Source organism: Peptoanaerobacter stomatis (assembly GCF_000238095.2).
GTDB classification, from domain to species: Bacteria; Bacillota; Clostridia; order Peptostreptococcales; family Filifactoraceae; genus Peptoanaerobacter; species Peptoanaerobacter stomatis_A.
In genome coordinates this window covers 212,724-674,096 of sequence record NZ_JH815225.1, presented here as the reverse complement: position 1 = coordinate 674,096, position 461,373 = coordinate 212,724, and the positions used below count along the sequence as shown (strand labels likewise).

Genomic DNA, 461,373 nt, shown 5'->3' with positions numbered 1-461,373 from the left:
ATTCAGAAAAATATAGAACAGATGATCTTAGAATATTGGGGATATATGCGGCTCAAGTACTTTTATCAGTTCATTTATTTACAAGCAACAGAAAGCTTTTGGAAGATTCTATTATACACAGAGACTTGCAATTGGTACATCAACAGCAAAAACTCATAATGGAAGATGAGATAATGAGTGAAGATGATTTTTTGAACATAGATTATCTTAATGTTCCTTATAAGTATATAGGTGGGGATTTTTGCAAGTTTATAAAAGTTGAACAAGACAAGTATATACTTTTTATAGCAGATGTTATGGGTCACGGAATAATGTCAAACTACTTTGTTGCAATGACAAAAGGGGCAATAAATCTATTGCTTACAATGACATCATCTCCGTCAACAATATTAGCCCAACTTAATAACATATTGTTTAAAGAGTTAGATAAGATGGATGTGTTCATAACTTCCAAGATGATATTTTTTGATTTTAAAAATAATAAGGCTTATGCTTCAAATGCAGGGCATACAGTACCAATAGCGGTATATAAGGATGAAAAAGGAAAGAGAAATTACAGATTAATGAATGGAAGTACATCCATAGCCCTTGGAATATTTGAAAATACAGTTTATGAGGAAGAAGTTTTTGATATATCCGACATAGAATTGTTTGCTGTTTATACCGATGGAATAATTGAATCAAAAAATGAGCAAGGTCAAGAATATGGAGCGGATAATTTGGCAAAATATATTATAAAAAAGCTTGATGAGGGAGAAGAAAAGCCTTGTCAAGATTTGTTGTCAGAGATAGAAGATTTTACAAATAAGAAAAAGTTGGAAGATGATATAACTATATTTACAATTAGAAAAAAATAAGAAAAGTTGAATTTATGTGGTATTATCTTTTTAAGTTAATACTACATAATTCTTTTTTGGAGGAATTTTATGAAATTGATAGATACCAAGGATGCTGTAGGATATATATTATGTCATGATATAACTCAAATAGTCAAAGACAAAGTAAAAGATGCAAGATTTAGAAAAGGGCATATTATTAAGGACGAAGATATACCGGTATTATTATCTCTTGGAAAAGAGCATATATATGTTTGGGAAAAAGATGATGATAATATGATGCACGAAAATGATGCGGCTCAGTTTATGATAGATTTGACAAGAACCGAAGATATGAGTTTTACACCTGTAAAAGAAGGGAAAATGGAGCTTGTAGCAGATATTGACGGATATTTTACAGTAGATGTGAACTTGTTAAAAGAAATAAATATGCAAAAAGATATAATGATGGCATCTATAAAAGGGGATACTCCGATAAAAAAGGGTACAAAACTGTCAGGAATGAGAATAATACCTCTTGTTATAGAAAAACAAAAAATGGAAGATTTAAAAAAAATTATAAATGGAAAAAAAGTTTTTGATATAAAACCTTTTGTTAGAAAAAAAGCGGGTATAGTTACTACAGGAAGCGAAGTTTATCATAGAAGAATAAAAGATGAGTTTACACCTGTTGTAAAAGAAAAGCTGGCTGATTTTGGTGTAGAAGTGATAGCTCATGAAACTGTTTCAGATGATACACAGATGATAACGGAAGCAATAAAAAAATTGAAATCGGCAGGATGTGATATAATATTGTGCACAGGAGGTATGAGTGTAGATCCTGATGATTTAACTCCTAAAGCTATATCACTTACAGCTGATAAATTTGTGACATACGGTACACCTGTATTACCGGGAGCTATGTTTGCACTTTCATATTTTGACGATAAAGTGCCTATAATGGGTTTGCCGGGTTCAGTTATGTATTGTGCCAAGACTGTGTTTGATATAATATTGCCAAGAGCGTTGGCGGATATAGAGATAGACAAAGAATTTATTGCGTCATTAGGACATGGAGGTCTATTATGATAATAGCGATAGATGGACCTGCCGGAGCCGGTAAAAGTACAATATCAAAACTTATAGCGAACAGATTAGGAATAATGTATATAGATACAGGAGCTATGTACAGAGCAGTAACATATTATTTTTTACAAAATGATGTAAAGTTTGACGATAAAGATGAAATAAAATCTTCTCTTGATAAGATAGACATAGATTTCGACAGAGATAAAGTGTATTTATGCAATCAAGATGTTACTTCGCAGATAAGAAGTAAGATTGTAAATGAAAATGTGTCGGATGTGTCAGTAATAGATGTTGTGAGAGAAAAAATGGTAGATATGCAACGCTTGATGAGTAAGAAAAAATCAGTTCTGTTAGACGGCAGAGATATAGGTACGGTAGTTTTTCCAAGTGCAGATTATAAATTTTATTTAACAGCAAGTGTGGATGTCAGAGCAAAAAGAAGATATTTAGAAGAACAAAATAAGGGTAATATAAATATCAGCATAGAAGAAATAAAAAAATCTATAGAAAATAGAGATTATATAGACTCTAATCGAAAAATATCACCTTTAAAAAAAGCAGACGATGCAGTTGAAATTGATACAAGCGATATGAGTATAGATGAAGTAGTAAACAAAGTAATAAATATTGTAGGAGAAAAAGATGTTATATAGTGTACTCAGATTTATCATAAATATAGTACTTCGCATAGTTTATAGAATAGAAGTGGTAGGTAATAATACGGTTGAGAGCAACAAAGCATATATAGTCGCATCAAACCATAGAAATAATCTTGACCCTTTGCTTGTAATAATTACATTTAATAAGAGAAAAATACATTATATAGCAAAAAAAGAATTGTTTGAAAATAAAATTCTAAAATTCATTTTGGACAGAACATATGTTATTTCATTAGACAGAAATAAAAATGATTTAGGAGCGTTAAAAGAATCGTTAAAAGTCTTAAAAGATGGAGAGATATTAGGTATATTTCCACAAGGCACAAGGGTGAGCAGTATAGAAGATGATACATCAAAAGCAGGAATAGGAATGTTTGCAATGCGTACAAATACACCTGTAATACCTGTGTCTATAGTAGCTGAAAATAATTACAAACCATTTTCAAAAATAAAAATAATTTATCACGATTTATATACCGTACCTGAACAACTTATGACAGAAAAAAATAATGAAGGCTATATAGCAGTTTCAAATGAAGTAATGCAAATTATAAAATCAAAATAATAAGTAAATTTTTAAAATTAAAATTCTATTTTTATATAGAATTTTAATTTTTTAGGAGAAAATATGAACATAATACTTTCTAAATTTTCAGGTTATTGCTATGGTGTCAAAAGAGCGATATCAATAGCTCAAAACAGCATTGGAGAGCTTGGTAAAGTATATTCATTAGGCTCTATAATACACAATAAAAGAGCAGTAGAAAAACTTGAAAATCAAGGACTTCAAATAGTAGATGATATAGATAAAGATTATAAAAACATACTCTTTCGTTCACATGGAGTAGAAAAGAAATTCTATAATTTTGCAAATGAGCATGGTATGAATATAATAGATACCACTTGTACATTTGTAAAGAAAATACATCAGATTGTTGCTGACAAATATAAATCGGGTAATGAGATAATAATAATAGGCAATAAAAGTCATCCTGAAGTTATAGGGATAAACTCATGGTGTGACTATACAGCACAGTTTGTTGGAGATGAAAAAGACGTAGAAAAATTAAAAATAGACAAAAATTGCAATTATGTACTTGTTTTTCAAACAACCTTCAATATAGAAAAATATGAAGAAATAGTGAGTAAAATATCTGAAAAAACTGAAAACTTAGAGATATTTAACACCATATGCAATGCAACTAAAAAAAGACAGGACGCCATATTGGAAATATCAGAAAAAGTAGATATGATAGTAGTAATAGGTGACAAATCAAGCTCCAATTCAAAAAAATTATATGAACTTGCAAGCAGTAGATTTAAAAGCATATTTGTAGAAGATTGTAGTGAGCTTGACCAATCTATGTTTGAGAATGTAAAAAATGTAGGTATAACAGCAGGTGCATCAACGCCTGATTTTGTGATAGATGAAGTGATAAAATATATACAAGACTTAAATTAAATGGGAAAAATATGATTAATTTTGTAAAAGTAAAATTGGAAGACGCAGAAGCTTTGTGGCATATGATGAATAATCTTGACTATGAAACTAAGTATATGTTGTTTGAGGCAGGAGAAAGAAAAAAGGATTTTTCAATTATAAAGTCAAGAATAGAAAATGTATTGAAATATAATGATTTTTTGTGTTTGGCTAAAGATGGAGATAAAATAGCAGGCTATATATCAGCGGAAAAAGGAAAACTTAAAAGAATTGAACATACAGCCTATATAGTAGTGGGTGTTTTAAAAGAATATACAGATAAAAAGATAGGTAGTGAATTTTTTAAAAGACTGGACTTATGGGCTAAAGAAAATCATATAAAAAGATTGGAATTGACGGTTGTATGCGAGAATGATATTGCAAAGCATTTATATGAGAAGAACGGCTTTGAAATAGAAGGGATAAAAAAGAAATCTATGTATATCGACCAAAAATATGTAGATGAATATTATATGGCAAAAATATTTGAATAATAAAATTATCTGTTTTGGATAGCAATGGAATAAATATAGCATTTTAAAAAAATTAAGTATTATGTAAAAAAATATCTATATTTAATTTAATTAAATAATATTATAATTATAAATTTAAAGGAGTTACATTGGATAGAGTAAGTATAATAAATAAAGAGAATTTTTCTAATCAAGAATATTATGTCGATTTAGTAAAAAACATAAATGATGATGAATATGCAAAAACAGGAGAGGCTAAAAAATTTATAATAGTTACTTTCGGTTGTCAGATGAATGAACATGACAGTGAGAATATAAAAGGTATGCTTACAAATATGGGATATGAAGAAACAGAAGATATGGAAAAAGCGAATCTTATAATATATAATACCTGTGCAATCAGAGAAAATGCAGAGACCAGATTTTTTGGTAATATTGGTGCATTAAAAAATATTAAGAAGAAAAATCCGAATATAGTGATCGCAACTTGCGGTTGTATGATGCAAGAGCCTCATATTGTCAAGGAGCTCACAAGTAAATATAAACATGTAAATATAATATTTGGAACACACAATATCTATAAATTTCCGGAGTTATTGTACACTTATGTTTCTTTGGTAGACAAAGAAACGGTTGTAGATGTATGGGATATAGACGGAAATATAGTAGAAGGTTTGCCATCAGTAAGAAGATATGATTTTAAAGCGTTTGTAAATATAATGTATGGTTGCAATAATTTTTGCACATATTGCATAGTGCCTTTTACAAGAGGTAGGGAACGCAGTAGGTCGCCACAGGATATATTGCAGGAAGTAAAATTGCTTTCTCAAAATTCTGTAAAAGAGATAACTTTGTTAGGTCAAAATGTAAACTCTTATGGCAATAATTTTACAGATAAATATACATTCCCAATGCTTTTGGAAGATATAAACAAAATGGATAACATTGAGAGAATAAGATTTATGACATCTCATCCTAAAGATATTTCGGATGAACTTATAAATTCATTTGCTACATTGGATAAACTTTGTGAAAGTCTACATTTGCCTGTACAATCAGGAAGTTCAAATGTATTAAAACTTATGAACAGAAGATATACAGCTGAAGATTATATGAAAAAAATTGAAAAAATAAAAAAAGTTGCACTGGATATAGCACTTACTACAGATATAATAGTAGGTTTTCCGGGAGAAACAGAAGAAGATTTCAAGCAGACACTAAAACTTGTAAAAGAAGTTGAATATGATTCGGCATTTATGTTTATGTATTCAACAAGAAAGGGTACAGTAGCTGAAAAAATGTCAGGACATATAAGTGAAGAAGTTAAAAAAGACAGGTTTAACAGATTGCTTGAAACAGCAAATGAAATATCAGCTAAGAAAAATAAGGAATATAAAGATAAGATAGAGCAAGTGCTTGTAGAAGGTTTCAGCAAAAAGAACGAGTCGGTCTTATCAGGTAGAAACAGAAAAAATAAGCTCATAAATTTTGTGGGTGATGAAAGTAAAATAGGTCAGATTGTAAATGTAAAAATTACAGATGTAAAGTCTTTCTCATTAAACGGAGTTGAGGTATAATATTAATTGGAAAAAATTATTAGTGTATCGCTATTAATATAGATACCTGTTTAATACTATTTTCCATTTGAAATACCATAATAATTTTGATTTTTTTATTATGCATTTTATTGCAGTATTTTATATATGGTTTTTAAATATAGTTTAGTATAAAAAATAGATTTATAAATTACACAAAAGGTATATAAATAAATTATAAAATTAAGGAATATGATGTCTTAATAAGATTTCAGTATAAGAATAAAAAAGGTGGTGATGTTTTGGAAAATTTAACACCTATGATGAAACAATATCTTGAAATAAAAAACAACAACAAAGGCAGTATATTATTTTTTAGACTTGGAGATTTTTATGAGATGTTTTTCGATGACGCAATCGAAACATCAAGACTCCTTGAAATAACTTTGACAGGAAAGGCTTGTGGCAATGGAGAAAAAGCACCTATGTGCGGAGTACCGTATCACAGTGCAAAATCATATATACAAAAACTTATAAATTTTGGTAAAAAAGTTGCTATATGTGAGCAAGTCGAGGATCCTAAAGACGCCAAAGGCATAGTAAAGCGTGATGTTGTAAAGATAATAACACCTGGAACTGTACTTGATGACGATATGATAGAAGGCTCATCAAACAACTATATAATGGCTATAATAACAGATGAAGATATAGTGTATATGACGTATGCAGATATTACAACAGGTGAAGTCAACAATATTACAACAACATATCAAGAAGTATCGAATATATTTTTTTCTGTCATGCCATCTGAAATAATAATGGACGATATATTTTTAAAAAAAATGAAAGAAAATTCTTTCAAAAACAGCAAGATAATAAATAACTTTCTTATAGAAAATAATGTAGTCCAAAATACTGCCAATTACGAAAATATAGAAGAGTTCATTTCTGATAATAATCTTGCAGATAAAATACCTTCACTGATACAGGTATATAAATATGTGTATGATACGCAGAAATTCTTTGATATAAACTTTTTTTACGAAAAAAATCAAGTAAAGTATATGTCGCTTGATTACTATACAATAAAAAATTTAGAACTTATAGAAAGTATAAGAAAAAATAATTCATATACACTTTTTTGGGTGCTTAATAAAGCAAATACGTCTATGGGCTCGAGATTGTTAAAACAATATTTGTTAAAACCTTTAAATGATGAAAATGAAATAAGGCAAAGATTAAATAAAGTATCATCTTTTGTAGAGCACTATTCTGTATCCACAGGCGTATCGCATATACTAAGAGAAGTTTATGACCTGGAGAGAATATCCAATCGTATAGTATATGACACTGTATCTCACAGAGATTTACTTAACTTAAAAAAATCATTAAAGGCAGTAAATGAGATAAAAAATATTTTCAAGGGAGAAAATGACTCAAGATTTGAAGAATTATACGAAGTTTTGTCGAAGAATGATTTGATGCCAATAATAAATTTGATAGAAAATTCAATAGAAGAAATAGGTGAAGATTTTAAGAAAGAGCATATAATAAAATCTTCATATGATGAAAAATTGGCGTATTATAGAGATTTACTCGAAAATACTTCAAATATATTGATAAAAATGGAAAGCGATGAAAGAGAAAAAACCGGTATAAAAAATTTAAAGATAAGCTATAATAAGGTTTTTGGTTATTATATAGAAATAACAAAAGCCGCACTGCAAAATTTCAATATGCCGAGTGATTATGAGAGAAGACAGACATTAGTATCAAGCGAAAGATTTATAAACAATAATCTAAAAAAAATAGAAGAAGAAATGTTGAGTGCCAAACAAGGAGAAAGTCAGCTTGAAAGTTCATTATACAAGGAAGTAAAAGAAGAACTGAAAAACTTCATACCTAAGATAATGCAAGTAGCAGAGATGATTTCGCAAATAGATGTATATACAGCCCTTGCTAAAACAGCAATAGAAAATGATTATGTAAAACCTATGATTTCAACTGACGGAAATATAGTTATAAAAAACGGTAGACATCCCGTAATAGAAAAACTGCTTCCAAATGAAGAGTATGTCCCAAATGATACAGATTTGACAAGCTCAGAGACACATATAATAACAGGACCTAATATGGCAGGAAAATCAACATATATGAGACAAGTTGCCATAATTATGCTAATGGCGCATATAGGCTCATATGTACCTGCAAGTTTTGCGCAGATACCTATTATAGACAGTATCTATACTCGCATAGGTGCAAGTGATGATTTATCTATGGGGCAGTCCACTTTTATGGTAGAGATGACAGAAGTTTCCAACATATTAAAAAATGCAACTCAAAACTCATTGATTATATTAGATGAAATAGGCAGAGGTACAAGCACATATGATGGAATGAGTCTTGCATTTTCAATAGTTGAATATATATGTGAGCATATAAAAGCAAAAACTCTTGTATCTACTCATTATCACGAGCTTACCGCATTAGAAGGCAAATACAAAAATATTAAAAATTATTGTATGTTGGTAGATGACAGTAAAGAAATAAAATTTCTCAAAAAGATAATACTTGGTAAAGCGGATAAAAGTTACGGAATACACGTTGCACAGCTTGCAGATTTACCATATGAGGTTTTGGAGAGAGCAAATATCATATTGTCAAAGCTGGAAACTTCTGAAAAAAAATCTTCTAAAAAATATAATCAAAAGAGCGAACAGGATCAAGTCAGCATAGAAAATTTTTCAAAAGACAACAATCTTAGAATAGTTCAAAAGATAAAAGATTTGAATATAGATGAATATACTCCTAGGCAAGCCATGGACTTGCTTTATAAGATTAAAAGCGAACTTAGATAAAACGAGGGAATTATGCAAGACAATATCATAAAAAAATTAGATGATAATATAATAAAATTAATATCAGCAGGAGAAGTTATAGAAAGCCCTTGCAGTGTTGTAAAAGAACTTGTGGAAAATTCAATAGATTCAGGGGCGACATCAATAGTAGTAGAAATAAAAAATGGTGGAAAAGACTATATAAGAGTTACGGATAACGGCATAGGAATAGATGAGCAATATGTGCTTGAGGCATTTAAAAAACATACTACGAGTAAAATTACAACATTCGACGATTTTATAAATATAACTACAAACGGCTTTAGAGGAGAGGCTCTTGCGAGTATATCTGCAGTTGCAAAGATTTCTATGACTACAAAAACTTCATACAGCAACTACGGTATGAATGTGGTTATAAGTAGTGATAAATTGTTGGAAAAAACAAAAGTTGGAGCAAAAGACGGCACAACTGTAATAGTGGAAGATTTATTTAATGATATACCTGCAAGAAAAAAGTTTCTAAAAACAGACAGAGCGGAATCTTCAAAAATAAGCGATTTTTTGATAAGATATGCGCTTGCAAATCCAAGTATAAAATTAAAATATATAAATAACTCAAAACAAGTATTTCAAACATATGGTACAGGAAAAATAGAAGATGTAATAAATATAATATTTGCAGAAGATTATTATAGTGGAATGATATCATTGGAGGAGCCTTTAAGCGAATATATAAGTGTAAAAGGAGTTATAGGAAATAATTCTTTGATGTTTTCAAGCAGAAAGATGCAATATATATTTATAAATGGAAGAATTATAAAAGATAAGACAATAACATCTCATATAGAAAATGCTTATAGAAAATATATTCCTTCAGGCAATTTCCCGATGTTTTTTATAAATATAATAATTAAGCCTGATATGGTAGATGTAAATATACATCCAAATAAATTAGAAGTAAAGTTTGCAGATGAAAAAACAGTATACAATCTTATTGAAAATAAAATTTCATCAATCTTAGATAATCTTAGTATGATACCAGATATAAAAATATCAAAAGATGATGAAATTTCAAAAAATAGCGAAATTTTTTCGAATATAATTTCCGGCTATGAAAATTTAAAAAATAAAAAAAATAACTCTTCACAAAAAGATGATAAGGAGTTTACGCAACAATCCATAGAAATAATAAAAAGACAAGAAAGAGACGATACATTTGTCTATGAATTAAAGCCACAGGATAAAACAAAAGACATATTCATAAATCATGAACAAGAGAAAAAAGAAGGATTAAAATATAATACCTATGAGCATAATCATAGCATAACTATGGTTGCAGAAACTAATGACGAGGATGATTACGAGACAAAAAACGGCTGTAAAGAAGAATTTCAAGGAACATATGATAATAAAGCTTCTGACAAAAAGAAAAACGAAGATGAAATTTCAAATGTAAATATATTAGATGAAAAACCTGTTCTTTCTATGCCGAAAGATATATTCAAAAATGATGTAAATATTGACTTGAGTGACAATAAAATAAGATGTGTAGATCTTACACTGTTAAAATACAGTGGTAGAGTGTTTGATACATATATCATACTTTTTGATGGAGAAGATATGTATATGATAGATCAGCATGCCGCACATGAAAGAGTGTTATATGAGCGATATTTAAAAGATTTTTATTCAAATTTAATAACAGTTCAACAACTTATATTGCCACAAAAAATAGGAATTCCGATAAATCTTGTAGACGAATCAGCACAAATTATAGAAGAACTTGAAAATTTCGGTTTTGAATGTGATTTATTCGGAGATAATATAATGTTACTTAGAGGAATACCTACACATTTTGATGAAAATGCTGCAAGAAAATTTGTGAATGCAGTATTTGACGTATATCTTGAAGAAAATCTGTCAAATGACATAATAAAAGACAAAATAGCTACAAAAGCTTGCAAAGCGGCTATAAAAGGCAATGACAGTACAGTGAAGGATATAGAAGTAGAAAAATTAATCTACGATTTAGAACATTGTGACAATAAATATGCTTGTCCGCACGGTAGGCCTACAATAACAAGATTATCTAAATATGAGATTGAAAAATTCTTCAAAAGAATATTGTAAATTATATTAAAAATTATGAATATTTTAATTCATAGATTAGTTGGCTAAAACTGTGTATATTTGATAATATGAATAAAATATGCCATAAAATAATATTTTTATTATTCAATATTTATTATGCTACTTAATTTATATGAAATTATCATTAACAAACATTTTCATTAGAAAAATATGTAAAATTTTATATATAATAAAGATAAAATGCAAGAAATATTTCAAAATATTCTTGCGTTTTTTATTGAAATTTAAACGTTTATATAAAAAAGAATAAAATATTTCAAAAAAATATAAAATTTTTATTGTTTTTTTTAGGAATATGGGTTATAATTTTAACTGTAAAAAATGTTTTCATACTTTTTAACTTTACACTTATTAATCTTTAACAGACGATGTTATTATTTTAAATGTTTGTGTTGTTTGTCATTATATTTTTGTTCTATTGTAAAACAAACGATATAAAACTTGTAAAAGCAATCGTTGTCTTGTTTAAAATTATTAGGTGCAAAACAATATTTATGAAAGGTGGTATTATTTATGAGTTATCCTATTAATGATTTTAAAGGAGTAACAGATTTACTTAAAGGTATGAATTTAAGTACATATCAAAACACTATGGTTCTTTCAACAAGTGATACCGGACTTACTACTTTAAAATTGGACCTTATGCAAAGTTTTGCATTGGCACTTTGTGTGTATTATATCGGAGTATTTTTGAAGAAAAAAATTCCGGCATTAGAAAAATTCTGTATACCTGCACCGGTTGCCGGAGGTATAGTATTTGCGCTACTTCATCTATTATCAAGAAATTATCTTAATTTTTCAATAGGCGTTGATACAACATTCCAAAAACCATTCATGATGGTATTCTTTACTACAATAGGTTTGACAGCAAGTATACAACTCGTAAAAAAAGGTGGTTTAGGAGTATTAATATTCTGGGTTTTAGCTACACTTCTTTGCGTTGTACAGGACGCAGTAGGTGTTGGAGTTGCTAAACTTATGGGACAACATCCACTACTTGGATTAATATGCGGTTCAGTTACTATGACAGGAGGACACGGTACAGGTGGAGCGTTCGGTCCTGAATTTGAAAAGTTAGGCATGGAGGGAGCTACAGCTACAGCTATGGCTGCTGCTACATTCGGTCTTGTAATGGGTTCACTTATGGGAGGACCTCTTGGTGCTGTTCTTATAAGAAAAAATAATCTTAAATCTAAAGCATCAGAATATTCTGACAAAAAAATTGAAACTGAAGAAGCACAAGAAAAAATAGATTTTAATGAAGTGTTTAAAACTTTAACTTATATAGTTGTTGCAATAGCACTTGGTGCTGTGATTGAAATACCTCTAAAAAAAGCAGGTGTTACATTGCCTTCATACGTAACAGCTATGATTATAGCATCTATATTCCTAAATATAGGTGAATCTACAGGTAAGTGGCATGTTAACCAAAAAGCATCTGATTTCCTTGGAACAATAGGTCTTAATGCGTTCCTTTCATTTGCTCTTACAGGATTAAAACTTTGGGAACTTGCAGCAGTTGCAGGGCCTATGTTTGTAATATTGATATCACAAACAGTAGTTATGGCTGTATTTGCTTATTTCGTAACATTTAAAGTTATGGGTTCAGACTTTGATGCTGCTACAATAGCTGCAGGACACTGCGGATTTGGTATGGGTGCTACTCCTAACGGTGTTGCTAATATGACAGCAGTACAAGAAGAATTTGGAGCTGCTCCAAGAGCGTTCTTTATACTTCCTGTAGTTGGAGCATTCTTGATAGACTTCACTAATGCTATGGTTATAACAGGATTTGTAAACTTTGTTAAATAATTATAATATTTTTAAGTATAGGCATTTTATTATGTCTATACTTTTTTTATAAATTCATTGGCAATAGATTGATTTTATAGTAGGTAATATTGCAAAATTTTTATTAATACTAATATTAAATAAATAATGGAAAAATAAAAATCAATGAATTTAAAATCAATTACAATATATTTTCCTATAATTCTAAAATATATTAGTATAAATATATTAGTATTTTGCAATCTTTTTTATATACACAATTTTGGAGGTGTAATTGTTATGGATAACAGACCTATCGGTATATTTGACTCTGGAGTTGGAGCATTTTCTGTTTTAAACAAGTTGGTAGAAGTGTTACCTAATGAAAAATATGTATATTTCGGAGACAGTGGACATAATCCATATGGACAAAAAACTTCTGAACAGTTGAAAAAGCTGTGCAAATGTATAGTGGATTTTTTAATTAAAAATGATGCTAAGATTATAGTCGTAGCTTGTAATACAGCCACTGTTGCGGCGCTTGACTATTTGAAAGATATATTTGATATAGATATAATTGGAGTTATAAATCCGGGAGCAAAAGAGGCGCTTAGAGTTACAAAAAATAATAAGATAGGTGTTTGCTCTACAGTATTTACTGCCAAAACACATGGATATTTGAATGAAATATTAAAAGAAAAAAGAGAAAATCAAGAAATAGCAGTATATGAGGAAGGTAGTGTAAACCTTGCGAATATAATAGAAAATGGTTTTGAATATAACGAGCAAAATGAGGAAATTATAAAAGAATTTGTTACAAGATTTACTGATGATATAGATACGCTTATATTGGGTTGTACACATTATCCGCTTGTAGAAGATTTGTTTAAAAAATATTTTAATGGGAATATTGTAGATCCGGGAATGCAAACTGCTTTAGAAGTAAAGGATTTGCTTGCTGAGAAAAATATGTTGAGCGACAGAAAAGATGAATATACAGTAAAATATTTTGTTACAAGAGATCCTGATACATTCAGAAATGTAGCTAAAAACGTAACTAAGTTAAACATAGATGATATAAACGAAGTAAGTATAGAAGAAGAATTAAAATCAGAAGGATTTTAGTATGTACAAAAAACTCTTGAGTTTTTAACAAATTCAAGAGTTTTTTCTGTAGGCTTAAGCCAGTTTTGTAAATGCAAAGCTTTTATAAAACAATAATCCGCCTGATATGCAGGTGGAGGGAAGAAAGCTTTAGCTATAAGCAAAAACAAAAAACCTTATGATAAATAATATTGGTTCGTCAGCTAAATATTAAAAATCATAAGGAGGTGTCCTAAAGTGGACAATAATAGTTTAGCACATACAAAATGGTATATAAATAAATCGGGTGTAGTTGCTTCATCGTTTCGGTGCTCTCCTTGATATCCGTTTAGAAAGATAAAGTTTCAAAAATCCGGAGGGGAGTTCCATGACAGATATATTATCATTGATTGGAATACAGATAAGCACAGGATATACCACTGCGGAGCTTCTTCCAAAGATGCAGGTCAAAGAATTACAAGCATAACGGAAGTGCTCGATCAGATGATTTATACTGATCTTATCAATAAGCTATTGAAAAATACGGTGTTAAAGTTAAAATAGAAGTAAAAATGGTTGAGAAAATATAAATTTTTTTGAATAAAATTAACTATTATTATATAATGTTTAGTAACGGATGAAAACAATATCTGATTTTATAATTAAGGGGGCTGTAAAATGAATGTTTTAGAACAAGTGCTAACTTTTATTGGTTCAAGTGTTGTAAGTGGTGTTACTTGGGATGTGTTAAAAATGTCTGGTACTGGTATTATAAGAAGTTTTAAACAAAAGTTTTTAAGCAAGGATTTTTTTACAAGTGAGGAACAGGCAGAAAAATATTTAGAGACAATATCAAGTGTATCAAGCGATAGTATTGAAGAGTCAGAGGGGAAAATGGAGAAAGTATATCAAGAAACAACTGGGAATGATAAAGTAAAAATTTTTGGAGAATTTGTTGAATGGGTTAAAGATAATCAAGAAGAGTTTGCAAAATTGTCTTCAAATTCGATACAGATTAGTTCTGTTAATATTAAGAGCCAATCAAATATAGGTTCAGGCAATATAATTAATACTTGTATTTGGAATGGAAATTTAGGGAGATAATGGTTTTATTATGAGAGAAATATATAATTCAGGAAATTGTGTTATTGATAAACAAGAATTAACGGGTAATTCAACTGCAATAAACGCAGGAACATTTAATAATATAATTTTAGAAGACCCTTTTCGTTATTATTCTGAGAAGATACTATCTGAATATTCTGAGAAGATACTATCTGAATATTCGGAGTTAAAAAGGACATTTACACTTGTTGAAGTGTTTATCAATAAAGAGCGTTTAAAAGACAGATTTTTAGGAATGTACTCTAAATATGAAGAACTAATGGAATGTTTTATTAGGGAAGAGGGAAAAGAACAAATTAATCTTGATGATGGATATAAATCTGTTATAGCATGTATTGTTAATGTAACAAAATATTTTGAATATAAGAATAATGATGAAAATTGCTTTTCTATAAAAGGGAATAGACATTTAATTGGGAAAATAACTACTCATGGACTCGAAATTTCTTATTCAAGTACAATACAGACATATGAGGAATATCTTGAAACAACTAAGTTTGCGGAAGATTTAAAAAAGAAACTTGAGCCATATATTATCTGTGCTACAACATATGGTAATTTTTTTCAATTTGGAAATCTATTAATAAATAAAATAGAGAATGTTCCGTTTATTCCCGAAAGGATCAAATTTCGAGTATCTAACGAAATAATTCCGAATCTCATTGAGCCATTATACGGCAATACCCCAGAATGTGGATTACGTGAGATTATACAAAATGCCTGTGATGCTATGAAAGAACTGAGCAAGGAAGATGAGATTAAAAGCTATATAGAACTTAATGTTCAAAAAAATAGTGATGGAACGATATTAAAGGTAAGAGATTACGGTATTGGAATGACGAAAGACATTTTGCTAAATAAATACTTTGTTATTGGAGAAAGTTCTAAAAAGGGAAATAAACGGAATTTAGTTGGACAGTTTGGTATAGGAGCATTAGCGGCATTTTTATTAGGCGATAGAATTGCTGTAAAAACAAAATCTTGTAAAGAAAATCGTATATATTCATTTGAGTATTCTCCTGATTCAAATGAGAATAAACCAATCGCTGTGTCAATCATACAAGATGAAACTTTTGAACATGGCACGGAAGTTTGTGTTGACTTAAAAAAAGATTTATCGGAATTAGAACAATATGAATTAGAAGAAAAGTTGAAGATAAATGAGTGGTATGTATTACCCGATTGTGAAATAAAGTATTTTTATAATAATGAAGAACAAATAATAAACTCATTTGCTGGAGAACTCTATGAGTGGAAGTCAGTTTCGGATAGAAGTGAATTTGATATTAAATACTTGGATAATAAAAAAATAGAAAAAGATGATAGTTTTACTAATAAACCTCAAATAATTTATAATGGATTAATGGTACCGACGTTATATGAAGTAGGAACTACTTATTTAAAGAAAAGACCATTTATATCTATTTCTACATCAGCTGATAATATTTCCTTGAATTTGGAAAGAAGTAGAATTGAAAAGGGATTAGATTTGATAGTGAATCCGGTGAAAGAGGTGCTTATTAAGAGAGGATTGGAAATATTAAAAGAAGAGAAAAATAAAATAGTAAGTGAAGATGGCGAAATTTTAACGACAACTTATAGCAATGATTATATTAACAACATCCCATTGTTTTTTTATAAAAATGGTTTTGGTATTTTGTCTTCAAAGTATAATAATTATAATTTTATCGAGGTTTATACTTATCTGGGATCTTTACAAGTGAATATAAATGATCTGAAAGAAGGAGTCGGATATGTATTTAAAAATCGTATGCTTGATAAATCGGTTTTAGCTGATTTTATTGAAGATAATGAATGTATAATTGATGCTCGAATTATTAAACAGTTTTTTTATGATGCGAGCAGTTCTCGCTATGGATTTAGGGCAGAAGCAATGAAATGCTTATATGAAAAAACTTTTTTTCAAAGTTATGATAGCTCTTTGAGTGCTAATGAATTTTGGGAAGAACATAATAAAATAAAAGAAAATGTATTTAGACATCATTTTGATAAAATTAAAAATGTTTTTTTTATTCCTAAAGATAAAAAATGTGAAGAACTACTAAGAGATATACAGGAAAAAACAAAAGCAAGTGTTGTTGCCTATTCACAATATTTATCTAATTGTTGTGATGATATTTCTGATGTTGATATTGTAAGATAGTATTATTCTAACTAAAAAATATGTATCCAATACTTGACACAAGGGTGAAATGTAAATTTAGTATGGATGCAGAAGCAGAGAAGATTTATCGGGCTTATAATAGAACCATACTGGATTTGAGAAGAAAGAAAAGAGCCTGTGTCAGCCATTATATATATTATATCGGTGACATGGTTTATAGGATTAATGGATAGAGAAGAAGATGGAATTGATGAAAAATTGACAAATTAGAAGCTGAGGAGATAGATGAGATGAATATTATACTAAAAAACAACACCCCTGAAAAAGATAAAGAAATGGCGAAGGAAATCATATCATCATTCCTCGAGCTGTTGAAGGAATTGACTTTACTTGAAGAAGAAATTTTTAAGCGTAATCATGAACTGGATGTAGAAAAGTCTGTATTGAATATTTCTGACAATCAGAATCATCCAAAATGGAAAGAACTTATGGCAGAATATAAAAATCGCTTTGAAGAGATTATAAAAGGAAAAGTCAGTGAGAACTTGATGTCAAGTGGGTATGCAGAGCGTTATGCTAATCCAAGTGAGTATTCTTATGTCAATAGTGGCGATTTTTCGCTGGAATTCACCATAAAAAAAGAAGATAAGGTGACTATCATCACACGTTACAAGGAAACCGTTGATATGAAACACGAATTTATTCTCAGATTAATTGATAAGAAATGGTTGGTAGATGGAAAGTGTTACGGTTTTGGAGATGAAACAATATGGTACTGGGATAGAATTTGAGAAAATGTTTATCGTATGGAATAAGATTAATCGATAAAAAATGATATAATATTGTCTGATATTTAGAAATGATAATTCAAGCTGTATAGGGGGAAGAAGTATGCCGGATTCAACTGACAAAATTATACAAGAGATTGAAGCTGAAAGGGTTAATCGCATTAGCCTTACGAGGAAAGATTTAGAAAAATCATATCTTGATTTAGAAAAAAGTGAGTTTGATTCTGATAAAAGACTTGGATTTATAGCCGATTTAGCCGGAAGTAATGAGATAGCATATCACTATGAGCTTATTTGCAAAGATTGGGAAAAAGATACAAAGCTACATTTGGAGAACGGCTTTGAAAAACATGACAGAAATGGAATAGAATTTTTATTTAAACAGTTAGATGAAATTGAAGATGAAAAAATAAAAATATATACTGCTTATCTTATAGCGGAAATCCTTTCAAAATTAAAACATAGAGATTTTTATTCATTGTTTTGCGAACGCCTTATTACTGTTCTTGTTTCACTTTTAGATACAAATAACAGTATTCTGCGCCGTAAACTTATAATAGCTTTTGGGTGGGTAGGTTCATCAAAAGAAATTGACTTACTAACTCATCGGATGATTTGCGATCAAGATACTCTTTGTAGGGCATGGTCTGCAACAAGCCTTATGCAAATGATGTTTTATGGAGTGCGACCGGAAGAATTAAAAGAAAAAGTAAAATTAGCATTTGCTAAAAGTATTACAGAAGAAAAAGACTTATATGCTTGCGGAGTTATAGTAGAGGCAGCACAAACAATATTTGGTAAAAAATGGATATCTTCAAGCGCTGTAGAAAATAAAGAATCTACAAAAATAGAAAAGGCAAAAAAATCCGCTTTACGTTTTTTTAAAAATATTTAAGTAAGGTTGCTTTTTGGATAGAGATTAAACTATTAATTTAGTATCCTGATATAAATTGGGGAAATATTGAAAATCCCATTTTGTTAGATGGAGAGATAACAGGATAATTTAGAATGGAATTTTATAAAGCATGAATTGGAGAAAAAAAGCGATAAAAAAAAATAATTTAGCGATTTAATTGGTGAGTTGGATATGGAAGCAAATTGATGAAGTTTGGAGGAATAGAAGATGATAAGCTTTAGCGGATATGGACTTATTATTGTAGTAGCGGATTATTTTGGAGGCTTGGCTCTTTTAAGCAAGCTCAGTCCATGTATTTTCAAGACAGAAAAGCAACAGTATATTGCTCTATTGTTGTTTCATATTGTTATAACAGGATTTAATTTTTTTTTATCGAGATATTTGAATCGAAAAGGAGTAAAACATACGGTTTACGGACTGAGATTGGAGTATGTTGTACTGTTTGTAGGGATTATATTTCTTCCGCTGATTATTATGATGTGTAAGGATATCCTCTATTAGAGACAGGTAGATTACGGATCTGCCTATGTATGAGCTTCCTTACAAGGGTGCAAAGAAAATGATTTTGGTGGATGATTTAGAGACTAAGGAATTTTTGAGTCGTTTATTTCATGAAATGATTGATGAATTGCCTGCACCGAAAGGAAAGAAAAAGTGAAAAGTGTGAGGATGAAATATAAGAGCGCCGTTTCCTTTTGAGAACGACAGCTTAGATATTATTTTTTGTCCGGTTTCGAATGTTTATAACAGATACTTGGAAAATATGTGAAAAGAATCGTATCGGGTGACGAAACGGGGCGGAGAATTTATTTTGTCTTTTCTTTCCGCTCCCGAATATACCGCAGCGATTGATTTCAAAACGACTGACGGTGGATGTCCTCTGCATTTTGAAAATCATTCCTTTGACATTGTCACCAACAGATATGAGAAATATAGTTTACTGAACATTTGTAAAACAGTAAATCAAAAAAGTTTACTGTTTTTAATAAACCATTTTATTTTGCTGATAATGCAGCCATAGTTATATAATTATATGGTTGATTGAAATGAGGTAAGAACAGTATATCTAATAATTTAAGTCTGTCTATTGTAACTTTTTCCTGAATAGCTAATGAGAACATATGGATACCCATAGACATATCATAAGTTGATGCCATTTGAGCACCTATTACAACTCTTGTATTTTTATCGTATACTATTTTTATTTTTACTTTTGGATTTTCTGTTTCTATAAAAGCGGCTTTTTGTAAATCTTCAAAAGAAGTTGATTCTACTTCTAAACCTAATTTTTTTGCTCTTTCTTCAGAAAGACCTGTTGATACCATTTTTAAGTCATAAATAGCTATACCGTTTGAGCCTTGTACTCCATTTGTTTCCATATGTTTTCCGCATACGTTATGTCCTGCTATAAGTCCGGAACGAACAGCGTTAGTAGCAAGTGCTATATATGAGTTTTCTCCTGTTGAATTGAATAATACGCTTGCACAATCACCTATTGCATATACGTCTTTAATGCTTGTTTGTTGAGTTTCGTCAACTAAATATGCTCCATTTGCAAGAGTTTTTAATTTTCCGCCTCCAAGAGCAGTGTTAGGTCTGAATCCTACAGCAAGTATTACCATATCACATTTGTACTGATTTTTGTCAGTTATTATTCCTTCAACTTTTGTTTTACCGATTATTTCTTTAACCATTTCTCCATAAGCCAGCTGGATACCGTGGCTTTCTAAATTTTTGTCCATCATTGTGCTGAATTCTATATCATAATAGTTTGATAAAGCAGTGCTCATTGTATCAATAAGTACAACCTTTTTGCCTTTTCTTTCAAAAGCCTCTGCAAGCTCCACTCCTATATATCCGGCACCAACTACAGCAACTGTTTTTATTTCAGGGTTTTTTAATTTTTCTATGACATCTTCAGCATTTTGAAACAATTTTACCATTTGAACATTTTCAAGGTCTTTTCCTTTTACATTTGGTACTATAGGTAGAGAACCTGTGGCAAGTATCAATTTGTCATAAGATTCTTCAATTTTTTGTCCATTTTCTAAAGTAGCGTGTACTATTTTTTTGTCAAAATCAACGCTGTCAACAGATGAGTTCATATTTATTTTTGCGCCTTGTGATTCGAGTTTTTCTTTGTTTGAATAAAAAAGTCCGTCAGGTTTTGAGATTTGTTCGCCAATCCAAAGTGCCATTCCACAACCTAAAAAACTTATGTTGGAGTTTTGGTCAAAAACCACAACTTCATTATTTTCATTAAAACCTGTTATTGTATTTATTGCCGCAGTACCTGCGTGATTTGCTCCAACAACTACTATCTTGCTCATTTAATTCCTCCAAAAAATGTTTTAATTTATATTATAGTCAGATTAATTGTGAGATTAAAATAACTAAAAAATACTTGTATAACTCAGGATATATCTTGAAAGAGAATTGAAAAATTTTTTATATAAAATTAGTAAAAATTAAAACAAGTAGTCAAAAAATTAATCTTTTTATTATATATACTCTAAGCATAAAAATTAATATAAGATATGATATATTCTATATTTACAATAAATCATAAGTGTTTATAATTTAACAAATTCTATGCAATAATACCCATAGAATAATATAATTATTCAAAAATTATAAATTTTTCTTATTATATTCATCTATCATATCTTGAAGAGTAGTGTTGTCTATGACATCATCAATTGATTTTTTTATTCTGTCCCATATCATATAAGTAGGACATCTGTCGAGCATATCACAGTAACCTTCATCTATGAGGCATTTAGATGGAGAAAGCTCACCTTCAAGTGCTTTTATTATTTCTCCGGCAGATATTTCATCTGGTTTTCTTGTCAGAAGATATCCACCTTGGACACCTCTGATACTTTTTACTATACCTTTTTTCTTCAATACGGAGAAAATTTGTTCTAAATATAATTCAGATAAATCTGTTTTTTCAGATATGGTATTTAATGACATAGGGGTGTCAATATCAGTCATTGCCAGTTCAAATACAGCTTTTAGTGCATATCTCCCCTTTGTAGAAACTATCATAACGACTCCTTAAACATATAAATAAAATTCTACTGATTGAATATAAATTATAACATATTTATATAAATATGTCTTAGAGTTTTTTTAATTTAAGAATAACTACATAAAAATTTAGTAAAATAATTGTATATATTAAAAATTTAATCATTTTTACAAATACATATAGATTATTATTTTTAAAAATGGTAATATATTGATTATAATATTTATATACTGGTGGGATAGCTATGAAAGAAAAACTGGAAATAAGGAAAACTGAAAAAAAAGCATTTTATAAAAATTCATCTGTTGATGAAATGATTAAAATAAATAAGCAAAATAATATTTTTAGAGATTTTGAAAACGAAACCCTTTCCATAGCCTATATAAACAACGATATAGACGATGATGAAGGATATTTTATTGCGTCTCAAAATAAGAAGTATCCTTATTCACATACTACTATGCTTAATACTCAGAGAAACGTTATTGCAAGTAATAGCAATATAAAAGAAAGAGAAGTGGCAGATACGGTATATAAAGTAGGGAATGAACTTGAAAAATTATCAAAAGATATAGAAGTTGAATACAAGAATGTAAATATAAGATACAATCTTACCAATATAAACAAACTTCATATGAACTTTGAAGATGAGAGAAATGTTTTTTATGTAAAGCTTGGAGAAGATAAGTTCAAATTTGAATATAGAGCACTTGACAGCAAAAAAGCTGTGCAAGATATGGAATTATTTTTAAAACCTATTGTTCAAAAGAAATATATAGAAATATCAAAAATTAACGAAAAAAATTTAATAATACCGAGCGATTTGAATATTTATGATTTCTTTGAAGAATATCTGACTTGCAAAAATGTAATTGAAAATAAATTGATGAACGTAGAAATATTTTCTGAGAAATTATCATTTTATACTTCGCTTTCTCCTGAGGACACAAAGTCACAAAAATATGGTTTACTTCCGTTTTTTGACTGGGAAGGCAGTTATAGTCCGTATTATAGAAATGTATTGATAGAAAACGGGACTGTTATAAAACCTTATTCAAATAAAGACCTTGCAAAAGAATATGAAGTTGAAAACACATGTTGCAGTTATGCACTGAAAGATGACTATCCGTCTTGCAAACTTCTTGGAGCATATATACAAAATGGTGATTATAAATTGGAAGATATGGTAAAATCGGCAATATTTATAGAAAGTGCAGATGTTACATTACAAAAAGAAGAACTTAAATTTGATGTCAAGAGAGCTTATTTATATGAAAATGGAGAACTTACGCATATCATAAAACATTTTTCATTTTTAATAAACGCTTTTAGATTTTTCGGTAATAAATTTATGGGAGCATCAAAAGATTTATTGTTTAATAGCGATTTAAGACGAGCTGTAGTATTTAAAGATATACAAATGTTTTAGTTATCAGTAAAAAATTAATATTATCTTTCTAAATACAGAGTGTAATATAATTAGATACTTTATAAGGCAGGTTTTGAAATAGATTAATTTTTTATATAAATTACTTATTAATGACAGAATTAAATATAAATAGTGTTGCGTAGATTTATCAATATTTATGGGCTGTCAATATAAATTATCTGTTATATCAGCAATTAGTATAAATATATAATAAATAAAAAAAACAGGAGTTATTATGGTAAATATAGGAAACAGTTGGGATGACATTTTAAAAGATGAATTTGAAAAACAATATTATAAAGATATAAGAGAGTTTTTAAAAAAAGAATATGCCACAAAAACTGTATTTCCAAGTATGTATGATATATTTAATGCTCTTAAATACACACCTTATGAAGATGTGAAAGTAGTTATATTAGGGCAAGATCCATACCATGGAGTAGGGCAGGCACACGGCTTATCCTTTTCTGTAAAAAAAGGTATTACAACTCCGCCTTCACTTAAAAATATTTACAAAGAAATAGAAAATGACTTAAATATAGAAATGGATAAGACAAGCGGAGAATTGACTTCATGGGCAAATCAAGGAGTGCTGATGTTGAATGCATCACTCACAGTATTAAAAGGTCAGCCAAATTCTCACAGTAAAATAGGTTGGGAAAAATTGACTGACAGTATAATAGAAAAACTTAATTACAAAGATACACCGGTAGTATATTTGCTTTGGGGAAGAAATGCTCAGATGAAAGAAAATTTAATCACGAATAAAAATCATCTTATACTCAAATGCGCACACCCAAGCCCATATTCAGCGAATAACGGTTTTTTCGGTTGCAAACACTTTTCTAAAACTAATGAATTTTTGAAAAACAACGGTTTAGTAGAGATTAATTGGTGTAATATGTAAAATAAACGAGAGTTGAACGCTAATTAATTATATGGGAATATGTAAGTGCCGGTGCATTTCGTGGTCTTCAAAATCATAGGGGGATATAAAAACTCCTCGGGAGGTTCGACTCCTTCATATTCCCGCCATATGATTTGCAAAAAGTAGTAAATTTTTGATAGATTAATTAAATTTATAAAAGGAGAAGATATGAGTAGAGTAGAAGGTCTTGAACCTAAAGAAGTATTCAGATATTTTGAAGAAATTTCAAATATACCGAGAAAATCAGGAGATACAAAAAAAATAAGCGATTATTTAGTAGATTTTGCTAAAGAGCATAAACTGGATTTTATACAAGAAGCTTGTGGAAATGTAATAATAAGAAAACCTGCAACATCAGGATATGAACATATAGGTACAGTGATGTTGCAAGGTCATATGGATATGGTTTGTGAGAAAAACAACAATATAGACCATAATTTTGATACTGATCCGATAGAGCTTGTTATAAAAGATGATTATATATATGCAAACAACACTACTCTTGGAGCAGATAACGGTGTGGCTTTGGCTTTCGGACTTGCTATACTTGCAGATAACAATATAAAACATCCGAGATTGGAAGCTGTTTTTACGGTAGACGAAGAAACTACAATGTTAGGTGCAAACGAGCTTGCTGTACAGAATTTAGATGCTATGTATATGATTAATCTTGATACGGAAAATGAAGATGAGTTACTATTAAGCTGTGCAGGCGGTGCTAAAAGTCTTTTAAAATTGCCTATAGAATATACAATGTTGCATGGTAATTCGTTGAATGCAATAATAAAAGTGAGAGGTTTAAAGGGTGGGCATTCAGGTATGGATGCAGATAAAAATAGAGGTAATGCTAATGTAATAATTGGTAGAGTACTCTATGAGATAAACGGCCGAGTAAACTTTGAGATGATAAGCATAAACGGAGGAGCAAAAAACAATGCTATTCCAAGAGAATGCGACACAAGTATAGTAATAAATGAAAAAAATAAGGCTGATTTGGAAGACATAGTAAGAATTGTTGAAAATATAGTAAAAAAAGAATTAAATGGCATAGATGACGATTTCAGATTGGAAATTGAATATACAGATAAACACATAGATAGAGTTTTAAGCACTATTTCAAAACAAAAAATTATAGACCTGTTAATGATATATTCAAGCGGAGTTACTCAAATGAGCTTAGACATAAAGGATCTTGTGGAAACATCAAACAATTTGGGAGTTATAGTTACAGATGAAAAAAATGCGTTGGTTACATTTAATTGTGCTATCAGAAGCAGTATTGACTCACAAGTACAGTATATAATCAAAAAACATGAAGCAATAGCAAATCTTTCAGGTGCCACAATAGTTATAGAATCAATATATCCTGGTTGGAAATATAATAAAAATTCAAGACTTAGAAAACTGTTTGCCGACACATACAGACAAATGTATGATAAAGATATGAAATTAGAAGCAATACACGCAGGACTTGAATGCGGTATAATGAGTAAAAAAATGCCTGATTTGGATATAATATCATTTGGTCCGAATATGTATGATATACACACTCCAAATGAACATTTAAGTATAAGCTCTACAAAAAGAACATATGAATATCTTTTGAAAGGCTTGGAAAATATGATAAATATAGAAAAATATTGATGATTTATATATATTTTTCTATAAAAATTATTTATATAAAATTTTATTAAATAGAAGATGTATAAATATATTAAAAACATCACATTATAAATATTTACTAATAAGTTTATATTGTTATAACTGTAAAAAGTTATTTTAAGTAAGGATAAAAATTATAAAAAACGGCTATTGTCAACTATATGTTGAAAAGTAGCCGTTCTCAGTTTAAGGAGCAAAGCAATGCTTAAAATAGTAACTGCAAGGGCATATAGTGGCAAAACTACATATATAATGGACGAGATAAAGAAAAATATAAATGATAACACATTGAGTTATCTTATGGCACCTGAGCAACTCACGCTGGAAACTGAGCAGATGATTATAAATACTATAAAAAAACCTATTTTTTTATGCAAAGTTATGAGCTTTGAAAGACTTTCAGCAGAGGTGTTGTCAAGAGTAGGAGGTTTGAAAAAAGAATACATAGATGATGTAGGAAAAATAATGCTTGCAGAAAACATATTGCTTAAAAATAAAGAAGAACTCAATTTTTATAAAAATTCAATTAATAAATCAGGATTTTTAGAAAATATTATAAAAATTATAACTGAGCTAAAAAAATATGAAATATCTTCAAAAAGTTTATCTTCTTTATCAAGTAAAATAAATGATAAAATATTGTCTCAAAAACTGAAAGACGTTGCTAAAATTTATGATTTATTAGAAGAAAAAATATCAGATAAATTTGTTGATAATGAATCAAGATTAAATTTATTATGTGAAAAGATACCTGAATATACAAAAAATAAGAAATTTAAGATTTATTTTGATAATTTTGTGAGTTTTACACAGTTGGAGCTAAATGTTATAGAAAGTTTGTTATCAAATGAGATAGATATAACTATGACGCTTACTTACTATGATACAGATGACAGCTCATTTGACATAACAAAAAAAACACTTGAAAGCATGATAAAAATTGCTGATAAAGCATTTTCAAAATATGAAATTATACATCTTGACCAATCTTATAATAAAATAGAAGATTTAAAGCATTTAGAAGAAAATTTCGGGAAATTTGATTTTAAAAAATATAGTAAAATACCTCAAAATATAAGTTTGATAAAATTTGACAAAGCAAGAACAGAAATAATGTATTTAGCAAATAAAATAACTATGCTTATAAGACAAAATGAAAGTGATGAGAAAAAATACAGATATAAAGATATGGCTGTAGTAGTAACCGATAGTGTAGGATATGCACCTCTTATAAAAGAGATATTTGATATGTATGACATACCCTATTTCATAGATACCAAGAGAAATATAACGCAAGAAAATATTGTTAATATGTTATTTTCGTTTTTGGATATGTTCGTAAAGTCGCCTAATCATTCCAATATAATGAGCTTTTTTAAAAGCGGTATGAGTGATATAAAAAAAGAAGATTATGAAATCTTTGAAAATTTTCTTATAAGATGGAATATGGACAGCCAAAAATTTATAAATATAAAATTTTTTGACAGTGAAAAATATTTTAATGATATATCAGATTATGACAGAGAAAGAATATGCTATGTAAAAGATTATATAATGAATTTATATTCAAAATATAAACAGATTTTAAGCAGAAAAAATAAGGTAAAAGTATTTTCACAAGAGTTGAACCGATTTTTTAAAGAATTGAATTGCCAACAAAAATTGGAAAATCTTGTAGAAGAGTTAAAGCTCACAGGAAACTATGAAATAGCATCAGAAATATCTCAGATATGGAATATTTTATTATCTACATTAGATAAAGTAAATAATATTTTGGATGACTATGAAATAAGCGTAGATGATTATAAAAAAATGCTTTATCAAGGTTTGAGTACACAAAAAATAGCACTTATACCTCCAACTATGGACGGTGTTATGATAATGGATATACAACGCAGCAAATCGCTCGGATATAAAGTTTTATTTGCAGTAGGTATGAATGATACATTGTTACCGCATACATTTAAACAAGATGTGATTTTTGCTGAACAAGACAAAAAAATTCTACTTGAAAATGATATAAATATGATGTCTACATCGGCTAATATGTTGTCACAAGAAAATACAGCTCTTTATATAATATTATCAAAGACGAGAGAAAAGCTGTATTTAACTTACAATATAAGTGATGTAAATGAGCAAAGTGCAGGCAAATCATCATATTTGCATACAATAGAAAATATATTTCCAAATTTAAAAACATATTATATATCAAGTGAAACTTTACAAAATAAAAAAACAAATTCAAGCTATTTTGACAACATAACGCATAAAGTTGCATTTGCAAAATTGAAGACAGATCTTAGAGATATGATAAGTAACCGAAATTTTGACGAAGACAGTTTAAAATTATATGATTATTTTTTACAAAATGAAGAATTTTCTGATGAGACGAAGGCTTTAAAAAATTCTTTATTCAAAAAAAATGACATAGAGAATCTAAAAGAAACTTATGTTCAAAAGCTGTATAATTTACCTTTGCAATCTTCTGTTTCACAAATACAAACATATGTAAAATGTCCATTTTCTTATTATATGAACTATGGCATAAGACCTCAGAAAAGACAAAAGCAAAAAGTTGACAGACTAAACTCCGGAAATATATTGCATAAATATATGGATAATTTATCTAAACAAGTCTTGGAAGATAAAAATATTTCTATACTTGACAGCAAAGAGAAAATAAACAGTTTTGTAGATAAAATATATGATGAAGAAGATTTTTTAGATAATGATATGAAAATGGTGACTTCAAATTCAAAAAGGCAATTCCATATAATAAAAAATCTTAAAAAAATCTCAAAAAAAGCGACAGAGATTATAATGGAGCAACAAAAATGCACATCTTTCATCACAGAAAGTGCGGAATACAAGATTAAAGATATAAAAATAGACATTAATGACGATAAAGATGATAAAACAAACCATATAATTCTAAGGGGAATAATAGACAGAGTAGATAAATTGGTAAAAGACGGAAAAACATATTTAGGAGTAGTAGATTACAAATCAAGTGTTAAAAAACTTGAATTAAAAGACGTATATCAAGGCATAAATATACAAATGATATTTTATTTATATGCACTTACAAAAAAAGATGAAAATTATAAAGATGCCTCTCCTTATTATGCTATGTATTTTCCTATGATTGACAGTAAGATAGCTCTATCTGAAGAAGATTTTGAGCAAAGTGAAAATGGTGAGCAAATAAAAAAAGAACATTTAAGACAAAAAGAACAAGAAAATATGAAAATGGCTGGAATAATAACTGATGATATAAATATGATAAAATCATTTGAAAATGATATAGAGGGTAAATCTAAATTTTTGGATGTAAGGATAAAAACAGACAAGGCAGGAGAAAGTACAGTTACAAGCCAAAGCGTTGTCAGCGAAGAAGATATGAAAAAAATAATAGATTATGTTATAAATATTATAAAAATATCTGCAAATGAAATATTAAAAGGTAATATAAAACCCTTGCCTGTGAAAGAGGCTTGTGAATATTGCGATTATAAAAATATATGTGAATTTGATGAAAGTATAGATGGATTTGAATATAAAAAAATCAAAAAATTAAACAAAAAAGAAGTTTTAGATTTATTATAATGACAATTCAATACTGAGTATTATTTAAATTATACAACGGTGTTATACAAATCTAATAAAATAAAAGACTGCTTGTAGACTTCTTAATTTAATTAAATTATCTACTATTTTATTAGAAATTAGTATAAATACTATCACAAATTATAATATTTCTAAATTTAATACTATTTATTGTTTTAAAAAAATACAACTTTTTGATTAATATAATTTATTATGTTTTACAGGAGAATTATGAAGAAAGGTAAAGTTTATATAGCGGGAGCAGGAGCAGGAGATGTCGGATGTCTTACTCTTAAGGTTAAAGATATAATTGAAAAAGCTGATATAATACTCTATGATAATTTAGTTTCAGATGAAATTTTATCTTTTTCATCACCAAAGGCTGTGCTTGTAGATGTAGGTAAAATAGCAAGTTTTCATAAATTAAAACAAGAAGATACAAATAATTTGTTAATTGAATTTTCAAAAAAATATGATATTGTACTTAGGCTAAAGGGTGGAACTCCTTTTGTTTTTGGCAGGGGAGCAGAAGAAGCAGAAGTGCTTTTAAAAAATGATGTAGATTTTGAAATAATGCAGGGAGTGTCGTCTGTAACAAGCGTGCCTGAAAGTATGGGAATACCTTTAACGCATAGAGAATTTGCGTCAAGTTTTTATGTTGTTACAGGCAGAAAAAAAAGAGATTTTGATTTGAATGAAGATGATTATAAAAGAATTGCAAGCTTAAAAGATACAACGCTCGTATTTATGATGTCTGTTGCAAAAGCCAATATTATTGCTCAAAATCTCATTTCAGCAGGTAAGGACAAAAATACAAAAGCTGCTATAATAAGCAATGGTACATTAGCAAATGCCCAAAAATATGAATATACTCTTGAAGAATTATCTCAAGTCGAAGATACAGGTATATTTGATACACCCGGTATGTTGATAGTAGGAGAAGTTGTAAAGCTTTCCGATAAACTTAATTCATCATCTAAAAAATTATTAAATGGAAAGCGAATTATAATAAACGTTCCAAAAGAAAAAGGAGATAAATTACAAAAAAAACTCTATAATTTAGGTGCACAAGTATTAAATGTATCAACAAATTGCTTAGAAAAAAAATATGATAGAAAAGAAATATTAAATTTTTTTGACAACAACTATGAAAGACAACTAAAGATTTTGCAAGAAGAAATTATAAAAGAAGTCAATGAGAAAAATTCCAATAAATTGTTAAAAAAATTGAAAAATATAAATAATGGATATATATGTTTTACAAGTGCTTACGCTGTGGATATATTTTTTGACATATTAAAAGAAAACAGCATAGATATAAGACAATTATTCGGCTATAAGATATGCGTAGTAGGAAGTGCAACATCAGACAAACTCAAGTCTTACGGTATAATGTCCGATATCATGCCGAATATATATGATGCAAAATCATTAGCGGAGGAATTAATAAATCAAAGAGCAAAAAAGGTTATTTGTATATTGCCTCATAATATCCAAAGCGATTTATATACACAGCTTTTAGAAAATAATATAGATTGTGTGCGAATAAACATATATGAAAAAAAATCAAAAAAAGTTAAAATATATCGTGAAAAAACAAATGATATATATGTATTTACAAGTTCAAGTTCTGTAACAGGTTTGGTAAATTCATATGAAAAAGAGCATTTTAGAGGGAGACTTGCATTTTGTATTGGAAAGCAAACAAAAAAAATAGCTGAACAATATGGATTTAATACCGTTATGTCAGACAATGCAACAATAGAGGAGCTTATAAGATGTATAGAAAAATACTATGCTTGATGTATTTTAATTACATTGTCTGATTAAACATAGATATTTTTTGAGATAATGCTCTAATACACTTTTTTATAAATATCTGAAAAGCATATATTTATAAAAGCATTAGCAATTTTGCTCTCAAAACAATTTGAGCATATCTCAATTATAAATATCATAATTATACAACTGTTTTAAATATTTGATAAATGGGTAGTATCTAAAATACTAAAACAAAATAAAAAAGTTATATCAGACAATATGGTAAATTTATGATAATTAATTGTTTGACTTTTTTTGTAAGTGAGGGGGTTGGCTTGGAAAATCATAACACTCATTTTGATGACAGATTTATAGAGGAAGTCAAAAATGCCAATGATATAGTGGAGATAATATCAAAATATGTTGATTTAAAAAGAACAGGAGACAGTTATAAAGGACTTTGCCCATTCCACAATGAAAAGACACCGTCATTTATGGTAAGTGAAAATAAGCAGATTTTTAAATGCTTCGGTTGCGGTGAAGGTGGAAATGTAATAACTTTTCTCATGAAAAAAGAAAACATAAGCTTTTTTGAAGCAATAAAACTTCTTTGTGAAAATGCGAGGATTGAACTTCCTGTAAATAATATAAGCAGTGAAGAAAACCTAAAAAACTACGAGAAAAAACAAAGAATGTATGATTTACATATAGAATTAGCAAGATATTATTTCGATAATATGCAAAAAAATATTGAGAACTCTATGGATTATTTGAAAAATAGAGGGATTGATGAAAAAACTGTAAGAAAGTTCGGACTTGGATATGAAGTAAGAAAGTCATCTGCAATAGAATATTTATATAATCATGGTTATACCAAACAAGAGCTATTGGACAGTATGATTTTCAGACAGAAAAATGATGAGCTGTACTCAATATTTTTTTCGAGAGTTATGTACCCCATATTTGATTACAGGAATAGAGTTGTAGCCTTTGGTGGAAGAATAACCGGAAGTGGTGAGCCTAAATATCTCAATTCCCCTGAGAGCATAATATTTAAAAAGAAAGAACAACTCTATGGATTGAATTTGGTAAGAAAATATAATGCAAAGAGGATAATTTTGGTAGAAGGTTATATGGACGTTATACGCCTAAACCAAAAAGGTATAGTAGGAGCAGTTGCGTCTCTCGGTACATCTCTCACAAAAGAACAAAGCGAAATAATAAAAAAACAAAATAAAAAAGTATATATATGCTATGATTCCGATAAAGCAGGAAGAGTTGCAACTGTTAGAGCCATAGATATATTACAAAGCTCAAACATAAAGCCATATATAATATCACTTGAAGGATATAAAGATCCTGATGAATTTTTTAATAAAAATAAAACATCGGATTTTATGGCAAAAATTGAAAATGCGGTATCTCCACTAAGTTTTTTGATAGATAATATAAAATCTGAGTATAATATAAACATATATTCTCAAAAATTGGAGTTTATAGACAAAGCCAGTGAGCTTATAAAATCAAGTAATGATGCAATAGAAATGGAATATCAGACAAAAAGGCTTTCTGAAATTACGAATATGTCTGTAAAATCAATAGGTGTCAAAGTATATGGTCAATATTTTTCACCAAAACAGTTTCAATTAAATCAAAAATCAGATGAAAAAATAGTAAAAAAAGTTTTTCCACATATAGAAAATAGCGATACTCAGACAAATGAAAAAAAATTAATTGATATTATATCAAAAAAACCTGATTGCATACGCTATATAATGGATATACTTAATATGGATGATATAACAGATGACAGTTTTAGGGAGTATTATTCTCAGTTTTTAGGTAGTAACGGTGCAGACTTAGAGCCGAAAAATGAAGAATATAAAATACTTAGGAAGTTGGCATTGTTTACCAAAATAGATATATTACAAAAAAAATTAAAAAAGTTAGAGCAATCTCAAAATATGGACGTAGAAGAAATAAGTTTTATGATGGAAGAAAAAATAAAAATTATAAAACTTATATCCAATCTTAAAGAAGATATTAAGGGGCTGATATAATGAAAACCAAAAACCCTAAGAATGAGGAATTAAAGTTGAAAAATAAAGAAATAAAAGAAAATAAAAAAAATGTGAATAAGGAAGAAAAATTGACAAGTAATACTGAAAAAAAACCAAAAGCTAAACAATCAGATTCAAAGGATGAAGAAAAAACGATTAAAAAGAGAGATAAAAAAACAAAAAAAGAAGTTATAGAAGAAGAAAATGAAGTATTGGAAGAAACTGTAAACGAAGAGGAAGATATTTTTGATGATGTAGATGAAGAAGATATAGAGCCTTCGGTAGAAGATTTGACAGAAGAAAAACTTATGGAAGCACTTCAAAAAGATGTAAGTGATGATGATTATGGAGATAAAGACGGATTAATTGCTGCACAAGACTATGAGAGAGCAATCCAAAGATTGATAGAACGTGGAAAAAAAGACGGATATATAGAATATGACACTATAATGGATACATTTGATAGTTACGATATAGGCAAAGAAAAAATAGAAGATATGTATGATACATTTGCAAACTATAATATAGATATAGTAGATGATATTGAAAAAGAGCCTACAGAAAGTGATATAAAATTGCAAGTGGAGTCTGAAAAAGAAGATGATTTGGATTTAGACTTAAAAAACTTGGAGATGTCTATTGCAAAGAGCAATATGGATGACCCTGTCAGAATGTATTTAAAAGAGATTGGGAAAATAGCCTTGCTAAATCCGGATGAAGAAGTAGAACTGTCTCAAAGAATGGTCAAAGGCGATGAATATGCCAAAATGAAAATAGTAGAAGCAAATTTGAGATTGGTTGTATCAATAGCAAAGAGATATGTTGGAAGAGGTATGTTATTTCTTGACTTAATACAAGAAGGGAATTTAGGTCTTATAAAGGCAGTTGAAAAATTTGACTATACAAAAGGATTTAAGTTTTCTACTTATGCTACTTGGTGGATAAGACAAGCGATAACAAGAGCTATAGCCGACCAGGCAAGAACTATAAGAATACCTGTTCATATGGTTGAAACAATAAATAAACTTATAAGAGTAAACCGTCAATTAGTACAAGAGCTTGGAAGAGATCCTCGTCCTGATGAAATAGCGGAACAAATGAATATGCCTCAAGAAAAAATAATGGAAATAATGAAAATTGCACAAGAACCTGTATCTTTGGAAACTCCTATAGGAGAAGAAGAAGATTCACATCTTGGAGATTTTATTCCTGACGATGATGCATTGGCACCGTCAGAGGCTGCAGCTTATTCGTTGCTTAAAGAGCAAATTGAAGAAGTGCTTGAAACTCTTACTGATAGAGAGAAAAAAGTGCTTAAACTGAGATTCGGATTAGATGACGGAAGAGCAAGAACTCTTGAAGAAGTTGGAAAAGAGTTTGATGTTACAAGAGAAAGAATAAGACAAATCGAGGCCAAAGCGCTAAGAAAATTAAGAGGACCAAAAAAATCAAATAAACTTAAAGATTACTTAGACTAAAAATTAATGGGTTGTTGCTATGATTTTTTATCATTTTGCAACAGCCCATTATTTTTTTATCTTATCTTATAACTATATCATCTCCATCGACATCAATAGTTACTTTTGAACCTTCAGTTACTGTACCTTTTATTATTTCTTTACCTAAAAGTGTTTCAACATTTCTTTGCAAGTATCTTTTTACAGGTCTTGCACCAAGTTCAGGAGTATAAGCTTCGTTTGCAATAAGTTCTTTTGCTTTGTCTGTTATATTTAATACTATTTCTCTGTCCTCGAGACGTTTTTGTATATCTTTTAAGCAAAGGTCTACTATTTGAAGTATTTGACTTTTCTCTAACGGATTGAACATAATTATGTCATCTATTCTGTTTAAAAATTCCGGTTTAAATGAATATTTAAGCATATCTTCCACTTCTGTTTTTGCTTTATCTGTTACTTTTCCGCTTTCTTTCACACTGTCAAGTAATATTTGTGAGCCTATATTTGAAGTCATTATTACAACAGTGTCTTTGAAGTTTACTGTTTTTCCTTTTGAATCTGTAAGTCTTCCGTCATCTAACAATTGCAATAAAATATTGAATACTTCAGGATGTGCTTTCTCTATTTCATCAAATAATATTATGCTGTACGGTTTTCTTCTAACTGCTTCTGTAAGCTGTCCGCCTTCTTCGTATCCAACATATCCCGGAGGAGCTCCAATCAATCTTGCAACAGTATGTTTTTCTTGATACTCTGACATATCGATTCTTATAATATTGTCTTCGCTATCGAATAAAGCTTGCGAAAGTGCTTTTGCAAGTTCTGTTTTACCTACACCCGTAGGACCTAAAAATATAAATGAACCAATAGGTTTTCTTGGATCTTTTAAGCCGGATCTTGCTCTTAATATACTGTTTGCAACAGAAGTTACAGCTTCATCTTGTCCTATTACTCTTTTGTGTAATATAGATTCCAAACTTAATAATTTATCTCTTTCTGTTTCTACCAATTTTGAAACAGGAATGTTAGTCCACTGTGATACTATTTGTGCGATTTCTTCTTCTGTAACTTCTTCTTTTAATAGTGAGTTGGTCTTTTTTTCATCTTGTAATTTTATCTGCTCTTGTAATTGTTTTTCCAATTCTACCAATTTACCGTATTTCAATCTTGATAGAGTTTCCAAATCATAATTGCGTTGTGCAATATCCATTTGGTGTTTTATATTTTCTATTTCTTCTTGTAGTTCCTTTACTTTTCCTATGCTTTGTCTTTCTACATCCCATGTTGCTTTTTTATTTTTATAGTCATCTTTTAATTTGCTTAGTTCTTCTTCTAAAACTACGAGACGTTTTTTAGATTGCTCATCAGTTTCTTTTTTTAATGCTTGTTGTTCTATTTCAAACTGCATTATTTTTCTGCTCATATCGTCTAAGTCAGTAGGCATTGAATCTATTTGTGTTCTTATCATTGCAGCAGCTTCGTCCATAAGGTCTATTGCTTTATCAGGTAAGAATCTGTCGTTTATATATTTATTGGAAAGTACGGCGGATGCTATTATGGCTGAATCTGAAATCCTAACACCATGGTGTATTTCAAATTTTTCTTTAATACCTCTTAGGATTGAAATTGTATCTTCAACAGTTGGTTGATCTACCATAATGGGCTGAAATCTTCTTTCAAGTGCAGCATCTTTTTCTATATACTTTCTGTATTCATCTATTGTTGTAGCGCCTATGCAGTGTAATTCTCCTCTTGCGAGCATTGGTTTTAACAAGTTTCCGGCATCCATAGAACCTTCTGTTTTTCCTGCACCTATTATTGTGTGTATCTCATCTATGAACATTATTATACGTCCATCAGATTTTTCTATTTCTTTTAATATTGCTTTTAGTCTTTCCTCAAATTCGCCTCTATATTTTGCGCCTGCTATTAATGAACCCATATCAAGAGCAAATATTGTTTTATCTTTCAATGAATCAGGCACATCATTTTTCAGTATCCTTTGTGCCAAACCTTCAACAACGGCAGTTTTTCCTACGCCCGGTTCACCGATAAGCACAGGATTATTTTTAGTACGTCTTGATAATATTCTTATTGCACGTCTTATCTCATCTTCTCTGCCTATTACCGGATCTAATTTTCCATTTCTTGCCATATCAACTAAATCACGTCCGTATTTTTCCAAAACGTTGTAGGTATCTTCAGGATTTTCATTTGTAACTCTTTGATTTCCTCTGATTTTTTCCAGTCTTTGCATAAAATCTTGACGTTTTATGCCGAATTTTGAAAATATATCGCTTATTATTGTTCCTTTTTCCTTAAACATAGCAAGGAATAGATGCTCTACAGATACATATTCATCTCCAAAATTCTTACTTTCATTTTGAGCGTTTGATAATAATTCGCTCAATTTTCTTGATGCGTAGACATTACTTATACTGCTTCCTGAAACTTTTGGCAATTTATTTACCATATCATCAACATCTGATATTAATGAACTTACATTTATATTCATAAGACTTAATATTTTAGGAATAATACCGTTATCTTGTTCCAATAATGCTTTTAATAAATGTATACTGTCTATCTCTTGGTTAGAATTATTTAATGCAGTATTTTGTGCTTGTAATACAGCTTCTTGTGACTTTTGAGTAAGTTTTTCCAAGTTCATAACAAAACCTCCTATTATTAAAGATTTTTTAGTAAATCTCATATAATTTAATTATTTTTTCAAGTTAAAATTTAATCTATATATTAAAATAAAAAATGTCAAAATTTATTTATAAATAGAATAATATTTTACAAATAAAATTAATAATGATATTTTCTTTTTAATAAAATGTTGATATCTTAATAAAATTCTTTTTATTAGCACTCGTTATATATGAGTGCTAATAATTATATTATAGTCTTATTTTTATAATTGTCAATACTATATGAAAAAAATATTTTTATATATTTTTGAAATATAATTTATACTAATATCCAATTAAAAATAGATATTTTTTTAATATGGTTTAGTTTTATATTATTTTTTTCAAATATATGGTTTTATTTTTAAAGTTTATTGATTTTTAGCAGATTTTAATACTAAAATTTTATTACAACAAAATATTACATTTTTATAAAAATAGTTAAGATTAATAAGTTTTAAAATGTAAAATAAATATTTTTATAGTATAAAAGCTATATAAGAATATTTTGTAAAAAATATTGAAATTTCAATATTTTTGTGCCGGATTACAATGATGTATTATAATATTTATAAACAGAATGTTAATAATAGTTTTATAAAAAACTTGCTTTTTGTAAAAAATTGTAGTATAATAAATTACAAATTGTAACAAATGAAAAAGGAGTTTTAATATGTTTAATATAAAAAAATTTTTATTTTTAGGGGCATTTATATCAATTCTGTGTATGCCGATGAGTGTTTTTGCTGAAGATGATGCGCAAGATCTTGGCGGTAAGAGTGATGGAGATTTTATGATTTTTGAAGATAGCAATGAACTTGAATCTATAGATTTGGCAATACAGATTTTCAAGGTAGGCGTTATTGAAGAAGAAAAAGAAGAAAAGGTACAAAAACAGGAACAAAATCAAAAAAAATCAGATAATAAACAGGAGTTTAGTAAAGAAGGCGGTAAGATGGTAAGCTATATGATGTCAAAAAATTCAGGCTTGTCTAAAGAAAATGCTCAAAAGATATATAACTCTGTAATCAAACACTCTTCAACTTATGGTACAGATCCATATCTGGTTTTTGCTATAATGGAGCAAGAAAGCAGGTTTAATCCGAATACAAGCTATCAAGGTGCATATGGTCTTATGCAACTATATTATACAACATTGCCTTATTTAGGTATAAAAATGGATGAAGTATATGATATAGATAAAAACATAAAAGCAGGCGTTAAAGAAATATCCGGTAATATAAGTATGTTTGGAAATTATACTACAGCATTAAGTGCATATAACTGGGGTTCCGGAAATGTTAAGAGAGGGACATATAATACAAAATATGCAAACAGCGTATTAAAAAGAAAAACAAATATAGAGTCAAAAGTAAAATAGAAGAATGATTTTTATAAAAAGGCAGTTAGGATTTTAGAGCTTAACTGCTTTTTTTATAGGCTTAAGCTTGTTTTGTAAATGCAAAGATTTTACAAAACAATAACCCATTTGCTATGCGGATGGAGGGAATGTCCCAATATTTCATATATAAATTTATGATAATATTAATACTTTCTATTTGCTTCATATATTAACAGTAATTTTCTAAAGATAAAATACAAAAAACCGATATCTTTAAAAAGATTCAAAAATTTATTGACTAAAAATACAGTTTTTATAATTTTAATGATATTATGATTTATATTATAAATATTATAGTTTTTTAGATAAACAGCAGAATTATATATGATAGTTAAATATTCAAATAACGAAATAACCAAATAACTACATCAAGATTACAAGCACATATATTAAAAATACTGATTTAAGAAGATGCAATTAGGTAAGCTATACCAGCTTAAAGAACAGATAGACCACACTGACATATTAAAAAAATGAATGATGTACGATAAATTTTACTTTATAATGATGCAATATATTTATTCACAAGGAGGTGAATACTATTGAAAATATCAATGATTGATAACACTATATTCAAGGGACTGTACAACAGCAAGGATAATTTACCTAAAAAAGAAAATACTCTTGATGATAAAACATCATCTCTACTAAGAGAACTGAAAAATGATTCAAAAGAAGAAGAAAAAGATAAAAAAACTTATGAGATGTCTGATGAAGAGATTGCAAAAAACTCTTATACAAAAAAATTAGTAGGTGTAAAATCATTGTCAAAAAAACTGCTTGAGGAAATAGAGCGTCAAAATAAGTTAAGGGAAATGGAACTCAAAAAACTAAAGGCTCAATCAGTATATAAAAAAATTGCATCAGGTAGTGTAGTAAGTGAAGAAGATATGCGTTTGATGAAAAAATATTATCCTAATATGCTGTTAAAGGCTAAAGATATAGACAAGCAGAGAAAAGATGTCGAGCTGTTAGTCCAAAATTCAAGGACAAAAAAAGAGGCTCAAAAAATAGTAGATATGTCTTCAAAAGAGATTTTTGAAGTAGATAAGGATAAACTCGTATCTCTTAGAGAAAAGCTAAGAATAATGATAGAATTTAAAGAAGATATAGATTAATAATAGTGATGTATATTGTATATTTGCTTTGTAGTTTATATATAATATATTATTATCTATAATACGCTTATGATTTGAAATATATTTTTTTAATTAGCAATAAGTTTTTAAAAATGAGAATATCTATTATTCTATTAACTTTTAATATACATAGATATATAATAAAAATGTTAAATTGAATGTATTTGAATAATGATGCTTTTGTCTACACAGATGTTAGAGGTAGCATTAATCAAATACATTCAAACGTTTATATGTCTATTTTAAATCTAATTTTAGTGTATTAATATAAATTAACTTTTCTTATATTTATTTTTTTCCTAAATATAGAACTTTGTTTATAATCACACCTATTATTGCCGCCAAGCTCAAACCTGAAAGGCTTACATTGGAAGTTATCGGTATTGCTATGTTTAAGCCTATGATATTTCCAAGACCTATTATTAATATTATGGCAATTATTATTATATTTTTTATGTCAAATTTTATATTACTGTCTTTTAGAGTTCTTACACCTATCAATGAAATCATACTGAAAAGCATTAAAGATATTCCACCCATTACAGCAGTGGGTATACTTTGCATAAATCCGCCTATTTTTCCTATAAATCCAAGTATAATTGCAAGCACGGCAGTTATTCTTATTATGGATGGATCGTAATTCTTAGTTATTGCGAGTACACCTGTATTTTCTCCGTAAGTAGTGTTTGCAGGGCCACCTATAAATCCGGCAAATAATGTTGCAAGTCCGTCACCTAAAAGAGTTCTGTTAAGGCCTGGATCTTTTAGAAAATTTTGACCTACTACTGTACCGTTTGTAGTAATATCTCCTACATGTTCCATAAAAACTGCAAGTACCACAGGAGCAATTATCGCAACAGCGCCAATATCAAATTTAGGCAAAGTAAAATGAGGTACAGCTATAAATTTTGCACTTGATATTGTAGCAACATCCACTATGTTCATAGAAAGAGATACTGCGTAGCCTACAAAAACACCTATTAATATAGATAGCTGTTTAATAAAACCTTTTGCAAAAAAATTTATTCCAAGTGCGGTTGCAAGAGTAACAGCAGATATTAAAAAATTTGAACTTGCCATATTAAAAGCGGTAGGTATTAAATTGAGTCCTATAACAATTATCATTGGACCTATAACTTGTGGAGGGAAAAATTGTTTAATTTTATCAACCCCAACTTTTAAAACCAAAAATGAAATTAAGACATAAAGAAATCCGGCTACTACTATGCCGCCTTGAGCGTATCTTAAATCTCCGTAAGATTTAGAAACAGTAATAATAACCGGAATAAATGCAAAACTTGAACCTAAAAAAACGGGAACTTTTTTCTTTGTACACATATGAAAAATTAAAGTACCAATACCTGCGCTTACAAGAGCGATTGAAGTATCAAAACCTGTAAGAACCGGAACTAATACCGTAGCACCAAACATTGCAATCAGGTGTTGTAGAGCTAATACTAACCTTTTAAAAGACATTTTAGAAAATAACGAATCAGAAGACAAAGTGACACTATTATTTTCAGACATAATTAATCCTCCTAAATTGTTTATATTCATGTAATATGCTTAAATAATAAAATTCCCTATTTAAAAGTTTATATTCAATAAAGCAAAAATTACAAATATGTTTTTAAAATATTATGAACTTTTTGAATATGAATAAAAGGTATTAACTTTAGCAAATTACATAAAAAAATAGGTTTATCTAAAAAATATTTTAAACCTAAATTTTTTGAATTATAACATTATTTTTTTTATTTGTAAATATAATTTATAAAATTTTATGCAAAAAAATTAATTTATATATTTGCTTTAAATGTTTATAATATTGTATACAATTTATTCTATAAAACATTGTTAAATACATATTTTTATATGAAGTAAGTTGATAGAAAATCTTTCAAATGAAAATATTGTATACAATATTGACTTTTTATATTTAGTAGTGTACAATATAAAAATATATTGATATAAATGCTATAAAAAGGAAGAGTATATAAATATTAAGCTGCACAGAGAGCCTGTTACAAGCTGAAAAACGGGACAGTACAATATTATAGAAAATCACCTTTTTGCAGAAATTTTGAAAATTTGAATATAAATTTTTATAAGAGTATTTTACTACATCTTGTTTAATCAAAGCGTATGTTAATTTTGATGAACTTTTAAAATGATGTGTTTTTTTATTGATTTTGATAAATTGTATTCAAATGATTAGATTTTTCCGTTTTCGCTACGTTAAGTGAACAGATGCTTGCTTTTGAATAGATTATATGGCAAGTAATATACCTATCAGTAGGTGGTATAGCGATTATTCGTCCTGCATTAGAGCAGGACTTTTTTTGTGTATAATGAGATTTAACAGTTTTTAGAACGGGGATATTTATTCATCAATATTGTATATGATAGTATAATATAAACTTAAATTTGTAAGTCAACTAAGTGAGATACTGCAACAGTAAATAAAAAATATTTTATATAAAAATATAATTTTAAGGAGGAGAATAATTTGAAGTTTGAAAGTCTTTATGACAAAAGTGTAAGTAATAATGAAGATAAGATAATACAAAAATGGGAAGAGATAGATCTCTTAGATTTGAGTATCAAGGATAGAGAGGGTAAAGAAAAATTTATATTCTATGAAGGTCCACCGACAGCAAACGGCAAACCCGGTATACACCACGTTATAGCAAGAACATTAAAAGATTCTGTATGCAGATATAAAACGATGAAAGGTTATCAGGTAAAAAGAAAGGCAGGTTGGGATACACACGGTCTTCCTGTTGAAATAGAAGTAGAAAAAAAATTAAATCTTTCATCAAAACAAGATATAGAAAAATACGGTATACAAAAATTCAATGAATCCTGTAAAGAGTCTGTTTTTGAATATGAGAGCCTTTGGAGAAAAATGACTACAAGGATGGGATATCTCATAGATTTGGACAATCCATATATAACACTTAACAATGATTATATAGAATCAGAGTGGTGGATATTGGATAAAATGTTCAAAGACGGTTTGATATATGAAGGACATAAGATATTACCGTATTGTCCAAGATGTGGAACAGGGCTTGCATCACACGAAGTTGCACAAGGCTATAAAATGGTAAAGACAAATACATTGATAGCGAAGTTCAAGAAAAAAGGAACAGATAACGAATATTTTTTAGCATGGACAACAACTCCGTGGACATTAGCTGCTAACGTAGGTCTTACTGTTTCTCCTACAGAAACATATATCAAAGCAAAACAAGATGATGAAATATATTACCTGTCAAAAACTCTTGCACCAAAAGTATTAAAAGAAAATTATGAAGTGCTTGAAGAAATAACAGGAAAAGATTTGGAATATCAAGAGTACGAGCAGTTAATGCCTTTTGTTCATACAAAAGACAAAGCTTTTTTCGTAATGCTTGGAGATTTCGTAACTACAGAAGACGGTACAGGTATAGTTCATACTGCACCTGCATTCGGTGAAGATGACTACAAAGTAAGCAAGCAATACAATATGCCTGTTTTAAATCCTGTAGGAGATGACGGGAAATATACAGATACGATATGGAAAGGCAGACATGTTACAGATGATGATTTGCAAGTGGATATAATAAAATATCTTGCAAAAGAAAATAAAATATATGCAAAAGAAAAAATGGAGCATAATTATCCGCATTGTTGGAGATGCCAAACTCCGCTTATATATTATGCAAAACCGAGCTATTATATAGAAGTTACAAAATTCAAAGAAAAATTGATAGAAAACAACAATTCAGTAAATTGGTTTCCACAATTTGTAGGAGAAAAAAGATTCGGAAACTGGCTTGAAAATCTGAATGACTGGGCAATATCACGTTCAAGATATTGGGGAACACCACTTAATATATGGGTGTGCGATGAATGTGGGCATAAAGAATCCATAGGTTCAAGAGCTGAATTGGCACAAAAAGCAATCGAAGATATAGATGATAACATAGAGCTTCACAGACCTTATGTAGATGATGTTACAATAGAGTGTCCTCATTGTAAAAAGCCTATGAAGAGAGTAAAAGACGTAATAGACTGCTGGTTTGATTCAGGTTCAATGCCATATGCACAATTACACTATCCGTTTGAAAATAAAGAAACATTTAAAGAAAATTTCCCTGCAGACTTTATATGTGAAGGGATAGACCAAACAAGAGGTTGGTTTTACTCATTGATAGCAATATCGACATATGTAGAAGGAGTCTCTCCTTATAAAAACGTGCTCGTAAATGACCTCATATTAGATAAAGACGGCAAAAAAATGAGTAAGTCAAGAGGTAATACGGTAGATCCGTTTGAATTGTTTGAACAATACGGCGCAGACGCATTAAGATGGTATTTATTATATGTATCACCTGCGTGGTCACCTACAAGATTTGACATAGACGGATTAAAAGAAGTTCAAAGTAAATTTTTCAGCACTATAAAAAATATATACAATTTCTTTATATTATATGCAAATACTGATGATATAGATATAAAATCATTTGATGTTCCTTATGAGCAAAGAAGTGAGCTTGATAGATGGTTATTATCAAAATACAACAATTTGGTAGACTATGTAACAAAACAATTCGATGTATATGATATGACAAAAGTTGCACGAGAAATACAAGATTTTGTCAATGACGTATTCTCAAATTGGTATATAAGAAGAAGCAGAAGAAGATTTTGGGGCAGTGAGATGACAGTTGACAAAAAATCTGTATATCTTACAACTTACGAAGTATTAAAAGGTATATCACAGCTTATAGCACCACTTGCACCATTCATATCAGATGAGATATATACTAAACTAACAGGCGAAAAATCAGTGCATATATCATATTATCCTGTATTTGATCAAAGTAAAGTAGATTTAGCTTTGGAAAATAAAATGGATATGGTTAAAAATTTAGTTAAATTAGGACGTGCATCAAGAGAAGAAGCTAAGATAAAAGTAAGACAGCCTATATCAAAAGTAGTTATAGATAAGAATATAAAAGAAGTTATAGGAGAGCTTACAGAACTTATAAAAGAAGAATTGAACGTTAAAGATGTAGAATTTGCACAAGACATAACAAGCTTTATGAATTATGATATAAAACCGAATTTTGCAACATTGGGTAAAAAATTGGGTGCAAAACTTAAACCGTTAGGACAAGTTCTGCAAACAGCAGATCATAAAAATATAGTAGATACAGTAGAAAAAGAAGGACAGATAACTTTTAACTTAAATGGAGAAGACACTGTGCTTACAAAAGAAGACTTATTGATAAATGTAAAAGCTAAAGAAGGTTATGATGTAGGTGCTGAAGGAGATTTATTCATAGTTTTGGATACCAATCTTACAAAAGATCTTGTACAAGAAGGTTTTGCAAGAGAGTTTATCTCAAAGATACAACAGATGAGAAAAAATAACGGTTATGAAATGATGGATAAAATACTTATAAGCTATACATCAGATGAAGAAGTAAAAGATGCAATAACTGCATATACAGAGTTTATAAAAGACGAAACCTTGGCTAATATAGTAGAGTTCAAAGAAAATGCTGATGCAAAAGAAGAAGTTTTAAACGGTCATAATGCAAAAATATTTATAGAAAAAGCATAGTGAATTAATTGAAATATGTTTTAGCATAATGCTACTATGATATTTAAAAATGATTGAATATAAAATAAAAAAGTTCCTAAAAAATAGTGTTTACTATGGTTTAGGAACTTTTTTCTATTTTGTAGTAAAATTTTTTTAATATATTGTATTTTAGTATTATATTAAAATCTTATAGAATAACAGAAAATTATAATAATTAATTTTTCCAATAAACTATTTTATATTAATGTTATATAGTTATATAAGTTATTCACGATTTTACTTGAAAATAGTATTAACCTTAAATAAATAAATTCATATTACTGTTGTCATTATCATCAAGCATTGATGCTACACCTGCAACTTCAACTCCATCGATTAATTCTTCCAATTTTATTCCCATCAGATCCATGCTCATTTGGCAAGCTGATATTTTTATATTGTTTTCTTTGGCTTGTTGTATAAGCTCTTCTAATGATGGAACATTGTGTTTATTCATTATACCTCTTATCATCTTTGCACCCATGCCAAGAAAATTCATTTTTGAAAGTCCGAGTTTTTGACTGCCCTGCGGCATCATAGATGAGAATATTGTGCTTATAAAATCTTTTTTTGTAAGCACATGTTCATTTTTTCTGAGTATGTTAAGTCCCCAAAAAGTGAAGAACATATTTACTTTGTTACCCATTGATGCGGCACCGTTTGCGATTATGAAAGACGCAATGGCTTTATCCAAATCACCTGAAAATATTATCATGGTCTTTTCTTTTTTGTTTGAAGTGATAACATTTTGATTTTGTTTAATATCTTTACCTTTTTTTATTGTTGCGATGAATTTATTTTCTTGCATATCTTGTGATATAAGTGTATTGCCTGTATTGTTGCACCAACTTTTTATGTCCCTTGCAAATCCGGGATCTGTTGATAATACTTTGACGTATTCACCATCTTTTATAGTATCTATATATTTAGAAACTTGCATTATAGGTCCCGGACAGCTAAGTCCGCAAACATTTAAGATTTCTATTTTCGTGGGAGCATCTTCAGTTTTTTCGCTTTCAAATTTATCTTGATTTGTGTCATTAGATGTAGAACAATAACAAGGATTGCTGTTAGATGATAGGTTTGTAGGCATAGTTATATCGCAATATGTTCTATATCCTCCAAGTAGATTAAATGCTGTAAAACCGTTTTGTTTGAATATTCTTTCTGCTATATATCCTCTTAGTCCAACCGCACATTGTAAGACATATTCTTTATTTTTATCAAGAGTATTTATGGTTTCTCTAAGTGTGGTAAGTGGCATATTTATTGAGCCTTCTATTTTTCCTGCCATAATTTCCATTTTTTCTCTTACATCTATCAAAACGTATTTATCTGTATTTTTCAGATATTCTTCGTATCTCATTGGTGATGATAAACCTTCATATATATTGCAAGCAGCAAATCCGGCAAAATTTACAGGGTCTTTTGCAGATGAGTATGGTGGAGCGTATGCCAACTCTAACTGACTTAAATCATATATATCTCCTCCATAATGTATTGAAGTGGCTATGGTATCTATTCTCTTGTCAACGCCTGTATATCCAACTATTTGTGCACCTAATATTTTTTTATTGCTTGCAAATATAAGTTTTATTGTCATTGGAAGACCTCCGGGATAATATCCGGCTTGGCTCATTGGGTGTACCAATGATATGAAATAATCTTTTTTATATATTTTTCCATTGGCATTTAGCATTTTTTCATTTAAACCTGTGCTTGCAACAGTTATGTCGAATATTTTAGCAATACTTGTACCCATTGTGCCTTTATAAGCTTCTTTATTATATGAATCAAGTACATTTGCGCATACAGCTCTACCTTGTTTGTTGGCAGGTCCGGCAAGAGGAATCATGGTTTTGTCTCTTGTCAAATAATTTTCCACTTCTATTACATCACCTACAGCATATATATCGCTGTCAGATGTTTGTCCGAATTCGTCTACTATTATACCGCCTCTTTGATTTAACTTAAGTCCTGAATCTTTTGCAAGCGATGAGTTAGGACGTACACCTATTGACAATATAACCATATCAGTTTCTATTGTAGAGTCGTCATCAAGAACAACATTTCTACCGTTCGATGTTATTTTTGCAAGACCTTTTTCAAGCATAAGATTTACATTTTTGGCTACCAAGTGATTTTCAGCAAGTTTTGCCATATCTTTATCAAGTGGTGGCATTACCTGATTCATTTTTTCTACAAGTGTAACTTCTATTCCTCTTCTTGATAGATTTTCCACCATTTCGAGTCCTATAAATCCTCCGCCTACAACCACAGCTTTTTTAGGAGCATTATTTTTGATAAAATTATATATTCTATCAGTATCAGGAATAGTCCATAGCGTGAACACATTGTCAAAATCTTTGCCCTCAAAATCAGGTACAAAAGGGGACGAGCCGGTAGATATGATTAATTTATCGTAGTTTTCTTCATATGTTTTACCTGTCTCTATATCTTTTGCAAGAACTTTTTTATTATCTTTATCTATTTTTATAACTTCGGTTTTATCTCTTATATCTACATTGTATTTTGCAGTTATGGTTTCCTTTGTAGATACAAATAATGCATCTCTCGACATTATTTCTCCACCTATATAATAGGGTAGTCCGCAATTTGCAAAAGAAACATATGCACCTTTTTCAAAAAGTATGATTTCAGCTTTTTCGTCAAGTCTTCTAAGTCTTGCTGCAGCAGTAGCACCTCCGGCTACACCGCCAATGATTACAATCTTCATAATATAAAAATGTCCTTTCTTAAATTAAAATTATTCATTAAATAATAAATTTATAATATTTCTTACTTCCTCATTTGTGAGAGAATAAAATACTTCGTTGCCTCTTTTGTCTATTTTTACTATTCCTGCAGATTTCAGCTTTGACAAAGATTGTGATATTGCAGGTTGTGATGCGTCCATACAGTTTACAAAATGACTTACATTACATTCACCATATTGTGTAAGCTGATGTGCAATACATAATCTTAACGGATTGGATAAAAGTTTAAGCAACTCAGCTTTTTCCATTGTTAATTCAGGATTTAGTATCATATAACACCCTCCAATATAAAAATATAAGTATATAATAATATTATTATATACTTATATAAAAGTCAAGCATAAAATAAAAATATTTGCAAATTATAATATAATTTACTATAATTTTAACAAGAACCAGAAAATATATTTTTAAAAAATAAAAATTATAAGAAATTCAGCTAAATTAGAAAATTAAAAAAGCATTTTTGTATGGATAACAATAAAATGTTTATGCTAAATATCATTACATAATATAAAATCTCTACTTTTTGTATGTTTACTATTTATGGGAAATATGATTTTTTATATATGAAATTATAATATAATTTTAATTAGTGCTTGCCATTAAAGATGATTTGAAAGGAGAGTATAACAATATGATAAGAGATATGATAGTAGAAGATTATGACTGTATAACAGAATTGATGAACTCATTACATAAACTTCATGTGGATGCAAGACCTGATATGTATATGGATGTTGACAGTGTATATGATAGAAATACGTTTTTGGAAATGTTGTCAGATAAAGATGTAATATCAATAGCATATGAGGAGAAAGGTGTTGTTATAGGGATTTGCTTTGCAAGTGTGAAATATAAAAGCGGTATGCTTGACATGAAAACAATGTATATAGATGCTGTTGTGGTAAGAGAAGAATATAGAAATAACGGTATAGCTAAAAAACTTATGAATGAAGTTGAAAAAAGAGCAAGAGAATTAGAAGTAAAAAGAATAGATTTAATGGTATGGTCTTTTAATAAAAATGCTATAAATTTATATGAATCGTTGAAAATGAATGAGCAAAGGGTTATTTTTGAAAAGTTATTATAGATATTTTATACTAATCTTTAATAGATAATTATATAGATAATATAATATAATTTTTTATCGTTATATTGAGTATTGCATATTATTAGAAATATATAATAGTATAAAATGATGTTTGATGAGATTTATTTACAGTAAATTAAAAAATTTTACAAAATTATTTATGATTATTTTGGATTAGTATTAGGAGATGAAATATGAAACAGACATCTGAAACGATAGAGCTCGGTATATTTTTGGCTCTTGCAGGCGGTTTTATGGATGCATATTCTTATATATGCAGGGGTAAGGTTTTTGCAAATGCACAGACAGGTAATATTTTGTTGTTTGGAGTAAAGCTGTCAGAGGGGAAGATAAACGATGCAATCCGATACGGTATGCCGGTTGTGGCATTTTCAACAGGTATATTTTTGGCGGAGATAATAAGGCATATAGTTGAAAAAATAGAAAATAATGATAAAAAAATTTTGCATTGGCGACAAATAGGCATAGTAATAGAAATGCTTTTATTATTAAGTGTATGTTTTATATCACAAAAGCACAACTTACTTGCGAATAATATAACATCTATGGCTTGCGGAATACAAGTGGAAAGTTTTAGAAAAATGCACGGAAATGGTATTGCAACGACAATGTGTATCGGTAATCTTAGGAGTGCAACTGAAAATATGTACGGCTTTTTAAAAAATAAAAATAATATTTTTCTAAGAAAATCAATATTGTATTATTTTGTAATAATATGTTTTGTCATAGGTGCGATACTTGGAAATATATTTATAAATATAATGAATGAAAAATCTATGATAGTGTGCGTTTTATTTTTATTTATATCCTTTTTTATGATGTTCAAGGAGGAGCGTGAAAGTATCATAGACTTATAATAAAAGTCAATAGAGTACGAATATTTATATTTTTAAGAATTTATTATCTGAACAAAATTAAGTATACTCAAAGTAAAAAATTGTATACATTTTATCATCAATTAAATAAATATCAGTATTAACCGTTAGTCAATATGGATTGATGTATATCTTTTTTGTTTATAAATTTAAGATAGAATAAACCGGATGATATTCTAAGTATGCCGACTAATAAGAAAGAATCGACTTTCATACTGCTTATAGCTATTGTGCCGCTTATAGTGCCTATAAAAAAGGATAATATGTTTACAAAGAAAAATAAAAAATATTTAAAAGATTTTTTATCACCTCTAAGAGTTCTTCCGAGATTAACTGAACAGTCTGTCAAATAGCCGCTTAGATGAGTTGTTCTTGTTGTAATTCCTTTATATCTTGTAAGCAAACCGTTTTGTGAGCCTGCAACGAATGCCGTTGAGATTATAAGTATAAAAGTTGAATGTATAAAAGCATTTAAAATTATGTATAAGACCCCGTATATTATCACAGTTATACCGAACATTCGGCTAAAGCCGACATGTTTTTTGTAAAATGTAAAGCCCGAAAAAACTCCTCCTATAAAAAACGATAAGATTGCACTTGTAAAAAGACAGACTGATTCCAAATTACCGTTCATAATAGCAATAGCAAGATTGCTTACATTACCAGTGTGATGTGAAAGAGGTATGCTGCAATAGAGTAGGGCAATACAATTTGTGTATCCTGAGGTGAATGTAAGAAACATAAGCCAAAATACAATTTTCAAGTTCAATTTTTTTGTATACATAATTATGCGCACCTTTATAAATTCAATTGAATACAGATATTTTTTATATAATGCTCAAATTGTTTTGCAAGTTGAGTTGCTAAAGATTATTACAAATAATCTGTATTATAAAAAACTATATGGAACAAAACATATTTGAACGTTTGTTCAGTATAAAAATATGCTAATATCAAATAATATTATATCATATAAGAATGTGCATTACTATATAAAATGTATATAATGAATAATTTTAAAAAATTAATTCAAAAAAACCTCAATTTTTTAAAAAGAGGTTTTTAATTTACTAAATTATAAGCTTTATCTGATTTCAAATATTTATTTTATGCTTCTTCAGGTAATATATATTCTTGCTTGTAAGCATTGAATCTGCTCATAAATTTTTCGTCTTTTTCTTTTTTAAATGTGTGAGCAAGCAAGTCATTTTCGCCTACTTCTACAATTGTTATGGCTATATTACTGCAATGGTCCGCTATTCTTTCAAAGTCTGTTATTAAATCTGACCATACAAATCCGACTTCAACAGAGCATTTATTATCTATAAGTCTTTGTATATGTCTGTTTTTTAACTCTTCTGACAATACGTCTATAACTTCTTCTAAAGGCTCTATTTCTCTTGATTTTTCATAGTCAGTATTTTTGCAATACAAAAATGTTTTTTCAATTATATCTCTGATTGCTTTTGTATAAACATCTAACTCCTGTTTTGCTATATCTGATAAATAAAGACCTTTGTCTTGCATAGATTTTGCGGATTGAACTATATTGTATGCATGGTCTGATATTCTTTCAAAATTTCCTATTATATGGAATAGCGTGTTTATATATTTTCTATCCTCATCAGGTAAATCTTTTGTGCTTAGTTTTATTAGATATGCACTTATAGCGTCATCATAAGTGTCGCTGTCTTTTTCCAGTTGCTTTACTTTTTCATATTTACTTTCTGTGCAATCTCCTATGCTGTCTATTGCTTTGAATAAACATTTTTTTGTTAGCTCAGACATAGAGTTTACAACTATTTTACACTGATCCAGAGCAAAAATTGGAGTTTCCAAAAATAAGTCATCAAGCAGTCTAAGGCTTTCTTGTAATTTACCGGCTTCAATATTTTCTTCGTCTTCTGTTTCAGGTATTGTAGTAGTAGCAAGTTTTAACAGTATGTTTGAAAACGGTAATAAAATTATTGTAGCAGTAAGGTTAAACGCAGAGTGAATAACAGCTATTCCTACAGCGGTAGCAGATTCTTGCATAAAGCTGAAATGTACAATAGAGTTTATAGAGTAAAATGCAACCATAAAAAGTATTGTACCGATAAGATTGAAATACAGATGTATTAATGCCGCTCTTCTTCCGTTTTTACCTGTACCTATTGATGATAACAGTGCAGTTACACAAGTACCTATATTTTGTCCCATTATAATAGGTACAGCTGATGCGTATGGTACAAGACCTGTCATACATAGTGCCTGCAATATACCTACAGATGCAGAAGATGATTGTATTATTGATGTCAATACCACACCGACAATCATACCTAATATAGGATTTTGGAACATTATAAACAAGTTTTTGAATTCAGGTATTTCTGATAATGGTTCAACAGAACTGCTCATCGCATCCATACCGTACATCAATATTGCAAAGCCTATTAATATTGAACCTATGCTTTTTTTTCTTTCCTTTGAAGAGAACATCACAAGACATACACCTATAAGTGCTATTATAGGAGAAAAGCTTGTCGGTTTTAACATTGTGATAAAAAAGTTATCACTTTTTATTCCTGTTAAGCTCAAAATCCATGATGTTATTGTAGTACCTATGTTTGCTCCCATTATTACTCCAACAGCCTGTTGAAGTTTTATCATATTAGAGTTTACCAGACCTATGACCATAACCGTAGTAGCTGATGAGCTTTGGACTATTGCGGTTACACCTGCACCAAGAAGTACAGCTTTTATAGGATTGCTTGTAAGCTTTTCCAGTATTTTTTCAAGTTTTCCGCCTGCCACTTTAGAAAGTCCTTCTCCAAGAACTTCCATTCCATATAAGAATAAAGCAAGTCCTCCTATGAGAGATAAAAAATCAAAAAAAGTCAAAATATTTCCTCCAATCAATTTTAAGACGATTCATAAAATAATCCTTATATATTATAATATGAACTTGATATTATTTCAAATAATATTTATTCGGTTTTTAAATTTAGTTTAAAGATATACGTTTTTTCATAATAAATTAATATTTAAGTATATTTTCTTTAACTATCATTTGATAATATATTATGTATAAAAATTAAGCAATAAACATAAAAATGCAAAGAAACATTCAGTTGTTTATATTATAAATTTATGATATGATTTTAAAGAATACAGAAATGTAGAATATAAAAACTTCAAAGTACAATGATATTTACAATAAGGTTTTTATATAATTTTTAACAAATGCAAATGATAATTTTACAATATTTATAATATAGTAAAGGATATAAGATGGAAAGTTTTTATATAGCATTTAATGCTGTTGCCCCGATATCATTTTTGGTAATTTTCGGATATTACTTAAAAGAGAAAAAATATCTTGCAAAAGAAACCATATCCAATTTGAACAAATTATGTTTTAACATATTTTTACCTGTACTTACATTCAGTAATATACTGCATACAAATGTGAGAGAAATATTTGATATTAAACTTTATATATATGTGTTTATAAGCATAATCGCCATGGTTGTGGCATTAAGTATGATAGTGCCGTTTATTGAGCCTGATTCAAAAAAACAAGGGGCACTTATACAAGGTATATACAGAAGTAATTTTGTTATATTGGGAATACCTCTGACTAATCATATTGCAGGCAATGCAGGTGCATTTGTTGCATCAATACTCATAATGGTTGTCATACCTATGTATAATATGTTGGCTGTAATTGTGCTTGCAACTCATAGCGGAAGAAATACAGATTTGAAAAACGTATTGAAAGAAATTATCAGAAATCCTCTTATAATTGCATCCATACTTGCAATAATCCTTTCTTTATTAAATGTGAAAGTGCCTCAATTCGTGGACAAAATAATATTGGATTTGGCAAAAATCGGCAGTGTACTTCCTATGATTATGCTTGGGAGTATGCTTGATTTTAAAAAAATATCTTCAAATATAAGAAATATATTTATCGGAGTTTTAGGCAGACTTATATTAGTGCCTCTTATATTTTTAACAATAGCTATAGCACTTGGATTCAGTAGTGAAAAAATAGTGGCTCTCATAGCTATGTACTGTGCACCTACAGCGGTCAGTTCTGCACTTATGGCTGAGCAAATGGGATGCGATTACGAACTTGCTGCACAGATAATAATATTTACAACGGTTATATCATGTTTTACAATATTTTTATGGGTATTTACATTGGATTTTTTGAAATTTATATAAAAAAATGTATTGTTAAAGAAAAAATGGGAATATATATACTATAAATTAATTTTTTAAATCAGAAAGGAACTTGTACTTGAAAAAAATAATTTTATATCAGTTGAGTGAAGATAGGAAAGATAGGATTTCAAAGATATTAAAGGAAGATATTACAGTTAAATTTATCGATAAAAATATGTTAAATGAGGTTGTAGGAGATATTTTTAACGATACGGAAAAAAATGTGTCATATGAACCTGATAATGACAGCATTTTTGATAATGAATTTATGCTCATACAAGGGTTTGATACAGACGAGGATATCAGAGAGCTTTTATTTTCTTTCAAGTCCAATTTAGTTGAAAGGCCGATAACTTCGTCAAGGACTGAAAGTAATGAAAAATGGACATTGAAAGAGCTTTTAAAAGAAATATTTGAAGAAAATGAATATATGAAAAATTATAATAAACAGAAGTAGGGATAAGATGAAAAGATTTGATATTATAGTTATAGGTAGCGGAAGCGCTAATATAGTTGTAGATGAAGCTTTGGAAAAAGGCTTGAAATGTGCAATGATAGAAAACGGAAAATTTGGCGGTACTTGTCTTACAAGAGGTTGTATACCTACAAAAGTAATGGTAACGGTAGCAGATTTTATAAGACAGGCACAAAAAGCGTCTAAAATAGGGATAAATATAAAGGATATATCCGTAGATTTCGACAAAGTTTCAAAAAGAGTATGGCAAAAGATAGATGAAAGTAAAGACGTATACCAATATTACAAAAGTAAAGAAAATTTGACTGTATATGAAGGTACTGCAAAATTTATATCAGATAAAGAAATAAAAGTAGTTTTTAATGATAGTGCAAAGCAAGATGAGATTATAACTGCTGATAAGATAGTAATAGGAGCAGGCGCCAGAACAAAAGTTCCTAAGATAGAAGGTCTTGAAGAAGTAGGGTATTTAACTTCAGAAAGTTTTTTTGGAGATAAATTCCCTAAAAAACCATATGAAAGTGTTACAGTCATAGGCGGTGGATATATAGGCGTGGAATTTGCACATATATTGTCTGCACTTGGTTCAAAAGTAAATATAGTACAACATAATATGTATTTATTACCCAAAGAAGAAGAAGATGTTTCAGTTGCTATACCTGAAATACTCTCAAAATATGGTATAGATGTATATACAAATAAAGACACAATAAGAACTTATATGCAAGACGGAAAAAAAGTGCTTGAATTTAAAAATATATCAAACGGAAGATTATACAGTGTAAAATCAGATGAAATAATAGTAGCCCCCGGTGTTATGAGTAATGCCGATACACTTGATATACAAAATACATCTATAGAGTTGGAAAAAGGATATATAAAGACAAATGAATTTTTAGAAACTACGGTTGACGGAGTTTATGCGATTGGAGATATAAACGGGAAATATCAATTCAGACACAAAGCTAATTATGAAGCGGAGATATTGTCACATAATTTATTTTATGCTAAGGATAATGATTATGAGTTTGCAAGTTATGATGCTGTGCCAGCGGTAACATATATATATCCACAGGTTGCTCATGTAGGTCTTACAGAAAAAGAAGCAAGAAAAAAAGGATATAAAATACAAGTGGCGTTGCATTATTATTATCAGACTGCTAAAGGCTTTGCACTCGGATATAATGAGGGAGAAGAAAGTGACGGATTTGTAAAAATAATAATAGAAAAAGACAGTAAAAAAATATTAGGAGTTCATATAATAGGTGATGAGGCATCAATATTATTACAGCCATATGTAGAGCTTATGAATGCGGGAGAAAAGATAATACAACCTATAAATGAAGAAATAGGTTCACAGCTTACAAAAAGATTAAGAAAAGAAAATTATAAACGTAATCTGAATCCTAATACTATAGAGCTTACGAATAAGACAATGGTTGCACATCCGTCTTTATCAGAAGTTAGTATATGGACTAAATATATGGATTTTAAATAAAAAATATCTGTTAGAGTGTCCACAACAGATATTATAGAACTGATAATAATATAATCAAAAAATAAGCACCTTTAAAAAAGTGCTTATTTTTTGATTATAAATAAAATATTATATAAATATTATTAAGGACTTGAGTTAATATCACTAACAATAGTTAAGCTACATTTTACAGATTTAATTTATACTTAAGATAATTTAATTAGTATAGTACACTTATTTCTGTAAAACGGAAGTTTTAATATTTTCTGTTTTTAATTATACCTAAAACTATTGTAGGTATTATCAAGAAGAATATAGAAAGTATTCCAAGATATCCGTAGCCTTTTACAACCAATGTGTTAAGTCCGACTAATGATATGAACATGGAGATTATCATAGAAACTAATGATATTAACATTCTTCTCTTTGTTATATCACCTATTTGTTCAAATGAATTTTCATATCTTGCAACTATACCGAATATACAGCCAACTCCTGTAGATACAAATGCCAGGAACAATGTTATGGAATAAGCGTATAGAAGAGGTGTACTGTTTAATTGTTTAATTATTGTAAGTATAGGTAATGTTTCGTCTTTTATAAGTGATAAGTGTGCTAACATCATTAAACATGACATAGTTATCATTACACCGTTCAATATAACACCGAGTATTGCGAATTGTTTTACAGATTTTTTGGTAGTAAGAGGTTTTGACGCACCTAGCATTATAGCTAATACCAAAGATTGGAAACCTGCATATTTAAGACCGTTATATAAAACTGTACTCATAGGAGCGGCAGTTTCTTTTGTTTCCATTATTATATTAAGATTACCTATATTTGCTTTTAATCCTGATACTGTAACTATAGTAAGGAATATAAGTATCAATAAAGTGATAGCTGTTGACGCTTTTCTTACAAGATCGGCGCCGAAGATAGTAAGTACAAAGAATATTACACCTGTTATAGCCACACCTATTATATATTGTAAATTAAATAAATTTTCTAAAAGTGCCGCACTTCCTGCTATTGATGCACCTACTGCAACTATTGTAAGTAGCAAATATGCTATATCGAATATGTATCCCATTATTTTACCGTAAGGTGCACAAAGCTTTTCTATCCAGTTGTGATAGTTGTATTCATTGTTATTTCTTGCAAATAATATACCTTCATAAAATACAAATCCTATCAATGCGACTATTATAAACGGTAAGAATATGGACGGATAACCGAATTTTACGAAAAACGTTCTTGTTTGATTTCCTGTTGCAAAACCTCCACCGACGTGTGCGCCGAACCATACAGACGCAACTCCAAAAACTGTACTTAGTGGAACAACATTAGTATTTTCATTATTCATAAATACACAACCTTTCTAAATTTTATTTTTAATAAAAAATGATTACTTGTTTGCTTTTTGATATGCAAATAATGCGGCACCTAATGCGCCGTTCAACTGACAATATTCGCTTGTATGCAATTTAAAACCTGTATTTTTTTCCAATGCTCTTACCATTCCTTTATTTAATGCTACACCTCCGGTCATAACAACATCATCTTTCATACCGACTCTTTTAGCAAGAGCACCTACGCGACTTGCTATTGCGGTATGTATTCCCTTTACTATATCTTGTATCTTTGTACCTCTCGACAGTTGAGATATAACCTCAGACTCTGCAAAAACTGTACAAGTGGAACTTATAGGAACATCTTGAGTAGACTGTTCATCCAATTTTTCCAGATCTTCTATGTCGACTTCCAATACATTGGCAATTACATCCAAGAATCTTCCTGTTCCGGCAGCACATTTGTCATTCATAACAAAATTTTCCAACATACCGTTTTCATCTATTTTTAAAGCTTTTGAATCTTGTCCGCCTATATCTATTATAGTTCTTACATTTGGAAACAGAAAATATGCACCTTTTGCATGGCATGAAAGCTCGGACATTTGAGAATCGGCTTCTTCAAGAGAGTTTCTACCATAACCTGTAGCCATTATATAGCTTATATCTTCTCTTTTCATATCGGTTTTTTCCAAGATTTCATTTATTGCTCTTATCGGTCCTGATGTGCCGGCTCCTACATCTACTTTGGAAGAGGCAATTATGTTTTTTCCGTCTTCCAACATAATACACTTAGATGCTGTAGAGCCTATATCAACACCAAGTGTATATATCTTGCTCATAATAAATCACCTACATATACAAATGTTTATAAATAATTTTTCATTTGTTTGAATAAAAATTTATCTTTAAATAATTTAAATTCTGATATAATTTAAATTTTAACATATTAAATTAGCAAAAATCTAAATATGATTTATTTAAAATATTTTTGGTGTATAGTAAATCAGCTTAAAAATATTTTTTAAAGCCGATTTACTATAGTTAAAATCTGTTATTTTAGAACATAACCTGCGATTACCATTTGTTGAACTTGAGAAGTTCCTTCATATATGGATGTTATTCTGGCATCTCTGTATATTCTTTCAATAGGGTAATCTTTGATGTAACCATATCCGCCATGTAATTGTAAAGCTGTATATGCTACTTCATTTGCAACTTCTGCAGCATAGTATTTTGCCATCGAAGATTGTAAGCCGGGTTTTTCTCCCAAGTCTTTAGTCTTTGCTGCATCGTATACAAGCAGTCTTGCAGCTTGAACTTTTGTTGCCATTTGTGCTAATGTGAATTGAGTGTTTTGGAATTTGGAAAGAGTTCTTCCGAATTGTACTCTTTCTTTTACATATTTTGTAGCTTCATCCAATGCACCTTGTGCAATTCCAAGAGCTTGAGCCGCAACACCTATTCTTCCGGAGTCAAGTGTGTTGAGCATTATTTTAAATCCGTTTCCTTCTCCACCCAATAAGTTTTCTTTAGGCACTTTTACATTGTCTAAAACTATATCTGATGTTTGAGTTCCTCTTATACCCATTTTATTTTCATGTGCTCCTACAGACCAGCCTTCATAACTTGATTCTACTATGAAAGTTGATATACCTTTTGCACCTTTTGTTTTGTCTGTAACAGCTGATATTATTGTAAAATCTGCCATAGGAGCATTTGTTATGAAACATTTTCTACCGTTTAATATATAATAATCTCCCTCCAATTTGGCAGTTGTAGCTGTAGCTCCGGCATCTGAACCTGCACCGGGTTCTGTAAGTCCGAAACAACCTATTTTTTCTCCAAGTGCAAGAGGTTTTAAGTATTTCATTTTTTGTTCTTCAGTTCCGAAATTAAGTAAAGGTAATGCTGCCAGTGAAGCTCCGGCAGTTATATATGTGCTTGTGGATGCACATCTTCTTGATATTTCTTCCATTATTATTGCGTATGACACATAGTCTGCGCCTGCGCCACCGTATTTTCTGGGTATTATAGGTCCTATAAATTGATATTTTGCCAATTTATCCATAACATCTTTAGGTATTTCGCCGGTTTCATCTACATGGTCAGGATAAGTTGCTAATTCATTTTTTACAAATTCTCTTACATTTTGTCTTAACAACTCTTGTTCTTTTGTAAATTTCATTATTTCCCTCCTATATTTATTGTTTGAAACGATTGTGATTCGTTTTGCAATAAAAATTTATCAAAAAAATTGATTGTAATATTTACAGCATTTCAGCGAAAGTTTGGATTTTTGTTCTTATTTGTTCACTGTTTGCATCTTGTTGATCCACTTCTATTGCAAGAACAGGAAGATGAGCATCTCTCATATCTTTTACAAAAAGAGGCATATCATATTCGTCTAAATCTGAAAACTTGGTTTGTGCAAACATAGCTCCGTCAGCTTTTGTCTTTTTCATCAATTCTATTGATAATTCGCCTACTAATTTGTTAGGTTCATAAGCTGCTGAAAATCCTTCTATGTTTTTCCATTGGTTAGCCAATCTTTCCAAAGCGTTTTTTCCAACTTCAGGAACATCTGTATTATATTGTACAGATTCATGTGCCAAATAATCTCCAACTATTCTTATCTTGTTTTGCTCTAATATGTCAAGTATATTAAGATCATCGAATATAAGTCCTGCAACAACTATTTTTTTACCGTCATATTTTTCTTCAGGTAATTTTTTTAATTCCTCGTTTATTTGCTTTACCATTTCAGTATGATCTTTTTTAGGAATGAAATATGCACTCTTGAATACAAAACTTCTGTCTCTGTTCTTTATTGTATTAGGATGAGATGATGCTAACATTGAAAACTCTCTCATAAGTGCTCTATGCTCATTATACAGTTTTATGCTTTCTTGTATTTCTTCATCTTTAATTTCGTGTCCACATATAGCTTCCAACTTATCTTTTACAAATTCCAATTCTTCTACTAAATATTCAACCCCGCAGTCCAATTTTCTGTTTTGAGGATATACTATGAATATTGAAGGTATATTTTTTACGCCTGATCTCCAGTTTTGACTTAGAGATATAAGTGTATCGCTCATTCCCGGCATTACGACACCGCTTAACATATTATAAGTACCGTTTAAACCTAATTCTATAATTGCATGAACTATAGATGCGCAAAACGCAGGAAAATATTGTTTTGAAAGGTCAAGTTTAACATTGTATCCGCCCCAAAGACCTACAGGAAACATACCTGCAGCATCAACCAATTCTTCAGGTCCAAAAACAGGAATCATACCTATTGCTTTTTTGCCGCTTTTTTCAATATAGTCACAAACATATTTTTTAGGATTTAAAGCTATATCTTCACATTTCTCTAAAAGTTGTTTAAGCATTTTATTTCGCCTCCTTATGTTGATCCATAATTTCTACAAGTCCTTGAACTCTCGTCTCAAACTGTGCTTCGGAGAAACCTCTCGGATCCGCCTGATCTCCGTCAAAGCTTGAATATGGTAAATGGCTGTGCTTTGCTACTTGTCTTGCCATTTCATATTGAACGAAACTCATAAGTTTGCAACTTCTATTCATATGATATAGTACTCCGACGCAGTTACCGTCATCTAATGCTTGATTTCTATATTCTGACATTTTTTCTATGTTTACGCTGTTAAACATTGAGCTGTACGCTTTTGCCAATCCGTCAAGGTCATCTTTTTCATATTCAAGTGCCCATGCGTAAGGATAAACACTACCTGTCATATTTATTCCGTATTTTGCTAAAGTTTTCATTTTGTATCCTATGTATGGCCAACAAGGTATACCTTCCATCATTATTCTGTATTTTTCTTCACCTCTGAAACTTGATTTACCTTCTTTAGCATTTTCTTTCAATTCTTCTATCAAATATTTGAAAGCGTCTGTTGTTTCTTTTTTTCCTCTATAGCAAACTATAATCGCCATATAAGTAAATAAGTCGAAGCCGTTCATAGGAGAAGGATAATTATCTTTTGAAAGCTGCATAGATTCTTTCCATAATTTTCCGTTTTCAGCTGATATTTCCATTACTTCCGATAATTTTTTAGGGTCAAATTTTTTGCCGGATATTTCTTCTAATTGTTTAATTCCGTATTCAAATTGTTTTCTGAAATATTTTATTCTTCTTGGAGATATTTCATATTCATCATTGTACGGAACGTCTATCATTATTAAAGGGATGTTCAATTCTTTTGCTAAATTTTCGTACCATTTTACAACCATGTTGCATATATTATTACAGCAACATACAAAATCAGGTTTCGGCATTCTTAAAACCTCAGTATTACCACCTTCTTCCAAAAATCCGAAGTTTGTTCTTGCATATGCACAAAGATCTATTGAGTATCCGAGAGATTCTGCTGATTCTTGCAATCTTAGAGATTCTCTTTTTGCGGCAAGTCCGGCAGCTTGATTCTCCGGATAACATAGCGGTAAGCCAAAACATTCAACCAATTCCTGTGGAAATACTGATGTTGACCAACCAACAGGTATGCCTTTTTCTTTAGCCTCCCAAGCTTCTTTATATGATTGAGCCAATAGTCCGTTTATTATCTTCGTTGCACTTTTTTTCTCAGTAGCTTCTGCCATTTCAAATCACCTCATTGATATAAATTTATTTATATTTTTATTAATAAAAGATTAAATAAATAATTAACGATTTTGGTATTACCAAGATAGTTTGAAAAAATTCTATCTTGGTAATAAAAATCCTTATTATTTTTGTAATATTACTTTTTTAGCTTTAAGCTCGTCTATTTGTTCTTTTGTATATCCTATTTGTTTTAAAGTTTCATCTGTATGTTCTCCTAATTTTGGAGCTCTTACAAATTCTTTTATTCCGTTTTCTTCAAATAGAACAGGTGTGTTGTAAAGTACACCTTCATGTCCATTTTCATATGTGTGTTTGAAAAGATAATCATTAGCCCAGCATTGTTCATCATTTAATACTTCTCCCGGTGTTTGTAATTTTTCGAAAGGAATACCGGCTTCTGACAGTCTTTTTATCCATTCTTGAGAAGGTTTTTGAATGAATATGTCTTCAAGAATAGGAATGAATTCGTCCAAGTTTGCCACTCCGCCTTTTAAAGTAGAGAATTTTCCGCCTATTAAATCAGGTCTTTCTATAACTATGTTGCAGAAGTTAGGGAACCATTTTTCATATTGAAAGAATGCTACTTGTATCCATTCTCCATCTTGAGTTTTAAATGTAGTGTTTATAGGATTTGGTGGTCTACGTCTTGTTATAGGCATTTCATATCCGTATTGAGAGCTTACTACAGGCAATCCCATACCGAAAACCGCTGTATGGAATAATGCTACATTTACTTTTTCACCTTTACCTATTTTGTCTCTTCTATGTATTGCAGCCAATATACCTGCAGCCAAACTCATACCCGCATAGTGATCACCGAATGCAGCGGCTGTGTTACAAGGGGATGTTCCTTTTTCCATAAGTCCGAGTGCTACACCGCCTCTTGCAAAATATGCAGTATAGTCAAATGCAGGAGTATCTTTTGCAGGACCTTTTTCTCCATAACCTAACAAGTGTCCGTATACTATCTTAGGGTTGATTTCTTTTAATGTGGCATAATCAAGTTTTGATTTTACCAATGCCTTTTGTCTTGTGTTAGTCAAAAATACGTCTGCACCTTTTACCAAATCATATATTATTTTTTGACCTTCAGGAGTATTTGCATCTATAACCATACCTTTTTTTCCGGCATTTTCATTTTCAAAAAGTGGGTTTTCATCTTCATCTATAGGTGAACACCATTGCATACCTACAACTCTCATAGTATCTCCAAATGAAGGTTCTATTTTTATTACGTCTGCACCCCAGTCCGCCAAAAGACGTCCGCAGCATGGACCGGCTACGAAATTTGCAAATTCTATTACTCTTAATCCTTCAAGCATATTTTGTTTTTCGCTCATTTTTATTCTCCTTTCAAAACAAATCTGTTTTATAAAAATAATTTTAATGTTGTTAAATATTGTTTTTTATAATTCACTCTTTGCTTTTTTCTCTTTTTTTATAAGCTCTATAAGTTTAGGAACTATGGCATGAACATCTCCTACAATACCTAAATCTGATACGCCGAATATTCCGGCTTCTTCGTTCTTGTTGATAGCTATTATAAGTTCTGATTCTTCCATACCTGCAAGGTGTTGTATTGCTCCTGAAATACCAAGTGCAAAATATAGGTTAGGTCTAACTGTCTTACCTGTTTGTCCTACTTGTCTGTCTTTTTCTATCCAACCTGCGTCAACAGTTGCTCTTGATGCTGATACTTCTGCACCTAATAAATCGGCTAATTCACCCAACATATTAAATGCGTCCGGCGCTCCGATTCCTCTACCGCCTGATACAAGCACATCCGCCTCTGTTATATCTTTTTTCTTGCTTTCTACTTTTACAACTTCTTTTATAACGACGTTCATATCAGATTTATCAAAAGGTATTTTTTCTTCAACTATTTCTCCCTTTAAGTCGGGATTATTTTTTAATGCCTGCATAACTCCGGGTCTGACAGTAGCCATTTGAGGTCTGTGATTTTCACATAAGATGGTTGCCATCAGATTTCCGCCGAAAGCCGGTCTTGTCATAAGCAGATTTTTGCTTTCTTCATCTATTTCAAGTGCTGTACAATCGGCTGTAAGTCCTGTATGAATTCTTGATGCCAATCTCGGTGCTAAATCTCTTCCGATTGAACTTGCTCCATACAAAACTATTTCAGGATCATATTTTTTTATTATTGCACAAACAGCTTTTGCATATGGTTCTGTTACATATTCATTTAATATTTCATCATCTACTACGATTACCTTATTCGCTCCGTGATGTATAAGCATTTCAGCTTTTGATTTTATATTGTATCCTAACAACATTGCAACTACATCCTGGTTTAATGAATCAGCTAATTTCCTTGCTTCTCCAAGCAACTCTATACCTACTTTTTGTAATTCGGAGTCTCTTTGCTCAATAAATACAAATACGTCTTTGCTCATTTTATCAGTCCTTTCTTATATAATATATTTTTCTTTAAGTTTTGAAACTATAGCTTGAGCCGCCTCATCAGCAGTTAAATCCTTTAATAAAACTCCTGCGGCTTTTCCTTGTTTAGGATAAGATTTCTTTACTTTTGTAGGTGAACCTTTTAGACCTATATTTGCAATATCTATTTTGTCTTTTATAGTTTCCAAATTCCAAATTTTTATTTCTTTTTGATAAGCATCAAATATACCGCTTATTGTCATATATCTCGGCTTTGTAGATTCTGACAGAGCTGTGATCACGCAAGGCATATTTACTTCTATGATATGATATCTGTCTTCAAATTGTCTTTTTACCGATAATTTGTTATTTTCAAATTTTACTTCTTGTGCATAGGTTATTTGAGGGATGCCCAAATGTTCCGCTATTTGAGGACCTACTTGTGCAGTATCTCCGTCTATTGCCTGTCTGCCTGTTATTATTAAATCATAATCTAAACACTTTAATGCTGCCGATATTGTAGAAGATGTAGCCCATGTATCTGCACCACCGAATGCTCTGTCTGTTAATAATACGGCTTCATCTGCTCCCATAGCGAGAGCTTCTCTCAATGCAGACTCTGCTTGAGGAGGTCCCATAGACAATACTGTAACTTCAGCATCCAATTCGTCTTTCAGTTTCAAAGCTATTTCTAATCCGGCTTTATCATCAGGATTTATAATACTTGGAACTCCCTCCCTTATAAGCGTGTTGGTTTTAGGGTCTAATCTCACTTCAGTTGTATCAGGTACTTGTTTCATACAAACAACTATTTTCATAATACCTCCTTAAAAAAATAAAAATTTATAAAATAAAGTAACAATAACATGAACGACCAAAGATAAAAAACTTTATTAAAATATGTATAAAAGCCTAAAATATAATTAAATAGCAATTATATTTGTATTACCTGTCATGTTATCGTTTTCTAAAGAATAAAATAAAAAAAGTATATTAATTATTGCAATTTCAACATTAATAATTATGATGAAAAATACTTTTTTAAATGCTTTTAATTATTTTATTTTTAACATATTAATTTAATAAAATAATTTTATACTGAATTAATACTGAAAAATAAGTAATATACATAAACGCTTTTATAAAAAGGTATTACCAAAATATATTATATTTGTCCTACCAATTTACAAGTAAACTTTAGCAGATTTTTTAAAATTTGTCAATGATTAATTTTATGCTTTTTAGTATTCTGTTTATTTTTTCATTATTTATTCACAGCAAATTTTCAATAGTGTAATAGAATTTATGTTTATTAAATAATTATCAAAAATAATTTTAAAATTGTATTTTATTTAGAGATATTTTTTAAAAATTGTGGTATAACTAATAAATAGTTAGAATAAGTAAGCAAGAATTTTATACAATATGAGTATATATTGATAAAAACTTTTATGGGAGGATAGTGACTATATGAGCAGACGGATAATTTCACATCCGAAAAACAGTATAAGCATAGATAGCAGACCGCAATATCTTCGTGTAGCTGATAAAATAAAGCAAAAAATATTTTCGGGCAGTATAAAAATAGGGGATAAACTTCCTACAGAGAGGGAGCTTGCTCAAAGATATAATGTTGGGAGACCTTCGATAAGGGAGGCGATAAGAAGTCTTGAAAATCTGGGACTTGTTGAAACATTACAAGGGAGCGGAACATATGTCAGGAATAATACTGAAAAAATAATATTGAATTCTTTTGATATAATATACAATACAAATGATATTTCTAATGAAGAGGTTGTGCAGTTCAGAGAAATGTTTGAATATGCGGCTGTGAAATTGGCGGCAACTAATGCAACCGACGCGGAGATAAGGAAACTCGAAAAAATACTTGAAAAGATGAAAATTGTTAATACATCTAAAGAATTGGAACGTGTAGATTTGCTTTTTCATGAACAAATAGCGAATATGACACATAATACTCTTATTTTAGAGATTTTTAAAGCTATGAGAAGTTTTTTCGATAATTGTATTAAAAGTACAAATGATTTGATATATTCAAAGGGGGAAAATAATGAAGATATAATAAGTTATCACATTCCTATAACAGATGCAATAAAAGATAGAGATCCGTCAGTGGCACTTGTATTTATGGAAAGACATTTCAAAAAAATAAGAGAGCTTATGCAAAAATAGTTGAAATAAAATGCTTATTAATTTAAAGTAGTTATTTCATATGCAAGATTAATACAGTATAGGTGATATTTGTTTTCTCATAATTACATTATACAAGAAAAAGCATGCAGTTTCCTGCGTGCTTTTTTGTGTAAAGAAAACCACCAGCTATGCTGGTGGATATTTATTCAATTATGCTATAATATTTATGTAATCATAAGTTTAAAATTGTAGCAAAGATGTAATCTAAATATTTGTATATAGGTGTAAGATATTTTATATATCAAACTTAGGTATTGCGTCAATAAGCGTCTTTGTATATTCACTTTTAGGATTTGTGAAAATGCTCTTTGTGTCATTGTCTTCGACTATTGCGCCGTTTTTCATCACTATTATTCTATCGGAAATTTTTCTTACTGTATTTAGGTCGTGAGATATGAATATCAATGTAAAATCATTGGTTTTGTGTAAATTTTTCAGAAGTTGAATTATTTTTGACTGTACACTCACATCTAAAGCAGTCAATATTTCGTCTGCAATTATAACTTTCGGTTTTAATGACAACACTCTTGCAATAGCAAGTCTTTGTAATTGTCCTCCGCTCAGTTGAGTAGGTCTTTTTCTGAGTACTTCATCATTTAGTTCGCATGAACTTATTATAGATTTTATATATTCTATTTCCAGATTTTTTGGTACTATTTTATGATATCTCACAGGTTCTATCAAATGGTCTTTGATATTCCACATAGGATTGAAACAATCAAACGGGTTTTGAAAAATTATTTGTACTTCTTTTTTATAGTCCTTGTCTTTCTTTTTTTTGATTATGTTATTGCCATCATAGTACACATTACCATTGTAGTCTTCTTCAAATCCAGCAAGTATTAGAGATAATGTGGTTTTTCCACATCCTGATTCACCTACTATAGCAGTAGTGCTTCTGTTATATATGGTAAAACTTATATTATCTATCGCTAAAGTTCTTTTCTTTTTGTTATAAATGTATTCTTTGGTAAGATTTTCTATGCGAAATATCTCTTTCATTTTACACCTCGTAGAGTTTTTTCGTATCTTGTATTATCTGTCTTGCTATATCACTTTTTTGATTTTGCAATATATCTTTTGTTTTTCCTTCTTCTATTATCTTTCCTTTATCTATAACTGTCACGTTTTCACATAGGCTTGCTATCACACCTATATTGTGACTTATAAATATAAGAGGAAGATTTTTTTTGGAAGATATGTTGTTAATCAGCTCAATAAATCTCATCTGTGATATGGCATCTAAGCTGGTAGTAGGCTCATCAGCTATAATAAGTGAAGTAGGTGTACACAGCGACATAGCTATAAATACTCTTTGCCTCATACCGCCGCTTAATTGATGTGGATAGCATTGTATAACTTTTTTGGAATCCAATCCTATTTCTTCAAGCTGTTTTAAGGCAAAATTATATGTTTCATTTTTTGATATTTTGTAATGGCTTTGTATTACTCTCCTCATTTGAGAGCATATCTTTTCGTATGGGGAAAGTGCATTTATGGAGTCTTGCATTATCATAGATATGTTTTGTCCGATATATCTTCGTCTTTGTTTTTTTTCCATTTTTAATATATCTTTTCCACAAAGAAATATCTCACCTTGTACTATTGCATCAGATGGCAAAATATCCATTATAGCATTTATGGTCATAGTCTTACCGCAGCCACTACTCCCAAATATTCCAAGTCTTTCACCGTCTTTTACTTCCAAATTTATATTGTCAAGTATCTTTTTGCCAATTTCAACGCTCAAATTCTTTATTTGCAAAATCTTGTCCATATTCTACTCCGCTATCTCCTTGTTATCAAAAATCATGTAACTTGCATATGCAAGAGAAAAAATCGCCATACACGGAAAAAACAGCAACATAGGTTTATCAATAATATACACTCTATACTGATACAATAAAGCTCCCCAATCCGGTTTTGTAATATCTGCCCCTAAGCCTATAAAAGAAAGTGAGGCATATTGCAAAGCAATGGCACTTACCATGCTTCCAAGAGCTGCAAGTATTGGAGTGATGATATTGGGAAGTATATGTCTTGTCATTATGAAAAAAGGCGGTATGCCGAGAGCCTTCTCACTTAGTATAAATCCTCTGCTTTTTACTTGTCTTGTAAGTATCATTGATTGGTTTGTATATGTACAGATACCTGTGATACCAAGTGTCATACCTGCAGTTACGGGATTAAGTCCGAATATTGCCGAGATAATTAAAGCCATTATAAATGACGGCACTATCATAAGCATATCTGTAAAAAATACTATGATAGTTTCCAAAGTCTTACCGAAATATCCGCCCATCATACCTAATATAAGACCGAAGAAAACTGATATTGTCGATGCTATAAAAACAGTGGCAAATGTACGAACAGCTCCATCTACTATAAGGGAAAATATATCTCTGCCAAGGTGATCAGTGCCGAAATAATGATTAAGAGAAATGGGGGCAAAAGTATCTGAAAGATTGGTTTTTACAGAGTCCTTATAACCTGTAATTATCATTATTATGATAGTAAGAGCAATCAATATATACAATAAATATCTCTTTTTCATTCCCTCTCTCCTAAAAATTTTATGAAAATTTCAAATACAAGGTGAACTACCATCATCCAAATAACTATGAAAAACATATAAGACTGGATGATGTTATAATCCCTTTGCATGATTCCTGATATTAAAAAGAAACTGACTCCATGGATTGAAAATATAAATTCCACTACGCTACTGCCACCGATAACCCATGCAAACTTACTGATAATTGCAGAACAAAGACCTATAAGTGCAGGTTTGAGTCCGGCTGTTAGCAGAGCTTCATTGAGCAAAAAACCTCTTGCCATCTCCGCCTTTATATATGATTGTTTTTGTATTTTTAAAAAGTGTTTTTTCATTATCCTCGCAATACTTCCTACAGATGCAAATGCTGTCAAAAGTATTGCAAGAGTCATCTTTACATAGATGTCTCCTGTAAAAATCTTTGCCAATTTGTATTTTACTCCTACATAATATATTACCACCACACAAAACATAAATAAGGGTACAGTCTGTGTCAATATGGATAAAAAAGCTGTCAATCTGTCAAAAAAACCGTCTTTTTTCAGTGATGCAAGATACCCGAGAAAAAAACCTATAACAGATGATATTAGTATAGCACCTATGCCGAGAGTCATAGAATAAGGAATACCTCTAAAAATCTCTTTTCGGATGTCTTGCTTGCTTATGAGCGACACTCCCCAGTCTCCACGCAAAAATGCTGACATCCATCTTATATATTGAACAGTGTAAGACTGATTAAGTCCCCATTGTTCTCGTATTGCCTGTATGTTTTGCTCTGTCTGCGGAATCTGATACTGTTGCAAAAGCATCTTTACAGGATCAATTGGTATACTCCTTGTAAGTATGAACAAAAATACAGACATGAAAAAAAGCAATAATATGTATTTAAACACTGTTTGTATATATTTCATATCTTTCCTCAATATCAATTACCTAAATAATACTAAACTCTATTACGAATTAAAAAATATATAAATTTTATATAATTTATTGTTTTAAAAAACATAAATTTTTAAGTTTATAATTATAATTTATTTATAATCAGTATTTCAACTAATGTATAATAAATAGCTATCTTATAGTCTCGCATATGTTTTAAATAGGTATTAGTATAAAACAAAGAACCATATTTTATATTTGATTATAATATAAATTTTAAAATTTTCTGTATATTTTTGAAAAACAGCACCAAACGGTGCTGTTTTAGTATTTTTTAAAATTATTTTATTTTTTATTTTTTCAATTGGTCATTTACTATATAATAGTCTCCATTGTACGGTTGATAATCTGAAAGCCTATCAGACACAGCAATATTCCATTGAGGATCTATAAGATAAAGTACAGGTAAATTTTTTGCTACTAATGCCTGTGCTTTCTTAGCAAGCTCAACTCTTTTTGCATTGTCTTCTTCTTTTCCAAGTTCATCTAAGATTTTATCCATTTCATCAGATTTGTATTTTGAAAAATTCTTAGGTTGATCTGCTCTGAAGAACTGATTTAGTGAGAATGCAGGATCTCCTGTAGGTGCAGTATGTTGAGCATATAATATCAAATCAAATTCTCCTGATTTTCCTACGTTGTCTATGCCGTCAACTATCTGAGTATTAACATTAAATCCGAGTTCCTTGAGTTGTGATGCCATTATTTGCATTATTATCGGTAAATCAGGTCTGCTTGGATAAGTAGTAAGAGTGATGTCCAAAGTCTTGTCGTCTTTTACTCTTACATTATCTTTCATAACATATCCAGCTTCATCAAGGAGTGTTTTCGCTTTTTCAATATCTTGAGAAAGTTTTACATCTCCGGCAAAGTCGAAATACTGTGCAAAAAATCCTGTAGCAACTCTTCCACCCATCAAAGATTTTACATATTCATCACGATTTATGCCAAGACTTATAGCTTGTCTTACTTTTTCGTCCTTTAATATATCACTGTTCAAGTTGAAGATGCCAAAATATTGGTATCCTGCATCTATAGTTTTAACGTTTTTACCTGAATCTTTAATCATCTTTGCTACTTCAGGAGTAACTGTAAAAGCCATGTCTATTTCGCCTGAGTCAAAGGCAAGTTTCATTGCAGATGCGTCTTTGAATGCAAGTATCTTTACATCAGGTCTGTTGTCTGCTCCTTCGTAATTAGGATTAGGTTTGAGATTAAACTCTATCTCAGGTTTGAAGCTTTCTATTACATATGGTCCTGTAAATACATAAGTATTGTCAGGAAGTTCTTTGAACACTATATTTGCCCATTCAGTCAAGAAAGAATCTAAAAGCTGTAATTCTCTTTCTGTTTTTATCTCCAAAGTGTTGTCATCTTTTGCCGTAAATGTCACCTTTCCGGCAGTTGCATTAGAAAGTGCGTTTTTTTCCTGTATTATGTTTAGGCAATCGGCAAGTGCTTTGGCGTCAACTACATCTCCGTTTGAAAATTTTGCCGTATTTTTTATAACGGCAGTCCAAGTAAGAGGGTCGACTCTTTTAAAACTTTCTATAAATCTTGAAGTCAATTTACCATCTTTGTCCAATTTAAACACAGTTTCGCTTATTCCCTGAGAAGTGAGTCCCCAAGGTGTGCCTGAGTTTGTAGGATCTGTATCTCCTAATACCCAAGTCTGTCCTATGATTACAGGTGTGTCATCAGCTGTTTGAGTTTGAGCTTTTTTGTCGTCTGTTTGAGTTGTATCATTTTTTTGACAAGCAGACAGCATACTGCAAGATATGATTACAGTTGCTAAAATTAGTAATAGTTTAAATTTTTTCATTTCTCCTCCTTTTGCATCATTATAACGGCATATAAGTCGCATTTAGTCATAATTTGTAAGTACAGCTTTTTTATTGGCTATTAGATGTCAATTTATATTGTAAGTCCGTAAAAATTTTAATAATACTAAAATCTGTTTAAAAAAGTAATTGTCATATTTTTTAAGGGCTGTATATTTTATAGAAAAATAGGTTGATTTTGTCTGACTTTTTTATAGATTGGAAGTATTATATATTTTTATAAGATTATGTATATACAAGAAAAGAATAAAGCGATTATTAGAATCAGTTATAATGGATGTATTTATTAATTTACTATTGGTAGTATAGTATAGATTATATTTTTTTGCAATATAAAAAGCCACTTATTATCCAAGAGGCTTTTATAATAATATTATAAAATTAAATATATATTTTTAATAATGCTCAAACTATTTTGAAGGCAAAACAATTTGAGCATGTCTTAATTGAAATAAGGTTTAGTATTGTACTAATAACTATGAAAATTAGATATTTACAAATTATATGTTTATAGAGCTCTATATTAATTTTATATCTTGATTTAATGATTTTTAGTAGTATTATTACTAAATTATTTATTATTTTCGTGATTTTTTATTTCATCACATATTTTTGAGATTAAAACATCTATATTTATATTTCCGCGTTGAGCTATCATTTCAAGATTTGCTACTTTTCCTATAGTATTAAAAGCTATCGGATTTAAAATTTTGTTGTATTTTGGAGATAGTGTTGGCATAAATTCTCTTATATATGGGTATTTGTTTATTATATCTGCTATTACGCTATCTTTTGTAATGCCATATGGGTTTGAATTGTTAGAATTCTTGGGAGATGTATTTTTATCTTCTTGTTTATACTCGTCATCCCAAGATAGTAGTTTTTTGCTACCTTCGAGTGAACGTATATGAGTAGCATCTTGCATCATTTCGAGGACACCTCTGAATTTTCCATTTTCATCTCTTACGGCTGTATATGTGATGTATATGAATTTTCCACCCATTTGCAACCAAAACTCAGCCATATCCTTTTCGCCGTTTCTAAATGCTTCGATTATTCTATTGACAGTATCCACACTTTCTCTCGGATGGCAATTCATAACATTTCTTCCGATTACTCCGGGACTTCTTGGAAATACTCTGTGTTTTGTATCTGAATAAAAACGTACTAATTCATTTTCATCAACATATGATAAATCTACTGATAAATGTTGAAATATTAAATTTATTTGCTCCAAAGTCAATTTTCCCTGTTTTACATCAAGTATTTCATTTTGACCGGTTAGAGAAGAATATTTTGCCAATAATTGACTAAGCTCAGACATAAATTCGTTTGGAATTTCTTTATTTTCAAGAATATCACCAAAAATAGGAGGATTTTCTATAAGACAATATCCTATTTCGTCATCACCTTTTCTCATCTTTATAAATTCTTCTTCGCTTATAAGTTTGAAGGAAGTAGGATATAGTATAGATTCTTCTTTATCTATCAAGTCTAATATACTTTCATGCACTTCAGGTTGTAATTTTAAAAATTCATCATATTTATCTTCTTCTAAAAGAGTTTTGGCTGTGCTTATAAGTTTTTTAACGTTATTATCAAAACTCCACATTATTTTTGAAGGTCTATCAAAGCCTTTTTCTTCCAATTTTGAAAATAACTGATTTTGTTTTCTTGAGAGATGTGTATTAAATTGATATAATTTATTATAAAACTCAGTCCATTTATCTTTATCAAATGGATTGTTTTCAAATTCTTTCATCTCGGATAAGAGACTTTTTATTGCAGTATTTTCGTTTATATATGTCTGTAAAGGATGACCTATCGGTAATGACAGACTTGATTTTTCCAATATACCTTCCAATAAATTCAATAATTCGTCCATATGCTTGTGAACAGTTTCATCAGAAAAGCCTAAATCTTTGATTTTTTGCTCAGTGTATGCAAACTCATCCGCAGTTATGGACTTATAATTAGCCATTATTTGTTTTCTTGCTTCTTCTTTTGATATTTCACCTTTAAGATAGCTAACCTTTATTGTGATTAACTTGTCCAACTTTGCATGATCCAATTTGTCAAAACCTCTTTTTTCCATTGAGATATACTCCTTCCTATAATGTATTATAAAATAAATTATAATGTTGTTTACATATATAGAATTGATATCTTAATAATGAATTTTATAAAAGTATACTAAATACATCTTAATTAAACTCATACCAACATACTATTATACTTGTTAAAAAATGTTTGTATAAAATTAAAAATGTAGAATAGGGTATATTAACAATCATTACAGATACCATTCTTAATGTTAAGTGAATAAAAAACAGATAAAAATAAATATTTTTAATAACTGATATTATTATTCATATGAAAGTATACCCAATTTATAACACTACATTCATAATTTTAAAAATAATTATTTTATATATATAAAAGATAAATTGAGTTTTAAAGTAGGATTAGCAACGTATTTATAGTAGACTTGTTCGATTATTCATAGTATTTAGTTGTAAATATATATAATTGAATAAATAAAGTAATTTTTCTTAATTAAATTATAATATTTTTTATTTGTGTTTTTTTAACTTTATCGAACAAGTCTAATGCTTGAAAAATAAAATATAGCATTGTTATTTAGTTTAAATATAATTTACCTATTTTATATACATCTCCGGCTCCTATGGTAAAAATTATATCATTCTCTTTTGCTGTTTTTTGTAAAAAATCTGTTATTTTTTCAAAACTGTCAAAGTGATAGGCTTCAATTCCTCTATTTTTTACTTCTTCACACAGCATTTTGGAGCTTATAGTAGAATCAAACGGCTCTCTTGCAGGATATATGTCTGCAAATATTATTATGTCGGTATCATCAAAACAAGTGTTGAAATCTTTAAATAATGACTTTGTTCTGCTGTAGGTATGTGGCTGAAATATTGAAATGAGCCTATTTTTTTTGATTGATTTTGCAGCATTTAAAGTTGCTTTTATCTCTGTCGGATGGTGTGCATAATCGTCATATACTTTTACGCCATTTTTTTCACCTATATATTCAAACCTTCTTCCAACGCCTGTAAATTCCAACAATGCACTTTTTATAACAGAGCTATTTATTTTACATAGATAGGCGGCTGCTATTGAGCAGATTGCATTATATATGTTGTGTTTTCCGTATACTTTGAGTGAAAAATTATCAATAAGTTCATTTTTAAAAAATAAATCAAAATTTGGATAGCCTTCATCATCAGATTTTACATTTTTACATACAAAATCATTTGTTTCGTCAAATCCACAATAATATATTTTAGAGTTTGAATTTTTGAGAGTGCTTTTCACATTTTCATCATCTCCGTTTGCAATTACAAAACCATTTGACTTGACCTGATTAGAGAATTTTAAGAAAGATTTTTTTATGCTTTCCAAATCTTTAAAATAGTCCAAATGATCAGCTTCTATGTTGGTGATGATTGCAATTTTAGGGAAAAATTGCAAGAAACTGTCTACATATTCGCAAGCTTCAGTTATGAATATATCTGATGAGCCTATTTCTATATTACCACCTATATTTGCAAATACTCCTCCGATTAATGCAGTAGGGCTTGTATCTGCTTTATTGAATATAAGTGTAAGTATAGATGTAGTTGTAGTTTTTCCATGCGTACCTGATATTGCTATTGAGTTTTCATATTTTTCCATAAGATGTCCTAAAAAATTAGCACGCTCCATAGTGTTTAGACCTAAATCATATGATTTTACAAGTTCTTCGTTATCTTTAGCAATTGCAGCAGTATATACAACCATATCAAAATCTTCTGTGATGTTGTCTTTGTTATGTCCTATATATATTTTTATGCCGGATTTTTCTAATTTTTTTGTTATTTCTGAACTTTCTCTATCTGAACCGTATACGTCATATCCTAAATTTTTGCATATTACAGCAAGTGCACTCATAGATATTCCACCGATTCCTATAAAAAATATTTTCATATATAACCTCTCATAAGTGAATTAAATTAAAATAGATTTATAAAAACTGTAATTTTTAAACATATTGGTATTTTAAACAGCAATATAGCTTTTTGAAAACATATTATAACATTTTTTGAAAAAAATTTATAGTAAGAAAAAATAATTGAATAAATTATATATGCAAAAAAGTCTAACATAAATAGTATATAATAATATAAAGAATATAAAATATTGAGAAACTTAATATTCAATAGAATTAGTCATTAGCATTAAATATTATTAAAAAATAGTATAAATTTTATTATGATGAATAAAACTCTTCTCCGGTATCAAGACATATAACTCCTAATCTTCCTCCATTAAAGCAGGCGCCACAGTCTATTGCTATATGATTGTTAGCTTTGTATATATATCCGGGTTTTGTGTTTGATTCTATTAGCATTGTAGGGGTATGCCCTGTTATTAAATATATATCGTCAAAATATTTCATATCATAATCTACTCTATCCCATACTAATTCATCTAAGGTATATTCTTCTATTTTTTTATCCGGATGAAAGTCCCCTAAACCGCCGTGAACTAATAGAAAGTTTTTTCCATTAATGTATAACTTTTTATAGGTTATAAAATTTTTCATATAATCTATTATCTTAAATTTCATTTTACTGTCTAATTTTATGAATTCGTCTATTGTGTTTTTTGCTCCGTTTCGATACCATATAGAAAAATTCTTATATTTGTCAAATTTATCTGTTGAAGTCTCTGTTATTTTTTGAATAATAAAATCCATACATCTGATTGCCATAAGCTCATGATTACCGACAATACATATAACGTTCTTCATCTCCATAAGCTTCAGCATTACTTTTATAGGATGCTTTCCTCTATCAAGAATATCTCCGAGTACATAGAGAGTATCTTCTTCTTTAAGATTAATTTTATCAAGCACTTCTATGAATTTGTCATACTTGCCATGTATATCTGATACAACATATGTTGACAAAAAATCACCTCATCTTGGATATGATATAAAGATTTGCAAAACATAAATTTTTAGCTATAACTGTGTTATATCTTTTTAAAACATATTGTAATTTAAAATTTAATTTTTGTTATTTTGAGTATTTCTGGTATGATTAAAAATATTTTTATTATATTTATCTTTTTGATTTATTTCTGCTGTTATAATCTTTGTCTATGCTATCTTTCCAATCGGATGAGAGTTTTTTATTACGTCTTACTTGTGAGATGACTTCGCTCATAACACCATAACATAAACCTGTTCCTACTCTATCTGAGTGATAATTGACTGCGTTGTTTTTGTCTATTCCAAATTTTCCTGCCTCTTTGACTGCATCAATGTTGGCTCCCATAAATATGAATTCCCAACCATATTTTTCTTTTTGTTCGTTTATCATGGATTTAATTTTATCGTAGGTATATTCTTTACTTGCATTTTCATATCCGTCTGTAGTTATGATAAATAATACTTTGTCTGCTTTTTGTGATATATTTTTTTGGACATTTGCTATCTTTGTTATACTTTTACCGACTGCATCTAATAGAGCTGTGCAACCACGCACATAATATTCATTTTCTGTTAAAGGTTTTATATCGTTTATATCAAATCTGTCATGGAGCAATTCATATTCATCGTCAAAAAGTACAGTTGTTATTATTGCTTTTCCGTCTTCTTTTTTTTGTTTTTCTATCATACCGTTATATCCGCCTATTGTATCAAGCTCAAGTCCTTGCATTGAACCGCTTCTATCCAATATAAAAACTATCTCAGTAATATTATTTTTCATCATGATTACCTCCAATATAAAGAATTAAATTTTTGTGCAAATATATAAAACTTATTTAATACCAATATTTAATAAAAAAGATATAACTTTAAGAAAAATATTGCATAATAATTAAGCGTAAACTATATATTTTTATTAAATAAGTAATTTGCCTGTATAAATACAGTTTTAATTTAATATTTTTGCACAGTTATTATTTAAGTTTATATATGAAGTATATCATTATTTATATTATAAGTGGTCGCATAGCAAGCGACAAATTCTATGCTCCTATTGTTTGTTCTTCAAACTTAAATAGAGCGTTGTTTATTTCAAATACATCGTAGTTATTTTTTTTAATGAAATATTCTACTATCACATCAAACTTACTGCTTCTTGATAGAGCATATCCGCAAGTTTGTAAAAAATCTTTTGTTTCATCTATGGATAATTCCAGAGCTAATGCGAAAGCAAGTGCGGTTATCTTTTTCGGCTTATAGTGTATATCGCTACGAATTTTAGAAAACAGTTTTCTATCTATATTAGCTTTTTTATATATCTCAACGTCTGTTTTTCCTTTTTCATCAATCAGTTTTAATAACCTTTGTGAAAAAGTATCTTCAAGGTTTTCTATTCTATCTTCAAGAGAAGTTGATTTAGATGATGTTCTTATTGATTTCAGTGCCGGTTCTTTTTGGAGGGCTTCTTTTTCTGATGGTAATTGCATTTCCATAATACCATCTTCTTTAGGTATTCTTCTATCTGGTTTATTATTAGGAGTACCGATAAAAATTCTGGTGGAAAATCCTGGAGCAATACCTGCTCCTGCCCCGCCAATAAGACCAAAACCTCTGTTTATATTAAAATTAGAGTTGCTATCTACATAATTATCATCTATATACGCTTTTATATCTTTAAATAAGTCTTCAGAAATTTTAAATGACAGCGTGTCGTATACTACAAGATATATCATCATATCATTTTCTTCTAAAAAACTACTTATAGCAAAAGTTGCCACTTCGATAGCTTTATCTTTAGGGTATCCATATGCACCTGATGATATTATCGGAAACGCAATGCTGTTTATTTTATGTTCTTTAGCAAGTTTTAGTGAGTTTTTGTAACAATTAGTAAGCTCTTGTTTCTCATTATTATTTCCACCTCTATATATTGGTCCTACTGTATGTATTATGTATTTTGCAGGTAAATTATATCCTTTAGTTATTTTTGCCATACCTGTATTACAGCCATTTAATTTTCTACATTCTTCCAACAATTCTTTTCCGGCAGCTTTATGTATAGCCCCGTCTACTCCGCCACCACCGAGCAGAGAAGAATTAGCAGCATTTACTATGGCATCTACTTCCAACTTAGTTATATCAGCTCTAATAATTTCTAATGGCATATGTATCTCCTTCTAACAGTTTAATATTTTAAAACGACTTTAATACAAGCTTTTTTAACAATAGTTTTGATAAAGATATAAAAATAGGCATTATCTATAAACTTATTACCAATATTATTATATGAATAAACATTCTTTTTTACTTATTTTGCAATAAATGTATTGTAGCATAGCTCAAAAGATAATTGAATAAAGCATGAGATTATTTTTTAGATAAAATTAAAATTATTGTAGTAGAGGTAATTCAATTTTTGAATTAAAAAATACATAGTTATCAAAATGTAAAAATTATTAATTTTTTAATATATTTATTTATGATATAATAAATGTTAAATATTTTTGAAAAATTAAAAAAGGTAATAAACTATGGATAAAAAATTTGTTCATCTGCATTTACATACTCCGTATTCATTACTTGACGGATTCTCCAAGATAAATGAAGTTATTGAAAAAGCGAAAAATCTCGGCATGGATTCAGTTGCTATAACGGATCACGGCGTTATGTTCGGTGTGGTTGATTTTTATAAAACAGCAAAGAAGAACGGGATAAAACCGATAATAGGCTGTGAACTTTATACAAGTGCAAGAACTCATAAAGATAAAGAAACAGTAGATAAAAAATCAGGACATATAATACTTTTGGCAAAGAATAACGAAGGCTATAAAAATCTTATAAAATTGGTATCAATAGGATTTGTAGACGGATTTTATTACAAGCCGAGAGTTGATTATGAACTGCTTGAAAAATACAGCGAGGGGATAATATGTTTGTCAGCTTGTTTGGCTGGGGATGTTCAACAACAGATACTTGCAGGAAATTATGAAAAAGCCAAAGAGATTGCATTGAGGTTGGAAAACATATATGGAAAAGGTAATTTTTATCTTGAAATGCAAGATCATAATATAGCTGAGCAAAAAAGAGTAAATATATATTTAAGAAAATTGTCTATTGACACCAAGATACCGCTTGTAGTTACCAATGATGTCCATTATGTTGACAAAAAAGATTATAAATCTCACGAAATATTGCTTTGCATACAGACAGGTAAGACACTTGCCGATGAGCAGAAAATGGAATTTCAAACTAACGAATTCTATTTTAAATCTCAAGAAGAGATGTATGATATATTTTCAGGAGATGAAGAGGCGCTTGCAAATACTCAAAAAATTGCTGATATGTGTAATGTAGAGTTTGATTTTAATTCCTATCATTTGCCTAAATATTCTGTGCCGTCAAATTATACTGCATTTGAATATTTGAAAAAGCTATGCGATGAAGGTATAAAACAAAGGTATGAAATAGTATCAGATGATATAAAAAACAGACTTGATTTTGAATTGAATGTAATAAATCAAATGGGGTATGTGGAGTATTTTTTGATAGTATGGGATTTCATCAATTATGCAAAAATAAACAATATAATGGTTGGGCCGGGACGTGGTTCAGCTGCCGGCTCTATAGTATCTTATGCACTTAAAATTACAGATATAGATCCGATAAAATTCGGCTTACTCTTTGAGAGATTTTTAAATCCTGAAAGAGTTTCTATGCCGGATATAGATATAGACTTTTGCTATGAAAAAAGAGATAAAGTAATAGATTATGTCAAGGAAAAATATGGCAAAGACCACGTTTCTCAGATAATAACTTTCGGAACGTTTAAGGCGAGATTGGCTGTAAGAGATTCTGCGAGAGTTATGGGTATAAGCTATGCGCTTGCAGATAGAGTTGCAAAGATGATACCACACGCACTCAAAATAAGCATAGAAATTGCACTTAATATAAATCCGGATTTGAAAAAGCTATACGATAATGATGAAACTGTACACAACTTAATAGATGTGGCAAAAGGTATAGAGAATTTGCCAAGGCACGCATCAACACATGCAGCAGGAGTGGTTATATCTAAAAATCCGGTTGACAATTATGTGCCTTTATATGTGCAAGATGACAATATAACTACGCAATTTACTATGACAACTTTGGAGGAACTCGGTCTTTTGAAGATGGATTTCTTAGGGCTAAGAACTCTCACTGTAATTCAAAAAACTATTGAAAATATAAAAAAGAATAAAAATATAGAGATAGATTTGGAAACTCTTGATTACAATGATAAAAAAGTATATGAATTAATTTCATCGGGAAAAACTTTGGGTATATTCCAGATTGAAAGCGGTGGTATGAGAAAGTTTATGAAGGAACTCAAACCGGAGCATTTGGAAGATATAATAGCCGGAATATCACTATATAGACCCGGTCCCATGGACTCCATACCTATGTATATAAAAAATAAAGAAAATAATTCCAATATAAAATATATACACGAAAAATTAAAACCAATACTTTCTGTAACAAACGGTATAATGATATACCAAGAGCAAGTTATGCAAGCCGTAAGAGATTTGGCAGGATATTCATACGGTAGGGCAGATTTGGTGAGAAGAGCGATGTCCAAGAAGAAAATGGACGTAATGGAGCAGGAGCGAAAAAATTTTGTATATGGAAATGAAGAAGAAAATATAATAGGCTGTATAAAAAATGGTGTAGATGAAGAAAGTGCAAATAAAATATTTGACGATATGATAGATTTTGCAAATTATGCTTTCAATAAATCGCATGCGGCTGCTTATGCAGTTATATCATATCAGACGGCATATTTGAAAACACATTATAAAGTTGAGTTTATGGCGGCACTTATGAGTTCAGTTATAGGCAATATAGATAAGATTATAGAATACAAGATAGATTGTGAAGAAAATGATGTAAAGATACTTCCACCGGATATAAATTACTCTTATTCAGATTTTCATGTAGAAAATGATGCTATAAGATTTCCGCTTTCGGCGCTAAAAGGTATAGGATTTGCAGTCGCTGACAACATAGCATTTGAAAGAGAAAAAAACGGAGATTACACAAGTTTTGAAGATATAGTAGAAAGATTGGAAAGTAAAAATATAAATAAAAAAGTAGTGGAATCTCTGATAAAATCAGGTGCAATAGATTCTCTTATACCGAACAGAGCAAGCATAATGTCAAATTATGAAAGCATAATAAATTCAATACAACTGAGAAAAAAGAACAATATTCAAGGACAGATAAGCTTTTTTAACAATGAAAGCATAAAAAATTATAGGCAGGACAGTATTGTCAAGATAAATGAGTTTTCACATGAGATATTGTTGTCTATGGAAAAAGATATATTGGGATTTTATTTAAGTGGAAATCCGCTTGACAAGTATAAAAAAATAATAGACAGCAATGTTAATATCAATTCAGTCCAAATAAAAGAGATAAACGAGGAAAATACGTCAATATCGGATATAGAAAATCTGAAAATAGGCATAGTAGGAATTATAAATAAGATAAAGATAAATTCCACTAAAAAAAATAATGAGCTTATGGCATTTTTGACAATAGAAGATTTATATTCAAGTGTTGAAGTAATAGTTTTTCCTAAAATATATGCTCAAATATCTGCCTATTTAATAAAAGACAGCGTCATATTTGTAAAAGGAAGGTTATCATTGGAAGAAGATGAAGACAACAGAGTTATAGCTGAGAGCATACAATCAATAGATGATTTGGAAGAAATAAAAAAAGTATATGTGAAAATAGATGATTTTAAAAATTCACCCAAAGTTCATCTCGTAGAAAACTTGACAAAGCCGTATGGAAATGCGAAACTATATTTTTATGATGAAAAGACAAAAAAAGTTATGGTAAAAGATAATATGAATATAGATTATAGCGATGAAATCATAAGCAGGATAAAAGCACTTGTCGGAGATGACAATGTAAAAATAATATAAATTTTTAGAAAGGAATATAGATATTTTGAAAAGAAAAATTTTACCTTTATTAATGCTTACAGCACTATTAACAACAAATACGATATATGCAGAAATTAATATAAATGATATAAATAATTCTGTAAAATCAAATGAAGCAAGCCAAATAGAAAAGCCTAAAACAGAAAGCACAGAAAAAGAACAAAAAGTTGAAGATTTAGAAGCGTTAGAAAATAAACCCAAAGAAACTCAGACAAAAATAGTGGACGTATTTAAAAACATACCCAATTCACAGTATGTTGTGAGGTTACGTACTCAAAGCAAACAGGAATTGCAAAGTCTTTATGACAGGGGATTTAGAGTTTTTGAAATAACCGTATCAGCCACTTTGGACAATCAAATAGTTCTTGCAGATAATTTCAGTGAGTATTTTTACAGATATTATGAAGCGTATATACAAAGACCTACAATAGACGAATATTTTTCATATAAAATGAAAAATGGTGAAACTCAAATGAGTATAGGCGATATAAATGTGTTTTTAAATAATTATCCGGATGCAAGATTTTTTGTGAAAAGCTTAGATACGGAAAAAAATATATTTGACATTTTAAACAACAAATCTTTTAAAAATAAAGACAAACTTATAATAGAAACAACGGATATTTTAGGAAATTATAAAACTTTCGACAATGTTGCTCTTGTAGATTTAAAAGGCGAAAACAATATATACAGCTTTGCAGTAAACAACAAAGATAAAAATATAATGTTTGTATATCAAAATACAAGTCCTAATCAAAAAGAAATGGAAGAGATAAAAAAAGCAAAAAGAAGAGTGTATGAGATAAATAAGCCTACACTTACAAATAAAAATGAGAGCAAATTTGACGGATATATATATTCAATAGAAGACATAGTAAATTTGCCTATAGCTATACCTCAAGCCGTAAAATCCAACAACTATATAAGACCTGCAATACAAAATGACAGATTTATAGCTCATGCAGGAGGTAAAGTACTTGGAATAGTAGGAACAAATACCCTTCAAGCTATGAACAGTTCATATTCAAGAGGAAACAGAATATTGGAAATAGATTTTGATTGGACTACTGACGGCAAAATAGTACAATTACATGATTGGGCAAGTTTTAAAAAGTTGACGGGAGATGTATTTTCAAATAATTACTATATGAAATATGAAGAGTTTAAAAATAAAAAAATGATAAATTCTCTAAAACAGATGTCCATAGACGACACATTGGAATGGCTTAAAAATAATACGGATGCATATATAGTGACAGATGTAAAAGAAGATAATATGGAAAATGGAAACATAAAAGCTTTGACAGAATTTGCCAACAGTTCAAAAGAAATACAGTCAAGATTTATACCGCAGATATATGATACAGTTCAGTATCAAAAAATAAAAGATTTGGGCTATAAAAATATAATATATACACTTTATAGGACAGAACAAAGTCCGTATGGAGTTTTGGAATTTGCAAAATGCAATGATTTGTTCGCTGTAACTATGGATAATTTATACAGAGTTTATACAACTTTACCTGAATTGCTTACTAATAACGGAATAAGGGTGTATATACACACAGAGAATGACAAAACAAAGGCAAAAGCATATATAAACGGACAAAAAGCGTACGGCATCTATTCAGATGATATATTAAGTGCAGTAGAATTAAATAGTTAAAAAGATAAGGAAAATAAAATTGAGGAAAATAGATTTAAGTGTTGTAAAAGAATTTCAAGAAGTACCTACAATAGATCTGAAACCTATAAAAGTGTTAAAAGACAGAGTTTATTTTGTAAAAGCTATCCAAAACTCAAAAAACGAATATTGGGTGGATGGCATATACTGTTATTATATAGAAGAAAATAAAAATGTAAGAATAGATGAAGGGACACATACACTACATCCATATAAATTTGACATATTTGTGCCAAGCGATGATGAGGATGTACAAATTTATGAGGATATGAACTATATATTTTTCAGTATAGTAACAGATTCATCTGATGAAAACTTGGCACAGATAATATTGTACGCCATAGATATAAATACACATGAACAAATAAGAATATTTGCCATAAAATATTCTCAAAGAGAGTTTTATTACATGGGATTTAGAATGTTATCTGAAAGATATATAGCAATAGACTTGGTAAATTCAATCAATGATACATTAAAAGAATATGACAAGCTATTTATATTTGATATATATACAAAACAAATGATTGAAATACAAGACGTATCAATAAAATATTCATTGGGAATTTTTCAATTATCTCAAAACAATAAATATATATATTGTGAAGAGATATATATGGACGAAGAAGATGAAGTATCCATACTTACAACCAATATGTATGAGGTAGACGATGACGATCTTGTAGAAAATAGACTCGATATTTTTAACAATGCAGTTAAATGTATGGACTTTGAAAAATTCAAAGAAGAATGTATCAATTCAAATAATCACATAGATATGAAAGATATAGATTCTATAAAAGAAGACGGTATAATACGAGTAATAGGCAGTACAAAAGAATATATCTACTATAAAAAAACTAAACATCAGAAATTTTTGGAACACAGTAAAGAGTTTAATGATAGAATAATGCTTGGAAAAGAAGAAATATATGCTATAAATAAAAATAATATGACATCAGAAAAAATAACCAATTTAGATATCGGTTCAACATTTTCTTTTGAAAATAACATATTATATAAAATTACAGAAGATGATAAAAACGTAAAAATAATAGATATATTAACAGGCATACAGGAATATGCTTATGAAAAATTGGAAAAAACTGAAGAATTTTTAAATTTTATTCAAAATAGATATCTTATAATGGAAGTAAATCCGAATATGCCAAGCAAAAAATATCTCAAACTCATAGATATGCAAACAGGAAAAATAGAAATACAGGCAAAAAAAATCATATCAGTAAAGGATAATTTTTTCTATGAGTCGAGATAATTGATTTTTTATAATATTATCTTTAAAACAAATATTAATATACATTCTAAACTTAGGAGAATTTTATGGAAGAATTGAAGAGAAAAGCTCTTTTTAATGAAAATGGAGATATAGAGCTTGGAAAAAGAAGAATGATTAACGGAAATACAACAAATCTCAATGATTTTAACAATATGAAATACACTTGGGTAAGTGATTGGTACAGACAAGCGATGAATAATTTTTGGATACCGGAAGAAATCAACTTATCACAAGATATTAAAGACTATAAAAACCTTTCAGTAGAGGAAAAGACTGCATACGATAAAATACTATCTTTCTTGGTGTTTTTGGATTCGTTGCAGACAGCTAATCTTCCTAATATAGGAGAGTATATAACAGCAAACGAAGTAAATTTATGCTTGACTATACAGGCATATCAAGAGGCTATACACTCACAGAGTTACGGATATATATTAGATACAATATGTTCGCCTGAAGAAAGAACAAAGATATTATATCAATGGAAAGATGATCCTCTTTTGCTTGCAAGAAATAAATTCATAGGAGATCAATATAATGATTTTTACAACAACAGAACAAAATATAATTTGGTAAAAACAGCAATAGCTAATTATATTTTGGAAGGGATTTATTTTTATTCAGGATTTATGTTTTTCTATTCATTGGGTAGAATAGGGAAAATGCCTGGTACAATGCAAGAAATAAGATATATAAACAGAGATGAAAACACACATTTATGGTTATTTCGATCAATAATTTTAGAGCTTAAAAAAGAAGAACCAGAGATATTTACCAAAGAAAATATAGACTATTTCAGAGAAATGATAAAACAAGGTGCTGAGGAAGAAATAAAGTGGGCGAGATATGCGATAGGTGATTCAATAAAAGGACTTACTATGAATATGGTGGAAGACTATATAAAATATATAGGCAATTTGAGATGTAAAGGTCTCGGATTTGAACCTATATATGAAGGATATGAAGAAGAAATAGAATCTATGAAATGGGTAAAAGAATATTCAGATCCTAATTCCATAAAGACAGATTTTTTTGAAGCAAAAGTATCAGCATACGCAAAATCAACAGTGATAGAGGATGATTTATAAAAAATTGGGAGTAAAAATAATTTTGTGTAAACTCTGGTAAAATTTCACTTTAATTTATTAAATTTTTTATATATTGTTTGTCTATAATAAAACTTATTTAAGTTAATACTAAAAGTTAATAGAATAATGGATATTTTGATTTTTAAGAATTCGTCAGCTAATTAAAATTAAGTATATTTAAAATAAACAACATATATAAATGTATCCATTAATCAAACGAATATTAGTATAAGATATGCTCAAATATGTGTTATGAGCAAAACATATTTGAGCATTATATTAAAAAAATCTATGCTTCTATATTTATAAATTTTGAGTTTTTTACATCAAATAGTCCCATGTCTGTGAGTTTTAGTTCAGGTATTACAGGAAGCGACATAAAGCAAAGCGTCATAACGGGCTCTACATCACCGGATATACCTAAATGCTCGTGTGCCTTTTCGTGTATTGACTGTAATTTTTCGTTTACCCATTCTCCGTTTTTATCGCTCATAAGCCCTGCTATAGGCATAGGCATACTTTCTATTATTTTATTATCTTTTGTAAGGACTATTCCCCCTTCCTGTTCGATTAGACTTTTTACTGCAAAATAGATTTCTTCATCACTTACACCGACTGCTATTATGTTATGAGAGTCGTGTGCTATGGATAAAGCTACTGCTCCTGATTTTATACCGTAGCCTTTTATGAAAGCGCAAGCTACATTACCGGTGTTATTGTGTCTTTCAACAACTACCATTTTTACAATGTCTTTGTTTTGATTTCTTATAAATTCTCCATTTTCATCAATATCTACAGTTTCTACTACTTTTTTTGTAACTACACTGCCCTTTGATAATTCTATTACGTTTATTTTATTTGATTTAAGTTTTGTCTTTAATTTGTCTAATGAAAAGTCTTTTACTTTTACACTTCCTTTTACAGAGGAAATATCATAGTATTTTGTTTCTTTAAGATAATTTTCGTTTTGTGCAACTAATTCGCCTTTTATAAATACGCTTTTAACTTTAAAATCTTTTAAATCTTCAAATAATACTATGTCTGCACGATAACCTGGAGCTATTGCTCCTCTGTCATATAATCTGAAACACTCGCTTGCATTAAGTGTAGCCATCTGTATCGCTGTGATTGCATCAAGACCTTCTTCTACACAAATTTTCAAGTGGCCGTCTATATGACCTTCTTCAAAAATAGTCTTGGGTTGTCTGTCATCTGAGCATAATAAACATCTTCTGCTGTTTTTTTCATTGACACCTTTTAATAAAGTACGAAGGTCGTGGCAAGCTGAGCCTTGTCTGAGCAGTACATACATACCTCGTTGTATTCGGTCTTGCATTTCTTTTACATCTGCACATTCATGGTCAGCCAATATTCTTGCTGCCGAGTATGCATTCAAATCTTTATCATATACTTGAGGACTATGTCCGTCTATTATTTTTCCTTCATTTTTTGCAACTATGAGTTTGTTAAGTACCTCATCATCAGCATTTATAACTCCTATAAAATTCATAAATTCTCCAAGACCTATTATGTTTTCTCTTTTTATAGGTTCTTTCATTTTTTCAGAGTCTAATATTGCACCGGCGTGTTCAAAAGGAGTTGCCGGTACGCAAGACGGCAATGCAAATTTTATATCGAGGGCTGTTCCTTTTGCAGATTCCATCATATAATCAAGACCTGTGATTCCGCATACATTAACTATTTCATGAGGATCAGCAATTATTGTGGTAGTACCGTGTGGCACCAACAATCTGCCAAGCTCACTTGGTGATAAATATGATGATTCGATATGTATGTGGCTTTCTATAAAACCCGGAGAAGCATATAATCCGTGTGCGTCAATTATTTCATTTCCGTCATAATCACCTATGCCTGCTATTTGGTAATCGCATATAGCTATGTCTCCGTTTATAATGTCGTGAGAAAAAACATCTATTATTTTACAGTTTTTAATCACTATGTCTGCTTTTAATCTTCCTGATGCTACATCAATTAATTTTTTTAAATTTTCTTTTTTCATATATAATTACCTCCCATATTATTTGATACAGTTTTTAATACAAAAATAAAATATAGTTATAAAAATACACAAAGTAACGATACCATATAAGTTAAATTAAGTATTGTAAAGTATGGACATTTATAAATGTCCATTTAAAACTTACAATGATGAAATAGATTTATTATATTTTGTATAGCTAAATGTTATTTTTAATAGAAAAGGCGGTACAATATAAAAATATATAAAAAAATATTTTATGAATGATTTATATTTAAAAATTTGTAAAACTTGAGTAAAAATTTAAAAAAATATTGTTTATTTTTTTATTGTTCGATATATAGTATATTACAAATATTTCAATCTATAAATATATATTGAAAAAAATGTAAAAATAATTTAATAAAAAAATTTAATTTGTTGAAATAGTAAGGCTTTATATGTTATACTATAGGAAATCTAATTATATAATTTAAAAGTTTAGTATTATATTAAACTTATTACTTGATAACATTGTGCAGAATTATATTTTATACTATTTCCTAATTAAACGGCTGATATAAAAATATTACGATTAATATATTAGATTTTATATTAGTGTTTTAATCAATTATGTTATTTAAATAGGTTTTAGTATTAATTTTAATTAAAGATGGAGTTTAGATTATGTATATGCACTTTTTTGGGGTGTTATTTTTTATTTGTAGCTCGCTCTACTTTTTTCTTGCACTTAGGAAATATAATTCGGAAAAAACACATATATTTGTAAAAATATATATTTTAATAATGGTATTATTTTCAATTATAGCATTTTTTTATGGAGTATATTATTTTGCTAATGATATACATATGATTTTGTTTATTCATATCATGGAAATGTGCATATATTTATGGATTTTTGCCTTTATATTTCATTGTATGTTTAACATATTGAGATATATAAAGTCAAAATCTATTTTGATTATATATATCATTCCTGCAATTTTTACTGCATTTTTATTGAGCAACACTTCGGCTTTTGCAAGTAACAGTGTTTTTGGCAAAAATATCATTACTGTTGTATTTTTGCTATATATTTCTTTTTTTGCGGGAGGAACTTTAGCTTCAATAATATATAAGGGTAGGGAAATAAAGGACAATAAATATAGAATTAACTTGTATGTTTTTGCGGCTGTTTATGCCATATTTACAATTTCTTTTTTATATGTTTATGTGTATTCTCCTGATATGTATATATTTTCATCAAGGCTTGGAAATATGGGGGTATTTGCATTTATAATACCTATGGCTTTTATGTATAGACTTGTGAACAATCTTGATTTTGCAAACGGATTGCCTGAGGATATAATTTTTAATATTATAAATTCTATGAATGAATCTGTAATATTAACTGATAAAAATGACAATATAGTATATTTCAATAAAAAGTCTGAGGAAGTTATAGGCAAGGATAGACAAAATATAAGAGATGTTTTTGTAACGTCGAGTGATTTTGATGACGTTGAAGAAAACTTGTCTTCTGAGATATATATAAATACAAAAGACGATGCAATATTATCTATAATGGTGTTTTCAAATGTATGTGACAAATTTGGAGATATAAGGGGCAGAATATTTATATTCCAAATTATAAGACAGCTTGTAGATGCAAGGCATAGATTGGAAAAAGTAAAGAAAGATTTGGAAAGTAAGATAGCGAAAAGAACAAGAGAACTACAAGAGTATAATGAGAAATTACAAAATGAAATAAATGACAGGGTATCTATAGAATATCAGATAAGAGATATATTCTGTTATGATACATTAACAGCACTTTATAATAGAGCATATTTTATACAAGAGCTTGAAAATACGTTATTTGAAGATACAGATGAGCTTCACGCATTGATGTTTATAGATTTGGACGGTTTTAAATCTGTAAATGATTCTTTGGGACACAGTTATGGAGATGATGTTCTCATTGCAATTTCTGATAGGTTAAGACATCTATATAAATATAAAAATGTTGTTATTTCAAGATTTGGCGGAGACGAGTTTGTAATATTGTTCAAAGATGTTCCGAGTGAAACTTATGTTGCTACAAATGCACAGATGATACTTGATACGGTAAAAGAGCCTGTTTACTTTGATGAGGCAAGAATACATGTATCGGCATCAATAGGTATAGCTATGTATCCTAAAGATGGAACAACGAAAGATGAACTTACAAAAAGTGCTGATGCAGCGATGTATAAAGCTAAAGAAGATGGTAAAAATCAATATAAATTTTTCCAAGAAAAATATAGGCTTGACATAGAAAGAGAATATGATTTGACTCATAATTTGCTTAATGCTTTATCTAAAGACGAACTTTTATTATATTATCAACCGCAAATCTGCATACAAAACAGTACAGCATCAGTAATAGGATTTGAAGCTCTGTTAAGATGGCAAAAAGACGGCAAGATTGTTCATCCGGGAGTGTTTATACCTGTAGCGGAAAAAACAAATATAATATCCGATATGGGAAGATGGATAATATTTGAGGCTTGTAGTCAAGGTAAAAAATGGAGTGACAAATATGGCAGAGATTTTAAAATTGCAATAAATCTTTCTGCGAATCAGTTGATGAATCCCGTACTTTATGATGAAATATCTACTGCACTTTTACAAACAGGTGTAGAACCGTCTTGTATGGAGTTTGAAATAACAGAAACAAGTATAGTAAAGGATATAAAAAATTCCATCACAGTTTTAAGCATGCTTAAAGAATTAGGTGTTAGAATAGCTGTAGACGACTTTGGGACTAAGTATTCCACATTTAACTATTTAAAAAATTTGCCTGTTGACAAGATAAAGATAGATATAAGCTTTGTGAGAGGTATAGGCAAAAATAAAATAGATGAAGGTATAATACTTTCTTTGATAAGTCTTGCAAAAGGTCTTGATATAGAAATAATTGCTGAAGGTGTTGAAACTAAAGAAGAGTTGACTTTTTTAGTAGAAAACGGATGTAATAATATACAAGGTTTTTACTTCTTTGCACCAATGGAAGTTAATGATTTGGAAGAAAGAGAAATACTTAATTTTGAACAAGAAGAAATTTAAAAAAAGAATAAAAATGATAACTTTTTATAGTGAATTGTCTTATGACAGTTAATATATATTTAATTAAATTAGCTCTTGAAAAATATTAAGATATGGGTTACTATAAATTGTTAAACAAAAATGAAAAGGGGAACTGAAGTTGGGATTTTTAGAGAGTTATTTTGCTAATAGAGAAATAAATAAGCTTAAAAAGAGAGTAGATATAATAAATTCACTTGAAGATAGTATGATAAAGCTGTCTGATAAAGAACTTGTTGCAAAAACTGATGAATTTAAGAAAAGATTATCAGAAGGGCAAACTCTTGATGACATACTTGAAGAGGCTTTTGCAGTTTGTAGAGAAGCATCAAAAAGAGTGCTCGGTATGCGTCATTTCGATGTTCAGCTTATGGGTGGAATGGTACTTCATCAAGGTAGAATTGCAGAGATGAAAACAGGAGAAGGTAAAACTTTGGTTGCAACTTTACCTGTATATCTAAATGCTCTTGAAGGTAAAGGCGTTCACGTAATCACTGTAAATGATTATCTTGCAAAAAGAGATATGGAGTGGATGTCAAAATTATATGGATTTTTAGGTCTTACAACAGGAGTTATAGTACATGGACTTAAAGATGCTCAAAGACGTGCCTCTTATATGGCAGATATAACTTATGGTACAAACAATGAATTCGGTTTTGACTATTTAAGAGACAATATGGTAACTTATAAAGAAAATATGGTTCAAAGAGAACTTAATTATGCCATAGTCGATGAGGTTGACTCAATACTTATAGATGAAGCGAGAACACCTCTTATAATATCAGGCCAAGGAGATAAGTCCACAACATTATATTCTCAAGCGGATACATTTATAAAGACACTCAATAAAGAGACAGATTATACGGTAGATGAAAAAGAAAATGCGTCATCACTTACAGATGAAGGACTTGAAAAAGCACAAAAATTCTTTAATATAGAAAATCTTACAGATTTAGATAATATAGAGCTTTATCACAATATAAATCAGGCACTTAGAGCTAATACTCTTATGAAACGTGATGTTGATTATGTTGTAAAAGATGGAGAAATAGTAATAGTAGATGATTTTACGGGCAGACTCATGTTCGGTAGAAGATATTCAGAAGGACTTCATCAAGCTATAGAGGCTAAAGAAGGTCTCGAAGTACAAAGAGAGTCAAAGACGCTTGCAACAATAACATTTCAAAATTATTTTAGAATGTATAATAAAATTTCTGGTATGACAGGTACTGCAAAGACAGAAGAAGAAGAATTTAGAGCCATATATAGAATGGACGTAGTGCAAATACCTACAAACAGACCTATACAAAGAAAAGATTTGAATGATTCCGTATATAAGAGTGAAAATGGTAAGTTTAGAGCAGTAATAGAAGAAATAAAAGAGCATCATGCAAAAGGCCAACCTGTTCTTGTAGGTACAATATCCATAGAAAATTCTGAAAAACTTTCTTCAATGCTTAAAAAACAAGGTATTGAACATGAAGTTTTGAATGCCAAAAATCATAAAAAAGAAGCTGAAATAGTTGCCCAAGCAGGTAGATTCGGTCAAGTTACAATAGCTACCAATATGGCAGGTAGAGGTACCGACATAATATTAGGAGGTAATCCTGAATTTTTGGCAGAAAGAGAAATGGTAAAACTTGAATATGATGAAGAATTAATCAATCAAGCAAAAGCATTCACTCAAACAGAAGATGAAGAAATATTGTCAGCAAGAAAAAAATACCAAGAATTGTTGGCTAAAAAGAAAGAAGAATTAAAAGAAGAACAGCAAAAAGTAATAGATGCAGGCGGTCTTTGCATAATAGGTACAGAAAGACATGAATCAAGACGTATAGATAATCAGCTTAGAGGACGTTCAGGTAGACAGGGAGACCCTGGTGTTTCAAAATTCTTTATATCACTTGAAGATGAACTTATGAGATTGTTCGGTTCTGAGAAGATGCAATCTATGGTTGAGTCACTTGGAATGGATGATGACACACCTATAGAGGCAGGAATATTATCAAAATCAATAGAAGGTGCCCAAAAGAAAGTGGAGGGTAAAAACTTCGGGATAAGAAAACATGTCTTAGAATATGACGATGTAATGAACAAACAAAGAACTATAATATATGATGAAAGAAGAAGAGTATTAGAAGGCGAAAATATAAAAGAAGAAATTGTAGAAATGATTAAAAAGCAAGTACAAAAAGTTATAGATAAGAATACCGGCGACAGTCAAGATCCGGAAGAATGGGATTATAATGAGATTAATCATGGACTTAGCAAACTTTTAAGACTTGAAACTCTTCTTGATTTTAAAGCAGAAGATAAATTAGAAAAGCAAGATTTATATGATAAAGCCATTGAAGTAGCAGAAAACAGATATATGCAAAAAGAAGCACAAATAGGATCAGATACAATGAGAGAAATAGAAAGAATGATACTTCTTCAAATGGTTGACACTAAATGGATGGATCATATAGATGCTATGGATCAGTTAAAGCAAGGTATAGGTCTTAGAGCAATAGGACAGGATAATCCTGTAAGAGCATATCAAATAGAAGGTTTTGATATGTTTGATGCGATGGTGGAATCTATACAAGAAGATACTGTTGAATATGTATACGGATTTGAATTAAAACCGAGACCTGATATACAACTTGTAAGAAAATCAGTAGTAGATATGGATAAGTTGCAAGAAAAAGGTGCAAGTGATACTACACAGGAAGATACAAGTTCAAAAACTATAGTAAAAGAAAATAAAATTGGAAGAAATGATTCATGCCCTTGCGGAAGCGGTAAAAAATATAAAAATTGCTGTGGGAGATAAAAATGCTTAATATACAGGAACACAGAGAAAATATAAAATCTGTTCAAAATATGCTTAAAGAAATCAGTGTTTCTCTTTGACATAGATAATTTGAAAAAACAAGATGAAATTTTAAAAGAAGAGATAAATGCACAAGATTTTTGGAATGACAGAGAAAATGCACAAAAAATATTAAAAAAATCTAAACAGATACAGACGAAATTGGAAAGTTATAATACAGCGTCTTCAAAACTGGAAGATTTAGAAGTATTGTTTGAATTGGCAACAGAAGATGAGAATTTAGAAGAAGAGCTTATAAAAGAGATAGATGATGTTCAAGCTGATATAAAACAGTTGTCATTGCAGGTCTTGTTGAGTGGAGAATATGATGCTAATAATGCAATTTTATCGGTACATTCAGGAACAGGCGGTTTAGATGCACAAGATTGGACGCAGATGTTGCTTAGAATGTATACAAGATTTGCTCAAAATATGGGATTTAAGATATATTATATAGATATACAGCAAGATCCTGAAGCCGGAATAAAATCGGCAACCTTGCACATAGAAGGAGATAACGCCTATGGATATCTAAAATGTGAAAAAGGTGTCCACAGATTAGTAAGAATATCTCCGTTCGATTCTTCGGGGAAAAGACATACATCATTTGCGTCAGTAGATGTACTGCCTGAACTCGATGACAGTATCAAGATAGATATAAATCCTAAAGATTTGAAGATAGACACATATCGTTCATCAGGCGCCGGAGGACAACACGTAAATAAAACAGAATCAGCTATAAGGATAACTCATATTCCGACAGGAGTAGTAGTACAGTGTCAAAATGAGCGTTCACAGTTTTCGAATAAAGATACAGCTATGAAGATGCTCATGGCTAAGTTGATTGAGCTTAAAGAACTTGAACATAAAGATAAGATAGAAGATATTCAAGGAAAATATTCATTAATAGCTTGGGGTTCTCAAATACGCTCATATGTTTTTCAACCATATACAATGGTAAAAGATCATAGAACAAACTTTGAAATAGGCAATATCACATCCGTTATGGATGGAGATATAATGCCGTTTATAAATTCGTATTTAATCAATAAAGAAAAGTAGATATTAAATAGCCACTTGTAAAAAAATCGGGTGGCTATTTTTTTTGTTTTATTTGTATTATAGCAATATTAGTTTGATTAATGTACAAAACTTATATAAGTTACTTATTTTAAGTATACTTATACTATTTTCTAATAAAATTATAGATACTTTTATAATTATATAACATTAATATAAATAGTTTATTTGAAAAATTAATTATTATGTTTTTCCATTATTTCATAAGATTTTAGTATTAATTTTACTTAGCTAATAAATTCTTAAAAATAAAAATATACATTATTCTATTCATTTTTAGTATTAAGGCTATTACAGAATATAAAGTTTCTACTTTTTATATTATTAATTTTTTGAAAAAATTCTAATTTGTAAGATTAATATTAATAATAAGGGTATAAAAAGACAAATAAAGATAAGTTTAGTATATAATTAATCTTAAAAATTTGTAATTAATTTGAATGTAACTGTTTTAAATTAATTTACTATAAAATATAAAAACTAAGGAGTTTTAAATATGAAAAGTAACATAGGTCTTATCGGTCTTTCTGTAATGGGGACTAATCTTGCACTTAATATGGCTGATAAAGGATATAAAGTGTCTATTTTTAACAGAACAGTAAGTGTAATTGATGACGTCATGAACAATACACCTCATAATAATTTTGTGCCTGTATATTCGTTAAGAGAATTGATAGATTCTTTGGAAAAGCCGAGAAAAATAATGTTTATGATAAAAGCGGGAGAAGCTGTAGATAAACTTATAGAACAACTTTTAGAGTTTGTAGAAAAAGATGATATATTGATAGATGGTGGGAATTCATATTTTAAAGACACTATAAGAAGAAAAAATTATCTTGCACAAAAGGGAATAAATTATGTAGGTGCAGGAGTTTCAGGTGGAGAAGAAGGCGCAAGATTTGGACCTGCTATAATGGTTGGAACGGATGAAAATATATATCCTGCTGTAAAAAATATATTTGAAGACATATCTGCAAAAGTTGATGATGAGCCTTGCTGTGCATATATATCTACAGATGGTGCGGGACACTATGTAAAAATGGTGCACAACGGCATAGAGTATGCGGATATGCAACTTATAAGTGAAGCATATTTAATATTAAAACAAATCGGTAAGCTGTCAAATGATGAACTTCATGAAGTTTTTGATGATTGGAATAAATCAGAACTTGAAAGCTATCTTATAGAAATAACATCAGATATATTCTCCGTCAAAGATGATAATAAATCATATCTTATAGATAAAATATTGGATGTTGCAAATCAAAAAGGTACAGGTAAATGGACAAATTTGGAAGCCATAGATTTAGGCGTGGATATTTCTACGATAACAAGTGCATTAAACGGTAGATTTATGTCAACTTTGAAGGATGAAAGAGAAAAAGCAAGCAAGATATTTAAAAAAGAAGATATAAATGTGAATATAGATAAAAAAGAATTGATAGAATTGGTTAAGTACAGCTTGTATACGAGTAAAATTGTAGCTTATGCACAGGGTTTTAAATTACTGAGCAAAGCACAAAAAACTTATGGTTGGGATTTGAATTTTTCAAAAATAGCCGAAATTTTTAGAGGTGGCTGTATAATAAGAGCTAAATTTCTAAATGATATATCAAATGCTTTTGAGAAAAATAAAAATATTGAAAATTTGATGTTTACAGATTTTTTCTTAAATCAAATAAACAAAAATATATCATCACTTAGAAAGCTGGTTTCAATGTGTGCCTTGAGCGGAGTAAGCATATATGCAATGTCAAGTGCCTTATCATATATAGACACATATTCATCATCCGTTTTAGGTGCAAATCTGATACAAGCACAAAGGGATTATTTCGGAGCACACACATTTGAAAGAATAGATAAAGAAGGGGTTTTCCATTTTGATTGGATAAAATCATTGAATAAATAAATGGAAGCTCTAAGGAGAATTAAATGAAAAATAATGCACTTATAATATTTGGAGGTACCGGAGATTTAGCATATAGAAAATTATTTCCGGCACTCTACGACTTATATATATTTGATAAATTAGAAAAAAATTTTTATATAATAGGAATAGGAAGACGAGATTATACTAATGAAGATTATAGAAGTATAATAAAAGATTGGGTAAAAAATTTTTCAAGAAGAGCTTATGATGAAGAAAAATTTGAAAAATTTTGTTTAAATATTTTTTATTATAAACTTCATTTTATGGAGTTAGAAGAATACAAAAACTTGTATAATTATTTTAATGAGATGAATTTATCCAATAATCTCATTTATTACTATGCAGTTTCACCGGAGTTTTTTGAACCTATTACAGATGGACTTGCAAAGCATAGTGATATACTGAAAGAATCTAAAATTATAGTGGAAAAACCGTTTGGAAAAGATTTGGAATCTGCTCAAAGGCTGAACCTAATATTCAAAAAATATTTAGATTATAAAAATATCTATTATATAGACCATTATTTAGGTAAAGAAATGCTGTTAAACATAATGACTATAAGATTTTTTAATACAATGTTTAACGGTGTATGGAATAATGAATTTATAGATAATGTTCAAATAAATGTATTTGAGTCAATAGGAGTTGAAACAAGAGGAGGATATTATGACAAAAGCGGAGCTATAGCAGATATGCTCCAAAATCATATATTCCAAATACTTTCCATAGTTGCAATGAATGAACCCGATACATTTTCTTCAAGCGACATAAAAGACGCACAGATAGATATATTCAAAAAATTAAGGAAGATAAATTCAAAGGATATAGACGATTATATGGTGCTTGGTCAATATGACGGCTATACAAAAGAAAAAAATGTAAATCCGAATTCAAAAACAGAAACTTATGTTGCTATGAAAATATTTATTGATAATGAAAGATGGAAAGATGTGCCTTTTTATGTGAGGACAGGGAAAAAATTGCATTCAAGAGAAATGAGTATAATAATCCAATTTAAACCCACAACGCACACATCAAAAATGCTTGCCCAAAACTATGGCAATGGAGATTTACAACAGATTGCCGAAAACAATATATTAGAGATAAAAATACAGCCTGAAGAAGGAATAAATTTGAGATTTAATATAAAAAAACCGGGAACAAGCGATGATATAGATGTGGCAAATCTTAATTACTGTCAAAGTTGTGATGCACAAAATTCAATAAATTCTCCTTGGTCATATGAGAGATTGTTGGAGGCTTGTATGAATTCAAACAGAACATTGTTTTCAAGATGGGAGCAAATAGAACTCAGCTGGAAATATATGAATGAAGTAATGGATAATTATAGAAAATATTCCAACAAGCTATATGTTTATGAGCAAGGAAGTAAAGGGCCTGCACAAGCAGAAAAAATAATTGGAAAAGACGGTAGAAAATGGATATAAGGCTGATTTAAAATTATAAATAATAGTTTTTTAAATAAATGCTTTATAAAAAACTTATTTATTATCTATAAGGGGAAGTTTTTATGAAAATATATGACGTATCAAAACTTATATCAGAAGATATGGTAGTATATAAAAATAGAGAAGAAAAAAAAATAAAGAGGACTATAGTATCAAGCTATGAAACGGGAGATTACTATGAGTCGAGATTGGATACAGACTTGCATTGCGGAACACATATAGATGCACCTCTTCACATGGTAAAAAACGGCAACACTATAGATAAATACAATGTGTCAAAATTTATAGGGAAATGTAAAGTTTTTGACCTTACAAATGTAGATGAATTTATCACAAAAAAAGATATAGAAAGTTTAGATATACAAAAAGATGACAGAGTAATATTTAAAACTAAAAATTCATATGATACTGTGTATAATCCTAAATTTGTATATATAGAAGAAGATGCAGCGGAGTATTTAGCTGAAAAGCAGATACAAAGTTTAGGTATAGATGCTATGAGCATAGAAAGAGACAAAAAGCACCATCCTACACATAAAATAATATTGAGAGCAAATATAGGAGTTATAGAAGATATGATGTTAAAGGATGTAAATGAAGGAGAATATTTTTTAAGTGCATTACCACTTAAAATAAAAGATAGTGATGCATCTCCTATAAGAGCTGTGCTTATAGAAGATTTTTCGCTTTAATTTAAACTTTGAAATTATAATACGCCTATTAAGGTATTTTGATAATAAAACTAACCTTATAGGCGTATAAAAATAAACGGTATTGTAAATGTTTTTGTGTATAGTTTTTCTTGTGATAAAACTACACTTAATTTATTAAATAGACAAAAATTTATTTAAAAAACTTAAAAATAATAGAAATATGATTTTTTACATATCTCACGAAACTATTTAAACTCCAATTTTATAATATAATTTTAAACTCTATACTGTTTTTATCTCTTGATAGGGCAATTACAGTTCCTTTGTGAATGTTTATAATAGATTTTGCAAGCGAGAGTCCTATTCCATATCCACCGCTTTCAGAATTTCTTGAATTATCTGCTCTGTAAAATCTTTCGAATAGTATATCATGGTTTCCTACTTCAATATAATCTAATGTATTTTTTATGGAAAGGGATTTTTTCTTTCCTTGTTTTTTTAAGTTTAAGGTGATTGTTCCTTTTTCATTAGAGTATTTTATTGCATTGTCAAGAAATATCCCTATCATTTGCCTTATATATTGTTCATTTCCATAATATGAAATGTTTTTTTCTATATTTATATTTAGAGTTTTTTTTCTTGTATTTGCCAAAGCTGCATAAGATTCAGATTCTTCAGCTATAACTTTTGATAGAGAAAAATCTGTCATAATTGTATTATTACTTTCTTCATCCATTCTTGAAAGGGATACTAATGAATTTGTAAGATTAGTCAATCTTTGCACTTGATTTTTATTACTTTTAGTCCATTCTGATTCTCCATATTCTATTTCTATTAAATCAGTATTTGCATCTATTATTGCAAGAGGTGTTTTTATCTCATGTGAAGCGTCTGTTATAAACCTCTTTTGTTTTCTATAACTTTCTTCCATAGGCTTTACAGCTATTTTTGAGAAAAAACATACTGTTATGAATACTGCAAGCATTGCAATTATTATTATAAATACGCTTACGATTAAAAATATTTTAAGAGTATCAAGATCTCTTGTACTGTCTAAAAATACAATTATCGTTTCCATCTGAATAATCAGCTTTTTTGTATTTATAATTGCCCAGATAGCCTGTAAGTTTATTTGATTTATATACACTGTGTGACATATCTGTTGCCTGAGTGGTTGATATTGCAGAGATAAAGCCTGTATTTATTGATATTAAATTTCCGTTATCACTAAAAACGGCACTGAAAAATCTGTTTTCATAAGGAGCTTCGGGAGAAATTTCAAAATATGGTTTTCTTGTCTTTTCAAAATCTTTATTTTCCTCCCGAAATGGTGCTTGTTCATCATTGTTTTTGATTTTACCATCATCAATTTTTTCAGGGAAATATCCGCCGTTATCTATAAGTATATTAAGTAAATTATTTTGCCGGTCATTAATGTTTTTATACAATATAAAATTTCCTATGCAAAGAATTATTGTCATAACTGCAAATATCGTCAAAACGGATATAAGTATAAATTTATGTTGCAATTTTTTTATCATTTTATCATCTCCAAAGAGTACCCCATATTTCTGTTTGCTTTTATGGCAATATTTGCCTTTAATGCAGTAAGTTTTTTTCTCAAATATGATATGTGTACCCAAACAACATTTATTTCTGCCTCACTTTCATATCCCCATATTCTATCCATAAATTTTTCTGTTGATATGAGTTGTCCGTTATTTGTCATAAGCATTTCTAAGACTTGAAATTCTTTGTTTGCAAGACGAAAACTTCCGTATTTGGAGGACAGTTCAAAAGTTGTTCTGTTAAGGCTGATATTTCCAACAGTTATTATAGAATCTGTAAGCTCTCCTTGTCTTCTTGTAACGGATCTTAATCGTGCAAGAAGTTCTTTAGTTGCAAAGGGTTTTGTCAAGTAATCGTCTGCGCCTGCATTTAAGCCTACAACTCTATCGTCTATTTCAGATTTTGCAGTCAACATTAAAACAGGTACATGGTTTTGTGATTGTCTTATAGTTTTTAATACCTGTATGCCATCTATTTTTGGAATCATAACATCTAATATAACAGCATCATAATTTTGTGTCTCTAAATAATATAGAGCATCTTCTCCGTCATATACTGCATCTACTGAGTAATTACTGTGTTTTAATATTGCTGTAAGTGCATTTGATAATTCTTTTTCATCTTCCACCAATAATATTCTCATAAGAATCTCCTTAATCTTATATTTAGGATATTATTATAAATAATAATTGCTATTTATCAATACTATTTTTACTATATTTTATCTCTTTTTTATATTATATCATGTCCTTTTCTTTTTTGTTCATTTTATTATAGATTATCCAATATGGTTTAGGGTTAAATAGAAATTGGTATTATATAAAAATATGTTTTTTAAAAATGCTGTAATTTTGCTTTAATAATATTATTAAACATTGTAAAATTTCATAAAATAGTTTAATATTTATATATTCAATTTATTTTTAAGAGGTGTCAAATGGGAGAGTTAAGAAAAAAAATAGGAATGGGTTTTTTACATAAACTTAATTTTATTTTGATTATTGCATTGTCATTAGGTTTGGCTGTGGTTGTGCAATATAGGTTATTGGAAAAAACCGTAAAAACTGATGTAGATACTTATGTCCAATATTTTGCATATTTCTTGTTCATATTTGCGTTTATTATTTTTATAATTTTCTATATAAAAATAAGAGCTGTATTGCCGATGAATGTATATCAAAATGGAATAGTTTTAAAAAGAAGACGTGAGACAATTATGTATCAGGATATACCTACATTTTATTTCATACCGTATTCAGACAGGAGAATAAAATATCTTATTGTGGAAAAAGGCAATGGAAGTAGGGTGATATTCAATACAAATCATACCGGAGATGATTTTGTAGATTATTTTCAAAAGGATTATATGGCTATAAATACAGATAAATTTTTGGAAAAGATTAGAAATGGCTCAGATATGATGTTTGGAGTATTGAGTAAAAAACAAACTTTGGTTTTGAAGGTCTTTAAAACTAAAAATATGGTAAGAAAACTGGAGTTCGAAGACAAATTTTATATAAGTAAAGATACTTTTCAATATAAGGATGTTAAATATAACTGGAATATAATAGATATAGACTATGATATACAAACAGGAAATATAGAAATAAAAGACAGAGATAATAACATAATCATGTCGACATATTTTCCTTATGTTGAAAAAGGAGAGTTTGCATTTAATATAATGGATCATTTAATAGAAGAGTCCATAAAAAACGAAGATAAAGTTGAAATTGAGTATATAGAAAATAATAATGAACATATTGCAATAACAGATAATGAGCTTGATGATAGTAAATATATAGATGAAAATATCTTTATAGATGATAAAGAAGAAAATGATTAGTTATACGAATTTGTTTTAGATTTATAACAGTTTATACTATTATACAATTAAAAATAGACTTTAATTAAAACTGTCTTTAATGATATTTTTATGAATAAATTTATAGTTTTTATATATAATTTTAATTATTTGTCTTAATTTTAATGGATTTTAGCATTAAAAGTTGTGATAGAAATATTAAAATAATAATTATATTTTAATAAATCCTATTCAAATTAAGATATGCTCAAATATATTAAAAAATATCTATATTTGATTAGATAATATGATTAAATAGTTGTTTAGTATTAGAAGGGGAAAGTGCCTATGCTAATGAGAGAAGAGAGGATACAGCTCATAGAATTCGGAAAAAAATTGGTTGAGTCAAGACTTACGAAAGGAACCGGAGGTAATTTAAGTATTTATGATCGTAAAAACGGTCATATAGCTATAACACCGTCAGGAATAGATTTTTTTGAGATAAAATTGGAAGATATAGTCATATTGGATATAGATGAAAATATAATAGAAGGGGACAAAAAACCGTCATCAGAATTGGAAATGCACTTGATCTTATATAGAACAAGACAAGATATAAATGCAGTTATACATGCTCACACAATATATTCGACTGTTCTTGGATGTTTGAATTTAGATTTGCCGGCAACTCATTATCTTACGGCTGTAGCCGGTACAAATGTCAGATGTGCAAAATATGCTACTTATGGTACAAAACAGCTTGCAATAAATGCTTGTGAAGCTATGGAAGACAGAAAAGCCGTGATATTGGCAAATCATGGAATATTAACAGGTGGAAGAGATTTACCAAATGCGTTTTCGATAGCAGAGGATATAGAGTATTGCTCAGAAATATACTGTAAAGCAAGGAGCATAGGCGAACCTGTTATATTATCAAATGAAGAAATGAAAATTATAGCTGAAAAATTTAAGAAACATGGTCAAAATAAAGCCAACTTATAATTTTAGTTTTAAAATAGAAGTGTAACATTTTAAATAAATACAAGTTTTTAACCATATTTAATATGCTTTTAATTTATTTTTTGATATAATGTATATTTAATATAGGATATTTGTGTTATAATGTATGAGATTTATCTTTGTCAATTAATACTGTTCTAATAAAAGATGTTGTAAAAATTTATTAAAAATAGATAATTTTACTTAAAAAACTTATAGTATGAAAAAATAATTATTGAATAGTTCAATTATATAATTAAGAAGTTTTATGAGGATTTAGATGCAAAGTGCTATAAAAAATGATATAAAAAAAACTAAAAGAGAACCTGCAAAAAGAATAGATTATATAATGCTTATTACTGTGATTTTACTTGTAATAATAGGCGTGCTTATGATTTTTTCGGCAAGTTCTGTACAAGCGAGCTATGAATATAACGATTCTACAAAGTTTTTGCGTTCGCAGTTGCAATTTGCTGCAATAGGTTTTGTTTTTATGTATATTGCAAGCAAAGTGAATTATAAAATATATAAAGACTATGTATTTATAATATATATCTTTAATATTATTTTGTTGATACTGACTTTATCCCCACTTGGCGTGAGTGTAGCCGGAGCAAAAAGATGGCTTAATGTGGGCTTCAAATTTCAAACTTCCGAATTTTCAAAATTTGCTTGTATAGTTACGACAGCATATTTTATAAATCTTAATAAATATACAATGCACAAATTAAAAAGTGTGATAATACCGATTGGCTTTTTGATTTTAAACTGTGCCCTTATTTATGTACAACCGTCTTTTTCTGCCATGTCAATAATATTAATGGTAGGGCTTATAATGATATTTGTAGGCGGGATGAGTGTAAAGTTTATGTTGATATCTGCAGTACCGTTTGGTGTTGGCATCATAACTTTAATGATGAAACAGCAATATCGTATGGCGAGATTAATGTCATTCCTTGATCCGTTTAAGGATACTTCCGGTAGAGATTGGCAAATTTCAAATTCAATATATGCTATGGCATCAGGAGGGTTATTTGGTGTTGGTTTTGGTAAGAGTACACAAAAATATTTTTATATATCTCAACCGCAAAATGACTTTATATTTGCTGTTATAGCAGAAGAGTTCGGTTTTTTAATGAGTGTTTTGCTTATATTTATATATGTATTTTTGATTTTCAGAATTTTCAGATTATTCGTAGATACTAAAGATACATTCGGTAAGATGCTTGTATGCGGAATAGGTCTGCAACTTGGACTTCAAACTATTATGAATATAGGAGTAGCAACAAGTACTTTACCAAATACAGGTATAGGATTACCTTTTATAAGCTATGGAGGTACATCGATAATTATGTTTCTTTCTATGACAGGAGTTCTTTTAAATATTTCAAGATATAGAGTCTCAAAAAGAAAAAAAGAGGTTGTTAAATGAAACTTATAGTTTGTGGTGGCGGCACAGGAGGACATATATATCCTGCTATTGCAATTGCTGAATATTTTAAAAATCAAGATAGTTCTACAGAAATATTATATATTGGCGGGAAATACGGTATAGAAAATAAAGTGCTGAAAAATTATGATTATAGATTTGAAACAATAGATATTAAAGGTTTTCAAAGAAAGCTAAGCATAGAAAATATAAAACGTGTTTTCAAAACTACGTCAAGTATGCTTAAAATGAGAAAAATTTTATCTAAAGAAAAACCTGATTTAGTAATAGGTACAGGAGGATATGTCTGTGGGCCGGTTGTATATATGGCGGCACTTATGAAAATTAAGACGGCTATACTCGAACAAAATGTATTTATGGGTATGACCAATAAAATTTTGTCTAAAAAAGTTGATTATATTTTTTACGGTTTTGATGAAGCGTTGAAGAGATATCCTTTTGATAATGCGATTGTATCAGGTAATCCGGTAAGAACGTTGGAATTTAATTATGATAAGAAAACTGCAAGGAAAGAGCTTAATTTTTCAAGTGATGAAAAAATTATATTGTCTATTGGAGGCTCGGGAGGTTCTCAGAGTTTAAACGATGCTATAAAATTGTTTGTAAACTATGCTGAAAAAAACAATATAAGACTTATACATTCTTGTGGAGAAGCATATTATGATGAGTTGAAAGAAGAATTTATAGATATAAATTATGATAAGTTTGAATTATATCCATATATAAAAAATATAGGGAAATATATGCAGTCAGCCGATATTATCATATGTTCAGCAGGCGCAAGTACATTATCCGAAGTATCATACTTTGGAAAACCTATTATAGCCGTTCCTAAAGCATATACAGCAGAAAATCATCAAGAGTATAACGCAAAGATGATAGAGGATTGCGGAGCGGGATATTGCATAAAAGAAGATATATTAAACGCTGATATTCTGGCAAATAGAGTACAAAATATATTGTTTAATCAAGATGTTTTTGAGAAAATGTCAGATAACAGCAGTAAGTTGTATAAAGGTGATGCTTGCAAAATAATATATGATGCACTTATATAAAGGGTAGATAGATGAAGAAAAAAGTTACTATGTCATTTTTTGGAATTTTAATAATATTTCTTATTTCTGTTTTATTTTATCTTTTTTCAGGCAGGTATTCAGTTAATAAAATAACTATACTTGGACAGACTAATTTGACTAAAGATAAGATATTGGAACTTGCCAAAATAGATATGAATAAGAATATATATATTATGAATACTAAAAATATAGAAAAAAATCTTACTGCAAATAACTATATACAAAGTGCAACAGTAAGAAGAAAATTTCCACAAGAGATAACAGTATCAATAGTTGAGCGTATTCCTGTTGCAAGTATACCGATAACGAGTGGATATGTGATAATAGATGAGAATGCAACTGCAATAAGTATAGTTCAAGATGAAAAGTCTGTAAAAAAACCTATAATAAGCGGTATATCTATAAGTAATATAAAACTTAAGGATACAATACCTGTAAAAGATAAAGATGCACTCGAAAATATACTGAAGATAATACATTTAATATCTTCACTTGACTTACTTGATAATATATCATATATAGATTTAAAAAACTATGATGACATATCTATGACTACAAATACAGGTATACTGGTAAGATTCGGCAATACTGATGATATGCAATATAAGGTTAAGGTTTTGAATAAAATACTTATAAATCTATCAACTAAAGGCAAGACATCCGGTACAATAGATATGAGATTTGATACTGACCCTGTATACTATGAATAATATTTATTAAATATATTACAAAATATATTTAGAATTTTTTAAATTTTTTATAGACGAAATGGCTTTTTATTGATATTATAATAAGATAGAATATTTTTTAGATGATTATTTTCAATTTATATAAATAATTTTTAAACAGTAAAAAATTTATTATAGATTTTTATAGATAAGTATATATTTTTTGGAGGATAACAATGTTTCTTGAAACAGCAATGAACAATGAAGATATAAAAATATTGATAGTAGGTGTAGGCGGCGGTGGCGGAAATGCCGTAAACAGAATGATAGAAGAACAGATAAAAGGCGTGGATTATATTGTAGCCAATACAGACTATCAAGCACTCCAACATTCACTTTCTGAAAGCAGGATACAATTAGGCGAAAAGCTTACAAAAGGTCTTGGTGCAGGAGCAAAACCTGAAATAGGTAAAAAAGCGGCTGAAGAAAGTTACGAAAAAATAAAAGAGGAACTCGCCGGAGCGCAAATGATATTTGTTGCTGCAGGTATGGGAGGCGGTACAGGTACAGGTGCATCTCCTATAATAGCAAAAGTTGCAAAAGAAATAGGTGCACTTACAGTAGGTATTGTTACTATGCCGTTCAAGTTCGAAGGAACAAAGAAGAAAAAAATGGCAGAAGACGGACTTGAAGAACTTAAAAAGAATGTTGACTCAATAATAGTGATACCGAATGATAAAATTCTGGAAATATCTCCAAAAGGTATAACATTTGAAGAAGCGTTAAAAAAAGGTAATGAAATTTTAAAAAACAGTGTAAAAGGTATAACAGATATAATAAAATTAAACGGTATAATAAATACTGACTTTGCAGATGTTAAAACTGTTATGGAAAATAAGAGTTTATGTCATATGGGATTCGGTAGAGCCAAGGGCGATAATAAAGCTCTTGAAGCTACTAAACTTGCAACTGTATCTCATCTTTCAGAAACATCTATTTGGCATGCAAAAGATTTACTTGTCAATGTTACATCGTCAGAAAGCATAACGATGGATGATATATATGCAATAGGTGATTATGTAAGAGAAGCTATAGGTGAAGATGAAGATTTTGCATCAGATAATGTAATAGTAGGAAGTGTATTTTCTGATGAAATCGGAGATGAAGTATCAGTTGTAATAATAGCAACAGGGATAGACGAAAACGGACAACAGTTAAATACAAACAGATCACAAGGTTCAGTAAAAGAGGTTCATCAAAAAGAAGTTCATCAGGAGTCAAAGGTGGAAAAAAGTTACCTTCAAAGCAATACAGATGATCTTGATATAGATAATGATTTGGATATAGAGCCTGACAACATACAAAGCATAAGTGAGATAACTACTGATAGAAAACCTACTGAGCTTAAGATTCCGCCATTTTTAAAAAGTACAGGTAGGAAATAGACATGAATTGCCCATATTGTGGAAGCAGTGATCTTAGAGTTATAGATTCAAGGCATGTAGAAGAAGATAATACTATTAAGAGAAGAAGAGAATGTGAATCCTGTAAAAAGAGATTCAGCACATTTGAAATGATACAAGAAGCAAGTATTATTGTAATAAAAAAGGATGGTTCTCGAGAGTTTTTTGACAAAAATAAAATATTAAGGGGTATAGTGCGCTCATGTCAAAAAAGACCTGTCAGCACTAAGCAAATGGAAGAGATAGTAAGTGATGTTGAAAAACATATACTAAATTCCCCTGATAAAGAAGTATCAAGTAATCAAATAGGAGAACTCGTTATATCAAGATTGAAAAAACTTGATGTAGTGAGTTATGTAAGATTTGCATCTGTTTATAGAGAATTTAAAGATGTTAACAGCTTTTTTGATGAACTCAATTCAATAGTAGAGTCAGAAAAGGAATTATAATAATTTGTTTTTTAAAACCTATGATATTAATATATCTTAGGTTTTTTTATGAAAGATGATATTATGGAATTAAGTAAGCAAAAATTTTCTAATATAATAACCAAGATAACAGAAGGATCTATTGCAGATGAATTGGAGATAGAAAAAGGAGACATATTACTGTCAATAAATTCTCAAAGTGTGGAGGACATAATAGAGTATCAATATCTTATAGCTGATGAATATATAGAGCTTGAAATCCAGACAAAAGATGGAGAAATAGTAATATATGAGATAGAAAAAGACATTGATGAAGACTTAGGCATAGAATTTGAAAATCCAATAATAAATTCGGTTCAAACTTGCAGGAATAAATGTATGTTCTGTTTTATAGATCAATTACCAAAAGGACTTAGAAAAACTCTTTATATAAAAGATGATGATTCAAGACTTTCTTTTTTGCAAGGTAATTTTATAACCATGACTAATATGGGTAAAAAAGAAATTGATAAAATGATAAAATATCATATATCTCCTGTAAATATATCAGTGCATACAACAGATAGCGAGCTTAGAATAAAAATGCTGTCAAATAAAAATGCAGGTGATATATTGGAAAAGATGAAAAAATTAAAAAAAGCCAATATTACAATGAATGCTCAGATAGTTCTTATTCCAAATGTTAATGACAAAAAAAATCTGGAAAAGACTTTATATGATTTGGAAAAGCTACATCCACAATTACAGAGCATAGCTATTGTGCCTATAGGTATTACAAAATATAGACAAAGACTTGCTAAAGTCGATATATTCAATACTGAGACTGCAAGAGATTTGATATTGCAAGTTCAAGAGTTTCAACACAAATTTTTGAAAAACTTAGGCACAAGATTTGTATTTTTGTCTGATGAATTCTATGTTATGTCAGGCGTTAAAAGACCTTCGTATAAAGAATATGAGGGATTTAAACAGCTTGAAAACGGTGTTGGACTTATGACTAAACAAGAATATGAATATAATAAGGAATTAAAAAAAATAAACACCTACAATAGAAAAAGAAATGTGTCAATTGCGACAGGAGAGTCAGCCTTTGAATATATAAAACACTTATCTGACAATATGATGAGAAAATATGATTCGTTAAATGTTAACGTATATAAGATAGAAAATGATTTTTTTGGCAGAACTATAACAGTTGCAGGACTTATAACAGCCACAGATATGATTAAACAACTTAAGGGTAAAGATTTAGGAGAAGAGTTAATAATTCCAAAAACTATGTTAAAATCTGACGAAGATATATTTTTGGATTCAATAACACTTGATGAATTTGCCCAAACTATGAACATAAAAGTAAAACCGTCTGAAATTGACGGACACAGCTTTGTAAAAAATATACTTGGAATATAATTTTTTTATTTTAATCAAAAGCTTATACTAATTTTTAATAGGATAATATATAGTTTATATGATAAGTCTATAAATATATATTATATTTTATTAAATTTATACAATAGTATTTTTCTATAGCTTTATTGAGTTTTAGTATTAAATTATATTTTATGTGAATACTATTTTGATGTTATTATAATTTTTAAAATAAATTCAGGAAATTAATCATTAGTATTATATTTTTTGTTAAAAAATAAGTTATATGATAAATATGTGAAAGGGAATATTATTATGAAAAAGACGGTTGCAATAGTAGGCAGACCGAATGTCGGAAAATCTACTCTTTTTAACAGACTTGTCGGAGAAAGAATATCTATTGTGGAAGATACTCCGGGAGTTACAAGAGACAGAATATTTGCTGATGTAAGCTGGCTTAACTACAGCTTTACCCTTATAGATACCGGCGGAATAGAAACGGATACAGATAATCTCATACCGGAAATGATGAGAAAACAGGCACAAATTGCAATAGATATGGCTGATGTAATAATGTTTGTTGTAGATGGAAAAGCCGGTCTGGTTCCACAAGATTTTGAAGTTGCAGATCTTCTTAGAAAATCAAAAAAGCCTGTTATTGTTATAGTTAATAAAGTAGATAATTCAAGATTACCTGATGATTATTATGACTTTTATCAATTAGGTTTTGATAATATGTACGCCATATCATCAACTCAAGGATTAGGTCTTGGAGATATGTTGGATGAGATAGTTGCATTGTTCCCAAAAGAAGAATTGTTGGAAGTAGAAGATAATTCTATAAAAGTTGCAATAATAGGCAAACCTAATGCAGGAAAATCATCAATATTAAATGCACTCATAGGTGAAGAAAGGACAATAGTTTCACCGATAGCAGGTACAACAAGAGATGCAATAGATGAAAAATGTAATATAAACGGAATAGATTATACATTTATAGACACTGCGGGAATAAGAAAGAAAAATAAAATTTACGACAATATTGAAAAATATTCAGTCTTAAGGGCATATAGTGCAATAGAAAAAGCAGATGTTGTATTAGTGGTTATAGATGCGACAACTATGGTAACTGAACAAGATACAAAGATAGCAGGCTTGGCACATGAAGCCGGTAAATGCGTAATAGTAGTTGTAAATAAATGGGATTTGATACAAAAAGAAACTAATACTATGAGAGATTATACGTCAGATGTGCGAAATTCATTGGCATATATGCAATATGCACCTGTAGAATTCATATCGGCTAAGACGGGCAAAAGACTTAACAATATAGTGGAACTTATAAATAAAGTATATGAATCAGGTAGAAAAAGACTATCAACAGGTGTATTAAACGATGTTATAGGAGATGCAGTTATGCTTAATCAACCTCCGTCTGACAAAGGAAAAAGACTTAAAATATATTATGCTACACAGACAGGCGTATTGCCTCCGACATTTGTAATTTTTATAAACGATAAAGAGCTGTTCCATTTTTCATATCAAAGATATTTGGAAAATAAGATAAGAGAGAGTTTCGGTTTTGACGGTACTGTTATAAAGATAATTCCGAGAGAAAAAGGTGACAAAAACAAATAGGAGTTATTATGTATGAGATAGTAAAAATAACCAAAAAAAGAAATTCAAACTATAATTTATATATAAAAGATTATAAAGAAGAAAAAATAGAAATACATCTTGATATATTATATTCGTATTCATTATACTCTATAAGAGAAATAGATGAAAAAAAATTTGAAGAGATGTTGATTGAAAATCAAAAAAAACTTGCTAAACAGCAAGCATTAAAGATATTGTCATCATCAAGCAAGACAAGAAAAGAATTGATAATTAAGTTAAGACAAAAAAAATTTACACAAGATGCTGTAGATTATGCTATGAGTTTTGTAGACAACTATGAATTCATAAACGAAGAAGATATGGCGGAAAAATTAGTAAGCGGAGCATATAAACGTAAAAAATACTCAAAAAGAAAGATACAAAACGAATTGCGGCAAAAAGGTATAGATTATGAAGTTATAAATGAGTTGACATCAGATATAGATGATGATGAAGAATATGAAAACGCAATGCACTTTGCACAAAAGAAATATAAGAGCATATCAGCCAAAGACAATGAAACCATAAAAAGACGGCTTATATCAGCTCTTAGTTATAGAGGCTTTAATTACGATATAATACGAAAAGTTATTGATAAAATAATATATGATGATTAAATTTTTTATATGAAAATTGGGAGATTTATATGAAAATAGGTTTTGATGAAGAAAAATATCTTGAAGAACAGTCAAAATATATACTTGAAAGAGTTGAAAAATTTGAGAAATTATATCTGGAATTTGGAGGTAAATTGCTACATGATACTCATGCTGCAAGAGTTTTGCCTGGATATAATGAGAATACAAAAATTAAATTATTACAACAATTAAAAGATGATTTGGAAGTAATAATATGTGTATACAGCGGTCATATAGAAAACAACAAGATGATAGGGGATTCCAATATAAACTATGAAATGGCTGTATTCAGACTTATAGATGATTTAAGGGCATATAAATTACATGTAAATTCAGTAGTAATAACAAGATATGAAGAAAAACCTCTAACAGATATATTTATAAGAAAATTGAAGAGAAGAAATATAAAGACATTTAAGCATAAAGCAACGCAAGGTTATCCTACAAATGTAGATGTGGTAGTAAGTGAAGACGGGTATGGAAAAAATCCTTACATACCTACAAGCAAACGCATAGTTGTAGTTACAGCACCCGGCCCTGGAAGTGGGAAATTGGGTACGTGTCTTTCGCAATTATATCACGAATTTGCACAGAATAAAAAAGCAGGATATTCAAAATTTGAAACATTCCCTGTTTGGAATATGCCACTTAAACATCCGCTTAATGTAGCTTACGAGGCTGCAACGGCAGATTTAAAGGATATAAATATGATAGATTCTTTTCATATGGATGCCTATAATCAGATTGCAGTAAATTATAATAGAGATATAGAGAGTTTTCCTTTGCTCAAAAAGATGCTCGAAAAAATAACAGGACAAGACTCAATATATAAATCACCTACCGATATGGGAGTTAATAGAGTTGCATTTGGAATAACAGATGATGAAATTGTAAAAGAAGCATCAAAACAAGAGGTTATAAGAAGATATCTAATCGCAAAATCAGATTATGTGAAAGGCAACTGTGAAATAGATGTGGTCGAAAGATTGCAGTTAATAATGGAAAGCTTGGGAATAAAAGAAGAAGACAGAAAAGTAATATTGCCTGCAAGAGAAAAAGCGCAAAAGATGAAAAAAGAAATGAAAAATGATGAAATAGCCAGTGCAATAGCTATTGAATTATCAGACGGTATGATATTGACAGGAAAAACGACTAAGTTTATGGATGCATCTGCAGCTGTGATATTAAATGCGCTTAAATACTATGCGGACATATCAGATGATATGCTACTTTTAGCACCACTTGTATTAGAGCCTATACAAAAATTGAAAAATAAAATATCAATATCCCAAGTTATTGCATTAAATGTAGAAGAAGTGCTTATAGCTTTAAGTATATGTGCTGCAACAAATACCATGGCAGAAAAAGCACTTTCTAAAATAGATATGCTTAAAAATTGCAAAGCACACTCAACTACAATAATGAACAGCACAGATGAACAAATGTTTTGTCGTTTGGGAATAGAAATAACAACTGACGCCGTATTTTCTAATAACAATTTATATTATGTTTAACGATATTTTTTTATAAAATTAATGCATAATGTAATTTCAATAAAATATGAAAAAAGAGTATATGAAGTGTTTTATATACTCTTTTTTGCATTATTCTTTTATTCTTAATCTTTCAACCAATTCTTCATCAGGTGTTACATAAACTGTAGAATTTGTTTCGTAGATGACCATTCCCGGTTTTGCACCGTTTGGTTTTTTTACATTTTTTTTCAATGTATAATCTATAGGAACACTTTGTGAAAACTTGGCTTTGCTGTAAAATGCACATATTATTGCAGCTTGTTTTATAGAATTTTCCGATATTAGTCCGTTTTTTGATTTTATTATACCATGTGAACCTGCTATGTTTTTCGTATGCAACCACATATCATCAGATTTTGCAAATTTTAATGTCAAATAGTCGTTTTGATTGTTATTTCTGCCTACATATATTTCAAATTCATCATCTGATATAAATTTCATGGGATTGAATTCACTTTTATGTTTTTTCTTTTTTGCATCAGATTTATTTTGTCTAACTATTCCTTGTGCTTGCATTTCTATTATTATATCTTCTAAATCACTTATATTTGATATATTTTCTATGGATAATTCTAAATTATAAAGGTAGTCCAATTCTTCTTTAGCCTGTGATATTTGAGTGGATAATTCTTTTTTACGAGATTTCATTTTATTGTATTTTTTATATAGTTTTTGTATATTTTCTGACGGTGTCAGATTTTCATCTAAGCTTATTGTAGTTTTAGGTGTATTTTCATCGTAAAAATCATCTACTTCTATATTCTTCATACCTTTTTTTATCATATAGATGTATGCTGTGAGCAGGTCTGCATCTTTTTTATAATCTTCAAGACATATGGTTTCATTTATTTCTTGCGATTGTTTTTGTATTTTGTTTTCTAATGTAGATATTTTTGATTTTAATATTTTTCTTATATCATGGCTTTTTTGGTTAAGCCTGTCTTTTGAATCTCTTGTGTTGTAGTATTGTTCGCATATGAATGATATGCTGTCCTCTTTTTTTATCTCAAAGCCGTCATACATGGACAGATATATACAGGAAAAATCTACTGTAAAGCCTAATTTGTCAAATACTATGCAAGGTTCAAAATTGCCACTTTTTATAGTGCTCATAATTCTTGAAAAAGAATTGTGCAATCTTTCTACTTCTATTGGCGACAATTCTGTAGCTGAAGTGGATATATCTATGTTACTGCGATAGCAAATCTCTTTAGCTATTAGAGGGCTAAGCCCGGAAAACTTGGAGTATAACACTTTGTATATAGGCATTTTTTGGTAAGTAAGCTTGATAAAATCTTCAAGATTTATATTGTCTGTAGGATTTGATTTTTCTTGTTCAGGTGGTGATTTGTAAGTTATTGCCGGCAATACTTCTCTAAATGAACTTACAGATATAGGTATTCTTTTTGCGGCATCTAAAATTTTATTGCTCTGTTTATCTATGAGTATTATATTACTGTGTCTACCCATTATTTCTATTATAAGTCTTCGTACTTTTTGTTCTTTCAATTCATCAAATGTATCAATATCAATATATATAACTCTGTCAAAACTGTCTTGAGACACTGACAATATTCTTCCGCCTTGAATATATTTTCTAAGTATCATAAGGAAGTTAGGTGCTTTTAGCGGATTTTCTTTTTTATAACTTGGCGCGAGATATATTCTTGGAAAAGATGGGCTTGCACTTATCAATAATTTATAAGTTTTTGAGTTGCCTCTTAAGGATAGAAGAATCTCATCTTTTTCGGCTTGCGATATTTTATCTATTTTGAGTGAAGTGATTTTTTGTTGCAATTCTTGTACTATTGAGTTTATGGTAAGTCCGTCAAAAGCCATATCTACCTCCGTTGTATGTAATTAAAATAATCAGATAATTATATTTTATACTTAAAGTTTATTTAATTAGGTGTCAGTATAAATTGAGGAAGAGTATATTAAAAAATATCTGTTCTTAATCTGATAACAGTATAATTTATTAAAATTCATAGAAATTTGTGTTTATATTATTTTTTAAAGTTAATTGACTGAAAAAATAAAATATTTTTCGATAAAACCATATAAGATGATAACATAGTTTTATCAAAAAATAAATATTATAATATATTTAATTGCTTAAAAGTTTTCATTATATTATACGAATATATTGCACTTTCAATTATCTGTGAATACATTACAGCGCCGTATCCTTCGCCAAGACACAAATCTAAATTGAGCGGAGGAGTGAGATTTAAATATTCTAATGCAAAATTTCCCGCTTTTTCTCTTGTTTTATGTGAGCATATAAGATAATCTGTCGTTATGGGAGTAATGAGTTTTGCAAGCATTGCAGCGGAATATGTTATGAGTCCGTCCAATATCACAGGAGTATTTCTTGCACAGCAGGCAAGTATTACGCCGAGCATACCGCCTGTTTCAAATCCGCCTATTTTTGTGAGTATGTCGATATAATCATTTTTGTTCGGTTTATTTATTTCAAGAGACTTTTTTATGGCATTAATCTTATTTTTTAAAATATCATCATTTATACCTGAGCCTCTGCCTGTTATTTCATCAGGAGATTTATCCGTTATGCAAGATACTATTGCTGTTGCTATAGTGGTGTTGGCTATGCCCATTTCTCCTAAAGATATCAAATTGTATCCTTCATCAATAAGTTTGTTTGCATAGTGTATTCCTGTTTTTATGGATTTTATTGCCTGCTCTTTACTCATACTGTGAGTTTTGGTTATATTTTTTGTGGATTTGGCAATTTTTTCGTCAATTATTTCATCGCTTAATTTTTTATCAGAATTTATTCCTATGTCGATAGCCAACATCTTGGTATGTGTATATTCGCATATAGAGCCTATGGCAGAATAGTTTTGCACAAAATTTGGAAAATGAATTGCTGTTAATGATTGATTGTCTTTTGATACATTTTCTTCATAAACTCCGTTGTCTGATCCGAAAGTAATTATAGCTTTTTTCGGCATAGTCAAATTTGAAGTTTTATATATGCCTGCTAATTGTATAGTAATATTTTCCAATACTCCTAATGCTTTTTGCGGTTTTATAATATTGTTTTGTCTTTCTTCAGCTTTTTTCATAGACTCTTTGTCTAAGGGTTTAATATTATTTATTAAATCATCTATTATGTTCATTATAATTCCTTTTAAAATATCAAAGATTAACTTAAAAATTTATTCAATGCGAATGCCATTCCACCATCATCATTGGTTTTAGTAACAAAATCTGCCATATCTTTTAATGGTTGAACAGCATTTCCCATTGCAACCAAAGTTCCTGAAGTGTTTCTCATTGAAATATCGTTAAAATTATCTCCTAAAGCAAGTATTTCAGATTTTTTTATATTTAATTTTTTTGCCAAATTCTCTATACCGAAACCTTTATTTACGCCTTTTGCATTTATCTCCAATTCATTCATACTTTGGCTTACTATTTCGTATGGAAGGTTTTTTATTTCTTCAAATGTCATATCTCTTGCAGTTGTACTTCCAAAAAATGAGTGTAATTTTATTGCACCTTTTTTCATATTTTTTATGAAATACTCCATATCGTCTACAAGTTCTCTTGACGCATTGATAAGGTCGTGGAATTGAACCGGGATATAGTTATATCTCTCTTGTTTCAATTTCTTGTCACAGTATATTTTACCATCTTGATAAAGTTCAAAAAGTGCATCTTTTTCTTTTAAAGCAGAAAATATTACGTGGCAATCTTTCGGTTCGATACAGATTTTGTACATATCCTGTTTTGTCCAAGCATTAAAAGCATAGGCTCCGTTTGCAGTTATGGCATATTCCATGTATGGAAGTCTTTGTATAACTTCGTCCATTTCCATAAAACCTCTGCCTGTACAAAATGCAAAATGAACTCCTTTTTTTGAATATTTTTGTATGGTTTCTTTTGCACTTTGCGGTATTTGACCCTTGCTGTCAAACATAGTGCCGTCTAAGTCTGTTGCTACTAATTTTATCATTGTTCACCTGTTTAATACAAATAAAAAATTTTACTATATTTATTATAATTGAATTTGTAATAAGTATTATCCTAACACTACCTAATACTATTTTTTAGATTTATCATCTAATCCCTTAAACTTTGTAGAGTTTATTTTTTCAAGAGATAAAATCTGAGTTCTTGCAAGTTCTCTGAGCTCTATCATTCTTTCTTTTTGCTGCATTCCTTTGCTGATAAGAATCGCATTATAGCTTTCCATATTAGCAAGTACCAACAGTTCATTAATACTTGCATAATCTCGCATATTACCTTTTAAATCCGGATTTTCATCGTGCCATTGCTTAGATCTTTTGTTAAATAGTGATACATTAAGCATATCAGCTTCACTTGCGTATTTGTAAGATAGCTGTTCATTGGTTAAATCAGATAATAAATATTCTTTTATTGCATCTGTATGGATCTTGTAGTTAATTTTTGATATTTCTCTATTTAAATTCCACCCTAATGATAATCTTGAGTTTTCATCATCTTTCAGTCTTTGATAGTCCTTAATGATATACAACTCAAATTCTGCTGAAATCCAAGAAGCAAATTTGAAGGCAATGTCTTTATGAGCAAAAGTTCCTCCGCTTCTTCCAAGTTTTACAAACAATCCTATAGCATTGGTACTATTTGACCATTTTTGTGGAGATAGCGTAAATGCATTACTTCCTGCTTGTTCTAAATACCCCTCGAATTCGAGGGGGTTAAAGTTTGGATTGTTTAACTTCTCCCATATGCCTAAGTACTCTATTGTGTTGTAATTTCTCATCCAGTTTGCAACTACTACATTAGGTTCTTCGCTATTCTTATATTTGGCAATATCAGTAAGACTTATATAATCATTTTTAAAGTCTTCAGTATAAATTTGAATAGAAAGCCCCTTTGCTTCAATTGTGTCTTTTTTGATTTTAGACATTTCTAAAATCCTCCTTTATGCTGTTGTGCTGTTTACAATAATTATATTCAAATAGCAACTCTAAAATAGTACACCCAAATTACTTAATGCTCAACACTATTAAAAAATATAAAATTGATTATTTTTAAAAAGTACAGAATTTTAAGGATATGATTATATTATATTTCCGATTAGTGTTTAATATAAGCATAGGTATTAATATTAAAAATCTTTTAAAAAGTCATATTATCTATAAAATAATAGTGTAATAAGCTATCACATAAAAATATAATGGCTGAATTGGAATGATATGGTATTTTAATGGATAAATAGTATCATTGTAAGATATGTGTTAATGAGGTTTTTTCTCTTTTGAAGAAAAACTTTCCATATCTATTTTTATTATTTGTGTAACTTTTAGACTTTTTTGTATAGCACTTTCAAAATATTGCATATCATCAGGGAGATATTTTTCGCATAATATTTTAAGTGCAAATATTTTTTCTTCTTCATCTTCTACAAATACGGCATTGCCATAGAATATTGCTGATTGAAAATATGTGGTATAGGAGCCGTCGTATATAGGCTCTGATTTTGAAACTGCACTTATACATACTCTTGGATATTTTTTTAATATATCTATTTTTCTGCCTACTTTTGCACAGTGAAAATATATTGTATTTTCATTTCTTACATGTGATATAGGTATGGCATACGGTTCATTGCCGTCATACATTGAGATTGTTGCATAACCTGCGTTGTCCAATACTTGAAGTGCAAAATCCTCGTCCATCGCTCTGTCTTTTCTGCGCATTTGCATATTTTTCATAATCAATTTCTCCTTTTGTGATAATTTAATTTTAAAATAATAAATAGATTTAATTCTATATGGTTAAATCATAAGGTATGCTTATTGGAACTACATCAACTTTGCCTGAATATTGGCTTTCATTTACCAAGGCATTTTTCGTTTTATAAAATGTTATTGTTCTGTTCGCTTTTATGCATGTACCCATAACAATTCCGTTATCACATTCAAGTCCTGAAGGTATATCTAAGGACACTGTATATTTGGAATATTCGTTTATTGTGTTTATAGTATCTGCAAATATTCCTTCTACATCTCTTGTAAGTCCTATTCCGAATATTGCATCTATTACAGCATCGCTTCGCTGAATTTGTGCTTTTAATATTTCCAAATCGACTTCTTTATTTTTTATAAGTCTGTAAGAAAGTCCTATTTTTTTTATTATTTCAAGATTTGTTTTAAACTCATCAGTTTGTCTATCCATATCACCCACGATATTCAGATACACGAATTTTCCTGCCACAAATAATTGTCTTGCAAGTACAAGACCGTCACCACCGTTATTTCCTGTAGAGCATACTATTACATATGATTTGTAAGGTTCATCTTTCAACAGATAATAACTGCCTACACCTGCATTTTCCATAAGTATTATACTTGGTATGCCAAGATTTTCAGTAGCATAAGCATCTATTTTTTTCATATGTCTACTACTTATTATTCCATCCAAAAAAAACACCTCTTTTATTTATTGTATAATCTATTGATTTGTAAATTTAGCATTTTTACTATATATACATTTAATTAGGCATTAGTGTAATGATAATTTTTAATAAAATAATAGATGATTTATATTAATAATTCTATAAATAATTTTGTATTTTGTTAAATTTACAAAACACTATTTTTCTATCACTATATTCGGTTTTAATATGAGTATCCTATAAAAATAATTATTCCTTGTTTATATAATTTAATATAGTTGATTTTATATCCAAATAGAATATGAAATACTCAACATATAGAAAAAAAGTAAAAAACAGTACACCATATATACTATTTTTTACTTTAAATAAAATATTATTTTATCAATGCTTGTACTTTTTTAAAATCAGGATCTGCAGAAGTGTGTAAAACATCAAATAAAACAGTTTCAGTATTGGATATTACAGCTCCCATTTTTTGCATCATATCTATACCGTTCAGATAATTTTTTTCAGTTCTTGAGCCGACACAATCACTTATAAGTGTAACCTCATATCCGTTTGAAATCAAATCACGAGCAGTTTGATATACGCATACATGAGTTTCCACTCCAAGCATTATTATATGTGTTCTTTTATGTTTTTTAAGTAACTCTTTAAGTTCAGGAAGAAAAGCCGAAAATTGAACTTTTGAAATCAAATCATGATTTTTTGATGCAGACAATACATCTTCACTTGTAGGACCGAGAGCTTTCGGATTTTGCTCTGTAAATATAACAGGGATTGAAAATATATCAGCAAATTCAACCAATCTCTTTCCGTTAAGTTTTAAATCTTCTTCATTAAACATAGCTTTAAGAAGTTTGCCTTGTAAATCAATCACAAGCACTAAGCAATTATCTCTTGTAAGTCTATATTTTTCAGTAATATCTTTATCGTACATAAGACCTCCTATAATTAATAGAAAAAATAAATATATACAACTTAATAATAGCATAAAAATTGAATTTTGCATATACGATATAAATAAAAACAATAAGAATTAAATTCAATTAGTTAAGTTTTTTTATTATACTGTATGAAAAATATTTTATACTATTATCTGTTAAAATCTCATCTATTTTTTATATCTGGTTTGCTTTTTGTATAGCGATTGATTTGATTATTTTGATTATAAATAGCTTTTTAAACAGATTTTAGTATTAGATTAATTCACAATAGGTAAAATGACTTTTTATAATTTTTTTAATAAATTTTAATCAAAACCACCAGTTGAACTGGTGGTTTGCAAAGCCCTAAAAGGGCATTTTACTAGCTACCTCTCAAGAGGTATCGAATAGTCCGCCAATTGCATATTTTTTACAGGCTGCTGCTAAAGTAGCTTTTTATTTTGCCTATTTATTCTTGCTACCCGTAAACGGGTCAATGTATTCTTTAAATGATATCTGATCATTTATTATATCTTCTTGCAATTGGTTCTTTATATAATTCTCTATTACTTTTTTATTTCTTCCTACTGTATCTACATAATATCCTCTGCACCAAAAATGTCTGTTTCCATATTTATATTTTAAATTAGCATGTCTATCAAATATCATAAGACTACTCTTTCCTTTTAAATATCCTACAAATTGCGATACACTTAAACTTGGTGGTATACTCACTAACATGTGTATATGGTTCACACATGCTTGCGTTTGTATTATCTCTACTCCTTTTTGTTCACACAGCTTCCTTAATATTTTTCCTATGTCTACTTTTATTTTTCCATAGACTTCTTTTCTTCTAAATTTGGGAGCAAATACTATATGATACTGGCATCTCCACTTGGAATGTGATAAACTATTTATGTCTTTCATGACAAAAACCTCCTTTTGATTTTATTTTGGTTTTGGCGGACCAATTCTATTATATCAAAAGGAGGTTTTCTTTTATCTAAAGATTTTTATTCCCCCAGTAAAACTGGGGGTTTATTTTGCTTAAGCTACAATCAAAAAAACAAACTCACAGAAGTTGTTTTTCTGTGGTTTGTTTTCGGTCTGCCCAAATTTGAAATGATGTTTTTCTAATTAAAAATAATCACTCAAAATATTAAACAGCATATCATTAATATGTTGTTCTTTTATTGCTATGCGTATTGAGTTTTTTGATATGTTTTTGTAGTTGTTAAGTGTTCGTATCAATATGTTTTTTTCAAGTAATAATTTTTTTTGTAATTCTTGTGCGTTTTTATCGTGCAATGATATTGTAAAAAAAGGTGCGGATGAGTTTGTTATAGATATATTTTTTATGCTTGAATATTTGTTATATAATCTTTTGCTTTCGTTTGTGAAATAATTTTTGGTTTTTTCATAAAAATCGGAGTTCATATTGCTAATTTGTTTGACAACTTCTTCTGCCAATATATTTATGCTCCAAGGCTTTTTTATTTTTTCTAAAGCTCTATTTATATCTTTGTTTGAGCAAAATGTATATCCGAGTCTTGCGCCTGTCATTGCAAAAAATTTTGTAATTGCATTTAATATTATTAAATTATCATAGAGTTTTATATTACTAATAAGCGAAAAATTTTCATTATACATAAAATCTATGAATGTCTCATCTATGAGTAAAAAAATATTATTTTTTTTACAGAATTTTATGAGATTTTGTAGATTTGTTATTATTCCAGTAGGATTGTTTGGATTGCATAATATGAGTATGTCCGGAATATTAATATTTTCTTGCAGATATAGATTTTTAAAATCTTTTATGGTTGTATTTTCATCTATTTGATCAATTTTATTTATATCTAAATCTATAACATTTTTTTTATTTATCAGGCTTGCTCTTTCGTATTCACTAAAGGTAGGATTAAAAATGCCTATATTTTTGAATTCATCTAAAAGAAGCAGGTCATATATGAGTTCCGTGGCTCCGTTACCTACTTGTATATAGTTTTTGTCGATTTTATATAGGTGAGATATGTTTTCTTTTAGTTCGCTGTATTCTATATCCGGATATCTGTTTATTGAAAAACTTATATTTTCAGCTAATAATTCATAATTTATATGAGGTTTAAATATGTTTATATTTGAGCTGAAGTCTGTTATCTTATCTTCGTTTAAATTATATTTAATACATAATTGTTTTACATTTGCACCGTGTGTTGACAGCATAGTTTTCCTTTTTTAGATTTTTTTCTTTGGAACTAAATATTGATAAAAATGTGTTTTTATTCTACCGTTGTATATTTTGCGATTTTTTTGAAACGGTATGCCTATTTTATCACCGATTTCTTCGTCGGATGTGATTATATAGTATGAGAAATTATCCAAAGTTTTGAACAGTTTTTTCATATATGAATATAGTTGCTGTATTTCTTTTTCTTCTCCTATTCTGACTCCATAAGGTGGATTTGATATTATAAATCCGTTTGATTCTTGTATGTTTAAATCTTTTACGTCTTTAACTTCAAAGTTTATATGGTTTTCAACGCCTGCTATTTTGGCGTTATTTTTGGCTATTTCTATTGCATTTTTATCTTTATCGTATGCTTTTATGACAAAATCTTCGTCTTTTTCTTGTGATATATAATGTGAACGCATAGTGTTCCAAATTTTTTTGTCTATGAATGGCAATCTTTCACCTAAAAATTCTCTGTTTATACCTGCTTGTATATTGAGACCTATGAGTGCGGCTTCTATAGGTATTGTTCCTGAACCGCAGGTTATATCGTAAAACGGTCTTGATATATTCCAAGGGGTTGCTTCTACCATGAATGCGGCTATCGTTTCTCTTATAGGTGCTTCAACTGTTAATTCTCTGTATCCTCTTTTATGGAGCGATGATCCTGATGTATCTATATATAAATTAGCTATGTCGTTTTGTATTAGAATATTAAACGGTATTTCTATGTTGGAAGTTTCAGGTAATATATCTGTGTCAAACAATAATTTAAGTCTTTCCGCCATTGCTTTTTTTGCTATTGATTGTATTGTAGGTATTGATGTCAATTTTGATTTTACACTTTTGGCTTTTGCTATTGTAAATTTATAGTCTTTTTTTATATATTTTGAATAATTTATTGATTTTATACCTTGAAACAATTCTTCAAATGTGGATGCTTTAAACTGTCCTAATTGTATCAGCACTCTTTGTGCTGTTCTAAGGCATATATTGGATTTTACAATCATAATATCATCGCCCTTGAAGTGAACTCTTCCGTCTGTTATTTTTATGTCTTCCGCTCCGATTTTCTTTAATTCGTAGGCGACTGTTTTTTCTAATCCAAAAAGGCAGGGTGCTACCAAATTATACATTTTTTTCTTCCTCAATTTCTTCAGTTTCTATATATAGTATTTTGCCACAATGTGGGCATTCTATTATTTCATCTTGAGCAATTTTTTGAATAATGTCTTCTTCCAATTCTAAACCGCAGGATTTACATTTATTTTGGTCTATTTTAGACATTACTAATATGCTTTTTTGTCTTTTTTTGTCATATATGCTTAATGATACTGAATCTATTCCTTTTCTTATTTTTCTTATCTTTTTTTCTATAAAAGTTATTTTATCTTCATATTTGACTATTTTTGCATTTTGTAAAGATAGTTTTTTCAAAAAACTTTTTTCCATTTCGTTATAGTTTATCTTGTAGTCGTTCATTTCTTCTTTTAAGGCATCTACTTTTAGGAAAAATTCCAATATTTCTTTTTTTAAGATATTTCTTTCTTCTTCTATTTCTTTTTGTCTTTTCTTTTTGTCTTTTATATCTTTTGTTTCTTTTTTTGAGTTGGAGTACAAATATTTTATTATTTGGTTTAGTTCTTTTTCTTTTTTCAAGAGTTTTTCTTCGTTTTCAAAAATCTTATTTTTTAAGTTATTGGTGTTTTCAGTTATTTCATCTTCCATTGTTTTCATGTCTTGGAGCTTTTTTCTCTCGTCTTGGATATCTTTGCTTTCTGAAAGCACTCTTATTTTATTTCTTGCTTTTTCTATCAACAAGTAACCTTTTTGTATTCTTATTAATTCTTTATTCATTACAAAAGCCCCCGCTCACTTGCTTAAAAGGATTATCAAGTGATGTTGAAATATAAATTTCAATATTTTCATGCAAATTTTTATTTAAAAAAACTTGCATTGCATCACCGAAATGTTTTTCCGTACCATAATGTCCGGCATCTACTACAGATAGACCTGATTGATATAAGTCCTGTGATTCATGATATTTTAAATCGCCCGTTATATATAAATCTGCTTTTTTTGTGGCTATATCTATAAATTCCGAGCCTGATCCTGTAACTAATGCTATTGTTTTTATTAATTTATTGTTTTTTGATATAAGTCTTGCATCATTTATTTTTAGCTTTTCTTCTATATGTTTTAACAAGTCCAACGCATACATAGGTTTATTAAGTGTAGCAATACGTCCAAATTCGCTGTCTTCAGTATTTTCGCCAAGTGGAAGTATGTCTTTAACATCTAATAAAGAAATCACATGGTCATTAAGTCCGCCTCGTATCAAATCGAAGTTGGTATGTGCTGTATACAAAGCTATATTATTTTTTATAAGTTTTATTATCCAGTTTTGTTTTAATTCGTCTGATATAACCGTTTTTATAGGAGAAAATATCAATGGGTGATGTGTTATTATAAGATTGGAGCCATTTTTTATTGCATCGTCTATGACATTATCGCACAGTTCTAATGATAATGTAATTTTTGTAACTTCGCTATCAAGCTCTCCTATTAATAAACCTACATTGTCCCAGTTGCAAGCTATATCTTTTTTTAAAATAATATCAAGCTTTTGGGTAAGTTCCCCAAGTTTCATAATATATATCCTCCATATTTTTAAGTCTGTCTTTAAGAAAGTCTATATGCTGTTGCTCGACTGATTTTTTACTTAGTTCGTTTATCAAAATTTTTATTTTTTCGATATTGTTTCTTATAATTTTTGATAGTAACTCAGATTTTTTTTCTATATTTATAATTCCGAATTCCATATATATATCTTTGTGTTTAGCGATTTTATCATATCTGTCATCTATTTTGTGATGTTTTTCAGCTATTATTATATGGTATATTTTATTGTTTTCTTGCATTACATATTCATCTGTTATTTTAAAATTATTTTCATATAGATAATATCTTAACTCTTTTGCTTGTTGTACAGGTTGTAAAATTAAAACAGGTTTTTTATTTATAAATTTATTTGAGTAGGAAGTTTCAAGTATTTTGGATATAAGTATTCCTCCCATGCCGGCTATTATAACACCGTCTGCTTCATCTATATCAAGAATGTCTATACCGTTTCCTAATCTTGTATCTATTACATTTTCAAAATGGTTTTTTATAATTATGTCTTTAGCTTTTTGCAAAGATTGTTTGGAGATGTCGCTTGCTATTATTTTTTTTGCTCTTGATTTTTTTATTAAATTAACAGGTATGTAACCATGGTCAGTACCTATGTCTGCTATTGTGTCCAAAATAGGTACAACATCTATTATATATTGTAATCTTTCGCTTATCATATGAAATCCTCGAATATAGATTAATATTTCAGTAAACTAAGTTTATGAGTAAAATTGTTTATAATTTATGAAATGTTATAAAATTTGGTAAGTAAATATAAATTACTATGTTAATATAAAATTATTATTTTGAAAATTCAATTTTTTAATAAATTTATTTACAAAAATATCTATATTAATTATATCACCAATTAATCTTTTTTTCAATTTATAAAATATTGATATTGCATAATATATGGGCTTTAGATTGTTATTTTATCAAATAAGCGATAGGTTATTATTGAAAAGCCTATTAAAAAAGAGAATATTTTATGAGATAATTATATATATTTTTATTAATATGATTTTAAATTAATAATTTGGATAAAATATAAAGAAGTAAGGTAAAAAGTAAAGTATAGTAATATTGTATTTTTTTTGTAAAAAAAATAAAAAACTATTAAATTTTCTTTAAATTAATATTAAGTTATGATATAATTGAGATGTATAACCTTGTGCAAGTTTTTGTAATGTTTGCACAATTTTATAGATAGCTCTTTGAATTTAGCCATAAAATTCTTTGAGCTTTGATTTTGCTCAATTTCAGAGCAATAATTATATTTTTTTATTTTAAGGGGGAGGAGTTTGTATTGGAAAATGCTATTATCAAAGCTGTTACACAAGCTGAAGATGAATGCAGCAAGCTTCAAGAAGATGCACTTGTAGAAAAAGAACGCATAATACATGAGGCTAAAGAAAAGACAAAAAGCATGGAAAAAGATTTTGAAAATTTCAAGAAAGACAAACGAAGACAGTTGAATGACGACTCTAAATTAAAAAATGACGAAGAGATGAAAAAAGCAGTTGAAGATGCAAAAAAAGAGATTGAAGAGCTTAGAAATATTGTAAAGGAAAAAGAGCAAGGAGCAATTTCCTTAGTCATATCTTGTGTAGCTTAATTCTAACTCAAAACAAGAAAGTTTGGGAGGTGTTATTTTATGGCTAAGCTGCAAATGCAGCGTGTATATTTATGTGCATTGAAAAAAGATAAAAAAGATATTTTAGAAACTCTTCAAAGATTGGAAATGGTGGAAGTAAGACATTTTTCTCAAGAGTATGTTGCAAATAATGCAGATGATGAAGACGTTTTATCTACAAAAGAGCAAGTGAGAAAAAACATAGATAATGCGAAAGATGCTATGGAGATTTTAAAAACATTTGCTAAAAACAGCATATCTGAGCCGTTTTTTCTAAATGGAAGAAAAGAAATGTCTGAAGAGGAATATAGCAATTATTTCTTAACAGAATATAAAAATGATGCAAAATTGGCAAGAGATATTGTTAGTTCCAACAAGACAATAAAAGAGAAAAAGAGTGAGATATCTCAATTAAATGCTAAACTTGAGTCTTTAAAGCCATGGGAAAACTTGAATGTACCTTTGGATTTTGAAGGAACAAAGACAACGAAGCTTTTTATAGGAACGCTTCCTAATAATTTATCTAAAATTCAGATAGAAGAGATGATTATAGATAAATTGTCCGGTTCTCAAAAAAAGGTGGAGGATATACCTTTTGAACTTGAAGTGGTATCGTCTATAGATGTGCTTACGTATTTCACGCTAATATGTTTAAAAAGAGATGAAAATTCAGTATATGAAGCACTTAGAATGTCAGGATTTATACCACCTGTGGTAGATGGCGATAAGACCGTATCTGAAATGAAAAAAGATATTTTAGAAAAAATTGAGCATTGTCAAAATGAAGTATCTTCTTTGGAAAAGGAGATTATTTCAAGGGTAGATAAAGTAGACAATATCAGATTTTTGATGGATTATGAAAGTTTGAGAGCTGACAGCTTGGATACATTTTCCAAATTACATCAGTTAAATAAAACTTTTGTATTGAAGGGATATATTCCTAAAAAATATATTGATGATTTAAAACATGCACTTACTTCAAAGTATATGGTAGATTTGCAATTTGAAGATGTATCTCAGGATGACGAAGATGCTCCTGTACTCCTTCAAAATTCAGTTTTAGCTTCTCCGGTAGAGGGTGTACTTGAGTCTTATTCTTTACCATCAGCTAAAGACATAGACCCTACTTCTGCTGTGGCTATATTTTACTATTTCATGTTCGGACTTATGCTTTCAGATGCAGGATATGGATTGGTAATATTTATTGCATCTGTTCTTGGACTTGTAAAATTCAAGGATACGCTCGAAGAGGGATGGAGAAAAACGCTTAGAATGTATGCTTTGGCAGGTGCATTTACGATATTCTGGGGAGTTCTGTTTGGAAGTTACTTCGGAGATTTATTTGATGTAATAGCTATAAAATTCTTTAATATGGATTTAGGTGGAAGACATATATTGGCTCCTGCTTGGTTTGAACCTGTTAAAGAACCTATGAGATTGCTCACATTCTCTCTTATAGTAGGTATAATACATCTTTTTGCAGGTATGTTCTTAAAAGCTGTACAATATGCGAAACAAAAAAATTATATGGGAATAATATCAGATGTAGTGCTTTGGTATGTTCTACTTGTAGGTTGTATAGCGTTGTTGGTAAGAACAGATATGTTGGGTAATATATTTGGATATAATTATGAATCTATACCTGTTGTAGTGGGTATTGCAGGAAAATATCTTGCTATAATAGGAGCTATAGGAATAGTAGTAACAAATGGAGACTCAAAAAATATAGGAGCAAGATTAGGTCAAGGTTTATATGCTTTATATGGTATATCAAGCTATTTAAGTGATGTGCTTTCATACTCAAGACTTCTTGCCTTAGGACTTGCAACAGGCGTAATAGCATCTGTAATAAATATGATGGCTGGTATGGTAGTGGACGCATCAGGAAAAGTAGTAGGCGGAGTATTATTTGCTATAATAATATTAGGCGGACATATATTTAACTTAGGAATAAATGCACTTGGTGCATATGTTCATACAAACAGATTACAATATGTAGAATTTTTTGGCAAATTCTATGAAGGTGGAGGTTCAAAATTTAATCCACTAAGAATGAATACAAAATATTTTAAATTTAAGGAGAGTAGAAAAAATGTCTAATTTAGAAAATATGGGAGTAGTTTATGCATTATTAGGAGCAGCACTTGCAACATTGTTGGCAGGTATAGGTTCAGCTATAGGGGTAAGAAAAGCAGGACAAGCAGCAGCAGGAGTAGTATCTGAAGATCCTTCACAGTTCAGTAAAGTTTTGGTATTGCAACTTTTACCTGGTACACAAGGTATATATGGTCTACTTATAGCGTTTATAACACTTACACAAATAGGTATATTAGGTGGAAGCGCAGAAATGTCAACTGCAAAAGGTCTTTTATATTTGGCAGCTTGTCTACCTATAGCTATAGTTGGTCTTATGTCAGGTAAATACCAAGGTGAAGTGTCAGTAGCAAGTATAATGCTTGTAGCAAAAAAACCGGATCAATTCGGTAAAGCGATGATATTCCCGGCAATGGTTGAAACATATGCGGTTCTTGCACTTCTTGTATCAATACTTGCAGTAAACGGAGTTGGAGCATTAGCTATATAACAATAGTTAATCACAATTTAGATAAAAAAATTGTTGGGAGGATATAAGATGACTGGATTGGAAAAAATCCTCGATGAAATAAAAGCGCAAAGCAGACAAACTGTTGAACAGATAGAGTCTGAAGGAAGAAAAATTGCTGATGATATGATAAAAGAGCAGGAAGAAAAGATTAGCTCAAAAAAAGCTGTTTTTGAAAAAGATCTTGAACAAACTTCTAAACTTGACTTAGAAAAAGGCATATCATCTGCTATATCTCAAAAGAAAAAAATGATACTTGAAGAGAAACAAAACATTATATCCGATATAATAGAAAAATCTAAAAATTATATAAAGAATCTTTCAAAAGATGAATATATGAAATTCCTTGAAAAAATAGCATTAAAATACGCTCATAAAGAAGAAGGAAAAATTAGATTGACAGCATCTGATAAGGATAGTATCGGTCAAGAGTTAGTTTCAAGATTAAATGCAAAGTTATCTGAAAATTCAAAAGGAACTCTTGTATTAGATGATCAAGTTTCTAATGAAAAATCAGGATTTGTGATAATATATAAAGATGTAGAAGAAAATTGTTCACTTGAAGCCATTTTTTCTGAGAAAAGAGAGTTACTTGAAGATAAGATAAATTCATTTTTATTTAATTAAGAAGGAGGCTATAAATGTCTAATAATGAGCATATATATGCCGTTGCAAGAATAAGGGCAAAAGAAGTGAACCTTCTTGATTCATCAGTAATAGAACAATTAATATCATCTAATTCCGTTGAATCTATGAACAGAATACTTGTAGATAAGGGATGGGGAGACGGCAGCGAGAAATTGGATAATATACTTTCTGTTGAAAGTGATAAGATATGGTCATTGATGAGAGAAATGTTTGAGGATATGAGTATATTTGATACTCTTAGAATTGAAAAAGACTTTCATAATTTAAAGGCTGCTATAAAATCTGAATATGCTAAAGTAAACGATAATTCAATATATCTAAAAAACGGTTCTATATCTGTAGATGAAGTTGTAGATGCAGTAAAAAATAAAAATTTCAGCAATCTCCCAGATAAAATGGCAGATTATGCACTGGAAGCATATGAAATTATGTTTAAAACTGGTGATGGACAACTTTGCGATATGGTTTTGGATAAAGGCTGTTTGGAATGTATGATAGAATTGTCTAAGAAAAGCGGAAATCAATTATTAATAGAATATGCTCAGATGAAAGTAGTAATCGCAGATATTAAAATAGCTATAAGAGGAGCAAAAACAGGAAAAGACAGGAAGTTTTTTGATATGGCATTGGTGCCTTGCGATAAAATAGATATAAATGTACTTGCAGATATGGCGGTGCAAGGCGTAGAAAATATATATTCATATTTGGAAACTACTGATTTTAAGGAAGCTGTAGATGCTATAAAAACTGATTTTGCTGTCTTTGAATGTTGGTGCGACAATCAGATAATAAATGCCATAAGAAAAGAAAAATATACACCTATGACGATTTCTCCTATAATAGCATATATTTTAGCAAGAGAAAATGAAATAAAGACAGTAAGAATACTTACAGTAGCTAAAAGAAATGATTTAAAACCAGAAGAAGTTAAAAAGAGAATGAGGGATATGTATGTATAAAATAGCAGTTATGGGTGATATGGAGAGTGTTCAAGGTTTTGCAACACTTGGGCTTGATACCTATGCGGTAGAAAGTGATGAACAGGCTATTGAGGTATTTAAGAAACTTACAGGAGATAACTATGGAGTAATATATTTGACAGAAGCACTTCAAGAAAAGCTTGAAAAATATATAGATAATTATGCCAATGTATATCTTCCTGCTATAATACCTATTCCGGGAATAACCGGAAATACAGGTAAGGGTATTCTTAATGTTAAAAAATCTGTTGAAAGAGCAGTTGGATCTGATATTATTTTCGGTAATGATTAAAATATAAGAAGGTGATTTGATAAAATGAGCAAAGGAATCATAAAAAAAGTAGCAGGACCGCTTGTTATAGCATCAGGAATGAGAGATGCCAACATGTATGACGTTGTCCGTGTAAGTAATGAAAGACTTATAGGTGAAATAATAGAAATACATGGTGATGAAGCGTCTGTGCAAGTATATGAAGAAACTTCAGGACTGAAACCGGGAGAACCGGTAGAGTCTACAGGAGTTCCACTTAGTGTTGAGCTTGCTCCCGGACTTATCGGAGGAATGTTTGACGGTATACAAAGACCACTTGAAGGAATAATGAAAAAGGCCGGAACAAATTTGGCAAGAGGTGTCGAAGTACCGTCACTTGATAGAGAAAAGAAATGGGATTTCAAAGCATCAGTATCAGTAGGAGATTACGTAGAACAAGGTGACATAATAGGTACAGTTCAAGAAACTGAAGTAGTTGAACAAAGAATAATGGTACCTTATAAAATAAAGGGAAAAGTAAAATCCATAAATTCAGGAAGTTATACAATCGAAGATACTATAGCTGTTTTGGAAGATGAAGATGGAAAAGAAATAAATATAACTATGTTGCAAAAATGGCCTGTTAGAAATGAAAGACCATATAGCAAAAAATTGCCACCACAAATGCCGCTTATGACAGGACAAAGAGTAATAGATACATTGTTCCCTGTTGCAAAAGGTGGAGTTGCAGCAGTTCCTGGACCTTTCGGAAGCGGTAAGACAGTTGTTCAGCATCAGCTTGCAAAATGGGCGGATGCAGATATAGTTGTATATATAGGTTGTGGAGAACGTGGAAATGAGATGACAGACGTTCTTAACGAGTTTCCTGAGTTGGTTGACCCTAAAACGGGAAAATCACTTATGGAAAGAACTGTGCTTATAGCAAATACCTCAGATATGCCGGTTGCAGCTCGTGAAGCATCAATATATGTCGGTATAACTATTGCAGAATATTTTAGAGATATGGGATATTCAGTAGCGCTTATGGCTGACTCTACATCAAGATGGGCGGAAGCTCTTAGAGAAATGTCAGGTAGACTTGAAGAAATGCCGGGTGAAGAAGGTTACCCTGCATACCTTGGAAGTAGATTGGCACAATTCTATGAAAGAGCAGGACTTATATATTCACTTGGTCAAAATCCAAGACAAGGTGCATTATCTGCCATAGGAGCTGTTTCACCTCCTGGAGGAGACATATCTGAACCTGTATCACAGGCAACACTTAGAATAGTAAAAGTTTTCTGGGGATTGGATTCAAACTTGGCATATAGAAGACATTTCCCTGCTATAAACTGGTTGACAAGTTATTCATTATATACTGACAGTTTAGGAGAATGGTTTAATACTGAAGTTGATGAAAAATGGATGGAGTTAAGAGCAAGATTTGTTCTTATGCTACATGAAGAGTCAGAATTGGAAGAAATAGTTAAACTTGTCGGTATGGACGCATTGTCATCAATAGATAGATTGAAATTGGAGGCGGCACGTTCAATAAGAGAAGACTATTTGCACCAAGTAGCTTTCCATGAAGTAGACACATATACATCAGCTAAGAAACAGTTTAAAATGATGAAATTGATATTGGAATTCTATGATGAAGCCGTAGAAGCGCTTAACAATAATGTCAAGATAGATAAAATAGTAAAAATGCCTATAAGAGAAAAAATAGGTAGATTTAAATACACTCCTGAATCAGAAGTAGATACAGTATTTGAAAACATATCAAAAGAGCTTAAAGAAGATATCAAAAATCTTATTAGCAATAAGGAGGAAGAATAATGGCAAAAGAATATAGAACGATACAAGAAGTTGCCGGCCCTCTTATGCTGGTAAAAGATGTAGAAAATGTTGCGTATGATGAATTAGGCGAAATAGAGCTTGCCAACGGAGAAAAAAGGCGTTGTAAGGTTTTGGAAATAGACGAAGGAAATGCCTTAGTTCAGTTATTTGAAAGCTCTACAGGAATAAACCTTTCAAACAGTAAAGTTAGGTTTTTAGGTAGAAGTATGGAGCTTGCAGTATCTCCTGATATGTTGGGACGTGTTTTTGACGGCTTAGGAAGACCTATAGATGGAGGGCCTGAAATATTGCCTGACAAAAGATTGGATATAAACGGCTTGCCTATAAATCCTGCGGCAAGAGATTATCCGCAAGAATTTATACAAACAGGAGTATCAGCAATAGACGGTCTTAATACACTTGTTAGAGGACAAAAATTGCCTATATTTTCTGCCAGTGGTCTTCCACACTCAAAATTGGCTGCACAGATAGCAAGACAGGCACAAGTTAGAGGTACTACAGAACCTTTTGCCGTTGTATTTGCTGCCATGGGTATAACATTTGAAGAATCCAACTTCTTCACAGAAAGCTTTAGACAAACAGGTGCGTTGGATAGAACAGTAATGTTTGTGAATCTTGCGAATGACCCGGCTGTTGAGAGAATATCAACACCGAGAATGGCTCTTACAGCAGCAGAATATTTGGCATTTGAGCAAAATATGCACGTTCTTGTAATATTGACAGATATAACTAACTATGCCGATTCACTTCGTGAGGTATCAGCAGCACGTAAAGAAGTACCTGGACGTAGAGGATATCCAGGATATATGTATACAGACCTTGCCACTATGTATGAAAGAGCAGGAAGAAAGAAAGGCTCAAAGGGAAGTATAACAATGATACCTATACTTACAATGCCTGAAGATGACAAAACTCACCCAATTCCTGACCTTACAGGTTATATAACAGAAGGACAGATAATCTTAACTCGTGACCTATATAGACAAAACTTGACACCACCTGTAGACGTATTGCCGTCATTGTCACGTTTGAAAGATAAAGGTATAGGAGAAGGAAAAACAAGAAAAGATCATGCAGATACTATGAACCAGTTATTTGCCGCATATGCCAGAGGTAAAGAGGCAAAAGAACTGATGGTCGTACTTGGAGAGGCTGCACTTACAGATATAGACTTGTTATATGCTAAATTTTCAGATGCCTTTGAAAAAGAATATGTATCACAAGGCTATGAAACAAACAGAACAATAGAAGAAACACTTAATTTAGGTTGGAAACTCCTTTCAATACTACCAAGAGCAGAATTAAAAAGAATAAAAGATGAATATCTTGATGAATTCTACGGAAAATAAAACTAATAATATTTAAATTGGTAAAAAGGAGGCGAGATTTTGGCAAGCAAGACCGTAAACCCTACCAGAATGGAACTTACAAGACTCAAAAAAAAGCTGAAAACTGCTACAAGAGGTCATAAACTTTTGAAAGACAAAAGAGATGAGCTTATGAAACAATTTCTTGATTTGGTCAGAGTAAACAAAGTTCTAAGGGAAAATGTTGAAGAAAAAATAAAAAAAGCCAATAAGCAATTCGCACTTGCCTCAGCAAGTATGTCAGAAGAAATATTGAAAGTTGCTATAATGGCTCCAAAACAAGAAGTATATCTTGATGTTAAGAGCAGAAATGCTATGAGCGTCACAATCCCTGTATTTGAAACGAAAACCAAAACTGCGGATTCAAATGACGTATATTCATACGGTTATGCTTTTACATCGGCGGAATTGGATGATTCTGTAAAAGAATTATCAGATATTTTACCTGATTTGCTCAAATTGGCTGAATGTGAAAAATCTTGTCAGCTTATGGCAAGCGAGATAGAAAAAACAAGAAGAAGAGTAAACGCATTAGAGCATGTTATGATACCAGAAATGCAAAGAAATATCAAGTATATAGTTATGAAACTTGATGAAAATGAAAGAAGTACACAGATAAGACTTATGAAAGTCAAAGATATGGTGCTTGAGGATAAACACCATTATAAAGATAAATAAAGAAACAAACAAATAAATATCCACCAGCATAGCTGGTGGATATTTATTTGTTATACTATCAATGATAATGCCTAATAGAATAATAGATATTATTTTATATAATGTTCAAAATTTTTAGTATAAACTAATTTTCAGCTTGGATTTTTTCGTGAATTTTTTTTGCTACGTGTACACCGCTGGCTGATGCTTGTGATAGTGAGTGTGTAACTCCTGAGCCGTCACCTATGACGTATAGATTTTTTATTTTTGTCTCTAAATTACTGTCTACTTCTACATTTGAATTATAGAATTTTACTTCAACTCCATATAATAATGTGTCGTTGTTGGCTGTTCCCGGAGCTATTTTATCCAACGCTTCTATCATTTCTATTATTGAGTCGAGTTGTCTTTTTGGTATTACAAGGCTCAAATCTCCTGGTGTGGCATTAAGTGTAGGTACTATAAAACTTTTTTCTATTGAGCGTTGTGTACTTCTTTTGCCTCTTTTTAAATCACCGAATCTTTGTAAAAGGACACCACCACCTAACATATTTGAAAGGCGTGCTATAGATTCTCCGTATTCATTGCTGTTTTTGAATGGCTCGGTAAATGTATTGCTTACAAGTAATGCAAAATTTGTATTTTCTGTGTGAAGTGAAGGGTCTGAATATGAGTGTCCGTTTACAGTTACAACTCCGTTAGTATTTTCGGCTACTACTTCTCCGTACGGATTCATACAAAATGTTCTTACAAGGTCATTGTATTTTCTTGTTTGATATACTATTTTGCTCTCATAAACTTCGTCAGTTATATGTTTGAACACTTCTGCCGGTAATTCCACTCTAACTCCAATATCAACTTTATTTTTTGTAGTAGGTATTTTCATCTTGTCGCATATGTTTCCTATCCATTTTGAACCGGAGCGACCTGCTGCAAGTATTACATATTTTGATTTAAATTCTTGTTTTTTGTCAGTTTGTATATAGAACTCATTATCTTTGTATTCTATATTTTCAGCAGTTGTATTATAAAGCATATCAACTTTTTTGCTTATATATGCTGATATTTTTTCCAATATCTTTACATTTCTGTCTGTTCCAAAATGTCTTACTTTTGCTTCCAATAGATGTAAGTCATTTTTTATAGCCATAGTCTTTATATTGGTTTTTGAAGTTGAATATAATTTTGACTCGTGACCGTCGATATTACATAGCACTTCATCTACATATTCCATATAATCAAGAGCTTCTTTTTTTCCTATATATTTATATAAATCTCCACCAAAATTGTTAGTTATATTATATTTACCGTCTGACAAACTGCCTGCACCGCCAAAGCCTTTCATTATGTTACAAGGCGTACACTTAATACAGTTTTTAACCTTTCCTTCAGAGATAGGACAGGTTCTTTTTTCTATAGGATTACCTGAATCAATCATAAGAATTTTTGCATTCGTATCCATTTTTGTAAATTCATATGATGCAAATACACCGCTTGCACCTGCACCTATTATAACAATATCATAACGTTCCAAGTGAAACCTCCAAATAATATTTATAGTTTAATATTTTTTAAATGTAATACTAATACCTGATCAGATAGTGGATATTTTCAATTTATAATTATTAAAAAACTAATTATTATTTTTTATAATGTCCATTAATCGAATAGGTATTAGTATAATGCTATTATGCAAAAAATATACACTTACATTTAAAATTAATAGCTTCTAAATATAAGTGTATATCAAAAAACTGATTTGTTCAAGTTTTTACGACTAAAATAAGAATTATTTTTTTTAATTTGTCTCAAAAGTTCATTATTTGTTAATTATTTTGAATAGAATCATTCATAATAATGCTTGCAAGCTTGAAATCAAATATATCATCTATATCTATGGAACGCATCTTAGGCATCACATATGCGTAGCTTTTATTTGAGTATATGTCGGATACGCTGAAAAGATGAGAGATTTTTATTATATATAATGCGCCGTTTATTCTGTAATAAGTAGGTATTTCCTGTCTTGGAATTTTGACAACTAAAGGATTGATAAAATTTTCCATAGAGTTATCACTGGGTAATGTGTTTGCCCATAATGGACTGTGGTCCATTTCGCATACACCTGTTACTAAATTTGCATTTTTTTCTTGCATTATTTTATAGCCGTTTTTTATATCTTCTGCTGTTCTAAGAGGGGATGTGGGTTGAAGTAATGTTGCTGTATCAAAAGTTTTTCCCATTTTCTTATAATGCAAAATCACATCTTTTACTACGTCCCAAGATGAAGCATTGTCATTTGAAAGTAAATCATTTCGCAGAAATGGTACACTCGCACCGAATGATATTGCGATATCGGCATATTTTTGAGAATCTGTGCTCACCATTATTTCATCGAACATTTTTGATTTTATGGCTGCATTTATTGAATAATATAATAGGGGTTTTTTGTTTAAAAATTTGATATTTTTATCTTTAAGACCTTTTGAACCGGATCTTGCCGGTATGATAGCTATATTTTTCACTCATTTACCTCACAATCATAAAAACTTTTTTTAAGGTCTATATTTTCTCTTAGCATATATTTTTTTAGAATTTTTATTATTTTATCTGATGAATTTCCGTCTCCGTATGGATTTACTGTATTTTTGGAAATATCAATAAATTCATTTTCCGTTGCTCTATCTATTGCTTTTTGTATAGATGATTTATCAGGTAAACAATCTATAATACTGCTTGCTTTTTGCCTACCTTTTTGCCTGTCTCCTATATTTATTGTTGGGATTTTGAATGTAGGTGCTTCTAAAAGTCCGCTTGATGAATTTCCTATTACAAAGGAGCAATATTTTAAAGCACTTAAATATCTGAGCATACCAAGTGATGTGAATACATATATGTTATCTGTTTTTTTTTCGTATTCGTCTAATATTTTGTTTATCATTCTTCCGTTTGCGTCAGCATTTGATTTTGTGAAGATGAAATTTATATTTTCGTATTCACTGCATACATCAAGTAAATTTGTAATCTGTGCTTTTGCAGTTTTATCTTCGAGTGTTACAGGGTGAAAAGTGGCTATTGCATATTTTTTATCCAAGCTTATATTTAATGAAACTTCCAATTCTTTTTTTGTGAGGAGTTTTTCGTTGAGTATGTTTTCTATGCCGAGTGCACCTACATTAAATACTCTGTTTGGATGTTCACCGAGTTGTATAACTCTTTTTCTATATTCATCTGTGCTTGTAAAATGAAGGTAGCTAAGTTTAGTTATTGAATGGCGTATTACATCGTCTATTGCTCCTTCGGTTTTTTCTCCTCCATAAAGATGTGCGATTGGAATTTTTTCATTCATTGCTACAAGTGATACAGCTAAAGTTTCATATCTGTCACCTAAGACTATCAACAAATTTGGTTTAAGAGATGAAAAATAATCTGCAAAGCTAATCATGGCAAGCCCCATAGATTTTGAAACGGACGAAGATGTGTCAGAGCTTAGAAGTATTTCTATTTTTTTGTCTATGATAAATCCGTCTTGCTCTATCTCTTTGTAAGTTAGTCCGAATTCTTGTGATAAGTGCATACCTGTAGCGACTATTCTTATATCAAATTCTCCTATTTTACTGAGTTTTTTTATAAGGGGTTTTAAAAGTCCGTATTCTGCTCTTGTTGCAGTAAGCACACTTATTATTTTTTTCATATTTCTATCAACTCATCTTCTTTAAAATCTTTTATGGCTTCTTGACCTAATATTTCAAACCATTTCATAGGACTTATACCGTTTCCGGGTCGTTTAACGGTCAAATTTTCTTGTGTAAATATTTCGCCTTTTTTTATATCTCTTTTTGCAATAATGCTTTTTCTTGCAACTGATATATTTTTTTTCTCGCTTTCAGCTAATTTTTTTATACCGTCGCCTAATGCAGACTCTACATTTCTTATGGATTCAACCATTTTTTTTAGTTCATAAGGCTCTAAGCTGGCTTTATGGTCAGGTCCTTGCATATTTTTATCAAGGGTAAAGTGTTTTTCTATTACGGTAGCACCTAATGCGACTGCGGATATAGGTATTTCTATGCCTTTTGTGTGATCTGAATAACCTATGTTCACATTAAATTCATCTTTTATTGTCAGCATAGCTTTTAAGTTTACATCTGTGAATGGAGCAGGGTATTCTGTTGTGCAGTGCAAGACGGTTATATTGCCGGCTCCGTTTGTTTTTAAAACTGAAAGAGCGTTTTGTATGTCTTCCATGGTGCTCATTCCTGTCGATAGAATTATATCTTTTCCTAAATTTGCTATTTTTATAAGATAAGGCAGGTTAGTTATCTCTCCGGATGGTATTTTCCATACATTCATATCGAGTGAGCTAAGAAAATCTATGCTGTCAAAATCAAAAGCTGTTGATAAAAATTGTATGTTTTTTGCTTTACAATAATTATTTAATTCTATAAAATCTGAAAAAGAAAGCTCGAGTTTTTTGAGCATATTATATTGGGATTCGCTTGCATTATTTGTATTTTGTTTTTGATATTCGGCTTTTACTGCTGTTTTTGAAACTATATTTTCTGCCATAAATGTCTGGAATTTTATACAATCTACACCTGCATTTTTTGCTTCATCTACTAATTTTTTTGCAAGCTTTAAACTTCCGTTGTGATTTACACCTGCTTCTGCAATTATAAATACGCCCATATTACCTCCGTTTTTTGCGTTTATAGTAGTTAACTTTCAAATTTATTTATAAAACTGTATTAATCTAAATATTTTTTTAAAAATTGTATTAATTAGTTCTATATATTTTTTATTTCCTTACAGGGATTACCGTATGCCAACTTATTATCTCCCATGTTTTTTGTTATGACACTTGCTATTCCTATAATAGTATTTTTTCCTATTGTCAAATTGTTTCGTATCGTGGAGTTAGAACCTATATGTGTATTTTTATTAATAGTTACATTTCCGCCTAAAACCGTACCTGAGGCAATATGAACAAATTCTTTGATTACACAGTCATGCTCTATTATTGCGCCTGTGTTTATTATACACCCGTTTTCTATTATGCTTCCTGAGTTTATAACAGATTTTTTACCAACAAATATACCTTTTTGCAGTTTTGCATATCTGCTTATTACGGCGGATTTATCTATTATATTTGGAATTTCAAAACCTATCTTATCTATCATATCAAATAATTTTATTCTTATTTTAGGATTTCCGATACTTCCTAAAGATATAAAGGCATATTTATATCCTTGAGAGTATAGTCTTGCAATATCATCGTCTGAACCTATTATTTTTATGCCCATTATGGATTTTCCTATGTTTTCTTTTTTATCTATTATGGAAATATCATAATCTTCATATTGTAATAAGCTGTCCAATATTACTTTACAGTGACCTCCGCCACCTATGAGAAGAATTTTTTTATTCATTGTCTTCTAACCTTTTTCTCATTTTTTCCATTTCATCGAATTGTCCCATATCCATCCAATTTTTTTCACCTATAGGGAATATTCCTATTCTTTCACCTTGTTTTCTGTATTTATCTACAACATCGGGAAAACCTATGGATTTATTTTGTTCCAATTCTTCTATAACTCTCGACTCTACTATATACATACCTGTATTTGTAAAAAATAATATTTCCGGTTTTTCTTTTATGTTGTCAATTTCGCCATTTTCATTTATTTCTACAACTCCATATGGTATTTTAATATTTTTCAATGAACATACCATTGTTATGAGGTTGTTTTTTTCTTTGTGATAATTATATATAGTATCATAGTTTTCTTCTATAAGTATATCGCAGTTTGACAGTATAAAAGTAGAGTTTATTTTGCCTTTTAACAGGCTGAGACCTCCACCTGTACCGAGCGGAATATCCTCGTCTATATAGTTTACGTTATAATTTTTAGTTATTTCATTAAAATATGCTTTGATCATATTTTTTTTGTGATTTACGATTAGATAGAAATTATTCATACCATAACTGTTAAATTTATTTATGATATGTTCGACTATTGGTATTTCACCTATTGGAATGAGCGGTTTTGGAAGTATTTTTGTGTATGGATACAGTCTTGTACCTTTTCCGCCTGCCATAATAACAACAGGTATATTTAACTTGTGTTCCAAGCCTATCTTTTCATCATTCCAAAATACTATGGATACTATGTTTTTGTTCTCATCCACTATTGGAAGTGCATCAACTTTATATTTTTTGAGATATTTTCTTGAATCAACTTCATCTTTAATATAAATATATTTTGGATTATAGTTTGCTATGTCTTTTACTTTGGCTACCAAATTACCTTTTTTCAGTATCCATCTTCTTATGTCCCCATCTGTTATGACTGCGACAAATTTATTATCTCTTACTACAAACAGATTTTTTTTTGCAACTTCATCCAACTGTGCCATGGCTTCAAGCATAGTGGCATTTTCATCTATTAAAAATTCTTGAACATTCATTGCTATAACCTCTTATCTTATATTTGAGATTTTTTATTCTACTGTTTTTAGACATTCTATAACATATTCGATGTCTTGTTTATAAAGATTTGAACTGCATGGTATGTTTACAATGTGATTGATATATTTTTTTGCTGTTTCTATTTTGTATGATATGCTGTTTTTATATGGTAATTGTTCATTTATAAGTCCCCATATAGGTCTTGTCTGTACATTTTTGCTTAGAAGATATTTTATTACACCGTCTTTATCAAGTGAATAATTCTCATCTACATATAGTGAATAAAACCAGTAGTTAGGTCTTATATTTTCTTTGAAATCAAGTATTTTTAATCCTTTAATATTTTTTATGGAGTTTTTATAAAATTCATAGTTGTCTTTTTTTGTTTGAATAAATTTTTCAAGTTGTTCTAATTGTGCTAAACCAAGTGCGGCTTGTAAGTTAGTCATACGATAATTGTATCCTATTTCATCATGAGTATAATATAATTCATCGCTTTTTGCCTGTGTTGTCAGATGTTTTGCTCTTTTCAATAAGTCTTCATCATCAGATATAATCATACCTCCACCGCCTGTAGTTATTATCTTATTTCCGTTGAATGAGTATATTCCGATATTTCCTATAGTTCCTGCATATTTTCTGGCATATCTTCCTGATGTATAGTATGTGCCTATTGCCTCTGTTGCATCTTCAACAACTTTGAGGTTGTATTTGTTTGCAATATCCATTATTTTTTCCATATCTGCCATATTTCCGAATACATGCACAACTATCAATGCTTTTATAATTTTTTTTGTATTTTTATTTATGAGTTTGCCGTTTTCAAATACACATTCATTTTTACAAAAATCTTCCAATTTGTCAGGGTCTAATGTCAAAGAATCGTCACAATCCATAAAAATAGGCTCTGCTCCTAAATATTTTACAGGGTTTACAGCCGCTATGAATGTAAGTGTAGGAACTATGACTTCATCGTCATTTTTTACATCACAAAGTTTAAGAGCTATGTGTATACCGGAAGTTCCGTTTTGGCAAGATACCGCACCTTTGCATTTTGAGTATTGTGCGATTTTTTCTTCAAAATCGTTAACAAAAGGTCCGCCTGTAGATACCCATTCTTCTTTTACTGCTTTTGTTACATAATCAAGCTCATTTCCCTTTAAATTGGGAACTGACAAAGGAATAAATTTATTACTCATAAAAAGCCTCCACTAAATATTATAAATATCTGTTTTATATTTATCCAAGTTATTTTTGAAAAACTCTATCGTTTCTGACAGTCCTTGTTCAAATGTATATTTAGGAGTCCAATCAGTGAGATTTTTAATTTTTTCATTTGAACCGAGCAATCTGTTTACTTCGCTTTTTTGAGGTCTTAATCTTTGTTCATCACAAACTATTTTCACATTTGGATTAATCTGTCTTATTAATTCATTTGCCAAGTCGCCTATTGATATTTCGTTTTGTGTTGCAATATTTATTTCTTCGCCGATTGTATTTTTAGCTTTTGAAATGGAAATAAAACCGTTAACAGTATCTTTTATATAATTAAAATCTCTTGTAGGTGTCAAAGAGCCTATTTCAAGCTGTTCTTTTCCTGATAATAATTGTGTTATTATAGTAGGTATTATCGCTCTTGCTGATTGTCGCGGACCATATGTGTTGAATGGACGAACTATTGTTATGGGCATATCAAAACTTCTGTAAAAAGATTCTGCCAATCTGTCAGCACCTATTTTTGTAGCTGAATATGGAGATTGACCTTGATAAGGATGTTTTTCATCAATAGGTACATACATAGCCGTACCGTATACTTCAGATGTGGAAGTTACAAGTATTCTTGATGTGTCTAATGCCCTGCCGGCTTGTAAAACATTAAGTGTACCTTTTATATTTGTATCAACATATGCGTCCGGAGAGTGATAGCTGAAAGGTATAGCTATCAGTGCGGCAAGATGAAATACTTCGTCAATTCCTTTCATAGATTCTCTTACACCGTTAGGATCTCGTATGTCTCCAGTAAAAACATCTATTTCATTTAATATATCTTTGGGAAGGCTATCAAGCCACCCCCATGAATTGAACGAATTGTAATATGCGAAAGCTCTAACTTTATATCCTTGCTTTACCAATTCTTCTGTCAAATGACTTCCTATAAAACCGTCAGCTCCTGTAACTAACACATTTTTCATAAATATCACCTATATTCTATATTTTTAATGTATTAAATAAAATTTTGAAACATAATATTATTCAGTCTAATGTTAATTTTTAAATTTACAATTAATAATAAATTTATTTACAAAATTAAGTTGTATATTTCTTAAAAGATATAAATAAATTAAAAATAATTGAGAGTTTAATAGAATTCAACTATAATATCAAGTTATTATTGGAATATTAATTTTAACAACAATGTTAATAGCTGTTACTTTAGTATCTTTTCTATATATTTTTAAATAAGTATAAGTATAAAGATATACTCTATTTATAAGTCGGCAAATCGTAAGCTTTTATTTAATATATTGTCATTTTATTATATCATAAAATATTATATATTTTTTTAAAATGAAGAATTTTTAAAAGTAGGATTATATGTCATTATAAATACCCATTAGTATGATAAGTAAAGCGAGTTTTGAATATATTTAAAAGATAAACATCTATTAATCTATCTGCATCAGGAAAAAAGAGAGGATAAAAAACAATAAAGGTTTAAATTTATAACCAATAATCAAGATAAATAGAGCATCTGAGGACAAATAGACAATCAAACGGTAGAATATATAACTTAAAAATGATATAATGATTATGTTTAAGATAGATAAATTCTAAGTTGATGATCTATTCTTAGCTTATGGAGGGATTAAATGGATGTTTCATTATTATCAGATAGATATATTGTTCAAATGATGGGAGAGTCTGATGTTGAGAGAATATATGAATTGTGTAGAAAAAATTCCCTGTACTATCAATATTGTCCTCCATTAGTATCTGAGGAGAGCATTATTTGCGATATGAATGCACTACCTCAGAACAAAGATATGCAGGACAAATACTATATTGGATATTATGATGGGGAAAGATTGATTGCAGTAATGGATTTAATCATGAATTTCCCTGATGAAAAAACTGCTTTTATAGGGTTCTTTATGACAGATGTGTCTATACAAAACACAGGGATTGGTAGCGGAATAATAGAGGATTTATGTGTTTGTCTTGCTAAGATAGGAATTTCAAAAGTTCGTCTTGGATGGGTAAAAGATAACCCTCAGGCAGAGCACTTCTGGCATAAGAATAAGTTTGTAGAAGTAGGGGATTTTTATGATACGGATAAATATACAGTAATTGTTGCTCAAAGATATTTATAAAATCGGAATTTGAAGAGGTTATAGTAATGAAAATTCTTTGTATCGGAGCCAACTTTAACATATGGTAATGTAGGATATTCATTTATACCTTACCTAAATAAAAATTTAAAAACTATTAATAAAGCCTTATACTAAAATCTTATAGAATAATGGAAAAACGTAATAATTAATTTTTTCAATAAACTATGTATATTAATCTTATGTAATTATATAAGTTATCCATAATTTTATTAGAAAACTGTATTAAATGGTGATACATTATATGGGATTTGTTTTAAGTTTGAATATTTTGAAAGAGGCGTCAATATGAGAAACAAAGATATAAGAAGAGAATGTGAAGAGCTATGGGCAAAAAATAAATATTATGTGTTAGGTAAATCGCATAAAGTATACTTAGAGATAAGAGAATATTTGAAAGAAAAAGAAGTTGATATTTTAGTTTTAAATGAAAAAATACAAAAATTAAGGGATATAAAAGAAAGTAAAGAAGATTTTAGTAATGCCGTTCTTCACATATGGGGATATTTCAAAAAAGACGCAAGTACAATTGAAAAACAGGCATTATTTGATATATTAAATGAATATATGGAAGGGAAAAATAATCAGAAAGTTGTAATTGAATATATTAATAATTTACTAAAGAAATACCCTAATGAATATTTAGAAAAATCAACCTTGTTAACAGGAGAAGAGTATGAGACTATGGCATGAAAAACTTATCCACTTATTGCCCAAAAATCAGCTTCTTGGACAACATAGGGAATGTTGTGCTCTAAGGGGCAATGGATGGAAAAAGAAACATAAAACTGTGGATTATGTGTTTACATATTCCCCATATCATCTTTTTATTTACCATGTATTGGTTATGGAGGAGATGGAAAAAAGGGGATATAATGTTTCTGCGGAATGGAAAGATAAAAATTATAGAGGAAGGACAGCAGAAAAGTACGATAATCTTAAAGAGGAAATTGTAGACAGTCCAATTTACAAAGAGCATAATAATGAATATCTGTATGATTGTATAGAAAATTTAAGAAATAAAGGTATACATTTAAAAGTATAGAAGTTGTGGAGGAGTAAATGGATATAAAAATGAAAGAAGTTGAAGATAAACTGGAAAAGGAAGCTGTATCGAGAGAAATATTATATGACCTTTCAGAATGGTTTGGAATACCGGAAAGCACAGAAGAGTATATTCGCGATTCACAGGAAAAGCCTTTTCTCGCTTGTTATATGAATGATGAGTCGGTTGGTTTTGTTGTATTAAACGCAACCAGCAAGGATTGTGCAGATATTTTTGTAATTGGCATAAAAAAGAAATTCCATCGAATGGGTATTGGATCAGTACTTAATGAAGCTTACGAAACTATGGCAAGGAAGCTAGGCTACACATACTCACAAGTAAAAACGATACAGATGGGTCACTACAAAGAATATGATATTACCAATAATTTTTATATAGCTATGGGATATAAAGAATTGGAATGTTTCCCAAATTTATGGGATGAATGGAACCCATGTCAAATATATATTAAATATCTTGGAGCGTAACAACTTCCAGTTTGACATTATAAAATTTAAAATACGGAAAATGGTGTAAAAGTACTCTGTGCAAAATTGGATAAAACTAAATTTATTAAAAGATATTGAGATAAAGAAATGATTACTACTTAATTTGTTATATAATCATAAAGATAGTTTAATATCCGTCAGCAATTTATCATCATATTATAGGAAAAAATAAATATTAAGTTATGTGAGCTTAGAAATAAAACAAGGTGATATAGTAGCTATATATGTTGGAAAATTAATTCTGATTAAAATTTTTATTAGGGTTAAATCATGACTATACGTTAGAAATAAAATTAGCTAATAATTTGAAAATAAAGTAGAATATCCAAATTTATTTTATGCCATATAAAATATCAAAAATAGAGAAGAGTATTATATTATCAAGAAGATGGTATTGGACAGGAAGGTATACATATATGAAGGGTATATGGGATTTTTGGGCAAATTATTACAATAAACTCTGGGTTCAAAAGTATTCATTAAAACCAAGTAGAGATAGAGTAATAAGTATTATTAAAAAGACAGATATAGATAATGGGAGTTTGCTTGATATTGGGTGTGGAACAGGACAACTTTTAGAGCAGGTGCACTCAAAATTTGGCATGGCTTTTTCTATTACTGGAGCAGATTATTCAAAAAATATGTTGAAGCATGCAGAAAGAACTTTTAAAATAGAGGGCATTAGAGCAAAACTTATAAATACAGATATAAGTGATATAAGAGAGAATATAAAAGACAAATTTGACATAATTACCTGTACACATTCCTTACCATATTATAAGAATCAGGAAAAAGCAATTACAGATATGGCGTATTTATTAAAAGAAAATGGATACATTATAGTTGTATGTGCTTCAGTAAATAACTTTTATGATGCCATTGTATGTAGCATATTAAAATTGACAACAGGCAAGGCACACTATCCTTCTATAACAGAACTTAAAAGTTTTGCAGGAGATAATCTTAACTTTATGGGTTTTAGTCGTATTAAAAAGGCATTTTTTATGCCGAATATAATAGCTGTAGTGTATAAAAGAAAGTGAGAAATTGTGAGTAAAAGACTAAGTATATTATTGGTTCGTCCAAAACCTCCAAAAGAAACTATAGGGTTGCAACATGTGATGATATGTGAACCATTAGAGCTTGAATATTTGGTAGGGAATATAGATAAGGATAAAGCAAGTGTAGAAATTATAGATATGATACTTGAAAAAAAACCTATTGAGTTTTTTATAAAAAAATATAAACCTAATATTATAGGAATGACAGCGTATATTACTCACGTAGGAGTAGTAAAGGAAATGTCAAAAGTAATAAAATCTGTATCAAAGGATATTATAACTGTTGTGGGTGGGGTTCATGCAGAAGTAGTACCTGAAGATTTTGTTTCAAATTACATAGATTACATAATATGTTCAAAGCCTATAGAGACCTTTCTTAAAATAATAGATAAAGTGATATCAGGAGAAGACACTAAAGACATAGAAGGCACTTACATAGAAGGTAAAAAATACATAAGAAGTTCTTCTTTTAATATTTTTCATCCTGATAGAGAGGCTGTTTCAAAATACAGAAAAAGATATTATTATATGTTTCATAATCCTTGTTCACTTATAAAAACGTCATTAGGTTGTCCTTACAAATGTAACTTTTGTTTTTGCAAGGAAATAACCGGAGGAAAGTACTATGCAAGACAGCTTGATGATGTTATGAAGGAGCTTGAGAGCATAAAGGAGAGGGAAGTATATATAGTAGATGATGATTTTTTGTTTGATGAAGACAGACTGAATGGCTTTTGTGATGGATTAAAAGAAAGGAATATAAATAAAAGATTTTTGGTCTACGGAAGAGCAGACTTTATAGCAAGCCATGAAAGAATTATAAAAAGACTGTCAAGGTACGGGCTGAGTGCAGTAATTGTGGGAATAGAGTCGGTAAGAGAGAAAGACCTTAAGGATTTTAATAAGAGAAGTTCTCTTGAAAATAATGAGAAAGCTATAAAGATTCTACAAAAATACGGAATAGAGTTGTATGCAACTATGATTTTAAAACCTGATTTTACTAAACAGGATTTTAAACAAATAGAGGATTACATAATAGGTTTGAACGTAAGCTTTGTTAACTTACAACCTCTTACCCCATTACCGGGAACAGAGATTTATAATGATTATAAGGATAAAATATTGGTATCACGCCAAAACTATGCCATGTGGGATTTAGCACACATAGTGCTTAAGCCGGAATATATGAGTATAAGGCAGTATTATTATCAAATTATTAAAACATATGCAAGAATAGTTTTAAGAGGGGATAATATAATTAAGATGCTAAAAAAATATGGAATAAAAGAAGTGGTTAAGATGTGGTGGGGAAGTCAATTTGTTACTATGCAGTATATAAAAAAAATTATAAGAGGTAGATAGTATGAAAAAGAAGAAACTTGTATTGATACAATCCTCTCCTTATGACCATGAAAGAAAGCCTATAAAAAAATCAAAACTTTATTTTGTAGGACTTGCAATGCCACTACTTGCTGCAATGACACCAGATGAATTTGATGTTAAAATAATTTTAGAAACAATAGAAGACATAGATTTCGATATGGAAGTAGATATAGTCGGCATAGGCAGTATGGGACATGCTGTTATAAGAAGTATAGATATTGCAAAGGAATTTAAAAAAAGAGGAAAGACAGTATTTATGGGCGGATACATGGTAAGTCTTATGCCTGAAGAAGCAAAAAAATACTGTGACAGTGTAATAATAGGAGACGGAGAATTAGCATATCCGGCATTGCTTAAAGACTATCTTAATGGTGAGCTTAAAAGTTTTTACAATATGCCTGTAAAACTTATAGAAACTCCTCTACCAAGGTTTGATTTGATTCTTGATAAAAAAATAGGAGATATGTTGCCTGTACAGGCAGGAAGAGGATGCCCCAAATCCTGTAGTTTTTGTTCCATATACTGTCTCTATAAGAATCGTTATATAAGAAGACCTATAGAAGATGTTGTCAGAGACATAAAACAGATAAAGGAGTTGGGATTTAATAAATTTATGCTTTTGGATGACAATATTATGTCAAACAGGGCATATATGATGGAACTTTTGGATTATATTATCCCTATGAAGATGACATGGATAAGTCAATGTTCGATAGATATAGGAGATGACAGAGAATTACTTGAAAAGTTAGCAAAGAGTGGTTGTATGACACTCAGCTTCGGGCTTGAAAGCATAGTTCAGGAAAGTCTCGACAGTATGAATAAATCGTGGGCAAAGGTTTCGGAATATAAAAGGCTTATTAAAAATATACAATCGGTAGGCATAGATATTTCAACAGAAATGGTAGTAGGAGCAGATGCCGATACAATAGAGTCTATAAGAAAAACTGCTGATTTTATAAAGGAATGCAAGATAGTTGTACCGAGGTTTTATATACTTACACCTATTCCGGGTACAATGTATCATAAGAAAATGCTTGAAGAAAATCGGATTTATATAGAAGATATGTACAGTTATGACGGAAGTCAGGCTGTGCATATTCCTATTAATATGAGTCCGGAAGAACTTACAGAGGAATATTGGTCGTTGTATGAAAAAGTATTTAAAATTGGCAATATAATGCAGAGAACTATATTTAGAAAAGAGTTTTTTAAATTTCCGGGAAGATATTTATTTTATATGGCAATTAATCTTTATTATAGATATCACATAAAAAAAAGATTGACTCCTAATATTATTTGACATAATTTTTTAAGAACAATTTATATAAAGTTAAAAATAGAAAAGAGAAACTATGTATATTGTAAATGCTAAAAAGAAAGACTATAAGAAATTTATAGATTTTCAGAAAGAGATTTATAAATATGATACACAGTTTAGGGATTTACAGTCTGTTTCACTGCCTGATATATTGGAGCGAAAAGCACAGATTACTAAAGGTAGCTACATAGAACCATATTTAGTGTATTCCGATGAGTGTAAAATTGAAGCGGTATTTATTTTAGCAGTAATTGATAGAATGCCTGATACTATGCAAATAGCATTTCTTGATTTTGTGGATAAAGAAGAAGTCTTTGGAGAAATTTATAGATTTGCCAAGCAAAAAGCTAAGGAAAAGTCAACTTCCAAGATTTTGATTGGATTAAACCTACATGTAAATTATGGACTCGGTTTATTAGCAGATTCGTTTGGAAGTATTCCGAGCTTTGGAAGCGCATATAACAAAGAATACTATACAAAACATATTGAAAAATATATGAAACCTACTGATACACTGTATAGCTATAAAATAAAAATTTCAGAGATGGATGTGAACTTATCAGATAGATTAAGAGAATATATATCAAAGAATTTTATCATAAGAAAAGCAAATTTTAAAAACATTAAAGAAACAGCAGCCATATACACACAAATAAATAACAGGGCTTTTGTAAATCACAAATATTATTATACAGCAAGAGAAGAAGAGGATATAGAGTTGCTCTCTTCATTTAGATATCTAATAAAAGAAGAAAATCTGCTATTCGTTTACCATAATGAAAAACCTGTGGGCTTTATGTTGTGGTATCCTGATTTTAATCAGCTTTTGGGTATCGGTAAAAGACTTGGAATATTTTCAGTATTGAAATATAAACTTGGCTTAAAGAAAATAGATACTGTAAAAATAACAGAATTTGGAGTATTGCCGGAATATAAAAATAGTGGGGCTGTAATAGCTTTACTTGATTATTTTTATAAGCTTAGAGGAAATGATTATGTGTATTTGGAGTCTGGTTGGATAATGAAAAGTAATAAAGCCTCTACGGCAATTACAAGTAGATTTATGAAAAATAAGTATAAAACTTTTAAGGTTTATGAGGAATTACTATGAAGGGCAACTTTACGGTTTATAACAGTGCAAAAAAACTTCCGTATATATGGGATAAGATAGCAGGAGATAATATATTTATAAAAAGGGATTTTCTGATATTTTTATAAGAGGTGAATTACTGTAAGCAAGACTATCATATCAATGAAGAAGAAAATATTATTATGGTAACTTATAGGATTAAACTTAACCTATTTACTTTCAGTAGTAAGTTAAAGCTTGAGTTTAATATAAGGGTATTGGGCATTCCATTGTCAATATCTTGCGCCGGTTTTGTATGTGGAGATAATAACCTTGAGTCTCTTTCTTTATATTTAAAGAGTTTTAATTTGATATTAATACTTAACACAGACGGCAAGCTTCCATTACCAAAAGCTTGTACGTTGGGAACATATACTATGGAGCTAAAAGGGAACTTTGAATTATTTTTTAGAAGCTTAAGGAGTAGGCACAGAAGAAGATTAAAACGAGCAATTGACAAGTCAAATGATTTGAACATTACAAAACTGTCAAAGCAAAATTTTCAAAAAGAGCATTATAGTTTATATGAACAAGTGTATGAGCGTTCAGAAGGAAGGCTTGAAAAATTGAACATGGAATATTTTCAAAAAATGAATGCCGAAATTTATGAAGTTCGTGGAACTAATAATGAATTAGTGGCTTTTTTCCAAATAAAGCAGATTGAAAAAGAATTGATATTTTTATTTTGCGGAGTAGATAAAGCAAGTAACAGAAAGTATGATACATATTTGAATATGCTTTTATACATAGTAAAACTGGCTTATGAAAAGCAATGTTCAAGGCTTCATCTGGGACAAACTACAGGATATAGTAAATCCAGGCTCGGAGCAAAAAAGGATATAAGGTATATGCATTTGACAAGCAGTTTCATACCAAGTGCTGTGTGTAAAATGCTTTTAGATATGCTTGGGTATAAGGAGGACTAATGAGAATATTGCTTGTAAGACCATGGGTTAACAAAAAAATAACTACAGTAAAAAATTTTCTTTTCGGAGAGCCACTTGGAGTTGAATGTGTAGCTACAATATTAAAGGAGCAGGGGCATAAGGTGGTATTAGCTGATTTTATGGCAGAACCTAAAGGAAACTTGATGCACTATATGAAAAGGATTAAACCTCAGGTAATAGGAATAACTTCTCAATGTACTGATGTGGAAAATGTCTTAAAAATTGCTGAGATGGCAAAAAGATATGATAAGGATATAAAAGTTATAGTCGGAGGAGTACAGGCTATGGTATATCCGAATTCTTTTTTTAATTCTTATGTTGACCATGTATTTAAGTCAACAACGAGAGAAAATTACAGAGAACTAATGGAGCTTATCGCTTCCGGAGAAAAACAGAAAAAAGCAATAGTTGGTATATTTTCTAAAGAACTCAGCTTTAAAAATTCTGTTGAAGGTTGTTATAATGAATATATAAAACCGGATAGAGATTGTAGCAAGCGCTATAGGCATTTGTATAGATATGTTGGATTTCAGCCTTGTGCTATAATTCAGACATCGTTCGGTTGTAGAAACAGATGTAGATTTTGTGTGCGTTGGAAACTGGAAGGACCTATACTAAGAGAGGTGGAGCTGGAAAAAATAATTGAGCAGTTGGAAGAGCTTGAAGAACCTTATATAATGATTTGCGATAATGATTTTTTGATAAATAGAAAAAGGCTTGAGAACTTTTGCAATCTTTTGGAAAAAAGAAAAATTAAAAAGAAGTACATATGCTATGGCTCCGTAAATTCAATACTTGAAAAAGAAGATTTATTTAAAAGACTTGCAAGAAATGGATTAATTGCCGTAATAGTAGGATATGAAAGCTTTGATAACAAGCAGCTTAAAGAGTATAATAAGGCAGCCAATACAGATGAGAACTTGAGAGCAACAAGAGTACTTCAAAAAAATAAAATTGCATGTTGGGGTTCATTTATCTTACATCCGGATTGGGATAAAAAAGATTTTAGAAAGCTTTTACAGTATAAAAAACTTTTAAAACCGGAACTTGTCACCTTTTCTCCACTTAATCCCCATCCACTTACGCCTCTTTTTGAAGAGTACAGAGACAGGCTTTTGTATGATGAAACTGATTATGAAAAGTGGAATTTTGGAGATGTACTTATTATGCCGTCTAAAATGAGTCTTAACGCATATTATTTAGAAGTGCTTAAATTTACATTTGCAGTAAATATGAACTTACATTCTGTATTTTATACACTCAGAGCTTTTCCTATCAGTAATACACTTAGGATGACATTTGGATTTAATACATTGATAAGTGTGTATATAAAGAACTTTTTTAAAGCTACTTTGATTAATAAAAGGAGAAGGGCATGAAAATTTTACTTGTAAGACCGGGTGCCCCAAATGTATTAAGCTTTACAAATATTTTGGATTCCGAACCTTTGGAACTTGAATATCTGCATACAGGGTTAAAAGAAGCAGGATATGATGATATGATTTATGATTATATTTGTCAAAAAAAACCTTTTAGGCAGGTATTGAAAGGATATGAGCCTGATATAGTAGCTATAACAGGTTATATAACACAGGAAAATATGATGAAGAAGTTTTGTCAGCAGGTAAAAAAATATAATTCACAGATAGCTACCATAGTCGGCGGTGTTCATGCACAGATTAATACCAAAGTTTTTTATACGGATTATATAGACTATATAGCAAGGAGCGAGTCTGTAGATGCATTTGTTGAAATAGTCACTTATATAGGAATTGAAAAGGGAATCCTTGATAAAGCAGATATTATAAATACAAACTTGATTAAAAATCTTAGTGATATAAACGGACTTTGCTATAAAACATATATAGGAGAGTGGAAAAATAATCTAATGATACCTATTGATATAAATAGTCTGCCGATACCGGACAGAAGTTTTTTCTATGAAAACAGAAAACATTTCAGATATTTGGACCTTATTGAAACTGCTAATATAAAGACGTCTTTAAGTTGTCCATATGATTGCAAATTTTGTTATTGCACTTTACTTAATCATGGAAAATACCGAGAAAGGGACTTAAATCTGGTTATAGAAGAGTTAAAAGGCATAGAGGTTGAGAATATAACCATATCGGATGATGATTTTTTGGTAAATGAAAAAAGATTAATGGATTTTGTAAGGCTTGTAAGAGAAAATAATATAAAAAAAACTTATGTGTGTTATGGAAGAGCAGATTTTATTGCAAGTCATCCGGGTATTATAAAAGAACTTGCAGATATAGGATTTAAGTATTTTCTTGTAGGTTTGGAAGCTATAAATGATGATGAACTTAATGATTACAATAAGGGAACAAAAGAAGAACATAATGCTAAGGCGATAGAGGTAATAAATGATACATCAGCACAGTGTATAGGATTGATGATAATAGGGCTTTCTGCCACAAAAAAAGATTTTGATGACCTTTACAATTGGATAGTAAGACATGAACTTATACATGTAACTATTTCCATATTCACTCCTATACCAGGAACGCAATTGTACGAAGAATATAAGGATAAATTGATTACAAATAAAGTAGAACATTGGGATTTTTTGCATTTGGTGGTGGAGCCGGATAATATAAGCAAGCATAAGTTTTATTTGTATTACAGAAAATTGATTTTGAAGCTTTACAAAAGGGCAAGAAAAGCAGGGATGTATGAATATCTGGATTTGGAATATTATAGGAAAATGCTGTCTAAATTTTTATTGAGAAAGGCATATCTGGATTGGTAAATACTATATTGGATAGTTTATAAGGATTGTAAAACAAGTATAATAAAAAGACCGCCGGTTTAACTGGTGGTTTATTTTAGTTAAATCTACAAAATTAAACCCCCATTTTAAATGGGGGTCATCTAACTTTATCCGAATAGTAAATCTGATATATTATTTGCAAATTTTATAGGATCTTGAACTTGTAAACCTTCTATTAAAAGTGCCTGATTGTATAATACTTCTGTAAGTTTTGTAAACTTATCTTTGTCTTGTTCATAGTATTTTTTCAAATTGTCGAATGATTTATTTTCAGGATTTATTTCCAACACTTTTTCTGCTTTTACATGTGTGTCTGTAGGCATTGCATTGAGTGTTTTTTCCATCTCAACGCTGACAGAACCTTTTGCAGATATGCAGACTGGATAGCTTTTTAGTCTGTTTGATATTACGACATCACTTATATTTGATTTTAGGATTTCTTTCATTTCATCCAACATAGATTTTGACTCTTTTGCTTTTTCTTCATTTTTTTCCTTTTCTGTGTTATCTACATTTATATCTGAGCTTGACACAGATTTGAATTCTTTTTCTTTATAAGTTCTAAGCACTTGTATTGCAAATTCGTCTACTTCGTCAGTGAAATATAATATTTCATATCCTTTATCCAATAAGAATTCTGTTTGAGGCATTTTTTCAATTTTTTCTACGTTTTCTCCGGTTGCGTAATATATTTCTTTTTGGTCATCTTTCATTCTTGAAACATATTCTTCAAGTGTTGTATATTTTTCTTTGTCCAATGATGATTTAAACATGATTAAATCCTGTAATTCGTCTTTGTTCATTCCCCAGTTGTCATATATTCCGAATTTAAGACTTCTTGAAAAAGTATCATAGAATTTGTCATAATCTTCTCTTTTATTTTTAAGCATATTTGTAAGTTCATTTTTGATTTTTTCGTTAAGTCTTTTTGCGATTAATTTGAGTTGTCTGTCGTGTTGCAATGTTTCTCTTGATATATTAAGCGATAAATCTTCAGAGTCAACCATACCTACTACAAATCCGAAGTAGTCGGGTAATAATTCACTACATTTATCCATTATAAGCACACCGTTTGAGTAAAGTTCCAAGCCTTTTTTGAATTCTTTGCTGTAATAGTTGAACGGTAACATTGATGGTATATACATTATGCTTGTGTAACGAATAACTCCGTCTGCGGATGTGTGTATATATTTAAGCGGTTTGTCAAAACCGTAGTGTTTTTCATTATAGAAATTGATATAATCTTCTTCTGTAAGCTCGTTTTTATTTTTTCTCCAGATAGGTACCATTGAGTTTAAAGTTTCTATTTCTATATAATCCTCATAGTTGTCTTTGTCATCTTCTTTTGGTCTTGATTTTGTGACTTCCATTTTAATCGGATATCTTATAAAATCTGAATATTTTTTTACAAGTGAGCGTAGTTTATATTCTTCAAGATATTCATCGTATTTTTCTTCATCTGTGTTATCTTTCAGATAGATAGTTATTATTGTACCGTTTGATGATTTTTCGCTTTCTGATATTTCATATCCGTCAATTCCTTCGCTCTCCCATAGATAGGCTTTGTCGTCATCTATTGATTTTGATAATACTTTTACTTTTTTTGCAACCATAAAAGCTGAGTAAAATCCTACTCCGAATTGACCTATTATATCAAAACCGTCTTTTATTTCATTGTCTTTTTTAAATTGTAAAGAACCGCTTTTTGCTATTATACCGAGATTATCTTCCATATCGGATTTGTTCATACCTATACCTGTATCTTCAACAGTTATTGTTCTGTTTGCTTTATCTACAGATATTTGTATATAATAATCTTCTTTGTTGAAGTTTTTGTTTTCGTCAGCCAAAGTTTTGTAATATACTTTGTCTATTGCATCGCTTGCGTTTGAAATCAATTCTCTCAAAAATATATCTCTATTTGTGTAGATAGAATTTATCATAAGGTCCAATAATCTTTTGGATTCAGCCTTAAATTCCTGTTTTGCCATAAAAAACCTCCATGTATATTCATAAAAATTAAAATTTTACATATATTAGCACTCTTTAGTAATGAGTGCTAATATAAATTTATCACATTTTTTATATTTGTCAATATATAATTACAAATTATATAAAGTTTTTTTGTATTTTTATATAATATTAAGCTATCTATTTTATACCAATATCAGTATATAAAAAAGTATGTATATTGACCTCAAATATATTAGTATATATAATAATTAATATTTATTTAATTTTTTATACTAAAATCTGATTAGACGATCATATTTGTTAATTTTATAATCTATATTTTTTTGAAATTTACATGGTGATTTAAATAGGATTTAGTATTAGATTTGGTATATATTATATTTTTTAGCATATCGGAGAAATGAGTATGATAAATATAGTAGGTATAGGACTTGGAGATAGAGAGAATATAACTTTAAAAGCTATTGATACAATAAAAAACTCTACGCTTATAATAGGTGCAAAAAGACAGATACAAGCAGTGAATTACTTGAATAAAGATGCCAAGTATATTGAGTATGTAAAACTTGAGGATATTATTAAAAATATTAAAGATAATATAGATAAGGATATATGTGTATTAGCATCAGGTGAGCCGAATTTGTACGGGATAAGCAACTATATTATAGAAAATATGAAACCATATGAAGATATAAATATAATATCAGGCATAAGCAGCGTTGCATATTTGTTTGCCAAGATGAAGATAAATATGAATGATGTGTATATAACATCATTTCACGGCAGACAGATAAATGAAGAGATGATATTGATGTCGAAAAAAACTGCTTTTTTCACAGACGGCAAGACATCTGTGTATGATATAGCACAGATTTATTTGAAAAATAATAAAAATCCTAAGTTTATAATAGGAGAAAATCTGTCATATAACAATGAAAAGATAACTATAAAATATGCAAATGAGATAACAAAACAGGAAACATACAAGATGTATATACTCATTTCAATTTTAAACTAATGCTTTTATATAAAATTAATTTTTTAGTTTATTATAGTTTTTTTGTTTTCAAATATTTTTAAACTGAAAAAATAAAGCACCTTTCTATGTGCATAAAAATAAATTAAAAAAATTTTTAAACCTATTGACAAACAGAATTAAAAGTAGTAGTATAGTAAATGTGGTTAGCACTCTACCGATAAGAGTGCTAACAAAAAATAGTAAAAATATTTGAATATCAAGAAAAAGTTTAGATTTTTAAAATTTATGTTTGAATGTTTAGGAATAAGGGATAATTATGAACAGCAAATTAAGTGAAAGGAAACTGAAAATACTTCAATTTATAGTTGAAGAATATATAAATACTGCAGAACCTGTCGGTTCGAGGACAATTTCTAAAAACAAAGAGCTTTCGATAAGTGCTGCTACAATAAGAAATGAAATGTCAGATCTTGAAGAGATGGGATTTTTGTTGCAACCTCACGTTTCATCAGGTAGAGTGCCGTCACCGCTTGCTTATTCCTTATATGTTGATGAACTCATGAAAGGTGGTTCGCTTGATATAAAAGAGCGTGAACTCATTAAAACAGCACTTGATTCAAATATAAATCAAATACAGTCATTATTGGATGAAACGGTAAATCTGTTAAGCAGTCTTACTAATTATACTTCTATAGCAATTATGAAGAACGATGAGGATAAAAAAGAAAAGATAAGCCATTTTGAGCTTGTCAAACTTAACGAGCATCAAATAATTATGATAATTGTAATGGAAGATGGAAGAGTAAACAGCAAAAATATTTATATAGACAGATTTATAGAGTCTGATAAATTACAAATAATATCACAAACTATAAAAGAAGAGATAATTGGAAAAGACATAAAATCACTGGGAGATAAATTTGTAAATTATGTGAAATCAGAAATAATGCAATATGATGAGTTGCTTGATAATATGCTTGAAACTATAAACAGCAATTTATCTCAAGATGTGCCGTTCAGTATAATGCTCAAGGGTACAAAAAATATATTCAACTATCCTGAGTTCAATGATATAGATACGGTAAAATCATTTTTGACGTTGTTCGACAACAAAGATGAACTCGTAGAGCTTGTACAAAATCAAGGTGTGAAAAAAGATAATATAAACATTATAATAGGGGATAAGTCTATGGGAGACTTGCTTGACAACTGCTCCATTATTACTGCAAATTTTGAGTTAAAAGGCAATAATATTGGAAAATTCGGAATAATAGGACCAAAGAGAATGGATTATGGAAAGGCATATTCACTGATGAAATATATCACCAAATATATAAGTGAGGTATTTTGACTATAAAATAAAAATAGATTAAGCAAACTTTAAGTGTAGTATTGTATAATTATTGAGTGCTTGAAAGGAGAAAAAATGACGGAAGAGTTGAAAACTGAGGATATTATTGAAACGGATATTGAAAATCAAGAAACATCTGACAATAAAGATAAACAATTAGAAGAAGATACAATAGTTAATGAAATAGATGACAATCTTGAAAAGATAAAACAACTTGAAAAGCAAGTTGATGAGATGAAAGACTTAGCACAAAGAACTCAAGCTGAATTTATGAACTATAAGAGAAGAGTTACAAAAGAGAAACAGGATTTGACAACATTTGCAAATGAAAAAATAGTAACCGAATTACTTGCAGTGCTTGATAATTTTCAAAGAGCCTTAGATAGTGAAAAAGAAAATACAACAGGTTTCTATCAAGGTGTGGATATGATAAAAAAGCAACTTGAAGATGTGCTCAATAAAAACGGTTTGGAAGAGATTGAATGCTTAAATGAACCGTTCGACCCTAATTATCATCATGCAGTAATGCAGGTAGAAGGAGATGAACCCGACAAAGTATTAGAGATATTGCAAAAAGGATATAAATTAAAAGAAAAAGTGATAAGACCGGCTATGGTAAAAGTATCAAAATAAATAAAAATTATTTAAAAAATACTTGATTTAATTATAAATTTAAATATAACATTTACAAAATCGGAGGTAAATAATTATGGCAAAAACAATAGGAATAGATTTAGGTACAACAAACTCTTGCGTAGCAGTAATGGAAGGTGGGGAAGCAGTCGTAATAGCCAATACGGAAGGAATGAGAACAACACCTTCAGTAGTAGCATTTTCAAAAGACGGAGAAAGAATAGTAGGAGAACCTGCAAAAAGACAAGCAGTTACAAATCCTGACAGAACAATATCATCAATTAAAAGAGAAATGGGTAGAGACTATAAAGTAACAATAGACGATAAAAATTACTCACCACAAGAAATATCAGCAATCATATTACAAAAATTAAAAGCTGATGCGGAAAGTTATTTGGGAGAAAAAGTAACAGAAGCTGTAATAACAGTACCGGCATATTTTACAGATGCACAAAGACAGGCAACTAAAGATGCAGGCAAAATAGCAGGATTAGATGTAAAAAGAATAATAAACGAGCCTACAGCTGCGGCTCTTGCATACGGAGTTGACAAAGACGGAGTAGAAGAAAAAATATTGGTATTCGACCTTGGTGGAGGAACATTTGACGTAAGTATTCTTGAAATAGCAGACGGAACATTTGAAGTTCTTGCAACAAGCGGTAATAATAAATTGGGTGGAGATGACTTCGACAATGTTTTAGTTGATTATATAGCTAACGAATTTATTAAAACAGACGGAGTTGATTTGAGAAAAGATAAGATGTCAGCTCAAAGATTGAAAGACGCTGCTGAAAAAGCTAAAAAAGAATTATCATCAACACTTACAACAAATATCAATCTTCCTTTTATAACAGCAACAGCAGAAGGTCCAAAACATCTTAATATGGATATAACAAGAGCAAAATTCAACGAACTTACAGCACATCTTGTAGAGCAAACAATGGAGCCTACAAGAAAAGCACTTCAAGATTCAGGACTTTCAGTTAATGACTTGGCTAAAATATTATTGGTAGGTGGTTCTACAAGAATACCAGCAGTTCAAGAAGCAATCAAAAAATTTACTGGTAAAGATCCTTCAAAAGGAATAAATCCTGACGAATGTGTTGCACTTGGAGCAGCTATACAAGCCGGTGTACTTGCAGGAGATGTAAAAGATGTATTACTTCTTGATGTAACACCTTTATCACTTGGTATAGAAACATTGGGTGGAGTATTTACAAAGATAATAGAAAGAAATACAACAATACCTACAAAGAAATCACAAGTTTTCTCAACTGCAGAAGACAATCAAACAGCCGTTGACATTCATGTATTACAAGGTGAAAGAGAATTTGCAGACGCAAACGTGACATTAGGAAGATTCAGATTAGATGAAATACCTCCTGCAAGAAGAGGTATGCCTCAAATAGAAGTAACATTTGATATAGACTCAAACGGTATAGTACACGTTACAGCAAAAGACTTAGGAACAGGAAAAGAAAATAAAATAACAATAACATCATCTACTAATCTTTCAGAAGATGAAATCAATAAAAAAGTACAAGAAGCAAAAATGCACGAAGAAGAAGATAAGAAGAGAAAAGAAAGAGTGGAAGCTGTAAATCACGCTGAAAATACTATATATCAAATGGAAAAATCATTAAAAGATTTGGGTGATAAAGTTACAGAGGGCGAAAAAACAGCAGTAGAAGGTGCAATAGAAGATGTTAAAAAAGTGAAAGATGATGTAAACTCAACAGCAGAGCAAATAAGAGCAGAAATAGAAAAACTAATGAAAGCATTCGAACCTATATCTCAAAAATTATATGAACAAGCTCAACAAGCACAAGCAGGAAGTGAACAGCAAGGAGAACCTCAGCAACCGAAGGATGATGACGGAGTAGTTGATGCCGACTTCACAGAAGTAAAAGATGATGACAATAAATAAGATAATATTCACACTAGCAATTTTATAAACCGTACATTTCATATATGTGTGGTTTATAAAATTGTATAATATATTCTTGGAGGATATAGGTATGGATATTATTAAAATTATAGAATTTATAAATAAAAATTGGTATGCTATTACATTTATCTTAGGTTTTCTTATTTGGATGTGTGATTATATTAGTTATGTCTATTGGATTGGATATTTAAAATATTTTAATATAGATGAGACTGTATTACCCAATAATGAAAATAAATTTTCAAAAATAACGTATTATTTTTCTTGGATTGTATTTTTGGCTGCTTCTAATATAATAAGTATATTTGTAAACTTATTATTATTACTTTTAATTGTAAAATTATTTTTTAAAGGGAATATAAGTGATACTGAAATTAAAATAATTTTTATTATAATTCAAATTATAGTATGTTACTTTCTTACGTTTAAATATATGTATTTATTTAATTGCCTCGTTAAATTAGAAAGCTATAAAAATGTTAAAGAAAACTATAAAAAAAGAAAAAATAATAGTAAAAGAGAATTCTATTTTGAGTTATTAATTTTTAATGTATTATTTAATTTATTATCTTATTTATTTACTTATTTAATTTTATTTAATTTAAGTGATTTCTCGTTTTTAGATAAAATATTTTCTTCATCTTTAGCAAAGTATACTGTGATTTTTATTTTAATTTCAATTTTATTTATTACTTTTTTTTCTATACAAAATGGACAATTAGATGCTAAATATAATCGTAAGTTTAAATTTGCAAGGGATATTATAAGGAATAAAGAATATGTAGTAATTTATGAAGATAAAAGTAATTATATTGTCTGTGATTATAAAAAATCTGATTCTAAAAAAAAATTATATATATGTAATGGCAAATATCTAACCATAACTAAGAATAATATAGCAATAAGGGCATGTAGGTTTGAAAGAATAAAGTTAGAAGTAGAGTCTTAAGTTTAGTGAGGCTCAAATAGTAAAAAAATATACCATTAAAAGGTGGTGAGAGAAGAAATATGGCAGGAAAAAAAGATTTTTACGAATTGCTTGGTGTAAATAAGGATGCAACAGATCAAGAAATAAAAAAAGCGTATAGAAAATTGGCAATGAAGTATCATCCTGATAAAAATCAAGGTAACAAAGACGCAGAAGAAAAATTTAAAGAGATAAATGAGGCGTACGAAGTCCTCTCAGATAAAGAAAAAAGAGCAAATTATGATAGATTTGGACCTGACGCCTATAACTCTACCGGCGGATTTGGAGGTGGAGGTTTTTCCGGAGCAAATTTCGATTTTGATGATATATTTGATATGTTTTCAGGTTTTGGAAGTGGAGGCGGATTTGGAGGCTTCTCATCAAGAAGTAGCAGAAATACTGCAAAAATGCCACGAAAAGGTCAAGATGTACGAATAAAATTAACTATAAGCTTTGAAGAAGCTGCATTCGGATTAAAAAAAGAGGTAGAAATTCCTATAGAAGACAGTTGTCAATTCTGTAATGGGACAGGTGCAAAAAACGGTACAAGTAAAGAAAGATGTAAGACTTGTAACGGAGAAGGTGTAATTACAAAAACAGTCAGAACTCCATTCGGTTCAATGATGAATCAGAGCGTATGTACGGATTGTAACGGAACAGGTGAAAGAATAATAGAAAAATGTGACCATTGTAACGGTACAGGAAGAATTAAGAGCAAGAAAAAAGTATCTATAGAAATACCTGGAGGAATAGACGATCAAAACATCTTAAGAGTATCCGGACAAGGTCAAGCAGGATATAATGGCGGACCTAGAGGAGATTTACAAGTAGTTGTTGCAGTTAAACCACATCAAATATTTAAAAGAGACGGTTATGATGTGAGATTGGATATGCCTATAACATTTGTACAAGCGGCACTTGGTGATGAAGTGGAAGTGCCTACTTTGGACGGTAAGGTCAAATATAAAATACCGGAAGGAACTCAAAGCGGTACAGTATTCAGGCTAAAAGGTAAGGGAATAAATGTACTTCATTCAAAATCAAGAGGTGACCAGCTTATAACAGTTATAGTAGAAGTTCCTAAATCATTGTCTGAAAAACAAAAAGAGGCACTTAGAGAATATGCGAAAATCACAGGCAATGAAGTGAATGAACAAAGTAAGAATTTTTTAGACAAGTTAAGAGATTTCTTTAAAGATTGATAAAATATTTAGAGTATTTATTTAGAGTGTGTTTGAAAAGTAAAATATTGAAAAAATAACAAAATTATAGTAGAATAAAATCTGTGATTAAAAACTACTTTATTTTTGTAGAAATTTTCTTTATTTTAATTTTTATACACACTCTATTTTTTTATAAAACTATGATATTATGATAATACTATTTTCTAACAAAATTAAAATTATGGATAATATATAATTAGATAACATTAATAAATAGTCTACTGGAAAAATTAATTATTATGATTTTCCATTATTTTATAAGATTTTAGTATAATATTTTTAATCAGACTATATTGAAGTGTCAACAAATATTTGTAAATTTATGAATATTATTTTTTGTTATATTGGGTTTTGGTATTATTAATATATATATATAAAATATTATAAGAATAAAAATATTTTTACATATATTTTTTATAACTATGATTATAAATGTGTTTGAATATTATAATTATTTATATAATTTCTTTTTTTATTTTTAATAGCAGGTGATATATTATGTCGGATGGGCATACGCACGAAAAATTTTATACTATTTTATTGAAAATTACTTAGCATATGATGTCTTAAAGTGAATAGATTTGTTATCCTCTTTTAGACATCTTGCTATTTGTAAGAAAGGGGATTTCAATGCAATTTATTGTGGATTTGGTAAAAGAAGGCAGAGTCGTACAAGCCAGAAATGAGCTTTTAAATTACAATGTTGTTGATATAGCGGAGTTTTTTGACGAACTTGAAAAAATGGATTTAATGTTGTTGTTTAGAATTCTTCCTAAAAATCTTGCAGCAGAAGTATTTTCTTATATGAATATAGAAGGACAGCAATACATAGTAGAAAGCATGAGCGATGAGGAAGTAGGAGCAATGCTGTCAAAGTTGTATTTGGACGATACGGTTGATTTCATAGAAGAGTTACCTGCAAATGTAGTAAAAAAGGTGCTTAAAAATACATCTCCGGACAGACGACAATTGATAAATCATTTGCTTTCTTATCCTGAGTTTTCTGCCGGAAGCATTATGACCACAGAATTTGTGGATTTGAAAAAAGAACTTACCGTAAAACAGGCAATAGAGCGTATAAGAAAAATAGGTTTTGATCGTGAAACTATAAACACTATGTATGTTATTAACGATAACAGAATATTGGAAGGGATTATAGAAATAAGACAGTTGTTATTGACAAAAGAAGATGTGATTTTAGATAAGATTATGGATACAAATTATGTTTTTGTCAAAACAACAGATGACAGAGAAGAGGTTGCTGCACTTTTCAAAAAGTATGGATATCTGTCTATGCCGGTAGTCGATAAAGAACATAGACTTGTAGGGATTATTACAGTAGACGATATATTGGATGTAATTGAAGAAGAAAATGAAGAGGACTTTGCAAAGATGAACGCCTTAAGTCCATCTAATGAAGAATATTTGGAAACAGGAGTAGTTGAATTAGCTAAAAAGAGAATTTATTGGTTGTTGTTTTTGATGGTTTCAGCGACTTTTACAGGTATAATAATAAACAAATATGAAAATATCTTAAGTTCTGTTGTTGTTTTAGCATCATTTATTCCAATGCTCATGGATACAGGAGGAAATGCCGGCTCACAATCCTCTACGCTAATTATTCGTGGACTTGCACTTGGTGAGCTACAATTAAATGATATAGGAAAAATAATTTGGAAAGAGTTTCGTATAAGTTTATTGGTAGGTTTCATTTTATCTGCTCTAAACTTTGTAAGACTATATTTTTTTCAACACACACCGCTTAATATATCTGTAACTGTATGTGGAAGTATACTGATGATTGTGGTTTTGGCAAAAATTATCGGCGGAACGTTACCTGTTTTAGCAAAAAAAATGAAGCTTGACCCTGCTATTATGGCAGGACCACTTATTACTACAATAGTTGATATATTTGCACTTATGGTTTATTTCAAAATAGCCTCTGTTTTAGTTTTAAAATAGATTATTATATTTATATTTTTAAAATTAATTACAATATATTTTTAAAGAGTATGATATACATTATGAAGTGAGTTTGATATGAATAAGATTATAATAATTTGCGGACCTACTGCAGTCGGAAAAACAGCAACATCAATAAAACTTGCTAAAAAACTTGATACAGAAATAATATCCGCAGATTCAATGCAGATATATAAATCTATGGATATAGGAACTGCCAAAGTATCATCAGATGAAATGTCAGGTATAAAACATCATATGATAGACATAGTAAAACCAAATGAAAATTTTAGTGTCAGTGATTTCTATAATAGGAGTTCAAAGGTAATAGACAGATTATTTTTCGAAAAAAAAATACCTATAATAGCAGGTGGAACAGGGCTTTATATAAATTCGCTAATATATAAAATGGATTTTAACAAGACTTCATTTGATGAAAACATAAGGGATAAATATTGGAAAATGTATTATGAATATGGCTCTGATTATTTATATGAGCTACTTTTAAGTAAAGATAAAAATATGGCTCAAAGCATAGAAAAAAACAATGTAAAGAGAGTAATAAGAGCATTGGAAATATTTGAAAATAACGATGCTATGAGAGTATTTTCCAAAATTGATGAGTTTCAAGACTACAAAGTTTATATGTACGTATTGAAATTGGATAGAAGCATATTGTACGAAAGAATAAACCATCGTGTAGATATGATGATTGAAAATGGCTTAATAGAAGAGGTGAAAACCTTGTTGAAAAATGGAACAGATAGTGATGCTCAATCTATGAAGGCTATAGGGTATAGACAGATAATATCGTATCTTCAGGGAGAAATAGATGAAAATACGGCAATAGAGCTTATAAAAAGAGATAGCAGACGCTATGCAAAAAGACAGTATACTTGGTTTAGGAGATATGATTTTGCAAAATGGATAGATGTTGAGCTAAAAAACATAGATGAGATAGCAGAATATATAATGGATGATATAAAAAATAAATAACCGCCTATTATAAGCGGTTATTTATTTTTTATATATTATTCTTAAATATTAAACTATTTAGTGTGTTTAATTATTTTCTGCCATCTTTTTATATCTCTTATATCTGAATATAGAGTCTTCTTTTGCCATATCGTATAATTCTTGAGCTATTTCAGGGAATGTCTTTTTAAGTGATGTATATCTTACTTCTGAATCCAAGAATTCTTGGAAGCTTGCTTTAGGCTCTTTGCTGTCTAATGTGAACGGATTTTTACCATCTTCTATAAGTAGTGGGTTATATCTGTATAGATGCCAGTATCCGCAATCAACTGCTCTTTTTTCTTGGTTTATTGTTGTTCCCATACCGCTGTGTATTCCATGATTTATACAAGGTGCGTAGCATATTACTATAGATGGACCGTCATAACTTTCAGCTTCTTTTAATGCTTTTATAAGCTGATTCATATTTGCTCCCATAGCTACTTGTGCAACATATACGTATCCGTATGTCATAAGCATTGCGCCTAAGTCTTTTTTTCTTACTTTCTTACCGCTTGCGGCAAATTTTGCTACTGCTGCACGTGGTGTTGATTTGGATGATTGTCCTCCTGTATTTGAGTAAACTTCTGTATCAAATACAAGTATGTTGAAGTCTTCTCCTGATGCCATAACGTGATCCAATCCGCCATAACCTATGTCATATGCCCAACCGTCTCCACCAAAACTCCATATGCTTTGTTTTACAAGATAGTCTTTTAGATCATTTATTTCTTTTAAATCTTTATCTGCTGAGTTTTTAGTTAATTCTACAATTTGATTTTTAAGTGATTTTGTTATTTTTGGGTCTTTCATGTTGTCAATCCATTTGTTGAATACTTCTTCGCATTCACTGTTAGGATTTGCTTTCATATATTTTTCCATATGAAGTTTGATTGTATTTCTTAATTTTTTTACTGCGAGTGCCATACCGTAACCGTATTCTGCGTTATCTTCGAATAATGAACTCGCCCAAGCAGGTCCATGACCTTCATGATTAGTTGTAAATCCTGTAGATGGATATGAACCTCCCCATATTGATGAACAACCTGATGCGTTTGCTATTAGCATTCTGTCTCCGAACAACTGTGTAACTAATGTTGCATATGGTGTTTCTCCGCAACCTGCACATGCACCGTGGAATTCGAGTAGAGGTTGTTTAAATTGTGAACCTTTTACTGTGTTATCTTCCATAAGTTCTTCTTTAGGAGAAAGTTTCATTGCATAATCCCAATTTTTGCTTTCTTCCAATTCTTCTCCAAGTGGTACCATTGTGAGTGCTTTTTCTTTGGCAGGACACACATTTGCACAATTGCCGCAACCTGTACAGTCAAGGACGGATACTTGTATTTTGTATTGTAAGTTATCCAAGCCTTTTCCGTTTGCTTTGATAGTTTGGAAACCTTCAGGTTTATTTGCATTTTCTTCTTCGTTTAACAAGAATGGTCTTATTACTGCGTGAGGACATACAAAAGAGCATTGATTACATTGTATACAATTATCTTTATTCCACTTAGGTACGTTTACAGCTACAGCTCTTTTTTCATATTTTGTTGTTCCGTTAGGCATTGAGCCTTCTTCTCTTTCCATAAAGGCTGAAACAGGTTTGTTATCTCCTTTTTGTGAGTTTAACGGTATTAAGATTTCTTTTACATATTTTGGATAATCTTTTTCTACCGATTTATCTTGTGCATCTTTCCAATCTTCAGGTATTTCTATTTTTACAAGATCGTCTTTACCTTTGTCTACTGCAAGGTAATTCATATTTACTATGGCATCACCTTTTTTACCGTAAGTTTTTTTGATGGATTCTTTCAGTCTTTCAACTGCTTCTTCTATAGGTATAACATTTGATAATTTGAAGAATGCTGATTGCATTATCATATTTGTTCTTGTGCCTAATCCTATTTCTTCTGCTATATGTGTTGCGTTTATTGTGTAGAAGTTTATTTTTTTCTCATATAGCTCTCTTTTCATATGAGCAGGTAGATTTTTTGACAATTCGTCTATATTCCATATAGTATTTAAAAGGAAAGTTCCGCCTTCTTTTATTCCTTCTAAAAGATGATAGTTATCTACATAGGATTGCATTGAACAGCTTATGAAGTCAGGTTTAGTTATCAAATATGTGGATTGTATAGGTTTACTTCCGAATCTTAGGTGTGATATTGTTACTCCGCCTGATTTTTTTGAATCGTATGCAAAATAGGCTTGTGCGTACATATCAGTTCCATCGCCTATTATTTTTATGGCTGATTTGTTGGCGCCTACTGTACCGTCTGAACCGAATCCCCAGAATTTACATTTTATAGTATCTTTCGGCTCTGTTGTGATTATGTCTTTTATTTCTAAGTTTGTGTGTGTTATATCGTCTATTATTCCTATTGTGAATCTGTCTTTAGGTTTGTCTGATTTCATATTGTCAAATACTGCTTTTATTTGACTTGGTGTTGTGTTTTTAGAACCTAAACCATATCTTCCGCCTACTATAACAGGTTTATTTTCTTCTCCTGAATATGCTCCTAATATGTCATAATGAAGCGGTTCAAATGGACTTCCTTTTTCCTTTGTTCTATCTAATACTGATATAACTTCTACTGTTTTAGGTATTACACTTAATAGAGCTTCTTTTGAGAACGGTCTATATAATCTTACTTTTACAAGTCCTACTTTTTCTCCTTGTTCTATTAGGTAGCTGATTGTTTCTTCTATTGTTTCGTTTACTGAACCCATTGCTATTATTATATGTTTTGCGTCTTTTGCTCCTACATAGTCAAACGGTTTGTATTTTCTTCCTGTGAGTTCTCCTAATTTTTCCATGTATTCAATCACAGTAGGCACTACCGTATCATATCTTTTATTTGATGCTTCGGCTCCTTGGAAGTATACGTCAGGATTTTGTGCTGTTCCTTTTGTATATGGATGTTCAGGATTCATACTTTTGTTTCTGAAGTTAAGTATTGCTTGTTTATCTACTAACTGTTTGTATATATCATAGTCTACACTTTCTACTTTTTGGAATTCATGTGATGTTCTAAAACCGTCAAAGAAGTGTAAGAAAGGTATTCTTGTTTTGATGGCTGTCAAGTGAGATATTGCTCCTAAGTCTAATATTTCCTGAACCGATCCTGATGCCATCATTGCAAAACCGGTTTGTCTACATGCCATGACATCTTGGTGATCTCCAAATATTGAAAGGGCATGAGTTGATAATGCTCTGGCAGCCACGTGAATTACTCCTGGTAGTAATTCTCCTGACATCTTGTACATATTAGGTATCATAAGGAGTAAACCTTGTGATGATGTGAATGATGTTGCAAGTACACCTGCTGATAAAGCCCCGTGCATTGCACCTGCTGCTCCTGCTTCTGATTGTAATTCTGTAACTTGTACTTGTTCTCCGAATATGTTTTCTTTATTATTTGCCGCCCATGCATCGATAAGCTCTGACATATCTGATGATGGTGTTATAGGATATATTGGTGCAACTTCGGAAAAAGCGTATGCAACTGTTGCAGCTGCTGTATTTCCGTTTAATGTAATCATCTTTTTCATTTTATGATAATCCTTTCTTTAGTCCTGTTATTTTTTATCTTTATATTTTCACAAATATCTTTTCATATCTTTTTTATTATGAAAAAATAGAATATTGAAAAGAAAACTGTGGTATTCTTTACTTATTTAATACAATTATTTAAAAATATAAGAATTAATTATTTTTGCATCTGTCAAGCATATCTTTGGTAGGGTCTATTATTTTTAAATTTGTAATTTTTTCTATTTCTTCTTTTATGTATGGAAAATGAGTGCAACCAAGTAATATAGAATCTACTTTGAATTTGCTTGAATTTATATTTTCTATATAGTGTATAAAACCGTTTATATTTAATTCTTTGATTATATCTATTGGAGTTTTTTTAGCTTCTATAGATTCTACTATGCTTACATTTCCATAGCATATTGTATTTACACCTTTATTATGCTCTCTTATTATTTTATCAATCATAAAAGCGGAAAGTCCGTTTGCTCCCATTATTACGATATTTTTACAATAAGTTGGAAGATGTTTATATGATTCTAAGGGTGTAATTATTTCTATGTTTAATTCAGATGAAATCTTGTTGTAATCTACACTACAACTAAGCGAATTGCAGTATAAGAAAATTTTTTCGCATCCTTGTTCTTTGGCTGTCTTGCATTTTTTGATGAACAATTCTTCCAATTTTGTTTTTGAGTAGTATTGACTTTCAGATTGTTCGTTGCAAGTATTTGACATTGGCAAAAAAACAGATGTATAATCATAACTTTCTATTAAATCACAACCCATCTGAGTATCTACCACTGTGCCGGCTATTACACCTAACTTCATAAATTCTCTCCTTTCGATATATGATATAATCAATGTGTATATAATTTTTTATATAATGCTTATTTTTATTATATGCATTAAATATTTAATACATAAATTATTTTAATTACATAAAAATATATATGTAATTAATTATAAATTCTTCATCAGTCAGTATAAATAATGTTGAATATTTTGGAAGAAATATCATAATAATAGTAATTAATTTTTAAAAATTAATTACTATTATTAAATTTAACTTACTGTGTTATAATTCTTAAAATATTAAATTATTGAATCTAAGGCTTGTTTTAAATCTGCTATTATATCTTCAGGATCTTCGTGTCCTATGGATAATCTTACTAAACCTTCTGCTATATCTGAATCTTTTCTTTCTTGTTCTGTATAAGTAGAGTGTGTCATACTTGCAGGATGTTGTATTAGAGTTTCAGTATCGCCTAAGCTTACTGCCAACATACAAAGTTTTACAGCGTTCATCAATTTTATACCAGCTTCTTTTCCGCCTTTTACTTCAAATGAAATCATAGCTCCCGGCATTTTCATTTGCTTTTGTGCAAGTTCGTATTGTGGGAATGATTTTAATCCCGGATAGTATATTGATTTAACTGCAGGATGTGTTTCTAAGAATTCAGCAACCTTCATAGCATTGTCACAGTGTCTTTGCATTCTTATAAGTAAAGTCTTCATTCCTCTTCCTAAAAGAAAAGCGTCAAATGGACTTAAAACTGAACCTGTACAATCTTTTACTCCTACCAATCTTACTTGATCTATCAACTCTTTTTTTCCTACTGCAAAACCTGCTAAAACATCTCCGTGTCCGTTTAGATATTTAGTAGCTGAGTGTACAACCAAATCAGCTCCTAATTCTAATGGTCTTTGTATAACAGGTGTACAATATGTGTTATCTACAACTACTATACAATTAGGTTTTTCGTGAGCCATTTTAGCTATTTCTTCTATATCCGCAAGGTACATATTAGGGTTTGCAGGGCTTTCCATATATATCATTCTTGTATTTTCTTTCATTGCATTTTTTATATTGTTGATATCTCTGAAATCTACAAAAGTTGTTTCTACTCCGAATCTTGGTAGAACATGATTTAATAGAGAAAATGTGCATCCGTAAAGTGTCTTAGGTGCTATTACATGATCTTTAGCATTTAACATTGTCCACATAACTGATGATATTGCGCCTATTCCTGAAGCTGTTGCTACAGCAGCTTCTCCACCTTCCAATACGGCCAATTTTTTTTCTACAACACTTACAGTAGGGTTACCTAATCTTGTGTATATGTATCCATCTTCTTGTAGAGCAAATCTTCTTCCACCTTGTTCAGCAGAGTCAAATACGAATGTTGATGTTTGATATATTGGTGTTGCAAGTGCTCCAAATATATTTTTTTCGTAACCTGCGTGTATTTGTTTAGTTGAAAATCCCATATTGTCGTTCATTTTCATTTTTCTTTCCTCCTAAAATTTTATATTTTAATAAATTAGTAAATTATATTTAATATATTTTCGACTATTTAAAAATTTGAACTATTTTTCATCAGCGGCTTTCCACTCTTCGAAATTCCATGGATGCTTATTGATATATCCGTTAGCAAATGGTATAAATATTGATGCTATTGCGAAAATTGCTAATAGATATTGATACCATAAGAATGGCATTATATCCATTGGATTTAATACACCTTCTGTGAATTTTGCAGCGATTAATAATTGTGCTCCGTAAGGTATAAAACCTTGCATTATTGCTCCGAAACAGTCAAGTAAAGATGCACTTCTTCTTGGATCAACTTTGAATTCTTCGGATATATTTCTTGCTATAGGTCCATCTATGATTATAGCAACTGTATTATTTGCAGTAGCGGCATCAGTTAAAGCTGTTATAGCAGCAATTCCTACTTCTGCAGATTTTTCGCCTTTTATGAAAGATTTTATTTTGTCTAATAGCCAGTTCAATCCTCCGCCATGAGCAACTAAAGCTGCCAAACCGCCTGTAAGCATAGATAATAGGAATATTTCGAACATTCCGTTAAAACCGTCATAAGCAAAGTTAGTGAACTCTAAAAGTGAGAAAGAACCAAATGATATTCCGATGATACCTGATAATATAGTACCGAGTGTCAATACTATAAATACGTTCATACCTGCTATAGCACTAATTAATACAAATAAGTAAGGTACGATTTTTACTATATTATATTCATATGTTTCTGCTTGAATAGTGCCTGGTGCTTTACCAAATATCAAAAGTAATATTACAGTTAATAGCATAGCTGGTACTACCATTACGAAGTTTGTTCTAAATTTATCTTTCATTTGAACGCCTTGTGTTCTTGTAGCGGCAATAGTAGTATCTGATATTACTGATAGGTTGTCTCCAAACATTGCACCGCTCACCAAAGCACCTACTATCAAAGGCATAGATATTCCTGTTTTATTTGCGAAACCAACTGCTATTTGTCCAAGAGCAACTATAGTACCCACAGAAGTTCCTGTAGATATTGAGATAAAACAGGCTATTAAGAATATTCCGACAGTTATCAAACTTGGGGGTATTATACTAAGACCTAAGTTTACAACAGAATCTACACCACCCATATTTGAAGATACTGTAGAAAATGCGCCGGCAAGTATGTAAATTATACACATTATTATTATGTTTTCGTCACCACAGCCTTTTATAAATATAGAAAATTTATCATCAATTGAGCCTTTTATAAGGATAAAAGCTAATATTATACCGATTATTACTGCAATCGGAGCTTTAAAGCCATAAAATCCCATGGAATCACCTTGGTTTACAAGAATGATACCGATTGATAAATAAGATATTATAAACGCTAAAAATGGTATAAGAGCTATAAAACTGGATTTTCGTTCTTCTTTCATGACATCCTCCTAAATTACGAATTTTTCCACTCATCATCTTCAATATTGTATTTTTTTATTCTATTGATAAGTAATGTGTGGGTAACTCCGATATTTTTTGCTGTATTTCTTATACTCTTGTATTTACGTAAGTATTTTAGTATAAGTTCTCTTTCAAATTTGGATACTGTTGTTCCAAAATCGTTTTCTTCGATAGAAATATTTTCAAATCCGTTTGTTTTATCGAAGATTATATGTTCCTTTTTTATAGTATTATTAGAGGTCAATACAACAGCTCTTTCTAATACATTTTGCATTTCTCTTATATTTCCCGGCCAGCTATATGATATAAGTGTTGATTCTGCATCATTGCTCAGAGAAATATTTTGCTTATCATATCTTGTAGATAGAATTTTTAAAAAATAATTTGTAAGTTTAGGTATATCATCTTGTCTTTGTCTTAGTGGTGGTAATTGAATTCTAAAAATGTTAAGTCTGTAGAATAAATCCATTCTAAAACTGCCTTCATTTATAAGTTTTTCCAGATTTCTGTTTGTAGCTGAAATTATTCTTACGTTCATATCTTTTTCCTTTTCAGAGCCTATAGGACGTATTTTTTTCTCTTGCAAAACTCTTAAAAGTTTAGCTTGCAGATGGTAATTTAATTCTCCTATTTCATCAAGGAATACTGTACCTCCTTCAGCCATTTCAAAAATACCTATTTTTCCGCTTTTGTTTGCTCCTGTAAAACTTCCGGCTGTGTATCCGAATAACTCTGATTCTAAAAGTTCGTCAGGTATAGCGGCACAATTTATACTCACAAATGGCATCTTTGACCTTTTAGATTCTGAATGTATAGCTCTTGCAAACATTTCTTTACCTGTACCGCTTTCTCCAGTTAGAAGAATAGATGCGTCTGAATGAGAATAATGTTTAGCAGTTTCTATAATCTGTCTAAATTTTCGGTCATCACCCATTATATCATCAAAGGTTATAACACTGTCATAAAACAAATCTTCCTTGATTTCTTTCAATGTGAGTAAGTGTCCACAGAAAATACCTTCTTCAGAGTAGAGTGGATTCATATTCAATAAGAAGTTTTTATTTTTTATTTGAATATTTTTGTTTTTTATAAAGTCCACTGAGCTTTTTTTATCAGATTTTATACAGTTTTTTAAATCTTTGTCATCTATAAAATCGAATATTAAATGTCCTGTCCTAACGTTTTCAATGAAATCAAAAGATACTTTATTTCCATATTCAATTACACCCTTACTATCTAATATTATCACCCCTTCACTAATTAGATTAAGCACACTTTTTAGACCTATATCCTTTTCCTCAAAAGACATAACATCTATTTCTTCCATATAGTCATAGCCGTAAACTTTTTCGCATTCTACCCTTATTTCTTCGGTCAAATCGTCCGATATAAAAGGTATCTTCAAATATATTACATTACTATAAACTTCCATGGATATGATAGGAATATCGTGCTTTTTAAATACTGTCAGTATATCATATGTCAAATGAGGTCTATTAATATAAAACATTATTTTTATACGCTTGATATCCATAAACACCTCCTAAATCCTATCGCTAAATATATAAAGCAAATTCTATGCCAATAAATTTTGGGCAATTTTCTAACTCCTACAGGTACATTTTTAAAGCGAAATGGAATAAAATTGAACCTATTTTTAAAAACATTAAAAATTAAAGAAAATTTACGGAATGTTTTCGTTCCTTTTGGAACAATTATATACCAAAAAATGAAAAAAATACATAGTTTAATATTAAATTTTTTAAAAAAATTATGAAATATAAAAATTAGTTAATTATTTATATTTCATTGACAATATGAAAAAAATTTAATATAATAGATTAGATATAGTGTAATATAAAATGGTATAACTGTGCTTATGAGTTATAAAATTGAAATTTATAAAGAGGTGAAACCCTAATGCAACATCCACATCCTGTAAAAATTGGAAGAAGAACGAGAATGAGTTTTTCAAAAATTCCTTCTGTTGCTGAACTTCCAAATCTTATAGAAATTCAGGTTGATTCTTACAAATGGTTTATCAAAGAGGGACTAAGAGAAGTATTTGAAGAAATATTTCCTATAGAAGGTTTTTCCGGTAATGTGAAACTTGAGTTCCTTGACTATATTATAGAAGATATACCTAAATACAACATTGAAGAGTCAAAAGAAAGAGATGTTACCTATGCAACTCCTATAAAAATAAGAGTTAAGCTTACAGTTAAAGATGAAGACGGTACTCAGATAGTAAAAAATGAAAATGCTGAACCTGTATTTTTAGGAGATTTTCCGCTTATGACTGATAGCGGAACTTTCGTAATAAACGGTGCAGAAAGGGTAATTGTAAGCCAAATAGTTAGATCTCCGGGAGTATATTATGCTCAAGAGATTGATAAAACAGGAAATAAACTTATATCATCTACTGTGATACCTAATAGAGGCGCTTGGCTTGAATACGAAACTGATTCAAGCGATGTAGTCAATGTAAGAATAGACAGAAACAGAAAACAGCCTATAACAGTGCTTCTTAGAGCGCTTGGATATAGTAGCGATGAAGAAATAAAAGATTTATTACAAGAAGATGAATTACTCATCCCCACATTACAAAAAGATACTACTAAAAATAAGGATGAGGCTTTACTTGACATATATAGAAAATTAAGACCGGGAGAGCCGCCTACAATAGAAAGTGCTACACTTCTTATAAATAACTTATTTTTCGATCATAGAAGATATGATTTGGCAAAAGTGGGAAGATATAAATACAATAAGAAATTAGCTCTATCAAATAGAATAACTAACAGATACTTGGCAGAAGATGTAATAGATCCTAATACCGGAGAAGTTATATTTGAAAAAGGACATATGCTTACTGCGCAAGATGCTGTAAAAGTCGATAATACAGGTATAAGCTATGTAATGATAGAATTAAGAGACGGTATAAATGATGACAAAGTTGTAAAGGTAATAGGAAATTCTTTTGTAGATATAAAAGCTTATATAGATTTTGATATAGAAGATTTAAAGTTTAATGATAAAGTAAAATACAGCGTATTAAGAGAAATACTCGATAGCTGTGAAAATGAAGAAGATATTAGAAAACAATTAAAACTCAGAAGAAATGAGCTATATCCAAAACATATAACTATGGAAGATATTATAGCTTCAATAAGTTATCAATTCAATTTATTCTATAATGTTGGTAATGTTGATGATATAGATCATCTTGGAAACAGAAGAATAAGAACTGTTGGAGAATTGTTGCAAAACCAATTTAGAATCGGTATGGCAAGAATGGAAAGAGTTATAAGAGAGAGAATGACTACTCAAGATGTTATAGAAATGACTCCAAGCAATCTTATGAATATAAGACCTGTAACATCAGCTATAAAAGAGTTTTTCGGTTCTTCGCAACTTTCTCAGTTTATGGATCAGACAAATCCTCTTTCTGAACTCACTCACAAGAGAAGATTGTCTGCCCTTGGTCCCGGAGGACTTTCAAGAGAAAGAGCCGGTTTCGAAGTTAGAGATGTTCATTATTCTCACTATGGAAGAATGTGCCCTATAGAAACTCCGGAAGGTCCTAATATAGGTCTTATAAACTCACTTTCAGTATATGCAAGAATAAATGAATATGGCTTTATAGAATCACCTTACAGAAGGGTAGATAAGGAAAATCATAAAGTTACTGATATAATAGATTATTTATCAGCAGATGAAGAAGACAAGTATATAAGAGTTCAGGCAAATGAGCCTATAGGAGAAGATGACTGGTTTGTAAATAAAAAGGTTGCTTCAAGAATAGAAAAAGGTACTATCGAGCTTGTTGATGCCAATTTAGTTGACTACGTAGACGTGTCTCCTATGCAGGTTGTATCTGTGGCTACCGCTATGATACCGTTCTTGGAAAATGACGATGCCAATAGAGCTCTTATGGGTTCAAACATGCAACGTCAAGCTGTTCCTCTCGTTAGAAGAGAGGCTCCTATAATAGGTACTTCTATAGAATATAGAGCTGCAAAAGACTCTGGAGCGGTTGTCATATCAAAAAATTCCGGTACGGTAGAAAAAGTATCTGCAGATGAAATTCAAATAAGAGCAGATAACGGAAATTTGGATAAATATAAACTATTGAAGTTCAAACGTTCTAATAACGGAACTTGCGTAAATCAAACGCCTATAGTAAAAAAAGGCGATGTGCTTAATGCAGGAGATGTTATAGCTGACGGACCTTCTACTGAACTTGGAGAAGTTTCTCTTGGAAGGAATTCTCTAATAGCATTTATGACATGGGACGGATACAACTATGAGGATGCTATTTTGATAAATGAAAGACTTGTAAAAGAAGATAGACTTTCATCTATTCATATTGAAGAATATGATTCTGAAGCAAGAGATACTAAACTTGGACCGGAATTGATAACAAGAGATATACCAAATGTCGGAGCAGATGCTATAAAGGACTTGGACGAGAGAGGTATAATAAGAATAGGCGCAGAAGTAAAATCAGGAGATATATTAGTTGGTAAAGTATCTCCAAAGGGAGAAACGGACACTACTCCTGAAGAAAGATTACTAAGAGCTATATTTGGAGAAAAAGCCAGAGAAGTAAAAGACTCATCGCTTAGAGTACCACACGGAGAATCAGGTATAATAGTAGATATAAAAGAATTTACAAGAGAAAATTGTGATGAACTTGCACCGGGTGTAAATAGACTTGTAAGAGTATATATAGCTAAGAAAAGAAAGATACAAGTCGGAGATAAAATGGCAGGTAGACATGGTAATAAAGGTGTAATTTCAAGAGTTTTACCGGAAGAAGATATGCCGTTTTTACCTGATGGTACACCGCTTGAAATAGTGCTAAATCCTCTTGGGGTTCCATCAAGAATGAATATAGGACAGGTGCTTGAAGTGCATTTAGGACTTGCAGCAAAAGCTCTTGGCTGGTATGTATCTACACCTGTATTTGACGGAGCGGTGGAAGAAGATATATTTAATGCACTTGAACTTGCCAACTATCCGAAAAGCGGTAAGCTGCTTTTAAGAGACGGAAGAACAGGAGAGCATTTTGATAATCCTGTAACTGTAGGCTATATGTATATGCTTAAACTTCACCACCTTGTTGATGACAAAATACATGCAAGATCGACAGGACCATATTCAATGGTAACTCAACAACCGCTTGGTGGTAAAGCTCAGTTTGGCGGTCAAAGATTTGGAGAGATGGAGGTATGGGCTTTAGAGGCTTATGGTGCGGCACATACACTTCAAGAAATACTTACTGTTAAATCAGATGACGTTGTAGGTAGAGTTAAAACTTATGAGTCTATAGTAAAAGGTGAAAATGTTCCGGAACCTGGTATTCCGGAATCATTTAAAGTATTGATTAAAGAATTGCAGTCATTAGCTTTAGATGTAAAAGTTCTTACAGAAACAGATGAAGAAATTAAAGTTGATGAAGAACTTAACGATATATTACCTTTTGAAAATATAAGTGAAGAAGTATATGTAAGCGGCGAAAATAGTATGATAAATGAAGATAATATAGATTTAAACAGCGATGATGAGGAAGATTTTGACGGCGAAGACTTTGATATAGATGACGAAGATTTTGACTTTTAGAAAAATATATACTATTAACTAATATTGACGACAGATAATGTTTTTTATGAATAACATTTAAAAACAATATTAAATAATCACAGCTTTTATATGATAGTATAACTTGTAAATTATAAAGTTATGCTGTCATATAAATTATGAAAATATAAATTTTGAAATTTTTAAACCGAAATACTAACCTTTATAAATACTATATTTAATAAAAAGTGAACTATATAAGTATTTATAAAATGGATTTTTACTAAGGGGGAACTTCCTTGTTTGAATTAAATAATTTTGAATCAATACAAATTGCACTTGCATCTCCTGATAAAATTTTAGAGTGGTCTAAAGGTGAGGTAAAAAAACCTGAAACTATTAATTATAGAACATTAAAGCCTGAAAAAGACGGACTTTTTTGCGAAAAAATATTCGGACCTACAAAAGATTACGAATGTAATTGTGGAAAATATAAAAAAGATAAGTTAAAACACAGAGGAATAATATGCGACAAATGTGGAGTTGAAGTTACAAGTTCCAAATTCAGACGTGAAAGAATGGGACATATAAAACTTGCTGCACCTGTATCTCATATATGGTACTTTAAGGGAGTGCCTTCAAGAATGGGAATATTGCTTGATATTTCTCCTAAAGAATTGGAAAAAGTTTTATACTTTGCATCGTATATAGTTATAGAACCCGGAGAAACCAATTTATTAGAAAAGCAAATATTAACTGAAAAAGAATATAAAGATGCAATAGACACATATGGATATGATTCTTTTAAAGCCATGATGGGAGCAGAAGCAATAAAGATATTGCTTTCAAAAATCGACTTAGAAAAATTATCTCAAGAATTAAAAATAAAATTTAAAGATGCAACAGGACAAAAAAGAGTAAAATGTATAAGAAGATTGGATGTTGTAGAATCATTTAGAAAATCAGGAAATGATCCTTGTTGGATGATATTAGACGTTGTACCTGTAATACCTCCTGACTTGAGACCTATGGTGCAACTTGATGGGGGAAGATTTGCAACTTCAGATTTGAATGATTTATACAGAAGAGTTATAAACAGAAACAACAGATTACAAAGATTGCTTGAACTTGGAGCACCTGATATTATAGTTAGAAACGAAAAGAGAATGTTGCAGGAATCTGTAGATGCACTTATAGATAACGGTAGAAGAGGAAAGCCGGTATCAGGCCCTGGAAACAGACCTCTTAAATCACTTACAGATATGCTTAAAGGAAAGCAAGGAAGATTTCGTCAAAACTTGCTTGGTAAAAGGGTAGATTACTCAGGTCGTTCCGTTATAGTAGTTGGTCCTACACTTAAATTCAATCAATGCGGTTTGCCTAAAAAGATGGCTCTTGAGCTGTTCAAACCTTTTGTTATGAATGAGCTTGTAAAAAGAAACTTTGCACACAATGTGAAAGCTGCCAAAAAAAAGGTTGAAAAAGTAGATCCGGAAGTATGGCCAATATTAGAAGATGTAATAAAAGGTCATCCTGTAATGTTAAACCGTGCACCTACTCTGCACAGACTTGGAATACAGGCGTTTGAACCTGTACTTGTAGACGGAAAAGCAATAAAATTGCATCCGCTTGTTTGTACTGCATATAATGCAGACTTTGACGGCGATCAAATGGCTGTACACGTTCCGCTTTCAGTAGAATCACAATATGAATGCAGAACTCTTATGCTTTCAACCAATAACATACTTGCTCCTAAAGACGGGCTTCCAATAACTACGCCTACACAGGATATGATACTTGGAACATACTATCTTACATTATTTGAAGAAGGTGCAAAAGGTGAGGGTAGTGTATACAAAGATTTTGATGAAATGATTCTTGCTTATGAAAATAAAGAAGTAAGTCTTCATGCAAAAGTAAAAGTAAAAGTGAAAAAATCTCCACAAGACGAAGGAAAGTTAGTTGAAAGTACAGTTGGAAGATTTATTTTCAATGAAAATATACCTCAAGATTTAGGGTATGTCGATAGAGAAGTGGATAAATATTCTCTTGAAGTAGATTTTGTTCTTGATAAGAAACAAATAGGTATAGTTATAGATAAATGCTTTAGAAAACATGGAAATGAAGTAACATCTATGATGCTTGACAATATAAAGAATATGGGTTATAAATTCTCAACAAAATCAGCAATATCAGTATCAGTTGCAGATATGGAGATTCCTGATGAGAAATATGACTTAATCTCAAACACAGAAAAACTTATAGAGAAATATGAAAAGAGTTTTAGACGTGGTTTAATGTCTGATGAAGAAAGATATGAAAAAGTAATAGAAGCATGGGCTAAAACAACTGATGAAGTTACTGAAGCTCTTATGAAACATCTTGGACCTATGAACAATATAAATATAATGGCACAATCAGGAGCCAGAGGTTCAAAAAATCAAATTAAGCAGTTGGCAGGTATGAGAGGTCTTATGGCAAATGCGTCAGGTAAGACAGTTGAAATACCGGTTAAATCTAACTTTAGAGAAGGTCTGTCAGTTTTGGAATACTTTACTTCTTCACACGGTGCAAGAAAAGGTCTTGCCGATACCGCACTTAGAACTGCCGATTCAGGTTATCTTACAAGAAGACTTGTTGACGTTTCACAAGACGTAATAATAAATGAAGAAGATTGTGGTTCAACAGAGGGTATAGAAGTATCAGCATTTAAAGACGGTACTGAAGAAATAGAAAACCTATATGACAGAATAGTTGGAAGATATGCGCTTAAAGATGTATTAAATCCTGAAGATAATTCAGTTATAGTATCTGCCGGAGAAATGATAGTAGAAAATATAGCTGAAGAAATAGTAAAAACTGGTGTAGAAAAAGTTTGGATAAGAACACCTATGGATTGTAAATCAAAACAAGGTATATGTGCTAAATGTTATGGAAGAAACCTTGCAACAGGCAGTGAAGTGCCTATTGGAGAGTCAGTAGGTATAATAGCTGCTCAGTCTATCGGTGAACCGGGAACACAGCTTACAATGAGAACCTTCCATACAGGCGGTATAGCCGGCGGAGATATAACTCAAGGTTTGCCGAGGGTTGAAGAGTTATTCGAGGCAAGAAAACCTAAAGGTCTTGCAGTTATAACAGAAGTTACAGGTACAGCAAAAATTGAAGAAAACGGAAAGAAAAAAGAAGCTGTTATAACAGATGATAACGGATATGAATACAGATATGTTATACCTTACGGTTCAATGTTGAAGTTTAAAGACGGTCAAAGAGTAAATGCAGGAGATCCTCTTACTCAAGGTTCAATAAATCCGCATGATATTCTAAGAGTAAATGGTATACAAGGAGTTCAAAACTATATAGTAAAAGAAGTACAAAGAGTTTACCGTTTACAAGGGGTTGACATAAACGACAAACATATTGAAATAATAGTACGTCAAATGATGCAAAAAGCCAAGATTGAAGAGCCTGGAGATACAGAGCTTTTACCTGGTGGAATAGTGGATATAAGAGAGCTTGAGAGAATAAATGCTAAGATGAGAGAAGAAAATAAAGAGGAAGCTAAGTATACAAGAATGCTACAAGGTATAACAAAAGCGGCTCTTTCTACAGATTCATTCCTATCAGCGGCGTCTTTCCAAGAAACTACAAAAGTATTGACTGATGCAGCTATAAAAGGTAGTAAGGACTATTTGAGAGGACTTAAAGAAAATGTCATAATAGGTAAACTTATACCGGCAGGTTCAGTTCTTAGAAGAAAAAAACAAAGAACATCTCAAGAATTTTTAGAGCAAGAAAATTTTCAAAACAATATAAATGAAGAAGAACATATTAATGAAAATGAAGTAAATATGGAAGATGTGATATCAGATTTTTAAAGCAGAATTATTCATACAAAAAATATAGTGAGTTGTAAAAGTTTTCAATATTTAAAAAATATATAAACATTTATTATTGCTTATATGTTATAAATTATATGAATAATTAGGGTTAAAATAATTTTATTTTTAAAATCAAAGAACTAATCCTTGTTATCGGGGATTGGTTCTTTTTAGTAGGAGATAGTATGAAAATAAATAATCTTATTGAAATTCAAAAACTTGTAATAAAAAGTTATTTATCGGATATAAAAATAGCTGTAGATGCGACGCTTGGAAATGGTAATGATACAAATATGATAATAGAGACATTTGGAAAAGATGTAAAAGTATACTCTTTTGATATACAAGAAAAAGCTATTATTTCCGCCAAAGAAAATATAAAAAATGAATATCATAAGAATATAGACTTTATCAATGACTCCCATGAATATATGGATAAGTACGTGAAAGGAAGTCCTGATTTGGTTATGTTTAATTTAGGATATTTGCCAAAATCAGACCATGTTATAAAAACAAATCCATATACTACACTTCATGCAATGGAAAAAGCGATTGATATATTAAAACCTAACGGGCTTATAAGTATAATGTTTTATATAGGACATGACAATGCAAGAGAATATAAGACGTTGTTGGAATATGTAAGGATATTGGATGCCAGAAATTTTAAAGCAATTCATGTAAATCCTATAAATCAAGATGAAAATGCACCTAAATTAGTTATAATTCAAAAAGGAGATAATCTGAATTAAAAATATGAAAGACGATAAATTCCCAAGTGCTTATATACAAGATATGAAACTTTTACTTAAAGACGATTATGGTGATTTTATAAGCTCTTATAACGAAAAAAATCATAAAGCTGTAAGCGTGAACACAAAAAAGCTTTCAAGAGATGATTTAAAAAAAATAATTGGAAATAATTACGAAGACGTACCTTGGAGCGATAGCGGTATTTATACGGATAGTGATGATATGATGTCAAAAAATCCTATGTATCATACAGGCGCTTATTATATACAAGAGCCTTCAGCTATGGCACCTGCAAATTATCTTGATGTGCAAAAAGGTATGAAAGTATTGGATATGTGTGCATCTCCTGGAGGAAAAACATTTCAAATATCACAAAAATTATCAGATGAAGATTTGTTAATTTCAAATGATATAAATACAAATAGGATTTTGCCGCTTTTAAGAAATATAGAGTATTATGGGCTTAGAAATGTTATGATAACAAATGAGAATCAAGAAAATATATCTAAAAATTTTTTAAGTTTCTTTGATAGGATACTTCTTGACGCACCTTGTTCAGGCGAAGGGATGTTCAGAAAAGATAAAAAATTAATACCATCTTATGAAAGAAGTAGAAAAGAGACGGTTGAAATTCAAAAAGATTTGCTTGAAAAAGCAGCGTTAATGTTAAAAGTGGGGGGCAAGTTGTTATATTCAACTTGCACTTTCAATACAGACGAAAATGAAAAAAACATTTTAAATTTCCTTTCAAAACACAGTGAGTTTGAACTTATAGATATACCGAAAAAAAATGGAATGATGAGTTTTGATTTTTTAAAAGAAAGCGCAAGATTTTTTCCACATAAAACTAAATCGGAAGGTCATTTTTTGTGTTTAATGTATAAAAAATCAGAAAATGAAAAAAATATTTTTGAAGAAACAGATTTAAAGAGTGAATCCTATATAGATAGTAAATATGAAAAGAAAAAATATTTAGATAGAAAAAAACTGCCTAAAGAATATACAGAATTTGAAAAGAAATTTTTGAATTGCAAGTTGGAAGGCAATTTTTTTATGCAAAATAATTCTTTATATCTTGAGATTTTTGATAAAATACTTAAATATAAGATTAGAATTGCAAGAAACGGATTGTATTTAGGAGATTTGAAGAATAATGAATTTGTTATATCAAGTGCACTTATAAGATATTTAAAATCTAAAGATTTTCAATATACAATAAATTTCGGATTAAATGATGAAAGAGTTATAAAGTATATAAAAGGTGAAACTTTAATAATGGATGGCATAAAAGACGGCGATTATATAGTTTGTCTTGAAGATTATCCGATAGGGCTTGTCAGAGCAAAAAATTCAAAATTGAAAAATATGTACAACAAAAATTGGAGAATAATGTAAATTTTTATGTTTAAAACTCTATGATATATGTGTAATATTATAAAGATTTGATTGTTTTTAGAAAAAATACTTTATTAATATTATATTTTAAATGTAATTAATAATATGTGTTAAAAATCGTGATAGTTTAAGCTCAAAATAAGTACATAGAGTTATTTATAAATACTTTATATACTTAGTTGTTAATGAGTTAATATGTTAAAAATTGGAGTTTTGTATGCTGTATGTTGTAGGTATAGGTTCGGGCAATAAAGATAATATGAGCTTTGCCTGTTATGATGCAATAAAAAAATCAGATGTTATAGTAGGATATGACAAATATATATCTCAGATTCAATATATGATACAGGACAAACAGATATATCAAAGTCCTATGATGAAAGAGATAGAGCGTTCAAAAAAAGCAATAGAATATGCAAAAAAAGGAAATACTGTGAGCGTGATATGTTCAGGAGATAGTGGTATATATGCAATGGCAGGATTAATAATGGAATTGGCAGAGGATGATATAGAAATAAAAGTAATTCCTGGAATAACATCGGCAATACTTGCATCTTCTTTGTTAGGCGCACCCATAATGCACGATTATTGCAGTATATCTCTAAGTGATCTGATGACACCTCTTGAACTTATTTTTAAGCGTATAGAGCTTGCAAGTATGGGCGATTTTGTTATTGCCATATACAATCCTAAAAGTAAAAAAAGAAGTGAACATTTGAAAGAATCTGTTGATATAATGCTTAGATATAAAAGCAAAGATACAGTAGTAGGGGTTGTAAAAAAAGCATATGATGTAGAACAGGAAGTAAACATATGCACTTTAGAGTCAATAAATTATGATGATATAGATATGCACACTATACTAATAATAGGAAATTCGTCAACTTATGTAAAAAACGGAAAAATGATAACTCCAAGAGGCTATGAGAAAAAATATATAGATAAAATAAACTCATAAAATATTTTATAAAAAATAAATCTTATAAATAACGGGAAAAAACATTGATGAGCAGAATATGGGTAATAGGCGGTACTGTAGAAACATATAAAGTTTGTGATGAATTATTGCATAATAACAAAGATATAATTGTAAGCGTAGCTACTGATTACGGATACGAAGAATTTGCAAAATTTAAGCAATTTTTGGTAAAAGGCAGAATGGATAAAATGCAAATGATAGAGTTTTGTCAAAATAATTGTATAAATAAAATAGTAGATGTATCTCATCCTTATGCAAAAGACGTATCTAAAAATGCTATGGAAGTATCTGATGAACTTTGTATTAAATATTACAGATATGAAAGAACGGATATACAAGTTTTACAAAAGTATGATAAGATGTATTATGCAGATGATCATATAGATGCAATAAATTTGGCTAAAAAATTTAATTTTAAGAGAGTTTTTTTGACAACAGGTATAAAAGATGTAGATAAATATATAGATGCCAATTTTGATGAGCTATTTATAAGAATATTGCCACGCAGTGAGCAAATAGCTTATTTTGAAAATAAAGGCTATAAATCCAAAAATATAATAGCAATGCAAGGACCGTTTACAAAAAATATGAATATAGAAACTATAAAACATATAAATGCAGATGTTATGATAACAAAGCAAAGCGGTAAAGAAGGAGGATTTGATGAAAAAGTATTATCTTGCATAGACACAGAAATATCTGTTATAATTATAAAAAGACCATTATTAAAATATGAAAATAGATTTGACAACATTGACTTTATGATAAAAAACATAATCTTAGGAGATGAATGATATATGAAATCAAAACATGGAGCTAATCTTTTTGAACTTGCACAAAAACTTGGTTGTAATATAGAAGAATTCAGAGATTTCAGTTCTAATATAAATCCTTTCGGTACAAGTAAAAAGGCTATTGAAAAACTGTCACATAATCTTGATAAGGTTTCTATTTATCCGGATCCTGAATATAAAGATTTAAAAAGCAGTATATCAAATTATTGTAAATGTAAAACAGAAAATATATTATTGGGTTCAGGAGCGAGCAGTTTTATAAATTCATTTATAAAAATACTGTCTCCCAAAAATTCCTTAGTTTTGTCACCTGCCTATTCAGAATATGAAAAAGAGCTTTTAAAAATAAATTCAAATATTTCAAAGTATTTTTTGAAATCGGAAAATAATTTTCAAATAAATTTAGATGAATTTATAGATTTTATAAATAAAAACGAGATAAATACAGCTATAATATGTAATCCCAATAATCCTACAGGAACTATACTTACAAATACGCAAATAAAACAGATTTTGCAAAGCACAAACTGCTCACTTATAATAGACGAAACATATATAGAATTTACAGACACCGATATATATAGTTGTGACAGTTTATGCGATTTTTATGATAAACTGTTTGTAATTAGGGGAACAAGCAAGTTTTTTGCATCCCCTGGAATAAGATTGGGATATGCCATTACGTCAAACAGGAATGTTATAGAAAGTTTTGAAAAATACTACAATATACTTTGGGATATAAACATATTCGCTGATATAATGGGACAAGAAATGTTTGAAGATGTTGATTTTCAAAAAGATACTTTTGACAGAATAACAAAGCAAAGAAATTTTATATTTGAAGAATTATCTAAAATAGATTTTTTCAAGCCTTACAAAACGTATGGTAATTTTATACTTGTAGAGATAAAAGATAAAGATACAAAAGCAAGTAATCTTTATGATTATCTTTTGCAAAATAAAATAATCATAAGAGATTGCAGTAGTTTTGATGGGCTTAATGATCGTTATTTTAGAGTATGTATATTAAAAGAAGATGATAATGAAGATTTAATAAAACAAATAAAAAATTTTATAAATGGTAGAATATGATAATATTAGGAATTGATCCGGGGATAGCTATAGTAGGCTATGGAATAATAGAATATAAGAACAACAGTTTTAAAGTTTTAAGTTATGGAGCTATAACTACACCTGCAAAAATAAATTTGTCAAGCAGAATAAAATCTATATATGATGATATAAATACACTGCTTGCTAAGTATGATATAGATGCCCTTGCTGTAGAAGAGCTGTTTTTTAACAAAAATGTAAAAACAGCTATAGATGTAGCACATGCAAGAGGCGTCATAATGGTAGCGTGCTCAAATAAAGGAATACCTATATTTGAATACACTCCATTGCAAGTAAAACAAGGTGTTGTCGGATACGGCAGAGCAGTAAAAAAACAGATTCAGGAAATGGTGAAAATCATACTTAATTTGCCTGAAATACCAAAACCTGATGATGTTGCAGACGGTTTGGCGCTTGCAATATGCCACTGTCACAGTTCCAATCACAGTGATATTTTCAGAGCATAATTAGTTGATTTATAAAAAATAGACTGTAAAAATTTACAAAATTTTCTTGTATTTCTCACAGTCTATTTTTTATATTATACAGTTTTATGCTGTTATCTAATAGAATAATAGATAATTTATATTAATAAATCTGTAAATAATGTTGTATTTTATTAAATTTACAAAACACTATCTTTCTATAGAGCTTTAGTATCATACTATTATATAAGTAAATATAGGTATTTTTTAATATATTTGAGCATATTATAATTTAAAAAGTATTTAATATTATACATTGCTTTATTACATTTATGTTTTTTAATTTCATTTATTGTTTAAAAATATTCATAATAATGTTATAATTACTAAAACAACAAGATTATTACACATTATTTTGTTGTTGCTTTTTTTGTTAAATATATTATAATATTTTATCAGTGATTTTGTTTAAAAAAATATTTGGGAGTATTTATGCTTGATTATATAAACGGAAAGGTTATGCAAAAAGGGCTCGGATATGTTGTAGTGGAGTGTAATGATATAGGATACAAGTTGCTTGTTTCACAAAACACGTCATATGAGCTTAATTTGGATCAAATAAATATCATATATACACATCTTGTAGTTAAAGAAGACGCTATATCTCTTATAGGTTTCAGTTCTATAACGGAAAGAGATATGTTTGAGCGGTTAATCAGTATTTCAAAAATAGGTGCTAAAACTGCGCTCTCTATACTGTCTGTATATACACCTAGTGATGTAGCCAAGTTTATAAAATCATCCGATATAGTATCACTCAGCAAAATATCCGGTCTTGGTAAAAAAACTGCTGAAAGGTTGATATTGGAGCTTAAAGACAAGGTAGATATGTTTGTAAATACAGATGATGTAGTATTAAAACCTAATAACCCTGTTTCATCTATTGATAATTTAGTCACAGATGAAGCGGCAGAGGCTTTGATGATGTTGGGCTTTACAGCTAAAGAATCACAAAATGCTGTTCAAAAGGCTTATGATATAAAACAGAGTGAAGATGTTCAGGATATAATAAAAACAGCACTTTCTTTATTGAAAAAATAGATTAAATTTACTCTTAAGCCTTGAAAAAATTTCAATATTAAAAATTTATGATAAAAATAGATAATTGTGACAAGAAAAAATATAATAAATTTTTTTGGTGTTAAACAAGCTGAATTAAGTTGTGAAATGAGTTATTATAAAGATATTAGCTTGTAACAAGAGGTGATGTATGATAGAAAATATAGATGACAGAATAATAAATTCGTCTTATAAAAAAGAAGATGAAAATGAGCTTGATTTAAGACCGAAGACTTTAGGCGAATATATTGGGCAAAAAAAAGTGGTAAATCAGCTTGATATATTTATAAAAGCGGCAAAGTCAAGAAGTGAATCGCTCGATCATGTCTTGTTATATGGACCACCGGGGCTTGGTAAAACTACACTATCACATATAATAGCAAATGAGATGAATTCAAATATAAAAATAACGTCAGGACCGGCGATAGAAAGAGCAGGAGATCTTGCAGCACTGCTCACAAATCTTCAGCAAGGAGATGTGCTTTTTATAGACGAGATACATAGAGTAAATCGTTCTGTTGAAGAAGTACTATATCCTGCGATGGAGGATTATTGTATAGATATAATAATAGGTAAAGGACCGTCAGCACGTTCTATAAGGCTTGATATACCTAAATTTACTCTAATAGGTGCAACAACAAGATCAGGTATGCTCACATCTCCACTTAGAGACAGATTTGGTGTTATACTTAATCTTGAACTTTATGATACTGAAGATTTGCTGAAAATAATACTTCGTTCAGCAAATATATTAAATATCCCTATAAAAAAAGATGCCGGTATTGAAATTGCCAAACGTTCAAGGGGTACTCCAAGAATAGCTAACAGGCTTTTAAAAAGAGTAAGAGATTATGCACAAGTATTGGGAGATGGTGTAATAACAACTAAAATAGCAGATGAGGCACTTCATATGCTCGGTATAGATTCATTGGGACTTGATACAATGGATACAAGGATATTAAAAGCTATGATACAAAATTTCGATGGAGGACCTGTAGGTATTGATACTATATCTGCATCAGTAGGCGAAGATAAGGAAACAATAGAAGATGTATGTGAGCCGTTTTTGATACAAAATGGATTTTTGATAAGAACACCGAGAGGAAGAATTGTTTCAGATAAAGTTTATGAACACTTCAAAATATCTAAAAGAGGAAAATAATATGAAAAACTTAAAGTTGTTTTTTATTGTGGAAGTAATGTTTTTTGCGTTTGCAATTTTTAATATCAATCATGTTTATGCAGAAGATTTGCTGATTTTTGATCAAGAGGTTCAAGTGAAAGAATCACCGATTTTTGATAAAAGTTTGCAGTCAAACGAAATAAAAGATGTAAAATTGAAAAATATTAAGGCAAAAGATACACAAGCAAATGACATTCAAGTAAAAGATGTTGAAGCAAAAGATATTCAAGTAAATAATATTGAAGTAAAAGATACTAAGGATATACAAGTAAGTTCAAAAAAAATAGCTATAGGACTTAAATTTGACAAGACAAGTGTAAAAGAATTAAAATTTAAATCAAATGGATTGTCAATTTCAAATGATGTAAGCACAAAATTAATAAGCACAGATAAAATATTTACTGCAAAACCTCTGCAATTTGTATATGTGGATGAAAATTCAGATACAGAGAGTTCTTCTGATTTTATATTTGCGGAAAGCGTGGATAAGTTTAAAAATGCGAGTTTGGCAAATAAGTATTCAACTCAAATAAAAGATGCTGTAGGTATTTATGATTCAAAAAGTAATCTAATAATAACAATACCTCCAAAAAGCGATATATATTTTATTTCAAATGATTCATCTCCGATAGAAGTTTTTGACAAGAAATATAGAGGCGGATTAAAATTTATAAACAATAATTCAATGCTTGCAGTTATAAATTATCTTTATGTAGAAGACTATTTGTTAGGAGTTGTTTCAAAAGAAATGGTATCTTCTTGGAATTTAGAAGCATTGAAAGCACAGGCTATAGCGGCGAGAAGCTTTGCATATAGCAACTATAATAAGTTTTCAAAATATGGCTTTAATCTTACAGATGATACAAGAAGTCAAGCGTATGGCGGATTTTCAGCAGAAACTGACAATACTACAAAAGCTGTGAACGAAACAAAAGGGATTGTAGGTTATTATGAAGGTAAAATTGCAGAACTGATATATAATGCAAGTTCAGGTGGAAAAACTGAAAGCAGTCAAAATATATGGCTCAGTAAAATACCTTATCTCATAGCACAAGATGATCCATATTCAATAGGTAATCCATATGATAATTGGAGTTTTTCTGTTACATCATCAGAAATAGAAAATATCTTCAAAAAAAGAGGTAAATATATAGGAACATTGCAAAATGTTACAATAGATGATATAACTTCTCAGGGCTATGTGATAAAGATGACTTTTAACGGAAGTATTTTAAGTCAAACTCTAAAAAAAGATGAGATAAGAGGATTATTTGGAAGCTCAAAATTAAAAAGTCTAAAATTTGCTATGACAAATTCATCAGGCACATATAATTTTTCCGGTAGCGGTTATGGTCATGGTATAGGAATGAGTCAATACGGAGCAAAGTCTATGGCGGATAAAGGTTATAATTATACACAAATATTGGAGTTTTATTATCCTGGTGTAAAACTGGAACAAATTAAATAAATATACAAAAGGAAGAATTTTAATTGAAAACAAATGATTTTTATTATGATTTGCCTGAAGAGTTGATTGCTCAAGTCCCTCTTGAGGACAGAAGTGCATCAAGGCTTATGGTGTTGGATAGAAATACAGGTAATGTACAGCATAAGATATTTAAAAATATAATAGATTATGTGGGAAAAGATGATGTACTTGTATTTAATAATACGAGAGTTCTACCGGCAAGACTGTTTGGAAAGAAAAAGGATACAAATGCAAATATAGAAATATTGTTATTAAAAAGAATAGAGCTTAACAAATGGCAGATATTGGTAAAACCTGCAAAAAGAGTAAAAATAGGCACTCAGATATATTTTGGCAATGGTGAGATGACAGCTGATGTATTGCAAGAGTACGATGAGGGAATAAGGATAGTAGAAATTTCATATAATGGTGTTTTCGAGGATATAATTTCTAAATACGGATTTATGCCTCTGCCACCATATATTAAAGAAAAATTGAGCGATAAAGAAAGATATCAAACAGTGTATTCCAAGATAAACGGTTCATCAGCCGCACCTACAGCGGGATTACATTTTACAAAAGATCTGATAGAGAGTTTGAAAAATAAAGGTGTTCAAGTAGAATATATCACTTTGCATGTTGGGCTTGGGACATTTAGACCTGTGAAAAGTGACAATTTGGAAGAACATCAAATGCACAGCGAATACTATAATATATCTGAAGAAACGAAAAATAGACTTAATGATGCAAAAAAATCTGGTAAGAGAATAATAGCAGTAGGCACAACAACAGTTAGAACTTTAGAATCTTCAGCAAATGGTTATGGATATATAGAAAAAACTCAAGATGATACTAATATATTTATATATCCTCCATATGATTTTAAGTTTGTAGACTCTGTAATAACGAACTTTCATTTACCAAAGTCAACTTTAATAATGATGATAAGTGCATTTGCAGGAAAAGACAATGTATTTAGAGCATATGCGGAGGCTGTAAAAGAAAAATATAGATTTTTCAGTTTTGGAGACGCTATGTTTATACAATAAAAGATATTAATACTAAAAATCTTTTAAAAAACCATATATAATATGAAATAATGCAATAAATATTCAGATAAAAATATATTATATAGAAATCAAAATTGTATGGCATTTCAAATTGGCAATAGTATAAGATAAACCAAATTACTTTCAGATTGTAATTTAAAATAGATAATAGTATAAGAAAAACACATAAATATTATTTGTATAAATTAATCTTATAAATATTAGTATAAAATGATTAGAAAGGCTTAAAATGCAAAAACCTTTAGAATTTGAAGTTATAAAAAATTGTACTCACAGCAAAGCGAGATACGGAAAATTAAAAACATTACACAATGAGTTTGAAACGCCGGTATTTATGCCTGTAGGCACAAATGCTACAGTAAAATCAATGTCAGTAGATGAATTGAAAGAAATAAATGCACAAATAATATTATCCAATACTTATCATTTATATTTAAGACCAAGTGATTTGATTGTGAAAAAAGCCGGCGGTTTGCATAAATTTATGAATTGGGACAGATCAATACTTACTGATAGTGGCGGTTTTCAAGTATTTTCACTTGGAGATTTGAGAAAAATAAAGGAAGAAGGAGTATATTTTCGTTCACATTTAGACGGTTCAAAGCATTTTATGGGGCCGGAAGAGTCTATAGCTATACAAAACAATCTCGGCTCTGATATAATGATGTCATTTGATGAATGTGCACCATATCCTGCAAGCTATGAGTATATAAAAGATTCTTATAAACGTACATCAAGATGGGCAAAAAGAGGACAAATAGCTAATAAAAATCCCGAAACTCAAGCATTGTTTGGTATAATACAAGGTGGAATGTATCAAGATTTGAGATATGAATCTGCAAATGAACTTGTTGAAATGGACTTTTTGGGGTATTCGATAGGAGGGTTATCTGTAGGAGAGCCTAAGCCGTTAATGTATGAAGTATTGGATTATACAGTAGATTTAATTCCCAAAGAAAAGCCGAGATATTTAATGGGAGTAGGAAGTCCTGACGATTTGTTTGAAGGAGTTATAAGAGGTATAGATATGTTTGACTGTGTACTTCCTACAAGGATTGCAAGAAACGGCACAGCTATGACCTCAAATGGAAAAGTGGTTGTTAGAAATGCAACATATCAAGAAGATTTTACGCCATTAGATGAAGAATGTGATTGCCATGTATGTCGCAATTATTCAAGAGCATATATAAGACATCTTATAAAAGCAAATGAAATACTTGGCGCAAGACTTATAACATATCACAATCTATATTTTTTAATAAATCTTATGAAAAATATAAGAACAGCTATAAAAGAAGATAGACTCTTGCAATATAAAAAAGATTTTTTTGCTAAATATTACAAAATATAGATTATTTATTAAGATAATTTTAATAATATTATGATATTATTTTTCTGTAAACAAGTCTACCGGAGAATTTATGAATGTAGAAACTGAAGCTGTAATATTAAAAACTCAAAAATATAAAGAATATGATGAGATAATAACAGTATTTACTAAAAAATTTGGGAAAGTAAATATGTTTGCACGTTCGTCAAAAAGGATAAAAAGTCCGTTACTTTCAGGTACTCAGCTATTCGGATATGTAGATATGGAAATAGATTTAAGAGAAAGCGGAACCAAACTTTTTAACTCAAAAATAAAAAAGAGCTATTACAAATTTTCGGAAGATTTGTCAAAGTACTATTTTGCAAGTTATATATGCGAACTTATAGAAAAAACTCAACAAGAAAATCAAACGGACACAAGATTATTTTCAATGATAATAGAAGTTTTTGAGCATATAGAAAAAGGAAATAGTAATTTAAAATTGTTAAGGCTAATTTTTGAGTTGCAACTGCTTAAAAGTTTAGGCATAACACCTAATCTAAGTAATTGTAACATTTGTAATTCTACTGATACAGATATTTTGAAACATATAGACATATATCAGGGAAGCATAGTTTGTGAAAATTGTGTTAAAAATAATAAACTTAATGTTTACAGACTTGATAAAAACTTGATTAGATTCATAAAATATGTGTATAATAACGATATAGATAAAAGTCTAAATGTGAAAATAGCAGATATTTTGTTGGAACAATTAGATAAGTTCATACAAGTATATATGTGTTCTCATTTTGGAAATTTGAATATAAATTCATATTTAATAGTAAAAGAGGAGGAAAAAATCAATGATAACATTAGAAAAAATTGATCAGATTGTAGAAAGAACAGGTGTATCATACGCGCAAGCAAAAGAGGCTCTTGAAAAAGCTGAGGGAGATGTAGTAGAAGCTATAATATATATAGAGCAAAGCAGTGCGAGATTTTCAAAATCAGTTTCAGATGGTTTTATGCTAAAAAAAGATGAAGTTATAGAAACTCTGAAAGATTTAATCCAAAAAGGCAATGTTACAAAAATAATAATCGAAAAAGATGCTAAAAAAGTTCTTGAAGTACCTGTAAATATAGCTCTGTCTGCAGGAGTGTTGTCATTGTTTTTAGGAACATTACTTATACCTGTAGTAGCAGTGATAGGAACTGGAATGTATATAGGTAATTTCAGAATAAAAGTCATAAATGATGACGGTAGCGAAATAGATGTAAATGAAGAAACACAAAGAAGATTGTTGGAACTTAAAAATAAAGTTGATATAAGCAAGAAAAATGAAGAAAAAGACGATTTAATAGACATAACTAATGAAGTTATAAACGAAGCTGACAAAGAAACTGAAGATAATAAAGAAGATGAAGAAATAAAAGATGAAGAAAAATAATTTTGTCAATTATCTATATTGATTTAAAATTAAAATAAGATATTGTGAATTTTTGCATTAAGTAACAAATATTTAATAAAAAATTAAGTAATTTATGATATTATATAAGTAGTAGCTAAGCTATTACTTATATTTTTTTTGCATTTATACAAAAATAGATGGAGGTATATAATGAAAAAAATACTTGCAATGATAATGCTTATAGTATTAGTGTCATCAGTCGGCTGTAATAATTCGCAAGAAAAAGAGTATAACAATCAAACTACAAGTCAGACTCAAAACGATAAAGAAAATAAGGATGAAAAAGAAACAGAAAATAAAGACAAAGAAGTAAACAATGATACTGTAAAAACAGATAAAGTGCCTGAAAAAAGAGAAATAACAGCACTATATTTTTATGATAACTCAAGTTTAATTTTTGATAAAACTATATCCGAAAAAGATTTAAGTGATTACATATCTAAAGAAACAAAAGATGAGTTTGATAAAACAACTCTTTTAAAATTAGAGGTAGAAGATAATAAAATAATCTCTCTAAAAAAACAGGACAAAGCAGAAGTAATGGGGATATATATAGGACTTGGAGATTTAAATATAGCTGAATTCAGTTATAATTTAAATTCATTCAGATTGGAAATATCAGAAGAGCAAGCAGAAGAATTGGAAAAAATACCTGAAAACCAAATGCTTTTATTACAAATAGAAAAATCAAATCAAAATGAAAGTAATTTTAGACTCATTAATTATTCTTTGAAATAGTTATTTTAAATATTTATCTATATTTCTGATTATATATTAAATTAGCTTAAAAATGGAATCAAAAATATATAGTAAATTTGTTAAATAAAATGATTTACAGCATATTCAGCAAACTTATAATAAATTTATTATATTTGTTAATTTTTGACTTAAAATTTTTATAAAAAAATATTTTTATATCATTCTTAATATAGATTAATAAAATGCAGTATATTAATTATAGACTTTATTGTAGGGGGTGCATTTTAGTGGGAGAAAAATTATTATTTTTAGGAGTTGCATTAATGCTCATTGAAGCTTTTATACCTGGGTTTGGAGTGTTTGGAGTATCAGGTATTTTGGCATTTATAGTCGGTATAGTCTTTGTATCTCCTAACATATATTATGCGATTGCAATAATAGCTGTGGTTGTTGGAATATTTGCTATCATTTTTGCATTAATAGCAAAAAAAATTCCCAAGGGGAGTTTGTATAAGACATTATTTTTAAAGACAAATTTGAACAACGAAGAAGGTTTTCTATCATCAAAAGACAACAATAGACACCTTGGAGAAGTGATGATAGTAGATACTTTTTTAAGACCGTCAGGAAAAGTAAAAAAAGATGACAATGTATATGATGCTATGAGCGAAGGTGAATTTATAGAGAAAAATGAGAAAGTAAAAGTTGTTGGAAATAAAGGATATATACTGATTGTAAAAAAATTGGAGGGAGAATAATGGTATCCTCGCTATTTATAATTTTAATTTTAATCGTAATAGGAATAATAATATATTTAATCAGCAGGTAATCAATACTATTACCTAATTAAATATAGATATTTTTAATTTAATATTAATAGTTATTTAATTAATGAATAAAATATATATAATCTTTTTACTTTGAGTATACATAATTTTACTTATACTATGTTTCCGTTTGAAATACCATATAGTTTTGATTTCTATATTATAATTTCTATGTACATTATTTTATGTTATATATGGTTTTTTAAAGCTTTTTAATATTAACAAATAAACCCTAACAGAAGAAGATAAATTATTCTATTATTTTTAGCATAAAAATATAGATACTTTAATTTTTAAGTCGGTAATTTTATTAAAATAAAAAAATTGAGGAGGAAGGTATATGCCTAATATTATATCAGTTATATTTGCTGTTATCGCACTTATAGTAATAGTTATGTTTTTAAATATGTTTCCAATAGGACTATGGATAACAGCGATGTTTTCAGGAGTTAATGTATCTATAATGACACTTATAGGTATGAGATTTCGTAGAGTAAGACCGTCAAGGATAGTAGATCCTATGATAAAAGCCACAAAAGCAGGTTTAAAATTATCAATAGATAAACTTGAAGCGCACTATCTTGCAGGTGGAGATGTAAATGGAGTTGTAGATGCACTTATAGCGGCACAAAGAGCAAATATAGATTTGGAATTTGAACAAGCGGCAGCAATAGACCTTGCAGGTAGAGATGTACTTGAGGCTGTACAAGTGTCAGTTAACCCGAAAGTTATAGAAACACCAATAATATCAGCAGTAGCAAAAGACGGTATAGAAGTAAAAGTAAAAGCAAGAGTTACAGTACGTGCAAATATTGAAAGACTTGTCGGCGGTGCAGGAGAAGAAACAATCATAGCAAGAGTCGGAGAAGGTGTTGTAACAACAGTAGGTAGTTCCATAACACATAAAGAAGTTTTGGAAAATCCGGATAAAATTTCAAAAACAGTACTTGAAAAAGGACTTGATTCAGGAACTGCATTTGAGATATTGTCAATAGATATAGCAGACGTCGATGTAGGTAGAAATATAGGTGCACAACTACAGACAGATCAGGCTGAAGCGGATAAAAAAATTGCACAAGCAAAGGCGGAAGAAAGAAGAGCTATGGCTATTGCACAAGAACAGGAGATGAAAGCAAAAGTTGTAGAAATGAAAGCGAAAGTTGTAGAATCAGAATCAAAAGTACCTCTTGCAATAGCACAAGCATTTGAAAACGGTAAGTTAGGAGTTATGGATTACTATAATATGAAAAATATTATGGCAGATACATCTATGAGAGAATCTATATCACAGTCTTCTCATACGACATTAAAAAAAGAGGATAAATAGTCATGAACGCTTCAATTAAAATCAGTGTTATACTGAATATAGCAATTTCAGTTATTACATTATTAAGTGTTATAGCCTCATTTAAGAATAAAAACAGAAAAAATTCTAAAAAAATCAAACACAAAAAAGATATTAAAAATAATAAACAAGGCGAATATGTAAATAGAAAAAATTCACAGCAAAATACTATAAAATATGTAGAAAGTATTTTTAATAGTAAGAAAGAAGAAGCAAAAGAATATGCCGAGTTTTTATCAAATTACACTAAAGATAAAAAGAATTTCAGTAATAAACAAAAAAATGCTAAATTAGAAAATAAAAAAACACAAAGAAATATAAATAAATCACAACAAGAGATAATCAAAAAAATAGATGATATTATTTATAATTATGACAAAGATGATAAAAAAGTAAAAAAATATGCTGAAAACATTAAAGAAATTTTTGAATATGAACATTATGACTATTCTAAAGAATGTATTGAAGAAGAATTTGATTTTGACTTGGAAAGAGCAATAATATATAGCGAGATACTTCAAAAACCTTTATCTCTCAGATAATTTATAAAGTTATTCCCTCTTTAGATTTATGATGATTATTCCAATAGATAATTTAAAATCATTTAAATAATTTTACATTATAAACTTGATTTTTAATTAATATTTATTTTTTATGGAATAAGATTTATAAATATAAGAGGGGATTTTATTTTTACATAGTTTTCGTTTTATTTGAAAAAAATTTACATAAGCAATTGATATTTTATTCATTTTATGTTAATATATATTGTCAAAAGATAATAGGCGATATTGTGTTTGATGTATTTTATCAAGTTATTTTATGCAGTTAGTAAAATATTTTGTCAATTTATAAAAAACGCTTTTAATATCTAATGTTAATTTTCTATTAGAATAATTTCTTCACCTATAATTAAGTATAAGTATATTAATATTATTATTGTTTAATAAAGCAATGATTGTAGATTTTAAATCCTAAAAAAATATGATATTTTTTTGATAATTTTTAAGATTTAAAATAATTTATTCATATTAAAGTAATAATAGAATCTTATATAAATTATTGGGATAATTTTGTGTGGATTTTTCTAAATAGTAATCTATGAAAACTGTTCTAATTTAGTATCAATTTTATTTATATGTTTTTTCATTTTTTTAAGCACTATTTTTTATAAAGTTCTAAATAATAAAATTAAAAAGAAAGGGAAGATAAATGAAGAGAAAAAAAATAGCACTTGTGCTATCACTGATAATGACACTCACGAGTATAAACGTATCGTTATCACAAGCACAAGGCGACATAGAAAACCACTGGGCAAAACAAACAATAACAAAATGGCAACAAGAAGGACTCCTAAAAGGAGATAAAAACGGGAAGATAAACCCCGACAACAACATAACAAGAGCAGAATTCATAACACTGATAAACAAAGCATTAGGCTACAACAAAACAGGAGACAAAATAAAAACATACAAAGACATAAAACAAACAGACTGGTACTATACACAAATAATGACAGCAATAGAACAAGGCTATATAAGCGGAACAAGCAAAGATACAATATCACCAGGTAGCAACATAACAAGACAAGAAGTAATGACAATAATAAACAAAATAGCAAACCCAAAAAGCCAAAGCCAAATAGACAAAAATCAAATAAAAGACATAGAAAAAACATCAAGTTGGGCAAAACAATCAGTACAAAACATGATAGAAAACGGATATATAGCAGGATATCAAAACCAAATAAACCCAACAAACAAAATGACAAGAGCAGAAGCAATAACCCTAATAGAAGCCTACAAACAAAACAACAGAACACTAAGCTTCAAAGGAGAATACAACTTAGGACAAATAAACAATTTAACAATACTAACAGGAGACATAACAATAAAAGACACCCAAATACAAGACCTGATAATAGACAAACAAGCAAAAGGGAAAATACAATTACAAAACGTACAAATAAAAGGCAAGATACAAAACAACAGCAGTGAATTACAAATAATACAAGACAAAGAAGAAAATAAACAAGAAAACAAACAAGAACAACAAAAATACAAAGACGGACAATACGAAGGAAAAGCAAAAGGATACGCAAGCGACATAAAAGTAAAAGTAACAATAGAAAAAGGAAAAATATCAAAAATAGAAGTAATAGAGCAAAAAGAAGACCAAATATACTGGAACCAAGCAAAAAAAGTAATAGACAGAATAATAGAAAAACAAGACATCCAAGTAGATGTAAGTGCAGGAGCCACAATATCAAGTAAAGGAATAATGTACGCAGTACAAGACGCATTAGGAAAAGCAGAAAACAAAAAAGAAGAAACAAAAGCACAAGAAGAATACAAAGACGGAGAATATATAGGAGAAGCAAACGGATTTTCAGGGACAGTAAAAGTAAAAGTAACAATAAAAGACAAAAAAATAGAACAAGTAGAAGTAATAAGCCACTCAGACGACACAAGCTATATGGACTCAGCCAAGAACATAATACAAGACATAAAAAGAAAACAAAAAGCAGAAGTAGAAGTAATAAGCGGAGCAACATACAGCAGTAACGGAATAATAAACGCAACAAAAGACGCATTAGAACAAGCCAAAGGAAAGACAACAAAACCAGGACAATCAGAATATGCAATAAAGAATATAGGAGGAGGAGCAAGTTCAGCAGGAGGAAGTGGTTCAGCAGGAACAAAACAAGAAACAGACTTTACAGACCTAAAAGACGGAGAATACGAAGGGATAGCAAGCGGATATTATCCAAACTCAATAAAAGTAAAAGTAACAGTAAGCGCAGGAAAGATAACAAAAATAGAAGTAACAAATGGAGATGACAAAGGATATCTTACAAAAGAAAAAGAAGAAAAACTTATAAAAAGCATAATAGACAATCAATCAACAAAAGTAGACACGATATCAGGAGCTACATACTCATCAAGAGGTGTGATAAATGCAGTTGTAAATGCTCTTGAAAATGCCAGAACAAAAATAATAAGTCAAAACTATAATGGTAATGGAAAAACAATATTTTCCGCTAAAGTAACAGCATCCGACATAACAATAAAAAATATCACAGTAAATAAAGATGTGATTATAGACAAGCAAGTAGGAGATGGAAATGTTACGCTTGAAAATGTGATGATAAAAGGTGATTTAAAAATACAAGGTGGAGGAGAGAACAGTATTCACCTTAAAAAAGTAACAGTTGAAGGAATAGTACAAATTGAAAAAGCTGAAGGGCAAAGAGTAAGATTAGTAGTAGAAGAAAACTCACAAATAGAGAAAAAAGTAGAAGTACGAACACCGGCTATAATACAAACAGTAGGAAATACTAAAATAGAAACGGTAGAATTACCGCAGAGTTTAGATAGTGAAAAAGAAACGAAAATAGATGCAAATGTAGGAAAATTGGATATAAAAACAATAGCATCTAAAATAAAAGTAACAAAAGAAAGCAATATAGGACATATAGAACTCCCGAAAACAGTTGGAGAATATAGTCAAGGAAAATCAGAATACAAAAAAGACAAATTTGAATTGGAAATAGAAGATCCAAGTAAAATACAAAGCGGATCAAGCAAAAATGTATTCGGGACATTTAAATTTTTAACAAAAGAAGAGGTAAAACAGTTAGATAACAAGACATACAAAGACGGAGTATACTATGGAGACGGATTCGGATTTGTAGAAAGAAAACCGATACCTGTAAAAGTTACGGTATCAGACGGAAAGATAACAGATATATCCCTTGTAGAAGAAGAACTCACTAAGGTTGATACAGAATGGAAACCAGGTCAAAAAGCCAAGATAGATGACGGTGAAGCTTATGCTATGAGATTTGACATCGTAAATAACTTGGTTAAGAAAAATCAAAATCCGAATGCCTTAGCCTATCGTCTCGGAACATTGAGAGATGTTTACAGATTGGTGCGTAAAGGTGTAGGGGCAACTGATATAGCAGGATATAATGCTAATTTCGACAAGATAGTAGGTAAACATGAATTCGGTTCTTATAATCTAAAATTGCAAAAAGGTGATGAACATAATATAAACAACAAATTGATGTCATTACTCAGAACATATGCAGTCGAAGATCTTGGATATGGTAAGGCAGAATATGATGCAATATCCGGGGCTACATTTACAGCTATAGGAACATCACAGGCTATCTCCAATGCACTTAAAAAAGCTGATGATAGTATAAGTTTTTATGATATGAGAATAAAAGACGGATATAAAGAAAAATTCACAGAAGGTACGCCTATAGATCTTAGCGATCTTAAAGTCGACTTTTATCAAAAGGATTCAACAATAAAAACAGTACCATATTCTCAGTTTGAAGCGAACGGACTTAAAGTGCTTGACAGAGATACGGACAAAGAAATCAAAAACGGTACTATATTAAGCAAAGAAAACTTCGGAGTTTCCACACTAAGCGTAGTCAATTTGAAAGTTGTTCATGAAAAAAGTAACAGTGTTAAATTATTGAAAAAAATGACAGTCTTAAAAGGCGGAGTATTATGCAATGTTGAAAAATTCCAAGTTAAGGCTAAGGATTCAAATGAATGGATCGATACAAAAGGTTTCGACAATACTATGACTAACGGTGAAGTAAATGATGCACAACGCCTGACTATTTCTTATTCGAAAGCTCATGATTTGCTTCATAAAGAATTGGAGTTTAGAATAGTTGCAAAAAGAACCGACAATAATGAAGAGGTAATATTTACTACACGTCCGTCAGGCGCTTCGGACAAGTTTATTTATCCGCAAAAACCTAAACAAGACTATAGAATTTTCATAGATGAAAGCTCGCTTAAAGATGCAAACGGTACAGCATTGAAGATAGACGAGAAAAATTCAAAATATTTCAGAATTTTCCTAAAAGATGATTCAACTGCACCTAAGCTTGCTGAAACTTATAAAAATGCTCCGCATCCTATAACGGTAACTACAGGTACTATGTTGACAGAAGAAATATTAAAAGGAGCATTCGATAATTTACCGCAAGATTCTAAAATAAATTTTGATGAACAAAAAGCACAAGAGCTTACAGTAACTGCAGGAGATAACAAGAAACTTGAAGTAAGTGTAGATTTCAAAGATTACAGTTCAAAAGACTATACACTTATTATAAACGTAAAAGAAGAGGGTCATTCTACACTTGCACAGCAATATAACGAAACACCGTATACGATAACGGTAACAACTAACACTCAGCTTAGTGTAGACAGAGTTAAAAAAGCTTTGCCGAATCTGCCATTTAATACACAAGTGGAAATTACAAGACAACCGAATACTGCAACTGTAGGAAACAGCGATGTACAAGTAAGACTTACATTTAGTGACAACAGTATAAAAGATATGACAATTCCTGTAACAGTAAAGGAAGCCGCACAAGGTTTGGCAGGAAAATTCGAACAAAAAGAAAACTCTTTGTCTATTGATGTAGTTATAGAACTTGATGAAAATATATTAAATGCTTCGCCTACTCTTAATAAAGGTGCTATAAAAAAGGCTATGGAATTAGGTGAATTTAGCAAGGGTAATATCAAAAAAGAATTAAAATTAAAAACTGATGATGCCTATAATGTCTACGGAAATATAGAAGTTGAAATATTGGAAGAGCCGAGCAGAAAGGTAATAGGACAAACAACAGGAAAGATTAAACTTAAATTTAATGATAATACAAGTCTTGACATGGATGTACCTGTTAACGTAACTCCTATACCAGTAGTATATTTTAAATTAAGACCGTTGCCAAATATGAAAAAAAGCTATAGTATAGACGATACATTTAACTTTGACGGTCTTAGAGGATTTGTATCGGTTTCTACTGTAAGAGATCAGTCTAACAAATGGACAGATAGCGGAGCGGCTATGTTTGTACCGTATAAAGACTTTAAATATTTCGGACTCAAGGTGGTAAAAACAGGCACTAATGAAGAAGTAAAACAAGGAAGTCCTGTAAAAGACGCACTTACAGACGGCAAAATAGACTTATCCGTATTTAGAGAACTTGGCGTAATTTCTCAAGACGAAGAACAAAAGAAAGTGCCTCAAATAAAAGGACTTGAATTGGAAAAACTCGCAGAAAGCTTTAACAAGTCATCTTATGCAACTGACGGCATAGAAGTGGAAACTTTAGTAAAACCGAATGATCCTAAATTCCAAAGTTTAGAAATATACAGTAAAAAAGGCTTTGATTCATCACTAAAGATAGCACTTAAAGAAATAGAAAATAAATACGGTGAAGTAACTGTAGAAAAAGTAAGTGAGCCTGATTTAACACAACTTGGAAACACTACTACAAAGATAAAATTAAAGTTCAAAGACGACAGTGTTTCAAATGAAATAACAGTAAGAGTAAAGGTAAAAGAGCTTCCTGTTTTCAGATTTATAGTAAACCGTATGCCTAAAAAGCAGTATGATAAAAGTGATAAGATTGAACTTGATGTGATAAGTGTAAATGCATATATACCAAAGATATTGGATAATGGAGAATACTCTACAACCGATCTTGAGGATAATTCTATAGCTGGTTTGTTATATAAAGATTTTAAATATTTCGGTTTCAGTGTAGTAAAGAAAGATACTGAAGAAGAAGTATCTAACGGTACACAAGTAAAGGATCTGCCTATAAGCAGTAATAAGAGAATAGAATTAGACATATTATGCAAAAAAGTATATTATGAAGATGGAAAAAACAGATTACCTATATATTTATTTACATTGAAGTAAATTTTATAATATATTGAATATACTAAAGATATTTATAATTTTAATAAAAATATATATTTTTATATTTAATATTAATCAAATAACTATATAAATACAAAAAAGGCTCTAAGTCAAATTTGATTTAGAGCCTTAAAATATTAATATAGGTTTATTATAATATTGAATGATTAGATAATCTGTAAGATTTTGTATAGTTAAGATTAATTGCTATATTATAAATATTTAAAAATAATTTTATTTTATCTTATTGCAATAGTTTATACAAAATATTATAATTATTGAGAAAATAATATTATAGATAATTTTTTATTTGAGAAGACATAAAAGTTTGAATAAAATTACATTTTTTTATATAATTTTATATATATTAAAAAAGTTATTGTTAAAAATACTATTATAAAGGGTATATCAAGATTGTTATATATTTTTTTGTTTTTAAATACATTTAACGAATAATTTTTTTTTGAAAAAGGATAAAATATTTTTATGCCTTTTTTGGTGAATATATCTCCGAAGAATAAATGTGAAAAGTAAGACAGCAGAGCAGTCACATAATATTGTTTGGTATTATCTATTACATATATGGGAAACAGTATAATTGCAAGTAATAACAAGCTATTTATGCTGTGAGAAAATCCTCTGTGCTCAAAATATGGCAGTATTGCAAAGAACAGCAATATATTTTTTGTAAAGCCGAGCTTTGTATATTTTAGAAGAATATAATAGATTATTAAAAATGCTATGCTTAATGATATTTTTTTTAGGATTTTATTTTTAGAAAAGAATTTTAAAAAAAGTATCATTATCGGAAATAAAGCAATACAATATAGTGGCAGTATTTTTTTTATGAGCGTGAAATAAAGTATAATACTGATAAATATTAAAAATAGCGATGATATTATGATTTTTAACGGTAGTTTGCGTAATTTTGATGATATTTTGGAACTCTCAGTATCTATGTCAGGCAGAACGCTAAAGGCCAAGCATATAGGTATATCTAATATGTCGAATTTTTTACCTGTTAACATTATGTAATTTGCATATGTGGAAATTCCTATCACCATATGGGTATTTCCTTTCATAACAATCTCCTTTGCTATTATAAAGATTTTGGTTTATATATAGTAGATTAATTTTAAGTGTAGAAAATATACTTTTATAAATTAAAGCATTAGATATTAATTTGTAGATATTTTTTATACATATAATTAAATTATTATAAGTTGTCTATTTAAAATCGCATATCCGTTTGTCTTCAACCTTAAGACTCAGTTATGGTTTATAAATATATGGCAATTTATCCTTTGTTCATATATGGGCACATTTTGTAAAAATTGAGTTGTTTTTTTTATGTGGTTTGCATAGACTATTGTATTATACTATAAAAAGCTATATTTGTGTATTGTTTTGAATCTGTTGATTTATAAATGTATTTTTTATAAATTAAAATATTTTCTGTAAAATAATAAATTCGATAATGATAAAATAATAAAAAATGAAAGGAGAATGTTTTGATATATTTATTGGATTAAGATATTTTTAAGCTAAATATAATATATTAAAAATGTGCTGATTATGCCAAAAAAAAGTTCAAAAATAAAAGCTTATCTATTGGGAGGACTAAATGAGATAGGCAAAAATATGACGGTAATAGAATATAAAAATGAAATGATAATAATAGACTGTGGTCTTATATTTCCTGAAGATGAGATGCTTGGTATAGATATCGTAATACCTGACATAACTCATCTGATAAAAAATAAAGATAAGATAAAGGCTATGCTTGTAACACACGGCCATGAAGATCATATAGGAGCTATACCGTATTTTTTGAAAAAATTAAATATACCTATATATACTTTGCCGTTTACTATGGGGCTTATAGAGTTAAAACTGAAAGAAAATGCAATAACAGGTGTTGATTTAAATGTTATACAACCTAATCAAAAGATAAATTTAGGAGTTTTTACAGCAGAATTTATAAGAGTGAACCATTCTATACCTGATTCTTGCTCAATAGCACTTCATACAGATGCGGGTACGATTTTTCATACAGGAGATTTTAAGATAGATTTTACACCTATAGATAATGTCAGAACAGATCTCAATAAGATAGCTGATATTGGACAAAAAGGTGTATTGTTGATGCTTGGAGAAAGTACAAATGTTGAACGTCCTGGTTATACAGAGTCGGAATCATCAGTAGGTACTACACTTACACAAATATTTTCGTCAGTAGAAAACAATAGGATATTCATAGCAACTTTTGCATCAAATGTTCATAGATTACAACAAATAATAGATGCTGCATACAAAAATCATAGAAAAGTTGCCGTTTCAGGACGTTCTATGGCTAATATTCTTGCCGTTGCATCGGAACTTGGATATTTAAAAATTCCTGAAAACACATATATAGAGTTGAGAGATATAAATAAATATGAGGATAATGAACTTGTAATAATAACTACAGGCTCACAAGGAGAACCGTTGTCTGCGCTTACAAGGATGGCAAAAATGGAGCATAGACAAATAGAGATAAGAAAAGGTGATGTTGTTGTATTCTCAGCTCATCCGATACCTGGAAATGAAAAACTGGTTTCAAAAGTTATAAATGAACTTTTTGAACGAGGAGCAAAAGTAATTTATGATACAATCTCTGAAATACACGTTTCAGGTCATGCAAGGCAAGAAGAATTAAAATTGATGCTAAGTCTTGTAAAACCTAAGTATTTCATACCTATACACGGAGAGAGAAGGCATCTTATACAACATAGAGATATGTCGATAAAAATGGGTGTTGAGGAAGATAACGCGTTTTTATTATCTAATGGTGATGTGCTTGAAATAGATAAAAATGAGGCGAAAATTGCTTCAAAGGTTCAATCAGGGAATATTCTTGTAGACGGACTTGGTGTCGGAGATGTAGGAAATATAGTTTTAAGAGATAGAAAGCATCTTTCAGAAGACGGACTTATCATAGTTGTTTTACCTATTAGAGATATAGAAAAATTATCTGAAAAAATAGAGATAATATCAAGAGGATTTGTATATGTAAGAGAATCAGAAGATTTAATAGATGAAATAAAAGAGATAGTTCTTCAAAGCGTTACACAATTCAATCAAAAAGACCTCGGACAATGGAGTTTTATAAAAAATGCTGTCAGAGATAACTTGAAATATTTCTTGTTTGAAAAAACTAAGAGAAATCCAATGATATTGCCTATAATAATAGAGTAATTTATTATCTACAAGTTATAATTTCATATATAGCTTGTAGATATTGTATTGTATAAAAAAATTATCTTATTATAAGCTGAAGTTATATGAGGAGAAAAAGCTTTTATGGGAAATTATATAGTTCAATTACTGCTTAAATTTCCGGCAGTTTTGATAGCACTTACATTTAGACCTTTTGCAGAATCACTTTGTGCCTATTTAATGGGGGATAAATCACAAAAACATAGTGGTAGATTATCTATATCTCCAAGAGCACATTTGGATGCTGTAGGCTTTATACTTTTGTTTTTAGTAGGTTTCGGTTGGAGTAAACCGGTTTATATAAATGATAGAGAGTTTAAGAATAGACGTTTGGGCTTGGCACTTTACTTTGTGTCAGGTACTATTATGAATGTGTTTGTGGCAGTTATTGTTATTTGGATACAGAAATTGCTCGTATTTATAGGGATAAATTTTAATGAGCTTTATGTGGTGCTTGACTATGTTGTAGCTGTTAATTTATCACTCGGTGCGTTTTGTCTGCTACCTATACCTCCGCTTGCAGGTTATTATTTTTTGTTGCAGATATTGCCTTTGAAAATGAGTATGGAACTTAGAAAACTTGAAAGATATTCACTTATTATAATAATGCTTTTGATGTTTACAAATTTAGCATCTTATGTTATAAAACCTATATATACTGTTTTAGTTATGATTGTGAATCTACTTACTTGAGGTAAAAATGTATAAACTTAATATAAATAAGTTTGAAGGTCCGCTGGATCTTTTACTTAGCCTGATACAAAAAAACAAACTTGATATATGTGAGATATCCATTAATCAAATAGCCGATGATTTTTTGGACACAGTAGCCAAGATGGAAGTTGAAGATATAGATATGATAAGTGATTTCATATATATATCCAGTAAATTAATAGAGATAAAATCAAGATATATGCTTTTTATATCACATGATGAAGATGATGAAAATGATCTTGTATTGTCGTTGGAAGAATATGCAAAATACAAAAAATTATCAGAAACACTTAAAAAAATGTATGTTGAAGGATGTATATTTTTTGAGAAAATACCTGATGAAATTTTTGCAGTGGAAGAACTTGATTTTTCAAAGCTTACAATTGACAGTATGATAAAAAGTATAAAAATCAATGAAAAGCAGGAACAGGAACAGCTTAGATTTACAAGAAAACAAAAACCGCTCAATGAAAAGATAGACTATATAAACAAATATATGCAGGAAAAAAAGCAATGCCATTTTGATGATATTGTAGAAAATGATAAAAAAGATGAAAAAGTAGTATCTATGCTTGGGGTTTTGCATTTAGTGAAAGAAAACAGGATAAATGTAAAACAACATAATAATTTTGATACTATAGCTATAAAGTTGGCAAATAATTAGAGAGGTATATTTTGGAAGATTTATTAACACAAAATAATATTGATACAGATAGAGCAGTGTCTATAGTGGAGTCGTTTTTGTTCACTTTTTCAGAACCTGTAGATATTTTTGAGCTTATATCTGTATTCAAAAACAATAATATAAAAGCTGATAAAAAATATATAAAAAATATAATAGAAATATTAAAAAACAAATATTCTCAAGCTGACAGCGGTCTTGAGATAATACATATGGAAGATAAATATCAACTTGTTGCCAAAAGAGATAATTTTAAATATCTTGAAAAGGTGATTTCACCGAAGAAAAAGAAGAATTTGACACAATCAGCAATAGAAACCTTGACGATAATAGCATATAATCAACCAACAACAAAAGCTTTCGTTGAGAAGATAAAAGGCGTTAAATGCGATGCAACAATAGCAAAACTTTTAGAGGCAGGGCTTATAGAAGAATGTGGAAGATTGGATAAAATAGGAAGACCTATAATATATAAAACAACAGAAGTTTTTTTAAAGCATTTGAACATATCATCAATAAAAGAATTGCCTGATATCGAGAATATGAAAAAAGAAGATGTTGAACAAGATTAATATTTGTTATAGAATATATTGAGTTCAATACATTGTTATTTAATTAATAGGGTTTTATCATATTTTATTTTATAATAATTGTATAACAAATATTATAGCTTCAAACACATAAAATGTTAAAATCATATCACAGATATGAATAAATACACGAAAGGATTTACATATGAAATTAAAAAATAGGATTTTATTTCTGCTATTCATAATTTTTATGAGTATACAAAACATTTCTTATGCTATAGAGCCCCCTCCTGCACAAGAAGAAATATCGGGTGAGGCTGCCATACTTATGGAAAATGAAACTGGAAAAGTATTATATGAAAAAAATGCTTATAAAAAAATGTATCCTGCTTCTACAACAAAAGTTATGACCGCACTTTTGGCACTTGAAAAATTAGATTTGGACAAAAAAATAGCTGTTCCGCAAGATTTTCCTCAGGTAGACGGAAGTTCAATGTATTTATTACCGGGCGAAGAGTTTACTGTAAATGATTTGATTAGAGCACTTTTAATACATTCATCCAATGACGTGGCTGTTTTATTGGCTATGGAAATATCAGGAAGTGTAGAAGAATTTGTAAAACTTATGAATGAAAGGGCAGTAGAAATAGGATGTACCGGTACACATTATAGTAATCCTCATGGATTGCATGATGACAACCATTATACAACAGTATATGATATGGCGCTTATATCAAGAGAAGCTATGAAAAATGAGACTTTCAGAAAAATAGTTGCAGAACCCATATTAATTCTTGAACCTACCGATAAAACGCCTGAAAAAAGAATATATAACAATACAAACAGATTTTTATGGTCAAATGAGCCTATAGTATATAAAAATCAATATATACCTATAAAATATGACGCAGTGGACGGAATAAAAACAGGCTTTACATTAGAGGCTCAAAAGTGTCTTGCATCAACAGGGATAAAAAACGGTATAAGAATGATAGCAGTAGTTTATAAGACTACAGAATATGATGTGTTTAGAGATTCAAGAAGGTTGTTGGATTATGGTTTTGACAATTTCAAAATTGTAAAAGTTTTATCGGCTATGGAAGAATTGGGTAAAGAAGCTATAAAATACAGCGTTCAGAAGAATTTAAAATATGCCGTGACAGAGGATATATCTTATATAACGCCTATAGATGCAGAAGTTTCTTATGATAAAAAAATAGAACTTGATGAGTTGAAACTTCCGATAGAAAAAGGACAAAAAGTAGGTAAAGCTACAATAACTATAGGTGATGATACAAAAGAATATGAACTTGTTGCCTTAGACGATGTAGAATCCATATTTACATTCAAGCACCTAAAGGAATTGATCATGTCAAAAGAAACAAATCATATAAAAAGAAACATTTTAACAGGTATTATAGTTTTTGTAATTTTGCTTATAGTATTGAGAGTAATAAGATCAAATATAAAAAGAAAGAGAAGGAAAAAGAGATATAAAAAGCTTTAATAATTTTTGATAAATCAAATTAAAAATATATTGATATTTTAATTCTTTTATGATAGTCTATAAATAGGATATAAATAATTATAAAAAAAACTAATTAATTATAGCTTGATAATTATTTTTTTAAGGAGGACTTTAACAATGGTTAAACTATTGATAGGAAGTGCAGGTAGTGGAAAGACAAAAGTAATGATTGATGAGGCAAACAAGGCGGTAGAAGGTGTAAGAGGAACATTTGTTTATGTTGAAAGTACAGATAAACATAGTCATCTTTTAAACAGAAGCATAAGACTTGTTGCAACAGAAGATTTAAAACTTAAAGGATATAATGGGCTTTATGGATTTATATGCGGAATGACATCAGCTAATTATGATATACAAAAGATATATATAGATGGATTATTTAAAGTAGTGGATGTTGAAGAAAGCAAGTTATATGACTTTTTAGAAGCACTTGATAAAGTATCTAATAAATATGAAACAGAAATAGTTATCTCAGCTACTTTGCAAGACGAAGAAGTAAAAAAACAAGTTGAAAAATTTGTAATTGCATAGGAAAAAATAGTTAAATAAAAAATACTTAGCTTTAAATTTAAAGCTAAGTATTTTTTTGTTTAGTTTACTCTTGATAAGTATTCGCCTGTTCTTGTGTCTATTTTTATTTTTTCGCCTTCACCTATAAATAGTGGAACCTGTACTACAGCGCCTGTTTCAACAGTTGCAGCCTTAGTAACATTAGTAGCAGTATCACCTTTTACACCAGGTTCAGTTTCTACTACTACAAGTTCAACAAAGTTAGGAGGTTCTACTGAAAATGCCTGACCTTGATAAAATCTTATAAGAGCTTTTTCATTTTCTTTCATAAAAGTTATGGCATCTTCTACTTGTGAATGGTTTAGAGGTATTTGCTCATAAGTTTCTCCATCCATAAAGTAGTATAATTCCCCATCATTGTATAGATATTCCATTTCCTTAGTTTCAATTTGTGCTTTAGGAAACTTGTCGCTCGGATTGAACGCTTCTTCTCTTGTTGCACCTGTTTTTAAATTTTTGTATTTAGTTCTTACAAAAGCTGCACCTTTTCCAGGCTTAACGTGTTGGAAATCAACAACTAAATAAGGTTGACCTTCCATTTCAAAAGTTACGCCTTTTCTGAAGTCACTTGCACTTATCATAAAAATTTCTCCTTATAAATTATTATTTCATTTATTTACTTTAGTATTATATAGTTTTTTACTACATTTGTAAATATATTATTTGCTTAAACTGAAAAATATACTATAAAAACTTAGAAATACTATTGACAAAATTTAAAATATAGTATATATTTATATTAACGAATGAACAGTTGTTCATATGAAAGAAGATGATAAAAATAGAAAATATAAAAAATGAAAAAAACTTTAAAGATTTAAATGAAAAACGAAATATTTTTGAAGAAAATATATCCTCAGAGCAAAAGTATCTTGTAATAGATGAACAAACGTCACTTCAAATACAAGATAAGATACCGGTTGAAGAAGAAGTATATGATTTGGCGGACTTATTTAAGATATTTTCAGATTCTACGAGGATAAAGATACTGTGCATATTATTTGAGTCAGAGATGTGTGTATATGATTTATCTGGTATCCTTGGTATGTCAAAATCAGCTGTATCGCACCAATTAAGGCTTTTAAAACAAAGCAAACTTGTAAAGCATAGGCGTGAGGGTAAGATAATATTTTATTCTTTGTCAGATGACCATATAAGAAAGATTATAGATAATGGTCTTGAGCATATACAAGAGTAGTTTTAGCAAAATTATTAAAAATAAAAAAGGGGATAATTAAAATGAAAAAGAAATTTAAAATTAATAACTTGGATTGTGCAAATTGTGCTAATAAAATGGAAGAAGAAATCAATAAATTAGATGGAGTAAATGAGGCAAGTATAAGTTTTGTGATGCAAAAAATAACTATAGATGCAGATGATGACAGATTTGATGATATAGTTCAAAAGGCTAATGACATATGCAGAAAAATAGAAAAAGATTGCTCTATACAAATATAGATTTATATTATTTTATATAAAAAAGATATTTTTAAATTAGATTGTCAAATTGCAAAGTTTATCTAAAAATTAGAAAAATTTTAATTGATGTAATTTAGTTATTCAAAAATAATATAAAGCGGAGATAATTAATTTTTTAATAAGAGGGATTTTAAATGAGTAAAGGACAAAGAATTGTAATTACCAGAATAATATTGACAACCTTACTGTTGACTTCGTATTTTGTATTCAAAATATTTGAAGAATATGAGTTATATTTTTTTATAGCTTTATTTGTATTGATAGCATATGATATAGTATATAAAGCTGTAAGCAATATAATAAAAGGAGAATTTCTGGACGAAAATTTTCTTATGGGTTTTGCAGCAGTAGCCGCTTTCATACTTGGTGAATATCATGAGGCGATAGAAGTAATGCTTTTTTATCAAGTAGGAGAGTTATTTCAAAGTATTGCAGTTAATAAATCAAGAAAATCAATATCAGCACTTATGGATATATGTCCGGAATATGCCAATATTGAAAAAGATGGGCAGATAATTAAAGTAGATCCCGATGATGTACAAATAGGAGATATAATAGTAATAAAAACAGGTGAGAAAGTTCCGCTTGACGGAGTTGTTATAGAAGGAAACTCATCTTTGAATACATCTGCAATAACAGGAGAATATAAGCCGAGAGATGTTGGAGTTGGAGATGAAATAATAAGTGGATGTATAAATACCGATAGACCTCTTAAAGTTAAAGTTACTAAAGAATTTGATGATTCAACGGTAGCAAAAATATTGGAGCTTGTAGAAAATGCATCAAGTAAAAAAGCTAAGGCGGAAAAATTTGTTACAAAATTTGCTAAATATTACACTCCTATAGTGGTAGGATTGGCTATAATATTAGCTGTTATACCACCTTTATTGTCATTAGGAAGTTTTGATATGTGGGTTAAGAGAGCACTTGTATTTTTAGTCACTTCTTGTCCTTGTGCACTTGTAATATCAATTCCGCTCGGATTTTTTGGAGGTATAGGCGGTGCGTCTAAAAAAGGTATATTGATAAAAGGCGGTAATTATCTTGAAACGTTATCAAATGCAGGATATATAGTATTTGATAAAACAGGTACACTTACAAAAGGTAATTTTCAAGTAGTAGCCATACATCCTGAAATAGAAGAAGAACAGTTATTAGAGTATTCAGCTTTAGCAGAAATATACTCAACTCATCCGATAGCACAATCAATAAAAGAAGCATATAAAAAAGAGATAGATATAAAAAGAGTTATAGATGTGCAGGAAATTGCAGGTCTTGGAGTATCTGCTCAAATCGACGGTAAAAAAATATATGTAGGTAATGACAAACTGATGGCAAAGATGAATATAAAAGAAAAGCATTGCCATTTGAGTGGAAGTATAGTTCATACAATAGTAGACGGTGAATATGCAGGACATATTGTAATATCAGACGAAATAAAATCAAACTCAAAAGATGCGATAAGACTTTTAAAAGAAAAATACAATCAAAAAACAATAATGCTCACAGGAGATACCAAGCAAGTAGCTGAAAGTGTAGCAAGAGAATTAAATATTGATGAAGTGAAATCGCAACTGTTACCGAATGAAAAATCTGAAATATTGGAACAAATAATGGAAAACAAAAAAAATAACGGTGCAGTTGTGTTTGTAGGTGACGGAATAAATGATGCGCCTGTACTTTCCATAGCAGATGTAGGCATAGCTATGGGAGCTATGGGATCTGATGCGGCGATAGAGGCGGCGGATATAGTGCTTATGGATGATGATCCTAAAAAAGTATCACTGGCTATAAAAATAGCTAAAAAAACTATGAGAGTAGTAAAACAAAATATAATATTTGCCATAGGAGTAAAAGTTTTGGTAATGATATTTGGAGCTTTAGGATTGGCAGGAATACAATTAGGTATATTTGCAGATGTAGGAGTATCCATAATAGCAATAATAAACTCATCAAGAACGCTTATAATTGAAGAAGATAATATTTAAACAATCGAAAGTGACTAATACGAATATCTATTTTAATTAATGGATATTATATAAGTTGTTTATTTTAACTATACTTAATTTTATTTATCCAATTTAATTTTTAAAAATAGAACTGTTCATTGTTTCATTAAACTACAGTTTGAAATTGTATTTTATAACTTATATAAGATAAAGCTTATAATATGTTTTATATGTAATTATTTAAGCATGAGATGAATATTAATAAACATACTTTTAAAAAGTAATTTTATTAATATTCATCTTTTTAATTTTTAGGCACTGTTAAGTCGCAATAAAACTATTGTAACAAGCATTTAACATTAATTTAAGAAATTCATTGACAAAAAAAACGATTTTTGATAATATGGTCTAAGCAATATAATTAAATTATTAGGAGGACATATTTTAATGAAAAGAAATTTAAAAAAACTTTTAGCAACTGCAATGGTGGCTACTATGTTATTACCTATAGCTGCTTGTGGAAAAACAGAAGAAAAACCTGCAACAGATGATAAGGCTAAAACTGAAAGTGCAGAAAAAACAGATAGTAAAAAGATAGGAGTATTCTTCTATCAATTTAATGATACTTATCTTTCAACAGTAAGAAATGCTTTGAAAGAACTTGATGATAAGGATGATAGTATAGAGTTCATATTCCAAGATGCTCAAAATGATCAAGGAAAACAAAATGATGAAATAGATACTCTTCTTGATCAAGTAGATGGTTATCTTGTAAATCTTGTTGATACAGGTGCAGCTCAAATAGTTCTTGAAAAATTAAAACCTACTGATAAACCTGCTATATTGTTCAACAGAGAGCCGGACGATATCAACTCTTATAAAGCTTATGATAAAGCAAGATTTGTAGGAACTAAAAAAGAAGAAGCCGGAGTTATACAAGGAAATATAATATCTGAATACTGGAATGCAAATAAAGATACAGTAGACAGAAATAAAAACGGTAAACTTGACTATGTATTATTACATGGTGGATTAGATAATGCCGAAGCTAATGCGAGAAGTAAATATTCAGTAGATACAATAACAGAAGCAGGTATAGAAGTTAATGAAATAGGAATGCAAATAGCTAACTGGGATACAGAAAAAGCTAAACAGGCTATGGATGCATGGTTGGCAAAAGATGAAGCAAATATAGACGTAGTAATAGCCAATAATGACGGTATGGCTATAGGTGCAATAAATTCATTGAAAGCATTAGGATATAATGATAAAGATGCTGAAAAACATGTAGGTGTATTCGGGGTTGATGCTACTGAAGAAGCTAAGGCGGCAATAGAAGCCGGCTCTATGGACGGAACAGTAATGCAAGACGGAGCGGCTATGGCGGAAGCGATGTACAAATTGGCTAAAAATTCAGTAGAAGGTAAAGATTATCTTGATGAAACAGAATATAAATGGGATGAATCAGGAATAGCAGTAAGAATACCTTACAAAAAATTTGAAAAATAATAAATTTTAGCGCAAATTAAGATTATTGAAAAATCGCACTGATTTGGTGCGATTTTTTTTAGAGTTATGTAAAAAATTATATAATATTTATTATTTATAGATTTTTTAATAATAAACTATCTATTATTCTATTAGAAATTAGTATAATATGGATAATGAGATTTAATTAGGTTTTTAAGAAAAGAGGTGTGTCAGATGAATGAGCAATATTTACTTGAGATGAAGGGCATATCAAAATCATTTCCGGGTGTAAAAGCACTTGACAAAGTTCAGCTGAAAGTAAGAGCAGGCTCAGTTCATGCTCTTATGGGTGAAAATGGAGCAGGTAAGTCAACTCTTATGAAGTGTTTGTTCGGTATATATATCGAAGATGAAGGAGAAATATATTTAGACGGGAAAAAAGTTAAATTTACGAACCCTAAGCAAGCTTTGGAAAATGGAGTTGCTATGGTTCATCAAGAGCTTAATCAAGTTATGAAAAGACCTGTTATGGAAAATATGATGCTCGGAAGATTTCCAAAAAAAGGTTTATTTATAGATCAAAAAGAAATGTATGATTTTACAAAAAAGGCATTTGACGATATAGGGGTTGATATAAATCCTAAAGTATTGACAGAAAAATTATCGGTATCTCAAAGACAGATGTTGGAAATTGCAAAAGCGGTCAGCTATGATGCAAAGATACTAATTCTTGATGAACCGACATCATCACTTACAAATCAAGAAGTTGATGTACTTTTTAAAACAATAAGGATGTTAAAAGAAAGAGGTATGGGAATAGTTTACATATCTCATAAAATGGAGGAAATTTTAGAGATTTCAGATGAAATTACAGTATTTAGAGACGGTAAATGGGTAGATACACGTGATTGCAGTGATATGACAACAGAAAAGATAATAAATTTAATGGTAGGAAGAGAATTGACAGACAGATTTCCACCAAAAGATAACATAGTAGGTGAACCCATATTACAAGTAAGAAATCTTGACGGAAAGTATGAACCTTGTGTAAAGGATGTTACTTTTGATTTGCACAAAGGTGAAATATTAGGGCTTGCAGGTCTTGTAGGAGCAAGAAGAACTGAACTTTTAGAAACAATATTCGGGCTTCGTACAAAAGAAAACGGTGAAATTCTCTTAGATGGAAAGAAAGTTAATAATAATTCGCCAAAAGATGCTATCAATAACGGTTTTGCATTGTTAACTGAAGAAAGAAGAGCAACAGGTATATTTCCTATGCTTGATATAAGATTTAACTCTACAATAGCAAATATGAAAAAATATAGAAAAAATGGATTCTTAGATGATAAACATATGGAAACCGATACAAAATGGGTGATAGACTCTATGAAGGTAAAGACACCCAACCAAAAAACGCATATAAGGACACTTTCTGGAGGAAATCAACAAAAAGTTATAATAGGAAGATGGCTATTGACAGATCCGGAAATACTTTTATTAGATGAACCTACAAGAGGAATAGATGTCGGTGCGAAATATGAAATATACCAGCTTATAATAGACTTGGCAAAAAAAGGTAAAGGCGTAATAGTCGTATCATCAGAACTTCCGGAACTTATAGGTATATGCGACAGAATAATGGTAATGTCTAACGGTAAAGTGGCGGGCATAGATGAAACAAAAAATCTTAATCAAGAAAAAATCATGCAGCTTGCTACTAAATATTTATAGGAGGATATTATGGAGAAAAAGAATTATAAAGAACTTTTTATTAATTATGCTTTATATATAATACTTGGTATGTTGATAGTAGGAATAATAGTATATGATCCTACATTTTTATCAAAAAATAACTTTTTGAATATTCTTATGCAAGCATCGACAAGAGCTATAATGGCACTTGGAGTTGCAGGGCTTATAGTTTTACAAGGTACTGACTTGTCAGCCGGTAGAGTTATGGGATTGTCGGCAGCATTTGCAGCATCATTGTTACAGTCTACAACATTTGCGGCAAGAATGTATCCTGAATTGGGAGATATTGGACTTTTTATTCCATTCATAGTTGCAGTAGCATCAGGTGTAATTTTTGGTGCTATAAACGGATTCGGTGTTGCTGTTTTAAAAATTCACGCATTTATAATCACATTAGGAACACAACTTATAGCATTCGGTATAATAAATTTATATATAAACAGCCAGAGATTCGGTGCACAACCTTTAGGAACGCTTAATCCCAAATATGTTCAGTTTGTAACAGGAAGATTTATGACAATACCATATCTCGTATTTTATTTACTTATAACAGCAGTTATTATGTGGATAATATGGAATAAGACTACACTTGGTAAAAATATGTTTGCAATAGGTGGAAATCCTGAGGCAGCAGAGGTATCAGGAATAAATATAGTAAAAACTATAATGCTCGTATATATAATATCAGGAGCTTTATACGGTTTTGCAGGTTTTTTGGAAGGTGGAAGATTGGGCTCTGTAAACCCTAATACAGGATTTTCATACGAACTTGATGCAATATCAGCTTGTGTAGTAGGTGGAGTTTCTTTTTCAGGTGGAGTAGGAACTATTCCCGGAGTGCTTATAGGAGCCATATTACTTCAATTTATAAACTATGGGCTTAACTATATCAAGGTGGATGCCAATGTTCAATATTTAGTTAGAGGACTTATAATAATAATTGCTGTTGCAATAGACGTAAGAAAATATTTAAAGAAAAAATAAACTTAATATCAAAAATTATTATAAAAATAAAATCAAAGTATTTATGGATATTTTGGTTTTATTTTTTATAAATTTAAGGGTATTTATACAGTCTAACAATGATATTATGTATAATTTTGAAAAATCGTAAACCTAAAATAATAAAGTATTGAAAAATATTTTTATGAAGTAATTTATAAATAGAAAAATTGTTATGTAAGAGAGTGAAAGATGAAAAAAGGAAAGGATAAATATCCTAAAAAAAGAAAGAGAAAATCAAGTAAAATTGTAAAGAGTTTACCGATAATATCAATTTTACTTATAATTGCATCTACGATTATTGTATCTACATTATTCAAAGAAGACTTCAAGAAAATAGAAAATGAAATATCAAGAGTATTAAATCCTAATTTGAAGTTTATAGAAGATGTGAGTGTATATGCCAAGCAAAATTATCAAGAATATGGCATATTACCAAGTATTACAATAGCGCAGGCAATATTAGAGTCTGATTTTGGAAGGTCAGCTTTATCCAAAGAATATAACAATTATTTTGGTATAAAGAGTATAAATAAAGATGAAAAAAGAGTAACATTTTCTACAAAAGAATATGTTAATAATAACCAAATTGAAATAAAAGACGCCTTTAAAGTGTTTGACAGCATGGAAGATAGTGTAAAATATCACGGATTATTGATTGGAACAGCTAAAATATATCAAAAAGTTGTAGAGGCAAAAGATTATGTGGAGGCTGCTAATATGCTTTATGAGTGTGGATATGCAACAGATCCGTCTTATGCACAAAAACTGATAGAGATAATAGAACAATACAAATTATATGAATATGATTAGATATACTATAAAAAATTCCCAAAACACATTCAGAAATATAATGTGTGTTGGGAATTTTTTGCTGTATAATACTAATACTTGATAATATAATAGATATCTTGTATATCTTTTACTGTATTTGGTTTATATTCTTTTATTAATATTCTTGCTATTTTTGTTCTATTTGTTTCTTGTCTTTTCCTTGCATTTTAAAACCCTCCTTCTTAAGTTTATTTTACATTAAGTTGGAGGGTTTTCATACACAAAATTTTTCACAGTCTCTTATAATATCCATATAAATCAAATAAAATATATTTGAGCATATCTTAATTTATACTACTATCTAAAAATACAATTTGAACATTAAAATATAAATATACATTCAATTTCACATTTTTATTATGTGTATATTTAATTAGGTGATAATGTTAAATATGGTTTAGTAAGTATAAATCACATAATCAGGTGATAGCCTTAGAATATGCTTGATGAATCGTCACTTCCTGTATTATTGTTATTATTTGTATCTTCATAAGGTGCTTCAGGTGGTGGGGCTGTATCTTGCTGTTGTGTAGTATTTTGTTGAACAGGTTGCTGTTGAACATTTTGTTGTTGTGTAGTGTTATCATTATTATTTTGTGTATTATTGGTATTTTGAGTTTCTTGACTGTTATTTTGTTGTGAATTTTCACCGTTTTCATTGAATAATAATCCGTCTAACAATTGTTCTTGATCAGGATCTGTTCTTCTCATATCTATTACTTTTTGTTCTTCTTCTTTTTCCTTTTCTACATTCATAGTGGATGGAACTTGGAAAGGAACATTTTGTAAATTAAGTTCTTTATCTATACTGTTCATTACTTTTTTCCATATTGTTGCAGGCACGCTTGATGAATAATCAAGTGGAGTAGGTGTATCTGCACCTATCCATACACTTGCTGTATAATATGGTGTATAGCCTACAAAATAAACATCTTTTCTGGAATCTGTAGTTCCTGTTTTACCTGCTGAAGGCATATTATTAAGTATTGCACTTTTGGCAGAACCGTTTTTTACTACACCTTCCAACATATCTGTCATTCTATACGCATTTTCTTCATCTATCATTTCAAAAACATTAGGATTAAATTCATATATCAATTTATCATTTGCATCTACTATTTTTGTTATGAAAGATGGTTTTACCTGCTTACCCAAATTTGCAATGCCTGAGTATGCGGATGCCATTTCTAATGGAGTAACACCGTTTGTTATACCTCCTAATGCAAGAGATAAGTTTTCGTCATTGCTTACAGCATTTTGTGAGCTTCTTACAAGATGGTTGAAACCCATTTGTTCAAGATAATCGAGTGATCTGTTTACAGCTTTTATTCTTGTAGAGCCTAAAGTTTCAAGAGTTTTTACGGCAGCTACGTTTGATGATACTTCTAAAAGTTTTTTCATAGTAGCATTTCCATAATATACATTGTAAATATTACTTGGCCAATATCCGCCAGGCATAGAATCATCTTTTCTTGGCGAATCGTCTATTATTGTAGTAGGTCTCATACCGTCTTTAAGTGCCAGCAAATATACTGCAAGAGGTTTTATGGCTGAACCGGGTTGTCTTGGACTGTCAGTTCTGTCATATATATAATTACCGGCTTGTCCTCTACCGCCGATTAATGCTTTTACATAACCTGTTTTTTGATCTATTACGACCATAGCGCTTTGAGGCTGTATAACTCCATTATCATCAACAAATGAATTTGGAAAGTTTGAAGAATCTGCAAACTCATTTTCTAAAATTCTTTGTATTTTTGTATTAAGAGTAGAATATATTTTTAATCCGCCAAATTTTAATAAATTATTAGCTTTTTCTTCTGAGTTGCCAAGTTCTATTAATATTTTTACAGCTTCATTTTTTACTCTGTCATTGAAATATGATGATATACCGCTGTTATTTCTTGGAGGAAAGCTTATAATTATAGGAGTGTTAAGAGCTTCTTGATATTGTTCATTATTTATTGCTCCCAACTCCAGCATTTTTTTAAGAACAACTTTTTGTCTGTTTACTGAATCCGGATTCAGCTCGGCTTTTGTTACTACAAGTGAGCCGTTTTTTAATAACATATATTCATATTGGTCTATTTTTCCGCTATTTCTAAGTACAGAATAGACTTGTAAGTCATTTTCGGTAGGAGTATAAGAATTATTAGGCGGATATAACTTTAATTGCAAGTTTGATACGTCTTCGCCATAAGTTATCTCTTTCAATTTGTAAGGTATATATTTCGAAGGATATTGTGTTATACCGGCAATCATAGCAGATTCTGCGAGATTTAATTCAGATACTTCTTTGTTAAAATATGATTTTGCAGCGGCTTGTACGCCATGAACATTACTTCCTAAAAAGACAGTATTCAAATATGCATATAATATTTGTGTTTTGCTCAGTCTCTTTTCCATTTCTATGGCATATACTATGTCAGTAAGTTTTCTTGTAAAATTAGGATCAGAAGTAGTGAGAAGATTTTTAGAAAGCTGCATTGTAATGGTTGAGCCACCTTGTGCCAATGCTCCTACTTTTATATCATGCCACAACGCTCCAAACAATCTTTTGATATCAATACCGAAATGCTCGTAAAAACGTTCATCTTCTATTGATATAAAGGCTCTTTGTAATTGCATAGGTATATCTTCTATAGGAACTATAGTTCTATATACATTGCTTTGTACTTTTTCGGAAATATTACCCTCATCATCGTATATGAATGAAGTTTCCTGCAATAAAGAGTCTATATTTTGTGTTTTTACATCAGGAAAACCGTTAGCTAACGCTAAGTATCCTGCCATTAAAACTATACCGCCAAGTAATGAAATCAAGATTATGAATAAAAAGAAATACTTGAATATACTTTTTACCACACCTTTTTTTTGTTTACTCATTGTACCTCCTAAGAACTAATTATAGCTGACACTAATCTTATTTTTAAAAATTGTTAAATTATATTGTTTTATTGAAAACATATAATTACATTTTTATAGTATTAAGTTTAGTATATATTTAAAAAAGCTATAATAGTTAATGCCTATAATAATTATAAACATTTTTTTTGAAAAATTAGTTATTGCTTTCAAAATAAAAAATTTACTGTTATTAATATCCATTTTCTGATATACTACATCAAGAATTAAAAATGAATTTTAAATAATTATAATAAATTTATAAATTATGAAAGTTTTTAACTTTATAATTATATCACAAACAGTTATAATATATATATACTTATTTTTTATTTTATTAATTTGTAATATTTTATTATGGAGATAATATGGATTTAGGCAGTGAGTTTACGAGGTTAGAAATAGTAATAGGACAAGAAAAATTGAAAGAGCTTTCAAAAAAACATATAGCAGTTTTCGGGCTTGGCGGAGTAGGGGGATTTGCAGTCGAAAGCTTAGCAAGAAGTGCGATAGGAACTCTTACAATAGTTGATTATGATATAGTTGATGTAACCAATATAAATAGACAAATAATAGCTGACAGATTCAGCTTGGGTAAATATAAGACAGATTTGTTTGAAGAACGGCTTCTAAAAATAAATCCTAATATAAAAATAAATAAAATAACAAAAAAATATACAGAGCAAGAAAAAGATGAATTTTTTGCAGATTATGATTATATAGTTGATGCTATAGACATGGTTACAAGCAAAATAAGTCTTATAAAGACGGCATATGAAAAAAAATTTCCAATAATAAGCTCTATGGGAATGGGAAATAGACTTGATCCCAGTAAGATAAAAATAACTACTATAGATAAGACAAATATGTGTAAATTGGCAAAAGTTATGAGAAAAGAACTGAAGAGTTTGGGAATAACAGATTTAAAATGTGTATATTCATCGGAAGAAATTACAGTAAGTGAAAAAATATTAAACGGAAACAAGATGATAAACGGTTCAACTGCATTTGTACCGTCAGTAGCAGGTATTATGATAGCAAGCGAAGTTGTAAGAAGTTTTTTATAAAATTTAATATTGGAGTATAATATAATGGAAAATTCAGATGTATTAAAGATTTTATATGAAAATAAAGGAGAATTTGTATCTGGAGAAGAGATGGCAAACAGGTTTAATATATCAAGAGCTGCTTTATCAAAAAGGATAGCTAAGCTGAAAGACAAAGGAATAGAAATAGAGGCTGTCACTAACAAAGGATATAAACTCAAATTTTTATCAAACAATATATGCGAAGAGAATGCAAGTTTAGGTATTTTAGAAAATCAAGTTATAGGTAATACAATATTTGCTTTAGAAGAAGTAGATTCCACAAATGAATATGCAAAAAAAATAGCGAAAAACAATAAAACAGGTACAGTTGTTACTTCAAATTTGCAAACAAGAGGTAAGGGAAGGAGAGGCAGAGATTTTGCTTCTGAATACGGAGGATTGTATTTCAGCATAATATTAAAACCGAATGTAAGTATAGACAAAATACCGTTTTTGACACAGTTATCAGCTTGCAGCGTGTATAAAGCTATGGAAGAATTAAAAATAGGCACAAAAATAAAATGGCCGAACGATATAATACTAAACGATAAAAAGTTATGCGGTATATTGTGCGAAATGAGCTGTGAAATGGATTATGTAAGTTATGTTGTAGCGGGTATAGGAATAAATATTGCAAATGTTGAATTTGATGAAGATTTACAAAAAATAGCCACTACACTTGAAAAAGAAGGGCATTATATAAATAAATTAGACTTGTTTTGGAGAATTTTAAGACATTTTGATTATTTTTATCAAAAATTTGAAAAAAATGATTATAATGAAATGATTGACATACTTAGAAAAAATTCATCCATATTGGGTAAGAAAATATCTGTTATAAGTTTAGATGAAACAAGAAATGCAACAGCACTTGATATAGATGAAAAAGGATTCTTAAAAGTTCAATATGAAAACGGAGAAATAGAGTATCTAAACTACGGAGAAATAAGCATAAGAAACGTATAAAAATAAATTGTATAAAGGGGTATAAAATGAATTGGAATGAGATAAGTGTATCAACTACTACACAAGCAACGGAGATAATTTCAAATATATTTATAGAAATAGGCTCAAAAGGTGTTATGATAGAAGATCCAAGCGATTTTTATTATCAAACAAAAGATGAATTGGCGTGGGATTATATAGAAAAAGAAGTATTTGACTACGGTCACGAAGATGTAAAAATAATAGGATATTTTTCACAAGAGGAAGATATTGAGCAAAAGATAAATGACCTAAAAGAAAGATTGTTAAAATTAGGAGACATAGGTGTAGAATTAGGAACATTAAAAATATCAAAAAAAATAATATATCAAAAAAACTGGGAAAATGAATGGAAAAAATATTTTAAAACTCAAAAAATTTCTAAAAATATTGTAATAAAACCCTCTTGGGAAAACTATGAGAAACAAGCAGATGAAAAAATAATAGAAATAGATCCAGGTATGGCATTTGGAACAGGAACACATGAAACTACAAAGATGTGTATAAATGCAATAGAAAAATATATAAAACAGGAAGATATACTTATAGATATAGGTTGTGGAAGTGGTATACTTTCAATAGCAGGAGCGATTTTGGGAGCAAAAAAAGTGATTGCTGTCGACCTTGATAAATTGGCTGTAAAAATCAGCAAAGAAAATGTTGAGTTGAACAACTATCAAGATATAATAGAAGTAAGGCATGGGAATTTAACAGACGTAATAACTGAAAAAGCTGACATAATAGTTGCTAATATAATAGCAGATGCAATAGTTATGTTGTCTGAAAATATCAAGGATTTTATGAAAGAAGATGCATATTTCATATCATCAGGTATAATCAATGAAAAAGCTGATTATGTAAAAGAAAATTTGATAAAAAACGGATTTGAAATAATAGAACACAATAATGACAAAGAGTGGAATTGCATTGTGGCAAAAGTAAATAAAACAGATGTTTAAAGAGGTAGTGATGAACAGATTTTTTATAAATGAAATAGCAGATGAGATAAATAGTATCACAGACACAGAAGATATAAAACATATACAAAAAGTATTAAGATTGCAAAAAGATGATGAAATAGAGATAGTTGACTCAAATGCTAAAGAATATATAATGAAAATAAAAGATATAAAAAAAGATAAAATAGAACTTGTAAATTTTAAAGAAATCACTGCTAAAAGAGAAGCAGATATAAAAATAACTCTATATCAAGGAATACCAAAAAATCCTAAAATGGAATATATTTGTCAAAAACTTACAGAAGTAGGAGTACAAAAAATAGTTCCTGTAAAAATGGAAAGATGTGTATCTACAGATATAAATTATAACAAAATATCAAGATTGCAAAAAATAATACAAGAAGCGTCAAAACAATCAAAAAGATTGATAATCCCACAAATAACACCTCCTATAACTTTCGATGAACTTATAGAAGAATTAAAACAAAATGATAAAAATATCCTGTTTTATGAAGATGAAAAGAAAAAAAATATAAAAGATTTTTTGGAAAATAACAAGGATATAAAAACATTAGGTATAATAATAGGTCCTGAGGGAGGAATATCCATAGAAGAATTGGATATATTAAAAGATTACACAGATGTATTGACATTAGGAAATACAATATTAAGAACAGAAACAGCAGGCTTGGTAGCCACAAGCATATTGATATATGAATACGAGAATATAATTAAATAATCAGGAGAATTTATGACAAACAGAACGATTGCAACTTATACATTAGGTTGTAAAGTTAATCAGTATGAAACAAACGCAGTAGAAGAAGTTTTTACAGATAATGGATATACACTAATAGATTTTGAAGACAAAGCTGATATATATATAATAAATACTTGTACAGTAACATCAATGTCAGATAAAAAATCAAGGCAAGTTATAAGGCGTGCCAAAAAAAATAATAAAGATTCGGTAGTTGTTGTAATAGGGTGTTATGCACAAAATGAACCTGATGAAGTTATCAAGATACAAGATGTAAATTTGGTAATGGGAACTAAGGATAAGAATAAAATTTACGAAGAAGTGCAGAAGATAACAAATACAGATAAAATTGTAAAAGTTACAGATATAATGCAAGAAACAGAATTTGAAAATTTGAGTGTAAAAAATTATGCAAAAAATACAAGAGCATTTGTAAAAATACAAGACGGTTGCGACAGATATTGCACATACTGTATCATACCATATACAAGAGGCAAAGTAAGAAGCAGGAAATTGGAAGATATAATAAAAGAAGTTACGACTTTAGCTGAAAACGGATACAAAGAAGTCGTACTTACAGGAATACACGTTGCATCTTATGGAAAAGATTTTAAAAAGAAAGATATATATACAGGTCTTATACAAAATGAATTAAGCAGTGAAATAGAAAAAAACACTTATGAATTGCACACAAATGATAAAATTATAAAAAACGCTATAGATGTAAGTAATGAAGATGAAGTTATATACGGTAAAGAAATAAATCATCTCGATATAAACAGTAAAATCTCACTCATAGATGTAATAGAAGAAATATCTAAAATACAAAGCATAGAGCGAATAAGAACAAGTTCCGTAGAACCTCTTATAATAACAGATGATTTTTTGCAAAGAGTATCTAAAATAGAAAAATTTTGTCCTCATTTTCATCTGTCTCTTCAAAGTGGATGTGATGAAACTCTAAAACGTATGAATAGACGGTATACAACAAAAGAATATAAAGATGCAGTTGAAAAAATAAGAAAATATTTTGATAATCCGGCAATAACTACAGATATAATTACAGGTTTTCCATCTGAAACACAAGAAGAATTTGAAAAGACATATCAATATTTAAAAGAAATAAACTTATATGAGATGCATATATTTCCATTTTCAAGGCGTTCAGGAACAAAAGCCTATGATATGAAAAATCAGTTAGATAACAAAACAAAGCATGAGAGAAGCGAAATATTGATAAACTTAGCAAAACAAAACAAAGCAGAGTTTGAAAAAAATATGATAAATAAAATACAAAGCGTATTATTTGAGCAAAAAGTAGGAGATTACTACGAAGGTCATACAAAAAATTATGTAAAAATCTATGTAAAATCAGATAAAAATTTGTCAGGAAATATATTAAATATTCATATAAAAAAATTAGAAGATGAAAAGTTGATAGGTGAAATTGTATAGAGTTTATAAATAAGATATTCTTTAATAATTTTTTATAAGGACTTCACTAATCTTTATATACTTCAATTTTTTGTTCATTTAACCATTTTTAGCCAAGAAAATATTATTTTTAACAGTAGTTATAAATATTTTTTATTATAGAATAACTACTGTTCAATGCTATTATCAAGAGGTGTTTATTTGACTTTTAATATAAAATGGTGTATAATACATTTTATATATTAAATATATACAAAAATTGTTTAGTTTAAAAGTTTAAAGATAAACATTAAATAACCTGTAAATGTGGTAAGACTATGATTTGGTCAATTATTATTGGAAGGTTTATTAGATATTCATATTTAGCTCAAGCGCCGTTTATATATGATAGCATTAATGGTATTATTCTATCTTAGGTGCAGTAATTGTTGTTAATGTTATCGTTTTTCTTTTGAAAAAAGAATAAACAATCTTTTTTCAAATAATATATTTAAAAATAAAAAATAATTTTAAATGAAGGGAGTTATAATTATGTCAATTGAAGAAAAAATGGACCAAGCTAAAGGTGCAGTAAAAGAAGGCGTAGGTAAGTTAACTGGTGATAAAAAAATGGAAAAAGAAGGGGCTGCAGAAAAAGCAACTGCAAAAGTTAAAGAAGTAGCTGAAGATGTTAAAGATGCTATAGAAGGAACAATTGATGGTGTCAAAAACATTGTAAACAAAGATAAAGAATAACTTCAAAATCTTTTTCATGCGTGATAACAAATACTTTATATTTTATCATTAAATAGTAAGTCGAAATGATAGGATACTCCATAAGTAGACAAGGTAAATAACCAAAACTACTTATGGAGGTTTTTTTATATGCGGATATACTATAATTTAATCTACATTAAAAAACCACCGGAAATATTACCGGTGGTGATTTTAACTACTATTCAGCTATTTTGTAAACACTTACTTTTTTTCTGAACTTATCTTTTCTTTCAAATTTTACTACACCTTCAACAAGTGCAAATAATGTATCATCTTTACCTATACCTACATTGTTTCCGGGATGTATTTTTGTTCCTCTTTGTCTTACCAATATTGAACCGGCAGTAACTGCTTGTCCGTCGCCTGTTTTTACTCCCAATCTTTGAGCTCTTGAATCTCTACCGTTTTTAGAAGATCCAACCCCTTTTTTACTGGCAAACAACTGGAGATTAATTCTTAACATTTTCTAAACCCCCTTTTTTTCTTTAAAAATTATATATTTTCTGTACTGTTTTGATAAATCTTTAAGATTTATATCGAGTACATCTGCAAGAGTTTGCATTTTAATAAGCTGTATATCAGTAAGGTTATCAGGAATATCTATTTCTAAATTTCCATTATTGCTAATAGAGAAAAAATCTTCTCTAAAATCAAGTGCCTTTATCATGGCATTTACGATGCTTTGTGATAATACTGATACAGCGCAACACACCAAATCATTACCATACTTTGCGCTTTGTGCATGACCTTTAATAGATATGTGCTTGATGTTATCATCAAGTTTAGTAATCTCTATATTTATCATTGTACTATGCTTGTATAGATTGAATTTCTAATTCAGTAAATGGTTGTCTGTGTCCTTTTTTGTTTCTGTAATCTTTTTTAGCCTTGTATTTGAAAACTATTATTTTTTTGCCTTTTCCATGAGATAAAACTTTAGCAGTTACTTTTCCGGCAGCTACTCCTGTTTTTACATCTCCGTTATCAGATACAGCTACTACTTCTACATTAACAGTATCACCTTCAGCGGCATTTAGCTTTTCAACTAATATCTTGTCGCCTTGCTCTACCATATACTGTTTACCACCTGTTTTGATTATAGCGTACATTTTTACACCTCCTGTTTTTTCAAGTCTCGCCATTTGAGGTTTGTATAAATACAATTAATAACCTTTTTATGAGCGGAAATATACTTGTATAAAATAACACAAATATATTTATGTGTCAAGTTGTTTTGTAATTTATTTTTTATTTGGCAATTCATATAACTTTATTTGTTTAAAAATTTAATTACATTTTATGCTTTTTGCTGTTTATTTATCTGAAATTTGTGTTATAATGATAAAAATAGGTAAAAGAGATTCAGAAAGGATATTTTTCTCATGAAAATTAATAAACTAAGATTTTTATTGTCAATAATAATTATATCATCTCTTTCAAATGTTTCATATGCTAATAGTGATATAAGCAATATAATTTTTATTGAAGAAAATAATGTAAAAATAGATGATATACTTGAAAATACAAGTACAATAGCAATTAATCCGGTAACAGTTAATTCGATAGATGAAAGTGCAAAGAAAGATATAGATAAATTTATAGAACAGGCTATTGCAAATGCAATGAAGGAAGAAGAGAAAAAATTATCTGCTGAAAAATCTGCCAAAGAAAAAGCGGATAAAGAAAAATCAGAATTAAAAGCTGCTGAATTAAAAGTAAAAAACGACAACTATAGTATTTCAGCGTCTGATTATTCGGATATGGGTAATTTTGCAAAAACTTTACTTGATATTCCTTATGTTTATGGGGGAAGTACGCTTAAAGGTTTTGACTGTTCCGGTTTTGTAAAGTATGTGTATGCTAAATTTAATATAACTATACCTCGTACAACTTATACTCAGATAAAATTGGGCAAATCTGTGAATATGAACGATATAAAAGAATATGACTTGATATTTTTTGATACAAGGTCAAAGGAAAAATTGACTGTTGCCAAGACAATAGATGATAAAACTTTGGCGTTTGAAGATATAATTATAAATGAATCTGATGTTTCTAAATCTGATTTAAAACTTAAACCTACTGAACCTACACATGTAGGTATATATATCGGAGAAGGTAAGTTTATACATGCGTCTTCATCTAAGAAAAAAATAGTTATTGAAGATATAAAAGGACCTTATTTCAAAGACAGAATAGTAGATATAAAAAGATATATTTAGGCATAAGGATTATAAAAAGCAGTATTTATATTTTATATTGAATTTATGAAAATTACAGTTATTTTCTTTAGAAAACTTTATTGTAAGGAGATATTATTTTATTATGTCAGAAGTTCAAAACATCATAATATTGATAATTTTGATTTCTTTTTCAGCTTTTTTTTCAGCATCGGAAACGGCGCTTATAAATATGAACAAGATAAGACTTAAACATCTTGTTAAAGAAAATGTTAAAAATGCTGATATTTTGGAAAATTTATATGTTGACAGTGATAAATTGCTCGGTGCTATACTAATTGGGAATAACCTTGTGAATGTAGCTGCGTCATCTATTGCAACTACAATTGCTACAAATAAATTTTCAAACGCCGGTCTTGGTGTAGCAGTTGGTTTTACTACTTTTGTAATTCTTGTTTTTGGAGAGATAACACCGAAGAACTATGCTCTTGAAAATTCAGAAAAAATATCATTGAAAATAGCACCCATAATAAATTTTTTGGTAAAATTTTTTACTCCTGTGTTATTTATACTCACAAATATATCAGGTTTAATATCAAAACTGTTGGGCTCGGACAAATTTGCAGAGCAACCTTTTATAACACAAGATGAATTGAAAACAATAGTAGATGTATCGAGTAAAGAGGGCATATTGGAACTTCGCGAAACTGAAATGATACAAAATATTTTTGAGTTTAAAGACTTGACTATTGAAGATATAATGATACAAAGAAGAGATATAGTAGCTATTGAACATGATACAACATATGACGAAATAATAACTGTTTTTAAAGAAAAAAAACTTTCAAGGCTTCCTGTATATAAAGACACAATTGATGAAATCATAGGATTTTTGTATGCAAAAGATTTATTTTTTGCAGTAAGTGAAGAAAAAGACTTTGATATTGACAGCATTATGAGAAAGCCTGTTTTTGTTAATGAATTTGTCAAAATATCAGATTTTTTCAAAAAAATGCAACAAAACAAAACCCATATAGCCATCGTTTTGGATGAGTATGGCGGAGTGGCAGGAATAGTTACAATGGAAGATGTAATTGAAGAAATAGTCGGAGATATATATGATGAATATGACAACACTGATGAAGAGATAAAAAAAGTAAAAGATGGCGGATATATAATAAATGCAAATGCAAAACTCACAGATATTGAAGAGGCTATAGGAATACAATTAAAATCTGAAGATTATGAATCACTCGGAGGATATATCATAGATAAACTTGGTGAAATACCTACACAAGGACAAATTTTAGAAGAAGATGACTGGAAGTTTATAATAATAAGTATGGACAAAAATAGAATAAATAAAGTAAAGATGCTCAATACTAAAAATCTTTTAAAATAAAAAAACAGTATAATATATAGAGTGTAGAAAAATATATATTAAACTTAGAAACTTAAATAAAGAACAAATAACAAAAAATAAGATACGAGAATTAAAGCAACAAATCTAAAATTACAAGGTAATAAGAAAAAGAGAAATATCCGAAAAATTGGACATATTAAGTATCAAAAATATTTGCTCTTATGAAAAATTATAAATAAAATCCGGTATATTTGACAGGTTATAATAAAAATAACATTTTTCAGGGAGAATTATAATGAATGATTTTGTTTTAGTTTCAGTGAAATTATTAATTGGATTTTTGGCATTAATAGCAATTATAAATCTGAGCGGAAAAGGAAATCTATCGCCAACTTCGGCAAGTGACCAAATTCAAAACTATGTCTTAGGTGGAATAATAGGTGGTGTAATATATAACAGAAATATTCGTATATTAGAATATCTTATGATTCTTTTTATATGGCTGGCGCTCGTTTTATGTTTTAAATGGATAAAAACTCATAATGTAAGAGCAAAACAGATACTTGACGGAAAAGCACTTATTATCATTAATGATGGAAAAATAAACATAGAGAATTGTAAAAAAGCCGGACTTAGTGCACATGATGTCGCATTTCGTTTAAGAACGAATAATATTTATTCAGTAACTAAAGTAAAAAGGGCTATAGTAGAACAAAACGGACAGTTTATAATCATAACTTATGGAGAGGAAAATCCGAAATTTCCATTAATCACAGATGGGCAATTGCAAGGCGATATTCTTGGTATAATAGGAAAAACAGAAGAATGGTTGCTGGAAGAAATGAAAAAAAGAGGATTTAATCAATATTCGGAAATTTTTTTAGGCGAATATGTAAATGGCACGTTGGTATTCGTGTCTTATTAATACCGGTTTAACTAAAAAATATGTTACCAATATTATAAATAAAGGATTTATAATATATCCTGTATATTTATGATAAATTTTGATGTACTATAAATATAAATTTTATTGAATTTAGAAATTAGCACTTATTTTAAATAGTGTTTAATATAAAAATATAAATGATTAACTTAATTTTAAGAGGATAATAAATTATGAATGTTGAAGATAGATTTTTAAAATATGTAAAATTTGATACTAAATCAGATCCAAATAACGAAAACTGTCCCTCAAGTGATAAGCAGTTTGTATTAGCTAATTATATAAAAGAGGAGCTTTTATCTATTGGACTTAATGATGTAACTCTTGATAAAAATTGCTATGTTATGGCTACATTACCTACTAATATTAAAGATAAAAAAGTAAAAACTATAGGATTTATATCACATATGGACACATCTCCGGCTTTGAGTGGAGAAAATGTGAATCCGCAAATTGTAAAAAATTATGATGGAAAAGATATAAGATTAAATGATGAATTTTCAATAAAAGTGGATGATTTTCCTGAAATAAGGAATTATATAGGTCAAGATATAATTACGACAGACGGAAGTACTCTTTTGGGAGCAGATGATAAAGCGGGAATTGCCGAAATAATAACAGCAATAGAATACCTTAAAAACAATGATGAGATAAAAAGACCTAATATAAGAATAGGCTTTACACCTGATGAAGAAATAGGAAGAGGTGCTGATAAATTTGATGTTAAAAAATTTGGAGCAGATTTTGCATATACAATAGATGGTGGATATATAGGTGAATTACAATATGAAAACTTTAATGCAGCTTATGCAAAGATAACTGTTCAAGGAAGAAACGTACATCCGGGTTCTGCAAAGGATAAAATGATAAATGCCATACTTCTTGCCATAAGATTGAATGATATGTTGCCTAAAGACGAAATACCGGCAAAATCTGAAAAATATCAAGGTTTTTATCATATATGCGACTTCAACGGCAATGAAGAGAAATGTGAAATGTATTATATTATCAGAAATTTTGACAGAACTGAGTTTGAAAGTAAAAAACAATATTTACTTGACTGTATAAAAAAATTAAATGATGAATTTGGCGAAGATAGAATAAAAATACAGATGAAAGACCAATATTACAATATGAAAGAAAAAATTGAGCCTGTTATGTATATAATTGATAAAGCTAAAACGGCTATGGAAAAAGCTGGAGTAAAACCGCTTATAATACCTATAAGAGGAGGTACAGACGGTTCAAAATTGTCTTTTGACGGATTACCTTGCCCTAACATATTTACAGGAGGTCATAATTTCCACGGAAGGTACGAGTATATTCCTATAAATTCAATGAAAAAAGCTGTAGATGTGATAGTTAATATTGCGAAAGAATTTTCTGAAGATGAATGATATTATTGAATTTATATTTGAATAATTATTTATTCAATAAAAATAAATAACAGATGTATAATTACAACAAAATTAATGTACCGGAATTGCAAAGATGTGGCAAAATTATTTTGTTAAATTTTAGATAATATTTAAAACAAAATGTTAAATTATTTTTTAAATGATGCAATCTTGGGTATATTATAAATAAATTAAATTGATTTTTTTTCGACATAGTAATTTAAAGAGGAGTGATTTTTATGAAAAAAATATTAGTTCCGATCGACGGTTCAAAGCATTCTTTTAAAGCCTTAGACAAAGCTAAATTGCTTGCAGAAGCGTTTAACAGTGAAGTTATAGTAATGAATGTAGTATCTGATTTAATTGCTGTAAATGTTGATTATAAAATTGATATAATTAGTCAAAATATAGCTATGGGAGAACAGTTGCTTGATAGTGTTAAAGAATCTTTTAAAGATTCTTCCATAAAGCTTACAACCTTATATAAAGTGGGAGACGTTGCAAAAGAAATAGTTGAAAAAGCTGAAAAAGATGACGTCGATTTAATAGTTATGGGAAGTAGAGGACTTGGAGTAATATCAAGAACTTTTTTAGGCAGTATATCACATAAAGTTATAAACAACACAGACAAATCTGTCCTTGTTGTAAAATAAATACTTATTTTGTTATTTACTGTAATTATAGTTTACAGTAGTATATATTTAAAAAATAGAGAAGAATTTTCTCATTACACAAACTGGAGGTATAAATTAGTATGAAAGTTGCAATTAACGGTTTTGGAAGAATAGGAAGACTTGCTTTTAGAAGAATTCAAAATGTGGAGGGTATAGAAGTAGTTGCTATAAATGACCTTACTGATAACAAAATGCTTGCTCACTTATTAAAATACGACTCTACTCAAGGAAGATTTAACGGTACAGTTGATTACACAGATGATAAATTTATAGTAAACGGAAAAGAAATCAAGACTTATGAACAAGCTGATCCTGCACAATTACCTTGGAAAGAATTAGGTGTAGATGTTGTGCTTGAATGCACAGGATTTTTTACAGATGCAAAAAAAGCACAAGCTCACATAGATGCAGGCGCTAAAAAGGTTCTTATATCTGCACCGGCAACAGGAGATGTAAAAACTGTAGTATATAATGTAAATCATAATATACTTGATGGAAGTGAAACAATAGTTTCAGGTGCATCTTGTACTACAAATTGCCTTGCTCCAATGGCGAAAGTGTTAAATGATAAATTCGGTATAGTTCAAGGTATAATGACTACTATACACGCATATACAGGAGATCAAAATACTCTTGATGCACCTCATAGAAAAGGTGATTTAAGAAGAGCAAGAGCTGCTGCTGTTAATATAGTGCCAAATTCAACAGGAGCTGCAAAAGCTATAGGTCTTGTTATTCCGGAACTTAAAGGAAAACTTGACGGAGCAGCACAAAGAGTATCAGTACCTACAGGCTCTGTTACAGAATTGGTAACTGTACTTTCTAAACAAGTTACAGTAGATGAAATCAATGCTGCAATGAAGGCTGCTGCAAATGAGTCTTTCGGATATACTGAAGATGAAATAGTATCATCTGACGTTATAGGTATAACAGAAGGTTCATTATTTGACGCAACACAAACAAAAATAGTTACAGTTGACGGAAAACAATTAGTAAAAACAGTTGCTTGGTATGACAACGAGATGTCTTACACTTGCCAATTGGTAAGAACATTACAACTTTTAGGAAAATAATTTATATCCAAATTTAATTTACACAAATATGCCATTTGAAGATAATCAAATGGCATATTGATTGGTACTGAAAATTAAAATATCTATATTCAATTTTCTGCTAATCTTTTTTATTAGAGAGATTTTAATAAGTAGATGTTTTTATCTGTTTAATGACAACATACTGATTAATATAATCTATAACGCATACTGTATAGCTCTTATAAATACGTCATAAATAAAAAGTTATATATCTTATTACATTATAATACCGACATAAAAACTGTATAAATATATAATGATTAATCAACAATATGCTCGTTTAGGTTTAAGAAAAAATATTTTAAGTTTTAATTATTTAAAACACATATATAAAAGTATTTATGTTGTCTGTCAATATATATTTTAATATATAAAAAATTAGGAAAGGATTGGATTGTATGGCAAAAAAATCTGTAAAAGATATAGATGTAAGCGGAAAAAAAGTTATAGTTAGATGCGACTTTAATGTTCCTATGAAAGACGGCAAAATTACAGATGATATAAGAATAGTAAGTGCACTTCCAACTATAAAATATCTGATTGATAATAATGCAAAAGTAATACTTATGTCGCATTTAGGAAGACCGGATAAATGCTATGATCCTAAATATTCTTTGAAACCGGTAGCTGTGAGGTTATCAGAATTACTTGGACAAGAAGTTAAGTTGGCTGAAGATGAAAACGTAGTCGGAGAAAATGCAAAAAAATTAACTTCAGAAATGAAAGAAAAAGATGTGGTTTTACTTGAAAATGTAAGATTTGTAGCAGGAGAAACTAAAAATGATGCAAATTTTGCAAAAGAACTTGCATCACTTGCAGATATATTTGTAAATGATGCCTTCGGTACAGCACATAGAGCTCATTCATCTACTGCGGGAATAGCTGATTATATACCTGCTGTAATGGGATTTTTGATAGAAAAAGAAGTTTCTATAATGGGTAAGGCGCTTGAAAATCCACAGAGACCTTTTGTTGCAATACTTGGAGGAGCAAAAGTTTCAGATAAAATATCAGTTATAGAAAATCTGATAAATAAAGTAGATACACTTGTTATTGGTGGTGCTATGGCTTATACTTTTCTTAAATCACAAGGAAAAAGCGTAGGTACATCAAGAGTGGAAGAAGACAAGCTTGATTTGGCAAAAGATTTACTTGCAAAAGCTGAAAAAGCAGGAATAAAGCTGTTATTGCCTATAGATCATGTTGTTGCAAAAGAATTCAGCAATGATGCTGAAGCTAAAAATACTGATGATGAAAATATACCTGATGGCTTTATGGGGCTTGACATAGGTGCAAAAACAGTAAAAATGTATTGTGCTGTAATAGCGGATGCAAAAACTGCTATATGGAACGGACCTATGGGTGTATTTGAAATGGAAAAATTTGCAGTAGGAACAAAGGCTCTTGCAGAAGCACTTTCAAAAACTGATGCTATATCTATAATTGGTGGTGGAGATTCTGCCGCAGCTGTTGAACAATTAGGTTTTGCAGATAAGATGACACATATATCAACAGGTGGCGGAGCATCATTAGAGTTTTTAGAAGGAAAGATACTTCCAGGAATAGATTGTTTACAAAATAAATAATTTGTTTATAGAGATTTTGTTTTTAGTTTGCAATAATAATTTTTAAAATTATTTGCTAAAATGGAGATAATTATGAGAAAACCTATAATTGCAGGAAATTGGAAAATGAATTTAACAATAAAAGAAGCTGTTAAATTTGTAGAAGATATAAAATCTGAAGTTTCCGGAACAGACGTAGAGAGTGTTATTTGTGCGCCTTTTACATTCTTGAAGGATTTAAAAGGAGCTGTTGAAGGAACTAATATAAAAATAGCTGCTCAAAATATGCATTTTGAAGATAGCGGAGCGTTTACAGGTGAAGTATCTGCACCTATGTTGAAAGAAATCGGTATAGACTATTGTGTAGTAGGTCATAGTGAAAGACGTCAGTATTTTGCAGAAACAGATGAAACTGTAAATAAAAAATTGAAACAAGCTTTTAAATATGATATAGTTCCTATACTTTGTGTTGGTGAAACTCTTGAAGAAAGAGAAACAGGTAAGACAAATGAGATTGTAAAATCACAAGTAGTGGCTGATATTGCAGGTCTTGACAAAGCTCTTGTATCAAAACTTGTTATAGCATATGAACCTATATGGGCTATAGGTACAGGTAAAACAGCTACAAGCAAGCAAGCTAATGAAGTAATAGCATATATAAGAGAAGTTGTAAAAGATTTGTACGATGATGAAGTTTCAGAAAATATAAGAATACAATATGGCGGAAGTGTTAAACCTGAAAATGTGCAGGAAATCATGAATGAAGATGATATAGATGGAGCATTGGTAGGAGGGGCATCACTAAAAGCTGTTGATTTTATTAAGTTGGTTAATTTTTAATTTTAAATAAATCTGATTTTAAAGCAAATTTTAATATGATTTTATACTGATATTTGATAAAAGACTATACAATCATACTAATATGGTGATATTTTTTCATTATTCGTTATATGTTTGCTATAAATACTACTATATTTATATAGTAGTAAAAAAGTATTGAGTATTAATTCATTTTATTAAAAAATAACTGCAAGTTTTAAAAGTAAATTTTGTAAAATAAAAAATATTAGGGGGATAATATGTGCTATATAGAAGACGTATGGGCAAGACAAATACTTGATTCAAGAGGTAATCCGACTGTAGAGGTTGAAGTTTTTCTTGAGTCCGGAGCTATGGGAAGAGCATCAGTTCCATCAGGAGCTTCAACAGGTATGTATGAAGCAGTTGAATTAAGAGATGGAGATAATGATGTATTTCTTGGCAAAGGTGTATTAAAAGCAGTAGAAAATGTAAATTCAATAATTGCACCTGAAGTTATAGGAATGAATGTATTTGATCAAGTAGCAATAGATGAGTTGATGATAGAATTGGACGGAACTCCTAATAAAGCAAAATTAGGCGCAAATGCAATACTTGGAGTATCTATGGCGGTTGCAAAAGCTGCAGCTGAAGAATTAGGAATACCTCTATATCAATATCTTGGAGGAGTAAACTCAAAAGTTCTTCCTGTTCCTATGATGAACATAGTAAACGGCGGTTCTCACTCAGATGCTCCTATAGCATTCCAAGAATTTATGATATTACCGGCAGGTGCTCCATCATTTAGTGAAGCGCTACGTTGGGGATCCGAGATATTCCATAATTTAGCAAAAATATTAAAAAGTAGAGGTTTATCAACGGCTGTCGGTGATGAAGGCGGATTTGCACCAACATTTGCCGGAACAGAAGATGCAGTTGAAACTATACTTGAAGCTATAAAAAAAGTAGGTTTAGAACCCGGAAAAGATGTATTCTTAGGTTTTGACTGCGCGTCTTCAGAATTTTATAAAGACGGAGTTTATGATTACACTAAATTTGAAGGAGATAAAGGTGCAAAACGCAGTTCAGCTGAACAAGTAGATTACTTGGAATCTTTGGTTAATAAATACCCTATAATAACTATAGAAGACGGTATGGACGAAAATGATTGGGAAGGATGGAAACTTCTTACTGAACGTATAGGAAATAAAGTACAACTTGTAGGAGACGATTTGTTTGTAACAAATACAGAAAGATTATCTACAGGAATAGAAAAAGGAGTTGCAAACTCAATATTGATAAAAGTAAATCAAATAGGTACTCTTACAGAAACGTTTGATGCAATAGAAATGGCTAAACAAGCAGGATATACAGCTGTAATATCTCACCGTTCAGGAGAAACAGAAGATTCTACAATAGCAGATATAGCCGTTGCAACAAATGCAGGACAAATAAAAACAGGTTCATTATCTCGTACAGATCGTATAGCAAAATACAATCAACTTTTAAGAATAGAAGAGATACTTGGAGATACAGCACAATACAGAGGAATAAAAGCATTTTATAATCTAAAAAAATAAAGTGTTAATAGATTATTAAGATTATAATAAAAAATGGCTGTAGATTTATCTTTATAATTAAGATATTTATATAGCTGTTTTTTATTATAATCAAATATGATAATATGGCTGTCAAATTGAAATTTTACAATTTTGGATTTAAAATATAATAACAATATAAAATAAAAATAGTAAATTAGTAAATAAAGAAGCTATATAATTCAATTGGTGATATATATGACAAAATTAGATCTAACTTTAAAACAAAAACTTAATTTAACAACGAATCTTATCACATCAATAGAAATAATCGCCTTAAATTCTATAGAATTATACTCTTTTTTAGAAAAAGAGAGTGAAGATAATGTATTTATAGATTACGACGCTTTTTTTGAAGATAAAATGTTTAGAGATTATATAAGACAAAACAATAAGAGATATGAAGATTATTCGTTCAATAATTCAGAAAACGAGGATATAGAAATTCAAGACAGTGTCAAATATGAACCTACATTAAAAGATGTACTGTTTGAACAGCTTGGGACTTTACCATTAAATGAATTGGAACTGTCTATAGGCATGGCAATAATACATAATATTGATGATGACGGATATTTTAGGATTGATATAAAAGAAATTTCAGATGTGGTTAATGCAGATGATATTTTAATCTTATCTGTACTTAAAAAAATACAAAGTTTTGAACCTTTAGGTGTAGGCGCAAGAAATTTAAAAGAGTGTTTATTATTACAAATAGATCAAACGGACGAGTTGTTGTTTAATATAATAAATTATCATTTAGATGATATTTATAAAAACAATCTTGATAAAATAGCTGTGTCTCAAAATATAGAACTCGATACATTAAAAGAATATGTAAAGAAGATTAAAACTTTGAATCCTAAGCCTTCAAGAGGATATAAAACGGATAATAATTATGATACGCTATACATATATCCGGATATATTTGTAGATGTAGTAGGGGATAGCTTAACGGTAAGATTAAAAGATTCTGTATCAAATGTGCATATAAATGAGCATTATTTGAATATGTTGGATAGTGATATCGATAATAATACAAGAACATATCTTAAACAAAAGCTTTCAAGAACTATGTTTTTGATAGAAAGTATTGAAAAAAGAAGAAGAACAATACAAAAAGTGGCTGATAAAATAGTTGAAGTTCAAAAAGAGTTTTTTTTAAATAATTCACCTTTAAAACCAATGGGACTTAAAGATATATCCCAGCTTGCTCAAATATCGGAATCAACTGTATCAAGAGCTACAAAGAATAAATATATTCAAACACCAAAAGGTATATATGAACTCAAATATTTTTTCTCATCTCATATATCAACATCCAATGAAGATGTTTCAAAGGATAGCGTCTGTAAGCATATAAAAGACATTATATCAAAAGAAAATCCGCAAAAGCCATTATCAGATCAAAAAATAACAGATATATTAAATGCAATGGGTATAGATATAAAACGTAGGACTGTGTCAAAATATAGAGAAGAATTAAATATTCCGATAACAAAAAGCAGAAAGAAATATTGATATAAAAATTATATAATGATTCATAATACTGATACCTATTTGATTAATGGATATTATAAAATAATTAATTTTTTAATGGTTATAAATTTAAAATATCCATTATTTTATTAGGTATTAGTGTAATATGACGATATTTTTTTAAGTTTTTATTTTATGGATTTAATAATTTATAATTCAACATATTTTGACAAAAATTATTTGTAATATTAGGGTTTGATGCAAAATGTATGTGTAAATATGATGCAAGTGTATTTTTATATAAATAACCGCCATTCCATTTTTTTACACTTTTGTCATATAATTCTTTTTCCATTTCAAATGCTGTATCAAGATTTGTTTCAAATACCGAATGATGAAATTCGTGTCCTTTTAAAATCTCTCCTTTTTTTGTAAGTGGTGTATCGTATAGTGATTTTGCGATACAGTAGCCAAAACGTTGCAGTTTTGGTGTCATTTTGCTTATGCCATCAAATATACCTGTCATTTCATATGATATGTTTTCTATTTCTATATGTCTTCCAAGATACATTAACCCGCCACATTCTGCATATATAGGCATATTGTTTTCAGATTTTTCTTTTATGTCTTGTATAAGAGATTTATTTTGAGATAATTCTCTTGCATAGAGTTCAGGATACCCTCCACCTATATATATTCCATCACATTTTGGGAGCTTATTGTCTGTAAAAGTGTTGAATTTTACAATTTTTACTCCTCTTTTTTCAAATTCTTCTATTGAGTTTTTGTAGTAGAAATTGAATGCCTTATCCATTGCCACAGCAAGCGTTATATCATAATTTTTATTAATGTTATCCGGTATATATGATAAATCAGGTGATACTGACAAGTCTAACAAACTTTGCAAATCAATATTTTCTTTTACTATTTGGGATATTTTTTTTAGTTTTTCTTCATTTTCAGCGTCTTCTGTTGCTAATTTAAGCCCTAAATGTCTGCTACTTAGATTAATATCTTTTTGTTTTGGTATTCTTCCCAATATTTTTATATTGCTTATTTTTTTTATTGAATTTTTTAATATATTATAGTGACTATCTGTAGATACGTTATTTAATATTATTCCGACTATATTTAATTTTTTGTCATATTCTAAAAAACCTTTTATAATTGGAGCTATTGAAGTAGCCATTTTACCGGCATCTATTATAAGTATTATAGGAGAGTCTAAAATTTTTGACATAGATGCGGTTGAGCAATAATCATCTCTGTCTTGATAACCGTCAAACAGTCCCATTACGCCTTCTATAATCGCTATATCGTTAGATTTCATATTTTGCATAAATATTCTTTTAATTGTATTTTTGTTGAGCATAAATTCGTCCAGATTTGTAGAAGTATTATCTGTTGCAAGGCAATGATAAGTCGTATCTATGTAGTCTGCACCTATTTTAAACGGTACAACTTTTATTGATATATCTCTCAATGCTCTCATTATTCCGCAGGTTATTGTAGTTTTGCCGACTCCTGATGATGTCCCGGCTATTATTATTTTTTTCATAAATTTATCTCCAACAATATTATTTTTATTAGGGAACGCTATATAATTAAGTTAAATTTTAGATATTTTTAGTAAGTTTTTAAGATTATTTTTACTATTAAATTTGAATACAAAAAATATAATATCATATATTGAAAAATAAATCTTTATTTTTTATCAAAAACTGTCATAATAAATAAACATAGATATTTTTTTATGTATTTAAACATCGCTTAATTAAAATAGGGGAAAGATAAAATCATATATTTTTTATTAACAATTTTTTAATAGATAAAAAGTTGAAATTCAAACTCAAAAACTTAAATTTAATCTTTACAATTTATAAAATTTATAATACTATATAATGTACGGTAAATGAATAAAATTCAGATTAAACTGATTGAATTGAAATCATAAAAACAAAAATATAAATAGATATAAAAATAAAAAATAGAGGTGTTAACTATGCAAGAAAATGTAATGCAAGGAAATTTTATTCACAGCATAATAGAAAAAGATAATGAAGAAAATACATATGGGAAAAAAGTATATACAAGATTTCCACCTGAGCCTAACGGATATCTGCATATGGGACACGCAAAATCAATATGCCTTAACTTTATGACAGCTCAAAAATATGGTGGAAAATGCAACTTAAGATTTGATGACACAAATCCTGTAAAAGAAGATGTAGAGTATGTAGAATCTATAAAAGAAGATGTTAAGTGGCTCGGCTTTGATTGGGATGAGTTATGCTTTGCATCGGATTATTTCGATAAGATGTACGAATTGGCAGTATTGTTGATAAAAAAAGACAAAGCCTTCGTATGCGAGCTGTCAGTAGATGAAATGAGAGAGTATAAAGGGGATTTCAATAATCCCGGAAAAAATTCACCATACAGAAACAGACCTATTGAAGAGAGTTTAGACCTATTTGAAAGAATGAAAAATGGGGAATTTAAAGATGGGGAGTTGACTTTAAGAGCAAAAATAGATATGTCATCACCTAATATATATATGAGAGATCCTGTAATATATAGAATTGCGCATTCATCACATCATAGAACAGGAGATAAGTGGTGTATATATCCGATGTATGATTATGCACATCCTCTTGAAGATGCAATTGAAGGAATAACACATTCACTTTGTACATTAGAATTTGAAGAACACAGACCGTTTTATGATTGGGTAGTAAAAGAAACAGAATTTGCTATGCCTCCAAAACAGATAGAATTTGCACGTCTTGAACTGACAAATATGATAATGAGCAAAAGATATCTGAAAAGATTGGTAGATGAAAGAAAAGTTGATGGTTGGGATGATCCGAGAATGTCAACTATATCAGGATTAAGAAGAAGAGGCTACACACCTGAGTCTATAAGAAATTTTGCAGAATCAATCGGAATATCTAAATCAAATTCAGTAGTTGATATAGCAATGCTTGAGCATGCAGTAAGAGAGGATTTAAAACTAAAAGCTACAAGAAAAATGGCAGTATTAAATCTACTTAAATTAGTAATTACAAACTATCCTGAAGATAAAATTGAATATCTTGATGCAGAAAACAATTCTGAAAATGAAGAATTGGGTTCAAGAAAAGTACCATTTTCAAGAGAAATATATATAGAAGCAGATGATTTTATGGAAAATCCTCCAAAAAAATATTACAGATTTTTTGTTGGAAATGAAGTAAGACTTAGAAATGCTTATTTTGTAAAATGTACAGATGTAATAAAAGATGAAAACGGAAAAGTAATAGAAATACATGGAACATACGACGAAGAAACAAAATCAGGTACGGGCTTTACAGGAAGAAAAGTAAAAGGTACAATACATTGGGTAAGTGCAAAAGAAAATGTTAAAGCAACAGTGAGATTATATGACTATCTTTTCAAATTGAACGAAGAAACAGGACAATATGAATACAATGAAGATTCAATAACAGTATTAAAAGACTGTATAATGGAGAAAAGCTTTGAAACGGCACAAAAAGGAGAAAGATTCCAATTTAACAGACACGGATATTTTTCAGTAGATGTAAAAGATACAAAAGAGAATGAACTCGTATTCAATCAAATAGTAGGACTTAAAGATAACTTTAATAAAAAATAATTATAAAGCAAACAAATAAAAAAACATCGAATTATCTGATTTATATTTCTGATAGTTTGATGTTTTTTTAGATTAGTTGATACTAAAGCGTATTTAAAATAATACATACTGCTTATAAAATGCTTTTGAATGTGTTCGATTAAGGATATTTCTAACGATGGTATAGATAAAAGTGCCCCTTAAGCAAATACATTCAATTCAGCATTTTTAATATGAGCATTTAATTAGGTATTAGAATGAATTAAATTTCTTATCTTATTGTACTATTTTTGAAAAATCTGCTATTTCTTCTATTGTATCTCTTATAGTTGCTATGGTTGCAAGACGGTTTTGTTTTATATCTTCATTATTGTCCATTACCATTACTTTTTCAAAATAGTTGTCTATGAACGGTCTTAATTTTGCAATCTCATCAAGTGATTGTTCATATTGTTTTGCAGAAATAAGCTCGTATATTTTCGGTGTTGCATTATTATAAGCTCCAAAAAGCTCTTGTTCTTCTTTTTGGTCAAACAACTCAGGATTTACTTCAGATTTTTTTACATCTTTAGATATATTTGATATTCTTGCGAATGTATTTAGGCAAGAAGTCGATTCCGGAAGTTTGAGCCATTTTTCGAGTTGAACGGCTTTTTGAGATAATTCATATACTGTTGATATATTATTATCTATAACTGAGTCTACAACATCATATCTTATTTTTTTATCTAAGAATATGTTTTTTAATCTTAATTTCATAAATTCTAAAATTTCGTTATAAACTTCATTAAAATCAAATTTATGTTTATCTTCAAATTGTTTTAAAGCTATTTCTACAAAAAGTTGTAATCTTGTATCAATTTTGCTGTCTATAAGTGTATTTAAAACGCCTAATGCTAATCTTCTGAGAGCATATGGATCTTGTGAGCCTGTAGGTTTTATTCCTACGCTGAAAAATCCTGCGATTGAATCTAATTTATCTGCTAAACTCAAAATTATGCCAACTTTACTTTGTGGAAGCTCATCACCTGCAAATCTTGGAAGATAGTGTTCATATATAGCATTTGCAACATTTTCATTTTCTCCGGATACTTTTGCATAATATCTGCCCATTATACCTTGTAATTCCGTAAATTCAAATACCATAGATGTTGTAAGGTCTGCTTTGCAAAGTAATGCAGCTCTTGATGTATCATTTTTATCAACATTTAATATATATGCAAATTCTTCTGACAATTTTTGTATTCTAAGCATTTTGTCGTGCATAGTTCCGAGTTTTTCGTGATATACAATAGTTTGCAATCTTGGAACATATGATTCGAGTTTTTTTGCTGTGTCTTGTTCATAGAAGAATTTTGCATCTGATAATCTTGCATCAAGGACTTTTTCATTTCCTTTTTTGACGTTTTCAATCATATAGTCATTACCGTTTCTTACAGTTATGAACTTGTTCATAAGATTGCCATTTTTGTCGAGTACAGGAAAGTATCTTTGATGTTCTTTCATAGGTGTTATGATTGTTTCTTTAGGAAGTTTCAAATATTCTTCTTTAAATTCTCCATAAAGTGCGGTAGGATATTCTACTATATAATTTACTTCTTCAAGTAAGTCTTCGTCCTGCATATATTCTCCACCTAATTTTTCGGCTACTTCTACTATCTGTTTTCTTATTAGTTCACGTCTTTTAGTATCGTCCAATATCACATAGTTTTGCTCTAATTTTTCTTCATATTCGTCTATCGAGTTAATTTCAATATAACTTTCTCCTAAAAATCTATGACCTCTTGTAAGATTTGCAGCATTTAGAGAAAACATTTCAAAGTTTGGAACTTTTCCTTGATAAAGACATAATATCCATCTGATAGGGCGGATGAATTTAATTTTATTTCCTCCCCATCTCATAGGTTTAGGGAAAGAAAGAGAGTCTATCATTTGTTCAAATATCTCTTTTAAGTAATTTACTGTATCACTTGTTTCTAAAGTTTTTACTACAAATACATATTCTTCTTTGCCTTTTTGTACAATTTTTATATCGTCTATTGTAACATTTTTGCTTTTCAAGAATCCTTGAAGAGCTTTTGAAGGATTGCCACTTTCATCAAAAGCTATTTTTTTTGCAGGTCCTTTTATTTCTTCTGTTGATGCTTGTTGAGTATTTGCTAAATTTTTTATAAATATTGCAAATCTTCTCGGTGTGCATTTTATTTCAATAGAATCAAATGGAATTCTAAGCTCTGATAATTTCTTTTCCAAAAAAGTTTTCATTGATTTTTTTGTTGATGAGATAAATCTTGCAGGAATCTCTTCAGTTCCAAGCTCTAATAGTAAGTCGTTATTCATTTATTTCACCTCGCTTAGCAGTTTTTCAAGTTTCATAAGAGGGTAGCCCATAGCTTCTCTTTGCTCTACATATGCAGAGGCTATTTTTTTTGCCATATTTCTTACTCTTGCAATGTATGATGCTCTTTGACTGACACCTATTGCACCTTTTGCATCCAACAGGTTGAATGCATGCGAAGTTTTTAATACATAGTCATATGCGGGCATAACAAGCCCTTTATCTATTAGAGAGTTTGCCTCTTTTTCGTATATGTTAAAAAGCTCAAACAACATCTTTGTATCAGAGGCTTCGAAACCGTAAACGGAATGTTCATATTCAGCTTTTTTAAATATATCGCCATATTTTATATTGTCTGTATAGTCTATATCAAAAACATTGTCTTTTTCTTGTAAGTAAAGTGCTATTCTTTCTAATCCGTAAGTGAGTTCGGCAGATTCCAATTCGCAGTCTATTGAGCCGACTTGTTGAAAATATGTGAATTGTGTTATTTCCATGCCGTCAAGCCAAACTTCCCAACCTAAGCCCCAAGCACCGAAGGTTGCATTTTCCCAGTTATCTTCTACAAATCTTATATCATGCTCCAACGGATTTATCCCTATTGCTTCAAGAGATTTTAAGTATAAATCTTGAACATTATTAGGTGATGGTTTTAATATAACTTGAAATTGGTGATGTTGATAAAGTCTGTTTGGATTTTCTCCATATCTTGCATCGGCCGGTCTTCTTGACGGCTCTACATAACATACTCTCCAAGGCTCTTTGCCGAGTGAGCGTAAAAATGTATTAGGATTCATAGTACCTGCACCTTTTTCGCTGTCATAGGCTTGTACCATTATACAACCTTTATCAGCCCAGTATGATTGCAGTTTAAGTATCATATCTTGAAAATTCATTTTTTGACTGTATGATAAATAATATCATACTCTCCTTTCTTATTTTATATAAAATTATTGTGATAATTTAAATTATTAAGTTTTGTACTTATATTGTAAACCTAAAAAATAATATAATTATTCTTATTTTAATCAAAAATAAATCTGCCTTTTGTATTTTTTATAAGTTGTCTATAGAAAATGTCATATAATTTAAAAAACATCGGGTTATTGCCGAACAGATTCATCACATTTTCATTATCAGTAGGTATTTCAGCTATTACAAGCTCTGCACCGTTTTTTAGACAATATGTCAATATGCTGTAAAGTATCTTTGAACTATATCCGAGTCCTCTATATTTTGTAGATATAACAATATCTTTGATTATTACTACATCGCCTTGACGAATAAAATATGCCTGTCCGATTAGGTGACCTTCTTCAAGCAAAGATGCTGAATATTTTTTTAGAGGACATATGTCTATAGCAGTATTAAATATGATTTGGTCATTTTTTGATATTTTTCTTAAATAAAAATAATCTTCTAAAAATCCGTCTCCACCTGTAATTTCTGTGTCTATATATATTCCGCTTTCATTGAAATCTGCGAATTTGAACAATTCATTTTTCTTACCTTGAAGAGGGCATGCAAGCACAATATTATTAGCAACTTTTTCATAATGCTTGTTAAACAGAACCCTGTCGAGCTTTTGATAATTGTCTTGATAGACTATCCTATATATTGGAACTATATCTTTTTCAAGCAGAAAATTTTCTATTTCGGATATTTTTTTGTCTATTTGTGAGTCATTTTTCTCATAAATTGGGAATACACAATTTGAACTTATGTCTATTCCTCCACATTTTGATACAAATCCTCCAATATTTATGCTGAATGTAGATATGGAGGCATTTAGAAAATATTCTTCATATATTTCATTATTAAGCATAAAACCTCCTGATTAACTTAATGATGTTTATAATGATAATCTAATTTTCTATTTAAAAAATAAATATGAACATATAATAAGTCTGATAATATTTTTGTTTACACTTATTTTTTACATAAAATATTATCATAATTTACCATTATACAATTTTATTCGATAATTTTCAAACCTTTTGGTTATTTTTTGCAAATCGAAGTATTCAAGAACTGTTACAGATAATTTTCTTGAAAGATTTGTATATGCCTTAAACTCTGATATATCAAGGGTTTTATTTGTTTTGAAATGATTAAAAATTATATTTTTATAGTTATTTAACATTTTTTTTGAACATATGTAGTCATCAGATATTTTTACAAATTTATCTTTGAGATTGTTGTGCAGTATTTCTTTTGACAGTTCATCAGAAGTTATGTTTTTTAATTTTATAGGAGCTTCTGAGCTTTCGATTAAAATTTCTAAATTGTCGGACAATTTTTTCATTTCACTAACTTTATTTGAATTTTTATTGTCTAATATTAAACAATCACTTTGAATATTATAACCCATATCTATAAGCATTGAAAGCAGATATTTTTTATCTACAAAATTTAGTTTTGAATGTAATATATTTAAATTTATAGATTTCTTATATATAAATTTTTGTGAAAAATCTTTTATAATGATTTTTATTTTTTCATATATTTTGATATAAAAATCATAATCTGCCACATATTTTGAATTTTTGTTATATTTTAAATTGTTTTGTGTATGATTATCAAAACTTATTAATTTTATAAAATTTGTTTTTTCGAGTTTTTTTAAACAATTCAAAAATTGGTCACAGTTTATATTATATATATTTTTAAGTGTTGATATATCTGTTATTTTTTTTTCTTTTATTGCAAATAAAAATATTAATTCATCTATGTCAAATATTGAAATATCAAAATCTATTTTGTTTTTTTTATGATTTGATACGTTTATTATCTTTCCGCCTGATATGATTTCGTTTGATGATGTGTCAAGCAGTATAATATCATCTGATATGAATGGTATAATATTGTCTTTCAATCTTAGCTGTACCAATAATTTTGAGTTTGGATAGATTAATTTATCTTGTAAATTTATTATTTTGGCAGTTATGCTTGTAGTACCTGTATATAGTTTTACGAATTCGTGATTTTTTATATTTTTTGAAATATTATCAGTATATATAAGTGCATTTATAATATTTGAAGGCTGTAAATTTGATGATGTGGATAATACATTGCCTCTAAATACGTCTTCTTTTTTTATACTCGGAATGTTTATTGCCAATCTTGTATTTGCATATGCTGTTTCAACAGTTTTTGAATGTGATTGCATATTTTTAATCTTAGATTTTAAATTTTGAGGATATATTGTTATTTCATCATTTTTTGTTAAACTTCCTGATATTAAATTTCCTGAAATTACTGTGCCGTAACCTTTTACAGTGAATGAATTGTCTATTTTAAAAATATTTTTAGATATATTTTTTTGATTGATGTCTTTTGCTAATTCGTATATTTTTTCTGATAGTTTTTTTATACTCTCTTTGTTTTCATAGTCTATTATCAAAGTAGATATATTTTGGATATTGCTTGAATTTATAAGCTCATTTATTTGGTTAAGTGTATCTTGTATCTGAGCTTCGCTTGCAAGATCAATTTTTGTTACAGCTATTATCAAATAATTGATAGATGTTAAATTTATTATATTAAAATGCTGTATTGTTTGTTTGCATACACCATCTATTGCAGATATTACCAAAATAGACATATTTGAGTTTAAAATTCCACATATTGTGTTTTTGAGATAATCTTTATGTCCCGGAACATCTATAATACTTACATTTATTTCACTTTTAAGAGTGATATCAGCATAACCGAGATCTATTGTTATATTCCTCAGCTTTTCTTCTTTGTGGTGCATAGTATTTTTTCCGGTAAGTTCTTCTATTAATCTTGTTTTACCATGGTCTATATGGCCTGCTGTCGATAATATTATATTTTTCATATTTTATCCTATAATTTATTTCACAGATTTAAGTTTATTTTTTACACAGTAATCTCTATTTGATTACCTTCAATAGCAACTATACAGCTTTCATAGTAACCATCTCCGGTAGTTCTTGGTCCGCTTACAACTGTATACCCATCTGCCTGCAATCTATTGGTCAACTCATCGACCTTTTCTTTGTTTCCGACGCTGAAAGCAATATGGATATATCCTGTTCTATTTAAGCTCTTTTCAACATCTACCATTGCAGGCTTGTTCATAATCTCTAATCTTGCACCATCATCGAATTCCATAAAATATGAGCGGAAGTTTGTTGTTTTATTATGATATCCTAAATTACTCTTAGCAAGAAAATATTTTTCGAAGAATTCTTTAGTTTTTTCAAGATTATCTACGTACATTGCTATATGTTCGATTTTCATAAGAATTACCTCCATAAAGTCTAATTTATTCTATCGTAAAAATGATTTTATAAAATGCTAAAACTCGATTAAGTGGCATAAACTTTAAAAAGCTATTTAATACAGCAATAAAGTTGATTATAATGTATTTGAGCATTATATTAAAAAATCAATCTGCAATAAAAATAGAAGTAGGTCCATCTTTTTTATCTAAAATTTCAATCATAGGCTTTAATGAGTTTATTTTTTGTGCTATTATTTCTATTTCATCATCAAATATGCAAAGCATATCTAAAATGAGTTTATCATCTCTTATATATCCTATAATATGTTCTTTGCACATTCTTAATATATTTTCAAATTTGTTTGTAGAAATATTAGTGCATTTTAAAACTAAAGAATAACTGTTTATATCTGTGTTTGAAGATACTCCACCACCTATTTGGGCAATTGATTTTTCAATTTCTATATATTCAAATAAATTTTTATCCAAAAGATTATATAATTTTTGTGCTTTTTCATATAATTTCTCTTGTTTTGTAAATATCATACTTAAAATAGGGATTTGCTCATTAAAATCTTTATACATATATAGTTTTAATGTTTCAAATATTGTAGTTATAACTGTTTTGCCTGCTCTTAGAGCTCTAAATATCGGATTTTTTCTAAGCTTTTGTATATATTTGCTCTTTCCGATTATTATACTTCCCTGACAAGCTCCTATTAATTTGTCTGTGCTGAAACATACTATATCTGCACCTTCATCTAATATATCTTGAACATTTTTTTCATAATTGAAGCCATATTTTGAAAAATCTGTAAGATTGCCACTTCCTAAGTCTTCAAATAGAATTAAATCATTCCTTTTGCATATATTTGACAATTCTTTTGTAGATACTTCGTTTGTAAAGCCTGTGATTTTATAATTGCTTTTATTCACCTTCAGTATAAGGCTTGTATTTTCATCTATATTTTTTTCGTAATCATTCGTATAGGTTCTGTTTGTACTACCGATTTCTTTTATATTAGCCTCAGTGGATGAAATTATATCTAATATTCTGAAATTGTCACCGATTTCAATGAGCTCTCCTCTTGATATTAAAGCGTTTTTATTTTTGCAAAAAGTGTCAAATACAAGTAGTAGTGCAGCAGCATTGTTATTAACTACGATTGCATCTTCACAACCTGTAAGTAATTGCATAATATTTTTTATAGGTTCATTTCTGTCAAAGCGTGAAGAATTTTTTATATCATATTCTATACTCATATATGTACTTGCAATATCTACAGTTTTTTCAGATATTTGTTTGTTTATTGGACTTCTGCCAAAATTTGTATGTATTGCAATACCTGTTGCATTTATTATTTTTTCATATGATTTATTTTCTAATTTATTTATTTTTTGATTTAACATATATATTATATATGAAAAAATATCTTCTTTATTTTCAAAATTTTGAAAATAAGAATTATTAGACGAACTTATGCTTTCTCTAAGTTCGTCTAATGTTTGTATTATAATCTTTTTTAGTATTTCTTTTTTATATTTTTTTGTTATGTTCTTTGATTCACAAAAATTTAATATTTCGTGAACCGACGGAATATTTTTAAATAATTCTTTTTTTTGCATAATATTCTCTTTTTATTTCAAAATTATATTTTTATCTGTTTTTTCTATGGTTTTACCTATAACCGAATAAGATAGACAACCATAATCTTTTAGGTCCGATACAAGAGATGATGTATATTTTTCATCTACACAAATCAATAAACCGCCTGATGTCTGAGGGTCGAAGAGCACATCATACAAAGGAGTTGTTTTAAGATTTTCATCTATACACTTTATATGAGGTTCTACGAATGATTTATTTTGATATGCACCGCCTGGAATTATACCCATTGAAGCATAATACTCTGCACCTCTAATCACAGGTATTGAAGAGACATCTATCTTTATTGAAATTTCGTTTCCTTCGCTCATCTCTTTTAAATGTCCCAATAAAGAAAAACCTGTAACATCAGTCATGGTGTGTATGTCATATTTTTGCAGTATCTCTTTAGGATAAGAATTGAGTTTGGACATAACCTTGATAGATTCTTCAATTTCTTCTTTTTTTGCCATTTCAGCTTTTACCGCTGTATTTATTATCCCTGTTCCTATAGGTTTTGTAAGAATTATATTTTGATTTATTTTTGCAGAATTATTTTTACAAATATTTTTAGGGTTGATTAAACCACATACACTTAGACCATATTTAGGTTCATCATCTTTTATGGAGTGTCCACCAACTAATACGGCACCTGATTCGATAACTTTATCCTGACCTCCACGAAGTATTTCACCTAATATGCTCATATCAAGACAAGTTGGAAAACATACTATATTAAGAGCAAGTACAGGTTCTCCTCCCATTGCATATACATCGGAAAGTGCGTTTGCAGCTGCAATTTGTCCGAATATATAAGGATTATCTACAACAGGTGTGAAAAAATCAAGCGTTTGTATCATAGCGGTATCTTCATTTATTTTATAAACAGCGGCATCATCAGATGTGTCAAAACCTACTAAAAGATTTTGATTATTTACTTGTTTTAAATTTTTAAGTGCGTTCGCCAAATCCATTGGCGATAGTTTAGCCGCTCAGCCGGCAGATTTTGACATATGTGTAAGTTTTACAATATCGCTCATTTCATTTACCTCCTTTAAAAAATATGTTAGACTTGTTCTATTATTTACAACTGTAATAATAAAAAATCAAATAATCTGATAAAGTAAATTATCTTCATTACTTATAATTGTAATATAATTTATAATTTTTTTGATAATGTTATTAAACAAGTTTATATGAACTTGATTTATAAATAAGCAGCTTTTTATTAATTGCCATATCTTAACTGTTTTAGCCAATCTTCTTCATTTGAGCTGTGGCTTATTGTCTTTTTTTCATCAAGTGATTTTATATTTTTCATATCATTATCATCTAATTCAAAATCAAATATATCTATATTTTCTTTTACTCTATGTGGAGTTTTTGTTTTTGGAATAACCACAAAACCTTGTTGTATATGCCATCTAAGAACTATTTGTGATATTGACTTATCATATTTTTTTGCAATTTCACACAAGATAGGTTCATTTAAAAGTTTGTCTGTAGCTTTTGCAAGCGGAGACCACGATATAATCTGTATATCTTTTGATTTAAAGTAGTCTGTAAGTTCTGTGGATTGATTATATGGATGTAATTCTATTTGATTTATTACAGGCTTTATATTGGCAGATATTGTCAGTTTTTCATAATGTTTAGGCAAAAAATTTGCGACAGCGAGATTTTTTATAACTTTTTCATCATACATTTTTTCAAATGCCTTCCACGATTGCTCCATATCATCTCCGGGCCAATGTATATACATTATATCAATATAATCAGTCTGTAAAGATTTTAACGAACGCTCTATAGAATACATAGTATTATCATAACCGAAGTCACTCGGCCATACCTTTGTAGCAAGAATTATATCACTTCTTTTTTTATTTTTAATTATTTTTCCGATTGTGCCTTCATTTTTATAAAAATAAGCTGTATCTATCATGGTATAGCCATGCTCAAATGCAGTATTTAATGCTGTATAAAGCTCATTTTCATCCGTCATCTTATAAGTTCCAAGTCCAATGCATGGAATACTGCCGGAGTTCGATAATTTAAAGTTTTGCAATCTAAATCCTCCTTTTTATCGTCAAGATAATATTCAGTATTTTAAAAATTTTGAAATATATGTAAAGAGTCAATAAACCTGATTTTAAACTTTTATAAAAGCAGATTATCTGATATATTTGCTGTAAATACTTAAAATATAGTATATATTTTTATATATTATATCATTTTTTATAAAGATAGGTATATATTCGTTTTCAGTTTCATATAATATGATACTGTCATTTTGTCCATATAAAGTTTTTGTAAATATGTCCAGTTGTATGTTATTTTGAAATATTATTAATTTTTGACCATTTTGCATGAAAAAATTGGAAAATTTATATTTTTTATCTGACTTGAAGTATAATTTGGTAATTTGCTCTGATATTTCAAAATTATATATATAAAAGTATGTATCATTTATAGCAGCTTTGTTTGAATATTGAAATTCGTATATTTTTTTGTAAAGCTGTAATAGAGTATGTATCTCATCAATATTATGATTTATAAGATTTTCACTCGCATTGAAAGAGTTTTTTTTCATATCTTTTATAAGCAATTTCATATCATAATATCTGTCACGCTCAATATTAAAATGATTTTCAACAGCTTGTCTTGAAAAATATTTCAGATTTATAAAATTTGAGTAATTTTTAAGTATATTTTTTATAGATATGAAATTTATATTACCTAAATCGTAATATATATCATATTTTTGCAATTTTTGATTTATAAATTTTTCCTCAAACTCATATCCGTTAAAGCTATATATTTCATATATTCCTATTATACTTGTCAAAAACTCGATTAATACTTCTTTTTCATCATTTTTAGATATTATTTGCAGTATTTTGACTTTTTTATCATCAAAAAATTTTGCTATGGATATGATAAGAATATCATCATTTATTGGAGATAATCCGCTTGTTTCCATATCGATAAAAGCAGTGTTTTTTGGGATATCAAAGCTTTCAAAAAATTCTTTCTTTATCATAAATAATCCCCGTTTTATAAAAAATAAAAAACATTTTGTAAATTGATGCTAATTATAAGAATGAGCTTAATATACTTATATTTTGTATACATAAAAATATTATATCTATATTTTAACATATATTTTAAAAATAATAGAAAGATTTTTTGCAAATATCAATAATAATTGAAAAAAAACAGTTTTTTTGTTATACTTTTAAAAAATGTAATTGCATATAATGATTTATGTGTATTAATTCAAAAGTAAAAAATATATAATATTACAATAAAAATATGAGGGAAATAATGGAAAAAATAAATATACTTGGTGTAGAAGTTGACAGAGTAGATATGAAACAAGCTACTGAAAATTGTATAAATGCTATAGAAAATCATAAAAAATTATTTATAGTAACGCCAAATTCAGAGATAATAGTAAATGCTGGAGAAAATAAAACTTTATTTAATATAATAAAATCGGCAGATATGGTTGTACCTGATGGAATAGGACTCGTGATAGCATCAAAGATGATGAAAAAACCTCTAAAAGAGAGAGTAACAGGTATAGATCTTATGGAAAGTCTGCTTAAATATTGTAACGAAAAAGGCAAATCAATATTTTTATTAGGAGCGAAACAAGGTATTGCACAAAAAGCCGGAGAAAAAATAAAAGAAAAATATCCAAATATAAGATTGGCAGGAACATATCACGGTTATTATAAAGGGATTCATAGTGGTGCAAAAGGTAGCGAAGAAGAAAAAGAAGTAATAGATATGATAAACAAGAGTAAGCCGGATATATTATTCGTTGCGTTTGGCTCTCCAAAACAAGAATATTTTATAGACGCATATAAAGATATTATAGATGCAAAAGTTTTTATCGGAGTAGGGGGCTCACTTGACGTATATTCTGGAACTATAGAAAGAGCGCCGAAATTTTATCAGGAACACGGTTTGGAATGGTTGTACAGATTATCAAAAGAACCCCAAAGAATAACAAGGATGGGTGCATTACCGGTATTTTTAACAAGAGTTTTGCTTAAAAAAGATAAGAACAAATTCAGTAAATAGAATGAGATTTTAAATTTAATGTAAATGTTTAAAATTTATTTTCTTTATGTTAAAATTATTATGGTATTTATTATTTAATGATAAAAAATAATTGCTAACAAAATAAAATTTTTTATAAAAACAATTATAGTGATTTAAGATTTATATAAAAATCAAATTCGTTGAAAAAGGAATGTTATGAAAAATATATCTATATTAGGTTCTACAGGTTCTATAGGTACTCAAGCATTGGATGTTATAAGACATCATAAAGAAAAATTTAATGTGGTTGCATTAAGTGCAAATAACAATATAGATTTGTTGTTGGAGCAGATAAAAGAGTTTAAACCTGCTCTTGTTTGTGTATATAATGAAAAATCATATGAATTGCTTGGGAAAAAGCTTATTGAAGAGAATATAAAAGATGTTGAGCTGTGTACAAAAATGGATGGGCTTGTAAAAGTTGCTACTTGCAAAGGAACAGATTTGCTTTTGACTTGTGTTGTAGGAATGATAGGGCTGATACCCACTGTAAAAGCTATAGAAAATAAAATAGATATTGCACTTGCAAATAAGGAGACTTTAGTAGTTGCAGGTGATATTGTTATTAGCAAGGCAAGAGAATATGGTGTAAAAATATTGCCGGTTGATTCTGAGCATAGTGCTATATTTCAATGCCTGGTAGGAGAAAAAAACAGCGAGATAAAAAATATAATGCTCACAGCGTCAGGAGGAGCATTCAGAGGTATGGAAAAATCTCAAATAATGAATAAAAAGGCAAGAGAGGCATTGAAACATCCTAATTGGTCTATGGGTGCAAAAATTACCATAGATTCCGCAACTCTTATGAATAAGGGACTTGAGATAATAGAGGCATATCATCTTTTCAATACACCGCTTGAAAAAATAAAAGTGTATGTACACAAACAAAGTTTAATACATTCTATGGTAGAATTTGTGGATAACTCTATAAAAGCACAAATTGCCGTACCTGATATGAGAGGGGCAATATCTTACGCATTTTTTTATCCGAATAGGACACCAAGTGTTATGAATGAGCTTGATTTGTTTGGAAAAAATATGACCTTTGATATGGTAGACGAAGATACTTTTCCTTGCATAAAATTGGCTAAAGAGTCTTTGAAACAGGGAGGCACATCTACTTGTGTATTGAATTCTGCAAATGAAGAGCTTGTTTACGCATATCTTGCAGACAAGATTAAGTTTTATGATATTAATGAAATAATTGAAAAAGCTCTTGAACAACATAAGTTTATAAATAATCCTACATTGGAAGAAATATTGGTTACTGATTTAAAAACAAGGTTGTTTGTAAAAGAGTATTTAAAAGAAAAATTTGTATAAAATAAAAATGATGATTAGAAAGGAGAGTATGATATAAACTGTCATACGATATTAGATGAATATAATATTAGCTTTATTGGTTTTTGGAATAGTTGTTGCAATTCATGAGCTTGGACATTTTGCGGTTGCAAAGTTGAACGGTATAACTGTTCATGAATTTGCTATAGGTATGGGACCTGCAATATTTCAAAAAGAGTATAACGGTACAAAATATAGTCTTAGGCTTGTGCCTATGGGAGGATATGTTAGCATGGAAGGTGAAGATGATGAAAGTGATGATCCGAATGCTTTTTGCAAAAAAACTCCTTTACAAAGAATGGCTGTAGTATTTGCAGGGCCATTTATGAATTTTGTATTGACAATAGTTGTTTTTATAGGTTTGTTTTCAGTAAGCGGTGTACCTGTAAATAAAGTAGGAGGAGTAGTAGAAAATTCTCCTGCAAGTGATATAAATTTAAAAATTGATGATGAAATAGTATCTATAAATGAAGTGAAAATAACATCTTGGGGAGAAATAACAAAAACTCTTGGAAAAACGAGCGGAGAAGTTACGATTGGAGTTAAAAGAAATGGTGAATTATCTGAATTAAAAGTTATGCCTGATGAAAAAAGTGGTAGAAGAACTATAGGTATATATCCTAAATATGAAAAACACTTTGTAAATGCAATTCCATATGCTTTTAATCAGACAGCATCTATGACTGCTCAAATGTTGGATTTTGTTTCAAAATTATTTACAGGCAAAGTTGATTTTAACTATGTGAGCGGACCTGTGGGAATAGTAAGAGAAATGGGAAATTCTACAAGTTCAGGTTTTTCTACGTTTTTCAGTTATATAGCTTTTATTTCGTTGAACTTGGGTGTAATGAATTTACTTCCTATACCTGCTCTTGACGGTTTTAGAATATTGACAGCATTTTGTGAATTTGTTACAAAGAAGAAACTTAATAAAAAAATGGAGTATGTGGTAAATTTTGCAGGAATGATATTTTTAATAGGTCTTATGATAATTGTAACGTACAAAGACGTTTTAAATATATTTAAAAAAGGTTAGAAATTTATAGGAGAAACCTATGTTTGATAGAAAAAAAACTGTAGAAGTAAAATGCGGAAATGTAAAAATAGGTGGAAATAATCCTATTGTTATACAGTCTATGACAAATACAAAGACGAGCGATTTTATTTCTACAATAAATCAGATACATTCTTTAGAAAAAGCCGGTTGTGAACTTGTGAGAGTATCTGTGCCTGACGAAGAATCAGCAAAAGCAATATCAAAGATAAGAGAGAATATAAATATACCTCTTATTGCAGACATACACTTTGATTATAGACTTGCTTTAATGGCTATAGAAAATGGTGTTGATGGGCTTAGAATAAACCCGGGGAATATAGGAAGCGATGAAAGAGTAAGAGAAGTAGTAAAAAAAGCGAAACAATACGGCATAAAAATAAGAATCGGTGTGAACTTGGGTTCGTTGGAAAAAAATATTCAAAGAGAATATGGACGTACACCTAAAGCTATGGTTGAATCGGCTTTGTACAATATAGAGTTATTGGAAGAAAACGACTTTTACAATACTGTTGTATCATTAAAAGCATCGGATATAAAAACTACAATACAAGCATATGAAGAGTTTTCTAAAATAAGTAATTATCCGCTTCATTTAGGTGTTACAGAAGCAGGAACAGCAAGAGCAGGTGCAGTCAAATCTTCTATGGGAATAGGATATTTATTGTTAAACGGAATAGGAGATACTATAAGAGTATCACTTACTGCAGATCCTGTAGAAGAAATAGATGTAGCAAAAATGATATTACAAAACATAGGATATAATTTCGGTGTGCAGGTAATTTCTTGTCCGACTTGTGCAAGAACAGATATAGATATAATAAATCTTGCAAATAAGGTTGAAAATGCAACAAGAGGAATAAAAAAAGATATAAAAGTTGCCGTTATGGGATGCGTAGTAAATGGACCGGGAGAAGCAAAAGATGCTGATATAGGTATAGCAGGTGGAAAAGGAGAGGCATTGTTTTTCAAAGACGGAAAAACATTAAAAAAAGTTAAGGAAGATATGATAATATCAGAATTGCTTAAAATGATAGATGAATTTTAAATAAAGCTTTGATGAAAATAAAAACCTTATACTAATTTCTAATATAATAATGGATATTTTTACTTTTAAGAGTTTATTATATAAGTAAATTAAAGATACTAAAAAATAACTTATATAAATTTTATCCAATAATTAAATGAATATTAGTATTAAATTAACCCAATTAAATATTTTTATAACAATAATTCTGTCTTAAATTGATATTGTAATTAATTTATGTACAATATAATTTAGAAGAAAATAATAGCTAAGAAAGGAGGGAAGGTATGTATTTAAGAGAACAATATCGACATATAATAGCATTTAATGCAAAATCTGATGATATATTTGAAGATGTATTCAAATATCCGAGTCTAAGAAAAGGGTATGCACAAAATGAAAATATACTTTCCGTTCCTACTTTTTTTTATCATATACAAGGCACATTTGATGACTATGAAAAAAAATTGCTTGATTTTGATGAAAAATTGTCAAAAAACAGAGGGTATATAAAACTGTATAATTTCAATCATCAGATAGACAATAATTTTATAGAAAAATTCAATCAAGATTGGGTTGACATAAAAGTTGCAGATATTCCGTTTATTATGAAAAATTTGAGCAATATATTTGTATCGGTTTGTGGTGATATTGTACTTAGAAAAATTTTTATAGAAAAGTTTGAAATTATGCTTACTGCTTATTTGAAACAACAGCTTAATATGAGCATAGCAAAAAACTCCATAATAAAAATATTGTTTTTGAGCAAGAAATATTACAGCGAATTGATGAACGATTATTACATAGGGGAAGAAAATCCCAAAATAATGTGTTACGGACAAATATACAGAGATGATCTATATTTTTTATTGCTTATGTTTTTATGCTCTATAGATATAATTTATTTCAATCCTACAAGACAGGAAAAATTTCCTTTTCCAAGAGATGTTGTGAGTTATATACAAAATGTCAAATATGACAGAACATCTAATGTCACAAATATGTTTGTCAAAAAAAATGTAGAAGAGAAAAGTGATAGGCATGAAACTGTAGCATACAGAGCAACTCAAGAAATAAGAAGTATATTACACGATGAGCAGGGCGGAATATATTCTAACTGGCAATTTGAAAATTATATTGTAAATGCCAATACAATCAAAGCCACATATGACGAAGTGCTTCAGTTAAATTCAGTTGATGCAAGATTCAGACAAGGATTTGAAGTTGAAAACGGCCAAATATATATTCCAAATATTTTTGCAAAAATAAGCGGAGTAAACACAGATAGATATGAATATTTTAAATTTTTTGACTTAGCATCACAAAATGCACTTTTGATAGAAAACGTACCGTTTAGCGTGCAAAGAGGCTATTATAAAGCGCCAGGTTTAGTATCAAAGGATGGCTTGATAGACAAAGAGCGCATAAAAAAATTATCAGAATACAAATTAAAACATTTAAGAGAAAGCGTTCAAGATTATATACTTGATACCATTCAAGATATGATAAATAAAAAAGAAGCTTTATTCAAGTTTTGCCATGATAAAGATGTTGATACTGATATAATATATGAAATATTGATGCTTGAAAGACGATACCTTGATTTATTGCAAAATTTTGATTATCCTTATAAAATCCCAAGAATAGTAATATTTCATGATAATGAAACACCTTTTACTAAAAATGACGGGATAAGAGTAGGTTTTTTCTTATTGGCAGGTCTTGATATAGTCATATTTACACCGAGTGGCTACAATGATGTAGAATTAGTGATAAATGAGTTCAATTATGATACACATAAATTGGATACATATGATTCAAATTTAAGATTAAAAGATAAAAGTAAATATGTAAAAGTTCAAAAAAAAGGATTTTGGGCAAGTCTTTTTGGAAATTAATATAATTATCTAATAAACATAGATATTTTTTATATAAGACTCAAATATATTTTGTTCATAGAACTTTTTTATAAATGTTTTCAAAGCAGATATTTATGAAAGTGTTAGTAATTTTGTTTGTAAAATAATTTGAAAATATCTTAAATTAAAATAGTGTTGATATAAGATTTTATTATTTCTAACCTTGATTTTAGACCTGTTTGCAAAATTATTAAAAAATATTTTTAACTTTTAGATTTATAAAAAAGTTTATATTACAGATTTAAAGATAAAAAATAAAATAAATAAATTAATACATTTTGGAGGTTCAATATGAGTGAAGATTTTGTAAGACAAGAAGAAGATTATAACACACAGTTGCAAACTATAAGTAATCAAGTAAAAGCATCTCCTGAAATACAACAGATTGCAAGAAATCTTGATGTAAGAGATGTTAAAAATATAATGAGTTTCGGACAGGAAACAGCGACAGAAATTTCAAAATTTAGTGATAAGATACTTTCATCAATAAACAATTCACAGATAGAAGACAGCGGTAGAATGATGAAACAATTATCCGATATAATGGATAAATTTGATGTAAAAGATTTTGAGGATAAAAGCTCAAAAGGATTTTTGTCAAATATATTCGGCAAGGCAAAAGACAATATACAAAGCCTACTTAAAAAATATGAAACTATGGACAGCGAAGTATCTAAAATATATGTAGAAATAAAAAAATACGAAGCTGAAATAGGAAAAACAAATGATATGCTTGACAATATGTATGCTAAAAACATAGAGTATTATCAAGAATTGGAAAAATATATAATGGCTGGAAATTTAGCTATAGAAAATTTGAGAAACACATTGATACCACAATATGAGCAAAAAGCACTTGAAACAGGTAATGAGCTGGATAATTTGAATGCACAAAATGCAAGAGCATCTCTTGAAATGTTGGAGCAAAGAGTGTATGATTTGGAGCTTGCCAAAATGGTAGCAGTACAATCAGCACCACAAATAAAATTAATTCAAAGAGGTAATTATAATTTACTTAGAAAAATAGGAAGTGCATTTGTAGTAACAATACCGGTGTTTAAAACAGGCATAATACAAGCCGTTACTATAAAAAGACAAAAAGTACAATCAGATTCTATGAAAGCATTAGATGAAAGAACAAACGAAATGCTTATTAGAAACGCAAAAAATATATCTGCACAATCAGTGGATATAGCTAAGTTGTCCGGCTCATCAAGTATAAAGATAGAAACATTGGAAAATACATTTAATACAATAATGCAAGGGATAGAAGAGACTATTAGAATAGAAGAAGAAAACAGATCTGCAAGAGAGCAAGGAAAACAGAGAATACTTCAATTACAAACAGATATGAAAAACAAAATAAAAAGTATGTAAATTAAAAAAATGATTTTAAAATTATAGATATTGTATTTTTGCTTAAATCTATTATAAATTTGAAAAAGTAGTTTATATATAAGCATAATTATAAATAAAATTACTTTATATTGACAAAAATTGTAATAAAATTTTAATATTGTGGTATAATAAATAAAAAGTAAAATTTGGAGGATAATATATGAAATTAGTAATGATAAGACATGGACAAAGCCAATGGAATTTGGAAAACAGATTTACAGGTTGGAAAGACGTTGATTTATCTGAGCAAGGAGTAGAAGAAGCGAAAAAAGCTGGAGAGCAATTAAAAGAAGACGGATTTACATTTGACATAGCGTACACTTCTTATCAAAAAAGAGCTATAAAGACATTAAATATAGTGCTTGAAGAAATAGATGAACTTTATATACCTGTAAAAAAATCATGGAGATTAAATGAACGTCATTATGGAGCATTGCAAGGATTAAATAAAGCTGAAACTGCAAAAAAATACGGAGATGAACAAGTGCATATATGGAGAAGAAGTTTTGATGTACCTCCTCCTCCTTTAGATGACGATGATGAAAGAAATGTAAAATTCGATCCTAAATATAAAAACTTAAATCCTTCAGATTTACCAAAAGGAGAAAGCTTAAAAGATACAATAAACAGAGTTATACCTTTTTGGGACAGCGATATATCAAAAGATATAAAAGAAGGTAAAAATGTAATAATAGCTGCACACGGAAATTCATTAAGAGCACTTATAAAATATTTGCTAAATATAGATAATCAGCGCATACTTGATCTTAATCTTCCAACAGGTGTTCCGCTTATATTTGAAATAGATAAAGATTTAAAAATAACAAAATCACCTGAATTATTTTAATTAAGTAAATAGAATTTGTACTAATCTCTTTTTGAAAAAATTGGCATTGTTATTATTTATAAAAATGTCTTAATTTATTTGATATTAAAAAATATATAGTAATTATCCATTGGTAATTAGGCAATGGTATTAGTTTTATTAGAGAGGGACTAATGAAAATATTATCATCTGTTTTTATAATAACGGCAGTTTTGCTTGAAATTACAAGTATGATTTTATTGTTGTTGAAAGTTGTATATAGATTTTAACCAAGCGGTATATACTGTTTTTCGTTCTAATTTATTTATTATGCCGATATGAAATTGAATATTTTATATTGAAATATTTATAATTTTTGAGTATTTTCGGTAAATATGATTTGTTATATTAAATCAGCATTAAGAGACTGTGTGTTTAAAAACATACAGTCTTTTTTTATACAATATATAAATTAAAAATTGTATACATATATTGATAAAGATAGTATAATAGTATAGAAAATTATTATTATTTAATAATTTTTATAAATTTGGACACATATGGAGGTTTTGTTATGGAAATTAAATTTGACGGTGTAATGGAAACATTACTTATAACACTTTATATAAGGGCAAAAGATGCAAATAGCAAAGAACCTATTATAAATGATAAGAAAGCGGCTCAAATCATATCGAAAATAGATTATAATTTTTCAAAGTTTGAAAATGCGTGGGGTTCTTATTATGGAACACTTGCAAGGGTTAAGGTTATGGACGAGGAAACAAGAAAATTTATAGCGAAAAATCCTGATTGTGTAATTGTATCTGTCGGTTGCGGCCTTGATACAAGATTTGAAAGAGTTGATAACGGAAAAATAACTTGGTATAATTTGGATTTTCCTGAGGTTATTGAAAAGAGAAAATTGCTTTTTGAAAAAAATTCAAGAGTTATAGATATATCTAAGTCAGCACTTGATGAAAGCTGGGGAAAAGACATAAAAACAAATGGAAAGCCTCTTTTAATATTATCAGAAGGAGTACTTATGTATCTCAAAGAGGATGAAGTAAAGAAATTTTTGAATATATTGACTGATTCATTTGACAGTTTCGAGGCTCATTTTGATCTTTTGTATAAAGGCTTGGTTAAGAGATCCAAAGAGCATGATACTTTAAAGCATATGAAAGTAAATTTTGAATATGGGGTGAAAGACGGCAGTGAGCTGGTTAAACTTAATCCTAAGTTAAAACAAATCGGTCTTATAAATTTTACAAGAGAAATGAAAAAATTTCCGCTCGGTATTAAAAAGATATTTTTGCCGTTAATGTATATTGCAAACGATAGATTAGGAATGTACACTTATAATAAATAAAGTTAATTATATATACTTATATAAAAATCTTATAAAATAATGGAAAAATCATAATAATTAATTTTTCAAATAAACTATTTATATGAATGTTATATAATTATACAAGTTATCCATAATTTTATTAGAAAACAGTATTATGCTGAAAACTTATTAAATAACAATGTGATTGTATTACAACAAAATTATTTATAATTCGTAAAATATATAATTTCTTCAAATATAAAATACTTGGTATCTTAAATGGTGGTTTGTATTGATTTACTTCACAATAATATAAAACAGTAGAGAACTAAAAAGTAATATTAGTTGCCTACTGTTTTGTTGTTATAGTTATTTCATATATTGTATATATTTTTTGATGTGGTTTAATTTGTAAAGCATTATATATATACTTCTTTTCAGGTTGTGTTTGAGGTCATAAGGATAATCGAAAGTATTTACTTCCTTGCCTTCTTTTATCAATTCCTTAACTCTATTTTTTAAGTTTTCGTCTTTTACATATTTAAAGACTATTGAATTAGGTATTAAATGCCAATATAATTCTTTTGTTTGTTTTATAAGTGGAAGGTCTTTTCTTTGTACTCTGTCTTCTACAAGTAGTTTCGCTATATTGGCACAGGCTGCTGTTACAGAGTAGTTACTTCTTCCTTGACGTATATTTACTTCAAATAGTTTATATTTTCCATCACGATAATCATATTTGCAGTCACAATTGCAAAAGCCTGTGAATTCTATTTTTTCTAAAAATGATTTTATCTTTTCCATCGGTTCTTCAACATATTGCATTATTATAGCCGCATCGTTACCTATTGCGGTAGGAACGTGCTCTTCCAAAAGTACATGACCTAATGCCATCATCTTGACCTTTTTATTTCTGTCACAATAAAATGATGGTGTCCATATACTGCTGTCATCACCGGGTATATATTCTTGTATTATGAGTGTATCATCATAATAAGTTGAATATATCAGCCTTACTATTCTTATAAAATCTTTTTTATTTTGTGCTATATAAACTTTTTCCATTCCTTCAAATCTGTCACTCCAAAAAAGTACAGGGTTTGAAGGTTTTATTACAATTGGATACATAATTCCAAAATCGGTTATTTCCATGTCTTTTGACAATATTTTTGTCTTAGGAATATCTACATTCATTTCTTCACACAGTTTATAAAAATTTTCTTTATTAATAAGACTGTTTTTTAAAGTTTCATCAATATATGGAATTATAAATAAATCTTTCAGTTCTTCTTTTGATTTTATTATAAGATCTACATAATCATCTTTGGTACCTATAAGTATAGCTGTCTTGCCTTCTTCTTTTAAATCATTGCCTAATTCTATCATAGATTCTATAAAATGATTGATATCTGTAAAATTTTCATCAACATAAAAATCTATTATTTTAGAATTATCCGTTGCACCGAGTACATCTTTTGCAATAGCTATACTTATTATACCATATTGTTCATGAAACGCTCTTGCAACAGAATATGCGTTTATATCTCCTCCTATTAAAACAGGTTGTATAGTATTTGATATATCCATAGTTTTATTGTATGATAAGCGTCTATCATACTCTCCTTTCTCGTAAAAGATTTAATGTTATGTATGCAGTTAATTTAAAATAATCAATATCTTAATTATGGTTATATTTTTTAATAAATATTTGAATTATTTTATTCAAATTTCAGGATATAATAATTTTATAATACACCGCTATAAAGTAAAATTTATTACAAAAATTATAACATAAAACAAATTTTTTTTGAATCATTAATATTAAACATTATACAAATCCGTAAAAATATGTTAAAATATATTTCAAAATATAAATTTATTATAGAAATATCCTAAACTTATGATATAATATATAAGTTAGATTGAAAAAAATGGGAGGCTAAAATGTCATTAGAATTATTGAAAAAAGAAGGATATAACGCTGAATTAAAAATGGTAATAAACTCAGCAGATTTTGAAAAATATTGTACAAAAGCTTATAATAAAAATAAAGGTAAAATAAGCATACCTGGATTTAGAAAAGGTAAAGTGCCTAAACAAATAATAGAAAAATATTATGGAGTAGGTTTTTTCTATGAAGATGCTTTAAATGACGCTTTTTCTGAAGAATTTTCAAAAGGTGTTGAACAAATAGGTATAGAACCTGTTGCAAGACCTGTTATAGATGTAGAAGAAATAGAAACTGGAAAAGATGTTGTTATAGACGTAAAAGTAGTAATAAAACCTGATATAGAAATAGGACAGTACAAAGGGCTTGAAGTAAAATTTGGTGATACTACTCCAACTGATGAAGAAGTTGAAAGAGAACTTGAAAATAGAAGAAATCAAAACGCAAGATTTGTAACTATCGAAGATAGAGCAGTTAAAGACGGAGATATTGTTAAACTTGATTTTGAAGGCAAAAAAGATGGAGTTCCTTTTGAAGGTGGAAAAGGAGAAAATTATTCGCTTACAATAGGTTCAAAATCATTCATAGATGGATTTGAAGAACAGCTTATAGGTATGAACATAGGAGAAAAAAAAGTAATTGAAGTGACTTTCCCACAAGAATATATGGAGAAATCTTTAGCAGGTCAAAAAGCAACTTTTGACGTAAAGATTAATGAAATCAAAGAAAAACAATTACCTGAGCTTGATGATGAATTTGTAAAAGATATAAGTGAATTTGATACATTAGATCAATTAAAAGAAGACATAAAAAAGACTATATCACAAAGAAAAGAAAAAGATGCTACAAGAGAATTTGAAAATGATATAGTTGAACAAATAGTGAAAAATTCAAAAATTGATTTACCTAAAGAGATGATAGACACAGAGGCTGATCATATGTTTAATGAATTTGCACAAGGACTTTCATATCAAGGTATGAACGTTGATATGTATTCAAAATACATCAATAAATCAATAGATGAATTAAAAAATGAAATGAAACCTGAAGCAGAAAAAAGAGTAAAAGGTTCATTGGTGTTAGAAAAAGTAAAAAAACTTGAAAATGTAGGTTACAGTGAAGATCAAGTTGAAAGAGAACTTGAACAAATGGCACAAATGTATGGAATGGAAGTAGACAAATTAAAAGATATATTCAAAGGCGAACAAAGAGAATATATGATTGACAATATAATACTTAGAAATACAATAGAGTTCTTAAAAGCTGAGACAAAGAGAATATAATTTTATTACAGCAAATATTTTTTTGCTGTAAACAGTTTATGAGGAGGTACGATAATGGCATATGTTCCTGTAGTCGTTGAGCAGACAAGCAGAGGAGAAAGAAGCTATGACATATATTCAAGACTTTTAAAAGACAGAATAATATTTCTTGGAGATGAAGTAAATGACCAGACCGCTTCGCTTGTAGTAGCTCAATTACTTTTCTTAGAATCGGAAGATCCTGATAAGGATATATCCCTATATATAAATTCTCCTGGTGGAAGTATAACAGCAGGTATGGCTATATATGACACAATTCAATATATAAAACCGGATGTGTCAACAATATGCATAGGTATGGCAGCATCAATGGGAGCATTTCTTCTTAATTGTGGAACTAAAGGCAAAAGATTTGCGCTTCCTAACAGTGAAATCATGATACATCAACCGCTTGGCGGAACAAGAGGACAAGCGACAGACATAAAAATACACGCTGAAAGAATTATAAAAATGAGAGAAAATCTCAATCAAATAATGGCTGAAAGAACAGGACAGCCTATAGAAGTAATAAACAGAGATACAGAAAGAGACTTTTTTATGTCTGCAGAAGAGGCAAAACAATACGGTCTCATAGATGATGTTATTACAAACAGAAATAAAGTTGAAAATAAAAATTAATTTAGGAGAAATTGATGGCAAGTAAAAATGATAAAATAGTAAGATGTTCATTTTGCGGAAAAACTCAAAGTGAAGTAAAAAAACTTATCTACGGAAAAGGCGTATATATATGCAATGAGTGTATAGATCTTGCCCAAAATATGATAAATGAAGAAAGAGACAGAAGCATGTCTTTATCTTCAAGCTCAAATGATCTTCCTAAACCAAAAGAAATAAAAGATTTTCTTGATGAATATATAATAGGGCAGGAAGCTGCGAAAAAAGTTTTGTCAGTATCTTTATATAATCATTATAAGAGAATATATCACGTTGATAAAAAAGGAAATAAAACAGAATTGCAAAAGAGTAATATACTGCTTCTTGGACCTACAGGCTCAGGTAAGACGCTTTTGGCTCAAACTCTTGCTAAAATTATGGATGTTCCTTTTGCTATAGCTGATGCAACTACCCTTACAGAAGCAGGCTATGTTGGAGAAGATGTTGAGAATATACTTTTAAAATTAATACAAGCAGCGGATTTCAACATAGAAAAGGCACAAAAAGGTATAGTTTATATTGATGAGATTGACAAAATAACACGAAAATCTGAAAATGTATCAATAACAAGAGATGTAAGCGGTGAAGGAGTGCAACAAGCTCTTTTAAAAATAATAGAAGGAACTTTAGCAAATGTTCCTCCTCAAGGAGGAAGAAAACATCCTAATCAAGAACTTATTCAAATAGATACAACCAACATTATGTTTATAGTTGGTGGCGCATTTGAAGGAATAGATGAGATAGTTAGAAAGAGATTAGGAAAAAATGTAGTCGGTTTCGGCTCTAAAGTAGTTTCAAAAGATACTATGAAAATAGGGGAGATATACAAAAATGTCCAAACTGAGGATTTATTGAAATATGGACTTATACCTGAATTTGTAGGAAGGCTTCCAATCGTTGTATCTCTTGATCCTTTAGATGAAGAGGCTCTCGTTAAAATATTAAAAGAACCTAAAAATTCTCTTGTAAAACAATTTAAAAAATTGTTTGAACTTGATAATGTAATATTGGAGATAGACGATGAAGCACTGACAGAAGTGGCAAAAAAAGCAATAGAACGTAAAACCGGAGCAAGAGGATTGAGAAGTATATTGGAAGAAACAATGATGGATATAATGTATGATATTCCGTCAAGAGATGACGTAGAAAAAGTGCTTATCAATAAAGATTGTATAGACAAGAAGGCACAACCAATACTGACATTATATAAAAAACCTAAAGAATTGGCATAAATTCAACTAAGGCACTTCTATTTATTAATGGGAGTGCCTTAGTTTAGTATAGTATCAAAATATAATAATATTTAAATTAAGATATGCTCAGATATATTGAAAAATATCTATAAATTAATTAGTATTAATATAACATATTTATATACAAAATAATTAAATTGGTTAAGGAGCAAATTCAATGGACATAGAAAAGAAAAAATGGGAAGTACTTTGTACTGCTGAAAAACTTGATGATATAGCAAAAAAATTAGGTCAAAAAATTTCAGAAGATTATAAAGATAAAAACCTGCTAATAGTATCCATACTAAAAGGTAGCTTATTTTTTACATCAGACTTATCCAAAAATATAAAACCTGTCACTAAAATAGATTTTATGATGACTTCAAGTTATGGAGATGGAGAAATAAATTTAGGAAAAGTAAAGATACTAAAAGATATAGATTATAATTTGGACGGATATGATGTTTTAATAGTAGATGATATATTGGACACAGGAATAACAATGGAGTTTTTAATAAAACATCTTGGAGAAAAAAATCCGAACTCTTTAAAAACTTGCGTACTGTTTAATAAGCAAGAAAGAAGAAAAGTTGATTTAAAAGCTGATTATATAGGAATGGAAATAGAAGATAAATTTTTGGTAGGATATGGTTTGGATTTTAAAGACAGATACAGAAATATACCATATGTATTTTGCGTATTAGACGAAGATAGATAAATAAAAGGAACAATTATGTGTGAATATAAATATCTCAGTAATATATATGATAAATCTATGAATATATCAGGTATTGATTATGACAAGTGGTTCAAAAAAATATCATCCCTTATGGGAGATGAGAAAAAAAATATAAAAAATATATTGGAATTAGGCTGTGGAACAGGTAATTTAACAAAGAAATTTTTATCTGACGGATACGAAGTTGTAGGTATTGATAAAAGTTTTGAAATGCTTGAAATAGCTAAGCAAAAAACAAGTGAATATGGAGATAAAATAATTTTAATACAACAAGATGTATGTGATATAGATTTTGATATATATGAAATAGATATGATATTGTCTGCAAATGATTTAATAAATTATATAACGAATGAATATGATTTACAAAATCTGTTTGATTTTTGCTATGAGCACCTTAGAAAAGACGGACTTTTTATATTTGATATAAGCTCTGAGTATAAAATTTCCAATATACTTTCTAACAATACATTTTTTGAAGAAGATGATGAGTATTGTATGGTATGGCAAAATGTTTATGATAAGGAAGATGGTATTATAGATATGTATATTGATATATTCAGAGAAAATGAACAAGGTTTGTATGAGAGATTTCAAGAAGAACACCAGCAAAGAGCTTATGCAGAAAAAGAAATAGACAATATTTTAAAAAAATCAGGGTTTAAAAACATAAAAAAAGAATATTTTGTTAATAAAGATAGTGAAGAAGTATATAAAAATCAATATGAAAGAATATTTTACTCTGTAAGTAAATAATAAAAAACAGTATTGATTATTTTAAATTTTTAGGAGAAAAAATGGATTATATAATAAGTGCTACGGACTCTGGCAAAGAAGTGTCCGTATACGTTGCCAAGACAACTGATATGGTAGAAACCGTGAGAGATATCCACAAGCCAACGCCGGTAGTATGTGCCGCTATGGGTAGAGCTGTGACAGCCACTTCTATTATGGGGCTTATGATGAAAGGCGAAAAAAATAAAATATCTCTAATAATAAAAGGAGACGGATTGATTGGCAACATAACTTGCACAGGAAATTCTAAAGGATATGTAAAAGCTTGTGCTACTAATTATGATGTTGATATACCTATACGAGAAACTGACGGAAAATTAGATGTAGGTAGAGCAGTAGGGAGCAATGGGATACTTACAGTAATAAGAGATTTAGGATTGAAAGAGCCATATGTCGGACACAATTCGCTTGTAAATGGAGAAATTGCACAAGATTTGACAAGCTATTTTGTAAATTCGGAGCAAGTTGCATCAAGTGTAGGCCTTGGAGTATTGGTAGATACAGATTATACTGTAAAACATGCCGGAGGATTTATAGTGTCATTGATGCCTTTTGCAAAAGAAGAAACTATATCAAAACTTGAAGACAATATAAAAAATATAAACTCAATAACTTCTTTGATGGAGGATGATTTGACACCTGAAGATATAGCGCAACTAATCTTAAAAGATTTAGGTTGCATTATATTGTCTAAGAATGAAGTTAAATACGAATGTGATTGCAGTAGAAAAAGAATAGAAGAAGCACTTATTTCGATAGGAAAAAAAGAGCTGCAAAAAATATATGAAGAAGATAAAAAAGCTGAAATATGTTGTCATTTTTGTAATAAAAAATATTATTTTGACGAAAAGGAATTAAAATCTTTAATTGACCATATTAAATAGACAATGTGGAAAATCATATATTCATAAAAATATTTACAGCTCTAGTTTTTAAGTTGTAAAAAATCTTATTTGAATGTATTAAATAGTTGCTTACCAATTAAAAATATTGAAACTGTATAACTAAAAGGAGTTGCGTATTTTTTGGAAACTTTAATATCATCGTTTCTACTCATTTTTTTCGCCGAAATGGGTGATAAAACTCAATTTTTAGCATTAATATTTGCTACTCGATATAAGCTATACCAAGTAATACTCGGCATATCATTGGGTATTGTGTTTAATCATGGTTTAGCTGTACTTGTTGCTACATTTTTATCATCTTTTATAAATATAGGTATATTAAAAATAATAGCGGGAGTTATGTTTCTATTATTTGGTTTTGAGTCTTTTATACTTAGAATAGAAAATGATGATAAAGAGGATATAAGAGGGAAATTTGGAGCTATATTTACAGTCGCTTTATGCTTTTTTATAGGTGAACTTGGCGATAAAACCCAAATAACTGCCATGTCTATAGTGTTTACAGGGAAAAATCCTATACTTGTTTTAATAGGTACTACACTTGGTATGATATTTGTCAGTTTGTTTGGAATAATCGTAGGAAAAATAATAAAAGGGAAGATACCGAAAAATTTGATGAAAAAAATATCCGGAGTATGTTTTATCACATTCGGTATAGAAGCATTATCAAAATCTGTTCCGTCTCAATATCTAACATTTATAAATACAACTGCATTCTCTATTATATGTATGATGACAATGCTTTTAATTTATTTTAAAAATAAAAGTGTGAAAAAAAATATCTAAAATCAATATGTATTTAAAAAACAAAGATAATAATTTAGAGGTAAAGATGATAAATATAGATTTGATATGTGTTGGAGCCTTAAAATCAGATATTTTTAAACAAGCAGAAAAAAATATATTGAAAAAAACAGATAAGAATTATAATATAAAAATAATAGAGATAGAAGATGAAAAAAATCAAAATATTAATAGAAGTTCAGAAATAGAAAAGATAAAGGAAAAAGAGGGTGCAAAGATACTTTCAAAGATAAAAAAAGGCAATTACGTCATAACACTTGAAATAGATTCAAGGCAAAGTAAAAATTTGAGTATTTGCAATATTATAAATGAAACCGGCAGAGAAAATATCAGCATAATAATAGGCGGTTCTGTGGGTCTTAGTAAAAAAGTGAGTGAGATTTCAAATAAGAAAATATCTATATCAAAGATGACATTTCCTCATCAGTTGATGAGGCTTGTCATGTTGGAGCAGTTTATAATATGCTGAAAATAGAATTTTTATAAAAATAAATTTATACTAAACCATTATATTTTATACTATTATCTATTTAAACGTAGATATTTTTCAATATCTTTGAGCATATCTTAATTTAAATAGTTTTTAGTATGAAATATATACCATAAATTATTGAAAGATATAAAATCAATTATAAAATATATTTAGTATTTTAATTAACATTGATTTACATAATTTTTTAAACATATATAACTTATTATTTAAAATATTACATAGATATATTTGTCAGATTAAGATAGTTTTAAGAACACAATAGTATCATAAACTCCATTATCAGATATTTTTAAAAGGAGAAAAAATGTTAGATATAAATACAGCAAAGGACAGGATTGATGAATTAAAAAAAGAAATTGAGAAAAACAACAAACTTTATTATGAAGATGACAGTCCTACAATAAGTGATTATGATTATGATATGATGATGAACGAGTTAATATCTCTCGAAAATAAATATCCTAATTTAAGAACAGAAGATTCTCCAAGTGCACGAGTCGGTGGAAAAGTCCTTGAAAAATTTGAGCAAGTTGTACATGAAAAACAGATGATGTCTCTTACAAACGCATACTCTCTTGGAGAGCTTAGAGATTTTGACAATAGAATTAAAGAATATACTCTTGCTCCCAGATATGTTGTTGAATTTAAAATAGACGGTTTATCACTTCTCTTAAAATACAAAAACGGTATGCTTATATCTGCTGCTACAAGAGGTGACGGTTTTGTTGGTGAGGATGTAACAGAAAATGCAAAAACCATAAAATCCATACCTATAAGGCTGAAAGAAAATGTTGATATAAATGTAAGGGGAGAAGTGTTTATTCCTAAGGATATCTTTTATAAATTGAATGAAATACAGATAGAAAATGAAGAAAGACCATTTGCAAATCCAAGAAATATGGCGGCAGGTTCTTTAAGGCAATTAAATTCAAAAATAGCTGCAAAAAGACAATTGGATATTTTTATATTCAATATAGAAAGCGAAAATATAGATATACATTCTCATTTTAAAGCACTTGATTATGTAAAAGATTTGGGAATGAAAATTTCTCCTGAAAAAAAATTATGCAATAATATAGATGAAGTGATTGCAGAGATAGAAAAATGGTCAGAAAAAAGATTTGAACTGCCATTTGAAATAGACGGAATGGTTGTTAAATTAGATGACATTGATTTAAGAGAAGAAGTCGGAAACACATCAAAAGCACCTAAATGGGCAATAGCATATAAATTTCCGCCGGAAAGAGTGAAAACAAAAGTAAAAGATATAATTGTACAAGTCGGCAGAACAGGCGTTATAACGCCGACTGCAATATTGGAACCTGTAAAAATATCAGGCAGTATAGTTTCCAGAGCTACACTTCATAATGAAGATTATATAATTCAAAAAGATATAAGGATAGGTGACTATGCTTATATTCAAAAAGCAGGTGAAATAATACCAGAGGTTTATGAAGTAGATGTGCAAAGTAGAACCGGAGAAGAAAAGCAGTTTTCTATGCCAAACGTCTGTCCGGAATGTGGAGCGAAAACTGTCAGATTTGAAGGAGAAGCATCTTGGAAATGTACGAACATATCCTGTCCGGCTCAAATAAAACGCAGAATAATACATTTTGTATCAAAAGGTGCTATGGATATAGACGGATTTGGAGAAAAATTGGTAGTACAGTTTTATGATGAAGGACTGATAAAAGATATATCAGATATATATTCATTAAAGCCTGAAGTTTTGAAAATGTTGCCGAGATTAGGAGAAAAATCTGTAAATAACCTTATGAGGTCTATTGAAGAGTCAAAAAATACACCTTTAGAAAAGTTTATTTTTGCGCTTGGAATAAAGTTCATAGGTGCAAATGCCGGCAAAGTACTTGCGAAAAATTTTGCCAATATAAAAGAAATAATGGATACAAGTGTAGAAAGATTGACATCAATAGACGAAATAGGCGATAAAATGGCACAAAGCTTGGTAGAATTTTTTGAAATAGATGAAAATAGAGCCTTAATTGAAAAATTAATTTCGTATGGAATAAATCCTCAATCAGACATAAATATAGATACAAAAACAGCTATATTTTCTTCTTTAAAAATTGTTGCTACAGGTACGCTTATAAAGTTCAAAAGAGATGATATACAAAAAACTGTTGAAGAAAATGGAGGCAAATTGTCAAGTTCTGTCAGTAAAAATACAAACTTTGTGGTGGCAGGAGAAAATGCAGGCTCAAAATTGGAAAAGGCAAATTCACTTGGTGTAAAAGTTATAACGGAAGAACAATTTGAAAAAATATTAACGCTTAAAAATGTTCAAGAAGTGCTTGATTTTATTAAAAATGTATAGGTGAAAAAAGTGAGTATCATAAAAAATGGAAAACTAACAGTCAATCAATTAAAAAAACTCATATACTCCAATTTAGGTAAAAAGAGAGAAGAAGTTATTACAATGCCTCTTGTAGGTCAAGATTGCGGATATTTTTATACAGAAGACAATATAATCTCCATAACAACTGATCCTATAACTGCAACAGATACAAATATAGGTAAATTATCCGTAATAATAAACCTTAATGATATTGCTACATCATTTGCAGAGCCTTTTGCAATAACAGTAACACTTCTTTGCCCTGAAAACACAACAGAAGAAAAAATATATCAGATAATGAAAGACATATCTGATGAGTGTATTAAAAATGATGTGCAAATAGTAGGAGGGCATACAGAGGTTACAACTGCTGTAAATCAAATATTAGTATGTGTGACTGCGCTTGGAAAACTTGACAAAAAAAGATATGAGGAAACAGAACCTATAAAATCAGGCGACAACATATATATGAGCAAAGAAATTTCTCTTGAAGGAAGTATGATAATCGCTTGTGAAAAAAAAGAAGAATTAAAAGATGTTTTAACAGATGAAGAATTTGAAATTGTAAAGTTATTTTTGGAAAAATTGAGTGTAGTAAAAGAATCAAAACTACTTAAAAATAAAAAAATTTCACTTATGCATGATGTAACTGAAGGAGGAATACTTGGTGCATTATATGAAATGTGTAGTTATGCACAAAAAGGTTGTATGATAGATTATGACAAAATAAAAATAAACAGTATAACTAAAAAAATAAGCAAATTTTACAATATAGATCCGCTCCGATTAATTTCAAGCGGTTGTATGTTAATAATAACAAATGAAGAAATATCTGAGAAAATCGATGATATAAGTTTTACAAAGATTGGTAAAATTACTGATGATAATAAATTATTGATGAAAAAAGATGACGGTTTTATAGAAATTGAAGAACCTGATTCTGATGAAATATACAAAGTTATTTGATAGCGCTTGTTTTTTGTGATATAATCTAAATATATGATTTTATAAAAATAATTAAAATCAGTCAAAGAATAACTCTTTTATGGAGGTGTGTTTGAGTATAATGGAGACTAAAAAACTTTTGTTGGTGGATAGTGAAGTTTTACCGGAAGTATTTTCAAAAGTTGTAATGGCAAAACAATTACTTATTTCAGGAAAAGCAAAAGGAGTAAGCGATGCTGTAAAAAAAGCCAATATAAGCAGAAGCTCATATTATAAATATAAAGATTATGTTTTTAATGCATCTGGAAGTGTAAACGGAAATAAGGCAACAATAGAGTTTTCGCTCGAGCACATATCAGGTATATTATCTGAAATTTTGGATATATTGGCAAAGGAAAAAGCAAATATATTGACAATAAATCAGACTATACCTATAAATAATGTGGCAACTATAACAATAACACTCGATATGTCACAAATGGATATAACTATATATAAATTAGTAAATAAAATTAAGGACAAAAGTAGAGTATTGGAAGTAAAACTTTTGGCAATGGAGTAGACAATGTTGGAAGAAAAAAAATTTAGACGTTTGATATTAGTGATAACACTAATAGTTATTGTATCAGTAGTAGGAATATATGCACTATATTATAGTAAACAGCCGGATTTAAAAGCTGATAATGTAAAAACAACCGATGTGGCATTGGATATGCCTATCCTACCTTTTGATGCGTTTTCTATGCTTAAAGAAGATTTAATAATAAAATTCGGTGAAGGCGAAGAAGGAAATGGACAGGATTACGACAATCAGTATGTAGACTATAATCAAAAATGGTTTGGAAAGATGTTTAAAGCAAGATATTACTATGGTCTGTATACAAGAATTTATCAAATAAACCTGAAAGTTGAAAAAAATGATATACAAAGTGTATATGATGAGATGAAAAAGCAATTGGGAACACCTATTCAAGATACATTATTGAATAAAGAAAAGAGTCTTGACGAAAGAAAAACCTATTGGGTAAAAGATTCAGTAAGATACAGCATATTTTACGAAGACAGCGGACAGTGTATGGCTAAGATGTGGTTAGAGTATTACCCTAATCCAGATGGACACAATTTAGGAGAAAGACCTACTATAATACAAAGACAAGATGGTGTAGAAGGTATAATCGACGGTGAAAAAGTAAGTATATTATTAGTTGGAGATAAACCTAAATACACAAGCAGGTATTATAAAAATCTGTATTTGATAATTGGAAGCAAATCAGGAAGTTATTTAGGAAGAATGCCTAAAGATGGAGATGGCGGATTTTATCCTAAATTTACACTTACCAATATAGCAAATTCTAAAAATAAAAACATATTGATTGAAACAGATAATGAATATACAAAATGGTATATAGGTTTTAAATTTAAAAACAATCAATTAAATGTAATATATTCATCTGAAAAAGAACCGTCAGAACAATAAAATAAAAACATAAAATTTTTTATATTGTTTAAGGGGGATATAATTGAAAGAATCACACAATAAATTAGAAAGTAATCAATTATTAAAAGATATAAGAGAAAACATAAAGATAATAAATTGTATAGATATAACAGATGAATTCGGATATGAGGATTTATTTGTATATGATTGTATGCTTGAAACTTCAAGAGTGCATTTAGCTACTATAGATTTTTCAGGCAACGTATCATATATGACTATGAATGATTATCCTATGTTTGAAAATGATATAAGAGACTTTATAGGTAGTATTATAAGTACTTTGGATTCTGAAATAAGAATAAAATATTCAATAGATACAGTAAAAGTAGACTATGATATATATACATTTTTCGATTACAAAGAAAATATAAAATTTATATTGACAGTAGATGTATCAGGACAAAACAGAAGATATTTAAAACTTAAGACAAAAAATATTATAAGTACTCAATTAAGAGGAAAATCTAAATATTTGAATTAAATTTATATCATATTTTAAGGAGTAGATATGGGTTTAAAAAATTTTTTTGAAAATATATTTAAAAAAGATGAAGTAAAAGAAGAAGATATTCAAAAAATTGATGAAGAAGTAATAGAAGATGAAGAAAAATTGGAAGAAGACCTATTATCTTCAGAAATTGATGAAGTATCTCCTGAAAAGATAGAAGAAAGTAAAAATACAGATAATAATAACAGCTTTAAGGAAATATTAGACTCAAAAGAAAAAAATATAAATATACAAGAAGATTTTAAAGAAAGCTTTAAATCAGATAATAAAACTCAAGATATAGAAATAAACTCACAAGATAGCATTGAAGATAAACAACAGCTTCAAGAAGATGAAAATAAGGAAGAAGTTAGTGAAACTTTAGAAAATGAAAAAACGGTAGCGGTTGAAGAAACTGTAGTAGTTGAACAAGAAAAAAAAGGATTATTTGCAAGATTAAAAGAAGGCTTAAAAAAGACAAGTAATTCTTTTACATCAAAATTTGACAATCTGTTTAAAGGTTATATAAAAATAGATGATGAGTTGTATGAAGAAATAGAAGAAATACTTATAACAAGCGATATAAGTTTTGAAACTACAATAAAAATTGTAGAAAATTTAAAATCCAATATAAAAAAGAAGAATATAAACGATATAAATCTTGTAAAACCTGAGCTTAAAGAAGTAGTAAGTGAATTGTTAAGAGATAACAACAGCAAGTTAGATGTATATGATGAACAAAGTATTATAATAATAGTTGGAGTTAATGGGGTTGGGAAGACCACTACAATAGGTAAGCTTGCATCAAAATTTAAAAAAGAAGGGAAATCCGTATTGCTTGCGGCAGGAGATACATTCAGAGCTGCAGCTGAAGAACAGCTTGAAATATGGTCCAAAAGAGCAGATGTGGATATAGTAAGACATAAAGAAAGTGGTAGCGATCCTTCTGCAGTAATATTTGATGCAATGCAAAAAGCTAAATCAAAAAATATTGATATACTGATTTGTGACACTGCCGGAAGATTGCACAACAAAGTAAATCTTATGAATGAGCTCGGAAAAATAATGAGAACTGTAAATAAAGAATATCCTGATGCAAAAAAAGAAATATTACTTGTAATAGATGCAACAACAGGACAAAATGCACTTAATCAAGTAAAAACTTTCAATGAAGCCGTAAATTTGACAGGGGTGATATTGACAAAATTAGACGGAACTGCAAAAGGCGGAGTTGTATTGTCTATAATAGATGAATACAAAATACCTATTAAATTTATAGGAGTTGGAGAAAAAGTAGATGATTTGCAAGAATTTGATTACAATAACTTTGTAGAGGCATTGTTTGACAATTCAAAAGAGTAAAGTACAAAAAATATATTCTTATACTATTACCTAATTAAATAATATATAATAAAATGCTGAATTGAATGTATTTGATTAATGTTGTTTTTAACTATAAGGTCAATAGCCAATCTTAATCAAACACATTCAAACGCATTTTTTATATTGTAACATTAAATGTTATTTTAAATAGTATTTCGTATTATCTTGCTATTTATGCTTAATTTTTTTAAAGAGGTGTTATTAAATGATAACTATATCAAATGAAGAGTTACGACAAAATATCAAGTATTTAGAATTATTATCAACATCCTATCCCAATATCACAAGCGCTGTTGAAGAAGTGGTAAATTTAAAAGCAATTTTGAATTTACCTAAGGGTACTGAGCATTTTTTGACAGATATACATGGTGAAGCTGAAGCATTTAACCACGTTATGCAAAACGCATCCGGAGCCATAAGGAGAAAGGTATATGAAGAGCTTGGTTCGACTGTCAGTATAGAAGACTTGGAAGAGCTTACAACATTGATATATTATCCAAAAGAAAAATTGGAGCTTATAAAAAAGAAAAAAGATGAAAGACTTTTGGATAATTGGTATGAACTTACCATATACAGATTGGTGAGAGTAACAAGAGCCGCTTCATCAAAATACACGAGATCTAAGGTCAGAAAGACGTTGCCTAAAGATTTTGCATACATAATGGAAGAGCTTTTACAAGAAGATGAGCACAGATTTAATAAAAAAGAATATTATACACAGATAATAAAAAGTCTTGTAGAATATGAAAGAGCAGATTTATTTATAATACAAATTTCACAAGTTATAAAAAATCTTACAATAGACCATTTACATATAATAGGAGATATATACGACAGAGGACCTGCACCGCATGAAGTAATGGATACTTTGATGAGCCAAAAAAATCTTGATATACAATGGGGAAACCATGATATATTATGGATGGGTGCAGCTGCAGGAAGTCAAGTGTGTGTTGCAAATGCAGTCAGGATAGCACTCAGATATGCAAATAATGATGTTATCGAAGAAGGCTATGGTATAAATTTACTACCACTTGCAACCTTCGCAAGCAAAGTTTATAAAGATGATGAATGTGCTAAATTTATGCCGAAAGAATCTGTTCAAAAACCTTTTGACATAGATGAAAAATTGCTCGCAAAAATGCACAAGGCAATATCAATAATACAATTTAAACTTGAAGAAGATGTCATAAGAAAAAATCCTTCATATGAGATGAAAAAGAGAAAAATATTAAATACTATAGATTTAAAAGATTGCTCTATAGAAATAGAAGGTGTTAGATATAAGCTAAATGACAGCAGTTTTCCAACCATAGATCCAAAAAATCCTATAAAATTGACAAATGAAGAAAAAAATGTAATAGAGGCAATAACGAATAATTTTATTCACAGTGAAAAGCTTACAAGACATATAAGATTTTTGTATGCAAAAGGAAGTATGTATTGTACGTATAACAACAATTTATTGTTCCATGCATGCATATTATTAAATGAAGACGGCAGTTTTAAAAAGAAAAAGATAAATGGAGAATATTATAAAGGTAAAGCCTTGATGGATAAATATGACCAAATGGCAAGAGAAGCATATTTTTCAAAAGACAGCTCAAAAACAAGCCCTGATTTCTTATGGTTTTTGTGGTGCAATGAAGACTCTACGCTTTTTGGAAAAGATAAGATGACAACATTTGAAAGATATTTTATAGACGATAAAGCAACACATAAAGAAACATTATCACCGTATTACAAGCTTATGGGAAAAGATGACGGTACTCTTGCAGTACAAATATTGGAGGAATTCGGTTTAGACTCAAAAGACTCTCATATAATAAACGGACACACCCCTGTTAAGTTAAGTAAAGGTGAGCGTCCAATAAAAGCCGGAGGAAGACAGTTAGTGATAGACGGAGGCTTTTCAAAAGCATATCAAAAAACCACAGGTATAGCAGGATACACATTGACATATAACTCCTACGGTTTGACACTTATAAGTCATAATCCGTTTGAATCTGTAGAAAAAGTGTTAAAAGAAGGATTTGATATAAAATCTACAAAACAAGTAATAGAAACAGTTACAGAGAGAAAAAGAGTAGGGGATACAGACACAGGCAAAACTATAATGGATAAAATCTATAATCTTGAAATGCTTATATCTTCCTACAAAAAAGGTATAATAAAACAAAAAGATTAAAATATAAGCAAAATCATTAAAAATAGTGTTAAATTTAGTAAAAATGGATATAAATATTGTTAAACTCATACTAATTTCACTTGGAAAAATTTAATAAAAAGTATATTTTAACAAGTTGTTGTAATTTTATATATTTTACATGAAATTAGTATTAATAACATACAGAAGGAGAAATTTCTATGATAAAAATTACACTGCAAGGTAAAGACGAAAAAACATATCAAGAAGGGGTAATTGCCTTAGATATAGCAAAGGATATAAGTGAAGGCTTTGCGAGAAGTTTAGTAGGTGCAAAAATAAACGGGAAAGTTTACGATTTGATGACACCTATCAAAGAAGATTGTGACATAGAATTTTTAAAATTTGCCGATAAAGACGGTAAGATGGTATTTTGGCACACATCTACTCACATTATGGCACAGGCGGTAAAAAGATTATATCCTGATGCAAAATTAGGAACAGGGCCTGCACTTGATAACGGATTTTATTATGATATAGACTTAGACGAAAAACTTACACAAGATGACTTGGAAAAAATAGAAGCTGAAATAAAAAAAATAGTTTCAGAAAGTTTGGATATAATTAGAAAAGAAGTATCAAAACAAGAAGCTGTTGATATAATGAAAAAAAGAGGAGAAGATTATAAACTGGAAATAATAGAATCTCTTGACGAAAATGCCGTTATATCACTTTATGAACAAGGTGAATTTGTAGACCTTTGTGCAGGTCCGCACCTTCCAAATACAAAATTTGTAAAAGCTGTAAAACTCACATCAATAGCAGGTGCATATTGGAGAGCTGACGCTAATAATAAGCAATTGCAAAGATTGTATGGAATTTCATTTGAAAAGAAAAAAGAACTTGATGATTATTTAAAATTGCTTGAAGAAGCAAAATTAAGAGACCATAGAAAACTTGGAAAAGAACTTGATTTATTTTCAATGCACGAAGAAGGACCCGGATTTCCGTTTTTCCATCCAAAGGGCATGATTCTTAGAAATAGACTTGAAAGCTTTTGGAGGCAAGAACATGAAAAAAGAGGATATGATGAGATAAAGACTCCTATAATTTTGAACGAAGGATTATGGCATCAATCAGGACACTGGGATCATTATAAAGAAAATATGTACTTTACAAAAATAGATGATGAAGATTACGCTATCAAACCTATGAATTGCCCAGGTTCTATATTGACTTATAAATCATATATGTTCAGTTATAGAGATTTACCTCTTCGTTGGGCGGAAATGGGACTTGTTCACAGACATGAACTCTCCGGAGCTTTGCATGGACTTATGAGAGTTAGAGCATTTACACAAGATGATGCGCATTTATATGTATTACCTTCACAAGTTAAAGATGAGCTGATAGGAGTAATAGAACTTGCAGATTATGTTTACAGCATATTTAATTTTAAATATCATGTTGAATTATCTACAAGACCTGAAAATTCTATGGGAACAGAGGAGCAATGGAATATAGCTACAAATGGACTTATAGATGCTTTAAAAGAAAAAAATATAGATTATATAGTAAATGAAGGTGATGGAGCTTTTTACGGACCTAAAATAGATTTCCATCTACAAGATGCAATAGGAAGAACTTGGCAATGCGGTACAATACAATTGGATTTCCAAATGCCTGAAAGATTTGATATTCACTATATAGACAGCAACAATGAGAAAAAACGTCCTGTAATGTTGCACAGAACTATATTTGGAAGTATAGAAAGATTTATAGGAATATTAATAGAGCATTTTGCAGGTAAATTCCCATTATGGTTATCACCTGTACAAGTAAAAATACTTCCTATTTCCGACAAATTTAACGATTACGCTTATGAAGTACAAAAAGAATTAAAATCTTTAGGATTTAGAGTAGAAGTGGATTCAAGAGCAGAGAAGATAGGTTTTAAAATAAGAGAATCACAACTTGAAAAAGTACCGTATATGTTGGTAGTAGGGGAAAAAGAAGAGCAAACAAACAGTGTAGCTGTTCGTTCAAGAGATTTAGGAGATTTAGGTCAAATATCAAGACAGGATTTAATATCTAAATTACAAAAAGAAAATGATGAAAAAATAATATTAAAAGCAGAACAGTAAATATAAAAATATAATATAGAAATTGAATTATAAAAAACCACTAATCTTCAAAAAAAGAAAATTAGCGGTTTTTAATTTTTTTAAACATAAATATTATTTAATATAATGCTAAAATATATTATAATTATTCTTCATCTTCAAATAAGTCGCTGAAAAGTTCCATAAACTCTTCAGATATAGCTTGATACTCGTCTTCATTTTCTATATTTTTAAGGCTGATTTCATCACCTATTTCTTCATATATATATAACAATATATTATCTGATTCGGGCTCAGCTAATGCTATATATTCAACGTCGTCAACTTCAAAAAGACCTATGACATCACAAGTCATAGAAGTTCCGTCATCTAATACTAAGTCAATAGTCTGGTCTTCTTCGAAAAATTCTATATTTTCTTCAAATCCTTCTTTTTTTTCTTTATCGCTCATTAAAATACCTCCTGTTATTTTGTTTATGCAAAAACATAAACATTTTTTAATTACATATAAATAAGTAATTATTATATATTTATATTAAAACAGCTAAATAGAAAAAAGTCAATTAAATTTTTTATTTAACTGATAAATTTATAGATAGTAAAATTAAATATGTCTATAAATATTTTGAGTGAAATGCCTTATAATTCAGTAGAAAATTCTTTAATGAGTTGAGTAAAAATTTATTGTATATTTTTTATAGAAAAATAAAATTTTAACAAAAATATATAATAAATTAGAAAAAATAATTTTGAAATTAAGAAAATTAGTGTATAATATATAAGTATTTTATTTTATTGTGTTTAAGGAGAAATATTATGAGAAGAATAGCCGTACTTACAAGTGGTGGTGACGCTCCGGGAATGAACGCCGCTATAAGAGCAGTAGTTAGATATTCTATATACAAAGGTCTTCAAATTTTTGGGATAGAAAGAGGGTATAAAGGACTTATAGAAGGTGATTTGAAAGAAATGCTCATTCCATCTGTTGGAGATATAATACACAGGGGCGGAACTATACTCAGATCTGCAAGATGCTTGGAGTTTATGGAAGAAGAAGGTAAAAAAAGAGCACTTAATATACTTGACGTTTTTAAAATAGACGGGCTTGTTGTAATAGGCGGTGACGGTACTTTTAGAGGTGCTAAGACCTTATGTGATGCCGGATTTCCTGTTATAGGTGTTCCCGGTACTATAGATAATGACCTTGCATATACAGATTATACAATAGGTTTTGACACCGCCTTAAATACAGTTCTTGATGCAGTGTCAAAATTAAGAGACACAACTTCATCTCATGAAAGGGTAAGTATAATAGAAGTTATGGGAAGAAATTGCGGAGATATAGCGCTTTATACAGGGCTTGGCGGTGGAGCTGAAGAAATTCTCGTTCCTGAAACAAAACATGATATTGACAATATTTGTAAGAAAATATTATTATCTGCAAACAGAGGTAAAACTCAAAGTATTATAATGGTTGCTGAAGGTGTAGGTTCAGCTAATGATATATGTGCACAGATACATGAAAAAACAGGATTAGATGTGAGAGCTACAATACTTGGACATATACAAAGAGGCGGTTCTCCAACTGCAAAAGATAGAATTCTTGCAAGTCAATTTGCAGCGCATGCTGTACAATGCTTGTTAGACGGTAAATCATCAAGAGTTGTGGGCATTAGAGAAAATAAAATTATGGATATGGATATTACAGAGGCTTTGGATATGAAATCTAAATTTAATGAATCAATGTATGAACTTACTAAAATCCTGTCTATATAAATAAAAATATTAAATCAATTACTATTTATTGAAATTATAAATAAAAAATGGTGTATTATTATTTTGCTAATAAATTTATAATCAGCATAGAAAATATTAATATATTTTTAAGGGTGTAAATATAAAATTTTATATATTAAAAATAATTTATTTGGAAAGGCAAAAAAATGTTAAAAAACTATAAAAAAACTAAAATCGTTTGTACTATAGGACCTGCATCAGAAAGTGCTGAAACATTAAAACAACTTATTGATGAAGGAATGAATGTTTGTAGACTTAACTTTTCACACGGTTCATATGATGAGCATCAAGCAAGAATTGATACAATAAAAAAAGTGAGAAACGAAGTTAAAAGACCTATTGCCATATTACTTGACACAAAAGGTCCTGAAATAAGAACGGGAAACTTCAATAAAGATGAAGTGACTCTTAATGCAGGACAAAAATTTACTATTACAATGGATGACGTTGTAGGAGATGAAACAAAATGTACAGTTTCTTACAAAGAACTTGTTGATGATGTAAATGTAAATGACAGAATACTTATAGATGACGGACTTATAGAACTCGTTGTATTATCAAAAGACAAAAAAGATATATTGTGCGAAGTAAAAAATACAGGAATAGTAAAGAATAAAAAAGGTGTAAATGTTCCTAATGTAAAAATAAATCTTCCTGCTATAACACAAAAAGACAAAGAAGATATAATATTCGGTATAAAAAATGATATAGATTATATAGCAGCATCATTTGTAAGAAAAGCCTCAGATGTTCTTGCCATAAGAGAAGTGCTTGAAAATAACGGCGGACAAAGTATAAAAATAATTTCAAAAATCGAAAGTCAAGAAGGTGTAGATAACATAGATGAAATTCTTGAAGTATCTGACGGTATAATGGTAGCAAGAGGGGATCTCGGCGTAGAAATACCTACAGAAGAAATACCTATGGTACAAAAAGAGATAATAAAAAAATGTAATTCTCTTTCAAAATATGTAATTACAGCCACTCAAATGCTGGATTCAATGATGAGAAATCCAAGACCTACAAGAGCGGAAGTAACAGATGTTGCCAATGCCATATTTGACGGAACTGACGCAATAATGCTTTCAGGAGAAACAGCAGCAGGAAAATATCCTGTTGAAGCAGTAAAAACTATGGCAAAAATAGCAAGAGCTACTGAAGAAAGCTTTGACTATGAACTTATATTAAGACAGAAAAAAGCATTTATGCAGCCTACTATAACAAACGCAATAAGCCATGCCACTTGTACAACTGCTATGGATTTAAAAGCAAAAGCAATTATAACAGCAACATCAGGAGGATATACTGCAAGAATGGTGTCAAGTTACAGACCTTTTGCACCAATAATAGCATCTACAAATGACGAAAAAACATATAGACAGATGTCACTTTATTGGGGAGTGTTTGCTATATTAAATACAGAATCAGGTTCAGCTGAAGATGTAATTGATTCATCAATTCAATTATCATTGGAAAAAAATGCAATAGATGCAGGAGATCTTGTTGTAATAACAGCAGGAGTGCCTGTAGGAAAATCAGGAACTACAAATCTGCTTAGAGTTCATATAGCTGCACAAAACTTAGTAAAAGGTATTGGTGTAGGAAGTTCAAATGTATCAGGAACAGCAAGAGTTATAACTAACTCATCACAAGAAATAAATGAAAATGATATAATCATAACTTCATCTACAGATGTGGATATGATGCCTCAAATCAAAAAAGCAAGTGCAATAGTAACAGAGTTTGGCGGTCTTACATCTCATGCTGCTATAGTAGGATTAAATCTTGGTATACCAGTAATAGTATCTGCTGACAAAGCGACTCAAGAAATAACAGATGGAGAAACTATAACAGTAGATGCCGCTACAGGAATAGTATACAAAGGAACTGTAAAAACTCTATAATTAAATAAAATTAAATTATATCGCATATTATTTTAATGATAATATTGAAATTAATAAGCGGAATTTATAAATATAATTAAGTTAAAAAATATTTGTTATAAAAAGTTGTCTTTCATTATTTTTATAGTGAAAGACCTTTTTGATTTTTATATAGCTTTTATACTAAAAATCATTTAAAATAAAAATGAAAATATTTAATTAGGGAACATTTTTTATATTTTTATGTTACATTGTTATTGAAATAAGTTTTAGTATAAAAATTAGTTAATGAATGGAGTATTATGTACGAAAAAAATATTTTGCAAATGTATGATTTCTTCAAGATAAGTGAAGAAGATTTTGAATATTCAAATAAAATAGAAGAACAAATTAAACAAGAATTTGAAGAACTTGACAAAATAAAACAATTTAATCAATTAAAAGTTTTAAAAGCTATGCAAATGGCAAAATTAAGCGATACACATTTTAACTCATCAACCGGATACGGATATAACGACATCGGTAGAGAAAAAGTTGAAGAGATATACAGTAATGTCTTCAACACTGAAGATGCTCTTGTAAGACCCTCTATTGCAAATGGAACGCACGCTTTGTCAATATGTCTTAATGCCTTACTTATGCCAAAAGATACAATGCTTTCTATATCAGGCAAGCCTTATGACACACTTGACGGAGTAATCGGTATAAAAGAGCAGGAGATGTCATTAAAAGAATATAATATACAGTATAAACAGATTGATTTAATAAATGATGGAGATTTTGACGTAGAAAAAATAAAAACTGAGCTTGCAAAAGATAAATCAATAAAACTTGTATATATACAAAGGTCAAAAGGTTATTCAACAAGAAAGTCAATAATGATACAAGATATAAAAGAGATAGTTCAGGTAGTAAAGGGTATAAGAAGTGATGTAAACATAATGGTTGATAACTGCTATGGTGAGTTTTTGGACTATTTGGAACCTACTGATGTCGGTGTAGATATAATGGCAGGCTCACTTATAAAAAATCCCGGTGGTGGCTTGGCAATAACAGGTGGATATATAGTTGGAAAAGAAAAATTGGTAGATAGGTGTGCAAAAAAATTGACATCAAACAGCATAGGCAAAGAATGTGGCTTGACATTCAATACCAACAGAATCACATTGCAAGGTTTGTTTATGGCACCTAATGTGGTAAACGGAGCTTTAAAAGGAGCAGTTTTCACAGCAAAATTATTCGAAAAAGATAATTATAAAGTATTTCCTAAAAGCAATGATAAACGAAGTGACATAATACAAGCCATAACCTTTGATACAAAACAGGAAGTCATAGAGTTTTGCAAAGCTATACAAAAATCCGCACCCGTAGATTCATATGTGACACCTGAGCCATGGGATATGCCCGGATATGATTGTGAAGTTATAATGGCTGCAGGAGCATTTGTTCAAGGCTCGTCAATAGAATTAAGTGCAGACTCACCTATAAGATATCCATATACGGTATATTTTCAAGGAGGACTTACTTATGAACACTCAAAAATCGGTGCAATAATGGCATATAATGCTGTAAAATGTATTAAATAGTATAAATAAAAAACTTTTTTTGAAAGAAAAATATTTTAAATTGCAAAAAAATAAAAAAATATGCTTTTCTTTAAATAAAAAACTTAAAATTATATATTTTTTGTGATATAATTTTTAACATATTTTAAATTTGAAAATATATATCAATTTTGGAGGGCTTTGTATGAATGCCATTAATCTACTAAAAGAAAATAATCTTTTATTCACATTAAAAAAAGATTACCATTCAATAGAAGACTTGAAAAAAATCTTTGAAGAACATAAAGAAATAAAATTTGTATCGCTTGCAGGTTATGACCTTAGAGGAAACTATACAGATGCGAGAATACCTATAAGTATAATAATAGACGATTTAGAAGATTTTTTAAAACAAGGGGTTCAAACAGATGGTTCAAGTGTTGAACTAAGGCAAATCGCATCATTAAATGATGCAAAAGTAATTATTGTGCCTGATATGGATTGTGATTGGCATGTAGATTATAATTTCTCGTTTGTAGATGAAAATACAAAACTTCCTGTAGGAACACTAAGAATACCGTCATTTTTGATACACAATGATAAGATAGTATGCTCAAGAGGCATTTTAAAAAGAGCTGTTAAAAATTTGCAAAATAACGTAAAAAAAATAGTAGAAGAAAATGAAAGCATAAAAGAAGAATTAGGAATAAAAGATAAAAAAATAAAATCCATTGAAATATCAGCAGCAACAGAATTGGAATTTTGGGTAAAAACACCGGAAGAAATAAGAGATGTAGAAGAACTGTCAACTTCACAAGTTTTAAAAGAGCAGTATTGGAAAAGAACAGAAGGAAATGTAAGGACAGCAATGGAATATTGTCTATTGCTTATGGATAAATACGGTTTTGAACCTGAAATGGGACATAAAGAAGTTGGGGGAGTTCATTCAAAATTGACTGAAAACGGAGATCACAGTCATATAATGGAACAATTGGAAATAGATTGGAAGTATTCCGATCCTATACAAACTGCTGACAATTTATATATAATAAAAAATTTGGTATCAGATATATTCAACAGCTTCGGCTTGGAAGTAACATTTGATGCAAAACCTATGGATAAAGTTGCAGGAAGTGGAGAGCATACACATATAGGACTTATAGCAAAATTAGATGACGGTAAAGCAATAAATATATTCAATCATGTTGAAAAAGACAAATATTATATGAGTAGTATAGGATTTTCATCTCTTGCAGGCATACTTAGAAATTATGAAGTTATAAATCCTTTTGTTACGGCAACAACAGATGCGTTTAATAGATTAAGACCTGGATTTGAAGCACCTGTGTGTATAGTTACATCACTTGGAAAATCTCCACAAATACCTTCAAGAAACCGCTCAATATTAATAGGTCTTATAAAAGATAGTAACAATCCTAAACAAACAAGATTTGAGCTTAGAGCAACTAATCCAAATTCTAATCTATATTTAGTTTTATCGGCAGTTTATCAATGTATGCTTGACGCAATAAACTTTTATATCCCTAAATATGATGTGGCATTCATACAAAATGAAATGTCAAAAAAAGCCGGAGAAGACAGTGTGTATTTAGAAAAAGAAAGACTTTATCGCTCGGAAGAAAATGTATTTGAAGCATATACACAGGAAGAAAGAAATGCAATATTTTCCATACCGCCTGCAACAGTATATGAAAATATACAAGCTTTGGACATATATAAAGAAAAACTGGAAATACTCAAAAAAGACGGTGTATTTACAGACGAAATAATAAACTCATATAAAATATCAACTTTAGAGTTTTGGGCAAAAGAGCTGAAAGGCAGAATAGTTGAAAACAGTAGAGATAGAGTAAGAGAATCCGTAAAATTACATTATGACACAGAAGATATATCAGATCTTGATATAGTAAACTGGACAAAAGTAGAAAGCATAAGATGGGAGCTTATGAAAGATACAGTAGAAAAAAAATCATTATTTACACAAATAGACAATGCAATTGACGAAAAAGATTATAAAAAAGCATCTAAACTGCAAATCGAGATGTCAAAAAAAGTTAATGAATTAGCAGAAATTTACAAAAAATACAAAAAAAATATATTTTAGTCAAAAAATATTATAATAGACTTATTCAATTAATTTAAAGTTGCGGATGTGATGATTATGGTAAGAGAAGCGATTAAAGAAGATTTATATGAATTATTGAGCTTATATCTATTTCTACACGAAAAAGATGTTCCTGAAGATACAAGGCATTTGGAGATTACATGGAATAAAATCATTGAAGATGTGAATCATCATATTATTGTCAACGAGATAAATGGTAAGATACTTTCATCTTGCGTTTGTGTTATCATTCCAAATCTTACGAGAAATATGCGTTCATATGCATTTATTGAAAATGTAGTTACTAATGAAGAGTATCGTGGAAAAGGGTATGCAACAGAATGTCTTAATTATGCTAAAGAAATAGCGATAAACAATAACTGCTATAAGATGATGCTTTTAACAGGTACAAAAAATGAAAGCACATTAGATTTTTATAAAAATGCCGGATATAACAGTGAAGATAAAACTGCATTTATACAGTGGCTTGAATAGAGATTAAAAAACAGTAAGTCGCAATGATATGATACTCCATAAGTAGATAAGATAAATAACCAAAACTACTTATGGAGTTTTTTTATGGCAAAAATGTTTGACTTTTTTACATACAAACAAATCATATGATGAAATTAAATCTTGTAATAATAGTAAAACTCTGATACAATAATTATTTGAAATAATAGAAAAGGGAGATTGTAATGTTTGAAAATTTGAGCTCATTAAAAGATAAATATGCGGATTTGGAAATAAAAATAGCAGACCCTGAAATCATTAATAATCAAGAACAATGGCAAAAACTGATGAAAGAGCACGCAGAGTTATCTCCGGTTGTTTCAAAATATAATGAATATGTGAAAGCAACAGAAGATATAAAAGGTGCTAAAGATATAATCGCTAATGAAACAGATGAAGATTTGAGAGATTTGGCAAAAGAAGAATTATCAGATTTGGAAGAAAATTTGGAAAAAGTAATAGAAGAATTAAAGATTTTGTTACTTCCAAAAGATCCTAATGATGATAAAAACGTAATAGTTGAAATAAGAGGCGGTGCCGGTGGAGAAGAAGCAGCACTTTTTGCAGGCGTATTGTTTAGAATGTATTCTATGTATGCTTCAAACAGAAGATGGAAAGTTGAGCTTATGTCATCAAATGAGACAGGAATAGGCGGATATAAAGAAGTAATATTTATGATTAGCGGAAAAGGTGCGTATTCAAGACTTAAATTTGAATCAGGAGTTCATAGAGTGCAAAGAGTACCAGAAACGGAATCTCAAGGAAGAATACACACATCTACAGTAACTGTCGCAGTGCTTCCCGAGGCAGAAGATGTTGAAGTAAATTTAGATTTAAATGATGTAAGAGTAGATGTATTCCGTTCATCAGGTAATGGAGGTCAGTCTGTAAATACAACAGACTCCGCTGTAAGACTTACACACATACCGACAGGAATAGTAATATCTATGCAGGATGAAAAATCACAGCTGAAGAATAAAGAAAAAGCATTCAAAATATTAAAAGCCAAATTATATGACATGGAATTGGAAAAAGCCCAAAAAGAAATGGCAAGTCAAAGAAAATCTCAAGTAGGTACAGGAGATAGGGCAGAAAGAATAAGAACATATAATTATCCTCAAGGTAGGGTATCCGACCATAGAATCGGTCTGAATTTGTATAAATTGGAAGCATTTTTAAATGGAGATTTAGACGAAGTTATAGATGCATTAATCACAACTGCTCAAGCAGAAAATTTGAATTCATTGGAAAATATATAAAGAGAAAAAAATGTTTACACAAATAATAAAAATAGACAAATATAATGCTGACATAACTGTAAAAAGAGCTGCCGAAATAATAAGAGCAGGAGGGCTTGTTATATTTCCTACAGAAACTGTGTACGGAATAGGAGCAAATGCTTTAAATGAAAAGTCTGCAAGTAGGATATATAACGCCAAAGGCAGACCTTCAGATAATCCTCTTATAGTTCATATAGCGGATGAAAAAGATATATACACTTTAGGTGTAAATATTGATAACAGGATAGAAAAAATAATATCTGCATTTTGGCCAGGTCCATTGACATTAATTTTAAATAAATCGTCAAATGTGCCATATAGAACTACAGGCGGATTAGATACTGTGGCTGTTAGAATGCCTTCAAATATTATTGCAAATAAAATTATAAAAGAAAGTGGCGTTCCTATAGCGGCTCCTTCAGCCAATATATCAGGACGTCCATCAATAACATCCGAAGAATTTATAAAAGAAGAATTTGAAGGAAAGGTTGACATGATAATACTTGACAATAATTCTTCAATTGGTATAGAATCTACTGTTATAGACACAACAGGTGATAATATAGTCATATTAAGACCGGGATTTGTAACAAAGTCAGACATAGAACGAGTTATAAATGAAGATGTGCATATTGATACAAATCTTAAAGACAATACAGCTAAGCCAAAATCACCTGGTATGAAATATAAACATTATAGTCCTAATTGTGAAGTCTATATAGTAGATGGAGATAATAAAATAGAAAAAATATATGATCTTATAAAAAAAGATAATTTATCTAATAAAAAAAGCGTTGTAATAGGCAAAGAAGAATATCAAAGTTTATTTAACAATTTTATCTCGCTTGGAAAAGATGACATTACAGCGGCAAAGAATATATTTAAGGTGTTAAGACAACTTGACAAAGAAAATTTTGACAAAGCATATTTTATAAATATGTCTGATACTGAGTTGGAGTTTTCAATAATGGATAGAATGAAAAAGGCATCCGGATATAAAATAATTTAGAAAAGAGGTTATGTATGAAAATAGGATTTGGCTGTGACCATGGTGGTTTTGAACTGAAAAAACAAGTTTTAAAATATCTTCAGGATAAAGGATATGAATGTATTGATTATGGGATATATGAAAATCAATCTGTAGATTATCCGGATTATGCAAAGATAGTGGCTAAAGCCGTTTTGAATAAAGAAGTAGACAAAGGTATTTTGTTTTGTGGTACAGGCATAGGCATATCAATAGCTGCCAACAAGATAAAAGGTATAAGATGTGCAAATTTATCTGATACATACAGTGCAAGTAAATGTGTAGAACACAACAACTGTAATATGATTTCTTTAGGTGGCAGAACTGTCGGTGTAGAAATAGCATTTGAAATAGTAGATAGATTTTTAAGTGCAAAGTTCGAAGGCGACAGACACGAAAGACGTGTTAATAAGTTGATGTCTTTTGAAAATGAAATATAAATTTTACCCAAGCAGAAGAAAATACTATAAAAAGTCAAAAATATTTAAAAAATATTATAATTTACAAAGAAAATAATTGACTATAAAAATACATAAACAAGGAGTAATTATATGTCTAAATTAACTATATTAGATCATCCTTTAATACAGCATAAAATTGCAATAGCAAGAAATAAAAATACAGGTTCAGGTCTTTTCAGACAACTTGTAAAAGAAATAGGAATGTTGATGGTATATGAAGTTACAAGAGATTTGACGCTTGAAGATGTAGAAATAGAAACACCTATTTGCAAAACAAAAGCAAAGATGTTGCGAGGCAAAAAAATGGCTGTAGTTCCTATATTGAGAGCAGGTATAGGTATGGTTGACGGAATATTGGAACTTGTACCACAAGCAAAAGTAGGTCATATAGGACTTTATCGTGATCCTGTTACAAAAGAACCGGTGGAATATTTTTGCAAATTGCCACAAGATGTTGCCCAAAGAGATTTTATATTGGTAGATCCGATGCTTGCAACAGGAGGTTCTGCAAGTGCAGCCATAACATTGTTAAAAAACAAAAATATAAAATCTATAAGGCTTGTATGTCTTGTCGGTTGTCCTGAAGGTGTAAAAAGAGTTCAGACAGATCATCCTGATATAGATATATATTTGGCATCGCTTGATGAAAAATTGAATGAAGATTGTTATATAGTTCCAGGCTTGGGAGATGCCGGAGATAGAATATTCGGAACAAAATAGTTATTTATAAATAAATTATAACAAATTTATTATAATATGATGATAATCTCATTAAAATATTTTCTAAAACATTAATAAAATAATAATTCATTATTAAAGATTTACAATGTTTTATATTTACTTTATAAATATAAATAAAAAAGATTTGATATACACTACAAAATTTAATCAAAATGTTTGATTAAATCAATAACTATAGGAGGAGTGTATGTTCGGACTCAAATATGTGTTGTCAACAACACAATTATTTATAATATCATTTATATTTTCTATTGTACTTTCATGCTTTGCAACTCCGTTTGTAATAAAATTGGCACATAAGATAGGTGCGATAGATGTTCCAAAAGATAATAGAAGAGTGCATAAAGTTCCAATTCCAAGACTTGGAGGAATATCAATAGCATTTTCATTTTTTGTTACTACAATTTTCTTCAATTCTATGAACAAAGAGTTGATAGTACTGTTTATTGCACTTTTTATAATTTTAATTATGGGTGTTGTAGATGATATTAAAGATTTGAATGCAAAACTTAAATTTTTTATCCAAATAGTAGCTGCTTCGATTGTTGCAGTTTTTGCTATAAAAATTGAATATCTTGCAAACCCTATGATGCCGATGCATTATCTGTTTTTAAGATATATGAGCATACCTATAACTGTATTTTGGATAGTAGGTATAACTAATACAGTTAATCTAATAGACGGTCTTGACGGTTTAGCAGCAGGAATATCTGCAATATCATCCACTACTCTTGCATTGATACTTTTTAAAAATGGAGATTATTTCCATACATTGTTGTTAATCTCATTAATAGGAAGTATTTTAGGATTTTTGCCATTTAATTTCAATCCTGCAAAAATATTTATGGGTGATACAGGAGCATTATTTTTAGGATTTACTCTTGCAGTTATATCAATGACTGCAACAATAAAATCCGCTGCAACACTTGCAGTATTTATACCTATATTGACATTAGGCATACCTATATTTGATACAGCATTTGCAATATTAAGACGTGCAAAGAATAAACAGCCTATAATGCAGGCTGATAAAGGACATCTTCATCACAGACTATTGAATAACGGATTATCACAAAAACAAACGGTACTGATATTATATATGATGAGCGTTATATTAGGACTTAGTGCATATTTTATATCAGAAACAGGAAGAAGATTTTCTTTATTTATTTTGGTAGTGGATATAATACTTATAATTTTTGTTACTCTTAAATTTAAAATTCTAAAAAAAGGTTAATCTCATGAATAAAATAAAAATTATGTCGGTTTTCGGCACAAGACCGGAAGCTATAAAAATGGCACCTCTTGTAAAAAAATTGTACAACGATGATATTTTTGAGTCAAAAGTTTTGGTAACAGGTCAACATAGACAAATGCTTGACAGCGTCTTAGAAATATTCAACATCAAGCCTGATTACGATTTGAATATAATGAAACACGGACAAACAATACAAGATATAACATCAAAAGTAATATACGGTACTTGCGAAATAATACAAAATAAGTTCCGACCTGATCTATTACTTGTACACGGCGATACTTCGACAAGTTTTTCTGCTGCACTTGGAGCATTTTATGAAAAAGTTACTGTAGGACATATAGAAGCAGGGCTTAGAACAGGCAATATATATTCTCCTTATCCGGAAGAAATGAACCGAAAATTGATAGGCTCTATTGCCACATACCATTTTGCACCTACAAAAAACAATAAATACAATCTGTTAAGAGAATATATTTCAGAAAAAAATATAATTACAACAGGTAATACGGTTATAGATGCGCTTCATAGTGTAATAAAAGATGATTTTGATTTCTCAAAAGAAGACTTTAAAAATATAGATTTTTCAAAAAAAATAATTTTGCTTACTTGTCATAGGAGAGAAAACTGGGGTAAGCCTATGGAAGATATATTCTTTGCTCTAAATAAAATCGCTGAGGAAAATAATGATATCCAGATAGTATATCCTGTGCATATGAATCCTGCTATAGTAAAATTAGCAAACGAAAAATTTACTGCAAGCAATGTTGCTCTTATAAAACCGCTTGAATATGAAGAATTTGCCAATCTAATGAATAAATCATATTTTATTATGACAGATTCAGGAGGATTACAAGAAGAAGCACCTTCACTTGGAAAACCTGTATTGGTTCTAAGAACTGAAACTGAACGTCCTGAAGCAGTGAAAGCTGGTACTGTAAAAGTTGTAGGAGTTGACAAAAATGATATATATAAAGAAGCAAATATATTGCTTAAAGATGAAAAATCATACAAACAAATGGCAAATGCAGTAAATCCTTATGGAGACGGAAAAGCTTGTGACAGAATAATAGATTTTATAAAACACATATATAGATAAATCAAAATATACGTTTTATAAAATTTCTTCAACTTGTATTTAAGATAAAAAATAGTTTTTAAATAAAAATAATCGATTATCAAGAAGATGGTCGATTATTTTTATTTACATAAGACTTTAAAATTTTGTTTGTTATTCCGATAAATATGTAAAAGAGTTTTTATATTCTATTAACAATTATATATCAGGATATCTGATAAAAAGATAATTATTTTTAAATAGACATTAAAATAAAATCAAGAAATAAACAAATCTATTTTATATATGATTATTGTATGATGGAATATTAAGAAAAGAGGGCAGTAAATGATTAATACGCTATATAACAATAAGGCAAATTTAGACAAAAAAATAACCTCAAATCCATATGAAGATATTGCCTCATCAAACACGATAATAAAAGGCTCAATAATAAAAAAAGACGGCAAAAACATAAGAATACAGTTAGGAGATAACAAAACTAAGGAGATATTTGATGTAGTGACCAAAAATAATCTCAGTGTAAAACAAGGAGAAATGCTCACTATAAAAAAATCTGAGATAGAAACTATAACAAAAATAAGCAATGAATCTTTGGAAAAAGAAAAAGAAAGAGAAAAAAAAGAAATAGAAGAGCTGAAAAAAGAAGATTTACAACCTACAAAAGAAAACATAGACGCACTTAAAAACCTAAAAAATAGTGAAATACCAGTCACAAAAGAAAATATATTAAGATTTGCAACCATAAAAAACAGCTTGACAGATTTCACGCAAAACATAAATCTTAACACACTTGCAATGCTTATGAATAAAGGATATGACATAGAAAATATTCCGTTATCGCAATTAGATAAAATAGTAAAAGATGAGTCTATATTGCAAGATAAAAAAATATCAGCATTAGAAAATAAAGTTAATAAAACTATATCATATGATGAAGCACGAGATATTTCAACAAAGCTGTACAGCTCACAAATGGGTAAAGACATCCAAGATATAATAATAAGCCTAAAGAAAAATGACATTGAAATAACAAAAGAAAATGTAGATAAGATATACGATACATTTTCCAAGTTATATGATTTAAAAGAAATAAATAATGATAATATAATAAAAACATTAGAAGTAGATGACAGTAACGTATCTATAGACTTACTTTATAAAGTAAAAAATTATATAACCACATCATCTGTATCAGTTTCGTCTGTAAAATATACAGAAAATATTACAAATACTCTTACAGACGAAGATATAGAAAAAATGACGCCTGATATAGAAAATTTATTAGAAAAAATAGGAATAGACAAAAAAGATATAGATATTGCAAAAGCTATACTAAAAAATAATTCTCAGATAAACAAAGAAAATGTTGAAGAAATTAAAGAAATAAGAGAAGTATTATCACAAATACAAGAATTGATGGACAAAAATGTGGCAGGTATGCTCATAAAATCAGGTGTAGATATATCATCTATGGACATAAAACAATTACTAAAAGAAATAACATCTATAATAAACGAATTGCAAAATGTTGACAATTTACAACTCACAGACGAGCAAATGGATTTGACAAAAAATCTTATAGATGCAATCAAACAGATAAATTCAAATACAATATTAAAAAACATATCTGTAAAATCAATTTTATATTCAAGTAAAGTTGGAAAAGATTTATATGACAAATTATTTTCTAATCAAACAAGTTTTTTTAGCTACGAAAATAAAGTATCTATAAAAGCGTCAATAGTGCTAAACAATCTTGAAAACATAGATTTTAACCGCATAGATTATAAACACAACAATATATCTTTGCAATATTTAGCACAAAAACATTCTATATTTAACGATAACTCAAATTCTAAATTGCAATCATTAGAATATGAAGTGAAATATGAAAGCAAAACGGAAGTTCAAAATGGCATAATAAAGCATTACGAATATATGCGAATGAATTTAAGAGCTACTCATATAAATCAGATGATAACAAACGGAATAGATCCATATACAAGCGATATAAGACAAGTAAGTGCTTTAATTCAAAGTCAAACGATAAAACAATCCAAAACATTTGAAAAATTATCACATTTAAACGATTATACAATCAATAACATATCATCAAATATAGTAGCTGCTCAAAGTGAATTTACACTGAAAAATATAAAAAAATCATTTGATTTAGAAAATAATACAGGTAATTATATTGACAGTATAAAATATATGTTAAATGAAATCAAAGAAAAAGATTTTAAAGAATTAAAACAAATTTCAAAAAAAATAGAAAATATATTAAAAGAAAATCATACATTTACAAAAGATGATTTTAGAAAAAACATAGAGCAAATATATAAACATATTAAAGAAATGGAGCAAATAATATCAAAATCACAAGGCAAGGACAAAGAAGTATTCAATAAATATCTCAATGAAATAAAAGAGAACATAAGAGAAACTTACAAAATGTCATCAAAAAATGAAATGATACAAATACCATTTTATATGAATGGTGAATCATCAAATGCCAATGTATATGCAAAAACCAAAAAAAATAAAAAAGGCAATATAGACCCTAATGATATGAGCGTACTAATAGATTTAAACACAAAAAATTTAGGGAAAATGGGATTTTATATAAAAGTAGATAACAAAAAATTATCAATAAAAATATCAGGAAATGATGAGTCCGTATCAGCTATAAAATCTAATTTGCAATCATTAGACAACAGTTTGAACTCATTAGGATATGATATAGATTTTATAGATCTTATATCACCGGAAAATAAAGCTAAAATTTCATTTGTAAATGAAAATACAAGAGATATAAATAGTAAAGTAGACTTTTTTATATAATTTTTTATCATTAAACTAAAATATATAGAAAAAATAACGATATATTAAAGGAAGATTATGGATACTAACGGAGAGAAAGAAATATTAAACAAAAAAGCGGTCGCATTAGAATATAACGAAACTATGAATGCACCTATAGTAAATGCTAAAGGTAGAGGATATGTAGCACAAAATATGCTTGAAAAAGCAAAAATAGATGGCATAGATACGTATTTTGATGAAGAATTGTTGGAAAATCTTATGGCTCTAAGCATAGGTGAGGAAATACCACAAGAATTATATGAAATAGTATCAAAAGTGCTACAATATATAGACAGCCTTGAAAAAAACATAAAAAAGTGATAAATACCGTTAAAAATAATAAAAAATCAGAATTATAATAGTTATTTTTAAAATTTACAAAAAACTAAAATATAAAATTATACAATAGTTATATTCTGAAAATTAATTATATAAGCTAAAATGATATAAAATATCGTATGAAAGGACTATAAATATGAAATTAAATACAAATATTTTAGCAATGAATTCTGTAAGAAATCTTATGGCAACAGGTTTAAAACAAAAAACAGCATTAGAAAGATTATCATCAGGTAAAAAAATAAATAGGGCGGCTGACAATGCAGCAGGATATGCTATAGCAAAAAAGATGGCATTACAATCTTCAGGGCTTAAAATGGCATCAAAAAATTCATTAGACGGTATATCTTTAATACAAACAGCAGAAGGTGCTTTAAATGAAGTACATTCTATGCTACAAAGAATGAGAGAGCTATCCGTACAATCATCAAACGATACTAATAATATAGAAGATAGGGAAGCTATACAAAAAGAAATAAATCAACTTACATCGGAAATAAGTCGTATAGGTAAAACTACAGAATTTAATCAAATGAAGATGTTTTCTCCAAAAAATGAAGATGGTACCTATAAACCTACAATGAATATTCCTGTACAAGCCGGAGCCAACGCAAAACAAATGGTGGATATAGAATTTCAGGAAATGTCAGCATTTACTCTTAAAATATCCGGACAAGTTTCTGGCGGCCCTGTAGATGATTTATCTAACTTACCTAATCATGTCACAGACGCCAAATACACAACAATAGCTAATGTTGTCCCTCGTTATGATGATACAATTCCTGAATATTCATTGGATATAACTTCACAAAAAACAGCTAACGCTGCAATTGCTGTATATAGTAATGCCATATCAAAAATATCAGAAATACGTTCTATATTGGGAGCTGCACAAAATAGATTTGAACATAACATAAAGAGCATTGATGCAGCAGAAGAAAATGTAACTTCATCAATGTCGAGAATAGAAGATGCTGATATGGCTGAAGAAATGACAGAATTTACTAAATATAATATATTGCAACAAGCCGGTACATCAATGCTTGCCCAAGCAAATCAACTTCCACAGACTGTTTTAAAACTTTTAGAATCATAAGATACGATAAAATAGATAAATTTGAGGCATATGCTGATAATTTATCTATTTTTTTGTTAAAATATAATATAGTTTTATTTTTCTATAAAGGCTGAGTTTACATTAAGAACAAGTTCTTGAAAAAGATTTAAAATGTGTTATAATACATTGATAGAAATAGAAATAATGATGCTGATTAGTATTTCTTTCAATTATTATATGTCTATATCTGCTATCTGATTGGTAAATAACTTAACGATTATAACACAAAGGATATTTAAAAATTTAAAGATTATTTAAATATAAGTTAAATAGTATCATATAATATAAAAATAAAATTTCTAAAATTTTTAATAAAATATTATAAAAAAGTATTGACGTATCTAATATAAAATAATATAATATACGAGTAGCTTGCCGAAATGGCGGAATTGGCAGACGCACTGGACTCAAAATCCAGCGGTAGCAATATCGTGCGGGTTCGACTCCCGCTTTCGGCACCATTTATAAGTATTGACAATAGAGATAGTTGCATTGTGTAGCTTTCTCTTTTTTTTATTTTTATCAATTTTGATAAAAAAATCGATAACCTCTTGAAATATATATTTTTTTTTGATATAATTAAACCATAAAATGTTTGTAATTATACTCATTTTAGAAAAAATATGCAAAATTGTTAAGAATGTATATTCTTTTGATGATGTTTAAAGAAAGGCTCAGTTTATGAAATTAAAAAAAGCTCATAGATTAGCTGCGATAGCTAAAATTTTATCTGATAATCCCAATAAAATTTTGACATTCAATTATTTTGCTGAACGTTTCTTTTCCGCAAAATCAACTATAAGTTCAGATATATCATCTATAAAAGCTATATTTGATGAGCAAAAATTGGGCAGAGTTGTAACTATACCCGGGGCAGCCGGTGGAGTAAAATACATACCGACTATATATAAAGATGAGTGTATTACGTTTTTGAATTCACTTTGCGAAAGATTATCATCTAAAGAAAGGATTTTGCCTGGAAGATTTTTATATTTAATCGACCTGATATATGACCCTTTTGTAGTAGAAAAAATAGGAAAAATATTTGCTTCTATAGTTAATTATTCTGAAGCTGATTATTTGGTCACTATTGAGACAAAAGGAATACCTATGGCGATAATGACAGCCAAAATTATGAATTTACCATTACTGATAATACGAAAGAACACCAAGATATCAGAAGGTCCATCTATAAATATTACCTATGTAACTGGTAAAAATAATTCTAAGATACAAACTATGTCGCTACCTATAAAGAGCATCAAAAAAGGTTCTAAAGTTATAATTTTAGACGATTTTATGCGTGGTGGTGGAACTATCAAAGGTATGCATGACTTGATGAAAGAGTTTTCTGTTGAAGTTATAACAAGCATAGTCATAATAGCAACCCAAGAGCCTGAAATTAAGAAAATACATAATTATGAATATCTTATTTCGCTTGAAGAACAAGATGGAAAAAACATCCTCAAGCCGTCAAGCAAAATAATTTCTCAACTTGAGTCTTAATTCAGTTAAAACAGTTCAAGTTTCTTAGAAACTTAACTATTTTATATACCTTAATATTTTAATTAATGGTGCTAGTTTTTTGTTCATAATATATATTTAAGTATCATTAGTAGCAAACAAAGATAGGAGTATTAAAATGAAAATCACAGACGTAAGAGTAAGAAAATTATCAGAAGAAGGTAAAATGAGAGGTATTGTTTCTGTAACTTTTGATGACACATTCGTTGTTCATGACATTAAAATAATAGAAGGACAAAACGGACTTTTCATTGCTATGCCTAGCAGAAAAGTTAATGATAACGAGTTTAGAGATATTGCGCATCCTATAAACTCAGAATCAAGAAACGAACTTCAAGAAGCTATACTGAAAGCTTACGAAGAAGCTAAAGTTAAAGCTAGTGAAGTTGAAAACGAAGTACATGCATAACAAAACGAAGTATAGCTTGACTAAAATGGTCGAGCTATACTTTAATATTCATCTTTCCTACTTCGCATAATATGTATTATGCGAAGTAGGAAAGATGAATATTAACAAAAACAAATAATACATTAAAATCATATATAATTTAAAATAGATAACACTATAAATACTTATATAATAAAACCGACGATCAAGGAGTTTATATGAATATAAATGAACTTATTTTTAAATTAGATGATAGTTATTCTGAAGATGATTTTTACTATATAACTTCTTTTTTGAACGCTCTTAATACTGCCGGTAAAAGCAAAAATACTATATACTCATATTTTAGAGATTTAAAAGTTTTTTTTGATTTTAAAAACAATAATGAATTGTTAAAAAAGATACCTATTAATAATTTAAAACCAATAAACATAAATATTTATTATTCTTATTTAGTTTCAGAAAAAGGCAACTCTACGATTTCTATAAATAGAAAGAAATATGTGTTAAAATTATTTTTTGAGTACTTGATAGAAACGGAAGTTTTAACAAAATCTCCTATTCCTAAAGAAAGCATAATAAAATCTAAATCAAAAGTAAAAAGCAAACTTCCTACATATCTCGAAATAGATGAGATACAGAAGATAAACAACAGTATAATGGATTATTATAAAGATAAATTTGCTAAATCGAGAGATTTTTTTATAATAAACCTTTTTCTTCATACAGGTCTTAGAATTTCAGAGCTTATATCTTTGGATATAGGCGATATGGAAAAGACTAAAAAAACTGATTTTTTATCAATTATCGGAAAAGGAAATAAAGAAAGAATAGTGCCTATAAATATAGAGGAATTAGCAAAAGAATTGCACGATAATGATAACCTTATAGAAAAATATCTTGAATACAGATACGCTATGGACACCGATGATGATGCATTGTTTGTATCTCACAAAGGCAAAAGATTATCGGCAAGATATATCCAAATCGCATTAAAGAAGATAATATCATATTCCAACATAGGAAAAGATATAACTCCGCATAAATTACGCCATACTTTTGCAACTCATTTTTTGAAAAATGGAGCAAATTTAAGACTCGTTCAAGAAGTATTGGGACATAGTTCAATATCTACAACACAGATATATACGCATTCAAATAAGCAAGATTTAATGGACGCTATGAAGAAAAATAATATAAAGTATTAATATCTATTAAATTTTTTAAATATATTAAAAATAAAGATTTATTAAGCGAAACTGTAATCATATGTTTCAACTTAATAAATCTTATTTTTATACTAATATATCATTAAATAAGTGCATAAACTTTTAATATTATATTAAAACTATATTTTTTTAAAACTCTGCATTGCCTACAGTTCTCGGGAAAGCTATAACATCTCTTATATTTGACATACCTGTTAAATACATTATCATTCTCTCAAATCCTAAACCATATCCTGAATGCTTTACTCCACCATATTTTCTTAGTTCCAAATACCACCAATATGTTTCTAAATCAAGATTGTTTTCTTTTATTCTTTGTTCCAATACTTCAAGTCTTTCTTCTCTCTGTGAGCCCCCTATTATCTCTCCAACTCCCGGTACTAATAAATCCATGGCAGCGACTGTTTTGCCGTCGTCATTTCTTCTCATATAAAATGCCTTTATCTCTTGAGGGTAATCAGTTACAAATACAGGTTTTTTGAATATTTTCTCTGTTATATATCTTTCGTGTTCTGTTTGCAAATCTATGCCCCACTTTACAGGATAATCGAATTTTTGACCTGATTCTTCCAATAATTCTATAGCTTTTGTATAAGTTATTCTTTCAAAATTACTATTTACAATATTGTTTAATCTATCAAATAATCCTTTGTCTATAAAGCTGTTGAAAAATTCCATCTCTTCTTTTGCATTTTCAAGACAATAATTTATTATATATTTTACCATTTCTTCAGCAACATTCATATTGTCATTGATATCTGCAAATGCCATTTCAGGTTCTATCATCCAAAATTCTGCAGCATGTCTTGCAGTATTTGAGTTTTCCGCTCTAAATGTAGGACCGAAAGTATAAACATTTTGAAAAGCCAAAGCATATATTTCAGCCTCTAATTGGCCACTAACTGTAAGGTTAGTTTTTTTACCGAAGAAATCTTTACCAAAATCTACTTCGTTATCATTTTTAGGTAAATTATTCATATCAAGTGTAGTTACTTGAAACATTTCTCCTGCACCTTCAGCGTCAGAGGCTGTTATTATAGGTGCATGTACATATACGAAATTTTTTTCTTGAAAAAATTTATGTATTGCAAAAGCTGCTAATGAACGTATTCTAAATACTGCAGAAAAAGTATTTGTTCTCGGTCTTAAATGTGCCATTGTTCTCAAGTATTCAAATGAATGTCTTTTCTTTTGAAGTGGATAATCTACAGTTGATGGAGCTAATAATTCAACATTTATAGCATTTACTTCAAAGTCTTGTTTTGCAGCTTGTGTAGTGACTAACTTTCCTATTACTTTTATAGCTGTAGATATAGGATATTTCACAATATCTTTGAAATTTTCAAATTTATTTGATTCCAATACTATCTGAATATTTTTAAAAAAAGTTCCATCATTTAATTCTATAAACGCAAATTTATTTGAATCTCTGACAGTCTTTATCCAACCTTGTACAGCTATATCTTTTTCTATATAATCTTGTGAATTTTTAAATATTTCTTTAATTGAAACTGCTTTCATTTTAATTAACCTCTTTAACGTAAATTTTTCTAACTAAAAAACAAGTTGCATAGTTAATATTATATTGCAAAAACATTAACTACACAACTATTTTTTATAATTTATTTTGTAAAAATTATTTTTATAATGCTCCTTTATATATGAGTCTTATTTTTTCCAAATTAACTTCGCCTTTTTCTCCCAACTTAGTAAAACCGTGTTTTTCAAGTTGATTAGTTAATATCTCTACAGCTTCTTCACCAATTTCATAATCTTTAAAATGTGTAGGTACACCTAAACTTTCAAAAAATTCGGCAGTTTTTTGTATTGCTTGATCTATTTTTTCATCTTCGCTACCTTGTGTTATATTAAATATATTTTTTGCATATTGTAGTATTTTATCTTTTTTAGAATTTCTCATTACATTCATAAGAGATGGTAATACTATTGCTAAAGTTCTTCCATGATCTATACCGTATTTTTCTGTTATTTCGTGTCCTAATATATGAGTTGCCCAGTCTTGAGGAACACCACATGCTAAAAATCTGTTAAGTCCATTAGTTGCCGCCCACATAAAATTAGCTCTTACTGCATAATTGTGTTTATTTTCATCAACTATATCACTTCCAAGCTCTATTAATGTTTTAAGTACACCTTCTGCGTGATAGTCTTGCACTCTCGCATCTACAGGATATGTTAAATATTGTTCCATTACATGGACATAAGTATCAACAACTCCGTTTGCCAACTGACGTTTCGGAAGAGTATAAGTAAGCTCAGGATCTAAAACTGAAAATTGAGGATGCACCAATGGAGAACCAAAAGATAATTTTGCTTGTCTTTCTACAAAAGTTATTACTGCGCCGTCATTCATTTCTGAACCTGTAGCCGGTAAAGTTAAAACAACTCCAAATGGTAAGGCATTTTTAACTTCTGCAGGTTCGTTGTTACCCCAGAAAAATAAATCTTTAGGATCTCCTTCAAATAACACAGCTGCACAAATAAATTTTACAGCATCTACAACAGAGCCTCCACCAACTGCCATTATAAAATCATAATTTTCTTTTTTTATAAGTTCTACAGCCTCCATGGACTTTTCATAAGTAGGATTTGCCGGTATTCCTGAAAATTCTCCTATTTTATAACCTTCAAGAGCTTTTTTTACCTTATCTATTGTGCCAAATTTTTTAGCGGAACCGCCACCATATACTATCAATATCTTCTTATCTTTAGGAACATATTTTGAAATTTGTGAAATTTGATCTTTTCCAAAAAGTATTCTAACAGGGTTATGATACATAAAATTTTCTATTGCCATTTCCAACGCTCCTATTCTCTAATTTTAAGTTATACTAATTTCTTAATAGAATAATAATAGATATTTTATTAAGAAGCTTATAATAACGTTGTATTTTATTAAATTTACAAAGCAGTATTTTTTTATAACTCTATTGGATTTTAGTATTAATCACAAAAACTATATATCTCTATAAATTTTTAACATTAATTTAAAGCTTTAATATAACAAAAAATCTTATTTTTTTAAATAATATAAGTATGTTAAAAATTTTATTGAGCTTTATAATTCAAACAAATATTTTTGTTCATCAGGTGTTAATTTTCTATATTTTCCTTCTGATATTCTTCCTATTTTAATTTTACCTATCGATATTCTTTTCAACTCTTTTACTTCTCTTCCAAGAGCTGAAATCATATTTCTTATTTGTCTGTTTCTACCTTCATATAATACAACTCTATATGAATTTTCGCTAAAATCATACAAACTTATTTCAGCCGGTAAAGTTTTTTTACCGTCCAATAAAATTCCCTCTCTAAACTGTTTCATCTGATTTTCACTAAGTCTGCCATTTAATGTAACTATATACGTTTTGGATATGTGGCTTTTTGGATGAGTAAGTTTATTTGCTATATCTCCATCATTTGTAACTAATATCAGCCCACTGCTGTCATAATCCAATCTTCCTACAGGATATACACTTATATCGCTTGGAAAAAAATCTGTTACACATAATCTACCGAAATTATCCGATACACTGGAAATCACATTTTTAGGCTTATTGAATAAATAATAATATTTTTTTGTTTTTACATCTGATATTATATCTCCGTCAAGTTCCACCTCATCACCATCATTTACTAAATATGACAGTGAATTTAATATTTCTCCATTTACTTTAACTTTTTTTTGAAGTATAAGCTCCTCCGCTTTTCGTCTTGAATATGATGTTTTCGAAGCTATAAATTTATTTATTCTCATTAAAACTCCTAAATTCTATAAAAAATATTTATACTGATACTAAACACTAATTAAAAATATATTATAATATTTTAAAAAGTTATATTTTTTCAAAACAATTATAAAATTTAGAAATATTATAATTTATATGGTTTTTAGTATGAAATATGCCTTACTGTATTGTAAGTAAAGTGAATTTTTGCTTAAAAATTTGTTATTTCATTAAACGGATATAATCTTACAACCACTTTACCTATTATTTCATCTTTTATATTAACTGTACCTACTTCTTGTGCTCTTGAGTCAAATGAATTAGGTCTGTTATCTCCCATAGCAAACACTTCATCTTCAGGCACAACTATATCTACATCTCCATCTGTGTAATCTCCGTTAATATAGTTTTCACTTTGCAATTCATCATTTATATATACATTCCCGTCTCTTACAACTATGTGGTCGTTTGGTACACCTATTACACGTTTTACCAAATCTTTATCATTTCCGTTTTCATCCTTTATATGAGATTTAAAGACTATTATATCCCCTTTTGAAGGTTTAGAAAACCAATAAGCTGTCTTATTTATTATAAGATAGTTGCTATTTTGTAAAGTTGGATACATAGATTCACCTCTAACTATTGTAGGAGTAATAAAAAAACTTATTAAAAATGCTAATATAACGGCAAACACTATGGTTTTTATCCATTCAATAAATTCTTTTTTAAATTCAACACTCATAAATCTCTCCCAATTATATTTTATAATATCTTGTGATAAAAATTATTATATTAATTATTGTTTTGGTTGGTTTTGATTGGTTTCAACATTTTCTTTTGCAGTAACTTCAATATATTCAGGCACTATTTCCAAGCTTTTAACACTTTTATCTGTTTTATATTTTATATCTACCCTATTTTCGTTAATTGTCGCAACATCAATATAAAGATTTATATCTTCTTTTTTTATATCTGTATCATCAGAATATAATGTTAATTTTATATTTTCCGGTATTGAAATATTGTAATTATTATCATTTGACAGTACTTGTATTTCTTCTTTTTTATAATCAAACTCATATTTTTTTGATGATTCTACATTTTTTATAGATGCCATTAGTGAAACTTGTTTGACATCTGAATAAATATCACTTGGTAAATCTAACTCTACCAACATCTCTGAATTATTAGAAAGCTCTGATGATATTATTTTTTTTGTTTCTATTTGAGTTATAGAGTCTATTCTTGAAGCTTTACCTTGAATTTTTATGGTTTCAGGATTTATACTTACTTGTGATATATTTAAGCTGTCATCATTTTGTATATTTAGCTTTATAGGTACAATTTTTTCTTTTTTTAGAGTGACAGTGACTATTACATCGGAGTCATCTATATTAAGACCATCTATCTCATGGTTTTCACTGTCCAAAACTTTAACTTTTGTCAGTTTTGAAAAATCTTTAGAATTATTAGCCAAGTCCAATTCAACTTCAACTTTATTTATTTTTTCAATAAGTGATGACGGACCTGAAACATATATATTATCTTTTGAAAGTTTTATATTATCAATATAATAATTTTCTGCAAGAGAACCTATTGATTTTATTTGAATTTTTTCCGATTTTCCTTGTTTTTCTTCTATACTAAGACTTATATTGCTTGGGGTAATAGTGTAGGATAAATCTGTATTATCTCCGGACATTACAATTTTTGCTTCATTACTTCCTACTTGGATATTTTCAAGTATTGCTTGCAATTTTATACCTAATTTTACTTTTTTTGCTATTACTGAGCGTCTACCTTTAATTTGTACATTTGCTTTTAGCTCTTGATTTGGTGATAAAGTAAGGTTATTTTTCTCCAATTCATCCAAATTGGATACGCTTATTGATACGGATGTAATATCTCTTGTATCTATAGGATCTAAATCTGACATAACATATACCCACATAAAAAAGGCAAAAAATATACAAGCTAATTGAATTTTTATATTAGAATTTTTATGACTTTGTTTCATCATTTTTTCCACCTTTTTTTAGCTGTAAAACATTATTGTTATTGTTTCTTATGAGATTTTGACTCAGCATATTTCTAAGCCTTTCTTCGTTTAAATCTCTATACAGCTTACCTTTTATAGCAATAGATATATATCCTGTTTCTTCTGAAACCACAAGCGAAAGACAATCTGATTTTTCAGTTATACCAAGAGCGGCTCTATGTCTTGTACCCAATTCTTTGTTTAAATTTTTGTTTTCTGTAAGTGGCAAAAAGCAGGCTGCCGCAATAATAGAATTTTTCCTTATGACAACTGCACCGTCATGAAGAGGTGTATTGGGAATAAATATATTTATTAGTAATTCTCTTGAAACTATCGCATTTAATTTTGTACCTGTTTGTATTATTTCATTTATACCTGTTTCTCTCTCAAAAACTATTAAAGCACCTATTCTCTGTCTTGACAAAGACAGACAAGCTTGTACAGTTTCATTTATGACATCAACTTTTTGTTTAGCGGTTTCTTCATCGCTTTTCATAATTAATTTAGTTCTACCTATATACTCCAATATTCTTCTAAGTTCAGGTTGAAAAACTATAATAATCGCAATAAGTCCAACTGTTACCGTATTTCTTAATATCCAATTAACAGCATGTAGTTGTAAAACTTCGGATAATTTTAGTGATATCACTATTATAAATATCCCTTTAACAAGTTGTTCTGCCCTTGTTTCTTTTATAAGTTCATATAATTTGTATGAAACGTATGCAACTATCAATATATCTAATATATCTGTCAACTTTAAATGCGTTATCAAATCAATAAAAGGATATATAAATTCATCATACCACATATAACTACCCTCCTTTATATAATAATTTATATTTTAATATCACAAATTAACGAAAAGATTATATGATTATACACATATTTATTATATCAAAATAATCTTTCCAATAGCTTTTATTATTAAGATAAAAAATTTTATAAAATGTTTATTTTTTTATTTATATGTTATTCTTTTTAATAAATTTTTCTAAAACATAATTTACAAAAATAATATTAATTAATTTCATATATAGGCATTTTTAATGTTCTTCTTACAAAGTCAAGTGCATTACTTGTAGCTATTCTTCTTATTCTTTGCCTATTTCCTACTATATTTAATTTTTTACAATAAGTCTGTCCGTTTATATATAATCCTATATACACTAAACCTACCGGTTTTTCTTCGCTACCTCCATCAGGTCCTGCTACACCTGTAGTGGATATTGCTATATCGGAGCCTGATTTTTTTGCACAAGCAGTTGCCATCTCTATTGCCGTTTGCTCTGATACCGCACCGTATTTTTGCAATGTATCTTCACTTACACCAAGCTGAATTTTAGATTCATTTGAATAAGTAACATAACCGCTTTTAAAACATTTGCTTATACCTGATATATTTATGATTCTTGATGATAGCATACCACCTGTACAAGATTCAACTGTTGATACAGTCAAATTGTTATCCATAAGATATTTACAAACAACGTCTTCTATAGCTAAATCATCTCCGTAAGCATATATGTTGTCATTTAATATGCTTTTTATTTTTTCTATTGTAGGTAACAACATATTTTCTGCAGTTTTTTTATCATCATCTGATGCCATAACTCTGAGAGTAAGACTTTTATCTTTGAAATAGGGAGCAATAGTAGGATTAGTTTGATGTTTTATCAATTCCATAATCATTTCTTCCATTTTAGATTCGCCAATTCCGATAACGTTTATAGTTTTACTGGCAAAATATTTTGAGGATAATTTGGAAAGATATGGTATGACATAATTTTTGAGCATAGGCTTCATTTCTCTTGGAGGTCCCGGCATTACAATAATTATTTTATTGTCTTTATTTATCACACAGCCACTCGCTGTTCCGTTAGGATTGTCAAGTATTTCATAGCCTTTTGGAAAATATGCCTGTGTCATATTGCCTTCATTAAGTTCATCTTTCCTATTTTTAAAATAGTTTTTTAATTTTTCTACTTCATTTTCATCAAGAACCATATCAACTTTCAAAAAATCGGCAACAATATCTTTTGTCAAGTCATCTTTTGTAGGTCCTAAACCTCCGGTAGTTATTATTATATCACTTCTGTCATATGCCTTTTCTATATCTTCATACAATCTTTTAGGATTATCTCCTACTGTATCTATATTATAAACCGATATTCCGATTTCTTTTAATGCTTTAGCTATATCGCTTGCATTTGTATTTACAACTTCACCTAATAATAATTCTGTTCCTACAGATATTATTTCTGCTTTCATAAATATCTCCAAAATATTAAATTTATTCTTTTTAAACCTCTAAAAAATCTAATCCATTGTACAATATAATTCTTAAAAAAATCTTATATTCATATTAAATTTTATATATATACCAACAATTATAATATATACTTATTATAATTTCTATATATTTATTAAATTATTTTTTTTAAGTATATTATAAGCAGCATCTTCCGGATACACTGAATTTACTCTTATACCTGATGACATTTCAAATCCTGCACTTCCTGCTATTTTAGGTATTATCCTAAATGAATAGTGATATGAATCTTTACATTCAGTTTTATTTTTTAAAAGTGAATTTAAATACATATTAAATGGAAAATTTCCAATTGTGTTATATAAGAGATTGAATACTTTATACAACATCTCTGATAGATACGAAATTTTCTCTTCATTTTCAAAAGATGATATATGATTCTTAGGAAGTATCCAGGTTTCATATTTATAAGCTGAAGCATATGGTTCTAATGCTATAAAATACTCATTTTCATAAATTATACGTTTTTCAGCTTTCATTTCGAAGTTCAACATATCACAATACGGACAAGAATGTTTATCTTTATAATATTCATATGAAGAATTTATCTCATAGTTTAATTTTATAGGTATAGCATCCAAACTTAATATTTGGCTGTGAGAGTGCTGTAAAGACGCTCCCCCAAGCATTTTATAATTTTTAAACAAGCTTACATAGCTTATATCATCATTATTTATAAGTTCTTTATATCTTTTATGTATCTTTTCATATATAATATTGAATTGATTTAAATCCATAGTAAAATAGGTTTCGTTATGTTTTGGAGTTTCTACTATAACATCATGTATTCCTGTTGATACATAACAAAACTTATTTATACTCTTAATTTCCATTTCAGTTTGTATTATAGGATACATATTTGGAATGATTTTAACCTTCCAATTCTCTTCGCTGTCATACTGATTTTCAGGTGTCATATGCTCATTGCCTACGCAAAAAGGACAGTTTGGAGAATATTCTATATCATCAAACTTTTCAAACACATTCATTATGTTTTTATCCCATAAATCAGTGGGCTTATTTTCTCTTATATTCGTAAATATTACTGCTCTTTTTGTTACAAAATCCAGTCTTATTTCAGACATAAAATTAATAACCTTTCTTCAAATCAACAATATTTTTAAGCGGTTTATTCTCTATAAAATTTTTCATATTATCATATAAATTTTCAAAAACTCTTTCATTTTTTTTAGATGAACTCCAAGATATATGCGGAGAAATATATACATTTTCCATATCCCAAAACGGTGATGATACATCAAGCGGTTCATTTACAAAAACATCTAAGCAGGCATTTTTTACAATACCTTCTCTCAAAGCCCAAAGCAAATCATCTTCATTTACAACAAGACCTCTTGACACATTGATAAAATTAGTACCTTTTTTGAATTTTTTCAGTAAATCCTTATTAATATAATTATATGTTTTGTCAGTTGCCGGTAACACATTTATGATAAAGTCCGATATGTGTAGAAATTTATCTATATCACTTAAGCTGTAACATTCATCAAAAAAATCCATATCTCTGCCATTACTGTTAAGACCTATTATTTTCACACCAAAATTTGACAATCTTTTGGCAGCTTCTGTTGCTATACTGCCTGTTCCAAGAAATAAAAGTGTTTTTCCATCAAGCTCATCAACATCTCTTATAAACTCCCATTTTTTCAACTGTTGATTTTCTATTATTTTTTTATCATTTTTTATTATTTGCAATATATTATATACTATCCACTCTCCAATAGGCTTTGAGTATATTCCGTTTTGATTTGATATCTTTATGTCTGTTTTTAATAATTCTTCTTTCGGTAAGTGTTCAAATCCTATAGATGCAAGTTGAACAAGTTTAAGGTTAACAAATTTATGTAAATTCTCAGATGTCAATGTTTTAAAACAATGAAGTACATCACAATCATAATCTTCTTCATTTAAAAATTTATTTCTTACAATTACATCATATCCCAAATCTTCTATCATCTTTATCTGCTCATCAGTGTATTTTATTGTAAAAACAGCTTTCATATGTTTCCCTCACTATTTATATGTTGTTTATTATCGTTAATTTTTTATACTAAAAGTTAATAAAATAATTGATACTTTTATTTTTAAAAAAGTAATTATCTGAATAAACCTAAGTATGTTTAAATTAAAAAACTTATATAAATTTTATCCTATTAAATGAATATTAGCATTTATATTATTACCTGACAAAAAAATCTATAATTACTTTTGTATAAATTTTATAAAAAAACTACTGAATATTTATATTTTACCATAAATGTCAGTAGTTTTATATATTATTTTAATTTTAAATTTTATGTAATTATGTTTAATGATAAATAACACTTAGAGCAATACGCAAATATAATTATGCTATATGCTGAAATAATAGCAGTAATTTTTTAATAAAATTAAGATTATTTATCGTCTTCGTTTTTTCTTCCCCTTAAAAATATTGCAAAACCGAAAAAGAAAAGCATAATTACAAAAACAAACCAAGATAAACTCCTCACAAGCGAATAATAATAATTCTCATAAAAGTCAACACCGTCAACATGTACATTAAATAAAGTAGGATTTATAAATGAACATATAGCTAACAATATCGCAGTTATCATTATCTTTGCACCTATTTCTCCTTTATTATTTAAAAGATAATCAAATATCATTTCCCAAAACTCCTTTTTATATTATAAAAACCTTGAAAATATATAATTTTCAAGGTTTTTAAGTTCAAAAAATTATCTCTTGGAGAACTGTGGAGCACGTCTTGCCGCTTTAAGACCATATTTCTTTCTTTCTTTCATTCTTGAATCTCTTGTTAAGAAACCTTCTGATTTTAGAGTTTTTCTTAATTCTGCATCTACTTCAAGTAATGCTCTTGAAATACCGTGTCTTATCGCTCCGGCTTGACCTGTAAATCCACCACCGGAAACATTTACAAATACATCGTACTTACCTAATGTTTCTGTTATTTCAAGTGGTCTTCTTACTTCTCTTTTTTGAGTTTCATATCCTGCTCCGAAATAGTCTTCTACGTCTCTCTTGTTTATAGTTATTTTTCCGTCGCCCGGTAATAATCTTACTCTTGCAACAGAACTCTTTCTTCTTCCTGTTCCGAAATATTGTACCTTTGCCATTAAAGTTTACCCTCCTAAATTAAAATTCGTAATTTTCTACATTTTGAGCTTGATGAACATGTTCAGGACCTGCAAATATTCTTAGTCTCTTCATCATAGGTGCTCTTAATTTGTTTTTAGGGAGCATTCCACTTACAGATAATCTTATTATTTCTTCAGGTTTTTTTTCTTGTAATTTCTTAAAGTTTATTTCTTTAAGATTTCCTATATATCCTGTATGGTGTCTATATACTTTGTTGTCTCTTTTCTTACCTGTAACTTCAATCTTTTCAGCATTGATAACAACTACATAATCACCACCGTCAACGTGTGGTGTAAAAGTAACTTTGTGTTTACCTCTTAATAGTTTTGCTATTTCAGTAGAAAGTCTACCAAGAGTCTTTCCTTCTGCATCTATAAGATGCCATTTTCTTTGAACCTCTGAAGGTTTTTGAACATAACACTTCATTGTTTAATTTCCTCCTAATATGCATAAATAATCAAATACACTCTGTATCATAAGTCCGGGGCTAATGGACAACTTATCTATACATTCCAGAGTATTTTATTATAAAAATATGAACTTGTCAAGTAAAAATATATAAAACAAGCACAATTAACCTTTAATTTATATATTTTTATATAAATTATAATCTACTGTATCAAAATTAGAATAAATAATTATTCAATTTTTTAATATAAATGCTGTTTTTAAATTAAAAATATATAGTTATAGATTAAAAACAAAAGCTTAAATTTAGATTTTTGCCAATCCTTCTTGTATCAATATCATTAAATCTTCTATTGCCTCATTTTCATCAGGTCCTTCCGCTTTTATTTCTATAGTTTCACCGTTTCCTACGGAAAGAGCCATAACTCCCATTATAGATTTTGCATTTACTGTTGAATTTTCTTTTGTTATCAATATATTTGATTTATATTTATTTGCATGTTGAATAAATACTGCTGCAGGTCTTGCATGAAGTCCTAAATCATTATTTACTACAATTTCTTTTTTTATCATATCTTTTATTCCTCCTCATAAATTAGTTGAGCTATTTTTTCTATTTTGGAAAGTCTACGATTTACAACAGACTTACTTACCGGATTAGGTAGCTTTTCACCTAATTCTTTTAAACTGTCCTCTTCATTTTCTAATCTTAAAATAGCAATCTGCCTTAATTCATTCGGCAAAAAACTAAGACCTTTTTTATCTGAGATGTATTGTATTGCTTTTTTTTGTCTTACGTATGTTTTTGCTATTTTACTTAGATTGGCAGTTTCACAGTTGACTATTCTGTTTATGTTGTTTCTAACTTGTTTTTTTATTCGTATATCTTCAAATTTAAACATACTTTTGTGTGCGCCAATCAAATTTAATAAATCCGATATACTTTCACTTTCTTTTATATATATAATAAAAGATTCTTTCCTTTGAGTAATATTAGATTTTATATTACTTTCATTTAATAAAGCGGAAAAATTTTGACTAAATGTAAAGTCATGTGATATAAATTCGAGGTGATATGATTTTTCAGGATCTGCTATTGAACCTGACATCATATAAGCTCCTCTCAAAAAAGATTTTACTGCATTCTCATTTTTTGTTATAATTTCATCTATATCACTTCTTATAGATATTACACCGCTACTATCTTCATTAAGCACAAAGATTTTTTTTAAAATATTGCTTATTTCATTCAAAGTCTGCGTATATTCTAAAGTATAAATTTTTTCCTTATTAAAATTATAATTATTTTTTTGATATAATTCAAGAGTTATTGAAAACATTTTTTTAAAAAGGAGAGATACTTTTTTCGCAACAGTTATGCTTTCTGTATTTATCTGAAAAGAAAGTTTTCCGTTACCTTTTATTACAACACTTCCGCAAAACATAAAAACTCCACTTAAAAGAGCTATAATTTCATTATCATCATATATTTTTATATCTGTTATCTCATCTCTTATTTCTTTTGAAAAAAACACTATTTTTTACCTGATTTTTTACTATTTATTTTTTTCATATGTTCTATAGCCACTTTTATTATTGATTTTTCATCTTCATATTTCGCATAATCGAGCGCTTTGTCAAATTCTATAAACCTCGCCTCGACAAAACCTTCTTCTTTTTGTGGATAACATTCATTGTTTTGTGTTGTCATTAGATACCAATATACAGTTTTATGTATCTTATCTCCTATATCTATATTGTCATTAAATGTATAATGTATTTCTCCTAAATATTTCAATATCTCAGCTTTTATCATACTTTCTTCATACACTTCTCTTACTGCTGTCTGTTCTAATTTCTCCCCTTGTTCATTTCTACCTTTAGGAAGAACCCAGTCTTTGTTGTATTTTTTTAGTAAAAGAATTGCATTTGAGAAAACTACTACTCCGCCTGCACTTGTTTCTTCCCTCATTATATAACATTCCAATCTATAATAATTTTTAAAATAAAAAGTTCTTTTTGTCTATAGTTTTTTATCCATTATTAATAATTTTAAATCAAATAATTTTATATTATATAGATAAAAATTAAAACTTATACAATATTATACTTTAAATCAATAAAAAAATAAATAGTATTAAGTGTACAAATTTATAAAAATATTTCTAAATTTATATTATACCTATCCTTAAAAATTTCATTTATTATCTGTGCAACTTTTTCGTTATCATGAAATATCAATCTATTTTTTATTTTTACCATATCTTCATGGATTACTGTTATACCCATTTTTTTGAAAATATTTGCATCGTCATCTTCAAACTTTATTATATTTTGGTCTTTTTTATTATATTTAAGCATAATATCATTTGGAATTTTACCGTTATTTACTATAAAATAATTAAATATATGGTCATTAAAATTTTTGACAATTTCAAGCGCAAAGTCTTTTGATGTAAACCTGTCTGTTTCTCCATGTTCTGTCATTATATTTGTTATGAATATCTTTACGGCATTAGATTTTTTTATTTCATAAGCTATTTCTTTTATAAGTAGTACAGGAAATATACTTGTATATAGACTTCCGGGACCTGCTATTATAACATCAGATTTTCTTATTGCATTGATGGCATCTTCTGATGCAGATACATTGTCAGGTTCTATATATATTTTGTCTATTGCGCTTTTTTGATTTATACATTCTTTTGCTACTATAGACTCTCCTCTTACAATATTTCCATTTTGAAGTTTTGCAAGCAAATTTATATTATCATAGGTAACAGGATATACGTTGCCTCTAACAGCAAGTATTTTGGATGTTTGTGCTATTGCATTTCTTAGATCGCCATGTATTTCGTTCATAGCAGCTATAAATAAATTTCCAAAATTTTGCCCTTTTAATGAGCCTTTTGAAAATCTGTATTGAAATAATTTTTCCATCTCAGGTTCTATGTTTGACAGTGCCAATATACAATTGCGCAAATCTCCGGGCGGAAGTATATCCATTTCCTGTCTTAAAATTCCTGAACTTCCACCGTCATCTGCCATAGTAACTATTGAATTAAGGTTTACATCAAATTTTTTTAGACCTCTTAATATATTGGATTGTCCTGTTCCTCCTCCAAGAAGAGTAATTGTCGCTTTATTTTTCATTATTTATTATCCTCAATTCATATAATCTCTATGTTTTATATAAGCATTGTAATTTTGATTTTCCAAATGTTCGTATAATTTGTTACTTATTGTAACAGAACGATGTTTACCTCCTGTACAACCTATTGATATAACGAGCTGATTTTTACCTTCTTTTATATACATAGGCAATAAAAAATCTATCATATCATATAATTTTTCTAAAAATTTTACACTGTTTACATCATTTAAAACATATTCTTGAACATATTTGTCATTTCCTGTTTTTTCTTTCAGTTCTTCGACATAATATGGATTTGGCATAAACCTTACATCATATACAAGATCTGAATCTATCGGTATACCGTATTTGAAACCGAAAGATATTATTGTTATAATGAATCCTTTACTTTTTATATTTTCATTAAATAGTGATATAACCTCTCTTCTCAAATCAATCGGCAAAAAATTTGATGTATCTATTATATATTTTGCTTTTTTTCTAATATCTTTAAGCATTTCCCTTTCTTTTGATATTCCATCCAAAATATCTTCACCATTTGATAAAGGGTGTTTTCTTCTTGACATTTTGTAACGTCTTACCAAGGTTTCATTATTTGATTCCAAAAATATAACATTGTAATCATAACCGCTTTCTTGCAGAAAGTTTATTGCAGTATTTATCTCTTTTAAAAACTGGTAACCTCTTATATCTATACCGAGCGCAATTTTATCAAGCTGTCCTTTTGAATCATATCCGAGAGTAACTATTTTAGGTATTATTTCAGGAGGCAAATTATCTATGCAATAATATCCCAGATCCTCCATAACATTCATAGCTTCACTTTTACCTGAACCCGATAATCCTGTAATTATAACTATTTTCATACCTTAGCTCCATTTTATATAAAATATTAATATTTTTGAATACAAATAGTTTTTATTATATTCAATATATTATATATACTTATAAAAATATTGTAAAATCGTATATTTTATTATATCAAAATATATTTTGTTCTTCAATATTTAAAACTTTCACAACTTTTATATTACATTTATTATTCTATTTATAGGTATTTCAGCTTTTACAGCTCTTTTTATTGCATCATCCACCACACCTATGGCATCTTTTTTATGAGCATCTGATGAAATAACATATTTTATATCGAAATGTTTTACTTTTAAAAGTTGTTCATATGTCAAGTTGTGGTGTCTTTCGTTTATTTCCAGTACTGTGCCTGTTTGCTCAGCTACTTTTGCAATCTCCTCTATATCTACGTTACCTTTATCTCCCGGATGCGTTAATATGAATAAATCATTGTTTTTCATAGCATTTATTAAAGCTCTGGTATTATAATCAATCTCATAATTTTTTAAGGGTTTTATATAATTAAACATATGATTTTTGGCTCCCCTTAAATTTTTTGGAGTTGAACCGAAATGATATCCTGCCATAACATAATCCATATAAGATATTATTTTATCATCAATATCTATATTTCCTTTATCATCGAGTATATTGCACTCTATCCCCATAAGTATTTTTATTTGCTTATATTTTTCTTGTAATCTGTCAATTTCTTCTCTTATTTTGGGATAGTTTTCATATTTAACTCCAAAACCCATATGTTTATATCCATGATCTGATATACCTATGGTTTTAAGACCTATTTTTATTGCCTGCTCAACATTTTCCTTTATTGTAGTTTTACCATCACTGTATATAGTATGGGTATGATAATCTGCAAAAATTTTCAATTTAATCACTCCAAAAGAATTGTATAAATCTACAAAAAAAATCTAAAAGAAAAAATATCTTTTAGATTTTTAATTTATTTATAGTATTCGATATTATAATCCTAATACCTCATCTATTTTTTCTTTGTCAAAGCCTACTATTTGTTGCTCACCAACATACATTGCAGGTACACCCATAATTCTGTTTTTTATAAGAAATGCCCTTGCATCAGAATCAGTATCTATATTTCTTTCATCAAAAGCAACATTTTTTTCTTTCAAATAATCCTTAAGAAGATGACAGTAATGACAAGATGTACTTGTATAAACAGTTATATTTTCCATTTTTGTTCCTCCACAAAACTTTTTTATATTTTTATATTAAAGCATATTACTACTTTTAAATATTTATACCAGAAATTATACTCATTAAACAAAATATTATAATTAATAAAACTATATATTTCGTTTATCATATTCTGTCAAATATTTGTGTGCATCTTTAAAAAAACTGATAATTATAAAAATAATAATAATTCCTATAGGGAATGCAGCTATAATTGATATTGACTGTAAATTATACATAGAGTTTTTAAAAAAAATCAAAACGATAGGAAATAATATAAATATTATTGCCCAAAATATTTTATTTTTTTTATCAGCTTCCATTTCCATATCAGGCATATTATAAGAATATACAGAAGCTACCATTACAAGTGCATCAAAAGTGGTTACATAAAGCATAATCATTGTAAGAACTAAAATTATAAGAGCTATGTTGGGAAATGGTAATGTATCAAATATTTTAATTATTGCTTCAGAATAATCACTTGTTTTAGCTATTATTCCAACTATATCTAATTTATTATTTAACTGTAATGAAAGTCCATAATTACCCATAACTATGAAAGACATGAACGTTCCTGAAATACCATACATATAAATACCTAAAATGGTGTCCTTAATAGTTCTTCCTTTGCTAATTTTACCTATAAAAAATGGTGTTGCGACACACCATACCATCCAATATGACCAATAATATATTGTCCATTTTTGTGGAAAATATGTTTCACGCAAAGGGTCTAACCATGTAGACATTAATATAAAGTTTTGTGCAAGATTTCCAATAGCAGAAAATCCTGTTTCTAAAATATATACCGTTTCACCACTGACAAATAAAAAATATGATATCAATAAAAAAAATATATATGAACTATATTTAGCCAAGTTTGATATGGTCTTCATTCCAGATAGTACCGCAATTGTATATATAACAGCTATTATAATAAGTATCAATATTGTAAAAATAGTTGTATTTTCTATGTAAAAAAACTTGCTGATTACTTTAGATAATAATGGAGTAGCCAAAGAAAATGTAGTTGATGTTCCCGCTATCAAAGAAAAAATAGCTATTAAATCAATTGTCTTACCACAAATACCATCTATTTTTTCTTTAAAAATAGGTCTACATGCTTCTGAAAACTTTTGACATTTTCTATTTCTTACATGAATCATGAAACCGAATGAAACGGACAAAATTACATAAAATCCCCAAACAGTAGGCCCCCAGTGAAATAAAGGATATGTAGATGCCCACAATTGCAAACTTCCTAAATTTTGGATATATGGTTCATCATAATATAAAGACCATTCGCACAAAGAAAAAAACAAAATATCTGCCGCCATAGTAGATGTAAATATCATAGTTCCCCAAATAAAAGATGGGTATTCTTTTTCATCACTTTCTTTTCCAAGTTTAATTTTTCCATATTTAGAAAACGCAATAAAAATTGTACACAGAAATACCCCTAATCCTAAAGCAGCATAATAAATCCCATAATTATCAGCCAGAAAAAATCTTAATTTTTCCAATATAATTTTAGATTTTTCAGGGAAAAAAGTAAATATTGTGCATAGAAATATAAGCAATATCAAAGATATTATGCCTACTTCTCCAAATGTATCTATAAGATTGTTATTTGAATCGGATTTTTTTCTCATATAATAACACCTCTAATCATCCCATAAATAAATCTATTTCAACATTATTTATTATGTTATTAACATATCTAATATGCTCGCTATTTATAATTTCATGTTCTGATATTATCGGCACTCCCGGAGGATATGAATATATTGATTTTTTAGAATTTTTTCCTATATTTTCTTTTAAGTAATTTAAAATGCTAAGCTTTTTTTCGTATACATTTTCTTTAAAAAAAACATCTTTTCTATCTGTATATAAACTAATACCCTTTATATTTAAATATTTTTTAGAGATATGTTTAAATGCTTCATATAATAAATCAAAATCATGCTTTGTATGGAAAATATTACATATAAAAACTATACTTTTTTCGTTTACCATTTCAGGAAGTATTTTATACTCTTCTTTTAAAATTTTATAGGTGTTTTTTATGTTCGGGGTAGAGATTACAATTCTTGAAAAATCATCATTGTTTAAAATTTTAACATAAAAATTTTTATAAAATTTTTCTAATATTTTATTTAATGTTCTTATATGAATTTTAAAATTTTCTATATTATTTTTGAGATTCTTATATAATTCTTTTCCGTATTTTTTCAAAATATTATTAGTAAGTTCCATATTTGCCAGCAATATATACGATGGACTTGTGGTTTGAAATATATTGAGTTTTTCTTGCAATTTATCACATACATAATCGTTTAAACTATTGTTTGCAAACATCAATGCTGTTTGATTTAACGTAGGTAATGTCTTGTGAAAACTTACTACCATAATATCTGCCCCATTATATATGGCATTTTTTTGAAAATATTCACTATATATATAATGTGGAGAATGTGCAGAATCTACAAGCAAAAGCATATTATATTTATGTGTTATTTGTGCAAGTTTTTCGATATTTTGATTTTGCCCATAATAATCAGGTGACGTAATCACAACGGCTTTTGCATCTTTATTTTGGTTTAATATATTCTCAAATTTAATTAAATCAATTTTTTCGAATATGTCAAACTCACTATTTTTTTCAGTATCGATATATACCACAGATAAATCATTTATTTTACAGGCATTATACACTGATTTATGCGAATTTTTTTGAATTATTATTTTGTCTTTGTTTTTAGTAACCGCACAGACCATCGATAATATACCTACAGTCGAGCCATTTACTAAAAAATATGCTCTTTTTGCTCCAAAATCTTTTGATAATATTTCTTGAGATTTTTGTATAATTCCATTAGGATTTGCAAGATTGTCAAAATTATTTACTTCTGTTACATCAAAGGAAAATATATCTTTTTCAAATTCTTTTAGCAAGCCAAATACTTCTTTTTGGACAAATGTATAGTCTTGTTTATATACAAGTTGCAAATGCCCAGGCATAAAAAATTTTGTATAGTTTTCTTTTTTGAATAATTTCAATTCATTTATTATAGGTAAGTTATCCATATCATTTATAAACAATTTGTTAATTTAAAAAATAATTATAAACTCAAATTAAATTGTAAAACTCCAACATATTATTAATTTATTTGTACTAATATTTTTTTAACTATATAAATTTACATTGCAATAAAATTTAATTGGCTTATTTTTACTACATAAAAAAGTTTTAACATTATACTGATATTAGTATAATGTTAATTCTATGTTAAAAATTAAAGAAATTTTTATTTAAAGTTATTTCTAATTTGCAACATTTTCAGATATAACCTTGTAAGCTTCTATCATTATTGCACATTCGATTCTTTTTCTTTGCATTATACAGCCTATTTCATACGGTTTTTGAATATCATCATTAAAATTAATCGCATTTGCATGACAGCCACCTGAGCAATAATATCTTGCCCAACAATCTTTGCATTCATCTTTTGTAAGTACATTTGCATTTTTGAATTTTGTTTGCAAATCTTGAGGTAGTTCTAAGTTTTTATCAAACAAATTACCCATTTTATATTTTTCATTTCCTACAAATTGATGGCAAGGATATATATCACCTGTCGGTGTAATCGCAAGATATTCTCCTCCTGCACCACAGCCACGAACTCTTTTTATTACACAAGGTCCTTGTGACAAGTCTACCATAAAGTGGAATAATTTAAAATCTTCTTTATTTGCTTGCATATCAGCATATTCTTTTGCCAAATTTTCGTATTCTTCCAATATTTGTGGTAAATCTTTATGTCTGATTGCATATATATTTTCTTCTTCACCCACTACAGGCTCTATTGATGTAAGCGCAAATCCTAAATCTTTATATTCCATAACATCTTTTGAAAAATCAAGGTTCTTTCTTGTGAATGTACCTCTTACATAGTAGTATTTATCTTTTGGCCTATTTTTAATAAGTTTTTGGAATTTTGGAACTATCAAATCATAGCTTCCTCGTCCATTTATGAGTGGTCTGTTTTCATCATTTATTTCTTTTCTTCCATCAAGCGACAGTACAACATTGTGCATATTTTTATTTATATAGTCTATTTTGTCATCACTTAGTAATACTCCGTTAGTGGTTATTGTAAATCTGAAATTTTTTCCTTTTTCCTCAGCAATTTTATTTCCATAATCTACAAGTTTTTTTACAACTTCAAAATTCATAAGAGGCTCTCCGCCAAAAAAATCCACTTCAAGATTTTTCCTATTGCCACTGTTTTCTACAAGGTATTCTAAAGCTTTTTTTCCAACTTCAAAGCTCATTATTTCCTTATCACCACCGAAATCTCCTTGCGAAGCAAAACAATAACTACATCTCAAATTACAATCATGAGCTACGTGCAAACACATGGCCTTTATAACATTTGTATGATTAGATACTATTATATTGTCTATATAATCATTATCTGTATATAGTTGTCCATCATCTCTAAGTGCATTAATTTCTTCAAGTGCTTCTTCAATTTCATCTTTTGTATAGCCATATTTTTTGCATAAACCTTCAGATGTAATATTATATGCATCTTCTACTATATCATAACTTATATCATCAAAAATATGAACAGAGCCGGAATTTATATCAAGCACTATATTCAAATCATTCATTTTGTATTTGTGTATCAGTTTGTCAATTTTCATTTTATATTTCCTTTAATCACTGTTTATATTTTAAAAAATTTATACTATATTTTATATATTAACCATCTAATATATAATATGATTTTTTATTCTTTCTAAGGCAATATCTGTATAATATTTAATTTTATCATCATCATTTATAACATTTAATTCGCTATCATATAGATATGTTTTGTAATCTCCTATTTTTACTCTACCATCAGTAGTTGCTAAACCTTGTGTTTCAAAATAAAAATACTCTTTTTCATTTTTAAAAGACACTCTATAAGGTCTGTTTGAATGAAGCGATTCTGAAATCACAAAATCACGCTTTTTACCTCCAAAAAATTCAGGCAAATTACTGTCTTTATTATTTAAGTCAGCGTTTAAGTCGGATATTTTATCCATTATACTTATATAGTCTACTGCTGATATATATTCATCACATATATGTTTTTCTTTAGTAACACCTTTTATAAGTAATGGTACATTGGTTCTATTGTCATTAAGGAAGAAATTATCCTTTTCATCGTTAAGATATCCTTGACCATGGTCAGAAAATATTGTCACTATAATCTCATCATCCTTAAAATTTTCCTTAATATGATTAAATAAAATTCCAAGATACATATCTAAATAACTTATTTGTTTTAAATATCTCGCTTTTTTGTTATCATCAGAAGATATCATAACTGATGTAGAATCAATTTTACTTCCTTGCATATTCTCAAAATCAATTTCTTTTTGAGTGCATACACTCAATCTGTAATTATCAGCAATATCATGCAAATCAGCAATACCTAAAAATAAATATTGATTTGTATCTTTAAATAATTCTATATTATCTATTGCCTCTGTTATTACTTCTTGTACACCCATTCTTTCTCCATATATAGCATCGACAACTCTATCAAATCCTCTTATATATCCGATATCAGGAGATGTTCTCCAATCTCCATCTATCTTTGTATTAACGAATTTTGAGTTTTTGAATATTTCTGCTAATGTCATTGTGTCTTTAGGCAAAAATTTAACTGCCAAGCTTGTATACATATTATGATTAATCAGATATTGACCTGTAAAATATGATGCCATGGACGGATATGTCCATTCTGCATTGGAATGAAAATTATTGCAAATTATACCGTCAGAAAAAAAGTTTTCAGTTTTAGGCATTAGATTTTTAAAACCTTCCTGTTTTACAGTATTCCAACATAACCCATCTATGAATATACTAATTATCAACTTTTTCTTATTATCATCTGAATGTAACTTTATAGGCTGTGCAATTAAATATTTATTATTTTTTATCTTTATATCCTCATCAAACTTATAATAGTAAAATACATTAGGCTGTTGAAAGATTTCATAAGTTTTGCCATTTTTTTCTATCATAAGATTATTTTCATCTTTTAATAATATAGGAAGCAATACTTTTTCACTTATTTTTAATATATTGTCATCATTATTTATATCATTATTTAACCTATCTTTTAATATTTTTAATATTTTTAATATTTCCACTCTTCTATATGCCTGTGTATTTTCAAGAACAATACCAATCCTACTGTAATATCCTACAAAATACGATGAATCATATCTTAAATGCTCTCCAAAATAAATCTGTCCTTTCCAACACCATGGCTCCATTGCATCTAATTCAAAATTTATATTATATTCTTTACTATAATCTGCTAACTCTTTGCTAAATTCTAATAAAAATGTTAAATTTTTAGATGATTCTGACAATTCAATTTTTTTATTAAAAATAGTGTTTAATTCATCAATTTTTTTTGTTATTAAATCTATATGCTTTTTATAAGTTTCAATAGAATCTTTATCATCAATTTCATTAAAATCCATTAGATAATTCATTGCCATGATTTTTGCTCTATTATAAAATTTCATAGCATTAATAGTGTCTTTTTTATATTCATACACAAGTGCTAAGTTGTATAAAATATCAAAATTAAATATATTTATATCATATCCACTAAGAAGTGTTTTTTCAGCATTATATAAATCTCCTACCATAAAATAATAGGAAGCTTTTATTGAATATATATCAAAATCATAAGGATATTCAACCTCATATTGTTTTATGTCATCTAATAACGTGTCTATATTTCCGATATTTAAATTTTCTAAAATTTTACTTTTCATATTAAAACAACTCCATTAATTACATAATGAATTAATTTTAAAATTCAATTTTTATAAATTATAAAACTGTATAATAGTTATAATTAAGCAAACTATCTAACATTTTGCTGTTAAATAGTTAAGTCAACATCTAATTTAGCATAATCATACATAGATTTCAAATAGTCTTTTAATTCATTATTATTTTGCATATATTCCCCCCAAGTATACCATAGTAATCCGCCACATATAGCAAATAGTATAGCTTTTTCGTATGAATACTTTGGAATTTCTTCTTCTGCAAAATATATATCAACTAATTCTCTTATTTGTTCAAAATTATAGTTACTGTATATTGCATACATAGCTATATCAATCATAGGATCTTGCATAGCTGCATATTCAAAATCTATTAATTTCAAACTGTTATCTTCTGTAATTAAAATATTATCTCTAATTGCATCTATATGACAAAGACATACATTCATCGGTAACTTTTTAATAACTTCCAATATTTTAAATATTTTTCCTTTTACTTGCACATAATCTTCAAAAAATTGTACACCCTTTTCTTTAGCAAGTCTTTCATAATATAACAAATTTTCTTTAATATCAAAATATTTATCTATTTTTATATTTTGATTATGAAGTTTTTTTATCATTTGAACAGCTCTAAATACCTCTTCTTTTGAAGCAGGATTTATAACTCTTGCATTATAGAAAAATTTTGATATTTTATGTCCGTTTTGTGGGTTTATATATATTACTTCGTCAGATATGTGTAAATCTTTTATTTTTTTATACACAAGCGCTTCTGTATACCTGTCAATTATTTTATGTGACTTCTTTCCACTTACACGATATATATAGCTTACATTATCTATATCAAATCTAAATGAATCATTAGTCATACCCATTTTTTGACTAACTATATTGGTAATTTTTTCTTGTTTTACATCAAATACTTCTGATATTTTTTTTATTATTGCATCTTCACAATCATTTTTATATCTTATATCAAAATTTCTTAATTGTTCAAGACTTTCAAATTCGTATACATTATTTTCTTTTTCTTTTTTTGCATATATCTCAAATTCATTTATATTATCTAATAGTATTTGTTCCCAAAGACAATTTGAAATAGCACTATGTTCTTTCTCTAATTCGCAAGACATTTCTTCTAAAATATTTCTAAATTTTTCGGAAAGTTTTTCATCAAAAAATACTGCCCCATACATATAATATTGATTGCTTTTAGCAGTTTTTGAGATAGATATTATTTTATCATTATGGTCTAATGTTAATCCCCATTCATTTTTATCTGCTTGTGATGATACAGCACAATACCAAGCATTATATTCAATATTTGAGAAAATATTATTTACATAGTAATTGTCACAAGACAATATATAAGTATTTCTCAACAATTTTCTGGCAATATACATACTATATATATTATTTTTAGTGAGATAATTTTCATTAAATAGTATCTTAACTATCCCTTTATATTTATCAATTAAAAAATCATAGTCTTTTGATAAATATCCCGTTATTATTGTTATATCATTTATTCCTGCCTCAATTAATTGCTTGATTTGTCTTTCAACCATTGTTTCACCTAAAACATCTATTAATCCTTTATGTTTAGTATATGTCAATGGCGAAAACCTGTCTCCAATTCCGGCAGCAAGTATTATGGCATTATCAACTTTCATATTTTACACCAACCTGTTTTCAATAAACGCAAACATCAAAACTAATTTTTCGATCTTGCTTTTGCTCTTTGTGCTTTATCTAATATTCTTTTTCTTATTCTCATTGATATTGGTGTCAATTCTATAAGTTCGTCATCATCTATAAACTCTAATGTTTCTTCCAATGACATTTTTTTTGCAGGAGATAATCTTAGCGCATCATCTGAACCTGATGCTCTCATATTTGTAGCTTGTTTTCTTTTGCACACATTTACATCTATATCTTCAGGTCTTGCATTTAATCCTACAACTTGACCTGAATATACTTTTTCTCCCGGTTCTACAAATAAAATCCCTCTTTCTTGTGCATTATAAAGCCCATATGTTACTGCCACTCCTGATTCAAATGCTACAAGGGAACCTCTTGATCTTGTTTCTATTGTGCCTTTGTATTCGTCATATTTGTCAAATAACGTATTTATTATTCCGTTTCCTTTTGTATCTGTTAAAAATTCGCTACGATATCCTATGAGACCTCTTGTCGGTATAGAAAACTCAAGTCTTACATATCCGCCTTTACTTTGTATCATATTTTTCATTTCGCCTTTTCTAAGCCCCATTTTTTCCATTACAGAACCCATAAATTCTTCAGGCACATCTATTACAGCTATCTCCATAGGTTCAAGTTTTTTTCCGTTTATATCTGTTTTAAACAATACTTCCGGCTTAGATACTTGAAATTCATAGCCTTCTCTTCTCATAGTTTCCATTAATATGGAAAGATGCAATTCTCCTCTTCCTGATACTTTAAACGCATCTGCTGAGTCTGTTTCTTCAACTCTCAATGAAATATTTGTATTCAATTCTTTTTGTAATCTGTCTTTGATTTGTCTTGATGTTACAAATTTACCTTCCTGTCCTGCAAATGGAGAGTCATTTACAGAAAATGTCATAGCTATTGTAGGTTCGGAAATATTGACAAATTCAATAGTATTCGGATTTGAAGGATCTGTTAAAGTATCACCTATTTGTAAATCTTCTATACCTGATATGGCAACTATTGAACCCATTTTTGCCTCAGGAACTTCCACTCTCTTTAAACCATCATATTCATACAATTTACCTATTTTAACTTTTACTTTTTTGTTTTCATCAAGATAATTCATAAGAAGCATTTCCTGATTTACTTTTATAATTCCGCTTTCTACTTTTCCTACTCCTATTCTACCTATATATTCATTATAATCTATCGTTGATATGAGCATTTTAGGAGGAGCATCAAAGTCACCTTCAGGAGCAGGCATATATTTTAAAATAGCCTCGTACATATCTTCCATATTATCTTTTTTCACAGACAAATCATCTGTTGCCCAGCCACCTATGGCAGATGCAAATATAAAATGTGAATCAAGATATCTTTCGCTTTCATCCAATTCCAATAAAAGTTCCAAAACCTCATCGACTACTTCTTCAGCTCTACCCTCAGGTCTATCTACTTTATTTATACACACAAGCACAGGTAAGTTTAATTCCAATGCTTTTTTTAACACAAATCTTGTTTGTGGCATAGGTCCTTCAAAAGAGTCAACAACAAGAATAACGCCATTAACCATTTTAAGCACACGCTCAACCTCTCCTCCAAAATCAGCATGTCCCGGAGTATCTATTATATTTATTTTTGCATTTTTATAGTGAATAGCTGTATTTTTAGAAAGAATTGTAATACCTCTTTCTCTTTCAAGGTCATTTGAATCCATAACTCTCTCTTGAATTTCTTGATTTTCTCTAAATATACCGCTTTGTTTTAACAATGCATCTACAAGTGTAGTTTTACCATGGTCAACATGGGCTATTATCGCAATATTTCTTATATCTTCTCTTAATGACAAATTTCAACATTCCTTTCAAAAATGATATCAATACTAATTCAAAACTCTATCAATATATTAATAATAAGCATTAAAATATCATAAATCCAAATAATAATTTCATTATAAATAGTTTTATTATAATCGAATATTTAATAAATTAATAGTATTAAAATATTTTTATAAACACAATTAAGGGACTTCCTCATAAACTTAAGAAAATCCCTTAGTAATAAATCTTTTACATCATTGCTAATAAAATCTGGTTTTCTATTTGCTGTCTTTTTTCTTCTCCTTCAAGAGCTTGTATTATTTCAAGGGCAAAATATACTGTTAAAGCCGGGCCTCTTGATGTGATCAAGTTGCCGTCAACCACAACTTTCTCTTCAAGATAATCAAATCCACCTTTAATATTTTTGAAAACTCCTGGATATGAAGTTATTTTCTTACCCACAAGTATTCCTGCTTCATATAATACAGTAGGCGAAGCACATATTGCACAGACCAATTTATCTTCATTGAATACTTTTTTTACTTTATCCAACAATTTTTTATTTTGCCTCATTGAAGCTGCATTATCAGAGCCCCCCGGAAAAATATACGCATCATAGTCATCAGATATTTCATCCATCAATTTATCCATAGCTACATCTATACCATGAGCTCCCCTACAAATTTTATTATCAATAGTGGAAATCATATCTACATGAATGTCAGCACGTCTAAGGTAGTCTACAACTGTAAGTGCCTCCACCTCTTCAAATCCGTCAGCAAAAAACACAGCTGCTCTTTTCAATTCACTACCTCCATTCAAATTATAAAACATTAAAATAAATTCATATATGTTTAAAATAAAAAATTTTATTTAAAAATTTTATCATATTTTTATTATTTTTTCAACATTATTTCAATACTTTTATTCGATTTTGATATACTACTGCTCTTTCATTGTTGTTATAGTCTTTGATAATTTTTATATCTCCGATAAAATTATATTTTTTGAATAAACTTTTTAAATCTTCTCCTTGATTATATCCTATCTCAAAAAAAATAAAAAAATCTTTTTTTAGGTATTTTTTACTTTCTTTTAAGATTTCATCATAAAAGTAAAGTCCATCTTTTCTCCCGTCAAGGGCATTTATAGGCTCAAAATTTTTGACTTTATCTTCAAGTGATTTTATATCATCCGTTGGAATATATGGAGGATTTGATATTATAAAATCAAATTCATGTATTTGCAAATTTTCATAAAGATTTGAATTTATGAGTGATATCCTATCTGATACACCTAATTTCTCAGCATTTTTTCTGCTTAATAAAATTGCTTTCTCATTTATATCTATGCATGTCATCTTCAAATTTGGAATATTTTTTAACAATGATACGGATATTATACCGCTACCTACGCCTATTTCCAACCCATGCAATTTTTTATCGAATTTATTCAAAGCGTTTATGCTTTCTTGTACTAAAAATTCAGTATCGCTTCTTGGAATCAATACGCCTTCTTCTACAAAAAAATCTAAACCGAAAAAATCTCTTACCTTGGTTATATAATGTATGGGTTTTCCGATTTTAAGTTCATTTATGCCTGATTTTACATAATTTTCGTCTTCCATGCTTATCTCTTCATCCAAGTTAAGTTTAATGTATAATCTGTCTTTTTTTAACACATGTGCAATCAATAATTCTGTATCTATATATTTTTCATCACTGTTCAATTCATTTATACAATATGTGTATATCTGTCTTATTGTCATAATTGAAGTACCTTTCAATACTTTTATAATACTTTTTTGAGTGCCGCTATAGCGACTTCTATTTGCTTATCTTCCGGTTCTTGTGTTGTTATTTTTTGCAACATCATTCCAGGGAATATCAATAAATTTGTAAGTATATTACCTGATTTACCTGCCAATTTAATCACTTCGTAAGATATGCCTGCTATTAATGGTAAAATTATAATTTTAGTAAACACTCTTATAATTATGCTGTCTACTTGTATAAATGAACTTGCAAGTATTGAAATTATAAGTGTCACCGCTATAAAATTTGTTCCACATCTTGGATGTAATCTTGGCATTTTTTTGATATTTTCTACATTTAATTCAAGACCTTTTTCATATGCAAATATACTTTTATGTTCTGCACCATGATACATAAATACTTTTTTCATATCAGGCAATTTTGATATTATAGCTATATATGACACGAAAATAGATATTTTTATAAAGCCTTCTATTAAAGAAAATAAGATACCAGAATCTTTTTCAAAAAATTTTGTAACAGTAGCCGGAATAAATAAAAACATAAAAATTGCTAAAAATATTGCTAATGTAAATGATATTATACTCATAAAGTTTTCTACTTTTATATATTTTTCTAAAAACAGCTCAAATTTGCTCTGTTTATCATCTTCATCTTCAAAAAATGATGCTGAATAATTTATATCTTCACTACCTTCAATTACAGATGTTATAAGAGAGTATATCCCTCTTATTACAGGGATGTCCTTAACAGGATTTTCTTTCAGTTTTTTTGTAGTTGTTATTATTTCTCCTGTATGTTTTCTTATGGATATTGATTTTAATTCAGGGCTTTTCATCATTATTCCTTCTATTAATGCTTGTCCGCCTACGTTTTTCATTTATGATAAACCTCATTGTTATTTATTTTAAATGCTCTATATATTTGTTCTAAAAGCATAATTATCTCCATTTCATATGAAGTTTTAAGCTTTGTAACAGATATTTCAAAATCTTCGTGAGATGATATAATATCACCTGTTAAAAATACTATATTAGAGTATCCACTTGTTAAAATACTGCTTATTTTATCCGCAAAATCTGTTGATGAAATGGTGTTTGATTTTTTTGAAATTCTTATAACATATTGTTTGTTTTGTATAGAAAAAATTTCATTTTGTATATTTATGTTGCAATATTTTTTAATTCTATTAATATATTCTGTTTTCAAAGGTTTCAATAATTCATTATTTATACTGTTTTGATAGATTGTTATATTCAATTTTTGTTCCTTTAATTATTAATACATAATAATATTTTAAATCGATTAATAAGTATATGAAATCACTCATAAGTAAACTCATATGTTCCTGCACTGAATGTCTTTCTACTTCCATCTTCGTCAGCTATACGTTTCCATCCAGGTCCCATAGATGGTTCTTCTATTAATTGAAATATAGTTCCTTCCGGTGAGTCATTAGCTTTGCCAAGAGTTGTCAAAAGTATTTTTGCTTCTAAAGGAATTCCTGAGCCATCATCGTCATTGCCGTCTACTTCTGTTAATAAAAATATTTCTCCATATATTCCAAGCGTTACTCTAAATCCTTTCTCTGTTCGCTCTGCCATTGAACCGTTATGTTCAGAAATAATTTCCTTTTCTTCTACCAAGTTACCTGTATCATAGTCAGTATTATAGTAGTAGTTGTCATAACCGTTTAATTTCAACCATTTAGATAAATCATAATACTTTGGAACATGGTATTCATTGATAATGTAGTGCCCTTTTTTTTTAGAATTTTCAATCAGACGATCATCTTCAAAAGATGAGAGAAAACCGAGATTATTACCGGATAAATCATAAAATCCTATATCAACTGTATCAATACATGGAAAATTTTTAAAAATTTCGTTCGGTGTTTCTCTAAAAAAATGATAGGATATGTGAGACTTAGCTACTGCATTACAATCAAAAGCAACAAACTCATTTTTACTTGAATGTTTGAGAGTGTCTTTTACTATTTCTATAAGCTCATCATCCTTTACACCATATGGCAACATATCCCCAATCATTTCGACTTCTTCATTTTCTAAGCGTTTACCTGTCTTATTATCAAAATTATAAACTTTTAGCTTAACGACAGATCCAAATTTAGAAAGAGTTGGATTAGAATAAGAGAAATCTTCAGGCAGTTTCTCAATTATCATATCACAAGCGATTTGAATACAACGTTTTAAAGTATCTCCGCTGTCTGTGTAAAGCATATCATTTCCAGAATCATAAAAGAAATTAAAAGTTTCAGCATCCGCTCCATAATCTGAACTTTTTTTAATACTTGCCTTTCCTTTCAGACAATTGGTTAAATTTCGAAAAGGTTGGTAAATACTGACTTCCAAAATCTCTACATTTGGCATTTCACTTGCAAAATAACTTTCCAAATCAGATTTTAAGTATGCTAATACACTTTCATAATTGTCTTGTTTGTAATCATTAGGCTCCCACATCTTGCAAGCTGTTAATGTAAGGATTACAAGCGTTATTGCAAAATATGTAAATAAGTTAAAAGGCTTTTTCACATAGACTCCCCCATATAGACTTTAGTATTTGCATTTTTAGTTTTTACTATATTAGAATATGGTTTTATATTTCTTCTATCTCTATCCTTTGAATTACAAATCTTTGTACAATTATATATTTTTTGATGATTTATGTCAATGTTGTTATATTATCAGTACTTTAACAGTAATAGTTTATATTCAAAATATTTTAAAAAGGAATAAATCTTATGCAATAATACAGTAAGTATTTCGTCAAGCATATTTTTATATTTATTAACGCTTGTCTTTTTAACTTCCTTTCCATTTTTGAGCAATAAAAACAGTAAACCATTTTGATTTACTGTTTATTTATACTATTTTCTAATAAAATTATGGATAACTTATATAATTATATAACATCAATATAAACAGTTTATTAAAAAAATTAATTATTATATTTTTCCATTGTTCTATTAGATTTTATTGCTAAAATAGATTTTCATTTAGATATTTATCAGTCGTATTTTTTTAATAGATGATTAAAAACTATAATACCGATAAAAACTTGACTAATTAAGTATGCCCCTAAATAAATTACAATATGCTCTGTATCCATGATATTCAAAACTCCAAGCAAAGAATACACAATAATAGATAGAGTTATAATCAACATTCCAATCCAATAAGTATATTTTCCAGATTTATCTCTTAGTTTTTGTTTTAATTCATCTTGCTGTTCTATCTCTTCAATTTCTAATTTTTCTTGATATTTCTCCTTATTCTTTTGCCAATAAAAATATCGAATTATAGTAACGATACCACTACCTCCAAAAGCACCTGTCATTCCATAAAATATACCCGACATTTTATTGTCAAAAATAATAGCCACATACAAAAATATTCCAGCTAATATAATATATATTAGAGCATAAATTAGATTACTTTTTTTCATGTTTTTCCTCCTTTTCATAAGTAAATACTTCTTCTATTGTCTTATTAAAATATAGTGCTATCTCAAACGCTAAATCTAAAGATGGATTATATTTACCATTTTCTATCGCACTAATAGTTTGCCTTGAAACTCTTAATTCTTTTGCAAATTCTTCTTGAGTTAAGCCTTTAAATTTTCTTAATTCATCCAATTTGTTTTTCAAACGCACCACTCTCCTTTTTGTCAAGTTTCCTTTACATTATTGTAATTCCTATTTGCATTTTTGTCAAGTTTCCTTTACATGAATTATATTTCTAATTTTTGCTTCTGGATCAGTGTTAATTCTCTATTTTCTTACAGAAATTTTTCTATACAGCTTATATTTCTTCCACTTCTTTTCATATATCTATAATTTGAGAATATAGATTATCTTTTTATTTCTTAAAAACACCTATTTCCAATTTCCATTTTGATATATTTAGTGTCTTGCTTTATGGTGTATAAGTGCACCCTTGTAAACAAGGGACTATTCTTAGATATCCATTTGCTCCTCTTGTGTTTTTATATTTTGATTTTCACTTTTTTCTCGCTTCTCTATTATTTTTAAGATTTTTTGATTGACTCCTTCTTTGAAATTTGAAAATATGATAGGCTTATAAAATTCCCCTTTGCCTAAATCTTTACTTTTTGTAAAGATATTTTTAAAAACTGCTCCTTTTTTGTAAAATCGTTTCCCCCTTTTCTTTCTATCCTGTAACTTCTGTTCGCTTAACAGTTTATTTCTTTTGTTTTCCAACTGATTAATTTTTTCATCGAATATTAAAATTTTGTTCAATTTGATATTGCAATTTCTAAAAATTTTTTCTTCTATGTTTTTCATTTTATGTTTATATTTATTCTTGATTTTGAACGATAAAAAACAGTAAACCGTTTTGATTTACTGTTCTTCATAGCCTTATAAATTTAATTGTATTTGTTATTTAATCTTTTTTGTTCTTATCCCTAATATCTTCCAAAGTATGCCAACTTTCTGCATTATTATTTTTATTTAATCCAAATATTTTCTTGAAAACAGATATAATCAAATCTATTCCATTTACCCAAATTCGTGTAATAACAAACCATACAATACAGATAGCTAAAAAGATTAAAAAATATGTTATCCAATTCATAGCTTACTTTCCTGAAAATTTCTTAAAGAATGTATCAAACTTATCATATTCTTCCGGCTGATATATATAAGCAAGAAATTTTTCATCATTTTCTGCTAAAGTTGCAAATTGAGTATAGCCTGCCATCAATCCTCCTTGATGATAAATCGTATACATACCTGTTGCAATTTTTGCTTTTTTAATATTGTCTTTTTTAAAAATTTCAGCTTCACTACAGCCCTCAAGCTCCGGAGTTGTTTGTAGTAGTGCTATGCTCATATCAGATTCACGATAACCTATAATTAAACTTGTATATGTGTATGTAGTTTTACGAGCTAAAATATAATCACTGTTTTTTATATTCAAGCCATACCCATAAACAATATCATAGGAGTGTCCATCTTCCATAACTCCATTAAACAATTCTCTTAATCTGCTTTTGTTTGCGTCGGACTTTTGAATATCCCATTCTTTCTTTTTTCCAAACCAGCCCATAATACATTCCTCCTGTATAATTATAATTTCACCTTATCAAATTTCAATATATTAAAAGCGAATTTAATCTTTATAAACTAATTCATTATACCATTTTAAAAGCAATTTTTATAGTCTAAAATTGTGAAATTGTGTAATAAAATTTCCAACTGTCTCTTTTTTATAACTGCTTGATTTACTGTTTTGAATTGCTATGCTTTACTTTTTTATTTAATTATTTTAATTCGTCAAACCGGGAGTTACAAATTACTATCTAACCATGTTTTAAGTTCATCAAAACTGTAATCTCCTTTTAATGCTATTCCATCTTTTATAATTGAGTGATTACATTCCTTTTTATAATCTTCAATCATCCTCCCAAAACCACCTCCGCCATGTGTACAAAACGGAATTATGGTCTTTCCACTTAAATCAACCGTTCTTAAAAACGATAAAACGGGTGGAGCAAAAGTTTTAAGCCAATTAGGAGAACCTACAAAAATCACCTCTGCATTTTCAATACTTTCTGCCCCTTGAATAAGAGGAGGACAATATCCTTTTTCAATTTCTTCTCTTACTTCTTTTACAGCTGTATTATATGAAAAGGAATAAGGCTTTTGTGGTTTAAGCTCTCTCAAATCCCCATCTGTAATCAATGCAATATCTTCTGCTAATTTCCTTGTTATTCCTGAATATGAATAATATACAACTAAAGGATTCAATGAAATCACCTCCTTAACTTCTAACTTTATCAGTTTATTTTCAACTTATTTGTTAATTAATTTTAAGCTCAAACATTATTTATAATTGAAAATATAATCATACTAGTACTAAAATCTTATAGAATAATGGAAAATAATAACAATTAATTTTTCTGGTAGACTATGTATATTAATTTTATATAATTATACAAGTTATCCATAATTTTATTAGAAAATAGTATAAAACATAAAAAACTGAGGTCAAATTATTAAATTCAACATCAGTCTTTTATAATAAATTCTTATTTTAATATATTTTTGCTCCAGCAGGTATATTTCCATCCAACATAATAAGATTTAACGCTTCTTCACCATTATATTCATATATAGCAGATAAAAGCATTCCTTGTGACGGTTCACCCATCATTTTTCTTTCTGGTAAATTAGTTATCGCAAGCAAAGTTTTACCTATTAATTCTTCAGCACTATAGTAATTTTTTATACCTGATAAAATTATTCTATCCTTTTCTGTTCCATCATCTAATGTGAATTTTAATAATTTATTTGACTTAGGAACTTCTTCGCAGTTTTTAACCTTAACTACTCTAAAATCTGACTCAGAAAATTTTTCAAAATCTACCAAATCTTCAAATAAAGGCTCTACTTTAACTTTAGATAAATCTATTTTCTTCAAATCTGTAGTAGATTCATTGCAAAATTTGTCATCTTGAGATGATAAATCTTGATTTTCAGCCATTTTTTTAGCCATTGGCTTCATTGTAGAGACTTGTTTTGTCCCTTCGTTGAACTCATTTATATTCATATCCATTTAGTTATATCCTTTCAAACAACCAAGTTATATTGACTTATTTTCGATTGCCTTTTAGACCCTTTTTTTAGTCAACTTTTGGTCATTGGATTTATTTTTAGTCAATCTCAAATGTGAGATAGCTTTATTATACTAGATTCCTTACAGAAATCATAGGCTCTTTTCTAAAACACATCTAAGTTTTTTGCTAAGTTTTCTAATGATGCTTTTGTCACATGATTGCTAACCTCTGCGTAGATATTCATCGTAGTAGAAATATCGGAATGTCCCATCACTTCCTGAATTACCTTCACATTGGTTTCGTTCTCGCAGAATCTTGAAGCAAATGTATGTCTGAAGATATGACATGAAAACCTTGGAATGATTACCGGCTCTCTCTTCTCCTTCTTTGCTCTTACTTCTTCCTCTGCATTGTGAGCGTCAACTATACGTTTGATAGCTCGATTTACCGCCTGCGGATTGTGTGGCATACCAAAGCGATTTGTAAATATGAATCCCGTCATTCCATCGACATATTCCTCACAGAAACCTTCCTCGGTCTGACGCTCATATTCATCTTTTAACACATCATATACAGGTTGCATCATTGGGACGCTTCTGATACCTGCATCTGTTTTAGGAAGTGATACACGAAACTCACATTTATATGAGTTCTCATGTCTATCATAATAGGTCAAGCCGTGATTCACACTAATGATACGCTTGTCCATATCTACATCTTCCCATCGCATTCCGATTGCCTCTCCGATTCGACATCCGGTTCCTAACAAGAATGTAAAAAACGGATACCAGTGATAGAAAAATGGATTCTCTGCCACATAACTCATAAAGGCTCTCTGCTAATCAAGTGTTAATGCTCTTCTTGTCTTTCGCCTGCCACCATTTCTTTTACGGATTTCCGTATAGGCCCATCTACCGGATTTTTCCTTATTATATCGTCTCTGACTGCTAACTGAAAACTCGGTCGTAATACCGTATTGACGCTTTCCTTGGTGCATCAAATCCAGTAAGCAGCATATTATATACGACAAGAATATCTATATTTCCCTTTTTGAAGTCTTCCTGAACATCTTTTCGTTCTTGCTTTGTTCCTTCATCATGTAATACTAAAGCATGAGAATATGCAGTAAATCTATTCAGCTGACTATCAACCTCTCTTGCCTGCTCTGAAGAATCGCATACGATCATTGCACCTATTGATGAATCTAAGGCGCTCCTTCCTTCCCCCAAATAATAGATGATATAATCAACCATTTTCTCAACAAATTTGGGATGTGCATAAAAGTCTTTTTTAGCAATACTACCTTGTTTAACAATCTGATCCAGAGTATCATTCATCTGATTTTTATATGTAGTCTCTATTTCTTCACGAATCAGTTTTAAACGTATATCCATCTGCAATTGATTGATTATAGTAGTATTTATGAATATAATTGCCGAATACATCCTTCGTATTATATCCATCTCCAATAAGCGGTGTACCCGTAAGTGCTATCTGTTACCGCATCTCTATCGGATTGCATAAGGTTTGCCAAAAAAGATCCTGTAGGATTATAGCTTCTATGCGCTTCATCAAGAAAATACCCTCTCTGCACATCTACATTATAATTAGCTGGTTTTGTTACAGACTCCTTAGAAAACTTCTGTATATTGATGACTGTCATCGTCACCTTTCCGCTCGTATTTGATTCTCCCGGATTTGTAATATCGCTGACAAATTCATCTTTGTTTTTTATGAGTTTTACATTCAAGCCTCTAGCTAAAAAATCATTCTTTGCCTGCTTTGCTAAATCAAGTCTGTCAACAATGAAGTAAAATTTGGCTACTTTTCGCTCTTCTTTACTGAAATAATCAGTCAGAAAACGCACATTTGAATATACTTAAGCCGTCTTACCGCTTCCCTGTGTATGCCATATAACACCCTTTCGGATACCGTCACGTAATTTATCTCGGATTGCCAGTGTTACGAATAGCTGTGGATAACGCATAATATGTTTTTCAATCTGCGTAATACCATTCTTATCAGTTGTCGTTTTATAACAAAGACCGTATTTAAGTAAAAATAGGAGTCTATCTTTTGTATATAACGATGTAATGATACGATTCGTTGGCGAATCTTCTTTGATAGATGAAGCATATTCTGGTGTTCCTTTAATTGAAATTAAATTGGTATCACTTAGAATAAAGAATTCATCTTCTGGGTTTATTTCGTGCATTTTTGCACTTAGCTCTTCATATCGCTGCTCGCGGAATTTGCTAAAGAACATTCGCTTGTAGCTGCTGGAAGCATAGAATGCTCCCTGAATTGGTTCAATATCTGAATCATCGTACTCATTATTATTGGAAAATACCGTAAACTGTGTTATTCCCACAAAACGTCGATAAACCTTATTTCCAAAACAGCGTTCCATTCGATTACGCTCTGTCAAGATACCCTCTCTGTTATTCTGACGCTTTACTTCAACAAATGATAATGGCATTCCATTAACTAACACGATGATGTCTGGTCTGAAATTATCTTCTCCATTTTCATATGGTAGCTCAGTGACAACTGTATAATCATTCTGAGTCCCTGTAGCATCGTTAAAATCTATCAATTTAATTCCATTAATATCCGTTTGTAGAATGTGAAAGAGCGATTTACCCAAGCCCTCATTATCTAACTTAATTTTGAGTTCTTCGATAATCTTCTTTGCATCCTCTAACGTAAGTTCTGTATTATTAATTCGATTTAAGGCACTCAAGAACTGACTATAAAAGATATTCGTATCCCAATCATAGTCAACATTTCTCTCTTTATCTTTAATTGACATATAGGTATATCCAAGCCTCGTGAAATGTACAAGGGCAGGAATCTTTACTCTGGAATCTTCTGGTCTCCTCATAGGTATGGCACCTCCAATACGTCATTATTTTTTCTTGCGTGGATCAACTGGTTTTTGTGCATCCTTTGGCAACAACCATGTTTTTCCTTTTTTCTCTGCACCAGGTACTCTTCCCTGGCTACAAAGTAAGGATATTCTTCTTGAGGAAATACCCCATATTTTCGACATTTCTACCGTTGTTATATAGTCCATTACTTACCCTCCGAACGATACAATAAGTCCAATATAAGTATATTCTTTTATCGGAATAGTTTCAAGTATAATTTAATAGATAATACACTTCTTAAGTACTATCTCTTAAACAAAAGCTTCTTACATCATGTCTGGCTCAAGTATATAGCCAAATTGTCATATTCCGCTCGGTCCTTTGCCGTAGCATATCTACCCAAATATTTTTAATCACAAGTTTTTTCCTGATATGTTTACTAGTTTCATAAAGGTTATAGCTTAAGGATGCAATGCAAAATCTAAAGATTTTACAGCTTTCTCTTGACTATTATATTCCCATATTCCGCCTTCATTTTTTGATTCCAAATACCAATAATCATGATTTCTGCTCTTTAAATTGATCCATTTGGAATTCATGATTCATCATTTTCCCCAAAATATAAACCCTTTTATTTTTATATTCACTTCCAAATAAATCTTTTGTTCTCTTTAAAACCGGAATCATATTTGCATCACCAACAGCTATCACTAAGATATTAGGAGCAAACTCTATCAACTCTTCCGGAGAATGAATTTCATTGTTATAAAAAAAATGTCCCTTTTTAGCAGGTGAACTATCAACATAGAAAACAGAAACATCATTCATTGTATTAGAGCTTTCTTTACACTTCTCTTTGCCTTTCCGGTCGTTCTTGCTTTTAAAGATTTCTTTAAACTTGGGGTTCTCATGCCAAATTTCATATTATTTTTCCTCCAATACAATCTTATCAAAATGCTTTCCTATTGCTTCTATTAATATGTCATTTTTACAGCCAACGTCACCTGCTATATCATTTATCAATTTCTCATCAAAATTATATTTTAGAAGATAATTCATTCTCCTAAGCCATGATGGATGACTCCATGTATCCCTATCCTTTTGCATTTTGCATTTTAATTTATACTCAATTGCATCTTTTACATAACTTCTTTTCCCATTAAATGCTTTTTGGGTTGCACCAAAGTCAGCATGTACTTCATTTATCCAGTTAACGAATTTAACATCATTCTTTTTCAATCCAAAGTAGCAGAAATCATTTTCTTGATGCGTCAGTTCATGGCATATTGTCATATCAAATGCATTATGCATATTACAATTATCACTGTCTATTACTATTCTGTACGCCCATTCCGCATTAATCAATATTAATCCAGGTATGGTAGCTGAAGCATTTGGTACATTTGCTCCAGCTGACCAAAACCAATTGTATTTAATGACTTTTTCACATATTAAATATTTTTCTATTTCTGCCAGTAAAATATCTTCTATTTCAGAAAATCTTTTCTTACTTTGTAATTTTCTGTACACATATACTTTGACAAATGGACTTACCATATTAAACACTCAAATCGTAATAAAATCTTTGATATTCTTTTGGTATATTGGCAACAATTTTATTAAGATAATATTGATACTCTCCTTTATAAAATTTGCCATCATTTATAATCTTGCTTCTGCAAGAATCTAAAATAGCAAATGCCTCGTCATAATATTTTTTTGAAGTATCATATTGTGCATCAGCTTTGACATCGTATTTCACATCGTAAGATGCATCTGAAAAGTCAATTTTTTTTGTTTCTCTTTCTTCTATGATTGCACCTGTCTCAATGTCTATAATAGCCCACATAGTTGGACGCGCCACTGCTCCTGATACAATATCTTCTTTTGAAAAAAAGAATACAAAGACCGCAAGATAATACTTATTAGATTCTTTATAAATCACAGGATACGATGTACTATGAGAAATTTTTGCACCTGATAAAATATTCTTTTGTATCAAACTATTAACTACTATACTTTTTTCCATACATATGCTCCTTTCTTACAAACCAAACTTGCTATATCTTTCAAAATACTCATTTAATTCGCTTGTAGCAATAGAAATTTCCTCTACTAAATGATTTTCTAACATTTTTCCATCTTTTTTCTTATACACAAATACCACTCGTGCACTCGATATTTCAGATAGATTTATCCTCTGGGAACAAACATTTTTTTCTATAACATTCCATCCAGGTAATATTCCTTCGGCAAAAACTAATAAAATACCATTTTCAGAAATTACATATTTATCACTTCCAAGTTTCCATTGTTCTGGTGTATTCGGAATATTTGCATTATAAGAGACCCAAATTTCTACGTCATAAATATCCGAAAGTTCCTCCTCGAGAATATTTTTAAAATATAAATTACCTTCTTTTGTAAAACTAGAATCTGTCTTTTGCTCTTTTGTTGTTATAATTTCTTTTTTTCGTCTATTTGACATATATAAATAGTTACATTTATTATATCTTGCAATCATATACTTACCTCTCTATTCAATTCTTTCAAATCGATCGTGATTCCACATTGCAACCATGGTTTCATTACCATCTTTGTCAATTTTATAAATTGCTCCATCTGTAATATCTTGTCCTCTTCCATATGTGTATTCTGGTACAAGATGTTCACTACTTCCAGTATATCCTGTTCCTGTGCAAGGTGGCTTATTCCATGGCTGACTTCCATCCATTTTAGGATATTCTTCATTGCTTGGACAATAATCAGATGTAAATCGCATAACATACATTTCTCCGCCATTTTCGGATGGTTCCTTATAGCATGTACCATTATAATCTAAGCGAAGTGTTTCATATGCTTGTTCCATATTATTTGTATACGGTGCAACATCTTACCTGCATATTGGGGTTATCTGTTTTAGTGTAACCCTCAAACTGTTATGGTGAAATTACCTTTTGCATAACTGTATCTTCTTTGACTTCAGGAACATTATCTCTTAGTTCTTTAAGCTCGTTAAGATCATTTATCTGAGCTTCAGACATCTTTACACTATATTTAGGATTTGAATCTAATGAACCGTTCAAATTTTCATTAAGTTCACAAGTTGTCCCACAATTTGTCTTTACTAATTGTTCTTTATGTTCATTTTCCAAAGATCCCTCAAAAGAATCTTCTTTTGAAAACTGATCCCCTCTAAAATATTGATTAACTTCCTTTTGCTCTCCAGATAATTCAACTCCAGACAATGTCTTCTCTGTATTATAGATTTTAACACCTTCAATTTCTATTGGTGGATCTCCCCCATCTGATTCCATTGCACTACCTTTATAGCTAGAGACTCTTTCAGCTCCCTCAGATGTCTGATAAATATTGGTTGCTTCGCCCTCATTGGAAATTATAATTGCAGTTGGGTCTGATACAGTATGTCCAGCATCTCCCATATACATTGATTCAAATCTATCGCGTGATACCTCTGACACACCTCCACCTGAATCAATTATGTTAAATCCCGTCACTTCACCAGACTCACTTCTGATAGGACTATCAACTGTTATCCAATGATCCGAAGGTGCTTCCGTATGTTGGAATAATCCCGAACATGCTACATCCCCTCTTTGATCCCATAAGGTTGCAGAATCAACTCCAACCATGGCCACAGTATGAGGATCATCTAATCGTAAAGCTAAATCATTAACACTTAATGCATTACCATATTCATATACTTCTGTGTGTATATTACTTTCAGGATCCTTTACATTATCAATGATTTTTACTACATCCCCTGTGGTCGTGCCTCCACATGCATATGGATTATCACTTTTATTACAAAGATTATTTTCCATAGCATTATGCAAAACACCATTTTCTGAATATGCTGATGATTCTGTTACTCTATTCAACGAATTCGCTATTGATGTTGGACCACATGTTCCTTGTGCTCCTATATCATTTTGTCCTTGCTGGTATGAAACGTTTTCAAATCGTCCTCCGGAAATCGGATTAACATCAGCATTTATTTCATTTGTGTTTGTCACAGCACTTAAATCATAATCTGGAAACGCAGCACTATGCAATTCCTGCCAAACAGGATCTTGTGAATATGTAGCAAAATCTTCTCTACCATAGTTATGCTCATTCATATACTCTGCTATGCGTTGATGTGGAGTTAATTCTGATTGCTCATTTCTCCAATCTGCTGCATTTTTTTCTGCAGAATCGCCAGTTGAAGAATCTGTTTGATTTTCTTCTGTATTTTCAGTTTCACTTGTTGATTCGGCAGTTTCGTCATTATTATCTTCTGTTTCATCTGCACTCTCTGCTGTTTCTTCAGACTCATCCTCTGTTTCTACAGTCTCCGATGACTCATCGTTAGTTTCTGATACTGCATCAGCATCTTCATCTGGGGTCTCGTCTATTTCATCTGTCATTTCTCCAGACTCGTCTTCTGTTTCTACTTCCTCTGATGACTCGTCGTTAGCTTCCGCTGCATCAAAATCTTCATCTGTACTTTCAGCTGTTTCATCTGCCATTTCTCCAGACTCGTCCTCTGTTTCTACTTCCTCTGATGATTCTTCGTAGGCTTCAGTTTCATTATCAACTGCCTCATTTGTATTTTCTGTTGTTTCATCTGCCACTTCATTAGACTCGTTCGCTGTTTCTACCGCCTCAGTATCTTCACTATTTTCTTCTGTTTCCTCCATCGTTCCATCTTCTATAGATTCTGCATCATCATCAAAATCTGATAATACATCGTCTACATTTTCATCTGTTGTAAAATCAGATGGTGTCTGCTTATTACTTTCACTGATATCTGCGGCTTCTTGGTTTCCTTCCAATTCAGACGTATCATCAAAATCATCTAATTGTTCATCTACCGTAGCATCTGTATTTTCAGTGTCATTTTCTGAAACATCTTGGTCTTCTGGAGTATCTTCAGAATAATCCATAGTCTCGTCACCACTGTTCATGTCCTCGTACGTTTCATCAAAATCATTGACACCATCACCATCACCAAAATCACTGTCTGTTGATTCTACTTCGCTTATTTCTGATCCAACTTCACTTCCACTATCGATATCTGAAAATCCATCCATTATGGAATTCCTCCTTAATTACAGTATAGTTTTATGCTCTTTCTCTAAAATTACAATAGGTAATCATAGTCCTCAATTGTTAATGTATTTCCAGATAGCAAAATACATATGCCATGTTCTTCATCCCAGACACAATCACACAACCATCCATATTGTCCTTTTCTATCAAAATAAACAGTTCTGACTTTTATCAACTTCACAATCAATTCTTCATTGATATTATCCCTATTAATTTTTTCTGGTATATTGACATTCGCAGAAATATTTTCATAATTATCTAAATAATATTTTAAAAGTGTAGGTGCTACTTCTTCTAAGAAGTTTTCTCTATTTCCCACATACCTTTGATATTTGGTATGAATCTTATTTCTCTTTCTTCAGTCATAGAACCAATAATATTATTCACATTTTCTTCCGTAGTAAGCTCCAGATGTTTTTCATCTGATTTTTGGAATATAGAATTTCTTTCCGGATATTCTAAAGAATCTACTCCTTCATTCATCTTTTTTACAAAATCGTCAAATTCATTTACTCCATCACCATCAGCAAAGTCAACATCGGTGTTTTCCAGTTCTTCCCCTTCTATATTTAATTTTTCGATTTCATTTTGAACTATATTCATGTACGATACCTTTCACTGTTTACTGAAGGTTTCATCTCTCCAACTTGATCCAGTGGCTTTCATTAACACTGACTCAGTATTATATCCATTTTCCAAGGAAGCATATAATTGATAATTTAGAGCTTCTGTTTCTATTCTAATTGTGGTTTTATCATCCACATACCATGTACCAGATCCTTCACCTGATGAACCATCAACATAATAGCAAGTTCCGTCTTCATTTAGCGTGAGCACGCTTCCATGTTCTCCATTCCATATTCCTGCCAATTTATTAGTTAAGTGTGTCTCACATTCTTCAATTTTTTCCACAGCATCACTATAATCTGAAATCAGATTAAATAATCTTATCGCTTCTTCATAATCTCCTTGCTGTATAAGATCCAAGCCTTGCTCATAAATTGATGCATTTATTCTTTCGGTACATTTACTTATATATTCATCACTATCTTTATATCCGTTCAATGCCATAAATGCATTACGAGCCGCCTCGTAATTATTGTTCTCCCATAATGAAACCGCTTGTTCATAGTCCGGTTGATACTTAAGTTCGGTTTTTCCAAATATTATTGATAACACGGTTAAAATTGCTAAAACAATCGGTAAAACCACATATATTTTAATCTTTGCTGTTTCAGATGTTGCGATTTCATATGCAAAAAGTACTAACAATAATATCAATGCAAATATAAAATCCATCTGCTCACAAGCGATATACTGCTTTACTCTTCCTAACATATCTGTAGCAGTTATTAGTTTTACTTCATCTGAATAATAAATCACAAAGTATTTAGAAATAAAAAAGACAATATCTAATACAAAACATGCTACAAATGGAGTACACTTTTTATACATGAATAATGCATGCAATATTCCACCTACAATTGCTACTGCGCCCGCAGTCGCATATAGAGAAATGTGCTCATTAGTAAAACCGTAAAACGACATCGCTGATGGCGTAAGAAATACTGCTAATCCAAGCATAAATGCTTGAAACCACCGTCTACGGAATGTCAACGTGCTAATTGCAAACGCATAAATCATTATTGCAATTGGATTAATATATGATCCAAGACACTCTAATGTCCTTATACTTGCATCGGCTCCAATAAATCCACCTGCAATTCCGACCAACATTTTGTAAAAAGTGTGAATTGAAAAAATTGCCGCAGCAAAAATTACCACTTTCAAGATAGATATCTTGGATTTCCATTCGCTAATTCCTTCTATAGGATGGAATATATTAAAGGAATCACATGCAAAAATTGCACATAATATCATTATGATGAATGAACCGATGAAAAAATACATTGCTTCTTCTGGTACATCATTTCCATTTATGAAGTCAGAATTTACCAACATAAAATTGCTTTCACCTTGAGTCATAGCATAATTGTAGAAGGTCAGTGCAACTTCAACTATTTTTTGCCAAATCGCTTCTAGTTCCATTACTTCACACCCTTTCCGCTAAGATCTCTTACCGCTCTAAAAGCATTCTTCAATGCACAAATAAATCCTACAATTGCACCAATACCCATGAGTAACCAAAGAACAGGTGCCATTCCTATCGATAATCCCCAATATCCATATGCCATTCCAGCGATAAAAAATATCGATCCATAGACAATAGCATATAATGCAAGGACTAAAAGTATTAAAGCAATAATTATTTCCATTCTTATTCATCGCCTCTCTTAATATTTCCAAATTTATTTTCATGCCAAATAGATTTCATTCCACTATCAGCGGTTTGAAAAATCCATTCCATCGGCTCTAATACTCCGCGTGGATTATATCTTCCGACTTCCCTTGTATGTCCTATTGAGCTACATTTAAAATACCTATTATTTTTGAATTTCAAATCAATATTGCTTACAAAACTTGCCAATCCATTTTCCATCAAGAATTTTCTACACAATTCATCCTCTGCTACTGTAAATGAATCCATATCAAGATTATTTTCAGTCATATACTCAGAAATTTTTTCATCACCGATAAACCGATCAAGAGTTCTAATGTCACCTTTGCTAATAACAATCGCTATAGGCATATTGAATACCGCTGTAGATGATTGTCCCGTAATCTGCCTAATTTTATTTAAGAAAGAATCCAATACTAAGTCTACATCTAGTGTACCTACACTAGATCTATCTATCTCGCTTATAGTATCATCTAAATGATTTCTAACCATAGGAATTGACAATGGATCAAGCATAAACACGATTCCTTGACAATATGTGTATTGCAATTGTTCCTCATTCTCTGTATTGTCTACAAAACTTTCTCCCGCAACATCATAAATTTGCACTAATCGATCAGGACTAATCTTATTGTGATGTATAATAAAACTGAACGCTTTTGAACTGGCCTGTTTAAGATCCATTTCAGTTTTTGTCATTCGAGTAGTTCCGCCCATATAGTCATTACTAATATCATGATTATAAAAACGTTCAGTTTCTTCATTATAATGTTTTATCTCTATACCATTTCTTGGAGCTACTTTTTCTATAAATTCATATGAAAATGCGTTAATATAAGCAGTTTTTCCAGAAGAACGTCCACCTATAATTGGAATACACAAAGGCTTAGTTGCCGTTCCACTTAGAGAAACTCCACATTTTGGACATTCTGCGGCCAGACTACCTCTCTTTGTCAAAAAATGGGATGGTAACTTTTTTCCACAATTACAAGTCCTGAAAAATACGCCATACTTTCCTGGTGTAAGCTTTGTATGCTTCTCCCCACAACTAGGACAAATATATGTCGGTATTAAATATTTACTCTTACAATTTGGACATGCAACAAAAATTCCTTTACTGATCAAATTAATACGATCTAGTAACCAAATAGCTAATATCAATATGTACACAAAGCAAAATGCCACTCCCAAAACAGTAGATACAGTGGCTGCTATAAGGCAAAAGAAAATAGTTCCAAATAATATTAGTGATATGCAAGACATTAAAGCTCTTGCGCCAGAAAAAGACATGATTCCTTTTCCCGTCTCAATTTTTTCTGCCTTCTTTTTTATATCGTCTTGGTTGAATTGCCAAAATCTTTTTATAAACTTGCCTAAATCATTCCATCCAGGACCGAAAAAATAGCTCTTTTTTGCTGGTTGAGTATCCTTCTTCATCTTATTCACCTCAAATTTTATGTTATATTTAGTACTATCAAACACCTTGATTTATCATCCAAATAATATTGAAAACCATGTATTCCCAAAGCATTCCTAATTCTTTCTTCCATAAAGGCATTTGTATTCTGTGGAAAAGAAAGCTTATCGTCCATTTTTAAGCGTATTACACTATTTCCAATGTTATATTGCCTTCGTATGATATCTGATATTTGATCATTCGAATAAGCAAATAATTTGTTATATTTTTATAATATGATAATTTGCTTCCTGAACAATTAGGGACTGTCTTTAGATTCCATTTGTGATCTATGGACATCTCCGAATCATCTAATCCAAAATACTGATACGAATATATCTGTCTATCAACATATCCACACAAATCCCACTTAATATCACAATGATAATATTCGTTTTCATATTCTACAATATTCCATGCATGATTCAGGATTAACGAAAAAGCCCCTCCGGCTTTACCAGATGCCGCCATACTTCTTATATTAAAATAGGACAAAATCAAGGAGTATGCCTTGGCAATACCCTCACATACTGCCAAGTTTTGAACAATGGCATCATATGCATTATGAGCATTTGGATTATTTCCCTTCGATGAATTTGCATCGTTGTAGTCATATCTAATGTTTCTTTGAAAATAGTCAGATATTCCCATCAAAATATCTCTATCATTTCGAGCGTTTTTATCTACTTCTCAGACTATCTCCTCTGCTTTTTTCTTTAATTCATCCTCCATTACTGTCCCTTGACGTCTATTTATAGTTCCTAACAAAGAAGCTTTTTGAAATAGGAGTCCACCAACCATAACAATCTTAGGATTTGTAACATGTACTATATCCGGATTGTCTCCTAAAACAGTTCCTAATATATTAGCAACATCACTTCCTAAGGTTACATCTACTGTGGTTTCATAATTTATTATTACTTTTTCCAGTTTGTCATATAATATTTTTTTATTACTATTCAACTGCAAATATCCAATTCAATATTTGCTCATTTCAATCACCTTATTTTTTATGCTTTGCACAGTATAATGCAACTTTATATTGATCCGATTTCTTATCGACCTCTATCAGATGCAAAATGATATTCATAAATACTTGATCCTTGACAAACTTATCTAAAAAGTTTGCATAAACGTCTAGTCCTTTATATATCTTGTCGCACCATATATTTCCTTGCTTTCTGATCTCAGGAGTTAACATAGAACTTTTCTTTATTCCTGCAGGCAATTCAGGTTCGTTCATCTTGATCAAATCACCGCAATTCAGAATTTTGAAGATTACTTCAGCAAGTAAATTTCTTTTGCTTCCCTTTATCCATTCTTCATAGAAATCAGTGACCATTTTTTCAAGTGTTGTCTGAAAAGATTTTGTTACTTTGCTTGAACGAACCGAATCCTTTAGCCAACTAAGATTATATTTTTTATCTTGAGATTCATTTATAAGTTCTTCAATTAGGCTAAAAATGACATCCTTCTCTGCATTCATATCATTTTTTACTACTGACGAAATTTTATATGCCCCACTACATCTGTCAATCTTTGTTAGTACTGTTTCTAACCAATCATTTTGAAAAATTGCAGCAACACCTTTATCAAGCTTACTTAACTCAAGAATTTGTTCATCATTCAGTCCTATAGAATGACCAATTGCTTTACAATCTAATGCTTCTGGCAGCCTCATAATAATCTTTGTATTTGTATTTTTTATTGCAGATATATCAACTGCAGTTGGAGACTGATCAACTATAATAAACCCTTCTCCATAAGTTCGCATTTCAGATATTGAATTACTGATCATTTCGACAGACTTTCCCTGTACATTAGCTGATTCTTGTCCTTGATCAGTTGATGTTCTTTTTAACAAATTATGTGCCTCTTCCATAATTGTCACATGATGCAATGGAAGATTAGTTCCCTTGGATGTCGCTTGTCTAAATTCACTTAACTTCAATACAAGTAGTCCCATAATGAGGGCTTTTGTTTCTGTAGAACCCACACGACTCAAATCAACTATTGTATTTTCATTAAATAAAACCTCATCAGAAATAGGTACACCATTAAAAATTTGGCCTACCAACCCATTCGTAAGAGATTCTACTCTTGTTACAAGTGATCCAACGTAATTTCCTTTTGTTTCAGCAGAAAACTCTGATTCATTTAATATCACAGGCAAAATCTTTACGATATCTTTAAAACTAGGAAATTTTCCATTTCCCATATCTTGGTGTGTTGAATGGTTCAAATCCCATCCGTGCATAATATATGCCCGTTCAAAAGATGATTTTAAAATAGCTGGCATAGCTGCATACAAAGGCCAACACGCACTAAATATTTCTATTAATCTATCTAGATGTTCCAATACATGTATTTCTTCATCAAATTCAAATGGGTTAATGCAAAGCATTGAATAGTACTTGGGATTCGAGGTGAAAATATTGATTCCTGGCATACCACCAAAATCTATTTTATATTCACCTTTTGCTGATTCAATAACCATGAATTTGACATTATTTTCTGGCTTTATCAGTTCATCAATTAGCTTTGAAGTTGTATTTGATTTACCAGATCCAGTGGAACCTGTAATAAAACAATGAGATGTTAGAGTTTCAAGATTAAGCTCAACTCTATTATTTTTAAATACCTCTCCCATATGATATATAGCACCCATATTAACTGCCCTGTCTGGTTTATCTCCGCCTTTGCGAAATACATTTCTTCCAAATTCCGCTGCCTCAATTGATGTAACTCCACTGACAGATTTGTGCGGTAATCCCATTAAAATTGGAAGTTCTACTCCACTTATAAGCGATGCTGCCGTTACTTCTTGACTATCATATTCAGTTCCTGAAAAACTTGCTTCGTATGTAAATTTTGGATGCATACCATAACGAAGATAGTCCATTATTTGAAGCGATTTTTCATGATGTTCATATTCACTATCCCAAATATTAATAAAGGAATTTTCTACACTTGTTTTTTCACCCGCAACTAAGGCTTTGTATGTATTAGCAGCAACAATAGCCACCTCTTCTTGATCTGCAATAAAATAGCACGCACTATCCCACAAACCATATGATTCACAATTTTTTATACGTTCAAGTTGCTCATCTATTTTTTTAAGTAACTCTTCAACAGTTTTATTATGCCTTGTTAATTGAATACTTGCAGATGTACCTTGTGTTTTTGTTTTAGTACTGGTTTTCGTATCACTAGTAGTCTCTGTTTCGGAATAATTCTCAGTATGGCTTTCGTTTGTTCCTTCATAGCTACCCATAGACGTATTTGTTCCGCCGCTCATATTAAATCCAGTTCCAAACAAGCCGAAACTGAAGCCGTGGTTATGAGAACGCCCTTTACTTCTATTAGTACCGCTATTTTTTCCTGTAGTGTCACTTATTCCGTCATTAATTGATTTTGAAAATCCGCTACTAATTCCTTCTGCAACTGAATCGCTTTCATTCTCACCATATGTCATTACAATCTGTGAACATTGTGATAAAGCAGAATATAGTTCCTCGTATCCTCGCTTTTTATCTTCCAAATCCTGCTTACTTAAGGGCGATGATACAAATACAGCTGTATAATTTTCTCCTGCCATTGAATCAATGAATTTTTCAATTCCTTGAACAAAACTATCCTTATCTTCTTCATCTCTCATACTAGGCACAATTGAAACCGCTGTCACAGCCATGTGAGAATATTCCTCTGGAATTTTATCTTGCAAAAAGGCTTCTATCTGGGATGCATTTTTTTCAAGGATATTTATACCCGGAAAATTACCTCTAAGGCTCTTTTTCAAAATTGCTTTTGCAACATCTGGTCTATTTGTATCTCTTGTACCCAAATAAAAACCAACTCCTGTTTCATCGCTAGAAATTACCAGAATCGCAGAGCTACCATAATTTGATAAAGCACTATATACACTTACTAATTTATCATTTATATTTTCATTCAAATCATATACAATCTTATCGATTTGAAATAAGGACATAGCTGAAAATGTTTTTTCTCCGTCATCTAATGGAATTGGTGAACATTGGTCTATATCAATTAGATAATTTTTATTTACAAATAAATCAACTAGTTCCATTCCCCTAGTCATCACATCAGCTACATTTTTTTTCATCTCTGCAGATTCTGGAAAATCAGCCATACATCAATACCTCTCTATTTTTTCTTGAATAAATTTCCCAAGTTTGAAAGATTATTTAACAAAGGATTAGTACTATCAGCAATCTCTCTTATATTTGACCAAGCATGAGCTGCTTTACGATCTCTCTTGAAGTGAATTGTAAGCATTTCAACGTTTAAATCTTCTAGTTTTGATTTACTTAGTTTGCATAAGTATTTTCCGACCATATCTTGATCATTCTGATTTCCCATGTCAAACATGAATCTCAAAAACTCCGCAAAACTTGAATAGTCTTTGTCTCCTTTACTATCCTTATATATTGCTCTGCACCAATAATCCATAAATATGGAATGTACAGAGTTTGTAAAATCAAATAAGCTATAAAGCGCTTCATAATCTTCCTTGGTCAAGTTAAAATTTCCTAATGAATCAAATGCCCATTCGAAATAATCTTTTATTTTTCCGTCGGCAATTCTTTCAAAACAAGCACCACTTTCAACTGAAACCGACTTTATTTTTTGAACAGTTGTAATAATGTCATTTTTTCGCGTGACCCTATTCAATTGCAATGCAATTATAAACAAAAGCAATTTCCCTTCAATTGCCTTATTTAATACTTCACGATTATATTTATATAGTTCACTAATAGTTTCTTTGTTTTCTGAAGTCCGTTTTCCCATCGGAATATATTCAAGAATTGTTTCACAAAGTAGGCTCACATAATCGTCAGTTATTCCCATTTTCATGGCCATATTTAGGATTTCACTCGTATAATCGAATTGTTCTTTATCCGGAATAGTGGAAATTTTTCTTTCATAAATTTCCTCATATGTCTTTAATGCAATAGCGGCATATGCTTGTCCATATTTTTTGTTTCTAGAGAACCACGCATTCCAATATGACTCAAAATATTCCCTTGTCTCTGGTAAACTTGCTTTCTTCTTAAGATTTCTTTCATACAAATGATACATCTCTTCAAATAGATCATATTCTGCAAGCTTTTTGTTGATTGCCTCAAATGAAACATCATCTTTATTTAACACTTGACCATAAAAATACTCCCAAAGATGGTCTACATCTTCTTCACCTAGATTCAAGTCCTTTAAAAAGCCCTCGATATTAAGAGTCATATCCACATAGTATTCAACATCACTCTCAAAGCCTTCCAATATTTTCTCAATTACTGTATAGCCATTGTTTCTACCTGTTCTATATACACTTCCCACTAAGCCATAGTAAATTGCCCCTATTGGTCTATCTGGATATAATTCTTCTGTAGAAAGACTCATATCTTTAACATACTCACTAATTATTCTTACAATAAAATATACCTTCCACATCTCTGGACTTTCAGATAATACGTTTAGCAAAGAATCTCTATTTTTTTCGACCATCAATTCCGCCGGAATACTTAAATTGATTGAACGAGCCATGTTATCAATATTATTGTACAAAGGTATATAGTCTTCTTCTGAAATATTTCCTGTAGACAAAGACATAATTAATCTGTCCACTATCATCTGCTTAACCATATTCTGTTGTGTGCGCTCAAGAATATTAAGAGATTGGAGCATATATCCCAACACAAGCAAGGCATAATCGTTTTCTAGTTGATTAATATTATACTGTTCCTCTAATAGCTTAAATACCACTTCCTTTTTTTTACCATCAGTTAGAAACTGTTCTGCAAATTGCTCTATTTCATTAAACTCCTCTTTCGTAATCTCAGAAATCCCTTCTGAAAGTAAATTGTAAAGATAAAAAGCTGCATAGAATTTATCATTACATTCTCTGTAAATTGTATTGTTTAGTATAAACGAGTGAAAATCAGTTAAACTATCATATGAAAAACTAAACGCCGTATCCAAAAAGTCCATCAATATATTATTTGTTTCAACCGGAGTAAATTTATTATTAATAAAATCAAATACATAATGCCTGTTTGAAGAAATATAATTTATACAATTGTATCTTGTTCCTTCTGAAACAACACCACATATCTGCGATGGTGATAGTTCTGGGTCAAATTCATAACTTGTAAAATTTACATTTTTAGCAATATCCAAAGGCAACGTATAGTGCAATGCTGCAATCCACTTTACTATATTTTCAGGTTCATCACATATTACGATTCTTTTTTTCTCTGTCTGAAATCGCAACATAGCAGTAACCATCTGCTTATATCTTTCAAGATTGTCTGAAATTCCTAAAAATTCTACAATCGAATCAGGATCAATAACATATCCTTTGATTAGCTCTGGTGTTGGTAAATAAGCTGGTGGCTCAGGATTATTTACTTCCTCATACGTCATGCTACTTCTTAATGTTGTGCTAGCATATAATTCGCAAGGATATATATCAAAATCACTAAAGTCACATACTACAGAATGGCTTAAATGATTACCAAATCTACCTGCACTTCCCATGTAATCTCTGCCTAGATAAGTATTTAATGTTACAGATGCACTTCCACTTTTGAGTAGCCTATAGCTAAATGCTACCGGCATTGTTAATGCAATTTCCTCCGACATTAACGTACCCGCTGGTAACGCAGGTACTTGATATGTAAATAGACTTTTTACTTCATCTGCTTTTCCATCAGCAAATGACTCATCATAAGAAAAGATCTGCTGTCCATCATTAACACCATCTATTCCGCGCATGCATGATGTATATATAATCTGATGTTTTGCCATAACATTACCTCCCATTATTTTTTGCTTGGCTTAATTACTCCGTTTTCCTTTAAAATCCAAAGTAAAGGATCCTCTATTCTATGTGGGCGAGGTCTGTCTATCCTTCTATCTTCTTTAGGATTGTTGTCCATTCCAAGTGCCGATACAGCGAAATACGAATAATTGGTATAGTTCACATCAACCTGTGATATAAACGATTCAGCTCCCCATTCAACTAGTAAGCTACGAATTTCACTATCAACATTATGCCAGTCTGACATATCAAATACCTTTTCGTTACAATGAGGACTTGTTTCTAATACAGTGCTTCCTTCAGGTATAAGTGGTGCAATGGCATCAAATTTTGAGAAAACTGCTGCAACTGGAATATTAATTTTTGCTTCGCTTTTCATCTTCTTATCATTTCTAATTAATTTAGAAACTCTTGACATGATATCATCAGATCTTGTAGCCTGTTTCCAATCAACCGAGGATGCTCTAGATACAGTGTTTTCATCCAACTGATTTCTTACTGCTGGAAATTGCATTGGATCTAGCAAGAAAACAATACCCGCAGATTTACATATATATTTATTTACAGTACTCATAGTATCTTCATCGTTTAAATCTTCTCCTGCTGTATCAAAAAATACCAACGTAAAACTGTCTATTTGTTCCTTGAACAATGCCTTACGTTTTAATTTGAGAGTAAAAATTAATGGTCTATATGCTCCATTGTTGACATCTTGAACAGAACTTTTTGTCAAATCCAATTTTTGCATATCCATATATAATTTCTGGTATGCTCCGGCTTTATATCTTGACATTGTATCATCAAAGCCTTCCATTGCTCCTCCGTACTTAACGGAAATTCGCTCAATTAGCTCATTTATTATTACACCTACGAAATGGCTCTTTCCTGTATCACGAGATCCTACAACAGAAATAATCATATCTTTACCAAGAAGAGTAGATTCAGGTAATTTGTTATGACAAGAAGGACACACTACAGCATATGTTGAGCTACCGCATTCTGGGCATTTTGCAGATTTAGGTATTGACATTCCTTTACTTGCTACCCTAAATGTAGGCTTCCCCATTTTAGGAATTGAGATGTCACCATTTTCATATCTTGTTAATTCAATATCTTCTACATCTTTACAACGTCTATTTGTACATCTAAATTGTACGTTTGAAATTTTATGTTCTTCAAAACAAAAGGGACAAATAAATGTTTGCTTTAATGCCATTTTATTTCACTCCTAACTGATCTTGTGATCTGATCCTAACTTTATTTTTAATACATATCTTCCCGCTAGATTTTCATCTTGTAAAAACGGTTTGATATAAGTTTCTCGAGGCAATCCCTTTTTCAACGGAATAGAAATTGTTACACTTCCATTTGTTTCTTGTGCCTCTATTTGGTGAAAGAGTTTACCTGACTTTTTAAACATCGGTGCTCTATCCTGTGCAGACATTACATCAATATCCGGCAGTCTGAATTTTTTATTTTCACTCTCAAATGTAAGATTAATTATTCCTCCACCAAATAGTTTCTTATTCACAGAAATTGAGTATGTGATAGTTTCCTTGGATACATTAGAAAATAAATAATCTGTTCCTGTTGAGTAATCGCTCTCTCCATCTCGCCGAAATTCTGCAAATACTGAAAAGTAATAATTCTCTAGTTCGTTTGAATCAATGACCAAACCACCATCATACTGATACTGCTTTAATGGAATATATTTTCTTGTTGTGCTTGTATCTGATATATCATCAGGAAATTGATCATGTCTATACAATACAACAAAGCCCGTAACATCTTTTGGCAACTCAACATTAATCATGATTTTACCGTTTACAAGGCTTGCACTATTTACTTTTACGGTTCCACCTTTACTAGCTCTTGATATAGTTCCAATTACAGCTGACCCCGACTTTACTACAACTGCAATTACATATATCAAATCATCACCTTCATATTTGAATGTGCCTGTAGTATTTGATGTTTTGCTTACAATAAGCGTATTCATCGTGCTTTCTAAGGTAGATACAGGGAGTAGATCTCCACTTATGAAATCTGGTTTCTTTGTAGAGTAAAAAAACTGCACATCACTGTTTTCAGGGTTTTCCCAGTCTATTTGGAATTCATTTCCTTGAGATGGCTTAATCACTAGTTTTTCAATTGGAAGTGGAGGTCTTGTTGGTGTACCAGATATATTTATACCCTTAGTATCCGTTTTCTTTATTCCAATTGAGTATGATAAATACACTTTATATGTATACTCTTCATCATTATTTAAGTCTTTATCTACAAAGTTAGATTTGCTATTGCAATTTAGCTTTGTGGTTTTCCCTAAATGATCGCTTCGTTCAATATTAACTGTCGCATTATCTGCGATTGGATCCCAATTTAGTTGTAGTACGCCATCGCCCGCAGCAATTTTAACTCCAGATATCTCAAACAGATTACTTACGGCATCTTTATAAGTTAAAGCATTCGAATATACGCCCGCCCTTTCTGCAAATACGGCATAAAAATACTGTATTCCAGGTAAGACATTCTGATCATTTATGCTACACATACTTACTCTGCCGATTAAAGTACCATCTTGTACACTAATAGGAATCGCTCCTTCTTTTCTTATAACTGAATAATAGAGCAAACCGTCTGTTGTACTTCTCTTCCATGACAATACGTTTACTTTTGCTGATGAGTCTGCTACAACAACTAATTCAGTAGGGGCAGCTGGTGGATATTTAGAAATAATTTCACGTACCCCAGGGCAATCGTTACAAGCTTCGTACGCTTTTGTACATGCATCAACTATTTCCGTTTCATTTTTTCCACTCTGAGCAATTGATTTGAATTTTTCTGCCGTTAATATTCCATTGTTAATTTCTTCCTCTATAGCGGGTTCACTATAACTTGGAGAAAACTTTTTGACACTTTCCAGCTGTCTTCTTGCTTCATAATATTTTTTTTCTTTGCATGCTTTACACATGTCTTCAACTGCTGTTCCTACCCTGCTTTTTAGATCTCTTAGTCTCTCGTTTAGTTGCGAAACTCTGTCTGACCCCGGCCAATACTTATCTGCATCTTTTAAATGCATTTCCGCAACGCTAAAGTCCATTGTATCTAATGCATCTGACGCTAATTCGCATAGTGATACGGCCTTATCTATGTTTTCGAATTTAAAACCACATTTACATACATTTATAGTTGCATCATTAATAGTTCCACATTTTGGACATTTGATTTCTAACTCTAGTCCGCATGCTTTACAAAATTTTCTTCCATCTGATACATCGTTTGTACAACCGCATCTACATATTTTTATATGTGTGTTTTCTTTCTTTTCTACACCAGATGCAGGAACTGGAATCTTCTCAACTTTGCAAAATGCCAATAATAGATTTTCAGCATCTTTTCTATTTTTGAAAATTTCAGTAAGTCTTCCTGTATAATCTGCATACGTATCTTGAGTTAGTTCACCACTTAATTCAAAAAAAGATTTTAACTCATCTAAAACTGTTTTTCTGGCATTATATTCGAGATATTTATCATATATCTGTTTTGTTGCTTCGTCTTTAAAACACTCATCGCACTGCCCACAAATCTTTGATCCAGATCCACTTACACTATCATTTTTATAGAATTCTTTAGTTTTTCTTTCCTTTGCTCTTTGTTTAAGTGCATCACATGGTAAATTCTGTGAATTCTTTATTGTTGTGCCTGCATATAAAAACTCATACAGATTTGTAACATTAAAGCTCTTCAAAAGGGCATTCATTCCATTGTATTTATCTGCATTCTGAGGCTTAGTCTTATAGTATTTATCATAAGTTGCCTGAAAATCACCACCTTGGGAAGCAACGATTTTGATTCCGAGTGCAGATGCTCTTCGCTTAACAGTTTCAACATCTACTTTTAACTTCGTTGCCATTTTTTCAATGGTATCTTGCGGAATCTCTGTCTTCTTAATCATTTTCAGAGTCTTGTCTATAGGACCATATGTTTTATCACAAGCATCCTTTATTAGTTCCGCTCTAATATTTTCTGGTCCAATCATATCCTTTTTTATGTCAGGAAGCATTTGAGAGTATTTTCTATATTCTGCCCCATGATTAAAATCATTAGCTTTACTTGACCAGAATTTTCTTTTTTCTTCAATTTTCTGTTCGATAACAGTCTCATCTTGGACTGGATTTGGATCAAAATCCAATCCAAGTACTATATACCAATTCTCTGTCATGATTAAGTCTCCTTTTTAAATCATTTTTAAGCCTGATCCTGGAGTACTATCTCCAATCGCCTGTGCAATCTTAGAGAATGAACCCGTCAATTCAGATAAATTTGTAAGCGAAGCAAATTCATCTGTTGATGCAATCTGCTTCAAGAAATGTTCATCTGCTCCTCCAAATCCTAAAGCCATTACTTCGATTCCTTCACTATGACATCTTTTAGCTTTTCTAATAGCAGAATGAGGATCGTCCCATACACCATCAGTCAAGACTACCAAGTATCGAATTTTATCTTTATTCTTATCAAACCTTGACATTTTGAGTTCATTAAAGGCATCTGTAAATGGTTCTGCTCTATTACATATTCCAACATCTTCAACATCAATGCCTTCAACTCCTCTTATAACCTTCATAAAATCATTTGTAGGTTTGACAACCATTTTGGTCCTATCAGCAAATGCCAACAATCCAATTTTCGTAAATTCTGGATCTAGTTCCTTTACAAATCCTTTCATCGCATCTTGTGCTTTAGCAACTGGATTGCCCGACATACTTCCTGAAAGATCGACAGCAAGAATTACTTCAACTTCTAGTGGCACAATTGCTACCATCTGATCTTTAGGAGATCCATCTGTCCAGCTCATGTCATCCGGCACCTTTTCAATACGTATAGGAAGTGTTTTTCCCGTATCTTTTTGGATTGCACTGACATCCACAACACCATTTGATGTATATTTATATGAAACTTCAATTACTGATGGATTCTTATCTGTCTTTTCAATTTTGGTTATTGTATATTTATCAATGATTGTGTTGTCTAAAGGTCTTGCGTACGCCCCTTGGAGCACGTATACCTCAAGTTCATTGTCTTTAGCTCTCGTTCTAAAATTATATGATCGTGTCATTGTGGCAGGAATAGATGTATTTTTCGGAATGATTACACTATTTTCATACCGTTCACCGTCTTCGCTAACAGCTATCATTCCTAAAGCATGTGCTGTTACATCTGAAACTTCCTTTGCCCCAATTATATTAATATTTTTCTTGCCACCTAAAATTCCCATTAATGTCGGTGTAACACTTTTTCCGGCATCATCAATGTTTGCTCTAATTGCCGCTCCAAGAGCAACTGCTTCGTCAACATTAACTCCACCTAATGGATCTTTGCCTGAAATATCTCTCACATAATTATGTATCATTCTCATTCGAGTTGATCCACCAACTAGAATAGCTCCAGTAATATCACTCCATGATAATCCGATTGATTCTATCAAATTATTTGTGAGATCTTTTGTTGCTCCAATTAGAAAATCTGAAATGTCCTCAAATAATTCTTCTGTTATTGAAACACTACCGCGAATATCTTTATATACTATTGGGATTGTGACCTCATCTTTTGAAGTTAATTGTTTTTTTACAGATTCTGCGGTTACAAGTAATGACGCAACCATTTCATCATCTTCGGTTAAATCCACACCATATTCTTCGTTGAATTGATTAGCTAAATATCTTGCTATGCAATCATCCCAATCTTTTCCGCCAAGCTCATGATTGCCATCGCTACCTAAGATATCAATTTTTTCTTTATTAATGCGAGCAATCGTAACATCAAATGTTCCACCACCTAAATCATATATAAGAACGGTTTGTTCTATGTCCTTTTCATTCAAGCCATATGCAAATGCGGCTGCGGTTGGTTCATTTATAATTGCAATTACTTCCAAGCCTGCTTTTTTCCCTGCTTCGATAGTTGCTTGTCTTTCTTTATGAGTAAAGTAGGCTGGAACAGTAATTACGGCAGAATCAATTTTTTCTCTACATGACTGTTCAGCTTCCTTTACAATACTACGTAAAAATATTGCGGATAAATCCGTTGCATTATATGTTTTTCCAAAAAACTCCACACAGAACTGATCATTTCCCATGTTTCTTTTGAAAAAAGCAATGGCATTTATATTTCCCATTCCCTGCATGCTCTTTGCGTCTTCACCAAATAGAATTCTGCCATTTTCTTCAAAACAAAGAACAGACGGAGTTATTGGACTATCAAAACTATTCTTGATAATTTCTGGTTTGCCACTCACTTCATTGATTCTCGCCACCGCGCTAAATGTTGTTCCTAAATCTATACCTACTCTAATACTCATTCTAATCTCCTAAAAAATTATCCCGCTATACATCTATCACTAGATACATAGCGGGATATTTATCTTTACATTACAACCATACGTTTTGATTTTTCTTTAAGTTCATCTACTTTTTCTTCGGCCATAATCCCCTTTGACTGCATAGTAGCATGCACTTCACGATTAGTTGTCTTATCTACACCGCTAACTTCCAATATTCCTTCTGTATTCAACGTAAAGGTTATTTCAATTGGAGCGCCGGCTGGAAGATTTCCTGGCAATTCCAATGTTGCTGTTCCTAAGACAAAATCTTCGTCAATATCGAAATAATCTTCCATAAAGTCACTTTCATATACTACTAATTCACAGTTATCCTGATTTGCTTCATTAGTACCAAATGTTTTTGAAACTGTTATTGATCCATCAGGCATTGCTTGATTTTTAATAATTATGTTGCAACATTTAGGCTGATTGTTTGCTAGCACTTCGATTGCAAAGCTCTTTGTTGTTGCAACTACAACTTTCTGAGTTTTTCCACCTATACTCATCATTTCTGGTTGAACAGCTAGCTCTTCTTTGTAATCATCAGCATTTATTTCTTTTGTTGTTCCGCCTACGGTTACTGTGGTTTCGCCTGAATCTCCTGGTTCAAGGCTCTTTTGATTATTTACGTAAACATTAACAGCATGAATAGATGCACCCTTTGCAACAGCTTCATCAGGCTCAAGAATCTTAGGCTCCATTCCATATTTATCAACCAATGCTTTTGTTACCTGAGGCATTCTTGTAGAGCCACCTACCAAAAGAATTTCATCAATATTGTAACCTTTTTCTTTAGCAATCGCTATTGCAGCATCTGTTTTATCAATTGCTTCCCCAAGTAATGTAGAAGTAATTTCATCAAATTTTTCTCTTGAAAGGCTAATTCTCGCTCTTAAACCTGCTGCATCTAACATAACTGGTACTTCTTCTCGTGAAGAAAGTTGTTGCTTTGCCTTCTCAGCCTTTAATCTCATATCCTGCTGAGCATATTCATCAAATTCTCCGTCAAATCCAGTTTCTGAGATAAATTCTTCTGCGAGATATCTCATTACTGCCTCGTCCCAATCCTTTCCACCTAGTTCGTGGTTACCATCTGAACATACAACCTCAATTTTTTCTGAACTTATACTCATAATGGTTACATCAAAAGTACCTCCACCTAAGTCAAAAACAAGAATTGTCTTTTCAGCTTGTTCTTTTGCACACCCATAATATAAAGCTGCTGCTGTAGGCTCACTAATAATTTCCAAAACATTAAGACCCGCAATAATACCAGCATTCTTTGTAGCCGTTCTTTCAGCTGTACCAAAATATGCAGGACATGTAATAACAACATCTTTAACTTCCGTATCAAGCTGCTTACCTGCGTCCTCTGCTACTTTTCTTAAAATATATGCTGATACTTCTTCTGGGGATTTGTCTTCGCCATTATAATTAATCGCAAAATCTGATTTTCCCATTAATGTTTTTACTAATGAAATAGTATTATTAGGGTCAATAACCGCATTCTCTTTTGCTACCTGTCCCACTACAACCTGATTTGGACTAGCAAAATTTACAACAGAAGGAGTAGTGTTTGTTCCTTCTGCATTGTTTACAACGGTTGCTCTTCCCGTCTCATCCACATAGGAAATACAAGAATATGTAGTTCCCAAATCAATTCCAAATACATATTTAGCCATATATTTATGCCTCCTCAGTTTCTTCTGGTTTTTGATAAACATATACTGAAACTTTTTCTGGTGAAATTGGTTTTCCCAAATATTCATATCCACTACTTAAGCTTTCTGCAATTTTACCGTGAAGATCTTCCACTGGCGTATTTACTTTTTTAATTGCCTTCTGCTTTATGGGATTAAAGGTCTCTCCCTCAATTCCATCATAAATAGTAATATTATTTTTTTCCAAAATATCCTGTACGTCATACGCATAGTCTTTGAACATTTTAAGTGGGATACTTTGTTCGTTTTCTGGTTTTAAAGCATAATTCGCACTAATACGTAGAATGCTATCACGAATTTCTATTATATCCATTAAAATAGGCCGCACTAGTTGCGAATACATATCTTGCTTGTATTTTTGCAATTCTGCATGCATCTGGTCTACTATTTTTTCCTCATGTGTTGTATGTGCGATTTTTTGTTCAAAAAGTTTATTCATATGTTCCACTTTTTCCGTCAAACTTTCCAAACTCTTTATCACAATTTGCGTATCATTGTTTGATACAGGTTCTTTTGCTTGTTCTATATCTGATGGTTCACCTTCATCTGTTATTACACCATCTTCTGCATCCGTTTCATTTATTTTTGAATGATTTTCTGTATTATCAGATGTTGGTGCTACAGTATCCTCGGATTGATTAATGGGAGAATCCACAGATCCTATCATAACCACCTCGTTATCGTTATTTTCATTTTCATGCATGGCAACTTCTCCTTAAGGTGTATCTTCTTCTATCTTCGCTACTTTTTTATTAAACTTAATATCGTCCCATGTTTGCGCCATCTTTGAATCAGCTTTTCCAAATAGCCACTGCATTGGAGGAAGTATACCTTGTGGATTATATTGTCCCTTATCTCTTGTATGTCCAATGGCTGTACATGAGAAAAATCTGTTATCCTTAAATTTCAAATCAATATTGTTCAAGAAACTTTCCATTCCATTTTCTTTAAGAAATTTCCTGCACAAATAATCCTGTGTATCAAAATAATCTGTAAATTTATCAGGAAATGCTGCCATCTTAGTTTTAATTGCCGCATCACCTATTTCGGTCATCAATCCTGCTGAATCAATTTTACTAATAACTACAGCCAACGGTACCGCGGACATTTTTTTATCACTTAAACCAGTAACTTCTCTTAGTTTATTTAAGAAAGAATCAACGATTCCATTTATATCTGCTTTTCCGATACCCGCAATATCTTCCGGTGCTAATTGACTCTCGCATCTATGTCTAACAGAAGGAATTGCAAACGGATCTATCATCAAGACAATACCTTGACAATACTCATATTGCTTTTGTATTTCATTCTCACTATTATCAGTAAACACTTCTCCTGCTATATCATAAACATGGACAAGCCTTTCTGGTTTAAATGATGCACCTTTAACAAAGAAACTGAACGAAACTGAACTTGCCTTATTAATGTCTTGAGGTCTATCCGTCATTCTAGTGCTTCCTGTCAGGTAATCCTGTTCAATTTCTTTATATATATTTTCTTTGTTAGCATTATAAAATTCTGTTTCCCAATGTTTTGAAGGAGCTACTTCATCTATAAATTCTTTTGAAAACGCCGTAATAAACGCAGTTTTTCCAACTGATCTGCCTCCAACAACAGGAATACAAATTGGAACTGACTCTCTATCAGCTAATGGAGTTGAACAATGAGGACAAATTGCTTCGAGGTTTCTTCTTCCATTAAAGAATGTTGTTGGTAACTGCTCTCCACAATAAGAGTTTGGATCTTCGCCAACACATGTTCGCTTCAGAATTCCATAAACGCCAGGTGTTAAATTAGTATGCTTTGCTCCACACTTTGGACAAATATATGTAGGAATTAATGATTTCTCTTTACATTCATGACAAGCCGTAAAAATTTTTTTTCGCATCAAGTATATTCTATCAGTGAGCCAAATAATAGAAAATCCAAGATAAATAAAGCTCATCATTACCAACACAACCACAATATTTATGAAGCTTACTACGGCAGTGATGATAGATCCAAATACTATGACAGAAATCATTGCTAAAACGTTCAAAATCAATTGAAAAATAAAGCTACCTTTTCCGCTATATTTCGCATCTGCAATATTATCTTTATATCTGCCTATAGAATCGAAATTCCTTTGCCAAGCGCCTCTAATGGTGTTTAGTACATCAGAATAACCCTTCCCAAAGAAATAGCTTTTCTTTGCCGGTTGTGCTACTGAAGCCATTATCTAATCCTCCTTGCTATGTACATTATTTATGCAGCCATTGGTGCTTGTTTGTTACTATCAATTACATTTTCTTTAAATGAAAGAGTATAATTTTTGATAGCAGAACCGCCGCCAAAAATTGTTCCACTTGCGGCTGCTACACCTGCGATAATTGTTGCCAAAAGCACAATCACATAAACAATAAAACATATAATTGCGATTCCAATTACAAGACCTACAATTGCTTCTTCTCCATCACGTTTGAACATAAAATGCACCATCCTTTTCTTTTGATTTAATTTAGAATATATAATTAAGCCGTATTGACTCATTATCAAGTATCAGTTTTTAGGCTCTCTACTATTGCCATATATTTGTCACTATCTGTTATTTCACTAAAAATATCTGGATCATTGACAAATATCACCAGTTCTATTGATAAAAATGTATTCCACTACAGCTGAACACTTCCTCTTTCGATTGAAGATATTGACTGTCTACTTAACCCAAGCATTTCGCCAAGTCTACCCTGTGAAATATTTAGTTTTCTACGTATAGTTGGTAATTTTTCAACAAAATCTGCCAATAATTCTTCTTTGTTTATTTCAGCAATTTCCACCTTAGTAATGCTCCCTAAATAAATAAATGCTAGCAAACATTGCCAGCCGATACTGCAACTGGCTGACATACCAATAATTATGGCTTAGTCCCTCAAGTTTTGCGTCCTTGTCTTTAGACAAGTTTGCCTCATTTCGTGTAAGTTCCAATACAACGAAAAAAATTATTCTCTTTAATTCGACAGATATCAACAAATTATTTTTTTTATTATATAACTTGACAAGTAGCTTGTCAAGTTATATAGTAATTTTGCACAAGACCATAAATTGCAATAGTAAGTGTCATAAAAAATAAAAAAAAGTTATAAATAGCATTATTGCTCCATTACCCTATGTTCTAAGTGCACTTCATTAGCACTTTTTCCACCAAACATTCTTCTTGGATAATTATTCATCCAATCTTGTATTTCTTTTATCTTTCTTTGTGATACCTTGCTTATATCCTCTCCCTTTTTTATGAATCTTCTTATAAATTTGTTGTTGTTTTCATTACTTCCTCTTTCATATGAACAATAACTGTCTGCATAGTAATAATCTACTCCCATTTCTTCTATGGATTTTGCATCCATAAATTCACTTCCATTATCACTTGTTATTGTCTTAAATCTTTCATTAAATGTTTTTGGATATTGTTTCTTCAGCTTTTGTATCTCTTCTACTACGTATTTTGCTTTTTTTGATTTTATCTTTCTTATTATCTGTAATCTACTTAGTCTATCCGTTATTACTAATAAACAGCAACTTTTTCCCTGTCTTTTCCCTACTACACTATCTATTTCTATATGCCCTAATTCTAACCTTTCATTTGCTTGTAGGGGTCTTTTTTCTATACTTTTTTCTCCTATTTTTCTTATTGTTTTTTGGCTCTTTATCTTTGTTTTTTTTCGTCTTTTGTATGGTAAATCTTTTGCTTCTAATTTGTAGAATAGTTTTTGCTTAATGTAGTTATATAATGTTTTTTCACATATATTTACTTCATATCCTTGAGACTTTGCCTTTATTATTGCTGCATATGGTGAATATTTTTTCTCAAGCATTAAATATTCTAAATAGTTTGCTAAATCACTATTTTTTCCTATTTTTAGTTCTCTTTGTTTTTGAGTTATATTTTCTGTATACTGCTTTTGTGATTTTTGTGCACTATATTCATCTCTTTTTGTAAGGTCACTGTTTAAAAGTCCATAAACCATGCCTCTTTTTATTTCTCTATATAATGTCCTTTCACTTATTCCAACTTTTTTAGCAATATCCTTCATAGTAAGATTTAATTTCTTTTTATTTTTCATATAAAATTCAATTATACTAAACTCTATTTAAGCTATGGATTTTATCCACTCTCTTCTTGTGATACTTTTTACCATATCTTTTGTTAATAAATTTATTGTGTCACATAATCTGTCTACTACTTCATTTAGTGTTCTAAATACTTCATTTTTGAATCCCATCTGACGAATTTGTTTCCATATTTGCTCTATGGGATTCATCTCTGGTGTATATGGTGGTATATGTGTTATCTTTATGTTTTGAGGTATTTTTAATGTCTTTGATTTGTGCCATATTGCCCCATCACATACTAATAATATTATATCTTCTTTATATTCTTTCGATAATTCTTCTAAAAATACGTTCATATTATTTGTATTGCAGTATGGCATTACTAAAAAGAAGTTTTCTCCTGTTTGTGGTTCTACTGCTCCATATGCGTATTTATATTCTCTTATGTGATGATATGGTACCTCCGCTCTTACATCCTTTGTGCACCAACAATACTTTGGTTTGCTTATCCTTCCAAAACCTGCTTCATCTTGAAACATTATTCTTACTATTTTATCAGGGTAAACGTTTAATAACTCTTCTGCCATACTGTTAATTTTTTTGAGGTTTCTATTACCTCTTGATTTGCCTTCTTCGGATGTCTACTTCTTGGCATTACTTTTCTCCACCCATGTCTTTTTAGAACATAGTATACTTGTGCTGTTCCTATACTATGTCCTACTATTTTTACATATTCTTCTTCTATTTCTTTGACTGTTATTATCTGTCCTTTTTTGCCTTTTTCTTCAAATTTTTTTAACATTTCTTCTTCTTGCTCAAATGTTAGATTTCTATGATTTCCTTTTTGCCCCTTGCTTAAAAGTCCTTCTATTCCTTCTTTTACGTATTTGCATATCCAGTTATTTACTACTTTAATTGAGGTATCAAGTTTTTCAGCTATTTCTTTATTACTTTTCCCTTGTCCTCTTAATTGTATAGCATGTAGTCTTTTATCTTCTTTTTTATCTTTAATTGTATTTCTTATTTCGCTTATTTTTTTCGCTTCTTCTATACTAATTTTATGCATTTTTTTCACCCTATATTAGTATATCATATTTTATGAAATATATCCATAGTTCTATTAGATTTTAGTATAAGTAGTCATAAAATAATAAATGGCTTAAACAGTGCAAAAGCAAGTAAACTAAAAGATGATTACTACAAACTTCAAGAAAATGAAGAAATGAAAAAATTAAATGAAGTATTAGGAATAGAGTGGGAAAAAGGAATAGTAAAGTATGAAGAGTTAAAAAATTATGCAAAAGGATTCGTATACAACAAAAAATAACTAAAAACAATCACCTTTAAAGCTAGTGTATTGAATCTTTATAAGGTGATTGTACTGTCTTAAAAGTGATAAAGTCGGGATTATATGAAAAGGAATAAGGCTTTTGTGGTTTAAGTTCTCTCAAATCTCCATCTGTAATCAATGCAATATCTTCTGCTAATTTTCTTGTTATTCCTGAATATGAATAATATACAACTAAAGGATTCAATAAAATCACCTCCTTAACTTCTAACTTTATCAGTTTATTTTCAGCTTATTTATTAAGTAATTTTTAGATTGAACATTAGACTTACACAGTATTTATAATTGAAAATATAATAATACTAAAACATAAAAAACTGAAGTCAAATTATTAAATTCAACATCAGTTTTTTATAATAAATTCTTATTTTAATATATTTTTGCTCCAGCAGGTATATTTCCATCCAACATAATGAGATTTAACGCTTCTTCACCATTATATTCATATATAGCAGATAAAAGCATTCCTTGTGACGGTTCACCCATAATTTTTCTTTCCGGTAAATTAGTTATCGCAAGCAAAGTTTTACCTATTAATTCTTCAGCACTATAGTAATTTTTTATACCTGATAAAATTATTCTATCCTTTTCTGTTCCATCATCTAATGTGAATTTTAATAATTTATTTGACTTAGTAACTTCTTCGCAATTCTTAACCTTAACTACTCTAAAATCTGACTCAGAAAATTTTTCAAAATCTACCATATCTTCAAATAAAGGCTCTACTTTCACTTTAGACAAATCTATTTTCTTCAAATCTGTAATAGATTCATTGCAAGATTTGTCATCTTGAGATGATAAATCTTGATTTTCAGCCATTTTTTTAGCCATTGGCTTCATTGTAGGGAATAAGATTACGTCTCTTATACTTGCTGAATTTGTAAGTAACATTATTACTCTATCTATTCCAATTCCAAGTCCACCTGTAGGTGGCATACCTACTTCTATTGCATTCAGAAAATCTTCATCAAGCATTTGAGCTTCTTCATCCCCAAGCTCTCTTTGTCTTAATTGAGCCATAAATCTTGCTCTTTGGTCTATAGGATCATTCAATTCTGAAAATGCGTTTGCTATTTCCCAAGTATTTACAAATGCCTCAAATCTGTTTGTTATTCTCGGATCATCAGGATTTCTTTTTGAAAGTGGTGATATTTCTACAGGATGATGTGTTATAAATGTAGGTTCTATCAATTTTTCTTCACAATATTTTTCAAATATAGCTGATATTACATGACCTCTTGTCATTTCAGGTATTATTTCTACAGCATGTTCTTTTGCCAATTCAACCGCTTCTTCATCTGTTTTTATAGTGTCAAAATCTATATTAGCATATTGTTTTATTGCATCTGTCATAGATAATCTTCTCCAAGGCGGTTTTAAGTCTATTTGTTTGCCTTGATATTCTATAAGCGTTGAACCTGTTGCGGCTTCAGCCATATATGCAACAGCTTCTTCTGTAAGTTTCATTATATCTTCATAGTCTGCATATGCCTGATATAGTTCCATAGCTGTATACTCAGGGTTGTGTTTCATATCCATTCCTTCATTTCTAAACATTCTACCCATTTCATATACTTTTTCAAATCCGCCTACTATCAATCTCTTAAGATATAATTCATTTGCTATTCTTAAATACATATCTATATCAAGAGTGTTGTGATGAGTTATAAACGGTCTTGCGGCAGCTCCTCCGGCAATAGTGTTAAGTATAGGTGTTTCCACTTCTATAAACTCTCTTTGCTCCAAGAAATCTCTAAGAGCTTTTATAGCCTTGTTTCTTGTTAGGAAAGCCTCTTTTACTTCAGGATTTACAATTAAATCAACATATCTTTGTCTATATCTAAGATCCATGTCTTTAAGACCGTGATATTTTTCCGGTAATATTCTAAGAGATTTTGACAATAATTGTATGCTTGACGCTTTTATAGATATCTCATCTTTTTGTGTCTTAAATACTATTCCGGTAACACCTACTATATCTCCGATGTCAAATTCTTTAAATTCTTTATAAAGCTCTTCTCCAAGCTGATCTTTTCTTACATAACTTTGAATTCTTCCGTCTTTGTCTTGTATATCAATAAAAGTTGCTTTACCGAAACTTCTAAAACTCATCATTCTTCCTGCTACTGATACTTCTTTTCCGTCAAAGTCTTCAAAATTATCTTTTATCTCTTTAGAATGATGTGTTTGATCAAATTTTTCTATTTTAAATGGATCTTTGCCATTTTCTTGTAATTTTAATAATTTTTCATATTTTAATCTCTCTATATCATTAAGGATTATTTGTTCGCCTTCCATTACTCCTCCTAATTTGGATAAATTTATGCTCTATTTTAATATGCTATTGACAAAATTTTTAGTTTTGCTATTCCATCAGGCACTTGTACATCTACTTTTTGTCCTTTTTTTGTGCCTAAAAGACTTTTTCCTATTGGAGACTCATTTGATATTTTACCTTCTGAAGGATTCGCCTCTGCACTACCTACTATCGTATACTCTTCTTCTTCTACTTCTCCATCAGGATATTTTATAGAAAATTTAACAGTAGATCCGACATTTACAACATTCATCTTCATATCGGACTCTGATATTATCTCGGCTTTTCTAAGTATGTTTTCAAGTTTTGTTATTCTTTCTTCTAATTGTGCCTGTTCGTTTTTAGCTTCGTCATATTCTGCATTTTCTGATAAATCTCCAAAAGAGCGTGCTACTTTAAGTTTATCTGAAACTTCTTTTCTTCTGACTGATTTTAATTCTTCAAGTTCTTTTTCTATATTCTCGTATCCCTCTTTTGTAAGTATTATATAATTTTCGTTTGGTGTAGACATTAATTGCAGCTCTCCTTTTTTCAATATTAAGTTATAGCTAATTGCTTTTAAAAGTTTATACACAAATTTAATATATATTTGTGTAAGTATATCAGTATTATTTGTTTTTTATAAATGATATTAGGCTTAATATTGACTCATTTATATAAAAATATTTTGAAATAATAACTGAATGATAAGCTTTAAGTAAGAATTATATACCATTGCTAATTTAATGTCAAGCTTTTGGAAAAATCAGAAAGTGCCTCTATAACTTTTTTATATGACAGTTCTGTGTTTATAGCATTTTTTATAGAACATGAGTTTTTTATTCCCTTTAAATAACAGTTGAGTTGTTTCCTCATTTCTCTAACTGCTGTACTTTCTCCAAAAATATCTATGGCTTTTTTATAATGCTTCAATGCTGTAACTATTCTTATATAATCATCTATTTCATCATAAACACCATTTTTAAAGAAGTCATTTATCTGAGAAAATATAAACGGATTTCCTTGTGAGCCTCTACCTATTAAAACAGCATCACAATTTGTACATTCAATGATTTTTTGAACATCTTCCGGTGACTTTACATCTCCGTTTCCTATTACAGGTATACTCAAATTTTCTTTTATCTCTTTTATTATATCCCAATCCGCTGTGCCACTGTAATACTGATTGGCTGTTCTTCCATGTATTGTTATCGCATCTGCACCGCTATCTTGCATTAATTTTGCAAATTCCAACGCATTTACAGATTTTTCATTTACACCTTTTCTTATTTTTACAGTTATAGGCAATTTTGATACTTTTTTTGCATTTTTCACTATTTCAGCTGCAAGCTCAGGAGTTTTCATAAGTGCACTGCCATCACCGTTTTTTACTATTTTAGGTGCAGGACACCCCATATTTATATCTATGTGTGAAAATATACCGAGCTGATTTATTATTTTAACAGCTCCAGTCATATATTCTACTTCGCTACCGAATATTTGAACTGCTATATCATATTTTTGACCTTTTACGTTCAACATGGAAAATGTCTTTTCATCTTCATAACACAATGCTTTAGCATTTACCATTTCAGTAAAAGTCAGTTTAGCACCGAATTCTTCACATATAGTTCTAAACGGTAAATCCGTATAACCCGCCATAGGAGCCGGTATTGCAATAACACCTTCATACAGTTTATCGCCTATTTTTAAATTATTGTTTATTTTTTTCATATATTATTCTTAAGCCTTCTAATGTAAGGGTTTTATTCACTTCTATTTCATGAATCGATTCATTTACAATAAGCTGTGAAAGTCCTCCTGTCGCTATTATATTGTATTCTCCTTCTTTCCAACCGAGTTCTAATAACATTTGAGATACTATTTTATCTACAAGTCCTAAGTAGCCATAATATATACCGCTTTGTATTGCACTTACAGTGTTTTTTGCAACTACATTCTCCGGTTTTTTTATTTCTACTTTTGGCAATTTTGAGGCATTTAAAAACAATGCATCTGCTGATATTTTTATTCCGGGAGTTATAAGTCCTCCCAAATAATCTCCATCTTTAGAAACACTGCAAAATGTAGTTGCCGTACCAAAATCTATCAATATTAGATTTGATTTATATTTTTCATATCCGGCTGTTGCATTCACTATTCTATCTGCGCCTACTTGTGAAGGATTTGTATATTTAATATTTATTCCCGTTTTTATTCCCGGTCCTACTATATACGGTTTTTTCTTACAAAACTTAAAAGCAAAATTGTCTAATGAGTGCATTACCTCTGGTACCACTGATGATATTATAACATCATCTATGTCTGAAAATTTATAACCTTCTTCCTCTATGAGCATTTTTACAAATACTCCATACTCATCAGATGTCATAGTCGGATCTGTACCAAGTCTGAAACTATGTTTTAAAGTTCTTCCTTCATAAAGCCCGAAAACAAGATTTGTATTGCCTACATCACATACTAAAAGCATTCTTTTCTCCAAATAATTATAAGTTTATTTTTATACTAAGTAAAATTATTATATACTCAAAGTAAAAAAATCATATAAATTTTATATATCAATTAAACGAATATTAGTATTACTTGCCGGTAATACTATGGTGTATCTAAAAGAGCATTATACCTTTCAGATACACCATATATATGCTAAAATATATATTGTTTTGTCTGTTCAAGACGTTTAAGCAGTCTTTGTTTACCCATTAATTCCATTGACTTATGGATATCAGGTCCATGTGTTTGTCCTGTTATTACAACCCTAAGTCCCATGAACAGATTTTTACCTTTTATTTTCTGTTCTTTCAATTTCGCAAATAGATTGTCTACAAATTCCGCATTTATAATATCTGTATTTTCTATTTCTAATTTTACAATTTCATAAAGTGTTTTCATATGTTCCAATTTCATGAATTGAATAGCTTCATCTTCAACATTTTCTATATTATCTAATAAGAAAGTCTTTATTTCATCCGGAAATTGTTTTAAATAGCTGAGTCTGTCTCTTATTGTATCCATTGCTAAATACAGCCATTTAGAATTATTTTTAATATCCTCTTTTGTCATCAATCCTGACTCTTCAACAAAAGGTATTGACAATTCTACAAGTTTTTCTATCGGATATTCTTTTATATAATGTGCATTTACCCAATTCAATTTAGCAACATCAAATACACCGCCACTACTTGAAACTCTCTCTAATGAAAAGTTTTCAACGAGTTCTTCAAGAGAGAATATCTCTTTATTTTCTTCAGGAGACCAGCCGAGCAGTGCTATATAATTTATAAGACCTTCAGGTAAATAGCCTTTTTTTCTGAAATCTTCTACTGCCACATCGCCTTGTCTTTTTGACAATTTTTTCTTATCAGCATTCAATATATTTGGAAGATGAACAAAAGTAGGTTTTTCCCAACCGAACATTTCATACATCATGACGTGCTTAGGTGTTGAAGTAAGCCACTCTTCTCCTCTTATTATATGCGTAACTTTCATAAGATGATCATCTACTACAACCGCAAAATGATATGTAGGGAAACCATCTGATTTCATAAGCACCTGATCATCAACTGTATCCGAATTTATAACAACTCTGCCTCTAACGACATCATCAAACGCTATATCTACATTTTTAGGCATTTTTAATCTTATTACATATTCTTCTCCGTTTGCAATTCTTCTTTGTATCTCTTCTTTAGATAAAGATTTACAATGTCCGTCATATTTAGTATCTTCACCTCTTTGTTTTTGCTCTTCTCTTAAACTTTCAAGTCTTTCTTTTGAACAAAAGCAATAATAAGCATGGCCTTTTTCAACTAAGATGTCTATATATTTTTTATAGATATCAAGTCTTTCTGATTGTATATAAGGTCCGTCTTCTCCTAATTGTGTTATTTCATTTTTATCAGATATACATACACCTTCATCAGAGCTTATATTGGCCCATTTAAGAGAAGTTAGCATAGACTCTATCGCACCATCTACAAGTCTTGTTCTATCTGTATCTTCCACTCTTAATAAATAAACCCCATTGTTCTTCTTTGCATAAAGATAATTGTATAATGCTGTCCTCAAACTTCCGATATGAACAAATCCGGTAGGAGAAGGTGCAAATCTTACTCTAACTGACATAAAAACCTCCTGTATATTTTTTCAATTAATATATTTATTCGATAAATTCTTTACTTATTTTTTTCTTTTTTTACTCCTGTACAAAAATACGAATACAAGTATTATTGATAAAAAGCATAAATATCCCACAGGCATAAAATAATCATTCAAACCTGTATTTACAGCTACTGTTAATAAATATAAAAGCTGTATAACTATGAAAATAGTGTCTCTAAAAAAGCATAATGCACATATGCTTATTGCAACTATAATGAAAAGTTGTACGAAGGCAAATATTATAGATATAGTACTACCAATAACCAAAGACGATTTAAACATAATATTAAATGTCATAAAAAGCATTATTGCATTCCAAGCGAAAAAAACAGAAAACGGATATACAAATACTCGTACTTCATCATTATACATATATCTTTTCATATTTTGAGATTTTATATATAGTATTACTGTCAAAGCATTGGCTATAATGATATTTAAAAATGCAAGACTATATCTTTTTTGAATCAAAAAATATAAATGCATGCCCATAAAAATAAATGTTAACATTAAGAAAAAACTATAATTTTCAACTACTTTTTTCTTAATGCCATGACTGGAAGAATCCAGTTGAATTATTACAAATACAGACATATATACAAGTGATATAAAGTTCAATATATACAAAAATTTATATGGTGACATAAAATATTTTATATCAGCATAATTTACAAATGATTTATCTCCTGAAAAAAAAGATAATCTTATATTTATAAATAATAAAACCGCAAAAAACACGGTGTTCAAAATTCTAAGTAATACTCTATCTCTTGAATAATGTTCCAAAGTAATCAAATCCTTTCCATAAGATTATAACATAAAACAGTCAAAAATTTAAACTATTATTTGTAAAAAATAAATAATAGTTTAAATTATCAAAACATTTATTCAATTTTTAAATTTTATAAAAAATTATATATTTTCTATAAATTCTTTTGCTTTTGCAAAAGCTTCAGAGATTTTACTTATATCTTTTCCTCCGGCTTGTGCCATATTAGGCTTTCCGCCACCATTTCCTCCTGTTGTAACGGCTACTTCTTTCACTATTTTCCCTGCGTTGTATTTAGGTATAAGTGCTTTGTCAACCATACATATAAAGGATAATTTACCTGTTTCTGTAATAACATTTGAAAATATCACTATTGTATTTTCAGTTTTGTCAATTATTTCCTGCATTATATCCCTTAGTACATCATCTTGCATATTTTCATATGAATATGTTATGAGCTTAACATCTTTTATTTGCTTGGCATTTTTTATAAGAGTATCAAGAGTATTTTTGGCAGATTCATTTTGTATCTGTTTTAATTTTTTATCTAATGATTTATTTTCTTCCACTACTTCTGTTATTCTTTTTTCTATATTTTCTTTAGATGATTTTATTATATTGGATACCGTATCTATAAGACGTTCTTCGCCAAGCAGATACTCATATACTTTCAATCCTGTTATGGCCTCTATTCTTCTTACTCCTGATGCAACTCCGCCTTCTGATGTTATTTTAAACATACCTATATCATTTGAATTTGTTACATGTGTACCACCACAAAATTCTTTTGAAAAATCTCCGATACTTAAAACTCTTACCATATCACCATATTTTTCATCAAACAATGACATTGCTCCTGTATTCTTTGCATCTTCTATAGACATAACTTCTGTTTTCACATCAAGTGCATTATATATTTGCTCATTTACTATTTTTTCCACCATAGATATTTCTTCTTTGCTCATACCTGAAAAATGATTAAAGTCAAATCTTAATCTGTCACTTGATACTAATGAACCCGCTTGTTGTATATGATCTCCAAGTACAATTTTTAACGCTTTGTGCAATAGATGTGTAGCTGTGTGATTTCTTCTTGTTGCAAATCTTATATCCTTATCAACTTTTAAAACAGCTTTTTCTGATTTTTTTACTCTTCCTTCTTCTATTGTGCAGTGGTGCAAGTATAATCCGTTAGTAGATTTTTTTACATCATTTACAATTATTTTGAAATTTTCTCCTGAAATTTGTCCAATATCTCCCACTTGTCCACCTGATTCTGCATAAAAAGGCGTTCTGTCGAAAATCAATATAACTTCTTGTCCTTGCAATGCTTCATCTACTATCTTTTTTTCAAAAATTATATCTTGTATAGAATTTTCAATTTCAAGACTGTCATATCCTACAAATTCTGTATTTTTTACTGATAAATCCAAACTTGATATTTCATCTTTCCAGCCTATATCAGTGCCTTTTGCTCTTGCATTTCTTGCTCTTTCCCTCTGTTGTTGCATTTGATTTTCAAATTCTTCTTTATCTACTGAGCAATTTTTTTCTTCAGCAATTTCTATTGTAAGCTCCAACGGAAAACCATATGTGTCATATAATTTGAATGCGTCTTCGCCTTTTATTTTTTTGTCATTATTTTTAACTGCATCTTCAATATATGCGTTTAAGATATTTATTCCTGTGTCTAATGTCTCGTTGAATTTTTCTTCTTCCATCTTCAGTATTTTATTTATATAATCTTTATTTGTTACAAGATCTTCATATCCGTCTGCATATACATCTATAACTACATTTGCAACATCATTTATAAATTTTTTATCTATGCCTATCAATTTGGCATGTCTTATCGCTCTTCTTGCCAATCTTCTAAGAACATATCCTCTTCCCTCATTTGAAGGCACTATACCGTCACTCACCATAAATGTTATAGCTCTTAAATGGTCTGTTATTATTCTTATAGATACATCTGTTTTTTCATTTTCATTATATTTTTTACCTGATATTTCACATATTTTTGTTCTTATCTGTTTCATAGTATCTATATCAAATATAGAGTCTACACCTTGCATTATACAAGCCATTCTCTCCAATCCCATACCTGTATCTATGTTAGGATGCTCCAATTTTTTGTAGCTACCATCAACTTGTTTGTCAAATTGTGTAAATACCAAATTCCAAAACTCTAAAAATCTGTCACAATCACAACCCGGTTTACAATTTGGATCATCACAACCATATTCTTTTCCTCTGTCTATGTAGATTTCAGAACATGGACCGCAAGGACCTTGACCGTTTCCTATTTCCCAGAAATTATCGTCTTTTCCAAGTCTTACTATTCTCTCTTCTGATACGCCCACCTTATTTTTCCATATATCAAATGCTTCATCATCTTCTTCGTATACAGTAACCCAAAGTTTATCTTCATCAAGTTTAAGAATTTTTGTTACAAATTCCCAAGCAAAACTTGTTGCCTCTTTTTTAAAATAATCTCCAAAAGAAAAATTTCCGAGCATCTCAAAAAAAGTAGCGTGTCTTGCTGTTCTTCCAACATTTTCTATATCTCCGGTTCTTACACATTTTTGGCAAGTTGCCATTCTTTTTGAAGGAGGTACTTCAATTCCTAAAAAATAATTTTTTAGCGGAGCCATACCTGCGTTTATAAGTAAAAGGCTCTTATCATTTTTAGGCACTAATGAAAAACTGTTTTTTACATAATGTTCTTTGCTCTTAAAAAAATCAAGATATTTTTTTCTTATATCATTTGCTTTCATAAATTCCATTTCAATCAATCCCTTTCTATAAATATAATATGATTAATACTAAAAACTATTAAAAAGCCATACTTTTTTCAAACGACAGTGATTTAAATAAGTTTAAAACCATCATATATAAAAAATGGATTTGAATAGGTAATAGTATTAATATAAATTTATTTTCAGCATAAAAAAATCCCTAACACTTATAAAGTATTAGGGACGAATTATCGTGGTACCACCCTTGTTCATACAAGAACTTAAAAATCTCATATCTTTTGGATTATAACGTAATCAACGTCAAATTTTATTAGAATTTGAAGATTAAATGAATTAACTTTCATTTTGCAAGTCAGCTTTCGGACATATATTTAAAAACTCGCACCTTACGTTTTCTCTCTGAAAAATATATAAAATCTTACTCTTCTTGCAATATCTTTTTAATATCTTATAGATTATAATATATAAATTATCATATTTCAATATTTTTTTGAGCTTTTTTATAAAAATTTTCATATTATTCGTAAAAATTACTTATATAATCGCTTATAAATCTACCTACTTTGGTTGAAAGCTGTTCTACTGAATTTATATGCAAAAAATCACTGCCGTATATATATCTTATTACGCCTACATCTTCTTCTTGACCACTGAATATACCACATACCTTTGTGCTTTTCTGCCTTAGTTTTCTTATAACATTTGCTGTATCATCTATTGCGATATCTCCTTGATATGGTTTTTTAGCTTTTGTTCCTATAGCGTGTAATACTTGTACATCAAACGGTTTTGCGTCTGTGAATATTATCATCATCTTTTTGTAATCACTCATATTATTTGACATCGAACCTATAACATCTATTGCAAGCCCATCTCTGTTTCCACCGCTACAAAAATAATCAAAGCAATTTTCACTTTTCATATCATCATAGTCTTTCAATATTTTTATAACTGTATAATCCATAAAACTGTTGAATGTTTTTATAGAATTTTCTATCTTCAAATCTTCCAATGCCTTTGATATTATATAAGCTTGAACCGATAATTTGCTCTGCTTTTCAAGCAACGAGGCACTTGAATCTATAACTATATCCACGAGAAATTTTATTTCATCTCTTCTTTTTTCTTTCCAAAAAATTTTATAATCATTTATCTTTTCTGCTTTATATATAAGCCTTGCATCTACGTTACCGCTGTATGATTTATTTTTTACATTTTCATTTTGAGCCAAACTTTGCTTTATTATGGATTTCAACTTTTCTATAGACCTATCGTAATACTCTTTCTTGCTCATATATTCATATTTATTTTTATTTTGCTCCTGCTCAATTTGATTTTTTCTATAATCTTCTTTTATAGATGACAAATCCCCTTTTGTAAAAAAAAGTTTATATGCGTGATGTATATCTTTGCAATACTTTTTTTCCAATATATGCAGTTTATTTATGTCAAACATAGTTTTACCATAGTAGTTTTCCATTTTTTTTAGGTTTTCTTCTTCTTTTGATGTATCTTCTTTTTCATCTATGGTAGATGAGTCTGCAGAAAAATTTTTCTCAATTATACTTTCATTAGGATTGAATTCTGAAGATGTATATTCTTCGAAAAACTCATATATCTTCTCTTTATTATTTTTTATTGATATAGCTATGGCAGATTTAGTTTTTTCATTTATATTCTGTGAATTTTCAATATTTTGCTTTATGTTGTCTTCCTCAAATTTAAAGTATAAATTAATTATTTTTTTAAATTTTTCTATAAAGTCTATGGTGTTATCTACTGTTTTAAATTCACCTATACTTCTTATTATGTGAATTATATTGTGTGGAAATATCATGATTTTATCTGTATTATTATGCCAATATGCCAATCTCAACATATTATATAGCTTGTCTTTTTTTCCTGTTTCACTCAAAATTTTTATATTGTATTTATAATTTTCATATCTGATATTTTCTATATTTTTTATAAATTCCATATTTTTATTTATACAAGTTTCTTCAATACACATAAAAAATAGTGTAAGTATCTCTTTAGCTTTATTTATTTGCTCTTTAATACTTTTTATAAAATCTGCTATCATCTTATAGTCAAGTATGTTATATACCGAGCCTATTATAGTGGCATTATATATTAATTCATAGGAAAAATAATCTTGCTCTATAAGAGAAAAATCGACTTCATATCCGTATTTATCTGTGATTGTCCACACTATATTTGATATTCTGCCCCTATCATAGTATGAAGATACTTCCATATTAATCACCTGCCAAAGAAATTTTATTCGATAATTTTAATTTTATTAAATCAGATATTATTTGTCTTTCATATTCGTCAAATACTTTATTTGTAATACATATCTGAAGTGCCTTGCTTATATTCATTCCTTTTTTGGCAAGAGATACAGCATCTATAAGCCCTCTTAAATCTACAGCTTTTGATGATATTTGTCCATTTTGTGCTTTTGTCTGTAAATTTTCAAATATTTCTGATAATAATTGTAAGCTGTCTTCATTTATATTCGTAAAAGAACCTTTTAATATTTCAAATATCATATCTTTATTAAGCTTTGGCATTTGTATTACTGCAAATCTTGATATTAATGCTTCATTGAGTTCTTTTGTTCCATAATAGCCATAATTCATTGTAGCTATAAATCTTGTAGGCTCGGATATATCTATTTTTTTATATCCTGATATATCTATTACTCTTCTATAGTCAAGTGCTGAGTATAAAACCGATATGGCATCATTTTTAGCCATGTTTATCTCATCTAATATACCAAAGCCTCCATATATGGAACACTCACTTATTGAACCATTTCTAAAAACTACTTGTGAGTTTTTATAAGTATCTACCCCTATCAAATCATCAGCATCTAAAAAGTTGTGAAAAGATACTGTCCATTTAGGTCTTGCAAAAGCATATGCCAGATTATCTGCAAGTATATTTTTCCCAGTAGCTTTTGTGCCTACTAAAAGTATATTTTGTGAATTTAAAAGTGCATAAAGACATTGTTCCCAAACATCTATGCCATAATAAAAACTCTTAGGCTCTTGTATTCTATTAATGACACTATCATCTGTTTTATAATATTGTCTAAAATATCTAAGTTCATTTATAATATTGTCGCTTATTCCATATTTTTGTAATTTATCAAGCATAATAACCTCTAAATTAATATATTTTATATAATTATTTTTATACCTTTTTTATATAAAATCTAACAACAATATAAAAATTTATTATATTTTATGATAATTTTAAATATAATTTATAGTATGATAAGAAAAATCAAAATATAATTTTAATAGTAGATACTTTATAATATATAATTATGTAGTATAATTTAATACCAAAACCTGTTTAAAAAATATATATAGTAATAGCTAATAATAAAGTGCATTAGTTTATTAAAATATAAATATATGTTATTTTCATTAGGCAATAGTATAATAAATTTATGGCATTTTAGCATAAAAAACACACTACATAAAATAGTGTGCTTTTTATATATTGTAGACTAATTATCGCTGAATAAATTATCTAACCATTTACAAACATAACAAGAAATTATATTTGCAATAACAACTCTTGTCATATCGATAAAAATGTTTTGTATTTTAGTTCATAACAACTCAATATTAATCAAATACCTTGCTATTTTTTAAATGAAGTATAAAAATGATTCAAGGAGAATTTATCTTTTACGAACCTGTACTCTTCTACTCATCACTTGAACTCCTTCATCATCCATAATGTTACAAACATACCAGTAGATATCATTTTCTACAGGAGGTTTTAATACATTTGTTGTATTTCCTTCTGACGTACTATTTCTAAATACTGTGTCTCCATCTTTTACATATACCCATTGATATCTATAAGGTTTTATACCTCCCTCAGCTTTGACTTCCAACGTCACCCTATCTCCTAACCTACCACTTGCATCCTCAGGTTCTTTGTCAATTCGAACTTTCCATACTACTCTTGATTTATTACTCATAACCCATCTGTTTTTTGCATCATGAATTACACATCGGTAATCATATGGCTCACCTGTTACAGGTACTCTATGTGTAGTTGCTGTAGCAAATGGAAGGTTTTTGTACTCTGCATCTCCAACTTTTCTTTCTTGCCATTGATATCTTAGTGGTGGCACTCCTCCTTCTGCCGCAACTTCCAACGTAACAACATCTCCTGGCACGCCTCTTACATCCACAAGTTGTTTGGTTACTTTAATTGGCACTGTATTTGGATCTATTTCTACTTTTGCTTCATCACTTGTCGCTTTATTGCCGTTTGCATCTGTAATCACACATCGATAATAATAGGTAAACATTTCTACTTTTGGTCTTAATACATTTCTTGTATTTCCTTCTACCATACTGTTTGTATAATTTATGTCTCCTTCTTTTCTTTCTTCCCATTGATATCTATACGGTTCCTTGCCTCCTGATGCTTTGACTTCCAATGACACTGTATGACCTGATGGAATACCAAGTTTATTTTCAGGTTGTTTTATTATTATAGGCGGTGCTGTACTTGGATCTACTCTCACTAATGCAAATTTAGTTACCACACGGTTTCCATCTGCATCTATAATTTCGCATCGGTATAAATATTGATACCTGGTTTCTGGAACAAAAGGAACTTTTACTGACCTTGTTTTACTTCCTTCATATGGAACTTCTTCAATAGCTTGTATATTGGCTACAGCTATTTTTCGATACCATTTATAGGTATATGGTTGTTTTCCTCCTGCTACTTCAACTTCTAATGTCACAAAATCTCCTTCTTTTCCTTCTATAAGTTCAGCTGGTTCTTTTGTGATTCTAAGCGGACCTGTAGTCAGTTCTACTCTTGCTGCATTACTTGTTACTTTATTACCTTTTGCATCTGTAATCACACACCTACAATCATAGGCATCTCTATCTACAGTATATTTTAATACATTTGTTGCTTCGTCTACTATCCTAATGTTTGTATAATCTCTGTCTCCTACTTTTCTATATTGCCATTGATAGTTATATGGCTCCTTTCCTCCTTCTACTTTAACTTCTAATGTCACTACATCTCCAATAAAATCTCCTATTACATTTTCTGGTTGCTTAGTTATTCTAAGTGGTTTTTCTTCTGGTGTAGTTGTGCCTCCAGGTGGCGTTGTAGCTGGTGGTGTTGTTCCAGGTGCTGGTGCTTCTATACTAAATGATAATCTGCGTTTTACATCCATCATCCTTATTAGTATCGCTGCTACTTCACTTCTCTTTATATTGCTTCCTGGTGAACAATTTCTTTTATCATCTACTCCTACTACTACTCCTGCTCTATATAGCTTATATATCGCCTGTGCACTTGGATGTGTCATCGGTACGTCTGGTATTGAGCCATCTGCTACGCTATTTTTCTTTGATTCTTCGTCTGTTAGTATCTGGGCGAAGATTTGCATATACCCTGCTCTTGTTATCTTCTTATTCCAATCTAAATCATCTGTTATCAGATTCTTTTGCTTGGCATACTCTACATATACTTTGTACCATGGCTTTGATGATGCAAAGTCTACCTTTCCTTCGTTTTTTAACTTGTGCATTGCTGCTGCAAGTTTTACTGCTTCTGCTGCTGTCATATTGTCGTCTGGTGCATACTTATCTGCTTTTTTACCATTGATAAGGTTTGATTCATACGCTGATTTGACATCATCATAGTACCAGGATTTCTCTGAGACATCTGTAAATGGAATTTTCTCTGCATATACTTGTGTACTTATGATACTCATAATTAGCATAAAAATCGTTAACATTGAGATTCTTTTTGCTTTTAACATCAATATTACCTCCTTTTAATTTTGATAATTTTTTGATATGTAATTGTCCAATATTAATCAAATGCCTTTCTATTTTTTATCTGTTTTTTAAAATATTACTAATATTTTTTAACAATGCTTATATTTCACATTATTTTACTTTAATTATGTTAATTTTCGTCTTAAATAATTAATGTTCTAAAATAAGAATATCTATTATTCTATTGACTTTTACTATGACGTGTAATTAAATTGAAATTTTATGGTAAATATTGTTTCATAAAATTCTAAGATTTCACTCACTTTTAAAAAAATATGTATGTAATGTTAACAGCTACTAAATAGGTGACAGTTGATATAAATATTGAACTTGATTACTAAAAACATTTTATCACTATTTAATCAAAATTTCCCCGGTAAAAAGTGCAGGTTTTATATTTGTAATATAAATGTAATATTTTTGTTATTCTTGTTTATAATGTTTGAATTTCAATGATTATATATTTGTTTAACTCTATCTTTCATACATAGCCTTTATTTTTCCGTCTTTTTCAAATATACAAATTCTTTTATCTTCAGATTTAATAATTTCAGGATAATCTTCCCTATAATGAGAACCCCTGCTTTCCTTTCTAAGAATAGCCGGTTTTAATACTGCCATCGCAGTAAAAAGATTGGCTGAAAGACGATAATATTCGATTACTTTAGCTTTATCTGATAAATTTTCAGTGCTTCTGTTAATTTCTTCTAAGGTTTGCTTACAAAAATTTATAGCTTTATTTAATCCGATTTCGTTTCGTGATATCATGGCATTCTCAGTCATTATTTTTCTAAGCATTGCAAGTTTTGAGCTATAATCAAACACATAATGTGCTTTTAAAATTATTTTTTCATCAGAAATCGTCTCAGTATTTGAGTCTATTGCAGCAGAATTTCCGGCTATTCTTCCGAAAACAAGACCATTTGCGCTGGAAAGACCTCCTATTCTATCTGCTCCATGCATGCCACCTGTTACCTCACCGCAAGCGTAAAGTCCGGATACTTCTGTAGAGGCATCGCTTTCTATCTTTATACCTCCATTAGCTGCATGTGCAAATATTCCAACGCTAACAGTATCATTAAATGTAAGTCCTTTTTTATCCTTAAGCCACTCAAAATATGTCTTTATAAACTCGGGAGGGTTATTCTTCATTTCATCAGAATATCTTACATAAACTCCTCCTTTAAGTTCTTCCTTAGCAATTATAAAATCAATTTCTCTATCCATACAAGCCGAAGTAAAAGGTCCATGAGTGGAGCGTTGCTCTAAAAGTTCTGTATAATCCTGTATATTTTTAAAAATATTATTACCTTTATCATCACTAAATGACGAGAAACGAAATGTTTTTTCATTAAATACCGTCTTTGGTGAAGGTGAAATAAATCCAGGCATCATCTGCATAAACTCCATATTTATCAAACTTGCACCTGCTCTAAGAGCTATGGCATGTCCCATACCCATAATATCAGATGTAGTTAAATAATTCTTAAACAATCCTCCATATCCACCTGTTGCAAGAATTACAGCTTTACTTCTTATAGCAAGTATAGCATCTTTGTGTCCAAATACCGCTCCACACACTCTTTTATCATTCTTTATAAGTTCAAGTGCTTCATAATACGGACAAAGTTTTACTTTATATTCTAAAAGCTCCTTTTTAAAAACTGCTCTCATGCTTTCTGCTTCAAGCCCATTCCAATTCCTTCTCTTATGATCAAAACAAGGGATAAACTCTTTTTCATCTTGTTTTTCTGCAGTTCTCAATTTAACTCCCCTTGATTCAAGGTCATATATTGAAGGATTTATATTATGTACAAAAGTTTTGACAATTTCAGGTTTTGTCATACCACATCCAACTCTTGCTATACTCTCTTCGAGATCAGCTTCGTCTTTTTCATCTTCCGGGCCTATCAAACCCAAGCCCCAGGTTCCTGGGAAAAAGCTTGAACCTGAAAAAATTGCCGTACTGCTTGTAAGTACAACCGAAGAACCGCATTTTGCAGCTTGTATAGCCGCACTAATACCGGCTATACCTGCTCCTATAACTAAAACATCACATTTTTCTTTGCATTCAATAACCATATATGTTACATCATCCTTTATAAAATTTGTATGTTAAAAAACATTTAATACTAAAAACCTATTAAATAGCCATGTAATCATATTACAACAAATTTATTGATACTCCATGAATCATCAAATATTAAATACTGGGCATTATAAATGCTTATTAGTATAAAATATAGTTAAACATCAAATACATTATAGATTTACAGCTGTTTCGTCTATATTTTTATTATATAGATTATAATATACGCCTTTTTTATTCATAAGTTCACTATGTGTGCCACTTTCTTCTATGCCATTTTCTGTAAGGACCAATATTTTTGTAGCATTTTTAATAGTTGATAATCTATGAGCTATAGTAAATGTTGTTCTTCCATCTGCCAAAGTTTCAAGAGATTTTTGCACTATTGCTTCACTTGTGTTATCTAATGCTGAAGTTGCTTCATCCAATATCAAAATAGGAGGATTTTTCAAAAATACTCTCGCTATACTTATCCTTTGTTTTTGTCCACCTGATAATTTTGTTCCTCTTTCTCCAATGTGGGTATCAAATCCATTTTCCAGCTCCATTATGAAATCATACGCACCTGCCATTTTAGCTGCTTTTACTACCTCATCTTTTGAAGCATTTTTTTTACCATATATTATATTTTCATAAACTGTACCTGAAAATAAATACACATCTTGCTGAACTATTCCTATATTGTTTCTTAGACTAATTTGCTTTATATCTTTTATATTTATTCCGTCAAGAGTTATACTGCCTGAATTTATGTCATAAAATCTTGGTATAAGGTTGGATATAGTTGTTTTTCCAACTCCTGATGAACCTACAAGTGCAACATTTTCGCCACGTTTTATTGAAAAACTTACATTATCAAGGACATTTACCTCACTAAGCGGATATGAAAAACTTACATTGTCAAACTTTATATCACCTTTTACATCTGTAAGCTCTATGGCATTTTCACTATCTTTAATATCATTTTCAACATCCATTATCTCTATAAATCTTTCTATACCTGTCATTCCTCTTTGGAATTGTTCCATAAATTCTACTATTCTTTTAACAGTAGCAAGCAGCATATTTATATACAATGTGTATAAAAACATATCTCCGGCTGTTATCTCACCTATTTTCATAAGATATGAGCCGTAAACTATAACTATAAGATACATTATTCCGTCAAATATTCTCGATACTGCATGAAAACCTGTTAAGCTCTTGTAAAAAATCTTTTTAATCCCTAAAAATTTAAGATTTTCTTTATGAAATTTTTCTATTTCAAGCTCCTCATTTGCAAAAGATTTTACAACTTTTGCCCCTAATATGTTGTTTTCTATTCCTGAATTAAGCTCTCCTATTTGATTTCTTTGACTCTTTTGTGAATTTCTCATTGAAGAATTATATCTCGATATTGATATAACCATTACAGGTAATGTAGCAAATATAGCCAAAGTAAGCGGTACATTGATATTTATAAGTATCAAAAATGAAATTATAAGTTTTACACCTCCTATTAAAAACTCTTCAGGACAATGATGTGCAAACTCTGTAACTTCAAATAAGTCTGTGGTTATTCTTGACAATATCTGACCTGATTTATTAGTATTATAATACGAATATGGCAATTGTTGTAATTTTGAAAACACATCATATCTCATATCTGTTTCTATCTTAGCCCCCATAACATGACCTATATATTGCATATAGTAATTAGCCATAGTATCGAGTATTCTAAGAACTGCAAATAATCCGCCAAGCATAAGTATTAACCCTATTGTAAGATTATTTATATCCTCTCTTGCCGTATTAGTCAAAAATCTCAAAATTATGGGTAATATCAAATCACACATTGTTGAAAACATTGCACATACTAAATCTATGGCAAGCGTTCCATAATACTTTTTATAATATGGTCTGAATCGTTCAAACAAATAAAATACACTATAATTTTCTTTCATTTATTCTCCTTCCTAATAAAAAAATTATTTTTTATACTAAAATATATTAAAAATAACATATAATACTAAATACTAATTAAAATCTCATTATAATTATACTCTTAAAAATTTATATTTTTTAAAATAACAAATTATATAAAATTTAGATATTTTATAATTTATACTAAAAGTTAATAGAATAATGTATATTTCTGTTTTTAAGAATTTATTATCTAAGTAAAATTAAGTATATTTAAAATAAATAACTTATATAAATTCTATCTATTAATAAGCATATATTAATATTATAATAGTTTTTTGTAGAATACAGTAAAAAAATATGTAATATAAAAATAGAACCTATATTAATAGATTCTATTTTTATATTACATAAATATGTTTTAAATACAATATAAATCAGCTTTCTTGTAAAGGCTTATCCAAATCTATTTTCTGGCTTTCATTTGAATCAACATCTTCAGATTCATGAGAGTTTATTTTGGAATTGGTATTTTCATCTTCTTCAAGATTAAGTGTACCGTTATAAGCTGATTCAAATTGGTCTTTATCTAAAGTTTCATATTTCATCAACGCTTTTGCCACATTATGAAGTTTATCTACATTGTCAGTTAAAATCTGCTTAGCTCTATCATAAGCGACTTGCACTATTTTTTCAACCTCTTTATCTATTTGAGATGCAACTTCTTCTGAATAATTTCTCCTTGTTGTAAAATCTCTACCCAAAAATACTTCATCTGAAGAATCACCAAATGACATTGACGGTAAATTTTCGCTGAAAGCATATTTTGTAACCATAGCTCTTGCTATCTGTGATACTCTTTGCAAGTCATTTTGTGCACCTGTAGATACATCTTCCAATATGATTTCTTCTGCCACTCTTCCACCGAGTAAATCTACAAGTTCATTTTTCATTTTTGATTTTGTCATATAGTTTACATCATCTTCAGGTAAAGTCATTGTAAATCCTCCGGCTCTACCTCTTGGTATGATAGTTACGTGATGTACAGGATCAAAATCCGGCAATAATCTTGCTATAACTGCGTGACCAGCCTCATGATAAGATACTAATTTCTTTTCTTTATCACTTATTATTCTTGATTTTTTAGGTATTCCTGCAATTACTTTTGTTATTGCCTCTTCTATTGTTTCCATATTTATTTTTTTGCCGTTTACTCTTGCTGTCAATATTGCAGCTTCATTCATAAGATTTTCTATATCTGCCGGTGTAAAACCCGGTGTTCTTTTAGCAAGTGTTTTTAAATTCACATCTTGAGAAAGCGGTTTATTCTTAGAATGAACTTTTAATATTTCTTCTCTTCCTTTTATATCAGGTGCTCCAACCATTACTTGTCTATCAAATCTTCCCGGTCTTAACAATGCCGGATCCAATATGTCAGGTCTGTTTGTTGCTGCCATAACTATAACACCCTGATTTTCTCCAAAACCGTCCATTTCTACCAATAATTGATTAAGTGTCTGCTCCCTTTCATCATGTCCGCCACCTAAGCCTGCACCTCTTTTTCTACCTACTGCATCAATTTCATCAATAAACACTATACATGGAGCATCTCTTTTGGCTTGTTCAAATAAATCTCTAACTCTTGATGCCCCTACTCCGACAAACATCTCAACAAAGTCTGAACCGCTTATTGAAAAAAAGGGCACTTTCGCCTCTCCTGCGACTGCTTTTGATAAATATGTCTTACCTGTTCCAGGAGGTCCTATCATCAATATACCTCTTGGTATTCTTGCACCTAACTCTATATATTTTTTTGGGTTCTTTAAAAAATCTACAACTTCTTGCAACTCTTCTTTTTCTTCATCAAGCCCGGCAACATTCTCAAATCTGACTTTATTTTCAGATACTTGAGTCTTTGCTTTAGCTTTTCCGAATGTATTAAATTTAGCACCGCCATTGCCACGTGGCTGTTGCATCATTATGAAAAGTGCTCCGGTTAAAGCTATAACCAGTATTATACTTGGAAGAAAACTCAAAAACCAAGGAGTTTGTGCTTCCGGAGTACCAGTTACAACGAGATGACTTTCAGTTATATTTTTGATTAATTCATTAGAAAACGCATCTGTATCTATTGCATATGGCAAATATGATTCAAATTCTTCGCCTCTTATAGTTTGACCTTTTATCTTCCTATCTGTAAATGTTATAGACTTTAATTGTCCCTTTTCTAAATTGCTATACACTTCCGAAAACGGTATTGTTGAACTTGTCTGTGTAGTTTCAAAATTTACAAGTCTAAGACCGAAAGCTACAACAAGTATAACAACTATAAAGAATATACTTTCTTTAAATAAATTTTTCAATTATGTCCCTCCTGTTAACATCATACTTTAACTGTATTCTAACTACTTTGTCAGTATTTTCATCTATTTTATAATCTTCTGCAATTCTATATCCGAATAGCCACAAAATTCCATTATCATCACTAAAGATAGGATACATATATCTTTCTTCTACAGGTATTTTCTTATCAATTAATATATCTTTTATTTTTTTTGTGCCTTTCAATCCTATTGCATTTATTTTATCTCCATTTTCTCTATTCCTTATCACCAAGTCACCTTGTATCTTTGAATAATCAAATGCTTTTGCATATTTAGTAGTCGGATATCTTAAACATTCTTGCTTTGATATAATATTTGAAATAACTGTTAAATTTAACTCATCTACTCTTGTATACCCATTTAGATTTATTTTGTAACTGTATTTTTTTTCCTCAATTACTTTTTCTTTTAAGGTAAATGTCAATTTCCCATAATTTACATATACTTTTAACCCTCTTGGAAGATTTATCATCTTTCCGTTATCTTTATCCATAAGCTCTATAATATCGTTTATATGAACTGTTTCTATATTGTCCAAATCTTTCAATATTGATATTATTGCTATTCTAATCACTCTTCTTTTTATTGATTTGTCAATATTTTTTAAAAGTTCTATATCTAATACAGTTTCATTGTCATCTTGATATGATTTTATAAGCTCATAGTTTTCTTTAGCAACATTTTCTATAAAATTATAATCTTCTCTTATTATATTTGCAGTTCTTGAAAGTATTTGTTTAATATTTGATGAATAATTTTTTTCCAGATACGGTATGAGATTTAATCTTATCTTATTTCTTGTATATTCATCTTCAAAGTTGGTTTTGTCTATTCTCGGGTTTAGATAATTTTCTTCACAGTATTGCAATATATCATATTTGTATATGTCCAGCAAAGGTCTTATTATGCCGTCATCTCTGACGTAGTCCATACCTCTTAATCCTTGTAATCCTGAGCCTCTTAGCAATTTCATAAGAACTGTTTCGGCTTGATCATCAAGATTATGAGCAACGGCAATCTTATCTATTCCTAATTTTTGTTTTATGTCAAATAACATTGTGTAGCGAACTTGTCTTGCCATATCTTCTATAGATGCGCCTTTTTCTTTAGCAAGAGCAGGTACATCTTCACTTTTGAGAAAAAATATAACTCCATCTTTTTCGCATACTTCACTGCAATATAACGCATCTTTTTGCGCATCTATACCACGAATTCTATGATTTAAATGTGCTGCATATATTGTAAGACTATATTCTTCTCTCAATTTTACAAGTATGTCTAAAAGACATATCGAATCAGGTCCACCGGAAAGTGCAACTAATATTTTGTCTCCATGTTTTATCAGATTTTCTCTTTCTATTGTTTCTTTAACTGAATATATTAGCATATTAAATCCCCTAAATCTACATATGTTCAAAAGCTTCATCCATTAATCCAAACAATAAACTATTTTATATTTTTGACAGTTATATCAAGTATATTTAATCCATTAAATAAATCTTTGATATTTATATCATACTCTATATTTATTTTATATAGTAAGTCATCAGTATATTTTTCTATATTCAATTTTTTTGTAAAAATTTCAAGTTCAAAGTTTCCATAATCTGTATTATATAAAGTTTTTGAGCTGATTCCCTCTTTAAAATACATAGTTCCGCTGTTTTTTCCATATCTAATCATGGTTACAGAATCTTTTTCTATTTTCAAAACTGTTGTATTTCCCTTTAAGCCTGTTATTTCACTTTCTTCATATTTTATTAAATCTATATTTTTAACAGACTTTATACTGGCTAATGACTCAAAATCTATATTGTCCTTCTTGTTTGAAGTCAGGTCAATTTGCAAGGTTTTCAGCTTTACAGTTACATTCATATCCATTTCCTTATCATATCAATTAAATATTATACCACAGTGATTAGCGTTAGTCTATTACATATAAGAATATACTTGCTCTTTTAACTGAAACTTACTATTTCAATACCTGATTTTGTAGTATTTGACAAAAATATATTTTTATATTCATTTTTCAAATAATCATATGCTCTTTGTCTTGTATTTTCTTCATCAAATATTGCATATACAGTTGTTCCGCTTCCACTCATCATAGTAAAACTTGCACCTATTTTGTAAAAATCTGATTTTATTTTTTTTATTATAGAAAATTTATCGGATATTACAGGTTCAAAATCATTATAGAAGTTTTTTCTTATTAAATCTAAATCTATATTTTTTATGCCTTGAAGAAAGTCGGTACTTCTCTTTATCTTTTCACTGTTATCACAGAGCATAAATGCTTGGTTTGTAGGCATATTTTCATCAGGTTTTATTATTATAAATAAAAAATTGTCTGATTTTATATGATTTATTTTTTCTCCTATACCTCCAACATACTTAGTGCCTCCAAATAAGCAAAAAGGTACATCTGCACCAACTTTTACGGCAATATCTATTTTCTGCTCATCACTTAGGTTTAAATTATATATATAATCAAGTCCTATTATTACAGCAGCAGCGTCACTGCTTCCCCCACCTAAACCTGCTTGCATCGGAATTTTTTTATTTATTTCTATGTCAACGTCTATTTTTGATATTTTGTCATTTATAATCTTAGCTGTCTTATACATTATATTTTCTTTAAATTCTATATCTGTTGTTTCATCTATTATTTTTATGCCTTGATTATCATTTTTTGTTATTTTTATATCATCATACAATGATATGCTTTGATTTATCATAGTCATATCATGATAACCAAAGTTTGTTATTCCGTTTATTTTCAAAAAAAGGTTTAACTTTGCATTCGCTCTTAGACTTATATTTTGCATATTAATCACCAAAAATCTAAACTTAATTATTTAAAACTTTTCTCGGTTTTGAGCCGTCACTCTTACCTACTATTCCGTTTTTCTCCATATCATCCACTATTCTTGATGCCCTATTGTAACCTATCCTGAATTGTCTTTGCACCAATGACACAGATATTTCTCCATTACTGATTGCAAACTCTACGACTTTATCATATAAATCGTCATCAGATTTACCTTTTTTATCAGTTTCAAGTACAATATCATCTATCTGTTTCGATACTTCTTCCTGTTTTTCTTGTAAATCTTCTACAGGATTATTTATTTCTATAAATTCCGTTATTTTTTCTACTTCTTCTTCTGTCAAAAAAGCTCCTTGTATCCTTATAGGTTTATTCATACCAATTGGCGAATATAGCATATCTCCTTTACCGAGCAATTTTTCAGCACCGCTGGAATCCAATATTGTTCTTGAATCTGTCTGTGATGATACTGCAAATGCTATTCTTGAAGGTATATTTGCTTTTATAAGACCGGTTATTACATCTACTGACGGTCTTTGTGTTGCAACTATCAAATGTATACCGCAAGCTCTGGCTTTTTGTGCCAATCTGCATATAGCTTCTTCTATTTCCTTTGGAGCTACCATCATCAAATCTGCAAGCTCATCAATTATTATTACAATTCTTGGCATTTTTTCTGTTGATTTTTGATTGTAACTGTTGATATCTTTCGATTTATGTTCTGCAAACAAGGCATATCTTTTTTCCATTTCATTCACTGCCCAAGCTAATGCCTGAGGTGTTTTCTTCATATCTGTTACAACCGGTATTATAAGATGCGGAAGTTTATTATATATAGACAATTCCACAACCTTAGGATCTACAAGTATAAGCTTGACTTCTTCAGGTGAATAATTATAAATAATGCTACAAATTATTGTGTTTATACAAACAGACTTTCCTGAACCTGTAGAGCCTGCAATAAGTGCATGGGGCATTTTTGTTATATCAGATAATATAACTTCACCTGATATATCTTTTCCCATTGCAAAAACTATATTATAACTGTCTTTTTTATCTATACATGTCTTAATTACTTCTTTAAAACTGACTGTCTGCGATATTTCGTTAGGAACCTCAACTCCTATAAATGATTTCCCAGGAATTGGAGCTTCTATTCTTATAGCTTTTGCTGCAAGAGCAAGCGCTAAATCTTCAGTAAGATTCGTTATCTTACTCACTTTAGTTCCTACTTTAGGTTTTAACTCATATCTTGTGATTGTCGGACCTACGGCTATGTTTTCAACCTTAGCTTCTACTCCAAAGCTTGCAAGAGTTTGAGTAAGTGCTTGTGCATTTCTTAATTTTTCAGTTTTATCTTTAACGACAACTTTTTTATATTCATTCAATAATTCTATAAGAGGCTTTTTGTATATTTTTTTCTTAGGAGTTTCCAATTTTAAACCTTGTGATAGATTTATATCATCTTCATCTTTTTGATTATCATTTTCTATTATTGTTTCTGTTTTTTCCGTTTCATTTTTATCAAATTTTATATTATCTAAATCGTTGATTTCTTCGTCAATCACATTGTTTTCATCTGATACATCATTTTTAGATATATTTAGTTCTTCAGTTTTTATTACTTCGTTTTTCTCTTCATAATCTTCTATGAAATCGTCTTTTATATTTTCATCCTGCACATCATTTATACCTGTTATTTTTACGTCGTTTGAAATATTATCATCATATCTTAACAATGGTTTTTTTGTTTTTTCTGAAATATCATCATAGCCCGGTGCATCATTAAAATAATTTGCAACAATATCGTTAATTTTGCTTTTTTCTTTTTTATATTCTTGTTGTTTTTCTCTTTTAGACTTTACCTCTTGAGTTTTATTATATATATTATTCTTAGTTAAATCTATAATGTTGATTAATTTTTTTCTTTGATATTTAATCACAAGATATAAGAAGGAAAAAAGTACAAAAAGAATTATCCCTGTTTTTCCGATCAGCTTATAGAAAAAAAATGATGCTATATAGCAAATTATACCAAGACCTTTGTATCCTTGTGCATCTGATACTATATTTTTTAAACTGTCAAAAGAAATACTGCTGTTTTCTTGCAGTTGTGATACATTAAAAGCTATATATACAAACATCATCATAAGCATAAATATTGTCATATCTATCTTATTCAAACTTTTGAAACTATATGTATTATAAAATATGAGTTTATAGACTCCTAAAACAATCGCTGTAATAGATATAAAATAAAAGAATTTTGAAAATAATGAAAGTATTACAAATTTCACAAATCCTCCGATAAAACCGATATTAGGCATAGAAATTATTATGGTTAATATCAAAGCTATACTCAGCATTATTAAAGCCCAAAAATTTTCATTAAGCTTAGATTTCTTTTTTATATTTTTCTTTAAAGTTTTTTTTGTTTTTTTTGCCATATTCTATCCTTAAATAATACAAGTCTTTCCTTATTCATAAAAGAAAGACTTGTCATAAATCATTTTAAATATTCAATAAATCACATAGACTATAACAATACTTTTCTTGAAAGGTTCAATCTGCCTTGTGTATCAATTTCTGTCAATTTCACTTCTACAACATCGCCTTCTTTGAACATATCTTCTACTTTTTCCAATCTTTTTTTGTCCATTTGTGATATGTGAAGTAATCCTTCTTTTCCTGGAAGTATCTCTACAAAAGCACCGAATGCCATTATTTTGGTAATTTTACCTTTGTATATAGTTCCTACCTCAGGCTCTGCTACTATGCCTTCTATTATAGATTTTGCTTTTAGGCACATTTCTTCATTGTTGGATAGTATTGATATTTTACCGTCATTGTCTATATCTATTTTCACACCTGTTTCATCTATTATCTTGTTTATTATCTTTCCACCGCTACCTATTACATCTCTTATCTTATCAGGATTTATCATCATATTAATTATCATAGGTGCATATGGTGACAAATGCTCTCTCGGTTCTTTTATTACTTTCTGCATTTCTCCAAGTATATGAAATCTGCCTTCTCTTGCTTGTGATAATGCACGTCTTAATATATCTTCATCTATACCTGAAATTTTTATATCCATTTGTATAGCTGTGATACCTTTTTTTGTACCGGCAACTTTAAAATCCATATCACCTAAAAAGTCTTCCATACCTTGTATATCTGATAATATAACTACATCTTCCTCATCTTTTATAAGTCCCATAGCTATACCGGCAACCATATCTTTCATAGGTACACCGGCATCAAGAAGTGAAAGTGTGCTACCGCAAACACTTGCTTGTGATGTAGAACCGTTTGATGACATTACCTCAGATACAACTCTTATTGCATATGGAAACTCCTCTTCAGAAGGAAGTAGAGGCTCTATAGCTCTTTGCGCAAGCGCTCCATGACCTATTTCACGTCTTCCTGGTCCTCTTGAAGCTCTTGCCTCTCCTACTGAAAAAGCCGGGAAATTGTAATGATGCATATATCTTCTTTCAGTTTCTTCATCCAAACCGTCAATTACTTGTACTTCAGATAACCCTGCAAGTGTAGTTATTGACATTACTTGTGTTTGACCTCTTGTAAATACTGCACTTCCGTGAGTTCTTGGTAATACACCGACTTCACACCATATAGGTCTTATCTCGTTTTGCAATCTGTTGTCAGGTCTTACCTTATCTTTTACTATCATGTTTCTTACTTCTTTTTTAGTTATATTGTATATAACTTCATCAACATCTTTTAAGTTGTCAGGAAAAATCTCCGCAAAATGCTCCATAGCATCTTGTTTTACTTTTTCCATATTATCTTGACGCTCTTGTTTATCGACAGTTTTTATTGCATCTTTCATTTTGTTGCTTGAATATTCTTCAACTGCTTTTTCTACTTCTTCGTCAGGTTTAAATACATAATAATCATCTTTAGGTTTACCGACTTCATCAGCTATTTTTTGCACAAAATCACATATTTTTTTGATTTCTTCATGTGCAAAGAGTATAGCATTCAGCATAACATCTTCGCTGACTTCATTTGAGCCTGCTTCCACCATCATTATAGCATCTTTAGTTCCTGAAACCACAAGATACATTTCTGATTTTTCTCTTTGTTCCAAGTTAGGATTTATTATAAATTGATCATCTATCAACCCTATAGATACCGAACCTGTTGGACCGTTAAACGGTATAGATGAAACGCTTAGAGCTATTGATGATCCTATCATAGCTATTGTGTCAGGATTTGCATCTTTATCCATAGATAAAACTGTAGCCACTACTTGTACATCATTTCTATAACCTTTTGGAAATAAAGGTCTTATAGGTCTGTCTATAAGTCTTGAAGTAAGTATGGCTTTTTCAGACGGTCTGCCTTCTCTTTTTACAAAACCGCCCGGAATTTTTCCGGCAGAGTATAATCTCTCCTCAAAATCAACACTTAACGGGAAAAAATCTATTCCATCTCTTGGAACATCAGAATTAGTTGCAGTTACCAATATAACTGTATCTGCATATCTTATTATACAAGAGCCGTTAGCCATTTGAGCTATCTTGCCGATTTCAACGCTAAGCGTTCTGCCTCCAAGCTCCATTTCAAATTTATTACACATATTGAATATTCCTCCATATTTTGTAAAAAAAGAGCAGGACTATCCTGCTCTTTTATACAGATTACTTTCTTAGTCCAAGACTCTTTATCAATGTATTATATCTATCAAGACTTTTCTCTTTAAGATATCTAAGTAGCGATCTTCTGTGTCCTACCATTTTCAAAAGTCCTCTACGAGAGTGATGGTCTTTTTTGTGAAATTGTAGATGCTCATTTAACTCATTTATTCTTTGAGTAAGCAAAGCAATTTGCACTTCCGGAGAACCTGTATCTCCTTCTTTAATTGCATACTTAGTTATGATTTCTTGTTTTAATTCCTTAGTCATTATTACACCTCCATAAATTTTTAAATATGTCTATGCCAAGTGAAAAGTCGGTGTCTCTACCCACATAGCATAAACTTAACTATTGAATTTTAGCATATTTTTTATATAAAGTAAATATATTTTTAGATTTTTAGCAATTTTTTATTCGAATAATATTATATTTTAAAAATAAGTATATATTTTTACAAAAACTTATTCAAAATAATAATTAAAATTATACATTAAATCTAAACAATATAACATCTCCGTCTTTTACTGTATATTCTTTTCCTTCTGAACGGATAAGCCCCTTATCTCTTGCAACCGCCATATTACCACCTATTTCTACAAGCTCGTCATATCCTATTGTTTCTGCTCTTATAAATCCTCTTTGTATATCAGAGTGTATTTTGCCGGCAGCTTCCGGTGCTTTTGTGCCGTTTACTATTGTCCAGGCTCTTGTTTCATCTTCTCCGGTAGTCAAAAAACTTATTAGTCCAAGCAATGAATAACTTGCTTTTACTAATTTTTCAAGACCTGAAGAGTCCATTCCCATATCGTTTAAAAATTCTTTTTTCTCATCTTCTGAAAGCTGAGATAATTCTTCTTCTATTTTAGCGCTTATAACTACAACTTCGGAATTCTCTTCTTTTGCAAACTCTCTTATTTTTGATACATATTCATTGCCTTCTCCATTTAATGATGCCTCATCTTCTGACACGTTTGCAACATATATTATAGATTTATTTGTAAGTAAATTGAAATCCTTCATTATTTCCAATTCTTTTTCTGTGAAATCTATTGTTCTTGCTGATTTACCGTCTTCCAATACAGCCATTATTTTGTTTATAAGTTCTACTTCAGATGCTATTTTCTTATCGCCTTTCAATGCTTTTTGAGCTTTTGCAAGTCTTCTTTGCAATATTTCTATATCTGAAAATATTAATTCCAAGTTAATAGTTTCTATATCACGAAGCGGATTGACATTTCCGTCTACATGCACTACATTGCTGTCGTCAAACGCTCTTACAACATGAACAATTGCCTCAACTTCTCTTATATGAGACAAAAATTTATTACCTAAACCTTCTCCTTTGCTTGCGCCTTTTACAAGACCTGCAATATCAACAAATTCTATTGAAGTGTGAACAGTTTTTTTTGAGTGATTTATCTCTGATAATTTATCAACTCTATAATCAGGTACTGCAACCACACCGACATTCGGTTCAATTGTACAAAAAGGATAGTTTGCAGATTCAGCACCTGCTTTTGTAATGGCGTTAAACAGTGTACTCTTTCCTACATTAGGAAGTCCTACGATTCCAAGCTTCATATATGTATTCTCCTTTATTTTAAGGTATAATTTATATTTTTAAATGCTACCAAATCAAAATCTTTCATAATCAATTATATATGATTATATTCTTATATTTACAAAAATAGAAAATTAAAAATATGATTACGCAAATATAGATTATATCAGATGAATTTGTTTTTTTCAATATATTACAATCATATATTTACAATTAAGCAAAATAATAAAAAGACTTTTAAACCAATATAAAAAATATTAGCATAAAAGTCTTTTTGTTTATAATTAATACTTGTATTAATTAATTTATTCTATTGTATAAAGCACGTCTAATACGGTCTTTTCTATTTCTTTTAAAAGATTTTTTGATTCTTGCATGGTTTTTGCTTTTGTATAGATATACAGTTTTATCTTAGGTTCTGTTCCTGACGGTCTTAATGTATACCAACAACCGTCATCATATAAAAATCTTATTGCATTTGTTTTCTCTATATCTATCTTTTCTGTTTTATTGCTTAGCAAATCTGTCTTTTCTTGTTTTTCATAATCTGTTATTTCTGAAACTGATGCATTTCCTATTTGTTTTGGATATATATTTCTTATTTCCTTCATCATTCTTGCTATTCTTTGTTGACCTTCTAAACCTTCCAATACTACTGATATTGTGTTTTCGCTATAATATCCGTACTGTTCAAATAACTCATTTAACACATCTATAAGTGTCTTTCCTTGTTTTTTATAATATCCTGCCATTTCTGCAAGCAACAAAGCTGATGATACCGCATCTTTATCTCTAACAAATACTCCCGGGTTATAACCTATACTTTCTTCATATCCGAATACATAAGTTTTTTCGCCTGTCTTATCCCAATCATTAGGTAATGCACATATATTTTTAAATCCTGTAAGTACACTTATCATTTCTACACCGAATGATTTAGCAATAGCTGTTCCCATATCTCCTGTAACTATTGATTTAATTATTGCAGGATTTTTAGGTATTAAATTTTTATCTTTTAGTGAGTTTAATATATAATTTATAAGTAAAACTCCTGTTTGATTACCATTTAAAGATATGATTTCTCCTTTATGAACGACTTCAACCGCAAGTCTGTCTGAATCAGGATCTGTCGCAATCAATATATCTGCATTTTTTTCTTTTGCAAGTTTTTCACTATATTCAAAAGCTTTTGTATCCTCAGGATTAGGATATTTTATAGTAGGAAATGTTCCGTCAGGATTTTCTTGTTCTTTTACTACATATACATTTTTAAATCCTTTTCTATCCAGCACTGTACGAACAGCTATATTTCCTGCTCCATTAAGCGGTGTATATACTATTTTTACATCTTTATTGACTTCACTGTCATCTCTCATAGATAGTGAAAGAACTTTTTCATAATAAGCCTCGTCTACTTCTTTGTTTATATAGACAAGTAATCCTTTGTCAAGAGCCTCTTTTTCAGATATTACACTTGGTAAATCAAATATATCCATTTTATTTATTTCTGCAAGCACTTTGTCGGCTATATCATCTTTTATTTGAGAACCTTCTTGCCAATACACTTTATAACCGTTATATTCTTTCGGATTATGACTTGCAGTTATATTTATTCCTGATGCACAGCCGTAATATCTCACTGCAAACGAAAGCTCCGGAGTAGGTCTTAAAGAATCGAATAGATATGCTTTTATTCCATAGCTTGCCATTATTAATGCTGACATTTTTGAAAATTCGTCCGAGCATATTCTGCAATCATAGGCTATTGCTATACCCTTTTTCTTAAAATCTTCTCCATATGATGAGATTACTTTTGCCAGTGCATTTGTTGCTCTTGCAACAACATAAGAGTTCATTCTGTTAGTGCCTGCACCCAATTTTCCTCTTAATCCGGCTGTACCGAATGACAATTCTTGATAAAATCTATCTTGTATTTCTTCTTTGTTGTCTTTTATAGACTCTAACTCTTTTCTGCTTTCTTCATCTAATTTTTCATTACCAAGCCATCTTTCATACTCTTTCATATAATCCATAACATTACCTCCGATTATTTTATATTTTATAGATTTGTAGTAAAACACAGATTTTAAAATTTATAAATATTAACATTGTTTTTACGATATAAATCGTATATCTTCATCAATTATATAATGTTTTTTATAAAAATAAATGCAATGTGGCATATTTTTTATTTAATGAAATATTATTCCCAAAAATCTCTACCTGAATTTTTAAATAATTGCATAGCAAACAATGTTTTTAAGTCTAATTTTTCTTCATTTTTTATTATATCATCAATCTCATCTTGACTGTACATATGTATTGTCAAATCTTCATCTTCTTGCAAATACTCATATGATATATCTCCTTTACAAGTGCAAAAAACAAGACTTGCACACTCATCTGTAATTCCTGGAGATAGATATACATTTTTAAATACTTTCTTTATTTCAACAAGCTCAAGTCCTGTTTCTTCAAGCAACTCTCTTTTCACACAATTTTCTATATCCTCATTATTATCTACCAATCCTGCCGGGATTTCATATATATAATGATTTAATGGCACTCTATATTGTTTTACAAGTACCAATTTTTCTTTTTCAATATGATAAGGTGCTATTAATACAGCATCTGTAGTGGTGTTATGTGTTAATAATCTGTTTTCATATTCTTTTAAAGATACTCTTGATACGGAAGTCCATTTTTTAGAATTGCCTATTTTATTTAAATAATCAACATCATACATATTCAAAAATTTTGTAGTCGCCAATTCTTTTATAGTCTTAATTTCAGGTTTCATATAATTCTCCATTTATTCTTCATCATCACATTCATAATAATCGATAAATTTTTGGAATGTGTCATTCATTTTTTTATCTATCTCATTTCTTTTTAGCCCCGTAAGTATTTCAAGACCTTCATCTACTGTAGAAATCGCATATATATGAAATAGACCTTTTTCACAAGCTTCTATAACTTCTTTTTTCAAAATTAGGTTTTGTATATTAAGTTTAGGTATTATAACACCCTGTTTACCTGTTAAGCCTTTCATTGAACATATTTCAAAAAAGCCTTCTACCTTTTCATTTACGCCGCCTATTGGCTGTATTTCTCCTTTTTGACTAACAGAACCTGTTACCGCTATATATTGTTTGATAGGAATATCGGCTATTGATGAAAACATCAGATAAAGCTCAGTAGATGAAGCACTGTCCCCATCTATATAACCGTAATTTTGCTCAAAAGTAATAGACGTTGTAAACGATAAAGATTTATCCTTACCATATCTTTCTCCAAGATACCCTGATAAAATCATAACCCCTTTATCATGAGATGAACCTGTATTTTTTACTTCTCTTTCTATATTTATTATGCCTTCTTTTCCTATATATGTAGAAGCTGTTATTTTTGAAGGTGAGCCGAAAGAATATTCTCCCTCCGATATTACAACAAGTCCGTTTATTTGACCTATTTTCTCTCCATCTATATCCAAAAGTAAGGTTCCGTCTTTATACATTTCATATAATCGTTCTTGATATTGATTATTTCTAAATTTTTTGAATTCCAATGACTTTAATATATCTTGTGCATCGATTACATCTTTATCCTTATCGGCAATATAATTTGCTTCGTATATCAATTCCATAATCTTGTTGTATCTTGATGAGAGTTTATTTTTATCTTCAGCCAATCTGTTGCTGTATCTTATCATCTCAAATATGCCATCTCTTGAAATATATTTAAGTGATTTGCTTTCACAATGAGATTTTAATGAACGTGCAAAATTCTTCTGATTTTCAACATTATTATCCATTTGAGTGTCAAATTCCGACAATATTTTAAATAATTTTTGGAAATCATCATCATATTCATATAAAAGCGCATAGGTATCATAATCGCCTACAAAAATAACTTTCATATCAATATCAATCTTTTCAGGCTTTATAGAAGTGGTAAGTATATAATTGTTGTATTCTGATAATGAATCTATAGTAGCCGTCTTATTTTTCAAAGTTCTTTTTATGCAATCCCAAGAATATGGATTTTTTAAAACGTCATTTACATTAAGTATCAAAAAACCACCATTTGCTTTTTGTATAGCTCCGGCTTTTATATCCAAAAAACTTGTTATGAAAGAACCTTGCTTGTTTTTGTACTCCATATATCCGTTTAAGTTATAATAAGTAGGGTTTGTCTCTATTATGACAGGTAATTTTTCAGCGGTAGAATTATCAACAAAAAGATTTACTTTGTACCTGTCAAAAAATGATTTATTCACCTTCATAGCTGTGAATATAACTTTATTTTTTGAGTTGTTCTGTTTAAATTTTTCTAAATTTAGCAATATATCTTCTTTCATATTTTCGAAATAAGTCAGTATTTTTTTGTCATATGAATAGATTACGATATATTTTTTAAGTATTGCTTCTATTGCCGTTACGGCTATGTTCCTGTCATAAGTTTCAACTATATTGTTATACTCTTCCTCTGCACGCCTTAATTCATCCAATGTTTTTGTAAGCTCTTTATGTAATTTGTTGGATGACGCTCTGAATTTTGCAAAATCTTCTTCTGTCAATTTTTCTATATCTTCTTCACTAAGCAGAGAATAATCTTTGTTTAAAGGCATACTTACAAGTCCATCTTCACCTATGTGAAATACGATATGCTTTTTTATGGCTTTTTCATTCAATTTATCTATTATTTTTTCTACTTTATTTTCATAATCTATAGAAAACTTCATAGATTCATTTCCATATTTAACAGATGTAAAATCTTTTGACAATCCTTTTCTTATAGAAGCAATTGCTTCTTCTATATGTTTTTGGAAGACTTTTCCATTTCCTGCCGGAAAAGATATACTTATAGGCTCATATTCATTTTTAAAATTATATACATATACATAGTCTTTTAATGATTCTCTGCTGAAATTATCTTTTGCATAATTTTCGGATACTTTTTTTACATAGCTGTTCCTACCTGTACCTGTTATCCCACATACATATATGTTATATCCTTTCACCTTCATATTTATCCCGAAATTTATAGCTTGACAGGCTCTGTTTTGACCTATCATATCTTCCATCGGTTTCAAATCTTTTGTAGATTCAAATTTAAGATTTGTTATCTTTATATCGGAAGTCATCTTTTTAGGTGAAACTTCATATTTTTCGATTTTAATCATAAACAACCTCTTCATTTTATATATTGTAGAGTTTTGCAAAAATTGATTTAACTCATTTAATACTAAAATTCAATAGAACAATAAAAAATAGTATTGTGTAAGTTTAATAAATTACAATATTATTTAAAATTTATTATATAAATCATCTATTATTCTATTAGAAAATTAGTATAAAATTGATAATAAAATAAGAACAAAGATATCATCCTATCTTTGTACTTAAATCTTTTATCATATCCTTTTGTAAATCTATAAGCTTTTTTCTTCTCTCTAACTCATTTTCTAATTTTTCTATTTGATACTTCAATCTTGTAACTTCTTCAAATTTATTACAGACATTATTTGAATACGGATATATGTTTATTATAGTATAACCATATTGAGATTTTGTCATTACTACGAGTTTATCATCATACTCTATACATAAATCATTGAATATGTCTAAATAATCTAATTGTTCATTTATCTTTTCAAAAAACTCCTTGCCGAAAACATCGCTTACTGATTTAAGATACGGATTTTTTATATTCAGCAATGAATATATATTGTCTGAAAAATACTTAACAGTCCATAAATCATCCACCATAAATGTACAATATGGTTTGAGTTTATTTTTATTGAAGTTTATACTTTTAATTTCGTCTTCATCTTCATATTTACTCTCCACCATTTTCAGCATAGACATAACTTTATCATAGTTTATCTTTGTACCTATCGCAAGAATATTTCCCTCTGATTTTGATAGTTCAAATTTCATAATACCGTCAAAATCAGGAGATTTAATATAAGCCGTACTACTTACTCCACTATCGTCATACTCTATGAAGTTTTTTTCAAACTCTGCATAATTGTTTAATTTTTGAAAAAATATATTAAATTTTTTGTTTTTTGAAACAACATTTTTATTTTCATCAAATATACATATCATATAGTAGTTATCATTAATAAGGTCTAAAAAATTGCTTTCTAACATTCTGTTCTCCAATAGCATATTTATTTGGGTTAAAATTAATAAGCATTTTTCATTTTCATAAGAATTTTGTGAAAATGTAATATACTTTTATTTTTTATACCCACATTTTTGTATTAAAAGCAGATTTTATAAATATAGTGAATGATATTGATGAAAATCCCCCATTCCCGCCCTCACTTAATATAGTCAATGTTCGGTAATTACATTTACAAAATAAATATACGCTTGTACATTATCTGGGCATAACAATTATATTTTTACCTGCCCTACGGTACTATTATTGTATTAAAGAGGTTTATTTCAAACCACTAAGATAACATTCGCCCTATTTAAGCTACCAACTTAATATTATAATAATTTAAAATTTAATCAAATAAAATCAATATCTGTATTCCAATTAGTCTCTTGTAATTTATTATCTATCTGTCTTATATTTTTAGCAATTTCATCAGCTTTTTTCTGTAGCTCTTTTACATCTATAGCTGATAATATACGAATTTCCTTTCTTGTTGCTCTATAAGCTGTACGACTTGCCGTATTTATAACATCTCTATATACGGACAATTTAACAGATAACGCATCTTTTTGAGCAATCATAGCTGTAAGTGGTTTATTATCAACAATTGTAGTACAATTTGTAAGATTTATTGCAGCCATAAGCTTATTTAATTTCTCTACTGACAAATCGAGTTCTTTTATCAATTCAATCGGATCTTCTGCAGTTGTTTCACCTTCTTGAACAATACAGTTGTTTTCTAAACGTACTCTCAACTGTTCAATATTTCTATTCAAATCTGCACGTTCTTGCAAAGCTTCAGCTAATTTCATAAAAACCCCCTATTTTAATTACTCTAAAAAATTTTAAAATTATTTTGTATTTACTAAGAGATAACTTTTTCTTTAATTTTTATTAAAACTACGATATATTCATCCTTGAATATATTGTTTCTATTATGTTTGTTATATATCTGCTATCCATATGATCCATTACTTCATTTGCACATTTTTGCGCAAACTCCAATATATCTATATTTTGCATTATATCACCTATTTTAAATTCAGGTATGCCATGTTGTTTTACTCCAAAAATCTCTCCAGCTCCTCTTAATTGCAAGTCTTTCTTTGCAATTTCAAAACCGTCATTTGTATCAACTAAAGTTTGTATTCTCTGCATTGTAATTTTATTTGCGTTGTCATACAGCAGTACACAATACGATTGTTTATCTCCTCTGCCTACTCTTCCACGCAATTGATGAAGTTGTGATAATCCGAACCTCTGAGCATCATAGATTACCATTATTGTAGCATTCGGTACATTTATACCAACTTCTATAACTGTTGTAGAAATCAATATATTAATATTGTTTTCTTGAAAATCTTTTAATATATCTTCCTTTTCTTTAGCTTTCATCTTACCATGCAGAACTTTTATCGAATACTCTTTAGGAAAAATATCAAGTAATTTTTCGTACAATTCATTAACCGATATAAGATCCAAATCATAGTTTTCTTCAACAAGCGGGCAAACTATATACGCCTGTCTACCTATTTGCACTTGTTTTTTTATAAATTCAAAAATCTTTTGCTCATTTATTTTACGTTCCGCAACTGTCTTTATGGGAAGTCTGTTTTGTGGTAATTCTCCTATAACAGACACATCAAGGTCTTTATGTATTACAAGTGACAGAGTTCGTGGTATAGGTGTTGCACTCATTACAATTATATCAGGATTTTCATTTGATTTTTCTTCAAGTTTTTTTCGCTGATTTACACCAAATCTGTGTTGCTCATCAGTTATGACCAATCCCAATTTTTTAAATATAACTTTGTCTTGTATAAGAGCCTGAGTTCCTATTACCACATTTACTTCACCATTTTCAATTTCTTCATATAATTTAGTTTTATTTTTTGTACTGCCTATAAGTAATTTTACTTTTATATCAGTATTTTTAAAAAAATCTAATGCATTTTCATAGTGCTGAACAGCCAAAACTTCTGTAGGTACCATAAATACACTTTGGTAACCATTCATACAACTATTATATATGCTTAAAAACGCTACTATAGTCTTACCTGAACCTACATCACCCTGTATTAATCTTCTCATGGGAACATCTTTATTCATATCTGAAAATATATCATCTAATACTTTTTTTTGTGCATTTGTAAGTTCAAAAGGCAGTTTTTTTATAATGTCATTTATATTTTCCGATTTTTTAAATTTTATACCGACACTTTTTTGAACATTAGATTTTTGAGCATTTAAAAATATATTCAATTCAAAAAATTCATTGAATATACATCTGTATCTACTTTGTTTCAATATATTTATATTCTTAGGCATATGAATATTTTTTATAGCGTCATATGTAGGAATAAGTCTGTATTTTTCAAGATATTCATTCGGCAGATATTCTAATGATGTCATATCCGCATTTTCAATTGAATATTTCACTGCACTTAATATCTCACTATTTTTTATACCGTTTGAAAGCGGATATATTGGATATATCATACCTATTTTTTTTTCAGCTTTATCAAATTCTATTTCAGGTGAATTGAATTGCAGTAGATCATAGTTTTCTTCAGCTTGACCATAAAAAAATATATATCTTCCTTTTTCAAGCTCAGGTAATATAAAATTGTTGTTGAACAGTTTTATACAAGCTGTAGATGTATCATCACTTACATATATGTTTATAATGCTTTTTTTGAACTTTAGATTTACCTTTTCAAATCTTATAATTTTTGCTTTTACACTTGCTTTTTCTTTTGCTTTTATTTCATTTAGTTTTTTAAATATGCTCCTGTCCTCATATTTTCTCGGAAAATAATGGAGTAAGTCATAAATCGTACTCACTCCCATATTTTGTAAAACTTTTTGCTTTTTTTCGCCTATTTTCGGCAAATTTATAACATTATCATTTAAATTCATATCATACCTTAAATTAAAATTTCATTAGATCCGGTCGCCTTTTTTTTGTTATTTCAAGCGACTGTTCTTTTCTCCACTTGTATATGTTTTGATGATTTCCGCTAAGTAACACATCAGGCACTTTCATTCCGTTAAACTCTGCCGGTCTTGTATACTGCGGATATTCGAGCATACCGTCCTCAAAACTTTCGTCTTGAACATTGTCTTGTGATGACAAAACACCGTCTATCTTTCTTGAAACTGAATCTAAAAACACAAGTGCAGGCAATTCTCCACCTGTAAGCACATAATCTCCTATGGATATCTCTTCATCAACTATCATATCTATTATGCGTTCATCTATTCCCTCATAATGTCCGCACAACAAAGTTATATTATCATATTTAGCATATTCGTATGAAAGTTTATTATTTAAAACTTTTCCTTTTGGTGAAAAATATATCAATTTTGTAGAAGGATTATTTTTTTTTATATTTACATAACAATCATATATGGGCTGTACTGTCATTATCATTCCACCACCGCCACCATAAGGATAGTCATCTACTTTTTTATGCTTATTTGCCGAATAATCTCTGATATTATGTACATTTACTTGTATTAATTCGTTTTCTATTGCATTTTTTATGATGCTTTGATTTACATATGCGTTTATAATGTCCGGAAAAAGCGTCATTATATTAAAAACCATATATCCTACATTCCTTCTATAAGTTCTACTGTTATCTTTTTTTCAATCATATCTATTTTTTTAATGAATTTTTTTACATTCGGTATAAATCTTTCTATAGAGCCAGATTTTATTTTAAATACATCATTTGCTCCATATTGTAAGACATCAACAATTATTCCTATTAACTTATCTCCTTCATAGACTTCCAACCCTACTAACTCGCTTATAAGATATTCATCTTCTTGCATTTGTCTTTTTTCACTATAGTCTATAAATATACTTTTGCCTAAAATTTCAGGCAAATTATCTATATTGTCAATTTCTTTAAATTTACCTATCAATAAATTATTCATATTTTTAACATATTGCAAGTTGTATGGAGTTTCAATATCTTCCACATATATAGTCTTATAATTCTTAAATGAAGAAACATCGCTTGTATATGGATATATCTTAAATTCACCTTTTAGACCATGCGATTTTATTATTTTGCCTATTCTTATTTTATCTCGTTCCAAGTTCAGCACCCTCTAAAATTTTTATATTATTGAAAATATTTCTTATTACATTTATATTTCATTTTCATTTTCTGTTAACTCATTATCTTGGACATTTTCATAATCCACCTGATAATATTTTATTATAGTTTTCTTGGAATTATATATTTTTTCATCAGGAGCTTTAAAATGTATTTTTTCATATTTGACTATATTTCCATCAATCCATCTGCTATCATAATTTGTAAATAATTTCATCTTTGTATAAAACATATCTTTATCTTTATTATCAGAACTTATATACATACAAAACACCCCCAATTTCTTTTAAAATTATCCCTTATATTATATCATATTTTATTAAAGTAGTGAATTTTTATAAATTATTTTTTATTTACAGTTAATATTTTTATAACATGCTAATAAAAAAACTGCCACATAAATTGTAGCAGTTTTTTTATTAGCCTATTATTTCAAGAGTTACTTTTTTATTTTCTTTTATAGATGCAGCTTTAAGTACAGTTCTGATTGCTTTTGCAATTCTTCCTTGTTTTCCTATAACTTTACCCATATCATCTTTTGCAACTCTGAGTTCTATTATTACAGAATATTCTCCGTGATTCTCTGTTATCACTACTTCCTCCGGTTTATCAACCAAAGATTTTACAATTACGTCTAATAGTTCTCTCATTTTCAGCCCCCTATTTTGTGATTGTTATTCCATAATGCCATTTTTCTTAAATAATGATTTAACTACTTCTGTTGGTTGTGCACCTGTAGATAACCATTTTTTCGCTTTTTCAGAATCTATTTTCACATCTTTAGAACCCATAGGATTGTAAAAGCCTACTTCTTCAATAAATCTTCCATCTCTTGGAGATCTTGCATCAGCTACTACTATTCTATAAAATGGTCTTTTTTTTGCTCCCATTCTTCTTAATCTTATCTTTACCAATTTTTTCACCTCCCAAATGATATTTCAGAAATATATTTTTTATATTTCCGGATTATTTATAATAATTATTTAAAATAATTAACTGAAATTTACATTCCTAAAAACGGGAATTTCATTTTTTTCTTACCTTTAGTAAAATTGCTCATCTGCTTCATCATCTTCCTTGTCTCTTCAAACTGTTTTAATAATCTGTTGATTTGATTGACTTGCATTCCTGAGCCTTTTGCTATCCTAAGTTTGCGACTGCCGTTTATTATTGACGGGTTTGCACGCTCTTGTTTTGTCATAGATTGTATTATAGCTTCTATTTTAACAAGTTCCTTATCATCTACATCTATATTTTTCATCTGTTTTGAAAGTCCCGGTATCATTTCAATCAAACTTTTCAATGAACCCATTTTTTTTATCTGTTGCATTTGAAGTAAAAAGTCATCAAAGTTGAAATCCATATTTTTCATCTTTGAATCCAATCCTTTTATGGCATCCATATCAACTGATGATTGCGCTTTTTCTATGAGTGAGAGTACATCTCCCATGCCGAGTATTCTGTTTGCCATTCTATCAGGATAAAACGGCTCCAAATCTCCTATTTTTTCGCCTGTTGCAGAAAATTTTATAGGTTTGTCGGTAACTGCTCTTATAGAAAGTGCAGCGCCTCCTCTTGTATCTCCATCCAGTTTTGATAAAATTACCCCATCAATACCTAAAGCCTCATCAAAAGTCTTTACTATATTGACTGCATCCTGTCCGGTCATAGCATCTACAACTAACAATATCTCATGAGGTTTTACTGATGATTTAATATTTTTTAATTCATCCATCAATTCTTCATCTATATGAAGTCTACCGGCTGTATCTATTATAACTATATCAAATCCTAATGTTTTTGCCTCTGCTACAGAGTTCGTAGCTATCTGTACAGGATTGTTGTTATTTTCTTCACTGTAAAATTTTGCTCCGACTTTATCCGCTAATATTTCCAATTGTTTAACAGCTGCAGGTCTATAAACGTCACAAGCAACAAGCATAGGATTTTTACCCTGTTGTTTCAAATTATAGGCAAGTTTACCTGTAGTTGTTGTTTTACCTGCACCTTGCAGACCTGACATAAGTATTACAGTAGGTGGCTTTGATGATATGTTTAATTTGCTCTGTACTCCACCCATTAACTCTTTCAGCTCATCATTTACAATTTTAATAACTTGTTGTCCCGGTGTAAGACTTTTTAGAACTTCTTCACCTATTGAGCGTTCTTTTACTCTTTTTACAAAATCTTTTACCACTTTATAATTGACGTCAGCTTCAAGTAAGGCAAGCTTAACCTCTCTCATTGCAGCATCTACATCTTTTTCACTTAAAGTTCCTTTACCTCTTAACCCTTGAAGTGTATTTTGAAGTTTTTCTGCAAGTCCCTCAAATATCATATCAAGCTCTCCTTACAAAATTCAGTAATCTTTTTTATATCAATCAGTTCGTCTTGTGTAAGACTGTTTGAATATTTATCTTCAAAAGAAATAAGATATGCTATCAATTTTTCTTTAAAATTTTTGTTTTTTAAACCGGTATTTCTGACACCCAAAGATTTTTCATAAGAATATAATAACTGCTCGGATTTTTTTGCTGTATCATAAACTGCCTGTCTTGACACATTTAACTCCTCACTTATTTCTCCTAATGATAAATCCTCTTCATAATACAGATTCATAACCTGTCTTTGTTTTACTGTCAACAAATCTCCGTATATATCAAGTAATTCATTAATTTCAAGTATTTTTTTTATCTCCATAATCTCCACCGTAAAGCAAATTAACTTTACACCTGATATAGTTTATTTGATTTTATTAAATATGTCAATACTTTTTTGAGGTTTTTATATGAAAGTTTAAATACCTATTATATTAATTAAAATTTTTCTGTAATTAATTTTATTTTGTATTTTAAGAATTTTTTTAGATTTTATGTTATAATATAAAAATATATTTTAAAATAAAATATTTACCTATCAATTTATGGAATTGATTATAAACTCAAATTAAATTTAATAATATATAGTTTGGAGCAATTATGAATTTTACAAGCACATTATTTTTATTTTTATTTTTCCCGATATTTCTAATAATATATTTTTTATTACCTAATATACGCTTAAAAAATATATTTTTGCTGATAGCCAGTTTGTATTTTTATTCTACAGGTGAGCCTATTTTTGTATATGCTATGATTATTTCCATAATAGTGAATTACTTTATAGCTAAAAATATACACTCTACAAGGGATAAGGCTAAACAAAAGAAACTTCTCATAATCAGCATTATACTAAATATAGGATTGTTGGCATTTTTCAAATATACGAATTTTTTGATAGCTACAATAAACTCTTTATTTTTAGCCAATATTTCTCTTATAAACATACCTTTACCAATAGGTATATCATTTTTTACATTTCAAGCAATGTCTTATGTGTTTGATGTTTATTATGATGACGGAAGAAATGATTCTATACATTATCAAAAAAATATATTGGATTTTGCGCTATATATAAGTATGTTTCCACAATTAGTAGCCGGTCCTATAGTAAGATACAGCAATATTGCAAAAGAAATAAAAAGCAGAAAATTCAATCTTAATGATATAAATGACGGACTTAAAAGATTTGTCTATGGTCTTTCAAAAAAAGTTTTGATTGCAAATTCTATGGCTATTGTAGCTGACAGAGCTTTTATGCTTGATCCTAAAGATGCCGGTTTTGCAATGCTTACACTTGGTGCAATATCTTATACTCTGCAAATATATTTTGATTTTTCAGGATATTCTGATATGGCAATAGGTATAGGTAAAATGATAGGTTTTCATTTTCCTGAAAACTTCAAAAATCCATATCTTGCAAAATCTGTGACGGATTTTTGGAGAAGATGGCACATAACATTGTCTTCTTGGTTTAAAGATTATTTATACATTCCACTCGGTGGTTCAAAAAAAGGATTCAATAAAACCATAATAAATCTACTCATAGTTTGGGTATTAACGGGTTTATGGCATGGTGCTAAATGGACTTTTGTACTTTGGGGATTGTTGTATTTTGTATTCTTAACCTTTGAAAAACACTTTAAAGCCACTCATAACAACAAATCTATAGATAGAATATTGCCATATTTTTTGTGCAGAATTTATACAATGGTAGTAATTGTACTACTTTGGGTTATATTTAGAAGCGACAGTATAAGAAGTGCTTTTTTGTATATAGCAAATATGTTCAACATAACTAATAGAGGTCTTGTAAATTCTCAATCACTATTTTATATAAAAGACTTTTTATTGGTTTATGTATTTGCAATATTATCTTGCACAAATTTTTTCAAAATACTGCCTAAAATAATATTCAAAAATCCAGAAAAATCCTATGTATACAATATTTTCAGTACAATAGTTATTGTAATATTATTGATACTTTGCACATTATATATAATAAAAGGAAGTTATAACCCTTTTATTTACTTCAATTTTTAGATTATTTAACAGGTGATTAAATGAATATATTAAATATATTGAAAAAATATTTTTTGATTTCATTTTTCTTGTTGTTTCTAACAATTTTAGGAGCGATAAGTTATTTGAATTTGATAAACAGCGATAACACTAAAACTTTTGACACTTCAAAGCTGTCATTATTTGAAAAAGATTCAATATTAAAAGAAAAACACAACTACTTGGAAAGCAGTTTTAATGAAAATTTTGCAGGAAAATTGTTTTTTGTTGAAAAATATGGTGCATTGCAAAAACTTTTCGGTAAAAAACTTGTAGATGACAGTTTAGCTGAAAGACGTGTATATAAAGGCAATAACGATATGCTTTATTATATTATTCCTCAAAAAAATATAAATGAAAAAGCTGTAAAAAATATCGCTTATGTAAAGACTGAGCTTGAAAAATCGCAAATACCTACAGCATTTATAATGCCTCCTAATAAACACAGCATAAACTCAGAAAATTTTCCTTATGGTGTACTCGACTATGCAACTACAAACTCAGATGAACTTTATCAAACTCTTATGGAAAATGGTATAACAACGCTTAATCTGAACTCTGACTACTTTAAAGAGCAAATGGACGATACAAGATATTTTTATATGACAGATACGCATTGGAAAAATGAAACTGCATTTTGGGCATATCAAAAAACCTTAGAATTTTTAAAAAATACTCTTTCATATGATTATTACAACAAAAACAACTCCAATCTGCTTACAAATTATAGTGTACAAAAAACCGAAAATACTTATATAGGCTCAATGGGTAAAAGAGTTGGCAAAGATTATATTGTAAAAAAAGATGACTACGAGTTAATTATTCCTGCGTTTGAAACAAATTACAGTTATAAAAAATACGATGAAAATTTTGCCTTATTAGGTGAAAAAATGGGTAATTTTGAAAAAGTTTTTGTAAACAAAGAAATATTGGAAAGTAAAGATATATATATAGATAAATACACTACTATGATGGGATATGGAAGCCCTTATGAAATCATAACAAATGAAAATATAGATAACAATTCAAAAATAGCTATAATAAAGGACTCATTTGCTATGCCTTTTAGTGCATATTTAAGCACAAATATAGCTCAAATTCACTTATTGGATACAAGATACGAAAATATAAGAAAAAATTTATTAAGCACAATTAAAACTTTAAAACCTGATTATGTACTTTTTATATGTTCGCCTTCATCTGTATATTATTTCCCTGATATGTTTGAGTTTGGAGCAAAATAATTTAAAAAAAAGGATTTAATATGAAAGATTTAATAACACTTGCCATTGAAACGAGCTGTGATGAAACAGCTGTAGCAATAGTAAAAAACGGCAGAGATGTGCTGTCAAACATAATAGACACTCAAATACCTATACACACAAAATTCGGAGGAGTTGTACCCGAAGTTGCATCAAGAAATCACATACAAAATATAAATGATGTATGCAAAAAAGCAATAAATGACGCAAATATTAATTTTGATGATATTGATTTTATAAGTGTAGCCAACAGACCTGGTCTTGTAGGCTCATTACTTGTAGGTGTATCATTTGCAAAATCTCTTGCTTTTGCACTTGATAAACCTATTGTAGCAGTACATCATATAAGAGCTCACATATGTGCAAATTATATAGCACATAAAGAATTAAAACCTCCATTTTTATGCCTTGTTGTATCAGGCGGGCACTCTCATATTGTAAAAGTTGAGGACTATACAAAATATATTGTACTTGGAAAAACAAGAGATGATGCTGTAGGAGAGGCGTTTGACAAAGTAGCGAGATGCCTTGAACTTGGATATCCGGGTGGGCCTAAAATTGACAACTTGGCAAAAGAAGGGAATGAAAATGCTATAGATTTTCCAAAAGCACATTTTGAAAATTCGCTTGATTTCAGTTTTTCAGGTATTAAGTCAGCTGTACTTAACTATATTAACACTATGAAAATGAAAAATATTAAAGTGAATAGAGCAGATGTCGCAGCCTCTTTTCAAAAAGCTGTAATATCCGTACTGTGTGAAAATTTGATAAAATCAGCAAAAGAATTAAACATAAAAGACATAGCCATAGCAGGAGGTGTATCAGCAAACTCATATTTAAGAGACACTTTAACCGCAATATGCGAACAAGAAAAATTAAAATTATATTATCCTCCACTTTCTCTATGCACTGATAACGGTGCTATGATAGGTAGCTGTGGATATTATGAATACCTTAGCGGTAACATATCCGATATGAGTATGAACGCATATGCGTCTTATGATATAGGCAAAGATTAAAAAATTTATATAGATTTTTCTCAAATATAATATGCTTTTATAATTTTTGTATTTCAACTTGAAATATAACTCTAAATACTATTATCTAATTAAAATATCCATAATTTAGATAATAGTATAGTTAATTAAAGTATATTATATTTTTTTTAAATAAACTCTTGAAAGGAAATAGTATGAATATAGCTGTAATATTAGCAGGTGGTACAGGCAGTAGAATGCAGTCAAAAACACCTAAACAATTCATAAAAATAAACGGCAAGCCTATAATTTCATACACGCTTATGGCATTTGAACAAGCTGAACTGATTGATGAAATAGTTATAGTATGTCTTGATGATTATAAAGAGCATATAAAAACTATAATATCAGATTTCAAAATAAGCAAATTCAATTCATTAATATCAAACGGCAATACAAGACAACAATCTGTGTTCAATGCGATATCTCATATAAAAAACTATGCAAAAGATGATGATATAGTTTTGATACATGACGGAGTGCGTGCTATGATAATGCCAGATATGATAGATAAATGCGTTATAGAAACAAAAAAATATAAAGCTGTTACACTTGCACAAAAGACCAAAAATACTATGATAATTGCAAAAAACGGTCAAATTTCAAAATATTTGGACAGAGATTTCATTTATAATGTACAAACACCACAGAGCTTCAAATTTGATATAATATATAATTCTCATATTAATGCCATTAACTCAGGCAACACAGATATAACAGACGATACACAAATAGTTATGTCCTACTATGACAACATCCATATAATAGAAAATGACCTACCAAATCTGAAACTCACAACAAAAGAAGATATAATGCTGTTTGAATATTATCTGAAGTCTATCTGATTAAAAACGTATTTAATTATATCTAAGATACTTAACCCCCCATTTCAAATGGGGGATTTTAAAAAAAGCTAAACCTAATTTATATATTTTCTCCAAGACTTCCATCTTCATTTACATAATGACCATCTATTATCTCCCTATATCCACCACCAAAAAACCAATTATTTTGCTCTACAAAATCAATAAATTTGTCTATAACATAGTCTGTATCTGTATTTATAGGCACGTTTATACAACCCATTATCTCAATTTCTTTTGTTTTCATATCCTTATCCTTGATTATTTGAATAATATTTTCTAATCTCAATAAAAATTTATTTTACAAATACATATTCATTTTCATTAGATATATTATGCTCAAATTTATATCCCATAAAATTAAACTTTTTAATATCTTCTATATATTGAACATTATTTTCTGCCATAAACCTTATCATTTCTCCTCTTGCCATCTTGGCATAAGTTCCTTTTTGGACTAACTTCTCTTTTGACATTTCATAAAAGCTGATACTTATATACTTATCTTCAGATTGTATATATTTTTCTATAGATTTTGAATATTCTTTAGAGGCAAGATTTATAATTATGCGTGATTCATCAATAACTTCATCATATAATTTTCTTCCCCAAAAATCATATAAACCTTTTACATTATCTATATCAATTTTTGCTTGCATTTCCAATCTATATGGACTTACCCCATCCATAGGTTTAAGCACACCATAAAATCCTGATAAAATTCTAAGATTTTTTTGTATATATTCAATCATACTCTCTTCCAAAGAGGACGGAGATATATGCTGATATTGAATTCCTTCATAAGAAAAAATTGCCGGCGTGAGCATTTTTGTAAGGCTCATATCAGCAAACCTTTCTATGTTTTGCGTGGTTATATTATCATTAGCTTTCCATAATTTTTGAGCTTGTTCATAAGTTAAAGACTGTATAAAACGTATTATCTTTGCACTATCCTCTAAAAAAACAGGTAAAGAACTATATTGCAAGCCATCTTCATCAACACTCATCTTTTTTGCAGGCGAAATTATTATTCTCACTATATTTCTCCTAACATTTGCGATGGATTGTCTGCCGCTTTTACCTTACCAAAAGATTTTATTATAATACCTTTTTCATCTATTAAATACGTTGTTCTTTCTATGCCCATATATGTTCTTCCATAATTCTTTTTTTCTTTCCAAACATCATAAGCTTTTATAGTATCTAATTGCTCATCAGATAACAATGTAAATCCCAAATTATGATTTTCTTCAAATTTTTTATGAGATTTCACACTATCCTTACTTACGCCTATAACCACCGCATTTTTTTCTATAAATTGAGGATACATCTCGCTGAAACCACAAGCTTGCTTAGTACAACCTGGGGTATTGTCCTTAGGGTAGAAATATAAGACTACTTTTTTACCTAAATAATCACTTAATTTGTGTAAATCTCCATTTTGATCTTGCAGTTCAAACTCAGGTGCCTTAGTTCCTATTTCTAACATTTTAATTTCTCCTTTTTATGTTATTTTTTTCGTTCATATTGTGTACTATTTTTTACTAAATATAAATTTTAAAAACTTTAATACAATTTTTATTGCCTTTTTTCAAATAAGCATACTTTTCACTATAAGCAAATATACATTTCTAACACTTATCAAGGAAACCATCTCTTGCGTTTGCTTTTGTATCATCTCTTTCATCAAAGCCATCATATGGTGCTTTAGGATCATGAACTTTTGGTTTTCGCCTTAATGAATTACAAACCTCATCTACATGAGCAAAAGCAAAGTCTATATCATCAGTCCAGCCTGTATGCCCTGTAATAATCTTTAACCTAAGATTTCTTTTTCTCAGTATTTCTTCCAATCTTTTAAGTGATTTAATTTGCAACTTTCTATCTTCAGCAAGAATATTTAAAAATGCGTAACCGCCATCTGCTCCAAACCAAATTGTATCTCCTGTAAATAAATAAGCATCATCAATCAAATATACAAGATGTCCCCAACTATGTCCCGGCACAAGAAAAGCTTCTATTTTAATATTTCCAATATAAAACACTTGTCCATCGTCAATCAAGACTTTTTTATTATCAATATACACTTGAGGTAATTTATGTAATCCCCAAAAGACTTTACGCCGTTTATGACCTTCTATATACTCATTTTCAATTCTTCCGATATATATTGTTGATTCATTAAATAATTCATCACTGCCTCTTTCAATAGCTCCTACATGATCAGTATCTTGATGAGTAATTAAAATCTCCTTTATATCTTTCGGATTAATATTAAGCCAACTCATTTTTTCTGCAAGTCTATCATAATTATATCCTGCATCAATCATAATAGTATAACCATCTTTTGTATAAAAGTAAATATTAGCTACATATTCCCTGATACAGCTTACTTTTTTATCAATAAAACCTGTATTTAAAGGTTTAAATATTTCTTTTCCACGAAATAGAAAAGACATAAATCTAACTTGAAATTTCGAATCTTTTTTTGACATAATGTCTCAACCTTATTCCTTTCATACCGGATCTATACTAAATAAGCAGATATAAACAATAAATGTATATTAAGCAAAAAGGATGTATCTATCGCAATAACTAATAAAACCGGCAACAGATATGATGATTTTAATAAAAAATTATATTTTAAATTCCTATCTAATAAAATTTAAAGTTTATGCTGCCGCATTATTATTTATTGTATCTATAACCTTTCTAATTCCCATCCATACAGTCAAATCTTTAAATATCTCAACGACACTTCCCTGATCTGTAAACGGAGATTCCTGAAGCACAGAAAGATCTCTCATCATTCCATTATGAACAATGTATTCAACAATCTGATTTACGAAGTAAATTTGTCTGCTATCAAGACTTGTACTTGTCAAATATTCTGAGAATGCTTCTTTGGCTGCATTCATATCCAACCCTACAATCTCACGAACAAATTCACCAAGCGGTTTTGTTCCAATTTCATTTTCATAATCCTGCTTTGTTCCAATTTCACACCATAATATTTCTTCTAATGAAGCAACATCTTGCTTAGTTAAAGGTTGATTTGTCTTTAACTTTGCAATAGCAATATTGTTCTGATTTTGCCTAATATAATATTCTGCCTTTGCCTTATAATTCTTAAGTTCATCATTCTCAAGCTCAGATTCTTTCCATTGCGTTGAAATAAGTTCATCAGTAAAGTTTGTTACATATTTAATCATTTCTTTTGGAATATACTTCATCAAATTACGTAGCCTTTTTCTTATTTCTTCAAATTCATTTATTCCGGCATTATCAATATAATCTGTATTAAGAATTTGATTAATAAAAGCTGACTGTGCTTGAATTTCAGATATATTGGCAACAATTGAAATACCTGCAACTTTCGTATACAAATCAGTACGAGCTTTCGAATACTTCTTTCCATATAAATAAGCCAGTTCAATTCCATACATAATCGCATCAAATCTCACAGCGCTTATATCTTCTCTATCCGGTAATATCAAAGGTGCAACCTCTTCTTTTACAATCAATGTATCTTCATATGTTATAGTCTGATAATTTGCTTCTGAGCAGTACAATTCTACATATTTCAAGTGCTGACGAACAGCAAAGTTATTTCTTGGCAATTCCTGTACCTTCTCGCTCATTTGTTTAACCAATGTATTTCTATATGCAATCAAGCTATCAATCTGATAATCTATATCTTGAAGTTTATATGAAATCTCAAATTTCAGATTAAAAATTGCCCCTTGAATTGCAATCATGTTAGCAGTAGCTTTTCCTTTATTCATTCTGAAAAATTCAAAGTTTCCGCAAAAATCAAATATATAGAATTTCTCCTTGTCTTCTCCATCTAATAGACCGGGACAAAGTCTTGTACCACGACCAATCATCTGCCAAAATTTTGCTTTACTCATAACCTTTTTAAAGAAAACCAGATTCAAAACTTCCGGTACATCAATACCTGTATCTAACATATCTACGGAAATTGCAATCTGAGGCATTTTCCTTGAATCAGAAAACTCGTCAATAACACTCTGTGCGTAGGTCATATAATTATCTATTACCTTTGCATAATTAAGAAGATACGGATACTCTTTATTAAAAACTTCCAAAATTTTTTCTGCATGATCATGATTTTTTGCAAAAATAATAGTCTTTCCTAATTTCTGTCCGTAATCAATCTTGATACCATCTGTCATCAAAATATTTAATACTTGTTTTATAGTATCCTCATTAAATATCCATCTATTAAGTGCTGATGAACCTATTGATTTTGGCAAATCACCCTGCTCATTTTGAAATGTCTCCTCATATGCTTTTTTATCTTCTTCCGATAATTCATCATACACAATTCCCTGCTCAATAAACTTAAGTTTTAATTCAACAGATACATAATCAACGAGATATCCATCCTTTACAGCCTGTGCTAAATCATAACCATAAGTCGGTACTCCGTTTTCCAATTCAAAGGTTTCATAAGTATTCTTATCAATTTCATCCTTCGGTGTAGCTGTAAGTCCAATAAGTGGAGCATCAAAATATGAAAAAATATCTGCATATTTGTTATAAATAGACCTATGAGCCTCATCGCAAATTACAAGATCAAAATGACCACATGTAAAGAGTTTCCCTTCTTTATCATTTATCGTATCAATACAGTTAATCATTGTTTGATACGTTGAAAATACACAATGTGCACTATAGTTATCTTTTTCTTCAACAAGGTTTGTACATGATAAATTAGGCAACATATTTACAAAGCTTCTTTTAGCCTGTGTAACAAGTGAGTTTCTATCAGCAAGAAACAAGATATTCTTTACCCATCCTGATTTCAGTAAACAATCACATAATGCAATAACTGTTCTTGTCTTCCCAGAACCCGTTGCCATAACCAGCAAAGCTTTTCTCCGATTCTTTTCATCAAAGCTACTGCAAACTGCTTTAATAGCAGATTCTTGATAATATCGTCCGGCAATATTCTTATCTACTACGACATGTTTTAGACTTGTTCTCATTCTCATCAAATTGAACCACTTTTCCAAGTCTCTTTTTGAATAAATAAGCGAACATTTTCTCTCCGGATATTGTCCATCAATAATATGAGTTTCAAATCCATTTGTAAGAAAAATAACCGGTCTTCTCTTATATTTTTGTTCTAATAAATCAGCATATAGTTTAGCCTGTTGCCTTCCCTTAGAAACGTCAACACAAGTTCTTTTTGCCTCTATTACAGCCAATGGTTTATGCATGTCATCATAAAGAACATAATCCGCATATCCCACTTCAGATTTGTTTGGCATTCCAGAAAGTTCGACCTCATTAAGCCAATTCTTACCTTCTATCCAACCTGCATCCATCAGCATAGAATCAATGTAGAGTTTTCTTGTTTTATATTCAGATAAATCAAGAGGCTTAGGCACATAAGTTTGCTGTTGTTCCTGTCTTCTATTCGAAAGTTCTTCTTTAAGTGAGGCATTTTCTGCAATTAATTTCTGTAAATCAAGTTCTTGTTTTGCAGACTTTTCCTGTTCTTTTGCTAATTCTTCTTTTACAACATTAACATTCTCTTTTGATTCCTTTGCTTTCTCTATTCGAGAAATAATTATTGTTTTGTCAAAAAAATGTTCTTCGTACTTATCAGAATAACAATATGCAATGTAGTCCAAATAAATAAACAGATTTTCAAGACAAAGCATAGCCTCATCTCTTCCAAGTTTTTTGTTACTATGCGCAACATTATTTCCACTTCTACGGATATAATCCATACGTTTCCAAAGATCATGTCCCACAATCTGTCTATACTCTTCTGCATTCATCAAACTTTGTAAATTATCTTGATATGGCATTTTAAGTTCCGCATCTACAGAATACATCCACTTTAATGCAAACTCCATAGCTCTACGACTATTTATAATACTTGCCTGAGGATCCATAAGGATGATTTTCTCTGCAGATATTGCAACATCTGCAAATGTAGAAAATTTTGATTCATTTTTTAGATAATCAAAGTTTGTAATCATAGGAAACCTCCTATTCAATATTTTTTCTAAATATATTTATAAAATTGTCAATTTCCATTTTTAATCTTATTTTTCTTATGTAAATCTCCTATATCAATTTTGATTTATCGACTTGCTTTACAAAAATGGCAAACTCGTTTTGAAGTTCTATCGGTGGATACGGTAATGGATATGCTTTTAGTGCAGGCATATCTATTCCGCTCTGCCCAGCAGTTCTCTGTGATAATCCATCCAAGTAATTAAATAAACATTCTTGTTTAAGAAAATATCTTATAAATTCTTTATTTCCTATCTTTGGCATTGCTTTCATAAGAGCTACATTATATGAACCTTCAATACCCTTAAGAATCTGAAAAATAGGTGGTCCGTATCTACCAATCATAATATCATCGGAATCACAAAATCTCTTAGCCATTGATTTTGGAATATATGTAATATAATTATCCGTCTTATAATCTCTTATCTGAATCAAACGGATATTATCTTCAGTTGGTTCATATTCAAAATATTTTTTATCTGGCTGAGCTCCACCTGTAAACTCAATAACATCGTCAACAGTCATCATTGGAAAGCATTTTTCATTACCATATGGTGTACCAAACATCTCTACAAATCGGGCTTTAATAAGATTGTTCATTTCAAGCAACTCATTTTGTCTAATTCTTATAATTTTATGTGCTTTATCAAGAATTTTAACTAATTTGTCTTGTTCTGATATTGTAGGAATATCAATTATTATTTTTTTTAAATCTTTTACTGAAAAACTTGCTTGATTAACAGATTTCTTAATAATATTATTAAGCTGTTTTTTAAACTTATATCCATAAAAATAATATTTTGCATAAGCTGGATTAATTATATTTCTATTTGCTCTTAGTCTCAACAAATTCATACCATGTATTATAACTTCATCTTCCATCTTTTCATATAATACCGTTCTTCCCAAATATTGAACGCTATTAATATGTGACATTAATAAATCTCCATCTTCAAGTATATATTGTTCATATTTTATTGGATTTATAATTCCAGCAAATCCCATTCTATCTCTGTTAAACTTATCATTTGCTATCGTTTCTATTCTTGTAATAGGAAATCCACCATCAATATCTCCCTGCTTTATATTTGCTCCATTTTGTATATAAAAGAAACACTCATCGACTGTTTTTAACATTTATGTTATTCCTGCAAACCCGAATTTATTTAAGACATAAATTTTTGATGAGATGTTTTTACATTATTTTGATTTACCATTGCGTACTGCATTGTTGTATCAATTTGTGAATGTCCAAGAATTTTCTGTACTTGTTCTATTGGCATACCCTTATCAATAGCTCTGGTTGCCATTGAACGCCTAAACTTATGCGGATGTATTCTTTCCAAATTTAATTCTTTTCCAAGTTTTCTAAGCCGAATTTCCACACCACTTATTTTCAATCTGTCATAAGGTGAATCTAAAGTAACGAAAAGAGCTCTATTATCGTCTTTTCTTTCATCTATGTATTCTTTTAAGTGAACCTTTGCTTTCGCATCAAAATATACTCTACGTTCTTTATCTCCTTTTCCATATACAATACATTCACGACCTTCAAGATCTATATCATCTATATTAAGGTTTACCAACTCTCCCACTCTTATTCCTGTTGAATATAGCAAATCAATAATAGCTAAATCTCTCTTTTCTTTACAACTATCTCTTAATTGTTCAATCTCCTCGTCAGAGATTGTACTTTTAACCACCGTTTTTGTCTTAATTTTATGAATTCTTTTCATCGGACTTTTTAAAATATAATCCTCTTCTTCAAGCCACGAAAAGAAACTGGAAATATTCCTACGGACGTTATCAATTGTTACATTGGTGCAATTATTTATCTTTTGATAATTAGATAAATATTCTCGCATTTCCTCAGTAGTAATTTTTCTTACGCCTGATTTTACTTTGTAAAATAAGTGTTCTATCGTTGTTTTATAATATTTGACTGTTCTTTCCGAACAACCTTCTATCTGCTTTGCTTCAAGAAACATTCTCAAAAAATCTTCATCGGATATTTCCTTTTTCTTGATCTCATTTTCTGAAAAATTACGAATAATCACTTCTTGAAGTTTTTTCATTTGACTAATTGACAAGTACTCTGCCATCTCATTAAGTACTAATACTATTTTCTCTTCCATGTTGGTATCTCCTTATATCTACCAACATCATCCAACCATAAATAAACTTATTTATCCAAAATATTTTTGCATTAATGAATCAAACAACAATTGCGTTTCATCAAGTGCTTTTTGCACTGCAACTTTTGATTTATCGACTTGGCGTTTCATCTCAATAAACTGTTTTTGCAACTCCATATCAGGCACATAAATTTTAATACTCTGTAATTCTTGCGCATTAATATTAGCCTGATTAACGGCACCTTTTGCCATAGAGCGCAGTATATCTTTTAATACTTCAAGATTCATATACTGCGAAAGAACTTCTGGTAACAATCTTCCATTAAGTCTTACACGAATAATATAACCAGCAACAATCATATCCCCTGGCAAATCAAATACTGCAGTCTTTCCAACCAACTCAATACTATTAGTTCTGTTAAACAGTACATCGCCTTTTCTAACAACGCACTTTTCTATTTCATCATCTGGTATGTCAATATATTTCAAATCATTCAAATCCAAATGACCATCAGAAGTAAGATTGTTCATTCGTAAATAAGGATATTTTCCACCTTCAACAGCCGGCTTACTTGTTCCATACCTAACATCGGCAATGATATCACCTATGGTAACAACATCCCAGCCTTTGGGATTTCTAATTGGATCACCAAACAGCTCTACAAATCGGGCTTTTATGAGCTTATCTAATAACTGTAATTCTTGTTTTCTTTGTTCAATAATTTTAGTAATCCTATCCAATTTATTAGTAATTTTGATTTGTTCCAATATAGGAGGATAGGGAATCATGATTGCATCAAAGTCTTTTTTTATAATATGTTTCATAGTTGCACCACGAGTTTTTGTCTTCATTTCAGAAAGTTTACACATCAATGCATATATAAAATAATTTTTATCAATATGTTCTTTATCAAAAACAACTTTAAAAATATGTTGGTTTAATAATGCTTTACCCCTGTTCCAAACATATACTCCTAAACTTGCAGACCAAGATATCAACACATCACCATTATTAATTTCTATCTTTGGTGGATATTCTCCATTATAAAATCCTAAGTCATGTGCGTTTCCAGTGAGATCTTGAATTCTAATGATAGGTAGTCCAACATCTCCTCTATCTTCAGGCTTAAATGCGTACCCATTAATATAAGAAGCTAAATCACCAAGCTTTATCATCTTCATACACTATCCCATACAAACCCGAATTTATTTAAGACATAATTCGGATTCCCTTTCATATTTTTTATACTACAGCTCCAACAATCTCTCCAGCTCTTCCATCTCCCTACCAATTTCCATTTCAATTTCACGAATATTTGTCATAATTTCAGATGTTGGAGGATATTCTACTGCTACATACTCAATCTCTTTATATTTATTGATACTAAGATCATAATCATTACTTACAATATCTTTCTTTGGAACCATAAATGATTTATCTGTACGTTTTCTGTCTGTTTCCTTTTCTAAATTCTTAAATCTTTCAATAATATCTGCAATATCATTTTCTGCAATTGGTGAGCGTTTATCATCTAAGCTAAAGCCATCTGCTTTCATATCATAAAACCAAACATTGTCTGTTCCTCCATGCTCAGTTTTTGTAAACACAAGAATAGCAGTTGAAACTCCTGCATACGGTTTAAATACTCCTGAAGGCATAGAAATGATTGCCTCTAATCTATGATTCTCAACTATTTCTCTTCTAATATCCTTATGTGCTTTTGAAGAGCCGAATAAAACTCCATCCGGAACTATACAAGCGCAACGACCGCCAATTTTAAGAATTCGAAGAAATAAAGTAAGGAACAATAATTCTGTTTTCTTTGTCTTACAAATCTTGAGCAAATCTCCTGATACTGATTCTGCATCAAGACTTCCTTTAAATGGCGGATTTGCAAGTACAAGTGTGTATTTATCTTTATCGGCATTTTGATCTGATAAGCTATCTCTATATTCAATGAATGGATTATCAATTCCATGTGTCATCATATTCATGGCTCCTATACGAAGCATGGTTCTATCCATATCATATCCGTAAAACATATGGTTCATATAATGGTCTTTTTTCTGCTTATCGAAGAAAATTTCTTCCTTTTTCTTTTCTTTCAGATATTCTGCTGATGCAACTAAAAATCCTGAAGTTCCACATGCAGGATCACAAATCACTTCATCGCTTGAAGGGTTCATCATTTCAACCATCATACGAATAATATGTCTTGGAGTTCTAAATTGTCCATTCAATCCTGACTGTGCAATCTTAGATAAAAGGTACTCATATACGTCACCTCGTACATCAGCAGTCTGAATTTCATTCATTACTTTATATATTTCATCTAATGAATCTACAACTTTTGACAAAACAAGTGGTGTTGGTAATTTGAAAATTGCATCATCCATATATTTTGAATAAGCACTATTTCTATCGCTGTGCAATGTTTTAATAAATGGGAATACCCATTCTTGTATTACAGAGTACATTCTATCTGCTGGAAAATCATGGAAAATAGACCATTTTAATTGTAAACCATCGACAGTTCTTTCCCCAATTTTTACTTCTTCTGAAAAAATACTCTTATAAGGAAGCCCCAACATTGCACTTTCTTTTGCTCTTATATTATCTGAATCATCCAAATCATGAATAAACATCAGATATGTAATCTGCTCAATCACTTCAAGAGGATTAACTAATCCACCTGCAGCAAATATATCCCATAAACTATCAATTTTATTTTTTAATTCACCTGTTATCATTTAGTCCTTCACTTTCCACACATATTTTGTGTAACGGCCTCCGCCTATTTTTTTTATTTTTCCATTTTTTAACAAATCTGCTAAAGCTCTTTGAATTGTTGTATCACTAATATAAGGATTCATTTCCATCAACTCAGATTTTGTAATTGTACCTATATGATTTTTTATTATCTCTCGAATACGATCCGTTTTAGAAAAATGGGGATTCGTCAACAAATTCACTTTATATTCAAATTCTTTATAAGCATTTATAAGCACATCAAGCATATAATTTATAAACGGCTTATAATCATTTTTATTTTCATGCCATTTAATGTAGCTGTTATCAATAGCTTTATAATAGTTTTCTTTTGATTCTTCTATTATCTTTTCAATACTAATGTATTTGCCAACTATAAAACCTGATTGGTGTAACAAAAGTAACGTAATTAGCCTGCTAATTCTTGCATTTCCATCATTAAACGGATGAATACATATAAAATCTAAAATAAACATTATATCAAGCAGTAATGGATCAACTTCTTCCTTTGCTTCATGAAACGCATTACACAATGCATCTATGGAAGAATATGTTTCCAATGCAGATACAGGTCTAAATATAACGCTCTCATTTCCATTCTCATTAGTATCGCTAATAATGTTATCCGATGTTTTAAATACACCTCCATCAATACTTCCAATAAATTTATATAAATCCCTATGCAATTGTAGAAGGTAATTAATATTTATTGGAATATAATCATAATTCTCATGAATTATATTTAATACATCTCTATATCCGACTATTTCACACTCTTCACTATTTCGAGGCATTGTTTTCGCATGCACTAAGTTCTTCAATCTGTCCTTTGCTACCAAAATACTTTCCATTCTGTTTGAAGCCTCTATACTTTGAATTTTGGCAATTTCTATCAATTCATTAAGTTCATATTTATACGATTCAATGATTATCCCACATTTACCCTTATATTCATTTATAAGAACAAGCTTCTTAACTATTTGAGGCGTTAATAATTTATGCCATTTTTCTACGTAATTATAATCTCGCATCTAATTACCTCATTAGCATTTTTATTTCAATCATTCATTTAATATATAACTTGATTAAACTATCCCTATAATACTATTTTTTAATTTAGTTGTCAATAATTCTAATTTAGTCATTTTAATATATTTTGACTAAATTAAAAGTGTTAAATGAGCTAATCAAAAAAGAAATACGATACTTATAAACAAAAAGAAGACAAATCTAAAAGCAAGGATAAAGATAAATCCGAAACAATTTATCTTTCAATTAATTGACAACGTAGTTTATTAAAACAAAGTAAATCTTTAAAAAGATATATAATATATAAGTCCGTAAATTAAAAAAATTACTATTACCTTTGAGGTGATAGTAATTTTCTATATAATTCCTTATTTTTTCTTTGTTGCTTTTTTTCCGTTCACATTTACTTTTTCTTTTAATCCTTTTCCAGCTTTGAAAACAGGTGCTTTTGATGCAGGTATTTTTATTTTTACTTTAGGATCTCTCGGATTTCTACCTTCTCTTGCTGCTCTTTCTCTTGTTTCAAAAGTTCCAAATCCAACTAATTGAACTTTTTCTTGTTTAACTAATGCTTCTTCAACTGATGCCATAAAAGCATTTAGTGCTAATTCTGAATCTTTTTTTGTAAGTCCACTTTTTTCAGCCATTTTTGATACTAATTCTGACTTATTCATTATAAAATTCCTCCTTAAAAATTATAAAGGCTTATGGTTTTTTCCACGTCTTTATTTTACAATGTGTTTTGCAGTTCGTCAAGAGTTTTTTGGCTGTTTTTCAATATTTTTTATTTCTTGCCATATATCTTCAACGTTTTTGCCGCTTATATCCATATTTTCAAATACATGAGGATGTCTTCTTATCATCTTTTTAACTATTTCATCGACTACTTCTTCAAAAGAAAATATGCCTTTTTCTTCTGCAAGATTAGTTAAAAATACTATCTCAAACAATAAATCTCCCAACTCTTCAAGCAAATTATCCATATCGTTATTGTTTATAGCATCTGCTACCTCATTTGCCTCTTCTTTCACATACTTTACCATTGAAGAAAAATCTTGCTTTTTATCCCAAGGACATCCATTTTTCCCCCTCAAAGTTCTGAGCAGATTTCTCAAATCTTCTATATCGTTATATTTTTTATCTTCAACACTTTCTATGAATATACTCGTCAAATGACTGTATTCATTATCAGAATAATCCATTTTATATAATTTTACTGTCTTTACTTTTTCATCTTTACCGCCTGCGGAAGTTATTATATATATTTCCTGCTCATCATCGTATCTATCCATTAGCATAAGTTTTAATTCAGAAGCTTTAAATCTGTCATACACTTGAGATATCATAATATTATTTAAAGGATTTATCCTGCTTTTATCTATATTAAATATATCTGTTATATACAGTTTTTTTGTAGGATCTTTTTTTATTGTGCATATAACCGCATCTATAAAGCTTACAGAAGGTATGACTTGAATGTCTATATTTTCATTTTGTGCTTTTTTTATAATCATATTTGTAGTATCTTCAGTAATAAAAGGACTTCCCGGAACAGCATATACTATCTCGTCATATTGTTTTGCTTTCTCAATTATTATATCACTTATTTTTTCATAAACGCTTTCGAAATTCGGCTCACTTAAATATACATAATCCATAGTTTCAAACTCTATATTTTCTTTTGCCAATTCGTGTATTATTTCGTGTTCTTTTGTTCTGAATATTTTTTTTATATCTTCTTTTTTGAGAAGCTCATATCCTTTTTTGCTTATTATATCAATGCTCCCTGCACCAAGTCCGAGAATATATATCTTCATAAAAAATCTCCTATTATACTAAAACCTATTTAAAATAATATGTACCACTAAAATATAAAAATATATTTAATCAAATGGATTGCTAACACCGACATAGCTAAAAATACATTTAATTTAGAATTTTTATTATATTCCTAATTTAATTAGGTAATATTATCAAATTTTTGCCTTTGATTTATACTTGCTGTAAATTTTAAATATAGATGATACTATTATTATTCCTGTGGCTATGGCTCCTGCAACAAATACAGTTTCAAATCCTATTCTTGATGCTTGCTCATAATTTTTTTCCATAAGATTTTTCATTGCATTATATATACCATATCCAGGCACTATACAAAATATTCCCGGAATAACAAAAATAGTAACAGGCTCTTTATCAAGCCTCGCAAATATCTCTCCCATAAGCGCTATAATTATAGATGAATATAAATTCGAATTTACATTGTCTATACCGTGTTTTCTAAGTATTATATAAAATGTCCACCCTACTGCCCCTGAAAGCGAGCATAAATGTATAGATTTTTTCGGTACATTTAGAAGCATGGAAAATCCAACTGTAGCCAAAAATGAAAATACAAAGTTTTTTAATATATAAAACATAACTCTCCTTTTATTTTTAATATAAAATCGAAAATATCGTTTTATAAATATTTCATATGATTGAATTAAATTCTTATCTTATGTTAAATTGTATAATTACTCTTAAACAAAAATAAATGCATAATTAACTTATAATTAATAATACTAAAGCTCTATTATAAACCATAAAATATATTGTTTAAAAAAAGTATAAATTTTTTAAGTATATATAGTTTTTAATCTGATACACTTTCTATTGACACATTATATTTCAAATAAATTTTTAAGTATATATAGTTTTTAATTAGCGTTTAGTATAAAAATTAATAGAATAATAATCCTTATCTTTAAGGGTTTATTAACTAAGTAAAATTAGATATGCTTGTTTTTAAATTATAAAGTTTTTTATATTTTTGCAATTATATTTTCAAACAGAGTATTTATTAAGCCTGATACCGAAATACCGAAAGATACACCTACAGCAACTGATGTACCGACAAGTATAGCTTCAAAAAATCGTGATGAGCCTGACAATAAATCTCCATATATAAAATCACGCACTGCATTTGTGAGTATAAGTCCCGGTACAAACGGCATTATGGCACCGATTATTATTGTATCAATAGATGTTCCCATAAATTTTTCGGATATATGTGCAAAAAAGCCTATTGCAAAGCCTGCCAATATATTGGATAAAAAAGGTGATTCAGCGACAGCATTAAAATAGTCATATACTGCCTGTGATACAACACCTAATATAAATGCTATAAAAAAGTCAATTATACTTCCGTTAAAAAGCACCGCATAAAAAGATGCTACTATTCCTGCAAATATCAGCTTTACTATATGATTTTGCTTTTTTCTTCTTATAACTTCCATTGCTTTTTTTGCTTCTTGCACACTCATATTTGTAGATGTAAATTTTCTTGCAAGATTATTTATCATAGATACTTTATCAAGATCAGAGCCCCTTGAATTTATTCTATTGAATATGCACAATTTTTCAGGGTCGTTATAAGATATCATAATTACTGTAGGAGTTGCAAATACATTTATACCGCTAATGTTCCTTGCATTGCATATCCTTAGCATCATATCTTCAACTCTATATATTTCACCACCATTGCAGAGCATAAGTTCTCCCAAAGACAGTGCAAAAAACAGTATTTCTTTGTTTTCTTCATTCATACAATGTAGTGTTCTCCTATAAAAATAATTTTTTATTTATCGTATCTATTATTAGGTTTTTAGTATAAAACAAAACTGTATTAATTATGATTTAATACAGTTTTTAAAATCATTTTTTATTTCTGCAAATTCTGCTTACTATTACTTCTATGCCTATATTTTCTCTTATTTGACCTTTTTTTATTCTATAATCCATATCACTGCACAAATTATATAAATCCAGCAATTCTTTATATGAATATTTTTTTAGCTGTAGATTGCATTTTTTTACAACAAAGGGATGCAACATAAGCATTTTGGATATAGTATCATTAGAACACTTTTCTTTTGTAAGTATATATATTTTTATCAAAAGTGAAAGCTGTCTTCCCAAAAGTGATAGAAGTAATATAGCATTTTTTTGCACATCAAGAATATTATATAACATCGAATGCGAATTTCTAAAATCTCCTGCAAAAACATAGTCTATAAATTTAAAAACATCATTATCGTTTACTGTACTGCTTACTTTTTCTATATCTATTACGCTTACTATATTATTATTGTTATTGGAATTAAGGCAGATTTTATCTATTTCACTTTCTACATCAAGCAATGTAATTTCAGAATCCTTGAATAAATATCCGCTTTTTTGTATAAAGTATTCCTTTGAATGACTGTCTATAATAACATTTTTACTTTTGAACTTGTCTGAAACCCATGAAGAAAATTTTACCTTATCAAGTTTATCTGATTGATATATATCATACTTTTTCTTCATAAATTTATATAACTCGCTTCGTTTATCCACTTGCATAGGTGCAAAAATTACAACAGTTGTATTACAAGGGGAGTCCAAATAGTTTATTATCTTTTGCATCTGCTCTTTAGACTGACTTTTATTAGTAGTTTGAAACAAATCGGAGTTTTTGACAACAATGACTCTTTTCGTATCCATAAAAGGGATTGATTCACAACAGCTGACCATATTATCTATATCCGTTTCATTTTCAGAATCTATCAATGTAAAATTAAGTTCTCTAAAATTAGGATTGAGCGAATCTTTTACAATTTGTATAGCTTTGTCTATGGGATATCTCTCTTGTCCGCACAAAAAATATACAGGAAGATTATCTCCTGATAAACTATTGTATAAATCTTTTTCGTTCATTTAAATACAATTTCCCTTTCTAAAAAATCAATATGCTCTCAAATCGTCAAGACCTTCTTTGCAATATATGGATATTCCTACAAGCCCCGGACCTGTATGCACTGCTATTACAGGGGTAACAGATGTTTTTATAAAATCTTTAATATTGTTGTTATTGGATTTTATAATATCATATACTTTATCTCTATCATCTTTAGCGATGGCATCTGCAATGGCAACAACACATTCTTTCTTTTTATCTATCAATTTTTGTACTATTTCATTAAGTGTTTTAAGAGCAATATTTCTTCCTCTAACTTTTTTTATTGTATAATATTGACCTGTGTCTATTTCATCAACACCTATTATGGGTTTTATATTGAGTATATTACCTACTACACCACTTACTTTGCCTATACGTCCACCTTTTATAAGATAAGTCAATGTATCGAGCATAAAAAAAGTTCTTGTATTTTTGACAGTATTCACTGCAATATCAATAACCTCATCAAAAGATTTGTCAAGTTTTACAGCATTTGCCGCCTGTATTACTGCATGACCTATACCCATTGATATGGTTTTTGTATCTATCAGTTTTATGTTCATATATTCCAAATAATCTTTTGCAATTTGACTTATAAGATTGTAAGTACCGCTTAAATTGGATGACAAAAACAAACCCACTACATTTTTTATATTGTTTGCTTTAAGCCTTTCAAACACATCTATAATATCTTCTGCAAAAGGAAGAGATGTTGTAGGAATTTCTTTATCCAAATTTACATATATTTCTTCATAGGTTATTTCTATCTTGTCTTTATAAGTTTTATTTGAACAATTTACCTGCAAAGGTATAATTTGTATATCGTTAGCCTTAATGAACTCATCAGGCAAATCTGATGTAGAGTCAGTAACTATAGCTATATCTCTCATAAGCTACCCCTCTCTAATATTTTGTATATATAATTTTGTTGTATTTATTATTATATAAAATTTTTAGATAAAAGTTAGTTTTTTACTTTTATAATTATAAAACATTTATATTTTTTTTTCAATTAAATTTTACTTAAAAAACTATCTGCCAAATTTATGATTTTGACAGATAGTTTAATCAAGCAATAAAATATTTTAAGTTTATACTGAAACATGTTTGGTTAGATAATAATATCAGTCTATATTTTTTACAACATATTTTTTAAAAATTTACCTGTGTATGATTTTTTTACTTTTGCAACTTCTTCAGGCGTGCCTGTAGCCACTATCGTTCCACCACCTACTCCGCCTTCAGGTCCTAAATCTATTATATAATCGCAAGATTTTATGACATCTAAATTGTGTTCTATAACAACTACAGTATTGCCTAAATCAGTCAATTTTTGCAAAACTTCTATAAGCTTGCTCACATCGTCTGTATGAAGTCCGGTAGTAGGCTCGTCAAGTATATACAATGTATTTCCTGTAGAAATTTTACTAAGCTCGGTTGCCAATTTTATTCTCTGTGCTTCTCCACCTGAGAGTTGTGTTGACGGTTGTCCAAGTTTTATATAAGATAGTCCTACTTGTATCAATGTCTCCAATTTTCTCTTTATTCTTGGGATTGAATCAAAAAAATCTATCGCAGTTTTTACATCCATATCCAATACGTCAGATATACTTTTATCTTTGTAAGTCACTTGCAATGTTTCTCTATTATATCTCTTACCGTCACATACTTCGCATGGTACATATACATCCGGCAAAAAGTGCATTTCCAATTTTATTATTCCGTCACCGTTACAGGCTTCACATCTTCCACCTTTTACATTGAATGAAAATCTTCCTTTTTTGTAACCTCTTGCCTTTGATTCCGGTGTCATTGCGAACACATCTCTTATTATGTCAAAAACTCCTGTATATGTTGCAGGATTTGAACGTGGAGTTCTTCCTATAGGTGACTGGTCTATATCTACTACTTTGTCAATTTTTTCAAGTCCGTTTACAGATTTACATTTGCCTATTTTAAATTTACTTTTATATAATTTTGATGATGCTGATTTATATAATATTTCATTTACCAATGTACTTTTTCCTGAACCTGACACGCCTGTCACACAAGTGAAAACTCCAAGAGGTATATCTACATCTATATCCTTTAAATTATTTTCAGATGCTTTTTTAATATTTATATATCCTTTTTCAATAGCTCTTCTCGTTTTTGGAACTTGTATTTTTTTCTTTCCTGATAAATATTGACCGGTGATTGAGCGTGGAGATTTTTTTATTTCATCAACTGTACCACAAGCCACAACTTCTCCGCCATATGTTCCTGCACCGGGTCCTATATCGACTATATAATCTGCTGATTTTATAGTATCATCATCATGCTCTACTACGATAAGAGTGTTTCCAATATCAGCAAGATTTCTAAGGGACGCCAATAATCTTTCGTTATCTCTTTGGTGCAATCCTATCGAAGGCTCATCAAGTACATATAATACTCCTACAAGTGCAGAACCTATCTGTGTTGCAAGTCTTATTCTTTGTGCTTCTCCACCAGATAATGTTCCAGCTTTTCTTGACAAAGTCAAATATTCAAGTCCGACATCTTTCAAAAATGTGGCTCTTGCTCTTATTTCTTTTAATATTTCTCCGGCTATTATGCTTTCTTTTTTTGTAAGTTTTAAATTATCAATGTATCCTATCAAATCTGTTATTGATTTATCTGTAACGCTTGCAATATTTTCTTCTCCAACTGTAACAGAAAGTATTTCCTCTTTAAGTCTTGCTCCTTTACAACTCGGACAGGGACTTTCCACCATATATTGCTCAATTTTTTCTCTTATAAGATTTGATGGTGTTTCTTTGTATCTTCTCTCCAAATTCGGTATTACACCTTCGAAAGTAGATTTGTATTTTCTGCTTCCACCAAATTTACTGTCAAATGAAAATTCTACTATCTCATTAGTTCCATATAGAAGTTTTTGTCTAAAATCTTCAGGTAGTTCTTTATATGGTATATCAAGCGAAATTTTATTTTTCTTCGCCAACGCTTCAATTAATTTAAAATAATATCCTTCTTCTTTTGCTGCATCAGATGTATTCCATGCATCTATCGCACCTTGTCTGAGAGTAAGTGTATCATCAGGTATGAGCAAATTTATATCTATGTTGCTCATAGTTCCAAGACCAAGACAAGTAGGACACGCACCCATAGGATTGTTAAATGAAAACATAGCAGGAGATAAATCACTCATAGCTATACCATGCTCAGGACATGCAAGTTTAGTAGAATACATAATTTCTTTTTCTCCTATGACATCTACTATAAGTATACCGTCAGATAAATTTACAGCAGTTTCTATTGAGTCCGCCAATCTTTTTTCCAAATTATCTTTTATTATAAGCCTATCTATTACTATTGATATATCATGTTTTTTATTTTTTTCTAATTTTATTTCATCTTCTACTGTATAATCCTGACCGTCAATCTTCAATCTTATATATCCGTCTTTTTTTATTCCCTCAATAACTTTTTCATGAGCGCCTTTTTTACCTCTTATTATAGGAGAAATTATCTGTATCTTGGTTTTGCTGTCAAAGAGCATAATTTTGTCTACTATCTCCTGTATACTCATCTGTCTTATTTCATTATGACATATAGGACAATGAGGTATACCGATATTGGCAAATAACAGTCTCAAATAATCATATATTTCTGTAACTGTACCTACTGTAGAACGTGGATTGTTTGATGTGGTTTTTTGGTCTATAGATATGGCAGGTGGAAGACCTTCTATATATTCAACATCAGGTTTATCCATTCTGCCCAAAAACTGCCTTGCATAAGATGACAAACTCTCCACATATCGTCTTTGCCCTTCAGCATATATAGTGTCAAACGCCAAAGACGATTTTCCGGAACCTGACAAACCTGTGAAAACTATCATTTTATTTCGTGGAAGTTCAAGGTCTACATTCTTAAGGTTATGCTCCTTTGCTCCCTTTATTATAATCTTATCATTCATTATAAAACCTCATATATTTTTTATGTTATTTTTGAAAATATAAATACTATTAATTATATTTTTTACGAACTGTATTTAATTATATAACAATATAAAAATTTTCAAAAATACAATTAAAAAATACCACATATATATTATTTGAAACATTTTATCCTATTTAATCTTCGCTTCTATTTCTTTTATTGTATCTCTTAACTTTGCGGCTTTTTCAAATTCCAAGTTTTCAGCTGCTGCAAGCATCTGCTCTGTGAGCAATATAATTCTTTGTTTCAATTCTTCTACTTCTATAATATCTTTTACACCGTAATTTTCACCGGTTTCTGCTACTTTTGTTGCAACTATCAAATCTCTTACTTCTTTATATATAGTCTGTGGTTTTATATTGTGTTTTTTATTATATTGCTCTTGTATATGTCTTCTTCTATCTGTTTCTTCAATAGCCACTTGCATTGAATTTGTTATTATATCTGCATACATTATTACTTTTCCGTCAGCATTTCTTGCCGCTCTTCCTATAGTCTGTATGAGTGAAGTTTCTGAACGCAAAAATCCTTCTTTATCTGCATCCAATATCGCAACAAGCGAAACCTCCGGAATATCAAGTCCTTCTCTCAAAAGATTTATGCCTACGAGTACATCAAATTCACCTATTCGCAAATCTCTTATTATTTTTATTCTGTCGAGTGTATCTACATCAGAGTGCAAATATTTTACTCTTATACCTACTTTTTCAAGATAGCTTGTAAGTTTTTCCGCCATTTTCTTCGTGAGTGTCGTCACCAAAACTCTTTCATCTTTTTTAGCTCTTAAATTTATTTCGCCTATTAAATCATCTATCTGTCCCTCAATTTTTCTGACCTCTATAATAGGATCCAATAGACCAGTAGGCCGTATAACCTGCTCACCGAATTCTGATGATTTTTCCATTTCATATTTTCCAGGTGTTGCAGATACAAACATTATTTGATTTATTATACTTTCAAATTCTTCAAATTTGAGCGGTCTGTTGTCAAATGCAGATGGTAGTCTAAAACCGTAATCTATTAATGATTTTTTCCTTGAATGGTCACCTGCATACATAGCGTGTAGCTGTGGTAACATTACATGGGATTCATCTATTATTATCAAAAAATCCTCAGGAAAGAAATCTATCAGCGTAAACGGTCTTTCGCCAACTTTTCTTCCGGTCAAGTGAAGCGAATAATTTTCTATTCCTTTACAATTTCCTATCTCTTTCAACATTTCTATATCATATTTTGTACGCTGAGAAATTCTTTGCGCCTCCAACAACATATCATTATCTTCAAAGAATTGTATTCTATCTTTTAATTCTTGCTCTATACCTTTTATGGCTTTTTCCATCTTACCTCTATTTGTTACATAATGTGATGCCGGAAATATGGAAACATGATCTCTTGTCCCTAAAACTTCACCTGTAAGATAATTTATCTCTGATATTCTTTCTATTTCATCTCCGAAAAATTCTATTCTCAATCCTCTTTCATCAGTATTAGCAGGTAAAATTTCAAGAATGTCTCCTCTAACTCTGAACGTTCCTCTGACAAAATTTACATCATTTCTTTCATACTGTATCTCTACCAATTCTCTGATTACATCATCTCTATCTTTGTTCTGCTCCGGTCTTAATGATACCATCATTTCAAGATAATCCGTAGGATCTCCAAGTCCATATATGCAAGATACTGATGCGACTACAACTGTATCTCGTCTTTCCAATATAGCTGCTGTAGCACTGTGACGAAGCTTATCAATTTCGTCATTTATAGATGAATCTTTTTCTATATATGTGTCGCTGTGAGGTACATATGCCTCCGGTTGATAATAGTCATAATACGATACGAAATATTCCACAGCATTATTTGGAAAAAACTCCTTAAATTCACTGTATAATTGAGCTGCAAGAGTTTTATTATGTGTAATTACAAGTGTAGGCTTTTGAACCTCTTGTATTATATTAGCCATTGTAAATGTCTTACCTGAACCTGTTACTCCAAGTAAAGTTTGAAATTTATTCCCTTTTTTTATTGATTTGCTCATAGCTTTTATGGCTTGTGGTTGGTCACCTGTAGGTTTGTATGAAGATATTACTTCAAACTGCATAGTTATATCCTTTCAATTCTCTTTATATCAAAAAATATATTATGTTATTCACATCAATTATACTATAAAACCTATTAAATAAAAATATTTATTGAGTTTATTTAAAGCTAAAAAACAGGTACAACAATTTATCAAAACTATGTACCTGTTTTTAATTTATTTTATTTGAATAAAAATTCTTTTAAAAAAATATAGTTTAGGTTTTAAAAATATATATATTATCTAATTTTTGCAGGAAGTACATAACCGTTTCTGTTCTTCTTAGGCGCTGAAGGCATTTCCCATAAATTATGATCTGTATGCAAAAGACTATGTGCTTTATGGCTATTAGGCTCTGTAAAATAATTTTCATAAATAGCTTTTATATCAGGATTTTCATGAGAATATCTAATGGTTGAACTCTCATCTATAAAATAAAGATTTTTTCCTCTTTCAAATGCAAGCTCACTTCCATCGTGTATGGGTTGACCTCCTCCCCCTACACATCCTCCGGGACATGCCATTATTTCAACAAAATCATAGTGCTTTTCACCATTTTCTACACTATCTATCAATTTTCTTGCATTTCCTAAGCCGTTTGCTACACCTATTCTGAGATTTGTACCGTTTAATTCAAAATTTGCCTCTACTATTCCTGTTTCTTGTGAAGATGCTCTAACCACATCAAATGCGTCTGCCGGGCAATTAACTCCCATTATTGCATGGTATGCTGTTCTGAGTGCCGCTTCCATCACTCCTCCGGTAGCTCCAAATATAACTCCTGCGCCTGAATAATCATGGAATAACTTATCAGGCTCTATTCCAACTAAATTTTCAATATTTATATGTGACGCTCTTAACATTCTTACAAATTCTCTTGTAGTTATAACTAAGTCTGTATCATGCCCTGCATATTCTCCATGGAATAACTCCATATTGCTTTCTCCTTTTTTTGCAAGACAAGGCATTATAGCAACTGAAACTATGTCTTCAGGATTTTTACCTATACTTTGAGCAAAATATGATTTCATAACTGAACCGAACATCTGCATAGGAGATTTTGCAGTGGAAAGTTGTTTTACCAAATGAGGATATTGGCTTTTTATAAATCTTACCCAGCCCGGACAACAAGAAGTAAACATAGGTCTTTCCTTAAGATCTCCATTACTGAATCTGTCTATAAATTCATATGCTTCTTCCATTATTGTAAGATCAGCTGAAAATGATGTATCAAATACATAATCCGCTCCCATCTTTTTTAGTCCTTCAAATATCTTATTTACTGTACCTGCTTCTCTCCCAAGATTGCTGTCTTCAGCCCAAGCCGTTCTTACAGCCGGTGCCACTTGTACTACAACTACTTTATTAGGGTCTGCAAATGCTCTCCACAATCTTTCTGTATCATCTCGTTCCACTAATGCCCCTACAGGACAGTGTGTAATACATTGTCCGCATAAAGAGCAATCCGCCTCTTTTATTGTTCTTGAACCTGAAACATTTACGGTACTTCTTGCTCCTGTTCCTTCGAGCTCCCATACATTGAGACTTTGAATTTTATCACAGACCTGTATACAGCGCATACATTTTATACATTTCGTAGAATTTCTTACAAGCGGAAATGTTCTGTCCCACTCTTGTCTTTCAAGCACTTCTCCGTAAAGAATATCCCTTATATTTAAGTCATTTGACAGTGCTTGCAATGAACAGTTTCCTGAACGAACACAGGTTGCGCATTTACAATCATGCTGAGAAAGTATCATCTGAACAGTTCTATAACGATCAAGTCTCACTCTTTGGCTGTCAGTATGTATAATCATTCCCTCTTCAACAGAATTATTGCATGAGGTAACTAATCTATCTATGCCTTCCACTTCTACAACGCACACTCTACATGCTGCTATCTCGTTTATGTCTTTCAAAAAACAAAGTTTGGGAATATTTATACCGACAATTTTAGCAGCATCCATTATACTTGTTCCTTCATCAACACTTACATTTACACCATCTATTATTAAATTTACCATAAGTTTTCACGACCTCCTTTGAATATACCGAATCCATAATGGTCACAGCGTAAGCATCTTCCACATTCTTGCATAGCTGCCATTTTAGGCATACATAATTCAATCTCTTCAAAATCATCTTTTCTTTCACATGCCTCACGCTCTCCAAGTTCAACTCTTGCACAAGACGGTCTGTCATCTTTATTTGGTATCGGTATATCAACGTCACAACTTATTTCGTGTCTATATCCCAAGTATTCATCTATATTCGCTGCAAGTACTTTCCCTGCCGCTATCGCTTTTATAACGGTAGATGGACCTGATGCACAGTCACCTCCTGAAAATATATTAGGTAGAGCATCAAAACCTCCTGTAGGTAAAGAAAATATTTTCCCTTTTGCCACAGGTATTCCTGCATCTTCATAATGCTTAGTTTCTATATCTTGTCCTATTGCTACCACTATATTATCACATTCTATAAACTCGTCCTCTTCTCCGGAAGGTATTACATTTGCCCTTTTATCTTTTATTTTGGATATCATTTGTGGAGTTACCCATATCCCTTTCAGTACACCATCTATAATTTCAAGTTTTTTAGGTGCTTTTAAAGTTATAAGTTCTACTCCTTCAGCTAAAGCTCCTTCAATCTCCATAGGTAAAGCCGTCATATCAGCAGTTCTTCTTCTATAAACACAGCTCACTTTTTCACTTCCAAGCCTTACAGCAGTTCTTACAGCATCCATTGCAACATTTCCTCCGCCAATTACTACTGTTTTTTTACCGTCAAGTCTTTTTGCTTTATCAAGTCCCACTTCTCTTAAAAATTTTACTGCTGAAACTACATTTTCATTATCTTCACCTTCAAGACCAAGTTTTTTATCAGTTGAAGCTCCTATCGTTATTAGAGTTGCATCGTATTTTCTACTTAATTCGTTAAAATCTATGTCAACACCTATTTTTAATCCAAATTTAACTTCTACACCTGTTTTTAAAATTGCATCTATATCATCATCTAAACGTTTTTTAGGAAGTCTGTAATTAGGTATACCATATCTCAACATCCCTCCAAGTTTAGGCAACATCTCATATACAGTTGTTTGATGACCCATTAATTGTAAATAGTATGCTGCACTTAATCCTGCCGGTCCGCCTCCTATTACAGCTATCTTTTTTCCTGTAGAAACATTGCATTTTGGTGGATCTACTTCTCCTGCAAAATCAGACGCAACTCTTTTTATTCCCCTTATGTTGATAGAATCATCTATCATATTTCTTCTACATCTTTCTTCACAAGGATGTTCACATATGTAAGCACAAGTTGTAGGAAGAGGATTGTCTTTTCTTATAAGCCTTATGGCATCTGCATAACGTTCTTCTTTTACTAAAGCTATGTATCCAGGTATATCTATTCCCGCCGGACAAAGCGAAACACATGGAACCGGCTGTGTGTTTAAGCAAGTACATCTTCCGCTGTTTATATGTTCTTCATAATCATCTCTACAATATTTTACGCTTTTATATACCATTTGAGCCGCTTCATAACCTATGGCACAGTCAGCTGTTTCATATATAGATTTTGCTGTTTCTTCTATAAGATCTATAACAGATATATCTGCATCTCCTCTGAGTACATCCGTTATGAGATGCTTAAGCTGTAAAAGTCCTACACGACACGGGACACATTTTCCACAAGTCTGAGAATGACTCATCTCTATAAATGCTCTTGTGGTATCTACCGGACAGACTCCAATAGGACCTGATTTTATTCTTAGGCTTAAATCATCGTATATATCTTCGACTATAAGTTGAGAATTACTTCTGGAACGAAGTTCCAATCTACTCATATAAAAATCCCCTTTCTTTTTACCAATCATATATAAAATATATAGTTTTATAACATCGTTATCTCTGCCATATTTTATCTACTTATCAGTAAATTGGTGATAAGTAGATTAACTTTTTTATTATGTAATTAGCAACAATATAATTATAATTTATTAATATATATCTTTTTATATATAATTTGTATTACTTTTTTTGTAAACTTGCATTGAAATAATAAATTTTTATATTAATCAAGTATACAATTTTCATTTTAAATTAATTATCTCATAAATGCAATATTAGTTTATTTTTTGACAAAAAAAATATAATTGACCTGTTAAATAACATTGCAAAATGTTAATAACTAAAGAAAAATTTCTTTACTTTTTTCTTCAATCAAAGCTATTTACAACTACATACTATAATACTAAAACTCAATATAACAATAGAAAAATATTGTTGGATATGTTTAATAAAAATCTAACAATATTTATGGATTCCTCACATAAATTACCTATTATTCTATTAGGATTTAGTATAAGTAATCGAACAAGTCAATTACATGAATGAATTTATAATTTTATATCTTTTGCTATTGTTTATATCATCTTAAATGGATTTTAGCATCAGATAATATATATATAAAAAATGAATTAAAACTCACTTAAGAGCAAAGAGCCATCCTTACCACTTTCGTATATCATAAAGTATCTTGTTTTTCCATTTTCATCAACAAATGAAATTCCATTGTTTGGAATACTTCCCAAAAATTTCAATCCCAATATAAAAGGTCTTGCTGATGGAGATTCACCTGCTTCATATACAACTTTAGTTGAAAATTTAGGATTATCTTTTTTATCCTGCCCTACATACTCAAGTTCTAAAATCTTGAGATCCGTATAATCTTTTTTCGCCTGCAATGTTGCTTTAACCGGATATTTTTTATCTTCCGCTATAAAAGAATCATAATCATATACATAATCCAATTCTTCTTTTTTAGAATTGGCAATACTTAACGGCAATCCTGAATATTGACCCTCTTCATAATCTGAAAATAAATTAAATTTCAAAGGTTTTGCTTGTTTTAAAAATTTCTCGTCTATTTTCCAAAATTCATCTTCACTAATATTTAATTCCTCTGAAACCGATTTATCCATAACTCCTGTGTTATTGTGATAATAAGTTATTATTCCACTTGAAGGTTCTTTTTCATCACTGAAATAAAAATCTATATACTCCATCTTCTGTACATCTTTACTCAATTTATAAACACCGTTCGCATAATACAAGCCACCTAAAGAACGTAGATTATAAAATTTTCCATCTCCAAGATAACAATGACTGTCTCTTGAAGAACCTATGATAACCGGCTTCACTTCGTCATCTGAAATAGTGTAAAGAGCCAATATATCCTCACTTTTATATTCTCCGTTTTCCTGTTTTTTAGGGGTACTTATTACAAGCTCCAAAACTCCATCTTTGTTAAAATCCTCTAAGCAATAACCAAACAAAACCAGATTATCAGAAGAGTTTGTCCACAAATATTCAAAAACTCCTATTTTATCATCGTCAACTTCATAGTCTTGAGCAAAATCTTCGCTATAATTTGAAATAATTTTATGGTATTCATCTAAAAGCGGTGAATAGATTTTTAGAGCTTCTGCTTCTTTTCCCTTTATATCATCTTTAGATACCTTATTTACAGATTTTTGAGAAATTTGTTTTTGATCAGATTTAGCATCTTCTTTTCCAAGTGATGCTTTATCAGAATTCTTCTTTTCTTGAGTTTCTTGTGTTTTTTTAGTATCGGCATCTAAACTTCCTTTTGACAAACCATCTTTCTTTGACTGACATACAGAAAAACCTGACATGAGCATAAATAACACTAATAAAAAAGCCATCTTCTTCTTCATATGTATTTCCCTTCCTTCCTAAATTACTTTTTTAATATCTTAAAGAATACTTTTAATGCCATTAATATAAAATCTGCAAAACCATGGGTTAATTTTCAATCACCTGTAAAATTCTGATTTTTTTACTATACTTACTATACTTATTATACACCAAAACTGTCTGTATTGAAATAGACTTATTGTTGAAGTTATAAAGTGGTTTTGATATAATCTTATACATGAGAAACAGAAAATTAACGTTTTATACTAAAATCTTATAGAATAATGGAAAAACATAATAATTAATTTTTTTGGTAGACTATTTATATTAATGTTATACAAGTTATCCATAACTTTATTAGAAAATAGTATTACATAATCATATAAGGAGCAGACTATGAAAATTGTATGTATTGGAGATAGCATCACCTATGGATATAATATTGAGCCAAATAAAACTTGGATAGAGATTTCAAAGCAAAGAACAGGCTATGAAATTTTAAATTATGGAATCAACGGAGATACATCAAGCGGAATGTTGAATCGTTTTTACAAAGATGTCATTACACAAAATCCGCAATATGTACATATCATGGGTGGAGTTAATGATTTGATTTGTATTGGAAAATTGAATATAGTAAAATCTAATATAATGGAGATGATACGTCAAGCACAAAATGAAAATATCATACCTATTTTAGGTATTTCTACCGGTATAGTTGTCGATGACATTCCGTATGAATGGGGATTATTCACTGATTACAAACGAATAGAGCTCTCCTTGATAGAATATGAAACTTGGCTTATCAATTTTGCAAATTCTTTTAAAATAGATACGATCAACTACAGAAAGGCATTGGAAAATTGCCCATACAACAATGTTAAAAACCTATTGTTCTCTGACGGACTCCATCCCAATGAATTAGGCACAAAATATATGGCAGAGGCTTTTATAGACTACTTCAGATTTATAAAATAGTAATTTTTATATTTCCTTACTAATTTTTGAATTAATTTACGATTTTATTGTAAAAATTCCAATTTATGGTCAATTTATTTATAATAGATTTTATTTGCTATATTTTCTTATCATATAACACTAATTAAAAAACATATAGAATAATAGTTAACAATGAATTTTCATTAGCTTATTAAAAATATAAATATATGTCCTTTTAATTAAGTGATAGTATACAAATCATAGTATAATTATATACTTAAAAATCTATACTTTTTCAAAAGAATAAATATATACAATTTAAAAATATTATAATTTGTAACAGTTTTTAGAATTAATTGGTAAATAATTTAATGAATAAAAAAACCTATATCCTCGTGTTTATCACAAAAGATATAGGTAATACTATGCTTAGAAAACTATCTAAAGCTTTTCATTTGCAAATACATTTGAAAAATATTTATCAAACTATATATTGAGTTTCTTTAATCTTTTTTATTAACGTTTATTGTTTTTATAAGCTTATCAGGTAATTGCACTATATTTACTCCGTTTTCCTTTTTCAAAAATATATAAACATCCAGTGTGCTTGCATTTTGAGCTATCTCAAACTGAGGTTTAAGTGCATTATTTTCTTTTTTACTCGCTTGGTAATAGTAATAAGTTGCTTTAGGTATATGTTTTAAATACTCTTTATTTATATTATCTTTTCTTGTATAGGTAAAATTAGCCAAAGAGTTGTCAGATTCTTTTATGTCATTTATCATATGAGTAGTTGCAATCAAAGAGTGTATAGTATTTCTTCCATTTTTGTTGAAATCTGAAACTTCTTTTCCATTGCTGTACTTTTTTATACCATTTCCGTCATTTGTAGAATCAAGAGGATAATAATATACATCAAAAGTATATACATTCATATAAAAATAACCGTTAAGTCCTTTTGTAACATTACCCTTCTCTCCTGCTTTAAATATGAAATATTTTCCGTCAACTAAATATTTTTCGTTTTTTACATCGTCGGTTAGAGCATAGGTAAAGCTGAATTTTTCTGAATCAGACCCTATTGTTTTTTCAAGTTTTGCAGTATCATTTTTTTGAGAAAATTTTATAGTATCGACAATGGATTTTTCATCTGAATTTATTAAAAAATTCTTAGTTTTATAATTCCAAGATATTTTAAAATTTAAAAAATCTCTTAAAACAGTTGCAGGAATCATAAGTTTTCCATTTTTTAATACCGGTTTTAATTCTATAGAAACTTTGTTGTCGTTTAATTTAACAATATTGCTCCCATTCGTAAACTCTATTTTTAAAGTATCTGTTTTTATAGTTGCAGTTTTTGAATCCTTGTTCCAAGATATGCTTCCACCTATTGCAACTGATAAGTCACCTGCTGCTATAAAAGCTTTATCATTTTGTATCAATACAGGAGTCGAGTTTTGAATTTTGTTATTATTTATATATATACCTTCAGCATCACTGAAAGATATGTTAAAAAGTAATAATAACAAAAAGGAAAAAATAATTTTGTTTAAAAATTTCATATAATTCACCTCTTATAAGTTACACCAAAATTAAATTTATATTCAAAATAAAAATATTTATAAAATAATCATTTGATATATTAATTCAATAAATCGGTGATTGTCTTAAAAATTAAATACTTTGTCAAAAAAGAAAAAATCCTCTTATAATTAAAAAGAGGATTTAGATTTTTTATTATTCTTGTGAAAAACTGTCTTTATCAACTCCACATACTGGACAAACCCAATCATCCGGCAAATCCCCAAAGCTTGTTCCTGGTGCTATTCCGTTTTCTTCATCTCCAACAGCAGGATCATAAACATATCCACATACATCACATACATATTTTTGCATAAAAAATATTCTCCTTTTTAAAATTTAATTTTGTAGTAGAGCCTTGCTCTAATAATACTTATAATTAAGTTTTAATTATAAGCTTAAACTATTTCTCTTATATGAGGTAAATTTTTGCTTATTCAAAAGCAATTATCTTATACCCCACTATAATCTATAAATAACACTGTAAAATAAAATATATATAATTTTACTATAAATTTAAATATAACACAATAACTAATTACAATTTGTAATAATATATCATATAAAACATAATTTTATTAAACCCCATTTTTTGTTTTAATTTCAATATTTATGTAAAAAATAATATTTTAAAATT

378 protein-coding genes, 2 tRNA genes, 2 pseudogenes and 1 riboswitch (1 of these 383 cut by a window edge) are annotated in these 461,373 nt (G+C 29.6%); of the genes and pseudogenes, 181 read left to right on the top strand and 201 right to left on the bottom strand.

Annotated features, from left to right (window positions below):
* From HMPREF9630_RS02780 to HMPREF9630_RS10165, 18 genes and pseudogenes are all read left to right on the top strand, one after another.
* Positions 1-857 carry the end of a SpoIIE family protein phosphatase gene (locus HMPREF9630_RS02780; protein ID WP_009527017.1) on the top strand. It extends 913 nt beyond the left edge of the window, so the window shows 857 of its 1,770 coding nt (coding positions 914-1,770); the start codon falls outside the window, past its left edge; it ends in the stop codon at positions 855-857.
* Between the two features lie 69 nt (positions 858-926).
* Positions 927-1,904 carry a molybdopterin-binding protein gene (locus HMPREF9630_RS02775; RefSeq protein ID WP_009527016.1) on the top strand — a complete coding sequence of 326 codons (978 nt, stop codon included), beginning with the start codon at positions 927-929 and terminating at the stop codon, positions 1,902-1,904.
* The gene (cmk, locus tag HMPREF9630_RS02770) at positions 1,901-2,557 is read left to right on the top strand and encodes a (d)CMP kinase (protein ID WP_009527015.1); all 657 of its coding nucleotides are present in this window, start codon (positions 1,901-1,903) and stop codon (positions 2,555-2,557) included. The genes HMPREF9630_RS02775 and cmk overlap by 4 nt, the downstream gene beginning before the upstream one ends.
* Entirely contained in the window at positions 2,547-3,128 is a 582-nt protein-coding gene (locus HMPREF9630_RS02765; RefSeq protein WP_009527014.1) for a lysophospholipid acyltransferase family protein, read from the top strand. Before cmk ends, HMPREF9630_RS02765 begins: the two co-directional genes overlap by 11 nt.
* 63 nt (positions 3,129-3,191) lie before the next feature.
* Positions 3,192-4,025: a 4-hydroxy-3-methylbut-2-enyl diphosphate reductase gene (gene ispH, locus HMPREF9630_RS02760; RefSeq protein WP_009527013.1), complete on the top strand. Its 834-nt coding sequence runs from the start codon at positions 3,192-3,194 to the stop codon at positions 4,023-4,025.
* An 11-nt stretch (positions 4,026-4,036) separates the two neighbouring features.
* Positions 4,037-4,537 (top strand): GNAT family N-acetyltransferase, encoded by a 501-nt coding sequence (locus HMPREF9630_RS02755; protein ID WP_009527012.1) that lies wholly within the window; start codon positions 4,037-4,039, stop codon positions 4,535-4,537.
* A gap of 128 nt (positions 4,538-4,665) precedes the next feature.
* Entirely contained in the window at positions 4,666-6,093 is a 1,428-nt protein-coding gene (gene miaB / locus HMPREF9630_RS02750) for a tRNA (N6-isopentenyl adenosine(37)-C2)-methylthiotransferase MiaB (protein WP_009527011.1), read from the top strand.
* Between the two features lie 260 nt (positions 6,094-6,353).
* Positions 6,354-8,909, top strand: a complete 2,556-nt coding sequence (mutS, locus tag HMPREF9630_RS02745) for a DNA mismatch repair protein MutS (protein ID WP_009527010.1) — start codon at positions 6,354-6,356, stop codon at positions 8,907-8,909.
* Positions 8,910-8,921: 12 nt separating this feature from the next.
* Complete coding sequence (gene mutL, locus HMPREF9630_RS02740) at positions 8,922-11,018, top strand: DNA mismatch repair endonuclease MutL (RefSeq protein WP_009527009.1); 2,097 nt, start codon at positions 8,922-8,924, stop codon at positions 11,016-11,018.
* 534 nt (positions 11,019-11,552) lie between these two features.
* The gene (gene gltS / locus HMPREF9630_RS02735; protein WP_009527008.1) at positions 11,553-12,851 is read left to right on the top strand and encodes a sodium/glutamate symporter; all 1,299 of its coding nucleotides are present in this window, start codon (positions 11,553-11,555) and stop codon (positions 12,849-12,851) included.
* A gap of 258 nt (positions 12,852-13,109) precedes the next feature.
* Positions 13,110-13,934: a glutamate racemase gene (murI, locus tag HMPREF9630_RS02730; protein WP_009527007.1), complete on the top strand. Its 825-nt coding sequence runs from the start codon at positions 13,110-13,112 to the stop codon at positions 13,932-13,934.
* Between the two features lie 300 nt (positions 13,935-14,234).
* Positions 14,235-14,456: pseudogene (locus tag HMPREF9630_RS10665) on the top strand (ORF6N domain-containing protein); the annotation flags it as partial.
* 114 nt (positions 14,457-14,570) lie between these two features.
* Complete coding sequence (locus HMPREF9630_RS02725) at positions 14,571-14,996, top strand: hypothetical protein (protein WP_009527006.1); 426 nt, start codon at positions 14,571-14,573, stop codon at positions 14,994-14,996.
* Between the two features lie 10 nt (positions 14,997-15,006).
* The gene (locus tag HMPREF9630_RS02720; protein ID WP_009527005.1) at positions 15,007-17,181 is read left to right on the top strand and encodes an ATP-binding protein; all 2,175 of its coding nucleotides are present in this window, start codon (positions 15,007-15,009) and stop codon (positions 17,179-17,181) included.
* Between the two features lie 251 nt (positions 17,182-17,432).
* Positions 17,433-17,933: a hypothetical protein gene (locus HMPREF9630_RS02715; RefSeq protein ID WP_009527004.1), complete on the top strand. Its 501-nt coding sequence runs from the start codon at positions 17,433-17,435 to the stop codon at positions 17,931-17,933.
* Positions 17,934-18,033: 100 nt separating this feature from the next.
* Positions 18,034-18,825 (top strand): HEAT repeat domain-containing protein, encoded by a 792-nt coding sequence (locus tag HMPREF9630_RS02710; protein WP_009527003.1) that lies wholly within the window; start codon positions 18,034-18,036, stop codon positions 18,823-18,825.
* Between the two features lie 228 nt (positions 18,826-19,053).
* Positions 19,054-19,347, top strand: coding sequence for a hypothetical protein (locus HMPREF9630_RS02705; RefSeq protein ID WP_009527002.1), 294 nt, complete (start codon positions 19,054-19,056; stop codon positions 19,345-19,347).
* Between the two features lie 25 nt (positions 19,348-19,372).
* Positions 19,373-19,504: a hypothetical protein gene (locus tag HMPREF9630_RS10165; RefSeq protein WP_009527001.1), complete on the top strand. Its 132-nt coding sequence runs from the start codon at positions 19,373-19,375 to the stop codon at positions 19,502-19,504.
* A 337-nt stretch (positions 19,505-19,841) separates the two neighbouring features.
* Here HMPREF9630_RS10165 and nox read toward each other — a convergent pair whose 3' ends face one another.
* Both nox and HMPREF9630_RS02690 read right to left on the bottom strand, forming a co-directional pair.
* Entirely contained in the window at positions 19,842-21,176 is a 1,335-nt protein-coding gene (gene nox / locus HMPREF9630_RS02695; protein ID WP_009527000.1) for a H2O-forming NADH oxidase, read from the bottom strand.
* 301 nt (positions 21,177-21,477) lie between these two features.
* Positions 21,478-21,897 carry an RrF2 family transcriptional regulator gene (locus HMPREF9630_RS02690; RefSeq protein WP_009526999.1) on the bottom strand — a complete coding sequence of 140 codons (420 nt, stop codon included), beginning with the start codon at positions 21,895-21,897 and terminating at the stop codon, positions 21,478-21,480.
* Positions 21,898-22,124: 227 nt separating this feature from the next.
* Between HMPREF9630_RS02690 and HMPREF9630_RS02685 the strand changes: the two genes are divergently transcribed.
* The 8 genes from HMPREF9630_RS02685 to rpoD all read left to right on the top strand — a co-directional run bounded on the left by HMPREF9630_RS02685 (position 22,125) and on the right by rpoD (position 34,807).
* Positions 22,125-23,309: a metallopeptidase TldD-related protein gene (locus HMPREF9630_RS02685; RefSeq protein WP_009526998.1), complete on the top strand. Its 1,185-nt coding sequence runs from the start codon at positions 22,125-22,127 to the stop codon at positions 23,307-23,309.
* 235 nt (positions 23,310-23,544) lie between these two features.
* Positions 23,545-24,216, top strand: coding sequence for a uracil-DNA glycosylase (locus tag HMPREF9630_RS02680; protein ID WP_009526997.1), 672 nt, complete (start codon positions 23,545-23,547; stop codon positions 24,214-24,216).
* A 33-nt stretch (positions 24,217-24,249) separates the two neighbouring features.
* A tRNA-Sec gene (locus HMPREF9630_RS10390) sits at positions 24,250-24,344 on the top strand.
* A 61-nt stretch (positions 24,345-24,405) separates the two neighbouring features.
* Positions 24,406-25,881: an aminoacyl-histidine dipeptidase gene (locus tag HMPREF9630_RS02675; RefSeq protein ID WP_009526996.1), complete on the top strand. Its 1,476-nt coding sequence runs from the start codon at positions 24,406-24,408 to the stop codon at positions 25,879-25,881.
* A gap of 219 nt (positions 25,882-26,100) precedes the next feature.
* Positions 26,101-29,508 carry a PD-(D/E)XK nuclease family protein gene (locus HMPREF9630_RS02670; RefSeq protein WP_009526995.1) on the top strand — a complete coding sequence of 1,136 codons (3,408 nt, stop codon included), beginning with the start codon at positions 26,101-26,103 and terminating at the stop codon, positions 29,506-29,508.
* 231 nt (positions 29,509-29,739) lie between these two features.
* On the top strand, positions 29,740-31,311 hold the full coding sequence (cobA, locus tag HMPREF9630_RS02665; protein ID WP_009526994.1) for a uroporphyrinogen-III C-methyltransferase: 1,572 nt from the start codon (positions 29,740-29,742) through the stop codon (positions 31,309-31,311).
* Between the two features lie 293 nt (positions 31,312-31,604).
* Positions 31,605-33,329, top strand: a complete 1,725-nt coding sequence (gene dnaG / locus HMPREF9630_RS02660; protein ID WP_009526993.1) for a DNA primase — start codon at positions 31,605-31,607, stop codon at positions 33,327-33,329.
* 308 nt (positions 33,330-33,637) lie between these two features.
* Positions 33,638-34,807, top strand: a complete 1,170-nt coding sequence (gene rpoD / locus HMPREF9630_RS02655) for an RNA polymerase sigma factor RpoD (protein WP_242822823.1) — start codon at positions 33,638-33,640, stop codon at positions 34,805-34,807.
* A 61-nt stretch (positions 34,808-34,868) separates the two neighbouring features.
* Here rpoD and clpB read toward each other — a convergent pair whose 3' ends face one another.
* Positions 34,869-37,457: an ATP-dependent chaperone ClpB gene (gene clpB, locus HMPREF9630_RS02650; protein ID WP_009526991.1), complete on the bottom strand. Its 2,589-nt coding sequence runs from the start codon at positions 37,455-37,457 to the stop codon at positions 34,869-34,871.
* 695 nt (positions 37,458-38,152) lie between these two features.
* On the opposite strand from clpB, the gene HMPREF9630_RS02645 reads away from it, so the two are divergent.
* Positions 38,153-38,860, top strand: a complete 708-nt coding sequence (locus HMPREF9630_RS02645) for a lytic transglycosylase domain-containing protein (RefSeq protein WP_009526990.1) — start codon at positions 38,153-38,155, stop codon at positions 38,858-38,860.
* A 563-nt stretch (positions 38,861-39,423) separates the two neighbouring features.
* Positions 39,424-39,999, top strand: a complete 576-nt coding sequence (locus HMPREF9630_RS02640; RefSeq protein ID WP_009526989.1) for a hypothetical protein — start codon at positions 39,424-39,426, stop codon at positions 39,997-39,999.
* Between the two features lie 309 nt (positions 40,000-40,308).
* On the opposite strand, the gene HMPREF9630_RS02635 is transcribed toward HMPREF9630_RS02640, so the two are convergent.
* The gene (locus HMPREF9630_RS02635) at positions 40,309-41,547 is read right to left on the bottom strand and encodes a uracil-xanthine permease family protein (protein ID WP_009526988.1); all 1,239 of its coding nucleotides are present in this window, start codon (positions 41,545-41,547) and stop codon (positions 40,309-40,311) included.
* A 982-nt stretch (positions 41,548-42,529) separates the two neighbouring features.
* Between HMPREF9630_RS02635 and ileS the strand changes: the two genes are divergently transcribed.
* On the top strand, positions 42,530-45,637 hold the full coding sequence (gene ileS, locus HMPREF9630_RS02630; protein ID WP_009526987.1) for an isoleucine--tRNA ligase: 3,108 nt from the start codon (positions 42,530-42,532) through the stop codon (positions 45,635-45,637).
* Positions 45,638-45,917: 280 nt separating this feature from the next.
* Here the strand turns inward: ileS and HMPREF9630_RS02625 are convergent, their stop codons facing one another.
* Both HMPREF9630_RS02625 and HMPREF9630_RS02620 read right to left on the bottom strand, forming a co-directional pair.
* Positions 45,918-48,395 (bottom strand): FAD-dependent oxidoreductase, encoded by a 2,478-nt coding sequence (locus HMPREF9630_RS02625; RefSeq protein WP_009526986.1) that lies wholly within the window; start codon positions 48,393-48,395, stop codon positions 45,918-45,920.
* A 30-nt stretch (positions 48,396-48,425) separates the two neighbouring features.
* Complete coding sequence (locus HMPREF9630_RS02620) at positions 48,426-48,707, bottom strand: ArsR/SmtB family transcription factor (protein ID WP_009525285.1); 282 nt, start codon at positions 48,705-48,707, stop codon at positions 48,426-48,428.
* A gap of 365 nt (positions 48,708-49,072) precedes the next feature.
* Here HMPREF9630_RS02620 and HMPREF9630_RS02615 point away from each other — a divergent pair, with 365 nt between their 5' ends.
* Together HMPREF9630_RS02615 and HMPREF9630_RS02610 are read left to right on the top strand one after the other, a co-directional pair.
* On the top strand, positions 49,073-49,528 hold the full coding sequence (locus HMPREF9630_RS02615; RefSeq protein ID WP_009526985.1) for a GNAT family N-acetyltransferase: 456 nt from the start codon (positions 49,073-49,075) through the stop codon (positions 49,526-49,528).
* Between the two features lie 194 nt (positions 49,529-49,722).
* On the top strand, positions 49,723-50,406 hold the full coding sequence (locus HMPREF9630_RS02610) for a YoaK family protein (RefSeq protein ID WP_009526984.1): 684 nt from the start codon (positions 49,723-49,725) through the stop codon (positions 50,404-50,406).
* A gap of 118 nt (positions 50,407-50,524) precedes the next feature.
* Here the strand turns inward: HMPREF9630_RS02610 and HMPREF9630_RS02605 are convergent, their stop codons facing one another.
* Together HMPREF9630_RS02605 and HMPREF9630_RS02600 are read right to left on the bottom strand one after the other, a co-directional pair.
* A complete protein-coding gene (locus HMPREF9630_RS02605) occupies positions 50,525-51,208 on the bottom strand; it encodes a YoaK family protein (protein WP_009526983.1) in 684 nt (227 codons plus the stop codon).
* Between the two features lie 323 nt (positions 51,209-51,531).
* Complete coding sequence (locus tag HMPREF9630_RS02600) at positions 51,532-53,304, bottom strand: Na/Pi cotransporter family protein (protein ID WP_009526982.1); 1,773 nt, start codon at positions 53,302-53,304, stop codon at positions 51,532-51,534.
* A 390-nt stretch (positions 53,305-53,694) separates the two neighbouring features.
* On the opposite strand from HMPREF9630_RS02600, the gene HMPREF9630_RS02595 reads away from it, so the two are divergent.
* The 3 genes from HMPREF9630_RS02595 to HMPREF9630_RS02585 all read left to right on the top strand — a co-directional run bounded on the left by HMPREF9630_RS02595 (position 53,695) and on the right by HMPREF9630_RS02585 (position 56,606).
* Positions 53,695-54,633 carry an AEC family transporter gene (locus HMPREF9630_RS02595; RefSeq protein WP_009526981.1) on the top strand — a complete coding sequence of 313 codons (939 nt, stop codon included), beginning with the start codon at positions 53,695-53,697 and terminating at the stop codon, positions 54,631-54,633.
* A gap of 76 nt (positions 54,634-54,709) precedes the next feature.
* Positions 54,710-55,090, top strand: coding sequence for a DUF3783 domain-containing protein (locus tag HMPREF9630_RS02590; protein ID WP_009526384.1), 381 nt, complete (start codon positions 54,710-54,712; stop codon positions 55,088-55,090).
* Positions 55,091-55,097: 7 nt separating this feature from the next.
* Entirely contained in the window at positions 55,098-56,606 is a 1,509-nt protein-coding gene (locus HMPREF9630_RS02585) for a dihydrolipoyl dehydrogenase family protein (protein WP_009526980.1), read from the top strand.
* Positions 56,607-56,841: 235 nt separating this feature from the next.
* Here the strand turns inward: HMPREF9630_RS02585 and HMPREF9630_RS02580 are convergent, their stop codons facing one another.
* From HMPREF9630_RS02580 to HMPREF9630_RS02545, 8 genes are all read right to left on the bottom strand, one after another.
* Positions 56,842-57,948, bottom strand: a complete 1,107-nt coding sequence (locus tag HMPREF9630_RS02580; protein ID WP_009526979.1) for a YkvI family membrane protein — start codon at positions 57,946-57,948, stop codon at positions 56,842-56,844.
* 42 nt (positions 57,949-57,990) lie between these two features.
* Positions 57,991-58,776 (bottom strand): acyl-CoA dehydratase activase, encoded by a 786-nt coding sequence (locus HMPREF9630_RS02575; protein WP_009526153.1) that lies wholly within the window; start codon positions 58,774-58,776, stop codon positions 57,991-57,993.
* Between the two features lie 212 nt (positions 58,777-58,988).
* Positions 58,989-60,122, bottom strand: a complete 1,134-nt coding sequence (gene acdB / locus HMPREF9630_RS02570; RefSeq protein WP_009526978.1) for a putative isocaproyl-CoA dehydrogenase AcdB — start codon at positions 60,120-60,122, stop codon at positions 58,989-58,991.
* Between the two features lie 82 nt (positions 60,123-60,204).
* Entirely contained in the window at positions 60,205-61,332 is a 1,128-nt protein-coding gene (locus HMPREF9630_RS02565) for a 2-hydroxyacyl-CoA dehydratase subunit D (RefSeq protein WP_009526151.1), read from the bottom strand.
* Position 61,333: 1 nt separating this feature from the next.
* Entirely contained in the window at positions 61,334-62,560 is a 1,227-nt protein-coding gene (gene hadB, locus HMPREF9630_RS02560) for a (R)-2-hydroxyisocaproyl-CoA dehydratase subunit alpha (protein WP_009526150.1), read from the bottom strand.
* A 126-nt stretch (positions 62,561-62,686) separates the two neighbouring features.
* Positions 62,687-63,904 carry a CaiB/BaiF CoA transferase family protein gene (locus HMPREF9630_RS02555; protein ID WP_009526149.1) on the bottom strand — a complete coding sequence of 406 codons (1,218 nt, stop codon included), beginning with the start codon at positions 63,902-63,904 and terminating at the stop codon, positions 62,687-62,689.
* 66 nt (positions 63,905-63,970) lie between these two features.
* Entirely contained in the window at positions 63,971-64,978 is a 1,008-nt protein-coding gene (locus HMPREF9630_RS02550; RefSeq protein ID WP_009526977.1) for an electron transfer flavoprotein subunit alpha/FixB family protein, read from the bottom strand.
* A 15-nt stretch (positions 64,979-64,993) separates the two neighbouring features.
* Positions 64,994-65,782, bottom strand: coding sequence for an electron transfer flavoprotein subunit beta/FixA family protein (locus HMPREF9630_RS02545; RefSeq protein ID WP_009526147.1), 789 nt, complete (start codon positions 65,780-65,782; stop codon positions 64,994-64,996).
* Between the two features lie 652 nt (positions 65,783-66,434).
* Between HMPREF9630_RS02545 and HMPREF9630_RS02540 the strand changes: the two genes are divergently transcribed.
* Entirely contained in the window at positions 66,435-67,157 is a 723-nt protein-coding gene (locus HMPREF9630_RS02540) for a FadR/GntR family transcriptional regulator (protein WP_009526146.1), read from the top strand.
* A 255-nt stretch (positions 67,158-67,412) separates the two neighbouring features.
* On the opposite strand, the gene HMPREF9630_RS02535 is transcribed toward HMPREF9630_RS02540, so the two are convergent.
* From HMPREF9630_RS02535 to HMPREF9630_RS02490, 10 genes are all read right to left on the bottom strand, one after another.
* The gene (locus HMPREF9630_RS02535) at positions 67,413-68,180 is read right to left on the bottom strand and encodes an ABC transporter ATP-binding protein (protein ID WP_009526976.1); all 768 of its coding nucleotides are present in this window, start codon (positions 68,178-68,180) and stop codon (positions 67,413-67,415) included.
* A 1-nt stretch (position 68,181) separates the two neighbouring features.
* Complete coding sequence (locus HMPREF9630_RS02530) at positions 68,182-68,955, bottom strand: ATP-binding cassette domain-containing protein (RefSeq protein WP_009526975.1); 774 nt, start codon at positions 68,953-68,955, stop codon at positions 68,182-68,184.
* A 3-nt stretch (positions 68,956-68,958) separates the two neighbouring features.
* Positions 68,959-69,732, bottom strand: coding sequence for an ABC transporter permease (locus HMPREF9630_RS02525; RefSeq protein WP_009526974.1), 774 nt, complete (start codon positions 69,730-69,732; stop codon positions 68,959-68,961).
* Positions 69,729-70,643, bottom strand: coding sequence for an ABC transporter permease (locus tag HMPREF9630_RS02520; protein ID WP_009526973.1), 915 nt, complete (start codon positions 70,641-70,643; stop codon positions 69,729-69,731). The genes HMPREF9630_RS02525 and HMPREF9630_RS02520 overlap by 4 nt, the downstream gene beginning before the upstream one ends.
* A gap of 320 nt (positions 70,644-70,963) precedes the next feature.
* Positions 70,964-72,493, bottom strand: a complete 1,530-nt coding sequence (locus tag HMPREF9630_RS02515) for an ABC transporter substrate-binding protein (RefSeq protein WP_009526972.1) — start codon at positions 72,491-72,493, stop codon at positions 70,964-70,966.
* Positions 72,494-73,083: 590 nt separating this feature from the next.
* Positions 73,084-74,607 carry a PAS domain-containing protein gene (locus HMPREF9630_RS02510; protein WP_009526971.1) on the bottom strand — a complete coding sequence of 508 codons (1,524 nt, stop codon included), beginning with the start codon at positions 74,605-74,607 and terminating at the stop codon, positions 73,084-73,086.
* Between the two features lie 545 nt (positions 74,608-75,152).
* Positions 75,153-76,502, bottom strand: a complete 1,350-nt coding sequence (gene murC / locus HMPREF9630_RS02505; RefSeq protein WP_009526970.1) for a UDP-N-acetylmuramate--L-alanine ligase — start codon at positions 76,500-76,502, stop codon at positions 75,153-75,155.
* A 283-nt stretch (positions 76,503-76,785) separates the two neighbouring features.
* Positions 76,786-77,487, bottom strand: a complete 702-nt coding sequence (locus tag HMPREF9630_RS02500; RefSeq protein ID WP_009526969.1) for a metallophosphoesterase — start codon at positions 77,485-77,487, stop codon at positions 76,786-76,788.
* Positions 77,488-77,641: 154 nt separating this feature from the next.
* On the bottom strand, positions 77,642-78,292 hold the full coding sequence (locus tag HMPREF9630_RS02495) for a vWA domain-containing protein (protein WP_009526968.1): 651 nt from the start codon (positions 78,290-78,292) through the stop codon (positions 77,642-77,644).
* A 262-nt stretch (positions 78,293-78,554) separates the two neighbouring features.
* Complete coding sequence (locus HMPREF9630_RS02490; protein ID WP_009526967.1) at positions 78,555-79,676, bottom strand: O-acetyl-ADP-ribose deacetylase; 1,122 nt, start codon at positions 79,674-79,676, stop codon at positions 78,555-78,557.
* Positions 79,677-80,042: 366 nt separating this feature from the next.
* Between HMPREF9630_RS02490 and HMPREF9630_RS02485 the strand changes: the two genes are divergently transcribed.
* The 4 genes from HMPREF9630_RS02485 to HMPREF9630_RS02470 all read left to right on the top strand — a co-directional run bounded on the left by HMPREF9630_RS02485 (position 80,043) and on the right by HMPREF9630_RS02470 (position 87,576).
* Positions 80,043-83,486 (top strand): DNA polymerase III subunit alpha, encoded by a 3,444-nt coding sequence (locus HMPREF9630_RS02485; protein WP_009526966.1) that lies wholly within the window; start codon positions 80,043-80,045, stop codon positions 83,484-83,486.
* A gap of 25 nt (positions 83,487-83,511) precedes the next feature.
* Positions 83,512-85,173, top strand: a complete 1,662-nt coding sequence (locus HMPREF9630_RS02480) for a glycerophosphodiester phosphodiesterase family protein (protein WP_009526965.1) — start codon at positions 83,512-83,514, stop codon at positions 85,171-85,173.
* Positions 85,174-85,192: 19 nt separating this feature from the next.
* Positions 85,193-86,467, top strand: a complete 1,275-nt coding sequence (locus tag HMPREF9630_RS02475; RefSeq protein WP_009526964.1) for a hypothetical protein — start codon at positions 85,193-85,195, stop codon at positions 86,465-86,467.
* Positions 86,468-86,532: 65 nt separating this feature from the next.
* Positions 86,533-87,576: a ribonucleotide-diphosphate reductase subunit beta gene (locus tag HMPREF9630_RS02470; RefSeq protein WP_009526963.1), complete on the top strand. Its 1,044-nt coding sequence runs from the start codon at positions 86,533-86,535 to the stop codon at positions 87,574-87,576.
* 289 nt (positions 87,577-87,865) lie between these two features.
* On the opposite strand, the gene ade is transcribed toward HMPREF9630_RS02470, so the two are convergent.
* Positions 87,866-89,596, bottom strand: a complete 1,731-nt coding sequence (gene ade, locus HMPREF9630_RS02465) for an adenine deaminase (protein ID WP_009526962.1) — start codon at positions 89,594-89,596, stop codon at positions 87,866-87,868.
* Positions 89,597-90,802: 1,206 nt separating this feature from the next.
* Here ade and HMPREF9630_RS02460 point away from each other — a divergent pair.
* From HMPREF9630_RS02460 to HMPREF9630_RS02435, 6 genes are all read left to right on the top strand, one after another.
* Positions 90,803-92,662 carry a putative bifunctional diguanylate cyclase/phosphodiesterase gene (locus tag HMPREF9630_RS02460; RefSeq protein WP_242824673.1) on the top strand — a complete coding sequence of 620 codons (1,860 nt, stop codon included), beginning with the start codon at positions 90,803-90,805 and terminating at the stop codon, positions 92,660-92,662.
* A 139-nt stretch (positions 92,663-92,801) separates the two neighbouring features.
* Positions 92,802-95,495, top strand: coding sequence for a preprotein translocase subunit SecA (gene secA / locus HMPREF9630_RS02455; protein ID WP_009526960.1), 2,694 nt, complete (start codon positions 92,802-92,804; stop codon positions 95,493-95,495).
* Positions 95,496-95,497: 2 nt separating this feature from the next.
* A protein-coding gene (gene prfB / locus HMPREF9630_RS02450; RefSeq protein ID WP_207634963.1) for a peptide chain release factor 2 occupies positions 95,498-96,596 on the top strand; the annotation gives its coding sequence in 2 pieces (ribosomal slippage) (positions 95,498-95,572 and positions 95,574-96,596; 1,098 coding nt in all).
* A gap of 514 nt (positions 96,597-97,110) precedes the next feature.
* Positions 97,111-98,523 carry an NADP-dependent phosphogluconate dehydrogenase gene (gene gndA, locus HMPREF9630_RS02445; protein ID WP_009526958.1) on the top strand — a complete coding sequence of 471 codons (1,413 nt, stop codon included), beginning with the start codon at positions 97,111-97,113 and terminating at the stop codon, positions 98,521-98,523.
* Between the two features lie 23 nt (positions 98,524-98,546).
* Entirely contained in the window at positions 98,547-99,992 is a 1,446-nt protein-coding gene (gene zwf, locus HMPREF9630_RS02440; RefSeq protein ID WP_009526957.1) for a glucose-6-phosphate dehydrogenase, read from the top strand.
* An 83-nt stretch (positions 99,993-100,075) separates the two neighbouring features.
* Positions 100,076-100,705, top strand: coding sequence for a cyclase family protein (locus HMPREF9630_RS02435; RefSeq protein ID WP_009526956.1), 630 nt, complete (start codon positions 100,076-100,078; stop codon positions 100,703-100,705).
* Between the two features lie 223 nt (positions 100,706-100,928).
* On the opposite strand, the gene HMPREF9630_RS10495 is transcribed toward HMPREF9630_RS02435, so the two are convergent.
* Genes HMPREF9630_RS10495 through HMPREF9630_RS02425 form a run of 3 tightly spaced genes read right to left on the bottom strand, consistent with a single transcriptional unit; the run spans position 100,929 to position 102,878 of the window.
* A complete protein-coding gene (locus tag HMPREF9630_RS10495) occupies positions 100,929-101,744 on the bottom strand; it encodes a sensor histidine kinase (RefSeq protein WP_009526955.1) in 816 nt (271 codons plus the stop codon).
* Positions 101,701-102,207: a hypothetical protein gene (locus HMPREF9630_RS10490; protein ID WP_009526954.1), complete on the bottom strand. Its 507-nt coding sequence runs from the start codon at positions 102,205-102,207 to the stop codon at positions 101,701-101,703. Before HMPREF9630_RS10490 ends, HMPREF9630_RS10495 begins: the two co-directional genes overlap by 44 nt.
* Complete coding sequence (locus HMPREF9630_RS02425; RefSeq protein ID WP_009526953.1) at positions 102,204-102,878, bottom strand: response regulator transcription factor; 675 nt, start codon at positions 102,876-102,878, stop codon at positions 102,204-102,206. The genes HMPREF9630_RS10490 and HMPREF9630_RS02425 overlap by 4 nt, the downstream gene beginning before the upstream one ends.
* A gap of 294 nt (positions 102,879-103,172) precedes the next feature.
* Between HMPREF9630_RS02425 and HMPREF9630_RS02420 the strand changes: the two genes are divergently transcribed.
* From HMPREF9630_RS02420 to HMPREF9630_RS02370, 11 genes are all read left to right on the top strand, one after another.
* Positions 103,173-104,081, top strand: coding sequence for a hypothetical protein (locus tag HMPREF9630_RS02420; protein ID WP_009526952.1), 909 nt, complete (start codon positions 103,173-103,175; stop codon positions 104,079-104,081).
* A gap of 306 nt (positions 104,082-104,387) precedes the next feature.
* On the top strand, positions 104,388-105,041 hold the full coding sequence (locus HMPREF9630_RS02415; protein ID WP_009526951.1) for an L-fuculose-phosphate aldolase: 654 nt from the start codon (positions 104,388-104,390) through the stop codon (positions 105,039-105,041).
* A gap of 277 nt (positions 105,042-105,318) precedes the next feature.
* A complete protein-coding gene (locus HMPREF9630_RS02410) occupies positions 105,319-106,470 on the top strand; it encodes an FtsW/RodA/SpoVE family cell cycle protein (protein ID WP_009526950.1) in 1,152 nt (383 codons plus the stop codon).
* Entirely contained in the window at positions 106,467-107,543 is a 1,077-nt protein-coding gene (murG, locus tag HMPREF9630_RS02405) for an undecaprenyldiphospho-muramoylpentapeptide beta-N-acetylglucosaminyltransferase (protein WP_009526949.1), read from the top strand. Before HMPREF9630_RS02410 ends, murG begins: the two co-directional genes overlap by 4 nt.
* Before the next feature lie 11 nt (positions 107,544-107,554).
* Positions 107,555-108,274 (top strand): cell division protein FtsQ/DivIB, encoded by a 720-nt coding sequence (locus HMPREF9630_RS02400; protein WP_009526948.1) that lies wholly within the window; start codon positions 107,555-107,557, stop codon positions 108,272-108,274.
* Between the two features lie 194 nt (positions 108,275-108,468).
* Complete coding sequence (gene ftsZ / locus HMPREF9630_RS02395; protein ID WP_009526947.1) at positions 108,469-109,677, top strand: cell division protein FtsZ; 1,209 nt, start codon at positions 108,469-108,471, stop codon at positions 109,675-109,677.
* 2 nt (positions 109,678-109,679) lie between these two features.
* Positions 109,680-110,144, top strand: a complete 465-nt coding sequence (gene nrdR / locus HMPREF9630_RS02390; RefSeq protein WP_009526946.1) for a transcriptional regulator NrdR — start codon at positions 109,680-109,682, stop codon at positions 110,142-110,144.
* Between the two features lie 48 nt (positions 110,145-110,192).
* On the top strand, positions 110,193-111,533 hold the full coding sequence (locus tag HMPREF9630_RS02385) for a DUF512 domain-containing protein (RefSeq protein WP_009526945.1): 1,341 nt from the start codon (positions 110,193-110,195) through the stop codon (positions 111,531-111,533).
* Between the two features lie 273 nt (positions 111,534-111,806).
* Positions 111,807-113,129 carry a ribosome biogenesis GTPase Der gene (gene der / locus HMPREF9630_RS02380; RefSeq protein ID WP_009526944.1) on the top strand — a complete coding sequence of 441 codons (1,323 nt, stop codon included), beginning with the start codon at positions 111,807-111,809 and terminating at the stop codon, positions 113,127-113,129.
* Between the two features lie 8 nt (positions 113,130-113,137).
* Positions 113,138-113,767 (top strand): regulatory protein RecX, encoded by a 630-nt coding sequence (locus HMPREF9630_RS02375; RefSeq protein WP_009526943.1) that lies wholly within the window; start codon positions 113,138-113,140, stop codon positions 113,765-113,767.
* 29 nt (positions 113,768-113,796) lie between these two features.
* Positions 113,797-115,302 carry a DUF1846 domain-containing protein gene (locus tag HMPREF9630_RS02370; protein ID WP_009526942.1) on the top strand — a complete coding sequence of 502 codons (1,506 nt, stop codon included), beginning with the start codon at positions 113,797-113,799 and terminating at the stop codon, positions 115,300-115,302.
* Positions 115,303-115,392: 90 nt separating this feature from the next.
* Here HMPREF9630_RS02370 and HMPREF9630_RS02365 read toward each other — a convergent pair whose 3' ends face one another.
* The 13 genes from HMPREF9630_RS02365 to HMPREF9630_RS02305 all read right to left on the bottom strand — a co-directional run bounded on the left by HMPREF9630_RS02365 (position 115,393) and on the right by HMPREF9630_RS02305 (position 128,250).
* Complete coding sequence (locus HMPREF9630_RS02365; protein WP_009526941.1) at positions 115,393-117,162, bottom strand: Rqc2 family fibronectin-binding protein; 1,770 nt, start codon at positions 117,160-117,162, stop codon at positions 115,393-115,395.
* A 257-nt stretch (positions 117,163-117,419) separates the two neighbouring features.
* Complete coding sequence (gene cobT / locus HMPREF9630_RS02360) at positions 117,420-118,466, bottom strand: nicotinate-nucleotide--dimethylbenzimidazole phosphoribosyltransferase (RefSeq protein ID WP_009526940.1); 1,047 nt, start codon at positions 118,464-118,466, stop codon at positions 117,420-117,422.
* Between the two features lie 26 nt (positions 118,467-118,492).
* Complete coding sequence (locus tag HMPREF9630_RS02355) at positions 118,493-119,305, bottom strand: Cof-type HAD-IIB family hydrolase (protein WP_009526939.1); 813 nt, start codon at positions 119,303-119,305, stop codon at positions 118,493-118,495.
* Between the two features lie 87 nt (positions 119,306-119,392).
* The gene (locus HMPREF9630_RS02350) at positions 119,393-120,244 is read right to left on the bottom strand and encodes a KilA-N domain-containing protein (protein ID WP_009526938.1); all 852 of its coding nucleotides are present in this window, start codon (positions 120,242-120,244) and stop codon (positions 119,393-119,395) included.
* Between the two features lie 331 nt (positions 120,245-120,575).
* On the bottom strand, positions 120,576-121,052 hold the full coding sequence (locus HMPREF9630_RS02345; protein ID WP_009526937.1) for a pyridoxamine 5'-phosphate oxidase family protein: 477 nt from the start codon (positions 121,050-121,052) through the stop codon (positions 120,576-120,578).
* A gap of 55 nt (positions 121,053-121,107) precedes the next feature.
* Entirely contained in the window at positions 121,108-121,770 is a 663-nt protein-coding gene (locus HMPREF9630_RS02340; protein ID WP_242824672.1) for an NAD(P)H-hydrate epimerase, read from the bottom strand.
* A gap of 341 nt (positions 121,771-122,111) precedes the next feature.
* Entirely contained in the window at positions 122,112-122,678 is a 567-nt protein-coding gene (locus HMPREF9630_RS02335; RefSeq protein WP_009526935.1) for an isochorismatase family protein, read from the bottom strand.
* A 451-nt stretch (positions 122,679-123,129) separates the two neighbouring features.
* Entirely contained in the window at positions 123,130-123,594 is a 465-nt protein-coding gene (tnpA, locus tag HMPREF9630_RS02330) for an IS200/IS605 family transposase (protein ID WP_009526934.1), read from the bottom strand.
* A 210-nt stretch (positions 123,595-123,804) separates the two neighbouring features.
* Positions 123,805-124,893, bottom strand: coding sequence for a pyridoxal phosphate-dependent aminotransferase (locus tag HMPREF9630_RS02325; RefSeq protein WP_009526933.1), 1,089 nt, complete (start codon positions 124,891-124,893; stop codon positions 123,805-123,807).
* Positions 124,894-124,905: 12 nt separating this feature from the next.
* The gene (locus HMPREF9630_RS02320; RefSeq protein WP_009526932.1) at positions 124,906-126,036 is read right to left on the bottom strand and encodes a THUMP domain-containing class I SAM-dependent RNA methyltransferase; all 1,131 of its coding nucleotides are present in this window, start codon (positions 126,034-126,036) and stop codon (positions 124,906-124,908) included.
* Positions 126,029-126,757, bottom strand: a complete 729-nt coding sequence (locus tag HMPREF9630_RS02315) for a hypothetical protein (protein WP_009526931.1) — start codon at positions 126,755-126,757, stop codon at positions 126,029-126,031. The genes HMPREF9630_RS02320 and HMPREF9630_RS02315 overlap by 8 nt, the downstream gene beginning before the upstream one ends.
* A complete protein-coding gene (locus HMPREF9630_RS02310; protein WP_009526930.1) occupies positions 126,750-127,550 on the bottom strand; it encodes a Nif3-like dinuclear metal center hexameric protein in 801 nt (266 codons plus the stop codon). The genes HMPREF9630_RS02315 and HMPREF9630_RS02310 overlap by 8 nt, the downstream gene beginning before the upstream one ends.
* On the bottom strand, positions 127,519-128,250 hold the full coding sequence (locus HMPREF9630_RS02305; RefSeq protein WP_009526929.1) for a tRNA (adenine(22)-N(1))-methyltransferase: 732 nt from the start codon (positions 128,248-128,250) through the stop codon (positions 127,519-127,521). Before HMPREF9630_RS02305 ends, HMPREF9630_RS02310 begins: the two co-directional genes overlap by 32 nt.
* A gap of 629 nt (positions 128,251-128,879) precedes the next feature.
* Here HMPREF9630_RS02305 and HMPREF9630_RS02300 point away from each other — a divergent pair.
* The 9 genes from HMPREF9630_RS02300 to HMPREF9630_RS02260 are packed head-to-tail and all read left to right on the top strand — an operon-like array spanning position 128,880 to position 137,591.
* Complete coding sequence (locus HMPREF9630_RS02300) at positions 128,880-129,188, top strand: hypothetical protein (protein WP_009526928.1); 309 nt, start codon at positions 128,880-128,882, stop codon at positions 129,186-129,188.
* A 39-nt stretch (positions 129,189-129,227) separates the two neighbouring features.
* Complete coding sequence (locus tag HMPREF9630_RS02295; protein WP_009526927.1) at positions 129,228-131,306, top strand: V-type ATP synthase subunit I; 2,079 nt, start codon at positions 129,228-129,230, stop codon at positions 131,304-131,306.
* Complete coding sequence (locus tag HMPREF9630_RS02290; RefSeq protein WP_009526926.1) at positions 131,299-131,790, top strand: V-type ATP synthase subunit K; 492 nt, start codon at positions 131,299-131,301, stop codon at positions 131,788-131,790. The genes HMPREF9630_RS02295 and HMPREF9630_RS02290 overlap by 8 nt, the downstream gene beginning before the upstream one ends.
* A gap of 48 nt (positions 131,791-131,838) precedes the next feature.
* Positions 131,839-132,435, top strand: a complete 597-nt coding sequence (locus HMPREF9630_RS02285) for a V-type ATP synthase subunit E (RefSeq protein WP_009526925.1) — start codon at positions 131,839-131,841, stop codon at positions 132,433-132,435.
* A 14-nt stretch (positions 132,436-132,449) separates the two neighbouring features.
* Positions 132,450-133,415 (top strand): V-type ATPase subunit, encoded by a 966-nt coding sequence (locus HMPREF9630_RS02280; RefSeq protein WP_009526924.1) that lies wholly within the window; start codon positions 132,450-132,452, stop codon positions 133,413-133,415.
* Positions 133,408-133,728 carry a V-type ATP synthase subunit F gene (locus HMPREF9630_RS02275; protein WP_009526923.1) on the top strand — a complete coding sequence of 107 codons (321 nt, stop codon included), beginning with the start codon at positions 133,408-133,410 and terminating at the stop codon, positions 133,726-133,728. The genes HMPREF9630_RS02280 and HMPREF9630_RS02275 overlap by 8 nt, the downstream gene beginning before the upstream one ends.
* 24 nt (positions 133,729-133,752) lie before the next feature.
* Positions 133,753-135,525: a V-type ATP synthase subunit A gene (locus HMPREF9630_RS02270; protein WP_009526922.1), complete on the top strand. Its 1,773-nt coding sequence runs from the start codon at positions 133,753-133,755 to the stop codon at positions 135,523-135,525.
* Positions 135,525-136,895, top strand: coding sequence for a V-type ATP synthase subunit B (locus HMPREF9630_RS02265; RefSeq protein WP_009525650.1), 1,371 nt, complete (start codon positions 135,525-135,527; stop codon positions 136,893-136,895). The genes HMPREF9630_RS02270 and HMPREF9630_RS02265 overlap by 1 nt, the downstream gene beginning before the upstream one ends.
* Before the next feature lie 39 nt (positions 136,896-136,934).
* Positions 136,935-137,591, top strand: coding sequence for a V-type ATP synthase subunit D (locus HMPREF9630_RS02260; protein ID WP_009525649.1), 657 nt, complete (start codon positions 136,935-136,937; stop codon positions 137,589-137,591).
* Between the two features lie 124 nt (positions 137,592-137,715).
* Here the strand turns inward: HMPREF9630_RS02260 and HMPREF9630_RS02255 are convergent, their stop codons facing one another.
* From HMPREF9630_RS02255 to HMPREF9630_RS02220, 8 genes are all read right to left on the bottom strand, one after another.
* Positions 137,716-139,104 carry an NAD(P)/FAD-dependent oxidoreductase gene (locus HMPREF9630_RS02255; protein ID WP_009526921.1) on the bottom strand — a complete coding sequence of 463 codons (1,389 nt, stop codon included), beginning with the start codon at positions 139,102-139,104 and terminating at the stop codon, positions 137,716-137,718.
* Positions 139,105-139,396: 292 nt separating this feature from the next.
* On the bottom strand, positions 139,397-140,095 hold the full coding sequence (locus HMPREF9630_RS02250; protein WP_009526920.1) for an acylneuraminate cytidylyltransferase family protein: 699 nt from the start codon (positions 140,093-140,095) through the stop codon (positions 139,397-139,399).
* On the bottom strand, positions 140,092-141,264 hold the full coding sequence (gene neuC / locus HMPREF9630_RS02245) for a UDP-N-acetylglucosamine 2-epimerase (protein WP_009526919.1): 1,173 nt from the start codon (positions 141,262-141,264) through the stop codon (positions 140,092-140,094). The genes HMPREF9630_RS02250 and neuC overlap by 4 nt, the downstream gene beginning before the upstream one ends.
* Positions 141,261-142,259, bottom strand: a complete 999-nt coding sequence (gene neuB, locus HMPREF9630_RS02240) for an N-acetylneuraminate synthase (RefSeq protein ID WP_009526918.1) — start codon at positions 142,257-142,259, stop codon at positions 141,261-141,263. Before neuB ends, neuC begins: the two co-directional genes overlap by 4 nt.
* A gap of 98 nt (positions 142,260-142,357) precedes the next feature.
* Entirely contained in the window at positions 142,358-142,999 is a 642-nt protein-coding gene (locus HMPREF9630_RS02235) for an acetyltransferase (protein ID WP_009526917.1), read from the bottom strand.
* On the bottom strand, positions 142,992-144,038 hold the full coding sequence (locus HMPREF9630_RS02230; RefSeq protein WP_009526916.1) for a sugar phosphate nucleotidyltransferase: 1,047 nt from the start codon (positions 144,036-144,038) through the stop codon (positions 142,992-142,994). Before HMPREF9630_RS02230 ends, HMPREF9630_RS02235 begins: the two co-directional genes overlap by 8 nt.
* A gap of 33 nt (positions 144,039-144,071) precedes the next feature.
* Complete coding sequence (locus HMPREF9630_RS02225) at positions 144,072-145,238, bottom strand: LegC family aminotransferase (protein ID WP_009526915.1); 1,167 nt, start codon at positions 145,236-145,238, stop codon at positions 144,072-144,074.
* 12 nt (positions 145,239-145,250) lie between these two features.
* Positions 145,251-146,231: an NAD-dependent 4,6-dehydratase LegB gene (locus HMPREF9630_RS02220; protein WP_009526914.1), complete on the bottom strand. Its 981-nt coding sequence runs from the start codon at positions 146,229-146,231 to the stop codon at positions 145,251-145,253.
* Positions 146,232-146,909: 678 nt separating this feature from the next.
* Here HMPREF9630_RS02220 and HMPREF9630_RS02215 point away from each other — a divergent pair.
* From HMPREF9630_RS02215 to HMPREF9630_RS02165, 11 genes are all read left to right on the top strand, one after another.
* The gene (locus HMPREF9630_RS02215) at positions 146,910-147,410 is read left to right on the top strand and encodes a GNAT family N-acetyltransferase (protein WP_009526913.1); all 501 of its coding nucleotides are present in this window, start codon (positions 146,910-146,912) and stop codon (positions 147,408-147,410) included.
* A 306-nt stretch (positions 147,411-147,716) separates the two neighbouring features.
* Positions 147,717-148,121: a YbgA family protein gene (locus HMPREF9630_RS02210; protein ID WP_009526912.1), complete on the top strand. Its 405-nt coding sequence runs from the start codon at positions 147,717-147,719 to the stop codon at positions 148,119-148,121.
* Positions 148,105-148,473, top strand: a complete 369-nt coding sequence (locus HMPREF9630_RS02205) for a TIGR02328 family protein (RefSeq protein ID WP_009526911.1) — start codon at positions 148,105-148,107, stop codon at positions 148,471-148,473. The genes HMPREF9630_RS02210 and HMPREF9630_RS02205 overlap by 17 nt, the downstream gene beginning before the upstream one ends.
* Positions 148,474-148,490: 17 nt before the next feature.
* A complete protein-coding gene (locus HMPREF9630_RS02200) occupies positions 148,491-148,961 on the top strand; it encodes a GNAT family N-acetyltransferase (RefSeq protein ID WP_009526910.1) in 471 nt (156 codons plus the stop codon).
* Positions 148,962-149,398: 437 nt separating this feature from the next.
* Positions 149,399-150,025: a class I SAM-dependent methyltransferase gene (locus HMPREF9630_RS02195; RefSeq protein ID WP_009526909.1), complete on the top strand. Its 627-nt coding sequence runs from the start codon at positions 149,399-149,401 to the stop codon at positions 150,023-150,025.
* 6 nt (positions 150,026-150,031) lie between these two features.
* On the top strand, positions 150,032-151,405 hold the full coding sequence (locus HMPREF9630_RS02190; RefSeq protein WP_009526908.1) for a B12-binding domain-containing radical SAM protein: 1,374 nt from the start codon (positions 150,032-150,034) through the stop codon (positions 151,403-151,405).
* Position 151,406: 1 nt separating this feature from the next.
* Positions 151,407-152,729, top strand: a complete 1,323-nt coding sequence (locus tag HMPREF9630_RS02185) for a B12-binding domain-containing radical SAM protein (RefSeq protein ID WP_009526907.1) — start codon at positions 151,407-151,409, stop codon at positions 152,727-152,729.
* Between the two features lie 52 nt (positions 152,730-152,781).
* Positions 152,782-153,858: a hypothetical protein gene (locus tag HMPREF9630_RS02180; protein WP_009526906.1), complete on the top strand. Its 1,077-nt coding sequence runs from the start codon at positions 152,782-152,784 to the stop codon at positions 153,856-153,858.
* A 326-nt stretch (positions 153,859-154,184) separates the two neighbouring features.
* Positions 154,185-154,802, top strand: a complete 618-nt coding sequence (locus HMPREF9630_RS02175) for a hypothetical protein (RefSeq protein ID WP_242824671.1) — start codon at positions 154,185-154,187, stop codon at positions 154,800-154,802.
* Complete coding sequence (locus HMPREF9630_RS02170) at positions 154,802-156,202, top strand: B12-binding domain-containing radical SAM protein (RefSeq protein WP_009526903.1); 1,401 nt, start codon at positions 154,802-154,804, stop codon at positions 156,200-156,202. The genes HMPREF9630_RS02175 and HMPREF9630_RS02170 overlap by 1 nt, the downstream gene beginning before the upstream one ends.
* Complete coding sequence (locus HMPREF9630_RS02165; protein WP_009526902.1) at positions 156,199-157,596, top strand: B12-binding domain-containing radical SAM protein; 1,398 nt, start codon at positions 156,199-156,201, stop codon at positions 157,594-157,596. The genes HMPREF9630_RS02170 and HMPREF9630_RS02165 overlap by 4 nt, the downstream gene beginning before the upstream one ends.
* Positions 157,597-157,724: 128 nt before the next feature.
* Here the strand turns inward: HMPREF9630_RS02165 and htpG are convergent, their stop codons facing one another.
* Entirely contained in the window at positions 157,725-159,608 is a 1,884-nt protein-coding gene (gene htpG / locus HMPREF9630_RS02160; protein WP_009526901.1) for a molecular chaperone HtpG, read from the bottom strand.
* A 389-nt stretch (positions 159,609-159,997) separates the two neighbouring features.
* Here htpG and cbiE point away from each other — a divergent pair, with 389 nt between their 5' ends.
* The 8 genes from cbiE (at position 159,998) to miaA (ending at position 169,650) form a co-directional block, all read left to right on the top strand.
* Positions 159,998-160,609, top strand: coding sequence for a precorrin-6y C5,15-methyltransferase (decarboxylating) subunit CbiE (cbiE, locus tag HMPREF9630_RS02155; protein ID WP_009526900.1), 612 nt, complete (start codon positions 159,998-160,000; stop codon positions 160,607-160,609).
* Between the two features lie 277 nt (positions 160,610-160,886).
* On the top strand, positions 160,887-161,921 hold the full coding sequence (gene hrcA, locus HMPREF9630_RS02150; protein ID WP_009526899.1) for a heat-inducible transcriptional repressor HrcA: 1,035 nt from the start codon (positions 160,887-160,889) through the stop codon (positions 161,919-161,921).
* A 75-nt stretch (positions 161,922-161,996) separates the two neighbouring features.
* Positions 161,997-162,554 carry a nucleotide exchange factor GrpE gene (gene grpE, locus HMPREF9630_RS02145; protein ID WP_009526898.1) on the top strand — a complete coding sequence of 186 codons (558 nt, stop codon included), beginning with the start codon at positions 161,997-161,999 and terminating at the stop codon, positions 162,552-162,554.
* A 76-nt stretch (positions 162,555-162,630) separates the two neighbouring features.
* A complete protein-coding gene (dnaK, locus tag HMPREF9630_RS02140; protein ID WP_009526897.1) occupies positions 162,631-164,481 on the top strand; it encodes a molecular chaperone DnaK in 1,851 nt (616 codons plus the stop codon).
* A gap of 91 nt (positions 164,482-164,572) precedes the next feature.
* Complete coding sequence (locus HMPREF9630_RS02135) at positions 164,573-165,451, top strand: hypothetical protein (protein ID WP_009526896.1); 879 nt, start codon at positions 164,573-164,575, stop codon at positions 165,449-165,451.
* A gap of 59 nt (positions 165,452-165,510) precedes the next feature.
* A complete protein-coding gene (gene dnaJ, locus HMPREF9630_RS02130; protein WP_009526895.1) occupies positions 165,511-166,671 on the top strand; it encodes a molecular chaperone DnaJ in 1,161 nt (386 codons plus the stop codon).
* A gap of 651 nt (positions 166,672-167,322) precedes the next feature.
* The gene (mgtE, locus tag HMPREF9630_RS02125; protein WP_009526894.1) at positions 167,323-168,654 is read left to right on the top strand and encodes a magnesium transporter; all 1,332 of its coding nucleotides are present in this window, start codon (positions 167,323-167,325) and stop codon (positions 168,652-168,654) included.
* 78 nt (positions 168,655-168,732) lie between these two features.
* The gene (miaA, locus tag HMPREF9630_RS02120; protein WP_009526893.1) at positions 168,733-169,650 is read left to right on the top strand and encodes a tRNA (adenosine(37)-N6)-dimethylallyltransferase MiaA; all 918 of its coding nucleotides are present in this window, start codon (positions 168,733-168,735) and stop codon (positions 169,648-169,650) included.
* 66 nt (positions 169,651-169,716) lie between these two features.
* Here miaA and nifJ read toward each other — a convergent pair whose 3' ends face one another.
* The 5 genes from nifJ to HMPREF9630_RS02095 all read right to left on the bottom strand — a co-directional run bounded on the left by nifJ (position 169,717) and on the right by HMPREF9630_RS02095 (position 178,488).
* Entirely contained in the window at positions 169,717-173,220 is a 3,504-nt protein-coding gene (gene nifJ, locus HMPREF9630_RS02115; RefSeq protein WP_009526892.1) for a pyruvate:ferredoxin (flavodoxin) oxidoreductase, read from the bottom strand.
* 154 nt (positions 173,221-173,374) lie between these two features.
* Positions 173,375-174,034, bottom strand: coding sequence for an aspartate/glutamate racemase family protein (locus HMPREF9630_RS02110; protein WP_009526891.1), 660 nt, complete (start codon positions 174,032-174,034; stop codon positions 173,375-173,377).
* A gap of 264 nt (positions 174,035-174,298) precedes the next feature.
* Entirely contained in the window at positions 174,299-175,492 is a 1,194-nt protein-coding gene (gene megL / locus HMPREF9630_RS02105) for a methionine gamma-lyase (RefSeq protein ID WP_009526890.1), read from the bottom strand.
* An 81-nt stretch (positions 175,493-175,573) separates the two neighbouring features.
* The gene (locus tag HMPREF9630_RS02100) at positions 175,574-176,932 is read right to left on the bottom strand and encodes a Na+/H+ antiporter NhaC family protein (protein ID WP_009526889.1); all 1,359 of its coding nucleotides are present in this window, start codon (positions 176,930-176,932) and stop codon (positions 175,574-175,576) included.
* A 14-nt stretch (positions 176,933-176,946) separates the two neighbouring features.
* Positions 176,947-178,488: a sigma-54 interaction domain-containing protein gene (locus tag HMPREF9630_RS02095; RefSeq protein ID WP_009526888.1), complete on the bottom strand. Its 1,542-nt coding sequence runs from the start codon at positions 178,486-178,488 to the stop codon at positions 176,947-176,949.
* A gap of 386 nt (positions 178,489-178,874) precedes the next feature.
* Between HMPREF9630_RS02095 and rpoB the strand changes: the two genes are divergently transcribed.
* The 20 genes from rpoB to HMPREF9630_RS01995 all read left to right on the top strand — a co-directional run bounded on the left by rpoB (position 178,875) and on the right by HMPREF9630_RS01995 (position 209,116).
* On the top strand, positions 178,875-182,579 hold the full coding sequence (gene rpoB / locus HMPREF9630_RS02090; RefSeq protein ID WP_009526887.1) for a DNA-directed RNA polymerase subunit beta: 3,705 nt from the start codon (positions 178,875-178,877) through the stop codon (positions 182,577-182,579).
* Positions 182,580-182,836: 257 nt separating this feature from the next.
* On the top strand, positions 182,837-186,415 hold the full coding sequence (gene rpoC / locus HMPREF9630_RS02085; RefSeq protein ID WP_009526886.1) for a DNA-directed RNA polymerase subunit beta': 3,579 nt from the start codon (positions 182,837-182,839) through the stop codon (positions 186,413-186,415).
* A gap of 188 nt (positions 186,416-186,603) precedes the next feature.
* A complete protein-coding gene (gene mnmM, locus HMPREF9630_RS02080; RefSeq protein ID WP_009526885.1) occupies positions 186,604-187,170 on the top strand; it encodes a tRNA 5-(aminomethyl)-2-thiouridylate-methyltransferase MnmM in 567 nt (188 codons plus the stop codon).
* 4 nt (positions 187,171-187,174) lie between these two features.
* Positions 187,175-188,566 carry an RsmB/NOP family class I SAM-dependent RNA methyltransferase gene (locus HMPREF9630_RS02075; RefSeq protein ID WP_009526884.1) on the top strand — a complete coding sequence of 464 codons (1,392 nt, stop codon included), beginning with the start codon at positions 187,175-187,177 and terminating at the stop codon, positions 188,564-188,566.
* Positions 188,567-188,783: 217 nt separating this feature from the next.
* The gene (gene cobJ / locus HMPREF9630_RS02070) at positions 188,784-189,524 is read left to right on the top strand and encodes a precorrin-3B C(17)-methyltransferase (protein WP_009526883.1); all 741 of its coding nucleotides are present in this window, start codon (positions 188,784-188,786) and stop codon (positions 189,522-189,524) included.
* 47 nt (positions 189,525-189,571) lie between these two features.
* Positions 189,572-190,339 (top strand): precorrin-6A reductase, encoded by a 768-nt coding sequence (gene cobK, locus HMPREF9630_RS10265; RefSeq protein WP_009526882.1) that lies wholly within the window; start codon positions 189,572-189,574, stop codon positions 190,337-190,339.
* A 3-nt stretch (positions 190,340-190,342) separates the two neighbouring features.
* Positions 190,343-191,431 carry a pyridoxal phosphate-dependent aminotransferase gene (locus HMPREF9630_RS10260; protein WP_009526881.1) on the top strand — a complete coding sequence of 363 codons (1,089 nt, stop codon included), beginning with the start codon at positions 190,343-190,345 and terminating at the stop codon, positions 191,429-191,431.
* Positions 191,428-191,919 carry a crossover junction endodeoxyribonuclease RuvC gene (gene ruvC, locus HMPREF9630_RS02055; RefSeq protein WP_009526272.1) on the top strand — a complete coding sequence of 164 codons (492 nt, stop codon included), beginning with the start codon at positions 191,428-191,430 and terminating at the stop codon, positions 191,917-191,919. The genes HMPREF9630_RS10260 and ruvC overlap by 4 nt, the downstream gene beginning before the upstream one ends.
* Before the next feature lie 450 nt (positions 191,920-192,369).
* A complete protein-coding gene (gene ruvA, locus HMPREF9630_RS02050; protein ID WP_009526880.1) occupies positions 192,370-192,978 on the top strand; it encodes a Holliday junction branch migration protein RuvA in 609 nt (202 codons plus the stop codon).
* Positions 192,979-193,147: 169 nt separating this feature from the next.
* Positions 193,148-194,158: a Holliday junction branch migration DNA helicase RuvB gene (gene ruvB, locus HMPREF9630_RS02045; protein ID WP_009526879.1), complete on the top strand. Its 1,011-nt coding sequence runs from the start codon at positions 193,148-193,150 to the stop codon at positions 194,156-194,158.
* Position 194,159: 1 nt separating this feature from the next.
* Positions 194,160-195,647: a SpoIID/LytB domain-containing protein gene (locus tag HMPREF9630_RS02040; RefSeq protein ID WP_009526878.1), complete on the top strand. Its 1,488-nt coding sequence runs from the start codon at positions 194,160-194,162 to the stop codon at positions 195,645-195,647.
* A 23-nt stretch (positions 195,648-195,670) separates the two neighbouring features.
* Positions 195,671-196,696 (top strand): tRNA preQ1(34) S-adenosylmethionine ribosyltransferase-isomerase QueA, encoded by a 1,026-nt coding sequence (gene queA, locus HMPREF9630_RS02035; protein WP_009526877.1) that lies wholly within the window; start codon positions 195,671-195,673, stop codon positions 196,694-196,696.
* A gap of 250 nt (positions 196,697-196,946) precedes the next feature.
* Positions 196,947-198,068 (top strand): tRNA guanosine(34) transglycosylase Tgt, encoded by a 1,122-nt coding sequence (tgt, locus tag HMPREF9630_RS02030; protein ID WP_009526876.1) that lies wholly within the window; start codon positions 196,947-196,949, stop codon positions 198,066-198,068.
* 70 nt (positions 198,069-198,138) lie between these two features.
* Positions 198,139-198,915, top strand: a complete 777-nt coding sequence (gene recO, locus HMPREF9630_RS02025) for a DNA repair protein RecO (RefSeq protein ID WP_009526875.1) — start codon at positions 198,139-198,141, stop codon at positions 198,913-198,915.
* A complete protein-coding gene (locus HMPREF9630_RS02020) occupies positions 198,893-199,477 on the top strand; it encodes a DUF4342 domain-containing protein (protein WP_009526874.1) in 585 nt (194 codons plus the stop codon). The genes recO and HMPREF9630_RS02020 overlap by 23 nt, the downstream gene beginning before the upstream one ends.
* Positions 199,478-199,648: 171 nt before the next feature.
* Positions 199,649-200,236: a hypothetical protein gene (locus HMPREF9630_RS02015; RefSeq protein WP_009526873.1), complete on the top strand. Its 588-nt coding sequence runs from the start codon at positions 199,649-199,651 to the stop codon at positions 200,234-200,236.
* A 248-nt stretch (positions 200,237-200,484) separates the two neighbouring features.
* Positions 200,485-200,955, top strand: a complete 471-nt coding sequence (locus tag HMPREF9630_RS02010; protein WP_040465174.1) for an NfeD family protein — start codon at positions 200,485-200,487, stop codon at positions 200,953-200,955.
* Between the two features lie 409 nt (positions 200,956-201,364).
* A complete protein-coding gene (gene floA, locus HMPREF9630_RS02005; RefSeq protein WP_009526262.1) occupies positions 201,365-202,351 on the top strand; it encodes a flotillin-like protein FloA in 987 nt (328 codons plus the stop codon).
* 2 nt (positions 202,352-202,353) lie between these two features.
* A complete protein-coding gene (locus HMPREF9630_RS02000) occupies positions 202,354-202,911 on the top strand; it encodes a hypothetical protein (RefSeq protein ID WP_009526871.1) in 558 nt (185 codons plus the stop codon).
* A 670-nt stretch (positions 202,912-203,581) separates the two neighbouring features.
* Positions 203,582-209,116, top strand: a complete 5,535-nt coding sequence (locus HMPREF9630_RS01995; RefSeq protein WP_009526870.1) for an FMN-binding protein — start codon at positions 203,582-203,584, stop codon at positions 209,114-209,116.
* 338 nt (positions 209,117-209,454) lie between these two features.
* Here HMPREF9630_RS01995 and HMPREF9630_RS01990 read toward each other — a convergent pair whose 3' ends face one another.
* Positions 209,455-210,198, bottom strand: a complete 744-nt coding sequence (locus HMPREF9630_RS01990) for a metal-dependent hydrolase (RefSeq protein WP_009526869.1) — start codon at positions 210,196-210,198, stop codon at positions 209,455-209,457.
* Between the two features lie 493 nt (positions 210,199-210,691).
* Here HMPREF9630_RS01990 and HMPREF9630_RS01985 point away from each other — a divergent pair, with 493 nt between their 5' ends.
* From HMPREF9630_RS01985 to HMPREF9630_RS01960, 6 genes are all read left to right on the top strand, one after another.
* A complete protein-coding gene (locus tag HMPREF9630_RS01985) occupies positions 210,692-212,353 on the top strand; it encodes a ribonuclease J (protein ID WP_009526868.1) in 1,662 nt (553 codons plus the stop codon).
* Between the two features lie 105 nt (positions 212,354-212,458).
* Positions 212,459-213,067, top strand: a complete 609-nt coding sequence (locus tag HMPREF9630_RS01980) for a site-2 protease family protein (protein WP_009526867.1) — start codon at positions 212,459-212,461, stop codon at positions 213,065-213,067.
* A 7-nt stretch (positions 213,068-213,074) separates the two neighbouring features.
* Complete coding sequence (locus tag HMPREF9630_RS01975; protein WP_009526866.1) at positions 213,075-213,752, top strand: segregation and condensation protein A; 678 nt, start codon at positions 213,075-213,077, stop codon at positions 213,750-213,752.
* A gap of 11 nt (positions 213,753-213,763) precedes the next feature.
* On the top strand, positions 213,764-214,342 hold the full coding sequence (scpB, locus tag HMPREF9630_RS01970) for an SMC-Scp complex subunit ScpB (protein ID WP_009526865.1): 579 nt from the start codon (positions 213,764-213,766) through the stop codon (positions 214,340-214,342).
* Positions 214,343-214,505: 163 nt separating this feature from the next.
* The gene (locus tag HMPREF9630_RS01965) at positions 214,506-215,807 is read left to right on the top strand and encodes a D-alanyl-D-alanine carboxypeptidase family protein (protein ID WP_009526864.1); all 1,302 of its coding nucleotides are present in this window, start codon (positions 214,506-214,508) and stop codon (positions 215,805-215,807) included.
* Between the two features lie 138 nt (positions 215,808-215,945).
* Positions 215,946-216,359 (top strand): hypothetical protein, encoded by a 414-nt coding sequence (locus HMPREF9630_RS01960; RefSeq protein ID WP_009526863.1) that lies wholly within the window; start codon positions 215,946-215,948, stop codon positions 216,357-216,359.
* A gap of 59 nt (positions 216,360-216,418) precedes the next feature.
* Here the strand turns inward: HMPREF9630_RS01960 and efp are convergent, their stop codons facing one another.
* Entirely contained in the window at positions 216,419-216,979 is a 561-nt protein-coding gene (gene efp / locus HMPREF9630_RS01955; RefSeq protein ID WP_009524984.1) for an elongation factor P, read from the bottom strand.
* Between the two features lie 191 nt (positions 216,980-217,170).
* Here efp and HMPREF9630_RS01950 point away from each other — a divergent pair, with 191 nt between their 5' ends.
* The 7 genes from HMPREF9630_RS01950 (at position 217,171) to HMPREF9630_RS01920 (ending at position 224,863) form a co-directional block, all read left to right on the top strand.
* Positions 217,171-217,596, top strand: a complete 426-nt coding sequence (locus HMPREF9630_RS01950) for an ArsR/SmtB family transcription factor (RefSeq protein WP_009526862.1) — start codon at positions 217,171-217,173, stop codon at positions 217,594-217,596.
* Between the two features lie 41 nt (positions 217,597-217,637).
* Complete coding sequence (locus tag HMPREF9630_RS01945; RefSeq protein WP_009526861.1) at positions 217,638-217,856, top strand: heavy-metal-associated domain-containing protein; 219 nt, start codon at positions 217,638-217,640, stop codon at positions 217,854-217,856.
* A 155-nt stretch (positions 217,857-218,011) separates the two neighbouring features.
* Positions 218,012-219,865: a heavy metal translocating P-type ATPase gene (locus tag HMPREF9630_RS01940; RefSeq protein WP_009526860.1), complete on the top strand. Its 1,854-nt coding sequence runs from the start codon at positions 218,012-218,014 to the stop codon at positions 219,863-219,865.
* A gap of 408 nt (positions 219,866-220,273) precedes the next feature.
* Positions 220,274-221,335, top strand: coding sequence for a galactose ABC transporter substrate-binding protein (locus tag HMPREF9630_RS01935; protein WP_009526859.1), 1,062 nt, complete (start codon positions 220,274-220,276; stop codon positions 221,333-221,335).
* A 195-nt stretch (positions 221,336-221,530) separates the two neighbouring features.
* A complete protein-coding gene (gene mglA, locus HMPREF9630_RS01930) occupies positions 221,531-223,027 on the top strand; it encodes a galactose/methyl galactoside ABC transporter ATP-binding protein MglA (protein WP_009526858.1) in 1,497 nt (498 codons plus the stop codon).
* A gap of 9 nt (positions 223,028-223,036) precedes the next feature.
* Positions 223,037-224,032: a galactose/methyl galactoside ABC transporter permease MglC gene (gene mglC, locus HMPREF9630_RS01925; protein WP_009526857.1), complete on the top strand. Its 996-nt coding sequence runs from the start codon at positions 223,037-223,039 to the stop codon at positions 224,030-224,032.
* Positions 224,033-224,242: 210 nt separating this feature from the next.
* Positions 224,243-224,863: a glycoside hydrolase family 73 protein gene (locus HMPREF9630_RS01920; protein WP_009526856.1), complete on the top strand. Its 621-nt coding sequence runs from the start codon at positions 224,243-224,245 to the stop codon at positions 224,861-224,863.
* Positions 224,864-225,316: 453 nt separating this feature from the next.
* Here the strand turns inward: HMPREF9630_RS01920 and HMPREF9630_RS01915 are convergent, their stop codons facing one another.
* On the bottom strand, positions 225,317-227,770 hold the full coding sequence (locus HMPREF9630_RS01915) for a transglycosylase domain-containing protein (RefSeq protein ID WP_009526855.1): 2,454 nt from the start codon (positions 227,768-227,770) through the stop codon (positions 225,317-225,319).
* 386 nt (positions 227,771-228,156) lie between these two features.
* Here HMPREF9630_RS01915 and HMPREF9630_RS01910 point away from each other — a divergent pair, with 386 nt between their 5' ends.
* From HMPREF9630_RS01910 to HMPREF9630_RS01885, 6 genes are all read left to right on the top strand, one after another.
* The gene (locus HMPREF9630_RS01910) at positions 228,157-228,855 is read left to right on the top strand and encodes a tRNA threonylcarbamoyladenosine dehydratase (protein ID WP_009526854.1); all 699 of its coding nucleotides are present in this window, start codon (positions 228,157-228,159) and stop codon (positions 228,853-228,855) included.
* A gap of 24 nt (positions 228,856-228,879) precedes the next feature.
* Positions 228,880-229,842: a biotin--[acetyl-CoA-carboxylase] ligase gene (locus tag HMPREF9630_RS01905; RefSeq protein WP_009526853.1), complete on the top strand. Its 963-nt coding sequence runs from the start codon at positions 228,880-228,882 to the stop codon at positions 229,840-229,842.
* Between the two features lie 26 nt (positions 229,843-229,868).
* Positions 229,869-230,819 carry a 50S ribosomal protein L11 methyltransferase gene (gene prmA, locus HMPREF9630_RS01900; protein ID WP_009526852.1) on the top strand — a complete coding sequence of 317 codons (951 nt, stop codon included), beginning with the start codon at positions 229,869-229,871 and terminating at the stop codon, positions 230,817-230,819.
* Positions 230,820-230,829: 10 nt separating this feature from the next.
* Positions 230,830-231,558, top strand: a complete 729-nt coding sequence (locus tag HMPREF9630_RS01895; protein ID WP_009526851.1) for an RsmE family RNA methyltransferase — start codon at positions 230,830-230,832, stop codon at positions 231,556-231,558.
* 12 nt (positions 231,559-231,570) lie between these two features.
* Entirely contained in the window at positions 231,571-233,034 is a 1,464-nt protein-coding gene (locus HMPREF9630_RS01890; RefSeq protein ID WP_009526850.1) for a MiaB/RimO family radical SAM methylthiotransferase, read from the top strand.
* 510 nt (positions 233,035-233,544) lie between these two features.
* Positions 233,545-233,748 (top strand): CsbD family protein, encoded by a 204-nt coding sequence (locus HMPREF9630_RS01885; RefSeq protein ID WP_009526849.1) that lies wholly within the window; start codon positions 233,545-233,547, stop codon positions 233,746-233,748.
* A 199-nt stretch (positions 233,749-233,947) separates the two neighbouring features.
* Here the strand turns inward: HMPREF9630_RS01885 and rpmA are convergent, their stop codons facing one another.
* From rpmA to rplU, 3 genes are read right to left on the bottom strand one after another with little or no spacing between them, the layout of a single operon-like run.
* Positions 233,948-234,232 carry a 50S ribosomal protein L27 gene (gene rpmA, locus HMPREF9630_RS01880; protein ID WP_009526848.1) on the bottom strand — a complete coding sequence of 95 codons (285 nt, stop codon included), beginning with the start codon at positions 234,230-234,232 and terminating at the stop codon, positions 233,948-233,950.
* A 3-nt stretch (positions 234,233-234,235) separates the two neighbouring features.
* Entirely contained in the window at positions 234,236-234,574 is a 339-nt protein-coding gene (locus HMPREF9630_RS01875; RefSeq protein WP_009526847.1) for a ribosomal-processing cysteine protease Prp, read from the bottom strand.
* Positions 234,575-234,578: 4 nt separating this feature from the next.
* Positions 234,579-234,878 (bottom strand): 50S ribosomal protein L21, encoded by a 300-nt coding sequence (rplU, locus tag HMPREF9630_RS01870; protein WP_009526846.1) that lies wholly within the window; start codon positions 234,876-234,878, stop codon positions 234,579-234,581.
* Between the two features lie 273 nt (positions 234,879-235,151).
* On the opposite strand from rplU, the gene HMPREF9630_RS01865 reads away from it, so the two are divergent.
* The 10 genes from HMPREF9630_RS01865 to rpoN all read left to right on the top strand — a co-directional run bounded on the left by HMPREF9630_RS01865 (position 235,152) and on the right by rpoN (position 246,902).
* Positions 235,152-235,991: a C40 family peptidase gene (locus HMPREF9630_RS01865; protein WP_009526845.1), complete on the top strand. Its 840-nt coding sequence runs from the start codon at positions 235,152-235,154 to the stop codon at positions 235,989-235,991.
* A gap of 103 nt (positions 235,992-236,094) precedes the next feature.
* Positions 236,095-237,351, top strand: a complete 1,257-nt coding sequence (locus HMPREF9630_RS01860) for an HlyC/CorC family transporter (protein WP_009526844.1) — start codon at positions 236,095-236,097, stop codon at positions 237,349-237,351.
* A 256-nt stretch (positions 237,352-237,607) separates the two neighbouring features.
* Positions 237,608-238,237, top strand: a complete 630-nt coding sequence (locus HMPREF9630_RS01855) for a DUF421 domain-containing protein (RefSeq protein WP_009526843.1) — start codon at positions 237,608-237,610, stop codon at positions 238,235-238,237.
* Between the two features lie 191 nt (positions 238,238-238,428).
* Positions 238,429-239,652 carry a peptidase T gene (pepT, locus tag HMPREF9630_RS01850; protein ID WP_009526842.1) on the top strand — a complete coding sequence of 408 codons (1,224 nt, stop codon included), beginning with the start codon at positions 238,429-238,431 and terminating at the stop codon, positions 239,650-239,652.
* A gap of 239 nt (positions 239,653-239,891) precedes the next feature.
* Entirely contained in the window at positions 239,892-240,305 is a 414-nt protein-coding gene (locus HMPREF9630_RS01845) for a universal stress protein (RefSeq protein WP_009526841.1), read from the top strand.
* A 101-nt stretch (positions 240,306-240,406) separates the two neighbouring features.
* Complete coding sequence (gene gap, locus HMPREF9630_RS01840; RefSeq protein ID WP_009526840.1) at positions 240,407-241,399, top strand: type I glyceraldehyde-3-phosphate dehydrogenase; 993 nt, start codon at positions 240,407-240,409, stop codon at positions 241,397-241,399.
* 419 nt (positions 241,400-241,818) lie between these two features.
* On the top strand, positions 241,819-243,006 hold the full coding sequence (locus tag HMPREF9630_RS01835; protein ID WP_009526839.1) for a phosphoglycerate kinase: 1,188 nt from the start codon (positions 241,819-241,821) through the stop codon (positions 243,004-243,006).
* Positions 243,007-243,078: 72 nt separating this feature from the next.
* The gene (tpiA, locus tag HMPREF9630_RS01830; RefSeq protein ID WP_009526838.1) at positions 243,079-243,825 is read left to right on the top strand and encodes a triose-phosphate isomerase; all 747 of its coding nucleotides are present in this window, start codon (positions 243,079-243,081) and stop codon (positions 243,823-243,825) included.
* A gap of 239 nt (positions 243,826-244,064) precedes the next feature.
* On the top strand, positions 244,065-245,363 hold the full coding sequence (gene eno / locus HMPREF9630_RS01825; protein WP_009524957.1) for a phosphopyruvate hydratase: 1,299 nt from the start codon (positions 244,065-244,067) through the stop codon (positions 245,361-245,363).
* A gap of 216 nt (positions 245,364-245,579) precedes the next feature.
* Positions 245,580-246,902, top strand: a complete 1,323-nt coding sequence (rpoN, locus tag HMPREF9630_RS01820) for an RNA polymerase factor sigma-54 (RefSeq protein WP_009526837.1) — start codon at positions 245,580-245,582, stop codon at positions 246,900-246,902.
* A gap of 151 nt (positions 246,903-247,053) precedes the next feature.
* Here the strand turns inward: rpoN and HMPREF9630_RS01815 are convergent, their stop codons facing one another.
* The gene (locus HMPREF9630_RS01815) at positions 247,054-248,418 is read right to left on the bottom strand and encodes a cobyrinate a,c-diamide synthase (protein WP_009526836.1); all 1,365 of its coding nucleotides are present in this window, start codon (positions 248,416-248,418) and stop codon (positions 247,054-247,056) included.
* Positions 248,419-248,862: 444 nt separating this feature from the next.
* Between HMPREF9630_RS01815 and HMPREF9630_RS01810 the strand changes: the two genes are divergently transcribed.
* The gene (locus tag HMPREF9630_RS01810; protein WP_009526835.1) at positions 248,863-250,512 is read left to right on the top strand and encodes a glutamine--tRNA ligase/YqeY domain fusion protein; all 1,650 of its coding nucleotides are present in this window, start codon (positions 248,863-248,865) and stop codon (positions 250,510-250,512) included.
* 255 nt (positions 250,513-250,767) lie between these two features.
* On the opposite strand, the gene glyS is transcribed toward HMPREF9630_RS01810, so the two are convergent.
* The 9 genes from glyS to HMPREF9630_RS01765 all read right to left on the bottom strand — a co-directional run bounded on the left by glyS (position 250,768) and on the right by HMPREF9630_RS01765 (position 261,763).
* On the bottom strand, positions 250,768-252,831 hold the full coding sequence (glyS, locus tag HMPREF9630_RS01805; RefSeq protein WP_009526834.1) for a glycine--tRNA ligase subunit beta: 2,064 nt from the start codon (positions 252,829-252,831) through the stop codon (positions 250,768-250,770).
* On the bottom strand, positions 252,832-253,725 hold the full coding sequence (gene glyQ, locus HMPREF9630_RS01800) for a glycine--tRNA ligase subunit alpha (protein ID WP_009524950.1): 894 nt from the start codon (positions 253,723-253,725) through the stop codon (positions 252,832-252,834).
* A gap of 128 nt (positions 253,726-253,853) precedes the next feature.
* Positions 253,854-254,654 (bottom strand): GNAT family N-acetyltransferase, encoded by an 801-nt coding sequence (locus HMPREF9630_RS01795; RefSeq protein ID WP_009526833.1) that lies wholly within the window; start codon positions 254,652-254,654, stop codon positions 253,854-253,856.
* A 126-nt stretch (positions 254,655-254,780) separates the two neighbouring features.
* Positions 254,781-256,670, bottom strand: a complete 1,890-nt coding sequence (selB, locus tag HMPREF9630_RS01790; protein ID WP_009526832.1) for a selenocysteine-specific translation elongation factor — start codon at positions 256,668-256,670, stop codon at positions 254,781-254,783.
* Between the two features lie 41 nt (positions 256,671-256,711).
* A complete protein-coding gene (locus HMPREF9630_RS01785) occupies positions 256,712-257,095 on the bottom strand; it encodes a VOC family protein (RefSeq protein ID WP_009526831.1) in 384 nt (127 codons plus the stop codon).
* A 148-nt stretch (positions 257,096-257,243) separates the two neighbouring features.
* Positions 257,244-258,704, bottom strand: a complete 1,461-nt coding sequence (gene selA / locus HMPREF9630_RS01780) for an L-seryl-tRNA(Sec) selenium transferase (protein WP_009526830.1) — start codon at positions 258,702-258,704, stop codon at positions 257,244-257,246.
* A gap of 12 nt (positions 258,705-258,716) precedes the next feature.
* On the bottom strand, positions 258,717-259,763 hold the full coding sequence (gene selD / locus HMPREF9630_RS01775) for a selenide, water dikinase SelD (protein WP_081580842.1): 1,047 nt from the start codon (positions 259,761-259,763) through the stop codon (positions 258,717-258,719).
* Between the two features lie 188 nt (positions 259,764-259,951).
* Positions 259,952-260,788 carry an aldo/keto reductase gene (locus HMPREF9630_RS01770; protein ID WP_009526828.1) on the bottom strand — a complete coding sequence of 279 codons (837 nt, stop codon included), beginning with the start codon at positions 260,786-260,788 and terminating at the stop codon, positions 259,952-259,954.
* Positions 260,789-260,893: 105 nt separating this feature from the next.
* On the bottom strand, positions 260,894-261,763 hold the full coding sequence (locus tag HMPREF9630_RS01765) for a ribonuclease H-like domain-containing protein (RefSeq protein WP_009526827.1): 870 nt from the start codon (positions 261,761-261,763) through the stop codon (positions 260,894-260,896).
* Between the two features lie 284 nt (positions 261,764-262,047).
* Between HMPREF9630_RS01765 and HMPREF9630_RS01760 the strand changes: the two genes are divergently transcribed.
* The 8 genes from HMPREF9630_RS01760 (at position 262,048) to HMPREF9630_RS01725 (ending at position 271,746) form a co-directional block, all read left to right on the top strand.
* Positions 262,048-262,812, top strand: a complete 765-nt coding sequence (locus HMPREF9630_RS01760) for a WecB/TagA/CpsF family glycosyltransferase (RefSeq protein WP_009526826.1) — start codon at positions 262,048-262,050, stop codon at positions 262,810-262,812.
* 177 nt (positions 262,813-262,989) lie between these two features.
* Positions 262,990-264,156 carry a 1-deoxy-D-xylulose-5-phosphate reductoisomerase gene (locus HMPREF9630_RS01755; protein WP_009526825.1) on the top strand — a complete coding sequence of 389 codons (1,167 nt, stop codon included), beginning with the start codon at positions 262,990-262,992 and terminating at the stop codon, positions 264,154-264,156.
* A gap of 55 nt (positions 264,157-264,211) precedes the next feature.
* The gene (rseP, locus tag HMPREF9630_RS01750) at positions 264,212-265,210 is read left to right on the top strand and encodes an RIP metalloprotease RseP (RefSeq protein ID WP_009526824.1); all 999 of its coding nucleotides are present in this window, start codon (positions 264,212-264,214) and stop codon (positions 265,208-265,210) included.
* A 19-nt stretch (positions 265,211-265,229) separates the two neighbouring features.
* Positions 265,230-266,276 carry a flavodoxin-dependent (E)-4-hydroxy-3-methylbut-2-enyl-diphosphate synthase gene (ispG, locus tag HMPREF9630_RS01745; protein ID WP_009526823.1) on the top strand — a complete coding sequence of 349 codons (1,047 nt, stop codon included), beginning with the start codon at positions 265,230-265,232 and terminating at the stop codon, positions 266,274-266,276.
* A gap of 266 nt (positions 266,277-266,542) precedes the next feature.
* A complete protein-coding gene (locus tag HMPREF9630_RS01740; RefSeq protein WP_009526822.1) occupies positions 266,543-268,153 on the top strand; it encodes a YceG family protein in 1,611 nt (536 codons plus the stop codon).
* Between the two features lie 312 nt (positions 268,154-268,465).
* A complete protein-coding gene (locus HMPREF9630_RS01735) occupies positions 268,466-269,551 on the top strand; it encodes a toxic anion resistance protein (RefSeq protein ID WP_009526821.1) in 1,086 nt (361 codons plus the stop codon).
* A gap of 181 nt (positions 269,552-269,732) precedes the next feature.
* Complete coding sequence (gpmA, locus tag HMPREF9630_RS01730) at positions 269,733-270,419, top strand: 2,3-diphosphoglycerate-dependent phosphoglycerate mutase (RefSeq protein ID WP_009526820.1); 687 nt, start codon at positions 269,733-269,735, stop codon at positions 270,417-270,419.
* A gap of 532 nt (positions 270,420-270,951) precedes the next feature.
* Entirely contained in the window at positions 270,952-271,746 is a 795-nt protein-coding gene (locus HMPREF9630_RS01725) for a class I SAM-dependent methyltransferase (protein WP_009526819.1), read from the top strand.
* A gap of 330 nt (positions 271,747-272,076) precedes the next feature.
* Here HMPREF9630_RS01725 and HMPREF9630_RS01720 read toward each other — a convergent pair whose 3' ends face one another.
* A complete protein-coding gene (locus HMPREF9630_RS01720) occupies positions 272,077-273,294 on the bottom strand; it encodes a carboxylate--amine ligase (protein WP_009526818.1) in 1,218 nt (405 codons plus the stop codon).
* Positions 273,295-273,651: 357 nt separating this feature from the next.
* Between HMPREF9630_RS01720 and tig the strand changes: the two genes are divergently transcribed.
* From tig to thrS, 16 genes are all read left to right on the top strand, one after another.
* Positions 273,652-274,938: a trigger factor gene (gene tig / locus HMPREF9630_RS01715; RefSeq protein ID WP_009526817.1), complete on the top strand. Its 1,287-nt coding sequence runs from the start codon at positions 273,652-273,654 to the stop codon at positions 274,936-274,938.
* A gap of 54 nt (positions 274,939-274,992) precedes the next feature.
* Positions 274,993-275,595: an ATP-dependent Clp endopeptidase proteolytic subunit ClpP gene (gene clpP / locus HMPREF9630_RS01710; RefSeq protein ID WP_009524811.1), complete on the top strand. Its 603-nt coding sequence runs from the start codon at positions 274,993-274,995 to the stop codon at positions 275,593-275,595.
* Between the two features lie 14 nt (positions 275,596-275,609).
* The gene (gene clpX, locus HMPREF9630_RS01705) at positions 275,610-276,863 is read left to right on the top strand and encodes an ATP-dependent Clp protease ATP-binding subunit ClpX (protein ID WP_009526816.1); all 1,254 of its coding nucleotides are present in this window, start codon (positions 275,610-275,612) and stop codon (positions 276,861-276,863) included.
* Positions 276,864-277,041: 178 nt separating this feature from the next.
* Entirely contained in the window at positions 277,042-277,581 is a 540-nt protein-coding gene (hpt, locus tag HMPREF9630_RS01700; RefSeq protein WP_009526815.1) for a hypoxanthine phosphoribosyltransferase, read from the top strand.
* 15 nt (positions 277,582-277,596) lie between these two features.
* The gene (locus HMPREF9630_RS01695) at positions 277,597-278,358 is read left to right on the top strand and encodes a class I SAM-dependent DNA methyltransferase (RefSeq protein WP_009526814.1); all 762 of its coding nucleotides are present in this window, start codon (positions 277,597-277,599) and stop codon (positions 278,356-278,358) included.
* Positions 278,359-278,399: 41 nt separating this feature from the next.
* Complete coding sequence (gene hslO, locus HMPREF9630_RS01690) at positions 278,400-279,281, top strand: Hsp33 family molecular chaperone HslO (RefSeq protein WP_009526813.1); 882 nt, start codon at positions 278,400-278,402, stop codon at positions 279,279-279,281.
* 141 nt (positions 279,282-279,422) lie between these two features.
* A complete protein-coding gene (locus HMPREF9630_RS01685) occupies positions 279,423-280,088 on the top strand; it encodes a TMEM165/GDT1 family protein (protein ID WP_009526812.1) in 666 nt (221 codons plus the stop codon).
* 46 nt (positions 280,089-280,134) lie between these two features.
* Positions 280,135-280,575 carry a 23S rRNA (pseudouridine(1915)-N(3))-methyltransferase RlmH gene (locus HMPREF9630_RS01680; protein WP_009526811.1) on the top strand — a complete coding sequence of 147 codons (441 nt, stop codon included), beginning with the start codon at positions 280,135-280,137 and terminating at the stop codon, positions 280,573-280,575.
* Between the two features lie 328 nt (positions 280,576-280,903).
* Entirely contained in the window at positions 280,904-282,934 is a 2,031-nt protein-coding gene (gene ligA, locus HMPREF9630_RS01675) for an NAD-dependent DNA ligase LigA (protein WP_009526810.1), read from the top strand.
* Between the two features lie 9 nt (positions 282,935-282,943).
* Positions 282,944-283,921, top strand: coding sequence for an AIR synthase family protein (locus HMPREF9630_RS01670; RefSeq protein ID WP_009526809.1), 978 nt, complete (start codon positions 282,944-282,946; stop codon positions 283,919-283,921).
* Positions 283,922-284,021: 100 nt separating this feature from the next.
* Positions 284,022-284,462, top strand: a complete 441-nt coding sequence (locus HMPREF9630_RS01665) for an ACT domain-containing protein (RefSeq protein ID WP_330364370.1) — start codon at positions 284,022-284,024, stop codon at positions 284,460-284,462.
* Between the two features lie 3 nt (positions 284,463-284,465).
* Positions 284,466-285,377 carry a hypothetical protein gene (locus HMPREF9630_RS01660; protein WP_009526808.1) on the top strand — a complete coding sequence of 304 codons (912 nt, stop codon included), beginning with the start codon at positions 284,466-284,468 and terminating at the stop codon, positions 285,375-285,377.
* 43 nt (positions 285,378-285,420) lie between these two features.
* Complete coding sequence (locus HMPREF9630_RS01655; protein WP_009524801.1) at positions 285,421-285,879, top strand: hypothetical protein; 459 nt, start codon at positions 285,421-285,423, stop codon at positions 285,877-285,879.
* A 27-nt stretch (positions 285,880-285,906) separates the two neighbouring features.
* Positions 285,907-287,247 (top strand): signal recognition particle-docking protein FtsY, encoded by a 1,341-nt coding sequence (gene ftsY / locus HMPREF9630_RS01650; protein ID WP_009526807.1) that lies wholly within the window; start codon positions 285,907-285,909, stop codon positions 287,245-287,247.
* A 226-nt stretch (positions 287,248-287,473) separates the two neighbouring features.
* Positions 287,474-289,456 carry a fructose-bisphosphatase class III gene (locus HMPREF9630_RS01645; protein WP_009526806.1) on the top strand — a complete coding sequence of 661 codons (1,983 nt, stop codon included), beginning with the start codon at positions 287,474-287,476 and terminating at the stop codon, positions 289,454-289,456.
* 179 nt (positions 289,457-289,635) lie between these two features.
* The gene (thrS, locus tag HMPREF9630_RS01640) at positions 289,636-291,558 is read left to right on the top strand and encodes a threonine--tRNA ligase (RefSeq protein WP_009526805.1); all 1,923 of its coding nucleotides are present in this window, start codon (positions 289,636-289,638) and stop codon (positions 291,556-291,558) included.
* Positions 291,559-291,682: 124 nt separating this feature from the next.
* Here the strand turns inward: thrS and HMPREF9630_RS01635 are convergent, their stop codons facing one another.
* The gene (locus HMPREF9630_RS01635; protein ID WP_009524797.1) at positions 291,683-291,988 is read right to left on the bottom strand and encodes a DUF1292 domain-containing protein; all 306 of its coding nucleotides are present in this window, start codon (positions 291,986-291,988) and stop codon (positions 291,683-291,685) included.
* Positions 291,989-292,353: 365 nt separating this feature from the next.
* Here HMPREF9630_RS01635 and pfkA point away from each other — a divergent pair, with 365 nt between their 5' ends.
* The 18 genes from pfkA (at position 292,354) to HMPREF9630_RS01545 (ending at position 312,688) form a co-directional block, all read left to right on the top strand.
* Positions 292,354-293,313, top strand: a complete 960-nt coding sequence (pfkA, locus tag HMPREF9630_RS01630) for a 6-phosphofructokinase (protein ID WP_009526804.1) — start codon at positions 292,354-292,356, stop codon at positions 293,311-293,313.
* A 167-nt stretch (positions 293,314-293,480) separates the two neighbouring features.
* Complete coding sequence (pyk, locus tag HMPREF9630_RS01625) at positions 293,481-295,238, top strand: pyruvate kinase (protein ID WP_009526803.1); 1,758 nt, start codon at positions 293,481-293,483, stop codon at positions 295,236-295,238.
* Positions 295,239-295,519: 281 nt separating this feature from the next.
* Complete coding sequence (locus HMPREF9630_RS01620) at positions 295,520-296,803, top strand: methionine gamma-lyase family protein (protein ID WP_009526802.1); 1,284 nt, start codon at positions 295,520-295,522, stop codon at positions 296,801-296,803.
* Positions 296,804-296,966: 163 nt separating this feature from the next.
* Positions 296,967-298,886, top strand: coding sequence for a type I glutamate--ammonia ligase (locus HMPREF9630_RS01615; protein ID WP_009526801.1), 1,920 nt, complete (start codon positions 296,967-296,969; stop codon positions 298,884-298,886).
* A 57-nt stretch (positions 298,887-298,943) separates the two neighbouring features.
* Entirely contained in the window at positions 298,944-299,381 is a 438-nt protein-coding gene (locus HMPREF9630_RS01610) for a GNAT family N-acetyltransferase (protein WP_009526800.1), read from the top strand.
* Between the two features lie 203 nt (positions 299,382-299,584).
* Positions 299,585-300,658, top strand: a complete 1,074-nt coding sequence (gene prfA / locus HMPREF9630_RS01605) for a peptide chain release factor 1 (protein WP_009526799.1) — start codon at positions 299,585-299,587, stop codon at positions 300,656-300,658.
* Positions 300,659-300,668: 10 nt separating this feature from the next.
* Complete coding sequence (locus HMPREF9630_RS01600) at positions 300,669-301,688, top strand: L-threonylcarbamoyladenylate synthase (RefSeq protein ID WP_009526798.1); 1,020 nt, start codon at positions 300,669-300,671, stop codon at positions 301,686-301,688.
* 14 nt (positions 301,689-301,702) lie between these two features.
* Positions 301,703-302,146, top strand: a complete 444-nt coding sequence (rpiB, locus tag HMPREF9630_RS01595; RefSeq protein WP_009526797.1) for a ribose 5-phosphate isomerase B — start codon at positions 301,703-301,705, stop codon at positions 302,144-302,146.
* 111 nt (positions 302,147-302,257) lie between these two features.
* Positions 302,258-302,887 (top strand): uracil phosphoribosyltransferase, encoded by a 630-nt coding sequence (gene upp, locus HMPREF9630_RS01590; RefSeq protein ID WP_009526796.1) that lies wholly within the window; start codon positions 302,258-302,260, stop codon positions 302,885-302,887.
* 208 nt (positions 302,888-303,095) lie between these two features.
* Complete coding sequence (locus tag HMPREF9630_RS01585) at positions 303,096-304,145, top strand: glycosyltransferase family 4 protein (RefSeq protein ID WP_009526795.1); 1,050 nt, start codon at positions 303,096-303,098, stop codon at positions 304,143-304,145.
* Between the two features lie 4 nt (positions 304,146-304,149).
* A complete protein-coding gene (wecB, locus tag HMPREF9630_RS01580; protein ID WP_009526794.1) occupies positions 304,150-305,265 on the top strand; it encodes a non-hydrolyzing UDP-N-acetylglucosamine 2-epimerase in 1,116 nt (371 codons plus the stop codon).
* Between the two features lie 306 nt (positions 305,266-305,571).
* Positions 305,572-308,091, top strand: a complete 2,520-nt coding sequence (locus HMPREF9630_RS01575; RefSeq protein ID WP_009526793.1) for a DUF6240 domain-containing protein — start codon at positions 305,572-305,574, stop codon at positions 308,089-308,091.
* Positions 308,092-308,148: 57 nt separating this feature from the next.
* Positions 308,149-308,433, top strand: a complete 285-nt coding sequence (locus tag HMPREF9630_RS01570) for an EscU/YscU/HrcU family type III secretion system export apparatus switch protein (protein WP_009526792.1) — start codon at positions 308,149-308,151, stop codon at positions 308,431-308,433.
* Between the two features lie 154 nt (positions 308,434-308,587).
* Positions 308,588-309,547, top strand: coding sequence for a flagellin N-terminal helical domain-containing protein (locus HMPREF9630_RS01565; RefSeq protein ID WP_009526791.1), 960 nt, complete (start codon positions 308,588-308,590; stop codon positions 309,545-309,547).
* 395 nt (positions 309,548-309,942) lie between these two features.
* A tRNA-Leu gene (locus HMPREF9630_RS01560) sits at positions 309,943-310,029 on the top strand.
* A gap of 220 nt (positions 310,030-310,249) precedes the next feature.
* Entirely contained in the window at positions 310,250-311,074 is an 825-nt protein-coding gene (gene purR, locus HMPREF9630_RS01555; RefSeq protein ID WP_009526790.1) for a pur operon repressor, read from the top strand.
* A 136-nt stretch (positions 311,075-311,210) separates the two neighbouring features.
* Complete coding sequence (gene spoVG, locus HMPREF9630_RS01550) at positions 311,211-311,501, top strand: septation regulator SpoVG (RefSeq protein ID WP_009526789.1); 291 nt, start codon at positions 311,211-311,213, stop codon at positions 311,499-311,501.
* Between the two features lie 197 nt (positions 311,502-311,698).
* Positions 311,699-312,688, top strand: a complete 990-nt coding sequence (locus HMPREF9630_RS01545; RefSeq protein ID WP_009526788.1) for a tyrosine-type recombinase/integrase — start codon at positions 311,699-311,701, stop codon at positions 312,686-312,688.
* A gap of 150 nt (positions 312,689-312,838) precedes the next feature.
* Here HMPREF9630_RS01545 and asnS read toward each other — a convergent pair whose 3' ends face one another.
* From asnS to ylxM, 103 genes and pseudogenes are all read right to left on the bottom strand, one after another.
* Positions 312,839-314,230, bottom strand: coding sequence for an asparagine--tRNA ligase (gene asnS / locus HMPREF9630_RS01540; protein WP_009526787.1), 1,392 nt, complete (start codon positions 314,228-314,230; stop codon positions 312,839-312,841).
* Positions 314,231-314,351: 121 nt separating this feature from the next.
* On the bottom strand, positions 314,352-315,527 hold the full coding sequence (locus tag HMPREF9630_RS01535) for an iron-containing alcohol dehydrogenase (protein WP_009526786.1): 1,176 nt from the start codon (positions 315,525-315,527) through the stop codon (positions 314,352-314,354).
* Positions 315,528-315,788: 261 nt separating this feature from the next.
* A complete protein-coding gene (locus HMPREF9630_RS01530; protein ID WP_009526785.1) occupies positions 315,789-316,487 on the bottom strand; it encodes a pseudouridine synthase in 699 nt (232 codons plus the stop codon).
* A 182-nt stretch (positions 316,488-316,669) separates the two neighbouring features.
* Entirely contained in the window at positions 316,670-317,203 is a 534-nt protein-coding gene (gene lepB / locus HMPREF9630_RS01525) for a signal peptidase I (RefSeq protein WP_009526784.1), read from the bottom strand.
* A gap of 54 nt (positions 317,204-317,257) precedes the next feature.
* Complete coding sequence (locus HMPREF9630_RS01520) at positions 317,258-318,481, bottom strand: CdaR family protein (RefSeq protein ID WP_009526783.1); 1,224 nt, start codon at positions 318,479-318,481, stop codon at positions 317,258-317,260.
* Entirely contained in the window at positions 318,462-319,310 is an 849-nt protein-coding gene (cdaA, locus tag HMPREF9630_RS01515; RefSeq protein WP_009526782.1) for a diadenylate cyclase CdaA, read from the bottom strand. The genes HMPREF9630_RS01520 and cdaA overlap by 20 nt, the downstream gene beginning before the upstream one ends.
* 209 nt (positions 319,311-319,519) lie before the next feature.
* On the bottom strand, positions 319,520-320,770 hold the full coding sequence (locus tag HMPREF9630_RS01510) for a competence/damage-inducible protein A (protein WP_009526781.1): 1,251 nt from the start codon (positions 320,768-320,770) through the stop codon (positions 319,520-319,522).
* Positions 320,771-320,914: 144 nt separating this feature from the next.
* The gene (locus HMPREF9630_RS01505; protein WP_009526780.1) at positions 320,915-321,916 is read right to left on the bottom strand and encodes a galactose-1-phosphate uridylyltransferase; all 1,002 of its coding nucleotides are present in this window, start codon (positions 321,914-321,916) and stop codon (positions 320,915-320,917) included.
* Between the two features lie 4 nt (positions 321,917-321,920).
* Positions 321,921-322,853, bottom strand: a complete 933-nt coding sequence (locus tag HMPREF9630_RS01500; RefSeq protein WP_009526779.1) for a phosphoglycerate dehydrogenase — start codon at positions 322,851-322,853, stop codon at positions 321,921-321,923.
* Positions 322,854-323,248: 395 nt separating this feature from the next.
* Positions 323,249-323,500 carry a hypothetical protein gene (locus tag HMPREF9630_RS01495; protein WP_009526778.1) on the bottom strand — a complete coding sequence of 84 codons (252 nt, stop codon included), beginning with the start codon at positions 323,498-323,500 and terminating at the stop codon, positions 323,249-323,251.
* 72 nt (positions 323,501-323,572) lie between these two features.
* Positions 323,573-323,971, bottom strand: a complete 399-nt coding sequence (rpsI, locus tag HMPREF9630_RS01490; protein ID WP_009525774.1) for a 30S ribosomal protein S9 — start codon at positions 323,969-323,971, stop codon at positions 323,573-323,575.
* Between the two features lie 19 nt (positions 323,972-323,990).
* Complete coding sequence (gene rplM / locus HMPREF9630_RS01485) at positions 323,991-324,419, bottom strand: 50S ribosomal protein L13 (protein WP_009526777.1); 429 nt, start codon at positions 324,417-324,419, stop codon at positions 323,991-323,993.
* A gap of 288 nt (positions 324,420-324,707) precedes the next feature.
* Entirely contained in the window at positions 324,708-324,974 is a 267-nt protein-coding gene (locus HMPREF9630_RS01480) for an HPr family phosphocarrier protein (protein WP_009526776.1), read from the bottom strand.
* Positions 324,975-324,979: 5 nt separating this feature from the next.
* On the bottom strand, positions 324,980-325,936 hold the full coding sequence (gene whiA / locus HMPREF9630_RS01475) for a DNA-binding protein WhiA (RefSeq protein ID WP_009526775.1): 957 nt from the start codon (positions 325,934-325,936) through the stop codon (positions 324,980-324,982).
* Positions 325,936-326,373, bottom strand: a complete 438-nt coding sequence (locus HMPREF9630_RS01470; RefSeq protein WP_009526774.1) for an NUDIX hydrolase — start codon at positions 326,371-326,373, stop codon at positions 325,936-325,938. Before HMPREF9630_RS01470 ends, whiA begins: the two co-directional genes overlap by 1 nt.
* Before the next feature lie 179 nt (positions 326,374-326,552).
* Positions 326,553-327,554 (bottom strand): gluconeogenesis factor YvcK family protein, encoded by a 1,002-nt coding sequence (locus HMPREF9630_RS01465; protein ID WP_009526773.1) that lies wholly within the window; start codon positions 327,552-327,554, stop codon positions 326,553-326,555.
* Between the two features lie 12 nt (positions 327,555-327,566).
* A complete protein-coding gene (gene rapZ, locus HMPREF9630_RS01460; protein WP_009526772.1) occupies positions 327,567-328,421 on the bottom strand; it encodes an RNase adapter RapZ in 855 nt (284 codons plus the stop codon).
* Between the two features lie 159 nt (positions 328,422-328,580).
* Entirely contained in the window at positions 328,581-329,294 is a 714-nt protein-coding gene (locus HMPREF9630_RS01455; protein WP_009526771.1) for a PHP domain-containing protein, read from the bottom strand.
* 93 nt (positions 329,295-329,387) lie between these two features.
* The gene (locus HMPREF9630_RS01450; protein WP_009525782.1) at positions 329,388-329,618 is read right to left on the bottom strand and encodes a glutaredoxin family protein; all 231 of its coding nucleotides are present in this window, start codon (positions 329,616-329,618) and stop codon (positions 329,388-329,390) included.
* A 111-nt stretch (positions 329,619-329,729) separates the two neighbouring features.
* Entirely contained in the window at positions 329,730-331,274 is a 1,545-nt protein-coding gene (locus HMPREF9630_RS01445; RefSeq protein ID WP_009526770.1) for a BCCT family transporter, read from the bottom strand.
* 16 nt (positions 331,275-331,290) lie between these two features.
* On the bottom strand, positions 331,291-332,712 hold the full coding sequence (locus HMPREF9630_RS01440; protein ID WP_009526769.1) for an aminotransferase class I/II-fold pyridoxal phosphate-dependent enzyme: 1,422 nt from the start codon (positions 332,710-332,712) through the stop codon (positions 331,291-331,293).
* A gap of 237 nt (positions 332,713-332,949) precedes the next feature.
* On the bottom strand, positions 332,950-334,335 hold the full coding sequence (scfB, locus tag HMPREF9630_RS01435; RefSeq protein ID WP_009526768.1) for a thioether cross-link-forming SCIFF peptide maturase: 1,386 nt from the start codon (positions 334,333-334,335) through the stop codon (positions 332,950-332,952).
* A 66-nt stretch (positions 334,336-334,401) separates the two neighbouring features.
* Positions 334,402-336,477, bottom strand: a complete 2,076-nt coding sequence (locus HMPREF9630_RS01430) for a sulfatase-like hydrolase/transferase (RefSeq protein WP_009526767.1) — start codon at positions 336,475-336,477, stop codon at positions 334,402-334,404.
* A gap of 110 nt (positions 336,478-336,587) precedes the next feature.
* Entirely contained in the window at positions 336,588-338,171 is a 1,584-nt protein-coding gene (locus HMPREF9630_RS01425) for a sugar phosphate nucleotidyltransferase (protein WP_009526766.1), read from the bottom strand.
* A 41-nt stretch (positions 338,172-338,212) separates the two neighbouring features.
* Positions 338,213-340,039: a translational GTPase TypA gene (gene typA / locus HMPREF9630_RS01420; RefSeq protein WP_009526765.1), complete on the bottom strand. Its 1,827-nt coding sequence runs from the start codon at positions 340,037-340,039 to the stop codon at positions 338,213-338,215.
* 220 nt (positions 340,040-340,259) lie between these two features.
* Positions 340,260-340,814: a DJ-1 family glyoxalase III gene (locus tag HMPREF9630_RS01415; RefSeq protein ID WP_009526764.1), complete on the bottom strand. Its 555-nt coding sequence runs from the start codon at positions 340,812-340,814 to the stop codon at positions 340,260-340,262.
* 106 nt (positions 340,815-340,920) lie between these two features.
* Complete coding sequence (gene prmC, locus HMPREF9630_RS01410) at positions 340,921-341,778, bottom strand: peptide chain release factor N(5)-glutamine methyltransferase (protein ID WP_009526763.1); 858 nt, start codon at positions 341,776-341,778, stop codon at positions 340,921-340,923.
* Between the two features lie 23 nt (positions 341,779-341,801).
* Positions 341,802-342,665 carry a DUF1385 domain-containing protein gene (locus HMPREF9630_RS01405; protein ID WP_009526762.1) on the bottom strand — a complete coding sequence of 288 codons (864 nt, stop codon included), beginning with the start codon at positions 342,663-342,665 and terminating at the stop codon, positions 341,802-341,804.
* Positions 342,662-343,045, bottom strand: coding sequence for a 23S rRNA (pseudouridine(1915)-N(3))-methyltransferase RlmH (locus HMPREF9630_RS01400; protein ID WP_009526761.1), 384 nt, complete (start codon positions 343,043-343,045; stop codon positions 342,662-342,664). Before HMPREF9630_RS01400 ends, HMPREF9630_RS01405 begins: the two co-directional genes overlap by 4 nt.
* A 62-nt stretch (positions 343,046-343,107) precedes the next feature.
* On the bottom strand, positions 343,108-344,337 hold the full coding sequence (locus HMPREF9630_RS01395; RefSeq protein ID WP_009526760.1) for a hypothetical protein: 1,230 nt from the start codon (positions 344,335-344,337) through the stop codon (positions 343,108-343,110).
* 475 nt (positions 344,338-344,812) lie between these two features.
* Positions 344,813-345,250, bottom strand: a complete 438-nt coding sequence (locus HMPREF9630_RS01390) for a hypothetical protein (protein WP_009526759.1) — start codon at positions 345,248-345,250, stop codon at positions 344,813-344,815.
* Positions 345,237-345,452, bottom strand: a complete 216-nt coding sequence (locus HMPREF9630_RS01385) for a helix-turn-helix transcriptional regulator (protein WP_009526758.1) — start codon at positions 345,450-345,452, stop codon at positions 345,237-345,239. Before HMPREF9630_RS01385 ends, HMPREF9630_RS01390 begins: the two co-directional genes overlap by 14 nt.
* Before the next feature lie 309 nt (positions 345,453-345,761).
* Positions 345,762-346,109 (bottom strand): hypothetical protein, encoded by a 348-nt coding sequence (locus tag HMPREF9630_RS01380; RefSeq protein WP_009526757.1) that lies wholly within the window; start codon positions 346,107-346,109, stop codon positions 345,762-345,764.
* A 100-nt stretch (positions 346,110-346,209) separates the two neighbouring features.
* The gene (locus HMPREF9630_RS01375; protein ID WP_009526756.1) at positions 346,210-346,401 is read right to left on the bottom strand and encodes a hypothetical protein; all 192 of its coding nucleotides are present in this window, start codon (positions 346,399-346,401) and stop codon (positions 346,210-346,212) included.
* Positions 346,402-346,404: 3 nt separating this feature from the next.
* Entirely contained in the window at positions 346,405-346,875 is a 471-nt protein-coding gene (locus tag HMPREF9630_RS01370) for a hypothetical protein (protein ID WP_009526755.1), read from the bottom strand.
* A gap of 239 nt (positions 346,876-347,114) precedes the next feature.
* The gene (locus HMPREF9630_RS01365) at positions 347,115-347,585 is read right to left on the bottom strand and encodes a flavodoxin (RefSeq protein ID WP_334290536.1); all 471 of its coding nucleotides are present in this window, start codon (positions 347,583-347,585) and stop codon (positions 347,115-347,117) included.
* A 277-nt stretch (positions 347,586-347,862) separates the two neighbouring features.
* A complete protein-coding gene (locus HMPREF9630_RS01360) occupies positions 347,863-348,384 on the bottom strand; it encodes a tRNA-binding protein (RefSeq protein WP_009526754.1) in 522 nt (173 codons plus the stop codon).
* Between the two features lie 164 nt (positions 348,385-348,548).
* Complete coding sequence (locus HMPREF9630_RS01355; protein ID WP_009526753.1) at positions 348,549-349,211, bottom strand: tyrosine-type recombinase/integrase; 663 nt, start codon at positions 349,209-349,211, stop codon at positions 348,549-348,551.
* Between the two features lie 121 nt (positions 349,212-349,332).
* On the bottom strand, positions 349,333-349,572 hold the full coding sequence (locus tag HMPREF9630_RS10705; RefSeq protein ID WP_242824670.1) for a type I restriction enzyme subunit R domain-containing protein: 240 nt from the start codon (positions 349,570-349,572) through the stop codon (positions 349,333-349,335).
* 178 nt (positions 349,573-349,750) lie between these two features.
* On the bottom strand, positions 349,751-349,855 hold the full coding sequence (locus HMPREF9630_RS10700; protein ID WP_278214791.1) for a hypothetical protein: 105 nt from the start codon (positions 349,853-349,855) through the stop codon (positions 349,751-349,753).
* Positions 349,839-350,252, bottom strand: a complete 414-nt coding sequence (locus HMPREF9630_RS10475; protein WP_009526751.1) for a DEAD/DEAH box helicase family protein — start codon at positions 350,250-350,252, stop codon at positions 349,839-349,841. Before HMPREF9630_RS10475 ends, HMPREF9630_RS10700 begins: the two co-directional genes overlap by 17 nt.
* 12 nt (positions 350,253-350,264) lie before the next feature.
* On the bottom strand, positions 350,265-351,269 hold the full coding sequence (locus tag HMPREF9630_RS10470) for a type I restriction endonuclease (protein WP_009526750.1): 1,005 nt from the start codon (positions 351,267-351,269) through the stop codon (positions 350,265-350,267).
* Positions 351,270-351,293: 24 nt separating this feature from the next.
* A complete protein-coding gene (locus HMPREF9630_RS01345) occupies positions 351,294-351,461 on the bottom strand; it encodes a MerR family transcriptional regulator (RefSeq protein WP_009526749.1) in 168 nt (55 codons plus the stop codon).
* 352 nt (positions 351,462-351,813) lie between these two features.
* Positions 351,814-352,083, bottom strand: coding sequence for a hypothetical protein (locus tag HMPREF9630_RS01340; RefSeq protein WP_009526747.1), 270 nt, complete (start codon positions 352,081-352,083; stop codon positions 351,814-351,816).
* A gap of 96 nt (positions 352,084-352,179) precedes the next feature.
* Positions 352,180-352,812, bottom strand: a complete 633-nt coding sequence (locus tag HMPREF9630_RS01335) for a hypothetical protein (protein ID WP_009526745.1) — start codon at positions 352,810-352,812, stop codon at positions 352,180-352,182.
* A gap of 1 nt (position 352,813) precedes the next feature.
* Entirely contained in the window at positions 352,814-353,284 is a 471-nt protein-coding gene (locus HMPREF9630_RS01330) for a hypothetical protein (protein WP_009526744.1), read from the bottom strand.
* Positions 353,285-353,299: 15 nt separating this feature from the next.
* Positions 353,300-353,779 (bottom strand): hypothetical protein, encoded by a 480-nt coding sequence (locus HMPREF9630_RS01325; protein ID WP_009526743.1) that lies wholly within the window; start codon positions 353,777-353,779, stop codon positions 353,300-353,302.
* A gap of 12 nt (positions 353,780-353,791) precedes the next feature.
* Positions 353,792-354,046: a hypothetical protein gene (locus HMPREF9630_RS01320; protein WP_141567343.1), complete on the bottom strand. Its 255-nt coding sequence runs from the start codon at positions 354,044-354,046 to the stop codon at positions 353,792-353,794.
* Between the two features lie 148 nt (positions 354,047-354,194).
* The gene (locus HMPREF9630_RS01315; protein ID WP_141567342.1) at positions 354,195-356,204 is read right to left on the bottom strand and encodes a hypothetical protein; all 2,010 of its coding nucleotides are present in this window, start codon (positions 356,202-356,204) and stop codon (positions 354,195-354,197) included.
* A 197-nt stretch (positions 356,205-356,401) separates the two neighbouring features.
* On the bottom strand, positions 356,402-356,689 hold the full coding sequence (locus HMPREF9630_RS01310; protein WP_040465173.1) for a DUF6985 domain-containing protein: 288 nt from the start codon (positions 356,687-356,689) through the stop codon (positions 356,402-356,404).
* Positions 356,665-356,973, bottom strand: a complete 309-nt coding sequence (locus tag HMPREF9630_RS01305) for a hypothetical protein (protein WP_009526740.1) — start codon at positions 356,971-356,973, stop codon at positions 356,665-356,667. The genes HMPREF9630_RS01310 and HMPREF9630_RS01305 overlap by 25 nt, the downstream gene beginning before the upstream one ends.
* A gap of 12 nt (positions 356,974-356,985) precedes the next feature.
* Positions 356,986-358,419: a tetratricopeptide repeat protein gene (locus HMPREF9630_RS01300; protein WP_009526739.1), complete on the bottom strand. Its 1,434-nt coding sequence runs from the start codon at positions 358,417-358,419 to the stop codon at positions 356,986-356,988.
* Positions 358,419-358,646, bottom strand: a complete 228-nt coding sequence (locus HMPREF9630_RS01295) for a hypothetical protein (protein WP_009526738.1) — start codon at positions 358,644-358,646, stop codon at positions 358,419-358,421. Before HMPREF9630_RS01295 ends, HMPREF9630_RS01300 begins: the two co-directional genes overlap by 1 nt.
* 2 nt (positions 358,647-358,648) lie before the next feature.
* The gene (locus tag HMPREF9630_RS01290) at positions 358,649-360,106 is read right to left on the bottom strand and encodes a TRAFAC clade GTPase domain-containing protein (RefSeq protein WP_009526737.1); all 1,458 of its coding nucleotides are present in this window, start codon (positions 360,104-360,106) and stop codon (positions 358,649-358,651) included.
* Positions 360,107-360,272: 166 nt separating this feature from the next.
* Positions 360,273-360,800 (bottom strand): annotated as a pseudogene (locus tag HMPREF9630_RS01285) (transglutaminase domain-containing protein); the annotation flags it as partial.
* Positions 360,801-360,815: 15 nt separating this feature from the next.
* Positions 360,816-361,088, bottom strand: coding sequence for a hypothetical protein (locus HMPREF9630_RS01280; RefSeq protein WP_009526735.1), 273 nt, complete (start codon positions 361,086-361,088; stop codon positions 360,816-360,818).
* Positions 361,089-361,128: 40 nt separating this feature from the next.
* Positions 361,129-364,278: an ATP-binding protein gene (locus HMPREF9630_RS01275; protein WP_009526734.1), complete on the bottom strand. Its 3,150-nt coding sequence runs from the start codon at positions 364,276-364,278 to the stop codon at positions 361,129-361,131.
* A gap of 14 nt (positions 364,279-364,292) precedes the next feature.
* The gene (locus HMPREF9630_RS01270) at positions 364,293-366,953 is read right to left on the bottom strand and encodes a GAP1-N2 domain-containing protein (RefSeq protein WP_009526733.1); all 2,661 of its coding nucleotides are present in this window, start codon (positions 366,951-366,953) and stop codon (positions 364,293-364,295) included.
* Positions 366,954-366,967: 14 nt separating this feature from the next.
* Positions 366,968-368,032 (bottom strand): hypothetical protein, encoded by a 1,065-nt coding sequence (locus HMPREF9630_RS01265; RefSeq protein WP_141567341.1) that lies wholly within the window; start codon positions 368,030-368,032, stop codon positions 366,968-366,970.
* A 162-nt stretch (positions 368,033-368,194) separates the two neighbouring features.
* Positions 368,195-371,188, bottom strand: a complete 2,994-nt coding sequence (locus HMPREF9630_RS01260) for a zinc ribbon domain-containing protein (protein ID WP_009526731.1) — start codon at positions 371,186-371,188, stop codon at positions 368,195-368,197.
* A 15-nt stretch (positions 371,189-371,203) separates the two neighbouring features.
* Positions 371,204-373,324: an Hsp70 family protein gene (locus tag HMPREF9630_RS01255; RefSeq protein WP_009526730.1), complete on the bottom strand. Its 2,121-nt coding sequence runs from the start codon at positions 373,322-373,324 to the stop codon at positions 371,204-371,206.
* Positions 373,325-373,389: 65 nt separating this feature from the next.
* Positions 373,390-375,027 carry an Hsp70 family protein gene (locus HMPREF9630_RS01250; RefSeq protein ID WP_009526729.1) on the bottom strand — a complete coding sequence of 546 codons (1,638 nt, stop codon included), beginning with the start codon at positions 375,025-375,027 and terminating at the stop codon, positions 373,390-373,392.
* A 4-nt stretch (positions 375,028-375,031) separates the two neighbouring features.
* Positions 375,032-375,769: a nucleotide exchange factor GrpE gene (gene grpE, locus HMPREF9630_RS01245; protein WP_009526728.1), complete on the bottom strand. Its 738-nt coding sequence runs from the start codon at positions 375,767-375,769 to the stop codon at positions 375,032-375,034.
* Between the two features lie 12 nt (positions 375,770-375,781).
* Positions 375,782-377,281 (bottom strand): TRAFAC clade GTPase domain-containing protein, encoded by a 1,500-nt coding sequence (locus HMPREF9630_RS01240; RefSeq protein ID WP_009526727.1) that lies wholly within the window; start codon positions 377,279-377,281, stop codon positions 375,782-375,784.
* A 29-nt stretch (positions 377,282-377,310) separates the two neighbouring features.
* Positions 377,311-377,532, bottom strand: a complete 222-nt coding sequence (locus tag HMPREF9630_RS01235) for a hypothetical protein (protein WP_009526726.1) — start codon at positions 377,530-377,532, stop codon at positions 377,311-377,313.
* Between the two features lie 185 nt (positions 377,533-377,717).
* Positions 377,718-377,882: a helix-turn-helix domain-containing protein gene (locus tag HMPREF9630_RS10145; protein ID WP_009526725.1), complete on the bottom strand. Its 165-nt coding sequence runs from the start codon at positions 377,880-377,882 to the stop codon at positions 377,718-377,720.
* Between the two features lie 50 nt (positions 377,883-377,932).
* A riboswitch (cyclic di-GMP riboswitch) is annotated at positions 377,933-378,020 on the bottom strand.
* Positions 378,021-378,194: 174 nt separating this feature from the next.
* Positions 378,195-379,166, bottom strand: a complete 972-nt coding sequence (locus HMPREF9630_RS01230; protein WP_009526724.1) for an IS30 family transposase — start codon at positions 379,164-379,166, stop codon at positions 378,195-378,197.
* A 27-nt stretch (positions 379,167-379,193) separates the two neighbouring features.
* On the bottom strand, positions 379,194-379,742 hold the full coding sequence (locus HMPREF9630_RS01225) for an IS630 family transposase (RefSeq protein WP_009526723.1): 549 nt from the start codon (positions 379,740-379,742) through the stop codon (positions 379,194-379,196).
* Complete coding sequence (locus HMPREF9630_RS01220) at positions 379,724-380,221, bottom strand: helix-turn-helix domain-containing protein (protein WP_009526722.1); 498 nt, start codon at positions 380,219-380,221, stop codon at positions 379,724-379,726. The genes HMPREF9630_RS01225 and HMPREF9630_RS01220 overlap by 19 nt, the downstream gene beginning before the upstream one ends.
* Positions 380,222-380,504: 283 nt before the next feature.
* Positions 380,505-380,690, bottom strand: coding sequence for a flavodoxin (locus HMPREF9630_RS01215; RefSeq protein ID WP_009526721.1), 186 nt, complete (start codon positions 380,688-380,690; stop codon positions 380,505-380,507).
* A gap of 182 nt (positions 380,691-380,872) precedes the next feature.
* Positions 380,873-382,801 carry a lysine--tRNA ligase gene (gene lysS, locus HMPREF9630_RS01210; RefSeq protein ID WP_009526720.1) on the bottom strand — a complete coding sequence of 643 codons (1,929 nt, stop codon included), beginning with the start codon at positions 382,799-382,801 and terminating at the stop codon, positions 380,873-380,875.
* Between the two features lie 35 nt (positions 382,802-382,836).
* Entirely contained in the window at positions 382,837-383,331 is a 495-nt protein-coding gene (greA, locus tag HMPREF9630_RS01205) for a transcription elongation factor GreA (protein ID WP_009526719.1), read from the bottom strand.
* A gap of 206 nt (positions 383,332-383,537) precedes the next feature.
* Entirely contained in the window at positions 383,538-384,533 is a 996-nt protein-coding gene (gene dusB, locus HMPREF9630_RS01200) for a tRNA dihydrouridine synthase DusB (RefSeq protein ID WP_009526718.1), read from the bottom strand.
* Complete coding sequence (locus HMPREF9630_RS01195; protein ID WP_009526717.1) at positions 384,514-385,290, bottom strand: type III pantothenate kinase; 777 nt, start codon at positions 385,288-385,290, stop codon at positions 384,514-384,516. The genes dusB and HMPREF9630_RS01195 overlap by 20 nt, the downstream gene beginning before the upstream one ends.
* Before the next feature lie 176 nt (positions 385,291-385,466).
* Entirely contained in the window at positions 385,467-386,945 is a 1,479-nt protein-coding gene (gene gltX, locus HMPREF9630_RS01190) for a glutamate--tRNA ligase (RefSeq protein ID WP_009526716.1), read from the bottom strand.
* A 54-nt stretch (positions 386,946-386,999) separates the two neighbouring features.
* Entirely contained in the window at positions 387,000-387,776 is a 777-nt protein-coding gene (locus HMPREF9630_RS01185) for a hypothetical protein (RefSeq protein WP_242824669.1), read from the bottom strand.
* A 117-nt stretch (positions 387,777-387,893) separates the two neighbouring features.
* Entirely contained in the window at positions 387,894-390,536 is a 2,643-nt protein-coding gene (alaS, locus tag HMPREF9630_RS01180) for an alanine--tRNA ligase (protein WP_009526714.1), read from the bottom strand.
* 490 nt (positions 390,537-391,026) lie between these two features.
* Positions 391,027-392,766: a vWA domain-containing protein gene (locus HMPREF9630_RS01175; protein ID WP_009526713.1), complete on the bottom strand. Its 1,740-nt coding sequence runs from the start codon at positions 392,764-392,766 to the stop codon at positions 391,027-391,029.
* Between the two features lies 1 nt (position 392,767).
* Positions 392,768-393,673, bottom strand: coding sequence for an AAA family ATPase (locus HMPREF9630_RS01170; protein WP_009526712.1), 906 nt, complete (start codon positions 393,671-393,673; stop codon positions 392,768-392,770).
* 536 nt (positions 393,674-394,209) lie between these two features.
* The gene (locus HMPREF9630_RS01165) at positions 394,210-396,333 is read right to left on the bottom strand and encodes an S-layer homology domain-containing protein (protein WP_009526711.1); all 2,124 of its coding nucleotides are present in this window, start codon (positions 396,331-396,333) and stop codon (positions 394,210-394,212) included.
* A gap of 493 nt (positions 396,334-396,826) precedes the next feature.
* The gene (locus tag HMPREF9630_RS01160; RefSeq protein ID WP_009526710.1) at positions 396,827-398,434 is read right to left on the bottom strand and encodes an FAD-dependent oxidoreductase; all 1,608 of its coding nucleotides are present in this window, start codon (positions 398,432-398,434) and stop codon (positions 396,827-396,829) included.
* 180 nt (positions 398,435-398,614) lie between these two features.
* Positions 398,615-400,384, bottom strand: coding sequence for an ABC transporter ATP-binding protein (locus HMPREF9630_RS01155; protein ID WP_009526709.1), 1,770 nt, complete (start codon positions 400,382-400,384; stop codon positions 398,615-398,617).
* Between the two features lie 396 nt (positions 400,385-400,780).
* Entirely contained in the window at positions 400,781-402,706 is a 1,926-nt protein-coding gene (gene ftsH / locus HMPREF9630_RS01150) for an ATP-dependent zinc metalloprotease FtsH (RefSeq protein WP_009526708.1), read from the bottom strand.
* Positions 402,690-404,114, bottom strand: coding sequence for a tRNA lysidine(34) synthetase TilS (gene tilS / locus HMPREF9630_RS01145; RefSeq protein ID WP_040465172.1), 1,425 nt, complete (start codon positions 404,112-404,114; stop codon positions 402,690-402,692). The genes ftsH and tilS overlap by 17 nt, the downstream gene beginning before the upstream one ends.
* Positions 404,115-404,173: 59 nt before the next feature.
* Positions 404,174-404,602 (bottom strand): YwiB family protein, encoded by a 429-nt coding sequence (locus HMPREF9630_RS01140; protein ID WP_009526706.1) that lies wholly within the window; start codon positions 404,600-404,602, stop codon positions 404,174-404,176.
* Between the two features lie 83 nt (positions 404,603-404,685).
* Positions 404,686-405,555 carry a 4-(cytidine 5'-diphospho)-2-C-methyl-D-erythritol kinase gene (ispE, locus tag HMPREF9630_RS01135; protein ID WP_009526705.1) on the bottom strand — a complete coding sequence of 290 codons (870 nt, stop codon included), beginning with the start codon at positions 405,553-405,555 and terminating at the stop codon, positions 404,686-404,688.
* Between the two features lie 22 nt (positions 405,556-405,577).
* Positions 405,578-408,004, bottom strand: a complete 2,427-nt coding sequence (locus HMPREF9630_RS01130; RefSeq protein ID WP_009526704.1) for a DNA translocase FtsK — start codon at positions 408,002-408,004, stop codon at positions 405,578-405,580.
* Positions 408,005-408,093: 89 nt separating this feature from the next.
* Complete coding sequence (locus tag HMPREF9630_RS01125) at positions 408,094-410,166, bottom strand: polyribonucleotide nucleotidyltransferase (protein WP_009526703.1); 2,073 nt, start codon at positions 410,164-410,166, stop codon at positions 408,094-408,096.
* Positions 410,167-410,227: 61 nt separating this feature from the next.
* The gene (gene rpsO, locus HMPREF9630_RS01120; protein ID WP_009525817.1) at positions 410,228-410,491 is read right to left on the bottom strand and encodes a 30S ribosomal protein S15; all 264 of its coding nucleotides are present in this window, start codon (positions 410,489-410,491) and stop codon (positions 410,228-410,230) included.
* A gap of 214 nt (positions 410,492-410,705) precedes the next feature.
* Entirely contained in the window at positions 410,706-411,803 is a 1,098-nt protein-coding gene (gene ychF, locus HMPREF9630_RS01115; protein WP_009526702.1) for a redox-regulated ATPase YchF, read from the bottom strand.
* A 285-nt stretch (positions 411,804-412,088) separates the two neighbouring features.
* Positions 412,089-413,816, bottom strand: coding sequence for a phospho-sugar mutase (locus tag HMPREF9630_RS01110; protein WP_009526701.1), 1,728 nt, complete (start codon positions 413,814-413,816; stop codon positions 412,089-412,091).
* A 170-nt stretch (positions 413,817-413,986) separates the two neighbouring features.
* Entirely contained in the window at positions 413,987-414,583 is a 597-nt protein-coding gene (locus HMPREF9630_RS01105) for an NUDIX domain-containing protein (protein ID WP_009526700.1), read from the bottom strand.
* Between the two features lie 12 nt (positions 414,584-414,595).
* Positions 414,596-416,968 carry an ATP-binding protein gene (locus HMPREF9630_RS01100; RefSeq protein ID WP_009526699.1) on the bottom strand — a complete coding sequence of 791 codons (2,373 nt, stop codon included), beginning with the start codon at positions 416,966-416,968 and terminating at the stop codon, positions 414,596-414,598.
* 202 nt (positions 416,969-417,170) lie between these two features.
* Positions 417,171-417,941, bottom strand: a complete 771-nt coding sequence (locus HMPREF9630_RS01095; protein ID WP_009525823.1) for a hypothetical protein — start codon at positions 417,939-417,941, stop codon at positions 417,171-417,173.
* 369 nt (positions 417,942-418,310) lie between these two features.
* Positions 418,311-418,769 carry a DIP1984 family protein gene (locus HMPREF9630_RS01090; RefSeq protein WP_009526698.1) on the bottom strand — a complete coding sequence of 153 codons (459 nt, stop codon included), beginning with the start codon at positions 418,767-418,769 and terminating at the stop codon, positions 418,311-418,313.
* Between the two features lie 88 nt (positions 418,770-418,857).
* Entirely contained in the window at positions 418,858-420,876 is a 2,019-nt protein-coding gene (gene recG, locus HMPREF9630_RS01085) for an ATP-dependent DNA helicase RecG (RefSeq protein WP_009526697.1), read from the bottom strand.
* Between the two features lie 13 nt (positions 420,877-420,889).
* On the bottom strand, positions 420,890-421,567 hold the full coding sequence (trmD, locus tag HMPREF9630_RS01080) for a tRNA (guanosine(37)-N1)-methyltransferase TrmD (protein WP_009526696.1): 678 nt from the start codon (positions 421,565-421,567) through the stop codon (positions 420,890-420,892).
* Positions 421,568-421,572: 5 nt separating this feature from the next.
* Entirely contained in the window at positions 421,573-422,076 is a 504-nt protein-coding gene (gene rimM, locus HMPREF9630_RS01075) for a ribosome maturation factor RimM (RefSeq protein ID WP_242822817.1), read from the bottom strand.
* A 42-nt stretch (positions 422,077-422,118) separates the two neighbouring features.
* Positions 422,119-422,352, bottom strand: a complete 234-nt coding sequence (locus tag HMPREF9630_RS01070; RefSeq protein WP_009526694.1) for a hypothetical protein — start codon at positions 422,350-422,352, stop codon at positions 422,119-422,121.
* 154 nt (positions 422,353-422,506) lie between these two features.
* On the bottom strand, positions 422,507-422,737 hold the full coding sequence (locus HMPREF9630_RS01065; RefSeq protein ID WP_009526693.1) for a KH domain-containing protein: 231 nt from the start codon (positions 422,735-422,737) through the stop codon (positions 422,507-422,509).
* A gap of 24 nt (positions 422,738-422,761) precedes the next feature.
* Positions 422,762-423,001, bottom strand: a complete 240-nt coding sequence (gene rpsP / locus HMPREF9630_RS01060) for a 30S ribosomal protein S16 (protein WP_009526692.1) — start codon at positions 422,999-423,001, stop codon at positions 422,762-422,764.
* A gap of 89 nt (positions 423,002-423,090) precedes the next feature.
* Positions 423,091-424,425: a signal recognition particle protein gene (gene ffh, locus HMPREF9630_RS01055; protein WP_009526691.1), complete on the bottom strand. Its 1,335-nt coding sequence runs from the start codon at positions 424,423-424,425 to the stop codon at positions 423,091-423,093.
* Positions 424,422-424,787, bottom strand: coding sequence for a YlxM family DNA-binding protein (gene ylxM / locus HMPREF9630_RS01050; RefSeq protein WP_009526690.1), 366 nt, complete (start codon positions 424,785-424,787; stop codon positions 424,422-424,424). Before ylxM ends, ffh begins: the two co-directional genes overlap by 4 nt.
* Positions 424,788-425,065: 278 nt before the next feature.
* Here ylxM and HMPREF9630_RS01045 point away from each other — a divergent pair, with 278 nt between their 5' ends.
* The 4 genes from HMPREF9630_RS01045 to ispD all read left to right on the top strand — a co-directional run bounded on the left by HMPREF9630_RS01045 (position 425,066) and on the right by ispD (position 429,670).
* Positions 425,066-426,508, top strand: a complete 1,443-nt coding sequence (locus HMPREF9630_RS01045; RefSeq protein ID WP_009526689.1) for an MBOAT family O-acyltransferase — start codon at positions 425,066-425,068, stop codon at positions 426,506-426,508.
* 20 nt (positions 426,509-426,528) lie between these two features.
* A complete protein-coding gene (locus tag HMPREF9630_RS01040; RefSeq protein ID WP_009526688.1) occupies positions 426,529-427,770 on the top strand; it encodes an alginate O-acetyltransferase AlgX-related protein in 1,242 nt (413 codons plus the stop codon).
* Positions 427,771-427,790: 20 nt separating this feature from the next.
* Positions 427,791-428,807 (top strand): tRNA (adenosine(37)-N6)-threonylcarbamoyltransferase complex transferase subunit TsaD, encoded by a 1,017-nt coding sequence (gene tsaD / locus HMPREF9630_RS01035; RefSeq protein WP_009526687.1) that lies wholly within the window; start codon positions 427,791-427,793, stop codon positions 428,805-428,807.
* A 173-nt stretch (positions 428,808-428,980) separates the two neighbouring features.
* Complete coding sequence (gene ispD, locus HMPREF9630_RS01030; RefSeq protein WP_009526686.1) at positions 428,981-429,670, top strand: 2-C-methyl-D-erythritol 4-phosphate cytidylyltransferase; 690 nt, start codon at positions 428,981-428,983, stop codon at positions 429,668-429,670.
* A gap of 79 nt (positions 429,671-429,749) precedes the next feature.
* Here the strand turns inward: ispD and HMPREF9630_RS01025 are convergent, their stop codons facing one another.
* The 21 genes from HMPREF9630_RS01025 to HMPREF9630_RS00925 all read right to left on the bottom strand — a co-directional run bounded on the left by HMPREF9630_RS01025 (position 429,750) and on the right by HMPREF9630_RS00925 (position 458,236).
* The gene (locus tag HMPREF9630_RS01025; RefSeq protein ID WP_009526685.1) at positions 429,750-429,935 is read right to left on the bottom strand and encodes a hypothetical protein; all 186 of its coding nucleotides are present in this window, start codon (positions 429,933-429,935) and stop codon (positions 429,750-429,752) included.
* Between the two features lie 49 nt (positions 429,936-429,984).
* Positions 429,985-430,725: a peroxide stress protein YaaA gene (gene yaaA, locus HMPREF9630_RS01020; RefSeq protein ID WP_009526684.1), complete on the bottom strand. Its 741-nt coding sequence runs from the start codon at positions 430,723-430,725 to the stop codon at positions 429,985-429,987.
* Positions 430,725-431,177, bottom strand: a complete 453-nt coding sequence (bcp, locus tag HMPREF9630_RS01015) for a thioredoxin-dependent thiol peroxidase (protein WP_009526683.1) — start codon at positions 431,175-431,177, stop codon at positions 430,725-430,727. Before bcp ends, yaaA begins: the two co-directional genes overlap by 1 nt.
* Before the next feature lie 142 nt (positions 431,178-431,319).
* Positions 431,320-432,183, bottom strand: a complete 864-nt coding sequence (locus HMPREF9630_RS01010) for an MBL fold metallo-hydrolase (protein WP_009526682.1) — start codon at positions 432,181-432,183, stop codon at positions 431,320-431,322.
* A 177-nt stretch (positions 432,184-432,360) separates the two neighbouring features.
* Positions 432,361-435,705 carry a DEAD/DEAH box helicase family protein gene (locus tag HMPREF9630_RS01005; protein WP_009526681.1) on the bottom strand — a complete coding sequence of 1,115 codons (3,345 nt, stop codon included), beginning with the start codon at positions 435,703-435,705 and terminating at the stop codon, positions 432,361-432,363.
* A gap of 88 nt (positions 435,706-435,793) precedes the next feature.
* A complete protein-coding gene (locus HMPREF9630_RS01000; protein WP_009526680.1) occupies positions 435,794-436,879 on the bottom strand; it encodes a restriction endonuclease subunit S in 1,086 nt (361 codons plus the stop codon).
* 29 nt (positions 436,880-436,908) lie between these two features.
* Positions 436,909-437,877, bottom strand: a complete 969-nt coding sequence (gene xerA / locus HMPREF9630_RS00995; RefSeq protein WP_009526679.1) for a site-specific tyrosine recombinase/integron integrase — start codon at positions 437,875-437,877, stop codon at positions 436,909-436,911.
* A 51-nt stretch (positions 437,878-437,928) separates the two neighbouring features.
* Positions 437,929-439,059 carry a restriction endonuclease subunit S gene (locus HMPREF9630_RS00990; protein WP_009526678.1) on the bottom strand — a complete coding sequence of 377 codons (1,131 nt, stop codon included), beginning with the start codon at positions 439,057-439,059 and terminating at the stop codon, positions 437,929-437,931.
* A gap of 66 nt (positions 439,060-439,125) precedes the next feature.
* A complete protein-coding gene (locus tag HMPREF9630_RS00985; RefSeq protein WP_009526677.1) occupies positions 439,126-440,628 on the bottom strand; it encodes a class I SAM-dependent DNA methyltransferase in 1,503 nt (500 codons plus the stop codon).
* Positions 440,629-441,678 carry a Fic family protein gene (locus HMPREF9630_RS00980; RefSeq protein ID WP_009526676.1) on the bottom strand — a complete coding sequence of 350 codons (1,050 nt, stop codon included), beginning with the start codon at positions 441,676-441,678 and terminating at the stop codon, positions 440,629-440,631.
* 366 nt (positions 441,679-442,044) lie between these two features.
* Entirely contained in the window at positions 442,045-442,350 is a 306-nt protein-coding gene (locus HMPREF9630_RS00975; protein ID WP_009525884.1) for an HU family DNA-binding protein, read from the bottom strand.
* Between the two features lie 78 nt (positions 442,351-442,428).
* Positions 442,429-443,493: a MazG nucleotide pyrophosphohydrolase domain-containing protein gene (locus HMPREF9630_RS00970; protein WP_009526675.1), complete on the bottom strand. Its 1,065-nt coding sequence runs from the start codon at positions 443,491-443,493 to the stop codon at positions 442,429-442,431.
* A gap of 156 nt (positions 443,494-443,649) precedes the next feature.
* A complete protein-coding gene (locus tag HMPREF9630_RS00965) occupies positions 443,650-444,096 on the bottom strand; it encodes a threonine/serine exporter family protein (RefSeq protein ID WP_009526674.1) in 447 nt (148 codons plus the stop codon).
* Positions 444,097-444,480: 384 nt separating this feature from the next.
* A complete protein-coding gene (locus HMPREF9630_RS00960) occupies positions 444,481-445,263 on the bottom strand; it encodes a threonine/serine exporter family protein (protein WP_009526673.1) in 783 nt (260 codons plus the stop codon).
* 109 nt (positions 445,264-445,372) lie between these two features.
* Positions 445,373-446,413 (bottom strand): DNA polymerase III subunit delta, encoded by a 1,041-nt coding sequence (holA, locus tag HMPREF9630_RS00955; protein ID WP_009526672.1) that lies wholly within the window; start codon positions 446,411-446,413, stop codon positions 445,373-445,375.
* A gap of 27 nt (positions 446,414-446,440) precedes the next feature.
* Positions 446,441-447,325, bottom strand: a complete 885-nt coding sequence (locus tag HMPREF9630_RS00950) for a DegV family protein (protein ID WP_009526671.1) — start codon at positions 447,323-447,325, stop codon at positions 446,441-446,443.
* A 248-nt stretch (positions 447,326-447,573) separates the two neighbouring features.
* Positions 447,574-450,396 carry an excinuclease ABC subunit UvrA gene (gene uvrA, locus HMPREF9630_RS00945; protein ID WP_009526670.1) on the bottom strand — a complete coding sequence of 941 codons (2,823 nt, stop codon included), beginning with the start codon at positions 450,394-450,396 and terminating at the stop codon, positions 447,574-447,576.
* Between the two features lie 153 nt (positions 450,397-450,549).
* A complete protein-coding gene (gene uvrB, locus HMPREF9630_RS00940) occupies positions 450,550-452,517 on the bottom strand; it encodes an excinuclease ABC subunit UvrB (RefSeq protein ID WP_009526669.1) in 1,968 nt (655 codons plus the stop codon).
* A 218-nt stretch (positions 452,518-452,735) separates the two neighbouring features.
* Positions 452,736-454,520 carry a [FeFe] hydrogenase, group A gene (locus HMPREF9630_RS00935; protein WP_009526668.1) on the bottom strand — a complete coding sequence of 595 codons (1,785 nt, stop codon included), beginning with the start codon at positions 454,518-454,520 and terminating at the stop codon, positions 452,736-452,738.
* Complete coding sequence (locus tag HMPREF9630_RS00930; protein WP_009526667.1) at positions 454,514-456,343, bottom strand: NAD(P)-binding protein; 1,830 nt, start codon at positions 456,341-456,343, stop codon at positions 454,514-454,516. The genes HMPREF9630_RS00935 and HMPREF9630_RS00930 overlap by 7 nt, the downstream gene beginning before the upstream one ends.
* Before the next feature lie 633 nt (positions 456,344-456,976).
* A complete protein-coding gene (locus HMPREF9630_RS00925; protein ID WP_009526666.1) occupies positions 456,977-458,236 on the bottom strand; it encodes a hypothetical protein in 1,260 nt (419 codons plus the stop codon).
* A 376-nt stretch (positions 458,237-458,612) separates the two neighbouring features.
* Between HMPREF9630_RS00925 and HMPREF9630_RS00920 the strand changes: the two genes are divergently transcribed.
* Positions 458,613-459,194, top strand: coding sequence for a GDSL-type esterase/lipase family protein (locus HMPREF9630_RS00920; RefSeq protein ID WP_009526665.1), 582 nt, complete (start codon positions 458,613-458,615; stop codon positions 459,192-459,194).
* A 464-nt stretch (positions 459,195-459,658) separates the two neighbouring features.
* Here the strand turns inward: HMPREF9630_RS00920 and HMPREF9630_RS00915 are convergent, their stop codons facing one another.
* Both HMPREF9630_RS00915 and rd read right to left on the bottom strand, forming a co-directional pair.
* On the bottom strand, positions 459,659-460,717 hold the full coding sequence (locus HMPREF9630_RS00915; protein WP_009526664.1) for a copper amine oxidase N-terminal domain-containing protein: 1,059 nt from the start codon (positions 460,715-460,717) through the stop codon (positions 459,659-459,661).
* A 175-nt stretch (positions 460,718-460,892) separates the two neighbouring features.
* The gene (rd, locus tag HMPREF9630_RS00910) at positions 460,893-461,051 is read right to left on the bottom strand and encodes a rubredoxin (RefSeq protein ID WP_009525873.1); all 159 of its coding nucleotides are present in this window, start codon (positions 461,049-461,051) and stop codon (positions 460,893-460,895) included.
* Positions 461,052-461,373: the final 322 nt, after the last annotated feature.

Coding starts and splice junctions, on each gene's coding strand:
- HMPREF9630_RS02775 (WP_009527016.1), top strand. CDS start 927: ATGAAATTGATAGATACCAAGGATGCTGTAGGATATATATTATGTCAT.
- cmk (WP_009527015.1), top strand. CDS start 1,901: ATGATAATAGCGATAGATGGACCTGCCGGAGCCGGTAAAAGTACAATA.
- HMPREF9630_RS02765 (WP_009527014.1), top strand. CDS start 2,547: ATGTTATATAGTGTACTCAGATTTATCATAAATATAGTACTTCGCATA.
- ispH (WP_009527013.1), top strand. CDS start 3,192: ATGAACATAATACTTTCTAAATTTTCAGGTTATTGCTATGGTGTCAAA.
- HMPREF9630_RS02755 (WP_009527012.1), top strand. CDS start 4,037: ATGATTAATTTTGTAAAAGTAAAATTGGAAGACGCAGAAGCTTTGTGG.
- mutL (WP_009527009.1), top strand. CDS start 8,922: ATGCAAGACAATATCATAAAAAAATTAGATGATAATATAATAAAATTA.
- gltS (WP_009527008.1), top strand. CDS start 11,553: ATGAGTTATCCTATTAATGATTTTAAAGGAGTAACAGATTTACTTAAA.
- murI (WP_009527007.1), top strand. CDS start 13,110: ATGGATAACAGACCTATCGGTATATTTGACTCTGGAGTTGGAGCATTT.
- HMPREF9630_RS02725 (WP_009527006.1), top strand. CDS start 14,571: ATGAATGTTTTAGAACAAGTGCTAACTTTTATTGGTTCAAGTGTTGTA.
- HMPREF9630_RS02720 (WP_009527005.1), top strand. CDS start 15,007: ATGAGAGAAATATATAATTCAGGAAATTGTGTTATTGATAAACAAGAA.
- HMPREF9630_RS02715 (WP_009527004.1), top strand. CDS start 17,433: ATGAATATTATACTAAAAAACAACACCCCTGAAAAAGATAAAGAAATG.
- HMPREF9630_RS02710 (WP_009527003.1), top strand. CDS start 18,034: ATGCCGGATTCAACTGACAAAATTATACAAGAGATTGAAGCTGAAAGG.
- HMPREF9630_RS02705 (WP_009527002.1), top strand. CDS start 19,054: ATGATAAGCTTTAGCGGATATGGACTTATTATTGTAGTAGCGGATTAT.
- HMPREF9630_RS10165 (WP_009527001.1), top strand. CDS start 19,373: ATGTATGAGCTTCCTTACAAGGGTGCAAAGAAAATGATTTTGGTGGAT.
- nox (WP_009527000.1), bottom strand. CDS start 21,176: ATGAGCAAGATAGTAGTTGTTGGAGCAAATCACGCAGGTACTGCGGCA.
- HMPREF9630_RS02690 (WP_009526999.1), bottom strand. CDS start 21,897: ATGATAGTTTCTACAAAGGGGAGATATGCACTAAAAGCTGTATTTGAA.
- HMPREF9630_RS02685 (WP_009526998.1), top strand. CDS start 22,125: ATGAAAGAAAAACTGGAAATAAGGAAAACTGAAAAAAAAGCATTTTAT.
- HMPREF9630_RS02680 (WP_009526997.1), top strand. CDS start 23,545: ATGGTAAATATAGGAAACAGTTGGGATGACATTTTAAAAGATGAATTT.
- HMPREF9630_RS02675 (WP_009526996.1), top strand. CDS start 24,406: ATGAGTAGAGTAGAAGGTCTTGAACCTAAAGAAGTATTCAGATATTTT.
- HMPREF9630_RS02670 (WP_009526995.1), top strand. CDS start 26,101: ATGCTTAAAATAGTAACTGCAAGGGCATATAGTGGCAAAACTACATAT.
- cobA (WP_009526994.1), top strand. CDS start 29,740: ATGAAGAAAGGTAAAGTTTATATAGCGGGAGCAGGAGCAGGAGATGTC.
- rpoD (WP_242822823.1), top strand. CDS start 33,638: ATGGAAGCACTTCAAAAAGATGTAAGTGATGATGATTATGGAGATAAA.
- clpB (WP_009526991.1), bottom strand. CDS start 37,457: ATGAACTTGGAAAAACTTACTCAAAAGTCACAAGAAGCTGTATTACAA.
- HMPREF9630_RS02645 (WP_009526990.1), top strand. CDS start 38,153: ATGTTTAATATAAAAAAATTTTTATTTTTAGGGGCATTTATATCAATT.
- HMPREF9630_RS02635 (WP_009526988.1), bottom strand. CDS start 41,547: ATGTCTGAAAATAATAGTGTCACTTTGTCTTCTGATTCGTTATTTTCT.
- HMPREF9630_RS02625 (WP_009526986.1), bottom strand. CDS start 48,395: ATGAAGATTGTAATCATTGGCGGTGTAGCCGGAGGTGCTACTGCTGCA.
- HMPREF9630_RS02620 (WP_009525285.1), bottom strand. CDS start 48,707: ATGATACTAAATCCTGAATTAACAATGGAAAAAGCTGAGTTGCTTAAA.
- HMPREF9630_RS02615 (WP_009526985.1), top strand. CDS start 49,073: ATGATAAGAGATATGATAGTAGAAGATTATGACTGTATAACAGAATTG.
- HMPREF9630_RS02610 (WP_009526984.1), top strand. CDS start 49,723: ATGAAACAGACATCTGAAACGATAGAGCTCGGTATATTTTTGGCTCTT.
- HMPREF9630_RS02605 (WP_009526983.1), bottom strand. CDS start 51,208: ATGTATACAAAAAAATTGAACTTGAAAATTGTATTTTGGCTTATGTTT.
- HMPREF9630_RS02595 (WP_009526981.1), top strand. CDS start 53,695: ATGGAAAGTTTTTATATAGCATTTAATGCTGTTGCCCCGATATCATTT.
- HMPREF9630_RS02585 (WP_009526980.1), top strand. CDS start 55,098: ATGAAAAGATTTGATATTATAGTTATAGGTAGCGGAAGCGCTAATATA.
- HMPREF9630_RS02580 (WP_009526979.1), bottom strand. CDS start 57,948: ATGAATAATGAAAATACTAATGTTGTTCCACTAAGTACAGTTTTTGGA.
- HMPREF9630_RS02575 (WP_009526153.1), bottom strand. CDS start 58,776: ATGAGCAAGATATATACACTTGGTGTTGATATAGGCTCTACAGCATCT.
- acdB (WP_009526978.1), bottom strand. CDS start 60,122: ATGAAATTTACAAAAGAACAAGAGTTGTTAAGACAAAATGTAAGAGAA.
- HMPREF9630_RS02565 (WP_009526151.1), bottom strand. CDS start 61,332: ATGCTTAAACAACTTTTAGAGAAATGTGAAGATATAGCTTTAAATCCT.
- hadB (WP_009526150.1), bottom strand. CDS start 62,560: ATGGCAGAAGCTACTGAGAAAAAAAGTGCAACGAAGATAATAAACGGA.
- HMPREF9630_RS02555 (WP_009526149.1), bottom strand. CDS start 63,904: ATGAGCGAAAAACAAAATATGCTTGAAGGATTAAGAGTAATAGAATTT.
- HMPREF9630_RS02550 (WP_009526977.1), bottom strand. CDS start 64,978: ATGAGCAAAGACGTATTTGTATTTATTGAGCAAAGAGACTCCGAATTA.
- HMPREF9630_RS02545 (WP_009526147.1), bottom strand. CDS start 65,782: ATGAAAATAGTTGTTTGTATGAAACAAGTACCTGATACAACTGAAGTG.
- HMPREF9630_RS02540 (WP_009526146.1), top strand. CDS start 66,435: ATGAGCAGACGGATAATTTCACATCCGAAAAACAGTATAAGCATAGAT.
- HMPREF9630_RS02535 (WP_009526976.1), bottom strand. CDS start 68,180: ATGAAAGAGATATTTCGCATAGAAAATCTTACCAAAGAATACATTTAT.
- HMPREF9630_RS02530 (WP_009526975.1), bottom strand. CDS start 68,955: ATGGACAAGATTTTGCAAATAAAGAATTTGAGCGTTGAAATTGGCAAA.
- HMPREF9630_RS02525 (WP_009526974.1), bottom strand. CDS start 69,732: ATGAAAAAGAGATATTTATTGTATATATTGATTGCTCTTACTATCATA.
- HMPREF9630_RS02520 (WP_009526973.1), bottom strand. CDS start 70,643: ATGAAATATATACAAACAGTGTTTAAATACATATTATTGCTTTTTTTC.
- HMPREF9630_RS02515 (WP_009526972.1), bottom strand. CDS start 72,493: ATGAAAAAATTTAAACTATTACTAATTTTAGCAACTGTAATCATATCT.
- HMPREF9630_RS02510 (WP_009526971.1), bottom strand. CDS start 74,607: ATGGAAAAAAGAGGTTTTGACAAATTGGATCATGCAAAGTTGGACAAG.
- murC (WP_009526970.1), bottom strand. CDS start 76,502: ATGAAAATATTTTTTATAGGAATCGGTGGAATATCTATGAGTGCACTT.
- HMPREF9630_RS02495 (WP_009526968.1), bottom strand. CDS start 78,292: ATGAAAAATAATATTACTGAGATAGTTTTTATATTGGATAGAAGCGGT.
- HMPREF9630_RS02490 (WP_009526967.1), bottom strand. CDS start 79,676: ATGCCATTAGAAATTATTAGAGCTGATATAACTAAGTTGGAAGTAGAT.
- HMPREF9630_RS02485 (WP_009526966.1), top strand. CDS start 80,043: ATGGATAAAAAATTTGTTCATCTGCATTTACATACTCCGTATTCATTA.
- HMPREF9630_RS02470 (WP_009526963.1), top strand. CDS start 86,533: ATGGAAGAATTGAAGAGAAAAGCTCTTTTTAATGAAAATGGAGATATA.
- ade (WP_009526962.1), bottom strand. CDS start 89,596: ATGAAAAAAGAAAATTTAAAAAAATTAATTGATGTAGCATCAGGAAGA.
- HMPREF9630_RS02460 (WP_242824673.1), top strand. CDS start 90,803: ATGTATATATTTTCATCAAGGCTTGGAAATATGGGGGTATTTGCATTT.
- gndA (WP_009526958.1), top strand. CDS start 97,111: ATGAAAAGTAACATAGGTCTTATCGGTCTTTCTGTAATGGGGACTAAT.
- zwf (WP_009526957.1), top strand. CDS start 98,547: ATGAAAAATAATGCACTTATAATATTTGGAGGTACCGGAGATTTAGCA.
- HMPREF9630_RS02435 (WP_009526956.1), top strand. CDS start 100,076: ATGAAAATATATGACGTATCAAAACTTATATCAGAAGATATGGTAGTA.
- HMPREF9630_RS10495 (WP_009526955.1), bottom strand. CDS start 101,744: ATGGAAACGATAATTGTATTTTTAGACAGTACAAGAGATCTTGATACT.
- HMPREF9630_RS10490 (WP_009526954.1), bottom strand. CDS start 102,207: ATGATAAAAAAATTGCAACATAAATTTATACTTATATCCGTTTTGACG.
- HMPREF9630_RS02425 (WP_009526953.1), bottom strand. CDS start 102,878: ATGAGAATATTATTGGTGGAAGATGAAAAAGAATTATCAAATGCACTT.
- HMPREF9630_RS02420 (WP_009526952.1), top strand. CDS start 103,173: ATGGGAGAGTTAAGAAAAAAAATAGGAATGGGTTTTTTACATAAACTT.
- HMPREF9630_RS02415 (WP_009526951.1), top strand. CDS start 104,388: ATGCTAATGAGAGAAGAGAGGATACAGCTCATAGAATTCGGAAAAAAA.
- HMPREF9630_RS02410 (WP_009526950.1), top strand. CDS start 105,319: ATGCAAAGTGCTATAAAAAATGATATAAAAAAAACTAAAAGAGAACCT.
- murG (WP_009526949.1), top strand. CDS start 106,467: ATGAAACTTATAGTTTGTGGTGGCGGCACAGGAGGACATATATATCCT.
- HMPREF9630_RS02400 (WP_009526948.1), top strand. CDS start 107,555: ATGAAGAAAAAAGTTACTATGTCATTTTTTGGAATTTTAATAATATTT.
- ftsZ (WP_009526947.1), top strand. CDS start 108,469: ATGTTTCTTGAAACAGCAATGAACAATGAAGATATAAAAATATTGATA.
- nrdR (WP_009526946.1), top strand. CDS start 109,680: ATGAATTGCCCATATTGTGGAAGCAGTGATCTTAGAGTTATAGATTCA.
- HMPREF9630_RS02385 (WP_009526945.1), top strand. CDS start 110,193: ATGAAAGATGATATTATGGAATTAAGTAAGCAAAAATTTTCTAATATA.
- der (WP_009526944.1), top strand. CDS start 111,807: ATGAAAAAGACGGTTGCAATAGTAGGCAGACCGAATGTCGGAAAATCT.
- HMPREF9630_RS02375 (WP_009526943.1), top strand. CDS start 113,138: ATGTATGAGATAGTAAAAATAACCAAAAAAAGAAATTCAAACTATAAT.
- HMPREF9630_RS02370 (WP_009526942.1), top strand. CDS start 113,797: ATGAAAATAGGTTTTGATGAAGAAAAATATCTTGAAGAACAGTCAAAA.
- HMPREF9630_RS02365 (WP_009526941.1), bottom strand. CDS start 117,162: ATGGCTTTTGACGGACTTACCATAAACTCAATAGTACAAGAATTGCAA.
- cobT (WP_009526940.1), bottom strand. CDS start 118,466: ATGAACATAATAGATGATTTAATAAATAATATTAAACCCTTAGACAAA.
- HMPREF9630_RS02355 (WP_009526939.1), bottom strand. CDS start 119,305: ATGATAAAATTAGTAGCAACAGACTTAGACGGCACTATGTTTGACAGC.
- HMPREF9630_RS02350 (WP_009526938.1), bottom strand. CDS start 120,244: ATGTCTAAAATCAAAAAAGACACAATTGAAGCAAAGGGGCTTTCTATT.
- HMPREF9630_RS02345 (WP_009526937.1), bottom strand. CDS start 121,052: ATGAAAAATATGCAAATGCGCAGAAAAGACAGAGCGATGGACGAGGAT.
- HMPREF9630_RS02335 (WP_009526935.1), bottom strand. CDS start 122,678: ATGTACGATAAAGATATTACTGAAAAATATAGACTTACAAGAGATAAT.
- tnpA (WP_009526934.1), bottom strand. CDS start 123,594: ATGAAAGACATAAATAGTTTATCACATTCCAAGTGGAGATGCCAGTAT.
- HMPREF9630_RS02325 (WP_009526933.1), bottom strand. CDS start 124,893: ATGCTGTCAACACACGGTGCAAATGTAAAACAATTATGTATTAAATAT.
- HMPREF9630_RS02320 (WP_009526932.1), bottom strand. CDS start 126,036: ATGTATAATTTGGTAGCACCCTGCCTTTTTGGATTAGAAAAAACAGTC.
- HMPREF9630_RS02315 (WP_009526931.1), bottom strand. CDS start 126,757: ATGAATAAAGAATTAATAAGAATACAAAAAGGTTACTTGTTGATAGAA.
- HMPREF9630_RS02310 (WP_009526930.1), bottom strand. CDS start 127,550: ATGAAACTTGGGGAACTTACCCAAAAGCTTGATATTATTTTAAAAAAA.
- HMPREF9630_RS02305 (WP_009526929.1), bottom strand. CDS start 128,250: ATGATAAGCGAAAGATTACAATATATAATAGATGTTGTACCTATTTTG.
- HMPREF9630_RS02295 (WP_009526927.1), top strand. CDS start 129,228: ATGGCTAAGCTGCAAATGCAGCGTGTATATTTATGTGCATTGAAAAAA.
- HMPREF9630_RS02290 (WP_009526926.1), top strand. CDS start 131,299: ATGTCTAATTTAGAAAATATGGGAGTAGTTTATGCATTATTAGGAGCA.
- HMPREF9630_RS02285 (WP_009526925.1), top strand. CDS start 131,839: ATGACTGGATTGGAAAAAATCCTCGATGAAATAAAAGCGCAAAGCAGA.
- HMPREF9630_RS02280 (WP_009526924.1), top strand. CDS start 132,450: ATGTCTAATAATGAGCATATATATGCCGTTGCAAGAATAAGGGCAAAA.
- HMPREF9630_RS02275 (WP_009526923.1), top strand. CDS start 133,408: ATGTATAAAATAGCAGTTATGGGTGATATGGAGAGTGTTCAAGGTTTT.
- HMPREF9630_RS02270 (WP_009526922.1), top strand. CDS start 133,753: ATGAGCAAAGGAATCATAAAAAAAGTAGCAGGACCGCTTGTTATAGCA.
- HMPREF9630_RS02265 (WP_009525650.1), top strand. CDS start 135,525: ATGGCAAAAGAATATAGAACGATACAAGAAGTTGCCGGCCCTCTTATG.
- neuC (WP_009526919.1), bottom strand. CDS start 141,264: ATGAAAAAAATAATAAGTGTGCTTACTGCAACAAGAGCAGAATACGGA.
- neuB (WP_009526918.1), bottom strand. CDS start 142,259: ATGGGCGTATTTATAATTGCAGAAGCAGGTGTAAATCACAACGGAAGT.
- HMPREF9630_RS02235 (WP_009526917.1), bottom strand. CDS start 142,999: ATGAATAAAAAAATTCTTCTCATAGGTGGCGGAGGTCACTGTAAAGTA.
- HMPREF9630_RS02230 (WP_009526916.1), bottom strand. CDS start 144,038: ATGAATGTTCAAGAATTTTTAATAGATGAAAATGCCACTATGCTTGAA.
- HMPREF9630_RS02225 (WP_009526915.1), bottom strand. CDS start 145,238: ATGAGTAATAAATTTATTCCTTTGTCAGTTCCCAATTTAAAGGGAAAT.
- HMPREF9630_RS02220 (WP_009526914.1), bottom strand. CDS start 146,231: ATGAAAAATGTGTTAGTTACAGGAGCTGACGGTTTTATAGGAAGTCAT.
- HMPREF9630_RS02215 (WP_009526913.1), top strand. CDS start 146,910: ATGGATGTTTCATTATTATCAGATAGATATATTGTTCAAATGATGGGA.
- HMPREF9630_RS02210 (WP_009526912.1), top strand. CDS start 147,717: ATGAGAAACAAAGATATAAGAAGAGAATGTGAAGAGCTATGGGCAAAA.
- HMPREF9630_RS02205 (WP_009526911.1), top strand. CDS start 148,105: ATGAGACTATGGCATGAAAAACTTATCCACTTATTGCCCAAAAATCAG.
- HMPREF9630_RS02200 (WP_009526910.1), top strand. CDS start 148,491: ATGGATATAAAAATGAAAGAAGTTGAAGATAAACTGGAAAAGGAAGCT.
- HMPREF9630_RS02195 (WP_009526909.1), top strand. CDS start 149,399: ATGAAGGGTATATGGGATTTTTGGGCAAATTATTACAATAAACTCTGG.
- HMPREF9630_RS02185 (WP_009526907.1), top strand. CDS start 151,407: ATGAAAAAGAAGAAACTTGTATTGATACAATCCTCTCCTTATGACCAT.
- HMPREF9630_RS02180 (WP_009526906.1), top strand. CDS start 152,782: ATGTATATTGTAAATGCTAAAAAGAAAGACTATAAGAAATTTATAGAT.
- HMPREF9630_RS02170 (WP_009526903.1), top strand. CDS start 154,802: ATGAGAATATTGCTTGTAAGACCATGGGTTAACAAAAAAATAACTACA.
- HMPREF9630_RS02165 (WP_009526902.1), top strand. CDS start 156,199: ATGAAAATTTTACTTGTAAGACCGGGTGCCCCAAATGTATTAAGCTTT.
- htpG (WP_009526901.1), bottom strand. CDS start 159,608: ATGGCAAAACAGGAATTTAAGGCTGAATCCAAAAGATTATTGGACCTT.
- cbiE (WP_009526900.1), top strand. CDS start 159,998: ATGATAAATATAGTAGGTATAGGACTTGGAGATAGAGAGAATATAACT.
- hrcA (WP_009526899.1), top strand. CDS start 160,887: ATGAACAGCAAATTAAGTGAAAGGAAACTGAAAATACTTCAATTTATA.
- grpE (WP_009526898.1), top strand. CDS start 161,997: ATGACGGAAGAGTTGAAAACTGAGGATATTATTGAAACGGATATTGAA.
- dnaK (WP_009526897.1), top strand. CDS start 162,631: ATGGCAAAAACAATAGGAATAGATTTAGGTACAACAAACTCTTGCGTA.
- HMPREF9630_RS02135 (WP_009526896.1), top strand. CDS start 164,573: ATGGATATTATTAAAATTATAGAATTTATAAATAAAAATTGGTATGCT.
- dnaJ (WP_009526895.1), top strand. CDS start 165,511: ATGGCAGGAAAAAAAGATTTTTACGAATTGCTTGGTGTAAATAAGGAT.
- mgtE (WP_009526894.1), top strand. CDS start 167,323: ATGCAATTTATTGTGGATTTGGTAAAAGAAGGCAGAGTCGTACAAGCC.
- miaA (WP_009526893.1), top strand. CDS start 168,733: ATGAATAAGATTATAATAATTTGCGGACCTACTGCAGTCGGAAAAACA.
- nifJ (WP_009526892.1), bottom strand. CDS start 173,220: ATGAAAAAGATGATTACATTAAACGGAAATACAGCAGCTGCAACAGTT.
- HMPREF9630_RS02110 (WP_009526891.1), bottom strand. CDS start 174,034: ATGAAGTTAGGTGTAATAGCCGGCACAGTGGTAGATACTCAGATGGGT.
- megL (WP_009526890.1), bottom strand. CDS start 175,492: ATGAAAATGAACGACAATATGGGATTTTCAACTAAACAAATACACGCA.
- HMPREF9630_RS02100 (WP_009526889.1), bottom strand. CDS start 176,932: ATGAAAGAAGAACGAAAATCCAGTTTTATAGCTCTTATACCATTTTTA.
- HMPREF9630_RS02095 (WP_009526888.1), bottom strand. CDS start 178,488: ATGGATATCAAGCGTATAAAAATAATGTTTTATATTAATAGACCTCAT.
- rpoB (WP_009526887.1), top strand. CDS start 178,875: ATGCAACATCCACATCCTGTAAAAATTGGAAGAAGAACGAGAATGAGT.
- mnmM (WP_009526885.1), top strand. CDS start 186,604: ATGAAAATAAATAATCTTATTGAAATTCAAAAACTTGTAATAAAAAGT.
- HMPREF9630_RS02075 (WP_009526884.1), top strand. CDS start 187,175: ATGAAAGACGATAAATTCCCAAGTGCTTATATACAAGATATGAAACTT.
- cobJ (WP_009526883.1), top strand. CDS start 188,784: ATGCTGTATGTTGTAGGTATAGGTTCGGGCAATAAAGATAATATGAGC.
- cobK (WP_009526882.1), top strand. CDS start 189,572: ATGAGCAGAATATGGGTAATAGGCGGTACTGTAGAAACATATAAAGTT.
- HMPREF9630_RS10260 (WP_009526881.1), top strand. CDS start 190,343: ATGAAATCAAAACATGGAGCTAATCTTTTTGAACTTGCACAAAAACTT.
- ruvC (WP_009526272.1), top strand. CDS start 191,428: ATGATAATATTAGGAATTGATCCGGGGATAGCTATAGTAGGCTATGGA.
- ruvA (WP_009526880.1), top strand. CDS start 192,370: ATGCTTGATTATATAAACGGAAAGGTTATGCAAAAAGGGCTCGGATAT.
- ruvB (WP_009526879.1), top strand. CDS start 193,148: ATGATAGAAAATATAGATGACAGAATAATAAATTCGTCTTATAAAAAA.
- HMPREF9630_RS02040 (WP_009526878.1), top strand. CDS start 194,160: ATGAAAAACTTAAAGTTGTTTTTTATTGTGGAAGTAATGTTTTTTGCG.
- tgt (WP_009526876.1), top strand. CDS start 196,947: ATGCAAAAACCTTTAGAATTTGAAGTTATAAAAAATTGTACTCACAGC.
- recO (WP_009526875.1), top strand. CDS start 198,139: ATGAATGTAGAAACTGAAGCTGTAATATTAAAAACTCAAAAATATAAA.
- HMPREF9630_RS02020 (WP_009526874.1), top strand. CDS start 198,893: ATGATAACATTAGAAAAAATTGATCAGATTGTAGAAAGAACAGGTGTA.
- HMPREF9630_RS02015 (WP_009526873.1), top strand. CDS start 199,649: ATGAAAAAAATACTTGCAATGATAATGCTTATAGTATTAGTGTCATCA.
- floA (WP_009526262.1), top strand. CDS start 201,365: ATGCCTAATATTATATCAGTTATATTTGCTGTTATCGCACTTATAGTA.
- HMPREF9630_RS02000 (WP_009526871.1), top strand. CDS start 202,354: ATGAACGCTTCAATTAAAATCAGTGTTATACTGAATATAGCAATTTCA.
- HMPREF9630_RS01995 (WP_009526870.1), top strand. CDS start 203,582: ATGAAGAGAAAAAAAATAGCACTTGTGCTATCACTGATAATGACACTC.
- HMPREF9630_RS01990 (WP_009526869.1), bottom strand. CDS start 210,198: ATGAAAGGAAATACCCATATGGTGATAGGAATTTCCACATATGCAAAT.
- HMPREF9630_RS01985 (WP_009526868.1), top strand. CDS start 210,692: ATGCCAAAAAAAAGTTCAAAAATAAAAGCTTATCTATTGGGAGGACTA.
- HMPREF9630_RS01980 (WP_009526867.1), top strand. CDS start 212,459: ATGGGAAATTATATAGTTCAATTACTGCTTAAATTTCCGGCAGTTTTG.
- HMPREF9630_RS01975 (WP_009526866.1), top strand. CDS start 213,075: ATGTATAAACTTAATATAAATAAGTTTGAAGGTCCGCTGGATCTTTTA.
- HMPREF9630_RS01965 (WP_009526864.1), top strand. CDS start 214,506: ATGAAATTAAAAAATAGGATTTTATTTCTGCTATTCATAATTTTTATG.
- HMPREF9630_RS01960 (WP_009526863.1), top strand. CDS start 215,946: ATGGTTAAACTATTGATAGGAAGTGCAGGTAGTGGAAAGACAAAAGTA.
- efp (WP_009524984.1), bottom strand. CDS start 216,979: ATGATAAGTGCAAGTGACTTCAGAAAAGGCGTAACTTTTGAAATGGAA.
- HMPREF9630_RS01950 (WP_009526862.1), top strand. CDS start 217,171: ATGATAAAAATAGAAAATATAAAAAATGAAAAAAACTTTAAAGATTTA.
- HMPREF9630_RS01945 (WP_009526861.1), top strand. CDS start 217,638: ATGAAAAAGAAATTTAAAATTAATAACTTGGATTGTGCAAATTGTGCT.
- HMPREF9630_RS01940 (WP_009526860.1), top strand. CDS start 218,012: ATGAGTAAAGGACAAAGAATTGTAATTACCAGAATAATATTGACAACC.
- HMPREF9630_RS01935 (WP_009526859.1), top strand. CDS start 220,274: ATGAAAAGAAATTTAAAAAAACTTTTAGCAACTGCAATGGTGGCTACT.
- mglA (WP_009526858.1), top strand. CDS start 221,531: ATGAATGAGCAATATTTACTTGAGATGAAGGGCATATCAAAATCATTT.
- mglC (WP_009526857.1), top strand. CDS start 223,037: ATGGAGAAAAAGAATTATAAAGAACTTTTTATTAATTATGCTTTATAT.
- HMPREF9630_RS01920 (WP_009526856.1), top strand. CDS start 224,243: ATGAAAAAAGGAAAGGATAAATATCCTAAAAAAAGAAAGAGAAAATCA.
- HMPREF9630_RS01915 (WP_009526855.1), bottom strand. CDS start 227,770: ATGAGTAAACAAAAAAAAGGTGTGGTAAAAAGTATATTCAAGTATTTC.
- HMPREF9630_RS01910 (WP_009526854.1), top strand. CDS start 228,157: ATGGATTTAGGCAGTGAGTTTACGAGGTTAGAAATAGTAATAGGACAA.
- HMPREF9630_RS01905 (WP_009526853.1), top strand. CDS start 228,880: ATGGAAAATTCAGATGTATTAAAGATTTTATATGAAAATAAAGGAGAA.
- prmA (WP_009526852.1), top strand. CDS start 229,869: ATGAATTGGAATGAGATAAGTGTATCAACTACTACACAAGCAACGGAG.
- HMPREF9630_RS01895 (WP_009526851.1), top strand. CDS start 230,830: ATGAACAGATTTTTTATAAATGAAATAGCAGATGAGATAAATAGTATC.
- HMPREF9630_RS01890 (WP_009526850.1), top strand. CDS start 231,571: ATGACAAACAGAACGATTGCAACTTATACATTAGGTTGTAAAGTTAAT.
- HMPREF9630_RS01885 (WP_009526849.1), top strand. CDS start 233,545: ATGTCAATTGAAGAAAAAATGGACCAAGCTAAAGGTGCAGTAAAAGAA.
- rpmA (WP_009526848.1), bottom strand. CDS start 234,232: ATGTTAAGAATTAATCTCCAGTTGTTTGCCAGTAAAAAAGGGGTTGGA.
- HMPREF9630_RS01875 (WP_009526847.1), bottom strand. CDS start 234,574: ATGATAAATATAGAGATTACTAAACTTGATGATAACATCAAGCACATA.
- rplU (WP_009526846.1), bottom strand. CDS start 234,878: ATGTACGCTATAATCAAAACAGGTGGTAAACAGTATATGGTAGAGCAA.
- HMPREF9630_RS01865 (WP_009526845.1), top strand. CDS start 235,152: ATGAAAATTAATAAACTAAGATTTTTATTGTCAATAATAATTATATCA.
- HMPREF9630_RS01860 (WP_009526844.1), top strand. CDS start 236,095: ATGTCAGAAGTTCAAAACATCATAATATTGATAATTTTGATTTCTTTT.
- HMPREF9630_RS01855 (WP_009526843.1), top strand. CDS start 237,608: ATGAATGATTTTGTTTTAGTTTCAGTGAAATTATTAATTGGATTTTTG.
- pepT (WP_009526842.1), top strand. CDS start 238,429: ATGAATGTTGAAGATAGATTTTTAAAATATGTAAAATTTGATACTAAA.
- HMPREF9630_RS01845 (WP_009526841.1), top strand. CDS start 239,892: ATGAAAAAAATATTAGTTCCGATCGACGGTTCAAAGCATTCTTTTAAA.
- gap (WP_009526840.1), top strand. CDS start 240,407: ATGAAAGTTGCAATTAACGGTTTTGGAAGAATAGGAAGACTTGCTTTT.
- HMPREF9630_RS01835 (WP_009526839.1), top strand. CDS start 241,819: ATGGCAAAAAAATCTGTAAAAGATATAGATGTAAGCGGAAAAAAAGTT.
- tpiA (WP_009526838.1), top strand. CDS start 243,079: ATGAGAAAACCTATAATTGCAGGAAATTGGAAAATGAATTTAACAATA.
- eno (WP_009524957.1), top strand. CDS start 244,065: ATGTGCTATATAGAAGACGTATGGGCAAGACAAATACTTGATTCAAGA.
- rpoN (WP_009526837.1), top strand. CDS start 245,580: ATGACAAAATTAGATCTAACTTTAAAACAAAAACTTAATTTAACAACG.
- HMPREF9630_RS01815 (WP_009526836.1), bottom strand. CDS start 248,418: ATGAAAAAAATAATAATAGCCGGGACATCATCAGGAGTCGGCAAAACT.
- HMPREF9630_RS01810 (WP_009526835.1), top strand. CDS start 248,863: ATGCAAGAAAATGTAATGCAAGGAAATTTTATTCACAGCATAATAGAA.
- glyS (WP_009526834.1), bottom strand. CDS start 252,831: ATGAATAACGACTTACTATTAGAGCTTGGAACTGAAGAGATTCCTGCA.
- glyQ (WP_009524950.1), bottom strand. CDS start 253,725: ATGAATTTTCAAGATATGATACTTAAACTGCAATCATACTGGGCTGAT.
- HMPREF9630_RS01795 (WP_009526833.1), bottom strand. CDS start 254,654: ATGCTTAATAATGAAATATATGAAGAATATTTTCTAAATGCCTCCATA.
- selB (WP_009526832.1), bottom strand. CDS start 256,670: ATGAAAAATATAATATTATCGACAGCAGGCCATATAGACCATGGTAAA.
- HMPREF9630_RS01785 (WP_009526831.1), bottom strand. CDS start 257,095: ATGAAAATCGAACATATAGCAATGTACGTAGATAATCTTGAAAAAACT.
- selA (WP_009526830.1), bottom strand. CDS start 258,704: ATGCAAAAAAAAGAATTATTTAAAAATATTCCGTCGGTTCACGAAATA.
- HMPREF9630_RS01765 (WP_009526827.1), bottom strand. CDS start 261,763: ATGATAAAGAAAGAATTTTTTGAAAGCTTTGATATCCCAAAAAACACT.
- HMPREF9630_RS01760 (WP_009526826.1), top strand. CDS start 262,048: ATGGAAAAAATAAATATACTTGGTGTAGAAGTTGACAGAGTAGATATG.
- HMPREF9630_RS01755 (WP_009526825.1), top strand. CDS start 262,990: ATGAAAAATATATCTATATTAGGTTCTACAGGTTCTATAGGTACTCAA.
- rseP (WP_009526824.1), top strand. CDS start 264,212: ATGAATATAATATTAGCTTTATTGGTTTTTGGAATAGTTGTTGCAATT.
- ispG (WP_009526823.1), top strand. CDS start 265,230: ATGTTTGATAGAAAAAAAACTGTAGAAGTAAAATGCGGAAATGTAAAA.
- HMPREF9630_RS01740 (WP_009526822.1), top strand. CDS start 266,543: ATGTATTTAAGAGAACAATATCGACATATAATAGCATTTAATGCAAAA.
- HMPREF9630_RS01735 (WP_009526821.1), top strand. CDS start 268,466: ATGAGTGAAGATTTTGTAAGACAAGAAGAAGATTATAACACACAGTTG.
- gpmA (WP_009526820.1), top strand. CDS start 269,733: ATGAAATTAGTAATGATAAGACATGGACAAAGCCAATGGAATTTGGAA.
- HMPREF9630_RS01725 (WP_009526819.1), top strand. CDS start 270,952: ATGGAAATTAAATTTGACGGTGTAATGGAAACATTACTTATAACACTT.
- HMPREF9630_RS01720 (WP_009526818.1), bottom strand. CDS start 273,294: ATGGATATATCAAATACTATACAACCTGTTTTAATAGGAGGAGATATA.
- tig (WP_009526817.1), top strand. CDS start 273,652: ATGTCATTAGAATTATTGAAAAAAGAAGGATATAACGCTGAATTAAAA.
- clpP (WP_009524811.1), top strand. CDS start 274,993: ATGGCATATGTTCCTGTAGTCGTTGAGCAGACAAGCAGAGGAGAAAGA.
- clpX (WP_009526816.1), top strand. CDS start 275,610: ATGGCAAGTAAAAATGATAAAATAGTAAGATGTTCATTTTGCGGAAAA.
- hpt (WP_009526815.1), top strand. CDS start 277,042: ATGGACATAGAAAAGAAAAAATGGGAAGTACTTTGTACTGCTGAAAAA.
- HMPREF9630_RS01695 (WP_009526814.1), top strand. CDS start 277,597: ATGTGTGAATATAAATATCTCAGTAATATATATGATAAATCTATGAAT.
- hslO (WP_009526813.1), top strand. CDS start 278,400: ATGGATTATATAATAAGTGCTACGGACTCTGGCAAAGAAGTGTCCGTA.
- HMPREF9630_RS01680 (WP_009526811.1), top strand. CDS start 280,135: ATGATAAATATAGATTTGATATGTGTTGGAGCCTTAAAATCAGATATT.
- ligA (WP_009526810.1), top strand. CDS start 280,904: ATGTTAGATATAAATACAGCAAAGGACAGGATTGATGAATTAAAAAAA.
- HMPREF9630_RS01665 (WP_330364370.1), top strand. CDS start 284,022: ATGGAGACTAAAAAACTTTTGTTGGTGGATAGTGAAGTTTTACCGGAA.
- HMPREF9630_RS01660 (WP_009526808.1), top strand. CDS start 284,466: ATGTTGGAAGAAAAAAAATTTAGACGTTTGATATTAGTGATAACACTA.
- ftsY (WP_009526807.1), top strand. CDS start 285,907: ATGGGTTTAAAAAATTTTTTTGAAAATATATTTAAAAAAGATGAAGTA.
- HMPREF9630_RS01645 (WP_009526806.1), top strand. CDS start 287,474: ATGATAACTATATCAAATGAAGAGTTACGACAAAATATCAAGTATTTA.
- thrS (WP_009526805.1), top strand. CDS start 289,636: ATGATAAAAATTACACTGCAAGGTAAAGACGAAAAAACATATCAAGAA.
- HMPREF9630_RS01635 (WP_009524797.1), bottom strand. CDS start 291,988: ATGAGCGATAAAGAAAAAAAAGAAGGATTTGAAGAAAATATAGAATTT.
- pfkA (WP_009526804.1), top strand. CDS start 292,354: ATGAGAAGAATAGCCGTACTTACAAGTGGTGGTGACGCTCCGGGAATG.
- pyk (WP_009526803.1), top strand. CDS start 293,481: ATGTTAAAAAACTATAAAAAAACTAAAATCGTTTGTACTATAGGACCT.
- HMPREF9630_RS01620 (WP_009526802.1), top strand. CDS start 295,520: ATGTACGAAAAAAATATTTTGCAAATGTATGATTTCTTCAAGATAAGT.
- HMPREF9630_RS01615 (WP_009526801.1), top strand. CDS start 296,967: ATGAATGCCATTAATCTACTAAAAGAAAATAATCTTTTATTCACATTA.
- HMPREF9630_RS01610 (WP_009526800.1), top strand. CDS start 298,944: ATGGTAAGAGAAGCGATTAAAGAAGATTTATATGAATTATTGAGCTTA.
- prfA (WP_009526799.1), top strand. CDS start 299,585: ATGTTTGAAAATTTGAGCTCATTAAAAGATAAATATGCGGATTTGGAA.
- HMPREF9630_RS01600 (WP_009526798.1), top strand. CDS start 300,669: ATGTTTACACAAATAATAAAAATAGACAAATATAATGCTGACATAACT.
- rpiB (WP_009526797.1), top strand. CDS start 301,703: ATGAAAATAGGATTTGGCTGTGACCATGGTGGTTTTGAACTGAAAAAA.
- upp (WP_009526796.1), top strand. CDS start 302,258: ATGTCTAAATTAACTATATTAGATCATCCTTTAATACAGCATAAAATT.
- HMPREF9630_RS01585 (WP_009526795.1), top strand. CDS start 303,096: ATGTTCGGACTCAAATATGTGTTGTCAACAACACAATTATTTATAATA.
- wecB (WP_009526794.1), top strand. CDS start 304,150: ATGAATAAAATAAAAATTATGTCGGTTTTCGGCACAAGACCGGAAGCT.
- HMPREF9630_RS01575 (WP_009526793.1), top strand. CDS start 305,572: ATGATTAATACGCTATATAACAATAAGGCAAATTTAGACAAAAAAATA.
- HMPREF9630_RS01570 (WP_009526792.1), top strand. CDS start 308,149: ATGGATACTAACGGAGAGAAAGAAATATTAAACAAAAAAGCGGTCGCA.
- HMPREF9630_RS01565 (WP_009526791.1), top strand. CDS start 308,588: ATGAAATTAAATACAAATATTTTAGCAATGAATTCTGTAAGAAATCTT.
- purR (WP_009526790.1), top strand. CDS start 310,250: ATGAAATTAAAAAAAGCTCATAGATTAGCTGCGATAGCTAAAATTTTA.
- spoVG (WP_009526789.1), top strand. CDS start 311,211: ATGAAAATCACAGACGTAAGAGTAAGAAAATTATCAGAAGAAGGTAAA.
- HMPREF9630_RS01545 (WP_009526788.1), top strand. CDS start 311,699: ATGAATATAAATGAACTTATTTTTAAATTAGATGATAGTTATTCTGAA.
- asnS (WP_009526787.1), bottom strand. CDS start 314,230: ATGAAAGCAGTTTCAATTAAAGAAATATTTAAAAATTCACAAGATTAT.
- HMPREF9630_RS01535 (WP_009526786.1), bottom strand. CDS start 315,527: ATGGCAATAGAAAATTTTATGTATCATAACCCTGTTAGAATACTTTTT.
- HMPREF9630_RS01530 (WP_009526785.1), bottom strand. CDS start 316,487: ATGAGAATAAATAAATTTATAGCTTCGAAAACATCATATTCAAGACGA.
- lepB (WP_009526784.1), bottom strand. CDS start 317,203: ATGAGTGTTGAATTTAAAAAAGAATTTATTGAATGGATAAAAACCATA.
- HMPREF9630_RS01520 (WP_009526783.1), bottom strand. CDS start 318,481: ATGATGAAACAAAGTCATAAAAATTCTAATATAAAAATTCAATTAGCT.
- cdaA (WP_009526782.1), bottom strand. CDS start 319,310: ATGTGGTATGATGAATTTATATATCCTTTTATTGATTTGATAACGCAT.
- HMPREF9630_RS01510 (WP_009526781.1), bottom strand. CDS start 320,770: ATGAAAGCAGAAATAATATCTGTAGGAACAGAATTATTATTAGGTGAA.
- HMPREF9630_RS01505 (WP_009526780.1), bottom strand. CDS start 321,916: ATGTCTGAAATAAGACTGGATTTTGTAACAAAAAGAGCAGTAATATTT.
- HMPREF9630_RS01500 (WP_009526779.1), bottom strand. CDS start 322,853: ATGAAAGCTGTTTTTACAATAAAATACACTGATGAGCAGATAAAGATG.
- HMPREF9630_RS01495 (WP_009526778.1), bottom strand. CDS start 323,500: ATGATATTTGATTATCTTTTAAATAATAAAGGAGAAATAGGTGCAAAG.
- rpsI (WP_009525774.1), bottom strand. CDS start 323,971: ATGGCAAAGGTACAATATTTCGGAACAGGAAGAAGAAAGAGTTCTGTT.
- rplM (WP_009526777.1), bottom strand. CDS start 324,419: ATGAAGTGTTATGTTCAAAAACCTTCAGAGGTTCAAAGAAAATGGCAT.
- HMPREF9630_RS01480 (WP_009526776.1), bottom strand. CDS start 324,974: ATGATAAAAAAAGAAATTGTAGTAAATAATGATTTAGGACTTCATGCA.
- HMPREF9630_RS01470 (WP_009526774.1), bottom strand. CDS start 326,373: ATGAGGGAAGAAACAAGTGCAGGCGGAGTAGTAGTTTTCTCAAATGCA.
- HMPREF9630_RS01465 (WP_009526773.1), bottom strand. CDS start 327,554: ATGAAAAATAAAGCGACAATTACTCTTCTTGGAGGAGGAACAGGACAA.
- rapZ (WP_009526772.1), bottom strand. CDS start 328,421: ATGAAAATAGTTATAATTACAGGATTATCGGGTTCAGGTAAAAGTGAA.
- HMPREF9630_RS01450 (WP_009525782.1), bottom strand. CDS start 329,618: ATGGAAAATATAACTGTTTATACAAGTACATCTTGTCATTACTGTCAT.
- HMPREF9630_RS01445 (WP_009526770.1), bottom strand. CDS start 331,274: ATGAGAAAAAAATCCGATTCAAATAACAATCTTATAGATACATTTGGA.
- HMPREF9630_RS01440 (WP_009526769.1), bottom strand. CDS start 332,712: ATGGATAACTTACCTATAATAAATGAATTGAAATTATTCAAAAAAGAA.
- scfB (WP_009526768.1), bottom strand. CDS start 334,335: ATGAAAATTGACAAACTGATACACAAATACAAAATGAATGATTTGAAT.
- HMPREF9630_RS01430 (WP_009526767.1), bottom strand. CDS start 336,477: ATGAAAAGTAAAATTTTAGAAAATTTAAATATCGGAAATATAGACACG.
- HMPREF9630_RS01425 (WP_009526766.1), bottom strand. CDS start 338,171: ATGAAAGTTGATAATGCCATAATACTTGCTGCCGGAATTGGAGACAGG.
- prmC (WP_009526763.1), bottom strand. CDS start 341,778: ATGACAATAAGACAGATATACACATATTGTATAAATGAATTGAACAGT.
- HMPREF9630_RS01405 (WP_009526762.1), bottom strand. CDS start 342,665: ATGAAAAACGTAGGCGGACAAGCATTAATAGAAGGAATAATGATGAAA.
- HMPREF9630_RS01390 (WP_009526759.1), bottom strand. CDS start 345,250: ATGAAAAAAAGTAATCTAATTTATGCTCTAATATATATTATATTAGCT.
- HMPREF9630_RS01380 (WP_009526757.1), bottom strand. CDS start 346,109: ATGAAAAACATAGAAGAAAAAATTTTTAGAAATTGCAATATCAAATTG.
- HMPREF9630_RS01375 (WP_009526756.1), bottom strand. CDS start 346,401: ATGAATTGGATAACATATTTTTTAATCTTTTTAGCTATCTGTATTGTA.
- HMPREF9630_RS01370 (WP_009526755.1), bottom strand. CDS start 346,875: ATGGGCTGGTTTGGAAAAAAGAAAGAATGGGATATTCAAAAGTCCGAC.
- HMPREF9630_RS01360 (WP_009526754.1), bottom strand. CDS start 348,384: ATGGATATGAATATAAATGAGTTCAACGAAGGGACAAAACAAGTCTCT.
- HMPREF9630_RS01355 (WP_009526753.1), bottom strand. CDS start 349,211: ATGAGTTATGTGGCAGAGAATCCATTTTTCTATCACTGGTATCCGTTT.
- HMPREF9630_RS10705 (WP_242824670.1), bottom strand. CDS start 349,572: ATGATCGTATGCGATTCTTCAGAGCAGGCAAGAGAGGTTGATAGTCAG.
- HMPREF9630_RS10470 (WP_009526750.1), bottom strand. CDS start 351,269: ATGAGGAGACCAGAAGATTCCAGAGTAAAGATTCCTGCCCTTGTACAT.
- HMPREF9630_RS01345 (WP_009526749.1), bottom strand. CDS start 351,461: ATGGACTATATAACAACGGTAGAAATGTCGAAAATATGGGGTATTTCC.
- HMPREF9630_RS01340 (WP_009526747.1), bottom strand. CDS start 352,083: ATGAATGATGTTTCTGTTTTCTATGTTGATAGTTCACCTGCTAAAAAG.
- HMPREF9630_RS01335 (WP_009526745.1), bottom strand. CDS start 352,812: ATGGTAAGTCCATTTGTCAAAGTATATGTGTACAGAAAATTACAAAGT.
- HMPREF9630_RS01330 (WP_009526744.1), bottom strand. CDS start 353,284: ATGGAAAAAAGTATAGTAGTTAATAGTTTGATACAAAAGAATATTTTA.
- HMPREF9630_RS01325 (WP_009526743.1), bottom strand. CDS start 353,779: ATGATTGCAAGATATAATAAATGTAACTATTTATATATGTCAAATAGA.
- HMPREF9630_RS01320 (WP_141567343.1), bottom strand. CDS start 354,046: ATGTATGTTATGCGATTTACATCTGATTATTGTCCAAGCAATGAAGAA.
- HMPREF9630_RS01315 (WP_141567342.1), bottom strand. CDS start 356,204: ATGGATTATTCTGAAGATACTCCAGAAGACCAAGATGTTTCAGAAAAT.
- HMPREF9630_RS01305 (WP_009526740.1), bottom strand. CDS start 356,973: ATGAATATAGTTCAAAATGAAATCGAAAAATTAAATATAGAAGGGGAA.
- HMPREF9630_RS01300 (WP_009526739.1), bottom strand. CDS start 358,419: ATGGAACTAGAAGCGATTTGGCAAAAAATAGTTGAAGTTGCACTGACC.
- HMPREF9630_RS01295 (WP_009526738.1), bottom strand. CDS start 358,646: ATGGAAATAATTATTGCTTTAATACTTTTAGTCCTTGCATTATATGCT.
- HMPREF9630_RS01290 (WP_009526737.1), bottom strand. CDS start 360,106: ATGAAGAAGGATACTCAACCAGCAAAAAAGAGCTATTTTTTCGGTCCT.
- HMPREF9630_RS01275 (WP_009526734.1), bottom strand. CDS start 364,278: ATGGCTGATTTTCCAGAATCTGCAGAGATGAAAAAAAATGTAGCTGAT.
- HMPREF9630_RS01270 (WP_009526733.1), bottom strand. CDS start 366,953: ATGGCAAAACATCAGATTATATATACATCATGCATGCGCGGAATAGAT.
- HMPREF9630_RS01265 (WP_141567341.1), bottom strand. CDS start 368,032: ATGGGGAAGCCTACATTTAGGGTAGCAAGTAAAGGAATGTCAATACCT.
- HMPREF9630_RS01260 (WP_009526731.1), bottom strand. CDS start 371,188: ATGACAGAGAATTGGTATATAGTACTTGGATTGGATTTTGATCCAAAT.
- HMPREF9630_RS01255 (WP_009526730.1), bottom strand. CDS start 373,324: ATGAGTATTAGAGTAGGTATAGATTTAGGAACAACATTTAGCGCGGTG.
- HMPREF9630_RS01250 (WP_009526729.1), bottom strand. CDS start 375,027: ATGGCTAAATATGTATTTGGAATTGATTTGGGAACTACATATTCTTGT.
- grpE (WP_009526728.1), bottom strand. CDS start 375,769: ATGCATGAAAATGAAAATAACGATAACGAGGTGGTTATGATAGGATCT.
- HMPREF9630_RS01240 (WP_009526727.1), bottom strand. CDS start 377,281: ATGGCTTCAGTAGCACAACCGGCAAAGAAAAGCTATTTCTTTGGGAAG.
- HMPREF9630_RS01235 (WP_009526726.1), bottom strand. CDS start 377,532: ATGTTCAAACGTGATGGAGAAGAAGCAATTGTAGGTCTTGTAATTGGA.
- HMPREF9630_RS01230 (WP_009526724.1), bottom strand. CDS start 379,166: ATGAAAAATAAAAAGAAATTAAATCTTACTATGAAGGATATTGCTAAA.
- HMPREF9630_RS01225 (WP_009526723.1), bottom strand. CDS start 379,742: ATGGCAGAAGAGTTATTAAACGTTTACCCTGATAAAATAGTAAGAATA.
- HMPREF9630_RS01220 (WP_009526722.1), bottom strand. CDS start 380,221: ATGCATAAAATTAGTATAGAAGAAGCGAAAAAAATAAGCGAAATAAGA.
- lysS (WP_009526720.1), bottom strand. CDS start 382,801: ATGGAAGGCGAACAAATAATCCTTAATGATATAGAGAGATTAAAATAT.
- greA (WP_009526719.1), bottom strand. CDS start 383,331: ATGTCTACACCAAACGAAAATTATATAATACTTACAAAAGAGGGATAC.
- dusB (WP_009526718.1), bottom strand. CDS start 384,533: ATGAAAAAAATAAACAATAATTTAAAAATAGGCGATAAACTGTATGAA.
- HMPREF9630_RS01195 (WP_009526717.1), bottom strand. CDS start 385,290: ATGCTTTTAGTATGTGATGTAGGCAATACAAATCTTGTTTTCGGGCTT.
- gltX (WP_009526716.1), bottom strand. CDS start 386,945: ATGTCAGTTAGAGTAAGATTTGCACCTTCTCCTACCGGATTTGTTCAT.
- alaS (WP_009526714.1), bottom strand. CDS start 390,536: ATGGAATTTATGAAAGCAAATGATATAAGAAAAAAATATCTTGATTTT.
- HMPREF9630_RS01175 (WP_009526713.1), bottom strand. CDS start 392,766: ATGGAAGTATCTTCATACTATGATAGGGGCAGAATATCAAATATAGTG.
- HMPREF9630_RS01170 (WP_009526712.1), bottom strand. CDS start 393,673: ATGCTTGATAAATTACAAAAATATGGAATAAGCGACAATATTATAAAT.
- HMPREF9630_RS01165 (WP_009526711.1), bottom strand. CDS start 396,333: ATGTTAAAAGCAAAAAGAATCTCAATGTTAACGATTTTTATGCTAATT.
- HMPREF9630_RS01160 (WP_009526710.1), bottom strand. CDS start 398,434: ATGGTTATTGAATGCAAAGAAAAATGTGATGTTTTAGTTATAGGAGCA.
- HMPREF9630_RS01155 (WP_009526709.1), bottom strand. CDS start 400,384: ATGAAAGAAAATTATAGTGTATTTTATTTGTTTGAACGATTCAGACCA.
- tilS (WP_040465172.1), bottom strand. CDS start 404,114: ATGCTAATATATTCAGTTAAAGAAACAATAGAAAGAGAAAATCTGATA.
- HMPREF9630_RS01140 (WP_009526706.1), bottom strand. CDS start 404,602: ATGAATGTAACTGTAAAGCTGAAAACCTTGCAAATTGACCTGACTTCA.
- ispE (WP_009526705.1), bottom strand. CDS start 405,555: ATGCAAAATATAAGTCTAAGAGCGAATGCAAAGTTAAACCTTTTTTTG.
- HMPREF9630_RS01130 (WP_009526704.1), bottom strand. CDS start 408,004: ATGGCAAAAAAAACAAAAAAAACTTTAAAGAAAAATATAAAAAAGAAA.
- HMPREF9630_RS01125 (WP_009526703.1), bottom strand. CDS start 410,166: ATGTGTAATAAATTTGAAATGGAGCTTGGAGGCAGAACGCTTAGCGTT.
- rpsO (WP_009525817.1), bottom strand. CDS start 410,491: ATGACTAAGGAATTAAAACAAGAAATCATAACTAAGTATGCAATTAAA.
- ychF (WP_009526702.1), bottom strand. CDS start 411,803: ATGAAGCTTGGAATCGTAGGACTTCCTAATGTAGGAAAGAGTACACTG.
- HMPREF9630_RS01110 (WP_009526701.1), bottom strand. CDS start 413,816: ATGGATTATATGAAAGAGTATGAAAGATGGCTTGGTAATGAAAAATTA.
- HMPREF9630_RS01105 (WP_009526700.1), bottom strand. CDS start 414,583: ATGAAACCTGAAATTAAGACTATAAAAGAATTGGCGACTACAAAATTT.
- HMPREF9630_RS01100 (WP_009526699.1), bottom strand. CDS start 416,968: ATGATTAAAATCGAAAAATATGAAGTTTCACCTAAAAAGATGACTTCC.
- HMPREF9630_RS01095 (WP_009525823.1), bottom strand. CDS start 417,941: ATGTTAGAAAGCAATTTTTTAGACCTTATTAATGATAACTACTATATG.
- HMPREF9630_RS01090 (WP_009526698.1), bottom strand. CDS start 418,769: ATGAAATTAGCTGAAGCTTTGCAAGAACGTGCAGATTTGAATAGAAAT.
- recG (WP_009526697.1), bottom strand. CDS start 420,876: ATGAATTTAAATGATAATGTTATAAATTTGCCGAAAATAGGCGAAAAA.
- trmD (WP_009526696.1), bottom strand. CDS start 421,567: ATGGTTTTTAATATAATGACGCTTTTTCCGGACATTATAAACGCATAT.
- HMPREF9630_RS01070 (WP_009526694.1), bottom strand. CDS start 422,352: ATGTATATAAGTTCTGATAATAAAGATAAAGATATGTTTTATACAAAG.
- HMPREF9630_RS01065 (WP_009526693.1), bottom strand. CDS start 422,737: ATGAGAGAACTATTAGACGTAATTGTAAAATCTTTGGTTGATAAACCG.
- ffh (WP_009526691.1), bottom strand. CDS start 424,425: ATGATATTTGAGGGACTTGCAGAAAAACTTCAAAATACACTTCAAGGG.
- ylxM (WP_009526690.1), bottom strand. CDS start 424,787: ATGGAGATAAAAAAAATACTTGAAATTAATGAATTACTTGATATATAC.
- HMPREF9630_RS01045 (WP_009526689.1), top strand. CDS start 425,066: ATGAATTTTACAAGCACATTATTTTTATTTTTATTTTTCCCGATATTT.
- HMPREF9630_RS01040 (WP_009526688.1), top strand. CDS start 426,529: ATGAATATATTAAATATATTGAAAAAATATTTTTTGATTTCATTTTTC.
- tsaD (WP_009526687.1), top strand. CDS start 427,791: ATGAAAGATTTAATAACACTTGCCATTGAAACGAGCTGTGATGAAACA.
- ispD (WP_009526686.1), top strand. CDS start 428,981: ATGAATATAGCTGTAATATTAGCAGGTGGTACAGGCAGTAGAATGCAG.
- HMPREF9630_RS01025 (WP_009526685.1), bottom strand. CDS start 429,935: ATGAAAACAAAAGAAATTGAGATAATGGGTTGTATAAACGTGCCTATA.
- bcp (WP_009526683.1), bottom strand. CDS start 431,177: ATGTTAGAAATAGGAACTAAGGCACCTGAGTTTGAACTGCAAGATCAA.
- HMPREF9630_RS01010 (WP_009526682.1), bottom strand. CDS start 432,183: ATGTCAAAAAAAGATTCGAAATTTCAAGTTAGATTTATGTCTTTTCTA.
- HMPREF9630_RS01005 (WP_009526681.1), bottom strand. CDS start 435,705: ATGATTACAAACTTTGATTATCTAAAAAATGAATCAAAATTTTCTACA.
- HMPREF9630_RS01000 (WP_009526680.1), bottom strand. CDS start 436,879: ATGTTAAAAACAGTCGATGAGTGTTTCTTTTATATACAAAATGGAGCA.
- xerA (WP_009526679.1), bottom strand. CDS start 437,877: ATGGAAGAGAAAATAGTATTAGTACTTAATGAGATGGCAGAGTACTTG.
- HMPREF9630_RS00990 (WP_009526678.1), bottom strand. CDS start 439,059: ATGAAGATGATAAAGCTTGGTGATTTAGCTTCTTATATTAATGGGTAC.
- HMPREF9630_RS00985 (WP_009526677.1), bottom strand. CDS start 440,628: ATGATAACAGGTGAATTAAAAAATAAAATTGATAGTTTATGGGATATA.
- HMPREF9630_RS00980 (WP_009526676.1), bottom strand. CDS start 441,678: ATGCGAGATTATAATTACGTAGAAAAATGGCATAAATTATTAACGCCT.
- HMPREF9630_RS00975 (WP_009525884.1), bottom strand. CDS start 442,350: ATGAATAAGTCAGAATTAGTATCAAAAATGGCTGAAAAAAGTGGACTT.
- HMPREF9630_RS00970 (WP_009526675.1), bottom strand. CDS start 443,493: ATGAAGATATATATTCTCGGACTTGGTGCAGGGAGCATTGATATAATA.
- HMPREF9630_RS00965 (WP_009526674.1), bottom strand. CDS start 444,096: ATGTTTTATATATTAAAAAACTTTGTATTTTCATTTTTGGCTACAGTT.
- HMPREF9630_RS00960 (WP_009526673.1), bottom strand. CDS start 445,263: ATGAATGAAGAAAACAAAGAAATACTGTTTTTTGCACTGTCTTTGGGA.
- holA (WP_009526672.1), bottom strand. CDS start 446,413: ATGAACGAAAAAGATTTATACAATAGTTTATCAGGAGATAATCTTCCT.
- HMPREF9630_RS00950 (WP_009526671.1), bottom strand. CDS start 447,325: ATGAGAGATATAGCTATAGTTACTGACTCTACATCAGATTTGCCTGAT.
- uvrA (WP_009526670.1), bottom strand. CDS start 450,396: ATGAATGATAAGATTATAATAAAGGGAGCAAAGGAGCATAACCTTAAG.
- uvrB (WP_009526669.1), bottom strand. CDS start 452,517: ATGCAGTTTGAAGTAATATCTTCATACAAACCTACAGGTGACCAACCA.
- HMPREF9630_RS00935 (WP_009526668.1), bottom strand. CDS start 454,520: ATGGTAAATTTAATAATAGATGGTGTAAATGTAAGTGTTGATGAAGGA.
- HMPREF9630_RS00930 (WP_009526667.1), bottom strand. CDS start 456,343: ATGAGTAGATTGGAACTTCGTTCCAGAAGTAATTCTCAACTTATAGTC.
- HMPREF9630_RS00925 (WP_009526666.1), bottom strand. CDS start 458,236: ATGAAGAAGAAGATGGCTTTTTTATTAGTGTTATTTATGCTCATGTCA.
- HMPREF9630_RS00920 (WP_009526665.1), top strand. CDS start 458,613: ATGAAAATTGTATGTATTGGAGATAGCATCACCTATGGATATAATATT.
- HMPREF9630_RS00915 (WP_009526664.1), bottom strand. CDS start 460,717: ATGAAATTTTTAAACAAAATTATTTTTTCCTTTTTGTTATTATTACTT.
- rd (WP_009525873.1), bottom strand. CDS start 461,051: ATGCAAAAATATGTATGTGATGTATGTGGATATGTTTATGATCCTGCT.